The organism is Streptomyces sp. NPDC004134, assembly GCF_042874195.1.
Lineage (GTDB): Bacteria > Actinomycetota > Actinomycetes > Streptomycetales > Streptomycetaceae > Streptomyces.
The window spans coordinates 1-440029 of sequence record NZ_JBIAMS010000003.1; the positions used below are offsets into that span (position 1 = coordinate 1).

Annotated in this window: 350 protein-coding genes, 1 tRNA gene, 13 pseudogenes and 1 riboswitch; of the genes and pseudogenes, 208 read left to right on the top strand and 156 right to left on the bottom strand. The window is 73.7% G+C overall.

Annotation, left to right across the window (positions count from 1 at the left end):
• Window positions 1-113, top strand: a pseudogene (locus ACFYVJ_RS05370) (IS481 family transposase); the annotation flags it as partial.
• Here ACFYVJ_RS05370 and ACFYVJ_RS05375 read toward each other — a convergent pair.
• Both ACFYVJ_RS05375 and ACFYVJ_RS05380 read right to left on the bottom strand, forming a co-directional pair.
• Complete coding sequence (locus ACFYVJ_RS05375; protein ID WP_388886824.1) at window positions 110-1630, bottom strand: sulfatase; 1521 nt, start codon at window positions 1628-1630, stop codon at window positions 110-112. The pseudogene ACFYVJ_RS05370 and the gene ACFYVJ_RS05375 sit on opposite strands and share 4 nt — an antisense overlap.
• 96 nt (window positions 1631-1726) lie before the next feature.
• Complete coding sequence (locus ACFYVJ_RS05380) at window positions 1727-2602, bottom strand: class I SAM-dependent methyltransferase (RefSeq protein WP_388886825.1); 876 nt, start codon at window positions 2600-2602, stop codon at window positions 1727-1729.
• Window positions 2603-2998: 396 nt separating this feature from the next.
• On the opposite strand from ACFYVJ_RS05380, the gene ACFYVJ_RS05385 reads away from it, so the two are divergent.
• Complete coding sequence (locus ACFYVJ_RS05385; RefSeq protein WP_388886827.1) at window positions 2999-3910, top strand: LysR family transcriptional regulator; 912 nt, start codon at window positions 2999-3001, stop codon at window positions 3908-3910.
• 243 nt (window positions 3911-4153) lie between these two features.
• Here the strand turns inward: ACFYVJ_RS05385 and ACFYVJ_RS05390 are convergent, their stop codons facing one another.
• From ACFYVJ_RS05390 to ACFYVJ_RS05430, 9 genes are all read right to left on the bottom strand, one after another.
• Window positions 4154-5791, bottom strand: coding sequence for a cation acetate symporter (locus tag ACFYVJ_RS05390; protein ID WP_388886829.1), 1638 nt, complete (start codon window positions 5789-5791; stop codon window positions 4154-4156).
• On the bottom strand, window positions 5788-6162 hold the full coding sequence (locus tag ACFYVJ_RS05395) for a DUF485 domain-containing protein (RefSeq protein WP_388886831.1): 375 nt from the start codon (window positions 6160-6162) through the stop codon (window positions 5788-5790). The genes ACFYVJ_RS05390 and ACFYVJ_RS05395 overlap by 4 nt, the downstream gene beginning before the upstream one ends.
• Window positions 6163-6465: 303 nt before the next feature.
• Entirely contained in the window at window positions 6466-8259 is a 1794-nt protein-coding gene (locus ACFYVJ_RS05400) for a cation acetate symporter (RefSeq protein WP_388886833.1), read from the bottom strand.
• 25 nt (window positions 8260-8284) lie between these two features.
• Entirely contained in the window at window positions 8285-8911 is a 627-nt protein-coding gene (locus ACFYVJ_RS05405) for a hypothetical protein (RefSeq protein WP_388886834.1), read from the bottom strand.
• Window position 8912: 1 nt separating this feature from the next.
• On the bottom strand, window positions 8913-9698 hold the full coding sequence (locus ACFYVJ_RS05410; RefSeq protein WP_388886836.1) for a LytR/AlgR family response regulator transcription factor: 786 nt from the start codon (window positions 9696-9698) through the stop codon (window positions 8913-8915).
• Window positions 9699-9745: 47 nt separating this feature from the next.
• Window positions 9746-10996 carry a histidine kinase gene (locus ACFYVJ_RS05415; RefSeq protein WP_388887338.1) on the bottom strand — a complete coding sequence of 417 codons (1251 nt, stop codon included), beginning with the start codon at window positions 10994-10996 and terminating at the stop codon, window positions 9746-9748.
• Between the two features lie 197 nt (window positions 10997-11193).
• A complete protein-coding gene (locus ACFYVJ_RS05420; RefSeq protein WP_388886838.1) occupies window positions 11194-12453 on the bottom strand; it encodes a DUF4032 domain-containing protein in 1260 nt (419 codons plus the stop codon).
• Complete coding sequence (locus tag ACFYVJ_RS05425; RefSeq protein ID WP_388886840.1) at window positions 12453-14219, bottom strand: ABC transporter ATP-binding protein; 1767 nt, start codon at window positions 14217-14219, stop codon at window positions 12453-12455. The genes ACFYVJ_RS05420 and ACFYVJ_RS05425 overlap by 1 nt, the downstream gene beginning before the upstream one ends.
• Window positions 14220-14357: 138 nt before the next feature.
• Window positions 14358-15581 (bottom strand): NAD(P)/FAD-dependent oxidoreductase, encoded by a 1224-nt coding sequence (locus ACFYVJ_RS05430; protein ID WP_388886842.1) that lies wholly within the window; start codon window positions 15579-15581, stop codon window positions 14358-14360.
• Window positions 15582-15714: 133 nt separating this feature from the next.
• Between ACFYVJ_RS05430 and ACFYVJ_RS05435 the strand changes: the two genes are divergently transcribed.
• Window positions 15715-16716 (top strand): sigma factor, encoded by a 1002-nt coding sequence (locus ACFYVJ_RS05435; protein ID WP_388886844.1) that lies wholly within the window; start codon window positions 15715-15717, stop codon window positions 16714-16716.
• A 22-nt stretch (window positions 16717-16738) separates the two neighbouring features.
• Here the strand turns inward: ACFYVJ_RS05435 and ACFYVJ_RS05440 are convergent, their stop codons facing one another.
• On the bottom strand, window positions 16739-17068 hold the full coding sequence (locus tag ACFYVJ_RS05440) for a hypothetical protein (RefSeq protein ID WP_388886846.1): 330 nt from the start codon (window positions 17066-17068) through the stop codon (window positions 16739-16741).
• Between the two features lie 459 nt (window positions 17069-17527).
• Between ACFYVJ_RS05440 and ACFYVJ_RS05445 the strand changes: the two genes are divergently transcribed.
• The gene (locus tag ACFYVJ_RS05445) at window positions 17528-18085 is read left to right on the top strand and encodes an LmbU family transcriptional regulator (protein ID WP_388886848.1); all 558 of its coding nucleotides are present in this window, start codon (window positions 17528-17530) and stop codon (window positions 18083-18085) included.
• Between the two features lie 653 nt (window positions 18086-18738).
• The gene (locus ACFYVJ_RS05450; RefSeq protein ID WP_388887340.1) at window positions 18739-19719 is read left to right on the top strand and encodes a ParB/RepB/Spo0J family partition protein; all 981 of its coding nucleotides are present in this window, start codon (window positions 18739-18741) and stop codon (window positions 19717-19719) included.
• Window positions 19720-19989: 270 nt separating this feature from the next.
• Here the strand turns inward: ACFYVJ_RS05450 and ACFYVJ_RS05455 are convergent, their stop codons facing one another.
• On the bottom strand, window positions 19990-21123 hold the full coding sequence (locus tag ACFYVJ_RS05455) for an alpha-hydroxy acid oxidase (RefSeq protein ID WP_388886850.1): 1134 nt from the start codon (window positions 21121-21123) through the stop codon (window positions 19990-19992).
• On the bottom strand, window positions 21104-22210 hold the full coding sequence (hppD, locus tag ACFYVJ_RS05460; RefSeq protein ID WP_388886852.1) for a 4-hydroxyphenylpyruvate dioxygenase: 1107 nt from the start codon (window positions 22208-22210) through the stop codon (window positions 21104-21106). The genes ACFYVJ_RS05455 and hppD overlap by 20 nt, the downstream gene beginning before the upstream one ends.
• Window positions 22211-22428: 218 nt before the next feature.
• Here hppD and ACFYVJ_RS05465 point away from each other — a divergent pair, with 218 nt between their 5' ends.
• From ACFYVJ_RS05465 to ACFYVJ_RS05580, 24 genes are all read left to right on the top strand, one after another.
• Window positions 22429-23550, top strand: coding sequence for a prephenate dehydrogenase (locus ACFYVJ_RS05465; RefSeq protein WP_388886854.1), 1122 nt, complete (start codon window positions 22429-22431; stop codon window positions 23548-23550).
• 181 nt (window positions 23551-23731) lie between these two features.
• Window positions 23732-25126: a PLP-dependent aminotransferase family protein gene (locus ACFYVJ_RS05470; RefSeq protein ID WP_388886855.1), complete on the top strand. Its 1395-nt coding sequence runs from the start codon at window positions 23732-23734 to the stop codon at window positions 25124-25126.
• Between the two features lie 125 nt (window positions 25127-25251).
• Complete coding sequence (dpgA, locus tag ACFYVJ_RS05475) at window positions 25252-26382, top strand: 3,5-dihydroxyphenylacetyl-CoA synthase DpgA (protein WP_388887342.1); 1131 nt, start codon at window positions 25252-25254, stop codon at window positions 26380-26382.
• Window positions 26383-26396: 14 nt separating this feature from the next.
• Entirely contained in the window at window positions 26397-27059 is a 663-nt protein-coding gene (dpgB, locus tag ACFYVJ_RS05480; RefSeq protein ID WP_388886857.1) for an enoyl-CoA-hydratase DpgB, read from the top strand.
• Window positions 27056-28360, top strand: a complete 1305-nt coding sequence (gene dpgC, locus ACFYVJ_RS05485) for a (3,5-dihydroxyphenyl)acetyl-CoA 1,2-dioxygenase DpgC (protein WP_388886859.1) — start codon at window positions 27056-27058, stop codon at window positions 28358-28360. Before dpgB ends, dpgC begins: the two co-directional genes overlap by 4 nt.
• A 110-nt stretch (window positions 28361-28470) precedes the next feature.
• A complete protein-coding gene (locus ACFYVJ_RS05490; RefSeq protein ID WP_388886861.1) occupies window positions 28471-29274 on the top strand; it encodes an alpha/beta fold hydrolase in 804 nt (267 codons plus the stop codon).
• 245 nt (window positions 29275-29519) lie between these two features.
• On the top strand, window positions 29520-30173 hold the full coding sequence (locus ACFYVJ_RS05495) for a response regulator transcription factor (RefSeq protein ID WP_047020619.1): 654 nt from the start codon (window positions 29520-29522) through the stop codon (window positions 30171-30173).
• 9 nt (window positions 30174-30182) lie between these two features.
• Window positions 30183-31484: a sensor histidine kinase gene (locus tag ACFYVJ_RS05500; RefSeq protein WP_388886863.1), complete on the top strand. Its 1302-nt coding sequence runs from the start codon at window positions 30183-30185 to the stop codon at window positions 31482-31484.
• A 150-nt stretch (window positions 31485-31634) separates the two neighbouring features.
• Entirely contained in the window at window positions 31635-31865 is a 231-nt protein-coding gene (locus tag ACFYVJ_RS05505) for an MbtH family protein (protein ID WP_047019284.1), read from the top strand.
• A gap of 43 nt (window positions 31866-31908) precedes the next feature.
• Window positions 31909-34026 (top strand): ABC transporter ATP-binding protein, encoded by a 2118-nt coding sequence (locus ACFYVJ_RS05510; RefSeq protein WP_388887343.1) that lies wholly within the window; start codon window positions 31909-31911, stop codon window positions 34024-34026.
• A gap of 123 nt (window positions 34027-34149) precedes the next feature.
• Window positions 34150-44268 (top strand): amino acid adenylation domain-containing protein, encoded by a 10119-nt coding sequence (locus tag ACFYVJ_RS05515; RefSeq protein ID WP_388886865.1) that lies wholly within the window; start codon window positions 34150-34152, stop codon window positions 44266-44268.
• Complete coding sequence (locus tag ACFYVJ_RS05520; RefSeq protein WP_388886867.1) at window positions 44265-48899, top strand: amino acid adenylation domain-containing protein; 4635 nt, start codon at window positions 44265-44267, stop codon at window positions 48897-48899. The genes ACFYVJ_RS05515 and ACFYVJ_RS05520 overlap by 4 nt, the downstream gene beginning before the upstream one ends.
• The gene (locus ACFYVJ_RS05525) at window positions 48896-53479 is read left to right on the top strand and encodes an amino acid adenylation domain-containing protein (RefSeq protein ID WP_388886869.1); all 4584 of its coding nucleotides are present in this window, start codon (window positions 48896-48898) and stop codon (window positions 53477-53479) included. The genes ACFYVJ_RS05520 and ACFYVJ_RS05525 overlap by 4 nt, the downstream gene beginning before the upstream one ends.
• A gap of 102 nt (window positions 53480-53581) precedes the next feature.
• Window positions 53582-67387, top strand: coding sequence for an amino acid adenylation domain-containing protein (locus ACFYVJ_RS05530; protein WP_388886870.1), 13806 nt, complete (start codon window positions 53582-53584; stop codon window positions 67385-67387).
• A gap of 13 nt (window positions 67388-67400) precedes the next feature.
• Window positions 67401-73958, top strand: coding sequence for an amino acid adenylation domain-containing protein (locus ACFYVJ_RS05535; RefSeq protein WP_388886872.1), 6558 nt, complete (start codon window positions 67401-67403; stop codon window positions 73956-73958).
• Between the two features lie 130 nt (window positions 73959-74088).
• Window positions 74089-75249 (top strand): cytochrome P450, encoded by a 1161-nt coding sequence (locus ACFYVJ_RS05540; protein ID WP_388886875.1) that lies wholly within the window; start codon window positions 74089-74091, stop codon window positions 75247-75249.
• 8 nt (window positions 75250-75257) lie between these two features.
• Window positions 75258-76472, top strand: coding sequence for a cytochrome P450 (locus ACFYVJ_RS05545; RefSeq protein ID WP_388886876.1), 1215 nt, complete (start codon window positions 75258-75260; stop codon window positions 76470-76472).
• 25 nt (window positions 76473-76497) lie between these two features.
• A complete protein-coding gene (locus ACFYVJ_RS05550; RefSeq protein WP_388886878.1) occupies window positions 76498-76770 on the top strand; it encodes a ferredoxin in 273 nt (90 codons plus the stop codon).
• A gap of 154 nt (window positions 76771-76924) precedes the next feature.
• A complete protein-coding gene (locus tag ACFYVJ_RS05555) occupies window positions 76925-77467 on the top strand; it encodes a hypothetical protein (protein WP_388886880.1) in 543 nt (180 codons plus the stop codon).
• On the top strand, window positions 77464-78846 hold the full coding sequence (locus ACFYVJ_RS05560) for a peptidoglycan-binding protein (protein ID WP_388886882.1): 1383 nt from the start codon (window positions 77464-77466) through the stop codon (window positions 78844-78846). Before ACFYVJ_RS05555 ends, ACFYVJ_RS05560 begins: the two co-directional genes overlap by 4 nt.
• Window positions 78843-79571 (top strand): ABC transporter ATP-binding protein, encoded by a 729-nt coding sequence (locus tag ACFYVJ_RS05565; protein ID WP_388886884.1) that lies wholly within the window; start codon window positions 78843-78845, stop codon window positions 79569-79571. Before ACFYVJ_RS05560 ends, ACFYVJ_RS05565 begins: the two co-directional genes overlap by 4 nt.
• Complete coding sequence (locus ACFYVJ_RS05570) at window positions 79568-80824, top strand: ABC transporter permease (protein WP_388886885.1); 1257 nt, start codon at window positions 79568-79570, stop codon at window positions 80822-80824. Before ACFYVJ_RS05565 ends, ACFYVJ_RS05570 begins: the two co-directional genes overlap by 4 nt.
• 220 nt (window positions 80825-81044) lie before the next feature.
• Entirely contained in the window at window positions 81045-81698 is a 654-nt protein-coding gene (locus ACFYVJ_RS05575) for a response regulator transcription factor (RefSeq protein ID WP_388886887.1), read from the top strand.
• Window positions 81679-82845 carry a sensor histidine kinase gene (locus tag ACFYVJ_RS05580; protein WP_388886889.1) on the top strand — a complete coding sequence of 389 codons (1167 nt, stop codon included), beginning with the start codon at window positions 81679-81681 and terminating at the stop codon, window positions 82843-82845. Before ACFYVJ_RS05575 ends, ACFYVJ_RS05580 begins: the two co-directional genes overlap by 20 nt.
• 21 nt (window positions 82846-82866) lie before the next feature.
• On the opposite strand, the gene ACFYVJ_RS05585 is transcribed toward ACFYVJ_RS05580, so the two are convergent.
• Window positions 82867-83901 (bottom strand): hypothetical protein, encoded by a 1035-nt coding sequence (locus ACFYVJ_RS05585; RefSeq protein ID WP_388886890.1) that lies wholly within the window; start codon window positions 83899-83901, stop codon window positions 82867-82869.
• Between the two features lie 240 nt (window positions 83902-84141).
• Between ACFYVJ_RS05585 and ACFYVJ_RS05590 the strand changes: the two genes are divergently transcribed.
• Window positions 84142-85002, top strand: coding sequence for a phytanoyl-CoA dioxygenase family protein (locus ACFYVJ_RS05590; RefSeq protein ID WP_388886892.1), 861 nt, complete (start codon window positions 84142-84144; stop codon window positions 85000-85002).
• A 99-nt stretch (window positions 85003-85101) separates the two neighbouring features.
• Here ACFYVJ_RS05590 and ACFYVJ_RS05595 read toward each other — a convergent pair whose 3' ends face one another.
• Together ACFYVJ_RS05595 and ligD are read right to left on the bottom strand one after the other, a co-directional pair.
• Window positions 85102-86007, bottom strand: a complete 906-nt coding sequence (locus tag ACFYVJ_RS05595; RefSeq protein ID WP_388886893.1) for a Gfo/Idh/MocA family protein — start codon at window positions 86005-86007, stop codon at window positions 85102-85104.
• 93 nt (window positions 86008-86100) lie between these two features.
• The gene (ligD, locus tag ACFYVJ_RS05600; RefSeq protein ID WP_388886895.1) at window positions 86101-87111 is read right to left on the bottom strand and encodes a non-homologous end-joining DNA ligase; all 1011 of its coding nucleotides are present in this window, start codon (window positions 87109-87111) and stop codon (window positions 86101-86103) included.
• A 49-nt stretch (window positions 87112-87160) separates the two neighbouring features.
• Here ligD and ACFYVJ_RS05605 point away from each other — a divergent pair, with 49 nt between their 5' ends.
• Together ACFYVJ_RS05605 and ACFYVJ_RS05610 are read left to right on the top strand one after the other, a co-directional pair.
• Entirely contained in the window at window positions 87161-88246 is a 1086-nt protein-coding gene (locus ACFYVJ_RS05605; RefSeq protein ID WP_388886896.1) for an ATP-dependent DNA ligase, read from the top strand.
• A 94-nt stretch (window positions 88247-88340) separates the two neighbouring features.
• A complete protein-coding gene (locus ACFYVJ_RS05610) occupies window positions 88341-88826 on the top strand; it encodes a hypothetical protein (protein WP_101420226.1) in 486 nt (161 codons plus the stop codon).
• 29 nt (window positions 88827-88855) lie between these two features.
• Here the strand turns inward: ACFYVJ_RS05610 and ACFYVJ_RS05615 are convergent, their stop codons facing one another.
• Window positions 88856-89401 carry a type 1 glutamine amidotransferase domain-containing protein gene (locus ACFYVJ_RS05615; protein WP_388886898.1) on the bottom strand — a complete coding sequence of 182 codons (546 nt, stop codon included), beginning with the start codon at window positions 89399-89401 and terminating at the stop codon, window positions 88856-88858.
• A 241-nt stretch (window positions 89402-89642) separates the two neighbouring features.
• On the opposite strand from ACFYVJ_RS05615, the gene ACFYVJ_RS05620 reads away from it, so the two are divergent.
• Entirely contained in the window at window positions 89643-90632 is a 990-nt protein-coding gene (locus tag ACFYVJ_RS05620) for a zinc-binding alcohol dehydrogenase family protein (protein ID WP_388887345.1), read from the top strand.
• 33 nt (window positions 90633-90665) lie between these two features.
• Here ACFYVJ_RS05620 and ACFYVJ_RS05625 read toward each other — a convergent pair whose 3' ends face one another.
• The 3 genes from ACFYVJ_RS05625 to ACFYVJ_RS05635 form a co-directional block, all read right to left on the bottom strand.
• Window positions 90666-91676 carry a DUF3048 domain-containing protein gene (locus ACFYVJ_RS05625; protein ID WP_388886899.1) on the bottom strand — a complete coding sequence of 337 codons (1011 nt, stop codon included), beginning with the start codon at window positions 91674-91676 and terminating at the stop codon, window positions 90666-90668.
• A 65-nt stretch (window positions 91677-91741) separates the two neighbouring features.
• Complete coding sequence (locus tag ACFYVJ_RS05630; RefSeq protein WP_388886901.1) at window positions 91742-92200, bottom strand: hypothetical protein; 459 nt, start codon at window positions 92198-92200, stop codon at window positions 91742-91744.
• 106 nt (window positions 92201-92306) lie between these two features.
• Complete coding sequence (locus ACFYVJ_RS05635; RefSeq protein WP_388887346.1) at window positions 92307-92768, bottom strand: hypothetical protein; 462 nt, start codon at window positions 92766-92768, stop codon at window positions 92307-92309.
• Window positions 92769-92870: 102 nt separating this feature from the next.
• On the opposite strand from ACFYVJ_RS05635, the gene ACFYVJ_RS05640 reads away from it, so the two are divergent.
• From ACFYVJ_RS05640 to ACFYVJ_RS05650, 3 genes are all read left to right on the top strand, one after another.
• On the top strand, window positions 92871-94160 hold the full coding sequence (locus ACFYVJ_RS05640) for a DUF4185 domain-containing protein (RefSeq protein WP_388886902.1): 1290 nt from the start codon (window positions 92871-92873) through the stop codon (window positions 94158-94160).
• The gene (locus ACFYVJ_RS05645) at window positions 94160-94810 is read left to right on the top strand and encodes a DsbA family protein (RefSeq protein WP_388886904.1); all 651 of its coding nucleotides are present in this window, start codon (window positions 94160-94162) and stop codon (window positions 94808-94810) included. The genes ACFYVJ_RS05640 and ACFYVJ_RS05645 overlap by 1 nt, the downstream gene beginning before the upstream one ends.
• 85 nt (window positions 94811-94895) lie before the next feature.
• Window positions 94896-98270, top strand: a complete 3375-nt coding sequence (locus ACFYVJ_RS05650; protein ID WP_388886905.1) for a hypothetical protein — start codon at window positions 94896-94898, stop codon at window positions 98268-98270.
• Between the two features lie 148 nt (window positions 98271-98418).
• Here ACFYVJ_RS05650 and ACFYVJ_RS05655 read toward each other — a convergent pair whose 3' ends face one another.
• Window positions 98419-99603, bottom strand: a complete 1185-nt coding sequence (locus tag ACFYVJ_RS05655) for a saccharopine dehydrogenase family protein (protein WP_388886906.1) — start codon at window positions 99601-99603, stop codon at window positions 98419-98421.
• Window positions 99604-99780: 177 nt separating this feature from the next.
• Between ACFYVJ_RS05655 and ACFYVJ_RS05660 the strand changes: the two genes are divergently transcribed.
• Genes ACFYVJ_RS05660 through ACFYVJ_RS05675 form a run of 4 tightly spaced genes read left to right on the top strand, consistent with a single transcriptional unit; the run spans window position 99781 to window position 105524 of the window.
• Complete coding sequence (locus tag ACFYVJ_RS05660; RefSeq protein ID WP_388886907.1) at window positions 99781-100920, top strand: CaiB/BaiF CoA transferase family protein; 1140 nt, start codon at window positions 99781-99783, stop codon at window positions 100918-100920.
• On the top strand, window positions 100917-102059 hold the full coding sequence (locus tag ACFYVJ_RS05665; protein ID WP_388886908.1) for an acyl-CoA dehydrogenase family protein: 1143 nt from the start codon (window positions 100917-100919) through the stop codon (window positions 102057-102059). Before ACFYVJ_RS05660 ends, ACFYVJ_RS05665 begins: the two co-directional genes overlap by 4 nt.
• 14 nt (window positions 102060-102073) lie before the next feature.
• A complete protein-coding gene (locus tag ACFYVJ_RS05670; RefSeq protein ID WP_388886910.1) occupies window positions 102074-103309 on the top strand; it encodes an acetyl-CoA C-acetyltransferase in 1236 nt (411 codons plus the stop codon).
• Window positions 103310-103346: 37 nt separating this feature from the next.
• Window positions 103347-105524 carry a 3-hydroxyacyl-CoA dehydrogenase NAD-binding domain-containing protein gene (locus tag ACFYVJ_RS05675; RefSeq protein ID WP_388886912.1) on the top strand — a complete coding sequence of 726 codons (2178 nt, stop codon included), beginning with the start codon at window positions 103347-103349 and terminating at the stop codon, window positions 105522-105524.
• Window positions 105525-105628: 104 nt separating this feature from the next.
• Here the strand turns inward: ACFYVJ_RS05675 and ACFYVJ_RS05680 are convergent, their stop codons facing one another.
• Entirely contained in the window at window positions 105629-106666 is a 1038-nt protein-coding gene (locus ACFYVJ_RS05680) for an N-acetylmuramoyl-L-alanine amidase (protein WP_388886913.1), read from the bottom strand.
• 198 nt (window positions 106667-106864) lie between these two features.
• A complete protein-coding gene (locus ACFYVJ_RS05685) occupies window positions 106865-107677 on the bottom strand; it encodes a MerR family transcriptional regulator (RefSeq protein WP_388886915.1) in 813 nt (270 codons plus the stop codon).
• Window positions 107678-107836: 159 nt separating this feature from the next.
• Between ACFYVJ_RS05685 and ACFYVJ_RS05690 the strand changes: the two genes are divergently transcribed.
• Window positions 107837-109165, top strand: coding sequence for a M14 family metallocarboxypeptidase (locus ACFYVJ_RS05690; protein ID WP_388886917.1), 1329 nt, complete (start codon window positions 107837-107839; stop codon window positions 109163-109165).
• Between the two features lie 165 nt (window positions 109166-109330).
• Here ACFYVJ_RS05690 and ACFYVJ_RS05695 read toward each other — a convergent pair whose 3' ends face one another.
• On the bottom strand, window positions 109331-110284 hold the full coding sequence (locus ACFYVJ_RS05695; protein ID WP_388886919.1) for an FAD-dependent oxidoreductase: 954 nt from the start codon (window positions 110282-110284) through the stop codon (window positions 109331-109333).
• 128 nt (window positions 110285-110412) lie between these two features.
• Here ACFYVJ_RS05695 and ACFYVJ_RS05700 point away from each other — a divergent pair, with 128 nt between their 5' ends.
• Window positions 110413-110967, top strand: coding sequence for a TrmH family RNA methyltransferase (locus ACFYVJ_RS05700; RefSeq protein WP_388886921.1), 555 nt, complete (start codon window positions 110413-110415; stop codon window positions 110965-110967).
• A 17-nt stretch (window positions 110968-110984) separates the two neighbouring features.
• The gene (locus ACFYVJ_RS05705) at window positions 110985-111686 is read left to right on the top strand and encodes a TSUP family transporter (protein ID WP_388887347.1); all 702 of its coding nucleotides are present in this window, start codon (window positions 110985-110987) and stop codon (window positions 111684-111686) included.
• A 78-nt stretch (window positions 111687-111764) separates the two neighbouring features.
• Here ACFYVJ_RS05705 and ACFYVJ_RS05710 read toward each other — a convergent pair whose 3' ends face one another.
• From ACFYVJ_RS05710 to ACFYVJ_RS05725, 4 genes are all read right to left on the bottom strand, one after another.
• Complete coding sequence (locus ACFYVJ_RS05710; RefSeq protein ID WP_388886922.1) at window positions 111765-114260, bottom strand: Tex family protein; 2496 nt, start codon at window positions 114258-114260, stop codon at window positions 111765-111767.
• A gap of 190 nt (window positions 114261-114450) precedes the next feature.
• Window positions 114451-115314 carry a hypothetical protein gene (locus tag ACFYVJ_RS05715; protein ID WP_388886923.1) on the bottom strand — a complete coding sequence of 288 codons (864 nt, stop codon included), beginning with the start codon at window positions 115312-115314 and terminating at the stop codon, window positions 114451-114453.
• Between the two features lie 88 nt (window positions 115315-115402).
• Window positions 115403-116194 (bottom strand): enoyl-CoA hydratase/isomerase family protein, encoded by a 792-nt coding sequence (locus tag ACFYVJ_RS05720; protein ID WP_388886925.1) that lies wholly within the window; start codon window positions 116192-116194, stop codon window positions 115403-115405.
• 69 nt (window positions 116195-116263) lie between these two features.
• The gene (locus ACFYVJ_RS05725) at window positions 116264-117889 is read right to left on the bottom strand and encodes an ABC-F family ATP-binding cassette domain-containing protein (protein ID WP_388886927.1); all 1626 of its coding nucleotides are present in this window, start codon (window positions 117887-117889) and stop codon (window positions 116264-116266) included.
• Window positions 117890-118293: 404 nt separating this feature from the next.
• On the opposite strand from ACFYVJ_RS05725, the gene ACFYVJ_RS05730 reads away from it, so the two are divergent.
• On the top strand, window positions 118294-118824 hold the full coding sequence (locus tag ACFYVJ_RS05730) for an ATP-binding protein (RefSeq protein WP_388886929.1): 531 nt from the start codon (window positions 118294-118296) through the stop codon (window positions 118822-118824).
• On the opposite strand, the gene idi is transcribed toward ACFYVJ_RS05730, so the two are convergent.
• From idi to galE, 3 genes are all read right to left on the bottom strand, one after another.
• Window positions 118757-119317 (bottom strand): isopentenyl-diphosphate Delta-isomerase, encoded by a 561-nt coding sequence (idi, locus tag ACFYVJ_RS05735; RefSeq protein WP_388886930.1) that lies wholly within the window; start codon window positions 119315-119317, stop codon window positions 118757-118759. The genes ACFYVJ_RS05730 and idi overlap by 68 nt on opposite strands.
• A gap of 107 nt (window positions 119318-119424) precedes the next feature.
• Entirely contained in the window at window positions 119425-120354 is a 930-nt protein-coding gene (locus ACFYVJ_RS05740) for a cation diffusion facilitator family transporter (RefSeq protein ID WP_388886932.1), read from the bottom strand.
• 158 nt (window positions 120355-120512) lie between these two features.
• Entirely contained in the window at window positions 120513-121499 is a 987-nt protein-coding gene (gene galE, locus ACFYVJ_RS05745) for a UDP-glucose 4-epimerase GalE (protein ID WP_388886934.1), read from the bottom strand.
• Between the two features lie 189 nt (window positions 121500-121688).
• Between galE and ACFYVJ_RS05750 the strand changes: the two genes are divergently transcribed.
• Genes ACFYVJ_RS05750 through ACFYVJ_RS05780 form a run of 7 tightly spaced genes read left to right on the top strand, consistent with a single transcriptional unit; the run spans window position 121689 to window position 128732 of the window.
• On the top strand, window positions 121689-123494 hold the full coding sequence (locus tag ACFYVJ_RS05750; RefSeq protein WP_388887349.1) for a DUF5941 domain-containing protein: 1806 nt from the start codon (window positions 121689-121691) through the stop codon (window positions 123492-123494).
• Window positions 123491-124225, top strand: a complete 735-nt coding sequence (locus ACFYVJ_RS05755; RefSeq protein WP_101420197.1) for a sugar phosphate nucleotidyltransferase — start codon at window positions 123491-123493, stop codon at window positions 124223-124225. Before ACFYVJ_RS05750 ends, ACFYVJ_RS05755 begins: the two co-directional genes overlap by 4 nt.
• Window positions 124213-125277, top strand: a complete 1065-nt coding sequence (locus tag ACFYVJ_RS05760) for an iron-containing alcohol dehydrogenase family protein (protein WP_047019334.1) — start codon at window positions 124213-124215, stop codon at window positions 125275-125277. The genes ACFYVJ_RS05755 and ACFYVJ_RS05760 overlap by 13 nt, the downstream gene beginning before the upstream one ends.
• Window positions 125255-126034: a CDP-alcohol phosphatidyltransferase family protein gene (locus ACFYVJ_RS05765; RefSeq protein WP_047019335.1), complete on the top strand. Its 780-nt coding sequence runs from the start codon at window positions 125255-125257 to the stop codon at window positions 126032-126034. Before ACFYVJ_RS05760 ends, ACFYVJ_RS05765 begins: the two co-directional genes overlap by 23 nt.
• A 5-nt stretch (window positions 126035-126039) precedes the next feature.
• On the top strand, window positions 126040-126963 hold the full coding sequence (locus ACFYVJ_RS05770; RefSeq protein WP_388886935.1) for a glycosyltransferase family 2 protein: 924 nt from the start codon (window positions 126040-126042) through the stop codon (window positions 126961-126963).
• Between the two features lie 43 nt (window positions 126964-127006).
• Window positions 127007-127933, top strand: a complete 927-nt coding sequence (locus tag ACFYVJ_RS05775) for an ABC transporter permease (protein ID WP_388886936.1) — start codon at window positions 127007-127009, stop codon at window positions 127931-127933.
• On the top strand, window positions 127920-128732 hold the full coding sequence (locus ACFYVJ_RS05780) for an ABC transporter ATP-binding protein (RefSeq protein ID WP_388886938.1): 813 nt from the start codon (window positions 127920-127922) through the stop codon (window positions 128730-128732). The genes ACFYVJ_RS05775 and ACFYVJ_RS05780 overlap by 14 nt, the downstream gene beginning before the upstream one ends.
• A gap of 67 nt (window positions 128733-128799) precedes the next feature.
• Here the strand turns inward: ACFYVJ_RS05780 and ACFYVJ_RS05785 are convergent, their stop codons facing one another.
• Window positions 128800-131016: an MMPL family transporter gene (locus tag ACFYVJ_RS05785; protein ID WP_388886939.1), complete on the bottom strand. Its 2217-nt coding sequence runs from the start codon at window positions 131014-131016 to the stop codon at window positions 128800-128802.
• Between the two features lie 84 nt (window positions 131017-131100).
• Here ACFYVJ_RS05785 and ACFYVJ_RS05790 point away from each other — a divergent pair, with 84 nt between their 5' ends.
• The 10 genes from ACFYVJ_RS05790 (at window position 131101) to ACFYVJ_RS05835 (ending at window position 143794) form a co-directional block, all read left to right on the top strand.
• Window positions 131101-131760, top strand: coding sequence for a TetR/AcrR family transcriptional regulator (locus ACFYVJ_RS05790; RefSeq protein WP_388886940.1), 660 nt, complete (start codon window positions 131101-131103; stop codon window positions 131758-131760).
• A gap of 322 nt (window positions 131761-132082) precedes the next feature.
• On the top strand, window positions 132083-132979 hold the full coding sequence (gene hpnC, locus ACFYVJ_RS05795; RefSeq protein ID WP_388886942.1) for a squalene synthase HpnC: 897 nt from the start codon (window positions 132083-132085) through the stop codon (window positions 132977-132979).
• Between the two features lie 7 nt (window positions 132980-132986).
• Window positions 132987-133922 carry a presqualene diphosphate synthase HpnD gene (gene hpnD / locus ACFYVJ_RS05800; RefSeq protein WP_388886944.1) on the top strand — a complete coding sequence of 312 codons (936 nt, stop codon included), beginning with the start codon at window positions 132987-132989 and terminating at the stop codon, window positions 133920-133922.
• A gap of 217 nt (window positions 133923-134139) precedes the next feature.
• Window positions 134140-135585 carry a hydroxysqualene dehydroxylase HpnE gene (gene hpnE / locus ACFYVJ_RS05805; protein ID WP_388886946.1) on the top strand — a complete coding sequence of 482 codons (1446 nt, stop codon included), beginning with the start codon at window positions 134140-134142 and terminating at the stop codon, window positions 135583-135585.
• Window positions 135586-135608: 23 nt separating this feature from the next.
• Entirely contained in the window at window positions 135609-136703 is a 1095-nt protein-coding gene (locus ACFYVJ_RS05810) for a polyprenyl synthetase family protein (protein ID WP_388886948.1), read from the top strand.
• Window positions 136704-136752: 49 nt separating this feature from the next.
• Window positions 136753-138786 (top strand): squalene--hopene cyclase, encoded by a 2034-nt coding sequence (gene shc, locus ACFYVJ_RS05815; protein ID WP_388886950.1) that lies wholly within the window; start codon window positions 136753-136755, stop codon window positions 138784-138786.
• The gene (locus ACFYVJ_RS05820) at window positions 138786-139451 is read left to right on the top strand and encodes a 1-hydroxy-2-methyl-2-butenyl 4-diphosphate reductase (protein ID WP_388886951.1); all 666 of its coding nucleotides are present in this window, start codon (window positions 138786-138788) and stop codon (window positions 139449-139451) included. Before shc ends, ACFYVJ_RS05820 begins: the two co-directional genes overlap by 1 nt.
• Complete coding sequence (gene hpnH, locus ACFYVJ_RS05825; protein ID WP_388886952.1) at window positions 139451-140503, top strand: adenosyl-hopene transferase HpnH; 1053 nt, start codon at window positions 139451-139453, stop codon at window positions 140501-140503. Before ACFYVJ_RS05820 ends, hpnH begins: the two co-directional genes overlap by 1 nt.
• Before the next feature lies 1 nt (window position 140504).
• The gene (dxs, locus tag ACFYVJ_RS05830; protein ID WP_388886953.1) at window positions 140505-142418 is read left to right on the top strand and encodes a 1-deoxy-D-xylulose-5-phosphate synthase; all 1914 of its coding nucleotides are present in this window, start codon (window positions 140505-140507) and stop codon (window positions 142416-142418) included.
• Window positions 142415-143794 (top strand): aspartate aminotransferase family protein, encoded by a 1380-nt coding sequence (locus tag ACFYVJ_RS05835; protein ID WP_388886954.1) that lies wholly within the window; start codon window positions 142415-142417, stop codon window positions 143792-143794. The genes dxs and ACFYVJ_RS05835 overlap by 4 nt, the downstream gene beginning before the upstream one ends.
• Before the next feature lie 32 nt (window positions 143795-143826).
• On the opposite strand, the gene ACFYVJ_RS05840 is transcribed toward ACFYVJ_RS05835, so the two are convergent.
• Entirely contained in the window at window positions 143827-144618 is a 792-nt protein-coding gene (locus tag ACFYVJ_RS05840; protein ID WP_388886955.1) for a tyrosine-protein phosphatase, read from the bottom strand.
• 115 nt (window positions 144619-144733) lie between these two features.
• Between ACFYVJ_RS05840 and ACFYVJ_RS05845 the strand changes: the two genes are divergently transcribed.
• The 7 genes from ACFYVJ_RS05845 to ACFYVJ_RS05875 all read left to right on the top strand — a co-directional run bounded on the left by ACFYVJ_RS05845 (window position 144734) and on the right by ACFYVJ_RS05875 (window position 152378).
• Window positions 144734-146851 carry an alpha-galactosidase gene (locus tag ACFYVJ_RS05845; RefSeq protein ID WP_388886957.1) on the top strand — a complete coding sequence of 706 codons (2118 nt, stop codon included), beginning with the start codon at window positions 144734-144736 and terminating at the stop codon, window positions 146849-146851.
• A 102-nt stretch (window positions 146852-146953) separates the two neighbouring features.
• The gene (locus ACFYVJ_RS05850) at window positions 146954-147616 is read left to right on the top strand and encodes a phosphoribosyltransferase (protein WP_388886959.1); all 663 of its coding nucleotides are present in this window, start codon (window positions 146954-146956) and stop codon (window positions 147614-147616) included.
• Window positions 147617-147782: 166 nt separating this feature from the next.
• Complete coding sequence (locus ACFYVJ_RS05855; RefSeq protein ID WP_388886961.1) at window positions 147783-149456, top strand: ATP-binding protein; 1674 nt, start codon at window positions 147783-147785, stop codon at window positions 149454-149456.
• Window positions 149457-149475: 19 nt separating this feature from the next.
• Window positions 149476-149862, top strand: a complete 387-nt coding sequence (locus ACFYVJ_RS05860) for a roadblock/LC7 domain-containing protein (protein WP_047020624.1) — start codon at window positions 149476-149478, stop codon at window positions 149860-149862.
• On the top strand, window positions 149859-150212 hold the full coding sequence (locus tag ACFYVJ_RS05865) for a DUF742 domain-containing protein (RefSeq protein WP_047019353.1): 354 nt from the start codon (window positions 149859-149861) through the stop codon (window positions 150210-150212). Before ACFYVJ_RS05860 ends, ACFYVJ_RS05865 begins: the two co-directional genes overlap by 4 nt.
• Entirely contained in the window at window positions 150193-150813 is a 621-nt protein-coding gene (locus ACFYVJ_RS05870) for an ATP/GTP-binding protein (protein WP_388886963.1), read from the top strand. Before ACFYVJ_RS05865 ends, ACFYVJ_RS05870 begins: the two co-directional genes overlap by 20 nt.
• Window positions 150814-150929: 116 nt before the next feature.
• Window positions 150930-152378: a cytochrome P450 gene (locus tag ACFYVJ_RS05875; protein WP_388887351.1), complete on the top strand. Its 1449-nt coding sequence runs from the start codon at window positions 150930-150932 to the stop codon at window positions 152376-152378.
• A gap of 21 nt (window positions 152379-152399) precedes the next feature.
• On the opposite strand, the gene ACFYVJ_RS05880 is transcribed toward ACFYVJ_RS05875, so the two are convergent.
• Window positions 152400-153407: a hypothetical protein gene (locus tag ACFYVJ_RS05880; RefSeq protein WP_388886965.1), complete on the bottom strand. Its 1008-nt coding sequence runs from the start codon at window positions 153405-153407 to the stop codon at window positions 152400-152402.
• A gap of 310 nt (window positions 153408-153717) precedes the next feature.
• On the opposite strand from ACFYVJ_RS05880, the gene ACFYVJ_RS05885 reads away from it, so the two are divergent.
• The 4 genes from ACFYVJ_RS05885 (at window position 153718) to ACFYVJ_RS05900 (ending at window position 157658) form a co-directional block, all read left to right on the top strand.
• A complete protein-coding gene (locus ACFYVJ_RS05885) occupies window positions 153718-155322 on the top strand; it encodes an alkaline phosphatase D family protein (RefSeq protein ID WP_388886966.1) in 1605 nt (534 codons plus the stop codon).
• 105 nt (window positions 155323-155427) lie between these two features.
• Entirely contained in the window at window positions 155428-156276 is an 849-nt protein-coding gene (locus ACFYVJ_RS05890; protein ID WP_388886968.1) for a GNAT family N-acetyltransferase, read from the top strand.
• Window positions 156277-156360: 84 nt separating this feature from the next.
• The gene (locus ACFYVJ_RS05895) at window positions 156361-157284 is read left to right on the top strand and encodes an alpha/beta fold hydrolase (protein ID WP_388886969.1); all 924 of its coding nucleotides are present in this window, start codon (window positions 156361-156363) and stop codon (window positions 157282-157284) included.
• A gap of 17 nt (window positions 157285-157301) precedes the next feature.
• Window positions 157302-157658, top strand: a complete 357-nt coding sequence (locus tag ACFYVJ_RS05900; protein WP_101420171.1) for an MmcQ/YjbR family DNA-binding protein — start codon at window positions 157302-157304, stop codon at window positions 157656-157658.
• A gap of 16 nt (window positions 157659-157674) precedes the next feature.
• Here ACFYVJ_RS05900 and ACFYVJ_RS05905 read toward each other — a convergent pair whose 3' ends face one another.
• The 9 genes from ACFYVJ_RS05905 to ACFYVJ_RS05945 all read right to left on the bottom strand — a co-directional run bounded on the left by ACFYVJ_RS05905 (window position 157675) and on the right by ACFYVJ_RS05945 (window position 167049).
• The gene (locus ACFYVJ_RS05905) at window positions 157675-158598 is read right to left on the bottom strand and encodes a transketolase family protein (RefSeq protein ID WP_388886970.1); all 924 of its coding nucleotides are present in this window, start codon (window positions 158596-158598) and stop codon (window positions 157675-157677) included.
• A gap of 51 nt (window positions 158599-158649) precedes the next feature.
• The gene (locus tag ACFYVJ_RS05910) at window positions 158650-159378 is read right to left on the bottom strand and encodes a transketolase (protein WP_388886971.1); all 729 of its coding nucleotides are present in this window, start codon (window positions 159376-159378) and stop codon (window positions 158650-158652) included.
• 80 nt (window positions 159379-159458) lie between these two features.
• Window positions 159459-160079, bottom strand: a complete 621-nt coding sequence (locus ACFYVJ_RS05915) for a class I SAM-dependent methyltransferase (RefSeq protein WP_388886972.1) — start codon at window positions 160077-160079, stop codon at window positions 159459-159461.
• 206 nt (window positions 160080-160285) lie between these two features.
• Window positions 160286-161683, bottom strand: a complete 1398-nt coding sequence (locus ACFYVJ_RS05920; protein WP_388886974.1) for a sulfatase-like hydrolase/transferase — start codon at window positions 161681-161683, stop codon at window positions 160286-160288.
• Between the two features lie 31 nt (window positions 161684-161714).
• Window positions 161715-162533, bottom strand: a complete 819-nt coding sequence (locus tag ACFYVJ_RS05925; RefSeq protein ID WP_101420166.1) for a carbohydrate ABC transporter permease — start codon at window positions 162531-162533, stop codon at window positions 161715-161717.
• Window positions 162533-163432 (bottom strand): carbohydrate ABC transporter permease, encoded by a 900-nt coding sequence (locus ACFYVJ_RS05930; RefSeq protein WP_388886976.1) that lies wholly within the window; start codon window positions 163430-163432, stop codon window positions 162533-162535. Before ACFYVJ_RS05930 ends, ACFYVJ_RS05925 begins: the two co-directional genes overlap by 1 nt.
• Before the next feature lie 45 nt (window positions 163433-163477).
• Window positions 163478-164779 carry an ABC transporter substrate-binding protein gene (locus tag ACFYVJ_RS05935; RefSeq protein WP_388886977.1) on the bottom strand — a complete coding sequence of 434 codons (1302 nt, stop codon included), beginning with the start codon at window positions 164777-164779 and terminating at the stop codon, window positions 163478-163480.
• A 59-nt stretch (window positions 164780-164838) separates the two neighbouring features.
• Complete coding sequence (locus tag ACFYVJ_RS05940; protein WP_388886979.1) at window positions 164839-165849, bottom strand: LacI family DNA-binding transcriptional regulator; 1011 nt, start codon at window positions 165847-165849, stop codon at window positions 164839-164841.
• A gap of 102 nt (window positions 165850-165951) precedes the next feature.
• The gene (locus tag ACFYVJ_RS05945; RefSeq protein ID WP_388887353.1) at window positions 165952-167049 is read right to left on the bottom strand and encodes a peptidoglycan DD-metalloendopeptidase family protein; all 1098 of its coding nucleotides are present in this window, start codon (window positions 167047-167049) and stop codon (window positions 165952-165954) included.
• Window positions 167050-167331: 282 nt separating this feature from the next.
• Between ACFYVJ_RS05945 and ACFYVJ_RS05950 the strand changes: the two genes are divergently transcribed.
• The gene (locus ACFYVJ_RS05950) at window positions 167332-167796 is read left to right on the top strand and encodes a Dps family protein (protein WP_388886981.1); all 465 of its coding nucleotides are present in this window, start codon (window positions 167332-167334) and stop codon (window positions 167794-167796) included.
• A 168-nt stretch (window positions 167797-167964) separates the two neighbouring features.
• On the opposite strand, the gene ACFYVJ_RS05955 is transcribed toward ACFYVJ_RS05950, so the two are convergent.
• Together ACFYVJ_RS05955 and ggt are read right to left on the bottom strand one after the other, a co-directional pair.
• Window positions 167965-169203, bottom strand: coding sequence for an alginate lyase family protein (locus tag ACFYVJ_RS05955; protein WP_388886983.1), 1239 nt, complete (start codon window positions 169201-169203; stop codon window positions 167965-167967).
• Window positions 169204-169369: 166 nt separating this feature from the next.
• Window positions 169370-171178, bottom strand: coding sequence for a gamma-glutamyltransferase (gene ggt, locus ACFYVJ_RS05960; protein WP_388886985.1), 1809 nt, complete (start codon window positions 171176-171178; stop codon window positions 169370-169372).
• Window positions 171179-171315: 137 nt separating this feature from the next.
• Here ggt and ACFYVJ_RS05965 point away from each other — a divergent pair, with 137 nt between their 5' ends.
• The 5 genes from ACFYVJ_RS05965 to ACFYVJ_RS05985 all read left to right on the top strand — a co-directional run bounded on the left by ACFYVJ_RS05965 (window position 171316) and on the right by ACFYVJ_RS05985 (window position 176358).
• The gene (locus tag ACFYVJ_RS05965; protein WP_388886987.1) at window positions 171316-172446 is read left to right on the top strand and encodes a pyridoxal-phosphate dependent enzyme; all 1131 of its coding nucleotides are present in this window, start codon (window positions 171316-171318) and stop codon (window positions 172444-172446) included.
• On the top strand, window positions 172443-173066 hold the full coding sequence (locus tag ACFYVJ_RS05970) for a transcriptional regulator (RefSeq protein ID WP_388886989.1): 624 nt from the start codon (window positions 172443-172445) through the stop codon (window positions 173064-173066). Before ACFYVJ_RS05965 ends, ACFYVJ_RS05970 begins: the two co-directional genes overlap by 4 nt.
• A 109-nt stretch (window positions 173067-173175) precedes the next feature.
• On the top strand, window positions 173176-174378 hold the full coding sequence (locus ACFYVJ_RS05975) for an alginate lyase family protein (protein ID WP_388886991.1): 1203 nt from the start codon (window positions 173176-173178) through the stop codon (window positions 174376-174378).
• Between the two features lie 64 nt (window positions 174379-174442).
• A complete protein-coding gene (locus ACFYVJ_RS05980; protein ID WP_388886993.1) occupies window positions 174443-175504 on the top strand; it encodes an NUDIX domain-containing protein in 1062 nt (353 codons plus the stop codon).
• Between the two features lie 92 nt (window positions 175505-175596).
• Window positions 175597-176358: a crotonase/enoyl-CoA hydratase family protein gene (locus ACFYVJ_RS05985; RefSeq protein WP_388886995.1), complete on the top strand. Its 762-nt coding sequence runs from the start codon at window positions 175597-175599 to the stop codon at window positions 176356-176358.
• Between the two features lie 14 nt (window positions 176359-176372).
• Here the strand turns inward: ACFYVJ_RS05985 and ACFYVJ_RS05990 are convergent, their stop codons facing one another.
• The 4 genes and pseudogenes from ACFYVJ_RS05990 to ACFYVJ_RS06005 form a co-directional block, all read right to left on the bottom strand.
• Window positions 176373-177431, bottom strand: a complete 1059-nt coding sequence (locus ACFYVJ_RS05990; protein WP_388886996.1) for an acyltransferase domain-containing protein — start codon at window positions 177429-177431, stop codon at window positions 176373-176375.
• A 12-nt stretch (window positions 177432-177443) separates the two neighbouring features.
• A complete protein-coding gene (locus ACFYVJ_RS05995; protein WP_388886998.1) occupies window positions 177444-179264 on the bottom strand; it encodes a serine/threonine-protein kinase in 1821 nt (606 codons plus the stop codon).
• 401 nt (window positions 179265-179665) lie between these two features.
• A pseudogene (locus tag ACFYVJ_RS06000) lies at window positions 179666-180826 on the bottom strand (glycosyltransferase); the annotation flags it as partial.
• Between the two features lie 287 nt (window positions 180827-181113).
• A pseudogene (locus tag ACFYVJ_RS06005) lies at window positions 181114-182247 on the bottom strand (glycosyltransferase family 4 protein); the annotation flags it as partial.
• A 199-nt stretch (window positions 182248-182446) separates the two neighbouring features.
• Here ACFYVJ_RS06005 and ACFYVJ_RS06010 point away from each other — a divergent pair.
• A complete protein-coding gene (locus ACFYVJ_RS06010) occupies window positions 182447-183538 on the top strand; it encodes a hypothetical protein (RefSeq protein ID WP_388887000.1) in 1092 nt (363 codons plus the stop codon).
• A gap of 313 nt (window positions 183539-183851) precedes the next feature.
• Here ACFYVJ_RS06010 and ACFYVJ_RS06015 read toward each other — a convergent pair whose 3' ends face one another.
• From ACFYVJ_RS06015 to ACFYVJ_RS06025, 3 genes are all read right to left on the bottom strand, one after another.
• Window positions 183852-185387, bottom strand: a complete 1536-nt coding sequence (locus tag ACFYVJ_RS06015; protein ID WP_388887001.1) for an ATP-dependent DNA ligase — start codon at window positions 185385-185387, stop codon at window positions 183852-183854.
• Between the two features lie 108 nt (window positions 185388-185495).
• Entirely contained in the window at window positions 185496-186008 is a 513-nt protein-coding gene (locus tag ACFYVJ_RS06020; protein ID WP_388887002.1) for a hemerythrin domain-containing protein, read from the bottom strand.
• Between the two features lie 133 nt (window positions 186009-186141).
• Window positions 186142-187002 carry an LLM class flavin-dependent oxidoreductase gene (locus ACFYVJ_RS06025; RefSeq protein ID WP_388887003.1) on the bottom strand — a complete coding sequence of 287 codons (861 nt, stop codon included), beginning with the start codon at window positions 187000-187002 and terminating at the stop codon, window positions 186142-186144.
• Between the two features lie 97 nt (window positions 187003-187099).
• Here ACFYVJ_RS06025 and ACFYVJ_RS06030 point away from each other — a divergent pair, with 97 nt between their 5' ends.
• From ACFYVJ_RS06030 to ACFYVJ_RS06045, 4 genes are all read left to right on the top strand, one after another.
• Window positions 187100-187615 (top strand): MarR family winged helix-turn-helix transcriptional regulator, encoded by a 516-nt coding sequence (locus ACFYVJ_RS06030; protein WP_388887005.1) that lies wholly within the window; start codon window positions 187100-187102, stop codon window positions 187613-187615.
• 122 nt (window positions 187616-187737) lie between these two features.
• Complete coding sequence (locus ACFYVJ_RS06035; protein WP_388887007.1) at window positions 187738-188871, top strand: WD40/YVTN/BNR-like repeat-containing protein; 1134 nt, start codon at window positions 187738-187740, stop codon at window positions 188869-188871.
• 78 nt (window positions 188872-188949) lie between these two features.
• Window positions 188950-189735, top strand: coding sequence for a CPBP family intramembrane glutamic endopeptidase (locus ACFYVJ_RS06040; RefSeq protein ID WP_388887009.1), 786 nt, complete (start codon window positions 188950-188952; stop codon window positions 189733-189735).
• Between the two features lie 105 nt (window positions 189736-189840).
• Window positions 189841-189914 (top strand) — tRNA-Pro (locus ACFYVJ_RS06045).
• 163 nt (window positions 189915-190077) lie between these two features.
• Here the strand turns inward: ACFYVJ_RS06045 and ACFYVJ_RS06050 are convergent.
• Window positions 190078-190884 (bottom strand): tyrosine-type recombinase/integrase, encoded by an 807-nt coding sequence (locus ACFYVJ_RS06050; RefSeq protein ID WP_388887011.1) that lies wholly within the window; start codon window positions 190882-190884, stop codon window positions 190078-190080.
• A gap of 143 nt (window positions 190885-191027) precedes the next feature.
• Between ACFYVJ_RS06050 and ACFYVJ_RS06055 the strand changes: the two genes are divergently transcribed.
• The 6 genes from ACFYVJ_RS06055 (at window position 191028) to ACFYVJ_RS06080 (ending at window position 196621) form a co-directional block, all read left to right on the top strand.
• On the top strand, window positions 191028-192233 hold the full coding sequence (locus ACFYVJ_RS06055) for a sensor histidine kinase (protein ID WP_388887013.1): 1206 nt from the start codon (window positions 191028-191030) through the stop codon (window positions 192231-192233).
• Window positions 192230-192898, top strand: a complete 669-nt coding sequence (locus ACFYVJ_RS06060) for a response regulator (RefSeq protein WP_388887015.1) — start codon at window positions 192230-192232, stop codon at window positions 192896-192898. Before ACFYVJ_RS06055 ends, ACFYVJ_RS06060 begins: the two co-directional genes overlap by 4 nt.
• Before the next feature lie 87 nt (window positions 192899-192985).
• Window positions 192986-193924, top strand: coding sequence for an ABC transporter ATP-binding protein (locus ACFYVJ_RS06065; RefSeq protein ID WP_388887017.1), 939 nt, complete (start codon window positions 192986-192988; stop codon window positions 193922-193924).
• Window positions 193921-194697 carry an ABC transporter permease gene (locus ACFYVJ_RS06070; RefSeq protein ID WP_388887019.1) on the top strand — a complete coding sequence of 259 codons (777 nt, stop codon included), beginning with the start codon at window positions 193921-193923 and terminating at the stop codon, window positions 194695-194697. The genes ACFYVJ_RS06065 and ACFYVJ_RS06070 overlap by 4 nt, the downstream gene beginning before the upstream one ends.
• Before the next feature lie 33 nt (window positions 194698-194730).
• Window positions 194731-195768 (top strand): alpha/beta hydrolase, encoded by a 1038-nt coding sequence (locus tag ACFYVJ_RS06075; protein ID WP_388887021.1) that lies wholly within the window; start codon window positions 194731-194733, stop codon window positions 195766-195768.
• Window positions 195769-196006: 238 nt separating this feature from the next.
• Window positions 196007-196621: a TetR/AcrR family transcriptional regulator gene (locus ACFYVJ_RS06080; RefSeq protein ID WP_388887023.1), complete on the top strand. Its 615-nt coding sequence runs from the start codon at window positions 196007-196009 to the stop codon at window positions 196619-196621.
• 611 nt (window positions 196622-197232) lie between these two features.
• Here ACFYVJ_RS06080 and ACFYVJ_RS06085 read toward each other — a convergent pair.
• The 3 genes from ACFYVJ_RS06085 to ACFYVJ_RS06095 all read right to left on the bottom strand — a co-directional run bounded on the left by ACFYVJ_RS06085 (window position 197233) and on the right by ACFYVJ_RS06095 (window position 200724).
• Window positions 197233-197799, bottom strand: a complete 567-nt coding sequence (locus tag ACFYVJ_RS06085) for a TetR family transcriptional regulator (RefSeq protein ID WP_388887025.1) — start codon at window positions 197797-197799, stop codon at window positions 197233-197235.
• A 4-nt stretch (window positions 197800-197803) separates the two neighbouring features.
• On the bottom strand, window positions 197804-199273 hold the full coding sequence (locus ACFYVJ_RS06090) for an MFS transporter (RefSeq protein WP_388887027.1): 1470 nt from the start codon (window positions 199271-199273) through the stop codon (window positions 197804-197806).
• 494 nt (window positions 199274-199767) lie between these two features.
• The gene (locus tag ACFYVJ_RS06095) at window positions 199768-200724 is read right to left on the bottom strand and encodes an EamA family transporter (protein WP_388887355.1); all 957 of its coding nucleotides are present in this window, start codon (window positions 200722-200724) and stop codon (window positions 199768-199770) included.
• Window positions 200725-200775: 51 nt separating this feature from the next.
• On the opposite strand from ACFYVJ_RS06095, the gene ACFYVJ_RS06100 reads away from it, so the two are divergent.
• Window positions 200776-201306 (top strand): MarR family winged helix-turn-helix transcriptional regulator, encoded by a 531-nt coding sequence (locus tag ACFYVJ_RS06100; protein ID WP_388887028.1) that lies wholly within the window; start codon window positions 200776-200778, stop codon window positions 201304-201306.
• 63 nt (window positions 201307-201369) lie between these two features.
• Window positions 201370-201582, top strand: a pseudogene (locus ACFYVJ_RS06105) (FAD-binding protein); the annotation flags it as partial.
• 78 nt (window positions 201583-201660) lie between these two features.
• Here ACFYVJ_RS06105 and ACFYVJ_RS06110 read toward each other — a convergent pair.
• Window positions 201661-204657, bottom strand: coding sequence for a CARDB domain-containing protein (locus ACFYVJ_RS06110; RefSeq protein WP_388887030.1), 2997 nt, complete (start codon window positions 204655-204657; stop codon window positions 201661-201663).
• 668 nt (window positions 204658-205325) lie between these two features.
• Here ACFYVJ_RS06110 and ACFYVJ_RS06115 point away from each other — a divergent pair.
• A complete protein-coding gene (locus tag ACFYVJ_RS06115; RefSeq protein ID WP_388887032.1) occupies window positions 205326-206471 on the top strand; it encodes an ROK family transcriptional regulator in 1146 nt (381 codons plus the stop codon).
• Window positions 206472-206519: 48 nt separating this feature from the next.
• Here ACFYVJ_RS06115 and ACFYVJ_RS06120 read toward each other — a convergent pair whose 3' ends face one another.
• Window positions 206520-208340 (bottom strand): glycoside hydrolase family 71/99-like protein, encoded by a 1821-nt coding sequence (locus ACFYVJ_RS06120; protein WP_388887033.1) that lies wholly within the window; start codon window positions 208338-208340, stop codon window positions 206520-206522.
• A gap of 70 nt (window positions 208341-208410) precedes the next feature.
• Window positions 208411-211254 (bottom strand): PQQ-dependent sugar dehydrogenase, encoded by a 2844-nt coding sequence (locus tag ACFYVJ_RS06125; RefSeq protein ID WP_388887035.1) that lies wholly within the window; start codon window positions 211252-211254, stop codon window positions 208411-208413.
• 134 nt (window positions 211255-211388) lie between these two features.
• Here ACFYVJ_RS06125 and ACFYVJ_RS06130 point away from each other — a divergent pair, with 134 nt between their 5' ends.
• Window positions 211389-211724: a hypothetical protein gene (locus ACFYVJ_RS06130; protein WP_388887036.1), complete on the top strand. Its 336-nt coding sequence runs from the start codon at window positions 211389-211391 to the stop codon at window positions 211722-211724.
• Between the two features lie 42 nt (window positions 211725-211766).
• On the opposite strand, the gene ACFYVJ_RS06135 is transcribed toward ACFYVJ_RS06130, so the two are convergent.
• Window positions 211767-212099 (bottom strand): hypothetical protein, encoded by a 333-nt coding sequence (locus ACFYVJ_RS06135; RefSeq protein ID WP_388887038.1) that lies wholly within the window; start codon window positions 212097-212099, stop codon window positions 211767-211769.
• An 81-nt stretch (window positions 212100-212180) separates the two neighbouring features.
• On the opposite strand from ACFYVJ_RS06135, the pseudogene ACFYVJ_RS06140 reads away from it, so the two are divergent.
• Window positions 212181-212555, top strand: a pseudogene (locus tag ACFYVJ_RS06140) (transposase family protein); the annotation flags it as partial.
• Between the two features lie 27 nt (window positions 212556-212582).
• Here ACFYVJ_RS06140 and ACFYVJ_RS06145 read toward each other — a convergent pair.
• Window positions 212583-212933 (bottom strand): annotated as a pseudogene (locus ACFYVJ_RS06145) (Imm21 family immunity protein); the annotation flags it as partial.
• Between the two features lie 476 nt (window positions 212934-213409).
• Between ACFYVJ_RS06145 and ACFYVJ_RS06150 the strand changes: the two are divergent.
• The 4 genes from ACFYVJ_RS06150 to ACFYVJ_RS06165 all read left to right on the top strand — a co-directional run bounded on the left by ACFYVJ_RS06150 (window position 213410) and on the right by ACFYVJ_RS06165 (window position 217991).
• On the top strand, window positions 213410-214735 hold the full coding sequence (locus tag ACFYVJ_RS06150; RefSeq protein ID WP_388887039.1) for an epoxide hydrolase family protein: 1326 nt from the start codon (window positions 213410-213412) through the stop codon (window positions 214733-214735).
• Between the two features lie 432 nt (window positions 214736-215167).
• On the top strand, window positions 215168-215704 hold the full coding sequence (locus tag ACFYVJ_RS06155; protein WP_388887041.1) for a MarR family winged helix-turn-helix transcriptional regulator: 537 nt from the start codon (window positions 215168-215170) through the stop codon (window positions 215702-215704).
• On the top strand, window positions 215701-216084 hold the full coding sequence (locus tag ACFYVJ_RS06160) for a hypothetical protein (RefSeq protein WP_388887043.1): 384 nt from the start codon (window positions 215701-215703) through the stop codon (window positions 216082-216084). Before ACFYVJ_RS06155 ends, ACFYVJ_RS06160 begins: the two co-directional genes overlap by 4 nt.
• A gap of 548 nt (window positions 216085-216632) precedes the next feature.
• On the top strand, window positions 216633-217991 hold the full coding sequence (locus ACFYVJ_RS06165) for an alkaline phosphatase PhoX (protein WP_388887045.1): 1359 nt from the start codon (window positions 216633-216635) through the stop codon (window positions 217989-217991).
• A 434-nt stretch (window positions 217992-218425) separates the two neighbouring features.
• Here ACFYVJ_RS06165 and ACFYVJ_RS06170 read toward each other — a convergent pair whose 3' ends face one another.
• Genes ACFYVJ_RS06170 through ACFYVJ_RS06180 form a run of 3 tightly spaced genes read right to left on the bottom strand, consistent with a single transcriptional unit; the run spans window position 218426 to window position 222261 of the window.
• The gene (locus ACFYVJ_RS06170) at window positions 218426-219592 is read right to left on the bottom strand and encodes a ferritin-like protein (protein WP_388887357.1); all 1167 of its coding nucleotides are present in this window, start codon (window positions 219590-219592) and stop codon (window positions 218426-218428) included.
• A gap of 5 nt (window positions 219593-219597) precedes the next feature.
• Window positions 219598-221571, bottom strand: coding sequence for a GMC oxidoreductase (locus tag ACFYVJ_RS06175; RefSeq protein ID WP_388887047.1), 1974 nt, complete (start codon window positions 221569-221571; stop codon window positions 219598-219600).
• 3 nt (window positions 221572-221574) lie between these two features.
• A complete protein-coding gene (locus tag ACFYVJ_RS06180; protein ID WP_388887050.1) occupies window positions 221575-222261 on the bottom strand; it encodes a hypothetical protein in 687 nt (228 codons plus the stop codon).
• A gap of 686 nt (window positions 222262-222947) precedes the next feature.
• Between ACFYVJ_RS06180 and ACFYVJ_RS06185 the strand changes: the two are divergent.
• Together ACFYVJ_RS06185 and ACFYVJ_RS06190 are read left to right on the top strand one after the other, a co-directional pair.
• Window positions 222948-223145, top strand: a pseudogene (locus ACFYVJ_RS06185) (transposase); the annotation flags it as partial.
• A 51-nt stretch (window positions 223146-223196) separates the two neighbouring features.
• Window positions 223197-223694 carry a DinB family protein gene (locus ACFYVJ_RS06190; RefSeq protein ID WP_388887359.1) on the top strand — a complete coding sequence of 166 codons (498 nt, stop codon included), beginning with the start codon at window positions 223197-223199 and terminating at the stop codon, window positions 223692-223694.
• Window positions 223695-223873: 179 nt separating this feature from the next.
• Here ACFYVJ_RS06190 and ACFYVJ_RS06195 read toward each other — a convergent pair whose 3' ends face one another.
• Together ACFYVJ_RS06195 and ACFYVJ_RS06200 are read right to left on the bottom strand one after the other, a co-directional pair.
• A complete protein-coding gene (locus ACFYVJ_RS06195; RefSeq protein ID WP_388887361.1) occupies window positions 223874-224449 on the bottom strand; it encodes a molybdenum cofactor guanylyltransferase in 576 nt (191 codons plus the stop codon).
• Window positions 224450-224676: 227 nt separating this feature from the next.
• Window positions 224677-224991 carry a hypothetical protein gene (locus ACFYVJ_RS06200; RefSeq protein ID WP_388887051.1) on the bottom strand — a complete coding sequence of 105 codons (315 nt, stop codon included), beginning with the start codon at window positions 224989-224991 and terminating at the stop codon, window positions 224677-224679.
• 835 nt (window positions 224992-225826) lie between these two features.
• Between ACFYVJ_RS06200 and ACFYVJ_RS06205 the strand changes: the two genes are divergently transcribed.
• Entirely contained in the window at window positions 225827-227512 is a 1686-nt protein-coding gene (locus tag ACFYVJ_RS06205) for a carbohydrate-binding module family 20 domain-containing protein (protein WP_388887052.1), read from the top strand.
• Here ACFYVJ_RS06205 and ACFYVJ_RS06210 read toward each other — a convergent pair.
• Window positions 227490-227666, bottom strand: coding sequence for a hypothetical protein (locus ACFYVJ_RS06210; protein WP_388887053.1), 177 nt, complete (start codon window positions 227664-227666; stop codon window positions 227490-227492). The genes ACFYVJ_RS06205 and ACFYVJ_RS06210 overlap by 23 nt on opposite strands.
• Before the next feature lie 72 nt (window positions 227667-227738).
• The gene (locus ACFYVJ_RS06215) at window positions 227739-228374 is read right to left on the bottom strand and encodes a TetR/AcrR family transcriptional regulator (protein ID WP_388887054.1); all 636 of its coding nucleotides are present in this window, start codon (window positions 228372-228374) and stop codon (window positions 227739-227741) included.
• A gap of 146 nt (window positions 228375-228520) precedes the next feature.
• Here ACFYVJ_RS06215 and ACFYVJ_RS06220 point away from each other — a divergent pair, with 146 nt between their 5' ends.
• Entirely contained in the window at window positions 228521-229279 is a 759-nt protein-coding gene (locus ACFYVJ_RS06220) for an SDR family NAD(P)-dependent oxidoreductase (RefSeq protein ID WP_388887056.1), read from the top strand.
• Window positions 229280-229426: 147 nt separating this feature from the next.
• On the opposite strand, the gene ACFYVJ_RS06225 is transcribed toward ACFYVJ_RS06220, so the two are convergent.
• A complete protein-coding gene (locus ACFYVJ_RS06225; protein ID WP_388887058.1) occupies window positions 229427-230860 on the bottom strand; it encodes a hypothetical protein in 1434 nt (477 codons plus the stop codon).
• Between the two features lie 767 nt (window positions 230861-231627).
• Between ACFYVJ_RS06225 and ACFYVJ_RS06230 the strand changes: the two genes are divergently transcribed.
• Window positions 231628-232443, top strand: coding sequence for an endonuclease I family protein (locus tag ACFYVJ_RS06230; protein WP_388887060.1), 816 nt, complete (start codon window positions 231628-231630; stop codon window positions 232441-232443).
• 617 nt (window positions 232444-233060) lie between these two features.
• Here ACFYVJ_RS06230 and ACFYVJ_RS06235 read toward each other — a convergent pair.
• Entirely contained in the window at window positions 233061-233636 is a 576-nt protein-coding gene (locus ACFYVJ_RS06235; protein ID WP_388887062.1) for a TerD family protein, read from the bottom strand.
• Between the two features lie 375 nt (window positions 233637-234011).
• Between ACFYVJ_RS06235 and tatA the strand changes: the two genes are divergently transcribed.
• The 5 genes from tatA (at window position 234012) to ACFYVJ_RS06260 (ending at window position 239866) form a co-directional block, all read left to right on the top strand.
• Complete coding sequence (gene tatA / locus ACFYVJ_RS06240; protein ID WP_388887064.1) at window positions 234012-234236, top strand: Sec-independent protein translocase subunit TatA; 225 nt, start codon at window positions 234012-234014, stop codon at window positions 234234-234236.
• A gap of 63 nt (window positions 234237-234299) precedes the next feature.
• The gene (gene tatC / locus ACFYVJ_RS06245) at window positions 234300-235250 is read left to right on the top strand and encodes a twin-arginine translocase subunit TatC (protein WP_388887363.1); all 951 of its coding nucleotides are present in this window, start codon (window positions 234300-234302) and stop codon (window positions 235248-235250) included.
• A gap of 153 nt (window positions 235251-235403) precedes the next feature.
• Window positions 235404-235748 (top strand): ArsR/SmtB family transcription factor, encoded by a 345-nt coding sequence (locus ACFYVJ_RS06250; RefSeq protein ID WP_388887066.1) that lies wholly within the window; start codon window positions 235404-235406, stop codon window positions 235746-235748.
• Window positions 235749-235827: 79 nt separating this feature from the next.
• Window positions 235828-238386 carry a magnesium-translocating P-type ATPase gene (mgtA, locus tag ACFYVJ_RS06255; RefSeq protein ID WP_388887068.1) on the top strand — a complete coding sequence of 853 codons (2559 nt, stop codon included), beginning with the start codon at window positions 235828-235830 and terminating at the stop codon, window positions 238384-238386.
• Window positions 238387-238672: 286 nt separating this feature from the next.
• Complete coding sequence (locus ACFYVJ_RS06260; RefSeq protein ID WP_388887070.1) at window positions 238673-239866, top strand: M14 family zinc carboxypeptidase; 1194 nt, start codon at window positions 238673-238675, stop codon at window positions 239864-239866.
• 151 nt (window positions 239867-240017) lie between these two features.
• Here the strand turns inward: ACFYVJ_RS06260 and ACFYVJ_RS06265 are convergent, their stop codons facing one another.
• Window positions 240018-240881: a phosphotransferase gene (locus ACFYVJ_RS06265; RefSeq protein WP_388887365.1), complete on the bottom strand. Its 864-nt coding sequence runs from the start codon at window positions 240879-240881 to the stop codon at window positions 240018-240020.
• Between ACFYVJ_RS06265 and ACFYVJ_RS06270 the strand changes: the two genes are divergently transcribed.
• On the top strand, window positions 240778-241152 hold the full coding sequence (locus ACFYVJ_RS06270) for a hypothetical protein (RefSeq protein ID WP_388887383.1): 375 nt from the start codon (window positions 240778-240780) through the stop codon (window positions 241150-241152). The two genes, ACFYVJ_RS06265 and ACFYVJ_RS06270, sit on opposite strands and share 104 nt — an antisense overlap.
• Window positions 241153-241679: 527 nt before the next feature.
• On the opposite strand, the gene ACFYVJ_RS06275 is transcribed toward ACFYVJ_RS06270, so the two are convergent.
• Window positions 241680-242411 carry a hypothetical protein gene (locus ACFYVJ_RS06275; RefSeq protein WP_388887071.1) on the bottom strand — a complete coding sequence of 244 codons (732 nt, stop codon included), beginning with the start codon at window positions 242409-242411 and terminating at the stop codon, window positions 241680-241682.
• 275 nt (window positions 242412-242686) lie between these two features.
• Between ACFYVJ_RS06275 and ACFYVJ_RS06280 the strand changes: the two genes are divergently transcribed.
• The 11 genes from ACFYVJ_RS06280 (at window position 242687) to ACFYVJ_RS06330 (ending at window position 250388) form a co-directional block, all read left to right on the top strand.
• The gene (locus tag ACFYVJ_RS06280; RefSeq protein ID WP_388887072.1) at window positions 242687-244903 is read left to right on the top strand and encodes a sulfatase-like hydrolase/transferase; all 2217 of its coding nucleotides are present in this window, start codon (window positions 242687-242689) and stop codon (window positions 244901-244903) included.
• A gap of 152 nt (window positions 244904-245055) precedes the next feature.
• Complete coding sequence (gene gvpO, locus ACFYVJ_RS06285) at window positions 245056-245394, top strand: gas vesicle protein GvpO (protein WP_388887074.1); 339 nt, start codon at window positions 245056-245058, stop codon at window positions 245392-245394.
• Between the two features lie 38 nt (window positions 245395-245432).
• Window positions 245433-245951, top strand: coding sequence for a gas vesicle protein GvpJ (gene gvpJ / locus ACFYVJ_RS06290; protein ID WP_388887075.1), 519 nt, complete (start codon window positions 245433-245435; stop codon window positions 245949-245951).
• 3 nt (window positions 245952-245954) lie between these two features.
• Window positions 245955-246728 carry a GvpL/GvpF family gas vesicle protein gene (locus ACFYVJ_RS06295; protein WP_388887076.1) on the top strand — a complete coding sequence of 258 codons (774 nt, stop codon included), beginning with the start codon at window positions 245955-245957 and terminating at the stop codon, window positions 246726-246728.
• A gap of 1 nt (window position 246729) precedes the next feature.
• Entirely contained in the window at window positions 246730-247062 is a 333-nt protein-coding gene (locus tag ACFYVJ_RS06300) for a gas vesicle protein GvpG (RefSeq protein WP_388887078.1), read from the top strand.
• Entirely contained in the window at window positions 247059-247613 is a 555-nt protein-coding gene (locus ACFYVJ_RS06305; protein ID WP_388887080.1) for a hypothetical protein, read from the top strand. Before ACFYVJ_RS06300 ends, ACFYVJ_RS06305 begins: the two co-directional genes overlap by 4 nt.
• Window positions 247610-248590: an SRPBCC family protein gene (locus ACFYVJ_RS06310; RefSeq protein ID WP_388887082.1), complete on the top strand. Its 981-nt coding sequence runs from the start codon at window positions 247610-247612 to the stop codon at window positions 248588-248590. Before ACFYVJ_RS06305 ends, ACFYVJ_RS06310 begins: the two co-directional genes overlap by 4 nt.
• Window positions 248587-248973, top strand: coding sequence for a gas vesicle protein (locus ACFYVJ_RS06315; protein ID WP_388887083.1), 387 nt, complete (start codon window positions 248587-248589; stop codon window positions 248971-248973). Before ACFYVJ_RS06310 ends, ACFYVJ_RS06315 begins: the two co-directional genes overlap by 4 nt.
• Entirely contained in the window at window positions 248970-249857 is an 888-nt protein-coding gene (locus ACFYVJ_RS06320; RefSeq protein WP_388887085.1) for a GvpL/GvpF family gas vesicle protein, read from the top strand. Before ACFYVJ_RS06315 ends, ACFYVJ_RS06320 begins: the two co-directional genes overlap by 4 nt.
• The gene (locus ACFYVJ_RS06325) at window positions 249844-250083 is read left to right on the top strand and encodes a gas vesicle protein (RefSeq protein ID WP_388887087.1); all 240 of its coding nucleotides are present in this window, start codon (window positions 249844-249846) and stop codon (window positions 250081-250083) included. Before ACFYVJ_RS06320 ends, ACFYVJ_RS06325 begins: the two co-directional genes overlap by 14 nt.
• A 17-nt stretch (window positions 250084-250100) precedes the next feature.
• Window positions 250101-250388, top strand: a complete 288-nt coding sequence (locus ACFYVJ_RS06330) for a gas vesicle protein K (RefSeq protein WP_388887367.1) — start codon at window positions 250101-250103, stop codon at window positions 250386-250388.
• Window positions 250389-250442: 54 nt separating this feature from the next.
• On the opposite strand, the gene ACFYVJ_RS06335 is transcribed toward ACFYVJ_RS06330, so the two are convergent.
• The gene (locus ACFYVJ_RS06335; protein WP_388887088.1) at window positions 250443-251027 is read right to left on the bottom strand and encodes a DNA polymerase ligase N-terminal domain-containing protein; all 585 of its coding nucleotides are present in this window, start codon (window positions 251025-251027) and stop codon (window positions 250443-250445) included.
• Window positions 251008-251382: a helix-turn-helix transcriptional regulator gene (locus tag ACFYVJ_RS06340; RefSeq protein WP_388887090.1), complete on the bottom strand. Its 375-nt coding sequence runs from the start codon at window positions 251380-251382 to the stop codon at window positions 251008-251010. Before ACFYVJ_RS06340 ends, ACFYVJ_RS06335 begins: the two co-directional genes overlap by 20 nt.
• 248 nt (window positions 251383-251630) lie before the next feature.
• On the opposite strand from ACFYVJ_RS06340, the gene ACFYVJ_RS06345 reads away from it, so the two are divergent.
• Window positions 251631-251960: a hypothetical protein gene (locus tag ACFYVJ_RS06345; protein ID WP_388887092.1), complete on the top strand. Its 330-nt coding sequence runs from the start codon at window positions 251631-251633 to the stop codon at window positions 251958-251960.
• A gap of 74 nt (window positions 251961-252034) precedes the next feature.
• On the opposite strand, the gene ACFYVJ_RS06350 is transcribed toward ACFYVJ_RS06345, so the two are convergent.
• On the bottom strand, window positions 252035-253237 hold the full coding sequence (locus ACFYVJ_RS06350; protein ID WP_388887093.1) for a PP2C family protein-serine/threonine phosphatase: 1203 nt from the start codon (window positions 253235-253237) through the stop codon (window positions 252035-252037).
• A gap of 491 nt (window positions 253238-253728) precedes the next feature.
• On the opposite strand from ACFYVJ_RS06350, the gene ACFYVJ_RS06355 reads away from it, so the two are divergent.
• Window positions 253729-254808, top strand: coding sequence for a cytochrome P450 (locus ACFYVJ_RS06355; protein ID WP_388887095.1), 1080 nt, complete (start codon window positions 253729-253731; stop codon window positions 254806-254808).
• Between the two features lie 64 nt (window positions 254809-254872).
• Here the strand turns inward: ACFYVJ_RS06355 and ACFYVJ_RS06360 are convergent, their stop codons facing one another.
• From ACFYVJ_RS06360 to ACFYVJ_RS06370, 3 genes are all read right to left on the bottom strand, one after another.
• Window positions 254873-255511, bottom strand: a complete 639-nt coding sequence (locus ACFYVJ_RS06360) for an HD domain-containing protein (RefSeq protein WP_388887096.1) — start codon at window positions 255509-255511, stop codon at window positions 254873-254875.
• Between the two features lie 192 nt (window positions 255512-255703).
• Entirely contained in the window at window positions 255704-255874 is a 171-nt protein-coding gene (locus ACFYVJ_RS06365) for a hypothetical protein (RefSeq protein ID WP_388887098.1), read from the bottom strand.
• A gap of 564 nt (window positions 255875-256438) precedes the next feature.
• Window positions 256439-257134 (bottom strand): class I SAM-dependent methyltransferase, encoded by a 696-nt coding sequence (locus ACFYVJ_RS06370; RefSeq protein WP_388887100.1) that lies wholly within the window; start codon window positions 257132-257134, stop codon window positions 256439-256441.
• A gap of 893 nt (window positions 257135-258027) precedes the next feature.
• Between ACFYVJ_RS06370 and ACFYVJ_RS06375 the strand changes: the two are divergent.
• Window positions 258028-258809 (top strand): annotated as a pseudogene (locus tag ACFYVJ_RS06375) (IS5 family transposase); the annotation flags it as partial.
• Window positions 258810-259129: 320 nt separating this feature from the next.
• Here ACFYVJ_RS06375 and ACFYVJ_RS06380 read toward each other — a convergent pair.
• Window positions 259130-259413: pseudogene (locus tag ACFYVJ_RS06380) on the bottom strand (hypothetical protein); the annotation flags it as partial.
• Between the two features lie 666 nt (window positions 259414-260079).
• Between ACFYVJ_RS06380 and ACFYVJ_RS06385 the strand changes: the two are divergent.
• The 5 genes and pseudogenes from ACFYVJ_RS06385 to ACFYVJ_RS06405 form a co-directional block, all read left to right on the top strand.
• Window positions 260080-260299: pseudogene (locus ACFYVJ_RS06385) on the top strand (sigma factor); the annotation flags it as partial.
• Window positions 260294-260470 (top strand): annotated as a pseudogene (locus ACFYVJ_RS06390) (carboxymuconolactone decarboxylase family protein); the annotation flags it as partial. The pseudogenes ACFYVJ_RS06385 and ACFYVJ_RS06390, both read left to right, overlap by 6 nt.
• 194 nt (window positions 260471-260664) lie before the next feature.
• Window positions 260665-260940 carry a DoxX family protein gene (locus ACFYVJ_RS06395; protein ID WP_388887102.1) on the top strand — a complete coding sequence of 92 codons (276 nt, stop codon included), beginning with the start codon at window positions 260665-260667 and terminating at the stop codon, window positions 260938-260940.
• A 513-nt stretch (window positions 260941-261453) separates the two neighbouring features.
• Window positions 261454-262118: pseudogene (locus tag ACFYVJ_RS06400) on the top strand (amidase family protein); the annotation flags it as partial.
• 431 nt (window positions 262119-262549) lie between these two features.
• Window positions 262550-263017, top strand: coding sequence for a hypothetical protein (locus ACFYVJ_RS06405; protein WP_388887103.1), 468 nt, complete (start codon window positions 262550-262552; stop codon window positions 263015-263017).
• A 213-nt stretch (window positions 263018-263230) separates the two neighbouring features.
• Here ACFYVJ_RS06405 and ACFYVJ_RS06410 read toward each other — a convergent pair whose 3' ends face one another.
• Window positions 263231-264118, bottom strand: a complete 888-nt coding sequence (locus ACFYVJ_RS06410) for a ThuA domain-containing protein (protein WP_388887105.1) — start codon at window positions 264116-264118, stop codon at window positions 263231-263233.
• Window positions 264119-264563: 445 nt separating this feature from the next.
• On the opposite strand from ACFYVJ_RS06410, the gene ACFYVJ_RS06415 reads away from it, so the two are divergent.
• Window positions 264564-265589, top strand: a complete 1026-nt coding sequence (locus ACFYVJ_RS06415; protein WP_388887107.1) for an ArsR family transcriptional regulator — start codon at window positions 264564-264566, stop codon at window positions 265587-265589.
• Window positions 265590-265750: 161 nt separating this feature from the next.
• Here ACFYVJ_RS06415 and ACFYVJ_RS06420 read toward each other — a convergent pair whose 3' ends face one another.
• The 3 genes from ACFYVJ_RS06420 to ACFYVJ_RS06430 all read right to left on the bottom strand — a co-directional run bounded on the left by ACFYVJ_RS06420 (window position 265751) and on the right by ACFYVJ_RS06430 (window position 268502).
• Window positions 265751-266920, bottom strand: coding sequence for an NAD-dependent formate dehydrogenase (locus ACFYVJ_RS06420; protein WP_388887109.1), 1170 nt, complete (start codon window positions 266918-266920; stop codon window positions 265751-265753).
• 108 nt (window positions 266921-267028) lie between these two features.
• Window positions 267029-267976, bottom strand: coding sequence for a LysR family transcriptional regulator (locus ACFYVJ_RS06425; protein ID WP_388887110.1), 948 nt, complete (start codon window positions 267974-267976; stop codon window positions 267029-267031).
• A gap of 88 nt (window positions 267977-268064) precedes the next feature.
• On the bottom strand, window positions 268065-268502 hold the full coding sequence (locus tag ACFYVJ_RS06430) for a hypothetical protein (RefSeq protein ID WP_388887111.1): 438 nt from the start codon (window positions 268500-268502) through the stop codon (window positions 268065-268067).
• A 240-nt stretch (window positions 268503-268742) separates the two neighbouring features.
• On the opposite strand from ACFYVJ_RS06430, the gene ACFYVJ_RS06435 reads away from it, so the two are divergent.
• From ACFYVJ_RS06435 to ACFYVJ_RS06460, 6 genes are all read left to right on the top strand, one after another.
• Window positions 268743-270584: a protein kinase gene (locus tag ACFYVJ_RS06435; RefSeq protein WP_388887113.1), complete on the top strand. Its 1842-nt coding sequence runs from the start codon at window positions 268743-268745 to the stop codon at window positions 270582-270584.
• A gap of 268 nt (window positions 270585-270852) precedes the next feature.
• Entirely contained in the window at window positions 270853-272442 is a 1590-nt protein-coding gene (locus ACFYVJ_RS06440; protein WP_388887114.1) for an AMP-binding protein, read from the top strand.
• Window positions 272439-273692, top strand: a complete 1254-nt coding sequence (locus tag ACFYVJ_RS06445; RefSeq protein ID WP_388887115.1) for an acyl-CoA dehydrogenase family protein — start codon at window positions 272439-272441, stop codon at window positions 273690-273692. Before ACFYVJ_RS06440 ends, ACFYVJ_RS06445 begins: the two co-directional genes overlap by 4 nt.
• A 22-nt stretch (window positions 273693-273714) precedes the next feature.
• Window positions 273715-274458, top strand: coding sequence for an enoyl-CoA hydratase/isomerase family protein (locus ACFYVJ_RS06450; RefSeq protein WP_388887117.1), 744 nt, complete (start codon window positions 273715-273717; stop codon window positions 274456-274458).
• Between the two features lie 38 nt (window positions 274459-274496).
• Window positions 274497-275432 (top strand): VOC family protein, encoded by a 936-nt coding sequence (locus tag ACFYVJ_RS06455; protein ID WP_388887119.1) that lies wholly within the window; start codon window positions 274497-274499, stop codon window positions 275430-275432.
• Window positions 275432-276520: an acyl-CoA dehydrogenase family protein gene (locus tag ACFYVJ_RS06460; RefSeq protein WP_388887120.1), complete on the top strand. Its 1089-nt coding sequence runs from the start codon at window positions 275432-275434 to the stop codon at window positions 276518-276520. The genes ACFYVJ_RS06455 and ACFYVJ_RS06460 overlap by 1 nt, the downstream gene beginning before the upstream one ends.
• Window positions 276521-276726: 206 nt before the next feature.
• Here the strand turns inward: ACFYVJ_RS06460 and ACFYVJ_RS06465 are convergent, their stop codons facing one another.
• A complete protein-coding gene (locus tag ACFYVJ_RS06465; protein WP_388887122.1) occupies window positions 276727-277278 on the bottom strand; it encodes a VOC family protein in 552 nt (183 codons plus the stop codon).
• Between the two features lie 382 nt (window positions 277279-277660).
• Here ACFYVJ_RS06465 and ACFYVJ_RS06470 point away from each other — a divergent pair, with 382 nt between their 5' ends.
• From ACFYVJ_RS06470 to ACFYVJ_RS06495, 6 genes are all read left to right on the top strand, one after another.
• The gene (locus ACFYVJ_RS06470) at window positions 277661-278314 is read left to right on the top strand and encodes a class I SAM-dependent methyltransferase (RefSeq protein WP_388887124.1); all 654 of its coding nucleotides are present in this window, start codon (window positions 277661-277663) and stop codon (window positions 278312-278314) included.
• A gap of 232 nt (window positions 278315-278546) precedes the next feature.
• Window positions 278547-278741 (top strand): hypothetical protein, encoded by a 195-nt coding sequence (locus tag ACFYVJ_RS06475; RefSeq protein ID WP_388887126.1) that lies wholly within the window; start codon window positions 278547-278549, stop codon window positions 278739-278741.
• A gap of 62 nt (window positions 278742-278803) precedes the next feature.
• Window positions 278804-279565 (top strand): hypothetical protein, encoded by a 762-nt coding sequence (locus ACFYVJ_RS06480; protein WP_388887127.1) that lies wholly within the window; start codon window positions 278804-278806, stop codon window positions 279563-279565.
• Entirely contained in the window at window positions 279562-280482 is a 921-nt protein-coding gene (locus tag ACFYVJ_RS06485) for a DUF6895 family protein (RefSeq protein WP_388887129.1), read from the top strand. Before ACFYVJ_RS06480 ends, ACFYVJ_RS06485 begins: the two co-directional genes overlap by 4 nt.
• 15 nt (window positions 280483-280497) lie before the next feature.
• A complete protein-coding gene (locus ACFYVJ_RS06490) occupies window positions 280498-281541 on the top strand; it encodes a serine hydrolase domain-containing protein (protein WP_388887131.1) in 1044 nt (347 codons plus the stop codon).
• A gap of 339 nt (window positions 281542-281880) precedes the next feature.
• Window positions 281881-282399, top strand: coding sequence for a hypothetical protein (locus tag ACFYVJ_RS06495; protein ID WP_388887132.1), 519 nt, complete (start codon window positions 281881-281883; stop codon window positions 282397-282399).
• A 203-nt stretch (window positions 282400-282602) separates the two neighbouring features.
• Here ACFYVJ_RS06495 and ACFYVJ_RS06500 read toward each other — a convergent pair whose 3' ends face one another.
• Window positions 282603-283541, bottom strand: coding sequence for a helix-turn-helix transcriptional regulator (locus tag ACFYVJ_RS06500; protein ID WP_388887133.1), 939 nt, complete (start codon window positions 283539-283541; stop codon window positions 282603-282605).
• 99 nt (window positions 283542-283640) lie between these two features.
• Between ACFYVJ_RS06500 and ACFYVJ_RS06505 the strand changes: the two genes are divergently transcribed.
• Both ACFYVJ_RS06505 and ACFYVJ_RS06510 read left to right on the top strand, forming a co-directional pair.
• Complete coding sequence (locus ACFYVJ_RS06505; RefSeq protein ID WP_388887135.1) at window positions 283641-284900, top strand: ATP-grasp domain-containing protein; 1260 nt, start codon at window positions 283641-283643, stop codon at window positions 284898-284900.
• Window positions 284897-286147, top strand: a complete 1251-nt coding sequence (locus tag ACFYVJ_RS06510) for an MFS transporter (protein ID WP_388887136.1) — start codon at window positions 284897-284899, stop codon at window positions 286145-286147. The genes ACFYVJ_RS06505 and ACFYVJ_RS06510 overlap by 4 nt, the downstream gene beginning before the upstream one ends.
• Here ACFYVJ_RS06510 and ACFYVJ_RS06515 read toward each other — a convergent pair.
• Both ACFYVJ_RS06515 and ACFYVJ_RS06520 read right to left on the bottom strand, forming a co-directional pair.
• Entirely contained in the window at window positions 286128-287585 is a 1458-nt protein-coding gene (locus tag ACFYVJ_RS06515) for a hypothetical protein (RefSeq protein WP_388887138.1), read from the bottom strand. The genes ACFYVJ_RS06510 and ACFYVJ_RS06515 overlap by 20 nt on opposite strands.
• A 97-nt stretch (window positions 287586-287682) precedes the next feature.
• The gene (locus ACFYVJ_RS06520; protein WP_388887140.1) at window positions 287683-288171 is read right to left on the bottom strand and encodes a glutathione peroxidase; all 489 of its coding nucleotides are present in this window, start codon (window positions 288169-288171) and stop codon (window positions 287683-287685) included.
• A gap of 172 nt (window positions 288172-288343) precedes the next feature.
• Here ACFYVJ_RS06520 and ACFYVJ_RS06525 point away from each other — a divergent pair, with 172 nt between their 5' ends.
• From ACFYVJ_RS06525 to ACFYVJ_RS06535, 3 genes are all read left to right on the top strand, one after another.
• Window positions 288344-290542 carry a PQQ-binding-like beta-propeller repeat protein gene (locus ACFYVJ_RS06525; RefSeq protein WP_388887142.1) on the top strand — a complete coding sequence of 733 codons (2199 nt, stop codon included), beginning with the start codon at window positions 288344-288346 and terminating at the stop codon, window positions 290540-290542.
• Window positions 290529-291896 carry a serine/threonine-protein kinase gene (locus tag ACFYVJ_RS06530; protein ID WP_388887144.1) on the top strand — a complete coding sequence of 456 codons (1368 nt, stop codon included), beginning with the start codon at window positions 290529-290531 and terminating at the stop codon, window positions 291894-291896. Before ACFYVJ_RS06525 ends, ACFYVJ_RS06530 begins: the two co-directional genes overlap by 14 nt.
• A 77-nt stretch (window positions 291897-291973) precedes the next feature.
• Window positions 291974-292762: a hypothetical protein gene (locus tag ACFYVJ_RS06535; protein WP_388887146.1), complete on the top strand. Its 789-nt coding sequence runs from the start codon at window positions 291974-291976 to the stop codon at window positions 292760-292762.
• 22 nt (window positions 292763-292784) lie between these two features.
• Here ACFYVJ_RS06535 and ACFYVJ_RS06540 read toward each other — a convergent pair whose 3' ends face one another.
• The 3 genes from ACFYVJ_RS06540 to ACFYVJ_RS06550 form a co-directional block, all read right to left on the bottom strand.
• Entirely contained in the window at window positions 292785-293564 is a 780-nt protein-coding gene (locus tag ACFYVJ_RS06540; RefSeq protein WP_388887148.1) for an NPP1 family protein, read from the bottom strand.
• 224 nt (window positions 293565-293788) lie between these two features.
• A complete protein-coding gene (locus tag ACFYVJ_RS06545) occupies window positions 293789-294190 on the bottom strand; it encodes a GNAT family N-acetyltransferase (protein WP_388887150.1) in 402 nt (133 codons plus the stop codon).
• Between the two features lie 103 nt (window positions 294191-294293).
• Complete coding sequence (locus ACFYVJ_RS06550) at window positions 294294-296588, bottom strand: ATP-binding protein (RefSeq protein ID WP_388887152.1); 2295 nt, start codon at window positions 296586-296588, stop codon at window positions 294294-294296.
• A gap of 188 nt (window positions 296589-296776) precedes the next feature.
• Here ACFYVJ_RS06550 and murA point away from each other — a divergent pair, with 188 nt between their 5' ends.
• Window positions 296777-298084: a UDP-N-acetylglucosamine 1-carboxyvinyltransferase gene (gene murA, locus ACFYVJ_RS06555; RefSeq protein ID WP_388887153.1), complete on the top strand. Its 1308-nt coding sequence runs from the start codon at window positions 296777-296779 to the stop codon at window positions 298082-298084.
• Window positions 298085-298221: 137 nt separating this feature from the next.
• A complete protein-coding gene (locus ACFYVJ_RS06560) occupies window positions 298222-298440 on the top strand; it encodes a hypothetical protein (protein ID WP_388887155.1) in 219 nt (72 codons plus the stop codon).
• Here the strand turns inward: ACFYVJ_RS06560 and ACFYVJ_RS06565 are convergent.
• Window positions 298415-299701 carry a low temperature requirement protein A gene (locus tag ACFYVJ_RS06565; protein WP_388887156.1) on the bottom strand — a complete coding sequence of 429 codons (1287 nt, stop codon included), beginning with the start codon at window positions 299699-299701 and terminating at the stop codon, window positions 298415-298417. The two genes, ACFYVJ_RS06560 and ACFYVJ_RS06565, sit on opposite strands and share 26 nt — an antisense overlap.
• Window positions 299702-299975: 274 nt before the next feature.
• On the opposite strand from ACFYVJ_RS06565, the gene ACFYVJ_RS06570 reads away from it, so the two are divergent.
• Window positions 299976-301439 carry a glycoside hydrolase family 47 protein gene (locus tag ACFYVJ_RS06570; RefSeq protein ID WP_388887158.1) on the top strand — a complete coding sequence of 488 codons (1464 nt, stop codon included), beginning with the start codon at window positions 299976-299978 and terminating at the stop codon, window positions 301437-301439.
• Between the two features lie 53 nt (window positions 301440-301492).
• Here ACFYVJ_RS06570 and ACFYVJ_RS06575 read toward each other — a convergent pair whose 3' ends face one another.
• Together ACFYVJ_RS06575 and ACFYVJ_RS06580 are read right to left on the bottom strand one after the other, a co-directional pair.
• Window positions 301493-302248, bottom strand: coding sequence for a C39 family peptidase (locus tag ACFYVJ_RS06575; RefSeq protein WP_388887160.1), 756 nt, complete (start codon window positions 302246-302248; stop codon window positions 301493-301495).
• A gap of 61 nt (window positions 302249-302309) precedes the next feature.
• Window positions 302310-303302, bottom strand: a complete 993-nt coding sequence (locus ACFYVJ_RS06580; protein WP_388887162.1) for an alpha/beta hydrolase — start codon at window positions 303300-303302, stop codon at window positions 302310-302312.
• A 178-nt stretch (window positions 303303-303480) separates the two neighbouring features.
• Between ACFYVJ_RS06580 and ACFYVJ_RS06585 the strand changes: the two genes are divergently transcribed.
• Window positions 303481-304464 carry an ArsR/SmtB family transcription factor gene (locus ACFYVJ_RS06585; protein ID WP_388887164.1) on the top strand — a complete coding sequence of 328 codons (984 nt, stop codon included), beginning with the start codon at window positions 303481-303483 and terminating at the stop codon, window positions 304462-304464.
• A gap of 4 nt (window positions 304465-304468) precedes the next feature.
• Here ACFYVJ_RS06585 and ACFYVJ_RS06590 read toward each other — a convergent pair whose 3' ends face one another.
• The 4 genes from ACFYVJ_RS06590 to ACFYVJ_RS06605 are packed head-to-tail and all read right to left on the bottom strand — an operon-like array spanning window position 304469 to window position 310528.
• Window positions 304469-305689 (bottom strand): type III PLP-dependent enzyme, encoded by a 1221-nt coding sequence (locus ACFYVJ_RS06590; RefSeq protein ID WP_388887166.1) that lies wholly within the window; start codon window positions 305687-305689, stop codon window positions 304469-304471.
• Window positions 305686-307431, bottom strand: coding sequence for an IucA/IucC family protein (locus ACFYVJ_RS06595; RefSeq protein WP_388887167.1), 1746 nt, complete (start codon window positions 307429-307431; stop codon window positions 305686-305688). The genes ACFYVJ_RS06590 and ACFYVJ_RS06595 overlap by 4 nt, the downstream gene beginning before the upstream one ends.
• A complete protein-coding gene (locus ACFYVJ_RS06600) occupies window positions 307431-309317 on the bottom strand; it encodes an IucA/IucC family protein (protein WP_388887368.1) in 1887 nt (628 codons plus the stop codon). The genes ACFYVJ_RS06595 and ACFYVJ_RS06600 overlap by 1 nt, the downstream gene beginning before the upstream one ends.
• Window positions 309318-309346: 29 nt before the next feature.
• A complete protein-coding gene (locus ACFYVJ_RS06605; RefSeq protein WP_388887169.1) occupies window positions 309347-310528 on the bottom strand; it encodes an acetyl-CoA carboxylase biotin carboxylase subunit family protein in 1182 nt (393 codons plus the stop codon).
• Window positions 310529-310828: 300 nt separating this feature from the next.
• On the opposite strand from ACFYVJ_RS06605, the gene ACFYVJ_RS06610 reads away from it, so the two are divergent.
• On the top strand, window positions 310829-312109 hold the full coding sequence (locus tag ACFYVJ_RS06610; protein WP_388887170.1) for an MFS transporter: 1281 nt from the start codon (window positions 310829-310831) through the stop codon (window positions 312107-312109).
• 24 nt (window positions 312110-312133) lie between these two features.
• On the opposite strand, the gene ACFYVJ_RS06615 is transcribed toward ACFYVJ_RS06610, so the two are convergent.
• From ACFYVJ_RS06615 to ACFYVJ_RS06625, 3 genes are all read right to left on the bottom strand, one after another.
• Window positions 312134-313168 carry a P1 family peptidase gene (locus ACFYVJ_RS06615; RefSeq protein WP_388887172.1) on the bottom strand — a complete coding sequence of 345 codons (1035 nt, stop codon included), beginning with the start codon at window positions 313166-313168 and terminating at the stop codon, window positions 312134-312136.
• Between the two features lie 418 nt (window positions 313169-313586).
• Window positions 313587-314204, bottom strand: a complete 618-nt coding sequence (locus tag ACFYVJ_RS06620; protein WP_388887173.1) for a hypothetical protein — start codon at window positions 314202-314204, stop codon at window positions 313587-313589.
• Between the two features lie 37 nt (window positions 314205-314241).
• Window positions 314242-314673: a hypothetical protein gene (locus ACFYVJ_RS06625; protein WP_388887174.1), complete on the bottom strand. Its 432-nt coding sequence runs from the start codon at window positions 314671-314673 to the stop codon at window positions 314242-314244.
• Window positions 314674-314865: 192 nt separating this feature from the next.
• On the opposite strand from ACFYVJ_RS06625, the gene ACFYVJ_RS06630 reads away from it, so the two are divergent.
• From ACFYVJ_RS06630 to ACFYVJ_RS06640, 3 genes are all read left to right on the top strand, one after another.
• Window positions 314866-316089: a sensor histidine kinase gene (locus ACFYVJ_RS06630; RefSeq protein ID WP_388887176.1), complete on the top strand. Its 1224-nt coding sequence runs from the start codon at window positions 314866-314868 to the stop codon at window positions 316087-316089.
• The gene (locus ACFYVJ_RS06635; RefSeq protein ID WP_101420051.1) at window positions 316086-316688 is read left to right on the top strand and encodes a DNA-binding response regulator; all 603 of its coding nucleotides are present in this window, start codon (window positions 316086-316088) and stop codon (window positions 316686-316688) included. Before ACFYVJ_RS06630 ends, ACFYVJ_RS06635 begins: the two co-directional genes overlap by 4 nt.
• A gap of 298 nt (window positions 316689-316986) precedes the next feature.
• A complete protein-coding gene (locus tag ACFYVJ_RS06640) occupies window positions 316987-319302 on the top strand; it encodes a glycosyl hydrolase family 18 protein (RefSeq protein ID WP_388887178.1) in 2316 nt (771 codons plus the stop codon).
• 178 nt (window positions 319303-319480) lie between these two features.
• Here ACFYVJ_RS06640 and ACFYVJ_RS06645 read toward each other — a convergent pair whose 3' ends face one another.
• Both ACFYVJ_RS06645 and ACFYVJ_RS06650 read right to left on the bottom strand, forming a co-directional pair.
• Window positions 319481-320185: a permease prefix domain 1-containing protein gene (locus ACFYVJ_RS06645; protein ID WP_388887179.1), complete on the bottom strand. Its 705-nt coding sequence runs from the start codon at window positions 320183-320185 to the stop codon at window positions 319481-319483.
• Window positions 320182-320523, bottom strand: a complete 342-nt coding sequence (locus ACFYVJ_RS06650; RefSeq protein ID WP_027742643.1) for a PadR family transcriptional regulator — start codon at window positions 320521-320523, stop codon at window positions 320182-320184. Before ACFYVJ_RS06650 ends, ACFYVJ_RS06645 begins: the two co-directional genes overlap by 4 nt.
• A gap of 72 nt (window positions 320524-320595) precedes the next feature.
• Between ACFYVJ_RS06650 and ACFYVJ_RS06655 the strand changes: the two genes are divergently transcribed.
• A complete protein-coding gene (locus ACFYVJ_RS06655; protein WP_388887181.1) occupies window positions 320596-321072 on the top strand; it encodes a DUF2269 family protein in 477 nt (158 codons plus the stop codon).
• A gap of 3 nt (window positions 321073-321075) precedes the next feature.
• Window positions 321076-321348 carry a hypothetical protein gene (locus ACFYVJ_RS06660; RefSeq protein ID WP_388887183.1) on the top strand — a complete coding sequence of 91 codons (273 nt, stop codon included), beginning with the start codon at window positions 321076-321078 and terminating at the stop codon, window positions 321346-321348.
• On the opposite strand, the gene ACFYVJ_RS06665 is transcribed toward ACFYVJ_RS06660, so the two are convergent.
• Window positions 321341-322414, bottom strand: a complete 1074-nt coding sequence (locus tag ACFYVJ_RS06665; protein ID WP_388887184.1) for a DUF4037 domain-containing protein — start codon at window positions 322412-322414, stop codon at window positions 321341-321343. The two genes, ACFYVJ_RS06660 and ACFYVJ_RS06665, sit on opposite strands and share 8 nt — an antisense overlap.
• A gap of 78 nt (window positions 322415-322492) precedes the next feature.
• Here ACFYVJ_RS06665 and ACFYVJ_RS06670 point away from each other — a divergent pair, with 78 nt between their 5' ends.
• The 3 genes from ACFYVJ_RS06670 (at window position 322493) to ACFYVJ_RS06680 (ending at window position 325160) form a co-directional block, all read left to right on the top strand.
• Window positions 322493-323311, top strand: a complete 819-nt coding sequence (locus tag ACFYVJ_RS06670; RefSeq protein ID WP_388887186.1) for a GNAT family N-acetyltransferase — start codon at window positions 322493-322495, stop codon at window positions 323309-323311.
• Between the two features lie 110 nt (window positions 323312-323421).
• Window positions 323422-324456, top strand: a complete 1035-nt coding sequence (locus ACFYVJ_RS06675; RefSeq protein ID WP_388887188.1) for a glutathione S-transferase family protein — start codon at window positions 323422-323424, stop codon at window positions 324454-324456.
• A 515-nt stretch (window positions 324457-324971) separates the two neighbouring features.
• On the top strand, window positions 324972-325160 hold the full coding sequence (locus ACFYVJ_RS06680) for a hypothetical protein (RefSeq protein ID WP_388887190.1): 189 nt from the start codon (window positions 324972-324974) through the stop codon (window positions 325158-325160).
• Between the two features lie 128 nt (window positions 325161-325288).
• On the opposite strand, the gene ACFYVJ_RS06685 is transcribed toward ACFYVJ_RS06680, so the two are convergent.
• The gene (locus tag ACFYVJ_RS06685; protein WP_388887192.1) at window positions 325289-326776 is read right to left on the bottom strand and encodes an MFS transporter; all 1488 of its coding nucleotides are present in this window, start codon (window positions 326774-326776) and stop codon (window positions 325289-325291) included.
• Window positions 326777-326973: 197 nt separating this feature from the next.
• On the opposite strand from ACFYVJ_RS06685, the gene ACFYVJ_RS06690 reads away from it, so the two are divergent.
• Window positions 326974-329670 carry an ATP-binding protein gene (locus ACFYVJ_RS06690; protein WP_388887193.1) on the top strand — a complete coding sequence of 899 codons (2697 nt, stop codon included), beginning with the start codon at window positions 326974-326976 and terminating at the stop codon, window positions 329668-329670.
• A 33-nt stretch (window positions 329671-329703) separates the two neighbouring features.
• On the opposite strand, the gene ACFYVJ_RS06695 is transcribed toward ACFYVJ_RS06690, so the two are convergent.
• The 4 genes from ACFYVJ_RS06695 to ACFYVJ_RS06710 all read right to left on the bottom strand — a co-directional run bounded on the left by ACFYVJ_RS06695 (window position 329704) and on the right by ACFYVJ_RS06710 (window position 334403).
• Window positions 329704-330243: an NUDIX hydrolase family protein gene (locus tag ACFYVJ_RS06695; RefSeq protein WP_186543319.1), complete on the bottom strand. Its 540-nt coding sequence runs from the start codon at window positions 330241-330243 to the stop codon at window positions 329704-329706.
• A gap of 22 nt (window positions 330244-330265) precedes the next feature.
• The gene (locus tag ACFYVJ_RS06700) at window positions 330266-332329 is read right to left on the bottom strand and encodes a discoidin domain-containing protein (RefSeq protein WP_388887196.1); all 2064 of its coding nucleotides are present in this window, start codon (window positions 332327-332329) and stop codon (window positions 330266-330268) included.
• Between the two features lie 227 nt (window positions 332330-332556).
• Window positions 332557-333399: a carbohydrate-binding protein gene (locus ACFYVJ_RS06705; RefSeq protein WP_388887197.1), complete on the bottom strand. Its 843-nt coding sequence runs from the start codon at window positions 333397-333399 to the stop codon at window positions 332557-332559.
• Between the two features lie 92 nt (window positions 333400-333491).
• Window positions 333492-334403, bottom strand: a complete 912-nt coding sequence (locus ACFYVJ_RS06710; RefSeq protein ID WP_388887370.1) for a helix-turn-helix domain-containing protein — start codon at window positions 334401-334403, stop codon at window positions 333492-333494.
• Window positions 334404-334499: 96 nt separating this feature from the next.
• Here ACFYVJ_RS06710 and ACFYVJ_RS06715 point away from each other — a divergent pair, with 96 nt between their 5' ends.
• The 3 genes from ACFYVJ_RS06715 (at window position 334500) to ACFYVJ_RS06725 (ending at window position 338784) form a co-directional block, all read left to right on the top strand.
• Window positions 334500-335474, top strand: coding sequence for a LysR substrate-binding domain-containing protein (locus ACFYVJ_RS06715; RefSeq protein ID WP_388887199.1), 975 nt, complete (start codon window positions 334500-334502; stop codon window positions 335472-335474).
• Between the two features lie 139 nt (window positions 335475-335613).
• The gene (locus ACFYVJ_RS06720) at window positions 335614-336960 is read left to right on the top strand and encodes an alpha-lytic protease prodomain-containing protein (RefSeq protein ID WP_388887201.1); all 1347 of its coding nucleotides are present in this window, start codon (window positions 335614-335616) and stop codon (window positions 336958-336960) included.
• Window positions 336961-337242: 282 nt separating this feature from the next.
• The gene (locus ACFYVJ_RS06725) at window positions 337243-338784 is read left to right on the top strand and encodes a PQQ-binding-like beta-propeller repeat protein (protein WP_388887203.1); all 1542 of its coding nucleotides are present in this window, start codon (window positions 337243-337245) and stop codon (window positions 338782-338784) included.
• Window positions 338785-339018: 234 nt separating this feature from the next.
• Here ACFYVJ_RS06725 and ACFYVJ_RS06730 read toward each other — a convergent pair whose 3' ends face one another.
• From ACFYVJ_RS06730 to ACFYVJ_RS06740, 3 genes are all read right to left on the bottom strand, one after another.
• A complete protein-coding gene (locus tag ACFYVJ_RS06730; RefSeq protein ID WP_388887205.1) occupies window positions 339019-340356 on the bottom strand; it encodes an amidohydrolase/deacetylase family metallohydrolase in 1338 nt (445 codons plus the stop codon).
• 59 nt (window positions 340357-340415) lie between these two features.
• Window positions 340416-340922, bottom strand: a complete 507-nt coding sequence (locus tag ACFYVJ_RS06735; RefSeq protein ID WP_388887207.1) for a RidA family protein — start codon at window positions 340920-340922, stop codon at window positions 340416-340418.
• Between the two features lie 93 nt (window positions 340923-341015).
• Window positions 341016-342581: an aminotransferase class V-fold PLP-dependent enzyme gene (locus tag ACFYVJ_RS06740; protein ID WP_388887209.1), complete on the bottom strand. Its 1566-nt coding sequence runs from the start codon at window positions 342579-342581 to the stop codon at window positions 341016-341018.
• A gap of 361 nt (window positions 342582-342942) precedes the next feature.
• Here ACFYVJ_RS06740 and ACFYVJ_RS06745 point away from each other — a divergent pair, with 361 nt between their 5' ends.
• The 11 genes from ACFYVJ_RS06745 (at window position 342943) to ACFYVJ_RS06795 (ending at window position 355848) form a co-directional block, all read left to right on the top strand.
• Window positions 342943-344007 (top strand): LacI family DNA-binding transcriptional regulator, encoded by a 1065-nt coding sequence (locus ACFYVJ_RS06745; RefSeq protein WP_388887211.1) that lies wholly within the window; start codon window positions 342943-342945, stop codon window positions 344005-344007.
• The gene (locus ACFYVJ_RS06750) at window positions 344004-344960 is read left to right on the top strand and encodes a carbohydrate ABC transporter permease (protein WP_388887212.1); all 957 of its coding nucleotides are present in this window, start codon (window positions 344004-344006) and stop codon (window positions 344958-344960) included. Before ACFYVJ_RS06745 ends, ACFYVJ_RS06750 begins: the two co-directional genes overlap by 4 nt.
• Window positions 344960-345814, top strand: coding sequence for a carbohydrate ABC transporter permease (locus ACFYVJ_RS06755; RefSeq protein ID WP_388887214.1), 855 nt, complete (start codon window positions 344960-344962; stop codon window positions 345812-345814). The genes ACFYVJ_RS06750 and ACFYVJ_RS06755 overlap by 1 nt, the downstream gene beginning before the upstream one ends.
• A complete protein-coding gene (locus tag ACFYVJ_RS06760) occupies window positions 345811-347154 on the top strand; it encodes an ABC transporter substrate-binding protein (RefSeq protein WP_388887216.1) in 1344 nt (447 codons plus the stop codon). The genes ACFYVJ_RS06755 and ACFYVJ_RS06760 overlap by 4 nt, the downstream gene beginning before the upstream one ends.
• Window positions 347155-347248: 94 nt before the next feature.
• The gene (locus ACFYVJ_RS06765; RefSeq protein WP_388887218.1) at window positions 347249-348349 is read left to right on the top strand and encodes an ADP-ribosylglycohydrolase family protein; all 1101 of its coding nucleotides are present in this window, start codon (window positions 347249-347251) and stop codon (window positions 348347-348349) included.
• Window positions 348346-349746, top strand: coding sequence for an ADP-ribosylglycohydrolase family protein (locus ACFYVJ_RS06770; protein WP_388887219.1), 1401 nt, complete (start codon window positions 348346-348348; stop codon window positions 349744-349746). The genes ACFYVJ_RS06765 and ACFYVJ_RS06770 overlap by 4 nt, the downstream gene beginning before the upstream one ends.
• Window positions 349746-350960 (top strand): ADP-ribosylglycohydrolase family protein, encoded by a 1215-nt coding sequence (locus ACFYVJ_RS06775; RefSeq protein WP_388887221.1) that lies wholly within the window; start codon window positions 349746-349748, stop codon window positions 350958-350960. The genes ACFYVJ_RS06770 and ACFYVJ_RS06775 overlap by 1 nt, the downstream gene beginning before the upstream one ends.
• Complete coding sequence (locus ACFYVJ_RS06780; protein WP_388887223.1) at window positions 350957-352456, top strand: ADP-ribosylglycohydrolase family protein; 1500 nt, start codon at window positions 350957-350959, stop codon at window positions 352454-352456. The genes ACFYVJ_RS06775 and ACFYVJ_RS06780 overlap by 4 nt, the downstream gene beginning before the upstream one ends.
• On the top strand, window positions 352453-353367 hold the full coding sequence (locus ACFYVJ_RS06785) for a ribokinase (protein ID WP_388887225.1): 915 nt from the start codon (window positions 352453-352455) through the stop codon (window positions 353365-353367). The genes ACFYVJ_RS06780 and ACFYVJ_RS06785 overlap by 4 nt, the downstream gene beginning before the upstream one ends.
• Window positions 353368-353455: 88 nt before the next feature.
• Complete coding sequence (locus tag ACFYVJ_RS06790) at window positions 353456-354745, top strand: CaiB/BaiF CoA transferase family protein (RefSeq protein WP_388887227.1); 1290 nt, start codon at window positions 353456-353458, stop codon at window positions 354743-354745.
• Complete coding sequence (locus ACFYVJ_RS06795; RefSeq protein WP_388887229.1) at window positions 354742-355848, top strand: HpcH/HpaI aldolase/citrate lyase family protein; 1107 nt, start codon at window positions 354742-354744, stop codon at window positions 355846-355848. The genes ACFYVJ_RS06790 and ACFYVJ_RS06795 overlap by 4 nt, the downstream gene beginning before the upstream one ends.
• An 83-nt stretch (window positions 355849-355931) precedes the next feature.
• Here the strand turns inward: ACFYVJ_RS06795 and ACFYVJ_RS06800 are convergent, their stop codons facing one another.
• The gene (locus ACFYVJ_RS06800) at window positions 355932-358157 is read right to left on the bottom strand and encodes an NADP-dependent isocitrate dehydrogenase (protein WP_388887231.1); all 2226 of its coding nucleotides are present in this window, start codon (window positions 358155-358157) and stop codon (window positions 355932-355934) included.
• Window positions 358158-358350: 193 nt separating this feature from the next.
• Between ACFYVJ_RS06800 and ACFYVJ_RS06805 the strand changes: the two genes are divergently transcribed.
• Window positions 358351-359055 carry a DUF2993 domain-containing protein gene (locus ACFYVJ_RS06805; RefSeq protein ID WP_388887233.1) on the top strand — a complete coding sequence of 235 codons (705 nt, stop codon included), beginning with the start codon at window positions 358351-358353 and terminating at the stop codon, window positions 359053-359055.
• 18 nt (window positions 359056-359073) lie between these two features.
• On the opposite strand, the gene ACFYVJ_RS06810 is transcribed toward ACFYVJ_RS06805, so the two are convergent.
• Window positions 359074-359469, bottom strand: a complete 396-nt coding sequence (locus ACFYVJ_RS06810; RefSeq protein ID WP_388887235.1) for a hypothetical protein — start codon at window positions 359467-359469, stop codon at window positions 359074-359076.
• A gap of 549 nt (window positions 359470-360018) precedes the next feature.
• Here ACFYVJ_RS06810 and ACFYVJ_RS06815 point away from each other — a divergent pair.
• The 4 genes from ACFYVJ_RS06815 (at window position 360019) to ACFYVJ_RS06830 (ending at window position 364759) form a co-directional block, all read left to right on the top strand.
• Window positions 360019-361458 (top strand): GuaB1 family IMP dehydrogenase-related protein, encoded by a 1440-nt coding sequence (locus tag ACFYVJ_RS06815; protein ID WP_388887237.1) that lies wholly within the window; start codon window positions 360019-360021, stop codon window positions 361456-361458.
• A gap of 71 nt (window positions 361459-361529) precedes the next feature.
• Entirely contained in the window at window positions 361530-361985 is a 456-nt protein-coding gene (locus ACFYVJ_RS06820; RefSeq protein ID WP_388887239.1) for an Lrp/AsnC family transcriptional regulator, read from the top strand.
• 154 nt (window positions 361986-362139) lie between these two features.
• On the top strand, window positions 362140-362928 hold the full coding sequence (locus ACFYVJ_RS06825; protein WP_388887241.1) for a carbon-nitrogen hydrolase family protein: 789 nt from the start codon (window positions 362140-362142) through the stop codon (window positions 362926-362928).
• A 112-nt stretch (window positions 362929-363040) separates the two neighbouring features.
• Window positions 363041-364759 carry a flavin monoamine oxidase family protein gene (locus ACFYVJ_RS06830; protein WP_388887243.1) on the top strand — a complete coding sequence of 573 codons (1719 nt, stop codon included), beginning with the start codon at window positions 363041-363043 and terminating at the stop codon, window positions 364757-364759.
• A gap of 108 nt (window positions 364760-364867) precedes the next feature.
• On the opposite strand, the gene ACFYVJ_RS06835 is transcribed toward ACFYVJ_RS06830, so the two are convergent.
• On the bottom strand, window positions 364868-365572 hold the full coding sequence (locus ACFYVJ_RS06835; protein WP_388887244.1) for a DUF5995 family protein: 705 nt from the start codon (window positions 365570-365572) through the stop codon (window positions 364868-364870).
• Window positions 365573-365764: 192 nt separating this feature from the next.
• A riboswitch (FMN riboswitch) is annotated at window positions 365765-365895 on the top strand.
• A gap of 173 nt (window positions 365896-366068) precedes the next feature.
• On the opposite strand from ACFYVJ_RS06835, the gene ribD reads away from it, so the two are divergent.
• The 10 genes from ribD to ACFYVJ_RS06885 all read left to right on the top strand — a co-directional run bounded on the left by ribD (window position 366069) and on the right by ACFYVJ_RS06885 (window position 374743).
• Window positions 366069-367211, top strand: coding sequence for a bifunctional diaminohydroxyphosphoribosylaminopyrimidine deaminase/5-amino-6-(5-phosphoribosylamino)uracil reductase RibD (gene ribD, locus ACFYVJ_RS06840; protein WP_388887372.1), 1143 nt, complete (start codon window positions 366069-366071; stop codon window positions 367209-367211).
• Between the two features lie 2 nt (window positions 367212-367213).
• On the top strand, window positions 367214-367831 hold the full coding sequence (locus ACFYVJ_RS06845; protein WP_388887246.1) for a riboflavin synthase: 618 nt from the start codon (window positions 367214-367216) through the stop codon (window positions 367829-367831).
• Entirely contained in the window at window positions 367828-368493 is a 666-nt protein-coding gene (locus tag ACFYVJ_RS06850) for a nicotinamide riboside transporter PnuC (protein WP_388887247.1), read from the top strand. Before ACFYVJ_RS06845 ends, ACFYVJ_RS06850 begins: the two co-directional genes overlap by 4 nt.
• The gene (gene ribB / locus ACFYVJ_RS06855) at window positions 368490-369902 is read left to right on the top strand and encodes a 3,4-dihydroxy-2-butanone-4-phosphate synthase (protein ID WP_388887248.1); all 1413 of its coding nucleotides are present in this window, start codon (window positions 368490-368492) and stop codon (window positions 369900-369902) included. Before ACFYVJ_RS06850 ends, ribB begins: the two co-directional genes overlap by 4 nt.
• A 65-nt stretch (window positions 369903-369967) precedes the next feature.
• Window positions 369968-370453, top strand: coding sequence for a 6,7-dimethyl-8-ribityllumazine synthase (ribH, locus tag ACFYVJ_RS06860; protein WP_388887250.1), 486 nt, complete (start codon window positions 369968-369970; stop codon window positions 370451-370453).
• Window positions 370454-370487: 34 nt separating this feature from the next.
• The gene (locus ACFYVJ_RS06865) at window positions 370488-370760 is read left to right on the top strand and encodes a phosphoribosyl-ATP diphosphatase (protein WP_101420011.1); all 273 of its coding nucleotides are present in this window, start codon (window positions 370488-370490) and stop codon (window positions 370758-370760) included.
• Between the two features lie 51 nt (window positions 370761-370811).
• Window positions 370812-371660: an ATP phosphoribosyltransferase gene (hisG, locus tag ACFYVJ_RS06870; RefSeq protein WP_388887252.1), complete on the top strand. Its 849-nt coding sequence runs from the start codon at window positions 370812-370814 to the stop codon at window positions 371658-371660.
• Window positions 371657-372091 carry a PH domain-containing protein gene (locus tag ACFYVJ_RS06875; RefSeq protein ID WP_388887254.1) on the top strand — a complete coding sequence of 145 codons (435 nt, stop codon included), beginning with the start codon at window positions 371657-371659 and terminating at the stop codon, window positions 372089-372091. The genes hisG and ACFYVJ_RS06875 overlap by 4 nt, the downstream gene beginning before the upstream one ends.
• A 169-nt stretch (window positions 372092-372260) precedes the next feature.
• Window positions 372261-373631 (top strand): hemolysin family protein, encoded by a 1371-nt coding sequence (locus ACFYVJ_RS06880; protein ID WP_388887256.1) that lies wholly within the window; start codon window positions 372261-372263, stop codon window positions 373629-373631.
• Window positions 373628-374743 carry a CNNM domain-containing protein gene (locus tag ACFYVJ_RS06885; protein ID WP_388887258.1) on the top strand — a complete coding sequence of 372 codons (1116 nt, stop codon included), beginning with the start codon at window positions 373628-373630 and terminating at the stop codon, window positions 374741-374743. Before ACFYVJ_RS06880 ends, ACFYVJ_RS06885 begins: the two co-directional genes overlap by 4 nt.
• 89 nt (window positions 374744-374832) lie before the next feature.
• Here ACFYVJ_RS06885 and ACFYVJ_RS06890 read toward each other — a convergent pair whose 3' ends face one another.
• Window positions 374833-376698, bottom strand: a complete 1866-nt coding sequence (locus ACFYVJ_RS06890; RefSeq protein ID WP_388887260.1) for an AAA family ATPase — start codon at window positions 376696-376698, stop codon at window positions 374833-374835.
• A 425-nt stretch (window positions 376699-377123) separates the two neighbouring features.
• Complete coding sequence (locus ACFYVJ_RS06895; RefSeq protein WP_388887262.1) at window positions 377124-377732, bottom strand: uridine kinase; 609 nt, start codon at window positions 377730-377732, stop codon at window positions 377124-377126.
• A gap of 176 nt (window positions 377733-377908) precedes the next feature.
• On the opposite strand from ACFYVJ_RS06895, the gene ACFYVJ_RS06900 reads away from it, so the two are divergent.
• Window positions 377909-379282 (top strand): peptidase C39 family protein, encoded by a 1374-nt coding sequence (locus ACFYVJ_RS06900; RefSeq protein WP_388887264.1) that lies wholly within the window; start codon window positions 377909-377911, stop codon window positions 379280-379282.
• A 120-nt stretch (window positions 379283-379402) separates the two neighbouring features.
• Here the strand turns inward: ACFYVJ_RS06900 and ACFYVJ_RS06905 are convergent, their stop codons facing one another.
• From ACFYVJ_RS06905 to ACFYVJ_RS06920, 4 genes are all read right to left on the bottom strand, one after another.
• A complete protein-coding gene (locus ACFYVJ_RS06905) occupies window positions 379403-380194 on the bottom strand; it encodes a carbonic anhydrase (protein ID WP_388887265.1) in 792 nt (263 codons plus the stop codon).
• 180 nt (window positions 380195-380374) lie between these two features.
• Window positions 380375-380629, bottom strand: a complete 255-nt coding sequence (locus ACFYVJ_RS06910) for a hypothetical protein (protein WP_388887267.1) — start codon at window positions 380627-380629, stop codon at window positions 380375-380377.
• A gap of 135 nt (window positions 380630-380764) precedes the next feature.
• The gene (locus ACFYVJ_RS06915) at window positions 380765-381082 is read right to left on the bottom strand and encodes a multidrug efflux SMR transporter (RefSeq protein WP_101420001.1); all 318 of its coding nucleotides are present in this window, start codon (window positions 381080-381082) and stop codon (window positions 380765-380767) included.
• A gap of 63 nt (window positions 381083-381145) precedes the next feature.
• A complete protein-coding gene (locus tag ACFYVJ_RS06920) occupies window positions 381146-381886 on the bottom strand; it encodes an SDR family NAD(P)-dependent oxidoreductase (RefSeq protein ID WP_388887269.1) in 741 nt (246 codons plus the stop codon).
• Between the two features lie 130 nt (window positions 381887-382016).
• On the opposite strand from ACFYVJ_RS06920, the gene ACFYVJ_RS06925 reads away from it, so the two are divergent.
• Complete coding sequence (locus ACFYVJ_RS06925; RefSeq protein ID WP_388887271.1) at window positions 382017-382670, top strand: TetR/AcrR family transcriptional regulator; 654 nt, start codon at window positions 382017-382019, stop codon at window positions 382668-382670.
• Between the two features lie 226 nt (window positions 382671-382896).
• A complete protein-coding gene (locus tag ACFYVJ_RS06930) occupies window positions 382897-384075 on the top strand; it encodes an acyl-CoA dehydrogenase family protein (protein ID WP_388887273.1) in 1179 nt (392 codons plus the stop codon).
• A 91-nt stretch (window positions 384076-384166) separates the two neighbouring features.
• Here ACFYVJ_RS06930 and ACFYVJ_RS06935 read toward each other — a convergent pair whose 3' ends face one another.
• Window positions 384167-384559, bottom strand: a complete 393-nt coding sequence (locus tag ACFYVJ_RS06935; protein ID WP_388887274.1) for a hypothetical protein — start codon at window positions 384557-384559, stop codon at window positions 384167-384169.
• Window positions 384560-384795: 236 nt separating this feature from the next.
• Between ACFYVJ_RS06935 and ACFYVJ_RS06940 the strand changes: the two genes are divergently transcribed.
• The 4 genes from ACFYVJ_RS06940 (at window position 384796) to fxsA (ending at window position 388995) form a co-directional block, all read left to right on the top strand.
• Entirely contained in the window at window positions 384796-385236 is a 441-nt protein-coding gene (locus ACFYVJ_RS06940; protein WP_018835479.1) for an Lrp/AsnC family transcriptional regulator, read from the top strand.
• A 40-nt stretch (window positions 385237-385276) separates the two neighbouring features.
• Complete coding sequence (locus ACFYVJ_RS06945) at window positions 385277-386962, top strand: amidohydrolase (protein ID WP_388887276.1); 1686 nt, start codon at window positions 385277-385279, stop codon at window positions 386960-386962.
• A 632-nt stretch (window positions 386963-387594) separates the two neighbouring features.
• Window positions 387595-388362: a polyprenol monophosphomannose synthase gene (locus ACFYVJ_RS06950; RefSeq protein ID WP_388887278.1), complete on the top strand. Its 768-nt coding sequence runs from the start codon at window positions 387595-387597 to the stop codon at window positions 388360-388362.
• 3 nt (window positions 388363-388365) lie between these two features.
• On the top strand, window positions 388366-388995 hold the full coding sequence (gene fxsA, locus ACFYVJ_RS06955) for an FxsA family membrane protein (RefSeq protein ID WP_388887280.1): 630 nt from the start codon (window positions 388366-388368) through the stop codon (window positions 388993-388995).
• A gap of 172 nt (window positions 388996-389167) precedes the next feature.
• On the opposite strand, the gene ACFYVJ_RS06960 is transcribed toward fxsA, so the two are convergent.
• Window positions 389168-389542 carry an RNA polymerase-binding protein RbpA gene (locus ACFYVJ_RS06960; protein WP_026276152.1) on the bottom strand — a complete coding sequence of 125 codons (375 nt, stop codon included), beginning with the start codon at window positions 389540-389542 and terminating at the stop codon, window positions 389168-389170.
• 233 nt (window positions 389543-389775) lie between these two features.
• A complete protein-coding gene (locus ACFYVJ_RS06965; RefSeq protein WP_388887374.1) occupies window positions 389776-390381 on the bottom strand; it encodes a YitT family protein in 606 nt (201 codons plus the stop codon).
• A 184-nt stretch (window positions 390382-390565) separates the two neighbouring features.
• On the opposite strand from ACFYVJ_RS06965, the gene ACFYVJ_RS06970 reads away from it, so the two are divergent.
• Entirely contained in the window at window positions 390566-392077 is a 1512-nt protein-coding gene (locus ACFYVJ_RS06970) for a PLP-dependent aminotransferase family protein (protein ID WP_388887282.1), read from the top strand.
• Between the two features lie 113 nt (window positions 392078-392190).
• On the opposite strand, the gene ACFYVJ_RS06975 is transcribed toward ACFYVJ_RS06970, so the two are convergent.
• The 16 genes from ACFYVJ_RS06975 to ACFYVJ_RS07050 form a co-directional block, all read right to left on the bottom strand.
• Entirely contained in the window at window positions 392191-393741 is a 1551-nt protein-coding gene (locus ACFYVJ_RS06975; RefSeq protein WP_388887284.1) for a hypothetical protein, read from the bottom strand.
• A 50-nt stretch (window positions 393742-393791) separates the two neighbouring features.
• Window positions 393792-393986, bottom strand: a complete 195-nt coding sequence (locus tag ACFYVJ_RS06980) for a hypothetical protein (protein WP_018835487.1) — start codon at window positions 393984-393986, stop codon at window positions 393792-393794.
• A 157-nt stretch (window positions 393987-394143) separates the two neighbouring features.
• Entirely contained in the window at window positions 394144-395514 is a 1371-nt protein-coding gene (locus tag ACFYVJ_RS06985) for an ABC transporter ATP-binding protein (protein WP_388887286.1), read from the bottom strand.
• 172 nt (window positions 395515-395686) lie between these two features.
• Window positions 395687-397330 carry an alkaline phosphatase D family protein gene (locus ACFYVJ_RS06990; RefSeq protein ID WP_388887287.1) on the bottom strand — a complete coding sequence of 548 codons (1644 nt, stop codon included), beginning with the start codon at window positions 397328-397330 and terminating at the stop codon, window positions 395687-395689.
• A gap of 98 nt (window positions 397331-397428) precedes the next feature.
• A complete protein-coding gene (locus ACFYVJ_RS06995; protein WP_388887289.1) occupies window positions 397429-398007 on the bottom strand; it encodes an ATP-binding protein in 579 nt (192 codons plus the stop codon).
• Window positions 398008-398195: 188 nt separating this feature from the next.
• The gene (locus ACFYVJ_RS07000) at window positions 398196-399110 is read right to left on the bottom strand and encodes a serine hydrolase (RefSeq protein WP_388887291.1); all 915 of its coding nucleotides are present in this window, start codon (window positions 399108-399110) and stop codon (window positions 398196-398198) included.
• Window positions 399111-399230: 120 nt separating this feature from the next.
• Window positions 399231-400112, bottom strand: coding sequence for a maleylpyruvate isomerase family mycothiol-dependent enzyme (locus ACFYVJ_RS07005; RefSeq protein ID WP_388887293.1), 882 nt, complete (start codon window positions 400110-400112; stop codon window positions 399231-399233).
• A 68-nt stretch (window positions 400113-400180) separates the two neighbouring features.
• Window positions 400181-401206 (bottom strand): hydroxyacid dehydrogenase, encoded by a 1026-nt coding sequence (locus ACFYVJ_RS07010; RefSeq protein WP_388887295.1) that lies wholly within the window; start codon window positions 401204-401206, stop codon window positions 400181-400183.
• The gene (locus ACFYVJ_RS07015) at window positions 401190-402242 is read right to left on the bottom strand and encodes a dihydrodipicolinate synthase family protein (protein ID WP_388887297.1); all 1053 of its coding nucleotides are present in this window, start codon (window positions 402240-402242) and stop codon (window positions 401190-401192) included. The genes ACFYVJ_RS07010 and ACFYVJ_RS07015 overlap by 17 nt, the downstream gene beginning before the upstream one ends.
• Before the next feature lie 8 nt (window positions 402243-402250).
• Window positions 402251-403279 (bottom strand): NAD-dependent epimerase/dehydratase family protein, encoded by a 1029-nt coding sequence (locus ACFYVJ_RS07020; RefSeq protein ID WP_388887298.1) that lies wholly within the window; start codon window positions 403277-403279, stop codon window positions 402251-402253.
• 9 nt (window positions 403280-403288) lie between these two features.
• Entirely contained in the window at window positions 403289-404263 is a 975-nt protein-coding gene (locus tag ACFYVJ_RS07025; RefSeq protein ID WP_388887300.1) for a carbohydrate ABC transporter permease, read from the bottom strand.
• 2 nt (window positions 404264-404265) lie between these two features.
• Complete coding sequence (locus ACFYVJ_RS07030; RefSeq protein ID WP_388887302.1) at window positions 404266-405177, bottom strand: carbohydrate ABC transporter permease; 912 nt, start codon at window positions 405175-405177, stop codon at window positions 404266-404268.
• Window positions 405178-405353: 176 nt separating this feature from the next.
• A complete protein-coding gene (locus ACFYVJ_RS07035) occupies window positions 405354-406619 on the bottom strand; it encodes an extracellular solute-binding protein (protein WP_388887303.1) in 1266 nt (421 codons plus the stop codon).
• Between the two features lie 55 nt (window positions 406620-406674).
• Window positions 406675-407943, bottom strand: a complete 1269-nt coding sequence (locus ACFYVJ_RS07040; RefSeq protein ID WP_388887305.1) for a Gfo/Idh/MocA family protein — start codon at window positions 407941-407943, stop codon at window positions 406675-406677.
• Between the two features lie 61 nt (window positions 407944-408004).
• On the bottom strand, window positions 408005-409930 hold the full coding sequence (locus ACFYVJ_RS07045) for a peptidase C14 (RefSeq protein WP_388887376.1): 1926 nt from the start codon (window positions 409928-409930) through the stop codon (window positions 408005-408007).
• A 307-nt stretch (window positions 409931-410237) separates the two neighbouring features.
• Window positions 410238-411095: an IclR family transcriptional regulator gene (locus tag ACFYVJ_RS07050; protein WP_388887307.1), complete on the bottom strand. Its 858-nt coding sequence runs from the start codon at window positions 411093-411095 to the stop codon at window positions 410238-410240.
• A gap of 247 nt (window positions 411096-411342) precedes the next feature.
• On the opposite strand from ACFYVJ_RS07050, the gene ACFYVJ_RS07055 reads away from it, so the two are divergent.
• Genes ACFYVJ_RS07055 through ACFYVJ_RS07070 form a run of 4 tightly spaced genes read left to right on the top strand, consistent with a single transcriptional unit; the run spans window position 411343 to window position 415698 of the window.
• Window positions 411343-412782 carry an aspartate aminotransferase family protein gene (locus tag ACFYVJ_RS07055; protein WP_388887308.1) on the top strand — a complete coding sequence of 480 codons (1440 nt, stop codon included), beginning with the start codon at window positions 411343-411345 and terminating at the stop codon, window positions 412780-412782.
• On the top strand, window positions 412782-413978 hold the full coding sequence (locus ACFYVJ_RS07060; protein ID WP_388887310.1) for a mandelate racemase/muconate lactonizing enzyme family protein: 1197 nt from the start codon (window positions 412782-412784) through the stop codon (window positions 413976-413978). Before ACFYVJ_RS07055 ends, ACFYVJ_RS07060 begins: the two co-directional genes overlap by 1 nt.
• Window positions 413975-414817: an amidohydrolase family protein gene (locus tag ACFYVJ_RS07065; RefSeq protein ID WP_388887312.1), complete on the top strand. Its 843-nt coding sequence runs from the start codon at window positions 413975-413977 to the stop codon at window positions 414815-414817. The genes ACFYVJ_RS07060 and ACFYVJ_RS07065 overlap by 4 nt, the downstream gene beginning before the upstream one ends.
• Window positions 414814-415698 carry an SDR family NAD(P)-dependent oxidoreductase gene (locus ACFYVJ_RS07070; RefSeq protein WP_388887314.1) on the top strand — a complete coding sequence of 295 codons (885 nt, stop codon included), beginning with the start codon at window positions 414814-414816 and terminating at the stop codon, window positions 415696-415698. The genes ACFYVJ_RS07065 and ACFYVJ_RS07070 overlap by 4 nt, the downstream gene beginning before the upstream one ends.
• 9 nt (window positions 415699-415707) lie before the next feature.
• Here ACFYVJ_RS07070 and ACFYVJ_RS07075 read toward each other — a convergent pair whose 3' ends face one another.
• The 10 genes from ACFYVJ_RS07075 to ACFYVJ_RS07120 all read right to left on the bottom strand — a co-directional run bounded on the left by ACFYVJ_RS07075 (window position 415708) and on the right by ACFYVJ_RS07120 (window position 428712).
• The gene (locus tag ACFYVJ_RS07075; protein WP_388887315.1) at window positions 415708-416310 is read right to left on the bottom strand and encodes a GNAT family N-acetyltransferase; all 603 of its coding nucleotides are present in this window, start codon (window positions 416308-416310) and stop codon (window positions 415708-415710) included.
• Window positions 416297-418426, bottom strand: a complete 2130-nt coding sequence (locus ACFYVJ_RS07080; protein ID WP_388887377.1) for a penicillin acylase family protein — start codon at window positions 418424-418426, stop codon at window positions 416297-416299. Before ACFYVJ_RS07080 ends, ACFYVJ_RS07075 begins: the two co-directional genes overlap by 14 nt.
• A 137-nt stretch (window positions 418427-418563) precedes the next feature.
• Window positions 418564-420258 carry a cytochrome bc complex cytochrome b subunit gene (locus tag ACFYVJ_RS07085; RefSeq protein WP_388887378.1) on the bottom strand — a complete coding sequence of 565 codons (1695 nt, stop codon included), beginning with the start codon at window positions 420256-420258 and terminating at the stop codon, window positions 418564-418566.
• Window positions 420259-420399: 141 nt separating this feature from the next.
• Entirely contained in the window at window positions 420400-422559 is a 2160-nt protein-coding gene (locus tag ACFYVJ_RS07090) for a SpoIIE family protein phosphatase (protein WP_388887316.1), read from the bottom strand.
• Window positions 422560-422634: 75 nt separating this feature from the next.
• Window positions 422635-423438, bottom strand: coding sequence for a hypothetical protein (locus ACFYVJ_RS07095; RefSeq protein WP_388887379.1), 804 nt, complete (start codon window positions 423436-423438; stop codon window positions 422635-422637).
• Window positions 423439-423593: 155 nt separating this feature from the next.
• A complete protein-coding gene (locus tag ACFYVJ_RS07100) occupies window positions 423594-424583 on the bottom strand; it encodes a zinc-dependent alcohol dehydrogenase family protein (RefSeq protein ID WP_101419969.1) in 990 nt (329 codons plus the stop codon).
• Window positions 424580-425476 (bottom strand): carbohydrate ABC transporter permease, encoded by an 897-nt coding sequence (locus tag ACFYVJ_RS07105; RefSeq protein WP_388887317.1) that lies wholly within the window; start codon window positions 425474-425476, stop codon window positions 424580-424582. The genes ACFYVJ_RS07100 and ACFYVJ_RS07105 overlap by 4 nt, the downstream gene beginning before the upstream one ends.
• Window positions 425473-426444, bottom strand: a complete 972-nt coding sequence (locus ACFYVJ_RS07110) for a carbohydrate ABC transporter permease (RefSeq protein ID WP_388887318.1) — start codon at window positions 426442-426444, stop codon at window positions 425473-425475. Before ACFYVJ_RS07110 ends, ACFYVJ_RS07105 begins: the two co-directional genes overlap by 4 nt.
• Window positions 426441-427808 (bottom strand): ABC transporter substrate-binding protein, encoded by a 1368-nt coding sequence (locus ACFYVJ_RS07115; RefSeq protein WP_388887319.1) that lies wholly within the window; start codon window positions 427806-427808, stop codon window positions 426441-426443. Before ACFYVJ_RS07115 ends, ACFYVJ_RS07110 begins: the two co-directional genes overlap by 4 nt.
• 142 nt (window positions 427809-427950) lie before the next feature.
• Entirely contained in the window at window positions 427951-428712 is a 762-nt protein-coding gene (locus ACFYVJ_RS07120; protein ID WP_199850358.1) for a DeoR/GlpR family DNA-binding transcription regulator, read from the bottom strand.
• A 465-nt stretch (window positions 428713-429177) separates the two neighbouring features.
• On the opposite strand from ACFYVJ_RS07120, the gene ACFYVJ_RS07125 reads away from it, so the two are divergent.
• Complete coding sequence (locus ACFYVJ_RS07125) at window positions 429178-430044, top strand: family 16 glycosylhydrolase (RefSeq protein ID WP_388887321.1); 867 nt, start codon at window positions 429178-429180, stop codon at window positions 430042-430044.
• A 10-nt stretch (window positions 430045-430054) separates the two neighbouring features.
• On the opposite strand, the gene ACFYVJ_RS07130 is transcribed toward ACFYVJ_RS07125, so the two are convergent.
• Window positions 430055-431434 (bottom strand): amidohydrolase, encoded by a 1380-nt coding sequence (locus ACFYVJ_RS07130; RefSeq protein WP_388887322.1) that lies wholly within the window; start codon window positions 431432-431434, stop codon window positions 430055-430057.
• 195 nt (window positions 431435-431629) lie between these two features.
• Between ACFYVJ_RS07130 and ACFYVJ_RS07135 the strand changes: the two genes are divergently transcribed.
• Window positions 431630-432688: a glycoside hydrolase family 5 protein gene (locus ACFYVJ_RS07135; protein WP_388887324.1), complete on the top strand. Its 1059-nt coding sequence runs from the start codon at window positions 431630-431632 to the stop codon at window positions 432686-432688.
• Window positions 432689-432818: 130 nt separating this feature from the next.
• On the opposite strand, the gene ACFYVJ_RS07140 is transcribed toward ACFYVJ_RS07135, so the two are convergent.
• The 3 genes and pseudogenes from ACFYVJ_RS07140 to ACFYVJ_RS07150 form a co-directional block, all read right to left on the bottom strand.
• Complete coding sequence (locus ACFYVJ_RS07140; protein ID WP_388887381.1) at window positions 432819-433238, bottom strand: NAD-binding protein; 420 nt, start codon at window positions 433236-433238, stop codon at window positions 432819-432821.
• Window positions 433230-433709: pseudogene (locus ACFYVJ_RS07145) on the bottom strand (NAD(P)-dependent oxidoreductase); the annotation flags it as partial. The pseudogene ACFYVJ_RS07145 and the gene ACFYVJ_RS07140, both read right to left, overlap by 9 nt.
• 40 nt (window positions 433710-433749) lie before the next feature.
• A complete protein-coding gene (locus tag ACFYVJ_RS07150) occupies window positions 433750-434580 on the bottom strand; it encodes an aldo/keto reductase (RefSeq protein WP_388887326.1) in 831 nt (276 codons plus the stop codon).
• Between the two features lie 60 nt (window positions 434581-434640).
• Between ACFYVJ_RS07150 and ACFYVJ_RS07155 the strand changes: the two genes are divergently transcribed.
• The 3 genes from ACFYVJ_RS07155 to ACFYVJ_RS07165 all read left to right on the top strand — a co-directional run bounded on the left by ACFYVJ_RS07155 (window position 434641) and on the right by ACFYVJ_RS07165 (window position 437146).
• Window positions 434641-435267, top strand: coding sequence for a TetR/AcrR family transcriptional regulator (locus ACFYVJ_RS07155; RefSeq protein ID WP_388887328.1), 627 nt, complete (start codon window positions 434641-434643; stop codon window positions 435265-435267).
• A gap of 245 nt (window positions 435268-435512) precedes the next feature.
• Window positions 435513-436133, top strand: a complete 621-nt coding sequence (locus ACFYVJ_RS07160; RefSeq protein ID WP_388887330.1) for an RNA polymerase sigma factor — start codon at window positions 435513-435515, stop codon at window positions 436131-436133.
• Window positions 436133-437146 carry a hypothetical protein gene (locus ACFYVJ_RS07165; protein ID WP_388887332.1) on the top strand — a complete coding sequence of 338 codons (1014 nt, stop codon included), beginning with the start codon at window positions 436133-436135 and terminating at the stop codon, window positions 437144-437146. Before ACFYVJ_RS07160 ends, ACFYVJ_RS07165 begins: the two co-directional genes overlap by 1 nt.
• Window positions 437147-437195: 49 nt before the next feature.
• Here the strand turns inward: ACFYVJ_RS07165 and ACFYVJ_RS07170 are convergent, their stop codons facing one another.
• Window positions 437196-437486, bottom strand: coding sequence for a hypothetical protein (locus ACFYVJ_RS07170; RefSeq protein WP_388887333.1), 291 nt, complete (start codon window positions 437484-437486; stop codon window positions 437196-437198).
• Between the two features lie 75 nt (window positions 437487-437561).
• On the opposite strand from ACFYVJ_RS07170, the gene ACFYVJ_RS07175 reads away from it, so the two are divergent.
• Complete coding sequence (locus ACFYVJ_RS07175; protein ID WP_388887334.1) at window positions 437562-438365, top strand: class I SAM-dependent methyltransferase; 804 nt, start codon at window positions 437562-437564, stop codon at window positions 438363-438365.
• A 7-nt stretch (window positions 438366-438372) separates the two neighbouring features.
• On the opposite strand, the gene ACFYVJ_RS07180 is transcribed toward ACFYVJ_RS07175, so the two are convergent.
• Window positions 438373-439431: a PP2C family protein-serine/threonine phosphatase gene (locus tag ACFYVJ_RS07180; RefSeq protein WP_388887336.1), complete on the bottom strand. Its 1059-nt coding sequence runs from the start codon at window positions 439429-439431 to the stop codon at window positions 438373-438375.
• 508 nt (window positions 439432-439939) lie between these two features.
• Between ACFYVJ_RS07180 and ACFYVJ_RS07185 the strand changes: the two genes are divergently transcribed.
• On the top strand, window positions 439940-440029 hold a 90-nt coding region (locus tag ACFYVJ_RS07185), incomplete at its 3' end, for a PHP domain-containing protein (protein ID WP_388887382.1).

Sequence of the window (440029 nt, forward strand, 5' to 3'; positions counted from 1 at the left end):
CAGCAGCCCTGACCCACTTCCTGCACAACTACAACCACCACCGATGCCACACCGCACTCGACGGCCAACCACCCATCACCCGCGTCAACAACGCTCCAGGGCAATACACCTAGGCCGCCGCCACCCGCGGCATCCACATCGGCTCCTTGCCCAGCTCCGCCCAGATGTACCGGAGCAGGAGCTCGGACTTGAGCCCGGCGCTCCCCGGGTCGTCCCACAGGTTGCGCGTCTCGCCCGGATCGGCGCGCAGGTCGAACAGCTCGCCGTACGTGCGCCCCTGATAGACCGTCAGCTTGTAGCGGTCGTCGACGTACGTGCGCAGGCTGACCGCCGTCGGCTCGTGCCGGAACTCGCAGATGACGTGGTCCCGCGCGCTCGGCGCGCCGCCGGTGAGGACCTCCGCCTGGCTGACGCCGGTCATCTCCCGCGGCACCGGCAGCCCGGCCAGCTCCAGGAACGTCGGCGCCAGGTCCACGGTCGACACCAGCGCGGAGGAGGCCCGCCCCGCGGGCACCCGGCCGGGCAGCCGGGCGAGGAACGGCACCCGCAGCAGGTCCTCGTAGTGGAACGCGCCCTTGGCCTGCAGCCCGTGCTGGCCGAAGAAGTGCCCGTGGTCGGTAGTGAACACCACGATCGTGTCCCCGGCCAGCCCCAGCGCGTCGAGCCGGTCCAGGATCCGGCCCACGTACGCGTCGAGCATGCTGACCATCCCGTAGTACGTCGCCACCAGCCGGCGCCGCTCGGCGGCCGGCAGCCGGTGGGAGTGGAAGCCGTGGACGTACTGCCCCGACTCCTGCCACGGCGAGAAGTCCGGCCGGTCCTGCTGGGTGAGGCCGAAGTGCGGCGGGTTGGCGTCGTGTTCGCCCGCGGCGGCCTCCGGCACGGTCAGCGCGTCCGGGTCGTACATCCGGTCCCAGGGCTCGGGCACGAGGTACGGCGGGTGCGGGTCGAAGAAGCTGGCCCAGCAGAAGAACGGCTCGGCGCGCTCCGCGTACCCCTCGAGCAGCGCGCCGGTGCGCTCGGCGATCCAGGCGTTGTAGTGCAGCTCCTCCGGGATCGGCCAGGTGTGCCGCACCCCGGGGTCCAGGGTGCCGGTCGGCGGCCGGAAGTACCGCCGCCAGTCCGTGCAGCCCTTCTCCTCCAGCCAGAGCGCGTAGTGCTGGCCCGCGTGCGCCTCCGCGGTGTGGTTGCGGGCCAGCTCCACGTGGTCGAAGCCGTAGTACGGGCCGTGGAAGTCCCGCCAGAAGTCCAGGTCCTGGAGCAGCGGGTACGCCTCGATCGAGGGGTGCTCCGCCGTGCTCGCGAGCGGCTGGAAGTGCGCCTTGCCGACCAGCGAGGTGGCGTACCCCGCGGCGCCCAGGTGCTGCCCGAGCGTCGGCTGGTCCTCGGGCAGCCTGGTGCCGAGCGTCCACGCGCCGTGCTGGCTGGGGTACTTGCCGGTGATCATCGAGGCGCGGGTCGGGGTGCACGTCGGGTTCGGGCAGTACGCGCGCTCGAAGGCGGTGCCCTGGGCGGCGAGCCGGTCGAGGTGCGGGGTGCGGGTCTCGGGGTTGCCGCGGCCGAGGGTGTTCCAGTGCTGCTGGTCGCTGGTGAGGAGCAGGATGTTGGGACGGCGGGCGGGCTGCGTCATACGGTGCGCTTCCTGACGGGGGCGGGAGCGGGCGGCGTACGCGGTACGGGGCTCGTGCGATCGTCAGGGGAGCGTCACCCGGAACGGGCCCCCGGATCAAGACCCTCGTACGGGCCCGGGCACGGGGGTGGCGCGGAGCGCGAAGAGCAGCGGGACCGCGGGCCGGGCCGCCGGCAGCCGCCACCAGCCGCTCGCCGGGTCCCGCTCCATCGCCGCGAACCGCGGCCACGGCAGCAGGTCCGTCTCGCGCAGCAGGTCGACGGCGAGCCCGGCGCCGGCCAGCGCCGTGACCACGTCGCCGATGCCGTGGCGCCACTCGTAGCTGGTGACGGCTCCGGTGAGCGGCGGGCCGTCGGTGTACGTGTGCGGGGAGTCCTTGCGTACGGGGCCGCGGCCGGCGAGGTAGTCGTGGCGGAGCAGCAGCTCCGGCACCTCGCCGGGGTCGCCCGCGGGGCCCAGGGAGTTGAGCAGCGGGTGGAACTCGGCCAGGTAGAGCACGCCGCCGGGCCGCAGCAGGGCCCGTACCACCGCGGCCCACGCCGCGAGGTCCGGCAGGTAGCACAGCGCGCCCTTGCCGGTGTAGACGACGTCGAAGCGCCGGCCCGCCAGCGCCCCGGGCGCCTCGTGCACGTCGGCCCGTACGAACTCCACCTCCCGGCCCGCCGCCGCCGCGATCCGCCGTGCCCCGGCGACGGACGCGGCGGAGAAGTCGAGGCCGACGGTGCGGGCCGCGCCCCGCTCGGCGAAGGCGAGGGTGTCGGTGCCCAGATGGCACATCAGGTGGAGCACGTCCCGGCCGTGCAGGTCGCCGAGGTCGTCCCACTCGAAGGGGGCGAACCAGCCGGCCGGCGCCCGGGAGCCGTCGAGGCCGTAGAAGTCGCTGCGCGCGTGCACGGGGGCGCGGGCGTCCCAGTTGGCCTCGTTGGCGCGGAGCATCTCGGCGACCGTGGGCGCCGGTTCGTCAGCCGTCATGGCACCTTTCTACCCGCGCCGCGGGCTGTTGCCGCGCCATTCCGGGGTACGGCCCGCCCGCCGCGTCGGGGGCCGGGCGCCCGCGCGTGACGATGCGGCCGCCGGCCGCGTCCACCGTCCGCATTTGCAGGGAGCCGCACTGGCAGCGGGTCCAGATCGTCATCCCCCCGCCCGTGCGGTGCTGCGAGACCGTGTGGAACGGCGTGCTGTCCGCCCAGCCGCAGTGGGGGCAGTGACCCTCGAACAACGTGTTGTCCCCTCCCCGCCGTTCGCTCCGGCGGTTCTCGTCGGCCGCGGCCCCTGGCCGGGTCCGCGTTCCTTGCCTCTTCAGCATGGAAGTTTCATTCGTTCAGGTCTAGGTTGGATTTATGGAGCGCACCGTGAAGGAGGACCTACATGATTGACCTGCGCCGGCTGCGCGTGCTCCGCGCGGTCGCGTACTACGGCACCGTGACCGCCGCCGCCGAGTCACTCCACCTCACGCCCTCCGCCGCCTCGCAGCAGATCCGGCAGCTCGCCCGTGAACTCGACGTCCGGCTGCTGGAGCCGCAGGGCCGCCGGGTGCGGCTCACGCCCGCGGCGCGCGGGCTGCTCGCGCACGCCGACGTCATCGAGGCGCAGTGGGAGCGGGCGGCGGCCGAACTGCACGCGCTCGGCGAGGAGCCGGCCGGCGAGCTGCGCATGTCCGGGTTTCCGAGCGCGATGTGCCGGCTGCTGGCGCCGGTGGCCGGCGTGCTGCGCGCGGTGCACCCGCGGCTCGACGTACGGCTGCGCGAGGCGGAGCCCGCCGACTGCTACGACCTGCTCTTCGACTGCGAGACGGACCTCGCCGTCGTGGAGGCGTCCGCCGAGGCGCCGGCCCGCGGCGACCAGCGCTTCGAGCAGCACACGCTCATCGAGGACCCCTTCGACCTGGTCGTGCCGGAGGACCACCCGCTGGCCGCGCGTACGGCGATCGAGCTCGCCGAGGCCGCGGGGGAGCAGTGGATCATCGGCCCCCCGGGCGTCTGGTCGCGCCAGCACGTGCTCGCGGCCTGCAGCGCGGCGGGCTTCGGGCCCAACGTGACCCACGAGGCGTGCGACTGGACCGTGACGGGGGTGATGGTCTCCCACGGGCTCGGCGTCGCGCTCGTGCCCCGGCTCGCGCAGTTCTCCGGCGTGCCGTCGATCCGCCGGCTGCGGATCACCGGGGCGCCCGTTCCCTCGCGTACGTTCCTCACCGTCACCCGGCGCGGCGCGACCGGCAGCCCCGCGGTGCGCGCCGCGCTCGACGCGCTGCAGGTGCGGGCGAAGGAGACGGTCGGGTAGCGCGAGCCGGCCGCGTAGCCGAAAGGCCCGCGGGCCCGTGGGTGCACGGCGCCCGCGGGCCCGCGGGAGTGGGGGGAGGGGGCGGGGCGGAGGAGGGTGCCCCGCCCCCCGGGGAGGGGGGTGGGTGACGACCGGACGGCAGGCGCTCGGGCACCGCCGGCCGGCCGCCGCTCTGATGCCGGCGGGGAACCGGCGTGGCCGGGCGGGTCGTCGGTACGACCCGCGCCGGCCGGGCGGCGGTGCCTAGTGGGCGCCGGCGCCGGTGAGGGAACGGACCTCCAGCTCGGCGTACTTCTTGCCGGTGGCGTCCTCGTCCTTGGACAGGATCGAGCCGAGCCAGCCGAGGAGGAAGCCGGCCGGGATGGAGATCAGGCCCGGGTTCTCCAGCGGGAACCACTGGAAGTCCACGCCCGGCCACATGCTCGTCTCCTTGCCCGAGACCACCGGGGAGAACAGCACCAGGAACACCGAGGTGAACAGGCCGCCGTAGATGGACCACAGCGCGCCCTGGGTGGTGAACCGCTTCCAGAACAGGCTGTAGAGGATCGTCGGCAGGTTCGCCGACGCCGCCACGGCGAAGGCCAGGGCGACCAGGCCGGCGACGTTCAGACTGCCCGCGAAGACGCCCAGCAGGATGGCGACCGCGCCGATCCCGACAGCGGCGATCCGCGCCGCCGCGATCTCCTCCTTCTCGGTGGCCTTGCCCTTGCGGATGACGTTGGCGTACAGGTCGTGCGCGAACGACGACGACGACGCCAGCGTCAGTCCTGCGACGACCGCGAGGATCGTGGCGAACGCGACCGCGGAGATCATCGCCAGCAGGATCGCGCCTCCGGTGGATCCGGCTCCGCCGCCGATTTCTTCCGCGAGTAGTGGTGCCGCGGTATTGCCCGCCGGGTTGGACTCGACGATCGTCTCCTGTTTGATCAGCGCGGCGGCGCCGAAGCCCAGCGCGATGGTCATCAGGTAGAAGCCGCCGATGATGCCGATCGCCCAGAGCACGGACTTACGCGCGGTCTGCGCCGTCGGCACCGTGTAGAAGCGGATCAGGATGTGCGGCAGACCGGCGGTGCCCAGCACCAGCGCGATGCCCAGCGAGATGAAGTCGATCGTCGAGGTGCTCGTCACCCCGTACTTCAGCCCCGGCTCCAGGAACGACGCGCCCTTGCCGGAGTTGTCCGCGGCGGCGCCCAGCAGTTGGGAGATGTTGAAGTCGAACTTCGCCAGCACCAGGATCGTGATCAGCAGCGTGCCCAGGATCAGCAGCACGGCCTTGATGATCTGCACCCAGGTGGTGCCCTTCATGCCGCCGATGGTGACGTACAGGATCATCACCAGGCCGACGAGGACCACGATGAGGTTCTTGCCCGCCTCGCCGGTGATCCCCAGCAGCAGGGCCACCAGGGCGCCCGCGCCGACCATCTGCGCCAGCAGGTAGAAGATCGACACCACGATGGTCGACACCCCGGCCGCGGTGCGCACGGGACGCTGGCGCATCCGGTACGCGAGCACGTCGCCCATGGTGAACCGGCCCGAGTTGCGCAGCGGTTCCGCGACGAGCAGCAGCGCCACCAGCCAGGCGACCAGGAAGCCGATGGAGTACAGGAACCCGTCGTAGCCCGCCAGCGCGATGGCACCGGCGATGCCCAGGAAGGAGGCCGCGGACATGTAGTCCCCGGAGATCGCCAGCCCGTTCTGGAAGCCCGTGAAGGAACGGCCGCCCGCGTAGTAGTCGGTGGCGTCCTTCGTCTTGCGTCCCGCCCACACCGTCACCGCGAGGGTGAGCGCCACGAAGACCGAGAACAGCGTGACGATCAGCGTGCGGTGCTCACCCGGATCCGACTGGGCGACCATCTGCAGCGCGTTCGTGGTGCCCGTCATTTCCCGACCTCCGTGCCATTGCCGGCCACCCGGCCCTCGACCTCAGCCTTGAGCCGCTCGGACCTGGGGTCGAGCTTCGCGGCGGCGTGCCGCGCGTACCACCATGCGATGGCGAACGTGGTGACGAACTGCGCGATGCCCAGCACGAACGCCACGTTGATGTTGCCGGCGACCTTGGTGCCCATGAAGCCGTCCGCGTAGCTCGACAGCAGCACGTACAGCAGGTACCAGACGATGAATCCGACGGTCAGCGGAAACGCGAACGAACGGTGCGCGCGTCGCAGCTCGCCGAACTCCTCGCTCTGCTGTACTTCCTCGTACACGTCCGGCGATCTGCCGGTCGGTGGTGTGCTGCTCATCGCGGCCTCCATGGGCGCCTTGGGGGACGGGGGTGTCCGGACGGGCCGGGCGCGGCCACCGTAGAAGCGCGGGGGCCGCCGCGCGAGCCGCCGCGCGACGGTGGTGCCGTGAACGGCGGCGCGGATGCGCCGAGCGGTAGCGGAAGCACGACGAGCGGTCGGCCGGGCGGTGGTTCGGGCCGAACGGCGGGCGGTGGGCGGCGGGCGGCGGCGCTCGTACGCGGTGGGCCGCGGCTCGCACACGGTGGGCCGGCCGGTCGCACATGACGGGTCTGGTGCCCGTACGCGGTGGGGCGGCGGCCCGTTCGCCTTCGGTCAGCCCGCCGTACGCCCCGGGCGGCGCGGCAGGTCCAGCGACTCGGGGGCGTGCAGCCGCAGCAGCGCGTGCGCCGTACCGCTGGGCACGCTGCGCCTCGTCAGCCACGAGGCCCCCACCATCACCGCGAACGCGAGCGGCACCGTCCACGCCGCCGGCCGCGCCAGCAACGCTCCCGGCCAGCCGCCGAGTTGCACGCCGAACATCGTCGCCGCCACCGTCGCCAGCGCCGCGCCGCCGCCGGCCAGCAGCCCCGCGGCGGCGCCCTGCGGGGTCAGCCCGCGCCACCAGATGCCGAGCAGCAGCAGCGGGCAGAACGACGAGGCCGCGACCGCGAACGCCAGCCCCACCACGTCCGCGACCGGCCGCTCCACGACCACCAGCGACGCCACGCACGGCACCGCCGCCGCGGCCACCCCGGCGAGCCGCAGCCGCAGCACGGTCGCCCGCACCTCCGCGCGGGCGTCGGCCGCCTTGCCCGGCGGCGCCGTCGTCCGCCGGGCCCGTCTGCGCTCCAGTTCCTGCCCCAGCACCCCCGCCACCGACATGGTCAGGCCGGAGGCGGTGGACAGGAACGCCGCGAACGCGCCCGCGGTCAGCAGCGTGCCGAGGACCGCCGCGGCCGGGCCGCCGCCGAGCAGCCGGTCGGGGAGGAGGAGCAGCGTGGCGTCCGTGCGGCCGGTCATGAGGAGTTCGGGGGTGTAGAGGCGGCCGAGGGCGCCGTAGAGCGGCGGCAGCAGGTAGAAGGCGGCCAGCAGCCACAGCACGGTCCAGGTGGTGCGGCGGGCGGCGGGGCCGTCGGGGTTGGTGTAGAAGCGGACGATGACGTGCGGCAGGCCCATGGTGCCGAGCAGGGTGGCGATGAGCAGCGAGTACGTGCCGTAGCCGGGATGTTCCGTACCGGACAGCGGGCGCGTCCAGTTGAGGCCGTCGACGGGCTCCTCGTCGACCGGGTGCGGCACGTCGGCGCCGGCGGGGAACCGTACCCGGGTCTCCTCGCCGATCGCGTGCACGCCGGGGCCGATGCGCACCCGCTCGCCGTCCAGCCGCTCGCCGTCGAGCCGGCCGTGCACCGTCACCCGCACCGGATCCTCGACCCGTACGTCGACGGCCTGGTGCACGGTCACCGTCGTCGCGTCCCGGAACCGCGGCGGCGCGTCGGCGTCCGGCCACGGCGCTCCGTCCGCGCGCCAGGCCAGCAGCAGGAAGATCACCGGCACCGCGAGCGCCGTCAGCTTCAGCCAGTACTGGAACGCCTGCACGGCCGTGACGCTGCGCATGCCGCCGGACGCGACGGTCGTCATCACCACCGCCGCGACGGCCACCGGGCCGACCCACAGGGGGGCGCCGGTGACGGTGCGCAGGGTGAGACCCGCGCCCTGGAGCTGGGGCAGCAGATAGAGCCAGCCGATGAGGACGACGAGCACCGAGGCGAGCTGCCGTACCCGCTTCGACTGCAGCCGGGCCTCGGCGAAGTCCGGGACGGTGTACGCGCCGGAGCGGCGCATCGGCGCGGCGACGAAGGCGAGGAGGACCAGGTAGCCGGCGGTGTAGCCGACGCCGTACCAGAGCATGTCGGCGCCGTAGGCGAGCACGAGGCCCGCGATGCCGAGGAAGGACGCCGCCGACAGGTACTCGCCGCCGATCGCGGAGGCGTTCTGCAGCGGCGTCACGGCGCGGGAGGCGACGTAGAAGTCGGAGGTGGCGCGGCCGGGGCGCAGCCCGTACACGCCGAAGAGGGCGGTGGCGACGCAGACGACGGCCACGGCGATGGCGGGCTGGACGGTGTTCACGTGCTGTGCCCTGTCACGACGGCGGTCACGACCGCTCGACCAGGTCCGCGAACTCGGCCTCGTTCTTGCGCGCCTGGCGCTGGTACACCCACGCCAGCGCGAGGATCACCGGGTGCACGGCCACGCCGATCACCAGCCACGGCACGGGCACGCCGGCCAGCGTGCTGTCGCGCACGCTGGGCACGGTCGCCAGCAGCACCGGCAGCGCGCCGAGCACGACGGCGAGGGCGCCGACGACGAAGGCGGCGAGGCGCAGTTGGGTGCGCATGAGGGAGCGGAGGTAGACGTCGCCCAGCGGGGTCTGCCGGCCCAGGTCGTCGGCGACGAGGGCGCGGCTGCCGGGCAGCGGCTGGGAGCTGCGGGCGGCGAGGGTGCGGGGGTGGGCGACGGTCACGCGGGGCGGGGGCCCGGGGGGCTCCGGCGGGGCGGTGCTCTGCGGGGTGCGGCTGTGGGGCACATGGGAGCCGGGCGTTCCGGTCTGCCCGGCGGCATCGGCGTCCTGCCGCGTGCCGTTCTGCTGCGCGCCGCTCTTCCGGGTGCCGCTCTTCTGCGTCCCGCTCTTCCGGGAACTCGCCTTGGCTACGCGGCCGCCGGGCGCACCGCTCTTCCGCGTGCCGCTCTTCGGCGCGGAGATCCCCCGATCGCCCGCCATGTCACACCGCCGCCGTGGGTGGATGTCGGACCAGCATCTCGCGGACCTGGCGGGTGTGCCGCCGGCTGACCGCCAGCGCGTGCCCGCCGAGGACGACGTACGTACGCCCCGCCTCCATGCGCAGCTCGCGCACGTGGTGCAGGGCGACGAGGTGGCTGCGGTGGATGCGGACGAACCCGGCCGCGCCCCACCGCTCCTCCAGCGTCGCGAGCGGGATGCGGACGAGGTGGCTGCCGCCGCCGGTGTGCAGCCGCGCGTAGTCGCCCTGCGCCTCCGCGTAGAGCACCTCACTGCGCTGCACGAACCGCGTGACACCGGCGAGTTCCACGCTGATGACCTCGTCGGGCACCGCCGCGCGGTCCACCGGTGGCGCGCCGGCCGGCTCGGGCTGCTCGTCCGGCGCCGGCTCCGCGGCCGACTCGGCACACCTGCGCACCGCCTCCGCGAGCCGCTCCGGAGCCACGGGCTTGAGCACGTAGTCCGCGGCGTGCAGCGCGAACGCCTCCACCGCGTGGTCCTCGTGCGCGGTGACGAACACCACCCGCGGCGGCTGCGCGAACCGGGATATCAGCCGGGCCAGCGCCAGCCCGTCCAGGCCCGGCATGCCGATGTCCAGGAACACGGCGTCCACGGAACGGCCCGAGGCCAGGGCCCGGTCGAGGGCCAGCAGCGCCTGCTGCCCGTCACCGGCCGTCTGCACGTCGGCCACCCGCGGGTCGCGGCGCAGCAGGTACGCCAGCTCCGCCAGCGCGGGCTCCTCGTCGTCGACGGCGAGAGTGTGCAGCATGCGGGAACCCTATGCGGGGCGCGGCGGCAGCGAAACCCGTCTATCGCTCACATCCCGCCGGGGCCGCTCTGGACCGCGTCCGGATGGAACTTCGGCACCCGGACGTGCACCTTCGTCCCGGCGCCCGGAGCGGTCTCGATGACGAGCCCGTAGGCGTCCCCGTAGACCTGCCGCAGCCGCTCGTCGACGTTCCGCAGCCCGATGCCCGGCGCCCGCGGCGCGTCCCCCGCCAGCTCGGCCAGCTCCGCGAGATCCCCGGCCAGGGTGCGGGCCAGTGTCTCCGCCGCCATGCCGGCGCCGTCGTCCTCGACGCTGATCAGCGCCTCGCTGCCGCCGTCGGCCGCGGTGATCGTGAGCCGGCCGGGCCCCGGCTTCTTCTCCAGCCCGTGCCGTACGGCGTTCTCCACCAGCGGCTGGAGGCACAGGAACGGCACCACGACGCTCAGCACCTCGGGCGCCACCCGCAGCGAGACCTCCAGCCGGCCGCCGAAGCGGGCGCGCTCCAGCAGCAGGTAGCGGTCGATGCAGTGCAGTTCCTCGGAGAGGGACGTGAAGTCGCCGTGGCGGCGGAAGGAGTAGCGGGTGAACTCGGCGAACTCCACGATCAGCTCCCGGGCGCGCTCCGGGTCGGTGCGCACGAAGGAGGCGACGGTGGACAGGGAGTTGTAGATGAAGTGCGGGGAGATCTGCGCGCGCAGCGCCCGCAGCTCCGCCTCGCTGGCGGCGGCACGCGAGCTGTCCAGCTCGGCCAGCTCCAGTTGCGCGGAGACCCAGCGGGCCACCTCGGAGGCGGCGCGCACCAGGCCGGCGGACGCCTGCGAGGTGAAGACGGCGAGCACGCCGTCGACGCGGCCGGCGACCGCCAGCGGCACCGCCACCGCGTGCCGCAGCGGGCAGTCCGGCCAGGCGCACGCCACCTCGCGGGGGCCGATGACCTGCGTCCGGCCGCTGTCCGTCACCTGGGCCGCGGCGCCGGGGACGGCTTCCGAGTGGTCGTGGCCCGGCGTGCCCTCGGGGCCGTCCCAGGCCAGCAGCTCGCCCTTGGCGTCGGCGAGCGCGAGCGCGGGCGCGCCGAGGAGGTCCCGCAGGTGCGGTGCGGCGCGGCGGGCGGTGTCGGCGGTGAGGCCGGCGCGCAGCGGGGGGCCGGCCAGGGAGGCGGTGTGCAGCGTCTCGTACGCGGCGCGCTCCTGCGCCGTGCCGTACTGCTGGTTGCGTGCGACGCGCACGCCGATGAGCACCGCGGCGGCGCAGAGCACCACGACGGCTCCGAGCAGCAGCGCGGCGGTGGCGGCCGACATCCCGGGCATGGACGGACGCTACCGCGCCGGGGGCGGTCGGCGGCAGGCGGCGTCGTCAGACCGGGGCCGCCGGCGGTGCCGCCGAGGGGCCGCCGGTCGGGGCGTAGGCCCGGGTGCGGGCCTGTGCGCGGGTTGGGCCGTCAGCGCCGTCGGCCGGAGGTGCTGTCAGCGGGAGGTACCGTCAGCGAGAGGTGCTGTCAGCCGGAGGTGCCGGCCACGGAGCCCGGCAGGACGTTCTCGACATAGTCGGCGACCGCCGCCTCCAGCCCCACGTCCTGCTGCTTCTGCTCGGCCAGCAGCCAGCGGTGTTCCAGCACCTCGTGGTAGACCTGTGCCGGGTCGAGCTGGCCGCGCAGCGCCAGCGGCACCGAGCCCACGGTGGGCCGGAAGACCTCCCGCACCCAGCGGTGCGCCAGCACCTCGGGCCGGGCGCCGAGCGGGTCGCCCGGTGCGTAGTCGTCCTGGGTCGCCATCCAGCTCTCCAGGTCGTTCAGCAGCCGGCGGGCCTGGTTCTCCTCGGTGTCCATACCGGTCAGCCGCAGCAACTGGCGCTGGTGGTGGCCGGCGTCGACGACCTTCGGCACGAACGAGACGGTGTCACCGCCCGGTGAGTGGGTGATCTGCATCTCGGCGACGTCGAAGCCGAGGTCGTGCAGGCGGCGTATGCGGCGCTCGATGTAGTGCCGCTTGTCGGCCGGGTAGACCGACTGCCGGGTCAGCTCGTGCCACAGGTCCCCGTAACGCTCGGCGATGGCCGCGCCGAACGGGATCGGGTCGATCGACGGGTGCAGCGCCCCGGACGCCTCCAGGTCCATCAGCTCGCCCGAGATGTTCATGCGGGCCAGCTCGATGTCGTACTCCCGCTGGCCGTTGCTCAGCCGCGGCTGGATCTGCCCGGTCTCGGCGTCCACCAGATATGCGGCGTACGCCCCGGCGTCCCGGCGGAAGAGGGTGTTGGACAGCGAGCAGTCGCCCCAGGCGAAGCCCGCCAGGTGCAGCCGGACCAGGAGCACGGCCAGCGCGTCCATCAGCCGGTTCACGGTGCCGGGGCGAAGCGTCGTCTCGAACATCGCCCGGTACGGCCGTGAGCCCACCAGATGCCGGGTGACGAGCGCCGGCTCCAGCGGCTCGCCGTCGGCGCCGGTGCGTCCCGTGACGACCGCGAGCGCGTCCACGGCGGGGATGCCGAGCCGGTCGAGGTCGCGCAGCAGCTCGTACTCCCGGCGGGCGGCGCGCTCCGGCACCTCCTTGATCGCCACGACCTCCTCGCCGGCCTCGGCGAAGCGCACCACGTGCCGCGAGATGCCACGGGGCAGGTCGACCAGGCAGTCCTCCGGCCAGGCGTCGAGCGGCAGCTCCCAGGGCAGGTCGAGCAGCGCGGCGGGATGCTCCGGGTTGGTGGCGCTGATCTGCAGCTCGGGGCGCACGGCGGTCCTCCTCGGTCGTTCGTCTTCCATCATGCGGTGCCGGCCGCGGCGGCGAGGAACTGGGTGGTGGCCAGCTCCGCGTAGAGCGGGTCGCCGGCGACCAGCTCGGCGTGCGTGCCCACGGCCCGCACCTCGCCGGCGTCCATCACCACGATCCGGTCGGCGCTGGTGACGGTCGACAGCCGGTGGGCGACGACGAGCACCGTGGTGTCGCGCGACACCTCCGCGACGGTGTCGCGCAGCGCCGCCTCGTTGACCGCGTCCAACTGCGACGTGGCCTCGTCGAGCAGCAGCAGCCGGGGGCGGCGCAGCAGCGCCCGGGCGATCGCGACGCGCTGGCGCTCGCCGCCGGACAGCTTGGTGCCCCGGTGGCCGACCAGGGTGTCCAGACCCAGCGGCAGCCGCGCCACCAGCTCCTCGAGCCGGGTGGTCTTCAGCACCTCCCGTACGTCGTCCTCACCGGCCGCGGCATTGCCCAGCAGCAGGTTGTCCCTGAGCGAGCCGGAGAGCACGGGGGCGTCCTGCTCCACGTACCCGATCGCGGCGCGCAGCGCGGGTATCTCCCAGCGGGTCACGTCGTCGCCGTCGAGGAGTATCCGCCCGGCGGTCGGCTCGTAGAACCGCTCGATGAGCGAGAAGACGGTCGTCTTGCCCGCCCCCGACGGGCCGACGAACGCCGTCATGCCCCGCGGCGGTATCGCGAAGCTGACGCCGTGGTGCACATACGGCAGGTCGTCCGCGTACCGGAAGCGGACGTCCTCGAAGGCCAGCGCCGCCGGTTCGGCCCCCGGCTCCGGCAGGGGCGCGGGCTCCGCGGCGGGCTCGGCCGGCAGGAGCTGCGCCTCGCGGATGCGCTCCAGCGCCGCGGCCCCCGTCTGGTACTGCGCGACCGCGCTCACCACCTGCTGGATCGGGGACATCAGATAGAAGACGTAGAGCAGGAAGGCGACCAGCGTGCCGACCTCGATCGCCCCGGTCGCCACCCGGGCGCCGCCCACCGCCAGCACGGTGATGAACGCGACCTGCATGGACAGGCCCGCCGTGTTCCCGGCGAGCGCCGACCACTTGGCGGCCCGCACGCTCTGCCGCCACGACTCCTGCGCCGCCTCGTGCACCGCCCGCTCCTCGCGGTGCTCGGCGCCCGACGCCTTGATCGTGCGCAGCGCGCCGAGCACCCGCTCCAGCGCCGCACCCATCAGGCCCACGGACTCGGCGGCCTGCCTAGCGGCCCGGTTGATGCGCGGCACGATGACGCCGATGACGGTGCCGGCCGCGAAGATCACGCCGGCGGTCACGGCGAGCAGCACGGGGTCGACGACGCCCATCAGCACCAGCGTCGCCACGGCGGTCAGACCGCCGGTGCCGAGTCCGACGAGGGTGTCGGTGGTGACCTCGCGCAGCAGCGTGGAGTCGGACGTGACCCGGGCCATCAGGTCCCCGGGCTCCGTTCGGTCCACGGCCTCGATCCGCAGCCGCAGCAGGTAGGAGCTGAGCCGGCGCCGCGCCGTCAGCACCACCGACTCGGCGGTGCGCCGCAGCACGTACGAACCCAGCGCCCCCACCCCCGCGTTGGCGACCACCAGCACCGACATCACGATCAGCGCACCGGCGATGGAGCGGTCGTGGGACAGGTCGTCGATCAGCGACCGCGCCACCAGCGGCAGCGCGAGACCCGTGGCGCCCGTCGCCAGTGACAGCAGTGCTCCGGTGAGCAGCGCCCAGCGGTGCGGCCGCGCGTACGCGAGCAGCATCCGCCACGGCGGCGTGCCTGCTTCGAGGGTTTCGTCCACGGCCATTTCGCACCTCCGGCGATCTCACGGGGATCCTACGGCGCCGACACGACACCGCCGGAAGTTATCCACAGGCCCCCGGAGCGGCCCTGGAACGAGGGTGCCGCGGGCCCGGCTCCGCGCCCGCGCCGGGCCGTCCGCACCTCACCCCGCGGCGTAGATGTCCCGGTAATGGCGCAGCGCCCGGCGGCGCAGTTCCCCGGCCGGCTCGCCCGCGAAGCGGTCCGGAGCCAGCGCCGCGAGGCCGGCACCCGGCTCGCCGCCGTCCATCGACTCCGCGAGCGCGGCCGCCGCGCCCGCGGCGTGCGTGACCCAGATCGCCGTCGCCGACCACAGCCCGGGCAGCCCCGTGAACGGGCCGAGCAGCGGCAGGTTGTCCGGGGTCACGGAGAAGACCCCGTTGAGGCGGACGGCCGGCGTGAAGCGGTGCGCGGGCGGCAGCAGCGCGAGCGCGGCGGCCACGGCCCCGTCGAACGGCTCGCCCGGCCAGGGCTCCTCCGCCCGCACCCCGAGGTCCGCGGGCGCCACCGGCCGCAGGTCGTGATCGTAGGTGCCGATCCCGTCCCGGTCGCCGTGGTCGCGGGCGTACGCGTGGTGCTCGGGCCAGCGCACGAACGGCCCGCGCGGGTGCCGCGCCGGGCGCGGCCCGCCGTAGACGTACGGGTGGGACACCGGCGTCAGAGGCAGGTCCACCCCCGCCCGGGCGGCGAGCAGCGGACCCCAGATCCCGGAGGCGAGCACCGTGTCGTCGGCCGGCACGAGCGTGCCGTCGGCGAGCCACACGCCGTGCACCCGCCCGGCGCGTATCTCCAGGCCGGTCGCTTCCGCGCCGTCGGCGAACTCCGCGCCCCGCGCCTCCGCCCTGCGCCGCTGCACCGCGGTCAGCAGTCCGGCGTGGGCGGTGCCGTCGCCGGGGAAGTGCAGCCCGGCCACGGCCGTGTCCGGGGCGACGAGCCGCGGCGCCAGCGCCGCGGCCTCCTCGGGACCCACCAGCCGGGCGGGCAGTCCCGCCGTCTCCGCGGCGGCGGCGCGCCCGCGCAGCGTCTCGTACGCCGCGGACGTGGTGGCGACCTCCAGGCAGCCGGTCTCCTCGAAGCCGGCGCCGCCCTGTGCACGGGCATCGCCGGCCGCGTCGTAGTCGTCCGTCAGCCCCCGGTAGATCCGCACCGTGGCGCGGGCCAGCTCGGTGAGGACCGGGGCCTCGCCGAGCACGCCGACGTAGCCGGGCGCGTGGCCCGTGGACCCGTACAGCCGGCCCGCGGGGGAGCGGTCGAGGACGGTGACCTGACAGCCGTCCCGCCCGGCCAGCTCCCGGGCCAGCGACGAGCCGACGATGCCGGCCCCGACGATCGCGATGCGGCGAGTCATGCGGCGATCGGACCACGGGCCCCGCGCGGACGGCAACGTCGTCTCACGACCTGAGCACCATGGCCGCCCCTTTGTCACATCAGCCGCGCTTGGCTGGTCACGGTGGTGACAGGTGCAACGGAGGAAGGACCCGATGGACGAGCACGAGTTCCTGGCCCTGCGGTTCGAGGAGCATCGCGCGCATCTGCACGCGGTCGCCCACAGGGTTCTGGGCTCGGCCGAGCTGGCCGAGGAAGCCGTGCGGGAGGCGTGGTTGCGGGTGAGCCGTGCGGGACCGGACGGGGTGGAGAGCCTCGGCGGCTGGCTGCGCACGGTCGTGGGCGAAGCTTCCCTGGACATCCTCCGGGCCCGGACGGCGCGCGGGGAGGACCCGCTGGATCTCGTTGACGATGAAAAGCTCTTAAATGATGAAAAAACGGCAACTGCTGAACCGGCGGGAACGGACGCGCCGGAAGCGCACCGGGAGGAGTTCCGCGGCGACTCCGTCGGGCTCGCGCTGCTCGCCGTGCTCGACTCCATGGCGCCCGCCGAGCGGCTGGCGTTCGTGATGCACGACCTGTTCGCGGTCCCGTACGACGAGATCGCGCCGATCCTCCGGCGCTCGCCCGCCGCGACCCGGGAACTGGCCCTCCGGGCCCGGCGCCGCGTGCAGGGCCCCGCGGCCGACCGCGCGGACGGCCCGCACCCTGCCGGGGACGCCCCCGGCGCACGCTCCGCCGGCTCGTACGCCGCAAGCGCCGACACGGACGAGGGCGCGCCGGCGGACTGGGGCGTCACCGCGCGCTGGAGTGCGATCGCCGGCGCGTTCCTCACGGCTTCGCGCGGGGAGGACTTCCACGCGCTCGTCGCGCTCCTCGACCCCGACGTGGTGCTCCGCGCCGACGCCACCGCGGTGGCCGCGGGTGCGGCGGAGGAGGTGCGCGGCGCGGTCGCGGTCGCCGACGTCTTCACGGGGCGGCTGAGGGCCGCCCGCCCGGCGCTCGTGGACGGCTCGCCGGGGCTGGTGTGGATGCAGCAGGGGCGGCCGCGGATCGCGTTCGCCCTCGCCGTCGCCAACGGCACCATCGTCGGCATCGACGTGATCGCCGACCCGGACCACCTCGGCCGGCTGGAGTTGCAGCCCCTCGACGGCTGACCCCCGTCGCCCGGCCCGCCGTTCAGCCGTGTTCCGCCGCGAACACCTTCGCGCGCGGGTCCTCGCCGGCCACCGCCGGGGCGTCCTCGAGCGGGACCACCACGTTCACCACCGTGAGCTGCTGTCCGCAGTTGGGACACGCGTGCGCCGTGCCGAGAGCCGGCTCCGCGGCCCGCGGCACCTGAGGCTCCGCCCCCGGCGCCGCACCGTTGACTCCCGCGGCGGCCCGCCGGTGCTGGCCGCGCCACCACCGCGCCTTGCACCGCGGCCCGCAGAACCTCCTGTTGGGGCTGCTGCTCGTCCAGGTGAAGGCGGCACGGCACTCGGCGCAGTACCGGGTCTGCGTGGCCATGGATCCTCCTCGTCCGGTGCGGCGGGGCCGGCACCGTCGGCTCGGGGTTTGACGACAAGTAGATCGGGGGGAGGGTTACTGCGCCGGAACGCCTGCCGTAACCGCGGTGCAACCCACGGTCCACCCGCAGCGGTGGTTGAGGTGAAAGCAGGCGCAGGAGAGGAGCGCTGTCACCGCGCTGCAACCTGCCGCCACGGATGATGGGATCAGCACGGTTGATCGCGTGCGGCCCCGGTCGGCGGACCGCGGCCCTGCGGAGCAGGCCGGCGGTTGTCCGGTCGGGTTGACGAGGAAGCGCGTCGCAGATCGGCAGGTGAGGTGCGCAGCATGTCCATGGGAGAGACGCGCGGAGCCGGCCCCGTGACGAACCCGGCGGTCCGCGCTTCGGGCCACCCGCCCGCGAGCCAGGCCCCGGCGCCGACGTCCCCGGCACCGTCGCGCCCTCCCAACCGCCTCTCGGTGAACGGCCGTTCCACCACGCGGCGTACGGCGCTGTCCCTGCCCCCCGGCCTGCCGCTGGCCGAATGGAGCCATCTGGGGCGGCAGATCTTCGTTATCGCGGATTCCTCCGCGTGGTGGCTGGGCGACTGGCTCATCTACGGCAGGAGCCACTACCCGGACCGCTACAAACGCGCCCTGGCGGAGACTTCCTTCGATTATCAGACCCTTCGCAACTACGCCTGGGTGGCGGGGAAATTCCATCCTTCGAGACGGCGGGACAAGCTCAGCTTCCAGCACCACGCGGAGGTCGCGGGGATGCCGGCCGGCGCGCAGGACGAGTGGCTGACCCGTGCGGAGCGGGGCCGGTGGACCCGCAGTGAGCTGCGCAAGCAGATCCGGGCCAGCCGCCGCGTCACCGAGGAGGGCGCGGGCCCGTCGCTCGTCCAGATGAGCGTCGTGGCGGAGCGCCGGGTGCGGTGGCAGAAGGCCGCCGAGGCCGTCGGCCTGGGGCTGATGGAATGGATGGTCCTGATGCTGGACGAGGCGGCGGAAGAGCCCGCGGACGCTTCCGGGTAACCGGCGGGCGGACAACTCCCGGTAATCCACGCCGTGTTGGTGGAGTCGGTTCCTTGCGCACGGATGCCCATTCTGCGGAATGTTTCGTTCCGGTACTTTCCCGCCGACCCTCCGCACCTTGTCCCGCCGGCGGGACAAGGCGGCTTGATTCATGCGTCGCATGACACCGCAAAGCCTTTCTGTGAATTCGTGGCGCAGGTGCTCACTGGGGTGGCATTTATCCGGATTCCCGCCTTCCGCCCCGGGCGAGCTGTGATTTTGAAGAACGGCCGTGCGCGGCACATGTCAAATGCCTGGTGGGGTGAACTGTGTTCGGTGAGGCGTGGGGTGTCTGATCCGTGACGGCGCTGTTAGAGTCGATGTCCGAACGGGGGAACATTCACTCGCTTCGTCCGGGAGCGAAGCGAGTAGCGGGGGAGAACCGAATGGCGTCGACAGCGGAGCTGGTATCCGCGTCGGCCTGACGTCATTCCGATCACCCCCCACATCCCCTGTATCGAGAGGTCTGACCTCTCGGCCGCCGGTTCGGCCGGCGACCACATCAGTACGGCTGCGTCAAGGGATTGTTCGAGTTCCGGTAATCGCACGAATGGGTTCGGGCCACGGCCCGGCCCACCGGAAGTTGGATCGGGGAGGAATTGAAGTTGACGTCCGTGCAGGGGCATCTCGATCAGACGCCCGTCGAGGTCGAAGTCCGCAGTTTACGGAGAGCGGGCTCGCCTCGGACTTCGGGAGAAGATCGGGAGCATGTAAGAGTACTGGCGCAGGCACAAGCCGAACTACCGCCCATCGTCGTACACCGCGCGACCATGCGGGTCATCGACGGGCTTCACCGACTGCGGGCCGCCGAGCTCCGCGGTCAGGACACCATCGCCGTCCGCTTCTTCGACGGGACCGAGGCGGACGCCTTCGTCCTCGCCGTGGAGTCGAACATCGCCCACGGGCTGCCGCTGACCATGGCGGACCGGAAGCGGGCCACGAGCAGGATCATACTGTCGCATCCGCAGTGGTCGGACCGGATGATCGCGTCGGTGACGGGCATCGCCCCGGCGACCGTCGCGGCCATCCGCCGGCGTGAGTCGGCGGACACCGCCGCCACCGGCCACCGGGTCGGCCAGGACGGCCGCGTGCGGCCCCTCAACGGCAGCGAGGGGCGCAGGATCGCGAGCCGGATGATCAGCGAGAATCCGAGCCTGTCGCTGCGGCAGGTCGCCCGGGCCGCGGGGATCTCCCCGGAAACGGTCAGGGACGTCAGAAACCGCATGCGCAGGGGAGAGGGCCCGCTGCCGGTGCCGCGGCAGCGCAGTGCGGCGCGTATCGAGAGCAGACCGAAGGTGGTGGCGGTATCCGCGGGTGTTGCGACGACGTCCGCGGCGGTCCGGATAACGGTCGACGACCGCGGCTCGGCGGTCAACCGGCTGAAGGCCGACCCGGCGCTGCGGCTGAGCGAAACCGGCCGGACGCTCCTTCGGCTTCTCAACATTCACACACTCAGCGGTGACGAGTGGGAGGAGATCATCGGCAACGTACCCGCGCACTGCCGCGGCGTCGTCGCCCAACTGGCGCGTGAATGCGCGGGCATCTGGAAGGACATCGCGATGCGGATGGAACGCGAGAGCGCCCGGCCGCTGTGATCGCGGCGTATTCCGAACGCCGTGGCGCCGCCGTCGCGAAGTGCGACGGGTGAGACAGCAGGAAAGCAGGTGAACCCGCAGGAAGGCGGCGGCTGTTTCTGCGCGGCGTGCGTGTCTTCGTCTGGTGCTGGGATGAAGACACGCACGTCCTGCCGTCCCGTCGGTGGAATTCCACGCGTGTCCAACCACGCGAAACAAGCTGTTGGACGGCCCGGGCCCACCACGCTTCCGGCGGACCCGGGCCGCAGTCTGCGGGCGGGTGCCGTACGCCTAAGGCCCGCACCCGGAGCGTTCGCTCATCGCACGGCGTGCGGTGCGCAGTTCGCGGGCGTCCGCGACATCCGTGCAGCCGGCGAGCCCGAGCGAGTCCCGCAGCTCGTCGCCGAGCAGTTCCAGCACACGCCGCGCACCCGCCTCACCGGTCGCGGCCAGCCCCCAGATCACCGGCCGCCCCACCAGCACCGCGGAGGCACCCAGCGCGAGCGCCCGTAAGACATCCGTCCCGCCGCGGACGCCGCTGTCCATCAGGACCTCGCAGCCGCCCCCCACCGCCGCGGCGACGTCCGGGAGGGCGTCGATGCTGGGCACCGCGCCGTCGAGCTGCCGACCGCCGTGGTTGGAGACCACGATCGCGTCCACCCCCGAATCCGCCGCGCGGCGCGCGTCCCTGGCGTCGAGCACGCCCTTGAGGATCAAAGGCAGCCGGGTGTGCGCCCGCAGCGCCGCCACCGACTCCCACGTGACCGCCGGCGAGAACGCCTCGGCCGTGTGCGCCGCGACCGCGGAGGCGCCGCCGCGGCGCCGGTGCGCCGTGGAGTCCGCGGCGGCCACGTGGACGGCGCGCACATCCCGGGGAAGCGCGAACCCGTTGCGTACATCCCGCAGCCGGCGGCCCATCCACGGCACGTCGACCGTGAGCATGACCGCCGTACAGCCGGCGTCCTCCGCCCTGCGTACCAGATCGAGGGTCCGCGCCGTGTCCCGCAGCCAGTAGAGCTGGAACCAGACCGTGCCGCCGACGCCCGTGATCTCCTCGATCGGCACGCTGCTCAGCGTGCTCGCCGTGAACGGCACCCCCGCCGCCTTCGCCGCACGGGCCGCCGCCGTCTCGCCCTCGGCGCACACGAGCCGGTGGTACGCCACCGGCGCCACCGCCACCGGCATGGCCACCGGGCGCCCCAGTAGCGTCGACTCCGTCGTGCAGCCGGAGACGTCGCGCAGCGCGCGCGGTACGACGCACACCCGGTCCAGCGCCGCCCTGTTGGCCGCCAGCGTCGCCTCCGCGCCGCTGCCCCCCGCCACGAAGTCCCGTACCCCGGCCGGCAGGACAGCGGCGGCGGCCCGCTCGACGTCCGCGAGCGTGTGCACCGCGGGCCCCGGGGAGTCAGCGCCGGGACGGCCCACGCTGGCCGGTCCTCTCCAGCTCCACGGCCTCGTACAGCGCCTTGATGTTCGCGCTGCCGAAGGTCTGCGCGCCCTGGCGCTCGATCACCTCGAAGAACAGGGTGTGCCGCGGGTGGGTGGAGGCGGTGAAGATCTGGAACATCTGCCCGTCGTGGTCCTCGTCGGCCAGCACGTTCGTCGCCCGCAGGTCCGCCAGCCGCCCCTGGCTCAGCGACGGGATGCGCGAGCCGAGCATGTCGTAGTACGAGCCCGGGGTGTTCAGGAACGCGACGCCGCGCCGAGCCAGGGTGCGGACCGAACGCACCGCATCCGCCGAGGAGAAGGCGAGGTGCTGGACGCCCGAGCCCTGGTGGCCCTTGAGGTACTCGTCGATCTGGCCCGGGTCCGCGGTCGGGTCGGGCTGGATGAGCGTGAGCGTCACCGCGCCCGACCGGCTCTGCACGACCTTCGACTCCATCGCCTGCGAGCCGACGACGATGCGCTCCTCGAAGACGAAGTCGAAGCCCAGCGCCTGCCGGTAGAAGTCGACGGTGGGGTCGAGGCTGCCGGTGTCCAGGCAGACCGCGACGTGGTCGATCTCGTCGAGCCCCACCGCGTCCGCGCGGCCGTCCTCCTCCCGGAGCGCCGGAGTGAACCCCACGGGCAGCCCCGCGCCCGCCCGGGGAGCGCGCTGCACGAGCGTGTGCACCACGTCCCCGAACCCGCCTATCGCGGCGGTCACCGCCGGCCCCTCGCCGTCGTGCGCGGTGGGCTCGCGCACCACTCTGGCGCCGCCGGCCGCCGCCGTGCCGAACGCGGCCCGTACGTCGGCGGTGCGCAGCGCGATGTCGGCCACGCCGTCCCCGTGCGTCTGGACGTAGGCCGACGCCGGGTGCTGGTCGGAGGTGGCCTCGGTGAGTACGAGGGTGATGCGGCCGTGGCGCAGCGCGATGCTGCGGTGCTGCGGGGAGCCGCCGGTGCCGACGACCGAGAAGGCGTACTTGTCGACCCAGTCGAAAGCGGCGGCCTCCAGGCTTCCGACGTACATCTCCACGTAGTCGATGACCACGTCGCCGAACGGAACTCCGGCCTGGCTGAAATCATGCATGACTGTCCCCTGGTCACGAAGTGGCATGCGTTTCCCGGACTGTAGGCGACCGGCCGGGAATCTGGCTACGAGCGTCTTTTCTGGACTGTCATCCTGGTGGTCGGCGGCCGCCGGTGCATAAGCTGTTGCGCCGTTTCCGCTATTCGGTCCACGGCTTTCTGGCGGGATCTTTCCGAGCGCAATCCTTCGATCAGGTTCTTTCGGACAGGGGATGTCTGGTGATTCGCTCCATAGCCGTCGTGGGCACCGGCCTGATCGGCACCTCCGTGGCCCTGGCCGCCGGCCGCCAGGGGGTGACCGTGTACCTCTCCGACAGCGACGCCACCGCCGCCCGCACCGCCGCGGCGCTGGGCGCGGGACTCGCCGAGGAGCCGCCGGGGCCGGTCGACCTGGCCGTGATCGCCGTCCCGCCCAGCAGGGTGGGCACGGTGCTGGTCGACGTGCAGCGCAGCGGCCTCGCCCAGGCGTATACCGACGTCGGGAGCGTGAAGGCCGTGCCGGAACGGGCCGCGCTGAACGCCGCGCCCCAGCCCGCGCGTTACGTCGGCGGGCACCCGCTGGCCGGCCGCGAGCGCTCCGGGCCGCTGGCGGCCCGCGGCACCCTCTTCGAGGGCCGCCCCTGGGTGCTCACCCCGTCGCGGCTCACCTCCCCGGCCACCCTGGAGAGGGGCCGCCGGCTGGCCGAGCTGTGCGGTGCCGTCCCGCTCGTGATGGCCAGCCGCGCCCACGACGACGCCGTCGCCCTGACCTCCCACGTTCCACACCTGCTGGCCAGCCTGATGGCGGCCCGGCTGCGGGACGACCCCGCCGGGGTCTCCCGGCTGGCCGGCCAGGGGCTGCGCGACGTCACGCGGATCGCGGGCGGCGACTCCCGGCTGTGGGCGGACATCATCGAGACCAACGCGGCGGCTCTCGCCGGGGTGGTACGGAACGTGCACGCCGACCTCACCCGGCTGGTGCCGGCGCTCGACGCCCTCGCCGGGCACGGCGCCGGGGACCGCGAGGAGGGCCTGCGGACCGTCGTCGACCTGCTCGACCGCGGCATCGCCGGCCTCGGCGCTATCCCCGGTGCCCGTCCAGAACCCCCCGGGCACACCCCCGCGCTGCGGGTGGCCGTCCCGGGCCGCCCGGGGGAGTTGGGGCGCTTCCTCGGGGCGGTCGCGGGCCTCGGCGTGGATACCGAGAGCGCGTCGGTGGACACCGCCGCGGGCGGCGGATTCACGGTACGGTGCCGCGTGCACCCGTCCGACGTCTGCAGAATCGCGGCGAAACTCAAGGCCGACGGGTGGGACGCGGAGACCGAGGGCGGAGACGCCGAACTCACACCCGCTCCCGGGTGAACCGCGCCGCTTTTCATGAACGCGTACGCGACCGTCCAACCGCGGAAATCGTCCAAGTGCGTTTACCCGTGTCCAAGTGTGCAGATTGCACTCTTGGACGGCGTTGTCGAAATACCCGGAGGCGTGCTTTTCTAAGCGCCGTAAGACGACTTCATCAATTGCCTTCGCGTGGGGGAATTCCATGGCTGCTCCGGGTCCCGAAGCACTCGTCGCGGGCGCCGTGCCGAACACGCAGGCGCCGGGCGCCACCGCGCCCCCGACGCCCGCCTCGTCCGCGCGCACGCTGCGCAAGGCCGAGCTGCACGGCAGCGTGTCCGACCCCCTGCTGGACACGATGAACTTCCTCAACGAGATCACGCTCCGCTACCCCGACGCGATCTCCTTCGCCCCCGGCCGGCCGTACGACGGTTTCTTCGACACCGAGCAGGTCTTCACGCACATGCGGACCTACCTCGACCACCTGGCCGCGCACGGCGGCACCCCGGAGGACATCCGCACCGCCCTCTACCAGTACGGCCCGACCGCCGGTCAGATCCGCGAGATCATCGCCGAGTCGCTGCGCGCCGACGAGGGCATCGACGTGCCGGCCGAGTCCGTCGTCGTGACCGTCGGCGCTCAGGAGGCCATGCTGCTGGTGCTGCGTGCGCTCATCGGCGGACCCGACGACGTACTGATGGTCGCCAGTCCGTGCTATGTCGGCATCACCGGGGCGGCCCGGCTGCTCGACATCGCCGTGCTCCCCGTGGAGGAACGGGAAGACGGCTTCCACCCCGCCGATCTCGAAGCGGCGGTGCTGGCGGAGAAGGCACGCGGCCGCCGCCCCCGCGCCTTCTACCTGGTCCCCGATCACTCCAACCCGTCCGGCACCACGCTCACGGCGCGGGCCCGCACGGACCTGCTCGACCTGGCCGCACGGCACGACCTGCTCATCCTGGAGGACAGCCCGTACCGGCTGGTGAGCCCGGGACCGCCGCCGCCCACCCTGAAGTCGCTCGACCGCACCCGCTGCGTCGTCCACCTCGGGTCGTACTCCAAGACCGTCTTTCCCGGCGCCCGCGTCGGCTTCGCCATCGCCGACCAGACCGTCACCGACGACTCCGGGGCCACCAGCCTGCTCGCCGACGAACTCGCCAAGATCAAGAGCATGGTGACGGTCAACACCCCGTCGCTGAGCCAGGCGGCGGTCGCCGGCGCGCTGCTGGCCGCGCAGGGGCTCGTCTCCGAGCTGAACTCCCGCGCGGCGGCGTACTACGGAGACGCCATGCGGGCCATGCTCCGGGCCCTGGACGAGCGGCTGCCCGCCGACCGCAGGAGCGCGCTGGGGGTGCGGTGGAACCGGCCGGAGGGCGGCTTCTTCCTCACCGTGCACGTGCCGTTCCCCGCCGGGAACGCGGCGCTCACCCGTTCCGCCCAGGACTTCGGCGTCATCTGGACGCCGATGAGCCACTTCTACCCGGGCGCCGGCGGCGGCCACCGCGCCCTCCGGCTCTCCACCAGCTATCTGACCACCGAGGAGATCGACGAGGGCACCGCGCGCCTCGCCCGCTTCATCGAAGCCGAGACCAGGGCCGCGTGACACCGCGCCCGGCCGGTCTCCTTCCTCCATCCGTCCGAATCCAGCGGGAAAGGACCGCACGTGAACGGCATCAGCGGAGCACGACGACCGCGTAGCAAGAAGCGCATGTGGGGGTGGACCTTCCGATGATCACCGGCGTGGAGAGCGCGGAGCTCCTGGATCCGCGGTCCGCGACAGCACAGGTGCCCGGCCCGTACCGGCCCCGCATCCTCGGGGTGGGCACGGCCGCCACCCCCACGACGTACACCCAGCAGGAGGTGCTCGACGCCTTCGGCATCACCGACCCCAGAATCAGCTCCGTCTTCCTCAACAGCGCGATAGAGCGGCGGCATCTGACGCTGCCCGCTCCGGACGAGCACGGAGTCCGGCACTCCGAGCCGCAGGGCGACCTGCTCGACAAGCACAAGGCCACCGCGATCGAGATGGGCGCCGAAGCCCTCCGCGCCTGCCTGAAGAGCGCCGGCCACGAGCTGTCGGACCTGCGCCACCTGTGCTGCGTGACGTCCACCGGCTTCCTCACCCCGGGGCTCAGCGCGCTGCTGATCCGCGAGTTGGGCATCGACCGGCACTGCAGCCGCTCCGACATCGTCGGCATGGGCTGCAACGCGGGGCTGAACGCGCTGAACGTCGTCAGCGGCTGGTCCGCCGCCCACCCGGGCGAACTCGCCGTCGTCCTCTGTGCCGAAGCCTGCTCCGCGGCGTACGCGTTCGACGAGACCATGCGCACCGCCGTCGTCAACAGCCTGTTCGGCGACGGTGCCGCCGCGGTCGCGCTCATGTCCGGTGCGCCCGCCGCCGGACCCGACGGGGCCCGCGGCCCGGACGTGCTGAAGTTCGCCAGTTGCCTGATCCCCGAGGCGCTGGAGGCGATGCGCTACGACTGGGACCGCGGCCAGGACCGGTTCAGCTTCTTCCTCGACCCGCTGATCCCCTACGTCGTCGGCGCCCACGCCGAACTCGTCGTGGACCGGCTGCTGGAGGACACCGGCCTGCGCCGCAGCGACATCCGGCACTGGCTGGTGCACTCCGGCGGCAAGAAGGTGATAGACGCCGTCGTCGTCAACCTCGGGCTCACCCGCCACGACGTCCGCCACACGGTCGGCGTACTGCGCGACTACGGCAACGTGTCGAGCGGCTCGTTCCTGTTCTCGTACGAGCGGCTGCTCGACGAGGACGTCACCCACCCCGGAGACCACGGCGTGCTCATGACCATGGGCCCGGGCTCCACGATCGAAACGGCCCTGGTCCGATGGTGAGAGCGGAGGGTGCGATGAGCGATACGCTCACGCTGAGAATCGACGGGGCCGAGCCGCCGACGGCCGCGGCCGTCAAGGCATTAGGCGCCGTCTGCGACGAGGCGGAGGACGGCGGCGGCACCGGCATCGTCACCGTGTACGTCACCGGGGCTCCCGAGCCGGGCTGGACCCGGGGGCTCGACGTCCAACTGGTCAGCAAGTGGGAGCGGGCGCTGCGCCGGCTCGAACGGCTGCCGGCGGCCACGGTAGCGGTCGCGGCCCGCGACTGCGGCGGCACCGCGCTCGACGCCCTCCTCGCCGCCGACATCCGCGTCGCCACCCCCGGCACCCGGCTGCTCGTCGCCCGGGACGGGGAGGCCACCTGGCCCGGCATGGCGAGCTACCGGCTCGTCCAACTGGCCGGCGCCGCCGGCATCCGCCGTGCCGTGCTCTTCGGCCTGCCCATCGACGCCACCGAGGCACTGGCGCTGGGCCTCGTCGACGACCTCGCGCCGGACCCCGCGAGCGGCGTCGCCGCGGCCGCCGGGCTGGCCGCAGGACTGTCCGGCAAGGAACTCGCCATCCGCAGGCAGTTGCTCTTCGACGCCACCACGACCAGCTTCGAAGACGCACTCGGCCGGCACCTCGCGGCCTGCGACCGGTCGCTGCGGGCGGACGCCGCCCGGGTGGTCTCGTGACCGCGGACGTGCGGGCGGCAACCGCCCGCGGCGGCTGGGCGGACGTCTCCTCGGCGCTCGCCCGCGCCCAGGAGACGATCGCCGCGCTGCCGCCGCCCGGTGCCCGCACGGCCGCCCAGCGGACCCGGGCCGCCGGCGTGCTCGACGAGGCCCGCGCGCTGCGCACCGCCTTCCTCGACACCCACGTCGACGCCGTCTACGACCGGCTCACCGACGGCCGCTCCACACCCCTGCGGCTCGCCGACCTGGTTTCCGCCGCCGCCGTCGCGTACCCCGGGCTCGTACCGACCGCCGGGCAACTGGCCGCCGAGCGTGCACGCTTCCAGGCCGACAAAGAAGGCCACGAGATCGACCAGGGAATCTTCCTGCGGGCCGTGCTCGCCTCCCATGTCGCCGGCGCCCACCTGCTCGACGCCATGCTGCGCCCCACGCCGCGCGCACTGGAACTGCTGCCGCGGTTCACCGAGACAGGACTGGTCGACACCCGCTCTGTCCGGCTCGAACGGCGGGACGCGGCCGCGTATCTGACCATGCACCGCGACGACTGCCTCAACGCCGAGGACGAGCAGCAGGTCGAGGACATGGAGACCGCCGTCGACCTCGCGCTCCTCGACCCCGGTGTCCGCGTGGCCGTGCTGCGCGGCGGCGAGATGACCCATCCGCGCTACCGTGGCAAACGCGTCTTCAGCGCCGGGATCAACCTCAAGAGCCTGCACGCCGGCGGCATCTCGCTGGTGGGCTTCCTGCTCCGCCGGGAGCTGGGCTACATCCACAAGATCGTCCGCGGGGTGCGCGGCGTCGGCGGCGCTCCCTGGCACTCCCGCACCGTGGAGAAACCCTGGATCGCGGCGGTCGACACCTTCGCCATCGGCGGCGGCATGCAACTGCTCCTCGTCTGCGACCACGTGCTCGCCGCCTCGGACGCCTACGTGTCCCTGCCCGCAGCCCGCGAGGGCATCGTGCCGGGCGCCGGGAACTTCCGGCTCGGCCGCCACACCGGCCCGCGGATCTCCCGGCAGGTCATCCTTCAGGACCGCCGGCTGCCCGCGACCGACCCCGACGCGCGGCTGGTCCTGGACGAGGTGGTGGAGCCGGCCGGGATGGACGACGCGATCGCCGCCGCCGTCGACCGGCTCGGCGGCCCCGCCGTCGTACCCAACCGGCACATGCTCAACGTCGCCGAGGAGCCGGTGGACGAGTTCCGGCGCTACATGGCCGAGTTCGCGCTGCAGCAGGCCCTGCGGATCCACGGCGCGGACGTCGTCGGCAAGGCCGGCAGGTTCACGCGGCGGTCGGCATGACCACCGTCCGCCGCGGCCGGGCTCCCGGCCGCGGCGGACGACGTATCCGCCCGTAGCGAGACCCGCCACCGCAGGAACCGCGGACCGCCCACAGGAAAGGAGCGAGCCAGATGCCCACCGCGAGGATCGACGGGATCACCCTCGGCTTCGACGACCACGGCACGGGGGACCCGGTCGTCATGGTCACGGGCACCGGCGCCCCCGGACGGATCTGGCGCACCCACCAGGTGCCCGCTCTCACCGCCGCCGGTCACCGGGTGATCACCGTCGACAACCGCGGCATGCCCCCGAGCGACCCGTGCCCCGAAGGCTTCACCCTCGCCGACATGGCAGCCGACACCGCCGGGCTCATCGAGCACCTGGATCTCGCCCCGTGCCGCGTCGTCGGCTTCTCCCTCGGCGCCAGCATCGTCCAGGGACTCCTCCTCGCCCGCCCCGAACTGGTCCGGCAGGCCGTCCTCATGGCGCCCACGGGGCGCGCCGACGGCCTGGTCTCGGCCATGACCGCCGCCGAACTCGACCTCTGCGACAGCGGCGTGAAGCTCCCCCCGCGCTACGCCGCGTACGTCAACGCCCTCCAGAACCTCTCCCCGCAGACTCTGAACGACGAGGCGACCCTGAGGGACTGGCTCGACGTCTTCGAGATGACGGCAGTCGACATGTCGGCGTTCCGCGGGCAACTGGGACTGCAGACGACGGTCGGCCGGATCGGTGCGTACCCGCCCATATCCTGCCCGTGCCTGGTCATCGGCTTCGGCGACGACCTCGTCATTCGCCCGCACCTGTCGCGCGAGGTCGCCGCCGCCATTCCCGATGCCGCCTATGTCGAGATCCCCGGCTGCGGCCACTACGGCTATCTGGAGCGGCCGGACGTCGTCAACGCGGCGATCCTCGACTTCTTCGCCCCCGCCTGAGCGCGCCCTCCGCGCCCGCCACCAGCGGGAAGCCCCGGCCGGAACCCATCCGCTGAAACCCCGGCCCTACGCCCGGCCCGCTAATCTGAAGGCGGTTCCAACCGAGCACGGGGACACGACGAAGTGAAGCGCTGTGACCGCAGTGTGACGCAAGGTGGGGGATCGTCAGCCGTGATGGGCGTTCTCGAACGCCCGTCCGCCGCATCCTCGCCGAGCGCCCGCGAGACCTCCGGCAGGTGCCGCTGATGAGGGTTCTGGTAGTCGAAGACCACGCTGAGCTGGCCGACTCGGTGGCACGGGTGCTGCGCCGGGAGGGTATGGCCGTCGATGTCGTGTACGACGGATCCGACGCGCTGGAGCGCACGATGACCGTCGACTACGACGTCGTCGTCCTCGACCGCGACCTCCCCGGTGTCCACGGCGACGAGGTGTGCAAGGAACTGGTCTCCCAGCCCCACCATGCGCGGGTGCTGATGCTCACCGCCTCGGGGACGATCATCGACCGCGTCGAGGGACTGAACCTCGGCGCCGACGACTATCTGCCCAAACCCTTCGCCTACGCCGAGCTGGTCGCCCGGCTGCGCGCCCTCGCCCGCCGGGCCCAGCCCGCCGTACCCCCGGTGCTGGAGCACGGCGACCTCCGGCTCGACCCCGCCCAGCGCTTCGCCACCCGCGGCGGCGAACGCCTGACGCTCACCCCGAAGGAACTCGCCGTCCTGGAGTGCCTGCTCTCCGCCCAGGGCCGGGTGGTCTCGGCGGAGGAACTCCTCGAGCGCGTCTGGGACGAGGCGGCCGACCCGTTCACCACCACGGTGAAGACCACGATCAACCGCCTGCGCTCCAAGCTCGGTCTGCCCCCGGTGATCGAGACGGTGCCGCGGAGCGGCTACCGGATTTGAGGTACGCCCATGGGGCTGTCGCGACCGCACCCGGCCGTCCTGAAGCGCGTCGGCGCGCTGTCCGCGCAGCTCACCCCCCGGCGGGTCCGGGTGCGCCTCACCCTCCTGTACGGCTCGCTGTTCGTCCTCTCCGGTGCCGTACTGCTGGCGATCACGTACTTCCTCGTCGCCCGTCCCTCCGGCGGTCTGGTGACGTTCAAGGACGTGCAGTACGGCTCCGCCCAGTCCTCCGCCCAGGCGGACACCCGCACCTACCGGCTGGACGAGGATCTCGGCAACCAGGAGAGCGGCATCGTCGAGGGGATGCGCCAGCAGGCGTGGCAGCAGCGGGAGGCGATGCTCGACCGGCTGCTCATGCAGTCCGGGCTCGCCCTCGCCATCATGTCGGTCATCGCCATCGGCCTCGGCTGGGTGGTCGCCGGCCGTGTCCTGCGCCCCCTGCGCACCATGACGAGCACCATCCGGCACATCTCCGCGCGCAACCTGCACGAGCGCCTGGCCACCGGCGGCCCGCCCGACGAGCTGAAGGACCTCGCCGACACCGTCAACGGGCTGCTCGGCAGGCTGGAGACGGCGCTCGAATCCCAGAAGAGATTCGTCGCCAACGCGGCCCACGAGCTGCGCACACCCCTCACCCTCGAACACGCGCTGCTGGAGGAAACCCTCATCGACCGCGGCGCCACCCTCGAGTCCTTCCGCGCCAACTTCGAGCGGCTGCTGACGATCAGCAAGCAGCAGGCCACGCTCCTGGAGTCGCTCCTCACCCTGTCCAGCAGCGACCGCGGCCTGGAAAGCCGGGAACCGCTCGACCTCGCCGCGCTCACCCACGAGGTCATTCCCGCGTTCCGGCCGGAGATCGGCCGGCGGGAGCTGGCCGTCCGCTCGGCCATCGAACCGGCCCGCATCTCCGGGGACTCGGCGCTCATCCACCGCCTGGTGGCCAACCTCCTCGACAACGCCATCGACTACAACGTTCCCGGCGGCACCGTCGAGATCGCCACCGGAGTACGGGACGGGGGCGCCTACCTCTCCGTCCGCAACACCGGCGCCGAGGTGCCGCCGGACCAGGTCGAGCGACTCTTCCACCCCTTCCAGCGGCTCCGCCGCACCGCCGGTGACGGCCACCACGGGCTGGGTCTGTCGATCGTCCGCTCCATCGCCACCGCTCACGGCGCCACCCTGACCGCCGAGGCCAGAGCCGGCGGCGGGCTGGCCGTGACCGTCGCCTTCCCGCTGCGCGACGACGGGCCCGGCGAGAAGGCCCGGGCGGCCAGGCTCGCGGAGCCCGGCGCCGCGTCGGCCCATTTCTGAGACCGCCCTTTCCGTTTCCCTCGAATAACACCCGTCCAACTGCTAAGAATTCACAGTTGGACGGCCTTCCGGTTGTCCAACCTTGTCGCCTTCTGCCCGCCTGGTTAGTGTGTATTCCGACTTGAGGAAACCCCACCGACGGGAGCGGTCATGGCGAATCCGTTCGACAACGAGAACGGCACTTTTCTGGTGCTGGTCAACGACGAGAACCAGCATTCCCTCTGGCCTGCCTTCGCCGAAGTCCCCGCCGGCTGGAAGTCCGTGTTCGGCGAGGAGAGCCGGAAGGCGTGCATGGACTACATCGAGGAGAACTGGACGGACATGCGGCCGAAGAGCCTGATCGACGAGATGGACCGGCAGGAGCAGGCCGCCGCCCGCTAGGACGCCCCGGCCCGACGACGAACACTGGAGGTAATTCGTGGCCATGATTGGCGGCTCCGGGCCGGTCATCATGCGCGCCGGCGGGCCGGATTCGGTCACCAGGCAGAAGGTGAAGAAGGGTACCGCCAAGCGGATCCTTCCCTACACCCGGCCGCACCGACTCAGAATTTCGGTGCTGTTCGCGGTCACCGCACTCAATGCGGGAATCGTGGTGGCCGTTCCCATTCTCTTCAAATACCTCATCGACAACGGCATCATGCCGCGGGACACCTCCGTCGTCGTCTGGATCTCCGTCGCAGTCGCGGTCCTCTCACTCCTGCAGACCGTCGTCGGCTTCGCCGAGGCATGGCTCTCCGGGAAGGTCAGCGAAGGGCTCATCTACGACCTCCGTACGGAGGTCTTCGATCACGTACAGCGCCAGCCGCTCGGCTTCTTCACCCGCGCCCAGACCGGATCGCTGGTCAGCCGCCTGAACACCGATGTCGTGGGCGCCCAGCAGGCTCTGACCTCGCTGCTGTCCACCGTCGTCTCCGCCGGCCTGACCGCGCTGCTCGTCCTCGGGGCGATGTTCTACCTCTCCTGGGCGATCACGCTGATCAGCCTCGTGATGCTGCCGCTCTTCATCCTCCCCGGCAAAGTCGTCGGCCACCGGCTGCAGCGCGTCATGCGCGAACACATGCAGGTCAACGGCGAGATCGGCGCCTTCATGAGCGAGCGGTTCAACGTCACCGGCGCGCTGCTCGCCAAGCTCTACGGCCGTCCGGAGACCGAGAACGGCATGTTCGCCGACCTCGCCGGCAAGGGCCGCGATCTCGGGGTCCGGGCGTCGGTCTACTCGAAGCTGCTGTTCCTGTCGATGATGCTCGTCGGCTCCTTGTCCACCGCGCTGGTCTACGGGCTCGGCGGCGGCCTCGTGATCGAGGGCGTCTTCCAGATCGGCACGCTGGTGGCGCTCGCCACCCTGCTCACCCGGCTGCTCGCGCCGATCAACCAACTCTCCGGCGCCCAGCGGGACATCCTGATGGCCCTGGTCAGCTTCGACCGGCTCTTCGAGATCCTCGATCTCAAGCCGCTCATCCAGGAGAAGGCGGACGCCCGCGCCCTGCCCGCGGTCACCGTGCATGGTGCGACCGAGAACGGAGCCCCTGCGAACGGTCCCGGGGTGAACGGGGCATCGGCGAACGGCGCCGGTGCCCCGCCGAGCGCACCTGAGATCGAGTTCTCGGGAGTCTCCTTCCGCTACCCGTCCGCGGCCGACGTCTCCCTCGCCTCCTTGGAGTCCCTGGCGGGCCCAGCACCCCGGCGCGGCGATACCTCCTGGACCCTGCGGGGACTGAACTTCACCGCCCCCGCGGGCAAGCTCACCGCCCTCGTCGGCCCCTCCGGCGCCGGCAAGACGACCATCACCCACCTGGTGCCGCGGCTCTACGACCCAGGCGAGGGCGTCGTCCGGATCGGCGGCCACGACCTGCGGGACCTGACGCTGGCGTCGCTCCGCGACACCGTCGGCATGGTGACTCAGGACGCCCACCTGTTCCACACCACCATCCGGCAGAACCTCCAGTACGCCCGCCCGGACGCCACCGAGAAGGACATGATCGAAGCCTGCCGGGCGGCCCAGATCTGGAGCCTGATCGAGGCGCTGCCCGACGGCCTCGACACCCTCGTGGGGGACCGGGGTTACCGGATGTCCGGTGGTGAGAAGCAGCGCATCGCCATGGCCCGGCTCCTGCTCAAGGCCCCGCCGATCGTGGTCCTCGACGAGGCGACCGCCCATCTGGACTCCGAGTCCGAGGCGGCCCTGCAGCGGGCCCTCAAGACGGCCCTCACGGGCAGGACCTCACTGGTGATCGCCCACCGGCTCTCCACCATCCGGGACGCCGACCAGATCCTGGTCATCGACCAGGGCCAGGTCCAGGAGCACGGCACCCACGACGAACTGCTCGAACTCGACGGCCTGTACGCCGAGCTGTACCGCACGCAGTTCTCCCGCCAGCCGAAGAACGATGTCCCGGTCCCGGAGATGGCCCCGATGCCACCGAACGGCCCGATGATGGACGGCCCGCCGCAGGGAATACTCATCGGCCCCGGTCCGGGAATGGGCCCCGGCCCCGGAATGGGCGGGCCCGGTCCCGTCCTGCACGGCCCGGGGCCGCGTTAGCCCACGAGTTCGTCAACCGCAGGCACAGGACGCGCAGTCCGCAATCGCCATGAACGTCGTCGCCTGATTGAGCCAGTGGAGACCTCAGGAATGTCTGATTCGCGTAGCCCTGCCCTGCCCGTGGTGCACGTGACACCGTGCCCCGCCGGCAGCACATGGGATCTCCGATTCACGGACGGCCCCGATCTCGCGGCGCACCTGGAGGCGTCGGCGACGAAGGCGGCGGCCGTGGCGGCGGGATTCTGCCACCGGATGGCGGGGGACCGGGAAGTCGCCGTGGTCATCGAGGGGGAGACGCCCGGGGCCTTGCGTATCGAGATCAGCCCGGGGAGCACGCTGAACGAACTCCAGGGGCGGGCCGAGGAATTGCTCGCCGCATTGGGGAAGGCCGGCGGATCGGACGGCGAAGCGATACGCGAAGGCGGGGCGATATGCGCGGGCGGGGCGCAATGCGCGGTGCCCGTGTGCGCGGTCCCCGAATCCATACCGGAGGCGGGGGCGGCACTGAGACGGGTGCTGGTGAGATTCGCGGAGCGCATGAGCGCCGACCCGGACGCCCGGGTGGGCGACGTGGATCTGCTGGGCACGGGGGAGCGGGGGTTGGTGGTGTCGGGGTGGAACGAGACGCGACTCGCGGTGCCGTCCGGGACGGTCCTGGACCGGTTCGAGGCGCGGGCGCGGCGCACGCCGAACGTGTGCGCCGTGCGATGCGGCGCGGACAAGGTGTCGTACGCGGAGCTGGACGAGCGGGCGAACCGGCTGGCGCGGTATCTGCGGGGGCTGGGGGTGGCCGGGGAGTCGCGGGTGGGGCTGTGCCTGCCGCGCGGTGTGGAGATGGTCGCGGGGATCCTCGCGGTGTGGAAGGCCGGGGGCGCCTATGTGCCGCTGGATCCGGCGTATCCGGCGGAGCGGTTGGCGTACATGGTCGCCGACAGCGCAGCCACGGTCGTGCTGACGACCGGTGCCACGGCGGGGGTGGTATCGGAGTCGGCGGGGCATGTGGTCTCGCTGGACGACGCGGTGGAGGACATCGCCGCGGCATCGGCGGAACCGCTGGGCACGACGCTGGAGCCGGGGCAGTTGGCGTACGTGATCTACACCTCCGGATCGACGGGCCGCCCGAAGGGCGTGGCGGTCCCGCACGGTGGCGCGGCGAACCTGGCGGAGGCGATGCGGCCGGTGCTGGGTGTCGAAGAGGGTGTGACGGCGTTGCAGTTCGCGTCGTTCAGCTTCGACGCCGCGGTGCTGGACGTGGCGGTCACCCTGGCGGCGGGCGGCACGTTGGCGATCGCGTCGGACGCGGAACGGGTGGAGCCGGCGGCGCTCGCGGAGATGATCCGTAGCTCTGGTGTCTCCGTGGCCAGCGTGGTGCCGTCGCTGCTGAGCGTCCTTGATCCGGCTGCGGTCGGGGGCGTGCGGAACTGGGTTCTGGGTGCGGAGTTGCTGACCGCGGACCTGGCGTCCCGCTGGTCGCGGCAGGCCAAGGTGTGGAACACGTACGGCCCGACCGAGGCCACCGTCATCACCACCGCCACCCCGCTCACCGCCGACATCGCCCCGGACGACCCGCCGCCCCCGATCGGCCGCCCTCTCGGCAACGCCCGCGTCCACGTGCTGGACGCCCGCCTGCGCCCCGTGCCGCCGGGCGTGACGGGGGAGTTGTACATCGCCGGTGCCGGTCTGGCCCGCGGGTACATCGGCCGCGGCGGGCTGACCGCGGAGCGCTTCGTTGCCTGCCCCTTCGCGGCCGGTGAGCGGATGTACCGCTCGGGGGACCTGGCCCGATGGACGGCGGACGGCGAGCTGGCGTTCGTGGGCCGAGCCGACGAACAGGTGAAGATCCGGGGTTTCCGCATCGAGCCCGGCGAGGTGCAGTCGGTGCTCGCCGCCCACCCCCGGGTGTCGCAGGCGGCGGTCGTCGTACGGGAGGACCGGCCGGGCGACAAGCGGCTCGTCGGCTACGCGGTGGCGGCGAAGGGCGGCGTAGACGCGGACGACCTGCGGGAGTTCGCCGCCCGGCGGCTGCCCGAGCATATGGTGCCCGCCGCTCTCGTGGTCCTGGACGCGCTGCCGCTGACCCCCAACGGCAAGGTCGACCGTGCCGCGCTGCCGCCGCCCGAGCCCGCGGGGCCCGTAGGCGGGCGCGCCCCCGTGACGCCGCTGGAGCGGCGGATGTGCGAGCTGTTCGCGGAGGTGCTGCACGTCGAGCATGTCGGTCCCGACGACAACTTCTTCGCGCTCGGCGGCGATTCGATCCGCTCGATGCTGCTGGTGTCGGCCGCCCGCGAGGCGGGCCTTGCGCTGACCACCCGGCAGGTATTCGAGGGCGGGACGCCCGCGGGGCTGGCGGCCTTTGCCGCATCGGGCCACGGGGCGGCCCCGGCAGAAGCGGTCGCCGACGCGCCGCTGCTGCACCTCGACGCCGAGCAGCGCGCGGAGTTGACGGCGGCGGTGCCCGGGCTGGTGGACGTCCTGCCGCTCTCACCGCTGCAGGAGGGCTTGCTGTTCCACGCGCTGTACGACGACCAGGCGCCGGACGCCTACATCGGCCAACTGATCCTCGACGTCGACGGTCCGCTGGACCCGCGCCTGGTGCGGACGGCCTGGCAGGCGTTGCTGGACCGTCACGCCGGACTGCGGGCCGGGTTCCGGCAGCCTGCAGGCATGACGCGGCCGGTGCAGGTCGTCGTCGAGGACGTCGAGTTGCCGTGGCGCGAGGAGGACCTGTCCGGGCTGGGTGCCGCGGAGGCGCGGGCGGAGTCGGAGCGGATCGCGGACGCCGAGCGGGCGAGGCGGTTCGATCCGTCCCAGCCGCCGCTGCTGCGCGTGGCGCTGCTGCGGATCGGCACCGAGCGGTACCGGATGGTGCTCACCCTCCACCACATCGCCCTGGACGGCTGGTCGCTGCCGATCGTCCTGCGCGAGATGTGGACCCTCTACGCGGCGGGCGGCGACCTCTCCGTCCTGCCACCTGCGACGCCGCACCGCGACCACCTGGCCTGGCTGGCCCGGCAGGACCATGAGAGCGCCGCGGAGGCGTGGCGGCAGGCGCTCGCCGCCGCGGACGGGCCGACGCTGGTGGCGCCGGCCCGGCAGGACGGCGAACCGTCGCCGACCGGCAAGGTGGTCGCAGAACCGGGCGCCGGGCTGACCGCGGCGCTGGCAGACCTGGCCCGCCGCCGCGGCCTGACACTGAGCACGCTGCTGGAGACCGCGTGGGCGATGGTCGTGGGGCAGCTCGCGGGCCGCAGCGACGTCGTCTTCGGCAGCGTGGTCGCGGGCAGGCCGGCGGAGCTGCCGGGCGTGGCCGACATGGTCGGTCTGTTCCTCAACACGGTGCCCGTACGGGTCCGGCTGGACCCGGCGCAGACGATCGCCGAACTGCTCGACGCGGTCAGGGCGGAGCAGACCGCGCTCCTCGACCACCAGCACCTCGGACTCGCCGACATCCAGCGGCTCACCGGCCCCGGCGCCACGTTCGACACCCTGATGACGCTCCGGACCTACGGCGCCGGTGCCGGCGCGCCGCCGGAACCCCTGCGGATCACCGAGTCCCGGCTGCGTGAGTCGACCACGTACGCCCTGGCCCTGGGCGTGGAGCCGGACGACGGGATGAAGCTCTGGCTCGACTACCGGCTGGACGCGTTCGACGAGCGGTCCGCGCAGGCCGTGGCCGACCGGTTCATCCGCGTGCTGGCGCGGATGGCCGCCGACCCGGGCGCGAGGGTCGGCGACATCGACGCGCTGGCCGAGACCGAACGAGCGGCGGTGGTGTCGGAGTGGAACGCCACGGAGCTTGCGGTGCCGGCGGGGTCCGTGCTGGACCGGTTCGAGGCGCGGGCGCGGCAGAGGCCGGGGGCCTTTGCCGTGCGCTGCGGGGCGGAGGCGCTGACATACGGGGAGCTGGACGCGCGGGCGAGCCGGCTGGCGCGGTATCTGATGCGGCTCGGTGTGGGCCGGGAGTCGCGGGTGGGGCTGTGTCTGCCGCGGGGTGTGGAGATGGTCGCGGGGATTCTCGCGGTGTGGAAGGCGGGGGGCGCGTACGTGCCGCTCGACCCCGCCTATCCGGCGGACCGGTTGGGCTTCATGATCGCCGACAGCGGCGCCGCCGTGGTCGTCGGCGCGGCCGGGTCGATGGCCGGGGTGCCCCCGGGTGCGGCCCTGGTCGTGCTGCTGGACGAGGCGGCGACGGAGATCGCGACGGAGTCCGCTGAGGCGGTGGAGCGGCGCGGCGGGCTCGAAGAACTGGCGTACGTGATCTACACCTCCGGATCGACCGGCCGTCCGAAGGGCGTGGCGGTTCCGCATGAGGGCCCGGCGAACTTGGCGGAGGCGATGGGGCCGGTGCTGGGTGTTGCCGGGGGTGTGACGGCGTTGCAGTTCGCGTCGTTCAGCTTCGACGCCGCGGTGCTGGACGTGACGGTCACCCTGGCGGCGGGGGGCACGTTGGCGATCGCGTCGGGCGAGGAGCGTGAAGAGCCCGCGGCGCTGGCGGAGATGATCCGTAGTGCCGGGGTGTCGGTGGCCAGTGTGGTGCCGTCGCTGCTGAGTGTTCTCGATCCGGCCGCGGTGCCGGGTGTGCGGAACTGGGTGCTGGGTGCGGAGCTGCTGACGGCCGACCTGGCGTCGCGTTGGTCGGGGCAGGCCAGGGTGTGGAACACGTACGGTCCGACCGAGGCGACCGTGATCACCACCGCCACCCCGCTGGACGCGGACATCGAACCGCACGACCCGCCTCCGCCCATCGGCCGCCCGATCGGCAACATGCGCGTGTACGTGCTGGACGACTTCCTGCGGCCCGTACCTCCCGGTGTCGTGGGCGAGTTGTACATCGCGGGCCCGGGCCTGGCACGCGGTTACATCGGCCGCGGTGGGCTCACCGCCGAGCGGTTCGTCGCCTGTCCCTTCGAGCCCGGCGCGCGCATGTACCGCTCCGGTGACCTCGCCCGCTGGTCCGACGACGGGCTGCTGCACTTCGCCGGCCGCGCCGACGAACAGGTCAAGATCCACGGGTTCCGTATCGAGCCGGGCGAGATCGAAGCCGTCCTCGCCGCGCACCCCGAGGTCGCTCACACCGCCGTCGTCGTACGCGAGGACCAGCCCGGCGACAAGCGGCTCGTCGCATACGTTGTGCCGGCCGGTGACCGCGTGGAGCGGGACGCCGTGCGGGAGTTCGCCGCGGCCCGGCTGCCCGAGCACATGATCCCCGCGGCGATCGTCGCTCTCGGCGCCCTGCCCCTCACGCCCAACGGCAAGCTGGACCGCAAGGCTCTGCCCGCCCCGGAGGCGAACGGGACCGCAGGACGTGCGCCCGCGACGCCGCGGGAGGTGCTGCTCTGCGAGCTGTACGCCGACGTCCTCGGCGTGGAGCGCGTCGGCGCCGACGACTCCTTCTTCGGTCTCGGCGGTGACTCGATCCGTTCGATGCTGCTGGTGTCGGCTGCTCAGCGGGCGGGGTTGGTGTTCACGTCGCGCCAGGTGTTCCAGCTCCGTACCCCGGCCCGGCTTGCCGCCGTCGCGGCCGCCGTGGCCGACGCGACCGGTGCCACCGACGCGCCACCGCTCGTCGACCTGGCGCCGGGCGTACTGGACGAACTGTCGGCCGCCGTCCCGGGCCTGGTGGAGGTGCTGCCGGTATCGCCGCTGCAGGAAGGGCTGCTGTTCCACGCGGTGTACGACGGGCAGGCCACCGACGTCTACATCGGACAGCTCGTGCTCGGTGTGGAGGGCCCGCTCGACCCCGCCGTGCTGCGGGCGTCGTGGCAGGCGCTGCTCGCCCGCCACGCCAGCCTGCGCGCTGGGTTCCGGAATCTGCCCGGTGTGGCCCGGCCGGTGCAGGTCGTGGTCGAGGACGCCGAACTGCCGTGGCGCGAGGAAGACCTGACCGGGCTGGGCACCGCCGGGGCGTGGGCGGAGTCGGAGCGGATCGCCGCCGCCGAGCGCGCCCGGCGGTTCGACTTGGCGCGGCCGCCGCTGCTGCGGGTGGCGCTGCTGCGGACGGGCGCCGAGCGGTACCGGATGGTGCTCACCCTCCATCACCTGGCGCTCGACGGCTGGTCGGTGCCGATTCTGCGGCGCGAGCTGTGGGCCTGCTACGCGGCCGGGGGCAGCGCCGCCGGGCTGCCGTCCGTGACGCCGTACCGCGACTACCTCGCCTGGCTTGCCCGCCAGGATCGGGACGCCGCCGCCGAGGCGTGGCGGCAGGCGCTCGCCGACGTGGACGAGCCGACGCTCGTGGTGCCCGGCGGCAGCGATGGCACCGACGCGCCTTCCCAGGATCTCGTGCGCACCGCCGGTGCCGCTCTGGACGAGGCGCTGGCCGGGCTGGTGCGCGCGCACGGGGTGACGCTCAACACCGTGATCGAGACGGCCTGGGCGATGGTCGTGGGCCAGCTCGCAGGCCGCAGTGACGTGGTGCTGGGCGCCGCGGTCGCCGGCCGCCCGGCGGAGCTGCCCGGTATGGAGCACATGCTGGGGCTGTTCATCAACACGGTCCCGGTGCGCGTGCGGCTGGACCCGGCACAGCGCGTCGCGGACCTCCTGGCGGACGTGCAGGCGCAGCGGGCGGCGCTGATGGACCACCAGCACCTCGGTCTCGCGGACATCCAGCGGCTCGCCGGGCCGGGCGCGACGTTCGACACGGTGATGGCGTTCGAGAACTTCCCCGCCGGGACCGGCGCCACCGGCGCCTCCGATGACCCGCACGCCGCCCACGGCCCGGCCCCGGCGGGGCTGCGCTTCACCGAGGCCGCGGTGTGGGGTGAGACGAACTACCCGCTCACGCTCGTCGCCGACCCCGCCGAAGGGCTGCGGCTGAAGCTGAGCCACCGGCTCGACTCCTTCGGGGCTTCCGCAGCCGGTGCCGTCCTCGACCGGCTCGTGCACGTCCTGGAGCGGATGGCGGCCGACCCCGGCGCGCCCGTCGGCCGGCTCGACGTCCTCGACGGGCCCGAGCGGGCGCGCGTGCTGCGGGACTTCAACGACACCGCCCGCCCCCTGGCAAAGGGTGCGTTGCCCGAGCTGTTCGGCGCGTCGGCCGCGCGGTGCGCGGATGCCGTCGCGCTGGTCGACGGCGAGCGGGAGTGGACGTACGCGGAGCTGAACGAGGCCGCGGACCGGGTGGCCGGCGGGCTCGCCGCGCGCGGGGTGCGGCGCGGGGATCTCGTGGGCGTGGTGATGGAGCGGTCCGCCGAGCTGGTGATCGTGCTCCTCGGCATCGTCAAGGCCGGTGCCGGGTACGTCCCGGTGGCCGCGGAGTGGCCGGCGGCGCGCACCGATCTGGCGCTGGGCCGGACCGCGCTGACCGTCGCTGACCGGCAGGCGGACGGCCGGGCGGCGGTCGTCCCGGCCGGCGAGCTGCTGGCTTCGGCCGCCGCGGGCCCGGTGCCGCTCGGTCCGGACGACGTGGCGTACGTGATGTACACGTCCGGGTCGACGGGGCTGCCGAAGGGCGTCGAGGTCACGCACGGCGACGTGGCGGACCTCGCGCGCGACGGCCGTTTCGCCCGCGGCCACGAGCGGATCCTCTTCCACTCCCCGCAGACGTTCGACGCCGCCACGTACGAACTGTGGGCGCCGCTGCTGACCGGCGGCCGGGTCGTCGTCGCCCCGCCAGGCGCGGTGACGCCCGCGCGGCTGCGGGAGCTGATCCGGCGGCACGGGGTCTCCGCGATGTGGCTGACGGCCGCGCTGTTCCACCTGTTCGCGCAGGACGACCCGGAGTGCCTGGCCGGGCTGCGGGAGGTGTGGACCGGCGGCGACGCGGTGCAGGCGGAGGCGGTGCGCCGGGTACGGGCGGCGTGCCCGGACGTGGTGGTGGTGGACGGGTACGGGCCGACGGAGACCACCACGTTCGCGAGCTCGTACCGCATCGAGCCCGGCGCGCCCGTCCCGTCCTCCGTGCCGATCGGCGGGCCCCTCGACAACATGCGGCTGTACGTGCTGGACGGCTTCCTGCGCCCGGTGCCCGCCGGGGTGATCGGCGAGCTGTACATCGCCGGCGCGGGGCTGGCCCGCGGCTACGCGGACCGGCCGGAGCTGACGGCGGAGCGGTTCGTGGCCTGCCCGTTCGTGCCGGGGGAGCGGATGTACCGCTCCGGTGACCTGGTGCGCTGGACCGGCGGCGGTGTGCTGGAGTTCGCCGGGCGGGCGGACGCGCAGGTGAAGGTGCGCGGCTTCCGCGTGGAGCTGGGCGAGATCGAGGCGGTGCTCGCCGGGCACGAGGCGGTCGGGCAGGCCGTGGTCGTCGCCCGCGAGGACCGGCCGGGCGACAAGCGGCTGGTGGGGTACGTCGTCGCGGACGGCGGGCGGCATGTCACCGAGGACGCGCTGCACGCGTACGCCTCCGAGCTGCTGCCGGAGTACATGGTGCCGGCCGCGGTGCTGGTGCTCGACGCGATGCCGGTGACGGCGAACGGGAAGGTGGACCGCAAGGCGCTGCCCGCCCCGGACTTCGCCGGCCGGGCGACCGGCCGGGCGCCGCGGGGCGCCGCGGAGACGGCGCTGTGCGCGCTCTTCGCCGACGTGCTCGGGCTGGGGCGGGTCGGCGCGGACGACAGCTTCCTGGAGCTGGGCGGCGACTCCATCACGTCCATGCAACTGGCGTCCCGTGCCCGCAGGGCGGGGCTCGTGCTGACGCCGCGTCAGATTTTTGAGGAGCGGACTCCCGAGCGGCTTGCCGTGGTCCTGGAGGCCGCCGGGCCCGGCGCGGACGCGCCCGCAGGCGGTGGGGGCGGGAACGGCGGCGCGGGCGTGGGCGAGGTGCCGTGGACGCCGGTGATGCGGTGGATCGGCGCGGGTGTCGCCGACGCCGGGTTCACGCAGTGGACGGTCGTCGGCGCCCCCGCCGGGCTGGCGTACGGGGTGCTGGCGGGCGGGGTGGCGACCGTGCTCGACGCGCACGACATGCTGCGTGCCCGCACGGCCCCGGCCGATCCGTATCCCCGCCTCCTCGTCCCCGAGCCCGGTTCCCTCGACACCGCCGCGCTGATCACCCGCGTCGACGCCGCCGACGTGCCGGACGGGAAGCTGGACGAGGCCACCGGCAGGGCGGCGGCCGAGGCGGCGGCCGGGCTGGACCCGGCGGCCGGCGCCGGGATGCTGCGGGTGGTGTGGCTGGACACGGGCCCGTACCGCACCGGCCGCCTCGCGCTGGTCGTCCACCACCTCGCGGTCGACGGCGTGTCCTGGCGTGTCCTGCTGCCCGACCTGCAGAACGCCTGCGAGGCGCTGGCCGCGGGCCGGCCGCCCCGCCTCCACCCCGTGCCGACGCCGTTCCGCCGCTGGGCGCGCGAACTCGTCGCCCAGGCCGCGGGCGAGGCGCGCCAGGCCGAGCTGGAGCAGTGGACGAAGCTGCTCGTCGAGCCCGAACCGCTGATCGGCAGGCGGGCGCTCGACCCGGCCGCCGACACGGCGCGCACCCAGTGCCGCGCGTCGTGGACCGTGCCCGCGGAGCAGGCCGCCACCCTCCTGGCCCGTACGCCCACGGCGTACCACTGCGGCGTGCACGAGGTGCTGCTCGCCACCTTCGCCGCCGCCGTCGCGCGCTGGCGCCCCGGCGGGCACACGGGGCTGCTGGTGGACATGGAGGGCCACGGCCGGGAGGAGCTCGGCGACCTCGACTCGTCGCAGACCGTGGGCTGGTTCACCGCGGTCCACCCGCTGCGGCTCGACCTCGGCGGCATCGACCTGGACGGGGCCCGCGGCGGCGGTCCGGCAGCGGGGGAGCTGCTGAAGACCGTGAAGGAGCAGGCGCAGGCCGTGCCCGGTGACGGTCTCGGCCACGGCCTGCTGCGGCACCTCAACCCGGAGACGGCGGAGGTGCTGGCCGCGCTGCCCGCACCCCAAGTCGGCTTCAACTACCTGGGCCGCTTCAGCGGCGACCCCCGCACCGGCCGCGTCGAGGCATGGCAGCCGGCCGGGGAGACCGCGATCGGCGGCTCGGCCGCGCCCGGCATGGCGATCACCCACGCGCTGGAGGCCAACCCGGTCGTCCGCGACACCCCCGCGGGCCCCGAGGTCACTCTCGCGCTCGCCTGGGCCGGCGGGGTCCTGACCGACGCGGACGCCCGCCGCCTCGGCCGTATCTGGCTGGACATGCTCGCCGGGCTCGCCGCCCACACCGACGACCCCGTCGCCGGCGGGCACACCCCCTCCGACTTCCCCCTCCTCGACCTCGGCCAGGACGAGATCGACCAGTTCGAAGCGATCGCGGCGAAGCTCCAAGGAGGACTGACCCGGTGAACCCCTCAGCCGTCGCCAAAGGCTCCGCCCTGGCAGAGATGTGGCCCCTGTCGCCGTTGCAGGAAGGTCTGCTGTTCCACGCCGGCTTCGACAGCGACAGCCCCGGCGTCTACACCGTGCAGTTCATGCTCGACGTGGACGGGCCGCTGGTCCACCGGCGCTTCCGCGCCGCCTGGGCCGGGCTGCTCGCCCGGCACCCCGCGCTGCGCGCCAGCTTCCACCGGCGCCCCTCCGGCGAGGCCGTCCAGCTCATCACCCGCGAGGTCGCGCTGCCGTGGCGGGACGCGGACCTCACCGCGCTGCCCGGTGCCGACGCGCTCGCCGAGACCCAGGCGTTGGCCGACGCGGAACGCGCCCGGCCCATCGACCTCGCGGCCGCCCCGCTGCTGCGGCTGCTCCTCGTCCGCCTCGGCGAGGAGCGGCACCGGCTGGTGGTGACGACCCATCACATCCTCATCGACGGCTGGTCGATGCCGATCCTGCTGCGCGAGCTGGCGGCGGTGTACGAGGCGGGCGGCGACCTGTCGATGCTCAAGCCGGCCCCCTCCTACGGGCAGTATCTGGCGTGGCTGCGCCGCCAGGACAAGGGCCGGGCGCAGGCCGCCTGGCGCGCCGAGCTGGCGGGGGCCGAGGAGCCGACGCTCGTCGTCCCCTCGGACGCGCTCGAAGGGCGGGTGGTGCCCGGGCGGGTGCGCTTCACGCTCGGGGCGGAGCTGTCGGCGGGAGTGGCGGAGCTGGCGCGGGCGCACGGCCTGACGGTCAACACGGTGGTGCAGGGCGCCTGGGCGCTGGTCCTGTCCCGGCTCACCGGCCGCGACGACGTCGTCTTCGGTGCCACCGCCGCCGGCCGGCCGCCCGAGCTCCCCGGCGTCGAGGCCATGGTCGGCCTGTTCATCAACACCCTGCCCGTCCGCGTCCGGCTCGACCCCGCCCGCCCCGCGGTGGAACTCCTCGCCGACCTCCAGCGGCGCCAGGTCGACCTGATGGCGCACCAGCACATCGGGCTGCCCGACGTGCAGAAGCTCGCCGGCCCCGGCGCCACGTTCGACACCCTCGTCGTCTACGAGAACTACCCCCTCACCTCCGCCGAGTCCGACGACCCCGAGGCGCTGTCGATCCGCTTCGCCGGCGAGCCCCAGGACGCCGGCCACTACCCGCTGACGCTCATCGCCTGGCCCGGCGAGCACTTACGGGCCGAACTCTTCTACCGGCGCGACGTGTTCGAGCCCGGCCGGGCCGAGACCGTCACCGCGTCCTTCGTGCGGGTGCTGGAGCAGCTCGTCGCCGACCCGGCAGCGCCCGCCGGGCGCCTCGACGCCGTCGACGCGCGGCGGCGCGCGCTGGTCACGACCCGCTGGAACGACACCGCTGCGCCCGTGCCCGAACCGCTGGCGCCGGAGGCGTTCGAGGCGCAGGCCGGGCGGTCGCCGGAGGCGGTGGCGTTGGTGGCCGGCGGGAAGTCGCTGTCGTACGGGGAGTTGGGCGACCGTGCGGGGCGGCTGGCGCGGTATCTGGTGGCGGCGGGGGTGGGGCCCGAGGTCCGGGTGGCGGTGGTGGCGGAGCGGTCGGCCCTGCTGATCGAGGCGCTGCTTGCCGTGTCGCTGGCCGGGGGCGTCTTCGTACCGGTGGACCCCGACTATCCGGCCGAACGGCTGGCGTTCGTGCTGGGAGACGCCGATCCGGCCGTGATCCTGTGCACGGCGGCGACGCGGGACGTACTCCCGGAGGGCGTGCGGCCGGTGGTGCTGGACGATCCCGCGGTGGCCGCCGAAGTGGCCGCGTACCCGGGCGGGGTGCCGGGGGCGGAGGAGCGGGGCGGTCCGCTGACGGCCGATCATGCCGCGTACGTCATCTACACCTCCGGCTCGACCGGCACCCCCAAGGGCGTCGTCGCCTCCCACCACGGCCTGCGCAACCTCGTCGCCGACCGCCTCGCGCAGTACGGCTTCGGCCCCGGCAGCCGGGTCCTGCAACTGGTGTCGCCGAGCTTCGACGTCTCGATGAGCGACATCTGGCCCGTGCTCTGCGCGGGCGGACGGCTCGTGCTCGGCCCCGTACGGCTCGACCTCTCCGGCGACGAGCTGGCCCGCCTGATGCGCGACGAGCAGGTCACGTACGTCGCCACCACCCCGACCCTGCTCGCCGAAGTACCGGCCGCCGACCTGCCGGAGCTGCGCACCGTCGTCCTCGGCGGCGAACCCGGATCACCAGAGCTGTGCCGCCGCTGGCTGGCCGGCCGCGAGCTGTTCAACGAGTACGGCGTCACCGAAGCGACCGTCGCCTCTACGGTGGGCCGGATCCGCGGCAGCCGCGGCGTCCCGCCCATCGGCGGCCCCGTCACCAACTCCCGGGTGTACGCGCTGGACGCGTTCCTCCAGCCGGTGCCGCCCGGGGTGGCGGGCGAGCTGTATCTCGCCGGGGCGGGAGTCGCCCGCGGCTACCTCGGGCGGCAGGGGCTGACCGCGGAGCGGTTCGTGGCCTGCCCGTTCGCGCCCGGCGAGCGGATGTACCGCACCGGCGACCTCGTGCACTGGACCGACGACGGCGAGCTGGTCTTCGCCGGCCGTGCCGACGAACAGGTCAAGGTCCGCGGGCACCGCATCGAGCTGGGCGAGATCGAGGCCGCACTGCGGGAGGCCGCCGGAGTCGCCGAGGCGGTGGTCGTCGCGCGCGCCGACGGCCCCGGCGACAAGCGGCTCGTCGGCTACGTCGTGCCGGGAGGGCGGGACGTCGACCCGCGGCGTGTGCGCGCCGAGGTGGCCGCCGCGCTCCCCGACTACATGGTGCCGGCTGCGGTGCTCGTGCTGCCCGGGCTGCCGCGTACCACCAGCGGGAAGATCGACAGGACCGCCCTGCCCGCACCGGACTTCGCCGAGCACGCCACCGGCCGCCCGCCCCGGGGCGAGACGGAGACCACGCTGTGCGCGCTGTTCGCCGAGGTGCTGGGGCTGGAGCGGGTCGGCGCGGATGACGACTTCTTCGCGCTGGGCGGCGATTCCATCACTTCGATGCAGCTCGCCTCCCGCGCCCGGCGTGCGGGGTACGTGCTGACGCCGCGGCAGGTCTTCGACGAGCGGACGCCCGAGCGCCTGGCCGCGGCCGCCGCCCGGGCGGCGGCGCCCGCGGCGGACGACGGTGCGGACAGCGGCATCGGCGAGGTGCCGTGGACACCGGTGATGCGCCGCCTCGGGCCGAGGACCGCGGGCCGGGAGTTCGCGCAGTGGACGGTCGTCGGCGCCCCCGCGGGCCTCGGCCCCGAGGCACTCGCCGGCGGCATCGGCGCGCTGCTGGACACCCACGACGTGTTACGGGCCAGGGCTGACCTGTCCGACGAGGCGGCCCCCCGGCTCCTCGTCGCGCGGCGCGGCTCGGTGGACCCGGCCGCCCGCGTGACCCGTGTCGACGCCGCGGACGTCGACGACCTGGACGGGCTCGCCGAGCAGGCCGCGCGCGCGGCTGTCGCCCGGCTGGACCCTGCGAACGGCGTCATGGTCCACGCCGTATGGCTCGACGCGGGGCCCGCGCGGGTGGGGCGGATCGTGCTGGTGGTCCATCACCTGGTGGTCGATGGGGTGTCGTGGCGGATTCTGCTGCCGGATCTGCGGGCTGCGTGTGAGGCGGTGGGGGAGGGGCGGAAGCCGGAGCTGGAGCCGGTGGCGACGTCGTTCCGGCGCTGGTCGCGGGAGCTGGCGGCCCAGGCCGCCGGCAAGGAGCGGCAAGCCGAACTGCCGCGGTGGGCCGCTGCACTCGGTGCCAGCGCACCCGCGCTGACCCGCAGCGCGCCGGACCCGGCGACCGACACCGTCGTATCGCTGCAGAACCGGTCGTGGACCGTCCCGGCGGACCAGGCCGCGACGCTGACCGGCCGCACACCGGTCGTCTTCCACTGCGGCGTCCACGAGGTGCTGCTCGCCACCCTCGCCGCCGCGGTGGCCCACTGGCGGCCGGCAGCACAGGGGAGCGTCCTCGTGGACGTCGAGGGCCACGGCCGCGAGCCGGCCGGGAACCTCGACCTGTCCCGCACGGTGGGCTGGTTCACCAGCGTCCACCCGCTGCGCCTGGACCTGCACGGCGTCGACCTGGACGACGTACGCGCGGGCGGGCCGGCCGCCGGCCGGCTGCTCAAGGCAGTCAAGGAGCAGGCCCAGGCCGTACCGGGCGACGGCCTCGGCCACGGGCTGCTGCGCTATCTCAACGCGGGAACGGCAGAGGCGATGGCGGCGCTGCCGCAGCCGGAGATCGGCTTCAACTACCTCGGCCGGTTCCCCGGCGGCGGCGCGGGCCCGGTCGAGGCGTGGCAGCCCGCGGGCGAGACCGCCGTCGGCGGCACCGCACCGCCCGACATGCCGATCCTGCACGCGCTCGGGACGAACGCCGTCGTCCGCGACACGGCAGCGGGCCCCGAGCTGTCGTTCACCCTCGGCCGGCCGTCCGAGCTGCTCGACCGTGCCGACGTCGAACTCCTCGGACACACCTGGCTGGAGATGCTCGCCGGCCTCGCCGCGCACACCGGGGACCCGGCGGCCGGCGGGCACACCCCCTCCGACTTCCCCCTCCTCGACCTCGGCCAGGACGACATCGAACAGCTCGAAGAGATCGCCGGCACGATCGAAGGAGGACTGCCCCGGTGAAGACCCACGCCGCCGCCACCCGCCCGGCCCTGGAAGTGTGGCCGCTGTCGCCGCTGCAGGAGGGCCTGCTGTTCCACGCCGGCTACGACGACACCGGCCCCGACCTCTACACCGTGCAGTTCGTCCTCGGCCTCGAAGGACCCCTGGACGGCGCCCGCCTGCGCGCCTCCTGGGAGACGCTGCTCGCCCGCCACGGCGCCCTGCGCGCCAGCTTCCACCGGCGCGCCTCCGGCGAAGCCGTCCAGCTCATCGCCCGCGAGGTCCGGCTCCCCTGGCGCGAGGCCGACCTGTCCGATGCCACCGGCCCGGACGCCGCCGCCCGGCTCGAAAAGCTGGCCGCGGAGGAGCGCGCGCAGCGGCTGAACCCCGCGACGCCGCCGCTGCTGCGGCTGCTCCTCGTCCGGCTCGGTGACCGGCGGCACCGGCTGGTGATGACGACCCACCACATCCTGATGGACGGCTGGTCGATGCCGGTGCTGCTCGCCGAGCTGTCCGCGGTGTACGAGGCGGGCGGTGACGCCTCCGCGCTCAAGCGCACGGCGCCGTACCGGGATTACCTGGCCTGGCTGGGCCGGCAGGACAAGGAGGCAGCGCGGGAGGCGTGGCGGGCGGAGCTGGCGGGTGCGGACGAGCCGACGCTCGTGGTGCCCGCGGATCCCGGGCGGGCAGCGGTGCTGCCGGAGCAGACCGAGGCACGGCTGGGGCGCGAGGCGACGGCTGCGCTGGGGGTGTGGGCGCGTGGGCGGGGGCTGACGGTCAACACGGTGGTGCAGGGGGCGTGGGCCTTGGTGCTGGCGCGGTTGGCGCGTCGTTCGGACGTGGTCTTCGGCGCGACGGTGGCGGGGCGTCCGGCGGAGTTGCCGGGTGTCGAGGCGATGGTGGGTCTCTTCATCAACACGTTGCCGGTGCGGGTGCGGTTGGACGGCGGGCAGCGGGTGGTGGAGCTGCTTGCGGAGGTGCAGCGGCGGCAGTCTGCGCTGATGGGGCACCAGCACCTCGGCCTCCAGGAGATCCAGAAGCTGAGCGGAGCGGGCGCGACCTTCGACACCCTCGTCGTCTACGAGAACTATCCCCGTCCGCCGGAAGAGACCGCGGGCCGTGACGCAGTGTCCATCGACGTCCTGGACTCGCGCGAAGCGACCAACTACCCGCTGACGCTCGGCGTCGACGCCGCCGACCAGCTCGAAGTCCGACTGACCTACCGACCGGATCTGTTCGGGGCGGACGAGGCGGAGGGGTTGGCCCGGCGGTTGGTGCGGGTGCTGGAGCAGGTGGTGGCGGACCCGGAGGTACGGGTCGGGGATGTGGACGTGCTGACGCCCGGGGAGCGGGCGTCGGTGGTGTCGGAGTGGAATGCCACGGAGCTTGTGGTGCCGGTGGGGTCGGTGCTGGACCGGATCGAGGCGTGGGCGCGGCGGGCGCCGGATGTGGTCGCCGTGCGGTGTGGTGCGGAGGAGCTGTCGTACGGCGGGCTGGACGCGCGGGCGAATCGGCTGGCGCGGTATCTGATGCGGCTCGGTGTGGGCCGGGAGTCGCGGGTGGGGCTGTGTCTGCCGCGGGGTGTGGAGATGGTTGCGGGGATTCTCGCGGTGTGGAAGGCGGGGGGCGCGTATGTGCCGCTTGACCCCGCTTATCCGGCGGACCGGTTGGCGTTCATGGTCGCCGACAGCGGGGCGCAGGTGGTGCTGAGTACCGGGGACCTGGCGCCTGAGGGCGCGGTGCGGCTGGACGAGGCGGCTGCCGCCATCGAGGCGGAGTCGCCTGAGCCGTTGGGGACGATGCTCCGGCCTGGGCAGCTCGCGTATGTGATCTATACGTCGGGGTCGACGGGTCGTCCGAAGGGCGTGGCGGTTCCGCATGAGGGCCCGGCGAATCTTGCCGAGGCGATGCGTCCGGTGTTGGGTGTCGAGGAGGGTGTGACGGCGTTGCAGTTCGCGTCGTTCAGCTTCGACGCCGCCGTTCTGGATGTCGCGGTCACGTTGGCGGCGGGTGGCACGTTGGCCATCGCGTCGGGCGAGGAGCGTGAAGAGCCCGCGGCGCTGGCCGAGATGATCCGTAGCGCCGATGTGTCGGTGGCCAGTGTGGTGCCGTCGCTGCTGAGCGTTCTCGATCCGGCCGCGGTGCCGGGCGTGCGGAACTGGGTCCTGGGCGCCGAACTGCTGACGGCCGACCTGGCGTCCCGCTGGTCGCGGCAGGCCAGGGTGTGGAACACGTACGGCCCGACCGAGGCCACCGTCATCACCACCGCCACCCCGCTGGACGCGGACATCGAACCGCACGACCCGTCCCCGGCCATCGGCCGCCCGATCGGCAACACCCATACCTACGTGCTGGACGACTTCCTGCGGCCCGTATCCCCGGGAATCACCGGCGAGTTGTATATCGCCGGTCCCAGCCTGGCCCGTGGCTACATCGGCCGCGGCGCGCTCACCGCTGAACGCTTCGTCGCCTGCCCGTTCCAGCCCGGCGCACGCATGTACCGCTCCGGCGATCTCGCCCGCTGGTCCGACGACGGGCTGCTGCACTTCGCCGGCCGCGCCGACGAACAGGTCAAGATCCGCGGCTTCCGTATCGAGCCCGGCGAGATCGAAGCCGTTGTTGCCGCCCACCCCGACGTGTCGCACGCGGCCGTGGTCGTACGCGAGGACCGACCCGGCGACAAGCGCCTGGTCGCCTACGTCGTCGGCGACGTCGATACCGACGCCGTACGCGAGTTCGCCGCCAACCGGCTGCCCGAGCACATGATCCCCGCGGCCGTCGTCGTTCTCGACGCTCTGCCGCTGACGCCGAACGGCAAGATCGACCGTGTCGCCCTGCCGACGCCCGACCTCGCGGACCGTGTCTCCGGCCGTGCTCCCGCGAATCCCGTCGAGGCCGCCCTGTGTGCCCTGTTCGCCGAGGTGCTGTGCCTCGAACGAGTGGGTGCGGACGACGACTTCTTTGCTCTCGGCGGCGACTCCATCACCTCCATGCAGCTCGCCTCCCGCGCCCGCCGCGAGGGGCTCGTGCTGACCCCGCGGCAGGTCTTCGAAGCCAAGACCCCCGAGCGGCTGGCCGTGGTCGCCGAGCCCGAATCGGCGCCGGCCGCCGCGGACACGGGTGTCGGTGAGGCTCCCTGGACGCCGGTGATGCGGGCGCACGGCGTACGGGCCGCAGCCCCCGGCTTCGCCCAGTGGACGGTCGTCGGCGCACCTCCCGTGCTGGGCTTCGACGTGCTCACCGCCGGTGTCGGCGCCCTCCTCGACGCGCACGACGTGCTACGGGCCCGGGCGGACCTGTCGGATCCGGCGAACCCCCGCCTCGTCATCCCCGAACGCGGCACCGCCGATGCCGCCGGTCTCGTCACCCGTATCGACGCCGCAGGCACCACCGACCTCGACGCGCTCGCCGCCCGCGAAGCCCACACTGCCGCCGCGCAGTTGCGCCCCGAGGACGGATCGATGGCCCGTGTCGTCTGGCTGGACGCCGGGCCGTCCCGGGTCGGGCGGCTGGTCGTCGTCGTCCATCACCTCGTGGTCGACGGCATGTCCTGGCGGATCCTGTTGCCCGACCTGCACTCCGCCTGCGCTGCGCTCGCCGACAACCGGCAGCCCGCCCTCGACCCCGTACCCACCCCCTTCCGGCACTGGGCACGCGAACTCGTCACCCAGGCGGCGAGCAGTCACCGCGCCGCCGAACTCCAGCCCTGGACCGACCTCCTCGGCACCCCCGAACCCCCCCTCGGCCACCGCCTCCTCGACCCCGCCGCCGACACCGCGGCGACCATGCGTTCGCACACCTGGACCGTGCCCGCCGGGCAAGCGGCGACGCTTACGGCCCGTACGCCCGCCGTCTTCCACACCGGCGTGCACGAGGTGCTGCTGGCGACCCTCGCCGGGGCCGTCGTCCAGTGGCGGCCTGACACGACGGACCGCGGGGTGCTGGTCGATGTCGAGGGCCACGGCCGACAGCCGGCCGGGGACACCGACCTGTCGCGTACGGTCGGCTGGTTCGCCGCCGTGCACCCGCTGCGCCTCGATGCCTCCGGCGTCGACCTTTCCGGCGCGCGCGCCGGTGGACCGGCGGCCGGGGCGCTGCTGAAGGCGGTCAAGGAGCAGGTGCAGGCCGTGCCCGGTGACGGTCTCGGCCACGGGCTGCTGCGCTACCTCAACCCCAAGACCGCCGACGCCGTGGCCGCCCTGCCGCGCCCGCAGATCGGCTTCAACTACCTCGGCCGCTTTCCCGCCGCGTCTCCAGCCGGTGACCCCGAGCCGTGGCAGGCCGCCGGGGCGGCCGCGGTCGGCGGCTCCGCCGCGCCTGACCTGCCGGTGGCGCACGCGCTGGAGGCGAACGCGGTGGTCCGCGACACCCCCGACGGCCCCGAGCTGACGCTGACCCTGAGCCGGCCCGCCGGTCTCCTCGGCGCCGAGGAGACCGAACGCCTGGGCGCGGCCTGGCTGGAGCTGCTTGCCGGGCTGGCCGCGCACACCGAGGACCCGGCGGCCGGCGGGCACACCCCGTCCGACTTCACGCTGCTCGACCTCGGCCAGGACGAGGTGGACGAGTTCGAAGCCGACCTCGCCGAAGACGGCCTTCCATGACCCCCGCCCCGTAGACCCGAAAAGCCCGTAGACCCGAAGCCCGCAGACCCGCAGACCACCAGAAGCCGCAGCCAGCGATCCGCCGTGAGGAGAGACAGAGCGATGACCCGATCCGCCGTCGAGGACGTGTGGCCGCTGTCGCCGCTGCAGGAGGGCCTGCTGTTCCACGCCGCCTTCGATGAAGAGGGCCCGGACGTCTACCAGGGCCAGCGGCTGCTGGAACTGGTCGGCCCCGTGGACCCGGAGCGGCTGCGGGCGTCGTGGGAGGCGCTGCTGGAACGGCACGCCGCGCTGCGCGCGAGCTTCCGGCGGCGCAAGTCGGGCGAGGCAGTGCAGGTCATCGCGCGGGACGTGGCGCTGCCGTGGGAGGTGGCCGACGTCTCCGACCGGCCGGAGGCCGAGGCGCTCGCCGAGGCCGGGCGGCTGGCGGCCCGCGCCCGGGCGGAGCGGTTCGATCCTGCCGTCGCTCCGCTGCTGCGGCTGCTCCTCGTCCGGCTCGGCGCCGAGCGCCACCGGCTGGTCGTCACCAGCCACCACGTGCTCATGGACGGCTGGTCGATGCCGGTGCTGCTCGGCGAGCTGTCGGCGGTGTACGCGGCGGGTGGTGACACGCGCGGGCTGCCGCCGGTCACGTCGTACCGCGAGTATCTGGCGTGGCTGCGCCGCCAGGACAAGGACGCCGCGCGGGCCGCCTGGCGCGCGGAGCTGGCGGGGGCCGACGAGCCGACGCTCGTCGCACCCGCCGACCCCGGCCGGCTGCCCGTGGCGCCGGAGAGCCTGATCGCCGAGATCCCGCAGGAGCTGTACGTGGGCCTGGTCGCGCTGGCGCGCGCCCGCGGTCTGACGCTCAACACCGTCGTACAGGGCGCCTGGGCGCTGGTGCTGGCGCGGCTTGCGGGGCGTACGGACGTGGTGTTCGGCGCCACCGCCTCCGGCCGGCCGCCGGAGCTGCCGGGGGTCGAGTCGATGGTCGGCCTGTTCATCAACACCCTGCCCGTGCGCGTCCGGCTCGACGGCGCGCAGCCGGTGGCCGACATGCTCTCCGCCCTCCAGGACCGGCAGTCCGCGCTCGTCGCTCATCAGCACCTCGGCCTGCCGGAGGTCCAGCGGGTCGCCGGATCCGGCGGTGTCTTCGACACGATCGTCGTCTACGAGAACTACCCGCTGCCGCCCGAAGGGGCCCCTGATCCCGGCATGTTCGCCATCCGTATGGCCGGCGGCCAGGAGGCGGCGCACTACCCGCTGACGCTCGTCGCCGCCCCCGGCGAGCAGATGAGCTTCAAGCTCGACTACCGCCCCGACCTCTTCGACCGGGCCGCGGCCCGCACCGTCTTCGAGCGCCTGGTGCGCGTCCTGGAGCAGATCGCCGCGGACCCGGCGGCGCCCGTGGGCCGGATCGACATGGTCGCGGACGCGGACCGGGCGCGCGTGGTGGGGGAGTGGAACGACACCGGGGCCCCGCTGCCCGCCGCCTCCGTGCCGGAGCTGTTCGCCGCCCACGCCGTACGGTCACGGGAAGCGCCGGCCGTGACCGACGGACCGCGGACACTGTCGTACGGGGAACTGGACGCCGCCTCCGCGCGGTTCGCGGCGCATCTGACGGACGCCGGAGTGCGCCGCGGTGACCGGGTCGCGGTCGTCATGGAGCGGTCCGCGGACCTGCTCGTGGTGCTGCTCGGCGTATGGAAGGCCGGCGCCGCGTATGTGCCGGTGGACCCCGGCTACCCCGCGGAGCGGGTCGCCTTCCTGCTGGCCGACTCCGCCCCCGCGGCCGTGGTGTGCACCCGGGAGACGCGGGCGGCGGTGCCCGGCGAGGCCGCCGCGGTGCTCGTCGTCCTCGACGAGCCGCCGACCGCGGCTGCCCTCGCCGGCCGCCCTGCCACCGCCCACGTGCCGGTGGCCGCCGCCGACGTGGCGTACGTGATGTACACGTCCGGCTCGACGGGGACGCCCAAAGGCGTGGCCGTGCCGCACGGCGCCGTCGTGGTGCTGGCAGGTGAGAGCGGCTGGGCGGCCGGTCCGGGCGAGGCGGTGCTGATGCACGCGCCGCACGCGTTCGACATCTCGCTGTACGAGGTGTGGGTGCCGCTCGCCGCCGGCGGCCGGGTCGTGATCGCGGAGCCGGGCGTGGTCGACGCGGAGCGGGTGCGGCGGGCCGTGGCCGGTGCGGGCGTGAGCAGACTGCACGTCACCGCCGGGCTGTTCCGGGTGCTCGCCGAGGAGGCCCCGGAGTGCTTCGCCGGCCTGCGCGAAGTGCTCACCGGCGGCGACGTGGTGTCGGCCGCGGCGGTCGCCCGCGTCCGCGAGGCGTGCCCTGACCTCTCCGTACGGCATCTCTACGGGCCCACCGAGATCACTCTCTGCGCGACGTGGCACACCCTGCACCCCGGCGACACGGCGGGTGCCGTGCTGCCCATCGGGCGGCCGATGGCCAACCGGCGGGTGTACGTGCTGGACGCGTTCCTCCAGCCGGTGCCCCCGGGCGTCGTCGGCGAGCTGTACGTCGCCGGGCCTGGCCTCGCCCGGGGCTACCTGGGGCGCGCGGCCCTGACCGCCGAGCGCTTCGTGGCCTGCCCGTTCGACACGGGCGGGCGGATGTACCGCACCGGGGACCTCGCCCGCTGGACGGACGACGGGCTGCTGCACTTCGCGGGCCGCGCCGACGAGCAGGTGAAGATCCGCGGCTACCGGGTGGAGCTGGGCGAGGTGGAGGCCGTCCTCGCCGTCCACGAGGACGTCGCGCAGGCCGTGGTGGTGGCGCGCGAGGACCGGCCGGGCGAGAAGCGGCTCGTCGGCTACGTCGTGCCGGACAGCCGGCCCGTCGAGGCGGAGCACCTGCGCGGGCACGTCGCCGCCGTGCTGCCGGAGTACATGGTTCCGGCCGCGGTGGTGGTGCTCGACGAACTGCCGCTGACGGTCAACGGCAAGGTCGACTGGGCGGCGCTGCCCGCCCCCGGCTTCGCCGGGCGCGCGACCGGCCGAGCGCCCGCGGGCGCGGCGGAAGAGGCGCTGTGCGCGCTGTTCGCCGAGGTGCTGGGGCTGGAACGGGTCGGTGCGGACGACGACTTCTTCGCGCTGGGCGGCGATTCCATCACTTCGATGCAGCTCGCCTCCCGCGCCCGGCGTGCGGGGTACATGCTGACGCCGCGGCAGGTCTTCGAGGAGAAGACCCCGGAGCGCCTCGCCCTGGTCGCCGGCTCTGCGCGCCCCCGGTCCGCCGTGCGGGACGACGGCGTGGGCGACGTGCCGTGGACGCCGGTCATGCGGCGCCTGGGCGTACGGGCCGCGGCGCCCGGGTTCGCGCAGTGGACGGTCGCGGGCGCACCGGCGGGCCTGGGGCTCGCGGCGCTGACGGGCGGCCTGGGCGCGGTCCTCGACGCGCACGACATGCTGCGGGCCCGCACCGACCTGGCGGACGCGGCGCACCCGCGGCTGACGGTCGGCAAGCGCGGCTCGGTCGACCCGGTCGCGCTCGTCACCCGTATCGACGCGTCGGATGCGGACGACCCTGACGACCCCGGCGGCGGCGGTCTCGACGCGCTCGCCGAGCGCGAGGCGCGCGCCGCGGCCGGGCGGCTGGATCCGGCGGCCGGGGTCATGGTCCAGGTCGTCTGGCTGGATGCGGGGCCCGCGCGGGTGGGGCGGATCGTGCTGGTGGTCCATCATCTGGTGGTCGATGGGGTGTCGTGGCGGATTCTGCTGCCGGATTTGCGGGCTGCGTGTGAGGCGGTGGGGGAGGGGCGGAAGCCGGAGCTGGAGCCGGTGGCGACGTCGTTCCGGCGCTGGTCGCGGGAGCTGGCGGCGCAGGCCGGGCAGCCGGAGCGGACGGCGGAGGCCGCCGCCTGGGCCGAACTGCTCGGCGCGCCCGAGCCGCCGCTCGGCCCGCGCGCGCTCGACCCGGCGCGCGACACCGCGGCGACCCTGCGCTCGCGCACCTGGACCGTGCCCGCCGCGCAGGCCGAGACGCTGACCGGCCACACACCGGTCGCGTTCCACACCGGCGTCCACGAGGTGCTGCTCGCCACGCTGGTGGGGGCGGTCGCCGGGTGGCGGCCTGGCCCGTACGACGGCGTCCTCGTGGACATCGAGGGGCACGGGCGCGAACCGGTCGGGGATGCCGATCTGGCGCGTACGGTCGGCTGGTTCACCAGCGCCCGGCCCGTGCGGGCTTCGGTCTCGGGGATCGACCTCGACGGCGTACGGAACGGCGGTGCGGCGGCCGGCGCGCTGCTGAAGGCCGTGAAGGAGCAGGCGCGCGCCGTCCCCGGGGACGGCCTCGGCTACGAACTGCTGCGCTACCTCAACGCCGAGACGGCAGAGGCGATGGCGGCGCTGCCGCAGCCGCAGATCGGCTTCAACTACCTCGGCCGCTTCGCCTCCGGCGGCCCCTCGGGTCCTGCCGGAGCCTGGCAGCTCGCCGGCGAAACCGCCGTCGGCGGCTCCGTCGACCCCGGCTTGCCGCTGGCGCACGCCTTGGAGGCGAGCGCCGCCGTGCGTGACACGGCGGCCGGGCCCGAGTTGAGCATCACCCTGTCGTGGGTGGGCGGGCTGCTGGCCGACGCGGACGCCGAACGCCTCGGCGCCGCCTGGCTGGAGCTGCTGGCCGGCCTCGCCGCCCACACCGGGGACCCGGCGGCCGGCGGGCACACCCCCTCCGACTTCCCGCTCCTGACCCTCACCCAGGAGGCCGTCGAGGAACTGGAAGCGGCCGTGCCCGCGCCCGCGGACATCTGGCCGCTGTCGCCCCTCCAGGAAGGCATGCTCTTCCACGCCACCTACGACGACGACAGCCCGGACGTCTACAAGAGCCAGCGCGTCCTGGCCCTCGACGGGCCCCTGGACACCCGGCGGCTGCGCGCCGCCTGGGAGACCGTCCTCGCCCGCCACACCGCGCTCCGCGCGAGCTTCCACCGGCTGGCCGCGTCGGGAGAGGCGGTGCAGGTCGTCGAGCGTGACGTGTCGTTGCCCTGGCGAACGGTGGACCTGTCGGGGACGGACGCCGGCGTGCCCGAAGCGGTGGCACGGCTGGCGGCGGAGGAACTGCGGCAGCCGATGGACCTGGGACGGGCACCGCTGCTGCGGTTCCTGCTGATCCGCCTCGGCGACCGCGCGCACCGGATGGTCATCACCAGCCACCACATCCTGGCCGACGGCTGGTCGATGCCGGTCGTCTTCAACGAGGTGGCCGAGGTGTACGCGGCCGGAGGCACCGACTCCGGCCGCAAGCCCGCCGCCTCGTACGGCGACTACCTGGCCTGGCTGGGCCGGCAGGACAAGGAGGCGGCCCGGGAGGCATGGCGGGCGGAGCTGGCGGGAGCGGACGAGCCGACGCTGGTCGTGCCCGCCGATCCGGGACGCGAACCCGTCGTGCCGGAGGAGTGCCTGGTCGGGCTCACGGACGAGTCGACGGCTGCGCTGGGGGTGTGGGCGCGTGGGCGGGGGCTGACGGTCAACACGGTGGTGCAGGGGGCGTGGGCCTTGGTGCTGGCGCGGTTGGCGCGTCGTTCGGACGTGGTCTTCGGCGCGACGGTGGCGGGGCGCCCTCCTGAGTTGCCGGGTGTCGAGGCGATGGTGGGTCTCTTCATCAACACGTTGCCGGTGCGGGTGCGACTGGAGGGCGGGCAGCGGGTGGTGGAGCTGCTTGCGGAGGTGCAGCGGCGGCAGTCTGCGCTGATGGGGCACCAGCACCTCGGCCTCCAGGAGATCCAGGAACTCGCCGGAGCGGGCGCGACCTTCGACACGATGCTGATGTTCGAGAACTACCCGCGGAACGACCTTGAGCTCCCCGGCTCCGGCCCCGCGGACGACGCCATCGGCATCACCCAGGTACGCAGCATGGCGGGCACGCACTACCCGCTGGCCATCGGGGTGGTACCGGCGGACCGGCTGCACGTGCGGGTGACCTACCGACCGGATCTGTTCGGGGCGGACGAGGCGGAGGGGTTGGCCCGGCGGTTGGTGCGGGTGCTTGAGCAGGTGGTGGCGGACCCGGAGGTACGGGTCGGGGATGTGGACGTGCTGACGTCCGGGGAGCGGGCGTCGGTGGTGTCCGGGTGGAATGCCACGGAGCTTGCGGTGCCGGTGGGGTCGGTGCTGGACCGGTTCGAGGCGTGGGTGCGGCGGGCGCCGGATGTGGTCGCTGTGCGGTGTGGTGCGGAGGAGTTGTCGTACGGGGAGTTGGACCAGTGGGTGAATCGGCTGGCGCGGTATCTCCAGCGGCTCGGTGTGGGCCGGGAGTCGCGGGTGGGGCTGTGCTTGCCGCGGGGTGTGGAGATGGTTGCGGGGATTCTCGCGGTGTGGAGGGCGGGGGGCGCGTATGTGCCGCTTGACCCCGCTTATCCGGCGGAGCGGTTGGCGTTCATGGTCGCCGACAGCGGTGCGCAGGTGGTGCTGGGCACCGGGGACCTGGTGCCTGAGGGCGCGGTGCGGCTGGACGAGGCGGCGGGGGAGATCGCGGCGGAGTCGGCGGAGCCGTTGGGGACGATGCTCCGGCCTGGGCAGCTCGCGTATGTGATCTATACGTCGGGGTCGACGGGGCGTCCGAAGGGCGTGGCGGTTCCGCATGAGGGCCTGGCGAACTTGGCGGAGGCGATGCGGTCGGTTCTCGGTGTTGCCGGGGGTGTGACGGCGTTGCAGTTCGCGTCGTTCAGCTTCGACGCCGCGGTGCTGGACGTGACGGTCACGTTGGCGGCGGGTGGCACGTTGGCGATCGCGACCCGCGAAGAGCGCGAAGAGCCCGCGGCGCTGGCGGAGATGATCCGTGGCGCCGGGGTGTCGGTGGCGAGCGTGGTGCCGTCTCTCATGAGTGTCCTCGATCCGGCTGCGGTCATGGGTGTGCGGAACTGGGTGCTGGGTGCGGAGTTGCTGACCGCGGACCTGGCGTCGCGTTGGTCGCGGCAGGCCAGGGTGTGGAACACGTACGGGCCGACTGAGGCGACCGTGATCACCACCGCCACCCCGCTGGACGCGGACGTCGATCCACACGACCCGTCTCCGGCCATCGGCCGCCCGATCGGCAACGCCCATACGTATGTGCTGGACGACTTCCTCCGGCCCGTACCCCCCGGTGTCGTAGGCGAGTTGTACATCGCGGGTCCTGGTCTGGCCCGCGGTTACATCGGCCGCGGTGGGCTGACGGCTGAGCGGTTCGTCGCCTGTCCCTTCGAGCCCGGTGGGCGCATGTATCGCTCCGGTGACCTGGCCCGCTGGTCCGACGACGGGCTGCTGCACTTCGCCGGCCGCGCCGACGAACAGGTCAAGATCCGCGGCTTCCGTATCGAGCCCGGCGAGATCGAAGCCGTTGTTGCCGCCCACCCCGACGTGTCGCACGCGGCCGTGGTCGTACGCGAGGATCGCCCCGGCGACAAGCGCCTGGTCGCCTACGTCGTCGGCGACGTCGATACCGACGCCGTACGCGGGTTCGCCGCCAACCGGCTGCCCGAGCACATGATCCCCGCGGCCGTCGTCGTTCTCGACGCTCTGCCGCTCACCCCCAACGGCAAGACCGACCGCGCCGCACTCCCCGCGCCCGACCTCGCCGAGCGGGCGACCGGTCGCGCGCCCGAGGGCGAGACCGAGGAGACGCTGTGCGCCCTCTTCGCCGACGTCCTGTCGCTCGAGCGGGTCGGTGCGGACGACGACTTCTTTGCTCTCGGCGGCGACTCCATCACCTCCATGCAACTCGCCTCCCGCGCCCGTGGCGAAGGGCTCGTGCTCACCCCGCGGCAGGTCTTCGAGCAGCGGACCCCCGAGCGGCTCGCGGTCGTCGCCGGTGCCGCCAGCACTGCTCTCCCGGCACCTGCCCATGCCCGGGACACCGGCGAGGTGCCGTGGACACCGGCGATGCGGGCGCAGGGCGTACGGGCGGCGGACGCCGACTTCGCCCAGTGGATGGTCGTCGGTGCGCCCGAGTCCCTCACCCTCCCCGTACTGACCGGCGGCCTCGGTGCCCTGCTCGACACGCACGCCATGCTCCGCGCCCGCGCCGACGTCTCGGATCCGGGGAACCCCCGCCTGGTCGTCCCCGAACGCGGCACCGTCGACCCGGCCCGTCTCGTCACCCGTATCGACGCCGCCGACATGACCGACCTCGATGTGCTCGCCGCCCGGGAAGCCCGTACCGCCGTCGCGCGACTCGACCCCGCCAACGGGGCGATGGCGCACGTCGTCTGGCTGGACGCCGGGCCGTCCCGGGCCGGCCGGCTGATCGTCGTCGTCCATCACCTCGTGGTCGACGGCATGTCCTGGCGGATCCTCCTCCCCGACCTGCACTCCGCCTGCGCTGCGCTCGCCGACAACCGGCAGCCCGCCCTCGACCCCGTACCCACCCCCTTCCGGCACTGGGCACGCGAACTCGTCACCCAGGCGGCGAGCAGTCACCGCGCCGCCGAACTCCAGCCCTGGACCGACCTCCTCGGCACCCCCGAACCCCCCCTCGGCCACCGCCCCCTCGACCCCGCCGCCGACACCGCCGTTATTCAGCGCCGACGGGAGTGGACCGTGCCCGCCGCCCAGGCCGCCGTCGTCGCCGGGCGGGTGCCGGCCGCGTTCCACACCGGGGTGCACGAGGTGCTGCTCGCCACCCTCGCCGGGGCCGTCGTCCACTGGCGCCCCGGCACCGCCGACCACGGCGTGCTCGTCGACATCGAGGGGCACGGCCGCGAGTCGGACGGGGAAGTGGACCTGTCGCGCACGGTGGGCTGGTTCACCAGTTCCCACCCGGTGCGCGTCGACGTCTCCGGCGTACGCCTCGATGACGTCCTTGCCGGGGGCGCCGCCGCCGGCGGGCTGCTGAAGTCCGTGAAGGAGCAGGTCCGGGCGATCCCCGGCGACGGCCTCGGGCACGACCTGCTGCGGCATCTCCACCCCGAGACCGCCGACGCCATGGCCGCCCTGCCGCGGCCGCAGATCGGCTTCAACTACCTCGGCCGCTTCCCCGCCGCCGCACCCGCTGCGTCCGTACGCGCGTGGCAGCCCGCCGGCGACACCGCTCTTGGTGGCTCCGTCGCCCCCGACATGCCGGTGGCGCACGCGCTGGAGGCGGGGGCCGTCGTCCAGGACGGGCCCGACGGACCGGAGCTGACACTGACGCTCGCCTGGGCGAGCGGGCTGCTGGACGACGCGGACGCCGACCGCCTGGGCGCCATCTGGCTGCGCATGATCGCCGGGCTCGCCGCCCACACCGACGATCCGGCGGCGGGCGGGCACACCCCCTCCGACTTCCCGCTCCTCGGCCTCACCCAGGACGCGGTGACCGAACTGGAGACGGCCGTGCCCGCGCTGGCCGACGTGTGGCCGCTGTCGCCGCTGCAGCAAGGGCTGCTGTTCCACGCCGACTTCGACGACGCGGGACCGGACGTGTACGAGGGCCGCCGCGCCCTCGCGCTCGACGGCCCGCTGGACACGGACCGGCTGCGCGCCGCCTGGGCGACGGTGCTCGACCGGCACCCGATCCTCCGCGCGAGCTTCCACCGGCTCGCGTCGGGCGAGGCGGTGCAGGTCATCGCCCGCGACGTACCGCTGCCCTGGCGCGAGACCGACCTCTCCGGGCTCGACGCGGCCGACGCGGAGCGCGAGCTGCGGCGGCTGACGGAAGAGGACCGGGCCGAGCGGTTCGACCTCACCACCGCGCCGCCGCTGCGGTTCCTGCTGGTACGTCTCGGTGAACACCGGCACCAGCTCCTGGTCGGCAACCACCACATCGTCATGGACGGCTGGTCGCTGCCCCTGCTGATCGGCGAGGTCTCCGCCGCGTACGCCGCCGCCGGCGACGGCAGCCGGCTGCCGGCCGTCGCCTCGTACGCCGACTACCTCGGCTGGCTCGCCCGCCAGGACGAGGACGCGGCAAGGGAGGCGTGGCGCGCGGAGCTGGCCGGGGCCGACGAGCCGACGCTCGTCGTGCCGGCGGAGTCGGTGCGGGCGCCGGTGCTGCCGGAGCGGGTGCGCTACGAGTTCGGCGCGGAGCTGTCGGCCGGAGTGGCGGAGCTGGCGCGGGCGCACGGGGTCACCGTGAACACCGTGGTGCAGGGCGCGTGGGCGCTGGTGCTCGCACGGCTCGCGGGCCGGGACGACGTGGTGTTCGGCGCCACCGCCGCGGGCCGCCCGCCCGAGCTGCCGGGTGTGGAGTCGATCATCGGACTGTTCATCAACACCCTGCCGGTGCGCGTCCGGCTGGACGGCGCGCAGCCGGTGGCCGACATGCTGGCCGGGCTGCAGGAGCGGCAGGTGGCGCTGATGGCGCACCAGCACATCGGGCTCCAGGAGGTGCAGAAGGCGGCCGGCGCGGGCGGTACGTTCGACACGCTCGTGGTCTTCGAGAACTACCCGGCGCCGCCCGCCGGTTCGCCCGGCCCCGAGGCGCTGACGATCCGCCCCGCGGGCGTCACCGAGGACACCGGCCACTACCCGCTGACGCTGATCGCCGTCCCCGGCGAGCGCATCCAGGGCGACTTCATCTACCGCCCCGACGTCTTCGACCGCGACCGTGCCGAGGACATCCTCGCCTCCTTCGAGCACGTGCTGACACAGCTCGTCGCCGACCCCGCCGCGCCCGTGGGACGCGTGGCCGCCGTGACCGAGGCGAGCCGCGCGCTGGTGACCGACGAGTGGAACCGCACCGGGGGCCCGCTACCGGCCGCCCCGCTGCCCGAGCTGTTCGGCGCCCAGGTGGGACGGTCGCCGGAGGCGGCCGCGTTGGTGGCGGGGGACGAGTCGCTGTCGTACGGGGAGTTGGCGGACCGTGCGGGGCGGCTGGCCCGGTACCTCGTGGCGGCGGGCGTGGGGCCCGAGGCCCGGGCGGCGGTGGTGGCGGAGCGGTCGGCGGCCCAGGTCGAGGCGCTGCTTGCCGTGTCGCTGGCGGGGGGCGTGTTCGTACCCGTGGACCCCGGATATCCGGCCGAACGGCTGGCGTTCGTGCTGGCAGACGCCGATCCGGCTGTGGTCCTGTGCACGTCGGCGACGCGGGACGCACTGCCGGACGGCCTCCGCACCGTGGTGCTGGACGACCCGGCGGTGGCCGCCGAAGTGGCCGCGTACCGGGGCGGGGTGCCGGCGGCGGACGAGCGACGGGGCCCGCTGACCGCCGATCATGCCGCGTACGTCATCTACACCTCCGGTTCCACCGGCACCCCCAAGGGCGTCGTCGTCTCCCACCGCGGCCTGGGCAACCTGGCCCGCGCGCAGATCGACCGCTTCGCGGTCGGCCCGCGGTCCCGTGTGCTGCAGTTCGCGTCGGTGAGCTTCGACGCCGCCGTCTCCGAGCTGTGCATGGCGCTGCTGTCGGGCGCGGCGCTCGTCGTCCCCGCCGCCGGCGAACTGCCGCCGCACGTCTCCCTGGGCGACGCCCTCCGCGCCGCCGGTGCCACCCACGTGACGGTCCCGCCGAGCGTCCCCGCCGTCGCAGACGAGGTGCCGGACACCCTCGAAACCCTCGTCGTCGCCGGTGAGGCGTGCCCGCCCGGGCTGGTCGACCGCTGGTCGTCGGGGCGGCGGATGATCAACGCGTACGGGCCCACCGAGGTCACCGTCTGCGCCGCGATGAGCGCACCGCTGACGCCCGGCAGCGACCCCGTGCCGATCGGCTCCCCGATGGCGAACGTCCGCGCCTTCGTCCTCGACGCCTTCCTGCAGCCCGTCGCGCCGGGTGTCACCGGGGAGCTGTACGTCGCCGGGCCCGGCCTGGCCCGCGGCTACCGCGGCCGTCCGGGGCTGACCGCGGAGCGGTTCGTGGCCTGCCCGTTCACGCCCGGCGAGCGGATGTACCGCACCGGCGACCTCGCGCGCTGGACCGGCGAGGGCGAACTGGTCTTCGCCGGGCGGGCAGACGATCAGGTCAAGGTGCGCGGCCACCGGATCGAGCCCGGCGAGATCGAAGCCGCGCTCGGCGCGCACCCGGACGTCGCCCAGGCCGTGGTCGTCGCCCGGCAGGACCGGCCGGGCGAGAGCAGGCTCGTCGCGTACGTCGTTCCCTCAGGCCCGTACGACGACGGCGAACTGCCGCCAGCGCTGCGCGAGTACGTACGCGAGCGGCTGCCCGAGTACATGGTGCCGGCGGCCGTCGTGCCGCTGGAGCGGATGCCGCTCACCCCGCACGGCAAGGTGGACCGCGGGGCGCTGCCTGCCCCCGATTTCGCCGGGCTGGTCTCCGACCGCGAGCCGCGCACGGCGGCGGAGGCGGCGCTGTGCGCGCTGTTCGCCGAGGTGCTGGCGCTGGAGCGGGTCGGGCCCGACGACAGCTTCTTCGCGCTGGGCGGTGACTCCATCACCTCGATGCAGCTCGCCTCCCGCGCCCGGCGCGCGGGGTACGTGCTGACGCCGCGGCAGGTCTTCGAGGAGAAGACCCCGGAGCGGCTGGCGCTGGTCGTGCAGACGGCGGACGGTGCGGCGGCGGTGGCGGACGTGGGCGTCGGCGAGGTGCCGTGGACGCCGGTCATGCGGCGGCTCGGCGAAGGCGTGGCGGGCGGCCGGTTCGCGCAGTGGACCGTCGTCGGCGCCCCCGCGGACCTGACCGCGGACGTGCTGGCCACGGGGCTCGGCGCGCTGCTCGACACGCACGACATGCTGCGGGCCCGCACCGACCTGTCCGACGCGGCGGACCCCAGGCTCGTCGTCGCCGAGCGCGGTACGTACGACGCCGCGGACCTGGTGAGCCGTCTCGACGCGGCTCACGTGCCCGACGACGGTCTTGACGAGGCGGCGACCGCCGTCGCCCGCGAGGCGGTCGCGCGGCTGGACCCGGCGGCGGGCGTGATGGTGCAGGCGGTGTGGCTGGACACCGGCCCCGGGCGGGCCGGGCGGGTGGTGCTCGCCGTGCACCACCTCGTGGTCGACGGGGTGTCCTGGCGGATCCTGCTGCCGGATCTCCAGGCCGCGTGCGAGGCCGCGGCCGCGGGGGAGGAGCCCGTACTCGACCCGGTCGCGGTGTCGTTCCGCCGCTGGGCCCGCACGCTCGTGGCCGAGGCCGCGAGCGAGCGGCGGCGGGCGGAGCTGGAGCAGTGGACGGCGCTGCTGGGCGAGCCCGAGCCGCCGCTGGGCGACCGGCCGCTCGACCCCGCCGTCGACACCGCCCCCACGCTGCGCAACCGCTCCTGGACCGTGCCCGCGGCCCAGTCCGCCACGCTGGTGGGCCGTACGCCGGCGGTGTTCCACTGCGGCGTCCACGAGGTGCTGCTCGCCACGCTGGCCGGGGCGGTCGCGGGGTGGCGGCCGGGGGCGTACGACGGCGTGCTCGTGGACATCGAGGGGCACGGCCGCGAGCCCGTCGGCGACCTCGACCTGACGCGGACGGTGGGCTGGTTCACCGGCGTGCACCCGCTGCGGCTGCGGACGTCGGGCATCGACCTCGACGGCGTACGGGCCGGCGGCGCCGCCGCGGGCGAGCTGCTGAAGTCCGTCAAGGAACAGGCGCAGGAGGTCCCCGGCGACGGCCTCGGCCACGAGCTGCTGCGCCACCTCGACCCCGGGTCGGCGGCCGCGATGGCGGCGCTGCCGCAGCCGCAGATCGGCTTCAACTACCTCGGCCGATTCCCCGCCGCCGGCCCCGCGGGTCCCGTACGGGCCTGGCAGCCGGCCGGCGAGACCGCGGTCGGCGGCTCCGCCGCCGCCGGCATGCCCGTGGCGCACGCGCTGGAGGCGGGCGCCGTCGTGCAGGACGGGCCCGCGGGCCCCGCGCTGACGGTGACCCTGTCGTGGGCGGGTGGGCTGCTGGCCGACGCGGACGCCGAACGCCTGGGCGCCGCCTGGCTGGAGCTGCTGGCCGGACTCGCCGCGCACACCGAGGACCCGGACGCCGGCGGGCACACGCCCTCCGACTTCCCCCTGCTCGACCTCGCCCAGAACCAGATCGAAGAGCTCGAAGCGGCGTTCGCCGACGAGCAGTCCCAGCCGGGCCGACCGGCGCGAAGCCGTTGATGAGGAGAGTGCGATGAGCCGATCCCTGGTCGAGGACGTGTGGCCGCTGTCGCCGCTGCAGGAAGGCATGCTCTTCCACGCGGCGCTCGCCGGTACCGGACCCGACGTCTACACCGTGCAGTCCGCCCTGGACATCGAAGGACCGCTGGACCCCGCCCGGCTGCGGGCGTCGTGGCAGGCGCTGCTCGCCCGGCACGCCGCGCTGCGCGCCTGCTTCCGGCAGGTCAGCGGAGCGAAGATGGTGCAGGTCATCGCGCGCGACGTGGAGCTGCCGTGGCGGGAGGAGGACCTGTCGGGGCTCACCGAGGACGACGCGAGGGCCGAGCTGGACCGGCTCACCGCGCGCCGCCTGGCCGAGCGGATCGACCTGGCGAGCGCGCCGCTGATGCGCTTCCTCCTCGTCCGCCTCGGCGAGGACCGGCACCGGCTGGTGATGACGTTCCACCACATCCTCATGGACGGCTGGTCGATGCCCGTCCTGCTCACCGAGCTGTCCGCCGTCTACGCGGCCGGGGGCGACGCCGCGAAGCTGAAGAGAGTGCCGTCGTACGGCCAGTACCTGGCGTGGCTGGGCCGCCAGGACAAGGACGCGGCGCGCGCCGCCTGGCAGGCGGAGCTGGCGGGAGCCGACGAGCCGACGCTCGTCGTCCCCGCCGACCCGACGCGCGCGGCCGTCTTCCCCGAGCACGTCTTCGGTGACGTCCCCGAGGACGTCACGAAGGGCCTGCGGGACCTGGCTGCCGCGGAGGGACTGACCCTCAACACCGTGGTGCAGGGCGCCTGGTCCCTCGTCCTGGCGCGGCTGGCGCGCCGTACGGACGTCGTCTTCGGCGCCACCGCGGCCGGCCGGCCCGCCGAGCTGGCGGGGGTCGAGTCGATGGTGGGCCTGCTGCTCAACACCCAGCCGGTGCGCGTACGGCTCGACGGCGGACAGCCGGTGACGGAGCTGCTGGCCGACCTCCAGCGGCGCCAGTCGGAGCTGATGACGCACCAGCACCTCGGGCTGCCGGAGGTGCAGCGCCTCGCGGGCCCCGGCGCGGTCTTCGACACGCTCGTGCTCTACGAGAGCTTCCCCCCGCCGCCCGCCGGGGCGGCCGGTCCCGCGGAGCTGACCATCCGCCCGTCGGGCATGTCCCGCGACGCGGCGCACTACCCGCTGACGCTGGTCGTGACCCCGGCCGGGGACCGGCTGCGCTGCAAACTCGACTACCGGCCCGACCTGTTCGACCGCGCCGCTGCCACGGCGATCTTCCGGCGGGTGGTGCGGGTGCTGGAGCAGGTGGTGGCGGACCCGTCGGTGCGGGTGGGCGACGTGGACGTGCTGGCGGCCGGGGAGCGGGCGCCGGTGGTGTCCGGGTGGAATGCCACCGAACTGGCGGTGCCTGCGGGTTCGGTGCTGGACCGGTTCGAGGAGCGGGCGCGGCGGGCTCCCGAGGCGGTCGCCGTGCGGTGCGGCACGGAGGAGGTGTCGTACGGGGAGCTGGACGCGCGGGCGAACCGGCTGGCGCGGTATCTGATCCGGCTCGGTGTGGGCCGGGAGTCGCGGGTGGGGCTGTGCCTGCCGCGCGGGGTCGGGATGGTTGCGGCGGTGCTCGCGGTGTGGAAGGCCGAGGGCGCGTATGTGCCGCTGGATCCGGCGTATCCGGCGGAGCGGCTGGCGTTCATGGTCACCGACTGCGGGGCGCAGGTGGTGCTGGGCACCGGGGACCTGGCACCTGAGGGCGCGGTGCGGCTGGACGAGGCCGCGGGCGAGATCGCGGCCGAGTCGGTGGAGCCGCTGGGCACGGTGCTGGAGCCGGGGCAGCTCGCGTACGTGATCTACACCTCCGGCTCCACGGGCCGCCCCAAGGGCGTCGCGGTGCCCCACCGCGGCCCGGCGAACCTGGCCGAGGCGATGCGGCCGGTCCTGGGGATGGCGGAGGACGTGACGGCGCTGCAGTTCGCGTCGTTCAGCTTCGACGCCGCGGTCCTGGATGTCGCCGTCACGCTGGCGGCGGGCGGCACGCTGGCGATCGCGTCGGAGGAGGAGCGGGTGGAGCCCGCGGCGCTGGCCGAGATGGTCCGTGGCGCCGGGGTGTCCGTGGCCAGCGTGGTGCCGTCCCTCATGAGCGTCCTCGACCCGGCCGCGGTCACGGGCGTACGGAACTGGGTGCTGGGCGCAGAACTGCTCACCGCCGGCCTGGCATCCCGCTGGACCCGGCAGGCCAAGGTGTGGAACACGTACGGCCCGACCGAGGCCACCGTCATCACCACCGCCACCCCCCTCGACGCGGACATCACCCCCGCCGACCCGCCGCCCCCCATCGGCCGCCCGATCGGCAACACCCGCACCTACGTGCTGGACGACTTCCTCCGGCCCGTGCCGCAGGGCGTCACCGGCGAGGTGTACATCGCGGGCCCCGGCCTGGCCCGTGGCTACATCGGCCGCGGCGGGCTCACCGCCGAACGCTTCGTCGCCTGCCCCTTCGAGCCCGGCGCACGCATGTACCGCTCCGGCGACCTCGCCGCCTGGACGCCCGACGGGCAACTGGCCTTCCGCGGCCGCGCCGACGAGCAGGTCAAGATCCGCGGCTTCCGCGTCGAACCGGGCGAAGTCGAGGCCGTCCTCGCCGCCCACCCCGACGTGTCCCGCGCCGCCGTCGTCGTACGCGAGGACCGCCCCGGCGACAAGAAGCTCGTGGCCTATGTCGTCCCCGGCGGCCCGGAAGCGGACATCGACGCGGTGCGCGCGCACGCCGCCGCCCGGCTGCCCGCGCACATGGTGCCCGCGGCGGTGCTCGCGCTCGAAAGCCTGCCGCTGACGCCCAGCGGCAAGCTCGACCGCGCCGCCCTGCCCGCCCCGGACTTCGCCGAGCGCGCCACCGGCCGCGCGCCCGAAGGCGAGACCGAGGAGGCGCTGTGCGCGCTCTTCGCCGACGTCCTCGGCGTCGAACGGGTCGGTGCCGACGACAGCTTCTTCGACCTCGGCGGCGACTCCGGCCTCGCGATGCGCCTCGCGGGCCGGGTCCGGGAGGACTTCGGCGCCGAGCTGAACATGCGGCAGTTCTTCGGCGCCCCCACCCCCGTGGGCGTGACGCGGATGCTGGCGTCCAAGACCCGTCCCGCGCTGCGCGCCGTCGAGCACCCGGACGAGGTGCCGGCGTCCGCGGGCCAGGTGCGTACGTGGCTGATGTCCCGGCTCGCCGAGGACTCCGCCGCGTACCGCACCTCCGTCGCGCTGCGCCTCACCGGCGAGCTGGACCGTGACGCGCTCGGCGCGGCACTCGGCGACGTCGCGGCCCGCCACGACACGCTGCGCACCACCTTCGCCGCCGAAAGCGGCGCCGACCTGCGGCAGCGTGTCCTCGGCGCGGCCGCCGCCCGGCCCGTGCCGGAGGTGGTCCCCGCGACCGAAGCGGAGCTGCCGGAGCTGCTGGCGGCCCGCGCCGCGCACTCCTTCGACCTCACCCGCGAACCGCCGTGGACGCAGACGCTGTTCGCCCTGTCGGAGACGGAGCACGTCCTGCTCCTCGTCGTGCACCGCATCGCCGCCGACGACGAGTCACTGGACGTCATGCTGCGCGACCTGTCGGCGGCGTACGGGGCGCGCCGCGAGGGGCGTACGCCCGAACGCGCGCCGCTGCCGCTGCAGTTCGCCGACTACGCCCTCTGGGAGCGCGAACTCCTCGCCGGCGAGGACGACCCGGAGAGCCTGATCAGCGACCAACTCGCGTACTGGAAGGACACCCTCGCCGGTCTCGCCCCTGAGCTGCGGCTGCCCGCCGACCGGCCGCGGCCCCAGCTCGCGGCGCACCGTACCGGGCAGGTGCCGCTGCGCGTCGAGGGCGACGTGCACGAGCGGCTGGCGGTGCTGGACGAGGCCGGCGAAGGCGCGTTCACCGTCGTGCAGGCGGCGCTGGCGCTGCTGCTCACCCGGCTGGGCGCGGGCACCGACATCACCGTGGGCGCGCTGCTGCCGCGGCGGGACGAGGAGGGCGCGCTGGAGGGCGTCGTGGGCCCCTTCGCCGGCCCGGTCGCGCTGCGCACCGACACCTCGGGGGACCCCACCTTCCGCGAACTGCTCGGCCGCGTACGGGAGGCGAACCTCGAAGCGCGCCGCCACCAGGACCTGCCGTTCGAGCGCCTGGTCGACGTGCTTGAGCTGCCGCCGTCCGCGGCGCGGCACCCCGTCGTGCAGGTCATGCTCGACGTGCGCGACGGCACCACCGACGAGGAGGACACCTCCGAGCTGCCGGGCCTGAGCACCGGCCGCCTCGACCTCGGCCCGGCCGCGTCCGAGCTGGACCTGTCGGTGAGCCTCAGCGAGTGGTACGGCGCCGACGGTTCGGGGGACGGCCTCGACGGCCACCTGCGCTACGCCGCCGAGCTGTTCGACGCCGGCACCGCCGCCGCGCTCGCCCGCCGTCTGGTGCGCGTACTGCGGCAGGTCGCGGACGACCCGGACGTGCGCCTCGGCGACGTCGACGTGCTGCTGGACCCGGCCGAGCACCACCGGCTCGTACGGGAGTGGAACGACACCGCGGCGCCGCTGCCGGACACCACTGTCGTCGGCCTCCTCGCCGACCGGGCGGCCCGTACCCCCGACGCCGTCGCCGTCACCGACCAGGACGGCGCGCTGACGTACGGGGCGCTGGACACCGCCTCCGGGATGCTCGCCCGCCGGCTGGCCGCCCGCGGCGTCGGCGCGGAGGACGTCGTAGCCGTGGCCCTGCCGCTTGGCGCCCGGCTCGCCGTCGCGCTGCTCGGCGTACTCAAGGCCGGCGCCGCCTGCCTGTTCACCGGCCCCGACCGGCCGATGCAGGCGCTCGCGCCGCTGCGCGGCCACCGGCCCGGCGCGCTGATCTGCACCGCGACCACCGCGGGACTCCTGCCCGCCGACCACGCGATGACGGTCGTCCCACTCGGCAACCCGGTCCTGGCCGCCGCCCGCGGCACGTACGCGGGACCGGGTCCCGCCGACGAGACGGGCACCGCACTGCCGCGGCCCGGCCACGCCGCGCTGCTGCTGGACTCCACGACGCCGCACGGCGTGCCCGCGGGCGTCCTGGTCGAGCACCGCTCGCTGGTCAGCCACCTCGCGGACGGAGCCGACGGGGCCGGATCCACCGCCGCGGACGCCGCTGACGACGAGGGCCCGCGGCACCTGACCCTGGACGAGCGCGCCCCTGTCGAGGCCGTGGTGACCCCGCTGCTCCGCGCGCTCTGCGCCGGCGAGAGCGTCCTGCTGGGCAAGCCCGACCCCCGCGCCGCGCGCCGCGCGCTCACCACCCGCGACCTGCTCTGGACGCTGGCCGAACTGCCCGCGGGCGACCCGCCGTTCGCGGAGGTCACCGTCATCGAGGACGGCGCCGCCGCCTCCGACGTCGACGCCCGCGAATGGCGCGCCCGGCACCCGGACGCCGCCCTGGTCACCGGCTACGGCCCGGCCGGCACCGCGGGACCCTGGCTGCACCACCGCACCGCCCCCGGCGCGCCCCTGCCCGCCGAGGTGCCCACCGGCAGCCTGCGGCCCCGCACCCGCGCCTACGTCCTCGACGACCGGCTGCGCCCCGTCCCGCCCGGCGCCGTCGGCGACCTGTACGTCGCCGGCGCCACCCTCGCCCGCGGCTACCACGGCAGCACCCGCCTCACCGGCGAGCACTTCGTGGCCTGCCCGTACGGCCCGGCGGGGGAGCGGATGCTGCGCACCGGCGAGCGCGCCAGGTGGAGCACCGCGGGGCTGCTGACCGTACGCGACCGGCAGGCAGAGGAGCACGACGCGGCGCTCGCGCAGGCCCGCCGCACCGAGGGCGGCGGCGACCTCGGGGTGCTGCTCCCGCTGCGCAAGGAGGGCAGCGGCCCGCCGCTGTTCTGCCTGCACTCCGCCACCGGCCTCGCCTGGAGCTATGCGGTCCTCGTGCCTCATCTCCCGCATGACCGGCCGGTGTACGGCATCCAGGCGCGCGGCCTCGCGGGGCCCGAGCCGATGCCCAAGAGCGTCGCCGAGATGGCCGCCGACTACGCCGACGAGATGCGGACCGTGCAGCCCGAGGGCCCCTACCACCTGCTCGGCTGGTCCTTCGGCGGCATGCTCGCGCAGGCGGTCGCGGCCCGGCTGGAGGAACTGGGCGAGCGGGTGGAACTGCTCGCGCTGCTGGACGCGTACCCCGACGGCGGTGCCGGCACCTCGCTGTTCTCCAACGAGGACGCCGCCGGCCGTGCCGCCGCCGCCTCCGCCCCGCAGGGCCGGCTCCTCGGCCCCGGCGGCGACGAAGCCGCGGTGCCCGGGGTCAGCGGGCGGCTGCGTTCGCGGATGGAGCAGGTCATGCGGAACTCGGCCGGGTTCGCCCCCGAGCACACCCCGCGCCGTACGACGGGCGACCTGCTGCTCTTCGCCGCCACCGAGGACCGCCCGGCGGGGCTCCCCGTCGCCGACGCGGTGGAGAGCTGGAAGCCGTACGTCGCCGGAAACGTCGAGCCGCACGAGATCGAGGCCAACCACTTCGGAATGCTGAAATCCGCCCCCGCCGCGCACATCGGCCGCATTCTCGCCGAGCGGCTGGGAATTCCGGGCGAGGCCCCGGAGAAATGAGCCGCGCATTGCGGGATACGGAATCCGGCAACCCGGATTCCGTATCCCGCGGTGCGGCCCGGAAAAGCGCGCCCTCGGGCCCGGCGGCGTGCAGAAAAGACGCACGAATTCAGGGAGAAGGAGCGCGCGCATGGCCAAGTCACCCGAGATTCCCGTACACAACCGCAGGGACGGTCTCGAACCCCTGCCCGAGCTGCGCCGGATGAGCCGGGAGACACCGCTGCTCGAAACCCCGCGCGACTGGGTCGCCACCGGCCACGCCGAGGTGCGCCAGATCCTCGGCGACGCCGACCGCTTCAGCACCATGCCGCCCGCCGACACCGAGGAGGACCGGCGGCGCCAGATCCAGGAGGGCAACCTCCTGCAGTACGACCCGCCGGACCACACCCGGCTGCGCCAGATGCTCACCCCCGAGTTCACCAACCGGCGGATGCGCAGGCTGGAGCCCTTCATCGAGGAGATCGTCGCCGAACGACTCGACGCCCTCGAACGCGCCGGCCGGCCCGCCGACTTCATGCGCCACTTCGCCTGGCCCATCCCCGGCCTCGTCAGTTGCGCGCTGCTCGGCGTGCCCCGCGACGACCAGGCGGAGCTGGCCCGCAACCTCGACATCAGCCGGGCCGGCAACCGCAGCCGCAAACAGCAGATGACCGCGGGAAAGGCGTACGTCGGGTACATGAGCCAGCTCGTCGCGCGCAAGCGCCGCGACCCCGGCGACGACCTGCTCGGCATGCTGATCCGCGAGCACGGCGACGACGTCAGCGACACCGAGCTGACCGGCATCGGCACCTCGCTGATGGCCGCGGGATACGAGAACGTCGCCGGCACCCTCGGCCTCGGCACGATGCTGCTGCTCGGCCACCCCGACCAGCTCGCGCTGCTGCTGGAGAAGCCGGAGCTGACCGACCGCGCGGTGGAGGAACTGCTGCGGTATGTCTCCGTGATCGCCACCTCCTCGCCGCGCACCGCCCTCGCCGACGTGCCCGTGGGCGACGCGGTGATCAAGAAGGGCGACGTCGTGGTCTGCTCCCTGCTCGCCGTCAACCGCGCCGGGCACGGCGCAGGCGACGACGGCTTCGACATCACCCGCGAGGTCACTTCCCACATGGCCTTCGGCCACGGCATCCACTACTGCCTCGGCGCCCCGCTGACCCGCGTGCAGCTCAGGATCGCGCTCCCGCGGCTGCTGCACCGCTTCCCCGGGCTGCGCCTGGCCGTAGCGCCGGAAGAGCTTCGCTACCGGACGCTCGCGCCCAACTACGGCGTCGAAGCGCTGCCCGTCACCTGGTAGGGGATCCGATGCCACGCCGCCCCGGGCCCGCGCCCGCCTACACCCGCAGAACGCGCTTCGACCCCGCCGCCGAGCTGCGCGCGATCGCCGAGGCACGGCCCGTCACCAGGATCGACGTCGGCCCCGGCGACAGCGAGGAGTACGTCTGGCTGGTCACCGGCTACGACGAGGTGCGCCAAGTCCTCGGCGACCACGTCCGGTTCTCCACCCGCCGCCGCTTCGGCCGCGCGGCGCGCACGGACGGGACGTACTCCGACGACTACCGCCCGGACGACATGATCGGGCAGCTCATGGACTACGACCCGCCCGAGCACACCCGGCTCAGGAAGATGCTCACCCCGGAGTTCACCGTCCGCCGGATCCGCCGCCTCCGCCCGCGGATCGAGGAGATCGTCGCCGACCGCCTCGACGCGGTGGAGCGCGCGGGACCGCCCGCCGACCTCGTGGAGCAGTTCGCCACCCCCGTCTCCGGCGCGGTGCTCTGCGAGCTGATCGGCGTCCCCCGCGACGACCGCGACGCCTTCCTGCGCCGCGCGCGCCACCACCTCGACCAGGGCCGCGGCCGGCAGGCGCGGGCCGCCGCCGGCGCCGCCTTCTCGCGCTACCTCGCCGCCCTGGTCGCCGGAGAGCGCCGGGACCCGGGCGACGGGTTCCTCGGCATGCTCGTACGGGACCACGGAACCGACGTCACCGACAAGGAACTCCGCGGCGTCTGCGTGCTCCTGATGCTCGCCGGCCTCGACAACATCTCCGGGATGCTCGGCCTCGGCACCCTGGTGCTGCTCGAACACCCCGACCGGCTCGCGGAGATCCGCGCGGACCCCGGGGCCGTGGACCGCACCGTCGACGAACTGCTGCGCTACCTGACCGTGCCGCACGCGCCCACGCCCCGCACCGCCCTGGAGGACGTCACCCTCGGCGGACAGCTCGTCAGAGCGGGCGAACACGTCGTCGTCTGCCTGCCGACGGCCAACCGCGACCCGGCCCTGACCGCGGACCCCGACCGCTTCGACCCCGCCCGCGAGCCCGCGGCCCACCTCGCCTTCGGCCACGGTATCCACCACTGCCTGGGCGCCGCGCTCGCCCGCATGGAACTCGGCATCGGCTACTCGGCGCTGCTGCGCCGCTTCCCGCACCTGCGCCTCGCCGCGCCGGCCGCGGAGGTGCCGTTCCGGCTGCACACGACCGCCTACGGCCTGGAGCGGCTGCCGGTCGCCTGGTGACCGTCGGCCGGGGAGGGAGACGACGATGGAGGTACGGGTCGACCGCGCCAGGTGCGTGGGGTCCGGGCTCTGCATGATGCATGTGCCCGCGGTCTTCGACCAGTCCGAGGACGACGGCAAGGTGCTGCTCACCACCGCGCACCCGGGCCCCGCGCTCGCCAGGTCCGTACGCGGGGCCGCCGGCCGGTGCCCCGGGCGGGCCATCTCGCTGCACGACGGCGCCGGGAGGGAGGGCTCCGAAGGCGCCGCCGGCGCCGAAAGAGCCGACTCGACTACCGGTTCTGGCGGTGTTCCCTGAAGTTCTCCTGAGGATAAAGCACGTCACCGCGGCGCGCTGAGCACCGCCGACAGAACACCATTCATCGAATTCTCATGAAAGCCGCCGCCGGCGCTCTTCGCCGGCGGCGTTCTGTATCCGCCCTGTGACCGGCGCTCGCGTAGAACTTGGGCCCATGTTCACCACACGCAAACGCGCATTCGCGCAGACCCTGCTCGCCTCGTCCGCACTCGTCGTCAGCGTCGTGCTGGCGGGGTGCTCCGACGATTCCGAGGCCGCCTCCTCCGACGGCGGCACGTCCGCCTCTCCTGGCAGCCCGTTCGACCAGGCGGTCGAGTACGCGCAGTGCATGCGTGACAACGGGGTGCCGGAGTTCAAGGACCCGGTGCAGGACACCGGCGGCGTCATGTTCAACCAGGGCGGCTTCGACCCGGAGTCCGCCGAGTTCAAGTCCGCGGAGGAAGCCTGCCGCGACAAGCAGCCGCAGCGCCAGGGCGGCCCCAACGGCGGTGAGCCGCTGGACTCCGAGAAGGTCGCGGAGTGGGCCGAGTGCATCCGCCAGAACGGCGTGCCCGACTTCCCCGACCCGGAGATCGAGGGCAACAGCATGCTCGTCGACATGGGCGCCGCCGACCCGGCGACGTTCGAGCCCGCCCGGCAGGCATGCCAGGACAAGTACCCCGGCGGCGGGATGCGGATCGGCGGGGGCCCGCAGTGACCAGCCGTGAGGAGACGGAGGAGCTGAACCTGCGGGAACGGCCACCGGGCGCGCTGGAAGTCCGCCCGCCCGGGCCGCTCACCGCGGGCGGCGACCCCGAGGCGGACGGGCCCGGCGGCGAACTCGCCACCGCGGCCCCGCCCGCCGGAGGCGACGGCGCGCCGAGCGGCCCCGGGCCGGCGCGCAAGAGCCGCAAGCTGCGGATGGCGCTGATCGTGGTGATCGCGATCGGCGTCGCCGCGGCGGCGGGACTCGCCGCCACCGGCGCGCTCGGCGGCGAGGACTCGGAAGAGCCCGCCGCCGGCCCGTCGGGGCCGGCCGCGACCGCCCAGGTGAAACGTACGACGCTCACCAGCAGCGAGACCGTGGACGGCACCCTGGGCTACGGCGACGTGTCCACCGTCGAGGCCATCGCCCCGGCGGCCGGCGGCGCCGACCCCGGCGCCGGCGCCGGGACCGGCCAGCCGGCCGGCGGCGGCGGAACCGCGGCCGGCTCCGGCGCCGATGCCGCGGACACCGGCGCCGGGATCGTCACCTGGACGCCCAACGAGGGCTCCACGATCAAGCGCGGCGACACCGTGTACAGCGTCGACGGTGAGAAGGTCCCCCTGTTCTACGGCGACACCCCGCTGTACCGCACACTGTCGGACGGCAGCGAGGGCGGCGACGTCGAGCTGCTGGAACGCAACCTCGACAAGCTCGGCTACACCGGGTTCACCGTCGACGAGACGTACAGCTCGGACACCGCGGACGCGGTGTCCGCCTGGCAGGAGGACATGGGCCGGGAGCAGACCGGCGTCGTCGAGGCCGGCGACGCCGTGACCGCGGAGAGCGCCCGGCGCGTCGCCGCGCTGCAGACCTGGTCGGGCGCCAAGGCCGAGGGCGCGGTCCTCGACTGGACCGGCACCGAGCGGGTCGTCTCCGTGGAGCTGGACGCGCAGTTCGAGGACCTCGTACGGGTCGGCACCAATGCCGAGATCGAACTGCCCAACGGCACCACCGTGGACGGCAAGGTGACCGACATCGGCACCCCGCCCGCGGCTTCGGGCTCCGGCTCCGGCGACGCCGGCGGCCAGGGCGAGGAGGACCAGGAGTCCACGCTGCCCCTGCAGTTGAGCGTCGGCCAGCAGGACAAGCTCGGCCGCTACCAGGCCGCGCCCGTCGACGTGGTGCTCAAGGCGGACACCCGCGAGGACGTGCTCGCGGTCCCCGTGAACGCGCTGGTCGCCCGGCAGGGTGGCGGCTACGCGGTGCAGAAGGTCACCGCGGGCGGCAGCACGGAGTCCGTGTCCGTCGAGCTGGGCATGTTCGCCAACGGGCTGGTCGAGATCACCGGCGACGGCGTCGAAGAAGGCATGTCCGTGGGGGTTCCGAAGTGACCGTCCCGTCGCATCCGGTGGTCGAGCTGACCGGGGTCACCAAGACCTACGGGGACGTCGCCGCCCTCCGCTCCGCCGACGTCGTCATCCGGCGCGGCGAGCTGCTGGCCGTCGTCGGCCCGTCCGGCTCGGGCAAGTCCACCATGCTCAACATCATGGGGACGCTCGACCGCCCCTCCGCGGGCACCGTCCGCATCGACGGCCACGACATCGACCGGCTCAGCGACCGGGAGCTGTCGGCCCTGCGGGCGGGCACCATCGGCTTCGTCTTCCAGCAGTTCCATCTCGCCCCCGGCGTCCCGGCGCTCGACAACGTCGCCGACGGGCTGCTCTACAGCGGCAGGACCCGCGCCGAGCGGCGCCGCCTCGCCGAGCGGGCCATGCGCCGCGTGGGCCTCGGCCACCGCCTCTACCACGAGCCGCACCAGCTCTCGGGCGGTGAGAAGCAGCGCGTCGCCATCGCCCGCGCGGTCCTCGGCGACCCGCCCCTGCTGCTCGCCGACGAGCCCACCGGCGCGCTCGACTCCCGCTCCGGGGCGGTCGTGATGGAGCTGCTGCACCAGCTCCACGAGGCCGGCACCACCGTCGTCGTCATCACCCACGACCGCGACATCGCCGCCTCCCTGCCCCGCGAAGTCCGCCTCAAGGACGGTGGCATCGAGCACGACTCCGCCCCCGCCGCGGCCCTCCCGGCCGCCCGGCTCTCCCAGGAGGCCGTCCGATGACCGCGCCGCACGCGACGGCGGAGCTCGACCGAGCGCAGCCGCCCGTACCGCCGCCGCCCACCCCGCCGAAGCCGGCCCGGATGACCCCGGCGGACATGCTGCGGGTCGGCGGCTCGGGGCTGCGCTCGCGCCCGATGCGGGTGTTCCTCTCCGCGCTCGGGATCGCGATCGGCATCGCCGCGATGATCGGCGTCGTCGGCATCTCCACGTCCTCCACGGAGGACCTGGACCGCCGGCTGAACGCGCTGGGCACCAACCTCCTCACCGTCACCCCCGGGCAGTCGTTCTCGGGATCCGAGGCCAGCCTGCCGGCGGAGTCCGTGGGCATGATCGGGGCCATCCCGGAGGTCGAGAACGTCTCCGCCGTCGGACGCGTCGACGCCAACGTCTTCCGCAACGACCGGATCCCGGAAGAGCAGACCGGCGGCCTCAGCGTCAGCGCGGCCCGCATCGACCTGCCGGAGTCCGTCGGCTTGCAGATCACCGAAGGACGCTGGCTGAACGGGGCGAACAGCCGCTATCCCGCGGTGGTCCTCGGTCCCAAGGCCGCCGAGCAGCTCGGGGTCTACGAGGCGGGGTCCGACTCGCAGGTGTGGCTGGGCGGCAGGTGGTTCACGGTCGTGGGCCTCACGGCGTACAACGAGCTGGTGCCCGAGCTGGACTCGGCCGCGCTGGTCGGCTGGGACGTCGCGGAGGACGAGCTGGGCTTCGCCGGCACCCCCACGACGATCTACACCCGCACCGAGGAATCCGCCGTGGCGGACGTACAGTCGGTCCTCGGCGCCACCGCCAACCCGGAGAACCCCAACGAGGCGACCGTCTCGCGCCCCTCCGACGCCCTGGCGGCGAAGGAGGCCACCGACGAGACCCTCAGTGGCCTGCTGCTGGGACTCGGCGGGGTGGCGCTGATCGTCGGCGGCGTGGGCGTGGCCAACACCATGGTCATCTCCGTCCTCGAACGCCGCTCCGAGATCGGCCTGCGCCGTTCGCTGGGCGCCACCCGCGGCCAGATCCGCAGCCAGTTCCTCTGCGAGGCGCTGCTGCTGTCCGCGCTCGGCGGCCTCGGCGGCGTGGTCCTGGGCATCGGCGTGACCGTCGGCTACGCCACGTCCCAGGACTGGGCGACGGTGGTGCCGATATGGGCGATGGCCGGCGGCATCGGCGCGACGCTCCTCATCGGCGGCCTCGCCGGGTTCTACCCGGCGGTGCGTGCCGCCCGGCTGCCTCCCACCGAGGCGCTGGCCACCACCTGACGTACCGGTGCACCGGCCCGCGGAGTCCGGACGGTGCATCGATACGCGGACTCGCCCACGCAGACCGCGGTGCCCCTGCTGTCCCCCCGAGCAGCGGGGGCACCGCCTCGGCGCTACGCCCGGCCGCCGGCCGCCCGTCCACCCGAGCCGCCTTCGGGCGTCCAGCCCCGTGACCTCGGCTGTTACCGGGGGCTTACGCGGTCTCCGGCACGCTGGCGGCATGCGTGTGCTGATCGTGGAGGACCACCGGGAGCTGGCCGAGACCGTCGCCACCGGACTGCGCGAGGACGGTATGGACACGGACCTCGCGTACGACGGCCAGGAGGCCATCGACCGTGCCACGAGCAGCGAGTACGACGTGATCGTGCTGGACCGCGACCTGCCCCGGCTGCACGGCGACGAGGTGTGCCGGGCGCTGACCCGGCACGGCAGCCGTACCCGGGTGCTGATGCTCACCGCCTCCACCACCGTCGCCGACCGCGTCGACGGCCTCGGCCTCGGCGCCGACGACTACCTGACCAAACCCTTCGCGTTCGCCGAGCTGATCGCCCGTATCCGGGCCCTCGGCCGGCGCCCGTCGAACGCCGTGCCGCCGGTCCTCACCCGCGGCGACCTCACCCTCGTCCCCGCGCAGCACCTCGCCAGCCGCGGCGGGCGCCGGCTCGACCTGTCCCGCAAGGAACTCGCGGTGCTGGAGCTGCTGCTGTCCGCGCAGGGCGCCGTGGTCTCCGCCGAGGAGCTTCTCGAACGGGCCTGGGACGGCGCCGCGGACCCGTTCACCAACGCCGTGAAGGTCACCGTCAGCAGGCTGCGCCGCAAGCTCGGCGAGCCACCGGTGATCGAGACCGTTCCCCATGCCGGATACCGGATCTGAGCCCGCCCGCCGCGCCGGCCGCCGGCTCCGCTGGACCGTCAGGCTCCGGCTGACGCTGCTGTACGGTGCGCTGTTCCTCGTCTCCGGCGTCGCGCTGCTCGCCATCACGTACGCGCTCGTCGCCCGCGGCAACGCCACCAAGGGCGTCCTCGTCAGATTCGACTCCACCCAGGCCGGCGGGAGCGACCCGGACATCCAGCACGTGGCCACCGAGCGGCACGAGGCCGCGCTGCAGGCCCTGCTCGCGCAGTCCGGCATCGCGCTCGCCCTGATGACCGCCGTCTCCGTCGCCCTGGGCTGGGTGATGGCCGGCCGGGTGCTGCGGCCGGTGCGGATCATGGCGGGCAGGGCCCGGCGGATGTCCGAGCACAACCTGCACGCGCGGCTGGCCATAGCGGGCCCCGACGACGAGCTGAAGGACCTCGGCGACACCTTCGACGGGCTGCTGTCCCGGCTGGACGCCGCCTTCGAGGCCCAGCGCCGGTTCGTCGCCAACGCCTCACACGAGCTGCGCACGCCGCTGACACTGCAGCGCGCGATGGTCGAGGTGGCGCTCTCCCGCCCGGGCGCGGACGCGGCGTCGCTGCGCGCCGTGTGCGAGCGGGTCATCGCCGCGGGGGAGGAGCAGGAGCGGCTGATCGAGGCGCTGCTGACGCTGGCCGGCAGCCAGAGCGGGCTGGTCGCCGCCGAGCCCGTCGACCTCGCCCGGGTGGTACGGGAGGTGCTGCGCGACCGCACCCGGGCCGCGCCCGCCACGCAGGACCTGCACTCCTCGCTGCGCCCCGCGGTCGCCTCGGGCGACGAACGGCTCATCGCCCGCCTCGCCGGCAACCTGGTGGAGAACGCACTGCGTTACACCCCGCCCGGCGGCTGGGTGCGGGTCGCCACGGACGTCAGGGAGACGGGCTACCCGATGCTGCGGGTGGTCAACAGCGGCCCGCGGATCCCCGCGGAGCGCATCCCCGACCTGTACGAGCCGTTCCAGCGGCTGCAGCCGCGGTCGGCGGACGGCGGCTACGGCCTCGGGCTGTCCATCGTCGGCGCCGTCGCCGCCGCGCACCGCGCGGAGGTGACCACGGTGCCGGGTCCTGAGGGCGGGCTCGCGGTCACGGTGGAGTTCCCGCCGCCGGACCCGGCGGACTGGTGAGCGGAACGGGAGGGAGGGCGGTCAGCTCGCGCCGATCATCTCGACCTCGCCGCCGAGCTGTTCGACCTTGCCCCGGTCGGGCACGTGGGCCGCGTTCTGCACGGCGTAGTACTCCCGTACGCCCAGGGGCTCCTTCTCCTTGACGTACAGGCCGGTGGCCTCACCCGGGATGATGTGGAAGCCCGGCCGGGTGGCGAAGTCCACGCGCGCGTCGTACGAGTTGAAGACGGTCAGCGCACCGCCGTCGGCCGTGCGGAGCGCGTAGACGTCGGGGAAGGCGGGCTCGTACGCGTCGTCCCACTTGCGGTTCTGGGACTCGAACTCGGTCTCGAAGTAGCCGTCGTGCTCGGGCCTGATCCAGTCCCGCCGGGTGGAGTGGTCCTTGACCATGTTCTTGCGCACCTCGCTGTCCGCGAGGAGCCTGCCGTCCTTCTTGCCGCCCGACACATAGAGGTCGTTGACCGCGTCGTCCAGGCCGTCGAGCGCGGTCGTGCCCACCTCGGTGTCGGCGGGCAGCACGGTGGGCAGGCCGCCGTCACCGCGGGCGACCTCGGGGATCCGGCCCTGGATGCCGACGGACGCGACATTCTTCCAGGTGCCGCCGCCGGCGCGTTCGAAGACCAGCAGGCTGCGGTCGCCCTCGTCGTAACCGGGGCCCTCCACGGGGGCGTCGACCATGTACCAGTCGCCGCGGGCCGGTATGTAGTACTGGGCCTCGTCGGCGCGGTAGCGGAACGGCTTCTTGTAGAGCGCCTGGTACTTCTTCTCGTACGTGGGGAACTGCCGGTACTGCGCCTGGCTCTGCTGATAGAGCGCGCCGCCCTCGACCTCGCCGAGCGCCTTGCGGTCCAGGGCGGCGTTGGCCGCGTTGTTGGTCTCGACGTAGCGCTCCAGCACCTTGCGGGCCTGGCCCTGGCTGATCACCGGGCGGGGCCGTGCCTTCTCGTCACCGGCGCCGCCCCCGTCGTCGTCGGAACCGCCGCTGCACCCCGTGGCCAGCAGCAGCGCGGTCAGTCCTGCGGCGGCGGTGGATATGGCGGTCTTCTTCGTGCCCATGGGCGCAAACCCCCCGATGTGGTCAAGATCAGTGGTCGGGGCGAGTCTAGGCACTGGCCCGCCGCCGTACGCGCCTACCCCCGAACGCCGCGGACGGACAAACCCCGTGGCGGACACCGGGGCCGCGTGGCTACGGTGAGCGCCGTGAGAACCGGATTCGTTTGACGCTGACGGGCCCGCGGCCCTCCTCCCTGCGGATGCGCGAGACGACCTGCCATCCGGACGAGAGGAGACGTCGTCGTGACGTCGTTGTTCAGCCATCAACAGATAGAGCACTTCCGTGCCTTCGGGTACGTGGTGCTGCGCGGCCTGCTCACCCACGAGGAGACCGACCGGCTCACCGCCGAGGTGACCGCCGCCCTCACCGACGCCTACGGGGGCCTCGGCACCGACACCGACCCGTACGGCGAAGGCGGTATCCGCGGCGACTTCCTGCCGCTCGCCGCCGACCGCACGCCCTTCAGCCAGTCGCTGATCGCCGACGATCCGCGGCTGTTCCAGGGCTCCGCGGAACTGTGCGGTCGGATGACCGTGCCCGCGGTGCCCAGCGCGGTGTGCTTCACCGGCAACTCCGGCTGGCACACGGACGTCGGCCCGGACGTGCCCGGGGTGACGTTCCTGGCCCACCTGGAGCCCCGTACCGCGCGGACCGGTGCGCTGCGGGTGGTGCCCGGGTCGCACGACCCGGCGTATGCCCGCCGGCTGGCCGCGTACCACGATCTCGACCCCGCCAACCAGGGGTTTCCCGGCTGGCCGGTGCCCGAGACCGTGCTGCCGACGCTGCCGGGCGACGTGCTGGCGTTCGACGTCCACCTGCTGCACCGCTCCGTGGGCGGCGAGAACCGGCTGGCGTGGCGCACCGAATACCTGGGGTGGCCCGGGCTAGGTGACACCGACGGCATGCGCACGGTGGGGGAGCTGCTCGCCGAGGACGAGTACGAGGACGCCGGGTTCGACCGGGTGCGCTGGCCGGAGTGGGACGAGTGGGCCGCCGGGGCCGCGGGGATCGCCTCGCGGCAGACGGCGCTCGACCGGCTGCGCCTGCTCGGCGTCGTCCCGGCGGCCCGTACCGCCGGGACGACGGCCCCGGCAGGGCCCTGACGGCCGGCCTGAAGTGCAGGCCGTGGCCCCCGCCTTACGGGCGGGGGCCACGGCCCTTCGGGGCCGTCGGGTCCGGTGGCCGGGGCCGGCCACCGCGGATCAGTCACCGGCGGCCGGCAGCCCTTCCTCCGCCGCGGACAGGATCTCGGTCACGCGCAGCCCGAGGTGGACGTCGCGGGGGTCGGGCCGGCCGCTCTCGGCCGCCTCCAGCAGCGCGTCCACGGCCCGTACGAACGCGGGCACCGGCCCGTCGTCGTCCCGGTCCGGCGCCGTCTGCACGCCCGGCGTGCCGTGCAGTTGCACGGTGACGCCCGACGCCTGCGGCGGGATGGTGTGGCTCAGCGTGCAGGTGCTGGACGCCCCCGAGGCGTGCCGCAGCGTGAGGTGCACGGTGTCACCCGGGCCGCGGGCGGAGGTGACGGCGCCCGGCACCGCCGGGTCCACGTCACCGAGGACCGGCAGCAGCATCGACAGCGCGTGCGGCCCGACGTCCCACAGCGCGCCCTTCTCGCCGCGCCAGGGCGAGGCCGCGTACGGGCTGTCGGCGCCCGCGAAGACCGGCGAGAGCCAGTCGGCGCGGCCCACCAGCCAGCCCTCCTCACCGGCCCGCTCGGCCAGCCAGCCGGCGGTCTCGTCGCGGAAGCGCAGCGTGAAGAAGACCACGGAGGCCACCCCGGCGCGCTCCACCGCGGCCACCATCCGCCTGGCGGCGGCCACTTCGGTGGCGACGGGCTTGTCCAGCAGCAGGTGGCAGCCCGCCGCCGCGGCCCGCTCCGCGAGCGGCGCCTGCACGTCGGGCGGCAGCGCGACGGCCACCGCGTCGCAGTCGGCGAAGAGGGCGTCCACGTCCTCGTACGCGCGGGTGGAGAAGCGGTCGGCGAGCGCGCGCGCCGCCTCAGGACGCCGGCCCCACACGCCGGCGATCTCCGCCCGCGGGTGTGCCTGCAGTCCTGGGCCGTGCGCCCGCTCCGCCCAGGGGCCGGTGCCGAGGAGTCCGAATCGCATGCGCCGAGTCTACGATCACACCGTACGCCGCAGGTCGGGCGGCCCCGCCCGGGCCACCGCGGGGCGACGGCCGCGCCGTCCCGCGCCCGCGGCTCACTCCTCCGGCCGCGCCCTGCTGGGCTGTACGCGCTTCGGCTCGCCCGCCATCTTCGGGTGGTCCGGCGGGTAGGGCATGTCGCCGTGGCCGTGGTCCCGCTCGTGCCGGGCGGACAGCTCCAGCAGCGAGGTGATGTCGAAGGCGTGCTCGTCCATGTCCGCGTGCACGTCGCCGACCTCGGCGAAGCGTTTCGGCATGGTCACCAGGTCGAAGTCGTCCGGCTCGGCGTCGTCCACCTCCTCCCAGCGCAGCGGCGCGGAGACCGGCGCGTGCGGGTGCGGCCGCACGGAGTAGGCGGAGGCGATGGTGCGGTCGCGGGCCATCTGGTTGTAGTCGACGAAGACCTTCTCGCCGCGCTCCTCCTTCCACCACGCGGTGGTGACCTGCTCCGGCATCCGCCGCTCCAGCTCGCGCCCGGCGGCGATCACCGCGCGGCGCACCTCCACGAACGTCCAGCGCGGCGCGATCGGCACGAACAGGTGCATCCCGCGGCCGCCGGAGGTCTTCGGCCAGCCGGTGAGCCCGTGCTCGCCGAGGACGGCGCGCATCTCGTGCGCGGCGCGCACGGCGTCGGCGTAGTCCGTGCCGGGCTGCGGGTCGAGGTCGATGCGCAGCTCGTCGGGGTGCTCGGTGTCGCCGCGCCGCACCGGCCAGGGGTGGAACGTCAGCGTGCCGTACTGCGCCGCCCAGACGACCGCCGCCGGTTCCGTGGGGCACATCTCGTCGGCGTACCGGCCGCTGGGGAAGGTGATGCGGGCGGTGGGGATCCAGTCGGGCGTGTTCTTCGGCGCGCGCTTCTGGAAGAACGACTCACCGCTTATCCCCTCGGGATAGCGCTCCAGGGTCGTCGGCCGGTCCCGCAGCGCCCGTACGATGCCGTCGCCGACGGCGACGTAGTACCGCGCGAGGTCGAGCTTCGTGTAGCCCTTCGCCGGAAAGAAGACCCGGTCGGGGCTGGACAGCCGCACTGTTCTGTCGCCCGCCTGGAGCTGAATCGCTGCACCCATGTGCGTAACGGTAAGGCGGATGTCCGAATCCCGCCTTACCGTTACGCACATGGATCTGCCGGTGATGCCCCCCGTGAAGCCGATGCTCGCCAAGCCGCAGAAGAAGCTCCCGCCCGGGATGCTCTACGAGGCGAAGTGGGACGGTTTCCGCGCCATCGTCTTCCGGGACGGCGCCGAGGTCGAGATCGGCAGCCGTACCGGCAAGCCGCTCACCCGCTACTTCCCCGAGCTGGTCGAGGCACTGAAGGCCAACCTGCCCGAGCGGTGCGTCGTGGACGGCGAGATCGTCATCGTGCGCGGCGACCGGCTCGACTTCGACGCCCTCACCGAGCGCATCCACCCCGCGGACTCGCGGGTGCGGATGCTCGCCGAGCAGACGCCGGCGAGCTTCGTCGCCTTCGACCTGCTGGCGCTCGGGGACGACTCGCTGCTGGACACCGCGCAGTCCGAGCGGCGCGCGGCGCTGCTGCGCGCGCTGGCCGACGCCCGTGCGCCCGTGCACATCGCCCCGGCGACGACGGATCTGGCGGTGGCGGGCGAGTGGTTCGAGCAGTACGAGGGCGCCGGGCTCGACGGGATAATCGCCAAGCCGGCCGACCTGCCGTACCGGCAGAACGAGCGGGTGCTCGTCAAGGTCAAGCACGAGCGCACGGCCGACGTGGTGCTCGCCGGCTTCCGCTGGCACAAGTCGGGGCCGGTCGTCGGCTCCCTGCTGCTCGGCATCAACGACGACAAGGGCGTGCTGCAGCACGTGGGGGTGTGCGCGGCGTTCCCGATGAAGCGGCGGGCGGAGCTGGTCGAGGAGCTGGCGCCGCTGCGGATGGAGACGCCCGAGGAGCAGGCGGCACACCCGTGGGCCGACTGGGCGAAGGAGGAGGCGCACGAGTCGGCGCGGCTGCCGGGGGCGCCGAGCCGGTGGAGCGGGCAGAAGGACCTGTCGTGGGTGCCGCTGCGGCCGGAGCGGGTGCTGGAGGTCGCGTACGACCACATGGAGAACGGGGCGCGCTTCCGGCACACCGCGCAGTTCCGCCGCTGGCGCCCGGACCGTACGCCGGAGAGCTGCACCTACGAGCAGTTGGAGGAGCCGGTCAAGTACGACCTGCACGAGGTGCTGGCCACCCGCAAGGAGGAGTGAACGGCCGACTCCGGCGGCTGTACGGAACCTATCGGTCAGCCGGAGTTGGCCTGGCGGACCCGCCGCCTTCGCCGGCCCCCGGCACCATGTCTCCATGGATGCCACCGCCCTGGCGCGCTCGCTGTTAGAGCCCGTTCCCGCCCACCGCACCGCAGGACTCACGGTGCTGCGCGCCATCGACGGTGCCGCCGAGGTCGCCGTCGAGGCCCCCGGTGTGCTCGGGAACGTCATCGGCTCGCTGCACTCCAGCGGTCTCGCCACCCTCGTCGACGCCGCCGCGCTGGCCGCGATCCTCTCCGCCGGCGACGCACCCGGAGAGCTGGACGGCGTGCTGCCGCTCGGCGCCTCCGCCTCGTTCGAGTACCTGGCGCCCGCCCGCGGCCGGCTCATCGCCTCCTGCAAGCTCAGCTCGTCCGCCGTCCAGGTGCTGCGCCCCGTCCTCGCCGGCACCGCGGACCGCGCCCGCATCAGCACCCAGGGCGTGGTGACCGACGAGCGGCACGCGGTGGTGTGCCGCGGCGGCTTCGAGTGGAGCGTCCGCCGCGTCACCCGGATCGCGAGGATCCGCCCCGGGGGCTGACGCTCCGCCTGCGGCCCCCGCCGCCCGGTTCAGCTCCGCGCGGCCTTGGCGAACTCCGACAGGAACGCCTCGCCGAACGCCTTCAGGTCGCCCGGCTTGCGGCTGGTGACCAGCGTGTTGGGTCCGTCGGCGCAGATCTGGACCGGTGCGTCGACCCAGGTGCCGCCCGCGTTGCGGATGTCCGTCTGCAGGCTCGGCCACGAGGTGAGGGTGCGCCCGCGGACGACGTCCGCCTCGACCAGCAGCCACGGCGCGTGGCAGATCGCCGCCACCGGCTTGCCCGTCCGGAAGAACTCCCGGGCGAAGGACACGGCGCCCGCGTCCATCCGCAGGAAGTCGGGGTTGGCGACGCCGCCCGGCAGCACGAGCGCGTCGTACTCGTCCGCGGCGGCGTCGGCGACGACCTGGTCGATCTCGAAGGTGTCCGCCTTGTCCAGGTGGTGGAACCCCTGTGCCCGGCCGGGACGGGTGGAGACCAGCCGGGGGGAGTGGCCGGACTCCGTGACGGCCTGCCAGGGCTCGGTCAGCTCCACCTGCTCGACCCCCTCGGGGGCGACGAGGAATGCGATACGCATGAGGGCACGTCCTTTCGACGGTCATCGCGGTCACCGGTCACGGCGCGTGCTGCCGATGATCACCTCCGTTCTCCGTGCGGGAGCGCGACCCGCGGGTACCCGGCGTGGCGTGGTCGAACACCCCCGCGCCGACAGCCGGGCGCATCCGAGGTCGCACGGGAGTGCATCGCCCGGCGCGTCGTGGACCGGGCCGCCCGGCGGCCGCGAGGATGGGGGCATGGGAGCCACGCTGCCGACGGCCATGCGGGCCTGGGTCGTCACCGCCAAGGGCCGGCTGGAGCCGGCGGAGCTGCCGGTGCCCGAGCCGGGGCCCGACGAACTGCTGGTCAGGATCGAGGCGTGCGGCGTCTGCCGTACGGACCTGCACGTCCGCGACCACGACCTGCCGCCGCACAAGACGCCGGTCGTGCCCGGCCACGAGGCGGTCGGTGAGGTCGTCGCGGCCGGCGCCGCCGCCGAACGGCGCATCGGGTCCCGCGTCGGCATCCCCTGGCTGCGCCACACCTGCGGGCAGTGCCGCTGGTGCGAGCGGGGCCAGGAGAACCTGTGCCCCCACTCGCGCTACACCGGCTGGGACGCGGACGGCGGCTACGCCGAATACGCCGTGGTGCCCGCCCCGTACGCGTACGCGCTGCCCAAGGAGCCCGCCGCCGAGGACCTGGCGCCGCTGCTGTGCGCCGGGATCATCGGCTACCGCGCGCTGCGCCTGGCGCACCTGCCGCCCGGCGGCCGGCTCGGCCTCTACGGCTTCGGCGGCTCCGCGCACCTGACCGCCCAGCTCGCCCTCGCCGAGGGCGCCGAGGTGCACGTGCGCACCCGCTCCCGGGCGGCGCAGCGGCTCGCGCTGGAGCTGGGCGCCGCGACCGCGGCGGGGGCCGACGAACCGGCGCTGGAGCCCTTCGACTCGGCGGTGCTGTTCGCGCCGGTGGGCGAGCTGGTGCCGGTCGCGCTGGAGGCGCTGGACGCCGGCGGCACGCTCAGCGTGGCGGGCATCCACCTCACCACCATCCCGGAGCTGGACTACCAGCGGCACCTGTTCCGTGAGCGGGTGCTGCGCAGCGTCACCGCCAACACCCGCGCCGACGGCCGGGAGTTCCTCGCCGCCGCGGCCGCGCACGGGGTGCGCGCGACCGTGACCCCGTACCCCTTCGACCGGGCGGACGAGGCGCTCGACGACCTCGCGGCGGACCGGGTCAGGGGTGCGGCGGTGCTGCGGATGGACGCGGGCTGAGGGCGCGTACGACGGGACCGGCGCCCGGCGCGGTCAGCCGCGCGGCACGTACACGACCCACACCTGGCCCTCCGCCACCGGCATCGGCTCGCCGTCCGGCGTCGTGAACACCGTGCGGTCCGCCTCCGTCGGCCGGTCCCACTCGGCGGCGTACGCGCGGCCGTCGCGCAGGATCGTCGCGTCGCCGGAGCCGACGGTCTCGGTGAACGGCGAGTTGTTGCCCCACCGGTCGCCGAACCCGCCCTTGCGGATCGTCGTCTCCTGGAGGACCACCGTGGGCGGCGCGAGCCTGCTGCCGCCGCTGGTGGCGGGCGTGCCGTCCATGGAGACCTCCCAGCCGCGGCGCCCGGCCGACCAGTCGAAGGTGAAGCTCGCGGCCGGCATCTCCACCGTGCGCTCGCCGGTCTTCCGGCCGCCGGCCGGGGCGTCGCCGGTCTCGTAGAGAGACGCGGCGTCCATGCCGGCGAGTTCGGGGGCGGCGTCGGTGACGCGGTCGGGGCGCAGGTACAGGTTGTGGGGTATGGGCCGGTCGGTGCCGCGGAAGTACGCGCCGGGCAGTTGCTCGGGCGGCACGGGGCGAAGCGGGGCGCGGTTGATGTACGGCTTGAGCTTGGACTGCGCGCCGGAGTACGCGAGTACGGGGTCGTCGTACTGCGCGAGCAGCTCCAGGTCCGTTTCGCGGGCGCTGCGCACCGGCCCGACGACGTCGGGAAGCCCGGAGGCGTAGACGGCGAGGAACCGGCTTATGCCGGCCTCGACCCGCTCCACGTGCACGACGTCGGCCTGTTCCAGACCGGTGTGCGGCCGGGCGGCCGCGGCGTTGTCCAGCTTCACGCCGAGCACCGGGCCCTCACGCGCGGGCGGCTCGTCGGTGGGTGTGGGCGCCGGCGAAGGGGATGCGGACGGGGAGACGGGGGAGGAGCGGGCCTGGGGGCGGTGCGCGGGCTCCCCGGTGCCGCCGTGCGACCGGGCGAACAGCACCGCGGCGACGGCGACCGCGGGCACCAGGAGCGCCGCCGCTGCGGCCGCGTGCTTCTTGTTCAACGAACCCCCCACTCGGCGTACTACCGATGACCTACCCGCCCCGGCCGCCCTCTACCGCGGTGGTACTAGCGCAGCAACTGGTCGGCGACCACGAACGCGAAGCCGGCGGCCAGCACCGCCATCGCGACCCGGGTGCGGCCCGCGCGGCTGAGCATGATCGCGGTGCCGGAGAGGATGAGCGCGCCGCCGTAGAGCGCGAACGTCAGCAGCGACGGCTCCGTGCGGAAGCGCACCACCATCGCCACGCCGACGGCCACCATCACGCCCGCGGAGGTCAGGGCGCGTACGCGGCGCGCCTGCCGCGGCGTCAGCCGGGGCGGCGGCGGCTGTTCGCCGTCCTCGCCGTCCTCGCCGTCGAGCGGGCCGGGCAGGCCGGCCGCACCACCGGAGTCACCGGCGCCGGGCGTGTGGGGGTCGCCCGCGTCGGTGCCGGCCGCGGCTATGCGGGTCTTTCCGGCGTTTCCGGTCTTTTCGGTCTCGTCGAGGCCCGTGTCGTCGATGTCCGTGTCGTCGCGGGAGGTCATGTGCGCCGAGCGTAGTCGCCCGGCCGCGGCCTGGGAGGGGCGGGCCGCGATCCGGCCCGGGATTCGACGGGCATTGCCGCTCCCGCCCGTGCCGCGGGGGCGGTTGCTACGTGCGCCCCTCGTCCTCCTGCGCCGCGCGCAGCGGCTCGGCGGGCGGCATCCAGTCGGCCCGTACGACCGGGAAGCCGGCCTTCTCGTACGCCTGGCAGACCGGCTCGTCGTCGTCCACGACCACCGCGACGGTCCGCCCGCGGGCCACCCGCCGCAGCAGCTCCGGCTTCGCCACCCGGGCAGGACGCCGGTCGCCGGCGCGGCGCATCCACAGCGGGCCCTCGGGCAGGCCGTGCGCGGCGAGCCAGGCCACGGTGTCCCGGCGGGTGCGCTCCGGGCGGCCGGTGACGTAGCAGACCTCGCAGGTCTCTGCCCACCGGAGGGCCAGCGCCACGCCCTCGGGCAGCGGCGGGTCGAGAGGGGCCGCGCGGAAGAAGCCCTCCCAGTCCTTGGGGGAGGACGCGAGATGGTGCAGCCGGTGCCGGGTGTCGGTGAGGGTGCCGTCCAGGTCGAACACCGCAAGGTCTCGCTTCGCCACGGCGCCAGCCTACGGGCGCCCGCGGGCCGCGTCCCACCGGGCGCCTTACGGATCACCGGCCCCGCCCGTTACCGTGCCCCGATGGAGCGACGCCAGACCGCCGGCGCCGGCATAGCCCTCGCCCTGCTGCTCGTCGTGGGCCTCGTCGTCGTGCTCACCGACGACGACTCCGGCGATGACGCCGGTGGGTGCACCGGCCTCGCCGTCTCCGGCTGGAGCGCCGACGCCGCGACGACCGGCGAGTTCACGCGCTACGGCGACGACGCCGCCCGCACGGACGACTGGACCGGCGGCGACGGCAACCACTCCGTCGAGCTGCCCGACGGCCGCACCCTGTGGCTGGTCTCCGACCCGTACCTCGGCCGGGTCCAGCCGCCGCCCAACACGCAGGGCCAGGCGCACTCCTGGCGCGACACCTCCCTCGGCACCCCCGTGTGGACCCGCAACGCCGCCCTCGTCATGTCGGAGGACGGCCGGCTCGAACGCACCCTCCTCGGCGGCGCCCCCGGTGCGCCCGCCTCCCTCTTCCCCGAACCCGGCGCCCCGGTGCGGCAGTGGCGCTGGCCGGTGCACGCCGTGGTGGAGCCCCGGTCGCCCGGCTCCGCCGAGCAGGTGCTGCGGGTGCTGCTCTGGCACCGGCAGGAGGCGCAGCAGCCGTGGATCTACGGCGTGCCGCTGGCCACCGAGGTCGCTACGCTCTCGCTGCCCGACCTGCGGCTGGAGGGCATCACCCAGGTCGACGACCAGTCGCGGGTCGCCGACCCCGCCGACCGCCTCGTCTACGGCGCGGCGGCGGTGCGGCGAGGGGACTTCACGTACGTGTGGGGAGGCACCGACGGCCGCACCCCCGAGCAGGCCGAGCGCAGTTCCCGCGCGCACCTCGCGCGCGTGCCGGTGGGCCGGCTCGGGGACCGGTCGGCGTGGCGGTACTGGGACGGCGAGGCGTGGAGCGCGGAGGCGGCCCGTTCCCGGCCGGTGCTGGGGGACGGCGGACGCAAGGGCGTCGGCAGCGCGTTCAGCGTCGTGCGGCAGGGCGACACCTGGGTGCTGTTCACGATGGACGCGGGCGGGCCGGCGGGCAGCGGGCTGACGACGGTCGCGTCGTACTGGGCGTGCCGGCCGGAGGGCCCGTGGCACGGTCCCGACAAGGCGTTCACCGCGCCGCTGCCCGAGGACGCGGCCGGCGGCTCGGGCGCCGCCGCGTACAACCCGCAGGCCCATCCCGGCGTCGGCTCCGGCGACGGGCTGCTCCTCGGCTACGACGTCAACTGGCTGGACGCCTCGGCCGACAGCGTCTCCGCCAACGTGCACCGCAACGTCGCCCTGTACCGCCCGCGGTTCGTCCGCCTGCACCTCGATACGGTGGAGTGATGCGTACGGACGAGGCGGCGGACCCCGGGGACGGCACGCCCGCCGTGGACTTCTGGTTCGACCCCGTGTGCCCCTGGACGTGGACGACGGCCCGCTGGCTGACCGAGGTGCGGCGGCTCGCCGGCATCCGGGTGCGCTGGCGGGTCATGAGCCTGGAGGTCCTCAACGAGGACCGCGAGGTCAACCCCGAGGATCCCGAGGGGGAGTGGGGCGACTACCTCCGGCAGCCGGTGCGGGTCTGCGCCGCCGTCGCCGCGCACCACGGGTCCGACGCCCTCGGCCGCTACTACGCGGCGCTGGCCGTGCGGCTGCACGAGCGCGGCGAGTGGGACGGCCTGGCCCGCGCGCTCGACGACACCGGCCTCCCCGCCGAACTGGCCGCGGCCGCCGAGTCGGAGGCGTACGACGAGGCGGTACGCGCCTCGCACGCCGAGGGCATCGCGCTCGTCGGCACCGACGTCGGCAGCCCGGTCCTCGCCGTCACCCCGCCCGGCGGTGCCCGCTTCGCCTTCTTCGGCCCCGTCGTCTCGCCCGCCCCGCACGGCGCCGGCGCGCTGCGGCTGTGGGACGGGCTGCTGACGCTGGGCGGCGTGCCCGGCCTGTACGAGATCAAGCGCACCCGCACCCGCGAGATGCCGTCGTTCGACTGACCGCCGCCGGGCCCCGGCGCGGCCCGGCCCGGCTCGTACAAGGATTCGGCTCCCGAGCGGCGGCCGGCACGGAACAATGCCGCGCATGCAGCCTCACGCCGACGACCTCATCCGCGCCCTCGAACCCCTGCCGTACCCGCGGCGCCTGCGCGACCTGGCCCTGGCAGCCCGCCGGGCCGCCGGGCACGGCGAACTGGCCGCGCTCCTCGACGGGCTGGAGGGACACGGCGGGTACGGCCGCAGGCTCGCGGCGTTCGCCGCCCTCGTCGGGCGCGACACCGATTTCCTCGCCGCCCGGCTCGCCCACCCCGACCACGCGGTGCGCGCCCAGGGGATGAAGGCCGTACGGCGCGGCCTGGTGGCCGACGAGGTCGTCGTCGCCGCGTTCGAGGACGCGCCCGCCGTGGTGCGCGGGCAGCTCGTCCGGGCCGTGGTCCGCGGCCGGCGCACCGCCGTCGCGGAGGCGCTGATCGGGCCCGTCGGCGAGCAGTGGGGCGACGCCGAGGCCGCCCGGCTGCTGCCCGCCTGCACGGAGGAGACCGTACGCCGCCTGCTGCCGGCGCTCTGGCCCGCACTCCGCGGCGCCACCCTCGCCTGCCGGCACCCCGGTGCCGTACTCGACGAGGCGGAACGGCAGTTGGGGCTGCTGCCGGCCGGCCGGGGGCGGTGGTGGAGCCGGTACGAGGAGGTCGTCGCGCCGGTCGCCGGCAGTGCACCGGACCGCGTCCTGGGACTGCTGGAGCGGTACGGCCACGGTGGGCAGCCGCTCATGTACGACGCGCTTGCCCGCCTCGTGGCCGCCGACCCCGGCCGCACCCTGCGCCTGCTGCTCGACCCGGAGCGCCGCCGGAACATCGCCGCGTCCCATCTCCGGCGCACCGTGCTCGACCGCCTCGTCGCCGCCGACCCGCCCGAGCTGCCCGAGCTCGCCCGGCTGTGGCAGGAGAACACCTCCGCGCTCACCCACCTGCTGCGCCGCACCCCGCCGTCCCGCCGCGAGGCGCTCTTCGACGCCGCCATGGCCGGACGGGACACCGCCCGCGACGACTTCCCGCCCGACCTCCTCGACGCCCTGCCCCACCGGCGCCGCGCCGCGGAGGCGCGCCGGATGGCGGCGCGGGCCCGCGCGCGCGGCGCGCACCCCTCGGTCGTGCTGCGCGCCGTGGCCTGCCTGCCCGTCGCCGAGGCACGGGGCGAACTGCTCGCCGCGCTGCGCCGCTCCGACGCCGACGAGCGCGCCGAGGCGTACCGGCTGCTCGTCGCCAACGCCGCCCGCTCCGGCCACCCCGAGGACGTCACCAGCGCCGTCCGGCTGCTGGCCGAGCGGCTGCGCAACGACCAGGACCCCGTGCGCTCCGCCGCCCTGGGGCAGCTCGCCGGGACGCACCCCGCGCTGTTCACGGCCGACGCCGCCGACCACCTCCACGGCATCGCCGCCGACGCGATCGCCGCCCGCGACTCCTCCCCGGCCACCCGCGGGGCGCTGCGCACGCTGGCGGTCGCGCTGCTCCGCGAACACGCCGCGGGCGGCCGGCCCGAGCTGGTGAGCTTCTCGCTGCGTACGATCACCCGGCTCACCGGCCACACCGGCGGCGCCGACCTCGGCCGGCTGGACACCTCGCTGCGCCGCGGCCAGGAGCACGAGGTCTTCGACGCGCTCGAACCCTGGCTGGAGGCGGGTGCGGACAAGGTCGACCACGGGCTGACCTTCGCGCTCGCCCGGGCGCTCGGGCGGCGCGCCTGGGGGATGCCCAAGCTCCAGGAGTACCTGTGGCAGGCCGTGCAGTTCGGCACCGACGCGACCGTGCGCACCGCCGTGTCGCTGTGGCTCGAACCGCCCTCGGGCCGCGGCGAGCGCGTCGGCCGGCTGCTGACGCTGGAGCCGTCCGCGGCGGTGCTCCCGCCGGTGTACGCGGTGCTGGCCCGCAGCCGTACGGACCTGCTGGGCGGCGTCCTCGGCGACACCCCGCCGTGGGGCCGGTTCCTGACCCGGCGCGCCTCCTGGACCCCGCCCGTCATCACGCCCGAACGCTGGACGCCCGCCCAGCAGGCCGCCGCCGCCCGGCTGCTGGCCCGCGCCGCGGCCGACACCGGGCTGCCGCTGCACGACCGCACCCGGGCCCTCGCGGAGGCCGCCCGCATACCCGGCCACGGCTTCGACGTCGCCTTCCGCTACACCGGGGCCGACGACGTCGCGCTCGCCGAGGCCGCGCTCGCCGCCCTGGTGTGGACCGACCGGCCCGCGGAGGCGCTGCCGCTGCTGTTCGCGCACGCGGGCGGCGACCGCGCGCGTGTCGCCGTGTACGCCGCCACCCGCGCCACCCGGCACGCGGCGCCCTCGCGCGTCGAGGCGGCCCTGCACCCGCTGCTGCTGCCGGGACCCGACGGGTCCGCCGCCGTGAAGGTCACGAGCCGCAAGGAGGCCGTCCGCCTCGCCGCCGGCCGGCTGCAGGCCGCGCGCGCGGCGGAGCTGGTGGCCGGCGCGTACGAACTGCCGGAGCAGCACCGCGACGTACGCGCCGCGTGCGTGGCGTTCGCCGGCGGCCTGCTCGGCAGGCCGGAGGTGTGGCGGATGCTGGCGGCCGCCGCGGGCGACGACCCGGAGGTGCGGCTCCCGCTGCTCCGGCCGCAGCCGGGCGACCTGCGCGAGGAGCACCGGCCGCGGTACGCGGGCCTGGTGGAGGCCGCGAGCCGCACCGACGATCCGCAGCTCGCCCGGGCCGCGTACACCAGCCTCGCCGGCTGGGCGCCGTGGTCGCCGACCGCGGCGGACGTGCTGTGCCGCGCCGTGACCGACCTCGGCAACCGCGGCATGTGGGAGCCCGCGGCCGATGCCCTCGTCACCCTGGCGGTCAACGCCCCCGCGGACGATCCGGCGCGCGAGCCCGTCGTACGCGCCGCGCGTGAACTCCGCGTCCGCGCCCTCGGCCAGCCCGACGCCGAGCAGGACCGCGACCTGCCCGCCCGCCGGCGGCTGGTCTCCCTCGCGGGGCGGCTGACCGTGCGGACGCGGACACGCCGCTCCCTGCTGCGGCCCACGCTGCACGCGTTCGCCGACGTCGTCGCCGTCGACGAGGACTTCGTGCCGCAGGCGGCGGTACTGCGCACCGAGGCCCTCGACCTGGAGGCAGGAGCCGCCGAGCTGACGGCGGCGCTGCGGGAACTCGCGGACCTGCACGAGGGGCGCCCGGTGCTCGCCGAGACCACGGCGGGCAGCCTCGGCCGGCGGCTCGACCGGGACGCCCGCCCTGGCACGCCGGACGCCGTGGCGGAGGCGGCCCGTGCGCTGGCGGCGGCGGGCGGGCACGCGGAGGGGCTGTTCGCGGTCGCGCTCACCAAGGTCGGCGGTACGCGCGCGGGCTGGCCCGAGCCCTGGCGGGCCACGCTGCGCACCCTGCGCGCACACCCGCAGCGTGAGGTGCGGGACGCGGCGCTGGAGGTGCAGACGGCACCCGAGTAGGCCGTACGGACCGGGGGCGCCCGGCTCGTACGGCCCCGCGCGGGCGGGACGTGCGCCGGGGGCCGCGAACCCGGTGCGGCGGCGGGCCCGTTCACCGCGGGACCCCGCCGCCCCGTGTCCCGTCCCCCGTCCCCCGGTGCCTTCCGCGCTACGGCGACGCGATCCGGACCCGGAAGCCCATCCCCGCCGTGACCAGCCGCTCCGTCAGCGCCTCGCCCATCGCCTGCGCCGTCGTGACCTGTCCCGAGGTCTCCGGCAGCGGGTCGTACGCCAGGCACATCGCCGCCTCCGCCAGCATCTTCGCCGACTCGTCGTAGCCCGGGTCGCCGCCGCTGACCTCGGTCACCACCCGCCTGCCGCCGCCCGTGCCCACGAATCGGGCGGAGAACCAACTGCGCGCGCGGCGCTCCTCCACCGGCCCCGTGCCCGGCGCCAGCCGGGACGCGATCAGCTTGCGCAGCGGCGGTAGTTGCGCCGCCGCGGCGAACGCCCCGGCGCCCAGCACGGTGCCCGCGGCGACCGGCAGCCGCCGGACGGCGGCGTAGTGGCGGTAGCGGAAGTCGGGCCCGTACCGCGGCAGCGCCGCCGCCGACCGCGCCACCACCCGCGACTCCAGCGTGGGCAGCGGCAGCCCCCAGGCGCGCAGCGCCCCGCTGCGTGTCGGCGCGCCCAGCGGCGCGCGCACCCGCCGCTCCGTCACCCGCGGCTCCGCCCGGCGGCGGGCCCGCGCCGCGCGCGCCCCGCGCAGCGGCCGGGAGACGACCCCGAGCGCGGACGCCAGCGTGCCGCCGGAGAACCCGCCCGCGGCGCGCAGGAAGCCGTCGATGCGCAGCGGCACGTCCTCCGGCAGTTGCTCGACGGTGAACCGCACGCCGAGGTCGAAGGGCGTGCACTCGAACCCGCAGGCGTGCACCAGCCGGGACCCCGTCTCCCGGGCGCGCTCGTGGTGGCGCACGTACACCCGGTCGACGAACTCCGGCTCGCCGGTCAGGTCGGCGTAGTCCGTCCCGGCCGCCGCGCACGCGGCGGCCAGCGGCTCGCCGTGGCGCAGGAACGGCCCGACGGCCGTGGCCACCACCCGGGTCTGCTCGGCCAGCCCGCGCAGCGCCGCGGGGTCCGCCGCGTCCGCGGCGAGCAGCGGCAGGTCGCCCCACTCCGGCCGGATCGCGGCCACCCGGTCGCGTACCTCCGCAAGCCGCCCGGTGTCGCGCCCGGCCAGCGCCCAGCGGCAGCCGGGCGGCGCGTGCCGGGCCAGGTACTCGGCGGTGAGTCCGCCGGTGAAGCCGGTGGCGCCGAAGAGGATGAGGTCGTGCGGTCGGGGCTCGTCTGCCATGGCACCCAGGGTGGTTCATGAGGCCCCGTCACGTATACGCGCCGGACGGCGGATTCCTGCCCCGTGCCCCCGCGGCGGTGTCCGACCCGCGCGGGGTGTCCCCGCACTTGTGCCCACTGAAACGTGTTCTTATCATCTCTGGTGTTACACAGTTGGTGTCACACCGCAGGGGGCTTGATGGGGAGCACGGGGCACGGCCCGCTGCACGGCGTACGCGTGGTCGAGCTGGCCGGCATCGGCCCCGGCCCCTTCGCCGCCATGCTGCTTGCCGACCTCGGCGCCGACGTCGTACGGGTCGACCGGCCCGGCGGCCCGGGACTCGGCATCGACCCCGCGCACGACCTCACCAACCGCAACAAGCGCTCCGTCGTGCTCGACCTCAAGTCCGCGCCGGGCGCCGCCGCCGCGCTGGCCCTCGCCGAGCGCGCCGACATCCTCGTCGAGGGCTTCCGCCCCGGCGTCGCCGAGCGCCTCGGCGTCGGCCCCGGCGACTGCCTGGCCCGCAACCCCCGGCTGGTGTACGGGCGGATGACCGGCTGGGGCCAGGAGGGACCGCTGGCCGAGACCGCGGGACACGACATCGGCTACGTCGCCGTCACCGGCGCGCTCGGCATGATCGGCCCCGCCGGCGGCCCGCCCGCCGTCCCCGCCAACCTCCTCGGTGACTACGCCGGCGGCTCGCTCTACCTCGTCGTCGGCGTGCTGTCCGCACTGCAGCACGCCCGTACCACCGGGGAGGGGCAGGTCGTCGACGCGGCCATCGTGGACGGCACCGCGCACCTCACCGCGATGATCCACGCCATGGTCGCCGCCGGCGCCTGGCAGGACCGCCGGGCCGCCAACCTCCTCGACGGCGGCGCGCCGTTCTACGGCGTCTACGAGACCGCGGACGGGCAGTACATGGCCGTCGGCGCGCTGGAGCCCGCGTTCTACGCCGAGTTCGTCCGCCTCCTCGGCGCCCCCGGCCCCCTGCCGGACCGCGGCGAGCCCGCCGCCTGGGCGGAGCTGCGCGAACGGCTGGCCGCCCGGTTCCGGGAGCGTACGCGCGCGGAGTGGACCGAGGTCTTCGCCGGCTCCGACGCCTGCGTCGCCCCCGTGCTGTCCCTGCGCGAGGCCCGCGACCATCCGCACCTCGCCGCCCGCGGCACCTTCACCGAGGAGTACGGCACCGTCCAGCCCGCCCCCGCACCCCGGTTCTCCGCCACCCCCGGCGCCGTACGCCGTCCACCCGCCCGCCCGGGCGCCGACACCGCGGCCGTAGCCCGCGACTGGGACCTTCCCGACCTCATCCCCGCCCCGACCCAGGAGGAGCGTTGAAGCGCCGGCTGTACGGGCCCGAGCACCTGGCCTTCCGCGAGACCGTGCGGACCTTCCTCGCCAAGGAGGTCACCCCGCACTACACGAGATGGGAGGCGGACGGCATCGTCTCCCGCGACGCCTGGCGCGCCGCCGGGCGGCAGGGCCTGCTCGGCCTCGCCGTCCCCGGGGAGTACGGCGGCGGGGGCCACGACGACTACCGCTTCGCGGCGGTGCTGGCCGAGGAGTTCGCCCGCGCCGGCGCCGCGGGACTCGCCGTGGGCCTGCACAACGACGTCATCGGCCCGTACCTCACCTCCCTGGCCACCGACGAGCAGAAGCGCCGCTGGCTGCCCGGCTTCTGCACCGGCGAGCTGATCACCGCCATCGCCATGACCGAACCCGGCGCCGGCTCCGACCTCCAGGGCATCCGCACCACCGCCGAGGACCGCGGCGACCACTGGCTGCTCAACGGCGCCAAGACGTTCATCTCCAACGGCATCCTCGCCGACCTCGTCGTCGTGGTCGCCAGGACCACCCCCGAGGGCGGCGCGCACGGGTTGAGCCTGCTGGTCGTCGAGCGCGGCGCGACCGGCTTCGAACGCGGCCGGAACCTCGACAAGATCGGCCAGAAGGCCCAGGACACCGCCGAGTTGTTCTTCACCGACGTACGGGTGCCGAAGGACAACCTGCTGGGGGAGCGCGACGGCGCGTTCGGCCACCTCATGACCAACCTGCCGCAGGAGCGGATGGCCATCGCCGTCGCCGCGGCCGCCGCCGCCGAGCACCTGGTCGAGGCCACCACGGCGTACGTCAAGGAGCGCGAGGCGTTCGGCCGGCCGCTCGGCCGGTTCCAGCACATCCGCTTCGAGATCGCCGAGATGGCCACCGAGTGCGCCGTGACCCGGACGTTCGTCGACCGCTGCATCGAGGACCTCGCGGCCGGCGAGCTGGACGCGGTGCACGCCTCGATGGCCAAGTGGTGGGCCACCGAGCTGCAGAAACGCACCGCAGACCGCTGTCTGCAACTGCACGGCGGCTACGGCTACATGAGCGAGTTCCCCGTGGCCCGCGCCTTCACCGACGGGCGTGTCCAGACCATCTACGGCGGCACCACCGAGATCATGAAAGAGATCATCGGCCGCTCCCTGCTCTCCTGAGAGGCGCACCAACCGTGACCACAACCGCCAGGCCGTCCGTCACCGACGCCTACGTCTACGACGCGATCCGCACCCCCCGCGGCCGCGGAAAGGCCAACGGCGCCCTGCACGGGACCAAGCCGATCGACCTCGTCGTCGGCCTCGTCCACGAGCTCCGCCGCCGCTTCCCCGATCTCGACCCGGCCGCCGTCGACGACATCGTGCTCGGCGTCGTCAGCCCGCACGGCGACCAGGGCTCCGACATCGCCAAGATCGCGGCCATCGCCGCCGGGCTGCCCGACAGCGTCGCCGGGGTGCAGGAGAACCGCTTCTGTGCCTCGGGCCTGGAGGCCGTCAACATCGCCGCGGCGAAGATCCGCTCCGGCTGGGAGGACCTGATCCTCGCCGGCGGCGTCGAGTCGATGTCGCGGGTGCCGATCGGCTCGGACGGCGGCGCCTGGTTCAACGACCCGATGACCAACATGGAGGTCGGCTTCGTACCGCAGGGCATCGGCGCGGACCTCATCGCCACCATCGGGGGCTACAGCCGCCGGGACGTGGACGAGTTCGCCGCGCTGTCGCAGGAGCGGGCCGTCGAGGCGTGGAAGGAGGGCAGGTTCGAGCGCTCCGTGGTGCCGGTCGTGGACCGCGCCGGGCTCACCGTCCTGGACCGGGACGAGCACATCAGGCCCGGCACCACGGCCGACAGCCTGGCCAAGCTGAAGCCGGCGTTCGCCGACATCGGCGAGCTGGGCGGCTTCGACGCCGTGGCGCTGCAGAAGTACCACTGGGTGGAGCGGATCGACCACGTCCACCACGCGGGCAACTCCTCCGGCATCGTCGACGGCGCCGCCCTCGTCGCCGTCGGCTCCGCCGAGATCGGGCGGCGGTACGGGCTCACCCCCCGGGCCCGTATCGTCTCCGCCGCCGTCACCGGCTCCGAGCCCACCATCATGCTCACCGGGCCCGCGCCCGCGACCCGCAAGGCGCTCGCCAGGGCCGGCCTCGGCATCGAGGACATCGACCTGGTCGAGATCAACGAGGCGTTCGCCGCCGTCGTGCTGCGCTTCATCGAGGACATGGGCGTCAGTCCGGACAAGGTCAACGTCAACGGCGGCGCCATCGCCATGGGCCACCCCCTCGGCGCCACCGGCGCCATGATCCTCGGCACCCTCGTCGACGAGCTGGAGCGCCGCGACCTGCGCTACGGCCTCGCCACCCTCTGCGTCGGCGGCGGCATGGGCATCGCCACCGTCGTCGAGCGCGTCTGACCCCGTCCCGCCCCCGCCTACGGAGACCACCCCCGCCATGAGCCACACGAACACCATCCGCTGGGAGCAGGACGACACCGGTGTCGTCACCCTCGTCCTGGACGACCCGAACCAGTCCGCCAACACCATGAACGCGGACTTCATCCAGTCGCTCACCGCCGTCGCCGACCGGCTGGAGGCCGAGCGCGACGGCGTGCGCGGCGTCGTCTTCGCCTCCGCGAAGAAGACCTTCTTCGCCGGCGGCGACCTGCACGACCTCATCCGCATCGACCGGGAGCACGCGCGCGAGGCGTTCGACGCCGGCATGGCCGTCAAGCACGCGCTGCGCCGCATCGAGACGCTCGGCAAGCCCGTCGTCGCGGCCCTCAACGGCGCGGCGCTGGGCGGCGGCTACGAGATCGCGCTCGCCTGCCACCACCGCGTCGCCCTGGACGCACCGGGCTCGAAGATCGGGCTGCCCGAGGTCACCCTCGGCCTGCTGCCCGCGGGCGGCGGCGTCACCCGTACCGTACGGCTGATGGGCATCACCGACGCGCTGCTGAAGGTGCTGCTCCAGGGCACCCAGTACCGGCCGCGGCGGGCGCTGGAGAACGGGCTCGTGCACGAGGTCGTCGGGACCGAGGAGGAACTGCGCGCCGCCGCCCGCGCGTTCGTCGACGCCCACCCCGAGTCCCGGCAGCCCTGGGACGAGCCCGGCTACCGGATCCCCGGCGGCACGCCGCAGAACCCGAAGTTCGCCGCCAACCTCCCCGCGTTCCCCGCCAACCTGAGGAAGCAGCTCGGCGGCGCCCCGTTCCCCGCCCCGGGCAACATCATGGCGGCGGCCGTCGAGGGCTCCCAGGTCGACTTCGAGACCGCGCAGGTCATCGAGGCCCGCTACTTCGTCGACCTGGCCGTCGGGCAGACCGCCAAGAACATGATCCAGGCGTTCTTCTTCGACCTCCAGGCCGTCAACGCCGGCCGCTCCCGCCCGTCCGGCGTCCCCGAGCGGCGCGTGACGAAGGTCGCCGTGCTGGGCGCCGGGATGATGGGCGCGGGCATCGCCTACGCCTGCGCGCGCGCCGGCATCGAGGTGGTGCTTAAGGACGTGTCGGTCGAGGCGGCCGAGAAGGGCAAGGCGTACTCCGCGGGGCTGCTCGACAAGCAGCTCGCCAAGGGCCGTACGACGCAGGAGAAGCGGGACGAACTGCTGGCCCGCATCACCCCGGCCGCGGACCCGGCGGAGCTGGCCGGGTGCGACGCCGTGATCGAGGCGGTCTTCGAGGATCCCGCGCTCAAGCACAAGGTGTTCCAGGAGATCCAGGACGTCGTCGCGCCCGACGCCCTGCTCTGCTCCAACACCTCCACCCTGCCCATCACGCTGCTCGCCGAAGGCGTCGCCCGGCCGAAGGACTTCGTCGGGCTGCACTTCTTCTCGCCCGTCGACAAGATGCCGCTGGTCGAGATCATCAAGGGGGAGCGCACCGGCGGCGAGGCGCTGGCCCGCGCCTTCGACCTCGTACGGCAGCTCGCCAAGACCCCGATCGTCGTGAACGACTCGCGCGGCTTCTTCACCTCCCGGGTGATCGGCCACTTCATCAACGAGGGCGTCGCCATGGTCGGCGAGGGGATCGAGCCCGCGACCGTCGAGCAGGCGGCCGCCCAGGCCGGCTACCCGGCCAAGGTGCTGTCCCTGCTGGACGAGCTGACCCTCACGCTGCCGCGGAAGATCCGCAACGAGACGCGCGCGGCCGTCGAGGCCGCCGGCGGCAGTTACCCCGTGCACCCGGCGGAGGCGGTCATCGACCGCATGGTCGACGAGTTCGGCCGCACCGGGCGGGCCGGGGGAGCGGGCTTCTACGACTACGAGGACGGCAAGCGGACCCGGCTGTGGCCTGGGCTGCGGGAGCACTTCACCGAGGCGGACCGGGAGCCGCCGGCGCTGCGCGACCTCCAGGAGCGGATGCTGTTCGCGGAGGCGCTGGACAGCGTGCGGCTGGTCGAGGAGGGCGTGCTGACGTCTGTCGCGGACGCGAACATCGGCTCGGTCTTCGGCATCGGCTTCCCCGCCTGGACCGGCGGCGTGCTGCAGTACGTCAACGGCTACGAGGGCGGGCTGCCCGGCTTCGTGGCGCGGGCCCGGGAGCTGGCGGCGGCGTACGGCGAGCGCTTCGAGCCGCCCGCGCTGCTCCTGGCGAAGGCGGAGCGGGGCGAGCCGTTCATGGACGCCGTCTGATGGACGCCGTCTGATGGACGCCGTCTGAGCGGGCCCGGCCCCCGCCGCGCCGATCTCGGCGGGGCGGGGGCCGGGCACGGGGGCGTGGCCGGGTGGGGCCGTGGTCAGCCGACGCGCATGGTGCGGATCGTGCCGATCTTGGCGTAGAGCTTCGCGCCCGGGCAGGCGGTCGGGTAGAGCCTGCGGTGGGAGGTGACGCGGTAGACGGTGGTCGAGTCGCCCTTGTCGTACTTGCCGTTGGACTTCCCCGCGGTCAGCCTGACCTTGCCGGTACGGGTGTGACCCGCGACGTCGAGGCGCCACTTGGAGAGCCGGGCCAGCGCGTTGGTGACCTTCGAGGGGACGGACGCCGAGCCGTACGAGCCGATGACCGCGGCGCCGCTGGTGTTCTTGTTGAAGCCGAGGGTGTGGGCACCGGTCACCGGCTTGGTGACGCCGCCGCGGCGGCCCTCGTAGATCCGGCCGCACTTGTCCACGAGGAAGTTGTAGCCGATGTCGTTCCAGCCGTTGGTGCGGGTGTGGTAGCGGTAGATCGCGCGGATGATCGACGGGGCCTCCGAGCAGGCGTAGCCGTTGCTGTCCACCGTGTGGTGCACGATGAACGCGCGGGTGTTGGTGCCGTACTCGGGCGGGCCGTCGCGCCAGGACTCGTTGGCGCCCCACTGCTTGCGCGAGATGATCGCCGGCCGCGTCGCGGTCGTGGTGTACGCGGGCTCCGCGGGCACCCCGGGCCCCTCGGCGGGGTCGACCAGCTCCAGCCGGGCGCGCCCGGGCAGCGGTGCCGTCGCGCCGTCGCCGCGCAGCAGCCGGCCCTGGGCGGCGTCGGAGTCGCCCACCCACAGCGGCGCGGTGGCGGCCCGTGACGGCGCATCCGCACCGGGGTCGGCCAGCCGGGGCTGGGACTCCAGCGACCGCCACGCCGTCCACCGGCCGGTGCCGGCGTCCCGGGTGCGTACCTGCGGGGTGCCGACGAGCGCGCCGCCGCCGGCCGGCCAGGAGACGCCGACGAGGCTGAAGCGGTCGCCGCCCGGCTCCGCTTCCGGGCTGGCGAGGGCGCCGGGGACGGTGAGCCCCGCGGCGGTGAGCAGGACGGCGAGTACGGGGAAGGCCCAGCGGCGTCCCCGGCGGGGGCGTGCGCTCATGCTGCAACTCCTCGGCGCGGACGGCGGTTTGCGACTGCGACGCGGATGAGCATGACAACACCGTCGGGCCCGGGCAAGAGCGGCCGCGGACTTCGCACAAGTCGTCGGGCAAAGAACGCCGGTCGGACCTCACCCGTTACAGGAGTACGTGCGCAAGGTCACTCCGCGGGGGCGGGGGCGGGGGAGGCGGCGAGGGCGTCACTCCGCGGGGAAGGACGCCCGCAGCTCCGCCTTCATCGACCGCTGGAAGGCCGTCACCAGCGCCTGCACCACCATCGGCTGCATGTGCGCGGACAGCGACTTCATCGTCTCGACCTGCTCCGGGTCGGGGTCCGCCTCGCCGAACGGCTCCCACACCTCGTCGTGGAAGAGCCGGGTCAGCTCGCGGGCGACCGCGCGGGAGTGCTCCTGCACCACCTCCCGGGCGGCGAGGACCGTCTCCAGCCGCATGGGCACGTCGAGGAGCCGTACGCCGAGGTGGAGGACCACCGGGTCGACCCGGAAGGTGTCACCGCCGCCGTCCGCGCCGGGTCCCCCTTCGTACGCACCGGCCGCCGCGTCGTACGCACCGGAGCCCGCCTCGTACGCACCGGGCCCCGGCGGCGTACGCTCCAGCACCCCCATCGCCGCCAGCCGCGCCACGTCGTCGTCGGTCAGCGACCGCCCAGCGCGCCGCTCCAGCTCCGCCCGGCTCACCTCGGTCTCCGCGTCCGGCACCCAGGTGGCCACCAGCGCGCGGTGCAGCGCGTGGTCCTCGGCGCTCAGCCCGGGCGGCAACTGCTGCACGTACCGCTCGATCGCCGCCAGCGTCAGCCCCTGGTGCTGCAACTCCTCGATGAGCGCGAGCCGGGACAGGTGCTCGGGGCCGTAGCGCCCCACCCGCCGCGGCCCGATGACCGGCGGGGGCAGCAGCCCGCGGGTGGAGTAGAAGCGGACCGTGCGTACGGTGACGCCCGCGCGTGCGGCCAGCTCGTCCACGGTCAGCCCGGCCGCCTCCGTCTCCTGGGTCATGGTCCAACAATATTGCTGTCTCACCGGTCCTGTGAAAGACCGCGCACCCCCCGGATGCCGGACGGCCGCGGAGAGTTCGTGCGCGGAGGCTTCTGCGACGGGTCACCCTCGGCTATCTTCTGGCCACCCTCGTCGCGCTCCGCCTCCGGGAGACCGCTCATGCGCATACGCGCCCCCCGTCTCACCGTGCTCCGCACGGCCACCCTCGCGGCCTGTGCCGCGGCCGTCGTGCTGGCGCCGCTCACCGGCCCGCCCGCCGAGGCCGCCAACCCGCCGCGTACCGGCTTCGAGGAGAGCGACGGCGCCCGCTGGACCAGCGAGCAGGAGGAGGCGGAGTTCCTGGCCACCGTCGCCGAGGACAGCAGGCGCGTGGCCGTCGACCGCATCGGCACCACCGGGCAGGGCCGCCCCCTGAACCTGGTCCGCATCGGCGCCCCGCACCCGCCCACGGCGGCCCAGGCCGCCCGCGGCAGCGTCGTGCTGCTCATCTGCAGCCAGCACGGCGACGAACCCGCCGGCCGCGAGGCGTGCCTGACCAGCCTGCGCGACCTCGCCTACGCCAAGGACGCCGGGACCCGCCGCTTCCTGGCCCGCAACTCCGTGCTCGTCGTCCCCAGCGCCAACCCCGACGGCCGCGCCGCCGACACCCGCGGCAACGCCGACGGCGTCGACGTCAACCGCGACCACGTCGCCCTGGAGACCGCCGAGGGCCGCGCCATGGCCGCCGTCATCCGCGACTACCGCCCCGACGTCGTCCACGACCTGCACGAGTTCGACGCCACCGAGCCGTACTACGTCAAGGACGTCCTCGCGCTCTGGCCGCGCAACCTCAACACCCACGACGGCGTCCACCGCGAGGCCCGCCACCTGACCGAGGACCACGTCCGCGCCGGTGTCGAGGAAGCCGGCTACAGCAGCGGCGTCTACGGTATCTGGACCGACCCGCAGACCGGCGAGCCGATCCGCCAGGTCGCCGGCGACGGCCAGGAGCGCATCCTTCGCAACACCGCGGGCCTCAAGCACGCGGCCGGGCTGCTGGTCGAGACCCGCATCACGGCGCTCACCGACGACGAGCGCGGCGACCCCGCGGCCAACCACCGCCGCCGGGTCGCCTCCCAGCTCACCGCGCTCGACGCCACGTTCACCTACGCCGCGGACCACCGCGGCCGGCTGGCCACCGCCACCGCGGCGGCCCGCGCCCGCAGCCTCGCCGACACCGGCCCCGTCTACCTCGGCGGTGCCGACAACGAGCCGCCCGCGCCCGGCCAGATCATCGACGACCCGCCCTGCGGCTACGAACTCGACGCCGCGCAGTACGACGCTGTCGGCGACGAACTGGCGCTGCACGGCATCGAGGTCCGCGAACGGCCCGGCGGCGGCGCGCTGGTGAAGCTGCGGCAGCCGCTGCGCGCGCTGGTGCCGCTGCTGCTGGACCAGCGGTCGGTGTACGAGCTGACGGACGGCAGGCCGCTCGAACGCTGCCGCTGAGCGGACGAGCCCGGGCGGCACGGTCGGTGCGCCCGGGCGTAGGCGACCACGAGGGCCGCGCACCGGGCGGTGACTGGGCTGCAGGCGTGGCGACCCGGCTTGTCGGTGGGCCCGCCTACCCTTGGGCGGGCGTGCGGGGATGTTGTCGGGGGTCTTGTACGGGCCCTACGCACCCAGGAGTTCCGCGGCCTCCTCGGCGCAGCCCCATGCCACCGTCACCCCGGCGCCTCCGTGCCCGTAGTTGTGGACGCATAGCGCTCCGCCCGGCAGCCGCTCCGCCTCCAGCCGCACGGCGGGCCTGGCAGGGCGCAGTCCGACCCGGTGGCCGAGGACCCGGGCGTGGGCGACTTCGGGGACGACGGCCGCGCAGCGCGCCACGATGCCCGCGGCCACCGCCGGATCCGGCCCGGTGCCCCAGGCGTCTTCCACGGCCGTGCCGCCGAGCACCAGCCCGTACGGCTGCGGCAGCGCGTACAGCGTGGCCGTCGCCTCCTTGTACGCCGACACCAGCCACTCCTCGACGCCCGGGTTCTCCACGACGACGAGCTGCCCCTGCACCGGGCGCACCTCGGGGTCCGGCACCAGCTCGCGGGCGCCGAGGCCGGTGCAGTTGACGACGTACGGGGCCGCGCGCCCGGCTTCGCCGAGCGAGCCGGCGGCGCGGTGCTCGATCCGCCCGCCGGCCGCGGCCAGCCGGTCGCGCAGGTGGGCCAGATGCGTGCCGGTGTCCACGATCGGCACCGTCGCGCGGACACCCGTGGCGTACTCGCCGCGCAACTCCGCGGCGTCGGCGGCCCGTACGTCGCGCAGGGCGCGCCGCCACGGCCCGAGGCCGGCGAGTTCGGCGCCGAGCTGCAGCCCCGTCCGCATCCGCACGCCCGTCACCTCCGCGTGCTCCGCCTGCTGCGCGTACACGTCGAACGACCGCACCGACCAGTCCGCGACCCGGTCCTCCGGCTCGATCCGGTACGGCCACCACAGCCCGCCCGCGACCGCCGACGTCGTCTCCTCCGCCGGCTCCCGCGCCCACACCGTGACCGGCCGCCCGCCCTCTGCGAGGACGACCGCGGTGGTCAGGCCGATGATGCCGCTGCCGAGCACGATGACTTCGGAATCCATCCCGGCAGTCTGCCGCACCGGCCGGGAGCGGGCGCGGGGTGGTGGACAGCCGAGGGTGATCGCTACTCTGTTCGCATGTCGAATTACGTGAGTACTACAAGCGATCGGGGGGCGCGCGCCCCGCGCCGATGAGCGCCCGCCCGGGGGTGAGCCGGACCGGCAGGGACGCGCCGGCCATCCGCACCCGTACCCCCCGTGAGCTGAAGCGCAGCCGCCGCCCCCGCGCCCACTCCTGCTGGGACCACCTCTACGCCGCCCCGCTCTGGCCGCTCCACGGCGCCAACCTCGGTACGCTCCTGCGCACCTGTGACGCCGTCGGCGCCTGCCTCGTCGTGCCCCGCTTCCCCTGGGTGCCCGAGGCGCTGGCCCGCGGCAACACGCTGCGCCGCCCCGTCTGCGTGCACTGGACCGGCGATCCGCTGCGCTGGCTGGAGCGGCAGCGCGCCGCGGGCAAGAGCGTCCTCGGCGTCGAACTCGCCGACGAGGCCGTGCGCCTGGCCGACCTCCCGGCCGCCCGCCGGGCCACGGTGATGGTGCTCGGCCACGAGCAGCACGGCATCCCGCCGGACGCGCTCGACCTGCTCGACGAGGCCGTCGAGATACCCATGGTCGGCAGCGGCGCCAGCCTCAACGTCGCCGTGGCCGGCTCCCTCGTCCTCTACCGGCTGGCCGGGCTGCTGTGACCGGTGACGTCCTGCTCATGGCCGGAGTCCTGCTGCTCGGCGCGTCCGTGCAGCGGCTCGCGGGCATCGGCCTCGCGCTCGTCGCGGGACCCGCGCTGGCGCTGGTGCTCGGTCCCGCGGAGGGCGTCCGGCTCTCCAACTGCGCCGCCGGCGCCATCAGCGCGTTCGGCCTGGCCACCGTCTGGCGGCAGGTCAGGCCCCGCGCCATGGTGCCGCTGCTCGCCGCCGCCGTCTGCACGGTGCCGATCGGCGCCGTCACCGCGTCCCGGCTGCCCGCGCCCGTCCTGCTGACCGGCATGGGCGCGATGGTCTGCGGCGCCGTCGGGCTCGTCATGGCCGGCGCCCGCGCCGAGTCCCTGCGCGGCACCGGCGGGGCGGTCACGGCCGGCGCGGTGAGCGGCTTCATGAACTCCTCCGCCGGCATCGGCGGCCCCGCCGTCTCGCTGTACGCCGTGAACGCGGGCTGGACGGTACGGGAGTTCGTGCCGAACGCGCTCTTCTACGGCGTCGTCATCAACATCTTCTCGGTCGCCGCGAAGGGCCCGCCCGACCTGTCGGCCGACGCCTGGGTGCTGTGCGCGGCGGCCGTCGCCGCGGGCGCGCTCATCGGCCGTGCTCTGGGCGACCGGGTGCCCGAGGCGCCCGCGCGCTGGCTCGTGCTGATCCTCGGGCTGGCCGGCGGGGCGGCGACCCTGACGAAGGGCCTCCTCGGCCTCTGACCCGGCCCCGGCAGCCGCCGGCCCCGCCCGCCACGGCGACACCGTGGCGGGCGGGGCCGTACAGGCCGCGTTCCGCGATCAGCGCTTGCCGCGGCGGCCGTTGCCGCCCCCGCCACCGCCGCCGCTCCGGCCGCCGCCGCCGAGCAGCCCCGCGCGCCGCAGCGCGTCCGCCATCTCGCTGTTCTCCGGCTGCGCCTCACGGCGCCGGCCACCGCCCCCGCCACCGCCGCCGCGCTGCCGGCCGCCGCCGGCACCCTGGCCGCCGCCCTGGCCGCCACCGCCCTGGCCACCGCCGCGCTGCCGCGGCGGGCCCTGCCGGTCGCGCTCGCGCCCGCCGCCCCGGCCGCCGCCAGCCGCCGGCTTGCCCGGCTCGTCGTCCAGCCGCAGCGTCAGCGAGATCCGCTTCCGCGGCACGTCCACGTCCAGCACCTTGACCTTCACGATGTCGCCGGGCTTGGCGACTTCGCGCGGGTCCTTCACGAACGTCTTCGACATCGCCGACACGTGCACCAGCCCGTCCTGGTGCACGCCCACGTCCACGAACGCCCCGAACGCGGCCACGTTCGTCACCACGCCCTCCAGCACCATCCCCTGCTGCAGGTCGCCGATCTTCTCCACGCCCTCCTTGAACACCGCCGTCCGGAACGCCGGCCGCGGGTCGCGCCCCGGCTTCTCCAGCTCCTTGAGGATGTCCGTCACCGTCGGCAGCCCGAACCGCTCGTCGGTGAAGTCCTGCGGCTTCAGGGACCGCAGCGTCCGCGTGTCGCCGATCAGCGCCGCCACCTCCGCGCCGCCCGCCTTCACCATCTGCCGCACCACCGGGTACGCCTCGGGGTGCACGCCGGAGGCGTCGAGCGGGTCCTCGCCGCCGCGGATGCGCAGGAAGCCCGCGCACTGCTCGAACGCCTTCGGCCCCAGCCGCGGCACGTCCTTGAGCGCCGACCGGCTGCGGAAGGGACCGTTGGAGTCGCGGTGCGCCACGATGTTCTCCGCGAGCCCCGTGCCGATGCCGGAGACGCGGGCCAGCAGCGGCGCCGAGGCGGTGTTGAGGTCGACGCCCACGCCGTTGACGCAGTCCTCCACGACCGCGTCCAGCGAGCGCGACAGCTTCGCCTCCGACAGGTCGTGCTGGTACTGGCCGACGCCGATCGACTTGGGGTCGATCTTCACCAGCTCGGCCAGCGGGTCCTGCAGCCGCCGCGCGATGGACACCGCGCCGCGCAGCGACACGTCCAGCTCGGGCAGCTCCTGCGAGGCGAACGCGGACGCCGAGTACACCGATGCCCCGGCCTCCGAGACCATCACCTTCGTCAGCTTCAGCCCGGGCTGCGCGGCGATCAGGTCGGCGGCCAGCTTGTCGGTCTCCCGGGAGGCCGTGCCGTTGCCGATCGCGACCAGCTCCACCTCGTGCACCCGCGCGAGTTCGGCCAGCACGGTCAGCGCCTCGTCCCACTTGCGGGCCGGCGCGTGCGGGTAGACGGTCGCGGTGGCGGCGACCTTGCCGGTGGCGTCGACGACGGCGACCTTCACGCCCGTACGCAGCCCGGGGTCCAGGCCCAGCGTGGGGCGCGTCCCCGCCGGGGCGGCCAGCAGCAGGTCCCGCAGGTTGGCGGCGAAGACGTCCACCGCCTGGTCCTCCGCGGCCGTACGCAGCCGCAGCCGCAGGTCGATGCCGAGGTGCACCAGGATGCGCGTGCGCCACGCCCAGCGCACCGTCTCGGCGAGCCAGGTGTCGCCCGGCCGGCCCCGGTTCTCCACGCCGAACCTGGCGGCGATGGCGCGCTCGTACGCCGACGGGCCCTCCTGCTCCGCCTCGCCGGGCGCGTCGGGCTCCAGGGCGAGGTCGAGGACCTCCTCCTTCTCGCCGCGGAAGAGGGCGAGGATGCGGTGCGACGGCAGGTCGGTCAGCGGCTCGGCGAAGTCGAAGTAGTCCGAGAACTTCGCGCCCGCCTCCTCCTTGCCCTCGCGCACCTTGGCGGCCGCGCGGCCGTGCGTCCACATCCGCTCGCGCAGCTCGCCGATCAGGTCGGCGTCCTCGCCGAACCGCTCGGTGAGGATGGCCCGCGCGCCCTCCAGGGCCGCGGCCGGGTCGGCCACGCCCTTGTCCGCGTCCACGAACGCGGTGGCCGCCGCGAGCGGCGCCACCGAGGGGTCGGCGAGCAGCCCGTCGGCCAGCGGCTCCAGACCCGCCTCGCGGGCGATCTGCGCCTTGGTGCGCCGCTTCGGCTTGTACGGCAGATAGACGTCCTCCAGCCGGGCCTTGGAGTCGGCGGCGCGGATCTGCGCCTCCAGCTCCTCGGTCAGCTTGCCCTGCCCGCGTACGGACTCCAGGATCGCCGCCCGCCGCTCCTCCAGCTCCCGCAGATACCGCAGCCGCTCCTCGGCGGTGCGCAACTGGGCGTCGTCGAGCATCTCCGTCGCCTCTTTGCGGTAGCGGGCGATGAACGGCACGGTGGCGCCGTCGTCGAGCAGCCGCACCGCCGCCGTGATCTGCCGCTCGCGTACGCCGAGCTCCTCGGCGATCCTGGCCTCAATCGATACCGACGCCGTCACGTCCGCCCCGCTTTCTGTCATCTGTGGCGGAGTGCATTGTGGCAGGTCCGACTGACAGCCGGGCGCCCGGCGGGACCTGCCCCGGTCGCCCGGCGGGTCGGAACAGGGCCGTACGGGCGCCGAACGTGCGCCGAACGTGCGCGCGACCTGCCCCGGTCCGGCCCGGGACGAGCGGGTGTGACGTGCCCGGGAACCGGCCGGGACCGGCGCGTCAGCCCTTGCCGAAGATGTCCTTCGGCATCGCGCCCGCGGCCAGCGCGGCGGTGGTGTAGCCGGTGGCCAGCTCGGTCAGCCGCGCCACGCCCGCGGCGCCCAGCCCCGCGTACGGGCCGAGGTCCACCCGGTCCGTCTCGTCCTCCAGCTCCTTGCGCAGTGCCGTGCCCGCCCCGGTCAGCTCGCCGTCCGCCGCCAGCAGCCCGCGGGTCCGCAGCCGGTCCTGCGCCGCGGCCCACTCCCCGGCCTCCCAGCCGCGCGAGTACCGGGCGAACTCCGGGGTGAAGCCGAACCCGGAGGCGGTGTGGGTCACCTGGGACTCCAGCCCGTCGAGGCCGGCGTGGGCCAGCACCGCGTCGTGACTGTCGCCGCGGTGCTCGCGCAGTTGGGTGGCGGCGTGCCAGAGGGCAAGGTGCGGGGCGTCCGGCACGGGCAGTTCCGCCTCGGCGGCGTAGAGCGGCCGCCCGGCGCGCCCGCCGCCCGCCGCGGCGCGCTGTGCCAGGTCCGCGGCCTCGGCCAGCTCGGGCGAGGCGATCGTCTCCTCGCCCAGCAGCCGCCGCAGCACGGCGTCGGCGACGCGCAGCCGGGCCGCCAGCACGGTGGCCGGGTCCGCGGCCGTCCAGGCGGCGGGCAGGTGCTGTGCGGCCAGCCGGTGGCTGTAGTTGTAGAAGACGGCGGTGACCACGCCGGGGCCGACCGGACCCATGGCGGCGGACCGGGCCGTGAAGTACGCGGCGTGCCAGCCGTCGATGCCGATGCCGGCGAACTCCTCGGTGAACTCCGGCGCGAAGTAGATCGCCGAGTGCAGTGGGTTGAGGACCTGTTGGCAGCGGCGGCCGGCGCGCGGCGGGAGTGACGTCATGCCGCCAGGCTACTGAGCGGACGCTTAGCGGGAGAAGGGGGCGCGACCGCCCGTTCGTACGCCGGGGGGCCCAGCGGCCGCGCGGTCGTCAGACGGACCAGGTGAAGCGTGGCTCGCGGCGCTCCAGGAAGGCGGCGACGCCCTCCGCGGTGTCGCCCGCCGCGCGCGCCTCGCGGGCCCAGTGCGCGATACGCGCCGCGTCCGCCCCGGCGTCGCCGGCCGCGCCCCCGTCCCCGTACGCCGCGGCCGTGTCGGCGAAGTCCTTGGCCGCCGCCTGGGTGAGCTGCGAGCGCGACGCGAGCACGGCCGTGAACTCCGCTACCCGCGCGCCGAGTTCCGTGGCGGGCAGCACCTCGTCCGCGAGGCCGGTGCGCAGCGCCCGTGCGGCGCCGATCAACTCGGCGGAGAACAGCAGGTACTTCGCGGTCGCCGGGCCCACCAGACGCACCAGCCGGCGCGTCGCACCGGCCGGGTAGACGATGCCCAGCTTCGCCGGGGTCACCCCGAACAGCGCGTCATCGGCGGCGAACCGCAGGTCGCACGCCGCCGCGAGCTGGCAGCCGCCGCCCACGCAGTGCCCGCGTACGGCGGCGAGCGTCGGCTTGGGGAAGGCGGCGAGCGCCTCCTCCGCGGCCTCGGCGAGGCCCTGCGTGCCCTCGCTGCCGGCGCGCAGCGAGCCGATGTCGGCGCCCGCGCAGAACGTGCCGCCGGCGCCGGTGAGCACCACCGCGCGCACCGCCCGGTCCGCCGCGAGCCCCGCGAGCAGCCCGGGCAGTGCGCGCCACATGTCCGGCGTCATCGCGTTGCGCTTGGCCGGGTTGCTGATGACCACCGTCGCCACGCCGCCGTCGACGCCGCACCGCAGCTCGCCTTCGCTCATGACCGGCAGCCTCTCACGGCCGGCCGCGCACCCGGGCCCGGCGGCGGCCGGGTCCCGGGTGCGTCCCGCCTACAGCGGCTCGATGTCGCTCAACTCCTCGTCCAGCCCCAGCCAGCGCGTGATCCCGATGTCGCGCAGGAACGGCACGTCGTGGCTGGCGACCACGAGCGCGCCCTCGTACGACTCCAGCGCCTTCACCAACTGCCGCACGCTCGCCATGTCCAGGTTGTTCGTCGGCTCGTCCAGCATCAGCAACTGCGGCGCGGGATCCGCCAGCATCAGCGCCGCCAGCGTGGCGCGGAACCGCTCCCCGCCCGACAGCGTGCCGACGATCTGGTCCGCCCGGCCCTGCCGGAACAGGAAGCGGGCCAGCCGGGAGCGGATCTCCTGGTTGGTCGCCGCGGGTGCCAGCAGGGCCACGTTCTCGACGATGCTCAGCGCGTCGTCCAGTACGTCGAGCCGCTGCGGCAGATAGCGCAGCGGCACGTGCACCGCGGCCGAGCCCGCCACCGGCGCGAGCTGACCGGCGATCGTGCGCAGCAGCGTGGACTTGCCCGCGCCGTTGCGCCCGGTCAGCGCGATCCGCTCCGGGCCGCGCACCTGGAGCGCCGGGACCCGCGCGCCGTAGCGCAGCTCCAGCTCGCGCAGCATGAGCACGTCCCGGCCCGCCGGCACGGCGGTGTACGACAGGTCGACGCGGATCTCGTCGTCGTCCCGTACCGCCGCCTCCGCCTCGTCGAGCCGCTCCTTGGCGTCCCGCAGCCGCTCCTCGTGCATGATGCGGTGCTTGCCCGCGGAGACCTGGGCCTCCCGCTTGCGCAGGTTCATGATGATCTTCGGTTCGCGCTTGTTCGCGAACTGCTTGTCGGCGTACCGCTTGCGCTTGCTCAGCTTCTCGTGCGCGTCGGCCAGCTCGCGCTTCTGCCGCCGCAGGTCGGCCTCGGCCGAGCGCACCGTGCGCTCCGCGGCCTCCTGCTCGACGGCCAGCGCCTCCTCGTACGCCGTGAAGTTGCCGCCGTACCAGGCGACCTCGCCGTCCCGCAGGTCGGCGACCTGGTCGACGCGGTCGAGCAGCTCGCGGTCGTGGCTGACGATCACCATCACGCCCGGCCACGACTCCACGGCCGCGTACAGCCGGCGGCGGGCCTTCAGGTCGAGGTTGTTCGTCGGCTCGTCCAGCAGCAGCACGTCCGGCCGCCGCATCAGCAGCGCGGCCAGCCGCAGCAGCACCGACTCGCCGCCGGAGACCTCGCCGATGGTGCGGTCGAGGCCCACGTGCGCCAGGCCGAGCTGGTCGAGGGTGGCGCGGGCGCGCTCCTCGACGTCCCAGTCGTCGCCGACGGCGGTGAAGTGCTCCTCGGCGACGTCACCGGACTCGATGGCGTGCAGCGCACGCCGCACCCCGTCGATGCCCAGCGCCTCGTCGACCCGCGCGGCGGTGTCCAGGACGAGGTTCTGCGGCAGGTAGCCGACCGTCCCGGCGGCCTTGACCGTGCCGGCGGCGGGGGCCAGCTCCCCGGCCATCAGCCGCAGCAACGTGGACTTGCCCGTGCCGTTGCGGCCGATCAGCCCGGTGCGGCCGGGACCGACCGCGAGGTCGAAGTCCTCGAAGACGGTGGTGCCGTCGGGCCAGGTGAAGGCCAGCCCGGCGCAGATGACGGAGGCCGCGGCGCGCGGCGTGGAGGGAAATGACATGGCGTCTCCCGGTGAGCTCGTAGGGGTGCGACGGGGCGGCGTCGGCACCGGACGGCGACCTGGGAGAGCCGGGTGGAACGGGAGCGGGGCTGGATGCCCTGCAGGAGAGGAAGGTGGCTCGAGCCATGAGGTCGCACGTGCCGCACACGGGAAATGCCGCGGGCACGGTGCCGTGGAGACCTCAGACGAGCAACACCTTCTCCAATCGTCGACTGCAGGGCACTGCGAAGGTACGACGGTTCAACGGGAATCGGCAACCGATTATTTCGATCCCGACGCATGCCGGTCATTGCGCAGCCGGTCGGAAGGTGACGAAAGCCAGTCAAGTTCTGCTCGATGGGGGGTTGAGCTCCGGTGATTGCCAACACTCGGAGGGTGAGTGGTGGCGAAAGCAGGTGCCGGCGGTGAGCGACGGCGGCAGTCTGAGACCCGAGCCCGGCCAGGTGGTCCCGGCGGCGTACGAGGGGACCTGGAAGTTCGACGCCCCGGCGCTCGACTCCTCCGTACCCCAGTCCCGGCACGCCGTACGCGACCTCCTGGTCCGGCGGCGCGTCCCCATCGGCGACGACCTGCTGCAGGGCGTGCTGCTGATCGTCTCGGAGCTGGTGACGAACGCGGTCCGGCACGCGGGCGTGCTCTCCCCGGAGATCGGCGTCGAGCTGTCGGTCGGAGCCGGCTGGGTCCGCGTCGCCGTCCGGGACCAGCACCCGTACCGCCCGAAGGCCCTCCAGGCGGACGAAGAGGAGACGGGCGGCCGGGGACTGCTGCTGGTCAAGGCGATCACGAACGAGGCGGGCGGTGCCTGCGACGTGCAGCACACCGTCGACGGCGGGAAGGTGATCTGGGCCTCCCTCCCGCTCGCCGGCGTCACCAGCCCGAGGACGGCCCCGTCAGCTCCCGGATGGCCGGCCTGGCCGCGTCGAGCACCGTCATGAACCACGCCGAGAACGGGTTCTCGGCATGCCGCTTGGCCAGCTCGTCCGGCGTGACGAAGGCGACCGCGCCGACCTCGTCTGCGGCCGGCCGCGGCTCGGCCCGCAGCAGCCCGGCGAAGAGGTGGTTGTACTCGTGCTCCACCAGCCCCGAGGCGGGGTCCGGGTGGTGGTACGTGACCGTCCCGGCCTCGGCGAGCAGCGCGGGCGAGACGCCCAGCTCCTCGAAGGTGCGGCGGGCCGCGGCGGCGAGGGGCGACTCGCCGGGGAAGGGGTGGCCGCAGCAGGTGTTGGACCACACACCGGGGGAGTGGTACTTGCCGAGCGCCCGCTGCTGGATCAGCATCCGGCCCGCGGTGTCGAAGAGGAACACGGAGAACGCCCGGTGCAGTCTGCCCGGCGCCTGGTGAGCGGACATCTTCTCGGCGGTGCCGATCGTGATGCCGTTCTCGTCGACGAGCTCCAGCATGATCTCTTCGGTGGTAGCGGCCGGCATGACCATCCTTTGCGTCCGATCTACGGCGTCCGTGCACGGGTGTCCCGGCCTCCGCGGCGGGCGGAGACGGTGTGACACCTCATTCAGTCTGCCTTACCGGTGACGGCTCAATGACAGAGATTTGCCTCGTGCTTCGCGTGTCCGACCGGCTCGATCTGGAATGTGCAGTGGGCGACATCGAAGTGATCGCCGAGGCACCCCTGCAGATCGTGCAGCAACCTCTCCTGACCCACCGCCTGCAGCACGTTCTCCTTGACGACCACGTGGGCCGATATCACCGGCATCCCCGAGGTGATCGTCCACACGTGCAGATCGTGCAGCTCCACCACGCCCGGCAGCGCCAGGATGTGCGTCCGCACCTCGGAGACGTCCACGTCCTTCGGCGCCGCCTCCAGCAGCACGTCCAGCGCCTCGCGCAGCAGCCGGAACGTCCGCGGGATGATCATCGATCCGATGGCGAGCGAGGCCACCGGGTCCGCGTACTGCCAGCCGGTGGTGATGATCACCAGCGCCGAGATGATCACCGCGACCGAGCCCAGCGCGTCCGCCAGCACCTCCAGGAAGGCGCCGCGCACGTTCAGGCTCTCCTGCCGGCCGCGCATCAGCAGGGCCAGTGAGATCAGGTTGACCACCAGGCCGGCGGCACCGAAGGCGAAGGTCAGCCCGCCCTCGATCTCCGGCGGGTCCATGAAGCGCGTGACCGCCTGGTAGAGGATGTAGCCGCCGACGCCGAAGAGCAGCAGACAGTTCGCCAGTGCCGCCAGGATCTCGGCCCGCGCGAAGCCGAAGGTGCGCCGCTCGCTCGTCGGCCGGTTCGCGAAGTGGATCGCCAGCAGCGCCATGGAGAGCCCGACCACGTCGGTCGCCATGTGCCCGGCGTCCGCGACGAGCGCCAGCGAGCCGGTGATCACCCCACCGACCACCTGCAGCCCCAGCACCGAAAGGGTGAGGACGAGGGCGATGCGCAGCCGGCCGCGGTGCGCGGCGGAGGCCGTGCCGCCGGACGGTCCGTGGGAGTGGTCGTGCCCTGCACCCATGCCGCATGCCCTCCGGTTCCCAGGCGGTCGCGGACAGGCCCTCGTGCCTGCCCGACGATCTCAGTGAACTACGGGCAGGGGGTATTCGCCAAACCTTGACATGAAGTCGGTTTTCATCGTCTGACCTGCGGAAACGCTCCTGCGGGCGTCTCGGCTGGTCAGCCGCGCCGCGCCTCCGGATGTCTGTGCAGCCAGCCCGCCCAGGCGGACTCGACCATGGCGCGCACGTCCAGCCGCGGCAGCCACCCCAGCTCCTTGGCCGCCAGGTCGTACGACGCGACCACCCGGGCCGGGTCCCCGGGGCGGCGGGGGAGGACCTCGGGGGCGTGTGCGCGCCGCCCCGTGACCTCGGCCACGATGTCGGCCAGCTCCCGCACCGACACGCCGGTGCCGCTGCCGAGGTTCACCGTCAGGTCGCCGGAGACCGCCGGGGCGGCGACGCGGCGGGCCGCCGCCAGGTGGGCGTCGGCGAGGTCGACGACGTGCACGTAGTCGCGGACGCAGGTGCCGTCGGGGGTGGGGTAGTCGTCGCCGAAGATCCGCATCGGCTGGTGCGCGGTCAGCCGCTCGAAGAACATCGGGACCACGTTGAAGACCCCGGTGTCCGCCAGCTCGGGGGCGGCGGACCCGGCGACGTTGAAGTAGCGCAGGCAGGCGGTGGCCAGCCCGTGCGCGCGCCCGGTGGCCCGCAGCAGCCACTCGCCGGCGAGCTTGGTCTCGCCGTACGGGTTGATCGGCACGCAGGGGGTGTCCTCGGTGACGAGGTCGACGTCGGGCATGCCGTAGACGGCGGCCGAGGAGGAGAGGACGAAGCGGCGGACGCCCGCGGCCACCACGGCCTCCAGCAGCACGCCGAGGCCGTGCACGTTCTCCCGGTAGTACGAGAGCGGCTGCTCCACCGACTCTCCGACCTGCTTCTTCGCCGCCAGGTGCAGCACGCCCGTGACGTCGTACTCGGCGATGGTGCGGTCGAGCAGCAGCCGGTCCAGGAACGTACCGCGCACCAGCGGTACGTCCGCGGGCAGCCGGGCCGGATTGCCGGTGGACACGTCGTCCAGCACGACGACCCGCTCCCCGGCACCCGTCATGGCCCGCACGACATGCGCGCCGATATAACCGGCCCCGCCGGTGATCAACCACGTCATGCCGGAACACTACCGCCCCGGTTTGGAGCAGGGGTGCGAGCTGCGAAATGATGATCGCCACCCGGTGGAGGCGAACGGGCGGTGAACCCGTGGTTCCACGGATCCGCTAACCTCTGCCGACAGCCGCCCGGCCGGACGGGGGAGGGGCGGTCCCGCCTGCCGTCCCGCTTGCCCGAGGAGTGAGTTCGTCTGCGGACCGCAATCCTGATCGGCCCGCCCGTCCCGGGGTCCCCCCTGGAGAGCGACCTGAGGTCGCTGGGCTACGACGACGTGCGTACCGCCGCGGACGTGGCCGACGCCGCCACCGTCCTCGCGCTGCTGCCCGAGGAGGGCGGGGTCGCGCTCGTCGACAGCCGCTTCGTCGGCCACCGGCACAGCCTGCGCCTCACCCTCGCCGACCCCCGCTTCCCGGGCGCGGCCGTGCCCGGGGTGGTCGCGGTGCGTACGCCCGCGGCCCGTACCGCGCTCTCCCGCGCGGTGATGCGCAGCCACACCCTGGACGGCGTCGCCGAGCAGACCGCCGCGCAGCTCGCGGAGGCCGACGGGCCGCTGGCCCGGCCGGAGCTGGGCGTGCTGGTGGCGGCCGTACCGGAGGACGCCCTCGCGCGGGCGAAGGCCACGGACGCGGTCGCCGCCGTGGACGAGGAGAAGGCCCGGCTGCGCGCCGCGGTCAAGAGCCGCGACGGGTTCTTCACCACCTTCTTCATCAGCCCCTACTCGCGCTACCTGGCCCGCTGGTGCGCCGACCGCGGTCTCACCCCGAACCAGGTCACCACCGCCTCCCTGGCCACCGCCGTGCTCGCGGCCGGCTGCGCGGCCACCGGTACCCGCGGCGGCTTCGTCGCCGCCGGCGTGCTGCTCATGCTCTCCTTCGTGCTGGACTGCACCGACGGCCAGCTCGCCCGCTACTCGCTGCAGTACTCCACGATGGGCGCCTGGCTCGACGCGACCTTCGACCGCGCCAAGGAGTACGCCTACTTCGCGGGCCTCGCCATCGGCGCCGCCAACGCCGACGGCGACGACGTGTGGGCCCTCGCGCTGGGTGCCATGGTGCTGCAGACCTGCCGGCACGTCGTGGACTTCGCCTTCAACGAGTCCATCGCCGGCACCGCCGTCGCGGCGGCCAACACCAGCCCCACCGCGGCGCTCTCCGAACGCCTCGACCGGCTCGGCTGGACGGTGTGGCTGCGCCGCATGGTGGTGCTGCCGATCGGCGAGCGCTGGGCGCTGATCGCCGTGCTCACCGCCGTCACCACCCCGCGCACCGTCTTCGTCGTCCTGCTGATCGGCATGGGGCTCGCCGCCTCCTACACCACCGCGGGCCGGGTGCTGCGCTCCCTCAAGCGCCGCGTCCCGCGCACCGAGCAGGCGCTCAGGGCGCTGGACGAGCTGACCGACACCGGCCCGCTCGCCGAAGCCGCCGCCCGCTCCCTGCGCGCCCCCGTGCGCTCCCTGCCGTCGTACGCCGCGCCCGCCGTCGCCGCCGCCGGCGGTGTGCTCCTCGTGGCGCTGGCGCTCTTCACCCCGTTCGGCACCTGGTGGGCCCTCATAGGTGCCGTCGGCTACGTCCTGACCTCCGCACTCGCCGTCGCCCGGCCGCTCGCGGGCCCGCTGGACTGGCTCGTGCCGCCGGTCTTCCGGGCCGCCGAGTACGGCCTCGTCCTCGCGCTCGCGGCCCGCTCCGAGGTGAACGGAGCGCTTCCTGCGGCTTTCGGACTGGTGGCCGCGGTCGCCTACCATCACTACGACACCGTGTACCGCATCCGCGGCGGCACGGGTGCGCCCCCGCGCCTGCTGGTGCGGGCGATCGGCGGGCACGAGGGACGGGCGCTGGCGGTCACGCTGGCGGCAGCCCTGCTGACCGGCACGCGCTTCACGTTCGCGCTCGCGGCCATCGCCGTGGCCGTGGCGCTGGTGGTGCTCACCGAGAGCATCCGCTTCTGGGTCTCCTCCGGAGCCCCCGCCGTACACGACGAAACAGGAGAACCCGCATGATCGGCCTCGTGCTGGCGGCCGGCGCCGGACGGCGTCTGCGCCCCTACACCGACACCCTGCCGAAGGCCCTGGTGCCCGTGGACGGCGAAACCACCGTCCTCGACCTCACCCTCGGCAACTTCGCCGAGATCGGGCTCACGGAGGCGGCGATCATCGTCGGCTACCGCAAGGAGGCCGTGTACGAGCGCAAGGAGGCACTGGAGCGCACGTACGGGCTGAAGCTCACCCTGATCGACAACGACAAGGCAGAGGAGTGGAACAACGCCTACTCCCTCTGGTGCGGCCGGGATTCGGTCCGGCACGACGTGATCCTCGCCAACGGGGACACGGTCCACCCGGTCTCCGTCGAGAAGACGCTGCTCGCCGCCCGCGGCGGCGGCAAGAAGATCATCCTCGCCCTCGACACGGTCAAGAAGCTCGCCGACGAGGAGATGAAGGTCGTCGCCGACGAGAAGGGCGTCCGGAAGATCACCAAGCTGATGGACCCGGCCGAGGCCACCGGCGAGTACATCGGCGTCACCCTCATCGAGGGCGACGCGGCCGACGAGCTGGCCGACGCGCTGAAGACCACCTTCGAGCGCGACCCCGACCTCTACTACGAGGACGGCTACCAGGAGCTGGTCAACCGCGGCTTCCGGATCGACGTCGAGCCCATCGGCGACGTCGCCTGGGTCGAGATCGACAACCACGAGGACCTCGCCAAGGGCAGGGAGATCGCGTGCCGGTACTGACCCGCCTGATCCCGTCGCCGCTGACGGTCGACATCCGGGCCGGGGCGCTGGACGACCTCGCTGACCTTCTCTCCGACCAGCGTGTCGCGCCGTCGGGCCGGCTCGCCTTCGCCATCAGCCCGCGCTCCGGGCAGGCGCTGCGCGACCGCTTCGCGCCGGCGCTGCCCGGCGCCGACTGGTTCGCCGACGCCGACGGCACCATCGACGGCGCGGTGCGGCTGGCCGACTCCATCAAGCGCACCGGGCGCTACGACGCCGTCGTCGGCCTCGGCGGCGGCAAGGTCATCGACTCCGCGAAGTACGCCGCCGCGCGCGTCGGCCTGCCGATGGTCGCCGTGGCCACCAACCTCGCCAACGACGGCCTCTGCTCGCCGGTCTCGACGCTCGACAACGACGCCGGGCGCGGCTCGTACGGCGTGCCGAACCCCATCGCGATCGTCATCGACCTCGACGTCATCCGCGAGGCCCCGGCGCGCTTCGTCCGCGCCGGCATCGGCGACGTGACGTGCAAGCTGTCCGCCGTCGCGGACTGGGAGCTGTCCCACCGGGAGACCGGCGAGCCCATCGACGGTCTCGCCGCCGCGATGGCCCGCAGCGCCGGCGACTCGGTGCTGCGCCATCCGGGCGGGATCGGCGACGACGACTTCCTCGTCATCCTCGCCGAGGCGCTGGTGCTCTGCGGCATCGCGATGTCCGTCGCCGGCGACAGCCGGCCGGCGTCCGGCGCATGCCATGAGATCAGCCACGCCTTCGACCTGCTGTACCCCAAGCGCTGCGCGCTCCACGGCGAGCAGTGCGGCATCGGCGGGACCTTCGCCACGTTCCTGCGCGGCGACCGGGAGACGGCGCTGCTGATGGCGCAGGTCCTGCGCCGGCACGGGCTGCCGGTGCTGGCCGACGACATCGGCTTCGCGGACGACGAGTTCGTGAAGGCCATCGAGTTCGCGCCGCAGACCCGGCCCGGCCGGTACACGATCCTCGAACACCTCGACCTGTCCACCGACGAGATCAGAGACGCCTACGCCGACTATGCCAAAGCCATCGGTAGCTGAGCTACGGCCCGTGGTCCACCCTCCGGGGGTGAAGGACCGGCGCAGCGGGGAGCACTGGGCCGGCCGCCTGTACATGCGCGAGATCTCGCTGCGCGTCGACCGGCACCTGGTGAACACCCGGGTCACGCCCAACCAACTGACGTACGTCATGACCCTCGCCGGCGTGCTCGCCGCCCCGGCGCTGCTGGTCCCCGGGATCGCCGGGGCCCTGCTCGGCGTACTGATGGTCCAGTTGTACCTGCTGCTCGACTGCGTCGACGGGGAGGTCGCCCGCTGGAAGCAGCAGTTCTCCATCGGCGGCGTGTACCTCGACCGGGTCGGCGCGTACCTCTGCGACGCCGCGGTGCTGGTGGGCTTCGGCCTGCGCGCCGCCGACCCGTGGGGCGAGGGCTCCGTCGACTGGCTGTGGGCCTTCCTCGGCACGCTCGCCGCGCTGGGCGCCGTGCTGATCAAGGCGGAGACCGACCTGGTCGGCGTCGCCCGCCACCAGCAGGGACTGCCGCCGGTCAAGGAGTCCGCGGCCGAGCCTCGCTCCTCGGGTGTCGCCGTGGCCCGCAAGGCGGCGTCGGCGCTGAAGTTCCACCGGCTGATCCTGGGGATCGAGGCGTCACTCCTCATCCTCCTGCTGGCGATCCTCGACCTGATCAAGGGGGACCTTTACTTCTCCCGGCTCGGTGTCGCCGTTCTCGCCGCGATAGCGATGCTGCAGACCCTCCTTCACCTGGTCAGCATTCTGGCCTCCAGCAGGTTGCGGTGAGCCGAATGACATATGAACACCAGCCCCGGCAAGCGGAGGCCAAGCGTCCGGAGGACGTCAGGGTCGGCGCGGTCGTGATCACGATGGGCCAGCGCCCCGAGGAGCTTCGCGCGCTGCTGGAGTCGGTCGCCAAGCAGGACGGCGCGCCGGTCGAGGTGGTCGTCGTCGCCCAGGGCGTGACCGTGCCGAACATCCCGCAGGGCGTACGGGTCGTCGAGCTGCCCGAGAACCTGGGCATCCCCGGCGGCCGCAACGTCGGCATCGAGGCGTTCGGCGAGGGCGGCCGCGATGTCGACGTATTGCTCTTTCTCGACGACGACGGTCTTCTGCCACAACAGGACACGGCCCGGCTGGTGCGCGAGGCGTTCGCCGCCGACCCGCGCCTGGGCATCGTGAGCTTCCGCATCGCCGACCCCGAGACCGGGGTCACCCAGCGCCGGCACGTGCCCCGGCTGCGCGCCTCCGACCCGATGCGCTCCTCGCGCGTCACCACCTTCCTCGGCGGCGCCAACGCCGTGCGCACGGAGGTGTTCCAGGAGGTCGGCGGGCTGCCGGACGACTTCTTCTACGCCCACGAGGAGACCGACCTCGCCTGGCGGGCGCTGGATGCGGGCTGGCACATCGACTACCGCGCCGACATGGTGCTGCACCACCCGACGATGCCGCCCAGCAGGCATGCCACGTACCACCACAACGTGGCCCGCAACCGGGTCTGGCTGGCCCGCCGGAACCTGCCCGCGCCGCTCGTCCCGGTCTATCTGGGTGTCTGGTTCCTGCTCACCGTGGCACGCAGCCCCTCCCCGGCTGTGCTGAAATCATGGCTCGTAGGCTTCCGGGAGGGCTGGCGCGCGCCGTGCGGGCCGCGCAAGCCCATGAAGTGGCGTACGGTGTGGCGGCTGACCCGGCTGGGACGACCGCCCGTGATCTGACAAGCTCGTACCGTTGAGTGTCTGAGGACGAAAGTTACCGACTGTGAGCGAAACGGCAGTGGGCGCTCCGCCCAAGCGCCATCCCGATGACGGGCTGACCCCGGCCGAGTTGGCCGCCAAGTACGGCCTCACGGTGAGCGGCGCGCGACCCGGACTGCCCGAGTACGTGCGGCAGCTCTGGGCGCGCCGCCACTTCATCCTGACCTTCTCGCGCGCCAAGCTCACCGCGCAGTACAGCCGGGCGAAGCTGGGCCAGGTCTGGCAGGTGCTGACCCCGCTGCTGAACGCGACGGTCTTCTTCTTCATCTTCGGCGTGCTGCTCGGCGGCCGCGCCGGCATGAGCAACGACGTCTACATCCCGTTCCTGGTCACGGGGGTGTTCGTGTGGACGTTCACCCAGCAGTCCGTGATGTCGGGCGTCCGGTCGATCTCGGGGAACCTGGGCCTGGTGCGGGCGCTGCACTTCCCGCGGGCCGCGCTGCCGATCTCGTTCTCGCTGCAGCAACTGCAGCAACTGCTCTACTCGATGACGGTGCTGGCCGTCATCCTGGTCGCCTTCGGCTGGTACCCGACGTGGACGTGGCTGCTGATCGTGCCGATCCTGGCGCTCCAGTACGTCTTCAACACCGGCCTGGCGATGGTCGTGGCCCGGCTGGGCAGCGACACGCCGGACCTCGCGCAGCTCATGCCGTTCATCCTGCGCGCCTGGATGTACGGCTCGGGCGTGATGTTCCCGCTGCAGTACATGATGACGGTGCGGGCCAACGCGCCGCAGTGGGCCACCGACCTCGTCGCGATGAACCCGGCCGCTGTATACATGGACCTCATGCGCTACGCCCTCATGGGGGACTTCCCCAAGGCCTACCTGCCGCCGTACGTCTGGCTGCTGGCGGCGGGCTGGGCAGTGGTGATCGGCGCCTTCGGTTTCGTGTTCTTCTGGAAGGCTGAGGAGCGATATGGCCGTGGCTGAACATCCGACGAGCCGCGCCGAGACCGACACGCCCGCCGACCAGCGGGTGCCGACGGTCATCGCGGACGACGTGCACATCGTGTACCGGGTGCAGGGCGGCTCCCGCGGCAAGGGCAGCGGCGCCGCCGCGCTGAACCGCATCCTGCGCCGGGACAAGGGCGACCGGGTGCGCGAGGTGCACGCGGTGCGCGGCGTGAGCTTCACGGCGTACCGCGGCCAGGCCATCGGCCTGATCGGCTCCAACGGCTCCGGCAAGTCGACGCTGCTGAAGGCCATCGCCGGCGTGCTGCCCACGCACAGCGGCAAGGTGTACACCAATGGCCAGCCCTCGCTCCTCGGCGTCAACGCGGCGCTGATGAACGACCTCACGGGCGAGCGGAACGTGATGCTCGGCGGGCTGGCGATGGGCATGACCCGCGAGCAGATCCGCGAGCGGTACCAGAGCATCGTCGACTTCTCCGGCATAAACGAGAAGGGCGACTTCATCACCCTGCCCATGCGGACGTACTCCTCCGGCATGGCGGCGCGGCTGCGGTTCTCCATCGCCGCGGCCAAGGACCACGAGGTGCTGATGATCGACGAGGCGCTGGCCACCGGCGACTTGCGGTTCCGCAAGCGCTCCGAGGCCCGGCTGCGCGAGCTGCGCAAGGAGGCCGGGACGGTGTTCCTGGTCAGCCACACCAACAAGTCCATCCGCGACACCTGCGACCGGGTGCTGTGGCTGGAGAAGGGCGAGTTGGTGATGGACGGGCCGACGGACGACGTGCTGAAGGAGTATCAGGAGTTCTCCAAGCGGTAGCCGCGCGTACGCGCAGAAGGGCCCCGCCGCGTGTCGCGGCGGGGCCCTTGCCGTACGTACTCGGCGCTCACACCCCGGCCGGGGCGCGCTCCGACTCCCGCTCGGGCGCGGCGGGCCCTGGCCCGGCCTCGCTCAGGCCCACCCGGTGGTGCACCCGGCGCAGCCAGCGCGGGGCGTACCAGGCGTGCTTGCCCAGCAGCCGCATCGCGGCCGGCACCAGCACGCCGCGGACCGCGATCGCGTCGATGAGGATGGCGAGCCCGCTGCCCAGGCCGAACATCTGGATGAAGCTGACCTCGCCGGTGCCGAAGGCGAAGAAGCTGACGGCCAGCAGCCCGGCGGCCATGGTCACGATCCGGCCGGTGCGGGCCAGTCCGCTGGTCACCGCGGTGGCCGGGTCGGCGCCCGCGTCGTGCAGTTCCTTGATCCGGCTGGTGAGGAAGACCTCGTAGTCCATCGACAGGCCGAAGGCGATGCAGAACATCAGTACGGTCATCGCCGTGTCCATCGGCTGCGGCGTGAAGCCGAGCAGCCCGCTGAGATGGCCGTCCTGGAAGATCCACACCATCACGCCCATGGCCGCGGCCAGGCTGACGGCGTTGAGGGCGACCGCCCGCAGCGGCTGCACCACGCTGCCGGTGAAGAGGAACAGCAGCACGAACGTCGTGATCAGGACCATCCCCACGGCCAGCGGCAGCCGGCTGCCGATGCTGTCCTTGGCGTCGACCAGCTCCGCGTCGGTGCCGCCGACCAGGGTCTCCACCCCGCCGGGCGCGGGCACCGCGCGGACGTCCTCGACCAGTTGCTGCGCCGCGCCCGACTTGGGCGCGGGGACTACGGAGACGGTCAGCCGCTGCGCGTCCGGGCGGCCGAGCGCCTCGGCGGCGGGACCCGCGGGACCGGCCGCGCCGTCGGCGTACGTGCCGTTGCTCGCGGCGACCCGGGCGACGCCGTCCAGCCGGGACAGCTCGGTGGCGTACGCGGTGAGGTCGGGCCCGGCGACGGCGCCGGTGGTCACCACGTCGACGGCGGTGCTGTCGTCGACGGCGAAGTCCTCGCGCAGCGTGGTGGCCACCTGGCGGCTCTGCGCGCTCTCCGGCAGCACCCGCTCGTCCGGGGTGCCGTAGCTGACGCCCAGCAGCGGGGAGGCGGCCAGCAGCAGCACGCCGAGGACCGGCAGCGCGGTGAGTGCGGGGCGGCGCATGACGGTGCCGGCGATCCGCCCCCACAGCGGCGCGTCGGTGCGCCGCATGGCCCGGGCGCCCGGGACCCGGCCGCGGTTGACGCGGTGGCCGAGGACGGCGAGCAGGGCGGGGATGATCACCAGCGCGCTGATCGCGGAGATGGCGACGACGCCGATGCCCGCGTAGGCGAAGGACCGCAGGAAGTACTGCGGGAAGACCAGCAGCGCCGCGAGCGCGGCGACGATCGTCGCGGAGGAGAACGCGATCGTACGGCCCGCGGTCGCCACCGTACGCCGGATGGCCGCAGGCACCTCGTCGCCCGCGGCCAACTGCTCGCGGAACCGGCTGACCAGCAGCAGCCCGTAGTCGATGCCGAGGCCGAGCCCCAGCGCGATGGTGAGGTTGACGGAGAAGACCGAGACGTCGGTCAGGCTGCCCAGCACCCACAGCTCGGCGAAGGTGCCGAAGATGGCGACCAGCCCGATCGCCAGCGGCAGCAGCGCCGCGATGACGCTGCCGAAGGCGAGGACCAGCAGTACGAGGGTGAGGGGTACGGCGATCGCCTCGGCCAGCGCCAGGTCGGCGGCGACCTGGGTGGAGACGTCGTTGCTCACCGCCGCTCCGCCGCCCGCCCTGACCGTGACGCCGTCGCGGGTGCCGGCGTACTCGTCGGTCAGCGCCCGGGCGTTGTCGGCCTCCTTCTCGTCGCCGCCGGCGACATGCGCGAGGACGAGCGCCTGGCTCCCGTCCTGCGACGTCAGCCCCTCGCCGCCGCGGTCCCAGTACGACATGACGCTGGTGACGGCGGAGTCCGCCCGCAGCCCCTCGGTCACCTCTTGCCCGCGTTCGCGGGCCGCGTCCCCGCCGAGCCCCCCGGACTCGGCGGAGACGAGCAGGACCAGGTTCGTATCGCCCCCGAATCTGTCGTCGATCACCTCCTGCGCCTTGCTCGACGGCGACCCCGGATCGCTGAAGCCGCCGGCGCTGAGCTTGCCGAAGGCCCCGAAGCCGAGTGCCGCCATGGCGACGACCGCGACGACGGCGAGTGCGAGCACGAGCCGGGTCCTGCGCAGTACGAGCTCCGCAATGCGTGTCAGCACGGTGCTCCCCTTCCCATGTTTATGACGTTAACATTGAGCCTTGCAGGTGATGTTAATACTGTCAACATGAGGCATGATGCGACTATGAGCGAGGTCAGGAGCGGGAAGGCCGGCTATCACCACGGCGACCTGCGGAACGCGCTGGTCGACGCGGCTTCTGAACTGGCCCGCGGCGGCGGGCCCGAGGCGGTCGTGCTGCGCGAGGCGGCCCGGCGCGTCGGCGTGTCACCGACGGCCGCGTACCGCCACTTCGCCAACCAGGCCGATCTGCTGCAGGCGGTCAAGGACGAGGGCCAGCGGCGGCTGGCGGACTCGATGGAGAAGGTGATCGCCGAGACCGAGGGACCGCCGGGCGGTGATCCCGCCGAGGCCGCCAAGGGCCGGCTCATGGCGCTCGGCCTCGGCTACGTGCGCTTCGCCGTCACCGAACCCGGCATGTACCGCGCGGCCTTCTGCCGGGTCGAGCACGACCAGAAGCCGTGGACCCACGGCGACGGTGTCGGTGACCTCCACCCGGGAGACGTCCGCTCCTTCCGGCTGCTCATCGGCGCCATGGACGCCCTCGACGCCGCCGGCGTGATGCGACCGGGCGTACGGACCGGCGCGGAGTTCGCCGCCTGGTCCTCCGTGCACGGGCTTGCGATGCTGCTCCTCGACGGGCCGCTGAGTGACGTGCCGCCCCCGCAGCGGGACGCGATCGTCACCCGCACGCTCACCATGATCTTGGACGGTCTCACCGTGTGACCCGGCAAACCCCTTGCGCACGACGGCGTTTCGCGCCTCTTCCGGCGCGCGCGGATTGAGGTGACCACCGCATGCCGCGTCTTCGTCCTGTACGGCGTACGCTGGACCGGTGCTGTTTGGCGGCATGTGGGCGATAAGGGAGCTTGGGGGTTGCCCCGGACCTGCTCGGGGTCACGACGCCGGCGGCGGCGTGTCCGGAATGGGCACATCTGGGTACGCGGTGTAGAACGGGAGGCGTGACGGCTATGGCGAAGACGAAACCCCAGCTCGAAGGCGCGCCCGCCGTCTGCTCCCCGGGGGCGGCAGCCCAGGGCAGTCGCCGGTGACTCCGGCGGACGACGCTCCGTCGCGCGCCGTACTCGGCCAGGCCGCCGACGAGAACTTCCCCGTGGCCCCGTTCTTCCTGCCCCGTGCCTGGCGCGCGGACCTGATGGCGCTCTACGGCTACGCCCGGCTCGTCGACGACATCGGGGACGGCGACCTCGCCCCCGGCGGCGCCGACGCCGCCGCCCTCGGCCTCGGCCCGGACGAGGCCGACGACACCCTCGCGCTCCTCGACGCGCTGGAGGCCGACCTGGAGCGGGTCTTCACCCCCGGCGCCACGCCCGGCCACCCCCTGCTGCGCCGGCTGCGCCCCACGGTCCGCAGCCACCGGCTGTCCCCGCAGCCGTTCCACGGCCTGCTCCAGGCGAACCGGCAGGACCAGAAGGTCCGGCGCTACGAGACGTACGCCGAGCTGGAGGGCTACTGCGAGCTGTCCGCCAACCCGGTCGGCCGGCTCGTCCTCGCCGTGACCGGCACCGAGAGTCCCGAGCGCATCCGGCGCTCGGACGCGATCTGCACCGCTCTGCAGATCGTCGAGCACATCCAGGACGTCGCCGAGGACCTCGGCCGGGACCGCATCTACCTCCCCGCGGAGGACATGCGCCGCTTCGGCGTCACCGAGGCGGACCTCGCCGGGCCCAGCGCCGGCGAGCCGGTGCGCGCCCTGATCCGGTACGAGGCCGAGCGCGCGGCGCGGCTCCTCGACGAGGGCGCGCCCCTCGTCGCCAGCGTGCGCGGCCGGCTGCGGCTGCTGCTCGCCGGCTTCGTGGCCGGCGGGCGCGCGGCTCTCGCCGCCGTCGCCGCGGCCGGCCACGACGTGCTCCCCGGACCCCCGAAGCCCACCCGGCGCAGGCTGCTGCGCGAGGTGGGGTCGACCCTGCGACGAGAGGGGTGACCGCACCGTGACGACACCGTCGCGCGCGGCCTACGCATCCGCACAGGTGCTCACCGCGTACCGGTACTGCGAGGCCGTCACCGGCCATCAGGCCCGGAACTTCGCGTACGGCATCAGACTCCTGCCGTACGACAAGCGGCTGGCGATGTCCGCGCTGTACGCGTTCTCGCGCCGCGTGGACGACATCGGCGACGGCGAGCTGCCACCCGAGACCAAGCGCGCCCGGCTGGAGGACACCCGCGCCCAGCTCGACCGCATCCGGGCCGGCCAGGTCGCCGAGGACGACACCGACCCCGTCGCCGTGGCCCTCGCCCACGCCGCACGCCGGTTCCCGATCCCCCTCGGCGGCCTCGACGAGCTGATCGACGGCGTCCTCGCCGACGTACGCGGCCAGGAGTACGAGACCTGGGAGGATCTGAAGGACTACTGCCGCTGCGTGGCCGGCGCCATCGGGCGGCTCTCCCTCGGCGTGTTCGGCACCGTGCCCGGCACCCGGCACTCCGAGCGCGCCCCGGACCACGCCGACACGCTCGGGCTCGCGCTGCAACTGACGAACATCCTGCGGGACCTGCGCGAGGACGCCGCCGAGGGCCGCAGCTACCTGCCCGCGGTCGACCTCGCCAAGTTCGGCTGCTCCGCGGGCTTCCACGGCGACACCGCGCCGGCCGGCTCGGACTTCCCCGGTCTGGTGCAGTTCGAGGTGCGCCGCGCCCGCGCGCTCTTCGCCGACGGCTACCGGCTGCTGCCCATGCTCGACCGGCGCAGCGGCGCCTGCGTCGCGGCGATGGCCGGGATCTACCACCGGCTGCTGGAGCGGATCGCCGCCGACCCCGAGGCCGTGCTGCGCGGACGGGTGTCGCTGCCGGGCCGGGAGAAGGCGTACGTCGCGGTCCGCGGCCTGGCCGGGGTCGACGCCCGGCAGGCGAGCCGGAGGTCCCGGTGAGCCCCGCGTCCGGCGCCTGGGCGGGCCTGCCGGACGTACGCGGGGAAGGCCCCGTAAACACGGCGCGCGAGACGGGTCGGGAGCGCCCGGAGGCGCCCTCGGCGTGCGCTGTGGCGCACGGGGCGCAGGGGTGTGCGCCGCGGCCCGCCCAGGTGTGCGGCGCGGCGCGGCGGGCCAGACATAGTGGGTGTCGACACGGGTGGGGAGGTGGCCGGTGATGGCTGATCCCGGCCCGGACAGACGGCCGCGGGCCGTGGTCGTCGGCGGCGGGCTCGCCGGGATGACCGCCGCGATGGGACTCGCCGACTGCGGCGTCGACGTCACGCTCCTCGAAGGCCGCCCGCGCCTGGGCGGGCTCGCCTTCTCCTTCCGCCGCGGCGAGCTGTCCGTCGACAACGGCCAGCACGTCTACCTGCGTTGCTGCACCGCGTACCGCTGGTTCCTCGACCAGGTCGGCGGCGCCGGGCTCGCGCCGCTGCAGGAGCGCCTGGAGGTGCGCGTGCTGGACGCCGCCACCCCCGCCCGCAAGGGACCGGGCCCGCGCACCGGCACGCTCGGCCGCACCGACCTGCCCGTGCCGCTGCACCTCGCCGCCGGCCTCACCCGCTACCCGCACCTGTCGCTCGCGGAGCGCGCGAGCGTGGGCCGCGCCGCGCTGGCGATGCGCCGGCTCGACCCCGCCGACCCCGCCCTGGACGGCGTGGACTTCGCCAGTTGGCTGCACAAGCACGGCCAGTCGCCGCGCGCCGTCGCGGCGCTGTGGGACATGGTCGGCGTCGCCACCCTCAACGCCTTCGCCCCGCAGGTCTCCCTCGGGCTGGCCGCGATGGTCTTCAGGACCGGGCTGCTCACCGAGCGCGGCGCCGCCGACATCGGCTGGGCCCGGGTACCGCTCGGCGAACTGCACGACACGCTCGCCCGCCGCCGGCTGGAGCGCTCCGGCACCCGCATCATGATGCGCACCCGCGCCACCGAACTGCGCCGCGGCCCGGCCGGCGGCTGGCAGGTCGACGTCGCCACCGGACCCGAACGGGCCGGCGGCACCCCCGCGACGCTCGACGCCGACGCCGTGGTCCTCGCCGTACCGCAGCGCGAGGCGCACGGGCTGCTGCCGGCCGGCGCGCTCGACCACAAGGACCGGCTGCTGCAGATCGGCACCGCGCCCATCCTCAACCTCCATGTCGTGTACGACCGGCGGGTGCTGCACTCCCCGTTCGTCGCCGCGATCAACACCCCCGTGCAGTGGATCTTCGACCGCACGGACACCTCCGGCCTCGCCGACACCCCCGGGGGCCGGGGCTGCCAGTACGTGGCGGTCTCCCAGTCCGCCGCGCAGGACGACATCGAGCGGCCCGTCGGCGAGCTGCGCGAGCGTTACCTCCCCGAGCTGGCGAAGCTGCTGCCCGACGCCCGCGGCGCCGAGGTACGCGACTTCTTCGTCACCCGCGAGCGCACCGCGACCTTCGCCCCGGCACCGGGCGTCGGCCGGCTGCGCCCGGGTCCCCGGACCCACGCGCCCGGCCTCGCACTCGCGGGCGCGTGGACCGCCACCGGCTGGCCCGCGACCATGGAGAGCGCCGTTCTCAGCGGCCTCGCCGCGGTCCGCGAGACCCTCGGCGGCCTGGGTCGAGAAGTGCCGCGGAACCTGCTGGAAGCAGTTTGAGATCCGTCATCGGAGGAGAGAACGTGCCCCGTCCAGAACCGGACACCGACACCGCGGCCACCCCCGGCGCCGCCGAAGTCCTGGCCCTGCTGGACCATGCCCGGGAGCTCACCAACCCCGTGCTGCGTACCGTCGTCGACCGGCTCGTACCCCCGATGGACACCGTCGCCGCCTACCACTTCGGCTGGATCGACGCGCAGGGCAGCCCCACCGACGGAGACAGCGGCAAGGCCGTACGCCCCCTCCTCTCGCTGCTCGCTGCCGAAGCCGCCGGCGCCTCCCCGGAGACCGGCGTCCCCGGCGCCGTCGCCGTGGAGCTGGTGCACAACTTCTCCCTCCTGCACGACGACCTGATGGACGGCGACGAGCAGCGGCGCCACCGCGACACGGTGTGGAAGGTGCACGGCCCCGCGCAGGCCATCCTCGTCGGCGACGCCCTCTTCGCGCTCGCCTGCGAGCTGCTGCTGGAGCTCGACACGCCCGAGGCGGCGCGCGCCGCCCGCCGGCTGAACACCGCCACCCGCAGGCTCATCGACGGCCAGGCGCAGGACATCTCGTACGAGCACCGCGAGAGCGTCAGCGTCGCCGAGTGCCTGGAGATGGAGGGCAACAAGACCGGCGCGCTGCTCGCCTGCGCCTGCTCCATCGGCGCCGTGCTCGCCGGCGCGGGCGACGAGGCGGCCGACGGTCTGGAGCGTTTCGGCCTCCATCTGGGCCTGGCCTTCCAGGCCGTCGACGACGTGCTCGGGATCTGGGGCGAGCCCGCCGTCACCGGCAAGCAGACCTGGAGCGATCTGCGCCAGCGCAAGAAGTCCCTGCCGGTGTGCGCGGCGCTCGCCGCGGGCGGCCCGGCCTCCGCGGAACTGGCGAAGACGCTCGCCGCCGACGCCAAACGTGCCGACGACCGAAATACCGATGCAAAAAGTGACTTCGACGAGGAAGAATTCGCTGCCCGGGCCGCGTTGATCGAAGAAGCCGGGGGACGTCGGTGGACCCAGGAGGAGGCACAGAGGCAGCACGAGAGCGCTCTCGCCTCGCTCGACGGGGTGAAGATGCCCGACGACATCCGTGAACGGTTCGTCGCACTCGCCGACTTCGTCGTCGTACGCCGGCACTGACACCGACGCCCGGGCCCCGGGTCCGGACGTCCCTTCGAAAGGGGTGTGCATGAAAGCCACTGCCGATGGCGGCAACGCAACCGACACCGCCCCCGCAGGGGCGGCGGCTGCCTTACTGGCCGCGAGGCAGGCCGTGGAGCGGGCGAGCGCCAACCTGCTCGGCCGGCAGGACGTCGAAGGCTGGTGGAAGGGCGACCTGGAGACCAACGTCACCATGGACGCGGAGGATCTGCTGCTCCGCGAGTTCCTCGGCGTACGGGACGAGCACACCACCCGCGCCGCCGCCCGCTTCATCCGCGGCGAGCAGGGCCCCGAGGGCGCCTGGGCGACGTTCTACGGCGGTCCTGGCGACGTCTCCGCGACCGTCGAGGCGTACGTCGCGCTGCGGCTCGCCGGCGACGCGCCCGACGAGGAGCACATGGCGCGGGCCGCCGACTGGGTGCGCGCGCACGGCGGCATCGCCGCCACCCGCGTCTTCACCCGCATCTGGCTGGCGCTCTTCGGCTGGTGGCGCTGGGAGGACCTGCCCGAGCTGCCGCCCGAGCTGATCTACCTGCCGTCCTGGTTCCCGCTGAACATCTACGACTTCGGCTGCTGGGCCCGGCAGACGGTGGTGCCGCTGACCGTCGTCTCCGCCAAGCGCCCGGTGCACCCCGGCCCGTTCGCCCTCGACGAGCTGCACACCGACCCCGCCGTGCCCAACCCGGCCCGGCCGCAGGCGCCGGCGACGAGCTGGGACGGCCTCTTCCAGCGGCTGGACCGGGCGCTGCACGTGTACCGCAAGGTCGCCGTGCGCCCGCTGCGCAAGGCGGCGCTGCGCAGTTGCGCCCGCTGGATCATCGAGCGCCAGGAGAGCGACGGCTGCTGGGGCGGGATCCAGCCGCCCGCCGTCTACTCGGTGATGGCGCTGCACCTGCTCGGCTACGACCTGGACCACCCGGTGCTCAAGGCCGGGCTGGAGTCCCTGGACCGCTTCGCGGTCTGGACCGACGCCGCGGAGAAGCCCGCGGCGGATACCGGCGCCGCGAGTGACACGGGAGACACGCGCGACGACGGCCCGGTCCGGATGATCGAGGCGTGCCAGTCCCCGGTCTGGGACACCTGTCTGGCGACCATCGCGCTCGTCGACGCGGGCGTGCCCGCCGACCACCCCCAGCTCGTCAAGGCCGCCGACTGGATGCTCGCGGAACAGGTGCTGGCCACCGGCGACTGGTCCGTACGCCGCCCGGGACTCACCCCCGGCGGCTGGGCGTTCGAGTTCCACAACGACAACTACCCGGACACCGACGACACCGCGGAGGTCGTCCTGGCCCTGCGCCGCGTCGCCCACCCCGACCAGGCGCGCGTCGACGCCGCCGTGGAGCGCGCCGTGCGCTGGCTGGCGGGCATGCAGTCGAAGAACGGCGCCTGGGGCGCGTTCGACGCGGACAACACCTCGGCGCTCCCCAACAAGCTGCCGTTCTGCGACTTCGGCGAGGTCATCGACCCGCCGTCGGCCGACGTCACCGCGCACGTCGTGGAGATGCTCGCCGGCGAGAAGCTCGGCGACGACCCGCACGCCCGCCGCGGCGTCGCCTGGCTGCTCGCCGAGCAGGAGGCGGCCGGCGGCTGGTTCGGCCGCTGGGGCGTCAACTACGTGTACGGCACGGGCTCCGCGGTGCCCGCGCTGGTCGCCGCCGGGCTGCCCACGTCGCATCCGGCGATCCGACGGGCCGTCTCGTGGCTGGAGAGCGTGCAGAACGAGGACGGTGGCTGGGGCGAGGACCTGCGCTCGTACCCGGACCCGAAGTGGATCGCCCGCGGCGACTCCACCGCCTCGCAGACCGGCTGGGCGCTGCTCGCGCTGCTGGCCGCGGGCGAGCACGACAGCGTGGCCGTCGAGCGCGGCGTGGCCTGGCTGGCCCGTACCCAACTGCCCGACGGGTCCTGGGACGAGCCGCAGTTCACCGGCACCGGCTTCCCGTGGGACTTCTCCATCAACTACCACCTGTACCGGATGGTCTTCCCGCTCACCGCGCTCGGCCGCTATCTGTCCGCGACAGCCGGCCTGACGCCGGCCGCCGGTGACGGCCGGGAGGTCTGATGCCCGACGCACCCGCGCCGCTGCTCGTCGTCTGCGCCCTCGGCATCGAGCGCCGGGCGCTGGCCGCGGGCACCGGCCGCGCCGAGGGCGCGGCCGGCGACGCGGGTCCGGTCGACGTGCTGCGCACCGGTATGGGTCCCGAGCGGGCCGCGCGGGCCGTGGCCCGCCGGCTCGCGGAGGAGCCGTACCGGGAGGCGCCGGTGATCGCCTCCGGCTTCTGCGCCGGGCTGCTGCCCGACATGCGCCCCGGCGACGTCGTCGTCGCCGACGCCGTACGGCCCGACGGCGAGGCCGCCGGGACCACCGGCTGCCCGGACAACGGGCCGCTGCTCGACGCCCTCGCGCTCCTCGACGCCCGGGTGCACACCGGGCTGCTGCTCGGCACCGACCACGTCGTACGCGGCGCGGCCGGCCGCGCCGCGCTGCGCGAGCGCGGCGCGGTGGCCGTCGACATGGAGTCGGCCGCCACGCTGCGCACGGCCGCGGCGACCTCCGGGACCCGGCCGGTGGCCGCCGTCCGGGTGGTCGTGGACGCGCCCGAGCATGAACTCGTCCGTTTCGGAACGCTGCGCGGTGGCATCGCCGCGTACCGCGTGCTCAGCTCAGTTCTTCCTGCATTTTTCGAATGGCACCGTCATGTGATGATCCCCAGGAGGCGAACCTGATGGCCATGCCACTGCGCCAGTCGCTCAAGGTTGCCAGTTATCTCTTCTCGCAGCGGACGATCAAGCGACGGGAGAAGTTCCCGCTGATCGTCGAGCTGGAACCACTCTTCGCCTGCAACCTCAAGTGCGAAGGCTGCGGGAAGATCCAGCACCCCGCGGGCGTGCTCAAGCAGCGCATGCCGGTCGCCCAGGCGGTCGGCGCCGTGCTGGAGTCGGGCGCGCCGATGGTCTCGATCGCGGGCGGCGAGCCGCTGATGCACCCGCAGATCGACGAGATCGTACGGCAGCTCGTGGCCCGCAAGAAGTTCGTCTTCCTGTGCACCAACGCCATGCTGCTGCGCAAGAAGCTCGACAAGTTCGAGCCCTCGCCCTACTTCGCCTTCGCCGTGCACATCGACGGGCTGCGCGAGCGGCACGACGAGTCGGTCGCCAAGGAAGGCGTCTTCGACGAGGCCGTGGCGGCGATGAAGGAGGCGAAGCGGCGCGGGTTCCGGGTCACGACGAACTCCACGTTCTTCAACACCGACACCCCGCAGACCGTCGTCGAGGTCCTCGACTACCTCAACGACGACCTCCAGGTGGACGAGATGATGATCTCGCCCGCGTACGCCTACGAGAAGGCGCCCGACCAGGAGCACTTCCTCGGCGTCGAGCAGACCCGCGAGCTGTTCAGGAAGGCGTTCGCCGACGGCAACCGCAAGCGCTGGCGGCTCAACCACAGCCCGCTGTTCCTCGACTTCCTGGAGGGCAAGGTCGACTTCCCGTGCACGGCCTGGGCCATCCCCAACTACTCGCTCTTCGGCTGGCAGCGCCCCTGCTACCTGATGAGCGACGGGTACGTGCCGACGTACCGGGAGCTGGTCGAGGACACCGACTGGGACAAGTACGGCCGCGGCCGGGACGACCGGTGCGCCAACTGCATGGCCCACTGCGGGTACGAGCCCACCTCCATCCTCGCCACCACCGCCTCGCTCAAGGAGTCGCTGCGCGCCGCGCGGGAGACCGTCGGCGGCAACCGCACCCGAAAGGGAGCGCGAACGGGAGGGGAATGAGATGCCGCTCCTGGAGAGCATCGGCGGCCCCCGGGACCTGAAGGCGCTGCCGCCGGAGCGGCTGGACGAACTGGCGGCGGAGATCCGCGAGTTCCTCGTCCACGCCGTCGCCCGCACCGGCGGCCACCTCGGGCCGAACCTCGGTGTCGTCGAGCTGACGCTCGCGCTGCACCGGGTCTTCGACTCGCCGGCGGACCGCATCCTGTGGGACACCGGCCACCAGTCGTACGTGCACAAACTGCTCACCGGCCGCCAGGACTTCACCGGGCTGCGCGGCAAGGGCGGCCTGTCCGGCTATCCGTCGCGGGCCGAGTCCGGCCACGACGTGATCGAGAACAGCCACGCCTCCACCGTCCTCGGCTGGGCCGACGGCCTGGCCAAGGCCAACGAGCTGCGCGGCGGGAGCGACCACGTCGTCGCGGTCGTCGGCGACGGCGCGCTGACGGGCGGCATGGCCTGGGAGGCGCTGAACAACATCGCCGCCGCCCGCGACCGGCCGCTGGTCATCGTCGTCAACGACAACGAGCGCTCCTACTCGCCGACCATCGGCGGTCTCGCAGACCACCTCGCGACCCTGCGCACCACCGACGGCTACGAGCGCTTCCTGTCCTGGGGCAAGGAACTCCTCGACCGCACACCGGTGGTGGGCAGGCCGCTGTACGACTCGCTGCACGGCGCGAAGAAGGGCTTCAAGGACACCTTCGCGCCACAGGGCATGTTCGAGGATCTGGGGCTGAAGTACGTCGGCCCCGTCGACGGCCACGACATCGCCGCCGTCGAGTCCGCGCTGCGCCGCGCCAAGCGGTTCCACGGCCCGGTCCTCGTGCACTGCCTGACCGAGAAGGGCCGCGGCTACCAGCCCGCGCTGGACGACGAGGCCGACCACTTCCACACGGTCGGCGTCATGGACCCGTTCACCTGCGAGCCGGTCGCCCCGCCCGGCGCGCCGTCGTGGACCTCGGTCTTCTCCGACGAGCTGGTACGCATCGGCGCCGAACGCGAGGACGTGGTGGCGATCACGGCCGCCATGCTCCACCCCACCGGGCTCGCCGCGTTCGCCGCGGCGTACCCGGAGCGGGTGTGGGACGTCGGCATCGCCGAGCAGCACGCCGCGGTGTCCGCCGCGGGCCTGGCGACCGGCGGGCTGCACCCCGTCGTCGCAGTCTACGCCACGTTCCTCAACCGGGCGTTCGACCAGGTGCTGATGGACGTCGCGCTGCACCGCTGCGGGGTGACGTTCGTGCTCGACCGGGCCGGTGTGACCGGTCCCGACGGCGCCTCGCACCACGGCATGTGGGACATGTCGATCCTCCAAGTCGTACCGGGGCTGCGGATCGCCGCGCCGCGCGACGCGGACCAACTGCGCGCGCAGTTGGGCGAGGCCGTCGCCGTCGGCGACGCGCCCACCGTCGTGCGCTTCCCCCGGGGCACGGTGTCCGAGCCGATACCCGCGCTCGCGCGCATCGGGGGCATGGACGTGCTGCGCCGGGACGAGTGCGAGGACGTGCTCCTCGTCGGCGTCGGCGCCATGGCGTCCGTCTGCCTGGAGACCGCGGACCTGCTCGCCGCCCGGGGGCTGGGCTGCACGGTCGTGGACCCGCGCTGGGTCAAGCCCGTCGACGGGCACCTGCCGCCGCTGGCCGGCCGGTTCTCCACCGTCGCCGTGGTGGAGGACAACTGCGTCGCCTCGGGCGTGGGCGCCGCCGTCGGGCGGGCGCTGCGGGACGCCGAAGTCGACGTACCCTTGCGCACGTTCGGCCTGCCGGGGGAGTTCCTGCCGCACGGCACGCGGGCCGAGGTCCTGGCCGCGGCCGGGCTGACCCCGGCCCTGATCGCCGCCGCCGTGGGCGGGGTGCCCGCCGCCAGGGCCGGGGAGCCGGCCCGTACCAGGGAGAGGGAAGAAAGCACCCGATGAGCTTCGACATCGGGGCGCTGCTGGCCGAGCGCGGGGGAGAGCGCTACGACCTGCACGCCCGGTACCTCAACCACCAACTGCCGCGGATGCTGCACACGCTGGGCTTCGACAAGACGTACGTGCGCGGTCAGGGCGCGTACTTCTACGACGAGGAGGACCGGGACTACCTCGACCTCCTCGCCGGCTTCGGCGTCATGGGCCTCGGCCGCAACCACCCGGTGATCCGCAAGACCCTGCACGACGTGCTCGACCTCGACCTCGCCGACCTCACCCGCTTCGACTGCCAGCCGCTGCCCGGCCTGCTGGCGGAGAAGCTGCTGGGCTACGCGCCGCACCTGGACCGGGTGTTCTTCTCCAACAGCGGCACGGAAGCGGTCGAGACCGCGCTGAAGTTCGCGCGCTACGCGACCGGCAAGCCGCGCGTCCTCTACTGCGACCAGGCGTTCCACGGGCTGACCACCGGCTCGCTGTCCGTCAACGGCGTCGAGGCGTTCCGCGACGGCTTCGCGCCCCTGCTGCCGGACACCTCCGTCCCGCTGGGCGACCTGGACGCGCTGGCGCGGGAGCTGCGCGCCGGGGACGTCGCGGCGCTCGTGGTCGAGCCGATCCAGGGCAAGGGCGTGCACGCGCCGCCGCCCGGGTATCTGCGCGCGGCGCGGGAGTTGCTGCACAAGCACGGCGGGCTGCTCGTCGCGGACGAGGTGCAGACGGGTATGGGACGTACCGGGGAGTTCTTCGCGTACGACCACGAGGAGGGCGTCGAGCCGGACCTCGTCTGCCTGGCCAAGGCGCTGTCCGGCGGGTACGTGCCCGTGGGCGCCACCCTGGGCCGGGAGTGGATCTTCAAGAAGGTCTACTCGTCCATGGACCGCGTGCTGGTGCACTCGGCGAGCTTCGGCACCAACGCACCCGCGATGGCCGCCGGGCTCGCCACCCTGCACGTGCTGGAGGACGAGCGGCTCGTCGAGAACGCCCGGCACACCGGCGACCTGCTGCGCACCAGGCTCGCCGGACTGATCGACAGGTACGAGCTGCTGCACGACGTGCGCGGGCGCGGGCTGATGGTCGGCATCGAGTTCGGCAAGCCGGCGTCGCTGAAGCTGCGCGGGCGCTGGACGCTGCTCCAGGCCGCCCGCAAGGGGCTGTTCGCGCAATTGATCGTCGTGCCGCTGCTGCAGCGCCACCGCATCCTCACCCAGGTCTCCGGCGACCGGCAGGAGGTCATCAAGCTGCTGCCGCCGCTGGTGATCGGGGAGGCGGAGGTGGAGCGGTTCCTGGACGCGTTCACGTCGGTGATGGACGAGGCCCACGCGGGCGGCGGGCTGATCTGGGAGTTCGGCCGCACCCTGGCCAAGCAGGCGGTCTCCGGCCGCTGACCGGCCGGGTGGCGGCCGGGCGCGCCGCCGGGTCAGGCGGTGAGCAGGTTGGCGCGCAGGCGGTCGCGGGTGGTGTGGCCGAGGCCGAGGGCCTCGTGGAGGTAGCGGTCGACGGTGCCCCAGCGCTCGGCGATGGTGGCGAAGGCCGCCCCCAGGTAGCTCGCCCGGGCGTCGAACAGCGGGCTCAGCAGCTCCATCACCTCGGGCGACGTGCCGCCCTGCGCGCCCTCGCCGCGCTGGACCCGGTAGCGGCGGTGCTGGGCGTTGGACTCCAGGTAGTCCGCCTCGATCGCCTCCCGCTCGACGCCCACGGCCAGCAGCGCGAGCGCGATCGTCAGCCCGGCCCGGTCCTTGCCCGCCGCGCAGTGCAGCAGCGCGGGGGTGCCGTCGTCGGCCAGCGAGTGCAGGACCCGGGAGTGCTCCGCGTTGCGGTTGAGGATCATGTCCCGGTACGAGTCCTCCATGCGCGCCGCCGCCTGCCCGTCGCCGAGCAGCGAGCGCAGGGTCGGTATGTCGCCGTCGCGGACCAGCTTCCAGAACTCCTTGCCCTCCGCGGGGTCGTTGAGCGGCACGTTGACGTTCCGTACGCCCGGCAGGTCGACGTCGGGGCCGTCGAGGCGGATGTCGGCGGCGTTGCGGAAGTCGTAGACCGTGCGCAGGCCGAGCGAGCCGAGGAAGGCGGTGTCCTCGGCGGTGGCGTGGGCCAGGTGCCCGCTGCGGAAGAGCCGGCCGGGCCGGGTGCGGCCGCCGCCCGTGGTGGGCAGCCCGCCGACGTCGCGGAAGTTGCGGACACCGGTCAGCTCCGGCTCGGTCGTCTGCGTCATCGGGGCTCCGTAACGTCGGGAGGGCGCGGCACTTCGACAGTACGACAAACACACGCTGGACAAGGATCCCCCCGGCTGCGATGTTGTGTATCTCTGTTGAGTTATGGGAGATGAGATGGTCGAGGTCGGTGGGAACGGTCGGATCTGGCTGCTGTCGGGCCCGCACAGCAGCTACGCACTGCGGCTGAACCGGCGCGACGAGTTGCTGCACCTCCACTGGGGACCGCGGCTCACCCTCGCCGACGCCGAGGCGCTGGCCGCGGAACCCGCGCCGCGCTTCCGCTCCTTCGAATCGCGCCTCGACGGCCGCGAGGAGTACCCCGTCGGGGGCGGCCCCCGCTTCGTGCGGCCCGCGCTCGCCGTACGCGCCGCGGACGGCGCCGGCGGCCGCGGCACCGAGTGGGAGTTCCGCGGCGCCGAGACCGGGGGCGACGTGCTGCGGCTCACGTTCCACGACTCCGTGCACCGCCTCGCCGTCACCCTGCACTACCGCATGCGCGCCGGCGCCGACGTGCTGGAGCGCTGGGCCACCGCCGTCCACGAGGGCGGCGCGGGCGACCCCGCGCTGGAGCTGCTGCGGCTCGACTCCGCGGCGTGGACCCTGCCCCGCGCCGACCGCCGCCGCCTCTCCCACCTGCACGGCCGCTGGGCCGCCGAGAGCCTACTCGCCCGCGCGGAGCTGACCCCCGGCGAGACCGTCATCGGCAGCCGCCGCGGCCACACCTCGCACCGCCACCTGCCCTGGATCGCCCTGGACGACGGCACCGCGGGCGAGGAGCACGGCGAGGTCTACGGCTGCGCGCTGGCCTGGTCGGGGTCCTGGCGCATCGCCGTGCAGCAGCTCGACGACGGCGTGGTGCAGGCCGTCGGCGGCGCCGGGCACGACGACTCGGGACTGGTCCGGCTCGCGCCCGGGGAGTCGTACACCGCGCCCGTCTTCGCCGGCCTCTACACGGACGGCGGCTTCGGGGCCGCCTCCCGCGCCTGGCATGCCTGGCAGCTCGCGCACGTCGTACCGGACGCGCACATCCCCCGGCCCGTCCTCTACAACTCGTGGGAGGCGACCAAGTTCGACGTCGAGCTGGAGCACCAGCGCGAGCTGGCCCGGCGGGCCGCGGCGATGGGCGTGGAGCTGTTCGTCGTCGACGACGGCTGGTTCGGCGCCCGTACGCACGCGAAGGCCGGCCTCGGCGACTGGACGCCCAACCCCGACCGCTTCCCCGAGGGGCTGAAGCCGCTCGCCGACGAAGTCCACGCCCTCGGCATGCACTTCGGCATCTGGGTCGAGCCGGAGATGGTCAACCCCGACAGCGACCTCTACCGCGCCCACCCCGACTGGGTGCACCACCGGCCGGGCCGCCGGCGCACCGAGTTCCGCCACCAGCTCGTGCTGGACCTCGGCCGCCCCGAGGTCAGGACGTATCTGTGGGAGCAGCTCGACGAGCTGCTGCGCTCCGCGCCCATCGACTACGTCAAGTGGGACTTCAACCGCTCCCTCACCGAGCCGGGCGCGCACACCGACCCCTCGGTGGCGCACGTGCAGGGGCTGTACGACCTGCTCGACCGGCTGCGCGCCGCGCATCCGCACGTCGCCTTCGAGTCCTGCTCGGGCGGCGGCGGCCGGATCGACCTCGGCATCCTGTCCCGTACGGACCAGGTGTGGACCTCCGACAACACCGACCCGCTCGACCGGCTGCCCATCCAGCACGGCATCGGCCAGATCCACCCCGCCCGGGTCACGGCCGCCTGGGTCACCGACAGCCCCAACGAGCAGATGCAGGACCGCGTCAGCAGCTTGCGCTACCGCTTCGTCAGCGCCATGGCGGGCGTACTCGGCGTCGGCGGCGACCTCGCCCGCTGGAGCGGCGAGGAGCTGGCCGAGGCCGGGCGCTGGGTGGAGCTGTACAAGCGGATCCGCCCCGCCGTGCAGCTCGGCCGGCTCTACCGGCTGCGGGAGCCGCAGGAGGGCCTGAGCGCGGTGCAGTACGTCCTCGGCGACGACCCGGAGCGGGCCGACGAGGTGGTCGTCCTGGCCTGGCTGCAGGCGCAGCGCTACAACGAGTCGCCGCCGCCGCTGCGCCTCGCCGCGGTGGACCCGGCCGCGGAGTACGAAGTGCTGGCCGGCGGCGATCCGGGGGAGCTGCTGCGGGGCGGGGTGCTCGCGCACCGGGGGCTGCACACCGGGCTGCACGGCGACCTCGACGCCACGGTGGTGCACCTGCGCCGCCGCTGACGGGCGGGGGTCCTTACCCCCGGAGCGTACGCGCGAGGTGCGTGATGCCCCGGGCCGTCGCACAATGTGACGTGACCGGGGGGACCCCGACAGAGCGGGACCATGCGCTTCCACGACCGTAGCGAGGCCGGCCGCGCGCTCGCCCGGCGGCTGCGGGACGGCCGGCCCGAGGCCGGCGCCGCGCCCGCCGCCGGCGCCCCGCGCGGCGCCGTGGTGCTCGCGCTGCCGCGCGGCGGCGTGCCCGTCGCGTACGAGGTCGCCCGCGCCCTCGGCGCCCCCCTCGACGTGCTCCTCGTCCGCAAGATCGGCCATCCGCACCACCCCGAGTACGGCCTCGGCGCGGTGGCGGGCGACGCCCCGCCGCTCTACGACCCCGCCGCACTCGCCGGGTCCGGGCTCACGGAGCGTGACCTCGCGGCGACCGCCAGGCGGGAGGGCGCCGAGCTGCGCCGCCGCGAGTCGCTCTACCGCGGCGGGCGGCCCGCACCCGCGCTCGCCGGCCGCTGGGCCGTCGTCGTGGACGACGGGCTCGCCACCGGCGCGACCGCCCGCGCGGCGCTGCGCGCGGCCCGGGCGGCGGGGCCGGCGCGGCTCACCCTCGCGGTGCCCGTGGCGTCGCCCGGCGGGCTCCGGGCCGTACGGGGCGAGGCGGACGACGTGACGTGCCTCTACGCGCCGGCGGACTTCGGTGCGGTCGGACTCTGGTACGACGAGTTCGAGCAGCTAACGGATGCCGATGTGCTCGAACTGCTCGGTACTGGCTGAAAAACGGTCGCGACCCGTTCGCTGAGTGATCGTCAACTAACGTGAGGTAGGCGTTGGTTGGACATGCTGAGAACCTATGCCAGCGGCAAGCGGAGCGCACTAAGCTGCTTGCGATGCTCAGCGTGATCGCTCGGCGTCACACAGTCGTTCGACCCTGAGGATGCTCATGGATCCAGCGGGACCCGCCACCGGCGGCCGGCGGACGGGAACCGTCCGCTGGTGGCTGATACCCACCGCCGTCGTGGTCGTGAGCACGGCCATCGCCCTGCTGCTCGTCTCCGCCGACGCGCGTACGCCCGTCGCCGTGTGCGGCGCGGCCGCCGCCCTCGTGGTCGCGTTCGCCGCCGCCGAGGCCGAGCGCCGCGGGCGGGCCGCAGGCGCGCCGTCCGCGGCACTGGCGGACCACGAGGCCGCGTGGGAGCGCCGGCTCGCCGCCCAGGAAGCCGAGATGATCCGGCTGGCGGGCCTGCTGCCGCAGGCCGTCGCGCGGCTGCAGCGGGGCGAGTACGCCGAGGACGTGCTCGCCGGCATAGAGGCGGAGAAGTCCCTGACCCCGCAGGTGCGCGCCGCCCACGCGGCCGCGCTGCGCTCCGTCGTCGAGGCGGTGCAGAACGCCGAGGACCTGCGCGTCTCCGCCGAGCGCGGCTTCGTCAACATCGCCCGCCGGGTGCAGGCCATCATCCACCAGCAGGCGCGCAGCCTGCGGGAGATGGAGGACCGGCACGGCCGGCGGCACGAGTTCTTCGCCGACCTGCTCAAGCTCGACCACGGCACCGCCCTGGTCGGCCGGCTCGCCGACAGCATCGCCGTGCTCGGCGGCGACCGCCCCGGACGCCAGTGGGGCAAGGCCATCGCGCTCTACAGCGTGCTGCGCGGCGGCATGTCCCGGATCATCGACTACCAGCGCGTCGAACTGCACCCCGTGGCCGAGGTCGCCGTCGTCGGCTCCGCCGTCGAGCCGCTGATCCACGCCGTCGCCGAACTCCTCGACAACGCCACCCGCTACTCGCCGCCGCACGCCAAGGTCCATCTCTCGGCCACCGAGGTGCAGTCGGGCGTCGCCATCGAGGACGGTGGCGTGGGCCTCAGCGAAGAGGCGCGCGAGCGCGCGGAGCACATGCTCGCCGAGGCCCAGGCCGGCATCGACCTCAACGACCTCGGCGAGACCCCGCGGCTCGGGCTCGCGGTCGTCGGCCGGCTGGCGCAGACGTACGACTTCCGCGTCTCGCTGCGCCCGTCCGCGTACGGCGGCGTCCGCGCGGTGCTCGTGGTGCCGCAGGTCCTGCTCACCACCACCCCCGCCACCGGCACCGCCCACGGCATCGGCGCCACCTCGGGACCGCGGCCGCTGCGCAACGCCACCCCGCCGCCGGCGGGGATCGAGGGCAGCGCCGACGCCCGCGCGGGACTCAGGCGCAGCAGGGACCGGGTGCGGCAGGCGGGCCCGCAGCCCTCGCCGCCCGCGCACGCGGAGCCGGTCGCCGGCAGCCTGCCGCAGCGCCGCCGCCGTACCCCGGTCGTGCCGCCCGCCGCCCCGGCGGCCGGGGGGCAGGCGTCCGGACGGCGTACGGCCACCGCGTACCCGGCCGGGACCGAGAACGGCGCCGCGGAGAGCCGCGGCGTCGAACCGGGCCTGTGGCTCGGCGACTTCACCCGCGGACTCGACGGCGAGCCGCAGGCCGGCGACGCGGGCGCGGCCGCGGAGCCGCAGGAGCCGGGCGGCAGCGCCCGCGGCGGGGACGAGACGGCCGGGTCCATACGCCCGGAACGCTCGGCCCGCCTCCGGCACGGCGACGGAGCACCGGAACCGTCGAATCCATCATCGGGCGAGGAGGACTGACGTGGCGCAGCGAGCGGACATGGACTGGATGCTCCGGGATCTGGCCGAGAGCGTCCCCGAGACCCGGCACGTCGTGGTCCTGTCCTCCGACGGGCTGCGGATGGCCCAGCACGGCACCGAGCCGGACACGGCCGACCGGCTCGCGGCCGCCTGCGCCGGGCTGCAGAGCCTGGCGAAGTCGATCGCCGGCGTCTTCCCGAACAGCAACGGCAAGATGCGGATGCTGGTCATCGAGGTCAGCGGCGGATTCTTCTATCTCATGGCCGCGGGTGCCGGAGCCTATCTGGCGGTCGCGGCCGACGAAGGAGTGGACGCGGGCCTCATGGGCCAGCGCATGCGCGATCTCGTCGCACGCATCGGGGCCCATCTGACAAGCCCACCGCGGAGCGACGGACAGGCCATATGAAGGAAGCGGACCACGAGTGGCACGACGACGGTCCCGAACGGCTTTACGTCATCACCGGCGGGCGCAGCGGCACCGCCGCCCAGGGCGCACTCGACCTGGTCACGCTCGTCATCTCCCGGACGCAGCCGGCGCCCGGGATGCAGCCCGAGCGCGCGGCCATCGTCCGGCTGTGCCGCGCGCCGCTTTCCGTCGCCGAGCTGACCGCCTATCTGCGCCTGCCCTTCAGCGCGGTGGCGGTGCTCGTCGCGGACCTGATGGCGGAGGGCGCGGTCGAGACCCGCTCCACCGTCCCGCCCGTGGCAGACCTGCGACTCCTCGAGGAAGTAATGGATGGACTCGAACAGCTTTGACGCCGTCGTGGGTCCGCGCAGCGAGGACCTCCTGCCCGACTCGGCGACGACGTCGGTCAAGGTCGTGGTGGTGGGCGGGTTCGGCGTCGGGAAGACGACCATGGTCGGTGCGGTCAGCGAGATCGACCCGATGACGACCGAGGAGACGATGACCCGGGCCGGCGAGGGTGTGGACCACCTCGTCGGCGTTCCGGACAAGAGCGAGACGACCGTCGCCATGGACTTCGGCCGGATCAGCCTCAACGAGCGGCTGGTGCTCTACCTGTTCGGCGCGCCCGGCCAGCAGCGCTTCTGGTTCCTGTGGCAGGGGCTCTTCGAAGGTGCGCTCGGGGCCGTGGTCCTGGTCGACACCCGTCGGCTCGAAGCCTGCTTCGACGTGCTGGGCCGGCTGGAGGAGGGCGCCGTGCCGTTCCTCGTCGCGGTCAACCGCTTCCCGGACGCCCCGTCCCACTCCCTCGACGAGATACGCGCGGCGCTCGACCTGCCCGCGCACGTACCGCTCATCACCTGCGACGCCCGCGATCAGGAGTCCTCCCGCAGCGTCCTGAAGTCCCTGGTGCGCTTCCTGCACTCCATCGCCCTGACCACGGAGGCGTCGTGACGACGGAATCCGACCCCGTACCGGCAGCAGACCCGCAGGAGCAGAGCGCCGGCCAGGCCGCGGCGCCCCCGCCCGGCTGCCCCGCGCACGCCGGCGGCGCCGGCGGCCCGGCCCGGATGCACGGCACCGAGGCCGCGTCGAACCCGTACGGGCTGTACGAGAAGCTGCGCGCCGAGCACGGCGCCGTCGCGCCCGTCCTCGTCCACGGCGACCTGCCCGCCTGGCTGGTCCTCGGCTACCGCGAGCTGCTGGACGTCACCCGCAACCCGACCCGCTTCTCCCGCGACTCGCGCAACTGGCGCTTCCTGCGGGACGGCCAGGTCGGCCCGGACAACCCGCTGCTGCCGCTGGTGACCTGGGTGCCGATGTGCTCCTTCGTCGACGGCTCCGAGCACCGGCGGCTGCGCTCCGCGGTCACCGACAGCATGAAGCGCTTCGACCGGCACGGCATCCGCCGCCACGTCACCCGCTTCTCCGGGCAGCTCGTCGACGAGTTCGCCGCCACCGGCCGGGCGGACCTGGTGGGCCAGTTCGCCGAGCACCTGCCGATGCTGGTGATGACGAAGGCGCTCGGCATGGCCGAGTCGTACGGCCCGCAACTGGTCGAGGCCGCCCGTGACATGGTCAAGGGCTCCGAGACGGCGATCGCGAGCAACGACTACATCGTGCAGACGCTGCGCGACCTGGTGGCGCGCAAGCAGGCGGCGCCCGGGCACGACTTCGCCTCCTGGCTGGTGGCCCACGATTCCGGCCTCCGCGACGACGAACTGGTCGAGCATCTGCGGCTGGTGCTGATCGCCGCGTACTCCACCACCGCGAACCTGATCGCGAACACCCTGCGCATGGTCCTCACCGACAGCCGCTTCCGCGGCAACCTGGCCGGCGGCCACATGACGCTGCCGGACGCGCTGGAGCAGGTGCTGTGGGACGAGCCGCCGTTCACCGCCGTCTACGGGCGGTACGCCACCGGCGACACGGAGCTGGCCGGGCAGCAGATCAAGGCGGGGGACCTGCTGATCCTGAGCCTGGCCGCGGGCAACCTCGACCCGGAGATCCGCCCGGACCTCGACGTGCCGGTGCACGGGAACCGCTCGCACCTGGCGTTCAGCGGCGGGCCGCACGAGTGCCCGGGCCAGGACATCGGCCGGGCCATCGCCGACACCGGGATCGACACGCTGCTGTCACGGCTGCCGGACCTGAGCCTGGCGGTCGAGGAGAAGGAGCTGAAGCACCGCACGTCGCTGCTCTCCCGCGAACTGGTCGAGCTGCCGGTGACCTTCACCCCGCCGGGCCCCGCCACGGGCGAGTTCCGGCGGGATCAGGTGCCCGCCGCTCCCGTGCCGGGTCCCGCGGCGCCGACCGCCGGGGCGCCGGCGCCGGTCGCTCAGGAGCCCGTACCGGCGGCGGTCGCGAGCGCGACCGACCGGGAGCCGGTGGCCCAGGCCGCCGCCCCCGGGCCCCGGGCCCGCCCCGACGGCCTTCCGGCGGGTGCGGGTACGGAGCCGGGCCGGCGGCGGCGGCCGTCGCTGTGGCGGACGCTGGTCGCGTGGTGGCGCGGGAACTGAGCCGCCGTCAGGGCCAGGGCCCTAACCGAGGTGCGGCTCTATGTACGCGGGTGCGCTGCCGACCCTCGTGGTGGCCACTTCCCGGTAGCGCGGCGACCAGCCGTGCCATTCGAGGCTGCCCGCGATCCATGAGCCGAGGCCGGTGAGCGAGTCCTCGACCACCGCCCACTCGTGGGGGTCGAGGCCGAAGAGCGGCTTCATGCCGCGTACGTCCTGGCAGGCGGACCTGAAGTCCTCGGTGCGCTGGCCGACCATGACGGCGGCCCGGTCGAGCGCCGCCTGCCAGGTGCCGCCTTCGAGGCGCCACAGCACGGCGGCCAGGTGGTCGTGGTCGCCGCGGGCGGTCTCCTTGTGCACCGAGTAGATGTCGTTGGTCCAGGAGATGACGTCGTTGGCGGCGTCCCGGACCGCCCGGTAGGCGTCGCTGGCGGCGACGGCGGCCGGGATCTCGGTGGAGTTCGCAGGCTCGATCAGGTCGAAGCTCATCTCGCAGCCGGAGTTGAGCCGCCGGCGCCGCGCGAAGTCGGCGAGCGACTGGCCGGCGATCCGGGCGGGTTCCGCGTGCGGCAGGATCGTGTACCACAGGAAGTCGCGATAGTGCGCGGCGAACCGCTCGCGCCAGGCGCGGGTGAAGGGCTTGGCCGTACGCTCCCACAGCTCGGCGAGCGCGGCGGCGAGGGGCCCGGTGGGCGCCGGCGCGTCGAGGTCGGGGTCGAGCTGGGCGCCCAGCTCCGCGGCCGTGTGCAGCCGCTGGGCGGGGGTGCGGGCCACGTGGCCCTCGTCGAGGTGGTCGTCGACGATCCAGTTGTAGACCTGCCATTCGGCGACCAGTTCGAGACGGTCGGCGCGGGGGTAGACGGCGGCGGCGAACCGGCCGAAGCCGGCGCGGTGGAAGTGGGTGACGGCGGAGCCGTCGCGGATCAGGTCGGCGTGGCGTGCCCAGGCGATGATGTGCTCGTCCAGACCGGCCGCCTCAGGGTGCAGACGAGCCGGAATCGGACACCAGATCGGCGGAAAAGTGACCTCCACTGGAGTTGTTTTGTGGGAAGTTACGCCACTCCTGTTCCTCTTGAGCGTCATGTTCTGTCTCCTCGGGACCGGGATTCGACAGTGACCTGCCGAACCTGCCCGCGTGCCTGCCTCCGGCAACCTGTTCGCATCTTCTTTGGCTATACCTACGACGGAATGCGCCGAGCAATATCGGACAGGGCGTGCCCGAGCCCGATCGCCGTTTGCCGGGATAGCCGCAACAGGTGCCCAACCGGGCCCGTGCGCCCCTATGTTGGGGCGGCCCCCCACGCGTCGCTCAGGACTCAGGCACCGCTCACTGGGAGGCCCCTTGTCTCGTTTCACCAGCACCCCGGGTTTCAGCCGCCGCCGTTTCCTCGCGCTCGGGTCAGGGTTCTCCCTGGCCGCCGCGCTGCCCGTCGCCGCCCTGTCCGCCGCTCCCGCCCGGGCCGAACCCCGCTTCCGCGACGACCCGTTCGCCCTCGGCATCGCCTCCGGCGACCCGGCGCCCGACGGCGCCGTGCTCTGGACCCGTCTGGCGCCTGAGCCGCTGGCCGCGGACGGCAGCGGCGGGATGCCCGGCTACAAGGTGCCCGTGAGCTGGCAGGTCGCCGAGGACCCGCAGTTCCGGCGGGTCCGGCGCGCCGGGGTGGAGTGGGCCGTACCCGAGCTGGGGCACTCCGTGCACGCCGAGGTCCGGGGGCTCGCGCCGGACCGGGAGTACTGGTACCGCTTCCGGTCAGGACGGCACCTCAGCGCCACCGGGCGCACCAGGACCGCCCCGGCAGCGGACGCCGCCATCGCCTCGATGGCCTTCGCCTTCGTCAGTTGCCAGAACTACCCCGACGGCCACTTCACCGCACTCCGCCACCTCGCGGGGGAGGACGTCGACGTCGTCGTCCACCTCGGCGACTACATCTACGAGGGCGGCGGCCAGGGCACCGTCGGCCGCGGCCACCTGCCCGCCCGCGAGATCCACTCGCTCGCCGACTACCGGGTGCGCTACGGCCAGTACAAGCTGGACCCCGGCCTCCAGGCGGAGCACGCCGCCCACCCGTGGATCGTGGTGCTCGACGACCACGAGGTCGACAACAACTGGGCCGACGGCCTCGACGGCGACGACGTCGGCGGCGCCGGGTTCGCGGCCCGGCGCGCCGCCGCCTTCCAGGCGTACTACGAGAACCTGCCGCTGCGCCGCTCCTCCCTGCCCGCAGGACCGCACATGCAGCTCTACCGCCGGCTGTCCTACGGCACCCTCGCCCAGTTCCACGTCGTCGACACCCGCCAGTTCCGCGACAACCAGGCGTGCGGCGACGGGCGGCAGTTCGACTGCGACGAGCGGCTGGACCCGGCGCGCACCATGCTCGGCGCCGAGCAGGAGGCGTGGCTGCTGGACGGGCTCACCCGGTCCCGTACCACCTGGGACGTGATGGCCAACCAGATCATGACCATGCAGGGCGACTCGGCCGAGGGCATCGAGCAGGCGTTCGGCATGGACACCTGGGACGGCTACGCCGCCGCGCGGCAGCGCCTCTTCGACGGCGTGGAGAAGCGCGGCATCGGCAACTTCGTCGTCGTCACCGGCGACGCCCACCGCAGCGTCGCCGCCGACCTCAAGCACGACTTCGACGACCCCGCCTCTGCCACCGTCGGCGTCGAGTTCCTCGGCACCTCCGTCTCCTCCGGCGGCAACGGCTCCGACCAGGACGAGTGGGGCCGCGTCTGGCTGCAGGAGAACCCGCACATGAAGTTCCACAACGTCCAGCGCGGCTACGGCGTCTGCGAGGTGACCCGGGAGAGCTGGCGCACCGACTACCGCGTCGTCCCGTACGTCTCCACCCCCGGCGCCCCGGTCACCACCCGCGCCCGGGTCCACGTGACGGCCGGCCGCCCCGGCATCCAGGAGGTCGAGCAGCCGTCCGTCCCGCAGCCCTGAGCCGGCGCCCGCAGCGCGCGGGACGGCCGCGCCGGTGCCGCCAACGCCGGGGCGTGGCACGGAAATGCGGGTGCTTTCGTGTGCGGGGGCGGTGCAGGGTGGGGCATGAGCTGGATCACGACGCACGACCTCGATGCCTTCACCGCCGCCGCGGGGCCCTGCCTGCGGGCGGAGCCCGCCGCGCACACCGTCCTGCTGACGGTGACCGCCTCGCTCGACGCCGCCGGCCTCGACCGGTACGGCGGCGGGACGCCCGAGTTCGGGTGGTGGCGGGCGCCGGACGGCCGGGTGGCCGGGGCGTATGTGGCCACCCCGCCGTATCCGCTCCTGCTGTCCCGGATGCCGGATGCCGCCGCCGTGGAACTGGCGGAGCTGCTGGCCGCCGGGCCGCTGCCGGTGTCCGGTGTGAACGCCGGGCAGGCGGCGGCCGAGGCGTTCGCCGGCGCCTGGACGGCGCGTACCGGCGCGGCGGGCACCGTGGAGGAGCGGCACCGGCTGTACCGGCTGGGGGAACTGGTGCCCCCGGACCCGGCGCCGCCCGGGCGGGCCAGGCCCGCCACCGAGGAGGACCGGGACCTGCTGGTCGCGTGGACCCGGGAGTTCGCCGCCGAGTCCGGCGGCGGCGCGGGCGACCCGGCCCGCGCCGTCGCCGACCGGCTCGCCTACGGCGGCGCGACGCTCTGGGAGGACGGCGGCCGGCCCGTGTCGTACGCCGGCCTCACCCGGACCGTCGCCGGCATGGCCCGCGTCGCGCCCGTCTACACCCCGCCGCCGCTGCGCCGCCGCGGCTACGCGGCCGCCGTCACCGCCGCCGTCAGCCGCGCGGCACCGGCCACCGGCGCCCTCGACGTGCTCCTCTTCACCGACCTCGCCAACCCCACCAGCAACGCGCTGTACCGGCGCCTCGGCTACGAGCCCGTGGAGGACCACGTCGTGATCTCCTTCGACGGCTGATCTGGTGTGCGACGCCCCGGCGAGAGAGGCTGGACCCCGGAAGTCCCGCACCGGACCCGACCGATCGCGAGGAAGGCGAGCCGCATGCACTCCGACCCCCTCCAGGCCGCCGACGGCACCCCCGTCGCCGCGTACACCTGGCTGCCCGAGGGCGGCCGGCCGCGGGCGCTGGTGCAGATCGTGCACGGCGCCGCGGAGCACGGTCTGCGCTACGACCGGTTCGCCCGCTTCCTCGCCGCCCACGGCTACGCCGTCGCCGCCTCCGACCACCGCGGCCACGGCGCCACCGCCGCCGCCACCGGCGGCTACGGCGTCACCGGCACCGGCGACGCGGACCCCTGGCGCGCCGTCGTCGACGACCTCACCGCCGTCGGCGACCGGCTGCGCGCGGACCACCCCGGGCTGCCGTTCGTCCTCCTCGGCCACAGCATGGGCTCGATGCTCGCCCGCGACTACGCCCAGGAGCACGGCGAGGGCCTGGCGGGGCTCGTGCTCACCGGCATCCTGCGCAGCCTGCCGGGCGTGGAGACGGAGACCGCGGTACGCCGGCTGGCGGGGGAGGCGGCCGAGCGCGGGCGCGGCGCCCTCTCGGACTTCGTGCCGGAGATCTTCGCGTCGTTCAACGACCCGTACGAGCACCGCACCGGCTTCGAATGGCTCTCCCGGGACACCGCAGAGGTCGACGCCTACGTCGCCGACGAGCGCTGCGGCTTCCCGTTCGACGTCGCGCTGTCGCTGGGCTGGGTGCTCGGCACCCGGAAGATCAACGACCCGTACAACGTGGCCCGGATCCCCGTCGACCTGCCCGTGCACATCGCCGTGGGCGACCGGGATCCGTGCAACCAGGGCCTTACGCACGTCGCCGAGCTGCTGGAGGACTTCCGCTACGCGGGGCTGCGGGAGCCGACCTGGCGCGCGTACCCCGGGGCGCGCCATGAGATCCTCAACGAGACGAACCGCGCCGGGGTCCAGGCGGACCTGCTCGACTGGCTCGACAAGCACGTGTGACCGACGGGGGAGCACCGATGACCCTCACCGCCGAGGACGTACGCAAGACCGCCCTGGCGCTGCCGCAGACCGCGGAGAAGCTGGCGTGGGGCATGCCCACCTTCCGGGTGAAGGGCAAGATGTTCCTCACCCTGCCGGAGGACGAGACGTCGTTCGCGGTGCGCTGCCCCAAGGTGGAGCGCGACGAACTGGCGCTCGCGGAGCCGGAGAAGTTCTGGGTCGCCGACCACGAGGCGCCGTTCGCCTGGGTACGGGTGCGGATCGCGGCCCTGGAGGACCTCGACGAGCTGCAGATCATCGTCGCCGACTCCTGGCGCCAGGCCGCCCCGCCCCGGCTGCTCGCGGAGCACCCGGAGCTGGCCGGCGAGTCCTGACCCGCGAGGTCCGCGGTCAGGCCGCGGCCCGGGTGCCGGCTCCGGCTCCCGTGAAGGCCGCGATCCGCTCGCGCAGCGAGGCGGGGTCCAGCCCGTGCGCCCGCAGGTGTTCCGGGACCGTGCCGTAGCGCCGCAGCTCGCCCCTGGCGGTGCCGAGGCCCAGCACCCGGTGCGGCACGTCCGCCAGCGCGTCGTTCGCGTACGCGGTGGAGGTGCCGGCGAGGTAGGGCTCGACCAGGACGACGTCCGCGGGTCCCGGGCCCACCGCGGCGCGCAGCGCGGCCGAGTCGAAGGGGCGGACGGTCGTGGCGTACAGCACGGTCACGTCCAGGCCCTCGGTCGCGGCCAGCACGTCGTCCAGCAGCGGGCCGACCGCCACGACCACGCCCGCGCGGCCCTCGCGCACGGTCAGGAACCCCGCGCCGTCGACCGGCCGGCCCGTCGCGTTCGCCTGCTGCGACAGCCGTACGTACACCTTGTCGTCGCCCGCGGCGACCGCGTGCCGCAGCAGCGTCGCGGCCTCGTCCGGATGGCCCGGCACGTGCACCGTCCAGCCGTCGAGGGTGTCCAGCAGCGCGATGTCGCCGGGCGACATGTGGGTGTAGCCGCCGGCCGGCCAGTCGTACGAACCGTAGGCGCTGACCAGCACCGCGCCCGCGTCCTGGTGGCCGAGGTCCAGCTTGACCTGCTCGAAGGGGCGCTCCACGAGGAAGCTGGCGAAGGTGTGCAGCACCGGGCGCATCCCGGCCAGGGCGAGCCCGCCGCCGACGCCGACGAGCAGTTGCTCGCGGATGCCGACGTTGAGCACGCGGTCCGGGTGCCGCCGGGCCGCTTCCGCGAAGCCGTCGGTGCCGATCTCGGCGAGCACGACGGCCAGCCGGGGGTCCTCGTCCAGCAGCCGGGAGGTGACGGAGGCGAAGCGCTCGCGCATCGTGTCCATGGTCGGGCGTCCTTTCCAGGCGGGGGTGGCGCGGGAGTGGTGCGGGGGCGGTCAGTTGTACGCGGGCTCGACGCGGGCGATGACGGCGTGCGCCCGCCCGGGGTGCGGGGCGGTGAAGGCGGCGTACAGCGCCTCGTGGTCGCGGCCGTCGACGGTGGCGGTGGACCAGCCGGCGGCCTCGAAGCGGGCGGCGATGCCGCCGGGCAGGGCATGGCTGGCGGAGGAGTTGTCGACGACGAGGGTGTGCAGGGAGTCCAGGCCGGTGGCGCCGGCGTAGGCGAGGGCTTCGTGGTTGCTGCCCTCGTCCAGCTCGGCGTCGCCGACGAGCACCCACACCCGCGGGTCCCGGCCCGGCCGGCCGTACAGCCCCCGGGCGCGCAGCCCGAGCGCGGTGCCGACGGCCAGCGGCAGGCCGTGGCCCAGCGAGCCGCTGCCGATCTCGACGCCGGGCAGCAGGGTGCGGTCAGGGTGGTGGCCGAGGGGCGAGTCGTACCCGCCGAACCCCGGCAGCCAGTCGGCGGGCAGGAAGCCCTTGGCGGCGAGTACGGCGTAGTACGCCATCGGGCCGTGGCCCTTGGAGAGCAGGAACCGGTCGCGGTCCGGCGCCTCGGCGGTCTCGGGGGTCACCCGCAGGACGCGGTCGTAGAGGACCCACAGCGCGTCGAGGGTGGACGTGGCGGCGGGGCCGTGCTTCTCGTCGCCGGTCATCAGGCCCATGAGGCGCGGCAGATCGTCGTATCCGGCGTGCGGTCGCGGTCGTACGGCGGTCGTTGTCGTCATGCGTCCCACCGTGCAACTTGAAGAATGGTTCAAGTCAACAAGGGCTGGTCACACGGGGGCCGGCGGGCCCGGCGGCGGTCTCAGGGGGTCCGGCGCAGCCGGGCCAGGGCGTCGATCGCCTCCTTCGGCGGCCCCGTCTCCTGCGCCACGGGGCGGCGCACCCGCTCGGCGCGCACGGTCTCCACCGGGTCGTCCGCCAGGTCCGCCAGCACGTCCTGCGCCGTGAACAGCACCGCAGGATCCTGCGGCCCGCCGGTGCCCTCGGTGAGGTTCGCCGAGTCGTGCCCGACGACCAGCAGCTCGCCGTCCGCGGCGAGCGCGGCGGCGGCCCGCCGCAGCACCCGGCGCCGCTGGGCGCCAGGCAGGTGCAGATACGCCACCACGACCAGCTCGTACGCGCCCTCTTCCGGCGCGTACTCCAGCAGGTCGGCCCGTACCCACCGGATCCGCTCCGCGGCCTCCCGCGGCAGCTCCGCCGCCCGCTCGCGGCCCCGGTCCAGTGCGACGCCCGAGAAGTCGACCGCCGTCACCCGCCAGCCGCGGGCCGCGAGCCACAGCGCGTTGCGCCCCTCGCCCGCGGCCAGGTCCAGGGCCCGCGCGGGCGTGATCTCCGCCACCTCGCGGGCCACCCAGCGGTTCGGATCACCGCCCCAAACGAGCTCTTTCGCGGCATAGCGTTCGTCCCAGGCGCCACTGTCCATAAACCTGATCGCTCCCCGCTGCGTCTAACGAGTAGGAGATCACGTTCTCACAGCCGGGCGGAGGATCCGAGATGACCAGTCACCAACCCCCGCAGCAGCAGGTCACCGCGCTTGTGCCGGTGTGCCCGCGCTGCGGTCGCGTCCGCTGCATCTGCCCGCCCATGGCGGCCGCCTGAGCGGCCGCCATGGGCTCGCCCCACCGGGGTTCAGGGATGCTTGCGCTGGTGCCCGAAGCGCACGCCGTCCAGCTTGAATCCGTGCACGGTGGGATCGACCCGGCGCTGCATCGCGCGCCGCTCCGGAGCCGCCTCGATCACCGGCTCCGGTTCGCCCGCCGCGGTGATCCGCGCCAGCAGCCGCGCGCGCAGCCCGTCGGCGAGCGCGCGGTGCGAGGCGAGCCCGACAAGGTTGTCGAGCTCGTACGGGTCGTGGGCCAGGTCGTACAGCGCCGTCTCGACGTACCTGCTGCCGGAGCGGGTACGCCAGCCGTCGGCCGCCGGGTCGACGACGTAGTACTTCCACCGTGAGGTGCGCAGCGCCCGTCCGCACTCGGACTCGCTGACCTGGACGAAGACGTCCTCCGGCCAGTCGGCATCCGGGTCGCGGACCAGCGGCAGGAAGGAGCGCCCGTCCATCTCCTCCGGGACGTCGAGCCCCGCGGCGTCCAGGAGGGTCGGCGGCAGGTCCAGGGTGCTGACCGGAGCGTCGAGCACCCGGCCGCCGGCGAAGCCGGGACCGCGCAGGGCCAGCGGCACCCGGATCGAACCGTCGTGGCAGGAGCGCTTGTACTCGAAGTTGCGGGTACGGAAGTGGCTGCCGTGATCGGAGGTGAACGCCACGATCGTGTCGTCGAGCAGGTCCATGCTGCGCAGGGCGTCCAGCAGCCGGCCCAGGCCCTCGTCGACGCGCCGGATCTGGCCGCAGTAGCCTGCGATGTGCCGGTGCGCGGTGCCGCCTTCCGCGGACAGCGCGGCCAGGTCCGGCGGCAGCCAGCGGCCGGTGTAGCGCTCCTCGTAGCCGTCGGGGGCGGGGTAGTCGTCGACCTCGTTCTGGTGGTGCGGCTCGATGAGGGAGAGGAAGAGGAAGAACGGCTCCTCGTGGTGGTCGGCGGCGAACCGGATCGCCGCGTCGAACAGCGCGTCGGAGCGGTAGCCGGGCAGCCGCACCGGGTCGCCGTCCTCGTCGTACATCACCGTGCGGTACGCGTCCGAGGTGAACTCCAGCACGTTGGAGGCCAGCCAGTGCTGGTATCCGCCGCGGTCCTCCGGCGGCACCGGGTCCTCGCCGGCCAGGTGCCACTTGCCGATGTACCCGGTGGTGTAGCCGGCGTCGCCGAAGTGGTGCGCGAGCGTACGGGCGTCGCGCGGCAGCGGGATCCCGTTGCGGTAGCAGCCGGTGTCGGTGGGCCACCGGCCCGTCTGCAGCGCCGCCCGGGCGGGCGCGCAGACGGGCTGCGGGGTGATCGCCGCCGACGCGTACGTGCCCGAGCGGGCCATCCGGTCGAACGCGGGCGTCAGGTCGAGCGGGTTGCCGCCCGCGCCCGTCGTGTCCCAGCGCTGCTGGTCGGTGAAGACGACGATGACATGGGGACGCCGGTCGGGCATCGGGGTCCTTTCCGCATGGTCGGGTGGGGGGTCACTTCAGGCCGGTCAGGGCGATTCCGCGGACGAAGTAGCGCTGGCTGAAGATCAGCAGCAGCGCTGTCGGTACGAACATGATGACCGACCCCGCGGCGGTGAGGTGCCAGAGCTGGAACTGCTCCTGGCTGAACTGGGTCAGCCCCACCGGGATCGTCCGCATCCGTTCCGAGGTCGTCACGACCAGCGGCCAGAGGAACTCGTTCCACTGGAAGACGAACGTGAACAGGCCCAGCACCGCCAGCGCCGGCTTGCACTGCGGCAGGATGATGCGCCAGTAGATGGTGAACTCGTTCGCCCCGTCCACCCGGGCCGCGTGGATGAGGTCGTCGGGGATCGGCTGGATGAACTGCCGCATGAGGAAGATGCCGAAGCCGTCCATCAGGAACGGCACGATGAGCCCCTGGTAGCTGTCCAGCCAGCCGAGGTCCGACATCATCACGTACAGCGGGATCATGCGGACGAAGAGCGGGATCATCAGCGTGGCGAGGATCGCGACGAACAGCGTGTTCTTGAACGGGAAGTCGAACTTGGCGAACACGTAGCCCACCAGCGGGTCGAAGATCAGGTGGGAGAGCGCGATCGCGCCCGCGACCACCAGGCTGTTGAGGATGAAGCTGCCGAACGGCGCCTCCTCGAACAGCGTGGAGTAGTTGCCCCACTGCGGCGTCTCCGGCCAGAGGACCGACTCCGCCGACAGCATCTCCTTCTCGGTCTGCAGCGACAGCGAGACGGTGTACAGCAGCGGCACGACGGTGATCAGGCTGGCGACGGTGAGCAGCACGTAGGCGATCGTCTTGTACGTCCTGGCGGTCATCAGTGCTGCACCTCCCGGTCCCGGCCGATGCGCAACTGCACCAGCGTGAAGGCCACGATGACGAGCAGCAGGAGCACCGAGAGCGCGGACGCGTAGCCGAAGTTGCGGGCGCGGAACGCCAGCTCGAAGACGTGGAAGACGAAGAGGTCGGAGGCTTCTCCCGGGCCGCCGCGGGTGATGATGTACGCCTGCCCGAACGCCTGCAGCCCGGTGATCACGGCCATCACGGAGACGAACAGCGTGGTCGGGGTGAGCAGCGGCACCGTGATCCGCCGGAAGCGCTGCCAGCCGTTGGCGCCGTCGACCTTGGCGGCCTCGTAGTACACGTCCGGGATGCCCTGGAGCCCGGCCAGGAAGAGGATCATCGTGTATCCCGTGGTCATCCACAGCGTCACCGCGACGATGGTGGCCACCGGGTGGGTGTTCAGCCACTCCTGGGTCGGCAGGCCGAGGTCGGACAGTATCCGGTTGAGGATGCCGAGTTCGGGGTCGAGGATGTTGCGCCACATCAGGCCGACCACGGCGATCGACGTCAGGTACGGCACCAGCAGCGCGAGCTTGAACGCCAGGCTGCCGCGCAGCTTCTGGTTGATGAGCACCGCGAGGCCCATGCCCAGCACGATGGCGCCGACGGTGGTGGCCACGGCGAACTGAAGCGTGACCTTGAAGGCGTTGCGTGCCTGCGGGTCCTCGAAGGCGTTGGTGTAGTTGTCGAGCCCGGCGAACTCGTCGGTCCGCTGGCCCGTCAGCATGCTGGTGTTGAGGATGTCGGCGATCGGGTAGTAGAAGAAGATCGCGAAGAAGACGAGCGCCGGCGCCAGGAACACGTACGCGGTACGCGCCTGGCGCCGGGCGATCGGGGAGCGCTTGGTGCGCTTCGTGCGCTTCGGGAGCTCCATGGGCTCCGGGCGCTGGGGGAGTTCGGCCGGCGTTGCCATGTGTGCTTAGCCCTTGAGGATGTTCTTGGCCGCGTCGTCGTAGGCGGCGAACGCCTCTTCCGCGCCGGCCCCCTCGATCAGCATGCTCTCGTAGAGCGTCTTGTAGATGTCCTCCAGCTCGCCCGCCTTGCCGGTGGTGTAGACGCGGGTGCGGAACTCCTCGGCGTACGGCAGCCCCTCCGTGAACGGCTTGACGTCCGGGTTCTCCTGGACGACCGGCTCCTTCGCCCACGACTTGCGCGGCATCAGCATGCTGGATTCCTCGGTCGCCGCGGTCTCGGTCTTGAGCGCGGTGATCCGCTTGATGAAGTCCCAGGACAGGTCGGGGCGTTTGGCCTGCGCGGGGATGAACAGCGTGGTGCCGCCCGCGATCGTCGACTGCCGCTTGCCCGTCAGCGCGGGCGCGATCCCGTACTCGAGGTCCGGGTTGGACTGCTTGATGATCGGGATGTCCCAGGGTCCTGTCAGGATCATGGCGGTGCGCTCGGCGGCGAAGAACTTCGCGGCCCGCGTCACGTCCAGGGAGGTCGTCGGCTTGGGGGAGACCTTGTGCTCGTGTACGAGGTCCCGCTGGAACTGCATCGCCTCCATCGCGGCGGCGCGCGGCTGCAGCAGCTCGCCGCTGTCCGCGTCGTACTCGTGCACGCCGTTCTGGAGCATCCACGGGTAGGAGTAGCTGAGCCCGTCGTTGAGCACCGTGCCGTTGACGTCGCCGGTGGTCAGCCCGCGTGCGGCGGCGAGGAAGTCGTCCCAGGTGGCGGGCGGTTCGATGCCCGCGTCGTCGAGCATCTTGCGGTTGTAGAACAGCAGCGTGCAGGTGTAGTGCATCTGGATGCCGTACACCTGGCCCTCGTGGGTGTTGTCGGAGACGGCGACGTCCAGCCAGTCGTCCGGGAACCCGATCTTCGCGCCGTCCTTGTCGAGGTACTTCCGCAGCGACAGCGCGTCCTTGCTGAGCGCGAACTCCTGCACCCAACTGCCCGGCTCCTCCACCACGTCCGGCACGTTGCCGGACTGGAAGTCCGAGACGAGCTTGGTGCGCAGGTCCTCCCACTGGAACTTCTGCAGCTCCACGGTGACCCCGTGGTCCTTCTCGAACTGCGCGACGACGTCCTTGTACGCCTCGTACTCGTGCGCGTTGTTCCAGTACGCGAGGAACGTGCCGCCGCCCCCGCCGCCGCCCGACTCGGCCTCGGGCGCGCCCGAGCCGCAGGCGGCCAGGGGGAGTGCCGCGGCGGCACCGCCGGCGACGCCCAGCATCCTGCGCCGGGTCATCCACTGACCGTTGATGGCTGGCCTTGCTGACATGCGGGTGCTCCTCTCGCCGTGCATTCGGTTGGTCATGCGCCCGTCGGACGCGCGCTCGTTCACGTCGACTCCCTGGGTATGAAGGCCCAGGGCAGGACGATCTCGCGGGCCGCCGGCGGCTCCGCCGCCGCCAGCCGTTCGAACAGCAGCCCGGCGACGCGGCTGAAGTCGATCTGCCGCTGTCCCACGGTGCTCAGCGCGGGGCGGATCACCGAGCCCTCCTCCAGGTTCCCGACGCCGAGGACCGCCACGTCCGCGGGCACCGTGCGGCCCGTGTCGCGGACCGCCCATATCGCGCTGATCGCCGCCCGGTCGGAGGCCACGAACAGGGCGTCCGGCGGCTCGGGCAGGGCCATGAGCGCGGCGGTGGCGCGGTAGCCCTCGACGCGGCTGTCGGCGCCGGCGCCGACGAGCCGGCCGTCCGGCCGCAGGCCGTGCCGCCGCAGCGCGTCCCGGTACGCGGTCAGCCGCGCGGAGCGGTCGCCCAGCTCCAGGTCGTGCCGGTGGCCGAGGAAGGCGACCCGCCGGCGGCCTGCGGCCAGCAGGTGGTCCAGCGCCTCGCCGCACGCCTCGTACTCCGGGGTGCGCACGACGTCGAAGCCGTCCGGCGCCACGGAGTTGTCGACCACGACCATCGCCAGCCGGCCGCGGGCCAGCTCGCCGAAGTCGCCGAAGTGGCGCGCCGAGTCGAAGAAGACGGCGCCGTCCGCCAGGCCCTGGCGGAGCAGCCGGGCGGCGTGCGCGGCGTGCGCGGGGGAGTCGACGATGAGGGTGAGGACGCCGTAGCCGTCGGCCTCCGCGGCCGCGTGCAGATCCCGTACCAGTTGCTCCTGTACGGGGCTGCCCAGCGAGCCGATCACCAGGCAGACCCGCTCGGTGCGGCGCTTGCGCAGCCCGCGCGCGGAGCTGTTCGGCACGTAGCCGAGATCCCGTACGGCCGCCAGCACCCGTTCGCGGGTGTCGGCCCCGATCCGGTTGTCCCGCCCGTTGACCACGTAGCTCACCGTCGCGACGGACACCCCCGCGAGGGCGGCGACGTCGCGGACCGTGGGACGCGTCTTCTTCGGCATGATGATACGTTTAAGCACCCGGAGCGCGGCAGGGTCAAGCCTTCGTACGTGAAGTCTCGTGACGAATCGTCAAGCCCCAGGTCAGCGCGGTGCGCGTGTGGGCTAGATGCGCACCCCGTGCCCGCGCAGATAGCGCAACGGGTCGACGTCGGACCCGTAGCCGGGGCCGGTGCGGACCTCGAAGTGCAGATGCGGTCCGGTGGAGTTCCCCGTCGATCCGGAGCGGCCGATGCGCTGCCCGGCGTTGACCGGCCGGCCGGCGCTCACGGTGACCGCGGAGAGGTGCGCGTACTGGCTGTAGCGCCCGTCGCGGTGCCGGATGACCACCTCGTACCCGTACGCGCCCGCCCAGCCGGCGCTGACCACCTCGCCGTCGGCGACGGAGCGCACCCCGGTGCCGACGGAGACCGGGAAGTCGACCCCGGTGTGGTAGCCGCTGGACCAACTGCTGCCGCTCGCGCCGTACGGGGTGCCGATGGCGGCGCCGGCGAGCGGGGAGGTGTAGTCGGCGGCGGGCTTGGCCTCGGGTTTCGGCTTCGGCCTGGCCTTGGGCTTGGCCTCGGCCTGGGGCGCGGGGGCCCGCTTCTTCGCCTCCGGCTTCGTCCGGTCCGGCTTGGTCTTCGCCGGCCTGGCCTTCGCCTTGGGCTTGGCCTTGTCGGCCTTCCCCTTGCCGCCGGCCTTCGCCTTGTCCGGGGTCTTCTGCGACCCGGCCGCCTTCGCGCCGTCGTCCCCGGACTTCTTCGTCCCGGCCGCGGGGGAGTCCGCGCGGGGCTTCGGCGGGGCCGCGGCGCCACCGCGGAGGGCGAGGCGCTGGCCGGGGAGGATGAGGTCGGGGTCGGCGCCGACGACGCCGCGGTTGCGCTCGTACAGCGCGGGCCAACCGCCGCGCACGCGGTGCTGGTCGGCGATGCCGGAGAGGGTCTCCCCGGCGGCGACCTCGTGGTGGCCGGGCTTGTTGCCGACCGTGCCGGCCCGCCCGCCCTGCGGTGCGGCGGCGCTGCCGTCCGCCGCCGTCTCCGTATCGGCGCGGTCGGATAACGCGCCGTCGGACGGCGCCTTCAGGCCCTCCTGCGCCCGGTCCCTGGCCGGGCTGTGCAGCGCGTCCGCGGGCGCGCCCGCGGCCGGCGTGGCAGCGCCGGCGACCAGCGGCAGCGCGAGCCCCGCGCCGCTCGCGGTGACGGTGAGGGAGGCCCGCGACACCGGGCCGGGGCGGTAGCGGCGGTGCCTGCCGCGCCCTGTGCGCTCTGACATGACTGAGTCACTTTCCGTGTGCCGAGACCTGAGCGAACGATAGAAGTGCCCATGCGGTTGGACAAGAGGGCGTACGCCGCCGCCTCCGTGACCTCGTACGCGGCAGCCGCCCCGGCCGCTCCCCGGCCCCGCCCGCGGCGCCCCGTCCCCGAATGGCCTAGCCCGACAAGAGATTAGACAAAGTCTAATGTAGGATGGGATCCACAAGCACGAGCAAGGAGGCGCCCACACATGACCACGATCCTCGACAAGAAGGCCCTGGACGTCACCGGCGAGGCGCTGCAGGGCGCGCTGGTCGATCTGCTGGATCTCTCCCTCCAGGGCAAGCAGGCCCACTGGAACCTGACCGGTCCCCTCTTCCGCGAGCTGCACCTCCAGCTCGACAAGATGGTGAAGATGGCCCGCGGGCACGCCGACACCCTCGCCGAGCGGGCCGCGGCCCTGGGCGTGAGCCCGGACGGCCGGGCGAAGACCATCGCCGCCGGCAGCCCGCTGCCCGACATCGGGCCGGGGAAGATTTCGGACCAGAAGGTCATCGACGACGTCACCGACATGCTGGAGAAGGCTTCCGCGCGCATGCGGCAGCGGGTGGCTGACACCGACGACACCGACCTCATCACGCAGGACCTGCTCATCACCGCCACGCAGGACCTGGAGCAGCAGGCGTGGTTCTTCCGCTCGCACCGCATCGGCTGACGCGGATCGGCTGACGCGGCTCCTGAGCCGGCCGCGGATCCGTCCCCCCGTCGGGTCCGCGGTCTTCCGGGCCGCGGCCGGCGGCGGCACCGTCATGCCGCCGCCCGCCGTGGCCGTCCCCCCCCGCCCCGGCCCGTACGCGCCCCCCGCGTGCGGGCCGGTGGTGTGTCAGGCCGGGTTCTCGGCGTGGGTCAGGGTCTGCCAGGCCACGAAGATGTTGTTCGACCCGGCCGGCCGGCTCTGCTCGGTGTAGCGGCCGGTGTTGGTCATGGCGATGCCCATGCGGTGGTGCAGGGCGTTGTAGCCGATCTCGGTGACCGGGCCGAGGCCGCGATCGACGCTGCCGCCGCAGAGCCAGCCGGGCGGCGCCTCGCCCAGCTCGTAGCGCGACTGGAAGCCGAGCGCGTGCCGCAGCCGCTCGCCGACGTCGGTCCGGTACAGGTCCTCGCCCTGGATCCGGGAGGTCTCGGCCACGTGCGAGATCGAGGCCAGACCGTATCCGGTGTGGGTGAAGTCGCGGCAGGTCTCCTGCGTCAGCCCGGTGACGAAGGTGGACTGCCCCTGCCAGTAGTTGATGATCTTCTGCCGGGTGTCGAGGTTCTGCTTCGGCACGGTCCTGGGCAGCGCGCCGTCGGACTCCAGGTAGATGAACGCGGGCACGCGGGTGCGGAAGGTCTGCATCGCCCGGTCGTACGCGCCCTTGTCCTCCAGGAAGACGGCGATGCCCACGGCCGCCTCCATCATCGTCAGCTCCCAGTTGCCGTTGGAGGTGGAGCCGCCGATGATCTCCGGCAGATAGACGTTGCGGAGCATCGTCGCGAAGCGCGCCTCGTTCGGCCAGCCGCCGCCGTACGTGTACTTGATGATCTCCGCGGCCTTCGGCCAGGAGGAGCCGGCCCAGCCGGTCTGCAGCGGCGCGTTGCTGTTGGTGTGGTCCCTGAGGGTGGCGGACCAGGCGTCCATCAGCTCGATGGACTTGCGCGCGTAGCGCTCGTCGCGGGTGAAGTACCAGGCGAGCGCGGTGGTGTACGCGGCGATCGCGTCCTCGCGCTCGTCCGTGCAGCCGTAGTTGGGGTTCGAGTACGAGCCGCACTCGACGACCGCGCGGGGCTTGGGCGTACGGCTGAGGCTCGCGTACCTGCTGCCCATCATCTGGTCGTAGGCGCCCTTCCAGGGCTGGGCGCCGGCGTCGACCTTCGCCCGGGTGAAGTCCAACTGGCCCCGGGAGACGGTGACTCCCGGGTGGGTGAAGGTCGCGGGCGCGGCGTCGGCGCGCTCGGTGCCCGGCCCGCCGAGGAGCGAGGCGACCAGGGCGGTGACGGCGGCCACGAGGGTGGCGAACAGCGCGGCGCGCGGTCTGCAGCGATGGTGTGCGGGTGTGGGGGTGCCCTGCATGGTGGGGTCCATCCGTTCGCGTATATGAACGTTGAGTGTTCACATGAACACCGTGACAGCCCGTGACCTTAGGTACGTACCAACTGCCCGTCAAGGGGCGGGGCATGGCCCGTACACACACGACGACCGGGACGGGGCGCCGCGCACCCCGTCCCGGTCGTGAACCGCTGCGGCCGGGTCAGTCCCGCCCGGCCGGGCGTACCACCGCCGCCGCGCCGCCGCCGCGGCGCTCCGGCTCCGCCGCCGCGACCCAGCGCCCGTCGGGCAGCCGCTCGACGCCGGTCGCCGCGCCGATCTCGCCGCCGTCGGCGAACCGGTGCCCCAGCTCCGCCAGTTCACCGCGCGCCGGCAGGCCGAGGAACCCCGGCTCCGCCGACGTCGAGGCGGTGTTGCGCTGGCTGGCGCGCGGCGCCGCGATGGCCTCCGGCAGCGTCAGCCCGCGGTCGAGCCGTCCGGTCAGCACCTGGAGCACGGTGGTGATGATCGTGGAACCGCCCGGCGAGCCGGTCGCGAGCAGCGGCTCGCCGCCGTCGAGGACGATCGTCGGCGCCATCGAGGACCGGGGCCGCTTGCCGGGACCCGGCAGGTTCGGGTCCGGCACGCCCGGCACGGCCGGGGTGAAGGAGAAGTCCGTCAGTTCGTTGTTGAGCAGGAAGCCGCGGCCGGGCACGGTGATGCCGCTGCCGCCCGTCTGCTCGATCGTCATCGTGTACGCGACGACGTTGCCCCACTTGTCGGCGGTCGTCAGATGCGTGGTGCTCGGGCCCTCGTACGACGTGTCCTCCGGCGCGCCCTTCGCCGCGCAGGAGGCGTCCGGGCGGCGCGGGTCGCCCGGGGCGAGCGGGCTGGTGAGCACGGCGTCGGGGGAGATGAGGCAGGCGCGGGAGTCCGCGTACGGCTGGGAGAGCAACTCCCGCGTCGGCACCCGGGAGAAGCGCGGGTCGCCCACCCACCGGCCGCGGTCGGCGAAGGAGACGCGGGACGCCTCCAGGAAGCGGTGCAGGTACTGGGCCTCGGACAGCCCGCCGAGGTCGGTGCCCTCCAGGATGTTCAGCGCCTCGCCGACGGTGGTGCCGCCGGACGACGACGGCGCCATCCCGTAGACGTCGAGCCCGCGGTACGCGACGTGCGTCGGCTGCTGCCGCGCCACCCGGTACGCGCGCAGGTCCGCGGGGCGCAGGTCGCCCGCGCGTACGACGCGGTCGGCGTCCGGGTCGACCGGCGGCCGGCGCACGGTGTCCGACACGTCCGCGGCCAGGTCCCCGCGGTACATCGCCCCGGCGCCCTCGTCGGCCAACTGCCCGTAGGTGGCGGCCAGGTCGGGGTTGCGCAGGGTGCTGCCCACCGCCGGCGGTGCGCCGCCGGGCAGGAACAGCTCCCGGGTGGCGGGGAAGTCGCGGAAGCGCGCCTCGTTGGCCGCGGTCTGCGAGCGGAACGTCTCGTCGACGGTGAAGCCCTCCTCGGCCAGCCGCGTCGCCGGCGCCAGCGCCTCGCCGAGCGAGGCCGTGCCCCACTGGCGCAGCGCCTGCTCCCAGGTCGCGGGCGTGCCGGGCACGCCGACGGACAGGCCGCTGGTCACCGCCTGGTCGAACGGGATGGCCGCGCCGTTCTCCATGAAGAGCTTCTCGTCGGCGCTGCGGGGCGCCTTCTCGCGGCCGTCGAGGGTGGCGACCCGGCCGCTCCTCGCGTCGTAGTACACGAAGTAGCCGCCGCCCCCGATGCCGCCCGAGTACGGCTCGGTGACCCCGAGCGCGGCGGCGGTGGCGACGGCGGCGTCGACCGCGTTGCCGCCGTCGCGCAGGACTTCGATGCCGGCCGCGGTGGCGTCGGCGTCGACGCTGGCGACGGCGCCGCCGTAGCCCGTCGCCACCGCGGACTTCGGCGGCGCGGGCGCGTCGGTCCCGGCGGCCGTCGGCGGCGCGGCGGCCCCCGCGGTGGCGAGGATCGCGGCGAGGGCGAGGGGAACGGTGGGGCGGCGCAACCGCATTGGGGCCTCCCGGCCGGGTGGGCGTCACGGACCCGGCCCATTGTGGTGACCGCGGCGGCCGCCGTCACCGGGGCGTAGGGGGACGTTCGGGAACGTCTGCGCGGACGACATGGACGGATCGTCTAGAGTTGGACACTATGACTCATCTGGTGGACGAGCGATCCGGCCGTACGTACCCCTTCGACGCCCTCCGCTGGCGCGCGGACGACGGCACCCCCCTCCAGGCCGGCGGCGTGCCCGGGATCGGCAGGGACGACATCGACACCGCCGAGCGCTCCCTGTGGCGCTACCGCGCCGCCCTGCCCTTCGGCATCGAGGCGCCCGTCTCCCTCGGCGAGGGCCGCACCCCGCTGCTCGCCCGCCGCTGGGGCGAGGGGGAGGTGTTCTTCAAGCCGGAGTGGTTCGGCCCCACCGGCAGCTTCAAGGACCGCGGCAGCACCGTGATGATCTCCGCGCTCGCCGGGCTCGGCGTCGACGAGGTCATCGAGGACAGCTCGGGCAACGGCGGCGCCTCCGTCGCCGCCTACTGCGCCGCCGCCGGCATCCGCGCCCGGATCCTCGCCCCCGAGGGCACCTCCCCGGCGAAGGTGCTGCAGGCCCGCGCGTACGGCGCCGAGGTCGAGCTGGTCCCCGGCGGCCGGGACGCCACCGCCGCCGAGGCCGTTCGCAGGGCCGCGACCGTCCCGTACGCGGGGCACAACTGGCACCCGCTCTTCCTCCAGGGCACCAAGACCCTCGCCTACGAACTCTGGGAGGACCTCGGCTTCGCCGCCCCCGACTGCGTCGTCACCGTCGCCGGCGCCGGCAGCACCGTCCTCGGCCTCGACGCCGGCTTCGGCGAACTCCTCGCCGCCGGCCACATCGACCGCCGCCCCCGCATCCTCGCCGCCCAGCCCGCCAACTGCGCCCCCATCCACGCGAGCTTCGCCGCCGGCGCCGACGGGCCCGTACCCGCCGGCTTCGCCCCGACGATCGCCGAGGGCACCGCGATCCGCGAGCCCGTCCGGCTGCCGGAGGTGCTGCGCGCCGTGCGCCGCTCCGGCGGGGACATGGCGGCGATCGGCGAGGACGGCATCCGCGCCGCCGTCGTCCGCCTCGCCGCCCTCGGCCTCTACGCCGAGCCGACCAGCGCCACCGCCGCCGCGGCCGTCGACGTCTTCCGCGCCCGCGGCGCCATCCGGCCGGGCGAGACGACGGCCGTGCTGCTCACCGGCACCGGGCTGAAGGCGGCCCCGGTGCTGGCCGGCGTGTTCGGGGGCGGGGCGTGAGCGCCGAGGACGAACTGCTGCTGCGCGAGGCCGAGAAGATCGTCACCGCCCTGGGGCGGATGTTCCCCGGCGTCTGCGAGGTCGTCCTGCACGACCTGCGCGACCCGCGGCACGCGGTCCGTACCATCGAGAACCCGCTCTCCGGCCGCAGCCCCGGCGACCCCGCCACCGAGCTGGGCCTCGCCCGCATCGAGGACCCGGACTACCCCGAGGTCATCCAGAACTATCCCAACCGCTTTCCCGACGGCCGGCCCGCGAAGAGCACGTCGATCGGCATCCGGAACTCCGCCGGCGCATACGTCGCGGCCCTCTGCCTCAACCTCGACGTCTCCGTCCTCGACCGCACGGCCCGTACGCTCCAGGCCCTCACCGCCGTGGAGGACCCCGGGCTGCCGCTGACCGAGACCCTGCGGGCGCGTACCGCGGACGAACTGCGCGCGGCCGTCGAGGAGTTCGCCGCCGCCCGCGGCCAGACGCCGCGGGCGCTGGCCTCCGCGGACCGCCGCGAGCTGGTCCGCGACCTGCGCGCCCGCGGGCTGCTGGAGGTCAGGAGCGCGGTCCGGCTGGTCACCGAGCTGCTCGGGGTGTCGCGGGCGACGGTCTACAACTACCTGCGCTGAGGCCGCACGGGGCGGTGCCGCCGAACGGGGTGCCCCGGCCGCCCCCGTTCGGCCCCACTCTGGATGCGTACGGGCAGCGGGCGTTCGAGTCTGACGGTGGAGGTGTGCCATGGCACCCAGTCGATTCCCCCGCCGCCTTGCGGTCCTGCTCCTCGCGCTGCTCACCGTCGTCGCGGCCGGCGGCCCCGCCGAGACGCTGCCCCGCGGGCCGCACCGCGCGACGGCCCCCTTCCGCCACCCCGGGGTGCTGGTCAGCGGCCCCCAACTGCGCGCCGTACGCTCCCGGGTGAACGACGGCGACAGGCCCTTCCGCGCCTTCCGCGCGATGCGCCGCAGCCGCTACGGCCGCCTCTCCTACGTCCCGCACCCGGTGCCGGTCGTCGAGTGCCCGCCGGACACCAACCCCGGCGTCGGCTGCACGGACGAGCGCGAGGACGCCATCGCCGCGTACACCCACGCGCTGATCTGGGCCGTCACCCGGGACCGCGCGCACGCCGAGAAGGCCGTGCAGATCATGGACGCCTGGTCCGCCGGGCTCACCGACCACACCGAGGGCAACGCCCCGCTCCAGGCCGCCTGGGCCGGCTCCTCCTGGGCCCGCGCCGCCGAGCTGGTCCGCGCCACCTACGACGGCTGGCCGCGCGCGGCCGCACGCCGCTTCGGCCGGCTGCTGCGCGAGGTCTACCTCCCCGAGGTCACCGGCGCCGTCCCCGACTACAACGGCAACTGGGACCTGGCGATGACCGACGCCGCCACCGGCATCGCCGTCTTCCTCGACGACCGCCCCGCCTACGACGCGGCCCTGCGCCGCTTCCGCGCCCGCGTGCCCGCGTACTTCTACGTCCGCGCCGACGGCCCCCGGCCCAAGCCCCCGCCCGGCGGCAAGACGGACACGGCCAGGGAGATCACCACCTACTGGTTCGGCCAGCGCACCTACCCCCAGGGCCTGGCCCAGGAGGCGTGCCGCAACCTGATGCACGTCGGCTACGCCCTCGCCGCCACCGCGCACATCGCCGAGACCGCCTGGCACCAGGGCACGGACCTCTACGCCGAGGTGCAGCCGCGGATCACCGCCGCGCTGGAGCTGCACGCCCGCTACCAGCTCGGCGAGCGCCCGCCCGCGTCGCTGTGCGGCGGCCGGGTGGAGCGCACCATGGGCCCCGACCTGGAGGTGGCGTACCACCACTACCACGACCGGCTCGGCGTCGACCTGCCGCAGACCGCGAAGCTGCTCGCGCGGCAGCGGCCCGCGGGCACGGACGACCTGTTCGTCGCCTGGGAGACCCTGACGCACGCGGCCAACCCCGGCTGACGCCCGGCCATCCGACGACCGCCGGCCGTCCACCAGCCGCCCCCCCGAACCGAGGAGCCGTCACATGCTCACGACCGCCGGCACCGCCGCCCAGCCGGACAGCCCGCCCCCGCACGCCGAGGCCGCCCACGGGCCCGCGGTGACCGCGACCGCGGTGGTGCAGGACCGCGCGGGGCGCGTCCTCGTGCTGCTGCCCGCCGAGCCGGCCGCCGACGCCGAGCCCGTGCTGCCCGGCGTCGCCGTCTCCGGCCTGCAGACCCCGGAGGAGGCGCTGACCCGCGCGCTGCGCGACGCCCTCGGTGCCGACCTGCCCGCCGGGCGGCTCCTCGCCGTGGACTCCGTCCCCCCTGCCGGCGGCCGCGCCGGGCTCGTCCACCTCTACGCGGCCGCGCCGCCGGCCGCCGCGGCGGCCGCCCTCGGCGCCGCCGGTGACGGGGACCCCGCCGGACTCACCACGACCTGGCTGGACCGCGACGCCGCCCTCGCCGCCCTGCCCGCCCTCGCCGCCCGCCGGCTGCGCGCCGCGCTCGACGCCTGGGACACCGGCGCCGTCGCCCACCTCGTCGGCGGCGAACCCCAGCCCGGCTCGTGCGCCGCCGTCTCCGCCGGCCGCCGCGCGGAACTGGAGCATGCCGCCGCGCTGGACCCGTCCTCGTACCTCGCCGTGCGCCCGCGCGTGCTCGTCGGCGCCGGCGCACTGGTGCGCGACAGCGCGGGCCGGCTGCTGCTGGTCCGCGCCGGCTACCGCGACGACGGCCGCTGGCAACTGCCGGGCGGCGGCGTCGACAGCGACCTCGGCGAGACCCCGCGCCCCGCGGCGCGGCGGGAGCTGCGCGAGGAGACCGGGCTCGACCGGCCGCTCGGCCGGCTGCTCGCCGTCGACTTCGCCTCGCGCAGGCCCGCGCCCGCGCTCGTCGTCTACGTGTACGACGGCGGGGTGCTGGACTCCGCCGACCTGGCCGGCGTGCGGGTCGACGGCACCGAGATCGTCGACTGGCGGCTGGCGTCGCCCGACGAGTTCGACGACCTGCTGCCGCCGCGCGGCGCCGCCATCGCGCGGGCAGGTCTCGGCGCGCTGGAGGACGGCGGCGGGCCGCTCGACCTCGTCGCGGGCCGGCCGGCCTGAGCGCCGCGCCCGGTCCGTACCGTACGGACCGGGCCGGGCGGCGGCGCCCCGGCCCGTACTCCCGCGGCCCTACGCGCTGGTAACGTCCGGTCATGAGCGGACACGTACGCATCGAGCGCACCGGCCCCGTCACCACCGTCGTCCTCGCCCGGCCCGGCGTCCGCAACGCGGTCGACGGCCCCACCGCCGCCGAACTCGCCGCCGCCTTCCGGGACTTCGACGCCGACCCCGGCGCCCGCGCCGCCGTGCTGTGGGGCGAGGGCGGCACCTTCTGCGCGGGCGCGGACCTCAAGGCCATCGGCACCCCCGAGGGCAACCGCGTCGCGCCCGACGGCGACGGGCCCATGGGCCCCACCCGGATGCGCCTGACCAAGCCCGTCATCGCCGCAGTCAGCGGGCACGCGGTCGCCGGCGGGCTGGAGCTGGCGCTCTGGTGCGACCTGCGGGTCGCGGAGGAGGACGCGGTGTTCGGGGTCTTCTGCCGCCGCTGGGGCGTGCCGCTGATCGACGGCGGCACCGTACGGCTGCCGCGGCTCATCGGCACCGGCCGCGCCCTCGACCTCATCCTCACCGGCCGCCCGGTCCCGGCCCCCGAGGCGTACGAGATGGGACTCGCCAACCGGCTCGTGCCGCCCGGCCGGGCGCGTGCCGCGGCCGAGGAACTGGCCGCGGAGATCGCCCGGTTCCCGCAGACCTGCCTGCGCGCCGACCGTGCCTCGGTGCTGGAGCAGCACGGCCTGCCGGAGGCGGAGGCCATTGCGGCGGAGCTGCGACACGGCAGCGCCGCGCTCGGCGAGGCGGTCGCCGGGGCCGGGCGCTTCGCCGCGGGGGAGGGGCGGCACGGGGCGTTCTGAGCCGCGGGTGTCCCTCAGCCGGGGACCGGGAGCATGAACGACCCGCGCGGCGTGTCCCAGTGCCCGCCCCCGGCGATGTGCGACACGACCGCCCGCTCCAGCGTCGTACGCGCCGGCAGCGCCCTGACGTCCGCGGGCGTACGCACCATCCGCCGGAACACGAACTCGACGATTCCGCGGTCGGACGCCGCGAGCCCGTTCTCGTCCGGCTCCGGCACGTCGGCCGGGTCCCGCGGATCGAGGGTGAACCGGCGCTGGAAGCGCACGATGTTGCTTCCGGCCGGCAGATACTCCGCGAGCTGCGGATCCAGCAGCCACGACCTGCAGTTCATTCGCAGGTCACCGCGGGCCGCGCTGTCCTTCGCGCCGTAGAGGAACGCACCGAAGCGGCGCGGGAAGAACTCCGCGGCCCGCGCGTACGACTCCTCGCACGCCTGCGGGTCCAGCGGGCCGCCCTCCGGGATGTGCACGTCCAGGCCGTGGCCGGCGACCGGGTCGCGGTCGAGGTTGAACTGCAGCCGCCCGAGCCGGTAAAGGATGCCGCCGTACGGCAGCACCATCCACCACTGCTTGTCCATACCGCCCACGCCGTACACCCGCCGGTGGACGCCCACCTTGTTGCCGAGGTCGGCGAGGGTCGCCCAGGACACGTCGTCCGGTACGCCGTGGCGCGCGTGGTACGCCCGCACCTCCGGCAGCGCGGCGAGGAACACCGCGGCGTGGAACCAGCGCCCCGCCGCGCCCAGTGCCGCGGGCAGCGCGGGGCCGCTGCCGGGATCGCCCCGGTCGTCGCCGACCGACCCCAGCGCGGCGGCCCGCGCGGCGACGGCGCGGTCCAGCAGCCACGCGTACGGCGATCCCGCGGCGGTCACCTCCGCCAGCGCGGCGGTCAGCTCGGCGTCCTCGCGCTCGGGGACGCCGACCGCGCGCAGCAGCGCGGTCAGTTCCGCGCCCCGCGGCACACCGGCGGGCGGTGGCGCAGGGTGGGCGGCGGCCAGGGCGTCGGTCCACGAGGCGTACGTGCCGTCGAGGCGGAGCTGGTCCCGTACGGCGGCGGCGTTCAGGTCGGTCACCCCACGATCATCTCAGCACACCGGCAGCCCTGGGACGGGGGCGTCGTTCGCACCGCCCTTGATGTAGACGACGCTGACCCAGACGCCGGCGTTGCCCTTGTCGTCGTCCGTCTTGCCCCACCAGACGTTCGTCCACTCGCCGGACGTCTCGCGGTAGGACTTCTTCTCCTGGCAGAAGAAGTAGTTCGTGCCGGCGTAGAGCGTGCCGACCGGGCGGTGTGCCACGTCGTACGACGTGGCGGGCTGCCACACCTCGCAGTTGTACTTCCCGCCGCCGATGGGCGTGCAGGACGGGTCGGGGGCCGAGCCGCCGCCGGTGCTGCCGCCGCCGCCCGACGTGCTCCCGCCGCCGGCGTCGCCGCCACCGCTCCCGCCGCTGCCGCCGTCCCCGGTGCTGCCGCCGCCGCCCGAGCCGGAGCCGTCGCCGGCGCCGCCGGCGCCACCGTCGTCCGTACCACCACCGCCGCCGTCCGTGGCGCCGGCCTCCTCGGCGGGGGAGCCGTCGCCGTCCGCGGCCGGCCCGTCCGCTTCGTCCCCGCCCTCGTCGTCCTTGCCTTCTTTCTCGCCCTTCTCGTCCTTCCCGCCCTTGCCGTCCTGCTTCTTGTCCCCGCCGCCCGATCCGGGCGACGGCGGGACGACCTCCGCGGCGGGCTCCTCCTTCTCCCCGCTCGCGGCCGGCTCGCCGTCGTCGCCCCCGGCGAGCGCGTACGTCACGCCGCCGCCGGCGAGCAGCACCGCCGCCGCGGCCGCGGCGACCGGCACCCAGCGGCGTCCGCGGCGCCGCCGCTGCGGCGCCGTCTGCTCGGCGGTACGGGACTCCGTCCCCGGCGGCCCGAGCTGCGGCGGGCCGAACTGCCCCTGCGGGGCGGCGGGTCCGGGGGCCGCGAGCCCGGCCGGCGGCCCGTACGCGCCCGGCGGCGGCGCGGCCGGCACCCGGCCCAGCCGCACCGTGTCCGGCCCCTGCGCGGCCGGCGGCCCCGCCGTCCCGGCGACCGGCTCCAGCAGTGCCCGCGCCCGGTCGACGTCGGCGCGCTCGCCCGGGTCCTTGGCCATCAGCGCCTGCAGCACGGGCGCGAGCGGCCCGGCCCGGCGCGGTTCCGGCAGCGGGTCCACGATGATCGCGGTGATCGTCGACCACGTCGACGTACGGCGGAACGGCGAGATGCCCTCCACCGCCGCGTACAGCGTGGCGCCCAGCGACCACAGGTCGGAGGGCGGCCCCGGCTGCTCGCCGCGCGCCCGCTCCGGCGCCAGGTAGTCCAGCGAGCCGACCAGTTCGCCGCTGCGCGTCAGATGCGTGCTGTTGCCGTCGGCCGGCTCCTCCATGGCCGCGATGCCGAAGTCGCTGAGCACGACCCGGCCGCCGCGCTCCAGCAGGATGTTGCCCGGCTTCACATCCCGGTGCAGCACCCCCGCGCGGTGCGCGGCGCCGAGCGCGTCGACCACCTTCAGCCCGATCTGCGCCGCCTCGGCCGGCGTGACGCCGCCGCGCTCGCGCAGCACGTCGTCCAGCGACGGGCCGTCGACCAGCTCCATCACGATGACCGGCCGGCCGTCGTGCTCCGTCACGTCGTGCACGGCGACGACGCCCGGATGCCGCACCCGCGCGGCGGCGCGCGCCTCCCGCTCCGTGCGCAGCCTCATCTCGGCGAGGTCGCGCGCGTCCGAATCGCTGAACGCGCGCAGTTCCTTCACCGCGACCTCGCGCCCCAGCCGCTCGTCGACGGCCCGCCACACGGTGCCCATGCCACCGCGTCCGAGCTGCGTCACCACCCGGTAGCGCCCGGCGAGTATCCGCCCGGGCCCTTCCGCCCCGTTGTCCCCCAGTTGCATGTTCTGCCCCGTATCACGTGTCCAAGAAGTGGCAGCTTACGTCCCGTGGGGCGGGCGGGACGGGTGACTGGTGAGTAGTACAGGAAGACGTCGACGTGATCGCGCTGACGGAAGGCCCGCGGGGGCTGTTGCCGGTCTCTCGCCGGCCGCGGGTGGGGTCAGCCGGCGAGGGGCCGGAGATCATCGAGGGGCACGGGGACGTCGAAGGCCGCGCGGGCGGCCTCGGTTGCCGCTGCCGGATGCTGGGGGTCGCTCGCGGCGGCGCAGGATTCGCGGGTGGTGAGGGCGGCGGGGGCGACCGCCGGGCGGACGTCGCGCGCGACCGGCGTACGGGGCGCGCCACCGGCGTCCGCCCGGCGGTCGGCGGTCGGCGGAGCCGGCACGCTGCCCGTACGAACAGTGGCGAGCGGAGCGGGGGATCCGGTGCGTAGCGGAGACGGGGCGTCGTGCGCGGCGAGGAACGCTTCGGTCGCCGCCGACCACGTGTAGCCCTCAGCGCGCCGCCGCGCCGCCCCGCGCCGTTCGCCCTCCGGGCGGGCGAGCAGCCGCTGCACCCCGTCCGCGTACGACCGGCCGGTGTCCTCCGCGACCGCCCCCGCCGTGCCGACCAGGGCCGGCAGCGCGGAGCGGGCGCTGACCACCACCGGGGTGCCCGCGGCCAGCGCCTCCAGCGCGGAAAGCCCGAAGGTCTCCGGGGGACCCGGGGCCAGCACCACGTCGGCGGTGGCCTGCAGCCCGGCCAGTTCGGGGGCGTCCGAGACCTGGCCCAGGAACGTCACCGGCAGCCGCTCCGCGCGCGCCCGCTGCCGCAGCCCGCGCAGCAGCGGCCCTTCGCCCGCCACCACCAGCCGCGCGGGCACGCCCCGCCCGCGCAGCACCGCGAGCGCGTCCAGGGCGCGACCCGGCCGCTTCTCCGGGTGCAGCCGCGAGCACAGCATCAGCAGCACGGTGCCCGGCTCCGGCGCGTACCGCGCCCGCAGCCGGGCGCTGTACCGGTCCGGGTGGCAGTGCTCCAGATCGACGCCGAGCGGGGCCCGGACGATGTTCCGCGCCCCGACCCGCTCGAACTCCCGCGCCGCCCAGTCCGTCGTGCACACGACCCGGCGGTAGGCGTACGCGGTACGGACGTTGAGCAGGTCGGCGGCCCGGCGGGCCGGGCCGCCGGGGGCGCCCCAGGCGGCGAGCAGGCCGTCCACGCTCTCGTGCGACACCATCACGGCGGGCACCCGGGCCCGGCGCGCCCAGGCGCCGGTCCAGCGAAGGGTGGTGCGGTCGGAGACCTCCAGCCGGTCCGGGGCGAGCCGGGCGAGCAGCCGCTCGACGCGGCGCCGGTCGGCGAGCACCCGGTAGCCGCCGGCGCCGGGGACGCGCGGCCCGGGCAGGGTGATGACGCGGCCCTGCTCCTCGCGGGTGTCGGCGTACCGCGGGCCCGGGACGACGAGGACGGGTTCGTGGCCCGCGGCCCCGTAGCCGGCGCCGAGTTCGCGCAGGGCGGTGCGGAGGCCGCCGGAGACGGGGGTGACGAAGTTGGCCAGGCGCACGATGCGCAGGGGCCGGCTCACGGGGTGCCGCCCGGGCCGGCGGGGGTGTCACCGTGCGGGGTGCGGGGCTCGTCGTCGCCGCGGGGGGCGAGGAGGGCGCCGGGCGCGGGCTCCGGTGCCGCGGGGCGGTTGCGCCGGAGGCGCAGGGGCCGCCGCCCGGTGCCGGTTGCGTCCGGGGCCGCGGGGTCCGGCTCGCGGTGCCGGTGCCGGAGCGGTACGTAGCGCCGCCCGGCGGCCGGGGCGGAGACCGCAGGGGCCGTGGCGGGCCGCGGGGGTGCCGGGCGCGATGCCGGGCGCCTCGCCGGGGTGGCTTGTGCGGCGGCGGTCTCCGTCAGCACCTCGCTGTAGTGCTCCAGGAGTTCGTCGCCGATGCGCTCCCAGCTCCGCCGCTCCACCGCCGAGCGGGCGGCGGCGCCGTAGCGGGCCCGCAGCGCCGGGTCGCGGAGCCGGTTCACGGCGGCCCGTACCGCCTCCGCGTCGTGCGGGGGCACCAGCAGGCCCGTACGTTCGTGTGCCACCAGGTCCAGCGGGCCGCCGCACGCCGGGGCGACGACCGGGACGCCGCTGGCCATCGCCTCCTGCACCGTCTGGCAGAAGGTCTCGTACGGTCCCGTGTGCACGAAGACGTCGAGCGAGGCGAACAGCCGCGCCAGTTCGGCTCCGGTGAGCCGGCCGGTGAAGTGCGCGCCCGGCAGCGCGGCGCGCAGGGCGCCCTCGCTGGGTCCGTCACCGGTGACGACGACCCGTATCCCGGGCTCCGCGCACACCTCGCGCAGCAGGGCGACGTGCTTCTCCGGCGCCAGCCGGCCCACGTACCCGGCGAGCAGTTCGCCGTTCGGGGCGAGCGCGCGGCGCAGGGCCTCGTCGCGGTGGCCGGGCCGGAAGCGCTGGGCGTCGACGCCGCGGGCCCAGAGGCGTACCCGCGGGATGCCGTGCTCGGCGAGGTCCGAGGCCGCGGCGAGGGACGGGGCGAGGGTGCGGTCCGCCCGGCGGTGCACGGCGCGCAGCCGGCGCCAGGTCAGTGCGGTGCCGGCACCGAGATAGGTGCGGGCGTACGTGGCCAGGTCGGTCTGGTACACGGCGACGGTGGGGAGGCCGAGCCGGACGGCGGCGGACATGCCGCGGGCGCCGAGGACGAAGGGGGCGGCAAGATGGACGAGTTCGGTGCCGTGCTCGGCGAGCACGGGGGCGAGGCGCCGGGTGGGGAGGGCGACGCGGACCTGGCGGTAGCCGGGCAGGGGGACGGAGGGGATGCGTACGACAGGGCAGGGGACGTCCAGGTCCGTACCCCACGACGGCGCGTCGGCGGCGGCGGGTGCCTCCGGCGCGATCACGAGCGGGTCGTGGCCCCGGCGCACCAGGTGCCGGGCGGTCTGCAGAGCGCAGTGGGCGACGCCGTTGACGTCGGGCGGGAAGGACTCGGAGACGAGGGCGAGACGCATACCGAAGGTGTGACCGGTCCGGGCGAGGCGGTGACCACGTGGATCTTTACCGGTGGGGAACACCCGATGGCAACCCGCAGCCGGCCGCCCGGCGCGTGCCGGGTCGTCCCGCTTGTTTGCGTTCTGGTGCAATCCCCGGCCCGGGCCCTGCGCGCCGGGCGATCCTGCCGTGACCGACCGGAACACAGGGGGACAGCAGATGAACTCGTGGCAGTACCGAACGCTTCTGGGCGCCGCAGCGCTGGCGGCGCCCTTCGTCCTGGCGTCGCCGGCGCCCGCCTCGGGGCCCGCGGACACCGCGGCTACGGGCACGGTGGCGGCCGCCGAGGCGGTGCCGAACAACGACCCGTCGTTCCTCCAGGTCTACGACGCCAACGTGGAGAACCTGCCGACCACGACGGAGTCCTGCCCCGGCGACTGGCACGACCTCATGTACTACATGCGGCTCCAGGAGTACCGGCCGGACATCTACCTCGTCCAGCAGATCAGCAACCGCGAGCAGCTCGACCTGCTGCTGACGCGGATGGAGGAGCACTTCGGCGAGAGCTACGCCGGCGTCCTCGCCGAGGACGCCCCCGCGTCGCGCGACAACGGCTGCGCGGGGAAGAAGCAGCAGACCAACGGCATCATCTGGCGCACCGACCGGCTCTCGCTGAAGACGTCCGCCTCCCCGGACAACCGGTGGCAGGCGCAGCGCGAGACCCCTCTCGGCTCGACGAACTGCGAGAACAACGACCAGCCGCGGACCAAGGGCGTCAAGGCCCTGCTCCTCGACAAGCGCTCCGGCAAGACGGTGACCGCCGCCTCCTTCCACTGGCCGCAGCAGTCGTACGGCGGCACCTACTGCAACGTCTCCAACGCCGCGGAGCTGAGCAACGAGCTGACCGAGGACGGCTACGGCGTCGCCGACCTCTTCGTCGCCGGCGGCGACGCCAACCACTCCGCCAGCACCACCAACGGCCAGGACAACTGGACCACCTGGTACAAGGCCACCAACGGCGACATCGGCGGCGCCTACCGCTTCCGCGACGCCGTCTACGCCGGCTGCGCCGACGCGGGCGGCTCCATCCCGGACTGCCTGGCCGACAAGTGGACGCTGCACACGACGACGCCGCGCCGCATCGACTTCCTCCTCGCCCGCAACGCCAGCGGCGCGCCGCCGCGCACCAGCCACCCGGTCGTGCCGACCTTCGACGAGGGCGACGCGGCCGACCTGGAGCTGACCGGCAGCGACAACCAGGACATGGACTACTCCGACCACCGGGCAGTAGGGGCACGCATCCACTACTGACCGCGAACCGCCCCGGGCAGGGGACTCGCGCCGGTGCTGCTGCGGCCCGGCGCGTGTGGCCGGGGCACGCCGGAGCCGGGATCTCCCGGTTCCGGTACGGGGCCGGGGTCGGCGGTCGCGCGGGCCGCCGCCCCTGGTCCCGCCCACCTGCCGACTCTGAAGGGCCCGCCTCGCGCCACCGCTCGGCGCGAGGCGGGCGCCGTACGCGGGGCGCGGCGGGGCGCCGGGCCCGCAGCGCACGAAGTCCCGTGGCGGCGACGGCCCGCGACCCCCGGGCCCGCACGGCACGGAAGGGCCGCTGAGCCGGGCGCTCTCAGCGCAGCATCTCCAGGACCGACGCCACCGTGTCCGCCTCCGCCGCCGTCTTGTCGTCCCGGTACCGCACCACCCGCGCGAACCGCAGCGTCACCCCCTCCGGATAGCGCGGCGAGCGCTGCACCCCGTCGAACGCGACCTCCACCACCAGCTCCGGCAGCACCACCACCCCCCAGTCCTTCTGCGCCACCGCCAGCTCCTGCAGCCGCTCCGTCTGCCACGCCAGCAGCGCGTCCGTCATCCCCTTGAAGGTCTTGCCGAGCATCGCGAACGAGCCGTCCTCGCGCCGCGCGCCGAGGTGCAGGTTCGACAGCGTGCCCGTACGCCGCCCGTGGCCCCACTCCGCCCCGAGCACCACCAGGTCCAGCGTGTGCACCGGCTTGACCTTCAGCCAGGCCGCGCCGCGGCGGCCCGCGCTGTACTCCGAGTCCAGCGACTTGACGACGACGCCCTCGTGGCCCCGGTCCAGCGTCGCCGCGGCGAACTCCCGCGCCGCCGCCCGCTGTGCCGCGTCCTCGGGATCGGCCACCTCGACCCGGCGGACCCGGCGCGGCTCCGGCGTGATCGCGGCCAGCTCGGCGTGGCGCTCGCGCATCGGCGCGGTCAGCAGGTCGCGGCCGTCGACGGCGAGGAGGTCGAAGAAGACCGGGTACACCGGCAGCGTCTGCTGCGCCCCCGCCACGTCGACCCGGGAGCCGACGCGGCCGGCGACCTCCTGGAACGGCCGCGGGTCCCCGCCGTCCCCGAGGGCGATCACCTCGCCGTCGAGCACGGCGTCCGCGGCGGTCAGCTCGCGGGCGGCGGCGACGACCTCGGGGAGCCGGGTGGTGATCTCGTCGAGCGTGCGGGTGTAGATCCGTACGTCGTCGCCGTCCCGGTGCACCTGCACCCGGATGCCGTCGAGCTTCTCCTCCACGGCGCACGGCCCGAGCCGGTCGATCGCCTCGTCCACGTCCTTCGCGGACTGCGCGAGCATCGGCTGTACGGGGCTGCCGACCGACAGCTTGAAGTCCGCCAGCGCCTCCGGGCCGCGGGCGAGCACCGCCTCGGCGACCGTGCCCACGGAACCGGCGAGCATCACCGCGCGCCGCACCCGCGCCGGATCGGCGTCCACCGCGGCCGCCAGGCCCTCGACCGCGAGCGCGTCCAGCGCGCCCTGCCGCAGCTCGCCGCCGATCAGCCCGGCGAGGAAGCGCTGCTCCTCCGTCGTGGCGGCGCCCAGCAGCTCGTGCACCAGCCGGCGCCGCTCGGCCTGGGCGCCCTTGCCGGAGACGGCGGCGATGGCGTCGAACGCGTCGTGCACCTCGCGCACGGTCAGCCGCGGCTGCCGGGCGGCGGCGGGCGCGTCCTTGAGCGCGCGCCAGCCCACGCCCGTCCTGCGCTGCGGCAGCCGGCCCGCCAGATACGTGACCACGAGGGGCGCGTCGGCTGGCTCGGCCTCGCGGAACAGCGCGGCGAGCAGCGCGGTCTTCTCCGAGCGGGCCCGGGTGGCGGCGATCTCCCGCGAGGTACGGGCGAGGTCGGCGAACAGCATGCCCCCATCGTCACCCACCCCGCTGACATCCGCCCCGCGACGGCCGCCGGGGGGCGGACGCCGCGGGGGGCCTCTGCCGGGTCTGCCGGCGGGGGCGCCGTGCCCGGGTCAGCCGCCGCCCATGAACCGGCCCAGCGGCGCCACCAGCTCGTCCTCCTCGTACGACAGGTGCGACAGCAGCGCCTCCGCGAGCAGGTCGACCGCGCCGCGCAGCTCCGCCGCCCCCTCCGGGCCGGCGACGAAGGCGACCAGCGCGCGGTCGACGCGCTCCAGGACGTCGTGGATGACGAGGTGCTCCTCCGACAGACGGTCGAGCACGGGCGCGAGCCGCGGGTCGAACCGGCGCAGCTCCGGGAACAACTGCCGGTCCTCGGTGGTGTGGTGGAGCGTGACGAAGCGGCAGTATGCGGCGCAGTGCGCGCCGAGGGACCAGTTGTTCTGCCGCAGGGTCATCGCCGCTATGTGGGAGCGGGCGGCGGAGGCGGTGAGGGCGCCGTCGGCCACCTGGACGACAAGCTCGCGCAGCCGGGCCAGCTCGTCGCGCAGGTGGTCGTGGACCTCGACGAGGTGGTGGCCGGCGGAGACGTCCTCGCCCGGCCGGGGCGTGCGCGCCTCGGGCACGGTGGGACGGGTGCTCTCGTTCCAGAGCGCTGCTCTCGAAATGGAGCGATGCTCTCCATCCTCCGTACGGTACGGTCCGCCGCCACCGCGCTGCACCGGCACGCGGGCCCCCGCCCGCTCGTCGGACACGGGCTCAGGCACCGCGGTCACGGGACTCGGCCACCAGCTCGCGGACAGCCGGCGCGACCTCGCGGAGGAAGCGCTCGATCTCCCGCGGCTCGCTCGTCATGATGAGGAACGTGCCCGTGCCGTACGTCAGCGTGAACTCCGCGAGCTGGTCGGCCGGGTGCTCCTGCCCGAGGTTGAGCAGCCGCCGCACGTCGCCCGGCGTCCGCCCCGCCGCCACCGCCGCCTCGTCGATCACGGCGTTGCCGTCGGCGAGCGCGGCGGGGGAGTCGAAGTACGGCAGCGACGGCAGCCACCCGTCCGCCGCGCTGCCCACGAGACGCAGCATCCGCGGCTTGTACGCGCCGAGCCAGATCTGCATGTCGTGCGCCGGCCGCGGCCCCCGCTTGGCGCCCTGCACCTGGTAGTGCTGCCCGTCGAAGCGGATCCCGCCGCGGGTGTCGGTGTCCCACGTGTCGCGGATGATCCGGATCCCCTCGTCCAGCGCCTCGACCGCCTCGCCCGGCGAGCGCCGCGGCCCGCCGAGCGCCGCGATGGCGTCCCAGAACCCGCCCGCGCCGAGCGCCAGCTCGAACCGCCCGCCGCTCAGCAGGTCCAGGCTCGCCGCGCTGCGCGCCAGCAGGGCCGGCGGGCGCAGGGGGAGCGGGTGCACGTTGCCGGACAGGGTGACGGAGTCCGTGCGGGCGGCGACGTAGGAGAGCAGCGTCCAGGTGTCGAGGAACGCCGGCTGGTAGGGGTGGTCCTGGAAGGTGACCAGGTCGGCGCCCGCGCGCTCGGAGAGCTGCGCCAGCGCGACGGTCGCCTCCGGGTCCTGGCTGGAGGGGATGAGGTTGATGCCGAAGCGGAGATCGTGGCCGTAGTCGGGCATGGCGCTTCCTCAGCGGAGGGAATTTGGTTCGTGCTGCGAACCAGATTATTTCGTGCCGCGAACTAGTGTCAAACTGGGCGTGTCCCCGGGAGGTGTCATGACGGGCGAACGGACGGGACGGACGGCGGCGCCGGCGGCGCCGGCGGCGCCGGCCGTCGACGCCGGCGCGGCCGCGCTGGCGAGCGCGCTGGTACGGCTGACGCACACCCTCCAGCACGTCCTCGCCGAGGCCGGGCGCGGCCACGGCCTCACGTCGCAGCAGGTCCAGTTGCTGTGCGCGCTCAGCAGCGGCCCGGTGGGGATGAGCGAGCTGAGCCGCTGGCTGCGCCTCGGCAAGTCGGGGCTGACCGGCCTGGTGGACCGCGTCGAGCGGCGCGGCCTGGTGGCCCGTACCCCGGACGCCGACGACGGCCGCGCCTGCCGGATCGCGCTGACCGCGGCGGGGGAGGACCTGGCGGGCCGCGCGCACACCGAGGTGACGAGCCGGGTCGCGGGGATGGCCGCGGGGCTGGCGGCGGGCGAGCGCGCCGCGCTGACGGACGCGGTGACCCTTCTCCTCGACGCCGCACCGTGCCGGTCCCCGTCACCGGAGGCGTGGCCGGAGCAGGCGTGAGGGCCGGCCCGTGCGAGCGCGGCACGAGGTCCGTACGGGAACGATGACGCCCCGGTGACGCTCCCGCGCGGCCACGGCGGCACCCTCGTCAAGCGGTGCGGCGGCTGCTACGTTCCTCCGCCATGACGCTGCGGGGAACTCTGAGGCACAAGGCCGCCACCTGCCTGGGCGTGGCGGTACTCGCCGCCGCACCTCTCTACGCCACCGGCACCGCCGCCGGCGCGGACACCGGCACCGACGGCAAGCCGGCAGCCCGTCACCTGCCCGGCTGGGAGCTGAAGGACACCGGCAGCAAGGCGCGGCTGCGCGGGCTGTCGGCGGTCAGCCGCGACACCGCGTGGGCGTCCGGCTCCGGCGGCACGGTGCTGCGTACGGCGGACGGCGGGCGGAGCTGGCAGGACGTGTCGCCGCCGGGCACCGAGGCGCTGGAGTTCCGCGACATCGAGGCGCTGGGCCGGCGCAGCGCGGTCGCGCTGTCCATCGGGCCGGGCGAGGACTCCCGCATCTACCGCACCGACGACGCCGGCGCGACCTGGACCGAGACGTTCCGCAACGACCACCCCGGCGCCTTCTACGACTGCGTCACCTTCTTCGCCGGCGGCCGCGACGGGCTCGCGCTCAGCGACCCGGTGGACGGCCGGTTCCGCATCCTGTCGACGTCCGACGGTGGCAGGTCCTGGAAGGTGCTGCCCGACGAGGGCATGCCGCCGGCGCAGCCGGGCGACGCGGCGTTCGCGGCCAGCGGGCAGTGCCTGGTGAGCGCGGGCCGCTCGGACGCCTGGTTCGCCACCGGCGGCGGCGCGACGGCGCGGGTCCTGCACTCCGCCGACCGCGGCCGTACGTGGACGGAGGCCGAGTCCGGCATCCCGGCCGGCGACCCGGCGCGCGGCGTCTTCGCCCTCGCCTTCCGCGACGCCCGCCACGGCCTCGCGGTCGGCGGCGACTTCCAGCCCGGCAACCCGTCGCCGGACGCGGCGGCCCGTACCGGCGACGGCGGCGCGAGCTGGACGGACGCCCGCAAGCCGCCGCCGCAGTACCGCTCGGGCGTGACCTGGCTGCCGCACAGCCGCAGCGTCGCCCTGGCCGTGGGCCCGACGGGCTCGGACGTCACCTTCGACGCCGGGCGCACGTGGCACGGCTTCGACTCCGGTTCGTACGACACCGTGGACTGCTCCGCCGACCTGGGCTGCTGGGCGGCGGGGGAGCAGGGCAGGGTGGCACGCCTGGAGCAGCGGGCGGAGCACTTCGGGACCTAAGACCGTGGTCGTCGCGCGGGCCCGGTTCCTACGGTTGAGCCGTCCCCCGTACGGTGCAGAACCGCTGGAGCCCGCCGCGTGACCACCCGCACAGCAGCGCTGATACGCCGCCTCGACCTCGACCCCGGGGTGCTGCGGGTGCTGTCGGTGACGTTCCTGTGGGTGGCGCTGACGTGCACCGCGCTGCTGATCCCCATCAGCCTCACGCTGCTGCCGGGCTACGAGGCGTGGAAGTTCACCACCCGCGACATCGCCCCGGCCCTCGGCCTGGCCGCAGGCTTCACCCTCGCCGCGGCGCTCCTCGCCGGCTCCCGTACGTCCCTGAAAGCAGCCGCCGCCCGCCTCGTCACGGCTCTGGGCCTGCGCCCCGGCACCCGCCGCACGGCGACGGTCAGCCTGGCCGCCGGCGTCGGCGCGGGCGCCCTGTGCCTGGCGGCCGCCGAACTCCTCGTCCGCATCCCCGCCCTGTCGGCCACCCCCGCGTCGGAGGACCCCCGCCACGCCGCCGTAGCCGGCACCTCCACCACCGTCCACCTCCTCGACGGCGCCCTCTCGGCCCCCGTCCACGAGGAACTCCTCTTCCGCGCCCCCCTCCTGCTCCTCCTGACCTTCCTGGCCACCCCGGGAGCCCGCGAGACCATCCCGACCCCCCTCCGCCGCCGCGCCACCTTCACCGCCGCCGCGGCCCTCTCCGCCCTCGTCTTCACCGCGGGCCACGAACTGGGCGGCCCCGTCAACCTGATCTTCGCCGCCTTCCTGGCAGCCGTCACCACGGCCCTGCTCCTGTGGCGCCGCTCGCTGGTCCCCTGCATCGTCGCCCACACCGTCCACAACACCGCGATCACGGCGATCTGGCTCTTCTGACCCCGCGGAGCCACCGGGACAATCGGCTTTGCAGGACCCGGGGGTGGATGCGGTATGGTTCTCGTGCGCGATCGGCCGGGGCGAAACCCCAGGTCGTCCGGGCACCGGGACGTGGCGCAGTTTGGTAGCGCACTTGACTGGGGGTCAAGGGGTCGTGGGTTCAAATCCCGCCGTCCCGACGGTGCTGAAGAGGCCCTTTGAGCGGGAGGAATCCCAGGTCAGAGGGCCTTTTGCGATTTACCGACATGTCATCAGACTGACGTTGCGTCAGGCATTCGGGGACCACGTGGGGACCACGGATCGGGAAAACCCCTGATCAGAGCGTTTCCTTGGGGACCAAGATCACTTCTGATTGTATGACTCCTGCAACGCTAGAAGTGTTGGCGTGAGAGCTTCCTCCGAGGCGGCGGGCGCACCCGACAGACGGGCACTGAGCGACTGTCCCGCCCGCGTCAGGGCGTGAAGATCGGGACGCAGGTACGGCTGGGTGATCGGAAGTGAGCCGTGCCCGGCGATGATCCGCAATACGTGCAGGGGAACGCCGCCGTCGGCCATCCACGTGAGGTCGGTGTGGCGGAGGCCGTGCCGGCGGAGGTGCGCGTAGCCGAGCTTGGTGACCACGTCGTCCCAGTGGGTGGCGTCCCGCAGCACGGCGGTGGCGATCCGGCCGCCGCGGGGTCGGGTGAACAGCCGGGCATCGGGGTCGGGGCCGGCGGTCAGGAGGCGCTGGGCCACCACGGGGCGCACTTCCTCGATCAGCGGGACGCGTCGGGCCGCCTTTCCTTTGGTGCTCTTGTCGATCAGTCCGCCCGGGGCAGGAGTGGTTTGGCGGCGAACGGTCCAGATCCAGTTGACCGGGTCGATGTCCCTCACGCGGACACCGGAGACCTCGCCGATCCGGGCGGCGGTGCATGCGCCGAAGAGCACCACATCGCCCCACCCGGCAAACTGCTGGAACGACGCTTCGGCCGGCGCGCTTGCCAGCGCGGCGAGGGCGGCCCAGTCGGAGAGGGCCAGGGCGCGCGGGTCGTCGAGTTCGTCCTCCGCCTTCCGGTATTCCGATTGCCAGCCCACGACCCGCGCCGGATCCAGGGCGATGGTGCCGTCCCGGACAGCCTGCTCCATCACCCGGACCCGTACCGCGGGCATCGGGCTCCTGCGGGACACACATCGCCTCGCCGCCCGCTTCGGGCTGCGGCGACCCGACCCCCGAGCCGCCCGTGAAGCGAACCCGCGCCCCCTACTCCCGTGGGCGTATGCACCGTCACATTTCCGCACCTATGGTGCTGATCATGATTCCGGCCACCGCCTTCGACCGCCTCCGCGAGCGGGTGCGCGCGCTCCCGCCCCTCGTGGTGGATCTGCTCGTGGTGGCCGGGGTCGGGGCGTTCGCCACGTCGGACATCGCGGCGAACCATCCGGATTCGCGGCAGTCGGACTGGCTGACCTGGCTGCTGCTCGGCGTGTCCCTGCTGGCCTTGGTCTGGCGGCGGCGGTGGCCGGTGCCGGTGGCCGCGGTGACCGGTGCGGCGTGCGCCGGGTGGGCGCTGCACGGGCATCTCGGGGAGTTGCTGAACCTGCCGGTGATCGTGTCGCTGTACACGGTCGCTGTCACCGGCGGGCGATGGCGGACGCTGGTCACGGCGCTCCTCGCCGCGGGCCTCTCCGGGGCGGTGGCGTTGCAGGTGGGCCGGGAGGAGGCGAACCCGCAGGGTGCTCCGGTGCTGGAGATGGTGTGGCCGCTGGTGCCGTTGCTGCTCGGCGTCGTGGTCCGTACCCGGCGGCAGTTGCTCGCGGAGTACGCCGACCGCGCAGAACGGGCCGAGGCCGACCGGGAGCGGGAGGCCGCCCGCCGGGTGCACGGCGAGCGCGTACGTATTGCGCGCGAGCTGCACGACGTCGTGGCGCACACGGTCACCGCGATGACCGTGCAGGCAGGGGTGGCCCTCGACACGCTGGACGCCCGGCCGGAGCTGGCCCGGCAGGCGATGCGGCAGGTGCGCGACTCGGGCCGGGAGGCGGTGCGGGAGCTGCGGGCGACCGTCACCGTGCTGCGGGACTCGGACGTGGAGCCGGTGGGGCCTGCACCGGAGCTCGGTGAGCTGCCGGAGCTGGTGGGGCGGTTTGCGGGGAGCGGTGTGGAGGTGGTGTTGCGCCGGGAGGGTACGGAGGCGGGTGTGCCGCCGCTGGTGGGGTTGGCCGCGTACCGCATCGTGCAGGAGGCGCTCACCAACGTGATCAAGCACGCCGGTGCCGCACGGGCCGCCGTCTCGGTGCGGCGGGCGGGCGGTCGGCTGGCGGTGGAGGTGGTGGACGACGGGCGCGGGCCGGGTGCCGAACCGGGGGAGGGCTTCGGGCTGGTGGGGATGCGCGAGCGGGCGGTGGCGGTGGGGGGCACGATCGAGTACGGGCCGGAGCCGGAAGGCGGCTTCGCGGTTCGGGCCTGGCTGCCGGTGGAGCAGTCGGCGGCGAACGCGGCGGAGAGGACGACGCCATGACGATCCGGGTGGTGCTGGCCGACGACCAGGCCGTTGTACGCGGCGGCTTCCGCGCGCTGCTGGACCTCACCGACGATCTCGTGGCCGTCGCCGAGGCCGCGGACGGGGTGCAGGCGGTCGAAGCGGTGCGCACGACGAGGCCCGACGTGGTGCTGATGGACATCCGCATGCCGGGCATCGACGGCATCGAGGCCACGCGCCGGATCGCCGCCGACCGTTCCCTGGACCGGGTCCGGGTGGTGATGCTGACCAGCTACCGGGTGGACTCGTACGTCTTCGAGGCGTTGCGCCACGGCGCGGCCGGGTTCTTGCTCAAGGACATCGAGCCGGACGGGCTGCGCGCCGCCATCCGGGACGTCGCCGCGGGCCAGGGGCTGCTGGCACCCGCTGTGACCCGCGGGGTGATCGAGGAGTTCGCGCGGCTGAAGGCGCCCGAGGCCGCCGGCGCCGAGCGGCTGGGAGTGCTCACGGAACGCGAGCGCGAGGTGATGGCGCTGGTCGCGGCCGGCCTCAGCAACGAGGGCATCGGCCGCGAGCTGATCATGAGCCCGCTCACGGCGAAGACGCACGTCAGCCACGCGATGACCAAGCTGGGTGCCCGGGACCGGGCCCAACTCGTGGTGCTCGCGTACGAAACGGGGCTGGTCAGGCCGGGCGGGCGGTAGCTCGTCCGCATGCGTACTCCCACCGTGGTAGCACCCGACTCCCGGTGGCGGATGTCCCGTTCCGTGCTGCTTCGTAACGTCGCAGGCATGATCGAGGCAAGAGAACTCACCAAGCGATACGGCGACAAGGCCGCCGTCGACCGGCTGTCCTTCACCGTCCGACCGGGCCGGGTGACCGGCTTCCTCGGTCCCAACGGCGCCGGCAAGTCCACCACCATGCGGATGGTCCTCGGCCTGGACACCCCCACCGCGGGCTCGGCGACCGTGGCCGGCAAGCCGTACCGGGACCTGCGCGCCCCGCTGACCGAGGTCGGTTCGCTGCTGGACGCCAGGGGCGTGCACGGGGGCCGGTCCGCGTACCAGCACCTCGCCGGCCTCGCGGCGAGCAACGGCCTCCCGTACCGGCGCGCGGCCGAGGTCCTCGACCTCGTCGGGCTGCCGGCCGCGACCGCCCGCAAGCGGGCCAGGAGATTCTCGCTCGGCATGGGCCAGCGACTCGGCATCGCCGCCGCGCTGCTGGGCGACCCCCGGGTGCTGATCCTCGACGAGCCTGTGAACGGCCTCGACACCGAGGGCATCCGCTGGATCCGCGACCTGATGCGTTCGCTGGCCGCCGAGGGCCGCACCGTCTTCCTCTCCAGCCACGTGATGAGCGATATGGAGCTGACCGCCGACCACCTCATCGTCATCGGCCGCGGGAAACTCCTCGCCGACACCTCGGTGCGCGCGTTCATCGAGGCCCGCTCGCAGGCGTACACGCTCGTCCGCACCCCGGAACCGGAGAGGCTGCGCGAATTGCTGGAACGCGGCGGCGCCGCCGTCCGCCTCGACGCCCGAGGCGGCTGGCGCGTCCAGGGCCCGGACGCCGCGGCCATCGGCGGCCTGGCGCGCGACCACGGCGTCGCACTCCACGAACTCGCCCCCGCGCACGCCTCCCTGGAGGAGGTCTACACGGCGCTGTCGCAGTCGGCGGCGGAGTACGTGGCGGTGCCGGCAGCGCCGGAGAAGGAGGTGCCGCTCCGATGACGACGACTCCAGGAGCGAAGGCCGGCTTCCGGCAAGCCGTGGGGTACGAGTCGATCAAGTTCCGCAGCGTCCGGTCGACGATATGGACGATGGCGGCGACGGCCGCCCTGCCCGTGGCCGGCGCGGTGTTCGTCGCCGCGACGGGCAGCCTGCAGCCGGACGACACGGTGCTCGGCGGGAGCCTCACCGGGGCCGTGGTCGCGCAGATGCTCGCCGCCGTGCTCGGCGCGCTGGTGACGACCGGCGAGTACAGCAGCGGCACCATCCGCACCATCCGCACCACCCTCGCCGCCAACCCCCGGCGCGGCATCGTGCTGGCCGCCAAGGCGGGGCTGGTCGCGACCGTGCTGTACGCGACGTCGCTGCTCTCCTGCACCGTCGCGTACCTCGTCGGCGACGCCATGCTCGACGACGGGGCGTACGCCCAGGGCGAGCCGCTGCCCGCGCTGTTCGGGATCGCCGGCTCCTTCGCCGCGGCCGGGGTGCTCGGCCTCGCCGTCGGCACGCTCGTACGGCACTCCGCCGGCGCGGTCACCACCGTCATCGGCGTACTGCTCCTGCCGTCCCTCTTCGGCCCGGTCTTCGGCGCCGCCCAGCGCTGGATCGCCGGCGTCTCGCCGACGGCCGCACTGGAGAAGCTCATGCAGACCTCCGACGCGTCCGCGGAGGCGGTCGGCAGTCTCGGCGCCTGGCCGTCCCTGTGGCTCGTCGTCGCCTACACGACCGCCGTGCCGGCAGCCGCCGCAGCGGTGCTACGCACCCGCGACGCCTGACATTCCGTACCCCGCACACCCATGGGAGACGCCATGCGCACGATCCGAACCCACGCCGTCGCCACCGCGGGCCTCCTGCTCGCGACGGCCGCGTCCCAGGCGACCGCAGAACCCGCCGCGACCGGGCGGGACGCCCGCGTCGTCAACGAGAAGCGCGTCGGCCCCCGCATCGTCGACCTGACCGTTGACTCACCCGCCATGGACGGCGAGGCCCAGGTGCGGCTGCTGACCCCGGACGGCTGGGACAAGGGCGAGTCCGGCAGGAAGTGGCCGGTGCTCTACCTCCTGGCCGGCGGCGACGGCGACTACAAGACCTGGACCGACGAGGAGAGCTACGCGGTGCAGGAGACAGCGGAGCTGCGGGACGTCCTCGTCGTGATGCCGCAGATGCCGATGTTCGGCTTCTACACCGACTGGCACAACGACGGCGACGGCGGCCCGCCCGCCGTCGAGAGCTTCCACCTCAAGGAGGTCCTCCCGATCCTCGAACGCGACTTCGGCGCCGGCCGCAAGCGCGCCGTCGCCGGCGAGTCCCAGGGCGGCTTCGGCGCCCTGTCGTACGCGGGCCGCAACCCGGGGACGTTCGACGCGGCCGCCAGCTACAGCGGCTTCGTACACCCCCTGCAACACACCCACGCGATCGAGGCCGCGGTCGGCTACCTGAACAGGGCCGGACTCCTGGACGCGGACTGGAAGGACATCTGGGGCGACCCGGAGACACACGCCACGAACTGGAAGCGCCACGACCCGTACTACCTGGCCGACCGCCTCCGCAACGTCCCCGCCTACCTCTCCAGCGGCGACGGCACCGCGGGCATCCTCGACCCCCCGGGCTTCGAGGACGAACACATACCCGGCCTCGAAGACCCCGACGACCCCTTCGCCGAAGACGTCGTCTCCCCTACGGAAACGCTGATGTACCGCGAGTCGAAGGCAGTGACACGGCAGTTGCAGAAGAGGGGTGCAGACGTGACGACGCACTTCTACAAGGGCACGCACTCACCCCAATACTGGAAACGAGAACTCCACCGCTCCCTCCCCGTCCTACTGGACGCCCTCACCCACCCCTAACCCAACCGGGCTGTCATCCACGGCAACGACGAGCCCCGCGGCGACCTGCCGCTGCGGGGCTCGTCTCACCTGGTGTACGGAGCCCTCGACCGCGGCCGGATCGACGACGGCCAGTGCCCGCTGTGCGACCCGGGGCCAGCGGTCTCGACGAGGACGGCGGCGCCGACGAATGACCCACGGTCCGCCGCCCGGAACCATGATTGAAGGAGCGAGTACCCACTTCGTACAGTTGGGAGGTATGGCAGAGACCTCCCCCGCTCCCTCCGGGCGCGATGCGGCCCCCGACCAGGCCCGCGCGATGATCGTCGCCGCGGCCCTTCCCCTCGTCATCGAGTACGGCGCCTCCGTGTCCACGGCGAAGATCGCGCGCGCCGCAGGCATTGGAGAGGGCACGATCCTCCGGGCCTTCGCCGACAAAGACGCCCTGCTCGCGGCCTGCATAACCGAGGCGGTACGGCCCGACGGCACCCTCGTCCACCTGGAATCGATCGCACTCGACCAGCCACTGGCGGCCCGGCTCACCGAGGCGGCCGAGGTGATGCGCGGCTACATGACGCGCATCCTCGCCGTTACCGGCATCCTCGCGTCGGCCGGGGGACCGGAAATCCCTGCACCTGCCAATCCCGCCAAGGACGGCCGTTCCCCGGATCCCGGCACAGCCCTGGCCGCCCTGTTCGGCCCCGACCAGGACTCCCTGCGATTGGCCCCGGAACGGCTCGCGGACGCGTTCCAGATGCTGCTCATGTCTGCCGGCCGCCCCGGCGCCCCGGATCCGCTGACCACTGAAGAAGTGGTGGACCTCTTCCTCAACGGCGCGTTCACGATCCCGGGGGAGGCCCGTGACCACAAATGACACGTAGGACGCGCTCGTGCCCCGGCGCCGGACGGCATCACGTTTGCCCTGCCGGGCTGCGCCTTCCCGGCCATGCCGGACGGAACCGTAGTCGGCACCGCCCTGCCGCGCATCGTCAAGGAGATCGGCGGTGACGGTTCCTGGCACGTCTGGCTCGCCACCGCCTGATCCGCGAACTCGCTCAGCGCTCCCGGACGGAGGGACTCATCCGGATGTGGTGCTCGGCATGGTGGGCGGTCCGGGCATCGGCGGCCTGCTGGCCGACCACGCCGGCTGCCGCTGGGCGTTCCGGCTCAACCTTCCCATCGGCCTCGCCGCCTCGGCCGGTACGCCTACGACAGCGGACGCCTGGCCGGTGCCGAGAAGCGCTTCACCGCCTCCCTGCGGGCCTCGGCGACCGGCGGAGTGGCCACCATGAACGCGAGGGCGCTCGCGTTCTGGGCCAGCTTCCGCCACGCCGCGGGTGACCCCTACGGTGCCTTCGGCCTGATCGAGCGGGCCCAGGACCGAAACAAGATCACCTCCGGGCGCGCGTGCGATTGGGAGGGATCGGCGACGGGCGCGAGGCAAGGCTGTGCAGGCGCGGCTCGAATGCTGCCCGTCGGACGGCGTCATGGTGTCAGCAGCACCTGTACCGTCGGGGCGTAGCGCCGCACCACGTCCTCGATCGCCCCCGCGCGCACCTCGGGGCCGCGCGCGATCCCGTACATCACGCCCAGGCCCACCAGTTGGGCCACGGCCAGCTCGGCACGCAACCCGGCGTCGGGACCGGCCAGGCGGAGGGCGAGATGATCCACCACCTGGGTACGGAAGTTCACCCGCAGGACATCGCCGTCCTGGCCGTGCAGCGGAGCGAAAGCGATCCGCAGGAGCGGGTCGACACCCCGTTCGCGCTGGCCTTCGAGGATGTGCCGGACCATGTGGGCACCCAGCTCGCCGAGGGGGGCGTCCAGCAGAGCACCGGCGTCGGTTTCGAAGGACATGACTCCGGCGAACAGGGCGTTCTTGTTGCCGAAGTACTTCACGATCAGCGGTGGGCTCACCCCTGCGCGTTCGGCAACGTCCTTCAGGGTGATGTCGGCGTGCGGGCGCCGGGCCAGCAGGTACCGGGCCGCGCGGAGGATGGCCAGCTTGCTCGTCTCGGCGTCCCGCCGGGGGGCGGGTGCGGGGGTGCTCATGCCCTTACGCTCCCTTCTCGGTCCTCTCCGGGGCGACGGCGGGGACCCTGCGGCGTGCCTGGCGCGGCACCTTGGCCGCCGCCGCGTCGCGGGGGATGACCAGGGCTGCGGCGCATGCTACGAGGGCGATTGCGCCGGCCATGGTGAATGTCAGCAGGTAACCGTTCAGCGTGGCGACCTCGGCACCGCCGACTTCACTGGTGTGGTGTACCAGGATGGCCGCGACGGCGGCGCTGGACGTGGCCTGGCCGATCGTGCGCATCAGAACGTTGACGCCATTGGCGGAGGCTGTCTGCTCCGCCGGGACGGCGCGCAGGATCAGGGTGGGGAGCGCCGAGTAGGCCAGGGTGGTGCCGGTCGAGACCACCGTCGCACCCGCGATGATCATCCACAGATCGCGGCTGTCGGCGATGCGCACCGCATAGCCGCAGGCGATGACGGCGGCGCCCAGCGCCAGGGTGACGCGCGGCCCGCGGGCCTCGGAGATCCGGGCGGAGACAGGCGAGAACAGGAGCATGGTGATGCCGCCGGGCAGCAGGCACAGGCCGGTGGCGACGATGGACAGTTCGAGCCCGTAGCCGGTGGCCTTCGGCGCCTGCACCAGTTGGGCCGTCACGAGGGTGTTGGCGTAGAACGCGAAGCCGGTGAGCAGGGCGGTCACATGCGGCAGGCCGACCCGCGGCCGTGCTGCGAGTCGCAGATCCACCAGTGGTGCCTTCGCGCGCAACTGATGCCACGACCACAGGGCCAGGACCACCACGGCGGCGAGGAAGAGGAGGAGGATGCGGCCGCTGGTCCAGCCCCACTGTCCGCCCTGGGAGACGCCCAGCAGCAGGCACACCAGACCAGCGGCGAGCCCCAGGGTGCCGACGACGTCGAAGCGGCCCGGCTCGCGGACCGGCGACTCCCGTACCGCCCAGGCGATGGCTGCGACCCCCAGCGCGCCCAGGGCGCTGGTCAGCCAGAACATCGCATGCCAGTCGGCGTACTGGATCACCAGGGCAGCCAGCGGCAGGCCGAGGGCGGCACCGATCCCGACGGTGGAGCTCATCATCGCGACGGCCGATCCGCGGCGTTCCGGCGGCAGTTCGTCGCGCAGGATGCTGATCGACAGCGGTACCACGGCGGCCGCCGCACCCTGCAGCGCACGGGCCGTGATGATCACGGTGATATCGGAGGAGAGCGCGCACATCACCGACCCGACCGTCATCAGCGTCAGCGCCGAGATGAGCACCCGCTTCTTGCCGTACATGTCGCCGGCCCGGCCGAGCACGGGAGTGAGTACGGCGCCGGCGAGCAGTGTCGCGGTCACCGTCCAGGACACCGTTCCCGCCGAGGCGCCGGTAAGCCTCGGCAGGTCCGGAAGGAGCGGTACGACGACGGTCTGCATGACCGCCATCAGGATCCCGCCGAAGGCCAGTGACGGGATGGTGAACCGACCCCGCAGGCCGGGTATCGGGGCGGGTTCCGTCATTTACGCGCTCTCCGGCGACTCGGCACGATGCGGTGAATTCTAATTCACCGTATCAGGTGAATGGAAATTCACCTACGCGGAACCAAAGCACCCCGTTCGTGACCCCAAGTCGCGCTCCCGGACCTACGAGACCGCCCACCTGCCGGCCGAGGTCCACGAGGAGCCGGGAGACGTACTCAACGAAGGCGTCGGGGCCGCCGATGGGGGTCTCCCGCGGGGGAGCGGCGGCCGTGAGGGCCGGTGCCGACGGTCAAGTGCACCGATGCCGGGGCCGGTCCATGGTCGAACGGGCTCTGCGGTCATCCAGTGTTCGAGGAGCAGACCGGCCCGACACGCGGGCCTGTCCATGAGGCGATCTCGAAAGTGCCGGCCGGTGGGTGGCTTCCGTAGAGGCCACCTGCGTGGGTGCCGCCTCGCCGGACGAGATCGCTCGCGCCGCCGCCGCCGGCCGCAGTGCCTCCCCGGCCTGCGGGCAGGCGAACTGCTCGCGCCCACTACCGCGGTCGCCAGCGCATGCAACGGCGAAACACCACGCGCCGACCGGCTGAAGCCCTTGATCCTGGAGGGCAGGCAGAGGCGACCCGCGGTGCGTCGACTGTCCGCTCTCGCTCGGCTCGGCGTGTGGTGGGACGGGCGAGGGCCACACTCGCCAAGGTCAGTGCCAACCCCGCTAGTTGGCGTCCGGTCAGCGTCTCGCCCGCGACCGCGGTGCCCAGCAGCACGCCGGTGACCGGGTTGAGCAGGCCGACCAGGCCCACGGTCGCCGCCGGCAGCCGGCGCAGGCCGGCGAACCAGGCGGCGAAGGCCAGCGCTGTGGCGACGAGGGCGACGTAGCCGAAACCGAGCAGTGCCGGAGCGTCGAGCGCCGGTGGCCGGCCCTCGACGGCCGCGGCCGCCGGGAGCAGGATCAGGCCGCCGGCCACGAGCTGCCATGCCGTCGTGGCCAGGGTGTCGGTGCCGTCGCTCCAGCGTTTGGCGAGGAGGTAGCCGCACGAGGACATCGCCATGGCGCTCGCCGATGCGAGGATGCCGACGGGATCGATCGACGCACTCGCGGTCAGCAGCATGATGCACACGCCGGCCGAGCCCGCCACCGCCGCCGCCAGATGGCGTGCCCGCGGCGGCTCGCGGACCAGGGGCCAGGCCAGCACCGTCATCACCAGCGGGGCGGCGGCCATGACGGTCGAGGCCACGCTGGTCGGCAGGCGCTGCGCGGCCACGTAGACGAGGGCGAAGAACCCTCCCATGTTCAGCACGCCGAGCACCAGGGACCGCCACCACCAGGAGCCGCGCGGCAGCGTCCGGCGCACGGCGAGCAGTAGCAGCCCGGCGGGCAGGGCCCGTATCGCCGCACCGTACAGCGGTCGTTCGGTCGGCAAGAACTCCCCGGTGACGTAGTACGTCGTGCCCCACGCCACCGGTGCGATCGCGGTGATCACCGACCAGCGCAAAGTAGCTTCCACGGAAGCGAATATATCTTCCTTGGAAGCTAGTGCGCTAGTATGGCCTGTGTGGAGGAGAACAGCGCAGCACCCCTGGACCATGTCGCCCGGATCCAGGCCGAGTGGGCTCGGGAGCGCCCGGACCTGGACGTCACCCCGCAGGCGGTGATCGGCCGGCTGCACCGGCTGGGTGCCCTGCTGACCCGGCGGCTGTGCCTCGTCTACGACCAGTACGGGCTGAGCGAGGGCGAGTTCGACGTGCTGGCGGCCTTGCGGCGGGCCGGCGACCCGTACGAGCGGGCGCCCGGCGAACTGGCTGCGCACACCATGGTGACAACCGGCGCGATGACCAAGCGGATCGACCGTCTGGAACGCAACGGGCTGGTCACCCGGCGCCGCTCGGCGAGCGACGGCCGCGGCCGCGTGGTTGCCCTCACATCGGCCGGTCGCAACCTGATCGACCGGGCCTTCACGGACCACATGCGCAACGAGCGCGGTCTCCTCGACGCAGTCTCCCCCGAGGAGGCCGCCCAACTGCGGACCCTCCTGACCGCGTGGCTGGCCCGCCTGGAGCAACTGGACGGGACTTGATCACCTCGGGGCAGCCGAGGCGGAACTGCGCACCCTCCTCGGCACCGGGCCGGCCACATCCACACCGACGTACGGGGGCTGTACGCCATCAGCGAAGCCGTCAGCGGGCTGCACGGCGCCAACCGCCTCGGCGGAAACAGCCTGATCGAACTGCCGGTACTCGGGCGCATCACCGGGCATACCGCCGCCTACGCGCTGTCGCTGACCGCACAGTTCCGTTCCCCAGCCGCCGTCGCGCAGGCCCGCCAGGAGATCGACGGCCCAGACCGGAAACGCAGGGCCGCGAGCGCCCGGCCCTGTGGGCAGGGCCGGGCGGCGGTGTTTCGTCCGGCGGCTACCGCCGGGGCGGGGATCTCAGGAGGTGGAGGACTTGTTCTGGCAGCCCTGATTGACCACGAACTGGGAGCCGGGTTCGACCAGGATGTTGCCGTCAGCCGAGTCGGTGATCGTGACGTTGCAGAGTGCCGCGCTGCCGCGGGCCCCTCCGTGTGCGCGGATACCGGCGCCGTTGTTGGACTTGGAGATCTTGACGTTGTTGATCTTCACGTCCGGCGTGGTGCCGCCGCCGGACTTGAACTGGATGCCGTCGTAGGTCGAGTCGTCGATGTCGGTGTCCCGGATGGTGACACCGGGGATGTTCTGGCCCTGCGCGAACAGCGTGATGGCACCGAACTCCTGGGCCTCTCCCCAGAACGCGCCGCCCGTGCGGTGGAGGCCGTTGTTGGCGATCAGGGTGGTCCCGGAGAAGGGCAGCGGATCGTGGTCGGTGGCCAGCATGATGCCGGGGTAGTTCGCCGTGTCGTAGACGAGGTTGTTCTCGATGGTGTTGCCGTAACCGCCGTAGACCGCGATGCCGTTGGCCCGCCAGGGCAACTGGATGGTGTTGTTCCTGAAGTGGTTGTCGTGCGCGACGTCCACGGACTGATCCTTGACGTACTTGTTCGCCCATACCGCCAGCGCGTCGTCACCGGTGGTGCGGAACGAGGAGTTGAACACCAGTGAGTTCCGCGTTCCGTTGGTGAAGTTGATGCCGTCGGCGTAGGTGTTGCGGATCCGCATGCCGGTGAACTCCAGGCCGTCGGCCGGCCCCCACAGCTCAGGGATGTTGTCGTAGTCACGGCCGACCCAGGCGCCCACGTTGGCGTGCTCGATCCACACCTGGGAGATCTTGGTGCCCTTGCCGAACCGGCCGTTGAGGCCCACGCCGCCCTCGGCGCCGCCCGGGCCGCCGCGGATCCGGCCCGAGCCGAAGATGGCGATGTCGGAGATCTGGGTGTTGCTGTCGATGTCGAAGCCGAAGTTGCCCTCGTGGGGGTGGTTGATGCCGCCCGCGAGGTGCGGCTCGGTCAGGGTGTAGAGCTGGGAGTGCCACATGCCCGCGCCGCGGATGGTGACGTCCTTGATGCCCACCTGGTTGTACTGCCCGCGGTTCAGCGGGTCGTCGGTGAGGATCTTCTGCTCCTGCCGCCACTGCCCCGGCGGGATCCACACGCAGCCGATGTCACCGTTCTGGTCGGCGGTCACGGCCCGCTGGATGGCGGCGGTGTCGTCGAGTCCGTCGCCCGGCACGGCGCCGTAGTTCGTGATCGAGGTGCACCCGCTCGGCTGGCTCGCCGGAGGCGCCACCTGCTCAAGGTCGATCATGTCGATGATGTAGAAGGCGGCGGTGTCGGATGCGTCGCGCTGGAGCTTGAACCGGGTGCCGGGCGGATACGTGGCCGACAGCAACGCGTTGGACTCGTCGAACAGCCGGCGGGCGTCGGTCTGGGGCGTGTTGGTCAGTGCCTCGGGTCCGTCCGTGTTGCCGTACAGCCAACTGTGCTTGGAGGACAGAGTCAGCTTCCTGGAGAAGGTGTCGTTGATGTAGAGGCTGATGGTGGCCTCGGCGCCGCCGCCGTTCGGGGCGTCGGGGATGGAATTGCGCACCACGATGGAGTTCGTCGCGTTCGTCGAGGTGAACTCCACGAACTGGCCGGTGCTGTTCAGCCGCACGGATTTCCGGCCCGACGACTCGCTGGCGAAGTTGGTGTGCCCGAAGGTGCGCCGCGGGTCGGCTTCCAGCAGCGTGCCCTGATAGCGGCCGGCCTCCGCCTCGTATCCGACGTACGGGACGGCGGCCCCGCGCCCGACCACGATGGAGCGCGCGAACGCGTTGTTGGACTCGTTGGTCTCGGCGACGACGTTGGTCGCGTCGGCCGTCGCGGTGAGGGTGGCGCCGCCGTTGGTGGCGGTCCAGCTCCCGCTGATGGCAACGGTGGCCGTGGCGCCGGCGGCGAGGGGCGGGGTGTTTCCGTTGAGAGTGGTGCTCCCGGCCGTCAGCCGGGTGATCGTGGTGGCGCTCACCGCGCTGGTGCCGCGGTTGTTGACCGAGACGGTGAAGGTGACCGAGGCGCCGGGGGCCGGGTTCGTCGGGTTGGAGCTGATGGCGGTCACCCGGAGGTCGGGGCCGGGGCTCTGGCCGACCACGAGCTCGTTCGCCGCGGTACGGCTGTTGTTGTCGTCGTTCTGCTCGACGATCGTGTTGGTGGGGTCGACCAGCCCGGTGACCGGGTAGCTTCCCTGCGCGCGTCTGCCGACCTCGACCGTGACGGTGGTCGACGCGCCCGCCGCGAGCCCGTTCACCGGAGCGCTGCCGGCGACCTGGCCGGCGAGGCTGATGTTGACGGTCGTGGCACCCGAAGCGGCCGAGCCGGCGTTCTGCACGGTCGCACTCACCCGGATCGTGTCGCTCTCCACCGGGGCGGCGGGCGTCCAGGACAACTGGGTCACGGTCAGATCGGGGTTGGGCGCCGGGGTTCCGATGACCTGGAGGTCGCCGACCTGGCCGCCCGGGGCGCCGGTGTTGGAGAAGAACGTCAGCCGTACGTCGCTGACGCGCCCGGTGACCGGGATCGTCACGGTGTTCTGGTTGGTCGAGGGGTTGAAGCCGTAGTCGGCCCGGGCCTTGAGCGAGGTGAAGCCGCCGGCGGACTGTTCGCGGCCGAGGATCTGGAGGCTTTGCGTTCTGGCGGCCCAGATCGGGTCGGGGTTGAGCCTGATCACGATCGAGGTGATGTCGGCGTCGGCGCCGAGCTTCACCGTCAGCGTCGAGGGGTACCCGTTGGACTCCCAGTAGGTCGTGACGTTGCCGTCGTTGGCGTTGGACGCCACGTACTGCTGGGTCGTGGAGGATGCCTCGATCGGTTTCCCGGCGGCGAGGTCGGCCGCCGCGGCGGGGTTGCGGGAGTCATCGGAAGTCGCCTCTTCCGGCGGAGCGGCGGCGGAGGCGGCGGTGGGCACGATCCCGAAGCTGAGCAGGACGGCCATGGCCATGCCAATGATCAGCCGCCAGCCGTGTTGGTGCCGTTTCATAGGGGCCCTCGGTTCCGTTGCAGTGGGCGGAGCGGAACACTTGCCGTGAACTTGCAAAGATCATCTCAAGAGATTGAGTGTTTCAGTCAATCTCTTGCACAAGCGGCAGTCAAAGAGTTCAGCGGTGCCATCGACTTGTCAACGGTTGCGGCACGACGGGTACGGCCCCTTCTTCGGCCGCCACTTGACTCGCGAGCCCCGGAACGGCCCGTGCCGGACGAGGAGCGGGGGCGTAGCTTCGGCTCCCGTCTGGATGTAGGCAGATCAACAAGCCCCCGCAATCCATCTACTTATCAACGCATAATCCTGCGGAATGCAAGATCGGCACGTGACGCGGGGCGATGCCTGCGCACCATGAAGGAAGCCGTGGGGCACCATCGTCTCCGCGGCTTCCCGCGTGTACGCGGGCCACGACAACGCTGATGCCCCCAAGTCGTGACGCCGCGCGGGGCGTGGCCCCGGCGCGTACCCGGGCGTCCTGCGGGAGGTCTGCACCGCTCGTCCCGCCGGACGTTGAACCGGCCGGCGGGACCTCTGGCCGCACGCCGGTCGTCCGGGGGATACGATCCACGCGCATCGCGGGCATCCTGGTCGTCATTCCGCGCGTGGAGGAACCCGAGATGGGACATAGGCCGCCGGCGATCCGGCGTGGCACGAACCTGCCCCGCATGGGCGATTTCAACGAGGCCGTCATCCTGGACGCGATCCGCCGCGAACCGCAGGGGCTGAGCCGAGTGGAACTGGCGGCGGCCACCGGCCTGTCCGCGCAGACCGTCTCCAACATCTGCCGTCGTCTGCTCGACGGCGGTCTGGCGCGGGAGACCGGCAAGAAGCCTTCCGGCAACGGCAAGCCGCGCACGCTTCTCCAGGTCAACGCCGAGGCGCGGTACGTGGTGGGCGCCCACCTGGATCCGGCCGTGATCACCTACGTGGTTCTCGATCTGCTGGGCCGGGTGGTGACGCACCGACGCCAGCCCACCCCGCAGGTCGTCGACCCGGACAAGACGATGGCCGGCATCGGCGCCTCGATCCACGCCCTCCTCGCCGACTCGGGCGTGCCGCGGGAGCGGATCCTGGGCCTGGGCATCGCCGCACCGGGGCCCGTCGACATCGAGGCCGGTCTGGTGGTGGACCCGCCGGAGCTGGAGGGCTGGGGGCGCGTACCGCTGCGTGACTTCCTCGGCACGGAGACCGGCCTGCCGGTGCTGCTGGACAAGGACGTCATCGCCGCAGCCATCGCCGAGCGCTGGGCGGGTGTCGGGGCGAACACCGGCGACTTCCTGTTCTTCTACCTCGGCACCGGCTCCGGCATGGGCCTGGTGGTGGGCGACACGGTGCTGCGCGGGGCGTCCGGCAACGCCGGCGAGATCGGTGGCCTCGATGCGGCCTGCACCACCAGGTCGATGGTCGATGAGGCGATCCGGCTCGGCGTCCTCGACCCCGAGTGGGCGCCGGTGAGCCCGCGGGACGCGCACCGGGGGCTGGTGGAGCTGTCCCGGCTGGCCGACGGTGACGGGACCGCCGGGGGGATCATCGACCGGTGGGCGGTCCGGGTCGGCCGGGGCGTGTGCGCCGCGGCCACGCTGGTGGACAGCGACGTCATCGTCTTCGGCGGTCCCATATGGCCGTACCTCTCCGACCGCTTCCTGCGCATCATCTCCCCGATGGTGGCCGAGTCGCCCTTCGTCAGGCCCGCACACGCCACGGAGGTGACCGGTACCTCCGTGGGTGACGACGTCGGCGCGGTCGGCGCCGCGTGCCTGGTCCTGGACCACATGCTGTCCGTGCAGCCGGAGTCCCTGCTGCTGCGCTGAGCGTCCGCTGCCGGCGCGCCGTCGGCGCCCCGGCGGCGGATCAGTGGCTCAGGTGGTGCTGATGGCGAGGTTGTCGATGAACGCGCCGAATCCGCCGGTCGCGCCGGTCCGGTCGTAGGCGATCAGGACGGTGTCGATGGTCTTGCCGGCGAGGGCCGGGCCGAAGTTGCTCTGGACGGTGGTCCAGGAGCCGACCGTGCCCTTCGGCGCGCCGGGGTGCATGTCGATGCCGGTGGTGGTGGTCGCCGACGAGTCGCGCAGCGTGGTGCCATCGGTCGTCACGAAGTCCACCGAGATACTGCGGCCGTTCTCGTTCTTCGGCAGGAAGTCGTAGGACAGCCGTGTCGCCGAGGTGACCGGGATGTCGACGTCGAACGCCCGGAAGTAGGCGTAGCTGTGCGCGGGGGCCGGGGTGCTGCCCTGGAGCCGCAGCGCGGACTGGCCGGTTCGCCGGTCGGCGCCGGTGACGGTGCCCATCGTCGGGGCGCCCGTGCCGCTCGCTCCGGTGACGTTGGCGCTGCCGCCGGGGCCGATCGAGTCGGTCCAGGTGGGCTGGACGTCCTGCTGGAGTTCCGTGCCGGTGCGCAGGAGGTCTGGCCCGGTGGACGGCGGGATGGGGACCGTTCTGACGAGCGGCTTGTCCCCGGTGATCATCCGGCTGGCCTCGGCGGACAGACGGAGGTAGAAGTCGGGGGAGACGTATGTGCCGTCGGCGCTGAGGGTCAGGAAGTACTGGTTGGCGGGTGCCATGGAGGAGTCGCTCGCGGCCGGGGCGATGGCGGTGGCCTCGTCGTACTCGTCGAACATGGCGATGAACGCCTGGGGGATCCCCGCCTCGCGGACCGCGACCGCCTGACCCCACAGGTAGCCGCCGCCGTTGCGCGGGATCTGGTTGCGAGGGCCGCCGTTCCAGTTGGACCAGGCGAAGCCCGGGTAGATCACCGGCTGGTATGCCTGGCCCCGGCTGTCGAGGTCGGCGCGGTCGGCGCGCAGCCGCGGCAGGATGTCGCCGACGTTGCCGACGAGCCACGGGGACAGCATGTCGAGGGCCTGGTAGACCGGCGCGAAGCCCGGCCGGGTGTCGCCGCCGCCGGTGCGCCAGCCGTGGGGTACGGCGCCGATCACATAGGCGCCCTGGTCCTGGAACCAGCGGATGACGCGCAGCGCCGTCTCGGCGGTGCCGGGGCGACTGGTGTAGCCGAAGCCGAAGATGCCGACCACCGGCCGGCCGTCCTCGTGGGCGTAGGACGGTGAGGAGGTCAGGTCGAGGGTGCCGGTGACGGTGCTCGTCCAGTCGTTCTTCAGCGTCTGCTCGACGTTGGCGTCGGTGAGTCCGCTGATGTCGTACTCGACGTAGAAGCCGCGGTCGTGGGCTTCGGCCGCGTCCCGTACCCGGTCGGTGATGGTGTCGCGGTTCTGCTTGCTCACGGGATCGAGCAGGTCCACGCCGAAGCGCTGGAGGGCGGCGCCGTCGATGCCGTAGCTCTGCATCCAGGAGAAGTGCTGGTTGACCACGGCGGTGGGATATGACGAGAACAGCGTGGCGGGCTGCCCGTTGCCCAGCGGGGCGTACCCGGTCTGGAACCGCGCGGATGCCGGGTACGCGGTCATGTCCGGGTACAGCTCGAAGCTCTGGTTACCGGGGGAGGGGGCGGAGTTGTTGGCCCAGTGCCGCCAGGAGTTGCGTGGCGAGCCGTCGCCTGGGGCGTTGAACCAGCCCTGGTAGCCAGCGTACACCTGGCCGGTCACCGTGTGCCGGCCGGGGGCGGCGTCGGCCTTTGAGGACAGCGGTACGGCGCCGGTCAGGAGTAGCAGGGTCAGGCCGAGGACGGCCGTGAGAAATCTGCGGAGCGGTCTGGATTCGTGCACGTTTCCTCACCCTCGATGGTGGGGGCCGCGGGGCAGGGCCGGGCCCTGCCCCGCGGTGAGCGGAGGCGGATCAGGCGGGCAGCGCCCAGATCTGGTTGGCGCGGCCGTGGCAGCCCCATAGGTGGATGCGGGTGCCGTCGGCCGTGGAGGGGCCGGAGGCGTCCATGCAGAGGTTGGTGCCGACGGCGCTGCGGAGGGTGCCGTCGCTCTGCGCGGTCCAGCGTTGGTCGGCGCCGCCGTCGCAGGCGTAGAGCTGTACGGGTGCGCCGGCGGTGGTGCCGGTGCCGGTCACGCATTTGCCGAACGCCCGGACCGTGCCGTCGCCCGGCAGAGTGAACATCTGGTTGGGGTTGGTACTGCCGCAGGTCCAGAGCTGGATCTGGGTGCCGTCTGCGGTGTTCCCGCCGTCGACGTCCAGGCACTTGCCGCCGTAGCCGTTGACCGGCCCGCTGACCGAAGCGCTCGGGGTGGTGGTGTTGCGGGTGAAGGTGAAGGCGTCGATGTCGAGCAGTCCGCCCGTGCCACCGGTGATCACCAAGTACAGCGTGGTGGTCCCGGCCGGGACGTTCGACAGCCGCGCCGAGAAGTTCTGGTACGTGTCCCAGCCCCCGGTGTTCGGCACGGCCACGCTGCCGAGCAGGCTCCCCGTGGGCGAGCCGGCGCGGACCTGAACGGTGCCGCCGCCCCCGCCGGAGGCCGCCCGGATGCTGACGCGTGAGGCGTTGGCGAGCTGGTACGGCTGGAAGGAGATCCAGTCGCCGTTGTCGGTGTGGCCTACGGCCCGGCCGCCGTGCGCGCCTGCGTAACTGGTGACCTGGACGCCGCTCTGGCTGGTGAAGAACTCTGCCTGCCGGGTGGTGGTCTGTGTCGCGCTCTGGTCGTGCGCGGTCAGGCCGCCCTTGTCGGTGTACTCGGCGTCGAAGACGCCGAAGATGTTGGCGTTCGGGTCGTGTTCGCCGTCGGCGAGGGTCCGGAGGGTGCCGGAGCAGCCGGTGGCCGAGGTCTGCTCGTGGGCGTGGCTGTCGTGGCCGATGAGGAACGTCAGCCGTACCTTCGAGCAGTCGATCGTGCCGTCCTCCGGGTCCGTGACCGTCACCCGGTACGGCACGGCATCGCCGAAGTCGACGAGCTGACCGGCCACCGGTGTGTCCAGGCGTACGGTCGGCGCGGTGTTGCCGACGGTGATCGGCACCGAGGCCGTGGCGGTCAGCCCGGTCGGGTCCCGGACCGTCAGGGTCGCGGTGTACTGCCCGTTGGCGGTGTACGTGTAGGTGGGGTTGGCGCTGGTCGAGGTGGCGCCGTTGCCGAAGCTCCACGAGTAGGTGAGGGCGCCGCCGTCGGGATCGGTGGTGCCGGCAGAGGAGAACTGCACGGTCAGCGGCGCCGCCCCCGAGGTGGGTGTGCCCTTGGCCTGGGCGATCGGCGCCTGATTGCCGGTGACGTTCTCGATCCGGTACAGGGCACTGTTCGCGTCACCGCCTCCCCAGCCGGTGCCGTAGTCGAGGACGTACAACGCTCCCTCGGGGCCGAAGGCCGCGTCCATCACCTGCGTTCCCGTCCAGGGGAACGAGTTGATGGCGCCGCGGCTGCCGTCCCCGTTGACGTCGATGTTCTTGATCCAGCGGCGGCCGAACTCCATCGCGAAGAAGTCGCCGTCGAACTCCTGGGGGAACTTCACCGCCGACTGGAGGTTCGCGTCGTAGTTGTAGACCGGTCCCGCCATCGGCGACTCGGAGCCGCTGCCGAACTCCGGGAGCGAGCCACCGTCGTAGCGGATCCAGGCCGCTCGCGCGGACGGGAGGGTGCCCAGGCCGGTGTTGTGCGGCGAGTTGTTCACGGGGCTCGCGCAGTTGAACGCGGACCCGGAGGCGCCGGTGGCGAAGTTGTAGTCGATGTACGGCTGGTTGTTGCCGGCGCAGTAGGGCCAGCCGTAGTTGCCCGGGCCGGTCACGCGGGCGAACTCGACCTGGCCGGCGGGGCCGCGCGTCCTTGAGGCGGTGCCCGCGTCGGGACCGTAGTCGCCGACGTAGACGACGCCCGTCTTCTTGTCGACACTCATCCGGAACGGGTTGCGGAAGCCCATGGCGTAGATCTCGGGCCGGGTATTGGCTGTCCCGGGCGAGAACAGGTTGCCGGCGGGGATCGAGTACGTCCCGTTCGCGTTGACCTTGATCCGCAGGATCTTGCCCCGCAGGTCGTTGGTGTTCCCGGCGGAGCGCTGGGCGTCGAACGCGGGATTGCGGTTGGTGCGCTCGTCGATCGGGGTGTAGCCGTCGGAGGCGAACGGGTTGGTGTCGTCGCCGGTGGACAGGTAGAGGTTGCCCGAGGCGTCGAAGTCGATGTCGCCGCCGACGTGGCAGCACTGGCCGCGGTTGGCCGCCACGTCCAGGACGCGCACCTCACTGCCGAGGTTGAGCGTGTTGTCGGTGTTGAGGGTGAACCGGGAGAGCCGGTTGACGCCGTTGAACGGGGCGAAGTCGGCCGCCGTGCCCTCGGTCGGGGCGGCCCCCGCCGGGGTGTTGAGCGGGGGCGCGTAGTAGAGGTAGATGAAGCGGTTCGACGCGAAGTTCGGGTCGACGCCGACGCCTTGCAGGCCCTCCTCGTCGTTGGCGTAGACGCTGAGGCGGCCCGCGACGGCGGTGTTGCCCTGGGCGTCGGTGATCCGCAGGGTGCCGTCCCGCGACGTGTGCAGCACGGAGCGGTTCGGCAGCACGGCCAGGGACATCGGCTCGCCCGTCTCGGCGACCCCCTTGGCGAGCGTGACCTGCTGGAACGTGGCGGCAGCCTTGGCGGGCTCGGCCGCCGCGGGATTCGGTGCGGCGAGGGTGACCAGGCCCGCGGAGACGAGCAGGGACACCGTGAGGCCGGCGAGTAACTTTCTGTATCTTCGGTGCACTAGCGTCCTCCGTAGCATGAACGGGGTGATCGACTAGCACGTGCGCGTGCGCGCCGCCGTGCCGGGAGCGCCCGGCCGGGGGAGCAGGAGAGATGATCGTGGTGGGACCTGAAGTCGGTCCGCGCCATGGAAAGTAACGACTGTGTGTCGGGGTGAAAACCCTTTCGGCTGAACTTTATCGATTCGAGGGACAAAGTCGGGTCGCGCTCTCGCCAACGCGACCGGCCGCGCTCGATCGGTCAGGTGGTGACGAGGCCGAAGGATTCCCAGACGCCGATGGCGGCGCGGTTGGCGATCAGCGGAGACGCCCCGCCGTTGTCGGCGCAGACGTACTGGTTGCTGGCCCGGGCGCGCAGGGCGACAACGGTGGTGCCGCGAAGCCGATCCCTCGCCCCGGCATCCAGCCGGTGATGAAGAAGACGGCGCCGATGACCGACGGTGCCGCCGAACTCCTCTTCAGGATCATCAACGGCACCTCGCCGGGCTAGACGCGTCTCATCTGGACACGATGATGACCGAGGAGGCAGGACCTAGGTCGGAATAGGCGGGCACTCAAGGACCTCGATCGAGTTCCCAGGCATCAGGGCGATGTGAGGGTGGTCGCTGAAGAGTCGCACCGCGTCGTCGTGTGAGTCGGCCGCCACGATCGCGAATCCGACCTTCGAGTCAGTAAAGTCTTCCACGCCCTCGGCCGTCACCAGTTTCTTGCGAAACAAGGGTGAGCCGGGATCGACGAGCGCATGCTCGTTCCTCTGTGCCCACGCCGCCCAGGCGTTCATGAACTCAGTTTGCTGCTGCTCGGTGAACTCTGCCTTGTCCGCGTCGTTGGCCGCGCCATGCAGAACCGCGAGGAACCTACCCATGGCCGGAGCGTAGTTCACGAACGACGCGACCACTCTCGAAGCTGTCCCGCAACCGCTAGTCACAAGTGCGACGATCTTGGTGTGGCTGGTGTGATCACGGCGTCCGATCCGCAGGGGATAGTCCGTTCACGGGACTATCCCCTCGGTCCTTCGGAGCGTTGGTCAGGGGGCTGCGTCGAGAAGAAGTGGGTGTGTCCCGTCCGGGGCGGCCCTGGTCACTGCCGCTGGAAGACCGGGTGCTGCTCGTGGTCGCGTACCGGCGCACCAATCTGACGCTGCGGCAATTGGCCCCGCTGTTCGGGGTGTCGAAGTCTGCCGCGGCTCGGATCGTCGGCTGTACCGGCCCCGCTGCTCGCGCTCAAGCAGCGCCAACGCTTCCACAGGGGCACCGTTCTGATCGTGGATGGCACGCTGGTACCCACCCGCGACAGCATCGTTGCCCAACATTCCAAGAACTCTCTCGCCGACGGTGATCGCACCAGCCAGATCGTCCACCGCACAGGCCCGGTCGTAGTCCTCTAAAGCGGTCCCGTCTCCCGCCATGGCCCCCCTCTCCGTGCACCCGCGCCATGCAGCCAACGCGGAAACAGGGATGACGATCAAAGGTCCGCCCATCGACTCCACCCAGACAGTGGAGGTGTGTGACGCGTCGCCGTCCCGTGCTGTTCCGGGCAGCGAGTCGTTCCCTGCGCTGATATGTATCTCCTCGCCCCGGTCCCGGGTGAGGAGGGAGCGTGCAAGCGACCTCTCGGCGCTGTTCGGACAGGGTTGGCGACGTCGATCAACGACGCCCCGTCCATCACGAGCATGGCATCGTGCGACGCGCGGCCACATCCGTGTTCGAGCGGTCCATGCTGCAATCCCAGGCAAGTAGATGATTCGTCAAGCATCCTTGAGGTGCGCCAGGGGGAAGTGGTTGACGTGTCACGCATGTGCTCCTTAGGGTGAGCTTGGCGAGGGCGTCACGGGCTGCACCGACGTCATCGCGCGTTCTCGTATTCCCGCAACCCCCAGGAGGTGAGCGCCGGTGGACGTCAACGAGAAGGCCATCAGAGATGCCTACCTGGTGGCCGATGTCCCGGGCGTCTCCGGCTGGATCGCCTCCTTTGCCGAGGGCGGCACCTTCACGGATCCCAACTGACCCCCTGTGGGCGGCTACGCACTCGGTGCGTGGCCTCCCCACCCCGAGGAACCGGTCGCCACCCGCATCAGGGGCCGCGGGCGCCGCGGCCCCAGGGACAGAACCGCACCCCGCTCCCCGCCACCCTCTACTCCGCCGGCCAGCGCACTCTCGAAGTTGGAGCACATTCATGCGTTCACCGCATCATCCCGGTCCGGTCCCGGAGGAGCCCTCCTTCAGCCCGTCCCGGCGCAGCCTGCTGAGAACCGCCACCATCGCCGGACTGGCGACCACCGGACCGGCGGTCCTGGGCACGGACATCGCCTCCGCCGCCACCTCCGCCGGCGCCGTCGGCCCGCTGAACCTGCCGAAGGCCACCAGCAGGATCACACCGCTGGACCTGCGCGTCCCGGAGGCTCTGCTGACGGACCTGCGCCAACGGCTGGCCCGCGTCCGGCTGCCCGAGCAGGAGCCCGTCACCGACAACTCCCAGGGTGTCCAACTCGCCAAGCTGACCGGTCTGCTGCAGTACTGGCGCACTCAGTACGACTGGCGCCGCTTCGAACGGCAGATCAACGCCCTGGGCCAGTACCGCACGCAGATCGACGGCCTGGGCATCCACTTCCTGCACGTCCGCTCCCGGCACACGAACGCCACGCCGCTCATCCTCACCCACGGCTGGCCGGGCTCCTTCGTGGAGTTCGTGAAGACGATCGGCCCTCTGACCGACCCCACGGCGCACGGAGGCAGCCCACAGGACGCCTTTCACGTGGTCCTCCCCTCGCTGCCGGGGTTCGGCTTCTCCGACCGGCCTGACACGACCGGCTGGACCAACGCCCGCATCGCAGCGGCCTGGGCCACCCTCATGGAACGTCTGGGCTACACCCGGTACATCGCCCAGGGCGGTGACTGGGGCGGCAGCGTCACCACCCAACTGGGCAAGCTGCGGCCCAAGGGCCTGCTGGGAGTGCAACTGAACTTCCCCGAGTACACCTTCAGCCCGCCGGTCACCGACACGACCACTCCCGCCGAGCAAACGGCACTCGCCCAGATCCAGACCTTCTTCAGCCAGCTCTCCGGATACTCCCTGGAACAGTCGACCCGTCCGCAGACCATTGGCTACGCCCTGGCCGACTCTCCCTCAGGACAAGCCGCCTGGATCTATGAGAAGTTGCTCGACTGGACCGACAACACCGGTCGGCCCGAAGGCGTTCTGTCACTGAACGACATGCTGGACAACATCACCCTGTACTGGCTCACCGGCACCGCCGCCTCCTCCGCCCGCCTGTACTGGGAGAACTACGGCGCCTCCGAGCTGACCACGCTCGACCTGCCGGTAGGACTGAGCGTCTTCCCCCACGAACTGGTCCGCAGCCCGAAGATCTGGGCCGAGCGCGCCTACAGCAACCTGGTCTACTACAACGACCAGATCCCCTACGGCGGCCACTTCGCGGCGTTCGAGCAGCCCGGGCTGTTCACCCGGGAGGTCAGGAAGTTCGCCCGACTGGTGAAGTAAGCCGCCCCGCCCAGCGGCGAACGGGCCGCAGCGAGGGCGGCGGCGGCAGATGTGAGGACACTTCGCCGCCCTCGTGGCGGACTTGCCGGGCGGCGCAGCCACGGCACCCACTCCCTTCTCGTCACCCCCGACTTCACCGCCACCGCGCGTGGCGTGCCGGGTGCGGACCCTCTCCTGGCTCCCTACCAGTCGGTCGTCGTCGACAGCGATCCCGGCCGGAGCACCTGTAGGTCCACTGCGAGCTGCCCCGCGACGGCGAGTTGACCTGTATCCCGCTCATGCAGGGCACCGGCGCCGAGGCCCCCGGTGCCCTCGACGCAGTCGGACCGGTTGCGGTCGCGCGTCAGGTGCCGCTCCGAACTTCCGGCCCGGTGTCCAGCGCCGAGCGCAGATACTAAACATGCTTACAGTAAACATGGATATAATCTCTCCATGCCTGCACCGACCGACCGGCCATCGCCCTCCACGGGGTTCCTGGTCTGGCACCTGAATCTCCGCTGGCGGACGGCGATCGACCGGGCCCTCGTACCACTGGGACTGACGTCGTCGCAGTACGGCGTCCTGGCCTCGCTCTACGCGTTCTCGGCCGGTGGAGCCCGTCCGCGGCAGCGGGAACTGGCCGAGTTCATCGGGCTGGAGCCGATGCACGTCTCCAAGTTGACGCGGGCCCTGGAGCGGGCGGGGCTAGTGGAGCGCACCGGCTATCCAGGCGACACCCGGGCGGTGCAGCTCACCGTGACCGAACGCGGCGCCGAGGTGGTCACGGCCGCCCGGGCAGCGGTCCTCAGGGTCGAGGAACAGCGGTTGGCTCCCCTCGGTGGGCGTCACAGCGAGCAGAGCGGGGCGCTCACCGAAATGCTGCTGACACTGCTGCGCCACGCCGAGACCCTCGACAGCGACACGACGACCAGCGAACCGGAGCAACCCATCTCGTCCACACAGGCAGTACAGGACAAGGAGGTCTCATGAATTTGCGAGACAGACGAACCGCCGGTCGCAGCCTGACGGTCGCTGCTCTTCTCGTCGCCGCCGCCGGCTTCGCAGTCCAGATGGCGGCCGGAGTGACGGACACCCCGACGATCCCGCCCGGCCTTGTCGCCATCCTGGCGGCAGCCGCGCTGGTCGCGTTCCTGCCCGGCCGCGGCGCGCCGGTCGCCGGCCCGATCGCGGGGGTCTTCAACCTGGTTGCCTTCGCCGTGGTCAGCGCGGCGGACAGGCTCTACGAGCCGAGCCCGGCAAGCGCCTTTGTCGGCGCCTGGTTCATGGTCGTGGCGCTGGTCGTCGCCACCGTCGCCGGCTCGGTCGCCACCGTGCGGAACTACCGGCCGCGGCCGGCGGCCGGTCACTGAAGGCACCTCCCCTGTAAACCCGCGTGCTGGTGTGCCCCTCGTCTGCCCTTTGATGCCCCAGGTGGTACCGGCTCTCCGCTCTGGATCTCCCCAGCGGTCCGGCCCTTCACCTAGCGGCGAGGCGCGCTCGCGCCGGGCCGCGGCGGTGGAGGGCACGCGCGGAACGGGCGGATACGCCCGGGTACGGGCCCCGGGCCGAGCCCTCGACGCCGACGAGATGAAGGAAGAGGGGCACAGGGTTCCCGGCGTTATTGTGGGAGTTCGCCCGGCACCAGCGGTTCAGCGCATGCGGGTGTCGGTTCGAAAAGGCGCGAAGGTGCGGATCGCGTGCCGCCGATGCTGCTCGACCTGAGGTGGGTGCTGTCGCCGTCGCTGGCCTGGATGAGCAGGCCGGCGTCCGCGACCGCGCGACGTGGCACTCCCGGCGGCTGCCGCCCGGTGGCCGGCCGGGGTTCTTCCAACGATCACTTCCTGTTGGGAGTCGGGGCAAGGGTTCGTTCCTAGGCTGACCGGCGCCCCCCGGTCCGCTGCATCGAGAGGACTTCCCCATGACAGGCACGTCCCCTGAAACACCCGCGGGTCCCGGTTTCGAACGACGCGCCCTCCTGCGCGGAGCGGCGGTGGCCGCCGCCGCTTCCGTCCCCTTCCAGGCCCTCGCCGCGCGCACTGCGGCAGCCGCGCCGGTCAAGTTCGAATTCGGCGCGGGGTACGGTCCGTTGCGCCCGGTGAAGGACCAGGCGACCGGCCTGGAGCTGCTGGAGCTGCCGCGCGGGTTCGAGTACATCTCCTTCGGCTGGACCAACGACGTCATGGACGACGGCGTGCGCACCCCGAGCGCGCACGACGGCATGGCGGCCTTCCGCTACGGCGACAAGGTGCATCTCGTCCGCAACCACGAGCGCGGTGCCGGGCCCGCCTTCACCGCCCCTGCCTACAACTCGGAGGCCGGTGGCGGAACCACCACCCTGGTCTTCGATCCGGACGCCGGCCAGTGGCTGGAGTCCTACGGCAGCCTGGGCGGCACCATCCGCAACTGCGCCGGCGGGCCCACCCCGTGGAAGACCTGGCTGACCTGCGAGGAGACCTTCTCCACGACGGCCGGCAAGCGCCACGGCTACATCTTCGAGGTGGCCTCGGAGGGCAAGGGCAACCCCGAGCCCTACAAGTCCATGGGCCGGTTCAACCACGAGGCGATCGCCGTCGACCCGGCGACCGGCTATGTGTACGAGACGGAGGACCGCGGCGACGCATCCCTGTACCGCTTCGTCCCGGCCGTGCGTGGCGACCTGTCCAAGGGCGGCCGACTGGAGGCTCTGCGTATCGGCAGCGCGTCGTACGACACCCGCCTCGACGGGGAGAAGGCGTACGGGACCGTTTCCTGGGTGCCCGTCGAGGACGTCGACCCGGCGACGGACACGGTGCGGCTCCAGGCACAGGCGAACGGCGCAGCCGTGTTCAGCCGCCTGGAGGGTGCCTGGTACGGCAACGACCGCGTCTACGTGATCACGACCGACGGCGGTCCCTCCCGCCAGGGCCAGGTCTTCGAACTCGACCCGGCTACGGACGAGTTCCGGGTTCTCTTCGCCTCGCCCGGCGCCGAGGTCCTCAACGCACCGGACAACATGTGCGTCAGCCCGCGCGGCGGCCTGGTGCTCTGCGAGGACGGTGGCGGTACCGAGTACGTCCACGGACTGACCACCGACGGCGAGATCTTCCGCTTCGCCGCCAACAACGTGGACCTGCGCGGCGGCACCGCGGGCAAGGACGTCACCGCTGCCGACCACCGGGGCTCGGAGTGGGCGGGCTCGGTGTTCGAACCGAAGAACGGCAACTGGCTGTTCGTGAACATCCAGACTCCGGGCATCACGTTCGCGATCACCGGACCCTGGCGCCAGGGCGCCCTCTGAGCGGTTCGGCCTGACACCGCCGACGCGACGAGGCCGCCCTGCCCCAGTCAAGCGTCACCGGATAGGGAGTGTCGGTGGCCTTGCCGCGTTACCGCAACGCCGGGAGCCATCGCCGACTCCGGTGATGGCTCCCGTACCCCGGTGGCCGGGGTACGGGATGGAGGCGCGTCGTCTTTCGCTACGGGTCCGGTGCGGGCGGACGGAATTGCGCCGGTATCGGTGCTCACACCGGTGTTCGGCTAGGCCGGAGCCGCCCAGCCGAGTCCCATCCGGCCTGGTCGGCGCCGACATCGAAGCCTGTCCGGGACAGTCAGGCCAGCTCCGCCCGGTGGAGTTCTCTCACCGCCCCCTGGTGCTTCGGCAGGCTCTGGACTCTTGCGGGGGCGAGGAGGTGGGCCACGCCGAAGTCGGTGGAGGTGCCGTAGTGGTGGTGTTCATGAGTGCTGTTCTTCCTTCTGCGCGCCGGCCGGCCGCGTGGCTGGCTGGGCAGGGATCTCCGGGGGAGTGGCGAGCAGTTCGGTGACGTGCTCCCTCGCCCGCCGGAGCCGGGAGTCGTCCAGTTCGAAGGTGGGGCTGGCGTGCAGACCCGGCTTGTCGTCCGTGTCGGGGTGCGGATTCCTGTAGATCCGCTGGGCGAGGTCGCGCAGCTCCAGCATCAGCGGCACCGCCTTCTCCATCTCGCGTGGCTTCCCGTCGAAGACCCTCTCGAAGAGCACGAGCAGCCGGGCGTAGGTGTCGTTGAAGTCCTCGACCGCCCGGTGGATCTCCGGGTACGGGGCGAAGTGCGCCGTCTTCGCCTCCGGATCGATCGGGTACGCGTTCTTCCAGGTGACATCGATCAGCGGGCCGCTCGGCTGCGTACGCGGCAGGTCGTGGGGTCCGTAGCTGCGGCCCGTGAGGATTTCGTTGAAGCGGAAGTAGTGGGCCACCTGCCGCTGCTCGCCGAAGATCTTGTCATCGCTGTCCCAGATCGTGTCCTGGGCTCCCTCGCCCTGCTCGCCGATCACCTCGATGGCCAGCAGGGCGCTCTTGAGGTCGGTGATGCGGAAGGTCTCGCCGCCGGAGTTGTAGAAGTCCTCGGGGCCCACCTGCTCCGCGGGGTCGCCGGTGAAGATGGTCTGCCCCGTACTCCGGGCGGCCTCCTCCAGGGCCTCGATGCCGCGTCTGATCGCCTCGTAGAACTGTCCGATCGAGGTCCAGCCGGTCTCGTCCGGCTCCGACGGCACGAAGGAGTGGGGGCGTTCGATGAGCAGGAACGTCTCCAGCGCGTCCGGCGAGAAGTGCTGGAGCGCGATGGGCGGGAGGCTGGGGTCGCCGAAGGGCAGCCGGGCCGGGTATCCGCGGGTGAGCCTGCCCATGTCCGGGGTGCCGCCGACCGCGTTCAGCAGGTTGCCTGCGAGCGTCATGTGCAGCATCTCCTCCAGGAGGACGCTGCGGATGACCTCGCACGCGTAGGCGTTGGTGCCCGGCACGATCGAGTACAGGCCCGACATGTAGACGGGGATCGTCAGGTGCTCGATCTCCACCGCGGCCTGGAGGTATGTCTTCAGCTCGGGCAGGTCCCTCGGCGGCCGGTACTCCTTGGCCGCCAGGTCGTACATCGTGGTCACTGCGCCACCTCCGGGGTGCGGGCTGTACGCGGGCCGGCGACGGTGACCGGCTGGTGCAGCTCGGCCAGGTCGCGGTGGATGCGCTCGGCGCTGCGCAGGGCCAGCGCCGCCATGGTGAGCGTCGGGTTGCTGGTGCCGATCGACGGCATCGAGCCGCATCCGACGGCGAACAGGTTGGGGTGGTCGTGGGTGCGCTGGTAGGTGTCGACGACGGATGTGGCCTGCTCTGCACCCATGACGTGCGTACCGGCCCCGTGTCCCGCGCCGTGGTACACGAGGTCCAGCTCCTCCAGTACGCCGTCGGGGGAGTGGCGGTAGTGCCCCAGCGGATAACTGCCGTCGGCCTGCGCGCCGTACGAGCTGTGGTCGGTCGCCCCCAGCAGCTTGAAGATCTCCAGTGCGGCGAGCCGCCCGGCGTACATCCCGTCCCGGACGTGCTTGGCCAGGTCGTAGTGGATGATCGGGCGCGGGTTGCCCATGGCGTCGCGGTGGCGGCTCGGATCGATGGTGACCCGGTTGGCGGGGTCGGCGTGCTGCTCGACGGGGATCTGGAGCTGCACCTGCCGGTTGAGGTGCGAGCCCAGCGCGCTGCGCAGCGCAGGGCCGTAGCGCCCGTCAGGAGTCACCTCTCCGCCGGCGTCCCCGCCGAGGCCGAGCATCCCGCTCACGCTGCTCATCGGGGCTCCCGTGGCCCAGCCCCAGCCCCAGTTGCCGATCTCGACCCGGAAGGGCGCCCGCTGCTTGCGGCCCTCCGCGGTGCGGAAGCACTCCAGCCCCGAGGTGTGACCCGGACCCCGGTACGGGCCGATCGGCATCTCCGGCGGCATCTCGGCCCAGGCCAGCAGTGTGGGGTGGTCCATGAGGTGCTTGCCCACGTTGCCGCTGCTGTTGGCCATGTGCGAGGCGAGCAGCAGGACCGCGTTCTCGATCGCGTGCGCGGCCAGCACCACGACATCGGCCTCGGCGCGGTACGCCCGGCTCGCGGGCGTCGCCGGATCGCCGTACTCACGGAACTCCACACCCCGCACGGTGTTCCCCCGTCCCGGCAGCACGCGGCTGACGACGCAGCGCGTGGCGATCTGCACCGTGCCGGTGAAGTCCTGCTGGAGTCGGAGCGGCGAGGACTTCGCCTGTACGGGGCAGACGGGCACGCAGCTCGCGTTGCCCACGCAGCGCTCGCCGAAGTTGGGCACACCGACCGCACCGCGCGGCTTGTAGGTGCTGCCGTCGCCGGTCGGGTAGTCGGCGTTGGGCGTGCTGTTGCGGGCTTGCGGCAGCCCGTACACCTGGAGCTGGTACTCCCGGTTCCCGGCAACCTTGTCGACGACCGTCCTGCTGTCGAGCTTCTTGTGGAAGACCTTGTCCTGGTAGCTCGGAGGGATCTGCTCCATCGGATACTCGTGGTCCACGGGCACGGTGCCGAGCCGGTGCTGCTCACGGCTTTCGCCCGCCGTGCCGAGCAGGTGCTCGGCGTCGCGCAGGTGCTGCTCCAGGTCGGCCGCGCCCAGCGGCCAGTCCAGGCCGTAGTGGTACGCCGTCCGCGTCGTGAAGTCCTCCGGGAACATCCTGGGGACGGCGCCCAGCCAGTGCATGCCGGCGCCGCCGAGGGCGCGCAGGTAGTCGGTGCCGTAGGGCAGTGGTCCGGTCTGGAGGAAGTGGCCGGTGGCGCGGTAGCCCTCGGGGTTCTCGGGGCCGCCGGGGCTCAGTTCCAGGACGTCGGGGGACGGGGCCGCGTGATTGGGCCGGTACGCGGAGTTGGGCACCTTGGCGACGGCGGACGAGAAGGTGCGTACGGAGTCCTGGTAGTCCACCCAGTTGTCGGTGCCGCCGTTGCCTGCCTCCAGCACCAGCACGCGCCAGTTCTTCCTGCCCAGGTGGCGGGCGACGAGGCTGCCCGCCCAGCCGCTGCCCACGACGATCGCGTCGTAGTGGCGGCCGTCGACGGCGGCGCCGGTCGTGTGGACGCTCATCGGTCACTCACCTGCTTCCGGGGAGGTCTCCCGTACGGGAAGGGACGAGGCGGGCGGTACGGCGGACGGGGAGACGGCCCGGGAGGCGCGCGGCCCGGGCAGCAGATGGGCCGGCGTACCCCCACCGCCCTCTCCGGCCGAGCCGTAGGAGCCGGCGTCGTACGTCACGGCGCCGCCGGGGCCCGCGTCCTCCGCGGCGATCCGGGCGGCCAGTTCCGCCTCGGTGGGGAGCTTGGGCGGTTCATCCCCCCAGGTTCCGAAGCCCGGGGGTTTCGCGCCCGCCGGGTGGCCGCCGAAGGCGCGCCACACCAACCCCTCGGGATAGCTTTCCGGCGAGGCCACGAACTCCTGGTTCGGCCGTTCCCGGCGCAGCTCCGCGTGGACGGCGGGCGCGATGCGCGGGAACGCCCCGGTGTACCAGAGGTAGATCAGCGCGCGTGCCAACTCCCGCTCCAGCGCGGGGAGCCGAGCCGGACCCACGCCGCTCTTGTGGGCCTGCTCCCAGGCGGCGAGGAACGCATCGAGGCTACGGTGACCGATCTCCCGGCGTGCGGTGTCGAAGTAGAGCTGCGCCATGCCGGTGCTGCGCAACTCGTACGCGGTGAACCCGGTGAGCGGCACGCACAGCCGCACGAAGCGGTCGAGGGGGGCGGGGCCGGCGTTCTGCACGGCGGCGTCGTGATCAGTCATGCGGACCCTTACCCGAGGGGACAGTGAGAGCAGGTGATCGGCCGGCCGCAGAGGGCCACGGCGGTCGGTCTTGACGGGGACGGTGGACCACCTCGCCGCGGCGGTGGGCGAGGAAGCCGAAGGAGTCGGGAGTCGGGGATCGGCCCGTACCGAGGGGGGAAGGACGGGAGTGCACCGCGCGGAGGTGCGTCGAGGTCGTACACCGTCGAACCGCCGGCGGCGCCTGGTCCGGGGCCGGATGGTGGGTCGTCGGCCGTCCCCGGAGGGCCTCCGAGGGTTCTGTCATGTGGGGGGTCTCCTTCCGCACCGGGCAGTGCGCCGCCGCCGAATGCCAGGTGTCTGCCACACGCACGACTCGCAGCAAACACACGAACCGGGAAGCGAGCGAGGGGAAGTGGGCCCGCGCCGCACCCGATACCCCGGGCGGCGCGGCGAGGGAAACGGTTCTCCGACGACGGCGCAACGTCCCGTTCGAAAACGGGAGTTCATCACTGAGGGGGAGAGTTCGGATGATTGAACGCGCACGGTTGCGCTACGGGCCGTCTCCCTGGCGGCCGCCAGGCCGTCATCCCCCGCGGACAACTGCACTTCGCCCCTGGAACCGTCGCTCAGCTCCTTGTGTGAGCCACTCCAAGTCGCGGGGAATCGACCGGCTGTTCATCGCCTGCGAGACGCTCGCGTTGTCACGTACCCGTCGCAAGCCCCGGCGACTGTACGCCGACCGAGGCCACGACTCCGCCAAGTACCGCCGCCTGCTGCGGAAGCGCGGCATCAACCCGCTGATCGCCCGAAGCGGCGTCGCCCACGGTTCCGGACTGGGGAAGGTGCGTTGGGTGGTAGAGCGCGCGTCCGCGTGGCTGCACCAGTTCAGGCGACCTCGCATGCTGAAACGATCAGTGAGTCGGGGGTCAGCAGGGCCGGATACGCTCCGGCCCATGGCTGACACTGAACTGACCACGCTGCTCGGCGTACTGAATGGCAAGCGCGCGCATGTCCTGAGCATCCTGGAGGGACTGGACGAGGAGGCGCTGCGGCGCCCGGTGCTACCGTCTGGCTGGACGTGCCTTGGACTGGTTCACCATCTTGCCCTGGACGATGAGAAGTTCTGGTTCCGCGCGGTCGCGGCGGGGGAGGAACGGGCGATCGAGGAGATCCTCGGGTCCGGGGAGAACGCGTGGCAGCCTGCTCCGGAGAAGACGGCCGAGGAGGTCTTCGCCCTCTATCGCCGGGAATGCGAGCTCGCGGACGCCTTCCTGGCCGGCGCCGACCTGGACGCGGCCCCGGCCTGGTGGCCGGAGTTCTTCGGCGACTGGCGACATGACAACCTGCGCGAGGTCACCCTGCACGTGATCACCGAGACCGCCACCCACGCCGGCCACCTGGACGCAGTGCGCGAACTCATCGACGGCAGGCAACGCTTGGTCGTCACCTGACGGGCGAGCCGTTCCGGTCTGCCGACCGAGATCGTGGAGCGCGAGGTCCAGAGCTCAGACTTGTTCTGAATCGATCAGTTGGTCCGCCTCGGGGCGTGATCGGCATGATCCGCTTCTGGAACCGGAGCCCGTCCACTCGCCCGAGTCGTAGGCTCCATCGCCCGCGGCCCGGTGGCCGGTCAACCGGCTTTCGACTTCAGGCAGGCCCGGGCAAGGGCCACCGCTTCCCACGTGTCGCAGTCGAATGACACGCCGGCGACATCAGGCACGTACCGCAGGGCGAGGGAACGAGTCAGTACACGGATGGGCAGCCCCGCCAACGATCTGTGCTCGGCGAGGGTGAGCGCAATTATCCGTCGCAGAGCTACGGTCCGATATGCGGCGAACAACGGATTGTCCCGGCCCTGTGTCTCCAGCATGACCGCGCCCTCGATCGCAGAACCCGCCGCCTGACGCAGTAACTCAGCGACTGCTTCCGGCCGCACGAACGGAAGATCCGCCGCCAGGACGACCACGAACGGCGCGCGTACCCAGCGCACTCCCGCGGCCAGTGCCGCGAGCGGCCCAGCATGCGGAGGCCGCTCGCGCACGTGGTGTACCTGGTGAACGGTGGCCCGGTGTGGGCCCACCACGATCGTCTTCCCGGCCCCCGTGCATGCCTCGATCGACCGATCGAGCAACGACATGCCGCCGACGGACACCATCGGCTTGTCCGCTCCGCCTAATCGCCGGGCGCGCCCTCCCGCCAGCACCACCGCGTCGTAGTACTCGCCCGTGTCACCTCCCGGCCCCTTTTCGTTGCCGTGGGGAACGCCTCGTCGACCGGACGTCACCACTCATACTTGCCCCGCTCAGCGTTGCCTCTGTCAACGCAGGGCCTGATTGTCGTTCGGGCTGGTTCCACCGCCCCGAAGTACCTGCTCCGGCCCGGCCCGGGAGGGTGACTTCGAGGAAACCGGTGCCGGTCGTGCCGGCCGCCCGCTCAGCGGCCGTTGCCCCGGCCGCGGCGGAAGAGCAGGAAGACGAGCGCCAGCACCGCACCACCGACGACGCTCGCCGTCGGCACCGGGCGCCTCTTGCCCGTACGGGCCGCGCGCTCGGCCACATGACCCGCACGCCCCGCGGCGTGGCGCACCCGGTCCGGCGTCTTGTCGTCGACGACCCGCCTGACGTCCGCGGCCCGCTCCCGGGCCCGGTGTTTCACGCCTGTCCTGGCAACCAACTTCTCGGCGCCGTGGCCCAGTCGGCCGCGAACCGTCTCCACCTGCTCGCGCAACTTGCCCTGCGTGCTTGCCATGATGAATCGTCCTCTCCCTGATTCGTCGAAACGCTCGCTCGTCGGCAGTTCCCTCGATGCCGGGAAGCCGCCCCCGTAAGGTCACCGGGACCCGGGTCGTGCCGCAGGAGCGGCACCTCGGCCCCCGGCACCGCTTCTTCCCCGCCGCCGCTGTGCGGCACGGGCCCGGCTATGCACAACTCAGGCCGCGCGGCGCGGATCTCGTGCGGTACCGCGGCGCGGACGAGGGCGGCTCCCTTGTCGGTGGGCTGGTCCGATGACATGAGTGCCGCCTGCTCGTCCGTCACGGAGGGCCGGGTACCACGCCTCGGCGGGCGTGAACCCCCGTGGCCGTGCGCCGGTTGCGGAAATGGAAGGTGGCCGGCGTGTGGCAGCGGCTGCATGAAGCACTGCCCGCCCTCGTCTGCAATTTCTTGCGGTACGCCGTGCATCTGCCGGCTCGCTGCGCTCAGAGGAGCAGGCGGCAGGGGAAGCGCTGAGAGGCATTCCCCCAGGCGGCGGTCGCCTCCTGCTCATCGGTGCCGAGCCGCCAGCGCACTTGCAGGCCGGACCGCCCCTTCCCGCCGGCGTCCGGCACGGCGTCACTCCTGTACGGGAAGGCGGTCGGGTAGATCGTGGGCAGTGCGCGTGCCCGAGCCCTTGACCGGGTTCGGAGGCGGCTCTACGTTCCTCTGTGCAATCCCTTGCAGAAAGTCTGCAAGGGCGTGCCCCGGGCTGTCGGGCATGGCGCGTTGCCTTCGCGGCCTCAACCCGTCCATTCCCAGGAGGAGTCTTGTTCGCTCGTCGCCAACGCAGACACGGAACTCCAGGCTGGAAGAGGTCCATCGGCGCGTTCATGGCCGGCCTGATCGCCGTCTCCGGCAGCGTCCTCTCGATGACCGTCACGACCCCCGCGGCCCAGGCGGCACCGCCCGGGTCGAAGGATGTCACCGCGGTGATGTTCAACTGGAGATTCGACTCCATCGCCCGCGAATGCACCCAGCGCCTGGGCCCGGCCGGATACGGCTACGTCCAGGTCTCCCCACCCCAGGAGCAGATCCAGGGCGGCCAGTGGTGGACCGCCTACCAGCCCGTCAGCTACCGCATCGAGAGCCGCCTCGGCAATCGCGACCAGTTCCGCAACATGGTCGGCACCTGCCGTAACGCGGGAGTCGGCGTCGTGGTGGACGCGGTGATCAACCACATGTCCGCCGGCTCCGGCACCGGCACCGCGGGCTCGAACTACACCAAGTACGACTACCCCGACGCGCCCTACAGCGACGGGGACTTCAACAACTGCCGCCGGCCGATCGGCGACAACTACGGCGACCGCGGCAACGTGCAGAACTGCGAGCTGGTGGGCCTGGCCGACCTCAACACCGGCAAGGACTACGTCCGGGGACGTATCGCGGGCTACCTCAACGACCTGCTCTCACTGGGCGTGGCGGGCTTCCGCGTCGACGCGGTCAAGCACATCCCGGCCGGCGACCTCGCCAACATCAAATCCCGGCTCACCAACCCGAACGTCTACTGGAAGCAGGAGGCGATCTTCGGCGCCGGCGAGCCGATCCTGCCGGACGAGTACCGGGGCACCGGCGACGTCCAGGAGTTCCGCTACGGCCGTGATCTCAAGCGGGTCTTCGAGAACGAGAACCTCGCCTATCTGAAGAACTTCGGCGAGGGCTGGGGGTACATGCCCTCGGGCGGAAGCGCCGTCTTCGTCGACAACCACGACACCGAGCGCAACGGCTCCACCCTCAGCTACAAGAGCGGCGCCAACTACACCCTGGCCAACGTCTTCATGCTGGCCTGGCCCTACGGGTCTCCCGACGTCCACTCCGGCTACGAGTTCGGCAACAACGACGCCGGCCCGCCCAACAACGGTGCGGTCAACGCGTGCTACCAGGACGGCTGGAAGTGCCAGCACGCCTGGCCCGAGATCGAGTCCATGGTCGGCTTCCGCAACGCCGCCCGCGGCCAGGCGGTCACCAACTGGTGGGACAACGGGGGAGACGCGATCGCCTTCGGCCGCGGCAGCCAGGGCTACTTGGCCATCAACCACGAGTCCGGTTCCCTCAGCCGCACCTTCCAGACCTCCCTGGCCGCCGGCATCTACTGCGACGTCCAGAGCGACCGTGCCGTGACCGTCGACGGCTCCGGTCAGTTCACCGCCACCCTGGGCGCCAACACGGCGCTGGCCCTGCACACCGGCGCACGGGACTGCGGCGGCGGCGACCCCGACCCGGTCGGCGGCGCCTCCTTCAACGTCACCGCCACCACCCAGCCCGGCGAGAACATCTACGTCGCCGGCAGCATCCCGCAGCTCGGCGACTGGAACCCCGCCCAGGCGGTCAGGCTCAGCAGTGGCAGCTACCCGGTCTGGAAGCACCAGCTCGCCCTGCCGGCCGGTACGACGTTCCAGTACAAGTACATCCGCCGCTGGGATGGCCAGACCGGCGTGACCTGGGAATCCGGCTCCAACCGCCAGGCCACCGTGCCCACCGGCGGCTCCCTCACGCTCAACGACACCTGGCGCAACTGACACCCGCAGCCCCCGGCCGGCCGGTGCCCTCCTCCCCGAGGGCACCGGCCAAGATCCCCGGGTCTTCCTCGAAGGCGACCGGGTCCTCGATCCCGGCCTCGTACAGGACGAAGTTCTGCCGGGCGGTGGGCTGCTGGTCGGCTTCATCGGACACGTCGCTCGCCTGTCGTCAAACGATGGCGAGCTCAAGCGGTCAGCGCGTCGGTGTCGAAGGTCGGGCTTCGGGTCAGGCCGGTGGTTCGGGGGTGTATCTGGCGAGCATGGTCTGGACGGCCTCTTCGACGGCGTGGTGGATGTCGGAGGCTGTGGGGTTCCAGCCGGTCAGCAGCATGCGGGGCCACAGGGCGTAGTTGGCGATCATGCCGAGGAACTGGTTCGCGGCGCTCTCGGCGTCGGGCACGTCGGCGTTGCCTGCCTCGTGCTCGGATTCCAGGTAGTGCTGGACGGAGGCGAAGTAGGGCAGTTTGCCGAGTTGGAACTGCATCCGTCCCAGTTCGGGGAAACGGGGCAGTTCGGCGATGACGATGCGGAACAGGCTCGTCATGCGGGGCTGGCCGATCAGGTCGGCGTAGCGGTGGCCGATGGCTGTCAGTCCGGCGCGCAGGTTTCCCGTCTGTGGCCGCGTGGCGGTATCGCCGGCGTCGCGCTGCCAGGACTCGGTGACGATGGCCTCGAAGAGGGCCGCCTTGGTGGGGAACTGCTTGAACAGGGTGGACTTCGAGACTCCGGCCGCTTCGGCGATCCGCGCCAGGGAGGTGCCGTCGTAGCCACGGTCCAAGAACAGTTCCGTGGCCGCGGAGGTGATCGCCTCGCGCTTCTGCTGGGCGAGCCTGCGGTGATGCGCGGAGAGTTCTGCTGCCATGCGGAGAGTATGCCGCAGCCGCGAGGCGAGTCACTTGACTCGCCTCGGGTGATCCGCTTACGGTGCACCGCAAGGCGAGTCGAGTGACTCGCATCTGAACCGTGACACCTGGGCGCTTCCTGGTCGTCGCACGGCGAAGGGACTACATGACGAGCGACAAGATCGCTTTGGTGACCGGTGCGAATCGCGGCCTCGGGCGCAGCGCGGCCATCGCCCTGGCCACACGCGGGGTGCGGGTCGTGGTCACCCACCGCGGCGATGCGGCCGGGGCCGAGGAGACGGCGGAACTGGTGCGGTCGGTGGGCGGGACTGCCGCTGTTCTCCGGCTCGACATCAGCGACGTCCCCTCCTTCGCGTCCTTCACCTCCGAGCTGGGCGCGCAACTGGAGCGCTGGGGTACTTCGCGCCTCGACATCCTGGTCAACAACGCGGGAGTGGGGGTCTTCGGGCCGCTGGAGACTGTCACGGTCGACGACTTCGACACGGTGATGGGCACCAACGTCCGGGGCACGTTCTTCCTCATCCAGTCACTCGTGCCGCTGCTGGCCCAGGGCGGCCAGGTCATCAACGTCTCGACGTCACTGACCCGCCACACCAGCCCCGCCACCTCGGCCTACTCCGCCTCGAAGGCCGCCGTCGAAGCTCTGGGCCGCACCCTCGCCGCAGAACTAGGACCCCGCGGCATCCGCGTCAACTCCATCGCCCCCGGGCCGACCGCCACCGACTTCAACGGCGGAGCGATGCGGGACGACGCGGGGATGCGCGAGGTTCTGGCCGGACAGACCGCGCTCGGGCGCGTCGGCGAACCTGAGGAGATCGGCGACGCCATCGCCACGCTGGCCTCAGAGGGACTGCGCTGGGTCACCGCCCAGCGCATCGAGGTCTCCGGCGGCGCCCTCCTGTGACACGAGTTCCTCGCCGAGCGGGAGGGGCGCCGCTTCGGGATCACCGAGCATCACGAAGTGGTGAGTTCACCGGTCCGACGGTGGAGTGACCCGAGTCCGCGCCTGTACGCCACGGTGCTTGTCGGCGCCCTGCCCGCGCCCGCTTGATCAAGCGTTCCCGGCCCTGCCGAGCCTCCGGACGGCCGGGCCGACGTACGCGTAGACATGCCGGTGGACGTGGATCAGCCGCCAGCCGCGGGCGAAGGACGGCGGCGGCGTCGTCGTACGGGTCGTCAGCATCGCCACCGGGATCCGGCCCGCCTCACGTGCCAGCGCCGCCGCAGTGGTGTTGCCGTTGTGGCCGTCGGTGTCGGCCGACGAGCAGGCGGCGCTGAAGGCGATCGGGATGTGCGGCGCGATCGCCTCGTCACCGGTGAGCACGCACGGCGGCCGGACTCCCGCACGGTTCAGTGCGGCGGCGGTCCTGGCCCAGTCACGGTGGCCTTCGGTGGCGCGATCGACGGTTTGGTGCAGCACGGAAGACTGCACCACCAGATGCCCGGCCAGAATGACAGCGGCCAGCGTCACCGCAGAGACCCGCCAGGCGCCGCTCGGGATGGCCCGTACCAGGGAGACGAGGCCGTAGGCGACCGGAATCGCGAGCAGAGCGTACGCCGGCAGCAGGAACCGGGGAGCGGCATAGCCGATCAGGAACAGGTACGGGAACGCGGCCGCCGCCGCGCAGGCAAGCGGCAACGCGGTCGCCCCGACGGCGCGTCGGGCCCGGACCGCCAGGGCGAGCCCGACCGCGGCCAGCATGGAAAAGACGAACCACCAGGCGAACATGACCGGATTCGGGATCGCACCCGTGCACGGCCGGCACAGGGTGCGGCCGCTCTGACTGCGCATCTGGTCGTCGACGGCGAAGTTCCAGCTCAGCCCGCCCTGGATGAGCGAGGCGTCGTGGAGCCGCTGGCCCAGGCCGCCGTAACCGGTGTACGCCTCGATCACCCATGCGGCCGCACCGGCCGCGAGCCCCGCAGCGAGGGCGAGCGACAGCCAGAGGTACCGCCATCGGCGGACGACGGCACTCGCCAGGAGCAGCGGCAGGCCCACCCACGCCGCGTCCATCGGCCTCATCAACGCCATCAGCGCCGCGGCCGCCGCGAGCCCCCACACCGCAGCGCGCCGGGTCCGGTCCGCCTGGGCGCGCAGGAAACAGCCGACACCGGCCAGCGCCCCGATCGCCACCCAGTAGTTGGGCATCGCCTGCGGGCCGTAGTAGAGCGTCACCCACAGCGAGGCGAAGAGGGCGCCGCCCAGTGCGAGCACCTTCGGCGAGAGCAGACCGCGCCAGGCGCGCAGGGCCAGCCAGAGCCCGATGCCGGACAGGACGGCGAGGTAGACCCGCAGCAGCGGAGTCGACGGCGACCAGGCCGCGATCGGCGCCACCAGCAGCGAGACGCCGCGAGCGCGCGGGGCGCTGAAGAACGCCGCCGGGGCGTGCCCGCTGATCTGGCTGACGTACACCGTCTCGTCCCAGCCGAGCCCCATCCCCGGGCGTACGAGGGCCAACTGTGCCAGCGCGAACGTCACCGCCACCGTCGCCGGAAGGACACTGCCGCTCAGCGCCGGTCCTCGGGGGATCAGAGTTGCGCGGATAGTGCTCGGCGGTACGGCAGTCATCCAGCTATCCCCTACAGGATGTAGGCCCATTTCAGGGCCTTATGGGATGTGGGTCAGGTGACGGGTGAGAGCGAACAAAACGGGACAAAACAGTTCAATCTGCTCGGGAGTGTAGCGCGGAGGTGAGCGGGGTCCTGCCAGGCGACGGGCCGATCCTTCGGCTTTCGTCCCTCGCCCCCGCGCAAGCGGCTGCCCGGCGGCTGGCTGGGCGGCGACCGCTTCCGGGCGCGCCTCTCGCTGGATGTCCTGGCGACCCCCTGTACGGCGGGGGAGGCAGATCTGGGAACGAGTGCCTGGACACGGGTACCGGAGAGCGGCCGGTGCGGCTGGGCGGACACGCGGGCGACGCGGCCGGCTCGGGCCTCGGTCCCACCGGCACCGGGCAGCGATCCGCCGGCGCCCGGGTGTAGCGCCTGGCGGCCCGGCCGAGCGAGGAGGTCGGCGACGCGCTCGGCGAACAGGCCGTCCTCGTTCCCGGGACCGGCACCTTCGACGTCGTCGCCCGCGCGGCCCGCCGCGCGAACACGGGAAATCGGGTCTACGCGCGGCCACCTGCGGGGTACGTACTTGAAGCCAACTGCGCGTGCTGTCACGCTCGTTGGTGGTCCGGCACCCGGCCGGCCCACGCGCCACCCCCCACACCCGGCACCGGCAGGTGCCAACTCCCGGAGAGAGGTCCTTCCGTGGACACTTCCCGAATATCGCGCGCCGCGCTGACCTCCGCCGTGGCTCTGGCCGCGGCGGCCACCGGTACGCTGCCCTCCGTCGCGGCAACGCCCGCCGACCCCGCAACGTCCTCCGCCGCCGCGTACGACGACACGTACTACAAGGACGCGCTCGGCAAGGAGGGCGCCGAGCTCAAGAGTGCCCTGCACACGATCATCAGCGACCAGACCAAGATCTCGTACGACCAGGTCTGGGACGCACTCATGGAGACGGACGAGGACCCGGAGAACCCGGACAACGTCATCCTCCTCTACAGCGGTTACTCGCAGAGCAAGGACTCCAACGGCGGCAACGCCGACGACTGGAACCGCGAGCACGTCTGGGCCAAGAGCCACGGCGACTTCGGCACCTCGACGGGTCCGGGCACCGATGTGCACCACCTGCGCCCCACGGACGTGACGGTCAACAGCACCCGCGGGAACAAGGACTTCGACCACGGCGGCAGCCCGGTCGACCAGGCTCCGGGGAGCTTCAGCGACGACGACTCCTTCGAGCCCCGCGACGAGGTCAAGGGCGACGTCGCCCGCATGATCCTCTACATGGCCGTTCGCTACGACGGCGACGACGGCTTCGCCGACCTCGAGCCCAACGAACAGGTCAACAACGGATCGTCGCCTGCCATCGGCAAGCTCTCGGTCCTCAAGGAGTGGAACGACGAGGACCCGCCGAGCGATTTCGAAAGGAACCGCAACCAGGTGATCTTCGACCAGATCCAGCACAACCGGAACCCGTTCATCGACCACCCGGAGTGGGTCGACTCGATCTGGCCGTAACGATTCGCCAAGCCGTGACCGTGCGGTAGCTGACCCGGCGGCAGGTACGGTCGCCGGGTCAGCGGGCGCGGCTTCAGGCATTCAATAAGGGCGGATCACCAGGTATAGCCGGGATTGATCTCGCGGAACGACCCGGTTCGGGTGCTGGTTCCTTGGACAGCTTGCCGTTGAGGTACTCGTAGTTGAGGTAACCGGCCCCCGCGCAGCCGACGATCAGTCCCGACACTCCGCCCGCGACCCACCGCAGCACGCGGCGCCCGCGCCGCCGTGGCGTTCCGCCGGGCCCGCGGATCGGCTCCTCCGGGTCACCGGAGGGGCCGGTTGCCCCGGCACCGCGCTGCGACGGCACCGCGTCCGGGGAGAGGCCGTGGTCCGAGCCGGGGGCGTCGGTGGGATACGGGTGCCGGTGAGCGCCGTGCCCGCGGGCTGTGCCGCGACTCAATGCTGCCTCCTGGTCCGTCGGGTGGATCGCGGGTGCGGTGATGCGCCGGCGGGCGCCTGATGGATGCGACGTGCGATCCGGGTGACGGGGTCCGGGTGCCGGTTCCGGGGGCCGGTGCCGCCCTTCCGGCGGCGCCCCGGGCTGCCGGGGCCGCCGCCGTGGACTTCCCGTGGCGTCAGATGTTGACGCCGAAGTCCTGGGCGATACCGGCCAGCCCGGAGGCGTAGCCCTGGCCCACCGCGCGGAACTTCCACTCCGCGCCGTGCCGGTAGAGCTCACCGAAGACCATGGCGGTCTCGGTGGAGGCGTCCTCGCTGAGGTCGTACCGCGCCAGCTCGGCGCCGTCCGCCCGGTTGACCACGCGGATGAAGGCGTTGCGGACCTGGCCGAAGTTCTGCTGGCGGGTGTCGGCGTCATGGATGGACACGGGGAAGACGATCTTGGCCACTTCCGCAGGCACGGTGGCGAGATCGATGTTGATCGACTCGTCGTCGCCTTCGCCCTCGCCGGTGAGGTTGTCCCCGGTGTGCTGAACGGAGCCGTCGGGGCTCGTCAGGTTGTTGTAGAAGACGAAGTGCCGGTCGGAGACGACCTTGCCGGCGTCGTTGCACAGCATGGCGCTGGCGTCCAGGTCGTACTCGGCTCCCGTGGTCGTGCGTACATCCCAGCCGAGGCCGACGGTCACCGCCGTCAGGCCCGGCGCCTCCTTCGAGAGCGAGACGTTGCCACCTTTGGAGAGGCTGACCCCCATGTGATTCCTCCACTGAGATTCGAAAGGCTGTCGTACTCACCGGATCAACGCCGGCGGCCCGACCAGAGTTCCTTAGTTGCGCAAGTAGCAAAGCTACACACCACGGGAAGGTGCCGCGGACCCCCCGGCCCCACGGCCACCCCGCGGCCGGAGGCCGATGGCCCCGGCGAGGGAGGTGGCAGAGCTGCCATGCCGGCACCGTCTGATCCCTCGTCCCCTGATCAGGGCAGCGGAGTCGGAGCGGAACGGCTGTTCCATGCGGTACGGGGGTGACGTCAGCCAACATGTTAAAGTTGCGCAATATTTGAAATGTTGGCTTCGGGGCCAGTCGGCGAGGCGGTTCCGGGGCCACCGCCAGGCACGAAGGTGAGAGTGATGTTCGGACGGCTCGGACCCGCGGAGGTCATCCTTGTTCTGGTCGTCGTCATCCTGTTGTTCGGCGCGAAGAAGCTTCCGGACATGGCCCGCTCGCTCGGCAAGTCGGCCCGCATCCTCAAGAGCGAGGCCAAGGCGATGAAGAGCGAGGCCCGGACGGACGAGGCCCCCGCCGCGAACCCGCCGCAGCAGAGCGCGGTCGGGGACGACCGCGGCGCACGATGAGGACGCGGGTTGCCAGTCGTCGCCCGGCGTAAAGAGCGCGCGGAGAAACACCCCGAGGGGCGGATGGCCCTCGCGGACCACCTCCGCGAACTGCGCGACCGGCTGATCAAGGCGACCGGGGCCATCCTGGTCGTCACGATCGCCGCGCTCTTCGTCTACCAGCACATCGTGGACTTCCTGATGGACCCGGTGCTGAGGTCCGTGGGCTGCCCGGACGGGCTGCAGGCGTCGGATGTCGGCGAGCGGAAGGGCTGCGCCGACTTCACGGTCAACGGGCTGCTGTCCCCGTTCACCATCATGCTCAAGGTCTCCTTCATGACCGGCCTGGTGCTGGCGACGCCGGTCTGGCTGTACCAGTTGTGGGCCTTCCTCGCCCCCGGCCTGCACAAGCACGAGAAGAAGTACTCGCTCGGCTTCGTCGCCGCAGGCGTGCCGCTCTTCGCCGGCGGGGCCTACTTCGCGTACCGGATCCTGCCCACGACCGCCGAGGTGCTGCTGGACTTCACCCCGGAGAACGCGAAGAACCTGCTGCCCCTGCCCGAGTTCATCGACCTGCTGACCCGCATGGTCATCGTCTTCGGGCTCTCCTTCGAGCTGCCGCTGTTGCTGGTGATGCTCAACCTCGCCGGCGCCGTCACCGGCGGCCGGATGCTCGGCTGGTGGCGCTGGATGATCATGGGCATCACCACCTTCGGTGCCGTCGCCACCCCCAGCACCGACCCCGTCGGCATGTTCGCCCTGGCCGGCCCGGTCATCGTGCTCTACTTCGCGGCCACCGGGTTCGCGCTGCTCAACGACCGCCGCCGGGCCCGCGCGGCCGCCCGGGGCCCGGCGGACGACGAGGCGTCGGAGCTCGATCTCACGCCCGCGGCCGTGAGCGCCCCCGAGGACGTCACCGGGGCCGAGACCGTCTCCGCGGTGCTCCCCGAGCAGGCCACCGGCGAACCGGGAGAGGCGGGCCGGGCGCCGAACGACGGCGCACCGCGGCGAAACGATGACGACGACACCGCCTGAGCCCGTACGGCACCGAAGACCCGATTCGGGCGGTGCGGCCGCGACCGGCGGGTTCCGTACCGGTACGGGCCGCCCGCCGGGCGCGGTGGGCGGGTCCGGGACGTACCTAGACTGAGCGCTCGACGCGGGGCGGCGGAACGTCAGGAGAGAGCGGTGGCCAGGAGTATCGGTGATGGAGACCCGTCGGCGGAGGTACTCGCCGAGGCGGCCGGGACCTGCGGCCTGCTTGCCTCGCCGGCCCGGCTGCACATCCTGTGGGCACTCGCGCACGGCGAGAGCGACGTGACCGGGCTGGCCGAGCGGGTGGGCGGAGCGCTGCCGTCGGTGAGCCAGCACCTGACGAAGCTGAAGCTGGCGGGATTGGTGCGCTCCCGGCGGGAGGGGCGGCGAGTGGTGTACGTGATCGACGACCCCGACGTGGTGAGCATGGTGCACTGGCTGGTCGGCCCCAGGACCGAGGGCGGACGCGGGGGACGGATGCGTGACCTGGGCGCCTGAGGCCGCCGCACGCCGGGGTACGGCGGAGCCCCGTCCTCCGGGCGCCGCGACCGAGGCGGCTGGTCACACCAGGCTGCAGATGCTGCGCCTGCTGGACTCCTCCCCCCGCGGGCTGGTGGAGAAGGAGGCCGAGGAGCGGCTGACGCGGTGGGGGGAGAACACGCTTCCCGAGCCGGCCGCACTCCCGTGGCTGCGGCGCTTCGGACGCGGGCTGCGGGATCCCTTCACGGCGGTGCTCCTGTGCCTCGCCCTCGTCTCGGCGGCGGTGGCGTCCTGGGGAATCGCCTCCGTGATCCTCTTCCTGGTAGGGGTCAGTTGCGGGCTGCGCGCGACCAGCGAGTACCGGGCCGACGTCTCCGCCGCGGCGCTCTGCGACCGGCTGCCCGCCACCGCGACGGTGCAGCGGCGCCCCGGCCCGGACGCCGCACCGCGGGTCCGGGAGATTCCGTCCTGGGAGCTGGTTCCGGGTGACGTGGTGCGGCTGGGCCCGGGCGACGTGGTGCCGGCGGACATCCGGCTGCTGCGCGCCGCGCGGTTCCACGTGCACCAGGCCGCGCTGACCGGCGAGTCCGCGCCGGTGGCCAAGTATCCCGTCGACGCGCCACCGGCACACGAGAAGACGACCTTGCCGGCCCGCGCCCACCTGGTGTTCCAGGGCAGCAGCGTCGTCTCCGGCAGTGGCGTCGGCCTGGTGGTGGCCACCGGAGCCGACACCCAGTACGCCGGCCACGGGCCGCAGCGGGACGGCGCGATATGGCGGCGGACCGCGTTCGACCGCTCGGTGCACCGGATCGCCTGGATACTCATCCGCTTCATGCTGCTGACGCCCCCGCTGGTGCTCCTGGTCAACGCCCTGCTGCGCGACCGGGGCCTGGAGACGCTGCCCTTCGCGGTGGCGGTCGCGGTCAGCCTGACACCGGAGATGCTCCCGGTGATCGTCACCACCGCGCTGGCCCGGGGCGCCACCAGCCTGGCCCGCGACCGGAACGTGATCGTCAGACGGCTGTCCGCACTCCACGACCTGGGCGCCATGGACGTCCTGTGCACCGACAAGACCGGAACCCTCACCCAGGACCGCCCGGTCGTCGCCGCCTACCTGGACGCCGGGGGCCACCCCGCTGCGCAGGTGCTCCACTGGGGCGCCGTGAACAGCCTATGGACGCTGCAACTGGCGGACCCGCCTGCACCTGATCCGCTGGACGACGCGGTACTCGAAGCCGCGGAGGGCATGCAGACCGCGCTGCTGGGGTACGAGGGGGTGGCCGCCCTGCCGTTCGAGCCCGAACGCCGTATCGCCACCGCCGTCGTCGGCGACCCGGGCCGGCCGGGCACGCACATCGTCGTCGTCAAGGGCGCCGTCGGTGCCGTCCTCGACCGGTGCACCCGCGTCCTCCGACCGGACGGGGAGGAGCCACTCGACGCCCCCGCCCGGGACCGGCTGGCCGCTCTCGCCGACCAGCAGGCCGGCCAGGGACTGCGGCTGCTGGCCGTGGCCCGCGCCGAGCGCCCCGCCCGCCTCGGCACGTACGCGCACCCCGACGAACACGGCCTGACCTTCCTCGGCCTGCTCGCCTTCCACGACCAGGCGACGCAGACGGCCGGCCCGGCCCTGGCCGAACTCGGCGAGCGGGGCGTCACCGTGAAGGTCCTCACCGGCGACCACGCGGCCACCGCCGCGCGCGCCTGCCGCGACCTCGGACTCGCCCCCGGAGCGGTCGTCGACGCCGACCGCATCGACGGCCTCTCCGACGGCGAGCTCGCCGAACTCGCAACCGCCGCCACCGTCTTCGCCCGCTGCACGCCCGCCCACAAGGCCCGCATCGTGCGCGCGCTCGGCGACGCCGGACATGTCACCGGCTACCTCGGCGACGGCCTCAACGACCTGCCGGCGCTGCGCGCCGCCGACGTCGCGCTGGCCCCGCAGGGCGCGGTGGACGTCACCCGGCAGTCCGCCGACGTGGTGCTCGCGGCCAAGGACCTGACCGCCATCGGGCACGCGATCACCACCGGCCGGTACAGCAGCAGCAACATCACCACCTATCTGCGCATCACCCTCTCCTCCAACCTGGGCAACGTGGTCGCGATGCTCACCGCCGCGCTGCTGCTGCCGTTCCTGCCGATGCTCCCGGCACAGGTTCTCGCACAGAACCTGTGCTTCGACGCCGCGCAGCTCTCCCTCGCCTTCGACCGCCCCTCCCCAGCCGCACTGCGCCACCCCCGGGCGCTCCATCCGCGGGACTTCCTGCGCTTCGTGACCGGCTTCGGGGCGCTGAACGCCGTCGCCGACCTGGCCACCTTCGCCGTACTGGTGTGGGCGGTACGTCAGACGGACAGCGAGCAGCAGGCGGCGTTCCACACCGGCTGGTTCACCGAGAACCTCCTCACCCAGGCACTGGTGATGCTCATGCTGCGTACGGCCTGCGCACCCCCTGAAGGCCGCGCCCCCCTGCCGCTACGGCTGGCCGCCGCCGCACTCGCCGCCATCGGCCTGGCCCTCCCGCTCTCCCCGCTGGGCTCCGCCCTGGGCATGAGTGCGCTACCGCCGGCCTACTACCTGATCCTCGCCGCCGTCCTCGCGCTCTACGCGGCAGCCCTGGCCCTCGCCCGCAACCGCTACCGGCTGCGTGCGACCGGATGACCCGCGCCGGCGGCGGCTGCCGACGTGGATGGGGGCAGGAAGTCCCACCGGCAGCCGGGCCGTTTCCGGCTGCAGGATCGTTTGACGATTTCTCGCATCTCGTAGATGCCCGGTGGCGTTACTGCAGATCAGAGCATTTGGCGAGGAAATACCGCGAAGTGCATGGCCGTTGCAGGCAGGTGCGTGTGCGACAGGAGCAACACACCGTTCACAGATGTCTCCTGAGCGCCTAGAGTGACGCACGCCCCCCCTCAGTAGTGCCTTTACGACGCCTGAGGAGCAGTGAATGTCCGCACGAAACTGGGTCGCCACACTGGCGAGTACCGCCTTGATCGCCGGCCTCTCCACCGTCGCCGCCAACGCCGCCGGCAATCCCACCCCCGGCGCGATCCCGCCGGTGTCCCACTGCGGCACCGAGGCATCCGGATCCGGCAACAACGGCTTCGTCAACTATCAGCAACTGACCACTGCTCTCAAGCAGTTGGAGACCAGCACCGGCGGCACCGTCGACGTGGAGGTGGCCGGGTACTCCAACCAGGGCCGCGCCATCCACGCCGCGCGCGTCGGCGAGGGCGACAAGGTCGTGTACGTACAGACGCAGATCCACGGCAACGAGATGCACGGCACCGAGGCGGCTCTGGAGCTGCTCAAGCGGTGGGGCTCCAACACCCCGGAGGCCCAGAAGCTACGGGAGAACGTCACCGTGGTGGTCATCCCGCGGCTGAACGTGGACGGAGGCGAGCTCGACCAGCGGCAGAACGACATGACCTGGAACGAGGTCGTCGCCGACTTCCCGCAGTTGGCGGGAGCGTCCCCGGCGTGGAACTACAACTCCCGGGTCGGCGGTTTCGACGTCAACCGTGACTTCAACCCGAACCTGGACTACGTCCCCGCCGCCGAGGACTTCCCGGGCAACAGCGCCGACACGGGCTGGTACATCACGCCCGAGGCGCAGACCTCCCGCAACGTCTACCGTTCGCTGGAGCAGGAGTTCGGCACGGTCGACTACTTCATCGACCTGCACAACCAGTGGTCCTGCTACGCCACCGAGGACATGGAGAGCATGTCGCCGCTGTCCATCTCGGCCAAGTTCATCGACAACCCGGCCGAGTTCGGCAACTGGCCCAAGTTCGACCTGGACGCCTCCAAGCGGGCCAACGTCGCCGTCTACGAGGCGCTCCAGGGGCGGGGCGAGTCCGGCTTCGGCAAGCTGACCCTCTACCCCCAGTCCACCAACCTGCCGGGTACCGCGCTCGGTTCGTACCAACTGCGCGGCTCTGCGGTGGTTCTCTTCGAGACGTCCTCGCAGACCCAGTACGACGGCATGAAGCGCAACGGCATGCTCGCCAAGCAGGTCGAGACCGGGCTCGGCGGTCTGGTCGACGCCGTCGCCGACGGCTCGGTGAACTCCCTCGACACAAGCGTCTACGACGCCATCCCGAACCGCGTCACGCTGCCTTCCGACGGCCCCCGCGGCTGACGGAGCGAACGGCCCGCGGCATCGTCCGGCGGTCCGGTTCCCCCGGTTCCGAACCGACACGTCGGTCCGGAACCGGGGGAGGCCACCGTCTACGCGACGGCCGATCCCCGTAACGACCTCGCGCCGTCCGCAGAGCACCGGGTTCGTCGCCCTACCCTGCGTGGGGCCTACCGGCATCGCGGGCGCTTCGGGCGAGTGCGGCTCTGATCTCGGCGGTCCACTCGGCGGCGCGTTCGCGGCCGTGGGGGAGTTGGTCGCCGACCTCCCAGCGCCAGGCGGTGACCATGGCCAGCACCAGGATCCGGCAGTCGTCGAGAAGGCCCCGGTCGATCCCCGGGTAGTACTCGGCTACGGCGGCGGGTGCGTGGGCGAGGTCGAACTCGACGGGGCCCCGGCAGCAGGTCTCGAAGTCGATGAAGCGCGGGCCGGCCTCGGTGGCGAGGAGGTTGCCGGGGTGTGGTTCGCCGTGCAGGAGCTGCTCGGGGGCGGAGCGTTCGCCGATGGTCCGGCGCAGGCGCTGCAAAGTGGTGGAGAGGAGCTCTCGTTCCGCGGGGGGAAGGTCGGGGGAGAGGCCGGGGTCCGCCACGATTTCCTGGGCCTCCCCGACGCGGGCCGTGAAGTGCGGCGCCGGCACATCGACTTCACGCAGCCCGGCGTGCAGGCCCTCCAGCGCCTGGGCGAAGTCGGCCGGCGCGATCTCCTCGGACGACGCGGGCTCGTAGTACGTCCAGAGCGTGATCGCGAAGCCGTCGCGCAGGTGGACGTGCGGCTCCACCCTCGGGTCGAGCGCGGCCACGGGGCTGCCGGCCTGGGCAAGTCGCCGGGCGACGTCGATCTCGAACTGCGCGTTCTGGTGCGCCACCGGCGCCACCCGCGCCAAGACGTCGCACGGCCGCAACCGCAACGTCAGCTTGTTCGAGTCGTGGAGGACGACCGCATCCTCGGCCGGCAGGTGGTGGGACGCGGCTGTCATCCTGGCCGCCGCCACCGCACGCGAGTACTCCGGCGCCTCCATCGCGTTCCGCCCTTCCGGTGACTGCCGCAAACCGGAGCACCGTACCAACCGCCCGCGGAAGGACGCGATCGAAAAAGGGCCTCCCCGCAGACCTCCGCTGACACACGAGCGACGGGCGCTGGACCACCAGACGGCACTCAACCTGCTGGCCCTCGCCGACCACACCGCGCAGCACCTGCCGCCCGGGGCTCTCCCGGTCGGCGTCGTCACCGTCGTCGCCGGCGGGGCCTACCTCGCCTGGCTCCTCGCCCACGAGCGCCGCCGCATCTGACCTGTGCCGGCCCGGCCCGATCACCTCACCGAGCACGATCGTCCCCCGCCGGCCACTACAGCGGAACTTCGCGCCCGCACCTGGGGGCGTGGTGTGGAGGATGACGTCTCGTTGCCGGCCCGCGGGGGACGGAACGTGACGGAGCCCGGGAGCATGTCCAGCTCCCGGGCTCCAGCTTGCCACCCATTTGCGCACACCGGCGGCGTTTAAGAACCGCGGGTCATGTTGAGATCGACGTGTTCTGCCTTTGAACTACAGCGCCACGAGAGAGGCGCCGGAGGGACTTGAACCCCCATCCGTCGATGTTCGCCCACGCTCTGTCGATCCGGTGTTCGGCGGCGAATACTGAGACTGGAGCGAGAATCTGAGTTTCACGGGGCCGCCTCTGCCAGGCTTGGGCCACCCCCGCACGTGGTGCGGGGAGAGGGATTCGAACCCCCAACTGACACCCCTTCATCAGCTTCGACATCAGTTTCAGCTTGCGCTCATCGCGCACCCTCCGCTCGCGACGGAGGGCGTATGCGGGGCTACCCGAAGAGGTAGCCGAATACCGCGTCGCCGACCCGCTGGTCGGTGACCTCAGTGTTGTTCGCCTCCTCGCGGGCGAACTTGACGGACTGCTGGAGCTTCTCGACGCGGTCGAGCAGCTCGTTGACCCGCCGGGCGGGCAGCGCGCCGGAGAACTTCACCGTGGTCCAGTAACCGACCGGGACGTCCTCGTAGTACACCTCGACCTGCGCCGGGTGCTTCTCCGTGGCCTCGGCCTTCACGTGGTTGCGCGGAACCTTCTTCGTGCGGATGGTCCGCACCGGGTCCGTCTTCCACGAGTCCGTCGAGGGGTCCAGGTTCCACGACTCGGAGGCGTCGAGCACCGGCAGCTTGCGCACGAAGGTGTGCAGGTCGGTGAGTTGCTTCTCCAGGAACAACAGGTACGGGACCGGCACCTGGGGCAACAGCACCGTACCGTCGACCACCACGTCCGCGGCCGCGGACCGGTTCGCCCAGTCCTTCGTCGCGGTCACGTCGAAGAGCCGCGTCAGCGTCCCGGCGGTCGCCCGCAGAGCTTCCTCGGCCTTGATCTGCACCCGCGTGGACTCGGGCGGCAGTTGCTCGCCCTCCTCGTCCTTGGGCTGGTAGGTCCGGGAGATACCGGCCAGCAGGGCGGGCTTCTGCACGTCCTGGTGGACCTGGGTGAGCTCCTGGAGGGCCTTGGACTTGACGCCCTTTTCGACGGCGATGATCTGATTCAGCTTCGGCACACGGCAAACCTAACAACCCCGTGCCGCACGCACATCCGATTAAGCGCCCGCCCCGTCCCTTCCGGCCGGGAGGGGACGGCGTACGTGCGATCCCGGCGGTGCCCCGCGGCTGACGGCGCGTCACACGGTCGGCCGCCAAACGCACCGCCCGGCCGGTGGATTTCACGGCTACTTCACAAGCCGTGCATGGCCTGGCACCCCCGTGACCACGCACGATCACGGAGAAGCCGCCCACATGCCCGTGGGCGGCGTGCGTTCTGTGAAGGAGCCCCGCCGTGTCCAGCCGTCGTCACTTCCTTGCCGGGTCCGCCGCGCTCGGCCTCGCCGCGCTGCCCCCCGGAAGCGCCCGCGCCGAAGGCCGGAGCCCCGCGGTGCAGGGCGGCGGCGGGCGGCCCAACGTCGTCGTGATCCTCGCCGACGACCTCGGGTACGGCGGCGTCGGCGCGTACGGGCAGCGGCTCGTCCGCACGCCCCGGCTCGACCGGCTGGCGGCCGAGGGGCTGCGGTTCGCCCAGGCGTACTCGGCGGCGGCCGTGTGCGCCCCGTCGCGCTGCGCGGCGCTGACCGGGGTGCACGCGGGGCACGGGCGGGTACGGGAGAACCCGTTCGGCGGCCCGCAGGGCTCCCTCACCGAGGACGACACGACCTTCGCCGAGGTGCTGCGGGGCCGCGGCTACCGCACGGCGTGCATCGGCAAATGGGGGTTCGGGCCCGAGGAGGCGGACCAGCCGAGCCACCCCAACGCCCGCGGGTTCACGGACTTCTACGGCTACATCACGCACGGGCACGCACACCAGTACTACCCGCAGTACCTCTGGCACAACGGCGCGAAGGAGCAGATCCCCGAGAACGCCGACGGCGCGCGCGGCGCCTTCGTCATCGACCTCCTCCAGGAACGGGCCGTCTCCTTCCTCGACGCCCACGCCGGCGAGCCCTTCCTCCTCATGCTCAACCCCAACGTGCCCCACGCCCCCAGCGACATCCCCGACCAGGGCGAGTACGCCGACCGCCCGTGGAGCGAGGCGGACAAGGGCCACGCGGCCCAGATCACCAGGCTGGACGCGCTGGTGGGTGCGGTCGTGGACGCCCTGGTCCGGCTCGGCGTGCACCGCGACACCCTGCTGCTGTTCTCCAGCGACAACGGCCCGCACGAGGAGGGCGGCGTCGACCCCGACCTCTTCGACGAGAACGGGCCGCTGCGTGGCTACAAGCGCAACCTCTACGAGGGCGGCGTACGCGTCCCCCTGATCGCCTGGCGCCCGGGGACCGTACGGCCCGGCACCAGCGAGCGGCCCACGCCGCTGACCGACCTGCTGCCGACCCTCGCCGAGGTGGCCGGCGCCCCGGCGCCGCGCGACATCGACGGGCTCTCCGCCGCGTCCCTGCTGGCCGCCCGCCCGGCTCCGGCTCCGGTCCACCACCACCTGTACTGGTACCGCAACGACCCGGGGTCCACGAAGCGCGCCAACGCGGTCGACGGCGGCCGGATCCTCCGGCTCGCCGAGTCCGTGCGCCGCCGCGACTGGAAGGCGGTGCGGTTCGCGCCCGGCCGGGACCGCGAGGTGCCGGACGCCGCGTGGGACTTCGAGCTGTACGACCTGGCCGCGGACCCGGCGGAGACCAGGGACGTCGCCGCCGAGTACCCGGGCGTGGTGGCCGAGCTCACCGGCCTGCTGCGGTCGTCCTGGGCCGGGGAGTACGAGCGCGAGCGCTTCGGGACCCGTATCGAGGCCCCCGAAATCGTCTACCCCGGCGAGCCCTTCACCGTGACCGCAACCCTCGCCAACGGCTCCGGCCGCGCCTGGACCGACGCCGGGATCCGGCTGCACGCGCCGGCCGGCTGGCGGCTGCGCCCCGCGGGACCGGCGCGCGCCGCGGTGCTCCGGCCGGGGGCCGTCCTGCGGACGACGGTCGAGGTCACCCCGGCGCGCGGCGACGCCGCCGCGGGCCCGCGCCTGCTGCGCGCCGAGGGCACGGCGGCGTACGGCCGCGCCGCCCTGCGCTACCCCGCGTCCCGGACCGTGGCCGTGCCGCCGCCCGCACCGCGGCGCGACAGCTTCCTCAGCGACCTGGAGTGGGTGTCCGCCAGGAACGGCTGGGGGCCGGTGGAGAAGGACCGCAGCAACGGCCGCCAGGCCGCGGGCGACGGCACCCCGATCGGCTTCGGCGGGGTGACCTACGCCAAGGGGCTGGGCGTGCACGCCCCGTCCGAGATCGTCTACCACCTCGGCGCCGCCGCGACCCGGCTGACCGCCGTCGTCGGCATCGACGACTTCTCCGCGTCCCAGAGCGCGAACGGCGCGACGGCCGCGCAGGTGTGGGGCGACGGCCGCCTGCTGTACGAGAGCGGCACGCTCACCGCGGCCACCGGACCGCGGGAGGTGGACGTGGACGTCACCGGCGTCCGCCTGCTCCGGCTGGTGGTCCAGGACGCCAACGGCTCCACCTCGTACGACCACACCTCCTGGGCGGCCGCGCACATCCGAATCTGACCCCGGCGGACCCGGCACCGGTGGGCCCGGATCCGGCTCGCGCATCATGACGTCGGCCCCGCCCGGATACGCGATGCCGGTTGCCGCCCCCCCGCTCCCCGGATGGACCACCACCACGTGCGGGGATATCGGAGCCGCCACAGACTGGGCCTGTGTCCGAGCAACGCGAACGGCGGGCCCGACCTGCCGCCAAGTCCTCCTCGAAGCGTGCCTCCGGGAGCAAGGCCGACCACGCGGTCGACGGGCCTGAGGAGGCCGCCCGCCGTGCGTGCCGCAGTCTGGCCCGCCTCATCAGCCACGAGACCGAAGGCGTGTCTGCCGTGCGCCGTGCCGAGGAGGGCTGGCGGGTGAACGTGGACGTGCTCGAAGTGCCGCGGATCCCGGACACGACCAGCCTGCTGGCGACCTACGCGGTGGAACTCGACAGCGGGGGACGCCTCGTCGAGTACGAGCGGATCAGGCGCTACCGGCGCGGCGCGCGGGACGACTGACGGCGACCACGCCGCACCCCTGGAAGAGGAAGAGCCCTATGTCGACGACCACCACCACGTACAACGAGGCCGCAGTCTGTGTCCCGCGTGCCGGAACCCTCTACGACGTCCTCGAACTGATCCTCGACCGCGGCATGGTCATCGACATCTTCGTCCGGGTGTCGCTCGTCGGCATCGAGATCCTCAAGATCGACGCCCGCATCGTGGTCGCCAGCGTCGACACCTACCTCCGCTTCGCCGAAGTCTGCAACCGTCTCGACCTCAACGAGGACGCCTCCAGCCGGACGGTCCCCGACCTCTTCGCCGGCATGTCCCGCAGCGCCCTCGCCACCACCGGGGCCAAGAGAGCCGCCAAGTCCCTCGGCGGCCGCGTCAAGGAGGCGATCGGGATCGACGAGGACGACGACCGCGAGGACGAGGACGACGAGCGGTACGAGGAGGAGACCGAGAAGGCACCGCCCCGCAAACGTGCTTCGGGCACCCGATCCAAGCCGGCCAAGAAGAAGACCGCTTCGAAGACCTCCGGCCGTTCGAGCCGGCACTCCAAGGCGGCGTGAGCGGTGGCCCCCTCTCCGCTCTACGTGTACGCGGTCGTCCACGCCGACCTGGCGCTGCCGCTCGGCCTCCGTGGCGTGGGCCGGCCGCCGGCCCCGGTCCGGCTGCTGCCCGCGGGCGAGCTGGCCGCGGTCGTCAGCGAAGTGCCGCCCGATCTGCGCGCACGCAGGCGCGATCTGACCGGCCACCAGGACCTCCTGCTGACCCTCTGCGCGGTGGCCCCGGTGCTGCCGATGCGGTTCGGGACGGTCGCCGACGGCGAGGACACGGTACGGCGCGCCCTCGACGCCGCGGCCGCCACGCACCTCGCCACCCTGCGAAGGCTCGATCGCCACACCGAGATGAACCTCAAGGCCATGCCCGCACAGGGCGGCGTGGAGGCTCTCGTACGGGCCGACCCCGCCGTACGGCGGCTGGCGGCGGACGTCCGCCGCCAGCCGTCCTACGAGGGCAACGTCCGGCTCGGCTCGGCGATCGCCGAGGGCCTCGCCCGGCGGGCGGCGCAGGCCGCCGACGGCGTCGCGCAGGAACTCGCGGTGCTCGCCGACGAGTGCGTTCAGGGCGCCGAGGTGCCCGGGTGCGTGCTCAACACCTCCTACCTCATGCCGCAGGCGCACGCGGAGCGGTGCAGAGAGCTGGTCGACCGCAGGTCGGCCGAGCTGCGGGACCTGGTGGAGCTGCGGCTGACGGGCCCGCTGCCCTGCTACAGCTTCGTTCCCCGGGAGGGCAGCGGTGCCGCCCCCGGCACCGGCCCGCAGCCCGTGGCGGTGAGGGGCTGACATGGGTCTGCTCACCGGGCTGATGCTGCTGCCGCTGGTGCCCGTACGGGGCGTGGAGTGGGTGGCGGGCCGGCTGCTCGACGCCGCGGAGCAGGAGCTCTACGACCCGGGCACGCTGCGGGTCCAGCTCGGCGAGCTGAACCGCGCGTACGAGGCGGGTGAACTCGGCGAGGAGGAGTTCGAACGCGAGGAGGAGCGCATCCTCGACCTGCTGGAGCAGCCCGGCACCGCCCTCGCCGCGGTGCCGGCCGATCCCGGTGGCCCCGACCATGCCGGCGGGCCCCACCACCCCCACCATCCCGACCACCCTCTGAGCCCAGGAAGTGGGTCATGACGGACAGCTATAAGACGACCGTGCTCGCCGGAGTCGCCGGGGGCTATCTCCTCGGCAGGACGAGGAAGGCCAAGCTCGCCCTCACCCTCGCCGCCCTCGTCGCGGGCAGGCGGCTCGCCCCGCAGGACCTGCTGGGCATGGGCGCCCGGAGAATCGCCGACACCCCGCAGCTCGCGGCGGCGTCCGGCCAGTCCGCGGACCAGATGATGACGGCCGCGCGGGAGGCGATCGGCTCGCTCGTCGACCGCCGGGTCGCGTCCCTCACCGATTCCCTGCGCGAGCGTACGGACCGCCTCGGCGAACTGGGGGAGGAGCGCGAGGCCCGTCACGCACGTGCGGGACAGGACGAGGACGACGAGAGCCGCGACCGGCACACCGCCGCGTCGAAGCGGAGGCCCCCGGCCCGTAGGAAGACGGCCGGCAGCGACCGGCCCACCGCCTCCGGGCCGCGGCAGAAGGCGGCCGCCGGCGCCGAGCGCGGCAGCCGCGGCACCGCGAAGGGCACGCGCACGAAGACGGCCGGCCGGCCCTCCGGGAGGCAACGGTCATGACACCACAGCGCGGAAGTACGGACACCGACGCGACCCCCGACGCTGCGCCGCTGGCGCGCTTGCGCGACGAACTCCTCGAGTACCTGGGCGCGGTCGGCAAGCACGCGGTCGGCAAGGCCACCGACAAGCTCACCGACATCGCCGACCCGGGCAAGCTCGGGCACGACGGCGGGGGCGCCCTCGCGGAGACCGCCGCCCGCGCGGTCAAAGGTGAGAACCCCGTGAAGGCGCTGGCGGCGGAGAAGGCGAAGGAAACCAAGGACAAGGTCGTGGGCAAGGCGAAGGAGGCCGTCGGCGCGGACGACGGCGGGAGCAAGCCGGGCGACCTCAAAGCGATCAACATCATCGAGCACGTCGACATCGGCCGCCCGCTGCGCGTGGTCTACGACCACTTCACGCAGTTCGAAGAGTTCGGCGGCTTCATGAACGGCGTCAGCAACGTCACCCGGGACCCCGAGGACGAGACCAAGACCACCTGGAAAGTGCGGGTCTGGCCGTCCAGCCGCAGCTACGACGCCACCGTCTCGGAGCAGGTCCCGGACCAGCGGATCGTGTGGTCGTCCGAAGGGTCGAAGGGAACGACGAGCGGCGCGGTGAGCTTCCACGTCCTGGACGACGAACTGACCCGCGTGGCGGTGGTCGTCGAGTACTACCCGTCCGGGTTCTTCGAGAAGACCGGCAACATCTGGCGCGCCCAGGGCCGTCGGCTCCGGCTCGACCTCAAGCACTTCCAGCGCTACGTCACGCTCCAGTCGGAGGACGCGGAGGGCTGGCGCGGTGAGATCCGCGACGGCGAGGTCGTGCGCAGCCACGAAGAGGCCATGGAGGAAGAGGAGAGCGAGGAGGACGAGCAGGACGAGGACGAGGACCAGGACGAAGGCGGCGAGGAAGAAGAGGAGGAAGCGGACGAGGAAGCAGACGAGGAAGAAGAGGAAGACGAGGACGGCGGGCGGCGGCGAGGAGGCCGGAGAACGTGACGGATCACGTCCTTGACCGGCCCATCACCCACCTTCCCTCCACCCCCTCCGGCCCGGCCAACCTCGCCGACATCCTCGAACGCGTCCTCGACAAGGGCATCGTCATCGCCGGAGACATCAAGATCGACCTGCTCGACATCGAGCTGCTGACCATCCGCCTCCGCCTGTTCGTCGCGTCCGTCGAGACGGCCAAGAAGGCGGGCATCGACTGGTGGGAGACCGACCCGGCGCTCTCCACCCGCGCGCACCGCGACGCCGTCGACGAGGAGAACGCGCGGCTGCGCGAGCGGGTCGCGGAGCTCGAGGCGAGCGTGGAGGGTGAGCGGCCCGAACGCCCCGGGGCGGACGGCTGGGAGTCCGTACGGAAGGGGCGCCACGGATGACGGGGACGGTACGCGGGGCGGCGCCGCCGGACGCGCCCGCAACCACGGCCACGGCGGCGCCGCCGGACGCGCCCGCAACCACGGCCACGTACGCCTACGCGGTCTGCCGCGGCGGTGACGAGTCCGCGCTGGCCGGGCTGCCGGGGCAGGCGCCCGGCGCTCCCGTGCGGCTGCTGCGGTTCGGCGATCTCGCCGCCGTGGTGCAGGACGTACCGGCCGCGGCGTTCGGCGAGGACGCCCTGCGCGAGCGGCTGACGGACCGTACGGAGCTGGAACGCTGCGCCCGCGCCCACCACGCCGTCGTCGCCGCCGCTGCCACCGCGGCACCGGTCCTGCCTCTCCCGCTGGCGACGATCTATCGCGGCGACGCGCGGGCCGAGGCCGCGCTCGGCGCCGACCGTGACCGCTTCACCGTGGCTCTGCGGCGGATCGCCGGCCGGGCGGAGTGGGGTGTGAAGGTCTACGCGCTACCGGCCGAGCGCCGCTCCGTGCCTGCCGCGCACACGCCGGAACGCCGCGACGACGAGCGCGCGGCAGCCCGCCCCGGCCACGCGTATCTGGACCGGCTGCGCGGTGTGCGGCACGAGCGCGAACGCCGGCAGGAGGCCGGTCTCCAGGTCGTCGAGGAGGTGGACCGGGTCTTCGCCGGTCTGGCCGTCGCCGGACGGCGGCTGCGTCCGCACGACACCAACCTCACCCCGGGGCGCGGCGCGCATCTCCTGAACGGGGCCTACCTGGTCGACGAGACGCGCGCCGGCGAGGTCGCCGACGCCGTACGACGGCTGCGGCAGAGCCCGGAGTGCCGGGACGTCGAGATCGAGCTGACCGGCCCGTGGGTGCCGTACTCCTTCGCGGAAGCAGGTGTGACCGGTGCCGGTGGGTAAGCACGTGGGCGAGGTCGTCGCCTGGGAGGAACCGGATCGCGGGGCACCCGTCGGGGTGCCGCTGGTGGACCTGCTCGACCGCGTGCTCAACGCGGGTGTCGTGGTCAGCGGCGACCTCGTGCTGGCGATCGCGGAGGTGCCGCTGGTGCGCGTTTCCCTGCACGCGCTGCTGTCGTCCATCAACGAGCGCGTGGCCGCCCCGTGGGGAGACGGTGGTCCGCTGTGACGCTGACCTCGCACCAGATGGCCCGCGGTCCGGCGACGGGCCGGCTGGACATGGACCCCGACCAGGTCGGCCGCGACCTGGTCTCCCTCGTTCTGACCGTCGTCGAGTTGCTGCGCCAGCTCATGGAGCGGCAGGCGCTTCGCCGCTGCGACCAGGACGACCTCACCGACGAGCAGGTGGAGCGGATCGGCACGACGCTGATGCTGCTCGACCGGCGCATGGACGAACTCTGCGCGGAGCACGGGCTGACCCGCGACGACCTGAACCTGGATCTCGGTCCGCTCGGCACCCTCCTCGCACGCTGAACACGTCCGCGCCCGGCCGGGCCCTTGAGCGCGGGTGCCCCGACCGCGGTGAGCTCATCCGTGCGTGCCGCCGTCCGGGTGCCACCTGCGGGCGTCCGGCGACTCGGCGATCTGGCGCAGCGTTTGGCCGCTGCGCGCGGAGCGGGCCCGCCGTGGGTCCGGCGTGCCGCCGGTGCCGCGCCCGGATCCGGTCCGTACCAGCAGCCACAGTGGCTTCTCACCGGAGCCGCCGTCCTGGGCACCGCCGCGGAAGCGGGTGAGCGCGTACCGGCCGTGCAGCTTCCGGCCGTGCAGTTCGAAGACGGCGTGGCCGTCGTCGACGGCCTGCCCGAACGGCACCGGCCGTCCGCGCCTGTCGTGGCTGATCGGACGATAGGTGCCGGTGTCCCAGACGATGACGGTGCCGCCGCCGTACTCCCCCTCGGGGATCACGCCCTCGAACCCCAGGTAGTCCAGGGGGTGGTCATCGGTGGGGATGGCGAGCCTCTTGTCGTGGGGATCGGTGGAGGGCCCCTTGGGGACGGCCCAGGACTTCAGGACGCCGTCGACTTCGAGGCGGAAGTCGAAGTGCACCGTGCTCGCGTCGTGGATCTGCACCACGAACGCGGGCTCGTCCGGCCTACGCCTGTCCACCGGCATCGTCCGGTGGTGGGTGCGGGAGGTCCGGGGGTGCGAGGTCCGGCTGGTTGCCGGGCTCTTCGTGCCGCGCCAGGAGGGTCAGAAGGGTGGCCACGGTCAAGCCGGACTCGGCTGGGTGGCGCAGAGGGACGTCCTCTTGGATGCGGTAGGTGTTGGAGCGGCCGTGCCGGGTGCGGGAGAGGTAGCCGCCCTGTTCCAGGTCGGCGATGATCCGCTGGCAGGCGCGCTCGGTGAGTCGGCAATGTGCCGCTATGTCGCGGATCCGCACGGAGGGGTTGTCGGCGATCGCGGCCAGGACCCGGGCGTGGTTGGTGAGAAAGGTCCAGCCGGTGTGTGATTCGGGTGCGGTAGCCATCACCGGTATCGTACGATGCCGCCTTCGCGTACCGTAAGACACGAAATCCATGTCGTGAATCGTCGTGCACCATCGAGTGAGGCGAGCAGGAGACCGTCATGCCCTCCCCGTACAGGGACCCCGGGACGCCGACGTCCCTCTGCGTGACGTGGCCTCATGGGTGGTCACCTCCACCGGCCGCACACCGATGTGCGAAGACCTACGGGTTCCGATGCGTCAGGCGATCGAGCGGGTGTGGAGGCAGCGAGATGGTGAAGACGGCAGACGCACCCCATCTGCTTCTTGACGAGGTCTGCCGACTCCTGACCGCCGCCGGCTTCGACGTCACCGCCGGCGGCGGAGAAGGGGCGGCGGGCCTGCACGTGCGGCGCGACGTCGACGCCGTGGTGGTGCGGTGGGAGCCCGGCGCCGCGCTCGATCCCGCCGGACGCGGCGACAACGAGCACGACGGCATCCGCGCCGCCTTGCGTTACGCGTTACTGGCGACGCTCACCCAAGCCGGCCACGCCGTCGACGTGGACCAGGACAACGACGACGTCCACGTCAGAGGGCCCGCACCGACCGAACCGGCGCGGTGATCTGTGATGCCGGCGCGTAACCGGCGACGCACTCAGGGCCGCCGGCATGGTCGCGACGTGGAGCGGGCTCGTACTCAGGTGGGCGGGTAGGTGGTGTCGGGCAGCCGGTCGATGTTGCCGTGCCATTGGCAGAGGAGGACGGTTGCGTCGTCGTCGAGCTTCCCGTCGTGGTAGTCGAGTACGGCGTGGATGAGGCGGCGCAGTGTCTCCGGCACGGGCAGCGCGTCGCTCTGGTGGCGGATGACGAAATCGACGAAGCGTTCGCGTCCAAACTCCTGGCCGTCGGCGTCGCGGGTCTCGGTGATGCCGTCGGTGTACAGCAAAACCCGGTCGCCCGGCTCCAGTTGCACCTCGCACGTGTCGACCGGAAGGCCGAGGTCCGTTCCCAGGGGATGCGACGGGGGACACGACAGTTCCGATGTCCAGCGCCCGCCCCGGACCAGAACAGGGGAGTGGTGACCGCAGTTGACCCAGGCCAGTATCCCGGTGACCATGTCGAGTTCGGCCAGGATTCCGGTCGCGTAGCGGGTGTGGGTGAAGTGGGCGATGAGTGCGTCCTCGATGGCCGCGCACGTCTCGGGCAGGCTGACGCCTTGCCGGCGTTGGTTGCGGAAGGTGGCCATGGCCAGGTTCGCGGCCAGGCCGGCCGCGGTGTCGTGGCCCATGGCGTCCAGGATCGCCAGGTAGGCGGTCTCGCCGGCGATGCCGTAGTCGAAGGCGTCCCCGGCGGCGGTGTAGGCGGGTTCCATGGCCGCCGCGAGGGTGACGCGGTCGTTGGAGAAGCTGCGGGGCGGCATGAGGGGCCACTGCATCTCCGCGGATACCGTCATCATCGTGGTCCGGATGAGCCGGGCGTAGGCGTCGCTGTTGGTTCGCTTGCTCGCCAGGAGCAGGGACACCAGCGAGGTCAGGTCCTGGATCGCCTCCCGCTCGGCGTCGTTGCTGCGGTCCGTGTCGACGCTCATGACCCCCAGGCGTTCGGCGCCGTTCAGGAGGGGAATCCAATGCCGGAAACCGCCCTGTTCTTCGGCCCGGACCGTGATCAGCCGGGTTTCGGTGTATGCGGTCCCGGGGACGGTGGCCAGGATCCTGAACTCCTGGCCGCCCCGGCCGGCGTCGGAACCGCGCCCGGTCACCTCCCGCAGGACTTCTCCCTGGAGGTCGGTCACGAAGATCCTCGCCTGGTGCAGTCCCGCGGTCTTGGCGTGCCGGGCGACGAGGAGGGGCATCTGTTCGAAGGTGGCCAGATGGCCGGCACGCAGGAGCGCGCGCTGCATCCGCGCGGTGGGCTGGGAAATCAGAAGAAACCCCGGAGAACAGGGACACCCCGCGTTCGCCCGCCTGCGGTCTCACCGGGTGCACGAGAGACCCGCCCCCCGGTGGCGGGACAGGCGAAAACAAGGAACCAGGCGACTGTTACCCCCGCCAGAGTACGGACCACATGTACCTGAAGGTGGTTTTCGGGTTTTGCCGAGTGTTGCCCCGATCGGCGGCCTGATGACACGCCCGGTGAAGTTCCGGGTATTGCCGCACTCGTTGACCTCGTGTCGCCGCGAGGGTACGGCGGGGCCCCCGGGGGAAAAGATACTTCGGCATCCGCTTCAGGGAAGAGGAGGTGCCGCTCGTGGGTGATGGGGCCGCGGAGAACAGCGGGAACCAGGGGTACGGGTGCCGAAGGATCGAGCGGGCGCCGGCGGCCGACGGGTGCCCCGTTTCGCGGGCCGGGGACGGCCAGTGGCAGGTGCGGGGGTACGAAGAGGCCCGTACGGTGTTACGCAGCACCGGCACCGTCCAGGCCGGCCTCGGCATCGAAACCGTCGAGAAGATGCCGTCACGCATTCGGCGACCGGTGCTCTACCGGGACGGACCCGAGCACCGTGAGCACCGTCGGCAGACCGCCCGTTTCTTCACCCCGCGCCGCGTCGACCGGCACTACCGGGACGTCATGGTCCGGGTCACGCAGGCCCAGCTCGACCGCCTCACGGCTGCCGGCCGGGCCCCGCTGTCCGATCTCACCTTCACTCTGGCGATCGAAGTGGCCTGCGCCGTCATCGGCCTGACCGACAGCAGACCCGGCATCAAGCAGCGGCTCGAACGCTTCTTTCCCGAGAAGTTCGGCAAGCCCGGACTGACGAGCTTCCACGGCATCTACTGGATGGCGCGGCAGAACATCAACTGGCTGCGCTTCTACCTGGGCGACGTACGGCCCGCCGTGCGCGCCCGGCGCCGCGAGCGCCGCGACGATCTCATCTCCCATCTCATCGACGAGGGCTGCTCGGACCAGGAGATCCTGGGGGAATGCCTCACGTTCGCCGCGGCGGGCATGGTCACCACCCGTGAGTTCATCAGCGCCGCCGCCTGGCATCTGTTCTCGGACGAGGCGCTGCTGACGCACTATCGGGCGGCGGACGAGGCCGGGCGGCTCGCGGTGCTCAACGAGATTCTCCGTGTCGAACCGGTCATCGGCCGCCTTCAGCGCCGCGCCACCGAGCCGCTCGACCTGCCCGGCGAGGGCGACGAGACGCTGACCGTGCGGACCGGGGACCGCATCGACATTCTCATCGACCGCACGAACCTCGACGAACGGTCCGTGGGGCAGGTGCCGTCCCGTATCCGTCCCGGGCGCGCCATGAAAGACGGCGCCGGTTCCCCCGGGCTCTCCTTCGGCGACGGCCCGCACAAATGCCCCGGAGCGCATGTGGCACTGCAGGAGACGGACATCTTCCTCAGCCGGCTGTTCGCGATTCCGGGACTGCGGATGGCGACACCGCCCACGGTCGGTTTCATCGAGGGCATCGGCAGTTACGAACTCCGCCACTGCGTCCTGGAGGTCGACCCCGCGCCGTGACCGGGCGGGCCCGGTGCCGCGAGGCGCGCGCGAACCGCGGCCGGTCGGTCCGGCGGTCGTGGCGTCACTCCGGCCAGGGGCTGTTCCGGATGATCTCGACGAAGTCCTTCCGCCGGAACGCGGGGTCGAAGTGGGCCAGCACGTCGTCGTTCATGGTTCCGAAGGTGGTGTCGGGGCGGTCGGCCATGCCCTCGTAGAACGCCCTCAGGATGCGGTTCTTGAAGTCGGCGCGCGGGTGCGCGGCCACGACCTCGGCCCGCTGCTCGTCGGTGATCTCGCCGAGGCCGAGGCCGAGGACGTCGGTCTCCACACCGAGGGTCACCACCGCCACCTCCGGAGGCAACTGCAGCGGCACCTCCGGGGTGGTGTGCAGCGCGATGGCCAGCCAGACGCTACGGGCGTCCTGTTCGGTGCGGCCGTGGTCGAGCAGGAAGGTACGAGCGGCCTCCGCGCCGTCGAGTTCGAAGCGCCGGTCCCTGGTCGCGTAGGCCGGAGTCAGGCCGAGGTCGTGGAAGAGGCCGCCCACATAGGCGAGTTCGGGGTCGACCGCCAGCCCGCGCGCGGCCGTTTTCAGCGATCCCCACAGGAAGACGCGCCGCGAGTGGTCGAAGACCGTCTCGTCGGCGGCACCGCGGACGAGGTCCGTGGCCTCGCGCACCAGCCGGGTGTCGGGAATGGCGATCCCCGCGATGCTCTCCGGCATGAGACCTCCTTGATCGGTGTGGAATGTACTGGTTTCAGCATCCCTGCCGATCGCTGTACGTCGCCGGCCGAATCGCCGGGCATCCCGCGGATCCGGCCGCCGCCCCGCCGGGGTGAGCGGACCACCCCACAAGCCGGCCGCCCTCGCCGACCGGGGCCGGCGTAATCCCGGACGTCGGCAGTGGAGCGCTTCTCAGCGGCCGACCGTGTCTGCCTCGGCGCCGTCGTCGGGGCCGATCAGGGCGAGGTGTCCGCCCTCGTCGAGCGTAGTCGGTGTGCGGATCGTGTGACGTAGCGCGCCGGTGGGGGCGTCGACCATGTGGATCTCGCCGCGGCCGCCTCGGTGGCCGCCGACCCGGACCACGCAGGGAACGAACGCCGGTGATGCTCCACCCCGAACTGCTGCGCGCCGCCCGCACCGCGCCGGTCCGCTGCTGGGCGCCACCGCGCTGCTCACCGCCGCCACCGCCGCCCACGTTGCGCCGGCCGCGCTCCTGGCGGCGGCACTCGCCGACATCGCCCGCGACTCGGACGACCGGCTGCCGGCCCTGCTCGGCGCGGTCGTCGCCGTCGTCGCGCTGCGGGCGCCGCCGACCTGGCGGCAGCGGATCGCCGCGGCGGACGCCGGGGCCCGGATCCGGCTTCGGCTCCGCGACGAGCTGCTCGCCCAACTCCGGCGGCTCGGCCCCGCCCACCGGTATCGCGGTCCTGGAGATCGGCCATGCCGCAGAGCTGGGCACCTGGCACGAACTGACCCAGCGAGAAGGAGCACTCACCCGAATCCTGGGAACCCCCTCCACGCCGAACGGCGAAACCACCTGAGCCGCGGCAACGGCCTGCTCGACAGCTACGGGTCTGAAAGCCTGCTTGTGCAAGGGGAGTGGCGTCCGGTCGCGCCTGCCCGCTGGCAGGTGGACATCGCGCGCTGTCAGCGCCGCGTGAGCCTGACGGCGAGGAAGCACGGAGCCTGATGGAGCTTGTCGTAGGCCGTTTCGTCGATTTCCCGCAGCCCGGGGGTCGGGCGAGGCTCGATGAGCTTTTCGAGGATGAATCCGGCGGCCAGCAGCTCGTTCAGGAAGGTCTCCAGCGGCATGCGCTGGTAGTGGACCGCCAGCGGGCCTCCGGCGAGCGGGAGATCAACCCAGTCGTCGGCGTAGTACGAACCACCGAACCTCCGCCAGTCGGCCGTAGGGTGCGTCGTCGAGACGAGCAGCCACCCACCGGGACGCAGGACACGTCGAAGCTCGCCGAGGAGACGAGGGCGGTTGGCGATGTGGTGAAGCGTCAAGGCGCACACGACCCCGTCGAACGATGCGTCGTCGACGAAGTGCAAGGGCTTCTCCGCATCGTGCACGCGCAGTTCGGCCCTGTCGCCCAATCGCTCCCGCGCGTGACGCAGCAGAGTCGCACTGCCGTCGATCCCGACCACCGCGGCACCCCTTGCCAACAGCTCGGCCGCGTAGTGCCCGGCCCCGCATCCGACATCGAGAATCCTCAGCCCCGTCACATCGCCCGCCAGCGCGAGCATCGCCGGCCGGTCGGTGTATGCGTTGTAGGGGCTGGTGTCGGCGTTCCTGGCGAAGTAGTCGCCGAGTTCGTCGTGGTACGCGGTCTCTGCGGGCATCGAGACAGCATCGCGCCGCCGGCGGCCAACCGCGAGTGGTTTCGCGCGTGCGCCTACTCCTCGACCGCAACCGGACGGTCTGGGAGGGCTTGCCCGATGACGAGCGTGCGGGACTACCTGGAGGACAACCGGCTGGATCGGTCTTCTGCGGGGCTGGTTCTGACATGGGGGAGCGGGCATGTTGTAGGCATGGGGAAGAAGAGCGGATCAAGGAGGAATCCCGCAGCCAAGCGGCGGCAGCGACAGCAGGCCAGGCGGCGCCAGCAGCGCAGGGACGCGGGGGCGTTCCTGGACAGGATCCTGGGCGATGACCCCGTGCCGGGAATCAGGAGGTCGCGGACGCCTGTCAGCCACACGCAACAGCGGTTGCGGAGCCCTTCGTCAGGTACGTCGGAACGCCCGTGTACGCCCTATACCTTGGGCGAGTGCTACTGCGGGAAGTGCTACGGCTGACACTATGACGTGGATCGGTCCTGGCTGCCCTGTCCAGGGCGGGAGTTGAGCGTTCGGTGCGGTGTGGGGACACCGCCGTGGACCGTGTCGGACGAGCTGTGGGATTGCGTTGAGCCATCGACGTGCAGCGCCGGGGCATGCTGATGGCATTTCCTCATGAGGCGATCGTCGATCATGTCGGAGACCACACCGCAAGCCACACGACGAGCACTGTCACCAGCACGGCGGCCGCCATGGCCGATAACGGACCCCAGGACACAATGAGGCCGCCACGCTCCACTGCTCTGGTCAAATCCCGCCGACCATAATACCGAAACGGTTCGAAGAGTTCCCCGTGCTCGCCGTTATGCCACACCATATAGAGCGAATAATAGGGGCCTAAGAGCTTGTCTCACGTGGTGTGGTTCGGTGCGGCATGATGTCTCGCTGTGGGTGCCGATCTGTCGCAGCGGCTGGTTCCTGACGAACTGTGGGAGCTGGTCGCGCCGTTGCTGCCGTCGTTCACGTCTCGTCCGCAGGGCGGTGGGACCGCTCCGGTCGATGAGCGGGCTGTGTTCACGGCTGTGGTGTACGTGCTGACCAGCGGGTGTGCCCGGAGACACCTGCCGGAGACGTTCGGGGTCTCCCCGGCGACCGCGCATCGCCGGTTCGCGGCCTGGACGAAGGACGGATTATGGCGCCGGCTGCACCGGGCGGTGCTGGACGAACTCGGTGCCAGGGGTGAGGTGGACTGGACGTCGGCGATCGTCGATGCGGCGTCGGTGCGGGCGAAAAGGGGGGATCGCTGACCGGACGCAATCCGACTGATCGCGGCAAGAAGGGCAGCAAACCGCATGTGGCCTCCGATGCCGGCGGCATCCCGCTGGCCGTCGCAGTCTCCGCCGCGAACACCCATGACAGCCTCGCCCTCACGCCGCTGATCCGCGGCATACCGGCGGTCCGCTCCCGCCCCGGACCGCGCCGACGGCGGCCCGACAAGCTCCGCGCGGACAAGGCATACGCGTCCGCCGGGCACTTCGCCTGGCTGCGAGACCGCGGCATCGTCCCGCGTATCGCCCGGCCCGGCATCGAATCCAGCGAGCGGCTCGGCCGGCATCGCTGGAAGATCGAGCGGTCGATCGCCTGGCTGTTCGGCTACCGGCGCCTCACCGTCCGCTACGAACGAAAAGGAAACCACTTCCTCGCCTTCCTGGGCCTCGCCGCCACCCTCGCCTGCTACAAGAAACGCGGCGGAGCGAATGCCGCCTCAGGGCAACACGAACGGATTCTTGCTCACCTTCTTTCCCTGGCGTACGAGATCACGTTTCATGGATCGAATAGTCAGCAAGGTAGCTATTTCGGCACAGATTCCTATCCCGACGGCGATGATTGTAGCCTCGGTACTCCTGCCGATGGCGAGTATTAAGAATGCTGCGAATGTGATCCACCATTGCACCATTAAATGCTTGCGATGCTTCATCTGGCGTTACTTCCCCTTCTTGTTGTTCCATGTCTTCACCCTGCAGAGGGATATCGTCTCACCTCGCTCAAGAAGTGGCAATGTCAAAATCCCGGGAAGACCGGAAAACATGGTATTTGTAACGGCTGACGCAGCGAGCTGAGTTGTCGGTGGGTGATGAGGCAGCAGGGGAGTTTGAGGAAGGCTTCGTGGATGTCGGCCCTGCGTCCGGCGGATGCGCAGGTGTCGGAAGCCGTGGAGCCAGGCGAAGGTCCGCTTGACGCCCCACCGGTAGGTGCCGTGCCGAGTGCCCCGGCGTGCGATGGCCGGCACGACGCCGCGGGCGGGACCCGTCGCGGTAGACCTCGTGGTCGTAGCCGCGATCGGCGTCGCGGACATCCTGCTACGCATACCTCATGCACAAGCCCTTACAGCGGCTCACACAATGAGGTGGATGGGTTGTCGTGGGTGGGCGTTGAGCGTGTCGGTGTGGTGAGGGAATGTTGCCGTGAGTGGTGTCGGATTGCCGCTTCGCACGCCGGGGGCGTTAACAGGGGGGCGGCTGACCTGTGGCCGGGTCGGCCGTCGGGCGGTGTCCCTTGAGGCCCTCCGGTCAGAGCCTGGGCGGAGCGCTCTCGCCATTTGCGTGCCGTGTTCACGCTCATCCCCGGTAGACGCGAGGCTGCCCCGTTGCTCGCCCCACCGGCCGCGGCCAGCACGATCTGAGCCCGAAGCACCTGTCTGACCTGTGCCTTCGTCGAGGACGCGGCCCGCTCCAGCACCCCGTGCGTCACGTCGTCCACTACCGTATCCCGCCCCGAGCCCTTCGCTATCACCGGTGATCACGACGGGCCGGCCGGGCGGCCGCCGTCGGCGCCGGTGGCCATGCTGACGTGCATCACGGGGCTCTTCGGACGCGGATGGGGCAGCAGTGACACATGTCGATCACGGGTCGCCGCCGCTGTGCTTCCCTCAGGAAGCACGCCGAACGGTTACCTCGTCACCTTCAGGCTCGTCATGACCGTGACGGAATGCGTGCAAGGAAGGTAACGACATGACCGGATCAGGACCGCACGAAGCGCTGGCGGGAGCCTTCGAGCAGCAGCGCGAGCGCCTGGTGGCGGTCGCCTACCGGATGCTCGGGTCGCGGGTGGATGCCGAGGACGCGGTGCAAGGAGGCGTGGATCCGGCTGGCGCGACAGGACGCGGCCGGGATCGACAACCTGGCCGGCTGGCTGACTACCGTGGTCGGCCGGATTTGCATCGACCGCCTCGCCGACTCCAGCGGCGTCACCGATGAGGCGTGGGCGAACGCGGCCAAGCACTTCGACGAGGATCAGTTGATGGCACTGGTGTCCCTGATCTGCGCGATCAACGCCTTCAACCGGCTGAACGTGATCACCCGGACGCCCGGTGGCGACTACCGGCCCGGACAGTTCCGCTGACGCTGACATTCCCTCCTCAGGCTTCCCGCCGGACCCGGGACGACCCCGGGTCCGCCCACGGCCACCACCCCAGACATGCTGTCGGAGAGAAGACCCATGAACATCGCCCTGTGGATCACCACCGGCCTGCTGACCGCCGTCTACCTCTTCTCCGGCTCGGGAAGCTGCTCGTCCCGCGGGAGAAGATGGCCGGGATGGCCGACGCCGCTCGCTGGGTCCTCGACTCCAAGCCCGGCAGCGTCAAGGCCATCGGAGCACTCGAGATCCTCGGTGCCGTGGGCCTGGTCCTGCCCGCCTTGCTCGGCATCGTGCCGATACTGGTACCGCTGGCGGCCAGCGGCCTGACGCTGATCATGATCGGCGCCGTGATCATGCGGATCCGCCGTGGCGAGACCAAAGCCGCGCTGGGCGACGGGGGCTACCTTGCCCTGACCGTCTTGGTGGCGATCGGCGGACCCTTCGTGAGCTGACCGTCCCGGCACTCGGGACGATACGAGCCGCGATCCGCTCCTGCACGTGAGCGCGCTCGCCGAAAGGCAGCGACAGGACGGGGCGTGGTTGATGAGCTTATTGACGAACGCCCTCCACGGTGGCGGGCTACTACTCCTCTGGCAGTGTGGTCTGAGTGAAATCGAGAACCTATGAGACAAGCGGTTTGCCGTCCGTGCTGGTTGACACGCTGTGCGACCGGATCGACGAGAGGGGCCGTGTCATCCATGCCTTCGTCGCCGAGTCAGAGACGGGCGCTGCCCGGCGGGAACGCATTCGTGGGGAGCTTCAACTGGTCCACGAGCGCTGGCCGATAGATGGGGCTCGACCGCCGTTGTTCGGCGTTCCGGTCCGGGTGAAAGACATCGTGAACGTCGACGGACTGCCCACCCGGGGTGGCTCATCGGTGCCCCCGGAAGTGTTCGAGGGCAGGCAGGCAGGAGTCAGTCGTGGACAGCCTTCGTGAAGCCGGAGCCCTGATCGCAGGGAAGACCGTGACGGCAGAGTTCGCCATGACCGCACCAGGGGCGACCCGTAACCCACATGCTCACGACCACACTCCCGGCGGCTCCAGCAGCGGGTCGGCAGCGGCTGTCGCAGCGGGAATGGTGCCACTTGCCGTCGGTACGCAAACGGTCGGATCGACGATCCGACCTGCGGCCTACTGCGGTGTTGTGGGTTCAAGCCGACTGCCCGTCGGACTCCGCTCGACGGCGTGATCCCCAACGTGCCGACACTCGACACCATCGGAGTGTTCGCAGCGACGCTGTCCGGCGCTGCGACAGCGGCAGCCGTGCTGTGCAACGGCTGGCAGCCAGTGCGGGACGCCGAACGGAAGCGCCCCGTACTCGGCGTGCCTGACGGCCCCTACCTGGAGCAGGCTGGAGCGGAAGCGCGCGCGGTCTTCGAAGGGCAGGTGGCGCGGCTGTCGACCGCAGGCTTCCGCGTGCTGCGCGTCCCCATGTTCCCGGACCTCGCTCAGAATGCCGCGGACCTGTCTACGGTGAACCGCTACGAAGCCGCACGGAGCCACGCCGAATGGTTCCCCCGGTACGGGACTCTCTACCGGCAACGGTCCGCGGCCACGGTGCGGCAAGGGCAGACGATCTCCCAGGGCCAGTACGAGCACGGGTTGCGACGGCGGGAAGCCTTCCGGGCCAACCTGTCACGTGTGACCGACGAAGCAGATGTCGATATCTGGATCTGCCCGACCCGGCCGCGGACCGGCGGGATCATATCGAGTAGCGGCAGCAGTTGGGTGACGTCATTGCGGCCCGCGTACCGGAAGCGCCGTGCCCGCTGCGGCAACAGCGGCTCGACGCGGTGCCACAGCTCATCCGACACGATCCACGGCGGAGTCTCCACGGCGGAGTCTCCACACCGGCACCGAACGCTCAACTCCCGCCCTGGACACGGCCACCAGACCCAATCCACCTCATTGTGTTAGCCGCTGTCGCACGGCGTCGTTCCCGCACGTCAGGCGAATGCCCCGGCATCACCCGATCAACTTCGGTAACTGCGCCCGGTTGGGTCGGCCGGTGTTCGGGGCCCTGGGGGTGCGGGTCGTGGGCTCAGTTCTAGGATCATCAGGTGTCGTCCGTCGTATTCGTCCGTGGTGGGGCAGTGATCACCGCCGGGGTGTTGCTCGCCGCCTCGCTCACGTCGTGTGCCAACTACGTCGGCTGCGGCATCGGCAGCCTCGGCGACGACGTCACCGCGGCCGATCTGGAAGGCCGCTACGAAGGTGACCGGTTCGGCTCTCTCTCGCTCGAACCCGGCGGGGTCCTCGCCTATGACGACTGGCCGGACATAAGGCGGCTCGAATGGGAGGACGAGCCGACAACCTCCGGTACCGGCCGGTGGGAACTCGGCGCGGGCGAGGAGCGAGGCACTCTGTCCGTTGACCTTGAGGGGATTCACGGCAAGGACTATCGCGGGCCCTCGGGGGGCTACAGCTTGACGCTGGAGGCGGAAGGCTCCGCGGATGACCTTCGGTTGGCCTTCTACGTGGGCGACCCTGATAGCTGCGACCTCAACACCTTCGATCGCGTTGAGTGAGTCCGGCCCCGACGCGCAGGCGGCTCGCCAAGGATGCGGTGTTCTTGTGGTGATCGGCCGGCCCCCGTCCGGCGAGTGCCCGCTCGGCGGCCTCGGCGCCCGGGGGCCCCGACCGTTGGCCGGTCGTCGGTGAAGCGTGACGACCGGCCCGGTGGGTGGGGGGCCTCGCGTGGAGCGGATGCGTGGCGGGGTGTGGCTGCTCCGGTCAGACGGTTACGGCGTGCACTTGCCGCCGTCGTTGCCGGCCGCCCAGCCGATGCCTCCGACCAGGTGCTTGACGAGGTTGTTGTCCCCGCCGTTCTCCGTGTAGGACTGCGCGAAGTGGCCCATGCCGGTGACCCAGATGCGGCCGCCGTCGTAGCGCTTGCACCACGAGATCGGGTGGTCCTCACCCATCGCGTTGGGGCCCGGGTCGTACGACTCCTCGTCGAGCGTTGCCAGCACGCGCGCGTCGCCGCGCACGCTGCGGGCGAAGTTGTAGTGCTCGTCCCCGAAGGCGAACTCCTTGGGGAGATTGCGCGTCGACGGGTGGTGGCGGTCGGCGACCCGTACCGTGGCGACGTTGTTCAGGTCGCTGGCGGCGTGGCCCGTCATCAGCGTGCCGACCGCGCTGTCGGCCGCGCCGTCCCACCAGTCCCAGGTGGTGACGCCGGCGCCCATGTCGACCGCGTTGTGGTTGGCGGCGATTCCGCCGCCGGCGTTGACGAACCCCCGGATGGCGGCGCGCTGCTCCTCGTCCCACAGCGGGCCCGGACGGCCGCCGCCGAGCCACTGCGACGAGGAGTTGAAGAGGAAGATCGCGTCGTACTGGGCCAGGTTCTCCGGGGTGAAGACGCGGGGGTTCGCGTCCGGGTGGTCACAGTTGCCGACGGCCCCGCCGAGGCCGTCGCAGTCCTCCCGTACCCATGAGATCCCGGCCTTGTCCAGCGCCTTCTGGATCGGGCCGACGCCGCCGTCGATCGAGCCGGCGTGGCGGTACCCGGTCGTCCCGGTGTAGATCAGGACCTTGGACTTGGGCTTGGCCTCGGACTTGGCCTCGGCAGGTACGGCGGATGACGCGACGAGCCCGATCGCCGCCACCGCCAACAACGCACGGTGCACGCTTTGTCGTGCGTAACGCATGGCACTCCCCTCACCTCAGGTGTCTTCATCAACTACGGCCTCCTTTCGAGGACATGTCAAGATGACCACGCTGGCCTGACATCTCGCTGGGGCGCCTTTTACGCCCCTGATCTGGGCTTTTGAGCTGTGTCGCAAGCGTCTGTCCCCGCCGGCGCCGTCTGCACGACCTCGACCGGTGACCCCCTGACGCGGCGTATGCGACAAGCGGCCCGCCGCGCCCCACGCGCCGTCACCTCCCCCGGCCCGTGCCTGAACCCGGCGCCCGTCCCCGCGCAGGCGCCGGCAAGCATGCGTCGTACGCTCGTTGAACAGCCGTTTATCGTTTCCTGATCGCAGCTTCCTACGATCATCTCGCCCGATCACGCGCCGAGCGGACCCAGGCGCGCTGCCGGGCAGGATCCGGAACTCAGGCTGGGGGAACGACGTGCTCCGCATTCACTTCACCGATGTGGACCTGGCGAGGACCCGGCTCGCCCCCGCTCCCGACCCCATGTTCGAGATCGCCGCGAGTCTGCACCGGCTGCAGTCCCGCGGGGGACGGTGGGCCTACGCCGGCTGGTACCGCACCACACGGCAGGGGCTGCGGGAGGCGGGGCTGGAGCGGGCGCTGCGGAGTGTCCTGCTGCCCCTGTACCCCAGGGCCGCGTACTTTCCGGACTTCCTCACTCCGGCCGATGCGGTGAACGGCCTGGACGCGGGGCTGGAGTCGATCCTGGCCACGCCCCCGCAACGGGTCGTCGAGGAGATGACCCTCCTCGACGAGACCGTCGGGGCACCCGCGTGGGCCGGGCAACTGGCCGGAGGGGACGCGCGCAGGGAGTTCACGGGGATGCTGCGCGCGTACTACGAGGCCGTCGTCGCCCCGCACGCCGAGCAGATGCAGGCGCGGATCGAGGCCGAGCGGGCGGCACGTTCCCGCGGGCTTCTCGACGGCGGAGTGGAGGGCATGCTCGCGGGGCTCAGGCCCATGCTGCGCTGGTGCCCGCCCGTCCTGGAGGTCGCCTACCCCAGGCAGGCGGAGGACCGTGACCTGTATCTGAACGGCCGCGGACTCACCCTCGTCCCCTCGTACTTCAACTGGGGCGAGCCGGTCGCCTTCGCCGACCCGGGACTGCCGCCCGTGGTCTGGTACTCGCTGCTCCACGAGCCCGAAGCCCGCTCCGTGACCGGCGGTGCCCCCGAACGGTCCCTCACGAACCTGCTGGGCCGTGCCCGGGCGGTCGCGCTGCGCGCCGCGTCCGCGGGCGCCACGACGGGCGAGATCGCCCGCGCCGCGGGGGTTTCGGCCTCAGCCGCCAGCAGGCACGCCACCGCGTTGCGCGACGCCGGGCTCATCACCACTGTCCGGCACGGCCCGGCCGTGCTGCACACCCTCACCCCCACGGGCGCATCCGTCCTGCGCGCCGCCATGCGCGGGCCCGAGGACGGCGTCACGGGCACCGCCGTGTGATCCGACGACCCGCCGCCGGGCCGTGCCCGCTCACGGTGGTCCGTTGCCAGCAGGGGCGTCGCGCCGTACGCGCCCGCGCCCGGGGCCGCCGCGGTTGCCACCGCCGCGGTTCTTCCGCAGGCCGACGGGAAGCACCGCGGCGGCCGCCCGAGGCGGGAGGCTCAGGCCGTGGGCTCGTTGACCGCGTACGCGTGGGCTCCGGCACCGGCGAGGGCGCCGCCGGAGACGATCAGGTACTCGTCGCGGATGGGCTTGCCGTCGAGCCAGGATTCGAGGATCTCGCGGGTCCCGGCGGCGTAGCGCGCCTGGGCGGACAGGGACGAGCCGGAGATGTGCGGGGTCATGCCGTGGTGCGGCATGGTCCGCCACGGGTGGTCGGCCGGGGCCGGCTGCGGATACCAGACGTCGCCCGCGTAGCCCGCCAGCCGGCCGTTCTCCAGGGCCTCCCGGACGGCGTCGCGGTCGACGATGCGCGCGCGGGCCGTGTTGATGAGGTACGCGCCGCGCCGCATCGTGGACAGCAGTCCGGCGTCGAACAGGCCCTCGGTCTCGGGGTGCAGGGGCGCGTTGATGGTGACGACGTCACAGTGCGGCACCATGGCCGCGGTCGACTCGTGGAAGACCAGCCCCAGTTCCTCCTCGACGTCCGCAGGCAGGCGGTGCCGGTCGGTGTAGTGGAGCGTGACGTCGAAGGGCGCCAGCCGGCGGAGTACGGCCAGCCCGATACGGCCGGCGGCGACCGTGCCGACGTGCATCCCTTCCAGGTCGTACGAGCGCTCGACGCAGTCGGCGATGTTCCAGCCGCCCTCGCGGGCCACCCGGTTCGACGGCAGGTAGTTGCGGACCAGCGCGAGGATCGACATCACCACGTGCTCGGCGACGCTGATGCTGTTGGAGAAGGTGACCTCGGCGACGGCCACGTCGTGGGCGATGGCGGCGTCCAGGTCGACATGGTCGGAGCCGATGCCCGCGGTGATGGCCAGCTTGAGGTTGCGGGCGGCGGCGATGCGCTCGGCCGTGAGGTAGGCCGGCCAGAACGGCTGGGAGATCACCACGTCGGCGTCGGGCAGCTCGCGGTCGAAGACGCTCGCGCCCCCGTCCTTGTCGGAGGTGACGACCAGGGTGTGGCCGCGGCTCTCCAGGAAGGCGCGCAGGCCCAGTTCGCCGGAGACGCTGCCGAGCAGATGGCCGGGGGTGAAGTCGGTGCCCAGGGGCGTGGGCGCCGACTGGCCGTCCGGGTAGGACTCGATGCGGGGCAGGTCGTCGCGGGCGTAGCCGGCCGGGTATCCGCCGGTGGGGTCGTCGTAGAGCACGCACAGGACCTTGGCCATGGCCGGACTCCTCGATGAGGTGAGGCGAGTTGTGCGGGATGGCCTTCACGGTGGCGGCGGGGAGTCCGCCGGGTCAAAGCGAAGTGTTCTATGGGCATGAGGAGTCGGCTATGAGCGCAGGTGGCGGTGGAGGAGGGCGTCCAGGGACCCGCGTACTCCCGCTTCACGCGCCACCGCCAGCAGGGCCCTGACCATGGGCGGCTGGGGCCGCTGCTCGGCGACGACCAGGCCGACGCGCGCGCCGTGGGCCGGACCGCCGAGACGTACGACGTGCTTGCCTTCGGGCACGCCGAACATGTGCAGCCAGGCGTGCGAGACGACGCTGGACCAGGGGCCCGCGGCCAGGTGCGCGTACAGGCCGGCGACCGTGTCGGACTCGACGGCGGGGGAGGCGGTCGCACCTTCCGCGGCGAAGTTCTCGTCGAGGATGCGGCGGTTGCGCATGCGCGGGCCGAGCAGGCACAGCGGCAGGGCGGCGGCCTGCGCCCAGCTCACCTCCGCGGCGCCGGCCAGCGGCCCGTCGGCCGGGGTCAGCAGCACGTACCGCTCCTCGTACAGCGGCATGTGCTGTACGTCGCGGAGCGTGGGGTCGTCGAGGTAGGTCAGCGCGGCGTCGATCTCCAGGCCGGTCAGGCGGCGGGTGATGTCCCGGGAGGACAGCGACTCCAGGCCGACCTTCGCGCCCGGATGCCGGGCGCAGAAGGGGGTGGTGATGAGGGAGGCGACGGTGAGTGCGGTGGGGATGGCGCCCAGCCGCAGGGTGCCGGTCAGCTCGCCCTGCAGCGAGGCGAGTTCCTGGCGCAGGGCGGTGTGCTCGGCGAGCATGCGGTGTGCCCAGGTCAGCACGTGCTCGCCCTCGGGCGTCAGTCCCTCGTAGCGGGCGCCGCGGCGGATGAGGGGGACGCCGAGGTCGGCTTCGAGCTTGCGGATGCCGGCGGAGAGGGAGGGCTGGGAGACGAAGCAGGCGGCGGCGGCCCGGCCGAAGTGCTGCTCCCGGGCGAGGGCGACCAGGTACTCCAGTTGCCGCAGCACGCATCCCCCAGAGGTGACGGTCACGACACGTGGCTGCACTCTACTTGTGCACGGGCGACGATCCCGCCCCTGAGTGCCGGATCCGCCTGGATGCGTCCGGCAGCCGGCGGGGTCAGCTCCGGCGGCTGCGCGCCTGACGTACCAGCAGAAAGCTCCGCACCAGCGCCCAGACGAGCGTCGCGAACAGCGCCGGCACCCCGAAGAGCATCACGAACCCGGCGCCGATGTTGGCGCCGATGCCACCGGCGGTGAGGATCCGCCAGCCGTACCCGGTGCCGATTCCGGCGAGGACCAGCGGCCCGATCACCTGCCACCACCGCCAGTCGAACCACTCCAGAGCGGTGGCGGCCACCAGCACCACCGCGCAGACGACGGCGACGGTCATCCCGCTGATCCCGAGGGCCGGCTCCAGCCCCGGGGGCAGCTCCGGCGGCCGCATGTAGTAGTCGAGATCGTCGAAGTCCGCGTCCAACTGACCGACTGCCCACCACACCCAGACCGGGCAGGCCAGCACGAGACCCACGGCCGCGACGGCTGAGAGCTGTCTCATGGAGCCATGGTCCGCCGCACGCGGAATACGGGCATGAGTACGCATACTCATTCCGGCGAACCGGACACGGTCGCGGTCCGCGCCAGGACGGATGCCACCCACGGGGACCTTCGGCGGGTGCGGAAGGAACCTGTTGTTGCAGGGTTGTTGCCCTACGTGGTGAGGAGGGTGAAGGAAAGTCGGTACGCTCCCCGTTGACTTCGGGGTGTCGGCAGGAGATTCGACTGCCGTGAACAGGGGATGATCACCATGACCAGTGGACCTTCGGCGAACCTTTTCCGGCCGCTCGAGCCAAGCGACCCGGCCGTCGTCGGCGGTTACCGGCTCGCCGCCGTGCTCGGCACGGGCGGGATGGGCAAGGTGTACCTCTCCTACACGCCCGGCGGCCGGCCGATCGCGATCAAGGTGATCCGGCCCGAGTTCAGCGAGGACCCCGAGTTCCGGCGGCGCTTCCAGCGGGAGGTCCAGGCGGCGCAGCGCGTGCAGGGCCTGTACACCGCGCCGGTCATCGACTCCGACACCGAGGGCGCCCAGCCCTGGCTGGCCACGGCGTACGTGCCGGGTCCCTCGCTCGCGCACGCCGTGGCGCAGCACGGCGCGCTGCCGCTGCGCAGCGTGCTGCTGTTGTCCGTCGGCGTCGCCGAGGCGCTGCACGTCATCCACGGCGCGGGCATCGTCCACCGCGACCTCAAGCCCGCCAACGTGCTGCTGGCCTCCGACGGCCCGCGCGTGATCGACTTCGGCATCGCGCGCGCCGCGGAGACCACCGCGCTGACCGGCACCGGCGTCAGCGTGGGCACTCCGGCGTTCATGGCGCCGGAGCAGGCGGCGGCGGGGACGATCAGCAAGGCCACGGACATCTTCGCCCTCGGCCAGATCGCGGCCTACGCGGCGATCGGCTCACCCGCGTACGGTGAAGGGCCCTCCCACGCGGTGCTCTACCGGATCGTGCACGAGGACCCCGATCTCAGCCGGGTGCCCGCGGAGTTGCTGCCCCTGGTGACCCGCTGTCTGACGCGGGATCCGGAGGAGCGGCCGAGCCTGACGGAGATCATCGAGCAGTGCCACGAGATCTCGCCCGAGCCGCTGCGCCAGGGCGAGGACTGGCTGCCGCAGTCGGTCGTCGGCTCGATCACCGAGCGGCTGCAGTTGCCCGAACCGGCGAAGACCCCGCCGCCGGAGCCGACCGTCGCGCCGACTCCGGCCCAGGCCGCGCCGCAGCACCCGCCGACCCAGTTCGCACCGCAGCACCCGGCGCCGGGGCCGGGGCCGGGCCAGATGCATCCGCAGGCCGCGTTCTCGCCGACCGCCGCCGCGCCGACGCAGAGCGCGCCCGGGGTGCCCGGCGCGCCGCCGCCCCCCGGGCACCCGATGCACTCCGCGCCCCCGCCGGGCTACCGCACGCCCCCGCCCGGCTACCGCACCCCGCCGCCGGGCGTCCGCCCGCCCTACGCGGCCCCGCCGCCGCCCAAGAAGAAGCGGACCGGGCTGATCATCGCCGCGACGGTGGTGGGGGTGCTCGTCGTCCTCGGGGTCATCGGCTCCCTGCTGCCGGACGACTCCGACAAGGGCGACGAGAGCAAGCCGCCCGCGAGCAGCAGCACCGGTGGCGGCTCGCACGGTTCGGGTGAGGGGGCGGCCTCGGGTACGGAGAAGAAGCCGGTCGACCCGAAGCCGGTCACGTACGAGGGCGTCGACGTGACGCAGAACTACGCCCTCAACCTCGCCGACAACCCTCCGCGGCCGGAAGAAGGGGACGTGTCCTACAGCGGCAAGGACTTGTACTACTACGTCGACACCCTCTTCGAGGACTCCTGGATCGGCACCGACAACGGGAAGTTCATCCTGCTGAACAACTCGGAGAAGGGCTCCCTGGAGACCTGCCGCACGGAGACCCGCTTCACCGAGAAGATCACCCTCGACCAGGTCGGCGACGGCTCGCAGTTCTGCGTGCTCAGCGACGCGGGCCATATCGCCGTGGCGACGTACCGCGGCAAGCGGGAGTCGGGTGACGCGTCGTACGTCACCTTCGACCTCACGATCTGGCGCAACGCGGAGGAGCCCAAGACGGAGGACCAGTAACCGGAGCCCGCGCCAAGCGGCGCCCGGCGCGTACGTCGCGCCGGGCGCCGCTTTCTGCCGTAAGGAGCCCGCGCACCGCTGGGGCTCCAACACGCCGCGCCACAGCGCGAGTTGACTCTCCGACTGGTCCGGACGCCGGCCCGGCGGCGCCAAGCACCCTTGCGAGGCGCATTCTTTCGTGGTCCGATATCAACGACCTTGGTAGTCAATATCAGTTCGACCGTCGCAAGCGAATCAGTGCCGCCCAAAAGCGAAGCAAGAGGTTCGAATGCGGAACGAAGCGCTGGCGAGCCTGGTCCTCGGTGACGTACTCCGAGAACGGGCCGAAACCCATCGGACAGAGACCTTCCTCAAATTCCGCGAGGGCGAGGTCACCTACGGCGAGGTCGACTCGATGGCCGACCGCGTGGCCCAGGGGCTGGCCACCGCGGGCATCGACCGGGGCGACCACGTCGGCGTGATGCTCCCCAACTGCGCCGACTTCATCCACGTGATCTTCGCGCTGGCCCGGCTGGGTGCCGTCGCCGTGCCGATCAACGTCGGCTACCGCGGCGAACTGCTCCGGCACGTCCTGCACTCCTCCGACGCCTCGGCGCTGATCATCGACGCGCCGTACGCCGACAGACTCCCGGAGGTGGCCCGGCACCTGCCCGACCTGGGCCGGGTCATCGTACGGACGGAAGGCGCGTCCGACGTCCGGCTCGGCGCGCTCGGCAAGCCCGCCGCGACGCTGTCCAGCCTGCTGTCCAACGGCGTGGAGGCACCCCGCGTCGAGGTCGGCTTCGGCGACCTCCAGGCGATCATGTACACCTCGGGCACCACGGGCCCCTCCAAGGGCGCGATGGTCCCGCACGCCCTCGCGCTGACCTGCGCGCTGGACTCGCTCGACTTCCTCGACCGGTGGGGCAAGACGACGTACTGCCCGCTGCCCCTCTTCCACGCCGCCGGGCTCTGGGACGGCGTGATGTCGGCGCTCCTCGCCGGCGGGGCCATCGCCATCGTCGAGCGGTTCAGCGCCTCGCGGTTCTGGGACGACGTGCGCATGTTCGACGCGCAGGTCGCCATGAGCGTCTTCTCGATGATCCCGATCCTGCTCAACCAGCCGCGCACCGAGCGCGACAAGGAACACCCGCTGGAGACCTTCTACATGGGCAAGTCGAGCCTCGACGAGCCGCTGTGGGAACGTTTCGGCGTCCGCTCGGTGGAGACGTACACCAGCACGGAGGTCGGGATCGCCACCGCCAGCCCGTACGGCGAGTGGCGGCTCGGGTCGTGCGGGCAGGCCCACGAGGAGCGGTTCGAGGTGGCGGTGGTCGACGAGTGGGACCGCGAGGTCGGGACGGACGAGCCCGGCGAGCTGGTCGTACGGCCCAGACAGCCGTTCGTGATCACCACCGGGTACTACGGCGCCCCCGAGGCCACCGCCGACTGCTTCCGCAACATGTGGTTCCACACCGGGGACCGCGTGTGGCGCGACGCCGACGGCTACTTCTACTTCCTCGACCGGATGAAGGACGCCATCCGGCGCCGCGGCGAGAACATCTCCGCCTTCGACCTGGAGTGCGAGGTCAACCTGCACCCGTCGATCCTGGAGTCGGCCGCCATCGGCGTGCCCTCCGACCTGGGCGACGAGGACGTCAAGCTGGCGGTCGTGCTCCAGCCGGGAGCGGCGCTGGAGCCCGCCGAACTGGTCGCGTTCTGCACGGAGCGGCTGCCCCGCTCGATGGTCCCGCGCTACATCGAGTTCATCGACGCCCTGCCGCGTACGCCCACCGACAAGGTCGCCAAGTACCGGCTGCGGGCCGAGGGCGACCACGGCCTCACCCCCGGCACCTGGGACCGGGAGGAGACGCCGTGAACTGGGCGGACACCCCGGAGCAGGCGGCCTTCAGGGAAGAGGTGCGCGCCTTCGTGCGCGACCGCTTCCCGCCGGCCTACGTGCCGGATCCCGAGGCCGAGCAGAGCCTCGAACCCGAGGACGTCTGGGGCTACAACTGGCCGGTCGACCGGCTCTCCGACGACCCGGCGCGCCGCGAGGGGGCACGCGCCTGGGCCGCGGTCCTCGCCGAGCGCGGCTGGATCACCCCGCACTGGCCGGCCGAGTACGGCGGGGCGGGACTCCCGGCGCTGGAGGAGTTCGTCCTCCAGGAGGAGATGATGCGCGCCCGCGTCCCCACCGTGAACGGGATCGGCGCCTTCCTGCTCGGCCCGACGCTCCTGGAGCACGGCACCGCCGGGCAGCGCGCCGCGCACCTGCCGCCGATCGCCCGCGGCGAGGTCACCTGGGCGCAGGGCTTCTCGGAGCCGGGCTCCGGCTCCGACCTCGCCTCGCTGCGCACCCGCGCGGTCCGCGAAGGCGACGAGGCCACGGGGACGTACACCGTCAACGGGCAGAAGGTGTGGACCTCGCTCGGGCAGTACGCGGACTGGCTGTTCGTGCTCGTACGCACCGATCCGGAGGCGGCGCGGCCGCACCGCGGCATCACGTTCCTGCTCGTCGACGCGGCCGCTCCCGGGGTGACCATCCGCCCGATCACCGACATCCGCGGGGCGACGCCCTTCTGCGAGATCTTCTTCGAGGACGTCCGGGTGCCCGCGGCCAACCGGGTCGGCGAGGAGAACCGCGGCTGGTACGTCGCGATGACCGCGCTGAGCTTCGAACGGGCCGGCATCGGCGCCACGATCAAGTACGAGCAGGCACTGTCGGAACTCGTCGGCTACGTCGGCTCCGACGAGGGCCGCGCGTTCCTCAGGGACGACACCAGGGCCGCGCTGCGCCGGGAGATCGCCCGCCGCCACACCGAGATCCGGGTGCAGTACAACCTCGCCCGCTACACCGTGTCCAAGCAGGCGGCCGGCGGCGTGCCGGGCTACGAGGCGTCGGTCAACCAGCTCTTCGGCGCGGAGCTGCACCAGCGCCTGGCCCGTACCGGCGCCTCGGCCTTCGGCAGGTCCGCCCAGCTCTGGCAGCGCCGCGACGCCCCGCTCGGCGGTGTCTTCACCCACATGGCGCGCGACAGTGTCGCCTCCACCTTTCTCGGCGGCGCGTCCGAGATCCAGCGCGACGTCATCGCCACCCGGGGCCTGAACCTGCCCCGCAGCCGATAACGACCAAGGAGGAATCCTCTCCATGTACGAGACCCTCGACCTGAAGATCGAGGAGCGGGTCGCCTGGCTGACCCTGAACCGGCCCGAGAAGCTCAACGCGCTCACCCCGACGACGATGAGCGAACTCCGCCGGTTCTTCACCGAGGTGGACGACGACGAGGACGTCTGCGTGGTGGTCCTGCGGGGCGCCGGCGAGCGGGCGTTCTGCGCCGGCATGGACCTCGGCTGGTCGGAGCAGCTCACCAAGCAGGAGCGGGTGGAGCAGGGGCGGCTCGGCGAGAAGACGTTCGCGATGATGGAGCGGCTGTCCGTCCCGGTCGTCGCGGCCGTGCACGGCTACGCCGTCGGCGGCGGTCTCGAGCTGGCGCTGGCCGCCGACTTCATCGTCGCCTCCGACGACGCGAAGATGGGCCTGGTCGAGATCACGCTGTCCGCCCGGCCGCCGTACCGGCCGAAGATGACCGAGGACGGCGACCCCGACCAGCCGGAGTTCGGCGGGTCCGCACCGGGCTGGGGCGGCGTCAAGCGGCTCCCGCGCCGGGTCGGCAAGGCGATGGCCAAGGAGCTGCTCTTCACCGGCGTCCGGCTCGACGCCGCCCGGGCGCAGCGGATCGGCCTGGTCAACGACGTGTATCCGGCGGACGAGTTCGACAAGCGCGTCGGCGAACTGGCCGAGCGGATCGCGGCGATGAACCGGTACAACCTGCGCCTGGTGAAGGAACTGGTCACCAACGAGTACGACTGGATCGAACCGCATCCGAGCTGAGGTGCCCGGCCCGGAGTGGAATCGAGCGAGGAGGATCTGTGCGGATTTACCGGATCGACCACATCGGCCAGGTCGCACCGGAGCTGGAGCCGCAGGTGGCGCTGCTGGAAGGGCTGTTCGGGTTCCGCCGCACGCGGAGCTGGGACAACCCCGCAGAAGGCTGCCGCGGCGTACGGCTGGAGCTGCCCGGGAACCCGGGGCACACCTGGGAGGTGCTGGCGCCGGCCGGCGAGGGGTCCGCGATCCAGGAGTTCCTCGACGGCCAGGGCGGCCGCCCGGGTCTGCACCACGTCGCCGCGGAGGTCCCCGACCTCGGTGCCGTACGCGCCGAGCTGGAGGCGCTCGGCGTCAAGCCGGCGGCAGGCGGGGACGGCGGCTGGCTGGAGGCGTCGCTGTCGCCGCCCGAGCGCGGTCCCGGCGTGCTGTTCCGGCTGCGCGGCCCCGGCGCCCTCGACCTGTGCGGCGACGGTCCCGCCGTACCGGCGACCGGCGAGCCCACGGACGCGCCCTCGCTCGGCATCGTCGCCCTCGACCACGTGTGCCAGGCGTTCCCCGACCGCGACGAGCTGGCCCGCTGGTACCAGCGGCTCGCCGGCTTCGTACAGGTCTGGCGGACACCCGAGGACGAGCACCCGGACATGGCGGACCTCGTGCTGAACATCCCCGGATCGACGATCTGCTGGGAGGTCATCATGCCGCGCGGCGAGGACTCGTTCATCGAGCGGTTCTGGGACCGGAACGGCGCCGCCGCACACCACGTGACGTTCGAGGTCGCCGACTGGGACCGGGCGGCGGCGGCCTGCACGCACCACGGCGTGCCGACGTTCGGCGAGAACGAGGGCAGCACCGACGGCGCCGCCTGGCGCGACACGTTCATCCACCCCAAGCACACCGGGGGCGTGCTCGTGCAGCTCTTCTGGGAGGAGCGGCCCGGCGTGTGGGTGCGGTCCGACAAGATCCCGCCGGTGGACTGATGGACCTGACACTCACCGAGGACCAGGAGCTGATCAAGGACACCGCCCGCGGGCTGCTGGAGTCCCGGAGCGCGAGCGCCGGGGCCCGGGCGGTGGCCGGCGAGCCCGCCGGCTACTCCGCCGCGCTGTGGAAGGAACTGGTCGAACTCGGCTGGACCGGGCTGGCGCTGCCGGAGGCCCACGGCGGAGTCGGGACCGGGTTCCTGGAGCTGTGCCTGGTCGTGGAGGAGATGGGGTACGCCCTGGTGCCGAGCCCGTACGTCGCCACGGTGGCGTGCTGCGGGCTGCCCCTCGCCCGGTTCGGCACGGCGGCGCAGCAGGCGCGGTGGCTTCCGGAGATCGCCCGCGGCCGGGTCATGAGCGCCGTGCCTGGCCGCTGGGACGGCACCGGGGGCGAGATCGCCGCGGCCCCGTCGGACGACGGTTTCGTGCTCGACGGCACGGCGCGGTTCGTGCCGTACGCGCACGCCGCGGAGGACCTCCTCGTCGTGCCCGCCGAGGGGCCCGCGCTGCTGGTGGACGCCTCGGCGCCCGGCGTCGTCCGCGAGCGGCTCGACGCCATCGGCGCCGACCGGCCGTGCCACGTCCGCTTCGACGGGGTGAGGGTGCCCCGCGACCGCGCCCTGACCGCCGGCCGCGAGGTCGCCGAGGCGATCGACGCGTACGGCGCCACCGCCACCTGCGCCGCGATGGTCGGCGCGGCCCAGCGGGTCCTCGACCTGACGGTCGCGTACGCCGCGGAGCGCGAGCAGTTCGGCCGGCCCATCGGCTCGTTCCAGGCGGTCCAGCACCACTGCGCGAACATGGCCATCGACGTGCTGAGTTCGCGCTTCATGGCGTACGAGGCGAGCTGGCGGCTGACGGAGGGGCTGGACGCCGCGGCGGAGGTGTCGATGGCCAAGGCGTGGGTGAGCGAGGCGTGCCGGCGGGTCTGCGACACCGGGCACCAGGTGCACGGCGCGATCGGCTTCACGCACGAGCACGACCTGCACTTCTTCTCCGGCCAGATGGCGGCGTGGGCGCTGGCCTTCGGCGACGCCGACCACCACTGGGACCGCGTCGCGGACCGGCTGGACCGGCCCGCCTGAGCCTTGCCGGCGCCCGTCGCCCGCCCGGTGCGGGCGGCGGGCGCCGCGGCATCCGCGCGGCGAAAAGCAGCGCGCTGCCGGAACCGGTCCGCGTCGGGGTCGAACCCCATCGTGCCCGCCACCCGCAACTGCTTCCCAGCGGGGCGCCGCGGTTTCCCGGACCTCCCGGTCCACCTGTTCGCCTCCGGCGGCTCGGCGGGCCGGGGTCAGTCGCCTGCGGCGTAGTGGAGCATGAAGTCGCGGTCACGGTCGCGCCCGCTGTCGGGGTCGTGCCTCGGCGTGGCCGGCTGGGTGGCGATCGTGTCGTCCAGCGCGATACGCGGCGGGAGGTGCCGGTAGCGCTCGGATCCCTGCTCCTCTTCCGCGTCGTGGGCGGGGGAGTCCTCCCGTCCGCGGAGCCTCGTGGTGATCTCCTGTACGACCCAGCCGTTGCCGTCCGGGTCGCTGAAAGAGAGGAACGAGCCGTAGCCGCGGCGCTCCACGCCCGGCGCGGCCCCGAGCCGCGTGAGCTCGTCGTACGCGGCGTCGACGTCGTCGACGACCAGGTGGAGGCCCTGCGCCGAGCCCGGCGCCCGGGACGTCACGGAGGTGCCGAAGACGACGGAAGCGGACGATCCCGGCGGGGTCACCTGTACGACCCGCGGGCGCCCGTCCGCGGTGACGTCGGCGTCGAGGCGCCACCCGAGCGCCAGGTAGAAGTCCTTGGCCCGGTCGACGTCGGCGACGGGTATGACGACGACCTCGAGTCTCATGTCCATGGTCTGAGCTTTCTGGTTAGGTGGCCCCGCAGTCTTCTCGGTTATCTGGCTATAACGGCCCATGAGGGGATGTTCTTCCTGGCGGCGCATATCGACATGCCGGTGAGATGTTCGTGGCGGCCGTGCAGTGGCTCCGGCCTGCGGAAACCCGCGTCAGCGGCGGACCGCCGCGGCTGGAGCCGGAGGCGCCGGCGGGGGGCGTCCCCGGCCACCACGTCGGAGCGGCTCCGCCCGGACGTCCGGGGGACCGTTCCGCCCCGCCGGCGGCCGGGAGGCGGGGGCGGGGCCGATCCGGGGTTCGGGTGCGCCGTCGGGTGAGCCTGTCGTGCGCCGGTGTGCGCAGCCCCGCGGTGATGTCAGTGGCGGGTGCGACGATCCGGGTATGACGAACTCCGCCGCCATCGGCGCCTACTGGGACGGTCAGGCAGACAGATTCGACGACGAGCCGGACCACGGGCTGCGGGACGGGGCCACCCGGGCAGCCTGGGCGGCCCGGCTGGACGCGTGGATCGCGCGGCCCGCGGCCGACGTGCTCGACGCCGGCTGCGGGACCGGCTCGCTGACCTGTCTGCTGGCCGCCGCCGGGCACCGGGTCACCGGTGTGGACCTGGCGCCGCGGATGGTCGGGCAGGCGCGGGCCAAGGTGGCGGCGGCGGGGCTGCGGGCCCGGCTGCTCGTGGCGGACGCCTCGGCTCCGCCGACGGGAGAGGAGAAGTTCGACGCGGTGCTCTCCCGGCATCTGGTGTGGACCCTGCCGGAGCCAGAGGCGGCGCTGCGGGAGTGGGTGGCGCGGCTCCGCCCCGGCGGGGTGCTCGTGCTCGTCGAGGGGCGCTGGGGCGGTGCGGAGCCGACCGCCGAGCCGTACGGGGCGGGCACGGGCGTGCTGCCCTGGAGCGGCGGCGTCGGGGCGGAGGTGCTGGCCGGAGCGGTGCGGCCGCTGGTGGCCGACGTACGGGTCGAAGACCTCGGCGGCGACGAGCGGTTGTGGGGCGGGCCGGTCTCGGACGAGCGTTACGTCCTGATAGGCAGGGTGTGATCGGGCCCCGGGAGGCGGCCCGTACGGCCTGCTAAACCTCAGTGCTTCCGGGTGCACCCATCGTGTGGTCTCCATCCCTGTGGGATCTAAGTGGCGGGCGGGGAGGGGACACCGACGTTGGTGCAGTGAGCCGGATGGGTGACCACCGGCCGCACCCGTCGCGCTCGTCACTGGCGCGGCGAAGTCACTCCCTCCCGTCGCGATCCGCGAGGGGACGACTCTTGGAGGCAAGATGTCCGTACAGACGACCCCGGCTCTCTCCCCCGTCCGGGCCGGCGTGGCCGAGAGGGCCGCGTTCACGGCACTGGTCGACGAGCCGGAGGCCCCGTTCAGCGACGCGCCCGTGTACTCCCCGCAGGGCGGCGCCGTCCTGCTGCTGCTGGCGCTCGCGTCCCCGAAGCTCCCGAAGGAGCCGCGCCCCTCCTGACGGTCCGCGGACCAGAATCCGCACCATCACGTCCGTGACCGACAGCAGAAGGTGAGCGCCCGATGTCGAATGCCGCACTGGGGGCCGACTACGCCCAAGCGGTGGAGCAATTGGCCGGGCGCGTCCTGGGTGCCCTTCGGGGCACCCAGGTTCCGCTGCCGGCCGTGTCCGACGCGGACCGGCCGGCAGACACCACCGCGCTGGCGGCCGTACGGGTCCTGGGGCCCGACCTGTTCGCGCCGGCGCTCTTCTGCCGCCAGCCGCTGCCGCAGCCCGACCGGGAGACCCTGGGATCGGCCCTGCGGGTCTTCCCGCCCCGCCCCGGGGACAGCACCGAGGCACGCTGGCGCGACCGCACCACCGCCGCGCTGCTCGCCCGCGGGGCGGCCGGGACCCGGACGGCCGTGCCGTACCCGGGGGAGGACTCCGAGCGCGCCGCGATCGCCGAGGTGGTCGAGATCGCCGGGATCGTCGAGGACGCGGAGGACACCGAACTGACGTGGAAGGAGCGGTCGCAGCGCATGGCGCGGCTCGCCCCGCTGGCGCTTCCGGAGGTGGACGGGCCCTACCAGCAGCGGGCCTGTCTGCACGTCCGCGCGCTCAGCCAGGGCGCCGCCCGCTCCCTGATGCGCCGCGACTACCCCACCGCCGCCCGGCTCGTCCGCTGGCTCGCCCTGGCCCAGAGCCGGGGCGCGTCGCCCGCCCTCGACGTCCCGACGGTGCTGGAGCACCTGCGCCTGTGGGGCGCCCCCAGCGCCCGTACGGCGCTCGACCTCGCCATCGCCGGAAGACTCCTGGCCGCGACCGGAGGGGGTCCGCGATGACCGCCCCCGGTCCGGCGGATCCGGTGCGTACCGCGGCGCTGCGTCTGGGCACCGGGGCGCTCGGCTGGCTGCACCGCCACCGCGCGCAGGGCGTGTTCGCCGACGGCGCGACGGCCGAACTGGCCGAGCCCGACAGCGTCTACAAGCCGCTCGCCGAGCTGGCCCTCGCCGGGTCCCTGGTGGTGCGCGACGCCTCGCTCCCCACCGCCGAGCGCGACACGGCGGGCGACCTGCTCGACTTCGCCTGGGACCAGCTCCGCGGCGGCGACCTGCTCTACGAGCGGCAGTTGCGGTTCCCCGCCATGACCGACCCGCTGGAGACGTACGTCCACTTCCACCGCGCCGGCTACCGGCACGAGCCGCTGCAGGCGCTGCTCGCCCACCTGACGTCCCTCACCTCGTACCGCGAGTACGAGCACGTCCCCAACCGCCGCATGGCGGTGGCCAACGCGACCCGGATCATCGGCGTCGCCGACCGCACCGACTGGCCCGCGCGCACCGCGGCGACCTGGCTCGGGACGATGCCCGAGCCGTGGACCATGGACTGGATGACGGCGTACCACATGACCCACACCGTCTTCCATCTCACCGACTGGGGGGCGCAACCGGAGGCCCTGCCGCCCCGCATGCGCGACTATCTGGCGACCTGGCTGCCGGTGTGGACGGACGTGTGGCTGGAGATCGAGGAGTGGGACCTCGTCGCCGAACTCCTCATCGTCGACGCCTGCATGCCCGAGCCGTCCTTCGAACCCGCCGCCTGGCGGCGGCTGGCCGCCGCGCAGCACGACGACGGGATGCTCCCGCGCGACGGGCGCACCGAGGTGGCCGACGAGGACGAGCGGTTCGACGACCACTACCACACGGCGGTCGTCGCCACGGCCGCCGCGTCTCTCGTGCTCTCGCGCCTGGGCGCCTAGCCGGGCGGCGGCGACGTGAACCTCCGCGACCAACCCCTCAAAGCGGTGGCCGCCGCCGCGGAACCGCGGGCGGCGGTCGTCGTCGCGGTCTTCGCGACCGGCACGTACCGCGCGCTCTGCCGCGGCGGCATCGACCGTACGGGCACCGCCTCGGTCACCGACCGCACCCGCTTCGAAGTCGGCTCGGTGACCAAGACGTTCACCGCGCTGCTGCTCGCCGACACCGCCGCGCGCGGCGAGGTCAGCCTGGCGGGCCGGATCGCGGAACGGCTCCCGTACGCCGCCCTCCCGCGCGGCCACGGCCGGGCCATCACCTACGAGCACCTGGCGACCCACACCTCCGGCCTGCCCCGGCTCCCACCGGGGCTGCTGCTCAACGGGCTGCCGTCCTGGTTCGCCAACCCGTACCGGTCGTTCACCCCCGACATGCTGCTGCCCGCGCTCGGCCGCGCCATCGTGCACCACCCGCCCGGCACGCTCATGCGCTACTCCAACCTCGGCGTCGGCCTGCTCGGCCGGCTGCTGGCCGACGGGGCGGGCACGGACTACGGGTCGATGCTCCGCGAACGCGTCCTCGACCCGCTCGACCTCACCGACACCGGCACCGCGGCCCCGGCTGCCCCGGACCCCGCGTACGCCGTCGGCTACTGGCACGGCCGCCGCCGCCCGCCCTGGGTCATCCCGGCCCTCCCCGGCGCGGGTGCGGTGCGCTCCAGCGCCCACGACCTGATCCGCTTCCTGCGCGCGCACCTCGACCCGGAGGACTCGGGGGTGGCGCGGTCGCTGCGGATCCCGCTGGCGGAGGTCGTACGGATCCGTGAACTGCCGGCGGAGGACGAGGAGAAGTCGGGCCTGGCGTGGAGCGTCCGCACCTTGTCGGGGGCGACGCTGTACTTCCACAGCGGCGCGACCCGCGGCTGCACGGCGTTCGTGGGCCTGAGTCCGGAGCGGGAGGTGTGCGTGGTGGCACTGACCAACTCGGGGGTCACGCTCCGCAGCAGGTTCGTGCAGTCGGCGTACCTGCTGCTGCGGGCGCTGGCGCTGGGGGAGGCCAAGTGACGCCGCGGGGGCGGGGGTGCGGGTGACGCCTGGCTGCCTGGAGACGGCCACTTGCCAGTAGCGGTGTGCCGTGGGCCGGTTCCGTCAGGGCACCGGAGGCCGCCCCATTCGGCGCCCGGTTGGCTGCCTTAAGAAGCTGTCACGCGTCCTCCGGACCGGACGGCAGCGGGCGGGCGGCCTCCGCGACGCGGATCGGTGGTGGCGGGCGAGGCGCATCGTCAAGGTCTGTGCACTCATCGTTAAGGACTGATAAGTGAATCCTCTGCATCCTGGAGTGAACCGATCGTTGATGGGCCTGCGGCCTGATCTCGATTCCGCACCAACAGGAGGAGTAACTGCGTGGCTAAAGCTTTTCGCAAAGCGACGTGCATCGCGCCTGTCGCCGCAGTCGCGGCCCTCATGTTCCCGGCATCGGCAGCAGCCGACCCGCCCGATCCGCGCCTGGCCTCGCCCTCGACATTCAGCTCGGCCACCGAAGGCCGCTTGATAGCGGCTGGGACGGCATCGCCGACCTCGGTGACGGCCGACGTTCCCCCTAGCTGGGACTTCATGTTCACCACCGGGTTCACGTTCCTGGGGGAAGGAGTTTACCGAGCCAACGCGGCCGCCCTTTCACATGGGGGAGAGTTCCACGCGTGCATCAGCACGCCCTTCGACTACGACGCTCAGTATGCCCTTTTCGAGTATGACGAGGGGGCCAATGCTGATGAGCATGTCGGAAGCACGCGCACTCAGACAGCAGGAGGGTGTGAGACCTGGGATGTCGACGCGTATGTCGACGGCGACAACAACCGGGCCGAGCTGTACATAGTGACGAACGACCCCGGTGCCGGCAAGACGGTGTCGTATTACGACTGACGCCTCCCTGCGGGTCGCGGTGAAGCCGGGAGTGCGAGTGCTCCACACCTCCGATCCGCTTCTTGGTGGCTGGGCCTTTCCAGCGTAGCCCTCGCGCCATTCCGAAACCGGAGAATGCTGGACGGTGCCGTCCAGGTCGGGGCCCGGGAACTGCCACCGTGGTAGTTCCCGGGCCCACCATGGCCGGCGGCCAGCGACCCCGGCTACACCTCCGCCGCCGCCGTCAGCCGCGCCCCCAGGGCCGCGACCGCGGCGCGCAGCTCCGGACCGCCCTCGACGCGGAACGCGAACGGCATCCGGGCCAGCCAGTCCCGCGCGTACATCGTCGGCGCGCTCGTGCTGCCGACCAGCACGCAGCCGTCGCCCGCCGCCTCCAGCCGGCCCATCGGCGGCCGCACCCAGCGTGCGACCTCCGCCGGCGGGGCGTCGAACGCCACCCGGGTCGGGTACTCCCAGCCCGTGCCGAGGTTCTCCTCCAGCACCGCGACCGGGTCGAGGCCGTCGGGCGGGGTGAACGCGCGGGTCGTCCGGTGGACCTCGCCGATGCGGTCGACGCGGTACGTGCGGATGGCGTCCGCGCGGTGGGAGCGGCACAGCAGATACCAGCGCCCGTGGCGTACGACCACCGCCCACGGGTCGGCCAGCCCCTCCGACTCCCGCCCCGACTCGCTGCGATACGTGACCCGCACGCTCGTCCGCTCCGCGCACGCCGCGACCAGCGCGCCGGTGATCGCCGGGTCGGGGCGGGCCGAGTTCGGGTCGGGGGCGGCCGCGGCGTGCTCCCGCAGCGTCGCCGCCTGCCGGCCGACGCTCTCCGGCAGCACCCGGATCACCTTGTCCAGCGCCTTGCCCACCAGCTCGTCCGCGTCGTCGAGCGCCGCCATGACCAGCGCCAGGGCCTGGGCCTCGGTGAAGACGACCGGCGGCAGCCGCGCGCCGCGCCCCAGCCGGTAGCCGCCGTACGGGCCGCGGGCCGACTCCACCGGGACGCCCGCCTCCCGGAGGATCCCGACGTACCGGCGCGCCGCCCGCTCGGTGACGCCCAGCTCCGCGGCGAGTTCGTCCGCCGTCGCGCCGGGGCGGGCCCGGAGGATCTCCATCGTGCGCAGGGCCCGGGCGGTGGGGCTGAGGTCGGTCGGCATCCGGGCAGGTTAGGCGGTCGTTGGCTATTCCGGAAGTGGATTGTCCGGAATAGGTCGTAGCGTGTCGGAGTCCCACCCCAGGAAGCAGGGAAACCGATCATGGACATCCCCCGGCCCGCCGCCGCACGCCCCCGCGTGCTCGTCGTCGGCGGCAGGCTCGATCAGGTGCGCAAGGCCCGGGCGCTCGGCCTGGACGTCGTGCACGTCCAGTACCCCGACGCGTACGGCAGCGGCCACTGGCCGTACGTCGACCAGGCCCTGCTGCTCGACTACGCCGACACCGACCGGCTCCTGCCGCTCGTGCGTGCGCTGCACGCGGCGTATCCGGTACGGGCGGCGGTGTCGCTCTTCGAGCTTGGGCTGCTGCCCGCGGCGCGGATCAACGAGGCGCTCGGGCTGGGCGGCGAGTCCGTCGAGACCGTGGAGCTGCTGCTCGACAAGGGGCGGATGCGCCGGCGGCTGGCCGAGCGCGGCGTCAGCCCGGTGGCCGCGGCGGTCGGCCGGTCGGCGGCGGACGTCCGGGAGTTCACCGCGGCCCACGGGCTGCCGGTCATCGTCAAGCCGGTCCGCGAGTCCGGCAGCCTGGGCGTGTTCCACGTACGGGACCGGGCGGCGGCCGCCACCGTCGCCGACCGCTTCCGGGCGCTCGACGGCGAGTGGACCGCGCGCGACCTCTCCGACGCCGGCTCCTTCGAGGAGTTCCTGATGGAGGAGTACCTCGAAGGGCCGGAGATCAGCGTGGAGACCCTGAGCCACGGCGGCCGGCACGTGGTGGTCGCGGTGACCGACAAGGAGACCGGCGGCGCCGGCTTCGTGGAGATCGGCCACGCGCAGCCCAGCGCGGTCGCGCCCGGCACGCTGCGCGACGTCACGCGGCTGGTCACGGACTTCCTCGACGCCGTCGGGCTGCGCGACGGCCCCGGGCACACCGAGGTCAAGCTGACTCCCCGCGGCCCGCGGATCGTCGAGTCCCACAACCGCGTCGGCGGCGACCGCATCAACGAGCTGACCGAGATCGCGTACGGCGTCGACATGGAGAGCCACGCCCTGGCCGCCGGGCTCGGCGTCCTGCCGCCCCTGGCCGCGGCGCCCGAGCCGCGGGGCGGTGCGGCCGTACGGTTCCTCACCCCGGAACCCGGCCGCGTGGTGGCGGTGACCGGCGCCGACGAGGTGCGCGCCGACCCCGCCTGCGTCGAGCTCCGGCTCGGCGTGCGGCCCGGCGCCGTGGTGTCCCCGCTGACCTGGAACGAGGACAAGGCCGGCCACGTCCTCACCCGCGGCGCCACCGCCGCCGAGGCCGTCGCCCACGCCCGCCGCCTCGCCGCCGCGGTCCGGATACGCACCGAGCCGGCCCCGTGACCGCCGCCCCGCCGGGTCCGCCGGACGTCGCCGAGCAGCGGTTCCGCGACACCGTGCGCGGCCTGCCCGGCCGGGTGTGGATCGTGAGCCTCGGCATCCTGGTCAACCGGGTCGGCAACTTCCTGCCCGTGTTCATCGTGCTCTACCTCACCGAGCGCGGTCACTCCGCCGGTGCCGCGGGCCTCGTGCTCGGCGTCTCCGGCCTCGGCAACGTGCTCGGCAACACCCTCGGCGGCTACCTCGCCGACACCCTCGGCCGCCGCTGGACCATCGCGCTGTCCGGCGTCACCACCGCGGGACTGACGGCCGCAGTGCCGTACCTCGGGCCGCTGTCCGCCATCGTCGCCGTCGTCGGGCTCATCGGCGTCACGTCGCACGTCTACCGCCCGGCCGCCGCCGCGGCGCTGCTCGACTCCGTGACGACGAACCGGCAACGCCTCGCCGCCTTCGGCGTGTTCCGGGCCGCGATGAACACCGGCGCCGCGCTCGGCGGCGTCGTCGGCGGTGTGCTGGCCGGCGCCTCGTACACGCAGCTCTTCCTCGGCAACGCCGCCGCCTGCCTGCTCTTCGGCGTGGTCGTGGCGGCGCTGCTGCGCGACGCGCCCCGCCCGCGGGAGGCGAAGGACCAGCCGGCCGAACGGGCCGCCGGATACCGCCGGGCGCTCGCCGACCGCACCCTGCTGCGCTTCCTGCTGATGACCGCGGTCGCCGAGTTCGTCTACATCCAGTCCACCGTCGGCCTGCCCCTGCACGTCACCGACGCGGGGTTCGACGCCCGCGACTTCGGCCTCCTCATGGGGCTCAACGGCCTGCTGGTGCTGGCCCTGGAGCTGCCCGCGACCGGCGCGGTCGCCCGCTACCGGCCGGAGTACGTCCTCGCCGCCGGGAACCTCCTCGTCGGCGCCGGTCTCGCGCTCACCGGGCTGATGACGGACATGACGCTGCTGGCGGTGACGGTCGTGGTGTGGACGTGCGGGGAGATGATCACCAGCTCCGTCGCGTACGCGTACCTCGGCGGCCTGACCCCGCCGCACATGACCGGCCGCTACCAGGGCCTGCACGGCGCCGCGTACACCGTGGGCACCGGTGCCGGGCCGCTCCTCGGCGGCGCCGCCTACGCCGTCGGGCCCTGGGCGCTGTGGGGCCTGGTCGCCGCCGCCGGGGTGCTGTCCGCGTACCTCTGCCTGCCGCCCCGCCGTGCCCGGCCGGCCGGCGCCCCCGCCGGCCTCAGGAGCGGCGGGGCGTGAACTCCGTCGTGGCGAACGTCACCGCGTCGCGGTCCGTCGCCCCCTCGGTGATCCACCAGTACGCGGGCTTCTCCCCGTACAGCGCGAAGAGGGGGTCAGGCGCCCAGTCGAGGATCAGTTCGTCCTTGCCGTCCGCGTCGAAGTCCGCGGCGCCCACCGGCCGGGCGTTGCGGTCCTTCGCCTTCGTCCGCTTGCCGTCCGCCGTCCGCGCCGGGCCCTCGCGCAGCACGGGCGTGCGCTCGTCGCCGTCGAGGAGCACGGCGCCGTCGTACGTCGCGACGAGCAGCCCGTCGCGGCCGTCGCCGTCCGGGTCGGCGGCGGCGAAGCCGCCGGGGCCGTAGGACGAGTCCTCGCCGGCCGGCGGCTCGGGCAGGTCGAGGACGACGGGCCCGTCGCCGCTGCCGGGGTAGAGCGTGGCCTTGCCGTCGACCTCGGGCGCCTCCGTCTCGTAGCCGGGCTCGTTGTTGCGGCCGCCGTCGTCGCCCACGGCGACGTCGCGCTGCCCGTCGCCGTCGAAGTCGCCGAAGGCGTGGCCGCTGCCGGCGGTCAACTCGCGGGTCTCGCCGGTCAGTCCGGTGCCGGGGCGTGCCGGGTAGAGCGTGTTCGGGTCCTGCCCGCCGTCGCTGATCCCCTGCCGCAGCAGCGCGGTCGCGCGCGGTTCGCCGGTGGGGTCGATCCCGTCCGCGGAGAGCGTGCCCTCCTCGACCGGCAGGCTCGTATCGGTGCGCGCGGGCTCGCCCGCCCGGCTGAACGGGCCGTACAGCACCACCAGTTTCGCGCCCGGGGCGGACCGTTCCGGCATCGCCAGGTCGTGGTGGCCGTCGGCGTCGAAGTCCCCGCGCACCGGCGAGCCCGGCTCCACGCCGGCCACGCCCGGCAGTCGCAGCGGGACCGCCTCGGGCCTCGCGGCCGGTTGTTCCGGGCCGCCGAAGGTCACGTACGGCATCTGCGGCTCTTCCCCCAGGTCCTCCCGCCGCCCGGCGGTCCCGGCGGAGGTCGTCACGAAGTCGGGGAAGCCGTCGCCGTCCAGGTCGGCGGTGGTCACGTCGGCGGCGCGGAGGAGGTCCGGCGCGGGGAACTCGGCGGGCAGGGCGGGCAGGCCGAGGTCGCGGCGTCCGTAGACGGTACGGGTCGCGGGGTCCAGGCCGTCCGCCGAGCCGTAGACGACGGCGACGCGCTCCTCCGCGGTCTGCGGGTCGCCGTCCGGGAACACCGGTACGAGGAGGTCGCGGTGCCCGTCGCCGTTGATGTCGTCGGGGTCCTGCGAGCCGTCGCCGGGCGCCGGAGCCCGGCTCGCGGCCGGGGGCGCGGGCACGCCGGGGTCCGGCGCGCCGTCCGCCGCCGGGGACGGCCCGCCGCCCGCGTCGTCCTCGCCGCACGCGGTGAGGACGAGCAGGGGGCACAGGACGAGCGCGGTGAGCGGGGCGCGACGGGTCATTGCGCCACTGTCGCAGCGCGCGAACGGCGGCCGGCCCGTCGAACGCGCGATCGTTGCACGTTCGTTGGGATCCGCCGCCCGGGCGCGGGAGCCCCGGTCAGCGCGGCAGAACGGCCTCGACGGCGGCGATCAGCGCGGCGTCGTCCGGCGTGGTCTGCGGGCGGAACCGGGCGACCGGCTTGCCCTCCGGGTCGAGGAGGAACTTCTCGAAGTTCCACTGGATGTCGCCCGCCGCGCCGTCCGCGTCCGGCGTCTGCACCAGCTCCCGGTAGAGCGGGTGCCGGTCCGGGCCGTTCACCTCGATCTTCTCGAACATCGGGAAGGACACGCCGTACGTCGCCGAGCAGAACGTCGCGATCTCCTCGGCCGTGCCCGGCTCCTGGCCGCCGAACTGGTTGCACGGGAACCCGGCGACCGCGAACCCACGGGCCGCGTACTGCGCGTGCAGCTTCTCCAGGCCCGCGTACTGGGGCGTCAGCCCGCACTTCGACGCCACGTTGACGGCGAGCACCGCGGTGCCCCGGAATCGCCCCAGCGAGGCGGGTTCGCCGGCCAGGGTGCGCAGCTCGACGTCGTAGACGCTCATGGGCAAGCAGGTCCTCTCCGCGTGCGGTCATCGCCTCGGGTACGGCATCGGCCGCACCCGCCGCAAGTCTGCCATCTGCGGATGAACGGAAGGCACCCGGTGGGCCTACGCTTCGGCTCGTCGGCACGGCACGGCGGTCCCGGCGCGGAGGGGTGCGGAGGGGAGGGGCGCGTTGGCGGAGCTGGAGCGCGGGGACCCGCGGCAGATCGGCGGCTACCGGGTGCTGGAGCGGCTCGGCGCCGGCGGAATGGGCGTCGTCTATCTCGGCCGTTCGCCCGCCGGGACGCTCGTCGCGGTCAAGGTCGTACGCCCCCGGCTGGTCGGCGACGGCCGCTACCGCGCCCGCTTCCGTCGCGAGGTCGCCGCCGCCCGCAGGGTCACCGGCGCGTACACCGCGCCGCTCGTCGACGCCGACCCGGACGCGGACCCGCCGTGGCTGGCGACCGCGTATCTGCCCGGGCTCTCGCTCGACGAGGCCGTCGGGACCTTCGGCGCGCTGCCCGCCGCCGTGGTGCGGCTGCTCGCCGCGGCGCTCGCGGAGGCGCTGGCGGGGATCCACGGCGCCGGTCTCGTGCACCGCGACTTCAAGCCCGGCAACATCATGCTCACGCCCGGCGGCCCGCGCGTCATCGACTTCGGCATCGCCCGCCCCGAGGACTCCGCGACCCTCACCCAGGACGGCGCGCTGCTCGGCACGCCCGGGTTCATGTCGCCGGAGCAGGCCGCCGGGGGCCGGGCCGGTCCGCCGGCCGACGTGTTCGCCCTCGGCTCGGTGCTCGCGTACGCGACGGCGGGCAGGGCGCCCTTCGACGCGGGCAACCGGGTCGACACGCTGCAGCGCATCCAGCGCGGGCAGGCCGACCTCGCGGGCGTGCAGGACCGCAGGCTGCGGACCGTCGTCGCGGCCTGCCTGCGCGCGGAGCCGCGCCGCCGGCCGGCCGCGGTGGCGCTGCTCGACCTGCTGGGGGAGCCCGCGGCGAGCGTGCACGGCACGCGCTGGCTGCCCGCCGCGCTCGCCGAGGAGATCGACGCCCGCGCGCCGTGGCCGGGAGGCGGGCCTGCCGGGGCGGTACGGCCCGGCGAGGCGACCGCGGACCCGTTCGCCGAGACGGCCGCGACCGGCACCGGCGAGGCGGGGGAGGCGTGGGACGCCGGCGAGGCGGGGCGGGGCGAATCCCGTGACGCTTCCGGTGGGGGCGTGCCGCGGCCCCGCCGCCGGGCCCTGCTCGTCGCGCTGACCGCCGCCGGTGTCGCCGGGGCCGGCGCCCTCGCCCGCCCGCTGCTGGACGCGTCCGGCGGCTCCCCGCCTGCCGGCGACCGCCGCCCGCGCGGGGACTCCGGCTCCCGGGCCGCGCCGCCCGCCGAGGCGGCGGAGGTCTGGCGGGTACGGGCCCGCTACCGCGGCGAGAGCACGACCGGGCTCCACGCCGCCGGCGGCGCGGTGTTCGCCCACGGCGGCGACAAGGGCGGCGTGCAGGCCCTCGATCCCCGTACCGGCGACGAGCTGTGGCGCCGCCGCTGGGGCGCCGGCCACGACGGGGAGTTCGCCGCCGGCGACGGCACCGCCTACCTCGTCGGTCCGCAGGGGGCCGAGAACCAGCGCGTCCTGGCCCTCGATCCCGCCTCGGGCGGCGAACGCTGGACGTACGGGGAGGAGTTCGGCATCGTCCACGCCGTGGCCGCCGCCGACGGCCTCACCTACCTCGGCACCGGAGGCGTCGTCGCCCTCGACAGCCGCAGCGGCGACGAGCGCTGGTCCGCGGGGACCACCGCCTTCTCCTTCACCACCGGCCCCGGCTTCGTGGTCGCCGACGACGGCGAGGAGGTCCACGTGCTCGACGCCGACGGCGGCGGGAAGCGGTGGAGCCACCCCGCCGAGAACTCCACCGCCGTACTCGCCGCGGACGGCCTCGTCTTCGTCTGCGACGCCTACCTCCGCCTCGCCGTCCTCGCCGCGGCGGACGGAGCCGTCGGCTGGGAGAGGGAACCGGAGTACCCCGGCACCGTCCACGCCGCCGGCGGCGGCATGCTCTACCTCACCGAGGACCGCGTGCTCCACGCGTGCCGCGCGGACACCGGAGACCTCCTCTGGCGGCTGCCGGGGGTGGAGTTCGCCGGCCTCGCCGGCGGTGCCGTGCACGTCTGGGGGAGCGTTGCCGCGGACGGCACCACGGGCGGCCGCCCGCGGCTGTACGCTCTGGACCCGGCCGACGGAGACGTCCTGTGGACGTACGGCGGCGCCGAGTACGTCCACGCCGTCGCCGCCGGCCCCGCCGGGCAGGTCTTCGCCGGCCTCCCGGACGGGTACGTACAGGCACTCAGACCCCCCACCGCACGCCGGCCGAACGGAGGCACGAGTGGAGCCCCTTGAGCACGACGACCCCCGCTCCCTGGGCGGACACCGCATCCTGGCGCGCGTGGGCGCCGGCGCCACGGCCGTGGTCTACCTCGGCCGCTCCCGCGGCGGGCGGCTGGTGGCCGTGAAGGTCGTGCACGCGGAACGGGCCCGGCGTCCCGAGGCGCGGGACCACTTCGTACGGGAGGTCGCCGCCACCGCCGCCGCGGGCGGCGTGCACAGCCCGCCGGTCGTCGCCGCCGACCCCGGCGGCCGGGTGCCGTGGATGGCGACGGAGTTCGTGCCGTCCGTATCGCTGCACGAGGCGGTGGAGCGGTTCGGGCCGCTGCCCGCCCACTCGGTACGCCGGCTGGCCGCCGGGCTCGCGGAGGCGCTGGTCGCGGTGCACCGCGCCGGGGTCGTCCACCGCGACGTCAAGCCCGCCAACGTGCTGCTCACCGCGGACGGGCCCAAGCTCGTCGACTTCGGCATCGCCGCCGCGGCCGAGCCCGCGGACCTCGCGGGCACCCCCGGCTTCATGTCGCCCGAGCAGGTCGCCGGCGCCGCGGCCGGACCGGCCACCGACGTGTACTCGCTGGGTTCCACCCTCGCCTACGCCTGCGCCCGCGGCGGCGCCGAGTCCGGCGACCCGCCGGGACCCGGGGACGACGCCGCCCTGCGCGCACTGATCGCCGACTGCCGCCGCCTGGAGCCGGCGGAACGCCCCACACCCGCCGCGCTCGGCGCCCGCCTCGCCGCGGCCGCGGAGCACGACGCCCCGCCGCCCGGCGCCGCCTGGCTGCCCGCGCCGGTCCTCGCGGCGATCGACGCGCACGCCGGCGAGGCGGCCAACCCGCCGCTCGCACCGGCCCGTTCCCCGCGCCGCCGGCTGCTCCTCGGCGGCGCCGCGGCCCTCGCGGCCGGGGCCGGCGCCGTCGCCCTGCTCAGCCTGCGCCAGGACGACCCGGAGCCCGGGGCGCGGGACAACGCCCGCCCCGCGGCGGAGGACTCCGCCCCGCCCGCCCGGAAACCCGAACCCGCCCCGCCGCCGCCCGAGCCGGTCCCGGTCGAGATCGCCCTGACCGGCGACGGACCCGTCGAGGAGATGACGTACGCCGTCAACCGTGAGCCCGTGACGCTCAAAGACGTCGCGCTGCCCTGGCGCAAGACCGTCGAGGTCCCCAGGGAGAAGGGCAAGGCCGCCTGGAGCATCGAGCTGTCCCACTACGGCGAGGTCACCTACGAGATCCACGTCGACGGCGCCAGGAGGATGTCGCAGCGCTCGCCGGCTCCCGGCATCCCCGCGGCCGTGCGCGGTCCCGGACCGTACAGCGTCGAGGCCGGCGGCGAGACCGCCTGGGGCGCCCCGCCGGCCGACTCGAAGGCGTAGTCTCCCGGGCTCGGGACCCCTCCGGGGCGGGCATGGTTACGGTGAGGCGCAGTTACCCGGAGAAGGGGGTACCCGTCATGGCGAGCAAGATCATTCTGCTGCCGAAGGAAGTCGGCAGCCTCAGCCGCGGGCTGCCGCCCGCCGACGTGCCGCCGCAGCCGGAGACGCTGTTCGTGCTCGGCGCGAACGGCGGGATGAGCGTGGCGCCGGACGCGGGCTTCACGGTGGTGTTCGGGCGCAACGAGCCGGACGTGCACGTCTGCGTCGGCGGCGGCGACCAGCACGTCAGCCGCCGGCAGGGGATCCTGACCCGCCAGTACGCGCGCTGGGTCCTGACCAACACCGGGAAGCGGCCGATCCGTTTCCCCGACTCCCGGCTCGTGCACCGCGGCGACCAGGCGTTCCTGCCCGCCGGCTACACGCCGCTGTTCGTCGTCTCACCCCGCCAGGACCACCTGCTGGAGGTGCGGATCTCCGCGGCCAGGCCCGGCGGTCTGGCCGGCGGCCCGACGGTGCAGGAGGAGTCGACCCTCAGCGACGAGCGCGAACTCGAGGACGACGAGCGGCTCGTGATCGTCTGCCTCGCCCAGCGCTACCTGCAGGGCGACCCGCAGCCGCAGCCGCTGACCTGGGCCCAGGTCGCGGACGAGCTGAAGCGGCGCGAACCGCACCGCAACTGGACGGAGAAGACCACCGCGCACGTCGTCTCGGGCCTGCGGCACAAGCTCAGCGGCAAGGGGGTGCACGGACTGCTGGCGAAGGAGGTGCCGCCGCCGGTGGGCAACGCGCTCAACCACAACCTCATCACCGACCTGCTGGAGACCGCGACGATCACGAAGAAGGACCTGTCGCTGCTGGGGTCGTGAACCCGCCGGGCCGGCGCGCGGGTTACGGCGCGCCGGGGTCGAACGGGATGCCCGCGGGGAGAGCCTTCTCCAGGTGGGAGACGAACGAGGAGTCCTTGAGGCCGAAGTTGGCGCTGCCGAAGTCCGTCGTGGAGAGCTTGTCGCGCAGCCCCGCGGGATAGCCGTTCCAGCCCACCAGGCCGGGGAACTGCCAGCCGCCCCGGTGGTTCTCCGGCGGCTCGTCGTTGCCGGTGGCGGGGCGGAAGGCGTGGGTGCCGATGCCGTCCTTGTGGTAGACGACCTTGGGATGGGTGCCGTCCCACCGGATCTGGTCGCGGGGGTACGTGTCGAAGTCGCCGTGGGCGGAGGTCGAGACGTACTGCGCCTGGTCGTTTTGGATCCAGACCACGACGTGCTCCCAGTCGTGCCGGTGCCCGAAGAGGCCGGTGCCCGGCAGGGCCTGGTCCTTCTCGAAGTACAGGCCGTAGACGACGGCGCACCAGCCGTTGTTGCACTTCGCGCGCGAGTAGCCGTTGGTGTTGTCCAGGTCCGCGGCGTCGCGGCAGCCGCCGTCGAGCGCACCGCCCGGCTCCAGCCCCGGGTTGACCGTGCCGTCCGGGCCGATGGCCGGGGTGGGGTAGCAGCCGTCGGTGTCGTAGTCGTACGCGGGCTGGAAGGTCTGCTCCAGGCCGTCCGCGCCGGCCGGCAGCGCCTGGGGCGGTGCGGCGGCCGCCGCGGAGGCGGCGTGCGGAAGGGCGACGACGAGCGCGAACGCGCCGCCCAGGACGGCGGATACGCGGCGGATCCGGCTGCTCGACCTCATGCGGCCTCCCCAGGCGGCTTCGTGGACCCCCGACGACCGCCATCCTCCGGCCGCGGCCACCGGCCGGGCAACGGCGCAAAGCCACCCATCGGCGACAGGTGACGCGGCGATCGGGCGAAGAGCCGGTGGCCGCGCGGTGGCGCCGCGCCGTCGCCGCGGTGCGCGCAGGCCAGCGGGTCGGTCGGGTCAGGGGCAGCGGGGCAGCGGGGCAGCGGGTCAGGGAGTCAGCGGGTCAGCGGGATGAGGCCCGCGGGCGTGGGCTCGAAGCCGCAGCCGTCGAAGTAGAACGCGCGCAACTCGTCGTCGAAGTCGACGTGCAGCCACTCGCACCCGGCCGCGCGGGCGCCGGCCACCGCCGCCGCGACCAGGGCGGCGCCGATGCCCTCGCGCCGCCGTGCCGCGGGCACGACGGTGTCGAGGACGAAGGCGTGCACGCCGCCGTCCCGGGCGACGTTGACGAAGCCGACGAGCGCCCCGCCGTCCCGGGCGCACACCCAGCCGAGGCTGTGCCGGTCCAGTTGCGCACGCCAGTCGATGTCCAGGACCCGGTGGTGGAAGCCTTCGGCGTGCAGGACGTTGACGTCGGCGTTGTCGAACTCGCCGCGCCACTCGTACGTGATCGTCATGGGCCGAGCGTACGGGCACGGGCGTCCGCCGGACGCGGGCCGGCGGCCGGGCTCCCGCCGGCCGGCGCCGTGCACCGGCCCCGGCGCCGCCGGGGAGCGGCCGCTACTCCAGGACGGCGGGGATCTCGCGGCGCGAGGTGATCCCCAGCTTGGCGAAGATGTGCTCCACGTGCGCGTCCGCCGTCCGCTTGGAGATCACCAGTTGCTCGGCGACCTCCCGGTTGGACAGCCCCTGCGCGACCAGCGCCGCCACCTCGCGCTCCCGCCGCGTGAGGGCGGGCGCCGCGGTCCTGCCGTCCGCCTCCGGCAGCGCCGCCGCGGGGCCCGCCGCCGCGCCGGGCGGCTCGTCCGCGTCCGCCCGTACCGCCGCGAGGACCGCCGCCCCCGGCATCCGCGCCCCGCGCCCGCGCCACCGGCCGAACTCCTCGGGGCCCAGCGCCTGAGCCACCGCCTTCTCCACCGACTCCTGCTCCTCCAGCAGCGACGGCAGCATGCTCACCGGGTCGCCGCTGAGGCGCCGGGTGTTCTCCGCATAGCCGAGCAGCCAGGCGGCTTTGACGTACCGCTCCTCGCGGGCGGCGTGGAAGGACAGCGCCAGGCACGCCAGCGCCACGATCAGCGCCTCGCCGATCTCGCCCGCCGCCTCCAGCCCCCGGTGCAGCGGCTCCAGGCTCGTCTCGTACTCCCCGGCGAGCCACTGGATGGCGCCCTTGACCACCAGCGTGGAGGCGAACAACTGCCGGTCGCCCGTGCCCTCCAGATACCCGAGGCCCGCCTCGCAGAGCCGCAGCGCCTCACCGGTGTCGCCCAGCACGGCGCGCAGCAGCGCCTCCTCGTAGTGGACGACGCCCATCCCCAGACCGTCCCGGGCCGCCACGATTCGCTGCCGCGCCTCCGCCAGCGCCGCCAGGCCCTCGTCGACCTCGCCGCCCAGCGCCGTCAGCGCCCCCAGATACGCGTCGGCGAACCGGCCGACGCGCTCCGTCCCCGCCTCCGCCGCGGCGTCCCGCGCCAGCGGGAAGCGCTCCGCCGCCGTGGGCAGGTCGGCCGTCCAGATCCCGAAGATCCCGGTCATCAGCAGGCCCCAGGCCCGCTCCTCGCAGACCGCGGGGGCCAGGTCGAGCCCCTTGTCGATCCAGTGCCGGCCCTCGGACAGGGTGCCGGCGGCGCGCCAGTACGGCGCGAGCTGCGCCGCCAGCCACAGGCCGTCGCGGGCCCGCTCGGGGGAGTCGTACGCGTAGGCCATGGCCACCCGGAGGTCGGCGATCCGGTCCCGTACCGCCGCGTGCAGCCCGAGCTGCGCGGGGGTCAGCAACTCGTCCCAGAAGCGCTGCCCCAGCTCCCGCATGGACGCCAGGTGCCGCTCGCGCACGGCCTCGACGTCGCCGGCGCGAGCCAGCCAGTCGGCGCCGTACTCGCGGATGGAGTCCAGCAGCCGGTAACGGTCGCCGTCCTCGCCGGTGCGCTGGACCACGGACTTGTCGACGAGCCCGATCAGCGCGGGCAGCACGTCCTCGCGCGCCAGCTTGCCGCCCGCGCACACCCGCTCCACGGCCGAGACGTCGAAGGAGCCGGCGAAGACCGACAGCCGGGCCCACAGCAGCCGCTCGTGCGCGGTGCACAGCTCGTGCGACCAGCCGATGGCGGTACGGAGCGTCTGGTGCCGGGTGTGCGCGGTGCGGCGGCCGCCGGTCAGCACCTCGAAGCGGCGGTCGAGCCGGCTGGCCAGCTCCGCGAGCGGCACCGCCCGCAGCCGTACCGCGGCCAGCTCCAGCGCCAGCGGCATCCCGTCGAGCCGGCCGACGAGCGCGAGCAACTGCTCGCGGTTGGCGTCGGTGACCGCGAAGCCCGGCACCACGGACGCCGCGCGCTGCACGAACAGCTCCAGCGAGTCGGCGGGATCCAGCGGCGCTATCGTCAGGCAGCGCTCGCCCGGCACGTCCAGCGGCTGCCGGCTGGTGGCCAGCACGCTGGCGCCGGGTGCCTCGCGCAGCAGCACGTCGGAGAGCATCGCGCAGGCGTCCAGCAGGTGCTCGCAGGTGTCGAGGACGATCAGCAGCCGGCGCTCGCGCAGATGCGCCACCATCGCGTCCAGCGTGCCCATCCCGGGCTGCTCCGGCAGCTCCAGCACCGCGGCGAGCGAGGTGAGCAGCAGCTCGGGATCCCGCAGCCCGGACAGCTCCGCCAGCCACACCCCGTCGGGGAAGCGGGCGGTGAGCCCGGCGGCGGCGCGTATCGCCGTACGGCTCTTGCCGACCCCGCCCGGGCCGGCCAGCGTGACGAGCCGCGAGCGCGCCAACTCGGCGCGGATCAGGGCGATCTCCTCCGTCCTGCCGACGAAGCCGGTGAGCTCCACGGGGAGTTCTCCGCCGCGCCGCTGGCCGAAGCCGAATCCCATGGCACCCCCGGGGCAGTCCGTCCACGTCGTGGTCGCGAGACCACCACAGCGTACGCAGATAACTGCGCAGCGTGTAGGCCGTACGGCCACCCTCACCCGTTCGGGACGACCGCGTGCCCGGGAGCTGGTAAAGGGGCCCGTGCGGGGCCGGGGGAGAGGGCCCGGCGGCGCGGTCGTAGGCTGCACGGGTGACTGAGAAGCTGTGGCAGATCGAGCCGTCCGGACCGCTCCGCGGTGACGTCACCGTGCGCGGGGCGAAGAACGCGGTCAGCAAGCACATGGTGGCCGGGATGCTCGGCTCGGGGCCGAGCACCATACGCAACGCGCCCGATGTCGGCGAAGTCGGCATCACCGCCCGGATGCTGGAGCACGTGGGCATGAAGGTCGAGCGCACCGACGGCGAGGTCACCGTCGTGCCGGCGCCGGTGACCGACCCGAGCGTCGACAAGGCGTTCACCGGGCTCAACCGGATCCCGATCCTGCTGCTCGGGCCGCTGCTGCACCTGACCGGCGAGGCGTTCGTGCCGATGGTCGGCGGCGACCCCATCGGCCGCCGGCCCGTCGACTTCCACCTGGACGCGCTGCGCCGCTTCGGCGCCGAGGTCGAACTGGCCGAGGACGGCATCCACGCCCGTGCCGCCCGGCTGCGCGGCACCCGCGTCGACCTGCCGTACCCCAGCGTCGGCGCCACCGAGACGGTGCTGCTGACCGCCGTACGGGCCGAGGGCCGCACCGTCATCCGCAACGCGGCGACCGAGCCGGAGATCGTCGAGCTGGCGCTCTTCCTGCAGCGCATGGGCGCGCGGATCTCGCTCTACCCGGACCGCCGCATCGTCGTCGAGGGCGTCGACGCGCTCGGCGGCGCCACCACGCGGCTCGGCGGCGACCGGATCGAGGCGTTCTCCTACCTGGTCGCCGGGCTGGTCACCGGGGGAGAGGTGCGGGTGCACGGCTGCCCGCAGGACCGGCTGGTGACGCCGATCACCACGCTGGCGCGGATGGGCGCCCGGTTCGAGATCACCGACGAGTGGATCACCGCCTCGGCCCCGCGGCCGCTGCGCGCCGCGGCCGTGCAGACGGACACCCACCCGGGCTTCGCCACCGACTGGCAGACGCCGCTGATGGTGCTCTTCACGCAGGCCGAGGGGATGTCGGTGCTGCACGAGACGGTGTACGAGAACCGGCTGGCGTACGTCTCCGCGCTGCAGGGCATGGGCGCCGAGATCGAGGTCTACGACACCTGCCTGGGCGGCCCCGCCTGCCGCTACCACGACACGGGCGCGGTGCACTCCGCCGTCGTGCGCGGCGTCAGCGCCCTGCGCGGCGGTGACGTCACGATGCCCGACATCCGCGCCGGGTTCTCCGCCGTGCTGGCCGCGGCCGTCGCCACCGGCGGCTCGACGCTGCGCGGGGTGCACCACATCGAGCGCGGCTACCACCGGCCCGTCGAGCAGTTCCGCGCGCTCGGCCTGGAGCTGCGCAGCATCGAGGAGTAGCAGCCGCGAGGCGCGGGTGCGGCCGCGGGGGGCGGCGCACCGGGGGTGCGGGGTCCTGGCGTACGGTACCCGCGGCTCGCCGGGCGGGATGCCGGGTGCGGGTCGGGTGCGGGGACGGGAACCGGGAGGGGACGTACGTGGAGTGGTGGTGGGTGGCGGCCGCCGTGCTGCTGGGCGGGGCCGGGGTGGTGGCCGCGGGCTTCCGGCAGGCGGACGACTCGCCGCGGCGGCTGTCCGGGCGCTCGCAGCGCGCGGCGCGCGGCGTGTCCGTGGTGCTGATCGGCGTCGCGGTGTTCTTCGGGCTGCTGGTCGCGGTGGGCAGGTTTCTGCTCACGACGGGGAACGGCGGGCTCTGAGGGCCGCCAGCATCCGCTGCTGGTGCCGGTGGCCGACCGTCTCGTAGCCGACGACGGTGACGAACGGGGCGAGCATCACGACGAGCAGGCACACCGCGACCGGCGTTCCGGCGGCGGAGAGCAGCACCGCCGCGCCCAGCACGGCGAGCGTGAGCGAGATCAGCAGCACGTGGAAGCGGTCCCTGGCGGACAGCAGCAGGGTGTGCAGCGCGTAGACGACGAAGAGGTACAGGCCGACGGGCAGCGCGAGGGAGAGCACCACGGCCGTCTCGCCGACCGCCGCGTGGTGCTCGAGGTACAGCCCGGCCACGTGCAGCCCGGCGCCGGCGCCCGCGATGCCGGCGAAGACGGGGATGTGCCCGTAGCCGAAGAGGTACCCGCGGGCGCGGCGGTGCACCAGGATGTCGCCGAAGGGCGTGGTGAAGTACACCCACCACATGCCGAAGGTCAGCCCGACGCCGGCGACGACGACGGCCACGGCGTTCGTCGTCCACTCGGTGCCCTCCGGGCCGCCGAGAAGGCCGCCGGAGGACGCGACGGTGCCGACGACGCCCTCGCCGAGCGTAATGATCGCGAAGAGGCCGTACCGCTCGGCGACGTGGTGCGGGTGCCACGGCGTCCCGCCCGCACCGCCCTGGGTGAACACCGGCAGCAGCAGCTCCAGCGCCGTGAACACCACGTAGGCGACGATCACCAGCGCGAACGACAGCCGCGTGAACCCCACCACGAGCCAGCCGGCCTGGGCGATCACGGTCCAGCGGATGTTGGCCATGCACACGTCGTGGTACTCGGGTGACTCCCGGGCGGCCCGCCACCACTGCGCCACCATCGCGATCCGCATCACGACGTAGCCGATGACGATCGCGCGGATCTCCAGGTGGTGGCCCTTCTCGACGGAGTGGAACATCGCCGGCAGGCCGAGGGCGAAGATGACCACGCCGATCATCTGCAGCATCGTCAGCGACCGGAAGAGCCAGTCGTCGGTGCCGAACGCGGACGCGAACCAACTGAAGCTGATCCACGCGATGCTGATGGCGAACATCGCCAGCGTGAACGCCACCACCGCCCGCCAGGCGTGGTCGCCCGCGGACATCTCGGCGAGGAACGACGCGGCGGTGCCGACGGCGACCACGAACGTCAGGTCGAACAGCAGCTCCAGCGGGGTGACGGCCCGGCCACGCTCCCCGGGGTCCCGGCCCGTCATCGGCACCCGGCCGTGCGCCACCCGCCCGCCGCCCGGGGCGGCCGCGGAGTCGGTCATGGCGCGATGATGCCCCATCGGACGGCGCTCGCCGCGGGGGCTCGCGCGGAGTGCCGTGGGCGCGTACGCCCGCTGCCGTACGGGCTCGCGCGTCCGCCCGCTGCCGTACGGACCGCACCCGGCCGCACGGCCGGGTGCGTCCCGCGGGCAACGCGACACTCCGCGGGCACCATTGACACCGCCCCGAGCCCCGCTAGCCTCGATTCACGACCGCACGTGACAACGATGTCAGGCGCGTCGGGGGGCGCGTCCACACCGCGAAGGGGCAGCATCGATGGGCACCGCCGCACACCACCGCACCCCTCTCTCCCGCCGCCGGCTGCTGGCAGCCGCCGCCGCGACGTCCGCCGCCGGCGCCGGCGCGCTGGCGCAGGCCGCGCCCGCGCGGGCCGTGCCGGGACCCGCCGCGCACCCGGCGGCCGCCGTACGCGTACCCGCGGGGCCGCACGCCGCGCGCGAGATCCGCGCCGAGTTCCTGCACGCCTGGAACGGCTACCGCGCCGCCGCCTGGGGCCACGACGAGGTACGGCCCGTCTCCGGCACGTCGAGCGAGTTCTTCGCCGCGGGCCACCCCGTGGGCCTGTCCGTGATCGAGGCGCTGGACACCCTGTACGTGATGGAGCTGGACGACGACCTGACGGAGGCCGCCGACTGGCTGGAGCAGAACCTCGACTTCGACATCGACGCCGACTTCCACGTCTTCGAGGCCATCATCCGCGTCGTCGGCGGGCTGCTCGCCGGCCATCTCGTCACCGGCCGGCAGTCGCTGCTCGACCTCTGCGTCGACTTCACCGACCGGCTGCTGCCGGCGTTCACCAAGTCGCCCACCGGCATGCCGTACACCCGCGCCAACCTGCGCACCGGCGAGGTGCACGGCACCACCCCGCCGCTCGCCGAGATCGGCACGAACATCCTGGAGTTCGGGATGCTCTCGAAGCTCACCGGCGACGGCAAGTACTACGAGGCGGCCAAGCGCGCCTACCGCGCCGTGCTCGACCGGCGCTCCTCGCTCGACCTCCTCGGCACCCGGCTCGACGTCGAGACCGGCCGCTGGACCGACCCGACCGACCAGGGCCCCAACCCGCCCGTCGACTCCTTCTACGAGTATCTGTGGGGCGCCTGGGAGCTGTTCGGCGACCGCGACTGCCTGCGCTGGTGGCGGCTGCTCAACGGCGCCATGACCGAGCACCTGGTGGAGGAGTGGGACGGCCACGTCTGGTACCGCCAGGTCGACTTCGCCACCGGCGAGACCACCGGGCGCCGCCAGTCCGAACTGGCGTCGTTCTGGGGCGGCCTGGTCGCCAAGGGCGGCGACCGGAGCCTGGGCGAGCGCTACCACCGCTCGTGGGAGTCGGTCCTGCAGCGCTGGCCCGTGCTGCCCGAGGAGATCGACTACGGCACCATGACCCCGACCTCGCGCGGCAACCAGTTCCGGCCCGAGTACGTCAACGGCGCCTTCGACCTGTACTGGCTGACGAGGGACGACTTCTACCGGCGCACGGCGTGGCAGTACTTCGAGGGCATGAAGGCCCACGCCCGGGTGCCCGGCGGCTACACGATCCTGGAGGACGTGACGACCACGCCCATGCGCCAGGGCGACCTGTTCCCCGCGTATGCCTTCGCGGAGAACTTCAAGTACCTGTACCTGATGTTCGCGCGCACCCGCCGCTTCGACGGCGGCGACTACGTGCTGTCGACCGAGGGCAAGATCCTGCGCGGCCTGCCCCGCCGCCTCTGAGAGCCGCCGGGGCCCGCCCTCCCGCGGACGGGCCCCGGCGCACCCGGGGGGCGTCAGGCGGCGTAGCCCTTCGGCGGGATGAGCGTGGCGAGCTGGTCGAAGGAGAGCCAGTAGATCTGGTTGCCGCCGAAGGACGCCGGGTCGGCGATGAGGACGGTGCGCTGGGCGTCGTCGTAGCCGATCACCGTGAAGTAGTGGTAGATCGTCTGGTCCGGCGGGTAGCCGGGCGGCTGGTTGCCGGGCGGGGCGACGATGTTCGCGACGACGGGGTAGCCGTTGTCGACGTCGAGCACGACGTCGCGCCAGAGCAGGTCGCGCTGGGCCTGCGTGGGCGGGTCGTTCGGCATCTCCTTGGTCTCGTACCAGCCGGTGCCGAGGTTGGCGTTGAGCACGCCGGTGACCTGGCCGATGTGGTCGGTGCCGGCCTCCGTGGTGCCGAGCTGGGCGGCCAGCGCGCCCTGGCTGGGCGGGGCGATGCGCGCGGACAGCGCGATGCGGGTGGCGGCCGGGCCGCACCAGTAACCGGTCTCCTGGACCTGGTAGTCGACGTCGAGCGTACGGGCGGCCGCGGTCCGCTCGCCGTCGACGTGCAGCCGGGTGCCGGGGCGGTTCCGGCCGCTGACGACGGCGGTGCCGGAGGCGGTGCCGCGCTCCAGCACGGAGCCCACGGTGGGGCCGGGGCCCTGGACGGGTGCGGCGGTGGCCGGAGCCGCGAGCACGGCGCAGGCGGCGGTGGCCGCGAGCGCGGTGGCGATGGCCGTCGGGACGAGGCGGGAGCGGGGAGAGCGTGGCGTGCGGTGCTGACGCATCGGGTCTCCTGGAGTGGGGGGTCGTGGGGGTGGTGGGGGTCGTACGTACCGGATCCGGCCGCTACGCCTTGCGCAGCCGGGCGAGGATGCCGTCGAGGTCCTGGCGGAACATCTCCGGGCGGAAGACGTGCCCGCCGGGCTCCTCGCGCCACTCGTGCGGGATGCCGGCACCGGCGAGGGCGCCGCGGAACTCCCGCTGGCCGGCCAGGACCTGGGTCTCGTTGGCGGTGTCGAACCAGTTCACCGGGTCGGGGCTGGTGCCGGCGACCAGGAACACCCGCTTGTTGCGGTAACTGCCGAGCCGCTCCATCGGGTTGTCGGCGCTGACCCGCGCCTCGTTCCACAGCGGCGCGCCGTAGACCGTGCCGCCCGCCAGCTCCACGGCGGCCGACGACACGTTCGCCCAGTGCACCACGAGCCCGGCGTCCCGGCGCAGGCTCGCCGGGCCCGAGTGGGAGCTGACCGAGGCGAAGTGCCCGTAGTACTTGGCCGCGTACTTCAGCGCGCCGAAGCCGCCCATGGAGAACCCGCCGACCGCGCGCCCGTCGTACTCCGCGTACGTGCGGAAGTTGGCGTCGATCCACGGCAGCAACTGGGCGATGTGGAACGTCTCCCAGTTGCGCGCCCCGGCGTTGGACGAGACGGGGTTGGAGTACCAGCCGGCGTGGCCGCCGTCCGGCATCACGACGATGACGCGCCTGCCGGCGGTCAGCCCCCGGATGCCGAGCCGGTCGAACTGGATGAAGTCCGCGTCGGTGCCGCCGCCGTGCAGCAGGTAGAGCACCGGGTAGCGGAGCCCGCTGTCGTGGTAGCCGTCCGGGAGCAGGACGTTGACGCCCGGGTCCCAGCCGATCGCGTCGGTCGCGAAGCGGTAGTACCACATGCGCGGGTCGGACTCGTTGCGGTCCGTGATCCGCAGGCCGAAGCCGTCGTTCGCGGCGCCGGCGGGTGCCGCTGCGGCGAGGACGCCGGCGCCGCCGGCGGCCACCGCCGCCGTGAGGCCGCCCGCGGCCCTGAGCACGCGCCGGCGGGTGGGACGGGTCTCGCTCACCATGACCTCCTGGGCCGTGTCGATTCGTGGCGCCCGGCCGGGGTCCGCCGGCCCGGGCTCGTGCGCTCCCGTGTCAGGCCACGGATCGTAGGCGGCGGCTCGCGGCGCGGCGGGCGGGGCTTTTCCGGCTCGGTCGAAAAGCCCACGGTCGCCGCGGCGTTCGGGGGCCTAGCGTGCCGGGATGGCCGGCACGCTCCGCATCCACTTCGGCGACCGGGACTTCCGGCACGTGCAGTTGACCGGGACCGCCGACCCCATGTGGGAGGCGATCCTCGGGCTGCACGTGCTCAGCACGCCCCCGGCCGGACTGCCCGCCCGGCTGCGGCCGTGGCGGCGGCGCGCGGCGGCGCGGCTGCACGGCGGCGAACTGCGCGCCGCCTGCCGGCTGCTGCGCGACCTGGCGCCCGCCGACGCCGCGTACTTCCCCGACTTCCTCACCCCGGTCGAGTCCGAGGAGGGCCTGTCCGCGGCGCTGGAGACGCTGCTCGCCACGCCCGGCCGGCGGCTCGCCCGCGAGCTGCGCGAGGCCGCCAGGCACCGGCCGCTGCCCGCGTGGACCCGGCGGCTCGCGGCGGGGGACAGGGCGCAGCTCGGCCGGATCGCGGACGCCGTACGGCAGTTCCACGCGCGGCTCATCGTGCCGGAGTGGAGCGAGGTGGAGGCCACCATCGCCGCCGACCGCGAGTGGCGGACGGCCGCGCTGGACGGCGGGATGCCCGCGGTGCTGGGTACGCTGCGGCCCTTCCGGTGGCGCGGCGGGGTGCTCACCGCGCCGTACCCGGTCGACTACGACCTGCGGCTGCGCGGCCGGGGGGTACGGCTCATCCCGTCCTTCTTCTGCCACACCGCGCCGATCGCGATCGCCGACCCCAGCCTGCCGCCGGTCGTGGTCTACCCCGTACGCCGCCACCCGGCGGGCCCGGGCCCCGGGCGGCCGCCGCCCGCGCTCGCCGCGCTGCTCGGCACGGCCCGCGCCCGGGTGCTCGACGCGCTGGCCGCCACCGCCACCACCGGGTCGGTCGCCGCCCGCCTCGGCATGCCGGCGTCGACCGTCAGCGGCCATCTGACGGTGCTGCGCGGCGCCGGGCTGGTGCGCAGCGAGCGCGCGGGCGCGCACGTCGTGCACCGGCTGACCGGCCGCGGCCGGCACCTCCTCGGCCGCTGACCCCTCACCCCGGTCCGTCGAGGAAGTGGAAGCCGGGGTGCGGGTGCATGAGGAAGCCGTGGTGCGAGATGTTCCAGGCGTACGCGCCCGCCAGCGAGAACACCACCAGGTCCCCGGCGCGCAGCCCCGCCGCCGCGACGCCCCTCGCCAGCACGTCCTTCGGCGTGCACAACTGCCCGGCGACCGTGACCTCCGCCCCGTGCGCCGCCGGGCGCGGCCAGGGGTGCGGCCACGGGCGGGGCGAGGGGTGGACGGTGCAGGGCTGGTCGTGGCCCTTCGTCGCCGGGGTGCGCAGATGGTGGGTGCCGCCGCGGACCACGGCGAACTCCTCGCCGTGGCTGCGCTTGACGTCCAGCACCTCGGTCGCGTACCAGCCGCAGTACGCGGTCAGCGCCCGCCCCGGCTCGACGCGCAGCGTCAGCCCCGGGTGCGCCGCGGCCAGCTCCGCGAGGCCGCTGCCGTACGCGCGCCAGTCGAACCGCCCCTCCGGCTCCGCGTAGTCGACGGCCATGCCGCCGCCCACGTTGACCTCCAGACCGTCCGCGCCGGGTCCGGCCCGCCCGGCGAGCCGCAGCGCCCCGGCCACCACCGAGCGCGCCACGCCGAGCAGCCGCGGCGCGTCCAGCCCGCTGGCCAGGTGGGCGTGCACGCCGCGCAGCCGCAGCCCCGGGTACGCACCCCCGGCGAGCAGCCGAGCGGCCTCGCGGGCATCGGCGGGATCCAGGCCGAAGGGGGACGGGCGGCCGCCCATGGCCAGCGCGCTGCCCGCCAGCGAGCCGTCGGCGACGGGCAGGTTGACGCGCAGCAGGACGTCCATGCCCGCGCCCGGCGCGGCGTCCGCGGTCTGCGCGCCGAGCACGCGCAGCTCGTGCAGGCTCTCGACGTGCACGCGGTGCACCCCCGCCGCGCGGGCGGCGGCCAACTCGTCAGGCGTCTTGCCGGGCGCGCCGAAGGCGAGGCGGCGGCCGGGCACGGCGGCGGCGACGTGGGCGAGTTCGCCGCCGGAGGAGACCTCGTAGCCGTCGACGTACGGCGCGAGGGCGGCCAGGACCGCCGGCTCCGGGTTGGCCTTGGCGGCGTAGTACAGCTCGACGGGCGCCGGGAGGGAGGCGCGTACGGCGGCCGCGTGGGTGCGCAGGGCCGCCAGGTCGTAGACGTACGCGGGCAGTTCCCCCGGCGCGAGGGCGCCGAGGCGGGCCAGCACGGCGGGGGTCGGGGCGGTCACCGGTGGCTCCGGCGGGGCGGGTCGGGGGCAGGGTCGGCGAGCGGGTTCGGCAGGTCGACGTAGCCGGCTTCGCGGTCCGCGCGGCGGCCCCAGCGGGTCAGCAGGTTGGCCTTGGCGGGCAGCGGCGCCCCGCCGAGCAGGGCGCGCAGCCGGGGCGGGTCGCCGAGGTCGCGGGCGCAGTCCAGCAGCACGGCGCGTACCCGCCCCCACAGCGCGGCCTCGGCCCGCGGGTGCAGGTCGGCGAGCGCGGCGAGCATGTCGGCGACGTGGTTGACCAGCAGGCAGTACAGCACCCGGTGCCAGCCGCGGCTCTCGTCGTACGTCATCGGCCCCGCCACCTCCGCCGGCAGCGCCGCGAGGGCGCCTGCGTGCCGGCCGGGGAGCAGCTTGGTGCCCTCCAGGTCGCGGAAGACCACCTGCGCCGGCATCCCCTCGGCGTCGACGCACAGCAGCACGTTCTGCAGGTGCGGCTCCAGCACCACGCCGTGCTCGAAGTAGGCCGCGAGGACGGGCGGGACGAGCAGTTCCAGATACGCGGACCACCAGTCGAGGGCGGTCTGCGGGGCGGCGGCGGGCGGCAGCCGGGAGAGGTGCGCGGGGCCCGTCGGGTACTCGTCGGCGACGGCGGCGGCGAGCAGCGGGGTGACGCCGGGGCGCAGCACACCCGGCAGCCCGTCGCGGACGATCACCCCGAAGCCTTCGAGGAGCGCCAGGTCCGGCGCGCCGCCGGGTCCCGGCAGCGCCAGGCTGCGGTAGGCCGGTTCGCGGAGCAGGGCGGCGGCGGGGTGACGGGCGGCGAGGGCGTCGAGGACGGGGTGCAGCAGCCGCGTCAGGGCTACCGCGCCGGACAGCTCGTAACGGGAGTTCTTGCGCACGCAGTTGGTGATGCGCACGTTGAGGCTGAACTTCAGGAAGCCGTCGCCGGTGTGCAGCGTGCGCACGGAGGCGGTGGGGGTGCACGGCGGGCCGCCGGTGCCGAGGTCGAGCACGTCGCCTCGGTCCAGGGCGGCGCGCAGCGCCGGGTGACCGGCGAGGAGTTCGTGCTGCCAGGGGTGGACGGGCAGCAGCCGGTAGCCGTCCGGGACCGGGTGGAGCCGGTCGAGCGGGGCGGCGGCGCCGGGCCGCGCGGTCTCCTCGGCGGTCAGGTGGGCCCGTACCGCGAGGTGGCGCAGCGGGAAGGCGGCGCCGGCCTCGGGGGCGTACGCGGACCAGGCGGCCGTGCCGCCGCCGCGGGCCTTCGGCGTGGGGTGGAAGCGGTGGCCGAGCGGGAGCGACTGCTCGGAGTCCAGATACGCGGCGAGCGGCCCGGCGCCGGCCGCCGGCGCGGGCCGTTCGCGTACGGCCGCCAGGGCATCGGCCGTCCCGCGGTGGCTGGCGGCGACCTGCTCCGGGAACTCGTCGTTGGGCACGCCCGTACGCGCCGACAGCTCGTCCTGCACCAGCTCGGCCAGCCGCCGCCAGCCGGCCTCCGCCCACTCGCCGTCGCGCCGCTCGGCGACCGGCCCGCGGAAGCGGTGCGCGCCCAGCAGCGAGGTGCGGCGCACCCCCACGCGCAGCAGCACGCCCCGGCGGGACAGCCGCAGCAGCAGCCGGCCGCCGTCGACGGTGGCCTGCCCCTCGGGGCCGCAGACCTCCCGCAGCAGGCAGTTGAGCAGGGTGTGCGCCACGGCCTCGTCGGCTGTCGGCAGGCCGGCGGGGGAGGTCGTCGCGGGCGCGGTGGCGGGTGAGGCGGTAAGGGGCATCAACGGTTCCAGCCGGTGGACGGGTACGGGACGGTGCCGGGCCGCGGCCCGGGGGCGGCGGCGCGGAGGTAGTTCGGTCCAGTGGTGTAGTGCTTGTTGATGTCGGCCGCTCCCGAGCGCTCCTTGGACAGCAGCGTCCCGGCGGTGACCATCGCCTTCACCGGCAGGTGCCGGGCGGTCAGCACGTGCGCGCGCAGCACGGCGCCCGGCTCGCCGGGTCCGGTGCCGAGCCGGGCGACGGCCTCGGCGAGGCGGTCGCGTACGAGGGCGAGCAGCGCCGCGAGCGGGGCGCGGCCGTGCCGGGCGAGGCCGAACGCGTAGGCCCCGGCGCACAGATGGACGGTGATCGTGGCGAACACGTCGGCCACGGGGCCGTCGCCGTCGCACAGCGTGCGGGGGTCGGCGAAGTCGCCGGGGCCGGGCGCGCCGGGCCCGAGGGCGGCGCGCAGCCGGGCGTGGTGGATGCGCGGGCCGTCGTCGTCCTTGAACAGCAGCCGTACGCGCGGGCGTCCGGTCGCGGTGCCGGCGGGCGGGTCGAGGACGAGCGAGACGTTCTGCTGGTGCGACTCCAGCGCGATGCCGTAGCCGAAGAGCGTGGTCTGGAAGTCGAAGAGGAGGGTGAGGAGGTCGTCCAGCAGGGCGAGGGGGTCGCCGCCGTACCAGCGGTCGGCGAGGTGGTCGACGACGAGGCGGCCGCCGGGGGCGGGGGCCGGCAGGGCGGCGAGCGGGACGACGAGGGATCCGTCGAGCCCGGCGGGCTGGCGGCGGCAGAGCGCGGCGAGGAGGTCGTGTCCCGCGTGCGCGTAGGCGGTCTCGTCGGCGTGCAGCACGGTGTCGCGGAAGCGCGGCTCGCGCCGGACGACGGCCGCCAGCAGCCGCTGGACGGTCGCCCCGTCGGCGAGGGTGGCGGGCTTGACGGTGCGCCGGTTGCGCAGGCCGAGGGTGGCGGTGGCCAGCGGCAGCTTGAGGTGCAGCCGGGGGTCGGCGGCCGAGGCGACGGTACGCATCGAGAGCGTCGGCACCACGTCGAGGTACGGATCGGGGGCGAGCGCCGCCCGTTCGGCCAGGCCGGTGGCGCGCAGCGCGCCCTCCAGCGGGCCGCCGAGGGTCAGCGGGTGGACGGGCAGGGCGAGATGGCTGCGGTCGAGCGCGGCCGGCAGGCCGAGGGCGGAGGGGGCGGGCCAGACGGCGGGCGGATCCGGCGCGGCGGGGTCGAGGGCGCCGCGCAGGGTGAGGGCGTCGTACGGCAGGGCGAGCCAGCGCAGGGCGAAGCGGGGGTGGAACTCGGGGGCGCAGGCGCGCAGTTCCGCCTCGCCGAGGCCGGCGCGCCCCCGTGAGGCGGGGTAGACGGGGTGGTCGACGCGGGCGGCGAGCGTGTCGTACGCGAGGGTGCCGGCGTGCCCGGTCCAGCGCGCCGGTTCTGCCCCGTACCGCGCGGTGAGCGCCGCGGCCGTCGCGTCCCGGGTGGCGCTGTGCAGCCGCGCCGCGGCCAGCGCCTGCCGGCACTCCGCGGCGAAGCGGGCGAAGCCGCCGCGGTCGTCGGGCTCCGCGCGGCCTGCCAGGGCGGCGAGGACGGCGTCGAGCCCGGTGATCTCGGCGGTCCCGCCGGCGCTCTCGCGGAGCAGCAGCGGCAGGCGGGCGCCGTACGTGCCCTGGAAGCCGTCCGGCGCGACGGGCAGCAGCAGCGCGCCGGGTCCCCCGGGGTCCGCGAGGCGCAGCCAGCGCCCGTCCGCCCGGTCGTGCGCCGTCGTACGGGTGCGCAGCCCGGCGGCGTCCTCGCGCAGCAGCGCGCTCAGCACCCGCAGCGTCAGCTCCGTCTCCTCGGCGTCGACCTCTCCCGGGGAGTCGACCTCTCCCGGGGAGTCCACCTCGCCCGCGGAGTCCATCTCGCCCGCGGAGTCCGGCCCGGCCCCGGTCACGGCGTGATCTCCCAGCGCTGCGCGGCCAGGAAGTCCGCCACCGCCCGGTCCACCCGCTCCTGGTCGGTGCCGATGCCGTGGGCCACGCCGAGGAAGTCGCGGTTGGTGCGGTGCAGTTCGTGCCGCTCGCCCACCGCGCGCAGCGGCCGGTACGTCAGCTCCACCCCGTCGACCACCAGGTCCGCGGGGCCCGGCGCGGCCGTCAGCGTCCCGGCGGCGTCCGCACACGGGTAGGACAGCCGGGCCCGCCCGTCGGTCCGCACCCCCAGGTCCGCGGGGAGCGGCTCGCCCAGGTGCGTGCGGAGGATGTGCGCGAAGAGCGGGATGCCGAGCAGCCGGGCGAGCAGCAGGTCGCACTGGTCGCCGATGGCGCGGTAGTTGACCTCCACGAGCCGCGCCCGGCCCCCGCTCACCACGAACTCGGTGTGGCAGGCGCCGAATCCGACGCCCAGCGCGTCGAGCTGTCCGAGCACCTGGGCCGTGACGGGGCCGGGGTGCGCGGGCACGTAGGACATGCGCTCCTCGACGAAGTACGGCGGCGGCGACAGCTCGGTGTGGAAGCCGCCGAGGAGGTGGCGTACGCGGCCGTCGCCCAGCGTCTCCAGCGTGCACAGCTCGCCCTCCAGGAACTCCTCCACCACCAGCGCCTCGCCGGGCCGCCGCGCCCGGATCTCCGCGCACCGCCGCACCAGTTCCGCCGCGTCGGCCGCCAGCACCACGTCCTCGCTGGCGACGCCCTCCCGCGGCTTGACCACGCAGGGGTACGGCACGTCCAGCGCCGCCGGGTCCGCCCCGGCGGGCAGCTCCGCCGCCCGTACCGGATCGGCGCCCGCGGCGGCGAGCCGGCGGCGCATCTCGGCCTTGTCCTTGGTGGCGTGGGCGGCCCGCCAGCTCTTGGCGGGCAGCCCGAAGTAGTCGGCGGCGAGCGCGGCCTGCGTCTGCAGGTGGTCGCTGTTGGTGAACACCGCGTCCGGCCGGTGGTGGGCGGAGATACGGGCGATCACGGCGCGGAAGTCGCGTACGTCGCAGCCGAGGGTCTCCGGCTCGGGGGCGCGCAGCCGGTGGGCGGCGGGCTGGTCGGTGAGCACGGTGACGTCGAGGCCGAGGCGGCGTGCGGCGGGGAGGAAGCCGTCCGTGACCGAGTCGGTGGGGTTGCGCGCCAGCAGATATACCCGCACGGAATCCTGACCTGACACCTTCCTGGATGCACCCGCCACCGGCGGCAGAGGTAAGGCTTACCTTACTCTGTCGATCACCCGCCTGTGCACGGGGCGGGAAAACCGGCCGGGCCCGCGCCGCCCCGGCGCCGAGGGGCCGCGCGGCGCCCGCCGGAGTCCACGTACCGAAATGGGTTTGAGCCCGCGGCGGGGTCGGAACGACACTGCGGGAGGAGCCGTGCCGCGACACGGTCCCCCCGCTATGCCCGCACGGCCGTCGCCCCGGCGCTGACGAGTCACCGTTTCGAAAGAGAGCCCCCGATGGCCACCGCCTCGCGCCGCCGGCGCCTGTCGCTGTCCCTGATGTTCCTCATACCAGGGCTTTCGCTCTCGTCGTGGGTGACGCGCACCCCGGACGTGCGCGACGAGCTGGGGGCGTCCACGGCGGAGATGGGCCTGATCCTCTTCGGCCTGTCCGTGGGCTCCACCATCGGCATCGCCAGCTCGGGGGTGCTGGTAGCCCGGATGGGCACCCGGCCGGTGATCGGCGGCGGCACGGTGCTGATCGCGCTCGGGGTCGCGGGGGTGGGGACGGGGGCGTTCGCCTCGTCGGCGGCCCTCGTGACCGCCGGGCTCTTCGTCTTCGGCCTCGGCGGCGGCTCAGGCGAGGTGGCGCTGAACGTGGAGGGGGCGGAGGTCGAGCGGCTGCTCGGCAGGTCCGTGATGACGGCGCTGCACGGCTTCTTCAGCCTCGGCACCGTGCTCGGCGCGAGCCTCGGCATGCTGGCCACGGCCGCCGGCTTCCCCGTGCAGTGGCATCTGGTCATCATGTCCGGCGTCGCGCTCGCCGTCTTCCTCGCCGCCTTCGGCGACGTACCGGGCGGCGTCGGCAAGCGGACGGCCACCGCCGCGGAGGCGGACGCCGCCGAGGAGAGCGAGGGCGAGACCGGCGGCCGGCCGCTGTGGAAGGACACCCGGCTGCTGCTCATCGGCGCGGTCGTCCTGGCCATGGCACTCGCCGAGGGCGCGGCCACCGACTGGCTGCCGCTGCTGATGGTCGACGGCCACGGCCTCGACGCCGCGCTGGGCTCCCTGGTGTACGTGGGCTTCGCCACCGCCATGACCGTCGGCCGCTTCTGCGGCGGCTTCTTCATCGACCGCTTCGGGCGGTATCTCGTGATCCGCACCAGCGCGATCTCGGCGGCCCTCGGGCTGGTCGTGGTGATCTTCGTCGACCATCCGGTGGCCGCCGGCGCCGCGGTCCTCTTCTGGGGTCTCGGCGCCTCGCTGGGCTTCCCGGTCGCTATCTCCGCCGCCGGCGACTCCGGTCCGAACCCCACGGCCCGGGTGAGCATGGTGGCGATGATCGCGTACGCGGCCTTCCTGGTCGGCCCGCCGGGACTCGGCTTCCTGGGCGACCACTACGGGCTGCGCTCCGCGATGATCGCCGTCCTCGCGCTGGTCGCCACGGCGATCTTCCTCGCCCCCGCGGTCGGCGAGCGCCGTCCGGCGGTGGCGGACGTCAAGAACGACCCCGGCACCGCCCCGCGGCCCGCCTCCGCACCGGCGGACGACGCGGCCTGCGCAGACCGCGACCGCTGAGACGCCGGCGTCCCGGCCCGGCGTTCAGCGCCGGCCGAGCAGCCGGAGCAGCCGGCCGGCCGGCAGGGCGTACCGGGTGCGGCCCGCCGGACCCGTCGTCGTGGTGGCGGCGAGCAGGGAGTTGAGCACCGCCTCCTCGACGGCGTCCATGACCCCCTCGAAGAGCGGGTCGAGACCGGCGTCCGCCGGCGGCGGCTCGCCCGGCCGTACGCCGAAGGCGATCGCGTAGTCGCCGCTTCCGTGCCCGTACGCCGCGCCCGTCCTGGCCAGCGCGAAGACCGCCCGCCGCGCCACCCGGGTCAACTGCCGGGCGTCCAGCGGCGCGTCGGTGGCCGCGACGACCATGCACGAGCCCGCCTCGGGCGCGGCGCCGGGCCCTGGGACACCGAGGTCGGCGGGGGTGACCGTACGGCCGAGGACGCGCAGCGTGCCGCCGAAGTTCGCCTGGACGAGGACGCCGACGCACGCACCCCGTCCGTCGATGTCCACCATCCGCGAGGCCGTGCCCACGCCCGCCTTGAAGCCCAGAGCCGCCACCCCCGTGCCCGCGCCCGTGCACCCCTCCGCGACCGGGCCGCCGGCCGCCGCGTCGAGCGCGGCGCGCACGTGCTCCTCCCGCACCGGCCGGGCACGGATGTCCGACAGCACGCCGTCGTTGCACTCGCCGACGACCGGGTTGAGGCTCGTCACCTCCGCGCACGCCGGCCGCTCCAGCATCCAGCCGACGAGCGCGTCGGCCGCCCGGAACGCCGACAGCGTCGAGGTGAGGAGCACCGGCGTCTCCAGCGCGCCCAGCTCCGCGAGCTGCGTGCTGCCGATCAGCTTGCCGTACCCGTTCCCGGCGAACACCCCGGCGGGCAGCGGCGCCCCCGGGTGCACGTCACCGGGCACGATCGCGGTGACGCCGCTGTGCAGCAGCGGGGGTTCGCGCAGCGTCACCTGGCCCACGCGCACGCCCGGCACGTCGGTGATCGCTCCGTGGGGACCGGCCGGGAGCCTGCCCGCCACCAGCCCCAGGTCGCGGGCGCGGCGCCCGGCGGGCGCGGCGAGTTCGTCCATGAAGCCGCAGGCTACGCCCTCGTCGCCGGCGACGTGGCCGGGTGCCGGACGTGGGCTGCGCCGCCGCCGACCGCGCGGCTGCCGTCCGGCGTCACCGCCGACCTGCCGATGTTCCGTGTACGCGCCGCTCTCGCCGGGCGGCTTCACGGCGCCGGGCGCCGGACGCGCGGCAGCGCGTCGCCGCCTCCGGTGATCACGTGGCGCCCGTCCGGCGTCATCGCCGGCGACCGGATCCCGCCACCCTGCCACGCCGTACTCCCCTCCGCGGGCACCGCCGGATCACCGGAGGCCGCGACGGACCACCGCGGTCCGCTCGCCGGCGTCCCAGGCTGACACGCATGCCCGGGGACCCCTCCCGTGGCCGTACGCGGACATCCCGGACCCGGCGGCGGGGCGCCGCGCCGCCGGGCCCGTACCGTCAGTGGGCGAAGAGCAGTTCGGCGGCGATCACCACGTCCACGACCCCGCACCCCTCGGCGAAGGTGGGGGAGACGATCCCGTCGAGCCTGCGCATCCGCAGGTGGACGAAGTCCCACACGCCGTGGAAGAGCCAGCCCGCCGCCACCAGATACCGCCCCAGGTCCGGGTCCACCGCGAGCCCTGCCACCGCGAGCCCGCAGAAGAGCACCGCGCCCGCGCCCTGCAGTCCGAAGACGGCCCCGCCGTGCGGCGTGCCGCGGACGGCGCCCCACAGCAGCAGGCCCGCCGCGGCCGCCACCAGCACGGCCGACGGCGCCACGAGCCCCGTCGTGCGCAGCGCGACCATCACCGCGGCGCCCGCGCCGAGGGCGGGCCAGGTCCAGCGCGGCCGGCCCGCCTGGGTGACGATCAGGTAGAGCAGCGGCAGCAGGGGCAGCGCCTCGCCGAAGGCGTCGACCGCGCCGCCCGGGTCGCCGTCGCCGCCGGCGAACAGGCCGGGCACGGTCAGCGCGAGCGCCAGCGCCGTCGGCCAGCGGCGCAGCAGCGCCCGCGCGGGGCCGGTCCCGGCGGGGGCGCCCTCATCGGCGGGGGGCTTCGGGTACGTCGTCAGGGACATGGGAACTCCTCGGTACGCAAGGGGGATCGGGCGGGGCTCACGCGCCGTACTCGGCGCGGCGGCGCAGCATGACCAGCAGCATCAGCGGCAGCATCGCCAGGTGCTCCAGCACCGGCAGCGAGTCCGGCGGCACCGCGCCCAGCCACAGCAGCGGGAACAGCACGGCCGCGGGCAGGAACATCGCGCCGCACATCTCGGCCGTGCTCCGCGCGCCGTGGCCGCGGTGGCGCATCCACAGCGCCATGCCCGCCGACATGCCGAACGCCATCTCCAGGCTCGCCAGTTCGGGGTGGCGCTCCGCGGACAGTTCGAGGCCGGCGAGCGCCAGCCCGCCGCGGACCAGCGCGCCGAACACGAGCATGCCGGCGGCCATGGCCACCACCATCTCCACGTAGTGGCGCGCGAAGTGCCACCAGCCGTGGCCCTGTTGCGCCGCGGGCCGGGCCGCGGTCTCGGCGGGTGTCTGCACGGCGGTCTCCTTCCGGATACGGGGCCGGGGTATCCCGGCGCCGTTCCAGACTCGCGCGGCGGCCCGCCCGCCAGTAGTGCCGAAGCCGCACGTCCGGGCGTGCCGCCGTCACGTCCGCGCATGACATCTGTCATGCGGCTACGGGCCGTACGGCACAGGTCGCGGGCGCGCCGCTGCTGCGACAATGTCGGCGTGCGCGACGGGGAGAGCGAACGCGGGACCGGGCTGACCGGCTTCCGCCGGTACACATGGTGGGCGGTGCCGGGCACCGCCGTGCTGTGCCTGCTGCCGCTGTACGGCGGCTGGCTGCTGGACGGCGACGTGCCGGTGTGGGCCCGCGCCCCGGCCGTGGCGGCGCTCGCCGTCGCGGCGGTGGCCAGCGCGGTGCTGCTCAGCGCCCGGCTGGCGCCGCAGGACAAGGACGGCGCGGGTCCCGTACGCCCGCCGCGCGGCTGGCTGTTCGCCGACCTCGCCGCCACCGTCGTGCTCGCCGCCCTGCCGCTGCTGCGGCAGAACTACGGGCTGTGGGGCCTCGCCCCCGCGATCGCGGTGGCGATCGGCGCCACGTATCTGACCGGCCGCCGCCGGCTGGCGTTCGCCGGTGGGGCCGTCGCGCTGGCGACGCTGCCGGGGGGCAGCGTCGCCCTCGCCACCGGGGACGGGGAGTTCGTGTACGCCGCGCTCTTCCCCGCGGGGCTGGTCGCGTTCAGCGTCTGGATGCTCCTCGGGCCGCTGTGGGCCTGGGACGTCGCGGGCCGGCTGGACCGGGCGCGGCGGCTGGAGGCGGAGGTCGCGGTGAAGGACGAGCGGCTGCGGTTCGCCGCCGACCTGCACGACATCCAGGGGCACCACCTCCAGGTCATCGCGCTCAAGAGCGAGCTGGCCGCCCGGCTCGCCGAGCGCGACGCGGCCCGCGCCGCCGCCGAGATGCGCGACGTACGGCAGTTGGCCGCGGACGCGCTGCGCGACACCCGCGCCGTGGTGCACGGCTACCGCAGCACCACGCTCGACGACGAGATCGCCAACGCCACCCGGGTGCTCGCCGCGGCCGACATCGACGCCCGGATGTCGCTCGACCCGGCGGCGGTCGGCGCCGGCCGCGCCGCGCCCGCGCGCCATCTGCTGGGCCTGGTCGTACGGGAGGCCACCACCAACGTGCTCCGGCACAGCAGCGCCAGGCGCGCCGAGGTCGACTACCGGCTGGCCGGCGGCCTGGCGCGGCTGCGGTTCAGCAACGACGGCGCCGGCGCGCCGGAACCGTCCGCCGCCGCCCGGCCGGCCGGCTCCGGCTCCGGCCTGCCCGGCCTCGCCGAGCGGCTGCGCGCCGCAGGCGGCGAGCTGACCTGGGCCCGCGACGGCGACCGCTTCGAGGTCGTCGCCTCGCTGCCGGGCCCGGTGAACGGCGCCGCCCGGTGATCCGGCTGCTCCTCGCCGACGACGAGGACCTCCTCAGAAGCGCGCTCGCCGCGCTGCTCGCGCTGGAGGACGACCTCGACGTGGTCGCCGAGGCGGCCACCGCCACCGACGCGGTGCTGCGCGCCCGTGAGCACCGCCCCGACATCGCCGTGCTCGACCTGGAGATGCCGCCCACCGACGGGCTCACGGCCGCCGAGGAGATCCGCGCCGAACTGCCCACCCAGGTCGTCATCGTCACCCGGCACGCCCGGCCCGCCGTGCTGCGCCGCGCGCTGGCGGCGGGGGTCCGCGGCTTCGTGCCCAAGACGACCCCCGCGGCGCGGCTCGCGGAGATCGTCCGGGACGTCGCCGCCGGCCGCCGCTACGTCGACCCGGACATCGCCGCCGCCGCGCTGACCGAGGACGACTGCCCGCTCAGCGACCGGGAGCTGGAGGTGCTGCGCGCGGCCCGTACCGGCGCCTCGGTCGCGGAGATCGCGGCCGAGGTGCACCTGGCGCCCGGGACCGTACGTAACTACCTCTCCGCCGCGATGGCCAAGCTCGGCGCGAACTCGCGGCACGCCGCCGCGCACCGGGCCTGGCAGCAGGGCTGGATCTGAGCCGGTCCTGATCCGGGCGGGGCGCCGACGGCCCCTGTCCGGAAGCGAGTCGGGCCGTGCATGGGTCAAGGGACGGTAAAATTTAGGGGGATTGGTCCAGTCCTTTCCGGTGCGCCGGAGCGTGGTGGAGTCGTCCGGCCGCCCGGATTGGTACGGTCCGGCGCTCCTGCGGCCCACATTGACATGTCCGCGACCCAGGGTTGTCTTAGAGGTCTATACCGCACGATTCGCGTCCGACCACCCGAGCACGCGAACTCCCGCCGCGCGGGTGGACGCCGTCTTCCCCACAAGGAGAGCCGTGTCCGTGCAGAGAGCCGCACCCTTACGCCTCAGATCGTTCCCCGTGTCCCGGCGCCTGCTCGCTGTCCTCGCCGTGCTGGCGCTGGCGCTCACCGGGCTCACCACGCTCGCCCCGCCGGCCAGCGCCCAGGCCGGGCTGACCGCGACGTTCAGCAGCTCCGGCAGCGGCTCGTCGTGGACGGGCAAGTTCGTGGTGGCCAACGCCGGCACCGCCGCGGTGGAGAACTGGTCGCTGGAGTTCGACCTCCCGGCCGGGGTGTCGATCAGCAACCACACCCACGGCACCGCGCAGGTCGCCGGCCGGCACGTCACCGTCACGCCCGCGTACTACAACGCCCGCGTCCCGGCCGGCCGCAACACCGAGCCGTACAGCTACACCTTCACCGGCAGCGGCCCGATGACCGCGCCCACCGGCTGCCTGATCAACGGCGACAAGTGCGACGGCAGCCCGGCCGTTCCCCCGCAGGCACCGGGCGGCGTCAGCGTCGCCGACACCACCGCCCGTACCGTGACGCTGAAGTGGAACGCGGCGGCGCAGGGCGACTTCCCCGTGACCTCGTACGAGGTCCTGCGCGGCGGCGCCGTCGTGGCGGCCAGCGCCACCACCCAGGCCACCGTCCGCGACCTGGCCCCCGCCACCTCCTACCAGTTCACCGTCCGGGCCAAGGACTCCCGCGGCAACGAGGGCCCGCCCAGCGCCCCCGTGACCGCGACGACCGTGGACCCGGCGACCGACACCGTGCCGCCCACGGCGCCGCCCAACCTCCGCGCCACGGCCGTGACGTCCAGCACCGTGGCGCTCAGGTGGGACGCGGCGACCGACGACAAGCGCGTCGCCGCGTACGACGTCTACCGCGGCTCCGCGCTGGTCGCCAGCGTGCCCGCGGACACCCTGACCACCACGCTGACCGGGCTGACGCCCGCGACGCAGTACGCCTTCACGGTCAGGGCCCGCGACGCGGCCGACAACCCCTCGCCCGCAAGCAGCACCCTGACCGTCACCACCGACGAGGCCGTCGGCCAGGGCGGCTACGCCAAGGTCGGCTACTTCGTGCAGTGGGGCATCTACGGCCGCCAGTACTTCGTGAAGGACCTCGACACCTCCGGCGCCGCCGCCAAGATGGACGTCATCAACTACGCCTTCGCCAACATCGACCCGCAGAACCTCACCTGCCTCAACGGCGTCACCAAGGGCACCACGCCGAACCCGCAGGACCCCAACCAGGGCGACGGCGCCGGCGACGCCGAGGCCGACTACGGCCGGGCCTTCCCCGCCGGCCAGTCGGTCGACGGCGTCGCCGACGACGGCTGGGGCAAGCTGCGCGGCAACTTCAACCAGCTCAAGAAGCTCAAGGCCAAGCACCCGCACCTGAAGATCCTCATCTCGCTGGGCGGCTGGACCTACTCCAAGTACTTCTCCGACGTCGCCAGGACGCCCGCCTCCCGGGAGAAGTTCGTCAAGTCCTGCATCGACATGTACATCAAGGGCGACCTGCCCGCGTACAACGGCGCCGGCGGCCCCGGCGTGGCCGCCGGCATCTTCGACGGCATCGACCTGGACTGGGAGTGGCCCGGATCGCCCGACGGCCACCCGGGCAACCACTGGTCCACCGCCGACAAGGCCAACAACACCGCGCTGATCGCCGAGTTCCGGCGGCAGCTCGACGCGCTGGGCGGCGACCACAAGCTGCTGACCGCCTTCACCCCCGCCGACCCCAAGAAGATCGACGCCGGCTGGGACCTGAAGGAGATCTTCAAGTACATGGACTTCGCCAACGTCCAGGGCTACGACTTCCACGGCTCCGGCAGCGACAACTCGTGGGAGCCCAACCGCACCGGCCACCAGGCCAACCTGTACCCGGACGCGCAGTCGCCGTACCCGAACGACTTCAGCATCGACGGCGCCGTGCAGCACTACCTGGACGCGGGCGTGAAGCCGCGCAAGCTGACCATCGGCTTCCCGTTCTACGGGCGCGGCTGGCAGCAGGTGGCCGACGGCGGCGCCAACGGCGAGTGGCAGAGCGCCAACGGGGCCGCGCCCGGCCAGTTCCAGGAGGAGGCCGGCAACCGCGGCTACGACAACCTGGTCGCCATGGTGCCCAACATGACGGTGCACCACGACACCCAGTCCGTGGCCACGTACGGGTACACGGGGGCGAACGGCCAGTGGTGGTCCTTCGACGACACCTGGGCGATCGACCAGAAGACCGCGTACATCAGACAGAAGGGGCTGCTCGGCGGGATGGTCTGGGAGATGTCAGGAGACCTGCCGAACGGCACCTTGTTCAACGCGCTGGACCGCGGGCTCCCGTAGACCGGGGAGGGGCCGTACGGTACGCCACCTGCCGTACGGACCGGCCCGGCCGCAGCCCTGCGGCCGGGCCTGCCGTCCCGCCCGCGGCGCGCCGTCCGGGCGCCGCGGGCGCCGGCGCGCCCCGGGCCGCCGGGCGATCGCGGTGGCGCACCGGCGCGTACGCATGCGTACGGACGGGTCAGCGCGCGAGCAGCGCGCAGTGCCGGCAGGCGCGGGCGGAGGCCGCGAGCCGGGTGTGCGCGACGAGGGTGACCGCGCCCGCCAGCGCGCCCGCCGGCCAGTCCTGCGCCAGCACCGCGCCCGCGGTGAGCGTGAGCGCGCTGACCGCCAGCGCCACGGCCGCGGTGGTGCCGGTCCAGGCCACCACGAGCGGAAGTTGCCGCGGGGTGGCGGCCCGGTGGGCGAGGGCGCCGGTGGCGGCCAGCGACCCGGCGGCGAGCAGCGCGGCCAGTGCGGCGAGGCCGCCGAGGTTGGCGGCGAGCACGTGTACGGCCGCGGGCAGTCGCCCGCCGGCGTCCTGTGCGGTGGCCCCGACCAGGTACCAGCAGGCCATCAGGAACGGGACGACGAGCGCGACGATCCGGGCGGTCTGCCGGGCCTGCGCGACGGTCAGTTCACGCTGGAAGGCGGGGCCGACCTCCGCCACGGTGCCGAAGTCGCGCACCGCGCGGGCCGCCGCGGCGGCGGGGGAGGGCGCGCCCGCCTCGGCGTGCGCGTCGGCGGCGTCGGCGAGCCCGTCGCGTACCTCCGCCAGCATCCGGGACTTGACGCGGGCGGGGCCGTGCAGCACGGCGTCCAGGGCGGCGAGGTGGTCCTCGACGGCGCCGCGTGCGGGGGCGGCGGCGCCGTCGGCGCCCGCGCCGCGGTGCTCCGCGGCGGTCACGTCGCCGGCCTCGGCGCGCGGCCTGGGTCCAGGACCGAGCCGATCGCGCTGGTGAACTCCCGCCAGGCGGTGCGCTCGTCGGCCAGCGCGCGGCGGCCCGCGTCGGTCAGCTCGTAGCAGCGGCGCCGCCGCTCGCCCACCGACTCCCAGGTGCTGCGCAGCAGTCCCGTGCGCTCCAGCCGGTTAAGCGCCGGATAGACCGTGCCCGTACGCAGTTCGAGCGCGCCCGCGCTGCGCTGCTGCACGGCGGTGATGATCGCGTAGCCGTGCAGCGGGCCGCCTTCGAGCGCCGCGAGCAGCAGTCCGTCCAAGTGTCCGCGTACCGGATCGCCTCTCATGGTTGCCCACCCTACCTCCTGTTGTTGGTGTGCTATGTATTGGTAGCCAACATATAGCCCCGGGAGGGTGCGGTGACGAAGCTCCTGCTGTCCATACATGTGCTCGCGGCGATCCTGGCCATCGGGCCGATCGCCGTGGCCGCGTCGGTGTTCCCCCGGATCGCCCGCGAATCGGCCGCCGCCGACCCCGCGCACCGCGACCGGACCCCCGCGTTCCTGCACCGCGTCTGCCGCGCGTACGCCGTCGTGGGCCTGGCCGTGCCCGCCTTCGGCGTGGCCACAGGGGCGCAGCTCGGGGTGCTGACCGACGCCTGGCTGCTCGCCTCGATCGCGCTGACGGCAGGCGCCGCGGCCCTGCTCGCGCTCGCGATCCTGCCGGGACAGCAGCGCATGCTCACCAGGGTGAGCGGCGACGCCCCCGCCGTGGCGGGCGAGGAACTGCGGCCCGCGGCGGGCCGGCTGGCCATGCTCACCGGGGTCTTCAACCTGCTGTGGGCGGTCGTCGTCGTGCTGATGATCGTCCGCCCCGGCTCCACCACGGGGGCCTGAGCCGTGCGCGCGCTGCGGATCGCGGCCGCCGTCGAACTGGTCACGCTCGCGGCCCTGCTGGTCAATCTGGCCACCGTGCACACCGGCGCCGTCACCGCACTCGGCGGCCCCGTGCACGGCACCGCCTACCTCGCGGTCATCGCCCTCACCTGGGCGACGACCCCGGCGCACACCGCGCCCGGCGCCCGGCCGCGGGCGGTCGTCCCGGGCGTCGGCGGCCTGCTGGTGCTGCGCCGGCTGCGCGGCGGGGGGCCACCGGCCCCGCCCGTCAGTTGACGGGTCCGCCGGGCCGGGGGAGATAGCGGCGGCGGCGGTCGGCGAAGCCGTGCGCCGTGAGGTCGGTGCTGTCGGCGTACTGGTCCACGGACCCCACCGGCGGCAGCGCCGCCAGCTCCGGGTCGCCGACCGTGGCCAGCAGCGCGGCGCAGAAGCGCTCGGCGCCCAGCACGAGGAACGGCCGCTCGTGGAAGGGGCGCACCTCCGGCGCCAGCGGCTCCGTGAGCCCCAGCTCGTTGTGCAGCCGGGCCACCCGCTCGTACGCGGGCGACAACTGCCGCTCGCGCTCCCGCCAGCCGCGCGCCGCCAGCGCACCGGAGAGCAGCGGTCCCAGCTCCGCCGCCTCCGGGAGCGCGGCGAAGGCGGAGCCGAGCCACTTGCCGTACGGCGGGTAGACCCGGCGCATGAGCAGGCACAGCCGCATCAGCTCCCGCGCCTGCCGGGCGGCGGTCACCGCGGACCCCAGGTCGTCCCCGACCTCCCCGCAGCGCCCGACGAACGGCTCCTCCTGCTGCAGCCGCTGCCACTGGCACGCCAGTACGTAGCGCCACACCGGGTCCGGATACCAGCGGAGGTGCTCCCGGTACGAGGTGAGCACTCGCGCACCGTCGTGGAACACCGCGCCGCCCGTCAGCTCCCGCAGCACCTGCCACGGCGCCGCCAGCCAGCCGCCCGCCGGCAGCCCGCCGTCCGGCGCCTCGCCGAGCTGATCCGCGAAGTGCGCGCCGGTATCGAGCACGTCGACCCAGTGCCGCGGCGCCGTGCCGTCCGGGAACGCGAAGCGCACCGGGTAGCCGCCGAACCGCTCGGGCAGCTCCCGGTCGAGCAGCGCGGTCAGCGCCGCCGCGTGCGCCCGGTGGTCGGCCGGCGCGAGGAACACCTGCAGCCGCGGGCCCCAGGCGTGGTCCGTCGAGCGCGGGGTGTCGAAGCCCTGCACCTCCGAACCCCAGCCCAGCAGCGCGGCCGCGTACGGCTTCCCGGCCAGCGCCCGGTCCAGGAGAGGGGCGACGGCCTCGGCGTGGAAGTCCCGGGCCAGCGCGAGACCGGGGCGGAATACGGCGTTCATCGGCGTCACCCTCGCAGACCGCGGCGGCCCGCTGCCACCGTGTTTCTCCGGCCCCACCGGCGGCCCTAGAGTGCCCGGATGATTCCCTCGGAGTCCGCCGGCGCGGCCGGTGCCCTGGCCGGGACCGTGCGCGGGCTGCAGGAGCGGGCGGCGCGGGCGCTGCCCGCCGAACGGGTCGAGCACGCGGACGGCTGGTGGCTGCGCCATGACCCGGGCAGCTCGTGGTGGGTGGCCTCGGTGCTGCCGCACGGTCCCGACGGGCCCGGCGGTGCCGACACGTCCACCGCGGCGGAGCTGGCGCGCCGGGTGGCGCGCGCCGAGGAGTTCTACGCCCGGCACGGGGGCACGCCGCGGTTCCAGATCACCCCGGCCGCCTGCCCCGCCGGGCTCGACGGCCTGCTCGCGGCACGCGGCTACGACCGGGCGCACCCGGTCTCCCTCCAGGCCGCCGCGGCCGCCGACGTGCCGGGGCAGCGGGCCGGGGGCCCGCTTCAGGTGCGTATCGAAGACCGCCCGGGCGACGCGTGGTTCGGCGTCTGGCACGCCGTCCGCGGCGGGGGCGCGGGGGCCGCAGCCCGGGGGCTGCTCGACCGGGTCGCGGGACCGTCCGCGTACGCCCGCGTCCTGGACGGCGACGAGACGGTGGCCGTGGGCCGCGCGGTCGCCGACTCCGGCTGGGCCGGCGTCTTCGCCATGGCCACGCTGCCCGCCGCGCGGGGGAGGGGCGCCGGGGCGCGCGTGCTCGGCGCGCTGGCGGACTGGGCGGGGGCGCAGGGCGCGGCGGGTCTGTACCTCCAGGTGGAGCGCGACAACCCGGCGGCCCTGCGGCTCTACGCCCGCGCCGGGTTCCGCGAGCTGTGCATTTACCACTACCGCACCGCCGGGGCAAAGCCCTGATCCGGCCGTGTGGCGACGCGCCCGGCGGGCAGCGCATCGCCTGACAGCGGGCGGGGCCGCACTGGACAATGGGGCCGGTGGTGTCAGGCAGGTCGACGAAGGAGCCGGCGATGAGCAGCAGCGCGAGCGACGGGGCGGGCCAGGGGAACACGGAGTACGGCAGGAAGCGCTTCAAGCGCTCCCGCAGCCACTTCGCGGACCGGATCACCGCGGCCGGCGAGGACGGCTGGCCCGTCGAGGCCGGGCGCTACCGGCTCGTCGTCAACCGCGCCTGCCCCTGGGCCAACCGCACGCTGATCTCGCGGCGGCTGCTCGGCCTGGAGCCCGCGATCTCCGTCGGCGTGACCGACCCGATCCAGGACGACCGGAGCTGGCGCTTCACCCTCGACCCCGACGACCGCGACCCGGTGCTGGGCATCCGCTTCCTCAGCGAGGCGTACGACGCGCGCGAGACCGGCTACCCGGGCGGCGTCAGCGTCCCCGCGATCGTCGACGTGCCCAGCGGCAAGCTCGTCACCAACGACTTCCAGCAGATCACCCTGGACTTCGCCACCGAGTGGACCGCCCTGCACCGCGACGGCGCGCCCGACCTGTACCCCGAGGCGCTGCGCGACGAGATCGACGAGGTGATGGACGGCGTCTACCGGAACGTCAACAACGGCGTCTACCGGGCCGGCTTCGCCACCACGCAGGACGAGTACGAGGTCGCGTACCACGACGTGTTCCGGCAACTGGACGAGCTGTCCGCGCGGCTGTCCGGCCGCCGCTACCTGGTCGGCGACACCATCACGGAAGCCGACATCCGGCTGTTCACCACCCTGGTCCGCTTCGACCCCGTCTACCAGGGCCACTTCAAGTGCAACCGCAACAAGATCGCGGAGGACCCGGTGCTGTGGGCGTACGCCCGCGACCTCTACCAGACGCCGGGCTTCGGCGACACGGTCGACTTCGACCACATCAAGCGCCACTACTACGAGGTCCACACGGGCATCAACCCCACCGGCGTCGTCCCCGCCGGGCCCGACCTCTCCGGCTGGCTGACGCCGCACCACCGCGAGCACCTGGGCGGGCACCCCTTCGGCGACGGCACCCCGCCGGCCCCGCCGCCGGAGGCGGAGCGCGTCCCCGACGCCGGCCGCCCCTGACGCCGCCCGCCCCCTGACGCCGGCGGCCGTCCGGCCCGTCCCGCCCGCCGCGCCATCCGCCGGCCCGGGAAATGACGTTGGCGGCGCGGGACCGCCTCCGCCATCCTGTGTCGGATGAGATTCCGGCTGGCGGACGGCGTGGTGACGACGGGACAGGCGGCGTGGGCCGCCCGCTCCGGCGTGCCCGTACGACTGGCCGAGCAGGCCGACGCCCCCGCGGGCGCCCCCGTCGCGCTCGGCCCGCCGGAGGCGGGGGAGGAGCCCGCGGGGGCCGCCGTCGCCGCGCTGGAGCGGCTGATCGCGGCGGGCGGCGCCGTCGCCGCCGGCGCGGGCGTCGATCTCGGCGGCGGCTTCCGGTCCGCGCGGCTCGCGGGCGCCCGCGGCGACAAGCGCGACGCCGTCCTCGCCGCGCTGCGCGCGCTCGGCCCCGCCGACGCCGGGCGGCGGCCGTCGCCGTCACCTGCCGCGCGCCCGCGATACCCCTGGCCGCCGTCGCGGAGCCGCGCGCCGTCACCGTGCCGGGCTTCCCGGCGACCGGCCTCGACGACCCGGAAGGCCCCTGGCAGCGGGCCTTCCCCGCGGCCCGCGAACTGGGCGCGGACACCGGGGCGTTCTGGGACGGCGTGGCGGCCGACGGCCTGCGGGCCCCCGCCTCCTGGCTCGCCGCGGGCTGGCCCGCCCTCTGGGCCCGCGCCCACCGCTGACCCGCCTCCGCGCCGGCCACCGGGCTCCCGCACCCGGCATCCGGCCTCTTTGCGGCCCCGACTCCCGGCCGTGAGCCCTCACTTGCCACGGGCCCCGCCGCCCCGGCCCGTAGGACCGCGCCCGCCGCTCACGACACCTGCCCGGCACCGCGAGCGGCCGCCGCCTCCTCCTCCGGCTCCTCCCGGGACTCCGGCGCACCCGCCGCGACCACGCGGGCCTTGCCGCGCGGCAGGGCCAGCGCCGCCAGGACCGCCGGCAGCAGGGCGACCGCAAGCACGAACGTCGCGTCCCGCATGCCGCCGGCCGTCGCCTCCCGCAGCGCCTGCCCCGCCAGCCCGTCCACCCCCCGGTTCGCGACGGCGACGAGCACCGCGATCCCCGTGGCCGTGCCGATCTGCAGCGCCGTGGACGCCACCCCGGAGGCCAGGCCCTGCTCCTCCTCCGCCACCCCCGTGCCCGCGGCGATCCACATGCACTCGTACGTGACGCCCATGCCCAGGCCGACGACCACGATCCCGGCCAGCACCGTGACGAACGACCCGTCCGCCCGGAAGCCGGGCGCAAGCAGCGCCGCGCCCGCGGCGTTGAGCAGGATGCCGCCCGTCAGCGAGGCGCGGTTGCCGAAGCGGTGGACCAGCTTCTCGCTCAGGAAGTTGCCCGCCGTGATCGCCAGCGTCGGGCCGAGGAAGGCGAGACCGGTCTCCAGCGCGCTGAAGCCCAGCACGCTCTGGAAGTGGATCGTCAGGAAGTACGGCACGGCCTGCGTGGTGAAGCCGAAGAGCAGGATCACGACGGTCGCCGCGCTCAGCGCCCGGTTGCGGAACACCCGCAGCGGCATCAGCGGGTTGCGCCCGCGCGCCTGGACCCGCAGGAACGCGCCCAGCAGCAGGGGCGCAAGCGCCGCCGCGGCGAGCACCTCGGCCGCCGTCCAGCCCGCCTCGGAGCCGTGCGCGACCGCGAAGATCAGCAGGGTCACCCCCGCGGTGCCGGTCAGCGCACCGGGCACGTCGATGCCGCCCCGCCCGGCGGGTCCGTCGGCCGGCAGCAGGGCGAACGCCGCCGCCGCACCCAGCGCCGCCATCGGGACGTTGACGAAGAAGACGGCCTCCCAGCCGAACGCCTGGGTCAGCACCCCGCCGGCCAGCGACCCCGCCGTGAGGCCGCCCGCGCCGGCCATCGCCCAGACCGTCAGCGCCCGGGTACGCTCCCTGCCCTCCGCGAACGCGGTGTTGACCAGCGCCAGCACCGCGGGGAACAGCACCGCGCCGCCCAGCCCCTGCAGCCCGCGGGCCGCGAGCAGCACCCCCGGTGCGGTGGCCAGGCCGCCGAGCACGGACGCCGTGCCGTACAGCGCCATTCCCGCGACGAACATCCGGCGCCGCCCGAGGAGGTCGGAGAGCCGGCCGCCGAGCAGCAGGAAGCCGCCGTAGAGGACCGCGTAGACGCTGACGACCCACTGCTGGGTGTGCGCGGTGAAGCCCACGTCGGCCGCGATGTGCGGCAGCGCCACGAAGACGATGGTCAGGTCCAGGCTGATGACCAGGTGCCCGAGCGCCAGCAGCGCCAGGCTCAGGCCCGGTCGCCGGAGGCGGGCGGGGGAGGGTGCGTACGGCATCGGTGTGCTCCGTGGTGGTGCGGTTCTGCGCAGCCGGCGCCCCACCGCGCGGCGGGCTGCGCGGTCGCCGGCGCGGTGCCCGTGACGCTAGGCCGGGGGGTCTACGTATCCGCATCCGCAAGTCTTCGGAATGTGCCCGCCGGAATGGGCCTGGGGCAGCCGCGCGTTGTGGTGCTGAGAACCGGGGAGGACAGGGCGTGCTGCTGGGGAGATCCGCCGCGCAGGCGGCGCTGAAGGACCTGCTCGCGGGCGCCGGGAGCGGCCGCAGCGGCGCGCTCGTGCTCCGCGGCGAGGCCGGGATCGGCAAGTCCGCGCTGCTGGACTGGGCCGCGGAGGAGGCCGCCGGGCTCGGCCTCCCGGTGCTGCGCGTCACCGGCGCCGAGCGCGAGGCGGAGCTGGGCTTCGCGGGGCTGGTGCAGTTGCTGTGGCCGGTGCGGGACCGCATCGGCGCGCTGCCGGAGCCGCAGCGGGCGGCGCTGCGCGCGGTGCTGGACGCGGGCGAGGACCGCGGCCCCGACCGGTTCCTCACCGGGCTCGCCGTGCTCACACTGCTGGCCGGGCTCGCCGGGCGCGGCCCGCTGCTCTGCCTCGTCGACGACGCCCAGTGGGTCGACCGGTCGTCCGCGGAGGCGCTGCTGTTCGCCGCGCGGCGGCTGGCCGCCGAGGGCGTCGCGATGGTGTTCGCGGTACGCGACGAAGGGCTGGCAGGACACGGGCTGGCGGAACTGCCGCTGCCGCGGCTCGGCGCCCGGGACGCCGCGGACCTGCTCGCGGACCGCGGGTTCGCCGCGGAGCTGCGGGACCGGATCGTCGCCGAGTCGGCGGGGAACCCGCTGGCGCTGCTGGAGTTCGCCGCCGCGGCCGGGAGCGGGCCGGGCGCCGCCCCCGGGGCGCGGGAGCCGCTGCCGGTCGCCGACCGGGTGCTCGCCGCGTTCCGGGCCCGGCTCGACCGCCTGCCCGAGCGGGCCCGGCTGATGGCCGTGCTCGCCGCCGCCGAGGCCCGCGGCGACCTGCCGCTGCTGCTGCGCGCCGCCGACGCGCTCGGCACCGGACTCGACGAACTCGACCGCTCCGGGCTGCTGCACACCACCGGCACCGCGGTCGCCTTCCGGCACCCGCTGGTCGCCACCGCCGCGTACCGGGGCGCACCGCTGGCCGCCCGGATCGCCGCCCACCGCGCGCTGGCCGGGGCCACCGGCGACCCCGACTGCCGCGCCCACCACCTCGCGGCCGCCACCACGGCCCCGGACGCGGGCGCCGCCGCCGAGATCGCGGCGGCGGCGGAGCGCGCCCGGCGCCGTACCGCCTACGCCGCCGCGGCCGGCCAGTTCCGGCGCGCGGCGCAGCTCGCCCCGGACCGCGGCGACCAGGCGGCGTGGCTGGTCGCCGCGGTGAGCGCCGCGGCGTCCGCGGGAAAGCTGGAGTGGGCCGCGGAGCTGGCGGAGGAGGCGGAGCCGCGGGCCGGGGACGGCGCGCTGCGCGCGGAGCTGGCGCGGGTGCGGTCGGTGGTGGAGTTCGAGCGGGGCGCACCCGGGCGGGCCGCGGCCCTGCTGGTACGGGGCGCGTCCCACGCGGCGCCGGACGACGCGGCGGCGCTGCTGCGCACGGCCGCCGGCTTCGGGTGGTTCGCCGGCAGCCCCGAGCCGGTCGGCGTCGCCGCGCGCCGGCTGCGCGAGCTGGGCCGCCCCGACGAGGCGGCGGACGCCATGGCGTACCTCCTGGAGGAGGACTACGCGCGCGGGCTGCCGCTGCTCGCGGGGTACGTCGCCCGGGTGCGCCGGGCCTCGCGGGAGTCCGCGTACGGCAGCGCGGCGGATGTCAGCCGGGTCGACGGCGACGAGCGCATGCAGGCCCTCTACGGCAGCATCATCCTCGGCGACGACGAGGCCGCCCTCGACCTGGCCGCCGACGAGGCCGAACGCTGCCGCGCGGAAGGGCTGATCGGCCGGCTGCCCAAGGTGCTCCAGGCGCAGGCCATGGCGGAGCGGACCGCGGGGCGGCACCGCGCCGCCGCGGCGTCGGTCGCCGAGGCCGCCGCGATCGCCCGGGACACCGGGCTCCACCGCAGGGCCGGCGAACTGGACGTCGTACGCGCCTGGCTGGCCGCCGCCGAGGGCGACGCGGCCCGCTGCGCGGAACTCGCCGGCCGGGCGTCCGACACCGGCCGGGTCGCCGCCGACTGCGCGCTGAGCATGCTCGACCTGAGCCGCGGCCGCCACGCCGCCGCCCTCGACCGGCTGGAGACCGCCTGGCGCGGCCCAGGACGGCACACGGCGGTGCTCCTGGCCGCCACCGGCGACCTGGTCGAGGCCGCCGTGCGGCTGGGCCGCCCGGAGCGGGCGCAGGCACCGCTCGACCGGTTCCGGCGCTGGGCGGAGGGCGGCGGCCGGCCCTGGGCGCTGGCGGTCGCGGCCCGCTGCGCGGCCCTGCTGGGCGGCGGCGAGGAGGCGTACCTGCGGGCCCTGCACCTGCACGAGCAGGGCGGCCGGCCCTTCGAACGCGCCCGTACGGAGCTGCTCTACGGCGAGTGGCTGCGCCGCGAGCGCCGCCGCAGCGAGGCCCGGGAGCCGCTGCGCGCCGCGCTGGAGGGCTTCGAGCGGCTGGACGCCGCCCCGTGGGCCGACCGCGCCCGCGCCGAACTGCGCGCCACCGGCACCGCCGTGAGCGCCGCCCCGCCCAGCGCCCGCGTGCGGCCCGCCGACCGGCTCACCCCGCAGGAGCTGCAGGTGGCCCGGCTGGCGGCGCAGGGGCTCAGCAGCCGGCAGATCGGCGCGCGGCTCTTCCTGAGCCCGCGCACCGTCGAGCACCACCTGTACAAGGCGTACCCCAAGCTGGGCGTGGCGTCCCGGGCCGAGCTGGCCCGGGTGGAGCTGGCCGGCCCCGCGGACGGCTGAGGCGGCGGCCGGGGGGCTTTGCAGGAGGGGGGCTCAGGAAGAGACGTATCCGACGTGCGCGAGCGCCTGCTTGAGCAGATGGCCCTGGCCGCCGGGCATCTCCTGCTGGACGACGGGAGAGCCCGCCTCCTGGGGCGTGAACCAGACGAAGTCCAGCGCGTCCTGCCGCGGCCGGCAGTCGCCCGCCACCGGCACGATGTACGCCAGCGACACCGCGTGCTGCCGCGGGTCGTGGTACGGCGTGATGCCCTGCGTCGGGAAGTACTCGGCGATCGTGAACGGCTGCGGCGACGACGGCACCCGCGGCAGCGCCACCGGGCCGAGGTCCTTCTCCAGATGCCGCAGCAGCGCGTCCCTGACCCGCTCGTGGTGCAGCACCCGGCCGGAGACCAGGGCCCGGCTCACCGCGCCGTCCGGGCCGATCCGCAGCAGCAGGCCGACGTGGGTGACCTCGCCCCGGTCGTCGACGCGCACGGGCACCGCGTCGACGTAGAGGACCGGCATCCGTGCGCGCGCCGACTCCAGCTCCTCGGGAGCCAGCCAGCCGGGTGTGGTTTCGGTCAAGTCAGCCATTGGCCGATCTTACGCCGAACCGTCATCGGGCGTGGACGCCGACCTCGTAGAGCGAATAGCCGTGCCCGGTGCCCCGCTGCACACCGACGACCCGGACATAGCGGGCATCGGTGGCGTCGAACACCGCGGTGTCGAGTCCGCCGTCGCCGCTCTGCGTGGCCCACACCGTGCGCCAGGCGCTCCCGTCCGCGGAGACCTCGACGCGGTACGACTTGGCGTAGGCCCGCTCCCAGTCGAGCGTGACCCGGCCGATCCGGCGGCTCTCGCCGAGGTCGAGCCGCAGCCACTGGTCGTCGTTCCAGTGGCTGGCCCAGCGGGTGCCGCGGTCGCCGTCCACGGCGCGGCCGGGGGCGTAGCTCGTCAGCAGGCTGAACTCGGTGGAGCTGGCCGTCGCGGCGGCGCCCGCGGCGAGGTTCGCCGGCCGCTCGTGGCTCTGGGTGGCGCCCCAGGTCGTCAGGTACGACTCGGCGCCCGCCATCAGGTCCTCGACCACGTCGCCGCCGCCGTGCAGCCGCATCTGCTCGATCCAGTCGGGTACGAGGCCCGCGTGCGCGCCGCCGTCGGTGTTGAAGTCCCAGGTGCGCTCGCCGGTGACCTGCCGGTCGAGGACCGAGCCGCCGTCGGCGCTCCTGAAGGGGTACGCGACCTTGTCCGGGGCGTCGGCGCCGCGGGGCGCGGGCCAGCCGCCGACGCCGTTCATGTCGGTGCCGTAGCCGTATCCGGCGCCGTACTCGTCGCGCAGCTCGGCGCCGCGCCGGCCCTGCTCGACGAAGTCCTCGGCCGCGTTCATGTACTGGGCGGAGAAGCCGCCGAGGCGGTAGAGCCGCTCGGTCCAGTCCAGGTCCATCCAACTGTGGCTGGACAGCACACCCGGATACGACTCCGACTCCAGGACGTCCAGCGCCCGGCAGGCGGCCTTGACGCTCATGTGGTCCAGCTCCAGCATCATGTTGCGGTCCATCATCCCGCGCACCGCGTACTCGCCGAGCCCGCTCAGCCCGCGGGTGTTGCACCGGGCCTCCTGGTCGTACGACGGCACGGACACCCCCGCGGGCAGCAGCTTCGCCGCCTCGGCGGGCGGGTCCGCCAGGCCGATGGGGTTGTCCTGCTGCCGGCCGGTGCACTTCTCGGTGGTCCAGAACGTGCCGGTGGAGAGGAACTGCCCGATGTTGACGGCCGCGCCGATCGTGCCGGAGTCGAAGCGCACCCCGCACAGCGCGTTGTCGAACTTGTGGCAGAGGAACATGCTGCGCACGCCGATGCCGTACAGCTCGTCCAGGCCGCGGTCGATGTCGCCCTTGTCGCACTGCGCGACGCCCAGCACCTGCTTGCAGCCGAACGGCTCGGACGTCTCCACGCCCAGCACGACCGCGAGCTTGCCCTGTTCGACCACCGCGCGCGCCTGCCCGGCGTCGGTGACGATGCGGAACCAGCCGCGGCCGGCGCCGCCGTACATGGCGTCGACGTAGTCCTGCATCTCGTAGGTCTTCTCGGCCTGCAGCCTGATCGAGTCCATCTCGTCGCAGCCGCGGTCCTTGGCCGGATAGACGGAGCAGAGCAGGCCGTTGGTGACCAGGTCCTGCACGAGGACCCGCTGCCCGCCGCGCCACGCGCGCTCCAGCCAGGCGTAGTAGTTCTGCTGGTGGCTGAGCGAGTCGTTGGCCGGCCAGTGCTCGAACGTCGGCCAGCCGACCGGGTCGTGGTGGCCGTCGGCGCCGCCGGTGACGTTCTCGAAGAGGGCGAGCGCGCCGTCCGGGTAGTGCTCGGGGCAGTCCTTCAGCGCCTCGGTGACGCCCCGCTGGTCGAACGGCTTGCCGCAGATGATCCGGCCGCCGAAGCCCTCGTTGGACATCACGTGGTTGTGCGCGTCGACGAAGCCGCGCACGTTGCCCTGGGCGTCGGTGCCGCGGAACGGCTCGCCGGTGACGTTCACCCCGGAGTCCGGGGCGGGCCGCGCGACGGGGTCCCACCAGTCGTTCGCCGCGGCGGCGGTGCCCGGCCCGGTGCCGAGCGCCGTCAGGGCGGCGAAGAGGACCGTGACGAGGGTGATCAGGCCGGCCTTGCGCAGGTACGGCTGTCGGGTCATGGGGGTCCCGCCTCCGGTGGCGCGAAAAGGTGAGGATCTTTTCTACGACTGAGTAACCAGAGGATCGCGGCGGATTGACCCCCCGTCAAGACACGGGGGAGCGCTTTCCCGCAGCGGCCGGAAACGCAGGGAGCCGCGCCGCCGCGGGCCGGGGAGGTGGGCCCCGGGTGCCGCGGCGGCGCGGGTCTGGGCGCGGCCCGGCCCGGATCGCGGGCGGGCCGCGGTTCTCAGGCGGCCTGCCAGAGCGCGGGCACGTTCGGTGGCTCCCAGCCGGGGGAGGCCGTGTGCGCCTGGAGGCAGCGGTAGGTGGCGCCGCCGTACGTGGCGGTGTCGCCGGGCCGGTACGAGGTGCCGGCGGCCCAGGTGCCCCCGGGCGGGTCCGGCGGGTCGGGGTTCTGCCGCACGTTGAGCACGAAGTCGAACGTGCCCTCCCGGCCGCCGCCCACGTCCCGCACCGTCATGAGCAGCGACGGGTGGAAGATCGTGTCGGTGTTGTTCCGCGGCTCGTTCGGGAAGTAGAGCTGCGTCGTCAGGATCGGGTTGTTCGGCGCCTGCACCTTGACGTGGATGTGGCGGGTACGGCCCGGGTAGAGGCCCGGCACGATCGTCTGCAGGCTGAACCGGCCCTGCGCGTCGCTGTACTGGTGGCCGCGGAAGCGGTAACCGGTGTTGTCGTACGCACCGTTCACGTCCGCCTGCCAGAAGTCCAGCAGCGCGCCCGCGATCGGCTGGCAGGTGAGCCCGAAGACGTACCCGCTCACGGTCAGCCGGGTGCCCGGCGTGCCCGGGTCCGCCAGCGAGGTGCGCTGCGGGGAGTTGGGCTTGAAGTACGGGCCCTCGGTCTGCTGCCGCGTCGGCGGGTCCCCGGGGTCGCACGCCTCCGGCGTCGGGGTCAGCTCGCCGCCGGACCCCGCCTGGTCGCGGGCGAGTACGGGGGCCGCGGCGCCGCCGACGAGCAGCGGCAGCGGCGCGGCGACGAGCGCGGCCTTGAGCAGGTCCTTGCGGCGGATCCCGGACTTCTCCTGCGGCTGCGCGCCCTCGTCCGGTGCGGACTTGTCCTGGTCTGTCACGGCATCACGGCTCCTCGGTCGGGGGAGTGGGGTCGTGAACCCCGCGTCCGGACCGGCGCGGTGGCGCCGCAACCGGCGGGGCGCCAGTGACGCTATTCGGCCCCGCCGGGGCAGTCGATGGACAGAATCCGGCGATCGTGGTGATCCGCACGGGTGCCGCGGCGGTAGTCGCCGGGGCTGCTGCCGGTCTCCCGGCGGAAGAACCGGCTGAAGTACGCGGGGTCGGAGAACCCGGCCAGCCGGGCCACCTGACGTACGGTCAGATCGGTCGCGGCCAGCAGCCGCTTGGCCTCGCGGGCCTGCGCCTGCCTGATCAGATGGCCCGGGGTGAGCCCGGTGACCCGCTTGACCGCCTCGTTGAGATAGCCGACCGAGACGCCCACGCTCGCCGCGCAGCCGCGTACGGACAACTCGGCCACCGCGGCGCCCGGTTCGGTCAGCAGCCGGTCGAACCGCCGGGCGATCTCCGCCGCCCGCCCCGCCGCGGGCCCGGCGTCGCCGCCGCCCTCCGGCTCCGTACGGGCCGTCCGGGACAGCCGGTCCGCGCGGATCAGCAGCACGTGCAGATACGACTGGAGCACGCTGATGAAGCCGGGCGCCCGGCCGGCGTACTCCCGGGCCATCTCCGCGAAGAGCGCCGCGAGGATCCCCGCCGGGCGCGGGTCCGGGCTCAGCCACGAGACCCGGGACAGCTCGCGCAGCCGGTCCCGGTCCCCGGGGGTGGGCAGCAGGAAGTCCTCGGTGAAGATCATCACCCAGCCGTCGAGACCGGTCGCCCGCTCCCAGTGGTGCACCTGCCCCGGGGTGACGATGCCCAGGTGGGGCGGGGTGATCGGCCATCTGCGCTGGTCGACCACGTGGTGCCCTTGCCCGGCGCGGACGTAGACGATCTCGTGGAACGTGTGCCGGTGCGGGAAGCCGGCGCGGGACAGCGGGCCGATCGAGTCGAACGACCCGAGGGCGAAGGGGAGGACCTCCGGGGCGGGGACCTCCAGCCGGTGCATGGGGACGGGGTCTGCGGACACCTCGTGTTCACCCTCCTCGACATTGGTCCGGACCAAAAGGTTGCCGGGGCCGCCGCAGGACCGCAAGCTGACCGCATGGACCTGGAGTTGCGGCACCTGAAGACCATTCGGGCCATCGCCGAGGAGGGCAGCCTCACCCGGGCCGCCACCGCGCTCGGGCTCGCCCAGCCCGCGCTGAGCGCACAGTTGAAGCGCATCGAGCGCGCACTCGGCGGCCCGCTCTTCGACCGGGGCAGGCACGGCGTGCGCCCGACGGCGCTCGGCGAGCTCGTCCTCGACCGCGCCCGGGTGCTGCTGCCCGGCGTGCTCGAACTGCAGCAGGACGCCGTGCGGTTCGCGCGCGCGTGGGGCGGCATGCCGCGGTTCCGGCTCGGCGGCACCCACGGCCCGCTGCTCGGCGGCCTCATCGACCGGGTCGCCACCGCGCACCCGGCGACCCCCGTGACCACGTACACCCGCTGGTCGGTGCGCGAGCTGGCCGACATGGCCGCCGAGGGGCGGCTGGACTTCGCGCTGATCGGCGTCTGCGGCGACAGCCGCCCGCCGCTCACCGACCGGCTGGTGTGGCAGAACGTCGGCACCGACCCCGTCTTCGTCATGCTGACCGCGGAACACCCGCTCGCCGCGCGCCGCCAGATCGAGCTGCGCGACCTGGCCGGGGAGAACTGGACCGACGTGCCGGGCGACGGCTGCTTCGGCGACTGCTTCGCCGCGGCCTGCATCCGCGCCGGGTTCACGCCCGCCTCCGTGTACGAGACCGACAGCGCCTCCTGCGTCCACCTGGCCCAGGTGGGGCGGGCGGTGGGGCTGTGCCGGGCGACGTTCCCGCCGACGCCGGGGCTGGCCACCCGGCCGCTGGTGGGGCACCCGCTGAGCTGGCGGCACCTCATCGGCTGGCACCCCCAGTCGCCCGCCGCCGGCACCGCCGCGGCCGTCACCGGCTACGCCCGCGCCGCGCACGCCGAGGCCGCGCGGCGCAGCCGCAGCTACCGCGAATGGCTGGAGGCGCACCCGGACTTCGGCACGGCGCCCGCCCCGGTGGCCGTCTGACGGAGAACCGGTTCCGCGCCTCCCGCGCCCCCGCCGCCCGCGGGTTCCATAACGCGATGGCGGGGGCGGACTGATATCTGCCGACCTGACGTGCCCATGGCTACGGTTTCGCGGTAATCACGAAACCAAGGAGACTTCCATGCTCCACAAACGGGTCATGGGCGCGGCCGGCGCCACCGTCGCCATCGGCGCGCTCGTCCTCGCCGGGCTCCAGGGAGCGGCCTTCGGGTCCGACTCCTCCGGCACGCCCGACTCGGCCTCGGGGCAGTACTCCCCGGGCCTGCTCAAGGCGATGCAGCGGGACCTCGGCCTCACCGCGGACCAGGCCGAGAGACGGCTGGCCAACGAGAGCGAGGCCGGCGCCGTCGCCGGCACGCTGCGGCTGTCGCTGGGCCGCAGTTACGGGGGAGCGTGGGTGTCGGGCAAGACCTCCGCCGATGTCGTGGTGGCGACGACCGACGCCGCCGAAGCGCGGCGGATCGCCGACGCGGGAGCCCGGGCGCAGGTCGTCGACCACAGCCTCGCCGAACTGGACGCGGCCAAGGCGGACCTCGACCGGATCGCCGAGCGCTCCTCGCCCGCCCACGTGCCCGTCTGGTACGTGGACACCGCCGCCAACCGCGTGGTCCTGCACACCTCCAGGCCCGCCGCGGCCGAGCGCTTCGCCGCCGCGGCCGGGGTCGACGCGAGCCTGCTGAAGGTCCGGCGGTCCGCGGAGAAGCCCCGTACCTACGCGGACATCGTCGGCGGCGACGCCTACTACATCGGCAGCGGCAGCCGCTGTTCCGTCGGCTTCTCCGTCAACCGCGGCGGCCAGAGCGGCTTCGTCACCGCCGGCCACTGCGGCACCGCGGGTGCCACCACCAGGGGGGTCAACCAGCAGGCCCAGGGCAGCTTCCAGGGCTCGACCTTCCCGGGCCGCGACTACGCCTGGGTCGGCGCCAACAGCCAGTGGACCTCCACCCCGACGGTCAACGGCTACGGCACCGGCACCAAGCAGGTCCAGGGCTCCACCGAAGCCGTCGAACGCGCCTCCGTCTGCCGCTCCGGCTCCACCACCGGCTGGCACTGCGGCACGATCCAGCAGCGCAACTCGAGCGTCACCTACCCGCAGGGCACCGTCAGCCCGGTGACCAGGACCGACGTCTGCGCGGAACCCGGCGACTCCGGCGGCTCGTTCATCTCCGGCACCCAGGCCCAGGGCATGACCTCCGGTGGCTCCGGCAACTGCAGCGGCGGCGGCACCACGTACTTCCAGCCCGTCAACGCCGCGCTGCAGGTCTACGGGCTGACCCTGACCACCAAGGACGGCGGGCCGACCGACCCGCCCACCGACCCGCCCGGCGGCACCTGGGCGGCGGGCACCGTCTACAAGGCCGGTGACACCGTCACGTACGGCACCACCGGCTACCGGTGCCTCCAGGGCCATCAGGCCATGCCGGGATGGGAGCCGCCGAACGTGCCGGCGCTGTGGCAGGCCGTCTGAGAGAGGGCAGGACGGAACCACCGCGGCACCGCGCGGACCGGCAGAGTTGGGGATGAAGACGCCGCGGCGGCAGGCGGCCGGAGGGACCCTGGGGGTGTGCCCTCCGGCCGTGCCGCGTCCCGCGGCCCGGCCCAGGCCCCGGTGTGAACTCCCTTGTCCGGCCCGGCCGTTGACGCCGGACCGGGCTTCCGGGGTCCCGGCGTGTACGCCGCCGGGCGGGCCCCTACGATGGGGCGCCGATCGGCGGAGTACGCCGGCGGAGCACGGCCGGGGGGATGCAGCGTGGCTGACGAGTACGGGCAGAACGGGCAAGCGGGTGGCTTCGGACCACCGCCGCCGCCCAGCGGCCCCGGCGTGCCGCCGGGCACGCCGGCACCGCCGCCGGGACCCCCGCCCGCGGGTCCGCCGCCCGTCCCGCCGCAGCAGCCGGCCGGCGGACCGTACGGACCGCCGCAGCAGGCCCATCCCATGGCCGCGCCCGGCATGCCGGTGCACGCCGGTCCTGCCGCCGCGCCCCCGTACGCCTACCCCGCGCCGCCGCCGCCCGGCTCCGGCGGGGGCAAGAAGGCCGTCGGCATCGTGCTGTCGCTGCTCGTCGTCCTCGCGGTGCTCGGCGGCGGCGCCGCGGTCGTCTTCCTCTCCGACGACGGCGGCGGTGGCGGCGGTAGTGGCACGCAGGACGAACTGCCCGCGAACGCGCTGGAAGAGCTGTGGTCCACACCGCTGGAAGGCCGCCACGTCGCCGGCGGCGACTCCAGCAGCCTGCCCGGCATATGGCCGGCCGGCGGCCACGTCGTCTACGGCGACGAGGACGGCGGCATGCGCGCGTACGACGTACGCTCCGGCAAGGAGAAGTGGCGGGTGAAGCCGCCCAAGCGCGCCGGCGAGCTGTGCGCCATGTCCCGCCGCATCAGCCCCGGCGGCATCGGGGCCGTCGCCTTCGACGCCGGCGGCGACGACTGCGCGTACCTCGCGGCCATCGAGGTCGACACCGGCACCGTGCTGTGGTCGGAGAACCTCGCCGAGGAGTACGGCACCACCAACCCCGTGCTCACCGTCAACGACTCCACCATCAGCACCAACATCGGCACCTACGTCAACAACTGGAACGCCAAGGGCGGCGGCCCCGGACTGGACTTCACCTCCCGCGGCCGGGACTGCGACTCCTCCCTCGTCCTCGGCGACGAGCACGCCGTCGGCAGCAGCGAGTGCACCGACGTCTCCCCACGCCACCAGCTCACCGTCCTCGACACCCGCGGCGGGGAGGATCCGTGGCGGTTCCCCGGCGTGGACCTCGACGTCCAGCGCGTCCTGGGCGAGAACCCGCTGACGGTGCTGCTCCAGGACGACGACGAGAACAGGTTCGTGCAGTCCTTCACCGACGACGGCGGGCAGGGCAAGCGGGTACCGCTCACCGGCGACCTCGCCGAGCTGCAGTTCGAGGAGCACACCACCTTCGTCACCGAGGACGGGGTGCTGGTCGCCGAGTACGGGGACAACGTCCACTTCGCCGCCGTGGACCTGAAGTCCGGCGAACTGCTGTGGAAGACCCCGAAGGGCGGCTGGCTCCAGATGATCGGCTACAACGCCGACGACGGCCGGCTCATCGCCAGCGCGCAGCCCGAGGAGGGCTTCCACCTGGAGCTCACGGAGTACGACGTGCGCAGCGGCAAGCCGGAGGTCATCGGCGCGCTGGCGGTCAAGGGCCAGTCGATGGGCTCGCCGGCCACGGCCACGTACGCCTGGGACGGCAGCACGGTCTACGTGGTCGCGGAGAACGCCAAGGGCCAGGCGGTGCTGCGCGCGTTCCGCGGCACCGCCTGACCCCTCCTTCACCCGGACGCGGCCTCGGCGGCGGAGGCATAGCTTCCGCCGCTGGCCGTGTGCGCCTCCAGGCGTACGTGGCGGGCGCCGGCCGCCGCGAAGGAGGCCGTCAAGACCCGCCCGGCGAACGGGCGGTGAACCCGCGGCGGGTACGGTCCCGGCAGCGCGGAGCCCCGGAGGGCGTCCCGGCTTGGGCAGGCCGGGACGCGCTCCGGGGCGGGGAGGGGTGGTTCCTTACTGGTGCTCGTGGTCCTCGGCCGCGCTGGCCTTCGGGGGGTTCGCCCCCGGGTACCACTCGTTCGCGGCCTTGCCGTTGAGGTCCCAGACGGCCTGGCCGGCGCGGAAGGTGGTCTCGGCGACCAGCTTCTGCTTGCCGTCGATCCGCCAGCCGAAGCTGTCGACGTAGCCGAACTTGCCCTTCTCCAGGGCGAAGACCGCGATGTCCGCGGGCGCCCCGACCGACAGGTTGCCGAGGTCGGGCCGCTGGATGGTCTGGGCCGGGGTCCAGGTGGACGCCTCGATGACGTCCTCCAGCGGCATGCCGAGCGTCAGGAACTTCGACATGACGTTGGACATGTCCTTCATCCCGCTGTTCATGCTGGAGATGTGCAGGTCGGTGGAGATGACGTCGGGCGTGAAGCCCTCCTTCATCCCGGGCACCGCCACGTCCCAGGAGAAGCTGCCGCCGCCGTGGCCGACCTCGAAGACGATGCCGCGGTCGCGGCCCTGCTTCATGGCCGGGTTGAGCTTGCCGTCCTTGCCCAGCTCGCCGCGGAGCCCGGAGAACATGTGCGAGTAGACGTCGCCGGGCCGCAGCTTCTCGTTGAGCAGTTGCGACAGCGGGCGCTCCGGCGTGTTGGCGCCGAAGTCGACCATGACCGGGATGCCGGCTTCCTCGCCCGCGGTGACGGAGTTGTCCACCGGGTCCCACTCGGGGCCGTTGTAGTGCGCCGTCTTGATGCCGACGATGGTCTCCGGGTTGGCCTTGGCCACCTCGGCCGCGGGCCCCGGCTTCATGTCCGCGAGGTCCTGCTCGTACGGGTGGCCCGCCATGCCCTTGCCCACGATGTTCAGGAAGGACAGCACCCGGGTCTTGGACTTGTCGATGACCTCGGTCTTGAACTGGTCGAAGTTGCTCGCGCCCGCCGAGCCGGTGTCCACGGCCGTGGTGACGCCGGCCCGGAGCGTGAAGCCGTCGGGGGCCACGCCGTTCCAGCCGTTGGCGTAGTCCTGCTTCGGCCCCGGGAACATGTGCGCGTGCATGTCGATCAGGCCGGGGGTGACGTAGTCGCCCTTGGCGTCGACCGTCTTCTTCGCGCCGGAGGCGTCGATGCTCCGCGCCACCTTGGCGATCTTGCCGTCCTTGACGGCGATGTCACGCACGCCGTCGATGTCGTTCTTCGGGTCGATGACGTGGCCCCGCCTGATGACGAGGTCGTACGCGGCGCCCTTGTCGTCCTTCCCCTCGGCCTGGGCGTCCGACGGCGCCGTGGCGCCGACGGTGGAGGCGCCCAGTACGAGGGTCAGCGCCGCGGGAAGTACCGTCCAGGAAACTCGCGATCTCACGTGCATGCCGGCTCGATTCCCCATCTCTGTGTGTCAGGTGGTGGTGGCGCGTGCGCTACGGATCGTCAGATGACGGCGATGCAGTCGATCTCGACCAGGGAGTCGCCGGGGATGCCGGCGGCGGCGGCGATGGTGGTGCGCACGCCCGGCTCCTTGCCCCAGCGGCCGAGGAAGACCTCGTTCATCCCGGCGTAGTCGTCCAGGGTGTTGAGGTAGACGTTGACCTTGAGGACCTTCTCCATGGACGAGCCGACCGACTCCAGGTAGCGCTCGATCTCGTTGAGCACGTGGTCGGTGTGGGCGCGGATGTCGCCCTCGAAGTGCGCGCCGATGCCCGAGATGAAGACCATGTTGCCGTAGGTCACGATCGGGCTGAACAGCGGGTTCTCCGGCGGCTGGCCGCCACCGGGGTAGTGGACCTCCTTGCGCGGCGGCCGGCCGTGGCCGTGGCCCTTGCCGTTGCCCTGGTCGTTGTCGCTGGCCATCGCCTGGCCGCCCGCGACCACCGGCACGGCGGCCACCGCGGCCACCGGGGCCGCCTTGCGGATGAAGTCCCTGCGGTTGGAGGACATGCGTTACTCCTTGGTGAATGTTCGGTGCATGACACGTGGGGGTACGGGGCGGCGCGCCGGCCGCGGCTGGCCGGCCGGCGCGCGCGCCGGCCGTCAGGACCGGGTCGCGGTCCAGGAGCCCTTCAGGTACTCGCCCATGTCGAGTTCGCCGCTGATCTTGTCGCCGTCGACGGTGCCGGTGAAGGTGTAGCTCAGCGAGTCGCCGTGCTCCTCGCCGTAGTTGCTGCGCACCGTGACCCTGTCGGCGCTGACGCTGCCGGAGGCCGGGCGGGTGACGAACTCGCCGGCGTGCCGGCCGGAGACCTTCGCGCCGTCCTGGGTCAGTTCGAGCTTGTGCGCGCTCGACGTGCCCGCGGCGTACTTGATCTCCACGGACCAGGTGCCGGCCACGTCCACGGTCGGCGGCTTGGGCGACTCCGGCGCGGGCGGCGGGTCGCGCAGCAGCCGGACGAGTTCGTCGGAGATGGTCCGCCAGTCCTTGGGCTCCATCATGTACGGGGTGATGGAGACGCCGGTCTGGTCCGGGTCGGAGCCGCTCGCGGCGTTGAGCGCGATGCGCGGCTCGCCGTTCCACATCGCGTTCATGATGGTGGTGCCGGTGACCTCCTTGCGCTTGGCGCTCCACAGGATGCGCAGCGAAGGCGTCCGGTTCGACAGCCCCACGGGCTGGGTGATCTCGGTGGTCACACCGCTCACCGACGACACCCGGCGGGAGATCTGCTTGAGCCAGCTCGTCCACTCGGCGTACTCGGCGTCGTGGTCGCGCTGGACCCACATCTCGACGGCCGCGAGCATGCCCATGGCCTCTTCCTTGCCGACCTTGAAGCCGCGCGCGTAGCCGTGGTGCGGGGCGCTGTGCACCCACGCGGCCCGTACGAGGTCCTCGCGGCCCAGGATCAGACCGGCCGACTGCGGGCCCCGCATGCACTTGCCGCCGCTGTAGCCGACGAGGTCGGCGCCGCGCTCGATGTGCACGTTGGGGATGGTGAGGATCTCCGCGGCGGCGTCGACCAGCAGCGGGACCCCGGCGGGCTTGGTCACCGACGCGATCGTCTCGGTGTCCAGCTCGCTGTCGTCCACCCGCGGCCCGGCCATGATGTAGACCAGCGCGGTCTGCGGGCCGATGGCGGCCTCCAGTTCCTCCTTCGTCTCGACCTGGACGACCTTGAGGCCCACCGCGCTGATCGCGGCCTCGTACACGTTCCGCGAGTGCCGCGGGATGATCGCCTCGGTCTTCTGGAACCCGGTCAGGTCCGGGATGTTGACGTGCAGGTCCGGGTTGCCGCCGGCGGTACACGCCGCCGCCGCGTGCGTCAGCCCCGCCGAACAGCCGGCGCTGACCAGCCCGAACTCCGTCTTGGTGAGCTCGCCGATACGGCGGCCGACGGCGTCGGCCAGCTCGTCGAGCTGTACGTACTGCCGCGCCGCCGCATCGATCGCGTCGCGCACCTCGGGCAGCATGAGCGAACCGCTGAGCACGGTGTACGTTCCCCGTGCGTTGATCAGCGGACGGACCCCGATGCGGCCGTAGATGTCCTTGGGACGGCCCTTGCCCGGGTTCGCCGCGGACGGCGCCCCGGACGTGGCCGCGAACGCTTCACCCGCCAGCAGCGGACCCAGCGCGAGTGCTCCCCCGGCCGCCGCGCCTCTTCCGAGCATGGTGCGACGAGAAAGTGCCTCAGCAGGCATACCGGCCCCCTGTCACCTCGTAAGTTGTGGTGCCGTAGACGTTAGAAAGATCGTGAGGCGGCGTTAAGGCCCTCTTTCCGATGCCGCTATTCGGAACCCGGATCCTCCCCAGTCAGCCCGCGACTTGGGCTTCTCCGCCGCCGCCGCCCGCGGGGCGCACCGCACGCCGCCTGCCGTGTTCCGGCCCGGCGAGACGCAGATCACATGTGTCCGGCCATTGACGGCCGGGTTACGCGAGAGCAACATACGTAAACGTTTCCAGCGGCTGTAAACCTTTACAGGAGCGCCCAGTCGGGGCCGGCCGCGTATACGACGCGAAGGGGCGAGTGCGATGTCCAGCGGGGGGGCACCCACGATCGTGTCGATCGCCGAGCGCGCCGGGGTGTCCATCGCCTCCGTCTCCCGCGTCCTCAACGGCCTGGGCGCCCGCCCCGAGACCGAGGACCGGGTCCGCCGCGCCGCCGCCGAGCTGGGCTACGTGCCCAACGCCGTGGCCCGCTCGCTGAAGGACGGCCACACCCGCCAGTTGACCTTCGCCGTCCCGGACATCGGCAACCCCGTCTACGTCGCCATGGTCCGCGAGATCCAGGCGGTCGCGAAGTCCGCCGGCTACCGGCTGCTGCTGCACTCCACCGACGCCGACGTCACCGAGGAGCTGGGCGTCGTACGCAGCCTGGCCGACCGCACCAGCGACGGCCTCGTCCTCGTGCCCATCCGCATCACCCCCGAGCACGTCGAGGCGCTGACCGCCGCCCCCGGCCCCGTCGTCGTCATCGGCTCGCTGCCCGACGGCGTGCCCGTCGACGCCGTCCAGGCCGACTCCGTCACCGGCGCGGAACTCGCCGTACGCCACCTCGTCGAGACCGGCCGCCGCCGGATCGCCTTCGTCAACGGCCCCGTCGACACCGTCCCCGGCGGCAACCGCGGCCGCGGCTACCGCGCCGCGCTCGCCGCCTGCGGCATCCCCTACGACCCGGGCCTGGTCGCCGCCACCGAGTTCGGCGTCGGCGCCGGTGCCCGCGCCACCGCCCGGCTGCTCGACGCCCGCCCCGGCCTGGACGCCGTGTTCTGCGCCAACGACCAGCTCGCCATCGGCGCCGCCCAGGCGCTGCACGCCCGCGGCCGGCGCATACCCGAGGACACCGCCGTCGCCGGCATGGACGACAGCGAACTGGCCGTCGCCGCCTGGCCGCCGCTGACCAGCGTCGACCTCGGCGCCGGCGAACGCGGGCGGCGCGCCGCCCGGATGCTTCTCGAACGGCTCGGTCCGAAGGACGGCGAGCCACTCCCCGCCCGCCGCACGACCGCCGCGCCGCGGCTCGTCGTGCGCGGCTCCACCTCCCCGGGCGCCTCGCCCGCGGGCTCCGACGAGCAGGAAGGCGCGAAGTCCGCATGAGCGTTGCCGCACCACCTCCACCGAAGGCCGCGGGCCGCGGCACCCCGCCACCGCGCACGCCACGCGCCCGCAAGGCCGCCCTCGGCCTCGACGGCGGCACCTGGTTCCTGCTGCTGCCCGCGCTCATACCCATACTGGTGCTGAGCGTCGGCCCCCTTCTCTACGGCGCCTCCCTCGCGTTCACCGACGCGCAGGCCGGCCGCACCGAGCCCACCGAGTTCATCGGCCTCACGAACCTCGCCGACCTGCGGCACGACACCCTCTTCTGGGACTCGTTCCGCATCGGGCTCATATGGGCGGTCTGCGTCACCGCCCTGCAGTTCGTGCTCGCGCTGGGCCTGGCCCTGCTGCTCAACCAGAACCTGCGCTTCCGCTGGTTCGCCCGCACCCTCGCGCTCGTCCCCTGGGCGATGCCCGAGGTCGTGGTCGGCATCATGTGGCGGCTCGTCTACCACCAGGACGCCGGCATCCTCAACGAGACGCTGAGCCGGCTCCACCTCATCAACGAGAACGTCGACTGGCTCACCAGCCTCTCCCTGGCGCTGCCCGCCGTCATCGCCGTCGGCGTCTGGGCCGGTATGCCGCAGACCACCGTCGTCCTCCTCGCCGGGCTGCAGAACGTCCCGTACGAGCTGAAGGAGGCCGCGGCCCTCGACGGCGCCGGCGTCTGGCGCCGCTTCACGGCCGTCACCTGGCCGGCGATCAAGCCGGTGGTCATCGCCATCACCGCGCTCAACTTCATCTGGAACTTCAACTCCTTCAGCCTGGTCTTCGTGCTCACCCAGGGCGGACCCGGCGGCGAGACGAGGCTGCCGATGCTCTTCGCGTACGAAGAGGCGTTCGCCTACGGCCAGTACGGCTACGCCGCCGCCATGGGGCTGGCGATGATCGCGGTCATCGCGGTGTTCCTCACCCTGTTCCTGCGCAAGCGACTGAAGGAGGAGGCAAGCTGATGAGCAGCCTCACGGGTCTGCGCACCAAGCGCGCCGCCGGCCGCACCGGGCAGTACCTCGCCCTGCTGGCCTACCTGGTCTTCCTCGCCTTCCCGCTGGTGTGGCTGGTCTCCACGGCCTTCAAGTCGCCGCAGGAGCTGGGGAAGATCGACCCCACCTGGATCCCCCAGGAACCCACCCTGGAGAACTTCCGCGCCGCCTTCGACGCCCAGCCGCTGCTGCGGTCCGCCGCCAACAGCCTGCTCGTCGCCGGCAGCGCCGCCCTCATCGCCGTCGCCATCGCCGTGCCCGCCGCGTACGCCATGGTCCGGTACCGCTCGAAGGTCACCACGGCCGCCACCGGCTGGATCCTGGTCAGCCAGATGTTCCCGTTCGTGCTCATCATCATCCCGCTGTTCATGCTGCTCAAGGAAGCGCGGATGATCGACTCGCTGCCCGGGCTGATCCTCGTCTACGTCGTGTGGAACCTGCCCTTCTCGCTCTGGATGCTCCAGGGCTACGTCAAGGCGGTGCCCGTCTCCCTGGAGGAGGCCGCCGCCGTGGACGGCGCCGGCCGGCTGCGCACCATCGTCAGCGTCGTGCTCCCGCTGCTCGCCCCCGGCCTGGTGGCGACGCTGATGTTCTCCTTCGTCACCGCCTGGAACGAGTTCTTCTTCGCCCTCGTGCTGCTCAAGTCCCCGGAGAATCAGACGATGTCGGTCATCCTCACCCAGTTCCTGGGGGCCGAGGGCGTGGTGGACCTCGGCCCGCTCGCCGCGGCCGCGACCCTCGCCACCATCCCCAGCCTGCTGTTCTTCGCGCTCCTCCAGCGCCGCCTGGTCAGCGGGATGCTCGCCGGGGCGGTGAAGGGATGAGGCCCGCGGCACGCATCCGCCACGCCGTGGCCGCGGCCGGCGCCGCCGCCCTGAGCCTGGCGCTGCTCGCCGGATGCAGCGGCGACGGCGGCTCCGACGACGGCACGGTGACCCTCGACTACCTCAGCCTCGCCTGGCAGGAGGAGTCCGTCGCGGCCAACAAGCGGCTCGTCGAGGAGTGGAACGAGGAGCACCCGAAGGTTCAGGTCCGCTACGTACAGGGCATCTGGGACACCGTGCACGACCAGTTGCTGACCTCCTTCGAGGGCGGCGAGGCGCCGGACATCATCCACGACGCCGCCGACGACCTCACCGACTTCGCCTACGGCGGCTATCTCGCCGATCTCACCGACCTGCTGCCCGAGTCGCTGCGCACCGACATCCCGGAGCAGTCGTGGCGGACCACCACCATGAACGGCGGCATCTACGGCGTCCCCTTCCTCCAGGAGCCGCGGATGATGTTCGCCAACACCGCGCTGCTGGAGGAGTCCGGGGTGCGGGTGCCGACCGCGGCCGACCCGTGGAGCTGGCAGGAGTTCGAGGACGCGGCCAGGGAGCTGACCGCCGACACCGACGGCGACGGCAGGACCGACCAGTACGGCGTCGCCTGGGGCATGAAGGAGCCCGTCAGCCAGTCGGTGAACCTCTCCCTGTCCACCGGCGGCGGGCTCTTCTCCCGGGAGCAGACCGACGACGGCCCGAAGAACCGCGTCGGCTACGGGCCCGAGGACTCCGCCGTCGCCGAGACCATCGACCGCCAGGTCAACGAGGACCGCACCGCCCCGCGCAGCAGCCTCGGCATGTCCGGCTCCGACACCCTGCCCGGCTTCTTCGCCGGGCGGTACGCGATGGTGCCGCTGAACTTCTCCTACCGCCAGCTCGTCACCCAGCAGGCACCCGACGACTTCGGCTGGTCGGTGCTGCCGATGCCCGCGGGCGAGGGACCCGCGGGCGGGCTCGCGCAGGGCGTCAGCCCGCAGACGCTGTCGGTGGCCGAGGACAGCGGCCACCGGCAGGAGGCGGCCGACTTCATCGCCTTCATGACCCGGCCGGAGCACATGGCCGAGCTGGCCGCGGGCGACTGGATGCTGCCCACCGGGACGGAGGCGCTCAAGGATCCAGCGCTGAACACCGAGAAGTACGGGTGGCGTACGGGCGTGGAAGTGGCCCGCTCGCTGCGGCCCGCCCCGGTGCTCGGCGTCCGCGGGTACCGCGAGTGGTCGGACAAGATCGCCACCCCGGCCTTCCAGCGGTACTTCAACGGCGACACCGACCTGGACGAGCTGCGCGAGTCGCTGGTCGAGGACGGCAACCTCGTCCTCGACCGGTACCAGAGATGACGAGGGCGGCCGGGCGGAACGTACGAGCAGGCACCGGAAGCACCCGAGCAGGCGCACGAGGAAAGAGCACGAACAGCACCATGAGCACCGCACGATGAGCACAGCAGCCGGCCCCGAACCGCCCGTCCGTCCCACCCCCGCCCACGCCGCTCCGGTCCGCCTGCGCCCCGTCGCCCGCGGCGCCGGGCACGCCGCCCCGACCGCCCGCGACCGGGCCCGCGGCGCCATGCTCGGCCTCGCGGTCGGCGACGCCCTCGGCGCGCCCGTCGAGAACATGAAGCCCTCGCAGATCCGCGAGCGCTGGGGCCGCATCGAGGACTTCGTGGCCGCCGCCCCGGCGGGCACGGACGACACCGAGTACGCCATCTTCTCCGGGCTGCTGCTCGCCGAGCACGGCGCGCGCCTCAGCCTCGCGCACGTGGAGTCCGCCTGGCACGAGCGCATCGCCGATCTCGACGAAGGCCCGTTCCGCGGCGCCGGGTTCAGCGAGCGCGGCACCCTGGAGAACCTGCGCCGCGGGCTGGCCGCCCCGATCACCGCGCAGCACCGGCACGCCTGGAGCGACGGACTCGCCATGCGCGCCGCCCCGTTCGGCGTCTTCGCCGCCGGCCGCCCGGCGGAGGCCGCGCGGCTCGTCGCCATCGACGGCACGGTCAGCCACGAGGGCGAGGGCATCTACGGCGGCCAAGCCGTCGCCGCCGGGGTGGCCGCCGCCATGGCCGGCGACTCCCCGGATGTCGTCGTGCAGGCCGCCCTGTCCGTCATCCCCGAGGACTCCTGGACCGCGCGCTCCCTGCAGCGCGCGGTCTCCGCGGGCCGCCGCGCGCGCCGCGCCCCCGGCGCCACGCCGCTGAGCGTCGAACGCGCCGTCCGCTCCTCGGTCGTCATCGGCGGCTACCCCTGGTCGGACCTGGCGCCGGAGGCCGTCGGGCTAGCCCTCGGCGCCTTCGCCGCCACCCGCGGCGACTTCGCCGGCTCCGTCCTCGCCGCCGTCAACATGGGCCGCGACGCCGACACCACCGCCGCCGTCGCCGGCGCGCTGGCCGGCGCGCTGCGCGGCGAGTCCGCCATTCCCGAAGCCTGGGCCGCGGCCATCAAGCCGGTACGCGGCACGTGCCTGCCGTCCATGGCGGGACACCACGTGCTCGACATCGCGGACCGGCTCGCCCCCGCAGACGAGGAGGTCGCCTCATGAGCGCACCGCTGCCCAGGTCCCGCCGCGCCCCGGAGTCCGGGGCGGCGCGCGACGCGTCGGGTGCGCCGGACGGCGCCGCGGGGGGCGCGGCCCGTACGGGCGCGGCCGCGGGTGCACCCGCGAGCCCCGCCGAGGGCGCGGAGCGTCCCGTCGTCGCCGCCCCGCGCGCGGAGCGGCCCGCCGCCGGACCGGGTGCGCCCGCCGCCGGACGTCCCGGCGCCGCCGCCGGCTTCGCCGAGGCGGGCGGCGACCTGCGGCGCGTGGAGGGGCTGCTGCTGGGCATCGCCGCCGGTGACGCCGCGGGCTGGCCCGCCGGCCGGCACCGCGCCGCGCGGATGCCCGAGTGGACCCGCCGGCTCACCCGCGAGCTGGACACCTTCGCCGAGCAGAACGCGACGACCACCCTGCCGGTGCCCATCGCGCTCAACCAGCCGCCCGAGCCGCTGCGCCTGGGCCCGTCGGACGACGCGGAGTGGGCCGCGTTCACCGCGTACGCCGTGCTCTCCGCCGGCAGCGGGCTGCACACCGACCTCACCTCCGACCGGCGCGTCCGCTCCGCGCTCACCCTCGCCTGGAGCGCGCTGGCCGACGAGGTCGCGGTCGCCGCGGAGCGCGCGGACGAGATCGAGTCGGCGGAGATCCCGCTGCGCGCCCGTATCTCCGTACGGGCCGGGCTCGGCAACCTCGCCGCCGGCCTGCGCCCGCCCGCCACCGGCCACGACAACCCGCACTACTTCGACGACGCCGCCTGCGTACGGGCCGCCGTGCTCGCCGCCGTCCACCCCGGCGACCCGGAACGGGCCGCCGACCTCGCCGAGTTCGACGCCCGCTACACCCAGGACGGCGACGGCGTGCACGGCGCCCGCGCCACCGCCGCCGCGATCGCCGCGGCGCTCGGCGGCCGGCCCGTCGACGCCTGCGTGGACGCCGCCCTCGCCCAGTTGCCCCGGGGCACCGAGATCCTGCGCAACGCCGAGCGCGCGGTGCAGCTCGGCCGCACCGCCGTCGCCACCCGCCCGGGGCTGCCGGGCAACGCCTTCGCCCTCGTGCCCGTGCTGGAGCACGAGATCGTCGACCACGTCTACAGCTACGGCATCGCCGCCGCCGAGACCGTGCCCGTCGCGCTCGCCGTCGCCACCGCCGCGGCCGGCGCCATCTCCGAGGCCGTGCCTGCCGCCGCGTGCCTCTCGCGCGTCGCCGACTCCGCGCCGGCCCTGGCCGGCGCGCTCACCGGGGCGCTCGGCGGCGCCGCCGGACTCCCCGCCACCTGGCGGGACGCCTGCCGGATCCTCTCCGGCTGCGCCCTGCCCCAGTTCGCCGGCGCCGACCTCGTCGACCTCGCCCGGCAGTTGGCCGACAAGCAGTTCAGCACTCCCGCGGAAGGACCCCTCGCCTGATGACCCCCACGACCGCTTCCGCCACGCCCGGCGACCCCGCAGCCACCGCACCCGCGACAGCCACCGGGGGGCCCGGCCTCGCCGACCGCACCGCGGGCTGCCTCGTCGGTGCCGCCGTCGGCGACGCCCTCGGCGGGCCCGTCGAGGGCTGGACCCCCGAGGCCATCGCCGAGCGCTACGGCGGCCGGGTGCGCGGCATCGTCGAGCCGTTCCACCGCGACGAGTGGCGCACCGCCCGGCCCATCGCCCCGTACCACAAGGGCGACGGGCACGTCACCGACGACACCCTCATGACCCACGCCCTCATCCGCGTCTACGACAAGGTCCGCGACCACCTCGACGCCTACGCCGTCGCCGCCCACCTCGTGCCCGACCTCATGGGCACGCCGCGCTGGATCCCCGAGCTGGAGGCCGAGGCGCTGCCGCTGCAGCGGATCTTCCTCGCCGAGAAGTGGATCGTCGCGCGGCTGCACTACGGCCACGTCGACCCGCGCGAGGCGGGCGTCGGCAACATCGTCAACTGCGGCGCGGCGATGTACATGGCGCCCGTCGGCGCCGTCAACGCCGGCAACCCCGCGGCGGCCTACGCCGAGGCGCTGGACGTCGCCGGCGCGCACCAGTCGTCATACGGGCGCGAGGCCGCCGGCGTCTTCGCCGCCTGCGTCGCCGCGGCCTTCGCGCCCGGCGCCACGCCGGAGTCCGTCGTCGAGGCGGCGCTCGCGCTGGCCAAGGACGGCACCCGCGACGCCATCGAGGCGGTCTGCGAAGCGGCCGCCGGCTGCCAGGACTTCGAGGAGGCACTGGCGCCGCTGCGCGCGGCGGTCGAGCCGTACGACACGGTGGGACCCGAATACCGCAACCCCTCGCTCGGCGCCCGGCGGCCCTCGCGGCTGCACGCGATAGAGGAGCTGCCGGTGGCCCTGGGCATGCTGCTCGTCGGCCGCGGCGACTACCGGCACACGGTCCTCGGCGCGGTCAACTACGGCCGCGACTGCGACTCGATCGCCACCATGAGCGGCGCCGTCGCCGGCGCGCTCGGCGGCACCGCGGCGGTGCCGGGGGAGTGGGCGGAGGAGGTCGCGCGGGCCAGCAAGCTGGACCTGCTCGCCCCCGCCGCCACGCTCACGGAGGTCGCACGCGAGGTGTTCGTACGGGACGTGGCGCGCCGCCGCGCCCACGAGGCCGTGTTCGACGCGCTGGCGGAGGCGTCGTGACCGCCCCGGCGGACGTGCACGGGGCGCCGCTCCGGCTGACCTGGGTGCAGCCGGAAGACCTCGTCGGCCACGAGCTGAGGCAGGCGGCGGAGGACGGCCGCGCCGCGGGGCCGCTGCTGCGCCGCTGGCTCGGCGCGGGCGGCCACCAGGCGCCGGAGCGCGCGGGCGCCTCGCCGGGCCCGCCGAAGCCGCGGCTGCGGGCCCTCGCACTGGAGCTGCTGGACGAACTGGCCGCGCTGGAGACCCCGCTGACGGACGTCGAGCCGACCGACCTGGACGAGATCAGGGCCGCCTGCCCGCGCTGGCCCGCACCCGCGCCCGGGCCGCCCCCCGGCGGCGCGTACGGGGACGCGCTGCGCACCCGGCTGCACGCCGCGTGGCTCGGCCGCGCCGCCGGGTGCGTCCTGGGCAAGCCGGTGGAGAAGGTGACCCTGGAGGGCATCCGGGCCATCGCCCGCTCCACCGGCAACTGGCCGGTGCACACCTGGTTCACCGCCGAAGGGCTCGACCCCGCCGTCGCCGCGGCGCACCCCTGGAACCGGCGCAGCGCCGCGACCTCCCTGGCCGAGACCATCGACGGCGCACCCGAGGACGACGACCTCAACTACCCGCTGCTCGCCCTGCTCCTCCTCGACCGCCACGGCCACGCCTTCACCACCGCGGACGTCGGGCAGCTCTGGCTCGACGAGCTGCCCGCGGGCCGTACGTTCACCGCCGAGCGGGTCGCGTACCGCAACCTGCTCGACGGGGTGGAACCGCCGCACACCGGCGCCTACCGCAATCCGTTCCGGGAGTGGATCGGCGCGCAGATCCGCGCCGACGTGCACGGCTGGACCCACCCCGGCGACCCGGCGGGCGCCGCCGCCGCCGCGCACCGCGACGCCGTGCTCACGCACACCGCGAACGGCGTCTACGGCGCCATGTTCGCCGCCGCCGCCCTCGCCGCCGCGGCCGGCGGCGGCACCGACGTGGACGAGGCGCTCCGCACCGGTCTCGCCGTCGTGCCGCCGCGCTCCCGGCTGGCTCGCGCCGTACGGCACGGCATCGAGCTGGCCCGCAGCGAACCCACCGGCACCCCGGAGGGGTTCGCGGCCGTCGTCGACGACCTGCACGCCGCGCACGAGGGACGGCACTGGGTGCACGTCGTCCCCAACGCCGCGCTGCTCGCCGCCGCGCTCACCCACGCGGGCGGCGACTTCACCGGCGCCATCTGCCGCGTCGTCTCCGGCGGCTGGGACACCGACTCCAACGGCGCCACCGCCGGCTCCCTCGCCGGGCTGCTGGCCGGTTCGCCGGGCGCGCTGCCGGAGCGATGGACGGCGCCGCTGCGCAACCGGCTGGCGACCACCGTCGGCGGCATGGACGGCATCGGGTTCGACGCACTCGCGGCCCGCACCGCCGCCCACGCCCTCCCCCCACCCGCTCCGGCCGGCGCCCTCGCGGCCGCCGGCACCGGACCCGTACCACCGCACGAACCCCGGAGGCCCGCACCATGACGACCACTCCCCAAGCGACGCTCGCCGTCTTCGGCAGCGTCAACATGGACCTCGTGGCGTACGCCGCCACCGCCCCGCTGCGCGGCGAGACCGTCTCGGGGCGGGAGTTCCGCACCGTGCCCGGCGGCAAGGGCGCCAACCAGGCCGTCGCCGCCGCCCGCGCGGGCGGGGCGGTGACGATGATCGGCGCGGTCGGCGCCGACGCCTTCGGCGGCGAGCTGCGCGCCGCGCTCGACGGCGCCGGCGTGGACACCGCGGGGCTGCGCACCGCCCCGGGGGCCAGCGGCACCGCGCACATCGTCGTCGACGACGACGGCGGCAACTCCATCGTCGTCGTCCCCGGTGCCAACGGCACCGTCACCGGACTCGCCCCCGGCGACGACGAGCGCATCGCGGCCGCCGGGACCCTCCTGCTCCAACTGGAGCTGCCGATCGACGGAGTGGTGGCCGCCGCCGAGGCGGCCCGCGGGCACGGCGTACGCACCGTGCTCACCCCCGCGCCCGCCCGGCCGCTGCCCGGCCGGCTGCTGGCCGCCACCGACCTGCTCGTCCCCAACGAGCACGAGGCCGCCGCGCTCACCGGCAGATCCGACCCGCACCAGGCCGCCGCGGCGCTGCTCGAGCAGGTGCCGGAGGTCGTCGTCACCCTCGGCGGCGCGGGCAGCCTGTACGCGGCGCGCGGTCAGGAGCCCGTCGTCGTGCCGGCGCTCGCGGTCCGGGCCGTCGACACCACGGCCGCGGGCGACACCTTCGTCGGCGCGCTGTGCGTGGCGTACGCCGAGGGCCGGCCGATGCCGGCGGCGCTGGCGTGGGCGGCGGCCGCCGCCGCGCTCGCCGTCCAGCGGCCGGGCGCGTCGTCGTCCATGCCGGAACGCGCGGAGATCGACCGGCTGGCGGCCGAGGGCCCGTGACCCGTGTACCGCCGCACCGCCCCGCGGGGCCACGGGCGTACGGCCCGCGCACGGCACCGCAACGCACCACCGAGGAAGGCGCGACACCATGACCGACACCCCCGCCTCCGCCGCTTCCGACGCCTCCGCTTCCGCTTCCGACGCCTCCGCTTCCGATGGCCCCGCTTCCGGCGACCCCGCGTCCCCGGCGCCGCAGGCCCCGCTCGCCGGGCTGCGCGTCCTGGACCTCGCGACGCTCTTCGCCGGACCGCTGGCCGCGACCATGCTCGGCGACTTCGGCGCCGAGGTCGTCAAGGTCGAGCACCCCGCCAAGCCCGATCCCTCGCGCGGCCACGGCCCCGCCAAGGACGGCGTCGGCCTGTGGTGGAAGCTGCTCGGCCGCAACAAGAAGAACCTCACCCTCGACCTGTCCACGCCCGGCGGCCGCGACGTGCTGCTGCGGCTGGCCGCCGGGTCCGACGTGATCGTCGAGAACTTCCGCCCCGGCACGCTGGAGAAGTGGGGCCTCGGCTGGGCGGAGCTGTCCGCGGCCAACCCCCGGCTGGTGCTCGCCCGGGTCACCGGCTTCGGCCAGTTCGGCCCGTACGCCCGCCGCCCCGGGTTCGGCACCCTCGCCGAGGCGATGAGCGGCTTCGCCGCCGTCACCGGCGAGCCGGACGGGCCGCCGACGCTGCCGCCGTTCGGCCTCGCGGACTCCGTCGCCGCGCTCTCCACCGCGTACGCCGTGATGACCGCGCTGGCCGGGCGGGAGCGCACCGGGCGCGGGCAGGTGGTCGACATGGCCATCATCGAGCCGATGCTGACGGTGCTCGGCCCGCAGCCGCTCTGGTACGACCAGCTCGGCTACGTCCAGCCGCGTACCGGCAACCGCTCCACCAACAACGCGCCGCGCAACACCTACCGCACCGCCGACGGCCGCTGGCTCGCCGTCTCCACCTCCGCGCAGTCGATCGCGGAGCGGGTGATGCGGCTCGTCGGGCGGCCCGAGCTGATCGGGGAGCCGTGGTTCGGCACCGGCGCGGGCCGGGCGGCGCACGCCGGGGAGCTGGACGAGGCGGTCGGCGGGTGGATCGCGCGGCACGACGCCGCGACGGTCGTCGCGGCCTTCGAGGAGGCGCAGGCGGCGGTGGCGCCGGTGTACGACATACGCGACGTGATGGCCGACGAGCAGTACCGGGCACTGGGCTCGATCACGGAGGTCGAGGACGAGGAACTGGGCACGGTGAAGATGCAGAACGTGCTCTTCCGGCTCTCCGAGACCCCGGGCGCGATCCGCTGGGCGGGCCGGCCGCACGGCGCGGACACCGACGCGGTGCTGGCCGGTCTCGGGCTGACCGGTGCGGAGATAGCCGGGCTGCGCGACGAGGGGGCGGTGTGAGGGCGCCGCGCGCGTCCGCCGTCGCGGCGGATCCGGCGGGCGCCGGCGGGCCGGGGGACGCCTGGGACACGTATCTCACCTGGCTGTACGTGCCGGGGGACCGGCCCGCGGTGGTGGCCAAGGCGCTGCGCAGCGGCGCGGACGTGGTGCTGGTCGACCTGGAGGACGCGGTGGCGCCCGAGCGCAAGGCGTACGCGCTGGCGGCCACCGCCGAGCTGCTGGCAGAACCGCGCCCTGGGCCGGTGCCGGTGCACGTCCGCGTCAACGCCCTGGCCGGCCCGCTGGCGGACGGCGAACTGCGCACGCTGGCCCCGCTCCCGGGCCTGGCAGGGCTCCGGCTGCCGAAGACCGGCGGCCGGGAGGAGGTCCTGCGCGTGGCAACGGCCGCCCTGACGGCCCGCGCCGGCGCCCCCGTACCGGCGCCGGCGGACCGCTCACCCGGCACCGGACCCGGCCCCGGCACCGCGGGCCAGGACGGCGAGGCCGGCACGGCGGGCCCGTATCCCGGCGGCGCCCCCGCCCACACCCCCGCGCCCGGCGGACGGCCCGGTCCCGCCGGGGCGGACGGCCTCCCCGCGCCGCCCCTCGGCCACGCCGCCACCGGCGGCGTCCCGCCCCTCTACCCGCTCCTCGAATCCGCCCTCGGCATCGAGCGCGCCTACGAGATCGCCGCCGCGCACCCCGCCGTGCGCGGCATCGCCCTCGGCGAGGCCGACCTGCGGGCCGAGCTGGGCGTCGCCGACGACGCGGGGCTGGCCTGGCCGCGCAGCCGCGCCGTCGTCGCCGCCCGGGCCGCGGGCCTCGCCCCGCCGGCCCAGTCGGTCTACCCGGACGTCGCCGACCTCGACGGACTCGCCCGCTCCTGCGCGGCCGGACGGGCCCTGGGCTTCCTGGGCCGTACGGCGATACACCCGCGCCAACTGCCCGTGATCGAGAAGGCGTTCCTGCCCACCCCGCAAGAGGTCGAACGGGCCGGGGAGATCGTCGCGGCCGCGGCCGCGGACGCCGGCGCCCTCGCGCTGCCGGACGGCCGCTTCGTCGACGCCGCCGTGGTCGCCGAGGCCCGCCGCACCCTCCGGCTGGCCCGCCGCCGCACCGCCTGACACGCCGACGCCCCGGCCGGGGGTCCGGCCGGGGCGGTGGCGGCGGTACGGGCGCGGCGCCCCGCGGGGGCGGGCGCGAGCGCTCAGCTCAGGGCCGACAGCGCCTCGTTGAGGGTCTGCGACGGACGCATGACGGCCGCGGCCTTCTCCGGGTCGGGCTGGTAGTAGCCGCCGATGTCGGCCGGCTTGCCCTGCACCGCCAGCAGCTCCTCGACGATCTTCTCCTCCCGCTCCGCCAGCGTCGCCGCCAGCGGCGCGAACGCCTCCGCGAGCTTCGCGTCCGCGGTCTGGCCCGCCAGCTCCTGCGCCCAGTACAGCGCGAGGTAGAAGTGGCTGCCGCGGTTGTCGATGCCGCCGACGCGGCGGGTGGGCGACTTGTTCTCGTTGAGGAACGTCGCCGTCGCCCGGTCCAGGGTGTCGGCGAGGACCTGGGCGCGGGCGTTGTCCGTCGTCTGCGCCAGGTGCTCGAAGGAGACGGCCAGCGCCAGGAACTCGCCGAGGCTGTCCCAGCGCAGGTAGTCCTCCTTGACGAGCTGCTGCACGTGCTTGGGCGCCGAGCCGCCGGCGCCGGTCTCGAAGAGGCCGCCGCCGTTCATGAGCGGGACGACGGAGAGCATCTTGGCGCTGGTGCCCAGCTCCAGGATGGGGAAGAGGTCGGTGAGGTAGTCGCGCAGCACGTTGCCCGTGACCGAGATGGTGTTCTCGCCGCGGCGGATCCGCTCCAGCGACAGCGCCATCGCGTCGGCCGGGGCGAGGATGCGGATGTCGAGGCCCTCGGTGCCGTACTCCGGCAGGTACTCCCGCACCTTGGCGATCAGCCGGGCGTCGTGCGCCCGGTCCTCGTCCAGCCAGAAGACGGCCGGGTCGCCGGTGGCGCGCGCGCGGGTGACGGCGAGCTTGACCCAGTCGCGGATCGGCGCGTCCTTGGTCTGGCACATGCGGAAGATGTCGCCCTCGGCGACCGGCTGCTCCAGCACGACGGCGCCGGCCGCGTCGACGACGCGTACGGTGCCGGGCGCGGCCGCCTCGAAGGTCTTGTCGTGGCTGCCGTACTCCTCCGCCTTCTGCGCCATCAGGCCGACGTTGGGCACCGAGCCCATCGTCGCCGGGTCGAAGGCGCCGTGGGCGCGGCAGTCGTCGATGACGACCTGGTAGATGCCCGCGTAGCTGCTGTCCGGGATGACGGCGAGGGTGTCGGCCTCGGCGCCGTCGGGGCCCCACATGTGGCCGGAGGTACGGATCATCGCGGGCATCGAGGCGTCCACGATGACGTCGCTGGGGACGTGCAGGTTGGTGATGCCGCGGTCGGAGTCGACCATCGCCAGCGCCGGGCCCTCGGCCAGCTCGCCGTCGAACGACGCCTTGATCTCGGCGCCCTCGGGCAGCGCGTCGAGGCCGGCGAGGATGCCGCCGAGCCCGTCGTTCGGGGTCAGGCCCGCGGCGGCCAGCGTCGCGCCGTAGCGCGCGAACGTCCGGGGGAAGAAGGCCCGTACCGCGTGGCCGAAGACGATGGGGTCGGAGACCTTCATCATCGTGGCCTTCAGGTGCAGCGAGAACAGCACGTCGTCGGTCTTCGCGCGGGCGACCTGCTCGCCGAGGAACGCGCGCAGCGCCTCCACGTGCATCACGGAGGCGTCGACCACCTCGCCGGCGAGCACCGGCACCGCCTCGCGCAGCACCTCGGTGGTGCCGTCGGCGCGGGCCAGCTCGATGCGCAGGCTGCCGTCGCGCTCGACGACCGCGGACTTCTCGGTGGAGCGGAAGTCGTCGGCGATCATGTGCGCGACGTTCGTCTTCGACTCCGGGGTCCACGCGCCCATGCGGTGCGGGTGGTTGCGGGCGTAGTTCTTCACCGAGGCGGGGGCGCGGCGGTCGGAGTTGCCCTCGCGCAGCACGGGGTTGACGGCGCTGCCCTTGACCTTGTCGTAGCGGGCGCGGATGTCGCGCTCCTCGTCGGTCTTGGGCTCGTCCGGGTAGTCCGGCAGGTCGTAGCCGTGCGCGCGCAGCTCGGCGACGGCGGCCTTGAGCTGCGGGATGGACGCCGAGATGTTCGGCAGCTTGATGATGTTCGCCTGCGGCGTCTGCGCCAGCGCGCCCAGTTCGGCGAGCGCGTCGGGCACCTGCCGGCCGGCCGGCAGCCGCTCCGGGAACTGGGCGAGGATCCGTCCGGACAGGGAGATGTCGCGGGTCTCCACCTCGACCCCGGCGGTCGCGGCGTACGCCTGGACCACCGGCAGGAACGAGTACGTGGCCAGGGCCGGGGCCTCGTCGGTGTGGGTGTAGATGATCGTCGATGCTGATTCGGTCACCGGGTGCTCCAGTCCGCGTCGCTGCTCTGCCGGATTGCTTGATATCAAGATATCCCCTGGGTGCCTGGCGCCGGACAGCGCCCTCGGCCGCGGGCCGGGTAGAGATGCGTCACACCGGGTCCGGGACCCGGAAGGCGCCCTCGGGGGACCGGATAGGCTCCCGGAACCGACACTCCCGGGGGGGACCCGTCTCATGCGCGGACTGCGAATCTTGCTGGTGGTGTGCCTTGTGCTCGGGGTGCTCTTCGTCGCCGCCGACCGGCTGACCGTCTTCATAGCGGAGGGGAAGGTCGCGGAGAAGATCCAGGCCAGGCAGGGCCTGGAGGGCAGCACCGAGGTGTCCATCAACGGCTTCCCGTTCCTCACCCAGATCTACGGCAAGCACCTCGACGACGTCGACGTCACCATGACCGGCATCCGCGCCGACCCGGCCGCCGCCGGCACCGGCGAGCGGCTGATGATCTCCGAGTTCAGCGTGGACCTCAGCGGCGTCGAACTGGACGGCGACTACGGCGGCGCGACCGCCGAGAGCGCCGAGGGCTCCGCCGTCATCACGTACGAGGCGCTGTCGGTCGTGGCCGGGCTGAAGGGCGTCAGCTTCGCCTACGGCGGCGAAGGCAAGGTGAAGGTCACCGCGAGCGCGGCGGCGCTGAACGCGCCCGAGCCGGCCGAGGTGCTCTCCACCGTCAGCACCGAGGGCGGCGACACCATCCGGCTGGAGGCGGACGAGGTCCCCGCGGCCGGCGTGCCCGGCGCCGAGGAGGCGGTGCGCGATGCCGTCGACCTCGACCGGCGGGTCGGCGGGCTGCCGGACGGCGTACGGCTGGAGATGGTCACGGCGACCGCGGACGGCATCGTCGTCGACGTGACGGGCGAAGGGATCCGCGTCGCGGGCTGACCGGGCTGACCGGGCGGCTCAGGCGAGGTTCACCAGGAAGTCGTGGCACGCCTGCTCGCAGCGGCGGCACGCCGCCGCCCGCTCGGCCGCCCCCGGCGCCTCGGCCGCCAGCCGCTCGTAGTCCTCGGCGCACGCCGCGCACGTCGACGCGCACAGCTCGACCTGGGCCCGCAGCCCCGGCGCGTCGTGCCGGCCGTGCTGCGAGAGCATCCGCGCGGTCTGCTCGCACACGTCCGCGCACCGCAGGTCCAGCCGCTGCACCGCGCCCGGCTCGGCCGCGCCCGCGGGCTGCAGGCAGGCCGTCGCGCACTCCGCGCACGCCTGCGCGCAGACGAAGCCGTCCTCGATGTAGCGGACGAGGGCCTCACGATCGAGTTCGTCGGCCGAAACGGCCACCTGGATCGCCTCTTTCACCGTGACCTTCCGCCTTTCTGCTCTCAGCCCACGGGACCGGGCTGCGGATTCGGCTCCGGCACCGGGTCGGGCCCGGGCGGCCGGGGGATCGGATCCGGCTCCGGCGGCGGCTGCGGTACGGGCCCCGGCCCCGGTCCCGGCCCGGGACCCGGCCCCGGCCCGGGGCGCGGATCCGGGCCTGGGCCGGGCGGCGCGGGGGGCGTCGGCGGCGGCATCGGCGGTACGGGGTCGGGCTCCCGGCCGGCCGCCGGGGCCCGGCGGTTCCCGGTGGTCGCTGCCGGCACCCGGGTCGGCTGCGTCGACATGTCGTCCTCCCGTGACGGGGCGTGCGTGTGTGTCCGTTGCGGTCAAGGGGGCGGGTGCCCCGCCGCACCCCGCTTCACGCCCCCGCGCCGCCAGATCCGCCCGATTGCCGCCACGGCGGAGCCGTCCGCCCGGCCGCGTGCCGCCCCGCCGCCCGGCTCCTCGTACGATCGCACCGGCCTGCCGCGGCCGGCCCGGACGATCCGTCCGGGGGCGATACAGCGGCCACGTGGGACACTCAAGTACGTGCGTTTCCTGAATGACTCTCCCGCCCCGTACGACCTCACGTACGACGACGTGTTCATGGTCCCCCGCCGCTCCGGCGTGGGCTCCCGCCAGGCCGTGGACCTGTCCTCCGCCGACGGCACCGGCACCACCATCCCGCTCGTCGTCGCCAACATGACGGCCGTCGCCGGCCGCCGGATGGCCGAGACCGTGGCCCGCCGCGGCGGGCTCGTCGTCATCCCGCAGGACATCCCCATCGACGTCGTCACCGAGGTCGTCTCCTGGGTCAAGCAGCGCGACCTGGTGCTCGACACGCCCATCGTGCTCGGCTCCCACTCCACCGTCGCCGACGCGCTGGCGCTGCTGCCCAAGCGGGCGCACGGCGCGGCCGTCGTCGTCGAGGACGGCCGGCCGGTCGGTGTCGTCACCGAGGCCGACCTGAACGGCGTGGACCGCTTCACCCAGCTCTCGGAGGTCATGTCCCGCGAGCTGCTCACCCTCGACGCGGACATCGACCCGCGCGAGGCGTTCAACCGGCTGGACGCCGCCCACCGCAGGCTGGCGCCCGCCGTCGGCCCCGACGGGCGGCTCGTCGGCCTGCTCACCCGCAAGGGCGCCCTGCGGGCCACGCTCTACACCCCCGCCACCGACGCCCGCGGCCGGCTGCGCGTCGCCGCCGCCGTGGGCATCAACGGCGAGGTCGCCGGCCGCGCCCGGCAGCTCCTGGACGCGGGCGTCGACACCCTCGTCGTGGACACCGCGCACGGCCACCAGGAGCAGATGATCCACGCGCTGCGCGCCGTGCGCGCCCTGGACCCCGGGGTGCCGGTGGTGGCGGGCAACATCGTCGCCGCCGAGGGCGTACGCGACCTCGTCGAGGCGGGCGCCGACATCGTCAAGGTCGGCGTCGGGCCCGGCGCGATGTGCACCACCCGCATGATGACCGGCGTCGGCCGCCCGCAGTTCTCCGCCGTGCTTGAGTGCGCCGCCGAGGCGCGCAGGCTCGGCAAGCACGTGTGGGCCGACGGCGGCGTGCGGCACCCCCGCGACGTCGCGATGGCGCTGGCCGCCGGCGCCTCCAACGTCATGATCGGCTCCTGGTTCGCCGGCACCTACGAGTCCCCGGGCGACCTCCAGCAGACCGCCGACGGGCGGCTGTACAAGGAGAGCTTCGGCATGGCCTCGGCGCGCGCCGTCCGCGGCCGCACGGTCGAGGAGTCCGCGTACGACCGCGCCCGCAAGGGGCTCTTCGAGGAGGGCATCTCCACCTCGCGGATGTTCCTGGACCCGGCCCGGCCCGGCGTCGAGGACGTCATCGACGCCGTCGTCGCGGGCGTGCGCAGCGCGTGCACCTACGCCGGGGCGGCGACGCTTGAGGAGTTCCACGAGCGGGCCGTCGTCGGCGTGCAGAGCGCCGCGGGGTACGCCGAGGGCAAGCCGCTGCACGCGAGCTGGCAGTAGCCGCCCGCCGGGCCCCTGCACCGGGCCGGCCGCGCCGGGAGCGGCCCGGCCGGCCGTGGTGTACTGCGGACATGCGACTCGACGAGCTGGACGAGCGGATCGTGCGCGCCCTCGCCGAGGACGCCCGCCGCACCTACGCCGACATCGGCGCCGAGGTCGGCCTGTCCGCGCCCGCGGTCAAGCGGCGCGTGGACAGGCTGCGCGCCGCCGGCGCCATCACCGGCTTCACCGTACGGGTCGACCCCGCCGCGCTCGGCTGGGCCACCGAGGGCTACGTCGAGCTGTACTGCCGCTCCAACACCGGCCCCGGCGACATCCGCCGCGCGCTCTCGCGCTACGCCGAGGTGGCCGCCGCCTCCACGGTCACCGGCGACGCCGACGCCATCGTGCAGATCTTCGCCACCGACATGCGCCACTTCGAGGACGTGCTGGAACGGATCGCGGGCGAGCCCTTCGTCGAGCGCACCAGATCGGTCCTCGTCCTCTCCCCGCTCGTCCGCCGCTACGCCCCCGACCCGCCGAGCTGAGCCGCACCGACCCGGCACGCAACGGATCACCGCCTGAGCCCGCACAGGCGCAACGAATCGCCTGGTCGGACGCAATCGACCGGCCTTGTTCCGGGCCTCGCGCAGGACGTACCGTCGGGGGAAACGGACCCACCACCCGCCTGCGAGGTTGCCCATGGCGCCGCTGCGCACCGCCCTGCTCCAGGGGCCGGCCGGGGTGCCCCCGAGCAGACGGGACGCCCTCGCCGCCCTGGAGGCCGCCGCCCGGACCGCCGCCGCCGGGGGCGCACGGCTGCTCGTCGCCTCCGAGCTGTTCCTCAGCGGGTACGCGACCGACCCCGCGGGCCGCGCCGAGCCGGCCGACGGCCCCGGTGCCCGCGCCGTCGCCGGGATCGCCGCCGACCACGGCCTGTCCATCGCCTACGGCTATCCGGAGCGGGACGGCTCCGACGTGTACAACGCCGTCCAGCTCGTCTCCCCGTACGGCTATGCGCTGGCCAACTACCGCAAGACGCACCTCTTCGGCGACTTCGAGCGCAAGTTCTTCACCCCCGGCGACACCCCCGTGGTCCAGGCCGACGTCGACGGCATCCGCGTCGGCATCCTGATCTGCTACGACGTGGAGTTCCCCGAGCCGGTGCGGGCGCACGCCCTGGCCGGCAGCGAGCTGCTGCTCGTGCCCACCGCGCTGATGCGCCCGTACGAGATCGTGCCCCGCACCCTCGTCCCGGCCCGCGCCTACGAGAGCCAGCTCTACGTCGCGTACGTCAACCGCGTCGGCGCCGAGGGCGAGCACCACTTCGCCGGGCTGAGCTGCCTGGCCGCACCCGACGGCACGGTGCGCGCCCGCGCCGGGCACGACGGTGAGGACCTGCTGCTCGCCGACGTCGACCCGGCCCGGATCGCCGCCGCCCGCCGCGACAACACCTATCTCGCGGACCTGAGGCCCGAGTTGTACGCCTGACGCCCCGCGCCGAAGCCCGCACCCGCAGCCCGCGGAACCGGCACCCGTACCCACGCACGCCCCGGCGGCGGCCCCGCGCCGCCCTGCCCGCACGCCCGAGGAGCCCCGCCCGATGACGTCCACCGTGCCCACCGCCGTCCACCCCGCGGGGGAGGAGACCGCCCGGCGGCCGATCACGATGTTCGGTCCCGACTTCCCCTTCGCGTACGACGACTACCTCGCCCACCCCGCCGGGCTCGGCCAGATACCGGCGACCGAGCACGGCACCGAGGTCGCCGTGATCGGCGGCGGGCTCTCCGGCCTCGTCGCCGCGTACGAGCTGATGAAGATGGGCCTGAAGCCGGTGGTCTACGAGGCGGACCGGATCGGCGGCCGGCTGCGTACCGAGACGTTCCCCGGCTGCGACCCCGCGCTCACCGCCGAGATGGGCGCGATGCGCTTCCCGCCGTCGTCCACGGCGCTGCGGCACTACATCGACCTCGCGGGCCTTGCGACCCGCCCGTTCCCCAACCCGCTGGCCCCCGGCACCCCTTCGACCGTCGTCGACCTCAAAGGCGAGTCCCACTACGCCCGCACCATCGAGGACCTGCCGCAGGTCTACCGCGACGTCGCCGCCGCCTGGGCGGACTGCCTGGAAGAGGGCGCGGACTTCAGCGCCATGAACCGCGCCATCCGCGAGCGCGACGTGCCGCGGATCCGCGAGCTGTGGGCGGCGCTGGTCGAACGGCTCGACAACCAGACGTTCTACGGCTTCCTCTGCGACTCCGCCGCCTTCCGCTCCTTCCGGCACCGGGAGATCTTCGGCCAGGTCGGCTTCGGCACCGGCGGCTGGGACACCGACTTCCCCAACTCGATCCTGGAGATCCTGCGCGTCGTCTACACCGAGGCCGACGACGACCACCACGGCATCGTCGGCGGCAGCCGGCAGTTGCCGCTGCGGCTCTGGGACCGCGCACCCGGCAAGCTCGTGCACTGGCCGCAGGGCACCTCGCTGGCCACCCTGCACGCGGGCGGGGCGCCCCGCCCGGCGGTCACCCGCCTCGCCCGCGCCGCCGGCGAGCGGATCACCGTCACCGACTCCGCCGGCGACGTACGCACCTACCGGGCCGCGGTCTTCACCGCCCAGTCCTGGATGCTGCTCTCGAAGATCGACTGCGCCGACGAGCTGCTGCCCATCGACCACTGGACCGCCGTCGAACGCACCCACTACATGGCCTCGTCCAAGCTCTTCGTGCCCGTGGACCGGCCGTTCTGGCTGGATCCGGCCGTCGACGACCAGGGGCGGCCGACCGGGCGCGACGTGATGTCCATGACGCTCACCGACCGCATGACCCGCGGCACCTACCTGCTGGACGAGGGACCGGACGGCCCGGCGGCGATCTGCCTGTCGTACACCTGGTGCGACGACAGCCTGAAGTGGCTGCCGCTGCCGGCCGAGGAGCGGATGGAGGTCATGCTGAAGTCGCTCGGCGAGATCTACCCGGGCGTCGACATCAGGAAGCACGTCATCGGCCCGCCCGTGACGGTCTCCTGGGAGGACGAGCCGTACTTCATGGGCGCGTTCAAGGCCAATCTGCCCGGCCACTACCGCTACCAGCGGCGGCTGTTCACCCACTTCATGCAGGAGGCGCTGCCCGAGGGCAAGCGCGGGCTGTTCCTGGCCGGCGACGACATCTCCTGGACGGCGGGCTGGGCCGAGGGCGCGGTGCAGACCGCGCTGAACGCGGTGTGGGGCGTGATGCGGCACTTCGGCGGCGCCACCGATCCGGCCAACCCCGGGCCGGGCGACGTCTTCGACGCCATCGCCCCGGTGGAGCTGCCGGAGGACTGACGACGACGGCGGCCGGGCGCCCGGTCCGTACGGCAGGAGCGAGCCGCCGCGCCACGGACCGGCCGCCCGGCTCGGTCGCGGAGAAGTCGCCCGGCGAAGTCGCCCGGCTCAGTCGTCCCGCCGGCCGCCGAGCGGCACCAGCAGGCAGCGCGAGACCAGCCCCACCGACTGATCCAGCCGCTCGCCGAACTCCTCGACCACCTCCGGCAGTCCGCGCAGCCGCCACAGCACCCGGGCCGCCGCCCACGCCGCGTCCCGCGCGCGCTCCAGGCTCCAGGCACCCGCGAGGTGGGTGAGCGGATCCGCCACGTCCAGCAGATCGGGGCCCGGCATGAGCCGCTCGCGGATGCGCTCCTCCAGCCGTACGAGCAGCTCGCCCACCCGCTCGTAGTCGCCTTCCACGTCCTCGGGTTCGCGCTCCAGCGCGCGGCAGGTGGCGACGACGGCGAGCGGGAGGTCGTAGCCGATATGGGCGTTGATGCCGGCGAGCGCGAACTGCAGGGTGTGCACGCCGCGATGGCGGCGCGCCTCGAACAGCGGCCGCCAGCACGCCGGCGCGCGGCGGCCCGCCGCGTCGTCGTCCACCGCGGCCAGGAACCGGCCGGCGAAGTCCGCCGCGAGTCCGGCGGCCGCGGTCCTGTCGGCGAAGCCGCCGGCCGCCAGGTGCTGCCGCACCTCGTCGGTCACCGCGACATAGACCGAGGTGAAGACCGCCACCCCGTCGCGCCCGGGCAACTCGCACGCCAGCGCGCGCATCCGTTCTGCGGCGGTGTCGAGGGCGCCGGAGGCCGCCGTGTCCTGCACAGACGTCATGGCGGTCACCCTGGCAGCCGGGGGACCGCGCGGCCATCACCCGCCCGGGCGGGGCCCGGAGCACCCCTCGTACGAGTGGTGCCCGCCGTCCCGCCCGGACCCCGCAAGGCCGCGCGCAGGTGATCCAGCCCACAGGATCCGGCGGATTGACCGCCGCCGGGGCGTGGCAGACTGGAGGCGTACCAGTGACGTACGCGCACTCCGGGGTCGGTGAAAATCCGAACCGGCGGTTACAGTCCGCGACCCGGCCGCTGCCAGCGGCCGGTTGACCAGGTGAAATTCCTGGACCGACGGTGAAAGTCCGGATGGGAGGCAGTGCGCGGCGGGATGCCACAGGTGCGCCGCCGGCGGCGGCCCGCCCCTTTCCGGGCGGTCCACCCGTTTCCCGGCCGGCGCTCCGGTGATCGCATTCCGTGACTGTCGTGAAGACAGGCCCCGGAGTCCGTGCCCGACGAGGCAGGAGGACCCGGTGGCCACCCCAGCCGAAGCGCAGGCCATGCGCCGCGCCATCGCGCTCGCCTCCGGGGCGCTCGGCGACACCAGCCCCAATCCCGTCGTCGGCTGCGTGATCCTCGATGCCGCGGGACACCCCGCGGGGGAGGGCCACCACGCCCGCGCCGGCGGCCCGCACGCCGAGGTCGCCGCGCTGGCCGACGCGGGGGAGCGGGCCCGCGGCGGCACCGCCGTCGTCACCCTCGAACCCTGCAGCCACACCGGCCGCACCGGCCCCTGCGTCCGCGCGCTCGCCGAAGCCGGCGTCGTCCGCGTCGTCTACGCCGTCGCCGACCCCACCCCCGCGGCCGGCGGCGGAGCCGCCGCGCTCGCCGCCGCCGGTATCGAGGTCGAGGGCGGCCTGCTCGCCGACGAGGCCGCCGCCGGGAACGAGCCGTGGCTGACCTCCGTGCTCCGCGGCCGCCCCTACGTGCTGTGGAAGTACGCCGCCACCCTCGACGGCCGCAGCGCCGCCGCCGACGGCACCAGCCGCTGGATCACCTCGCCTGCCGCCCGCGCCGATGTCCACCGGCTGCGCGCCGAGGCCGACGCCGTCGTCGTCGGCTCCGGCACCCTGCGCGCCGACGACCCGCAGCTCGCCGTCCGCGGGCCCCGCGCCGAGGCCGGTGTCACCCAGCCGCTGCGCGTCGTCGCCGACACCGAGGGCACCGCGCTCACCCCCGGAGCCAGGATCCTCGACGGCGCCGCCCCGACCCTCGTCGCCGTGGCCGCCGACGCCGCGGACTCCGCCGCCGGCCGCCTCACCGCCGTCCTCGACGCCGCCGCGGCCAGCGCCGGCCGCCGCGCCGACGTGGTGCGGCTGCCGCGCGCCGCCGGCGGCCGCGGGCTCGACGTCGCCGCGCTGCTCGCGGCGCTGTACGGGCGGGACGTGCGCTCCGTACTGCTGGAGGGCGGCCCCACCCTCGCCGGGGCGTTCCTCGCCGCCGGCGTCGTCGACCGGGTCGTCTGCTACCTCGCTCCCGTCCTGCTGGGCGCCGGGCCCGCCGCGCTCGCCGACGCCGGAATCGGAACGATCGGCGAGGCGTTGCGCCTCGATGTGACCGCCGTCGACCACCTCGGCCCCGACCTCCGGCTGACCGCCGTGCCGGGTCCCGCGCCCGAGCCGCCCGCCATCAAGGAGAGCTGACGTTGTTCACCGGAATCGTTGAAGAGCTCGGCGAGGTCGTCGCCGTCGAGGAACTGCCCGACGCCGCCCGCTTCCGGCTCCGCGGCCCCGTCGTCACCGAGGGCGCCCGGCACGGCGACTCCATCGCCGTCAACGGCGTGTGCCTGACCGTCGTCGGCCACGAGGGCGCGGAGTTCACCGCCGACGTGATGGCCGAGACGCTGGACCGCTCCAGCCTCGGCGGCCTCGGCCCCGGCGACCGCGTCAACCTGGAGCGCCCCACGGCCGTCGGCGGGCGCCTAGGCGGTCACCTGGTGCAGGGCCACGTGGACGGCACCGGCGAGATCACGGCGCGCAAGACCTCGGACAACTGGGAGATCGTCACCGTCTCGCTGCCGGCCGGTCTCGCCCGCTATGTCGTGGAGAAGGGCTCCATCACCGTCGACGGCGTCAGCCTCACCGTCGTGGAGGCGGGCCCCGACTTCTTCACGATCAGCCTCATCCCCACGACGCTCGCGCTGACCACCCTCGGCTTCAAGCAGCCGGGGGACCGGGTCAACCTGGAGGTCGACATCGTCGCCAAGTACGTCGAGCGGCTCGTCGCCCCGCACGCGGCCCGCGCGGGCGGAGCGCGGGAATGAGCGCCCTGGACTCCCTCAACGGCGTGGCCTTCTCGGTGTTCGGCGAGGACATCAAGTGGGCCGACATGACCGGCAACGTGCTGGGCCTGGGGGCCCTCGCGCTCGGCTGGCGCCGCTCCGTGGCGGTCTGGCCCGCCCAGTTGCTCTCCGGCGCGGTGCTCGTCGTCGCGTACGCCTCCGCCGGCCTCACCGGCGGCGTCGGCAAGCAACTGCTCGTCGTCGGCGTCTCGCTGTGGGGCTGGGCGCAGTGGACGCGCGGCCGGCGCGAGAGCGGGGCGATACAGGTGCGCTTCGCCACCTGGGCCGAACGCGCCTGGCTCGTCGGCGCCACCGCGGCCGGCACCACCGCCGTCGCCCTGCTCTTCCTCGCCTTCCCGTCGCTGTCCTGGAACCCCTGGCCGGACGCCTACCTGTTCACCGGCTCCGTCGCCGCCATGATCGCCATGGCCCGCGGCTGGATCGAGTTCTGGTTCGCCTGGCTCGCCGTCGACGCGGTCGGCGTCCCCCTCGCGTACTCCGGCGACCTGAAGTTCTCCGCCCTCGTGTACGTCGTCTACGGCGTCGTCGTCCTCCTCGGCCTGCGCGCCTGGTGGACCGCGAGCCGCCGCACCGCCCCGCCCGCCGCCGGGCGGCCGGAGGCACTGGAAGGAGCCGCCGCATGACCGCTCTTACGGCCTGGCAGCCCGCCGGGGACGTGGAAGATCTCCGCCTCGACCCGGTCGAGCGCGCGATAGAGGAGATCGCCGCCGGCCGGCCCGTGGTCGTCGTGGACGACGAGGACCGCGAGAACGAGGGCGACCTCGTCGTCGCCGCCGAGCTGATCACGCCCGCCACCGTGGCGTTCATGATGCGCGAGTGCAGCGGCATGATCTGCATGCCGATGACGGGCGGGGAGCTGGACCGGCTCGGCATCCCGCAGATGGTCGAGCGGAACACCGAGTCCCTGCGCACCGCCTTCACCGTCACCGTGGACGCCTCCGCCGCCCACGGCGTCACCACCGGCATCTCCGCCTCGGACCGGGCGGCCACGATCCGGCTGCTCGCCGACCCCGCCGCCGTCGCCGCGGACTTCGTCCGCCCCGGGCACATCTTCCCGCTGCGCGCCCGCGAGGGCGGCGTGCTCGCCCGCAACGGGCACACCGAGGCGAGCGTGGACCTGGCGCGGCTCGCCGGGCTGCGGCCGGCCGCCGCGATCGTGGAGATCGCCGGCGAGGACGGCGAGATGCTGCGGCTGCCGCAGCTCGTGCCGTTCGCCCGCAGGCACGGCTTCGCGATCATCTCGATCGCCGACCTCGTCGAGTTCCGCAGGACCGCCGTGCCCGCCCCGGCGGACCCGGAGACCCCGGCGGGCCCCGCCTCCGCCGGGTCTCCTGCCGCGCCCGCGCCCGCGGACGGCCCCGCCGTGCGCCGCGAGGCCGAGACCCGGCTGCCCACCGCGTACGGCGACTTCACCGCGTACGGCTACCGCTCGGCGGCCGACGGCGTCGAGCACATCGCCCTGGTCATGGGCGACGTCGGCGGGGACAGCCGCGACGAACTCGACGAACTCGACGAACTCGACGAACTCGACGAAGGGGTGCTCGTACGCCTCCACTCCGAGTGCCTGACCGGCGACGTCTTCGGCTCCCAGCGCTGCGACTGCGGCCCCCAGCTCCACGCCTCGCTGCGCCGCGTCGCCGCCGAGGGCCGCGGCGTCGTGATCTACCTGCGCGGCCACGAGGGCCGCGGCATCGGCCTGCTGTCCAAGCTGCGCGCGTACGAGCTCCAGGAGCGCGGCCGCGACACCCTCGACGCCAACCTGGAGCTGGGTCTGCCCGCCGACGCCCGCGACTACGCCGCCGGCGCCCGGATGCTCGCCGACCTCGGCGTCACCTCCGTGCGTCTCATGACCAACAACCCGGAGAAGGTCGACGCCCTGCTCCGCCACGGCCTGACCGTCACCGGCCGGGAGCCCACCCCCGTCGAGGCCGGCGAGCACAACCTGCGCTACCTGCGCACCAAGCGCGACCGCATGGGCCACCACCTGCCGTGGCTGGACGGCGCGCCCGTCGCGGTGTGCAGCAACCAGTGACCCCGTAGCGGCACCGTTTCCCGAACACCCCGCACATCCGTACAGCACAGCGAACGAGGAGAGCCGTGAGCGGCAAGGGCGCACCAGAACTGACCGTGAAGAACTGCGAGGACCTGCGGGTCGCCGTCGTCGCCGCGCTCTGGCACGAGCAGGTGATGGACGGGCTCGTCGACGGCGCCCTGCGCGCCCTCGGCGAGCTGGGCATCGCCGAGCCCACCCTGCTGCGCGTGCCCGGCAGCTTCGAGCTGCCCGTGGCCGCCAAGGCGATGGCCGGCCGCGGCTACGACGCCGTCGTCGCCCTCGGCGTCGTCATCCGCGGCGGCACCCCGCACTTCGACTACGTGTGCCAGGGCGTCACCCAGGGCCTGACCGGCGTCGGCGTGGAAACCGGCGTGCCCGTCGGCTTCGGCGTGCTCACCTGCGACACCGAGGAGCAGGCGCTCGCCCGCGCCGGGCTCGCGGACTCCGTGGAGGACAAGGGCCACGAGGCGGCCACCGCCGCCGTGGCCACCGCCACGGCGCTGCGCGGCGTCGCCGAACCCTGGCGCTGAGCGGCCCCGCGGACCCCGTAGACTTGGGCCCACCATGGCCAGCAAGACATTCGAGGAGCTCTTCGCGGAGCTCCGCCAGAAGGCCGCCACCGGCGACCCCGCCACCTCCCGCACCGCCCAGCTCGTCGAGCAGGGCGTGCACGCCATCGGCAAGAAGGTGGTCGAGGAGGCGGCGGAGGTCTGGATGGCCGCCGAGCACGAGGGCGAGGAGCGCACCGCGGAGGAGATCTCCCAACTCCTCTACCACCTTCAGGTGATGATGGTCGCCCGGGGCATCTCCCTGGACGACGTCTACGCCCACCTCTGACGCCCGTACGCACCCGTCAGCCGACCCGGCAGAACAGGAAGAGTCACGACCATGCTGCGCATCGCCGTCCCCAACAAGGGTTCCCTCGCCGAGCCTGCGTCGGCGATGCTCCATGAGGCCGGCTACCGGCAGCGTACGGACCGCCACGAACTGGTGCTCACCGACGCCGGCAACGACGTCGAGTTCTTCTTCCTGCGCCCCCGCGACATCGCCGTCTACGTCGGCTCCGGCCGCCTGGACATCGGCATCACCGGCCGCGACCTGCTGCTCGACTCCGGCGCGAGCGCCGAGGAGATCATGCAGCTCGGCTTCGGCGCCTCCACCTTCCGCTACGCCACCCGCCCCGGCACCGCCGCGGGCGTCGCCGACTTCGGCGGCAAGACGGTGGCCACGTCCTTCTCCGGGCTGGTCGCCAAGCACCTGGCGGACAACGGCGTGGACGCCGACGTCGTCCACCTCGACGGCGCCGTGGAGACGGCGATCAAGCTCGGCGTCGCCGAGATCATCGCCGACGTCGTGGAGACCGGCACCACGCTGCGGCAGGCCGGCCTGGAGATCATCGGCGAGCCCATCCTCACCTCCGAGGCGATCGTCATCCGCGGCACCGGCTCGCCCCGCGAGGAGCCGAAGGTACGGCAGTTCCTGCGCCGGATGCAGGGCGTCCTCGTCGCCCGCAGGTACGTGATGATGGACTACGACATCCGCGCCGAGCACCTGGAGAAGGCGGTGGCCCTCACCCCCGGCCTGGAGTCGCCCACCGTCTCGCCGCTGCACCACGAGGGCTGGGTCGCCGTCCGCTCGATGGTGCCCACCGCGGACGCCCAGCGGATCATGGACGAGCTGTACGACCTGGGGGCGCGGGCCATCCTCACCACCACGATCCACGCCTGCCGCCTGTGAGCGCCGCCGACCTGCCGGTCACCTTCCGGCCCCACCGCACCCGGGTCGTCCTCGTCGGCGCCGGCCTGGTCATCTTCGCCACGCTCACCGCGATCGGCCTGACGCTGAGCCTGAACGTGGGGGAGCGGATCAGCTTCATCGTCGTCGGGCTGCTCTTCCTCGGCGGCCTGCTGCTGCTCGGCCGCCCCCACGTGGTCGCGGACGACGACGGCGTCACCGTCACCAACCTCACCCACCGCCGGCACCTGGCCTGGGCCGAGATCCTCCGCGTCAACCTGGGGCCCGGCGACCCCTGGGTCTCCCTGGACCTCGCCGACGGCACGAGCCTGCCGGTGATGGGCATCCAGCCGGGCATCGCCAGGGAGCAGGCCGAGCGGGACGCGCGGGCGCTCGCCGGGATGGCCGCGGAGCGCGGCACGGCCGGCGCCTGACCCTGCCCTGCGCCCCCGAGTCGTGTTTACTCTGGTGCCCAGGGCCCCCGAGGGGCCCTCCCGGAGCCTCGCGCACCGGGTCACCCGGCGACCCGAGGAGTGAGCCCCCCAGGGCGATGGACGGATCCTCCTGCAGTACCGGCGCCGCCTCCCGCGCGGAGGCGGCGCGATGATCACCTCACTGGCCCTGCTGGGCCTCGCGTTCCTGCTGATCCTGGCCAACGGCTTCTTCGTGGCGGCCGAGTTCGGCCTCGTCGCGGTGGAGCGCCCGCAGGCGGAGCGGGCCGCCGCGGCCGGCGACCGGCGGGCCGCCCGCGTCGTGGCCGCGCTCCGGCAGTTGTCGTTCCAGCTCTCCGGCACCCAGCTCGGCATCACCCTCACCTCGCTGGTGGTCGGCATGCTCGCCGAGCCCGCGCTCGGCCGGCTGCTGCGCGGGCCGCTGATCGCCGCCGGGCTGCCCGCGGGCGCGGTGCCGGGCACCGCGCTGGCCGCCGGGGTGCTGCTCGCCTCGGCGGCGCAGATGGTCCTCGGCGAGCTGGTGCCGAAGAACTGGGCGGTGTCCCGGCCGCTGGCCGTCGCCCGCTTCGTCGCCGGGCCGCAGACCGCGTTCTCGCGCTTCTTCCGCCCGCTCATCGCGCTGCTCAACACCGCCGCCAACCGGCTGGTGCGGCTGCTGGGCGTCGAGCCTGCCGAGGAGCTGGCGTCGGCCCGTACGCCCACCGAGCTGGGGTCGCTGGCGCGCAGTTCCGCGCAGGCCGGGATGATCGAGCCGGACGCCGCCGACCTGTTCGTCCGCACCCTCTCGCTCGGCGAGCTGACCGCGCAGCACGTGATGACCCCGCGGGTACGGGTGGTCGCGCTGCAGTCCTCCGCCACCGCCGCGGACGTCCTCAACCTCACCCGTGCCACCGGACTGTCCCGCTTCCCCGTCTACGCCGGCCGGCTGGACGAGGTCACCGGCATGGTCCACCTGAAGGACGCCCTCGCCGTCCCCGCCGCCCGCCGGGCGCGCACTCCCGTCGCACGGATCGCGGTGCCGCCGCTGCTGGTGCCGGGGACACTGCCGGCGCAGCCGCTGCTGGAGAAGCTGCGCGGCGGGCAGCCGATAGCCGTGGTCGTCGACGAGTACGGCGGCACCGCGGGCGTCGTGACGCTGGAGGACATCGTCGAGGAGCTGGTCGGCGAGGTCCGCGACGAGCACGACCGGGAGGTCGACGGCGTCCCCGACCTGCGGGCCACCCCCGCCGCCGACGGCCGCCCGGCGTGGGACGCCGACGGCGGCTGCCGCCTCGACGCGCTGCGCCGCATCGGGCTGACGGCGCCGGAGGGCCCGTACGAGACGGTGGCGGGGCTCGTCGCCGCGCTGCTCGGCCGGATTCCGGCGGCCGGTGACACGGCGGCGCTGCCGGGCTGGCGGCTCGTCGTACGGCACGTCGACCACCACCGGGCGGGGCTGGTACGGCTGGTGCGTACCGCAGGCGACGCGGCCACGGTGCCCGCCGCGGCGGGCCGGGGCGGGGCCGGGAGGAGAGCCGCGTGAGCGCGCTCCAACTGGCCTTCGCCGCGCTGCTGGTGCTGGCCAACGGGTTCTTCGTCGGCGCCGAGTTCGCCCTCGTCTCCGTACGCCGCAGCCAGATCGAGCCGTACGCCGCCGCCGGCTCCGCCCGCGCCCGCCGGGTGCTCCACGGCCTCGAGCACCTGCCGCAGATGATGGCCGCCGCGCAGTTCGGCATCACGGTCTGCTCGCTGACCCTCGGCGCGCTCGCCGAACCCGCCATCGCCTCGCTGCTGGAGCCGGCCTTCCACGCCGCCCACGTGCCGCACGGCCTCATCCACCCGCTCGGCTACGCCGTCTCGCTGGCGGTCGTCGTCTGCCTCCACCTCGTCGTCGGCGAGATGGTGCCCAAGAACCTCGCGCTGGCGGCGCCCGCCGCGGCGGCGCTGTGGCTCGCACCCGCGCTGGTCGCGTTCGCCCGGCCGTGCCGACCCGTCACTGCGCTGCTCGGCGCCCTGGCCCGGCACCTGCTGCGGCTGGTGCGGGTGGAGCCGCGCTCGGCGCTCACCAGCGTCTACACCACCGAGCAACTGACCGACCTGGTCGCCGACTCCCGCGACGCCGGGCTGCTCGGCGACGGCGAGCAGCGGCGGCTCAACGACGCGCTGGGCCTCGGCTCGCGGCCGGTGACCGACGTGCTGCTCGACCCCGGCTCGATGGTCGCCGTCACCGCCTCCGCCACCCCGCGCCAGGTCGAGGAGCTGACGGTGCGCACCGGCTACTCGCGCTTCCCGGTGCGCGACGCCGGCGGCACCGGCGCGACAGGACCCACGTACCTCGGCTATCTGCACGTGAAGGACGTCCTCGACCTGGACGAGCGCGAACGGGCCGTGCCCGCACACCTGTTCCGGCCGATGACCGTGCTGCGCCCGGAGCTGCCGCTGGACGACGCGCTGGCCGCGATGCGGCGCGGCGCCTCCCATCTGGCGGCGGTGGCCGATCCGGCGGCGCCGGGGCGGGTGCTGGGGCTGGTGACGCTGGAGGACGTGCTGGAGCTGCTGGTCGGCGAGGTACGGGACCCCGCCCACCGGCTGACGGTGCGGCAGCGCACGGCGGGCGGGACTGCCGCGGAGTCCGTGCCCACCTCGGTCGGCTGACCGGAGGCGGGCCGGGCTTCGGCCGTCGCCTGACCCGATCCTGCCCGATCCGGCCCGCCCCGGGCAGCGCGGCCGGGTCCGGGGGCCGGTCAGCCGGCGTCCGGGTCGGCCTTCGGCTCGCGGCCGGACAGTATCTCTCCGTACGCCTGCATCAGGTCCGGCAGCCGCAGCGTCGCCAGGTCCTCGCGGCCCGGCGGCCCCGGGTAGGCCGACAGCCGCAGGTCGCGGTAGGCGCAGCTCTTCTCGTACAGCGTGCGCAGGAAGCGGCCGTTGCCCAGCTCGTCGATCCAGCCCTGGTCGACGACGTGCGCGCAGATGCTGCGCAGCTCCTCGACCGACTCCTCGTCCCACTTGTCGCCGTTCTGCGCGGCCAGCACCTCGCCGATCGCGGTCAGCTCCAGCGGGCGGTAGCTGGGGAAGTCGACGCGCGTCGTGAAGCGGGACGTGAGGCCCGGGTTGCTGGAGAGCAGGCGGTCCATGCCCTTGGGGTAGCCGGCGAGGATGACCACGAGCCGGTCGCGGTTGTCCTCGGCGCGCTTGAGCAGCACCTGGAGGGCCTCGTCGCCGTACGCGTCGCCGCGGGAGTAGCCGACGCCCGCGAGGCTGTACGCCTCGTCGATGAAGAGCACGCCGCCGAGCGCCGAGTCGATCAGGTCGTTGGCCTTCACCGCGGTCTGGCCCAGGAACTCGCCGACGAGATCGGCCCGTCCGGCCTCCACCAGCCGGTCGCTGGCGAGCAGCCCGAGGGCGTAGAAGACCCGGCCCAGGATGCGCGCCACGGTGGTCTTGCCCGTACCGGAGGGGCCGGAGAAGACGAAGTGCCGCTTCGGCGGCTGCACCGGCAGGCCCTCGCCGGCCCGCAGCCGCGCCATGTTGAGCTGCGCCGACAGCGCCCGCACCTGCCGCTTGACGGGGTCGAGGCCCACCATCCGGTCGAGGTCGGCCAGCGCCTCGGCGAGCATCCCGGGGTCGGCGGCGGCCGGCTGGTGCGCGGAGCCCGCGTGCAGCGAGGCGCGCTCGCGCAGCACGCCCGAGCTCCCGGCGGGCGGCGGCGGGCGCAGCACCTCGTCGGCGGGCACCAGCTCCCGCCCGTCGGGTGCCGGGGGAGCGGGGTCGCCCGGCGCGGTCTCCTGCTCGGCGCCGCCGAGGGACACCGACGCCAGGCCCGGCACCGGGTCCAGGCCGTCGAAGTCGTCGAGCCCGTCGATGGCGGCGATCCGGGCCGCGGTGTCCATGAAGGAGGGGTCGATCCGGTGCACCGCGCGGTACAGCGGCAGCGCGGCGGCGCTGCGTCCTGAGCCCTCCTGCGCGCGGGCCAGCCAGTAGCGCAGCTCCTTGCGCTGCGGCTGCTCGCTGCGGCAGCGCATCAGCGCGGCGGCGAGCATCGGCACGGCCTGCCCGTACATCTCCAGCCGGACCCGCGCCATGCCGGCGAACAGCCCTGCCTCGATGCCCAGCAGCGGGTCGTCCGTCAGCGGCACGGTCAGCCGGACGAGCTGCTCCCAGTCCTTGACCAGGTACGCGCGGCAGGCGTGCAGGAAGCGCACCTGCGGGTCGGCCTCGGCCGGGGGACAGGCGGCGAGTGCCTGCTCCAGCTCGGCGACGTGCCGGCCGTCCAGCCAGTGCGAGGCGTGCGCGAGCAGCAGGTCGCGGCCGGAGTCGAGCACCGGCTGCACCCACCAGCCCAGCCAGTACCAGGAGTTGAGGGGGCGGCGGTGCCGGGCGCGCTGCTCGCCGAACCGGTCGCGGTGCCGGTACATCTCCAGCAGCGCCGTGGCGGTGTCCGCCCGCAGCGCGTGCAGTCCCAGCCAGGCGTCGGCCATCTGCGGGTCCAGCCGCACGGCGGACCTGAACTCCTCCTCGGCCCGGGTGTACGCGCCCATGGTGTAGGCGTCGACGCCGCGCAGCCAGGCGAGCTCCGCGGGGGCCTCGGGCCCGCGCGCGCCGTTGTCCATCACGTAGCCACCAACCGTTCCCCCGTGGATCTCCTCGGGTCGCTGGTCGGCCGTCTCTCGCGAACTCCCTTGCAGAACAGGGAAGTTGCAGCAAAGACGGCCTGCTCGCATGGTACCCGCGGCGGCGATGCGGGCCGACGGCTCGTATCGGACGCGCGCGCGGGAGACCCGGCCGCCCGCCGCGGTGACCGTGGGTGAGGGGCGGCCGGTACGTAAGTCATCCCATTGTTCCCTCTTGAGGACAGAACGAAGCCCCCGATCACGGGGGAACAATCGGGGGCTTCGCGCGTGAGGCGGTGCCGGTGGGGCCCGCTCACTGAGAACGTAAGTCCTGTACTGCCCCTGGGTCAAGCGGAGTTGGGGCCTGGAGGGGCCGATTCCGGCCGGGCCGGGGACCGGCTACGCAGGGTGTGCGCCCCGCGGGGTCAGCGGGCGGTCGCAGGGCCCGGGACCAGCCGGTACGCGTCCCCCCGGCGCACCACCAGAAGACCGGCGTACGGCCGGGACGGGTCGGCCGAGAAGTGTGCACGCTCCGCCCGCTCCCAGTCGTCCCAGAACCCGGCGAGCCCCGGCCCGTCGCGCTCCCGCCCGCGGGCCCACGCCGCCGCGGCCGGCACCTCCATCCACAGCAGCCGGGCGAGGTGCGGGCGCAGCTCCCGGCGGCCCGCGCCGACGCCCTCGACGAGCACCACCGGCGCCGGCGGCAGGGTGCGGCGAGCGGTGAAGGAACGGGCGTCCCAGTCGTAAGCGTCGTAGACCGCCGGGCGCCCCGCGGCCAGCGGGTCGAGCACCTGGCGGCGCAGCCGTTCGGTCCAGCCGAAGAACTCGCGGTGTGTCGCGATGTCGTCCAGCCGGAGTACGGGCGCCCCGCCCAGCGCCGCGGCGAGCCGGCCGGCGAACGTCGTCTTGCCCGACCCGGCGTGCCCGTCGACGGCCACCAGCCGCACAGGTCCGCAGGACGGGTCGAGGCCCCGCAACTCGCGGGCCAGGGCGGCCGGCGCGCCGCCGGGCGCCGGGGGGTCGGGTGCGCTCATCGCCGCAAGGCTACGGCGGCCGCCCGGCGGGCCCGTTCTCCGCCCCAGGTCACACCAGTGGTATGAACCAATGTTCACCCATCTCATAGCACGGATTGACTTCCTAACCGCAGAGCGAGGGTGAATAGTTGTGGCCTGCCCCCCAGCACGCGCCGCAATCGTCTGGAGAGTCCGCCATGCCCCGTAGTGCGTCACGGCGCGCCGTGCTGGCTGCCGCCCTGGCAGCCGCAGCGGCCGGTGCCGCCCCGGTCGCGTCCGCCTCCGCGCTCAGCGCCCCCGCCGCCCCGGGCGGCACGGCCGGCCGGCCGCCGCTCGGCAGCTCCCTCGTCGACTACCACGGCTGGGCCTCCGCGCCGGCCTGGCGCCGCGGCAGCGCCCGCGGCACGAAGGTCGTCCCCGGCAGCCGCCCCGGCATCGTGATCGGCCGCCCCGCGGGCCGTACGGAGTACGCCGACCCGCACACCGGGACCACCGCCTCCTGGGAGTACGCCACCTGGACCTCCCCGGTCCACCGGCTCGCCCCGGCCGCCACCGAGGTCGTCGCGTCCTGGAACGCCGCCACCCCGGCCGGCACCTGGCTGATGGTCGAGCTGCGCGGCACGTACAACGACGGCGGCCGCACGCCCTGGTACGTGATGGGCCGGTGGGCCGCGGGTGACGGGGACATCCGCCGCACCACGGTCGACGACCAGTCGGACGGCAAGAGCAGCATCTGGACCGACACCTTCTCGGTCGATGACGCGGCGAGCGGACTGCGGCTCGTCGACTACCAGGTGCGGGTGACGCTCTACCGCAAGCCCGGCAGCGACGCCACGCCGCAGGTGTGGCGGGTCGGCGCGATGGGCTCCGACGTGCCGGACCGCTTCGAGGTGCCCGCGAGCACGCCGCGGCTGTCGCGCGAGCTGATCGTCCCGCGCTACTCGCAGAACATCCACGCCGGCCGCTACCCGGAGTACGACAACGGCGGCGAGGCGTGGTGCAGCCCCACCTCCGCACAGATGATCATCGAGTACTGGGGCCGCAAGCCCACCGCCGGGGACCTGGAGTGGGTCAACCCCGACTTCGACGACCCGCAGGTCTGCCACGCCGCCCGCTTCACGTACGACTACCAGTACGAGGGCTGCGGCAACTGGCCCTTCAACACCGCCTACGCGAGCACGTACCGCGACATGCACGGCGTCGTCACCCGGCTCGGCTCGCTCGCCGACGCCGAACTCCTCGTGGCCGCCGGCATCCCGCTGATAACGTCCCAGTCGTTCATCGAGGCGGAGCTGGACGGGGCGGGCTACGGCACGTCCGGCCACCTGATGACCGTCGTCGGCTTCACCAAGGACGGCGACGTCGTCGCCAACGACCCGGCCTCGCCGAACAACCCGGCGGTCCGGCACGTCTACAAGCGCCGCCAGTGGGAGAACATCTGGCTGCGCACGAAGCGCTACGACGCCGCCGGCAAGGTCCGCTCCGGCACCGGCGGCATCTGCTACGTGCTCTGGGGCGGCGAGATCACCGGTGCCCAGAAGGCCGCACTGGCCGCCGTCGGCATCCGCTGAACCACCCGCGCGGGGCCCCTCCGCAGCACTGCGGAGGGGCCCCGCCGGGGGCGGTCCTTGTGCGCAGGGAGAACCCAGGAAGATCCACACCGGCCGGTCGGCCGCGGCACCCGGCGCGGGTCAGAGCTTGGTGACGCCCCAGGTGTCGAGTTCGTAGCGCGCTCCGATCACCCTGAGGTGACCCTGCCTCACCTTCTCGGCCACCGGCCCTTCGAGCAGGATCTCGTCCCGGATGCGGCGCACGTTCGCGTTGATGGCGCGGTTCTCCCGGTCCGGGGAGTTCTTGTCGGGGTCGATGGAGGGCCTGATCTTCTCCGCCAGCCACAGCAGTCGCGGCGAGGTGTCCGGGGGCAGGGGGTCGCCGTCCACGACGTGCATGGCGAGCTTCACGGCACCGCAACTCTGGTGGCCCAGCACGACGATGAGCGGGACGTCCTTCTCCTGGACGCCGTACAGGGTGCTGCCGTAGACGGCCCCGTCGAGCACCTGCCCCGCCGTACGGGCCACGAAGAGGTCGCCCAGCCCCTGGTCGAAGACCAGCTCCGGCGGGACGCGGGAGTCGATGCAGCTCACGATCATCGCCCACGGCGTCTGGTTCGTGACCAGCAGCCTGCGGTCGGTTTCGTACTGGCGGGGGTTGGCCTGCCCCTGGATCTTCCAGGCCGCGTTGCCCTCCCACAGCTTCGCCTCCGCCTGCGCCGGAGTCAGCGGCGGCCACGGCCAGTTGCGTGTGCCCGGCGGGTGCGGCGTGCGTGGTGTCGCGGTCGCGGACCCCGTGCCCAGCCCGATCCCGGTCCCGATGGCGGCTCCGCCGGCGAGGGCAGCGCGGAGTAAGGAGCGGCGTCCCGTGCCTATAGCACTGTTATCCGTGTGTTGGGCATCTATTTGCCTCTTGTTTCCCTTGTTGTTCATAAGGGTTGACGGTAAATCTCCGTCTGATGCTGCATAAGTGACCAAACTAGTCAGGAAATTGATCGAATTTGAATGCATTCAGTGGTCGTCATCGGTTCCCACGCTGAGCGCATGGGGTGCGGGCATGATCGATCCACTGTCCGGAAAGGTCTGGACCTGAACTGCGTGCGACGGCGGGGACTAGCGCCGGAACCGGACCCGCCGGTGCGGATCGCCGGGTGCGCCGGCCCGCGCCTGGCGCTCCGCCGCCGCGCGGACCTCGTGGTGCGAGTCGTGCGCGGTGACGCGCATCGCCTCCTCGTACGCGGCCAGCGCGCCCCGCATCGCCGAGCCGGCGAGCCCGCGGCGGCGCACGACCCCCTTGAACCAGGTGAGGACGCACATCACCGCGAGCAGGCAGCCGCCCGCGACCAGATAGGGCACGAACTCACCCATGCGGCCACCAGCCGCGCCCGGCGTACCGGGCGACCGGCGCGGGGGCGAGGGTTGCGGCGATGCCGCCCCCCGCCCGCATCGCCGTCGCGTCCATGTACGGGAGAACTCCCGGTGCGCCCGCGGGGTTCCGCGCGGTCAGCCTTCGACGAACTTCAGCCCGATGACGCCCGCGAGGATCAGCCCGAGGCATGCCAGCCGGGCCGGCGACGCGCTCTCGCCCAGGGCGAGGATGCCCACGGCGGCCACCCCCAGCGAGCCGAGCCCGACCCACACGGCGTACGCCGTGCCGACGGGCAGGCTGCGCAGCGCCATCGTCAGCACGACGACGCTCGCCATGGCCATCACCAGCCCGATCGTCGAGGGCCAGAGGCGGGTGAGGCCGTCGGACTGCTTCAGTGCGGTGGCCCAGACGAGTTCGAGGCCGGCGGCGATCAGCAGGAATATCCAGGGCACGGTGTCTCCCGGGTGGTTCGTTCGGGTGGTACGGGGAGGGGCGCGGGGCCGCGGGCGGCCGCGCTACGCGGCGAAGCCGCCGTCGACGGCGATCGCCGCGCCGGTGATCTGCGCGCCGCCGGGGCCCGCGAGATGGGCGACGGCGGCGGCGATGTCCTCGGGGCTGCCGTAGCGGCCCAGCGCGCTGAGGGCGCGGGCGGCGTCGGCCTCGGGGGAGTCGGCGGGGTTCATCTCGGTGTCGGTGTCGCCGGGGTGGACGACGGTGACGGCGATGCCCTGCGGGCCCAGGTCGCGGGCGAGCCCGCGGGTGAGGCCCGTCAGCGCCGACTTGCTGGCGGCGTACAGGGTCCAGCCCGGTATCGGCACCCGCTCGGCGAAGCTGCTGCCGATGCTGATGATCCGGCCCCCGGGGCCGAGGTGGCGGGCGGCCGCCTGGGAGGCGAGGAAGACCGCGCGGACGTGGATGGCGAGCACCGCGTCCACGTCCTCCCGGCTCACCTCGGCCAGCGGCCCGTACGGCGCGATGCCCGCGTTGTTCACCAGCACGTCCAGCCGGCCGAGTTCGGCGGCGGCGCGGTCGACCGCGGCGACGACGGCGTCGGGGTCCGCGGCGTCGGCCCGGATGGCCAGCCCCCGGCGGCCGGTCTTCTCCACGGCGCGTACGACCTCCGCGGCCCGTTCGGGCGAGCGGTGGTACGTCAGCGCCACGTCGGCGCCCTCCTCGGCCAGCCGCCGCGCGATCGCGGCGCCGATGCCGCGGCTGCCGCCGGTGACCAGGGCCGTCCGGCCCGCGAGCTGCGTCATGTTTGCTCCCTTCGATATCCGGAGAACTCTCCGGATGGCACTCTCGAAGAGTAACCGGAGAACTCTCCGGATGCCAGCGAGAACCGGAGAAGTCTCCTGTTCGCTATCCTCCGGACAGGAAGGAGCGCAGGTGACACACGACGAAGCGACCGGCCGGCGGCGGCCGGCAGGCGCCGAGCTGCCGCTGGTCGGCGGCCCGCCGGCGGAGCGCGCGGACGCCGCGCAGAACCGCCGCAGGATCCTCGCCGCCGCGGCCGCGATGGTCGCCGAGCGCGGTCCCGACGCGCTGTCCATGGACGAGGTCGCCAAGGCCGCGGGCGTCGGCGTCGGCACCGTCTACCGCCGCTTCGGCGACCGGGCGGGACTGGCGTACGCGGTCATCGACGAGCGCGAGGTGCAGTTCCAGGCCGCGTTCCTCCAGGGCCCGCCGCCGCTCGGGCCGGGCGCGGGCGCGCCGGAGCGCATCCGGGCCTTCCTGCACGCCCTCGTCGACCGCACCGAGGACCAGCTCGGACTGCTGCTCGTGGCCGAGATGGACTCCGCCGACGCCCGGTTCACCGAGGGCTCGTACGAGCTGTACCGGCAGCACCTCGCGCTGCTCGTCGGCCGGATCCGGCCGGAGGCCGACGTGCGCTGGCTCGCCGACGCCCTGCTCGCCCCGCTGGCCGCCAACCTCTACGGCTATCAGCGCCGCACCGGCGGCATGAGCGTCGCCCGCGTCAAGGCCGGCTACGATGACCTGCTCGCCGGTCTCGCCCACGGCGGCGGTGCCGCCGGACCCTGACGCCGGAACCCGCCCCGGTCAGTGGCCGGTTCGCCGCCTACCCCGTCTGTCTCGGCGTACCGCCGATCGGGCATACTCCCCTTCACCGCAGCCTTACATGCCGGCTCGCCGCAATCCGGCGGGGCAGCATCGGGCTGCACGAACACAACGGGCGGAGCCGCCGTATCCCGGGCGGCGCCGCCGTCGACAGCGCCGTACGCGCGCCCGGCGAAGAGGAGTGCACCGCATGCCCGTACGTGGTCCGCTGCCCGTGGAACGCGAGCTGCCCACCGAGGAGTCACGCGACCTGCTGGCCCTCGTCCGCGAGCTGGTCCGGCGGGAGATCGCTCCCCTGGCCGCAGAAGAAGAGGAAGCGGGCCGCTTCCCCCGGGAGTTGTTCACCACCCTCTCGCAGTCGGGACTGCTCGCGCTGCCCTACGCGGCCGAGTACGGCGGCGGGGAGCAGCCGTACACGGTCTACCTCCAGGTGCTGGAGGAGTTCGCCGCCGCCCGGCTGACCGTCGGCCTCGGCACCTCCGTGCACACCCTCGCCACCCACGCGGTCGCCGGCTACGGCACCGAGGAGCAGCGCAAGGAGTTCCTTCCGGCCATCCTCGGCGGCGGCCTGCTCGGCGCGTACTGCCTCTCCGAGCCCGCCTCCGGCTCCGACGCCGCCGCCCTGACCACCAGGGCCGTACGCGACGGCGACACCTGGACCCTGGAGGGCACCAAGGCGTGGATCACCCACGCGGGTGTCGCCGACTTCTACACCGTCCTCGCCCGCAGCGGCGGCCCCGGCGCCGGCGGCATCACCGCCTTCCTCGTCCCCGGCGACGCCCCCGGGCTGACCGCCGCCCCGCCCGAGAAGAAGATGGGCATGAAGGGCTCGCCCACCGGCCTGCTCCACTTCGACGGGGTACGCGTCCCGGACGCGCGCCGCATCGGCGAGGAGGGGCAGGGCTTCGCCATCGCGCTCGACGCCCTCGACTCCGGCCGGCTCGGCATCGCGGCGTGCGCGATCGGGGTGGCGCAGGGGGCGCTCGACACGGCGCACGGATACGCGCAGGAGCGGCAGCAGTTCGGCCGGCCCGTCGCCGACTTCCAGGGGCTGCGCTTCCTGCTTGCCGACATGGCGACGCAGGTCGCGGCCGGGCGCGCGCTGTACCTCGCCGCCGCGCGGCGGCGCGACGCGGGCCTGCCCTTCGCCCAGGACGCCGCGATGGCCAAGCTGTTCTGCACGGACGCGGCGATGCGGGTGACGACCGACGCCGTGCAGGTGCTCGGCGGCTACGGCTACACGGCCGACTTCCCCGCGGAGCGCTACATGCGCGAGGCGAAGGTGCTGCAGATCGTGGAGGGCACCAACCAGATCCAGCGCGTGGTGGTCGCGCGGCACCTGCTGGGCGCGGAGACGGACCGGGGGTAGAGGCCGGTCCGCAGCGCGTCGGGGGCGCGACGGGACGGAGCCGGGGCGCGGGAACGGGCGCGGGCGGGTGCCGCGGGGCTGTGTGCGGGCGTTACTTGCGCCGGCGCATCCCCGGCAGCCGCCGCCGCACCGGCTCGTTCCCCGGGCCGCCGACGTGCGAGAAGGGCTGGCGGCGCCAGTCGAGGCCCTCGGGCAGCGTGAGCAGCACGGCCGTGTCCTCGGCGCGCGCGTCCAGCCGCGCGTCCTCGGGCACCGCGGCCGACAGCGGGCTGCCGGAGCCGGTGCACACGGTCAGGCCGAACGGGTTCGCCGGGGTGACGCGGGCGTGCTCGGGCAGCACGTCCTCGCCCTCCAGCAGGGCGATGGGCTGGACGCAGTCCGGGCAGAGCACCCGGAAGATCAGCGAGGTCTCGGCGTATCCGCCGCCCTCCTCGTCGTCGAATGCATCGGGATCGACGAGCTGGACATGCTCGGAACGGCGCATGCTGCTCCCCCTCAGGTTGGGCCACCTGGACGGTCACGTGGTGGTCTCGACCACAGCAAGGATTTCCCTCGCTGTCATCCGAATAATCGTCCGCAGGGTCCCCCTCGCTCCCCGATGGACTGTGGCCTTCGTCACACGCTGCCGCGTGCGCCCGTGCGCCCCCGAGGCGCCCTCCCCGGCCGCCCGGGCGGCCCCGGATGTACCCGACCGCCGCAAACGAAGTAGGTTGATGCGTTGTGGAGGAGTTGGACAGGCACATCGTGGAGCTGCTCGTCAGGGACGGGCGGATGAGCTATACGGACCTGGGCAAGGCCACCGGCCTGTCCACCTCGGCCGTGCACCAGCGGGTGCGGCGGCTGGAGCAGCGCGGCGTGATCCGCGGCTACGGCGCCATCGTCGACCCGGAGGCCATCGGCCTGCCGATGACCGCGTTCATCTCGGTCAAGCCCTTCGACCCCAGCGCCCCCGACGACATCGCGGACCGGCTCGCCGAAGTCCCCGAGATCGAGGCGTGCCACAGCGTGGCGGGGGAGGAGAACTACATCCTCAAGGTGCGCGTCGCCGCTCCGGCGGAGCTGGAGGACCTGCTGGCCCGCATCCGCTCGCTCGCCGGCGTCTCCACCCGCACGACCGTCGTGCTCTCCACGCCGTACGAAGCCAGGCCGCCGCGCATCTGACGGCGCGGCGCCCCCGATCCGAATCCGAGGCACCGCAGCCGTGACCGCCGACAGCCCCGCCGCCCGACCCGCGGAAACCGCGAACTCCGCGCCCTCCCGGGCCGGTTCCGGCCGCCGCACCGTGCTGCTGCGCGGCGGCACCGTCCACAGCCCCGCCGACCCGTTCGCCACCGCCATGGTCGTCGAGGGCGACCGCGTCGCGTGGGTCGGCTCCGAGGGCGCGGCCGACGGCTTCGCCGACGCCGCCGACGAGGTCGTCCACCTCGAAGGCGCCCTCGTCACCCCGGCGTTCACCGACGCGCACGTGCATCTGACCGCCACCGGGCTGGCGCTGACGGGGCTCGACCTCTCCGGCGCCACCGGGCTGGCCGACGCGCTGGCCCGGATCCGCGCGCACGCCGCCGGGCGTCCCGCGGACCGGGTGCTCATCGGCCAGGGGTACGACGAGACCGGCTGGCCCGAGGGCCGCCCCCCGACCCGTGCGGAACTCGACGAGGCCGCCGGCGGCCGCCCGCTCTACCTCACCCGCGTCGACGTCCACTCCGCCGCCGTCAGCACCGCCCTGCTCGACCTGGTGCCCGGCGTCGCGGACCGCGACGGCTACGCCGCCGACGCGCCGCTGACCCGCGACGCCCACCACGCCGTACGCCGCGCCGCGTACGCCGCCATGTCGCCCGCGCAGCGCGCCGCCGCGCAGGGCGCCGCGCTCGACCGCGCCGCGGCCGTCGGCATCGGCTCCGTGCACGAGTGCGCGGGTCCCGACATCAGCGGCGAGGACGACTTCGCGGCGCTGCTCGCGCTGGCCGCCGAGCGGCCGGGGCCGCGGGTCACCGGCTACTGGGGCGAGGCCGTCACCGGCCCCGGGGACGCCCGGCGCCTCCGCGAACTCGGCGCCTTCGGCGCGGCCGGCGACTTCTGCGCCGACGGCTCCCTCGGCTCCCGCACCGCCCACCTGACGGAGCCGTACGCCGACCGCCCCGGGTACCGCGGCAACGGCTACCTCGACGCCGACGCCGTCGCCGCCCACGTCGCCGCCTGCACCGAGGCGGGGCTCCAGGCGGGCTTCCACGCCATCGGGGACGCCGCCGTGGCCGCCGTGGTCGACGGCGTACGGGCCGCGGCCGAGCGGGTCGGCCTGGACCGCGTACGGGCGCTGCGGCACCGCGTGGAGCACGCGGAGATGCTCACCCCCGAGACTGTCGCCGGGTTCGCGGAGCTGGCGCTCACGGCATCGGTGCAGCCGGCGTTCGACGCCGCCTGGGGCGGCGGGGAGGGCATGTACGCGGCCCGGCTGGGACCGGAGCGGGCACGGGCCCTCAACCCGTACGCGGCCCTCCTGCGCGCCGGTGTGCCGCTGGCCCTCGGCTCCGACACCCCGGTCACCCCGCTCGACCCCTGGCGCACCGTCCGGGCCGCCGCGTTCCACCACACGCCCGAGCACCGCATCTCCGTCCGCGCCGCCTTCACCGCCCACACCCGCGGCGGCTGGCGGGCCGTCGGCCGCGACGACGCCGGCGTGCTCGTGCCCGGCGCGCCGGCGGACTACGCCGTCTGGGCGGCCGGCGACCTCGTCGTACAGGTGCCCGACGAGCGGGTCGCGAACTGGTCGACCGACCCGCGCTCCGGCACCCCGGGCCTGCCCGACCTCACCCCCGGCGTGGAACCGCCCGTGTGCCTGCGTACCGTCGTGGCCGGAAACACCGTCCACCCGGGGCCGATCGGGTGAGTTAACGATCTTCGATAGGCCGAACGAAGGCCGTCCCGGGCGTGGGACCGCGGCCTGATTTCGGGACTGACCAGCCGCTTCGGCAAAACGCCACAGGTGACACGGCTGTTGACACGCAACGGGCAACGGCGGGTAGTTTCGGCCGAGTCCACCACAGGACGTCCGGCCGGATCACCTCCGCGCAGTCGTGGAACGCTCTGGGCCACGGATGGTGTGCCGCACCGGCGCCCCATCGCAGGCAGCCAGGTCCAGGACTCCGGCACGGGGGCGAGGGAGGATGGCATCCGTCGGGCTGGTGTGACCCCGGGTGGGGCCCGGACGCTCAGTAGACAACGGCCCTCGGTCGATCCGCAGCCAGCGGGTCCCAGGTCGGACCGAAGGGCGCCGGGCCCGACCCGCAGCGGCACGCGCCGTGCGGGCACGGCCCCGTGAGCCGCCGGCCGCCACGCCCCGTTTCCCCTTCTTCCGCGGTCTCCGCGGGCGTCCCGGTCATCGCCCCCGACCGTCCCGCGGTACCGTTGCGCACCGCCTCGGTGCCGGACTCCGCCGGACTCTGGCTATGGTGGGCGTCCGTCCGGCGCGGCCGTGTGCGCGCGTGGACGGTTCGAGCGGGAATTGCGGAAGGGACGGCAGTGACAGACGGGGTTCAGGGGCGCTACGGCCCGCTGGGCGGGATCCTGGTGATCATCCCGACGTACAACGAGGCCCTGAACCTCGAGTCGATCGTCTCCAGGGTGCGGGCCGCGGTGCCGGAGGCCGACGTCCTGGTCGTCGACGACAACAGCCCGGACGGCACCGGGAAGCTCGCCGACGAGCTGAGCGCGAACGACGAGCACGTACACGTGCTGCACCGGGCGGGCAAGGAGGGCCTGGGCGCCGCCTATCTGGCCGGCTTCGGCTGGGGCCTGGAGCGGGACTACGGCGTGCTGGTCGAGATGGATGCGGACGGCTCCCACCGGCCGGAGGAACTGCCCCGGCTGCTCACCGCCCTCAAGGGCGCCGACCTGGTGCTCGGCTCCCGGTGGGTGCCCGGCGGCCGGGTGGTCAACTGGCCCAGGTCCCGGGAGTTCATCTCCCGCGGCGGCAGCGCCTACTCGCGGCTCTGGCTCGGGCTGCGCATCAGGGACGTCACCGGCGGCTACCGCGCGTTCCGCCGGGAGACGCTGGAGGGCATCGGGCTGGCGAACATCGCCTCGCAGGGGTACTGCTTCCAGGTGGATCTGGCGCGGCGGGTGGCCGACGCCGGCTACCACGTCGTGGAGGTCCCCATCACCTTCGTCGAGCGCGAGCGCGGCGACTCCAAGATGAGCAAGGACATCTTCGCCGAGGCGGCCTGGCGGGTGCCGGCCTGGGGCGTACGGTCCCGGCTGGGACGGATTCTCGGCCGCAGGCACACTTGAGTCATGAGCGATCGCATTCCGCAGCCGTACGAGGACCCGGCAGGCTCCGACGACCGGGGGGCGGGCCCCGGCGGCCCGGGCCGCCGCAGCGGCCCCGGTGACGGCCGCGGCCGCCCGCCGCGCAGGCGCCGCTCGCTCGCCCGCACCCTGGCCCCTCTGGGCGTCGCCGCCTGGGCACTGCTGGAGCTGTGGCTGCTGATCATGCTCGGCTCCCAGATCGGCGTCCTGGGCGTCTTCGCGGTCCTGGTGGGCGGGCTGATCCTGGGCTCGGTCGTCATCAAGCGGGCGGGCCGGCGGGCCTGGCGCTCGCTCGCCGAGCAGCTCCAGCGGCAGCAGCGCGGCGAAGCGCCCGAGCCCGACCGCGCGCGCGGCACCGGCAACGGGCTGACGATGCTGGCGGGGCTGCTGCTGATGGTCCCGGGCCTGGTCACGGACGCCGTGGGGCTGCTCCTGCTGCTGCCGCCGGTACGGGCGCTGGTGCGCCGGAGGCTGACCCGGGCGATCGAGCGCTCGGCCTCGGGGAGCGACCTGGGGCAGGCGTACACGCAGGCGCGCATCCACCGCCCGGACGGCAAGGTCGTCCAGGGCGAAGTGATACGGGACGAGGACGAGGACCGGCCGCAGGAGCGCTGAGCCCCGGCAGCCGGTCCTCGCCCGGCCGTCCGTCACCTCGGGACCGGCCGCCCTCGCGGCGTACGGTCCCGGAGGTGCCGTGCTCCGCCCGCCGTTTTCGGGCACCCGGAAGGGCCCGTCCCACTGCGGGACGGGCCCTTGCCGGTGCCGTTCTCCGAAGCGGCGCCGCGCCTCAGGCCGACTTGCGGCTGTCGCGCGGATGCACGGCGATGTTCATCGCGCCGGAGCGCAGTACCGCGAGCCGCTCGGCCAGGACCTCTTCGAGCTCGTCGCGGGTGCGCCGCTCCATGAGCATGTCCCAGTGCGTCCGGGCGGGCTTGACCTTCTTCTCCTCCGGTCCCTCGCCGTCGACGAGCAGCGCCTGGGCGCCGCACGTCTTGCACTCCCACTCCGGCGGGATCTCCGCCTCGACCGAGAACGGCATCTCGAACCGATGGCCGTTCTGGCATGCGTACTCCACCGCCTGGCGCGGGGCCAGGTCGATGCCGCGGTCCGTCTCGTAGCTGGTCACCACGAGTCGCGTGCCGCGAAGAGCTCGCTCACTCATGAATCGTTGCCTCCCGGGCTTGTCGCCCACAGGACAGGTGTCGCTGTCGTCGTCATCCGGTCAACGTCCGGTCGGCGATGAAGATTCCCGTTCCGGGACATGCGTCGCCCGTCGTGCCGCCCCATTGCTTCTACCCACAGGCGTCCGCTTTGTCACGTGTGACGGAGATGTCACCGACTGATTTCATCTCACTGCATGCTGTAACGGTCCGCCTGCCGAGCCGGAGGCGTACACTACCGCTCCGCGCCAGGCGGCACATAATTCACCTCGCGGGTGTCGCGTCGCACCTCGCCCCTTCGGCCCGTCTCCGGCCCGGCCGGCGCGGGTTCCGGGAGCGCGAAGACGCGCAGGAAATACTGGGCCAGCGGGCCGATCGCGAGGGCGTAGACGACCGTGCCGGCGCCGACCGCGCCGCCGAGCGCCCAGCCGGAGGCCAGCACGGCGATCTCGATCAGGGTGCGCACCAGCCGGACGGACAGGCCGGTGCGCCGGTGCAGCCCGGTCATGAGGCCGTCGCGGGGGCCGGGGCCGTAGCGGGCGGAGATGTACAGGCCGGTGGCCACGCCGTTGAGGGCGACGCCGGCGAGCATCTGCGGGATCTGCAGGACCAGGCCGTGCACGTCGGGCAGCAGGGCGAGCGAGGCGTCCATGGCGACGCCGATCACCACCACGTTCGACACGGTGCCGAGCCCGGGGCGCTGCCGGATCGGTATCCACAGCAGCAGCACCGCCGCGCCGACCACGATGGTCGCGACCCCCATCGACCACCCGGCCTGCTTGCCGAGCCCCTGGTGGAAGGTGTCCCACGGGTCGAGCCCGACTCCGGCGCGCACCATCAGCGCGCAGCTCAGCCCGTACAGCGTCAGTCCGACGTACAGATGTGCGAGCCTGCGGGCCGTGCGAGATCCCCTCCAGCGCGACAAGACTGGCTCCCCTCTGGTCCTGTTGGATGGCTGCGTGCCACTATGTGGACTGGGCTCGTACAGGTGATATGGCCAATCGGGGAGAGGTGGCCTGGTTTTCATGGCGGAATGGACATCGGCCGTCGGTGCGGTACAGCTCGCGCGCCTGCTGCGGTCGCAGGAGAGCGCGGGCGCCGTGGCCCTCGACCGGCCAGGCCGCCGCGTGCCCGCGTACCGCGCGCTGGCCGACGGCGTGCGGCTGCTGGTGCTCGAAGGGCGCATCCCGGTGGCCACCCGGCTGCCGGCCGAGCGCGAACTGGCCGCCGCCCTCGGCGTCAGCCGTACCACGATCGCCGCGGCGTACGAACACCTGCGCGCGGCCGGCTTCCTCGAATCCCGCCGCGGCGCCGGAAGCTGGACCTCCGTACCGGCCGGGCACCCGCTGCCCACCCGCGGCCTCGAGCCGCTGCCGCCGGACGCCACCGGCTCGATGATCGACCTCGGCTGCGCCGCGCTGCCCGCGCCCGAGCCCTGGCTCACCCGCGCCATGCACGGCGCCCTGGAGCAACTCCCGCTCTACGCCCACACCCACGGCGACTACCCCGCCGGGCTGCCGGGCCTGCGCGCGGCCATCGCCGAGCGGTACACCGCCCGCGGGGTGCCGACCATGCCCGAGCAGATCATGATCACGACCGGCGCGATGGGCGCGATGATCGCCCTGTGCCGGCTCTTCGCCGGCCGCGGCGAGCGCATCGCGGTGGACTCGCCGAGCTACGCCAACATCCTGCAGCTCATGCGCGAGGACGGCGCCCGGCTCGTGCCCGTGGCCATGGGCGAGGGGCTCACCGGCTGGGACGTCGAGACCTGGCGGCACACCCTGCGCGACGCCGCCCCGCGGCTGGCTTACGTCATCCCCGACTACCACAACCCCACCGGCGCCCTGGCCGACGACGACCAGCGCCGCGCGCTCGTCGACGCCGCCCGCCGCGCCGGCACCGTCGTCGTCGCCGACGAGACGATGAGCGAACTGCGCCTGGACGACACCGGCGAACGCCCGCGGCCCGTCGCCGCGTACGACCCGGCGGGCTCCACCGTCGTCACCGTCGGCTCGGCCAGCAAGGCGTTCTGGGCGGGCCTGCGCATCGGCTGGGTGCGCGCCGCGCCCGAGGTGATCCGCAGCCTGGTCTCCGCCCGCGCGTACGCCGACCTCGGCTCGCCCGTGGTGGAGCAACTGGCCACCACGTGGCTGCTGGAGGGCGGCGGCTGGGCCGCGGCCACCGGCCTGCGCCGCTCCCAGGCGCGCGCCAACCGCGACGCGATCGTCGCCGCCCTGCGGCGCCACCTGCCCGACTGGGAGTACACCGTGCCGCACGGCGGGCTGACCCTGTGGGTGCGCACCGGCGGTCTGTCCGGCTCGCGGATCGCCGAGGCGGGCGAGCGGGTGGGCGTACGGATCCCGTCGGGGCCGCGGTTCGGCGTCGGCGGGGCCTTCGAGGGGTACGTACGGCTGCCGTTCACCGTCACCGGGGCGGTCGCGGAGGAGGCGGTCGGCCGGCTCGCGGCGGCGGCCCGCATCGTGTCGGAGGGCGGCGGGCCCGTGGCGGCGGAGCCGGCGGGGGCGTTCATCGCCTGACGGGACGGCGGCGGGAGCGCGGCAACCGCTGCCGGCCGCTGACGACTGCCGACTACGGCGATCACGCGTGCGCGGACCGGCGGGGCGGCAGCCGTACCGGCCGGCGCCGTCCGTCAGCCGCCGACCTGCGCCGCCGCCGTGCCGGTCGCGGAGCCGTCGGCGGGGGGCTCCGGCAGCAGCTCCAGCACCGCCCCCCGCAGCGTCTCCGGCGTCTCGCGGTGGTGCGGGTCGGGCGTCGCCGGTACCTGCAGCCGGTGCACCTCACCCTGGCCGAGGCGTACGTAGCCGCGCCCCGGCGGGACCTCGTACACCGGCGTGGTGTGCGGCGGGGCGCCGAGGACCGAGGCGACCTGGGCCGCCGAGGCCGGGCCCAGCACGACGCGGGCGCGGGTGTGGTCCCGTACGGCGTGACCCAGCGAGGCGGCGCAGTCGAACTGGTCCGCCACCACCACGGTGACGTTCGCCGCCCGGCCGTGCCGCAGCGGCACCTCCAGCAGCCCCTGCGGATCCTCCCGCCCGGCCGCGGCGGCCAGATGGCTCAGCGCCGCGGGCCTGTCCACGACGATCCACAGCGGCCGCGGGCCGCCGGCCGCCGCGTCGTCCCTGGCGGCGGCCGGGCGCTGCAGCCGGCGCTCCGTCTCCTCCGCCGCCCAGCGCAGCAGCGCCAGCGCGCCGGCCACCGTGGACTCCACCCCCAGGACCCCCGGCCGCCCCGCCAGGAAGGCGAACTCGCCCGCGCAGCCGCCGTCGACCACCAGCACCTCGCCGTGCGGGAGCGCCTGGAGCGCCAGCGACCGCAGCAGCGTCGTCGTGCCCGTGCCGGGCTGGCCGAGGGCGAGCAGATGCGGCTCGGTGGAGCGCGGTCCGGTACGCCAGAGCACCGGCGGCTCGTCCCGGTCGCCGGCCTCCGTGCGCACCGGAAGCGTCCGCCGCACGCCCTCGGCGTCGGTGAAGCCCAGCACCGACTCGCCGTGCGCCGTGACGTAGGGCTGCGCGCCGATGTCCGTGGGCAGCGGGTCGAGGACGGTGAGGTCCAGGCGGTTGTCGTCCTCGTGCCAGTCGAAGAGGTACTCGCGCCCGCGCCCGCACTTGGCGTAGAGCAGTTGCTCGATACGCGCCCGGGACTCCGGCTCGCCGTCCCGGAAGTACGGCGGGTAGCGCAGCCGCAGCGCGGTCAGCCGGTCGCCGCCGTCGAACTCGGCGTCGCCGAAGACCTGCTCGATGTCGCCCTCGTGGGCGTAGAGGGGGTGCGGGTCGTCGGGGGAGGAGAAGTACGGGACCAGGGCCTCGTACAGCGCCGCCAGCCGCTCCTGCCGCCTGGCCGCCGCGTCCTCGTCCCTGGCGGGGTCCGTCTCGCCCCGGCCCCGGCCGGCCCACACCGCCGCGGCCAGCAGCGCCACCGCGGCGGCGAGGGGCCCGTACGGCATCAGGTACACCAGCAGCAGGCAGGCGCCGGCCAGGAAGGCCGTCGGTCCCCGCCGCTCCTTCGGGGTCGCGCGCCAGCGCCGCCGGGCGGCGGCGGCGAGCCGGCCGGCGCCGCGGGTCACGACCACCACCGGCCGCAGCACGTCCGCGGCGCCGTCCGCCGCCGTCCTGGCGAGCTCGCGGCCGCGGGCCGCCGGGGGCGTCTCGCGGCCGGGCAGCCGGGCCAACGGTCGTCGCATGCGTCGGGTCTCCGAGTCCTGGGTGCGGACGCGCGGCGGGCCGGGGCGTCCTAGAGCTTGATGCCGCCCAGCAGGCTGGCGAGGCTCTGGCCGCCGGCCTTGATGCTGGGTGCGATCGCGGTGCCCGCCAAGTAGAACCCGAAGAGGGCGCAGACGATGGCATGGGACGGCTTCAGCCCGTCCTTGCGGAAGAACAGGAAGACGATCACTCCCAGCAGGACAACGCCTGAGATCGACAGAATCACGGAAATCTCCAGGGGCGACGGAGCCGTCAGAGGTCGTTTGCCAGCCTGGCAGTGAGATTTACCGAAGAAAAGCGGCAATTGGGTGATTTGCCCCATGCTCACCCGAGTGGCCGGAGAGCGGTCGCCGCCCCGCCCCGGCCGTGCTCCGCTGGGCGGACTACTCGTCCAGCCGGGGCTGGTGCGCGGGCGACGGGCAGACGCGGCGGCCCTGGTGGTCGAAGACGTACAGGTGTTCCAGGTCGATCAGCAGCGGCACGTGCGTGCCGGGCCGGACCTGGACGTCGGGCCCGGTCCGTACGACGAGGTCGCCCCCGGCGATCGCCGCGCGCTCGGCGCTCTGCGGCGGCGCGGCCGGTACCGGGGGCTCGTCCAGCACGCCCACCGCCCCCTCGCCCCGGTCGTCCTGGCCGGGGCCGTGCAGATGGGCCACCGCCCGATCGCGCAGCCGCCCGAGGACCGTGCCCTGCTTGTTCTTCCGGTGGCCGCCGGGCGCGGTGTCCGTACGGGGCCCTTCCAGCGCCGGTACGAGGGCCGCGCGCGAGCCGGTGTTCAGATGCAGCAGCGCCTCGTGGCCCAGGTACTCCACGTGCTCCACGATGCCGCTCATCGCGCACTCGCCGGCGCGCGCCAGCGAGGGACGGGCGATGCGCACGGCCTCGGAGCGCAGGCCGACGATCACCGGCCGGCCCTGCTGGATGCGGAGCATCTGGTGGTCGGGGGAGAGGGGTTCCGGCAGCACCAGGCTCTGCCGGCCGAGGTCGATGGTCATGCGGCCGGGCAGCGGGGCGTGCACGACGGCTTCGAGGAGGTTGATCCGCGGGGTGCCGATGAACGCGGCGACGAAGATGTTCTTCGGCAGCGCGTACGCCTCCCGCGGCGAACCCACCTGCTGCAGCACGCCGTCGCGCATCACGGCGATCCGGTCGCCGAGCGACATCGCCTCGGCCTGGTCGTGCGTCACGTAGACCGTGGTGACCGCCAACTCGCGGTTGAGCCGGGCGACTTCCGCGCGCAGGTGGTTGCGCAGCTTGGCGTCGATGTTGGACAGCGGCTCGTCCATGAGGAACGCGGTGGGCTCCCGCGAGATAGCCCGGCCGATCGCGACGCGCTGCCGCTCGCCGCCGGACAGTTGCGCGGGGTAGCGGTCGAGCAGGTCCTCGATGCCCAGCAGCCGCGCGGTGGCGTCCACCCGCGGGCCGACGTCGCCGCGGGCCTCCAGCTTCAGCGGGAAGCCGATGTTGTCGCGGTTGGTCATCCGCGGGTAGAGGGCGAAGTTCTGGAAGACCATGGCCATGCCGCGCTGTCCGGGCGCCAGTTCGGCGGCGTCCTCGCCGTCGAGCAGCAACTGCCCCTCGGTGACGGACTCCAGTCCCGCGATCATGCGCAGCACGGTGGACTTGCCGCATCCGGAGGGGCCGAGCAGGACGACGAACTCGCCGGGCTCGATGTCGAGCGAGAACCGGTCGACGGCCCGGATGCCGCGCTCGTAGACCTTGGTGACGCCGTCCAGTGATATCGCACGTGACATGGTGTTTTGTTCCGTATTTCGGCGACAAGGATGCGGTAGACGTGCACAGTTGGATTACGGGCCCCGAAAGATAGCGAAGTTCACCCGGGCTGGGAACGCCTCGCGCAGCCCGGCGCACAGGTCGGCGGCCGAATCGGCCGGAACGGGCCGACGGCCGCCCGTGCGGGGGCGGTTACAGCAGTTCCCGCTCGTCCGCCCGGACCAGGCGGGTGCCGCCGGCGCCCTCCTCGCGGGCCTGCTCAAGACGCAGCCGTACGCTGTCGCGGCCGCCGAGGGTGAGGGTCATCAACTGGTTGCCGAACCACGGGCCGCCGGTCTTGCGCCATTCGATCGGCGGGGCGGCGAGCCGGCCGTGCCGGGCGAGCAGCTTGCCGAGGAGGCGCCCCGCGCGGCTCCAGCCGAAGCGGAAGCCGGCCTTGATGGGGGCGGGCACGCTGTTGTGCATCGGCGAGCAGGTGAGCTGTGCGACCACCGGCCGCGGGCCTTCGGGACCGGCCGCCGCCGGCCACCGCGGCTCGGCCACATAGGCGTGGTGGACGTCGCCGGAGAGCACCAGCACCGAGGCCGGCGCCGCGTCGGCGCGGCCGACCTCGGCGATGAGGTCCGCGAGTTCCGCGAAGGACCGCGGGAACGCCGCCCAGTGCTCCAGGTCCGCACGCCGACGCAGCTTCTCGCCCAGCCGCGCCCAGCGGGCGCCCCGCTCACCGGCGCACAGCGCCGCGTTCCATCCCTCGGCGTCGTGCACCGCGGGCGGCAGCAGCCACGGCAGCGAGGTGCCGATGAGGAGGTGGTCGTACGCGTCCGGATCGGTCAGCGCCTGCCGGCGCACCCAGTCCATCTCGTCCGGGTCGACGAGCGCGCGGCTCTTCTCCTCCAGCACCCGCGCGGCGCGCGAGTCGACCATCAGCAGCCGGGTGCGGCCGAGGTCGCGGCGGTAGCTCCAGCGGACGGCGGCCGGGTCGGCGTCGGCGCGCTCGGCGAACTCCCGCAGCGGCTCCGTGCCGTCGCCGGCCTCCCGCACGGCCGCGTAGAGCGGGTCGGCCGCCAGCTCGTCGGGGGAGAGGTTGCCGAGGTGCTGGTAGACCCAGTACGACATCAGCCCGCCGAGGATCCGCTCGCGCCACCAGGGCTCGGCGCGGATCTCCTCCAGCCAGGAGGCGGAGGTGTTCCAGTCGTCGATCACGTCGTGGTCGTCGAAGATCATGCAGGAGGGTACGGAGGCCAGCAGCCGGCGCACCTCGGGGTCAAGCCAGGACTCGTCGTAGAGGTGGGTGTACTCCTCGTAGTCCGCGATCTGGTCGCCCGGCGGCACGCCGGGGTCGCGGCGCCCGGCGAGGTACTCGCGGGTGGCGGCGGAGGTCTCGTCCGCGTACACCTGGTCGCCGAGGAGGAGCAGGATGTCGGGGCGCTCGGCGTCCGGGTCGGTGTCCAGCCGGCGCGAGAGGGTGTCGAGGGCGTCGGGCCCGACGGGGTCGTGGCCGCCGCCGGGCTTGGCGGCCCAGCGGCAGGAGCCGAAGGCCACGCGCAGCGCGGCGCCGGGGCGCGGAGTGCGGATGGTGCTCGCGGGGGCGCCGGGCAGCGGCCAGACCTCGTGGCCGTCGAGGAGCACGCGGTACGGGGTGGGGGCGCCCGGCGTCAGCCCGGTCACGGTGATCAGCGCGTAGTGGTGACCGCCGACCTGCCAGGTGCGGGCGCTGCCGCCGGCGCCGTCCGCACAGCGGACCTGCGCCTCGCACGGGCCGCCGGTCTCCACCCAGACCGTGGCGCGGGTGTCGTCGGCGTACCGCAGCAGCGGCCCGAGCCGCAGTTCCGCCATGGTCGTCTCCTCGTCCGGGTGGCCGGGCGCCACTGCGGGGGAACGCGCGGACCCGCCGGGAGGTTCCGTGGGGTGCGGCGGCTTCGTAGCGGGGCCGGTCAGGCGACGGCCGGGGCTGGATCGGCGCGCCCGGGCACGAGCGACTCCAGCAGGGCCAGGCAGCGGGCGAAGGACTGCCACTCGCGGTCCCGGTCGCAGTCCCCGCCGGCGCCCACGTCCGCCGGGCCGCCGGTCCCGGCGGGCGCGGTGAACCGGGACCACACGGCCTTGCCGAACGGTCCCGGGGCACTCCAGCCCCACGCGTCGCTGAGCGTCGCCACTATCTGCAGCCCCCGCCCGGACTCGGCGACCTCGTCGGCCTCGCGGGGCGCCGGCACGCCCTCGCCCGGGTCGAAGACCGCGCAGACGACCTCGCCGCCACGGCGGACGAGGGTGAGGGTCACCGGCTGCGGCTCGGCGACGGGCAGCGGCGGGCAGCCGGGCACGCCGTGGCGTACGGCGTTGGTCACCAGCTCGGAGACGACGCACTCGACGCTGTCGGTCAGCTCGGCGAGATCCCAGTCACGCAGCGTGCTGCGGACCGTGCGCCGGGCTTCGGCTATCGACCGCGGATGGGCATCGAGGGCGCAGGCAGCGAACGCCGATGCCTCGGCCCGCTCCCCGAAAGCTGCCGCCATGCCGATTCCCCGATCGATGCTGTCGCCTTGGAACGTGCTGGTTGTTCAATGGTGAGTGATATAGACCTCCGGATGCAAGTACAGATGCACTTTCATCCGCAAGCACAGGTGCACGTCCCCCGGCAAGTCGGGCATACGGGCCGCACCGGCCCCGGCGGGGTGGATCCGGGGACGCGTCCGGCGCCCGGTCAGTCACGCAGCGCGTTCGCCGCCGTCGTCGTGTAGGTCTCCACGGCGTCGACCCCCGCCTTGTGGGACTTGTGCCCGTCGGAGAGGACGGCGACGAGCAGGGTGTGGCCGCCGTGCTCGACGCGGCCGATGCTGTTGATGTCCCACAGCCCGGTCGCCGAGCGCGGCAGCCAGCCGTTCTTCAGCGCCGCCGCCCCGGCGTCGTCCGCCGCCGCGGACACGCCCCAGCGCTGGTCGTCGACCACGGAGGTCATCAGCTTCTCGACGTAGCGGCGGGAGTCGCCGTCCAGCGGCGAGCGGCCGTCGCCGTACACCGCTTCGAGGAGCGCCAACTGGTCGGACGCGGTGGTCTGCGTCAGCCCCCAGGTGCCGCCGTCGCCGGGCTCGGTGTCGGTCAGGCCGAGGCGGCGGTTGGCGTCCGCGAGGCCGGAGCCGCCGCCGATGTCCGACCAGAGCGCGTCGGTGGCGTCGTTGTCGCTGCTGCGTATCATCTCGGCGGCCAGCTTCTTCTGTGCGCCGGTCAGCGTCTTGCCGTCGTCCTGGGCCTGGAGCAGCAGGGCGGCGAGGATGTCGACCTTGACGATGCTCGCGGTGTCGAACGAGCCCTTGCCCGAGCCGTACGTGGCCGTGGCGCCCGAGTCGAGGTCCGCCACGGCGAGGTCGTACGCGCCGGCCGGCTTCGGCAGCGCCTTCAGCGCCTTCGTCACGGCCTTGTCGGCGGAGGGCGCCGGGGCCGGTGCCTTTGCCTTCCCGGCCGCGGGTGCGTACTGGACGTGGCGCGTGCGGGGCGCACCGGCGGCCTCCGCGGTGTCCCCGACGAGGGGAGCGGAGGACGACGCGGTGGCGGCGATCACGGCGAGCGTGCCCGCGGCGACCGCCGCGGAGCGCAGCGTGGGGAGACGATTTCTCGACACGCTGCCGGAGGCTAGGGGACCCGGGTGCGGAAACGACTGGGAATCAGATGAACATTCGATGAGAAAACGGGCGCCCGTGGTATTTATCCGGACCCGGTGTGACGCGCCGTGCGCCGTCGGTCAGCGGATGATCGACACGATGCGGCAGGCGGCCTCCGCGAGGGCCCGGTCTCCTGCGACCTCGGCGCGGGCGAGGGCCGCCGCCGGCTCCACACCCCGTACGCACAGCCGCCAGGCGGTCTCCGCGTCCAGCCGCACCAGCGCGTCCGGCTCGCCCTCTCCGGGCGGTGCGGCCAGCGACCAGCGGGTGCCGCCCTCGGAGGCGGCCCCCGTGGACGTCGCCGTCCAGGCGCCGCCGGCCGGTCCCGGCACCGCCATGAGGACCCGGGTCCCGGGCGGTGCGGCGGTGTCGCGCAGGGTGTGCGGCAGGGCCCGCATGAAGATGTCGAGCACCGCGGCCAGCGGGCCGGCCTCCGGGTCGGTGGGCAGTCCCGCCGCATGCCGGATCTGCTGCCGGTGGGTCCAGAACTCGGTGAAGTCCCGCGCCACGTCCAGCCAGCGCGGCGCCGGCTCGGCACCCGCCCACGACACGCCCAGCGAAGGGCCGCGCAGCGCGTCGCCCGCGAAGTGGGCGGCGATCCCGGCGCCGGCCGCGTCGAGCGCGGCGGTCAGCGAGGCGGGGCTGACCCGGGTGTGGGCGTCGACCCACTCCTGGTTGATGCGGTGGATGAACGCGGCCAGCGGCTCGCCGGCCGCGGGCGCCGGACCGCCGGTGTGCCCGTCGCGCTCGCGGGCGAGACGGCCGTAGAAGTCGCCGAGCAGGTGCGCGGCCACGGCGTGCACCGTCCAGCCGGGCACCGCCTCGCGCCGCCAGTCGTCCGGCCGCAGCGCGTGCAGCGTGGCCATCAGCGCGCGCTGCTCGGGGGCGAACAGCGGCCGGGCGTCGATCGGCGGGCCGAGCCACGGGAGGTCCGGCTCCGCGGGGGTCACCTGCGGTTCCATGGCCGGATCCTGTCACCCGCGGAGGGAGCGCGGCCAGCCGATTCACGGGGCCCCCCGCCGCCGGCCGGTCAGAAGAGGCGGGTCAGCGCTGAGGCGTCCACCGGGTGCAGCGGCTCCTCGCCCGCCAGCAGCCGCAGCACCTCGGTGACCGCGGACTCGCCCAGCCGCTCACGGCACTCCGCCGTGCCCGCCGCCTGGTGCGGGGTCAGCAGCACGTTCGGCAACTGCCGGAACGGGTGTCCGGCGGGCAGCGGCTCGGCGTCGAAGACGTCGAGGGCCGCGTCGATGCGGCCGCCGCGCACCTCCGCGAGCAGCGCGTCCTCGTCCACGAGCCACGAGCGCGCGGTGTTCACCAGACCCGCGCCGTCCGGCAGCAGCGCCAACTGCGGCGCGCCCAGCAGCCGCCGGGTCGCCTCGGTGGCCGGGGCGTGCACCGCCACGACGCGGCTGGTGCGCAGCAGCTCGTCCAGCGGCAGGAGGCGTACGCCCAGCTCCGCCGCGTCCGCCTCGGACAGGAACGGGTCGGTCACCGACACCCGCGCGCCGAAGGCGCGGACCAGCTCGATGTACGCGCGGCCGGTGCGGGAGGCGCCGATGACGCCCACCGTGCTTGCGCCCAGCTCGTGCCGCGGCGGCGCCTGCCGGGCGCTCTCCCAGTCCGCGCCGCGGCGCATCGCGTGGTCGAAGCGGTGGATCCGGTGCAGCAGCGCGAGGGTGAAGGCGAGCGCGACCTCGGCGACCGGCCGGGCCATCGCGTCGCCGGCCTGCGTGACCCGTACGCCGCGGACGAAGGCGTCCTCCGTGACGTACGGGGCGACGGCGGAGCCGGTGTGCGCGAGGAGTTCGAGGCGGTCGGCCACCGCGAGCAGCCCGGCGTCCAACTGCGGCGCGCCCCACGCGGTGACCAGCGCCCGGGCCCCGGGCAGGGCGGCGGCCAGCGCCGCCCGGTCGCGGTGCTCGTCGAGCACCGTCAGCTCCGCGGCGTCCGCGAGCCGCCGCCACACCGCGCCGGTGAAGAACTGCGCGCGCAGCTCCGGCGGTACGCACACCACCACCCGGTCGCGGGCGGCGCCGCGGTCAGCGGAGCCAGTCATCCAGGTGCTCCTTCACGAAGTCGTCGTCGGTCAGCCACGGGTACGCGGCCGCGACGCGGGTCAGCTCGTCGGCCTGCCCCGGCGAAAGCACCTCGCCGGGATCGAGGCACCAGGTGCCCTCCAGCAGCCCCTGCCGCCGCAGCACCTCGTGTACCCCGGCGATGCAGCCGCGGAACCCGCCCCGCACGTCGAAGACCGCGCTGTTGGCGTCGGTGAGCTGCGGCCGGCGCGTCAGGCAGCGCAGCAGCGCCTCGTGGTCGCCCGCGCGGGCGAGGCGCACGTCCGCCAGCAGCCCGGCCGCCGGCCGGGTCCACACCGCCCACTGCCCGAGGAGCCCGCCGGCGAACCAGCGCCGGCCCCCGGCCGTGTCGTACGGGGTGAGGAGGTCGCCGACGATGTCGTCGTCGTTGCCGGTGTAGAGCGCGACCTCCGGACCGCGGTCGGCGCCGGCGACCGCGCGCACCACGTCCGCGGTGCGGTAGCGGTCGAACGGCGCGATCTTGATGGCCGCCGTCGAGGGCTGGTCGGCGAGCGCCGCCCAGAACGCCGGGGACAGGTACCGGCCGCCGACGGCCTCCTGGAGATAGAAGCCGATGACCGGCAGCACCTCGCCGACGGCGCGGGCGCGCTCCAGCAGCCCCTCCTCGTTGGCGCCCGGTACGGCGGGGGAGAGCAGCACGGCGTCGTAGCCGAGGGAGGCGGCCAGTTCCGCCTCGGCGACGGCCTGCGCGGTGTAGCCGCAGGCGCCGGCTATCTTCACCGCCGGCCGGCCCGCGGCGGCGGCGCTCTCCGCCGCGGTCTCCGCGGCGAGTTCGAGCACCGGGCGCAGCAGGCCGACCTGCGGCTCGCGGATGGCGAACTGGGTGGTGTGCACGGCGACGGCGATGCCGCCGGCGCCGGCGCCGAGGTAGTAGCGGGTCAGGGCGCGCTGGCGGCGCTCGTCCAGGCGCCGGTCCGCGGTCAGGGCGAGCGGGTGGGCCGGGATGACGGCGCCGTCGGCGAGGACGTCCAGCGGGGTGGGGCGGTCGGTGGGCATGGGGCGGCTCAGAACCTTCCGTCGCGTACCTGGAACTTGGTGGGCTTGCCGGACAGCGGGAGCCCGCGGCGCAGCCAGTCGGCCTGCCAGCCGACGAGGGTGCGCAGCGGCACGTCCGGGTAGCCGAAGAGAGCGTGGCAGGCCGCGGCGTCGGAGAGGAGGGCCGTGGGGGCCTCGGTTCCCTCGAAGACGGGCTCGGTGCCGAACTCGGCGCCGAACCGGTGCGCAAGACGGCGCACGGCGGCGGTCTCGGGCCCGGTGACGTTGAGGGTGAACGGCTCCCCGTCGCGGGCGTGCAGCAGTGCGCGCAGGGCGACTTCGTTGGCGTACCCCTGCCAGACGACGTTGACGTGCCCGGTGGTGACGTCCACGGGCGCGCCGGCGTGCACCCGCTGGGCGACGTCGGCGAGGACGCCGTAGCGCAGGTCCACCGCGTAGTTGAGGCGCAGCAGCGCGACCTTCGTGCCGTGGGTGAGCGCCGCGTGCGCGAAGAGCCGTTCGCGGCCCAGGCACGACATGGCGTACTCGCCGACCGGCCCCACCTGGTCCGACTCGGCCGAGCCGCCGGTGCCCACGGACACCAGCGGATAGACGTTGCCGGTGGAGAACGCCGCCACCCGGGCGTCCGCCCAGCGCCGGGCGACCCGCTCCGGCAGCCCCGCGTTCACCGCCCAGGCGTGCGAAGGCGCCCCGGCGGAGCCGAACTTGGCGCCGACCATGAAGACCACGTTCCCGGCGTCCGGCAGCGCGGCCAGTTCGGCGTCCGGGTCCATCAGGTCCGCGGCCACGGTGCGTACCCCCGCGGCCTGGAGCCGCTCGGCCGCGGCCGGGTCCGACCAGCGGGACACCGCGTGCACCGCCACGTCCGTACGCCCCGCGGCGTCCAGCGCCCGCCGCGCCAGCCGGCACAGGCTGGGGCCCATCTTGCCGCCGGCGCCGAGCACCAGCAGGTCGCCCTCCAGCCGGGCCATGTCCTCGGTCAGCCCCGGCGAGGGGGTGGCCAGGCGCTCCTCGAGCGCCTTCTCGTCAGCGAACACGATCGGTTCTCACCCCTTGATCCCGGACGCCGTGACGCCCTCGGTGAAGTAGCGCTGGCCCACCAGATACGCGGCGAAGATGGGCACGAACGCGATGACGGAGCCGGACAGCACCACGTTCAGCGGCACGTTCTGCTGCTGTAGGGACGCGATACCGACGGTGAGCGTGCGCATGTCCGTGGACTGCCCGATGACCAGCGGCCACAGGAAGTCGTTCCAGTGCCACAGGAAGACGAAGACGCCGAGCGTGGCCAGGATGGGCTTGAGGAGCGGCAGCACGATGCGGCCGAAGATCTGCAGCTCGCTGCAGCCGTCCAGGCGCGCCGCCTCGAACAGCTCGTCCGGCAGCCCCTGGATGAACTGCCGCATGAGGAAGACCGCCTGGGCGTTGGCGAGCGTCGGCACGATCAGGCCCCAGTACGTGTCCACGCCGCCCAGCTTCGCGATCATCGCGAACGTCGGGATCATCGTGACGTGGTACGGGACCATCACCATCGACAGGAACGACCAGAACATCGCCTCGCGGCCGGGGAAGCGCTTCTTGGCGAAGGCGTAGCCCGCCAGCGACGACAGCAGCAGCACGCCCACCACCGACACCAGTGAGTAGAGCAGCGTGTTGAAGAGCCAGCGCGGCACGTCCTGGGAGTTCATGACGCTCTCGTACGCCTCGCCGCCCAGCGGCCACGGCACCAGGCTGCCGGGGAACTCCACCGCCGCGGCGGGCTTCAGCGACAGCACCACCATGGCGTAGAACGGGAAGACGGTGACGACGGCGGCCAGGGCCAGCAGCAGGCCGCGGCCTATCCGGCCGGCGGTGCTGCCGCGCATCGAGTGCGGTACGGAGTCGCGGTTCGCGGCACGGCGCAGCCGGCGCTCGGCGCGCCGGGCGGCGCGTCCCGGCGCGCGGCCCTTGCCTGGTGCGGGCGCCGGGGGCGGTCCCGCCGGTATCTCTTCCTGCGGGGTCTTCGCGGGGGCCGAGGTCATGGTCAGTCGTCCTTCCCGATCGTCAGCCGCTGGATCAGCGCGACCACCAGCGTCAGCGCGAAGAGCGCCACGCCGATCGCCGCCGCGTAGCCCAGGTCGAAGTACTTGAAGCCGGCGTCGTAGAGCTGGAAGACCAGCGTGTAGCTGGAGTTGGCGGGGCCGCCGCCGGTCATCGTGTAGACCGCGTCGAAGACCTGGAACGAGGCCGTCGTCTCGATCACCGCGAGGAAGAACAGCGCCGGCCGCAACTGCGGCAGCACGATGTGCCGGAACCGCTGCCAGGGGCCGGCCCCGTCGGTGAGCGCGGCCTCCTCCAGCTCCCGCGGGATGTCCTGCATCCGGGCCAGCAGGATGAGCATCCCGTAGCCGAACCGCGACCAGATGCCCACCAGCGCCAGCGCGGGCACCACCAGGGTGTCGTGGGAGAGCCACGACTCCTCCGGCAGCCCGATCCAGCCCATCGCCGTCGACCAGGGGCCGCCGGTGGAGAAGATCCACACGAACACGGTGGCGGCCAGCACCAGCGAGGTGACGACCGGCAGGAAGAACACCGAGCGGAAGACCTTCGAGCCGCGGAACGCCCGCCGGGTGAGCAGCGCGAGCCCCACCGAGACCGCGATGGTGCCGGGCACGGCCAGCACCGTGTAGACCACGGTGACCTTCAGCGCGTCCCAGAACAGCGGGTCGTCCTTCAGCCGGGTGAAGTTGTCGGCGCCGATGAAGCTGCCGCCCCCGGTGAGGGTGTAGTCGGTGAAGCTCATCAGCACCCCGGCGACCGCGGGGCCGAACCGGAAGGCGAGGAAGAGCAGGAAGCACGGCAGGACGAACAGCAGGCCGATCCGGGCCTCGCGGCGCGCGTGCGGCCCGCTGCGGCGCCTTCGCCTGTTCCGGGTGGGTTCCGCGACGACTGCCACGGTGGGTCTCCTTGCGGTACGGGGGTGGTGCGGGTGGATGCGCGGCCCGGCCGGCGGCAGGGGTTCGGCGCCGCCGGCCGGGCGCGCGGTCCGTGGGGCCCGCGCCCGGCCCGGAGCAGTCGGTGGTCCGGGCCGCGCGGGCTACGGGAGGGGAAGGGGGCCGAGGCCCCGCGGGGTCAGCGGGCGATCTGGGCGTCGGCCGCCTCGGCCGCCGCCTTCAGCGCGTCCTCCGGGCTCTTCTTGCCCAGCAGCGCGGCCTGCAGCTCGGGCGCGAGCACGCCCATCACCTCGCGCGCCTTCTCCTCCAGCGGACCCGCGTTCATCGCGGGCAGCGTGTCGGCGACGGCCTGCTGCAGCTCGTCGCCCGGGTAGAGGTCGTCGGCGGAGGTACGGGCCGGGAAGTAGCCGGCGCCCTTCTCCAGGTCCGCGGCGTTCTCCGGCTGGGCGACGAAGTTGATCCACTTGCCGGCGGCCCCGGTGTCGGCGCCCTTCAGCATCGACAGCGCGCCGACGGTGCCGTAGCCCACCGACTCCTCGCCGGTCAGCGGCGGCTGGACGACGATGTTCTCGCGGCCCCAGAACGGCTCGACGTCGGCCGGCACGTTGGTCCACGTACAGGCGACCTTGCCCTTGGCGACCGGCGTCTGCTCCAGGTTCGGCGTGGTGGTGACGAGGTCCTTGGGCGTCCAGCCCTCCTCGACGAACTCCGTCAGGTACGTCAGCGCCTCCACGCCCGCCGCGTCGTCGAACGCCACGGACTCGCCGTCCTCGGCGAACACCTCGCCGCCGGCCTGCCAGAGCAGCGGGTAGAACGTCATGTTCAGCGTCTGCGCGGTGTCGCCGGTGTAGCTGAGCGCGTAGTAGCCCTCGTCCTTCATCTTCGGCCCGAGCGCCTTCAGGTCGTCCCAGGTCTCGGGGTACGAGTCCTCGCCGACCGCGTCGAAGACGCGCTTGTCGCATATCAGCGGGTTGGCGCTGGTGAGGATCGGGGTGCCGAGCACGTCCTCGCCCACGGTCACGGACTCCAGCGCGAAGTCCGTGTAGTCGGACTCGGCGTCGGCCGGCATGTAGTCGGCGGCCGGCACGATGTTCGGCGCGTACTTCGGCAACTGGTCCGGCACCAGGTAGACCACGTCCGGGCCCTTGCCGGAGGCGATGGCGGTGCCGAGCGCGGTGTCGCGGTCGGCCCACGGGTAGGTCTCCACCTTGACCGAGATGTCCTTGTTCTCCTTCTCGAACTTCTCGACCATGCCGTCCCAGTACGCCTTGTTCTTCGCCTCGTCGAAGATCACGGGGTACGTCCACATGGTGACGGAGCCCTTCCCGCCGCCCGCGCCGTCGCTGCCGCCGCAGCCGGCGAGCGCGACGCCGGCCAGCGCGGTGGCGAGCAGCGGTACGGCGACGGCTCTGGTCCGTGAACGCCGGTGGTGGATCAGGGTCATGGCACTTCCTCCGGGGATGGGGCGGGACAAAAGGGTCGTGGGGGCGGTGCGGATGTCAGCGGGCCGGCACCGTCTGGACGGTGCCGGTGTGCCGGGCGCGCTCCGCGGCGAACGCGGCGAGGTGGCTGCCGAGCGAGGCGGCGGTGCCGGAGCGCAGCACGCCGGAATCGCCGCTGGCGACGGCCCGTACGAAGGCGTCCATCAGCCCGGCGTCGCCGCCGCCGTGGCCGTCCGCCGCGTTGGAGCCGGCGGCGTCGACGGTGCGCACGGTGGTCTCGCCGGTGCGGAAGTCCTGCACGGTGACGCTCTCGCCGTCGCCGCGCAGCCAGCCGTGGGAGCCGAAGACGCGGGTCTGGCGGTGCGTCTGCTCGGTGAAGGCGACCATCTGGAAGGTGGCGGTGACCCCGCCGGACAGCAGCATCGCGAGGACCTGGTGGTCCACGACGTCGTTGTCCGCGCGGTAGACGCACACCCCGTACGGGCCGGTGCGCAGCGCCTCGATCAGCCCGGCCTCGTCGGCCGGGCCGGTCGCGCCGGTGACGTGGGTGACCGGCCAGACCGCGCCCTTCTCGCGCAGCACCGGCAGGTAGAGCTTCGGCGCGCTGTACGGGCAGTCCGCCTCGACGGCGCAGTCCGTGCAGCGCTCCCCGGCACCGGCCGGGGCGTTCTCGGGGCGGAAGTGCTTCAGCCCGCCGAAGCCGGTGACCTGCTCGATGCGGGCGCCGGTGACGTACGCGATCCAGTCGAGGTCGTGGCAGGACTTGGCCAGCAGCATCGGCGAGGACAGCTCCTCGTTGCGCCACGGGCCGCGCACGTAGCTGTGCGCGTAGTGCCACCAGCCGACCGGCTCCAGATGGTCAAGCGAGACCAGCTCGCCGAGCACGCCGGAGTCGACGACCTCCTTCACCAGGTCGGTGTACGGCATGTAGCGCATGACGTGGCAGACCGCGAAGAGCACCCCGGCCCGCTCGACGCCCTCGACGATGCGCCGGGTCTCCTCCTCGGTGGGCGCGAGCGGCTTCTCCGCCAGGACCGCGTAGCCGGCCCCGGCGAAGGCGAGCACCGGGTCGACGTGGTCGCGGTCCTGGGTGGCGACGACGACCGCGTCGGCCTCCACCCCGGCCGCGGCGAGCGCGCGCCAGTCGTCGAACTCGCGCGGCGCGCCCACCGCCGCCCGGGCGGCCGGGCTCGGGTCGGCGACCGCGACCAGCTCGGCCCGCTCCGGGTGCGCGCGTACCCAGTCGGCGTACGTGCGCCCGCGGTTCCCGGCGCCGGCGACGGCGACGCGGACGGGCCTGGCGGTGATCGGGGGATGCGTGGACACGGCAACTCCTGTGCTGGGTACGGGCGGTCGGGTGTGGCTGGTGCGGGGTGCGGGGGAGAGGTCAGAGCCGCAGGTTGCCCGCGGTGTGGACGACGCGGTCGCCCTCGTCCGGCAGCGCCGCCCGCGTCACGCCGTCCTCGACGCAGCCGGCGTGCAGCAGGTGCGAGCCGGCGTCCGCGAAGGCGGCGGGCTTCAGCTCCAGCCGGCCGCCGGTGAAGGTGCAGCCCTGCGCCTGGTAGCGGTTGACGCCGCCGTCGAGGGCGATGTGCGCGGTGCCGTCTCCGGCGGCGGTGGCGTCGACGCCGGTCAACTGCCAGGTGACCGTACGGTCCCCGCCGCCGCGGGAGAGCAGGGCGCCCGCCTTGTTGGTGCCCGAGAGCCGCGCGCCGTCCAGCCGCAGCCGCTGCCCGCCCGCGCCGGTCAGCCTGATCCCGGTGTCGGTGAACACCCCGCCCTCGACGGTGATGTCGGCGTGCGCGTACGACACGGGCTCCGCGCCGGGGGCGCCGGTGACCCGGCAGTGGTCGAGGACCAGCGGCCCGGTGCCCCGGAACGCCGCGCCCTCGGCGCCGTCGAGCACGACGCGCTCCAGCGTCAGCGGGGCCTTCACCCCGGGGGCGGTGATCTCGGCGCCGGGCGCGAACGAGAACGCGGAGTCGGCGATGACGTTCGGCCGTGCGGACCGGTCGGACGCCTGGGAGACGATCAGCGGGCCGCTGGCCGTACAGCCGCGCATCTGCACGCCGTCGGCGTTCACCCACAGCATCCCCGAGCCGTCCAGCGACTCCTTGCCGATGACGGTGACGTCCTCCAGCGTGAGGTCGGTGACCTTGACGCGGGCGACGAACCAGGAGCACACGTGCCGGCGGACGGTGATCCGCTTGGCCGCGCCGCCCCAGGGGGCACCGGAGTTGGCGAAGGTCATCAGGCCCGAGTTGCCGGTGTAGACGAGGTCGTGCTCGAACTGGCCGTGGGTGACGAACGGGCCCTGGTCGTCGCCGTCGCCGTGGCAGTTGGTGACGTAGCAGTAGGCGGAGGCGGTGAAGTCGTTGAGGTGGCGGGCGTTGGAGGTGCGGCAGTCCGTGACGTGCCCGTAGAGGCAGTAGATCTGCTGCGTCAGGTAGCCCGCGCCGCCGTAGGTGACGGACCTGGGGTTGGCCAGGGTGCAGTTCTCGGTACGGAACCGGGTGCACCAGCGGCGCATGATCACGGGCCAGAAGGTGCCGGTCGCCTCGATGCCGGAGACGTCGCAGCCGACGGCGTACTCGTACGCCACCGGGTGCGAGCCGGTGTACTGGTCGTCCCCGGCGCCCTCGAAGACGAGGTTGCGCACGTGCGCCCGCTCGACCGGCTCGACCCGCGTCCAGGTCAGCGTGCGCCCGGCGGCCAGCGGCCAGCCGGTCTGGTAGCCGACGCGGATGTGCGTGCCGTCGACGATCCCGGTGACCTGGACGAGCCGCTGGATCTCCTTCTCGTACTTCCCCGACCCGGCGGCGTCCGACTCGACCGCCCACCACTGGCCGACGCCGAACGCCCCGGAGTCGCCCACCTCGTAGACGTCGGACAGCTCGGGCAGCTCCGCGCCGAGCGTGTGCTCGTGGACGGTGTCGGTGACCTTGCCGCGGAAGAACAGCACCGCGCCGAAGGGGTTGTCGTGGCCGTTCTCCTCGATGCCCTCGGTGAGCATCCGGTTGCCGCCGAAGTCCAGCTCGACGTCCGAGCGGTCGGTGGTGTGGCGGCGGGTGAAGAGCAGGTCGGTGTGGGCCTCGATGCGGTGGATGCTCTTGTCGGCGAGCATCTTGTCCAGCGCGTCGTCGGCCGGACGCCCGGGGCCGGAGTGGCCGTAGTCGCGGAAGTCCGCGACACCGCCCTGGCGGCGGCCGTTGGTGCCGCCGGCGCCGGGCGCGGGGGCGGCCTGGGCGGTGCCGGCGGAGGCCGCGGCGGCACCGGCGGCGGCCAGGCCGGCCAGACCGGTGACGCGCAGCATGCTGCGGCGGGCGGTGCTCGGGTGCTGCGGAACGCTCATGGCGGACTTCGCCTTCCGAGAAGGTCCGGATCGTGAGAGGCGTTCCTGCGGTGACTGCCGTGACGGCGGATGGCCTTGCGGACCGCGGGCCGCCGGCGGGGCCGGTGGCCGGTCCCGGGCGTGAAGGGCAGGCGCCGGGGACGGGTCCAGTTCATGTCGCGCCGGTGACCGGGAGGTCGCGGCGGTTGGCTGGAAAGGTACGGGCGCTCCCGCCGATCGGTCAAGAGCCGGTTTTCGCGGGCCGGCCGCCGGGCGGCCCGCGGGTGCGCTAGCGGCCGCCGGTCCCGGGCGCCGTGCCGTCCGGCGCGGCGGACGCCTCCGCGCCCTCTCCCGGCCAGCCCAGTTCGCGGCTGATCCGGTGGGCCGCGTCGCGTACTTCGCCGCCCAACTCCTGGTAGCGCCAGGCCGGGAGGCCGAGCTTGAGACCGGTGATGCTGACCGCCCCGGCGCAGGCGCCGCGGTCGTCCCGTACCGGCGCGCCGATGCAGATGATGCCCTCGGCGTCCTCCTCGTCGTCCAGCGCGTAGCCGACGCGGGCGATGTCGCGCAGATGGGCCAGGAACGTGTCCGGGTCGGTGATCGTCCTGCCGGTGCGCCGCGGCAGGCCGTGCCGCTCGATCACGGCCGCCGCCTGGGCCTCGGGCATCGCCGACAGCAGGGCCTTGCCCAGCCCCGTGCAGTGGGGGAGTTCGCGCTCGCCCATGCGCAGGTCGAGCCGGACGCGGTTGTCGACCTCGACCTGGTCCACGACCACGGCGAGGCCGCCCTCCGGCACGGCGACGCGGGAGGCCATGCCGGTACGGGTGCTGAGGTCGCGCAGCACCGGGTGGGCCAGCCGGCGCAGCGAGACCTGCGCCCTGGCGCGGTCGCCGAGCCGGGCCAGGCCCATGCCGAGCCGGTAGCGCCGGCTCATGCCCTCGCCGTCGTCCGAGACCAGGCCGAAGGCGCGCAGCGTCTGCAGGGTGCCGAACGCGGTGCTCTTGGAGACGCCGCACCGCTGGGCGATCTCCGTGACGCTCAGCCCGTCGCCGGGCGGCGGGCTCGCCAGGGTCTCCAGGATCTCGGCCGCCCGCCCCACGCTCTTGACCCAGTACTTCGGCTCGTCGGCATCCGTTCTGTTCGTCATGACCGAACAGCTTAGGGGGTGAGGTCGAGGTTCCGTCGAGTCCAAGGGGTTGACCGGCGCTTTTTTCGGCCGTAGAGTCCTGCTCTGTTCGGTAAGACAGAACGGCGTTCTGAAAAACCTCAACTCGCCGTTCACCACTCACCGTTCGTACGATCTTCCTGCGACGACTGCCGGGCGGATGGCGCCAGGGTTCACGGGCCGGGCAGGGCCCGTGGAACCGAGACACTCGACGCAAGGAGCACGCACCATGAGCCCAGGCCCGGACGTCACCACCGCCGGAGCCGGAGCAGCCCTCGCCGAGCGCGCCCAGCGGGTCGTGCCCGGCGGGGTGAACAGCGGCCAGCGCAGCATCCCGGGCCTGCCCGGACTCGTCGTCGCCGGCACCGGCGGCGCCCGCTTCCGCACCGCGGACGGGGCCGAGTTCACCGACTACCACGCGGCCTTCGGCCCGCCGCTGCTCGGCCACAACGACCCCGACGTGGCCCGCGCCGCCGCCGAGGCCGGCGCCGCGCTCGGGCACATGGGCGTCGGGGTGACCGAGGGCGAGATCCAGCTCGCCGAGGAGCTGTGCGCGCTGGTGCCCTCGCTGGAGAAGGTGCTGCTCACCAGCACGGGCAGCGAGGCGACGTTCCACGCGCTGCGCGTCGCCAGGGCCGCCACCGGGCGCCGGCTGGTGGTCAAGTTCCAGGGCTGTTACCACGGCTGGCACGACTCGGTCAGCCTCAACGTGATCTCCGCGCCCGACCGCGTCGGCGGCCACGACCCGATCTCCGCCGGCATCCTGCCCGAGGTCCTCGACGCCACCCTGGTGCTGCCGTTCAACGACAGCGCCGCCGTGCGCCGCTGCTTCGCCGAGCACGGCGGCGACATCGCCGCCGTCATCGTCGAGCCCGTACCGCACAACGTCGGCGCGCTCCTGCCGCACCAGGAGTTCCTGACCACGCTGCGCGAGGAGACCGCGAGGGCCGGGAGCGTGCTCGTCTTCGACGAGGTCATCACCGGCGTGCGGCACGGCCTCGGCGGCTGGCAGCAGATCTCCGGTGTCACCCCGGACCTCACGACCCTCGGCAAGGCCATCGCCAACGGCGCCCCCGCCGGCGCCATCGGCGGCCGCGCCGACCTCATGGAGCTGTTCTCCACCCGCCCCGGCGCCCCCGCGTTCTTCGCCGGCACGTACAACGGGCACCCCTCCGTCGTCGCCGCCGCGCTCGCCACGCTGCGCAAGGTGCGCGAGGAGCCGGTCCACGACCACGTCTTCCGCCTCGGCGAGCGGGTGCGCACCGGGCTGCGCACCGTGTACGCGCGCCTCGGTTTGCCCGTCGCCGTCACCGGCTACGGCTCCGTCTTCGTCACGTACTTCATGCCCGGCTACGACGGCGGTGCCGCCGGCGCCGAGCGCCCCACCCCGCGGACGTACACCGACCTGCTCGCCAACGACGCGGGCCTCTTCGTCGGCTACCGCCGCCGGCTGCTGGAGCACGGGATCTTCGAGCTGCCGCTGAACCTCAAGCGCAGCCACCTCTCCTACGCCCACACCGACGCCGACGTCGACCGGCTGCTGGAGGCCACCGAGGCCGCCGTCACCGCCGCGCTCGCCGACGGCGGCGCCCGCGACCTGGAGCACGCCTCCACCATGGGCGGCGCCACCCCGGCCGCCGCCGGGCGGCAGGAAGAGGCGGGCCGCTGATGCTCACCGTCGACACCACCCGCCCCACCGGGCCCGCCGGCCGGATCAGCCGCGTCGAGACCCTGATGCTCGGCACCGCCTGGCGCGACTTCGGCTACGTCCGCGTGCACACCGACGAGGGCCTGTCCGGCGTCGGCGAGATCACCCACCCGTACCGCGGCCGCGAGGTCTGCGCGCTCGCCGAAGCGATGTCCCGCCGCCACCTGCTGGGCGCCGACCCCTTCGACGTCGAGGAGATCTGGCTCCGGCTGCACCAGGGCGACTTCCTGCGCGGCGGCGACGTCGGCGGCATCGTCCTGTCCGGCCTCGACCAGGCGCTCTACGACCTCATGGGCAAGGCGCTCGGCGTGCCCGCCTACCGCCTCACCGGCGGCGCCTGCCGCGACAGCGTCCCCGTCTACGCCAACGGCTGGTACGACGGCGAGCGCGACCCCGAGGTGTTCGCCGCCAAGGCCCGCGCGACCGTCGCCAAGGGCTACCGCGCGCTGAAGTTCGACCCCTTCGGCTCCGGGCTGCACGAGCTGAGCCCCGCCGAACTGCGCCGCTCCGCCGGCCTCGTCGCCGCCGTACGGGAGGCCATAGGACCGGACGTGGAGCTGTTCGTCGAGGGCCATGCCCGCTTCGCCATGCCCACCGCCGTGCGGCTGCTGCACGAGCTGGAGCCGTACGGCATCGGCTGGCTGGAGGAGCCGCTGCCCTGGACGCACATCGAGCGCTACGCCGAGCTGCGGCAGCGGGCGTCGTTCCCCATCGCGGGCGGCGAGCACTTCCACGACCGCTACGAGTACAAGCAGCTCTTCGCCACCCACGCCGTCGACATCGTCCAGCCCGACCTGTCCATGGCCGGCGGCCTCACCGAGGTGCGCAAGATCGCGGCCATCGCCGACGCGCACGGCATGCTCGTCGCCCCGCACAACTCCAACTCGCCGCTGTGCACCACCGTCTCCGTACACGCGGCGCTCGGCATTCCCAACCTCAAGGTGCTGGAGACCTTCGACGGCCTGCTGGAGCCGTACGTCTTCGAGGCGCTGCGCGGCACGCTGCCCATCGAGGACGGGCGCATCGGCCTGCCCACGGCGCCCGGCCTCGGCGTCGAGCTGGCCGACGAGGTCTTCGCCGAGCACCCGCCCACGCACCGCTTCTGGAACATGTTCGAGGACGGCTGGGAGAAGCGGAACAGGAGCGCACCGGCATGATCACCGACGTCCACTCGCATCTCTTCCGGCCCGGCGCGGACTTCGACGACGCGTTCCGCACCGAGGCCGCCCGCGCCCACGCGGGCGAGGTGGACCTCACGGTCCGCTTCGAGGAGTACGCTGCCGCCGCCCCCGACGGCACCCGCACCGTAGTCGTCGGGGGCAAGGCCAGGCGCAGCGGGCTGTGGGTCGACGACGCCGCGGTGGCCGCGTACACCGCGGCGCACCCCGGCCGGCTCGTCGGCTACCTCTCCCTCGACCCCACCCAGCCCGGCTGGCGGGACGAACTGCGCCACGGCCACCAGGAGCTGGGGCTGCGCGGCATCAAACTGATGCCGATGTACGCGGGCTTCGACCCCGCGGACGAGGCGTACGACGACCTCTTCGGCTACGCCGAACGCCACGGCCTGCCGCTCCTGGTGCACACCGGCACCACGTTCGTCTCGGCCGCCCCGCTGGAGTACGCGATGCCCCGGCACCTCGACGCCGTCGCCATCCGCCACCCCGAACTGCGCATGGTCCTCGCCCACCTCGGCCACCCCTTCGAGGGCGAGTGCCTGGCCGTCATCCGCAAGCACCCGCACGTCTACGCGGACGTCAGCGCCCTGCACTACCGGCCGTTCCAGCTCTGGCACAGCCTGCGTCTGGCGCAGGACTACGGCGTCTGGCACAAGCTGCTCTTCGGCAGCGACTACCCCTTCACCACGGTCGACGCCTCCGTCGCCGGGCTGCGCGAGATCGCCCGGATCCCGGGGATCCCCGGGCTGCCGCCGCTGGACCGGGACGAGGTGGAGAAGCTGATCCACCGGCCGGCCCTCGACCTGCTGGGGCTGTCGTGACCGGCGCGGCGGAGCGGCGGCCCGGTGCGGGGGACCGGGCCGCCGGCCGGTTCGACCTCACCGGGCGCACCGCGGTCGTCACCGGCGCCGCCCGCGGCCTCGGCCGCGCCTTCGCCACCGGGCTCGCCGAGGCGGGCGCCGACCTCGTGCTCGTCGACCTGCCGGACGCTCCCGGGCTGGCGGAGACGGCCGCGGCGGTACGGGCCCACGGCGGGCAAGTGCGGACGTACGGGCAGGACCTGGCGCGCACCGGCGAACTGGCCGGGCTCGCCGACCGTATCCGCGCGGCGGCCGGGCCGGTGCACATCCTGGTCAACAACGCGGGCACCGCGGCCCTGGAGCGCTTCAACGAGATCACCCCGGAGAGCTGGTCGCACGTCATGCGGGTGAACGCCGACGCGGTGTTCTTCCTCTCCCAGCGGCTCGCGGAGCACATGGCCGCCGACCGGGTGCCGGGCCGGATCGTCACCGTCACCTCGAAGAACGCGCTCGTCGCCGAGGCGGGCCTGGCGCACTACAACGCCGCCAAGGCCGCCGCCCAACTGCTCACCGAGACCCTGGCGGTGGAGCTGGCGCCGCACGGCATCACCGCCAACACGCTGGCGCCCGGCATGGTCGACACGCCCATCGACGGCGAGTTCCCGCTGGAGCGCGAGGGGTTCGAGGCGGCGTACCGCGAGCGGATCCCGCTCGGCCGCTACGCCCGGCCCGAGGAGTGCGTCGGCGCGCTGCTGCTGCTCGCCTCGGACGCCGGGGCGTACATCACCGGCGCCAGGATCGTCGTGGACGGCGGCGTGCTCGCCGACCAGATGCCGCGGATGCGGTTCATGCCCCCGTACCGCAGCAGCCTGAAGCCGGACGACGGCGCCGCGGACGGCTGACCGCGGAGGTCAGCCGCCGGCCAGCGGGTGGAACAGCAGCCGGGCGCGCTTCGGCGGCAAGTACACCTCCGGCAGGTCCACTTCGGGCAGCGTGACCTCCGGTCCCAGTGCGAAGCCCTCGCGGTGCAGCCGGTCGATCGCGGGCCCGTTGGCCGCGTCCGGCTCGGCCACCAGCCGCCGCGCGCCGGCCGCCGCGGCGAAGCCGGTGATCACCCGCACCAGGGCGGACGTGAAACCGGACTCCGGCGCGCCGTCCGGGGGGCCGACCAGCAGGTGGAGGCCGAGGTCGCCGGGCTCGGCGGGGTAGCACTCCGAGACCCGGTCGGCGGCCGGTTCGTACGTCTGCACCAGCGCGACCGGCGCGCCGTCGCGCAGCAGCAGGTGGGCGTGGTGGGTGGGCAGGGTGTCCATGTGCGCGTAGACGTCGCGGACCTGGGCGCGGGACAGCCCGGCCATGCCCCAGAAGCGGGCGCGCTCCGCGGTGACCCAGCCGTGCAGCAGGGCCGCGTCCGCGTCCGGGACGACCGGCACGACGCGTACCGTGCCGAAGCCGTCGGCCCGCTCCTCGTGCCGCGGCTTCCGGTCGCGGGGCGCGGGGTCAGCGGTCGCCATGGGACTCCTTCAGGGCCTGCCAGTCGGTGACCACGGGGATCAGTTCGCCCCGCTGCCAGAGCGTGAGCTGGTCGCGGTGGTGCGGGGCGCCGGGGACGCCGCAGGCGCCGAACGGCACCACCCAGCGGCTCTCCTCGCGGCGGGCGACGTCCCAGACGTAGCGGGCGGCGGGGCCGCGGGCGCAGAGGTCGGTGACGCCGGGGACGCCGGCGGTGGCCAGCACGCAGTCGTGGTCCCCGGCCAGCCCTGGGCCCGGCCACGGCTCGCCGGGATCGTCCGAGCCGCCGGGGCCGCCCGCACCGGCGGGCAGGGCCTGCCAGGGCGCCAGCCGGTGCGCCTCACCCCAGGTCACCGGGGCGTCCGGCGCCGCCGCCGCGAGCTGCGCGGCGGTCTCCTCGGCGGCGGCCCGCACCAGCGCGGGCCGGTCGATCTCCGGCAGCCGGCCGGTGGTGAGCAGGCTGCCCAGGGCGAACCCGATCCGGGTGTCCAGGCACAGCCAGGGCTGCAGCAGTGCGGGGTACGGGGGCGGGTCGGCCAGCGGCGCCAGCGCGGGGTGCGCGGCCAGGGCGCGGACGACGGCGGAGCGCAGCCGCGCGTACGCCAGCGCGTCGGCGCTGTCCGCCGCCATCCGCAGATCCCAGCGCAGCACCCGGTCGCGCAACTCCGCGGCGGCGGGGCCGAGTCCGTCGAGCCCGGCGAGCAGATCCAGCAGCGGCCGGGCCGAGGCGTTGAGGGTGTCGGTGTGGACGGCGGCCATGTCCCCGGCGCGCCAGGGCCCGCCGCAGGACAGCAGCTCGCGGATGCGCTCCGCACGGTACGGCGGGGCGAACTCGGCGCCGAACGGGGCGGCCGGGCCGCGCTCGTTGGCCATCACGGCGATCCCGCCGGTCACCGGCACCGACGGCATCGGCGCGTGCCGCCCGCGCCACGCGTACGCCGCCTCCCACGCCGGTACGGGCCCGCGCAGGTTGGCCTCGTCGCGTACCGGCACCGTCCCGGCGACACGGTGCAGCAGCCCGCCCGCGGTGTCGGCGGCCAGCACCACGTTGACCGGCTCGACCCAGCCGTCAAGCGCCGCGTCCACGTCGGCGACTGCACGGGCCCTGAGCAGCGCGGGCAGCGCCGGGAAGCCCAGCTCCCCGTACACCCGCGGCGGATACGCGAGGCTCAGCGCCTCCCACTCGCCGTCCGCCGCGCTCCCCGGCACCTCGGCGACCACCGGCCCGCGGCCGGTCTCGACCACCTCGACCTCGTGCGCCGCCGCGCCCGCGACCTCGACGGTCTCGGTGTGCCCCGTGGCCGGCTGCCAGCCGTCGGGGCCCAGCGCCTCGATCCGGCCCGCGCGGCGGCGCAGCCGCTCGACGAAGAGGTCCTGGTAGTCGGCCATCGCGTTGGTGATGGCCCAGGCGACGCCGCCGGTGTGGCCGAAGTGCGGCAGCCCGGGGACGCCGGGGACGGCGAAGCCGACGACGTCGTACTCCGGGCAGGCCAGATGGATCTGCTGGTAGACCCCGGGGTTCTCGATGAACCGGTGCGGGTCCCCGGCGATCAGCGTGCCGCCGTCCGCGGTCCGCTCGCCGGCCACCAGCCAGCCGTTGCTGCCCGCGGTGCCGGGGCCGTCGGTGGCGAACACCTCCACCGCCCCGGCGCCCAGGCGCGCGTCGACCATCCGGCGCCACAGCTTGGCGGGGAAGCCGGCGAAGAGGATGTGGGTGGACAGCCACACGGCCAGCGGCGTCCACGGCGACCAGCGGCCGGGTGCGAGTCGAGTGGCCGCGAACTCCGGGGCCCGCGCGGCGCCTTCGGCGAGCCCGGCGTTGACGCCGTCGACGTAGGACGACACCCAGCCGGCGGTCTCGCGGTCCTCCTCGGCCAGGCGGCGGAAGCAGCGGCGCGCGGTGTCGTCGAGCCGGACGCGGCGGGCGAAGACGTCCCAGTCGCGGGCCGCCTCGCCCAGGAACGCCGCGGAGCTGCCGGCGGCGCGGTGGCGTTCGACCTCCAGTTGCCAGCCGCGGTCGAAGGCGGCGTTCTGCCCCTGGGCGTACGCGAGTTCGCGATGATCGGCGGCGCGGATGTGGGGGATGCCCCAGGAGTCGCGGTACACCTCGATGCCCAACGCCGTCGCCACCCTTCGCTCGAAAGAACTTAGGGTAGCCTAACCAAAAAGTCGGGTGGGGCGCGGTCGGGGGTCCGCGCCCCACCCGGTCGGGGGCCTGCCTCAGTGCCGGATGAGGGCCGTCGGGGGGCCGTACCTCATCCGGACGAGCGGCCGCCCGGGCTCTCGTCCGCGGATTCGAGCTCGCGTTCCCCGCTGCCTGCCGGCAGCTCCGCGTGCTCGTGGTCGTGTGCGACCGCGCGGTATTCCTCGATGGTCGGCTTCGGGATCCGCGTGTGCGGGCCGAACATGGCGTGCGCCAGCTTCGCACGCACCTTGTTGGTGATGCCGGCCGGGGGCCGGCGGACGCCGTTGGCGTCGGTCTCCGGGCCGAGTTCGTACGGCTGCGGCTGCTCGTGCGAGGTGAGCTTGTGCAGCTCCGCCTGCGACAGCGGCTCGTGCACCTCGATGTACTCGCCGTGCGGCAGCCGCTTGATCATGCCGGTCTCGCGGCCGTGCAGCACCTTGTCGCGGTCGCGCCGCTGCAGCGCCAGGCAGATGCGCTTGGTGAGGATGAAGGTGAGCACGGGCACCACGAACACCATGATCCGCAGGGCCCAGGTGACGTTGTTGACCGACACGTGGAAGTGCGTGGCGAAGATGTCGTTGCCGCCGCCGATGAGGAACAGGGCGTAGAGCGACAGCCACGAGGTGCCGAGCGCCGTCCGCACGGGGACGTTGCGCGGCCGCTGCAGCAGGTGGTGCTCCCGCTTGTCTCCCGTGACCCACGCCTCGATGAACGGGTACGCGCCGATGACGACCAGCATGAGCGGGAAGAGTGCGATGGGGATGAACACGCCGAGCGAGAGTGTGTGACCCCAGGCGTTGATCTCCCAGCCGGGCATGATGCGCACCATGCCTTCGGCGAAGCCCAGATACCAGTCCGGTTGGGCGCCCGTCGACACTTGGTCCGGCCGGTACGGTCCCACGTTCCAGATCGGGTTGATGGACGCCACGGCCGCGATGATGGTGACGAGGCCGAAGACCAGGAAGAAGAACCCGCCCGCCTTGGCCACGTACACCGGCATGAACGGCGCGCCGACGACGTTCTTCTCGGTCTTGCCGGCACCGCCCCACTGGGTGTGCTTGTGGTAGAAGACCAGGATCAGGTGCGCCACCAGCAGGGCGAGCATCAGCCCTGGCAGCACCAGGATATGGAGCGCGTAGAAGCGCGGGATGATGTCGTGGCCCGGGAACTCGCCGCCGAACAGGAAGAACGAGAGGTACGTTCCGATCACCGGTGTGGAGATCGTCGCACCCTCCACGAAGCGCAGGCCCGTGCCGGAGAGCAGGTCGTCCGGGAGCGAGTAGCCGAGCAGGCCCTCGAAGAGGCCGATGAACAGCATCGTCCAGCCGAACACCCAGTTGATCTCACGCGGCTTGCGGAACGAGCCGGTGAAGAAGTGCCGCATCATGTGGACGAGCATGCCGACCACGAAGATGAGCGCGGCCCAGTGGTGGATCTGACGCACCAGCAGACCGCCGCGCACGTCGAACGAGATGTCCAGCGTGGAGGCGTACGCCTCGGACATCCGCACGCCGTTCAGGGGAGCATAGGAGCCGTCGTACACGACCTCGGTCATCGACGGGTTGAAGAACAGGGTCAGGTAGACGCCCGTCAGGAGGATGACGATGAAGCTGTAGAGGCAGATCTCGCCGAGGAGGAAGGACCAGTGGTCGGGGAACACCTTTCTTGCGTACTTACGCCCGGCGCCATGTATCCCGAGCCGGCCATCGGCCCAGTCCGCGAGGCGCTCGCCGGACTTCGCCCGGGTGGGCGGACGGGTGCCCATCGCGCCCTGCGATGAGTCTTCCGTCTGGGTTACGGACATGCGGTTGCTCCTGCCTCCCTGGTGCACTCCCACCTAAAGGACAGGAACAGGCGGCCGAATGTGACATGAAACGAGGTACTGTGAGCCACATCACAGGGGTGGTCAACTACCCGGGATCTCCTGCTCAGTCCAGACGACCTTGCCCCGGGGCGAGTACCGCACACCCCAGCGGTGCGCCAACTGGGCGACGAGGAACAGGCCGCGTCCGCCTTCGTCGTTGCTCGTCGCGTGCCGCAGATGCGGCGACACATGGCTGGTGTCGGAGACCTCGCAGGTCAGCACCGACTGCAGGATGAGCTTGAGGCCGATGGGCCCGGGCGCGTGCCGGACCGCGTTGGCGAGGAGTTCGCTGACGATGAGTTCGGTGGGCAGGGTCAGCTCCCGCAGCCCCCAGTCCGTGAGCCGCCGGCGCACCAGGTCGCGGGCGTCGGAGAGGGCGGAGTGGTCCACCGGCAGCCGTACGGAGACCACGCGGTCCGGCGGCAGCGCCCGGAGCCGGGCCGCGAGCAGCACGGCGTCGTCGCTCGGCCGGGCGGGCAGCAGGTCGCGTACGGCCGCGTCGCACAGGTCCTGCACCGGGCGCCCCGGGCGGGCGAGCGTACGGCGCAGCCGGGCCAGCGACTCCTCGGGCCGCTCGGGCAGCAGGCCGTTGGTGTAGAGCGCGAGCAGGCTGCCCTCGGGCAGGTCGAGTTCTGCGCAGGGGTACGTGCCGGAGCCGCCGCCCAGCGCCGGGCCGGTCGCCGCCTCGACGACCTCGCTGCTGCCGTCCGGCCGGACGGCGACCGGCGGGGGATGCCCGGCGAGCGCCAGGGTCACCCGCATGGCGATGGGGTCGTGCACGGCGTAGACGCACGTCGCCGCGGGCGTCGGCCGGTTGCGCTGCGGATCGGCGAACGGGTCAGGCGGCTCCTGCATCAGCCGGGACACCAGCGCGTCCAGATGGGTCAGCAGCTCGTCCGGCGGCAGGTCGAGGCCGGCCATGGTGTCGATCGCCGAGCGCAGCCGGCCCATGGTCGCCGCGGCGTGCAGCCCGGTGCCGGTGACGTCGCCCACCACCAGGGCCACGCGGGCGCCGGACAGCCCGATGACGTCGAACCAGTCGCCGCCCGCGCCGCCGGTGCCGGGGAAGGTGCCCGGCACGTACGCCAGGCCCGCCTCGATCGCGCTGTTCTCCGGCAGGTGCGCGGGCAGCAGGCTGCGCTGGAGGGCGGAGGCGGTGGTGTGGGTGCGGGTCTGGCGGCGGGCGTTGTCGACGCTCACCGCCGCCAGCTCTGCGACCTCGGTGGCCAGCCTCAGGTCGGCGTCGTCGAAGGGGGTGGGCCGCTCGGAGCGGTAGAGGGTGACGAGGCCGAGGAGCGCGCCGCGCGCGGTCAGCGGCACGAGGATGAGCGAGTGCGCGTCGTCCGCGGCGTCGGGCAGGGTCACGGGCGCGCCCCGCTCGCCCGGGGGTCCGCTCGCGGGATCGGGCTCCGGTACGGAGTGCCGCCGGTCTCCGTCGCCGACCGCGGGCCCGGGGTGCGCCGGGTGCTGGATGAGCCGCGGGCGCAGGTCCGTCAGCGCGCTGGACTGCGGGGAGGCGTACGGGTAGCGCACCTGCGCACCGACGCCTTCCTCCTCCCGGTACGCAGAAGGCGCCACCGCCGCCCGCCGCAGCGCCAGTTGCTCCACGCCCTGGGCGGGCGCCGACTGCTCGCCCCGCCACACCGAGTCGGCGACGTCGACCACCACGGCGTCCGCCAGCGCGGGCACGACGACCGCGGCCAGCTCCTGCGCCACCCGGCCGACGTCGAGCAGCGCGCCGATGCGCGCCTCCGCGGCGTACAGCAGCTCCAGCCGGGACCGGGCCCGGCGCCGCTCGGTGATGTCGCGGACGTGGGCGAGCACGGCCACGAGGGCGCCCCCGCCCTCGCCGTCGCCCATCGGGAAGGCGGAGACGGACAGCACCCGGTCGCCGTCGCCGGCCATCCGCACCCCGCGCACCGGGTCGCCGGACGCGAGCACGTGCCGGAGCAGTTGCTGGAGCTCGGCCCCGTCGGCGACCGCCCCCACGTCCCGCGCGGACGGCGTGCCCGGCTCCGCCCCGTCCTCCTGCGCGGGCTCCTCGGGCACCCCGGGAAGCAGGCGCGCGGAGGCGTTGGCACGCAGCAGCCGCAGCTCGGAGTCGAAGACCAGCAGCGCGGAGCGCGCCCGGTCGAAGAGGACGCCGAGCAGCAGCGCGTCGAGCTCCCCGTCGCGGGGCGCGCTCGGATGGGCACCGGCCATGCCCCCAATCTCGCCTCCCCGGCGGGATTGCGCATCCGCACACCCCCGCGGGCACCGCGCGCCGCGGTTCCGGGCTCACCCGTTCGGGTGCCGGTCGCCCTGCCGGTCCGGCCGGTCGCGCTCCTGTTCGCCCTCCTCGTCCGTGCTGCCGGTGGGCGTCGGGGTCGGCGAGCCGGAGGGGGAGGAGGACGGCGAGCCCGACGGGGTGCCGCTCGGCGCCGACACCGTCGCCCGCGAGGAGGCCGTCGACGACGGGCTGCCCGGCTCCGTGGAGCTGCCGCTGGGGCTGGGCCCGGGGGCCGTCGGGTCCGCCGTCGGGGCGGCCGTCGGGGCCGTGGAGGGGCGGGAGCGCTGCGCGCGGTCCGGCGCGCCGGACCGCGCGGGCGGCGGGCTTGCCGCCGACGGGGTGCCGGGGGCGCCGGGGGTGCCGGCGGAGTTCGTCGGCAGCGGTCCGAACGGGGCGTCGGGGCGCTCGTCCGCGCGGTCGGCGTCGGGTCTGCCGTCACCGCCGAGCACGTTCGCCGCGACCAGCCCGCCGGAGAGCGCCGCCACCCCGGCCGCCGCGAGGGCCGCGAGCCGCGCGCGGGGCGGGCGGCGGCGCCGTCCCCGGCCGTGCCGGGCACGGCCTTGGACGACGGGGTGCTCCAGCGTGTCGTCGCCGGGTGGCACCTGCGCGTACCGGGCGGTGTCCGGGTACGCCGCGCGGCCCTCGGCGAACAGCTCCAGATCCCGCGGATCCGGCCCCGGCACCGCCGGGCCCGGCTCCTGGAGCGGGACGGGCCCGCCGCCCGCCGGGGCGTCCGGGGCCGGCCCTGCGGCGGCGCACCAGGGCGCACCGCCCGCGTCGTGCCACCTGCCGCAGGCAGGACAGTCCATCATGGTCACCTGGCCTCGCCGTCCTTCCGTGGCGTGGAGGGGTCTGCCGACGACTCCTCAGTGTGCCAGCGGGCAACTGCGGCTGTAGCGTACTGAATCGGCATATATGAGCGCCGCCTGAGACTCGTCTCACACGGCGCCCACACCGGCCTCCGCAGTTACGGCACCACCACGATCTTCCGGCCCTTCCCCGACGCGAACTGCTCCAGGGCGGCCGGGTACTGCTCCAGCGGCAGCCGGTCGCTGATCAGCAGTTCGGGGTCGAGGACGTCCGCGGCGAACAGCTCCGCCGCGCGCTCGTAGCTGTGCAGCACGGCCATCGACCCGGTGATGGTGATCTCCTGGTTGTAGATGCGGTACGGCTCGATGGTGGCGGTCGTCGCGTAGTCCGCCACCCCGAACTGCAGGAACGTGCCCGCTTTCCCGACCCGGCCCAGCCCGTCCTGGATCGCCGCCGCGTTGCCGGTGGCGTCGATGACGACGTCCCACCCCTCCGGCTGCCCGAACTCCTCCGGCGTGGCCGCCGCCCGGCTGCACCCCACCTTCTGCGCGGTGGCCAGCCGCTCGGGGTTGAGGTCGACCACGTCCACCGCCGCGGCGCCGGTGCGCTTGGCCAGCTCCAGCATCATCAGCCCCATCGTGCCCGTGCCGTAGATCAGCACATGGGCGGCGAGCTTGCTGTTGAGCACGTCGTAGCCGCGCACCGCGCACGACAGCGGCTCGATCAGCGCCGCGTCCTGGGTGCGTACGTGGTCGGGCAGCCGGACGCAGTTGGCGACCGGCGCGACCGCGTACTCCGCCGCCCCGCCGGCGACGGTGACGCCGATGGCGCCCCACCGCTCGCACAGGTTCCCGTGGCCCGTACGGCACTTGCGGCACTCGTGGCAGTACAGCGACGGGTCGACGGCGACCCGGTCGCCGACCGCGACCTCGGTGACGTCGCGGCCGATGCCGACGACCTCGCCCGCGAACTCGTGCCCCGGCACCACCGGCAGCGTGGGCGCGAACTCGCCCTGCAGGATGTGCAGATCGGTTCCGCACAGCCCGCACGCCGCCACGTCCACCACGACCTCGCGCGGGCCGGGGGTGGGGTCGGGGACGTCGGTCACGGTGACCGTGCCGGGGGCTTCGATGACGGCGGCCCTCATTTGACGGCTCCTAGGGACAGGCCCTGGACCAGCTTGTCCTGGGCGGCGAACCCGGCGGCGAGCACCGGGAGGGAGATGACGACGGAGGCGGCGCAGACCTGGGCGAGGAAGAGCCCCTGACTGGTGATGAAGCGGGTGAGGAAGACGGGGGCGGTCTCCGCCGTCACCCCCGTGAGCACCCGCGCGAACAGCATCTCGTTCCAACTGAAGATGAAGCAGATCAGCGAGGTGGCGGCGATGCCCGGGCCGGCGACCGGGGCGATCACCCGGGTCAGCACGGTGGTGAGCTTCGCCCCGTCGATCTGCGCGGCCTCCACGATCGAGACGGGGATGTCCGCGAGGAACGACTGCAGCATCCACACCGCGATCGGCAGGTTCATCGACGTGTACAGCAGGACGAGCAGCCAGATGTTGTCGAGCATCCCGGTGTTCTTGGCGAACAGGTAGATCGGGAGCAGCCCGGCGACCACCGGCAGCATCTTGGTGGAGAGGAAGAAGAACAGCACGTCGGTCCAGCGCTTCACGCGCCGGATGGACAGCGCGTACGCGGCCGGCAGCGCCAGCGCGAGCACCAGCACGGTCGAGAACACGCTCGCCATCACCGAGTTGAGCAGCGCGGGCCACGGGCTGGGACCGCCGCCGGAGCCGAAGAACGTGCGGTAGCCGTCGAGCGTGAGCGACGCGGCGACCGCCGGCGGGTTGGCGGCGGCGTCGGTCTCCGCGTGCAGCGAGGTGAGCACCATCCACGCCACCGGCAGGAAGAACGCGATGCCGACGAGCCAGGCGAGCAGCCCGAGCCCGGCGCTGCGGCGCCGCGCCTTGCGCAGGGCGGGCGGCAGCGCGGCGCGGCCGGTGCGGGCCGGCTTCCGGGCCGGCGCTACGGTCGTGGTCATGCGCGGGACGCCTCCTCCCGGAACAGGGACGACACGACGCGCAGCGCGAAGGTCGCGATGACGATGGAGCCGATGACGACGAGCACGCCGGCGGCCGAGGCCAGCCCGTACTCGTGCGCCTGGTAGAAGGTCTGGTAGATCGTGTACGGCAGGTTGGCGGTGCCGAGCCCGCCCGAGGTGATGGTGAACACCGCGTCGAAGTTCTGCACGATGTACACCGAGCCCAGCAGCACGCCCAGTTCGAGATAGCGGCGCAGATGCGGCAGCGTGAGGTAGCGGAAGATCTGGAAGCTCGTGGCGCCGTCGAGCTTGGCGGCCTCGACCATCTCCGTCGGCCGGCTCTGCAGCCCGGCCAGCAGGATCAGCATCATGAACGGCGTCCACTGCCAGATCAGCGCGGCCTCGACGGCGATCAGCGGCATGTCCGACACCCAGTCGGGCTGCGGCGGCGTGTCGTCGCCGAACAGCTCCGCGACCCAGGTGAGGGCGCCGTTGAAGAGGCCGTACTCGGGGTTGTAGAGCGCGTGCTTCCACAGCAGCGCGGCCGCGACCGGCACCAGCAGGAACGGCGCGATGAGCAGCGTGCGCACCACGCCGCGGCCGGGGAACGCCCGGTCCAGCAGCAGCGCGATGAGCAGCCCGAGCACCACGCTGACCAGGACGACCGCGGCGGTCAGCAGCGCCGTGGTCACCACCGACTCGCGCAGGCTCTCGTCGCTCGCCACCTGGCTGTAGTTGTCGAGCCCGGCGAAGCTGCGGTCGTCAGGGCGGAGCGAGTTCCAGTCGAAGAGGGAGATCACCAGCGTCGCCACGAAAGGCAGTTGGGTGACGGCGATCAGGAACACCAGCGCCGGCAGCAGCGGCGCGCGGGTGGCCCAGGCCCTGGCCCCGCGGCCCGGCCGGCGGGGTGCCGGCCGGCCCGCGCGCGGCGCCGGGCGCCCGGTGCGTACGGCGGTCGGGGTACTCATCGGTCCCGGTACTCCCCGCCGACCTCCTCGGCCAGTTCCTGGGAGTTCTCCAGCGCGTCCTCGACGGACTGCTTGCCCGCGATGGCCGAGCTGATCTCCTGGGAGACCTTGGTGCCCAGATCGGAGAACTCGGGGATGCCGACGAACTGGATGCCGGGCGCGGGCCGCGGCTGGGTGCCCGGGTCGCGCGGGTCGGCGCCCTCGATCGCCTCACGGGTGATGTCGGCGAAGGAGCCGGCGGCCTTCAGGTAGTCCGGGTTGGAGTACGTCGACGCGCGCTTGCCGGCGGGCGCGTTGGCCCAGCCCAGCTCCTTGCCCACCAGCTCCTCGTACTCCTTGCTCGACGCCCAGGAGATGAACTTCCAGGCGCTCTCCGGCCGTTCCGACGCCTTCTGCACGCCCCACGCCCAGGTGTAGAGCCAGCCGGAGGACTCGGTCTTGTCGACCGGCGCGGGCGCGTAGCCGATCTTGCCGCGGACGGGGGAGTCCTCGGCCTCCAGCGAGCCGGTGGCCGCGGTGGCGTCGTACCACATGGCGGTCTTGCCCTGGGTGAGGTTGTTCAGGCACTCGGCGTACCCGGACTGGGCCGCGCCGGCCTCGCCGTGCTCGCGGACGAGGTCGACGTAGAACTTCGCCGCCTTGGTGAACTCGGGCGACGTGAGCTGCGCCTCCCAGTTCTCGTCGAACCAGGTGCCGCCCATGGTGTTGACCACCGTCGTCAGCGGCGCGATGACCTCGCCCCAGCCGGGCAGGCCGCGCAGGCAGATGCCCTTCATGCCGGGCTCGGCGCCGTCCGCCTCGGCGGCGAGGTCGGCGACTTCCTGCCAGGTGGGCTTGTCGGGCATCTTCAGGCCGTTCTCGGCGAAGACGTCCTTGCGGTACATGAGGAACGACGACTCGCCGTAGAAGGGCTCGGCATAGAGCTTGCCGTCCTCGGCCGTCAGCGACTCGCGCATCGGCGCGAGGACGTCCTCCTGGTCGAACTTCGCGTCGTCAGCGGCGTATTCGTCGAGCGGCAGCAGCCAGTCGTTCTCGGCGTAGAAGGGCACCTCGAAGTTGCTGATGGTGGCCACGTCGTACTGGCCCGCCTGGTTGGCGAAGTCCTGGCTGATCTTGTCGCGGACCTCGTTCTCCGGCAGCACGGTGAAGTTCACCTCGATGCCGGTCTTCTTCGTGAAGTGCTTGGCCGTCAGCTTCTGCAACTCGACCATCTGCGGGTTGTTGACCATGACGACGTTGACGGAGTCGTCGCCCCCGGAGCTGCCGCCGCCCCCCGCGCCGCTGCACGCGGCGAGCAGGGCCGCGGCGGTGGCCACGGGCACGAGGGTGCGGATGGTGCGCTTGCTGCGGGTCGGAGTGAGCATCGCATGCTCCCAAAGAGGGTCGGGGGCGGGAATCGGGGCGTACGGAGCCGGGCCGCCCGGGTTGCTGCTCTGTCCGGGAAGGCGTGGCGTACACGGGTATGGGATGTGGTGTGCGGACGTACGGAGCGGGTGCCGGTCCCCGTCAGGTCCTGATGACCTGGGGGCCGAGCAGCGAATAGCGGTGGGCCTCCGCGGCCGGCAGCCCGGTGTCGGTGATGATCACGTCGAACTCGGAGACCTCCGCGAAGCGGCAGAAGCTCACCGCGCCGAACTTGGTGTGGATCCCGGCGAAGACCTTCCGCCGGGCCACCCGCATCGCCTGCGCCTTGACCTCGCTGACCGCCGGGTCCGGGGTGGTCAGCCCGTAGGCGCGGGAGATGCCGTTGGCGCCGACGTACGCCAGGTCGATGACGAAGCCGGCGAGCATCCTGGTCGTCCAGTGGTCCACGGTGGCCAGGGTGCTGCCGCGCACCCGTCCACCGAGCAGTAACACGGTGACCCGGTCGTCGCCGGCCAGGGCGCTCGCGGTGGCGAGCGAGGCCGTGACGATGGTCAGCGGGCGGGGCCGCGGCAGTGCCTCGGCGATGAGCTGGGGGTTGAAGCCCTCGTCGATGAAGACCGTCTCGGCGTCCCCGAGAAGCTCCGCCGCCGCGGTGGCGATGCGCGACTTCTCCGGCACGTGCATCGTCGTGCGGTACGCGAGCGTGGTCTCGAACCCCGCGCTCTCCACCGGATACGCGCCGCCGTGCGTGCGCCGGACGAGCCCGTGGTCCTCCAGGAGCGTCAGGTCACGCCGTACGGTCTCCCGGGAGACACCCAGGTCGGCTGCCAGCTTGGCGACGTCCACCTTGCCGGCGCGCCGGGCGGTCTCCAGGATGACCCGTCTGCGTTCTTCTCCGTCCACGACGACCACCTGCCTTCGCGGTTTGGCTGTGGGGGGTGCTGTCGGAGTGGTGAAGCCCTGCCCGTTCGGGCTTCCGAAGGCATTTCTACCGGCGGTGGAACGCACCGGCCAGGCTTCCTGCAGCGCACGTCGTGACCGACTGTGCCCGTTTTCACCGCCGCATCGCCGCTGGGGAGCGGCAGTCGGCCGCTTGGGGCGCGCGCCGGGCGTGCCCGCCCCGGCCAGGACGCGTGCCCGTTCGGTGCCCGGTTGGGCAACGGGCGTGGGTTCGGGCCCCGGTCGCTTCGGGAGGTGAACGCGGCCGGATCCGCCGGATCCATTGACGGCGCCCGCGCGAAGGAGTTCACTTTCGCACCGAAACAGGTCTGGACCAAGCTCGATACCCGGCTGACCAGTCGGGACGCCCGGCACCCGGCGCGTTCCACCAGTCGGCAACCCCCCACCAGAGGATCGAGGCGCACCTTCATGACATCACGGAGCAAACGGCGCCGCCGTACGCCCGCCGTCCTGCTGCTCGCGGCCGTCTGTGCCGGGCTGAGCTGGACACCCGGCTCCGCGGGCGCCGCACCGGACGGGGCCCAGGCTGTGACCTTCGAAGACAACTTCGACGGACCCGCGGGTTCCGCCGTCGACGGCGGCAAGTGGCTGACCGAGACCGGCGACAACGTCAGCAACCACGAGCGGCAGTACTACACCGCGGGCAACGCCAACGCCGCGCTCGACGGCCAGGGCAACCTGGTCATCACCGCACGCAAGGAGAACCCCGGCGACTACCAGTGCTGGTACGGCCGGTGCGAGTACACCTCCGCCCGGCTCAACACCTCAGGACGCTTCACCACCACGTACGGCCACGTCGAGGCGCGGATGAAGCTGCCGCGCGGCCAGGGCATATGGCCGGCGTTCTGGATGCTGGGCGACGACATCGGCCAGGTCGGCTGGCCCGCCAGCGGCGAGATCGACGTGATGGAGAACGTCGGCTTCGAGCCCGGCACCGTCCACGGCACGATCCACGGTCCCGACTACTCCGGCTCCGGCGGCATCGGGGCCGGCTACTCGCTGCCGGGCGGCGAGGCGTTCGCCGACGGCTTCCACACCTTCGCCGTCGACTGGTCGCCCAACCAGATCACCTGGTCCGTCGACGGCAACGTCTACCAGACGCGCACGCCCGCCGACCTCGGCGGCAAGCGGTGGGTCTTCGACAAGCCGTTCTTCCTGATCCTCAACCTCGCGGTCGGCGGCTACTGGCCCGGCGACCCCGACGGCAGCACCACCTTCCCGCAGCAGCTCGTCGTCGACTACGTCCGCGTCACCACGCCCGGCGCCGCGCAGTAGCCCCGCGGGCCTACGTGCCGTAGCTCTGGATCCGGCGGCCGTGGCCGCGCTCGGTCAGCGCCGCGAGGCGCGGCGCGAGCTCGGCCGCGACCTCCGGCACGTCGACGGTCAGCAGCCGCCGGTCGCGCATGAGGACCCGGCCGTCGACGATCGTCGTGCGCACGTCGCCCGCGCGGGCGCTGTGCACCAGAGTGGCGGCGAGGTCGTGCACGGGCTGCGTGTGCGGCCCGGTCAGATCGACCAGGATCACGTCCGCCCGGCGGCCGGGCGCCAGCGCACCCACCCGGTCGCCGAGGCCGACGACCCGCGCGCTCTGGGTCGTCGCGTGGTGGAGCACCTGGCGCGCGGTCGCCCAGGTGGCGTCCCGCTCGGCCGACTTCTGCACCAGCGCGGTGAGCGCCATGCTCTCCCAGACGTCGAGGGTGTTGTTGGACGCGGCCCCGTCGGTCGCCAGCCCCACCGGCACGCCGGCCGCCCGCAGCGCGCGCACGGGAGTGGTGTCCCAGCCGAACTTCAGATAGCCGCGCGGCGCCGTCGCCACCCCGGCGGCCGGCGCCCGGCCCAGCAGCTCGATGTCGGCGTCCGTGAGTCCCGTGCCGTGCGCGATCAGCACGTCCGTGTCGAGCAGCCCGCAGCGCTGGAGCACCTCGACGGGCGTCCGGCCGTGCCGGGCGAGGCTGGCCTCGGTCTGCTCCCGGTTCTCCGCGGCGTGCAGGTGGACCAGCAGCCCGTGCTCCCGCGCGAGCCGGGCCGTGGCGGCCAGGTCGTCGTCCGTCACGGTGTACGGCGCGTGCGGCGCCAGGCACGTGGTGATCCGGCCGTCCGCGCCGCCGGCGCGGCGCAGCGCGAAGTCCAGGGACCGCTCGCGGCCTTCCGCGCCCTGGGAGGAGAAGTACGCGAGGCCCAGCACCGCGCGCAGCCCGGTCGCCGTGACGGCGTCGGCGACCCGGTCCATGGCGAAGTAGTGGTCGGCGAACGTCGTCACGCCGCCGCGGATCATCTCGGCGCAGGCCAGCAGCGCCCCCAACTCGACGTCCCGGTCGGTGAGGTTGCTCTCCACCGGCCAGATCCAGTCGTCGAACCACTCCTCGACGGGCACGTCCTCGGCGAACCCGCGCAGGAAGACCATCGGCGCGTGGGTATGGCAGTTGACCAGCCCCGGCATGGCGACCTGGCCGCGGGCGTCGATGCGCTCGGCCGCCGGCACCCGTGCGGCGTCCGCCGCCGTCGTCACCGCCGCGATGGCGCCGTCCCTGACCACGATCCCGGCGTCCTCGGCGAAGGCCACCTCGCCGCCGGGACCGTGGACCAGCGCGGTGCAGCCCTCGATCACGAGGCCGGCGGGCTCCGCGCCCGGCCCGGCGTCCGCGGTGTGCTCCGGCTGCGCCATGGTCGGCTCCTCGATCGGCCCGGGGATCTCATCGGGAACGCTACCGGCCGCGACTGACAGCGCGCGGCGCGTTCCCGTCCGTACGGGGACGGCCGCGGGGGAGCCCGCTGCCGCGGGCCTTGACGCGCGCCGCCGCGAGTGGGTCTATGGGAGCGCTCCCAGAATCCGCGTCAACCGACTTGCGAGGAGCCGCACATGAGCGCACCGAGAACCGCACCCCCCACCGCTCGCGGACGCCGCCGGCGCGGCGGGACCCGTACCGGACGCGCCCTGCTCGCCGTCCTGCTCGGGCTGGCCGCAGCCGTCGCCGGCTTCGGCCCCGGCGCGCAGGCCGGGCCCGCCGCCGCGGCCGCGGGCCTGCACACCGAGGGCGGCCGGCTGCTGGAGGGCAACGGCAGCGACTTCGTGCTGCGGGGCGTGAACCACCCGCACGCCTGGTACACCGGCGAGCTGGACTCGCTGCGCGAGATCAAGCAACTGGGCGCGAACAGCGTGCGCGTGGTCCTGGCCACCGGCGACCGCTGGCCGCGCAGCGGCACCGCCGACGTCGACAACGTTGTCTCGCAGTGCAAGGCGAACCGCCTGATCTGCGTGCTGGAGGTCCACGACACCACCGGCTACGGCGAGGAGGGCGCCGCCGTCTCCCTCGACCGCGCCGCCGACTACTGGATCAGCGTCCGCGACGCCCTCGTCGGCGAGGAGGACTACGTCATCGTCAACCTCGGCAACGAGCCGCACGGCAACCAGGGATACGAGCGCTGGACCGCCGACACCCGGGGCGCCATCGCCAAGCTGCGCGCCGCCGGACTGCGGCACACCCTGATGGCCGACGCCCCCAACTGGGGCCAGGACTGGACGAACACCATGCGCACCAACGCCCGCGCCGTCGCCGACTCCGACCCGCAGGGCGACACCCTCTTCTCGATCCACATGTACGGGGTCTACGACACCGCCGCGGAGATCGAGGACTACCTGACGTCGTTCACCGAGGCCGGACTGCCCATCGCGGTCGGGGAGTTCGGGCACGATCACTCCGACGGCAACCCCGACGAGGACGCCATCATGCGCCTCACCCGGGAGCTGGGCCTCGGCTACCTGGGCTGGTCGTACAGCGGCAACGGCGGCGGCGTCGAATACCTCGACATGGTGCGGAACTTCGACCCGGCCGCGCTGACGGACTGGGGGCGGCGCTTCTTCCAGGGCCAGGACGGCATCGCCGCCACCGCGAAGGAGGCCACGGTCTACGGCGGCTGAGCCCCGGCCCCGTCCACGCCCGCCCGGCGGTACGGGGCCGGCCCCCGGCCGCCGGGCGGGCAGCGGCACCGACCCGCCGCCCGGCCCCGTAGGGCGGTCGCCCGAGGCCCGTACCGCCACCCGTGCCCGCTCAGCTCCCCGTGCCGCCCGGACCGCGGAAGCTCGTGTACACCGCCGCCAGGTCCTCGCGGCCGTGCCCCGCCGCCGACGCCTCCCCGTACAGCCCGCGCAGCGCCGCCAGCAGCGTCGTGTCGACCCCCGCGCCGCGGGCGGCGCCGTCGATCAGGTCGACGTCCTTCAGCGCGGCGTCGAGCGTGAACTGCGGCTCGTACGAGCCCGCGAGCATGCCCTCGCCCTTCGCGTGCGCGTACCCGCAGTCCGCGGGCGCGCCCTCGATGGCCGTGAGGAACAGCTTCGGGTCCAGCCCGAGCGCCCCCGCCAGGGCGAGCGACTGGGCCGCCGCCGCCGTGATCGAGGCGATCCAGGCGTTGCACGCCAGCTTCAGCGCCGTGCCCGCGCCGACCTCGGGACCCGTCCACACGGTCTTCACCGAGATCGCCGCCGTCAGCGGCTCGATCCGGGCGAAGACGGCCGGGTCGCCCGCCGTCAGCAGCGTCAGCCGGCCGGTCTCCGCGGGCTGTTTGGTGCCCAGCAGCATGGCCTCCACCAGCGTGCGCCCCGCCTGGGCGGCCAGCTCCGCGGCCCGGCGGGTCCCCTCGGGGCCGACGGTGGCCGTCTGCACCCACACGGTGTCCTCGGGCGACGCCGCCAGCGCGTCGCCCAGGACGGCCAGCACGGCGTCCGCGTCGTAGAGCGCGATCAGTACCGCGTCGGCGTCGCGCACCGCCTCCGCGGCGCTCGGCGCGACCCGTGCGCCGTCGGCGGCGAGCGGCTGCGCGCGCTCCGGCGTGCGGTTCCAGACGGTCACCTCGACGCCGCCGCGGAGCAGCGAGCGCGCCATGCCCGCGCCCATCACGCCCGTTCCCAGTACTGCTGCTTTCACCTTGCGGACTCCTCTGCCGTTGCTCGGCCGCGCGGCGCCGCACCTGACGGACCGCGGGTCACCACTCCTCGTGCTCGTCCGGGTCGCCGCCCACGCGCCGCTGCGGCCGGCCGGCGACCGCGGCCATCTCGGCGGCCGACAGCTCGAAGCCGAAGATGCCGAGGTTCTCGCGCTGCCGCGTGGGATCCGCGGACTTCGGGATGGGCACGGCGTCGAGCTGCGTGTGCCAGCGCAGCACCGCCTGGGCGGGCGTCACGCCGTGCGCCTCGGCGACCCGCGCGATCGACGCGTCGCGCAGCACGTCGGTGCCGCGGCCCAGCGGGCTCCAGCTCTCCGTGACGATGCCCTTCCCGGCGTGGTACGAGCGCAGCTCCTCCTGCGGGAAGTGCGGGTGCAGCTCGATCTGGTTGACCGCGGGCAGCACGCCCGTCTCCCGCTCCAGCCGGTCCAGTTGGCCGACGGTGAAGTTGGAGACGCCGATGGAGCGTACGAGGTCCTCCTCGCGCAGCTTGATCATCGCGCGCCAGGAGTCGGTGTACAGGTCCGCGCGCGGCAGCGGCCAGTGGATCAGGTAGAGGTCGACGTAGCCCACGCCCAGCCGCTTGCGGGACTCCTCGAAGGAGGCAAGCGTCTGCTCGTAGCCGTGGTGGCGGCCGGGGAGCTTGGTGGTGACCACGACGTCCTGGCGCGGCACCCCGCTGCGGGCGATGCCGCGGCCGGTGCCCGTCTCGTTGCCGTAGTTGAGCGCCGTGTCGACCAGCCGGTAGCCGGTCTCCAGGGCGGTGGCGACCGCCCGCTCGGCCTGCGCGTCGTCCATCGGGTACGTGCCGAGGCCGAGGGCGGGGAGCTTCGTACCGTCGTTGAGCCTGCGGACCGGGACGCTGGTCACACGTGCTCCTTCCCTTTATCGTACGGTGCGTTCAGTATAAGGCGGACGCCGGAGGCGGGCATGGGCGAAACGGGTGGGCCGCGCGCGCCGCGGGGCCGGCCCCGCAGCGAGCGGGCCAGGGCCGCGGTGCTCGCCGCCGCCACGGAACTGCTGGTGGCCGGCGGGGTGCAGGCGGTCACCATGGAGGCGATCGCCGCCAGGGCGCGGGTCAGCAAGTCGACGGTCTACAAGTGGTGGCCCACACGCGGGCACGTGATGCTCGACAGCCTGGCGCACGTCACCGGGGACCCGCCCGCCGGGCCGGCCGCCGGCGCGGGCCTCGCCGACGCCCTCGCCGCCGAGGCCGGGGCGCTGGTCCGGATCTTCCGCGACACCGCGACCGGGCCCCTGGTGGCCGATCTCGCCGCCGCCGCGCAGGCCGACCCCGGCATCCGTACCGCGCTCGACGAGCGGTGGGCGGGCCCGCGCCGCGCCGCCTGCGCCCGGCTGCTCCACGACGCCGTGGCCCGCGGCGAACTGCGGCCGGACACCGACGTCGCCGCCGCCCTCGACCAGCTCTTCGCGCCCGTCTACCACCGGCTGCTCCTCGGCCACGCCCCGCTCGCCGACGACCTCGCCGCCACCCTCGTACGACAGCTCCTCGACGGCCTCGGCGGCGGCCGCGGGCGATCGGACGAAGATCAGTGATCATCCGGGCGACAGCCCCGCACACGACCCATTCGGTACAAGAACTCCCTTACGTCCCAAGCGGTGTGGCCGGGTGTCCGCGGACTGGACGCGATCCCGCGGCGGGCCGTAGCGTGCTCTTCCGCGCGGGCGGACAGCGAAGGCATGTGGTCGGCCTCCCGATAAACCGGCACCTGGGGGGTGCTTACCGAATGGATCCGTTCTGTGTGCGCCCGGCCAGCAGGCCACGGGCGGGCTGACCGGGCATGGCAGAAGCTGACGCACCGTTCGCGGAGGCGATACGCGCCGCCCAGGCCGGCGACGAGGCCGCGTTCGTGCATCTGTACAGAACCGTGCACCCCTGCCTCGTCCGCTACGTCGGCACCCTCGTCGGCGACGCCGCGGGCGACGGCGACGCGGAGGAGGTCACCGCGGGCGCCTGGCAGGACATCGCCCGGGATCTGCGCGCGTTCGACGGCGACCCGCCGAGCTTTCGCGCCTGGTGCGCCCGCCTCGCCCGCACCCGCGCGCTCGCCCACCTCCGCGACCGGCCCGGCGGCCCCGGCCGCGGCCCGCACGGCTCCGGCGGCGGCCCGCGCCCCGAGGGGGGCACGGGGCGTCCTGACGGCGGGCGTACCCTTGCCCTGATCGCCTGGCTGCCGCGCGCGGAAGCCGACGCCGTCGCGCTGCGGGCGATCGTGGGGCTGGACGCCGAGCGAGCCGCCTACGTGCTCGGCACGAGCCCCGCCGCGGCCCGCTCCGCCACCCTGCGCGGTCTGCGCCTGCTGGCGGACCAGTTCGGCGATGCCGCGGCCGGCGACTGTCCGGCCGGCGCACCGGCCGGTGAGGCGACCTGCACGGCCACGTGGATGCTCAGGGGTATGTGATGGGCGACGACGACCGGAACACCTGGCTCGACCAGCGCGCCGCCGAGCGGCTGTTCGCCGGCGAGCAGTTGGACGCCGGGCCCGCGCTGCCGCCCGCCGAACAGGACACCGCCGAGCGGCTGGCCGCGCTGCTGGACACCGCGGCCCGCGCCGGCCGCCCGGCGCTCGACACGGAACTGCCGGGGGAGCGGGCGGCGCTGGCCGCGTTCCGCGCCGCCCGCGCCGCGGACGGCGCGGGAGCGGCGGAACCGGCCCGCCGCGAGAAGGCGGCCAACGGCCGGGCGGTGAACGGCCACGCCGTCAACGGTTCCCGCCCCGGCTGCGAGTCCCGCGTACCGGTGCGGCGGGTGCCCGCAGAGCCGGTGGTGCGGCTCGCGCCGCCGGCCGCGGGCGCCGTCCCCGTACGCCGTACGCCCCGGCGGCTGCGGCGGCTGCGCACCGCCGCCGCGGTCACCGCGGCCGGCTGCGTGCTCGGCGGCGTCGCGCTCGGGGCCGGCGCGATCCTGCGTACGGCCCCCGACACCCCCGGCCCCCCCACGGGGCCCGCCGTCTCGCCGACGGCCACCCCGGAACCGGACCCCACCGACGGCGACGACGCCAACGAGGGCGCCGCGTCCGCGGGCGGCAACAGGGTGGACGACAGACCCGAGGGCAGACGCGACGAGCCGGACGGCGGCACCGCGCCCGGCGCCGGCGGCGCCGCCGAGCCGGACGGCACGCAGGACGACGGCACCGGCCAGGGCGGCGCCGGTCAGGGGGAGGAGCAGGGCGCGCCGGGCAAGCCGGGCAACTCGGTCGAGCGGCAGTGTGAGATGTTCCTCGCCGAACGCGACGGCGAGGGCCAGGCCAACGACAACAAGTCCTGGAACCGGCTCGTCCGCGAGGCGGGCGGCGAGAAGGCCGTCGCGGCCTTCTGCGAGAAGCACTTCGGCGACGGCGGCCGGAGCGACCACGGCGGCAGCGACGGCGACGGCGGCCACGGTGAGGACGACGAAGGCGACGAGGACGACTGAGCGCCGGCGCCGCCGGCCGCCGCCGCGCCCGGCACCCGGCCCGTACGCCTCAACCGAACTGCGTCAGCACCATCGTCACCAGCCACACCACGATGGCGCACCCGATCGTGACCACCGGCCAGCTCCGCGCCGTCTCGCCCAGCGGATGCCGCCGCCGGACCGACGTCCACACCACCCAGAACGCCTCCGCCTCCGCGGGCTCCACGCGCTCACCGTCCAGCAGCCACAGCGCGGGCCCGTCGCCGCCCGGCGCCGCTAAGCCCGAGGGCGCGCGGTCGTCGCGCACCTGCTCGACCTCCTTCACCAGCCGGCCGCCGCAGTAGCTCTCGCGTCGGATCAAGGGGGCGTTCCTCTCGGTGGCGGATGCCGCGAAATGACGATGCACGGGCAAGGAAGCCGATCATAGGGTGACGCGGTGACAGACGACGAACGCGAGCGCCTGCGGGCGACCTTCACCGAGGCGCCGGAGCTGTACGACCGCGCCCGTCCCCGCTACCCGCGGGAGATGTACGACGACCTCGGCGCCGCCGCGCCCGGCGGTCTCGGCCCCGGCTGCCGGGTGCTGGAGATCGGCTGCGGCACCGGGCAGGCCACCGTGCCCGTCGCCGAGCGCGGCTGCCGGGTGACCGCGGTGGAACTGGGCGCGGGCATGGCGCGGGTGGCGCGCCGCAACCTCGCCGCGTTCCCTGACGTGCAGGTCGAGAACGCGGTGTTCGAGGAGTGGCCGCTGCCGCCCGAGCCGTTCGACGTGGTGCTCGCCGCCACCGCGTTCGCCTGGGTCGACCCCGCGGTCCGGGTGCCGAAGTCGGCGGACGCGCTGCGCCCCGGCGGGGTGCTGGCCACCATCCGTACGCACCATGTGGCCGGCGGCACCGAGGAGTTCTTCGCCGCGGCACAGGGCTGCTACGAGCGGTTCGACCCGGCGACGCCCCCGGGCCTGCGGCTGCGGCCCGCGGCCGCCGTCCCCGAGGACCGCGACGACCTCCGCGGCGAGGAGCGCTTCGCGGCGCCGGTCTTCCACCGGTACGAGTGGGACCTGCCGTACTCCACCGCGGAGTACCTCGACGTGCTGCGCACGTACTCCGGCCACCGGGCGCTGCCCGCCCCCGCCAGGGACGCGCTGCTGGCCTGCCTCGCCGGCCTGATCGACGGGCGGCACGGCGGCCGGATCGTCAAGCGCTACCTGACCGAGCTGCGGATCGCCCGCCGCCTCGGCTGACGCTCGGTCAGCCCTCCCGGTAGCGCAGCAGCAGCATCGCCGCGTCGTCGTGCAGCGGCGCCCGGACGTGCTCGATCACGTCCTGGCGCAGCGCGGTCAGCGCCCCCTCCGGGTCGGGGTCCTTGAGCAGCCCGGCGCGCTGCTCCAGCGGGTAGAAGGCCCCGGCACGGTCGCGGGCCTCGGTGACGCCGTCGGTGTAGAACAGCAGTTGGTCTCCGGGCGCGAACCCCGCCGTGTGCGGCTGCGGCTGGGCGACGCCGTGCTCCCCGAGACCCAGCGGTAAGGCCCGCTGCGGCGGCGCGAGGTAGCGCACGTCGCCGTCCTGGCGCACCGCCAGCGGCGCGGGGTGCCCGAAGTTGAGCAGCGTCACCTCCTGGCCGGAGCCGACCTCGGCGAGGATGGCGGTGACGAACTTCTCGCCGTCGAGCTGCCGGTCGAGCGCCCGCTCCAGCCGCTCCCCGACGGCCGTCAGGTCCGGTTCGTCGTACGCCGCCTCGCGGAAGGCGCTGAGCACCACCGCCGCGGTCTCCACGGCCTCCAGGCCCTTGCCCTGGACGTCGCCGACGATCAGCCGGACGCCCGCGGGCGAGGTCACCACCTCGTACAGGTCGCCCCCGATCCGCGCCTCCGCCACGGCCGAGGTGTACGAGACCGCCGCCCGCAGCCGCCCCGCGCTGCGTGGCACCGGGCGCAGCAGCACGCGCTGCGCCACCTCGGCGATGGACCGCACGCTCGCGAGTTCCTCCTCGCGGCGATGCCGCATCCGCACGGCGAGCAGCGCGGCGACCGTGACACCGGCGACGGACAGCAGGGCGACATAGCCGCGCCGCGACTCGAACATCACGTCGGAGATGCCCAGCAGGACACAGAGCACCAGGGCGATCCCGCCGACGAACACGGTGCGCTGCCAGCCCCCGACCAGGCCCGCGAAGGCGGGCCCCAGCGAGACCAGGGGGAGGAACCCGACGTCGGGTCCCGCGGTGACGTCCACGAGCGCGACGCAGCCCATGACGGCGTACGGCAGCGCGTTGAGCGTGCGGTGATGCGGCAACTTCCGGTCGGTCATGCGCTACTCGCTACTCCAGCCGCTGGTCGGCTCTGCACCTCGGACGGCGCGGAGATACGGCCCCCGTCGCGGTCGGCCCCACCCCGTGAGGCTAGGCAAGGATCGGCCCATCGGGGACCGATGCGGCCGAATCGTTGCCTGTCCGGCACCAGGTCCGGCGCGCCAACCCCCGTACGGTCGGGGCAAAACCCCCGCAACCGGGCGGTGGGCGGCGGGGTTTCCCGCCGGGCGTGGCCGGATCCGAACGAGCCACGGTCGAAGCAGGTCGCGACGCGAACGACGTCCATTGTCCCGCAGGCGCGCCCCGCCGTCATGGGTCCGGACGGGGTAGTGGTGGCCGGCCTCCCGCGGCGCTCCGCCCCGCGGCCCGGGACGCGCTCCCGGGCTGAGGCAATCCCTCCGGTACAACGCCGAGTTGTTCACATGGGCGTGTCTGTTGTTTGAAACGGCCCTCGGCCTGGGGCTTTGATGGCGCTCCTGACAACGCCCCGTTGTGTGAGGAGCCGTCGTGGCCAAGCCGCCTTTTACGCATCTGCATGTGCACACGCAGTATTCGCTGCTGGATGGGGCGGCGCGGTTGAAGGATATGTTCGCGGCG

Coding starts and splice junctions, on each gene's coding strand:
- ACFYVJ_RS05500 (WP_388886863.1), top strand. CDS start 30,183: ATGGGGCTGTCGCGACCGCACCCGGCCGTCCTGAAGCGCGTCGGCGCG.
- ACFYVJ_RS06990 (WP_388887287.1), bottom strand. CDS start 397,330: ATGGCGGAACTGCGGCTCGGGCCGCTGCTGCGGTACGCCGACGACACC.
- ACFYVJ_RS05660 (WP_388886907.1), top strand. CDS start 99,781: ATGGGGAGCACGGGGCACGGCCCGCTGCACGGCGTACGCGTGGTCGAG.
- ligD (WP_388886895.1), bottom strand. CDS start 87,111: ATGGGTGCAGCGATTCAGCTCCAGGCGGGCGACAGAACAGTGCGGCTG.
- ACFYVJ_RS05870 (WP_388886963.1), top strand. CDS start 150,193: ATGGACTCGAACAGCTTTGACGCCGTCGTGGGTCCGCGCAGCGAGGAC.
- ACFYVJ_RS06235 (WP_388887062.1), bottom strand. CDS start 233,636: ATGGGGGTCAGCCTCTCCAAAGGTGGCAACGTCTCGCTCTCGAAGGAG.
- ACFYVJ_RS06155 (WP_388887041.1), top strand. CDS start 215,168: ATGCCTGCACCGACCGACCGGCCATCGCCCTCCACGGGGTTCCTGGTC.
- ACFYVJ_RS06505 (WP_388887135.1), top strand. CDS start 283,641: ATGGACATCCCCCGGCCCGCCGCCGCACGCCCCCGCGTGCTCGTCGTC.
- ACFYVJ_RS05905 (WP_388886970.1), bottom strand. CDS start 158,598: ATGGACACGATGCGCGAGCGCTTCGCCTCCGTCACCTCCCGGCTGCTG.
- ACFYVJ_RS06785 (WP_388887225.1), top strand. CDS start 352,453: ATGACGACCACTCCCCAAGCGACGCTCGCCGTCTTCGGCAGCGTCAAC.
- ACFYVJ_RS05710 (WP_388886922.1), bottom strand. CDS start 114,260: ATGACAGAAAGCGGGGCGGACGTGACGGCGTCGGTATCGATTGAGGCC.
- dxs (WP_388886953.1), top strand. CDS start 140,505: ATGCCGCTCCTGGAGAGCATCGGCGGCCCCCGGGACCTGAAGGCGCTG.
- ACFYVJ_RS05610 (WP_101420226.1), top strand. CDS start 88,341: ATGGATGCCACCGCCCTGGCGCGCTCGCTGTTAGAGCCCGTTCCCGCC.
- ACFYVJ_RS05395 (WP_388886831.1), bottom strand. CDS start 6,162: ATGGAGGCCGCGATGAGCAGCACACCACCGACCGGCAGATCGCCGGAC.
- hppD (WP_388886852.1), bottom strand. CDS start 22,210: ATGCATGATTTCAGCCAGGCCGGAGTTCCGTTCGGCGACGTGGTCATC.
- ACFYVJ_RS06935 (WP_388887274.1), bottom strand. CDS start 384,559: ATGCGCCGTTCCGAGCATGTCCAGCTCGTCGATCCCGATGCATTCGAC.
- shc (WP_388886950.1), top strand. CDS start 136,753: ATGAAAGCCACTGCCGATGGCGGCAACGCAACCGACACCGCCCCCGCA.
- ACFYVJ_RS06900 (WP_388887264.1), top strand. CDS start 377,909: ATGCCCCGTAGTGCGTCACGGCGCGCCGTGCTGGCTGCCGCCCTGGCA.
- ACFYVJ_RS06910 (WP_388887267.1), bottom strand. CDS start 380,629: ATGGGTGAGTTCGTGCCCTATCTGGTCGCGGGCGGCTGCCTGCTCGCG.
- idi (WP_388886930.1), bottom strand. CDS start 119,317: ATGCCGGCCGCTACCACCGAAGAGATCATGCTGGAGCTCGTCGACGAG.
- ACFYVJ_RS06890 (WP_388887260.1), bottom strand. CDS start 376,698: ATGGACAACGGCGCGCGCGGGCCCGAGGCCCCCGCGGAGCTCGCCTGG.
- ACFYVJ_RS05850 (WP_388886959.1), top strand. CDS start 146,954: ATGCGCTTCCACGACCGTAGCGAGGCCGGCCGCGCGCTCGCCCGGCGG.
- ACFYVJ_RS06125 (WP_388887035.1), bottom strand. CDS start 211,254: ATGCTACGGAGGACGCTAGTGCACCGAAGATACAGAAAGTTACTCGCC.
- ACFYVJ_RS05860 (WP_047020624.1), top strand. CDS start 149,476: ATGGACTGGATGCTCCGGGATCTGGCCGAGAGCGTCCCCGAGACCCGG.
- galE (WP_388886934.1), bottom strand. CDS start 121,499: ATGACGTGGTTGATCACCGGCGGGGCCGGTTATATCGGCGCGCATGTC.
- ACFYVJ_RS05935 (WP_388886977.1), bottom strand. CDS start 164,779: ATGTCAGCAAGGCCAGCCATCAACGGTCAGTGGATGACCCGGCGCAGG.
- ACFYVJ_RS05430 (WP_388886842.1), bottom strand. CDS start 15,581: ATGACTCGCCGCATCGCGATCGTCGGGGCCGGCATCGTCGGCTCGTCG.
- ACFYVJ_RS05620 (WP_388887345.1), top strand. CDS start 89,643: ATGCGGGCCTGGGTCGTCACCGCCAAGGGCCGGCTGGAGCCGGCGGAG.
- ACFYVJ_RS06920 (WP_388887269.1), bottom strand. CDS start 381,886: ATGACGCAGCTCGCGGGCCGGACGGCCCTGGTCACCGGCGGCAGCCGC.
- ACFYVJ_RS06165 (WP_388887045.1), top strand. CDS start 216,633: ATGACAGGCACGTCCCCTGAAACACCCGCGGGTCCCGGTTTCGAACGA.
- ACFYVJ_RS06035 (WP_388887007.1), top strand. CDS start 187,738: ATGACGCTGCGGGGAACTCTGAGGCACAAGGCCGCCACCTGCCTGGGC.
- ACFYVJ_RS06215 (WP_388887054.1), bottom strand. CDS start 228,374: ATGGCAGCAGAACTCTCCGCGCATCACCGCAGGCTCGCCCAGCAGAAG.
- ACFYVJ_RS06700 (WP_388887196.1), bottom strand. CDS start 332,329: ATGACCCGACAGCCGTACCTGCGCAAGGCCGGCCTGATCACCCTCGTC.
- ACFYVJ_RS06615 (WP_388887172.1), bottom strand. CDS start 313,168: ATGGACGAACTCGCCGCGCCCGCCGGGCGCCGCGCCCGCGACCTGGGG.
- ACFYVJ_RS05770 (WP_388886935.1), top strand. CDS start 126,040: ATGACATATGAACACCAGCCCCGGCAAGCGGAGGCCAAGCGTCCGGAG.
- ACFYVJ_RS06565 (WP_388887156.1), bottom strand. CDS start 299,701: ATGACCGACTCCGCGGCCGCCCCGGGCGGCGGGCGGGTGGCGCACGGC.
- ACFYVJ_RS06340 (WP_388887090.1), bottom strand. CDS start 251,382: ATGGCTACCGCACCCGAATCACACACCGGCTGGACCTTTCTCACCAAC.
- ACFYVJ_RS06715 (WP_388887199.1), top strand. CDS start 334,500: ATGGACCTGGAGTTGCGGCACCTGAAGACCATTCGGGCCATCGCCGAG.
- hisG (WP_388887252.1), top strand. CDS start 370,812: ATGCTGCGCATCGCCGTCCCCAACAAGGGTTCCCTCGCCGAGCCTGCG.
- ACFYVJ_RS07100 (WP_101419969.1), bottom strand. CDS start 424,583: ATGAGGGCCGCCGTCATCGAAGCCCCCGGCACGGTCACCGTGACCGAC.
- ACFYVJ_RS06610 (WP_388887170.1), top strand. CDS start 310,829: ATGGCCACCGCCTCGCGCCGCCGGCGCCTGTCGCTGTCCCTGATGTTC.
- dpgA (WP_388887342.1), top strand. CDS start 25,252: ATGATCACCGGCGTGGAGAGCGCGGAGCTCCTGGATCCGCGGTCCGCG.
- ACFYVJ_RS07160 (WP_388887330.1), top strand. CDS start 435,513: ATGGCAGAAGCTGACGCACCGTTCGCGGAGGCGATACGCGCCGCCCAG.
- ACFYVJ_RS05985 (WP_388886995.1), top strand. CDS start 175,597: ATGAGCGGACACGTACGCATCGAGCGCACCGGCCCCGTCACCACCGTC.
- ACFYVJ_RS06300 (WP_388887078.1), top strand. CDS start 246,730: ATGGGTCTGCTCACCGGGCTGATGCTGCTGCCGCTGGTGCCCGTACGG.
- ACFYVJ_RS06930 (WP_388887273.1), top strand. CDS start 382,897: ATGCCCGTACGTGGTCCGCTGCCCGTGGAACGCGAGCTGCCCACCGAG.
- ACFYVJ_RS06765 (WP_388887218.1), top strand. CDS start 347,249: ATGAGCACAGCAGCCGGCCCCGAACCGCCCGTCCGTCCCACCCCCGCC.
- ACFYVJ_RS06685 (WP_388887192.1), bottom strand. CDS start 326,776: ATGCCGTACGCACCCTCCCCCGCCCGCCTCCGGCGACCGGGCCTGAGC.
- ACFYVJ_RS06015 (WP_388887001.1), bottom strand. CDS start 185,387: ATGCTGTTCGCCGACCTCGCCCGTACCTCGCGGGAGATCGCCGCCACC.
- ACFYVJ_RS06570 (WP_388887158.1), top strand. CDS start 299,976: ATGGGCACCGCCGCACACCACCGCACCCCTCTCTCCCGCCGCCGGCTG.
- ACFYVJ_RS06450 (WP_388887117.1), top strand. CDS start 273,715: ATGTACGAGACCCTCGACCTGAAGATCGAGGAGCGGGTCGCCTGGCTG.
- ACFYVJ_RS06440 (WP_388887114.1), top strand. CDS start 270,853: ATGCGGAACGAAGCGCTGGCGAGCCTGGTCCTCGGTGACGTACTCCGA.
- ACFYVJ_RS05755 (WP_101420197.1), top strand. CDS start 123,491: ATGATCGGCCTCGTGCTGGCGGCCGGCGCCGGACGGCGTCTGCGCCCC.
- ACFYVJ_RS06895 (WP_388887262.1), bottom strand. CDS start 377,732: ATGAGCGCACCCGACCCCCCGGCGCCCGGCGGCGCGCCGGCCGCCCTG.
- ACFYVJ_RS07165 (WP_388887332.1), top strand. CDS start 436,133: ATGGGCGACGACGACCGGAACACCTGGCTCGACCAGCGCGCCGCCGAG.
- ACFYVJ_RS06320 (WP_388887085.1), top strand. CDS start 248,970: ATGACGGGGACGGTACGCGGGGCGGCGCCGCCGGACGCGCCCGCAACC.
- ACFYVJ_RS06820 (WP_388887239.1), top strand. CDS start 361,530: ATGCGACTCGACGAGCTGGACGAGCGGATCGTGCGCGCCCTCGCCGAG.
- ACFYVJ_RS06745 (WP_388887211.1), top strand. CDS start 342,943: ATGTCCAGCGGGGGGGCACCCACGATCGTGTCGATCGCCGAGCGCGCC.
- ACFYVJ_RS05695 (WP_388886919.1), bottom strand. CDS start 110,284: ATGGATTCCGAAGTCATCGTGCTCGGCAGCGGCATCATCGGCCTGACC.
- ACFYVJ_RS05855 (WP_388886961.1), top strand. CDS start 147,783: ATGGATCCAGCGGGACCCGCCACCGGCGGCCGGCGGACGGGAACCGTC.
- ACFYVJ_RS06465 (WP_388887122.1), bottom strand. CDS start 277,278: ATGGACATGAGACTCGAGGTCGTCGTCATACCCGTCGCCGACGTCGAC.
- ACFYVJ_RS06805 (WP_388887233.1), top strand. CDS start 358,351: ATGCGCGGACTGCGAATCTTGCTGGTGGTGTGCCTTGTGCTCGGGGTG.
- ACFYVJ_RS06065 (WP_388887017.1), top strand. CDS start 192,986: ATGATCGAGGCAAGAGAACTCACCAAGCGATACGGCGACAAGGCCGCC.
- ACFYVJ_RS06085 (WP_388887025.1), bottom strand. CDS start 197,799: ATGAGCACCCCCGCACCCGCCCCCCGGCGGGACGCCGAGACGAGCAAG.
- ACFYVJ_RS06850 (WP_388887247.1), top strand. CDS start 367,828: ATGAGCGCCCTGGACTCCCTCAACGGCGTGGCCTTCTCGGTGTTCGGC.
- ACFYVJ_RS07045 (WP_388887376.1), bottom strand. CDS start 409,930: ATGCTGCGCGTCACCGGTCTGGCCGGCCTGGCCGCCGCCGGTGCCGCC.
- ACFYVJ_RS05555 (WP_388886880.1), top strand. CDS start 76,925: ATGTTCACCACACGCAAACGCGCATTCGCGCAGACCCTGCTCGCCTCG.
- ACFYVJ_RS07065 (WP_388887312.1), top strand. CDS start 413,975: ATGATCACCGACGTCCACTCGCATCTCTTCCGGCCCGGCGCGGACTTC.
- ACFYVJ_RS05425 (WP_388886840.1), bottom strand. CDS start 14,219: ATGGCCGTGGACGAAACCCTCGAAGCAGGCACGCCGCCGTGGCGGATG.
- ACFYVJ_RS06435 (WP_388887113.1), top strand. CDS start 268,743: ATGATCACCATGACCAGTGGACCTTCGGCGAACCTTTTCCGGCCGCTC.
- hpnE (WP_388886946.1), top strand. CDS start 134,140: ATGGCTGATCCCGGCCCGGACAGACGGCCGCGGGCCGTGGTCGTCGGC.
- ACFYVJ_RS05705 (WP_388887347.1), top strand. CDS start 110,985: ATGGCCGGAGTCCTGCTGCTCGGCGCGTCCGTGCAGCGGCTCGCGGGC.
- ACFYVJ_RS07005 (WP_388887293.1), bottom strand. CDS start 400,112: ATGGAACCGCAGGTGACCCCCGCGGAGCCGGACCTCCCGTGGCTCGGC.
- gvpJ (WP_388887075.1), top strand. CDS start 245,433: ATGTCGACGACCACCACCACGTACAACGAGGCCGCAGTCTGTGTCCCG.
- ACFYVJ_RS05835 (WP_388886954.1), top strand. CDS start 142,415: ATGAGCTTCGACATCGGGGCGCTGCTGGCCGAGCGCGGGGGAGAGCGC.
- ACFYVJ_RS05700 (WP_388886921.1), top strand. CDS start 110,413: ATGAGCGCCCGCCCGGGGGTGAGCCGGACCGGCAGGGACGCGCCGGCC.
- ACFYVJ_RS05900 (WP_101420171.1), top strand. CDS start 157,302: ATGACCCTCACCGCCGAGGACGTACGCAAGACCGCCCTGGCGCTGCCG.
- ribD (WP_388887372.1), top strand. CDS start 366,069: ATGCGCCGCGCCATCGCGCTCGCCTCCGGGGCGCTCGGCGACACCAGC.
- ACFYVJ_RS06670 (WP_388887186.1), top strand. CDS start 322,493: ATGATTCCCTCGGAGTCCGCCGGCGCGGCCGGTGCCCTGGCCGGGACC.
- ACFYVJ_RS05570 (WP_388886885.1), top strand. CDS start 79,568: ATGACCGCGCCGCACGCGACGGCGGAGCTCGACCGAGCGCAGCCGCCC.
- ACFYVJ_RS06060 (WP_388887015.1), top strand. CDS start 192,230: ATGACGATCCGGGTGGTGCTGGCCGACGACCAGGCCGTTGTACGCGGC.
- ACFYVJ_RS05930 (WP_388886976.1), bottom strand. CDS start 163,432: ATGGAGCTCCCGAAGCGCACGAAGCGCACCAAGCGCTCCCCGATCGCC.
- ACFYVJ_RS05595 (WP_388886893.1), bottom strand. CDS start 86,007: ATGCGATTCGGACTCCTCGGCACCGGCCCCTGGGCGGAGCGGGCGCAC.
- ACFYVJ_RS06110 (WP_388887030.1), bottom strand. CDS start 204,657: ATGAAACGGCACCAACACGGCTGGCGGCTGATCATTGGCATGGCCATG.
- ACFYVJ_RS05740 (WP_388886932.1), bottom strand. CDS start 120,354: ATGGGTGCAGGGCACGACCACTCCCACGGACCGTCCGGCGGCACGGCC.
- ACFYVJ_RS07055 (WP_388887308.1), top strand. CDS start 411,343: ATGAGCCCAGGCCCGGACGTCACCACCGCCGGAGCCGGAGCAGCCCTC.
- ACFYVJ_RS06070 (WP_388887019.1), top strand. CDS start 193,921: ATGACGACGACTCCAGGAGCGAAGGCCGGCTTCCGGCAAGCCGTGGGG.
- ACFYVJ_RS06970 (WP_388887282.1), top strand. CDS start 390,566: ATGGCGGAATGGACATCGGCCGTCGGTGCGGTACAGCTCGCGCGCCTG.
- ACFYVJ_RS05840 (WP_388886955.1), bottom strand. CDS start 144,618: ATGACGCAGACGACCGAGCCGGAGCTGACCGGTGTCCGCAACTTCCGC.
- ACFYVJ_RS05955 (WP_388886983.1), bottom strand. CDS start 169,203: ATGGACCCCACCATGCAGGGCACCCCCACACCCGCACACCATCGCTGC.
- dpgB (WP_388886857.1), top strand. CDS start 26,397: ATGAGCGATACGCTCACGCTGAGAATCGACGGGGCCGAGCCGCCGACG.
- ACFYVJ_RS05980 (WP_388886993.1), top strand. CDS start 174,443: ATGCTCACGACCGCCGGCACCGCCGCCCAGCCGGACAGCCCGCCCCCG.
- ACFYVJ_RS06515 (WP_388887138.1), bottom strand. CDS start 287,585: ATGACCCGTCGCGCCCCGCTCACCGCGCTCGTCCTGTGCCCCCTGCTC.
- ACFYVJ_RS05995 (WP_388886998.1), bottom strand. CDS start 179,264: ATGCAACTGGGGGACAACGGGGCGGAAGGGCCCGGGCGGATACTCGCC.
- ACFYVJ_RS06650 (WP_027742643.1), bottom strand. CDS start 320,523: ATGAGAGGCGATCCGGTACGCGGACACTTGGACGGACTGCTGCTCGCG.
- ACFYVJ_RS06345 (WP_388887092.1), top strand. CDS start 251,631: ATGGTGAAGACGGCAGACGCACCCCATCTGCTTCTTGACGAGGTCTGC.
- ACFYVJ_RS06480 (WP_388887127.1), top strand. CDS start 278,804: ATGTCGAATGCCGCACTGGGGGCCGACTACGCCCAAGCGGTGGAGCAA.
- mgtA (WP_388887068.1), top strand. CDS start 235,828: ATGCTGCGCCTGCTGGACTCCTCCCCCCGCGGGCTGGTGGAGAAGGAG.
- ACFYVJ_RS07105 (WP_388887317.1), bottom strand. CDS start 425,476: ATGACCACGACCGTAGCGCCGGCCCGGAAGCCGGCCCGCACCGGCCGC.
- ACFYVJ_RS05415 (WP_388887338.1), bottom strand. CDS start 10,996: ATGTCGGCCGCCACCGCCGCGCTGCTGCTCGGAGCCGTCGTGGTGCTC.
- ACFYVJ_RS06305 (WP_388887080.1), top strand. CDS start 247,059: ATGACGGACAGCTATAAGACGACCGTGCTCGCCGGAGTCGCCGGGGGC.
- ACFYVJ_RS06825 (WP_388887241.1), top strand. CDS start 362,140: ATGGCGCCGCTGCGCACCGCCCTGCTCCAGGGGCCGGCCGGGGTGCCC.
- ACFYVJ_RS05780 (WP_388886938.1), top strand. CDS start 127,920: ATGGCCGTGGCTGAACATCCGACGAGCCGCGCCGAGACCGACACGCCC.
- ACFYVJ_RS06750 (WP_388887212.1), top strand. CDS start 344,004: ATGAGCGTTGCCGCACCACCTCCACCGAAGGCCGCGGGCCGCGGCACC.
- ACFYVJ_RS05680 (WP_388886913.1), bottom strand. CDS start 106,666: ATGAGCGCACGCCCCCGCCGGGGACGCCGCTGGGCCTTCCCCGTACTC.
- ACFYVJ_RS06475 (WP_388887126.1), top strand. CDS start 278,547: ATGTCCGTACAGACGACCCCGGCTCTCTCCCCCGTCCGGGCCGGCGTG.
- ACFYVJ_RS06790 (WP_388887227.1), top strand. CDS start 353,456: ATGACCGACACCCCCGCCTCCGCCGCTTCCGACGCCTCCGCTTCCGCT.
- ACFYVJ_RS05685 (WP_388886915.1), bottom strand. CDS start 107,677: ATGACCCAGGAGACGGAGGCGGCCGGGCTGACCGTGGACGAGCTGGCC.
- ACFYVJ_RS05875 (WP_388887351.1), top strand. CDS start 150,930: ATGCACGGCACCGAGGCCGCGTCGAACCCGTACGGGCTGTACGAGAAG.
- ACFYVJ_RS06835 (WP_388887244.1), bottom strand. CDS start 365,572: ATGACGTCTGTGCAGGACACGGCGGCCTCCGGCGCCCTCGACACCGCC.
- ACFYVJ_RS07015 (WP_388887297.1), bottom strand. CDS start 402,242: ATGCCCACCGACCGCCCCACCCCGCTGGACGTCCTCGCCGACGGCGCC.
- ACFYVJ_RS06665 (WP_388887184.1), bottom strand. CDS start 322,414: ATGAACGCCGTATTCCGCCCCGGTCTCGCGCTGGCCCGGGACTTCCAC.
- ACFYVJ_RS05975 (WP_388886991.1), top strand. CDS start 173,176: ATGGCACCCAGTCGATTCCCCCGCCGCCTTGCGGTCCTGCTCCTCGCG.
- ACFYVJ_RS06730 (WP_388887205.1), bottom strand. CDS start 340,356: ATGCACGTGAGATCGCGAGTTTCCTGGACGGTACTTCCCGCGGCGCTG.
- ACFYVJ_RS06135 (WP_388887038.1), bottom strand. CDS start 212,099: ATGGGTAGGTTCCTCGCGGTTCTGCATGGCGCGGCCAACGACGCGGAC.
- ACFYVJ_RS06470 (WP_388887124.1), top strand. CDS start 277,661: ATGACGAACTCCGCCGCCATCGGCGCCTACTGGGACGGTCAGGCAGAC.
- ACFYVJ_RS07035 (WP_388887303.1), bottom strand. CDS start 406,619: ATGACCCTGATCCACCACCGGCGTTCACGGACCAGAGCCGTCGCCGTA.
- ACFYVJ_RS06710 (WP_388887370.1), bottom strand. CDS start 334,403: ATGCACCGGCTGGAGGTCCCCGCCCCGGAGGTCCTCCCCTTCGCCCTC.
- ACFYVJ_RS06175 (WP_388887047.1), bottom strand. CDS start 221,571: ATGAGCGTCCACACGACCGGCGCCGCCGTCGACGGCCGCCACTACGAC.
- ACFYVJ_RS06080 (WP_388887023.1), top strand. CDS start 196,007: ATGGCAGAGACCTCCCCCGCTCCCTCCGGGCGCGATGCGGCCCCCGAC.
- ACFYVJ_RS05765 (WP_047019335.1), top strand. CDS start 125,255: ATGCCAAAGCCATCGGTAGCTGAGCTACGGCCCGTGGTCCACCCTCCG.
- ACFYVJ_RS06535 (WP_388887146.1), top strand. CDS start 291,974: ATGGCGAGCAAGATCATTCTGCTGCCGAAGGAAGTCGGCAGCCTCAGC.
- ACFYVJ_RS06545 (WP_388887150.1), bottom strand. CDS start 294,190: ATGACGATCACGTACGAGTGGCGCGGCGAGTTCGACAACGCCGACGTC.
- ACFYVJ_RS07050 (WP_388887307.1), bottom strand. CDS start 411,095: ATGACGAACAGAACGGATGCCGACGAGCCGAAGTACTGGGTCAAGAGC.
- ACFYVJ_RS05865 (WP_047019353.1), top strand. CDS start 149,859: ATGAAGGAAGCGGACCACGAGTGGCACGACGACGGTCCCGAACGGCTT.
- ACFYVJ_RS06540 (WP_388887148.1), bottom strand. CDS start 293,564: ATGAGGTCGAGCAGCCGGATCCGCCGCGTATCCGCCGTCCTGGGCGGC.
- ACFYVJ_RS07060 (WP_388887310.1), top strand. CDS start 412,782: ATGCTCACCGTCGACACCACCCGCCCCACCGGGCCCGCCGGCCGGATC.
- ACFYVJ_RS06740 (WP_388887209.1), bottom strand. CDS start 342,581: ATGCTCGGAAGAGGCGCGGCGGCCGGGGGAGCACTCGCGCTGGGTCCG.
- ACFYVJ_RS06755 (WP_388887214.1), top strand. CDS start 344,960: ATGAGCAGCCTCACGGGTCTGCGCACCAAGCGCGCCGCCGGCCGCACC.
- ACFYVJ_RS05890 (WP_388886968.1), top strand. CDS start 155,428: ATGAGCTGGATCACGACGCACGACCTCGATGCCTTCACCGCCGCCGCG.
- ACFYVJ_RS06335 (WP_388887088.1), bottom strand. CDS start 251,027: ATGCCGGTGGACAGGCGTAGGCCGGACGAGCCCGCGTTCGTGGTGCAG.
- ACFYVJ_RS06580 (WP_388887162.1), bottom strand. CDS start 303,302: ATGGTGAGCGAGACCCGTCCCACCCGCCGGCGCGTGCTCAGGGCCGCG.
- ACFYVJ_RS07135 (WP_388887324.1), top strand. CDS start 431,630: ATGAGCGCACCGAGAACCGCACCCCCCACCGCTCGCGGACGCCGCCGG.
- ACFYVJ_RS06330 (WP_388887367.1), top strand. CDS start 250,101: ATGGCCCGCGGTCCGGCGACGGGCCGGCTGGACATGGACCCCGACCAG.
- ACFYVJ_RS05410 (WP_388886836.1), bottom strand. CDS start 9,698: ATGCTGCACACTCTCGCCGTCGACGACGAGGAGCCCGCGCTGGCGGAG.
- ACFYVJ_RS05440 (WP_388886846.1), bottom strand. CDS start 17,068: ATGGCCACGCAGACCCGGTACTGCGCCGAGTGCCGTGCCGCCTTCACC.
- ACFYVJ_RS06395 (WP_388887102.1), top strand. CDS start 260,665: ATGGCCGACGCCGCTCGCTGGGTCCTCGACTCCAAGCCCGGCAGCGTC.
- ACFYVJ_RS06760 (WP_388887216.1), top strand. CDS start 345,811: ATGAGGCCCGCGGCACGCATCCGCCACGCCGTGGCCGCGGCCGGCGCC.
- ACFYVJ_RS05650 (WP_388886905.1), top strand. CDS start 94,896: ATGCAGCCTCACGCCGACGACCTCATCCGCGCCCTCGAACCCCTGCCG.
- ACFYVJ_RS07155 (WP_388887328.1), top strand. CDS start 434,641: ATGGGCGAAACGGGTGGGCCGCGCGCGCCGCGGGGCCGGCCCCGCAGC.
- ACFYVJ_RS06010 (WP_388887000.1), top strand. CDS start 182,447: ATGAACTCGTGGCAGTACCGAACGCTTCTGGGCGCCGCAGCGCTGGCG.
- ACFYVJ_RS05640 (WP_388886902.1), top strand. CDS start 92,871: ATGGAGCGACGCCAGACCGCCGGCGCCGGCATAGCCCTCGCCCTGCTG.
- ACFYVJ_RS06205 (WP_388887052.1), top strand. CDS start 225,827: ATGGCCGGCCTGATCGCCGTCTCCGGCAGCGTCCTCTCGATGACCGTC.
- ACFYVJ_RS06695 (WP_186543319.1), bottom strand. CDS start 330,243: ATGGCTGACTTGACCGAAACCACACCCGGCTGGCTGGCTCCCGAGGAG.
- ACFYVJ_RS06575 (WP_388887160.1), bottom strand. CDS start 302,248: ATGCGTCAGCACCGCACGCCACGCTCTCCCCGCTCCCGCCTCGTCCCG.
- ACFYVJ_RS06485 (WP_388887129.1), top strand. CDS start 279,562: ATGACCGCCCCCGGTCCGGCGGATCCGGTGCGTACCGCGGCGCTGCGT.
- ACFYVJ_RS05375 (WP_388886824.1), bottom strand. CDS start 1,630: ATGACGCAGCCCGCCCGCCGTCCCAACATCCTGCTCCTCACCAGCGAC.
- ACFYVJ_RS06310 (WP_388887082.1), top strand. CDS start 247,610: ATGACACCACAGCGCGGAAGTACGGACACCGACGCGACCCCCGACGCT.
- ACFYVJ_RS05925 (WP_101420166.1), bottom strand. CDS start 162,533: ATGACCGCCAGGACGTACAAGACGATCGCCTACGTGCTGCTCACCGTC.
- ACFYVJ_RS05615 (WP_388886898.1), bottom strand. CDS start 89,401: ATGCGTATCGCATTCCTCGTCGCCCCCGAGGGGGTCGAGCAGGTGGAG.
- ACFYVJ_RS07010 (WP_388887295.1), bottom strand. CDS start 401,206: ATGACTGGCTCCGCTGACCGCGGCGCCGCCCGCGACCGGGTGGTGGTG.
- ACFYVJ_RS06100 (WP_388887028.1), top strand. CDS start 200,776: ATGGCCTGTGTGGAGGAGAACAGCGCAGCACCCCTGGACCATGTCGCC.
- ACFYVJ_RS05390 (WP_388886829.1), bottom strand. CDS start 5,791: ATGACGGGCACCACGAACGCGCTGCAGATGGTCGCCCAGTCGGATCCG.
- ACFYVJ_RS06150 (WP_388887039.1), top strand. CDS start 213,410: ATGCGTTCACCGCATCATCCCGGTCCGGTCCCGGAGGAGCCCTCCTTC.
- ACFYVJ_RS06430 (WP_388887111.1), bottom strand. CDS start 268,502: ATGAGACAGCTCTCAGCCGTCGCGGCCGTGGGTCTCGTGCTGGCCTGC.
- ACFYVJ_RS05495 (WP_047020619.1), top strand. CDS start 29,520: ATGAGGGTTCTGGTAGTCGAAGACCACGCTGAGCTGGCCGACTCGGTG.
- ACFYVJ_RS06050 (WP_388887011.1), bottom strand. CDS start 190,884: ATGCCCGCGGTACGGGTCCGGGTGATGGAGCAGGCTGTCCGGGACGGC.
- ACFYVJ_RS05725 (WP_388886927.1), bottom strand. CDS start 117,889: ATGTCATTTCCCTCCACGCCGCGCGCCGCGGCCTCCGTCATCTGCGCC.
- ACFYVJ_RS06420 (WP_388887109.1), bottom strand. CDS start 266,920: ATGGCCAAGGTCCTGTGCGTGCTCTACGACGACCCCACCGGCGGATAC.
- ACFYVJ_RS05530 (WP_388886870.1), top strand. CDS start 53,582: ATGACCCGATCCGCCGTCGAGGACGTGTGGCCGCTGTCGCCGCTGCAG.
- ACFYVJ_RS05535 (WP_388886872.1), top strand. CDS start 67,401: ATGAGCCGATCCCTGGTCGAGGACGTGTGGCCGCTGTCGCCGCTGCAG.
- tatC (WP_388887363.1), top strand. CDS start 234,300: ATGGCCCTCGCGGACCACCTCCGCGAACTGCGCGACCGGCTGATCAAG.
- ACFYVJ_RS06115 (WP_388887032.1), top strand. CDS start 205,326: ATGGGCGATTTCAACGAGGCCGTCATCCTGGACGCGATCCGCCGCGAA.
- ACFYVJ_RS06350 (WP_388887093.1), bottom strand. CDS start 253,237: ATGCAGCGCGCGCTCCTGCGTGCCGGCCATCTGGCCACCTTCGAACAG.
- ACFYVJ_RS05895 (WP_388886969.1), top strand. CDS start 156,361: ATGCACTCCGACCCCCTCCAGGCCGCCGACGGCACCCCCGTCGCCGCG.
- ACFYVJ_RS06170 (WP_388887357.1), bottom strand. CDS start 219,592: ATGTACGACCTGGCGGCCAAGGAGTACCGGCCGCCGAGGGACCTGCCC.
- ACFYVJ_RS07095 (WP_388887379.1), bottom strand. CDS start 423,438: ATGATGGACTGTCCTGCCTGCGGCAGGTGGCACGACGCGGGCGGTGCG.
- ACFYVJ_RS05545 (WP_388886876.1), top strand. CDS start 75,258: ATGCCACGCCGCCCCGGGCCCGCGCCCGCCTACACCCGCAGAACGCGC.
- ACFYVJ_RS06595 (WP_388887167.1), bottom strand. CDS start 307,431: ATGCCCCTTACCGCCTCACCCGCCACCGCGCCCGCGACGACCTCCCCC.
- ACFYVJ_RS05720 (WP_388886925.1), bottom strand. CDS start 116,194: ATGAGCGAAGGCGAGCTGCGGTGCGGCGTCGACGGCGGCGTGGCGACG.
- ACFYVJ_RS05920 (WP_388886974.1), bottom strand. CDS start 161,683: ATGCCCGACCGGCGTCCCCATGTCATCGTCGTCTTCACCGACCAGCAG.
- ACFYVJ_RS06995 (WP_388887289.1), bottom strand. CDS start 398,007: ATGGCGGCAGCTTTCGGGGAGCGGGCCGAGGCATCGGCGTTCGCTGCC.
- ACFYVJ_RS05845 (WP_388886957.1), top strand. CDS start 144,734: ATGGTCGAGGTCGGTGGGAACGGTCGGATCTGGCTGCTGTCGGGCCCG.
- ACFYVJ_RS06775 (WP_388887221.1), top strand. CDS start 349,746: ATGACCCCCACGACCGCTTCCGCCACGCCCGGCGACCCCGCAGCCACC.
- ACFYVJ_RS07025 (WP_388887300.1), bottom strand. CDS start 404,263: ATGACCTCGGCCCCCGCGAAGACCCCGCAGGAAGAGATACCGGCGGGA.
- ACFYVJ_RS06905 (WP_388887265.1), bottom strand. CDS start 380,194: ATGAACAACAAGGGAAACAAGAGGCAAATAGATGCCCAACACACGGAT.
- ACFYVJ_RS05490 (WP_388886861.1), top strand. CDS start 28,471: ATGCCCACCGCGAGGATCGACGGGATCACCCTCGGCTTCGACGACCAC.
- ACFYVJ_RS06880 (WP_388887256.1), top strand. CDS start 372,261: ATGATCACCTCACTGGCCCTGCTGGGCCTCGCGTTCCTGCTGATCCTG.
- ACFYVJ_RS05575 (WP_388886887.1), top strand. CDS start 81,045: ATGCGTGTGCTGATCGTGGAGGACCACCGGGAGCTGGCCGAGACCGTC.
- ACFYVJ_RS06180 (WP_388887050.1), bottom strand. CDS start 222,261: ATGACTGATCACGACGCCGCCGTGCAGAACGCCGGCCCCGCCCCCCTC.
- ACFYVJ_RS06500 (WP_388887133.1), bottom strand. CDS start 283,541: ATGCCGACCGACCTCAGCCCCACCGCCCGGGCCCTGCGCACGATGGAG.
- ACFYVJ_RS06720 (WP_388887201.1), top strand. CDS start 335,614: ATGCTCCACAAACGGGTCATGGGCGCGGCCGGCGCCACCGTCGCCATC.
- ACFYVJ_RS06265 (WP_388887365.1), bottom strand. CDS start 240,881: ATGGAGGCGCCGGAGTACTCGCGTGCGGTGGCGGCGGCCAGGATGACA.
- ACFYVJ_RS05605 (WP_388886896.1), top strand. CDS start 87,161: ATGGATCTGCCGGTGATGCCCCCCGTGAAGCCGATGCTCGCCAAGCCG.
- ACFYVJ_RS05820 (WP_388886951.1), top strand. CDS start 138,786: ATGCCCGACGCACCCGCGCCGCTGCTCGTCGTCTGCGCCCTCGGCATC.
- ACFYVJ_RS05435 (WP_388886844.1), top strand. CDS start 15,715: ATGGACGAGCACGAGTTCCTGGCCCTGCGGTTCGAGGAGCATCGCGCG.
- ACFYVJ_RS05420 (WP_388886838.1), bottom strand. CDS start 12,453: ATGGAAGACGAACGACCGAGGAGGACCGCCGTGCGCCCCGAGCTGCAG.
- ACFYVJ_RS06960 (WP_026276152.1), bottom strand. CDS start 389,542: ATGAGTGAGCGAGCTCTTCGCGGCACGCGACTCGTGGTGACCAGCTAC.
- ACFYVJ_RS05965 (WP_388886987.1), top strand. CDS start 171,316: ATGACTCATCTGGTGGACGAGCGATCCGGCCGTACGTACCCCTTCGAC.
- ACFYVJ_RS06735 (WP_388887207.1), bottom strand. CDS start 340,922: ATGTCCTCCAACCGCAGGGACTTCATCCGCAAGGCGGCCCCGGTGGCC.
- ACFYVJ_RS06090 (WP_388887027.1), bottom strand. CDS start 199,273: ATGACGGAACCCGCCCCGATACCCGGCCTGCGGGGTCGGTTCACCATC.
- ACFYVJ_RS06360 (WP_388887096.1), bottom strand. CDS start 255,511: ATGCCGGAGAGCATCGCGGGGATCGCCATTCCCGACACCCGGCTGGTG.
- ribB (WP_388887248.1), top strand. CDS start 368,490: ATGACCGCTCTTACGGCCTGGCAGCCCGCCGGGGACGTGGAAGATCTC.
- ACFYVJ_RS06200 (WP_388887051.1), bottom strand. CDS start 224,991: ATGGCAAGCACGCAGGGCAAGTTGCGCGAGCAGGTGGAGACGGTTCGC.
- tatA (WP_388887064.1), top strand. CDS start 234,012: ATGTTCGGACGGCTCGGACCCGCGGAGGTCATCCTTGTTCTGGTCGTC.
- ACFYVJ_RS05470 (WP_388886855.1), top strand. CDS start 23,732: ATGGCTGCTCCGGGTCCCGAAGCACTCGTCGCGGGCGCCGTGCCGAAC.
- ACFYVJ_RS07085 (WP_388887378.1), bottom strand. CDS start 420,258: ATGGGCACCCGTCCGCCCACCCGGGCGAAGTCCGGCGAGCGCCTCGCG.
- ACFYVJ_RS07130 (WP_388887322.1), bottom strand. CDS start 431,434: ATGGCGCAGCCGGAGCACACCGCGGACGCCGGGCCGGGCGCGGAGCCC.
- ACFYVJ_RS05580 (WP_388886889.1), top strand. CDS start 81,679: ATGCCGGATACCGGATCTGAGCCCGCCCGCCGCGCCGGCCGCCGGCTC.
- ACFYVJ_RS05690 (WP_388886917.1), top strand. CDS start 107,837: ATGCGCATACGCGCCCCCCGTCTCACCGTGCTCCGCACGGCCACCCTC.
- ACFYVJ_RS06460 (WP_388887120.1), top strand. CDS start 275,432: ATGGACCTGACACTCACCGAGGACCAGGAGCTGATCAAGGACACCGCC.
- ACFYVJ_RS05585 (WP_388886890.1), bottom strand. CDS start 83,901: ATGGGCACGAAGAAGACCGCCATATCCACCGCCGCCGCAGGACTGACC.
- ACFYVJ_RS06975 (WP_388887284.1), bottom strand. CDS start 393,741: ATGCGACGACCGTTGGCCCGGCTGCCCGGCCGCGAGACGCCCCCGGCG.
- ACFYVJ_RS06675 (WP_388887188.1), top strand. CDS start 323,422: ATGAGCAGCAGCGCGAGCGACGGGGCGGGCCAGGGGAACACGGAGTAC.
- ACFYVJ_RS07110 (WP_388887318.1), bottom strand. CDS start 426,444: ATGAGTACCCCGACCGCCGTACGCACCGGGCGCCCGGCGCCGCGCGCG.
- hpnH (WP_388886952.1), top strand. CDS start 139,451: ATGGCCATGCCACTGCGCCAGTCGCTCAAGGTTGCCAGTTATCTCTTC.
- ACFYVJ_RS05950 (WP_388886981.1), top strand. CDS start 167,332: ATGACCACGATCCTCGACAAGAAGGCCCTGGACGTCACCGGCGAGGCG.
- ACFYVJ_RS06370 (WP_388887100.1), bottom strand. CDS start 257,134: ATGCCCGCAGAGACCGCGTACCACGACGAACTCGGCGACTACTTCGCC.
- ACFYVJ_RS07090 (WP_388887316.1), bottom strand. CDS start 422,559: ATGGCCGGTGCCCATCCGAGCGCGCCCCGCGACGGGGAGCTCGACGCG.
- ACFYVJ_RS07180 (WP_388887336.1), bottom strand. CDS start 439,431: ATGACCGACCGGAAGTTGCCGCATCACCGCACGCTCAACGCGCTGCCG.
- ACFYVJ_RS05645 (WP_388886904.1), top strand. CDS start 94,160: ATGCGTACGGACGAGGCGGCGGACCCCGGGGACGGCACGCCCGCCGTG.
- ACFYVJ_RS06865 (WP_101420011.1), top strand. CDS start 370,488: ATGGCCAGCAAGACATTCGAGGAGCTCTTCGCGGAGCTCCGCCAGAAG.
- ACFYVJ_RS05405 (WP_388886834.1), bottom strand. CDS start 8,911: ATGGCGGGCGATCGGGGGATCTCCGCGCCGAAGAGCGGCACGCGGAAG.
- ACFYVJ_RS06030 (WP_388887005.1), top strand. CDS start 187,100: ATGACGGGCGAACGGACGGGACGGACGGCGGCGCCGGCGGCGCCGGCG.
- ACFYVJ_RS07125 (WP_388887321.1), top strand. CDS start 429,178: ATGACATCACGGAGCAAACGGCGCCGCCGTACGCCCGCCGTCCTGCTG.
- ACFYVJ_RS05630 (WP_388886901.1), bottom strand. CDS start 92,200: ATGACCTCCCGCGACGACACGGACATCGACGACACGGGCCTCGACGAG.
- ACFYVJ_RS06520 (WP_388887140.1), bottom strand. CDS start 288,171: ATGAGCGTCTACGACGTCGAGCTGCGCACCCTGGCCGGCGAACCCGCC.
- ACFYVJ_RS05940 (WP_388886979.1), bottom strand. CDS start 165,849: ATGCCGAAGAAGACGCGTCCCACGGTCCGCGACGTCGCCGCCCTCGCG.
- ggt (WP_388886985.1), bottom strand. CDS start 171,178: ATGCGGTTGCGCCGCCCCACCGTTCCCCTCGCCCTCGCCGCGATCCTC.
- ACFYVJ_RS06260 (WP_388887070.1), top strand. CDS start 238,673: ATGTCCGCACGAAACTGGGTCGCCACACTGGCGAGTACCGCCTTGATC.
- ACFYVJ_RS06600 (WP_388887368.1), bottom strand. CDS start 309,317: ATGGACTCCGCGGGCGAGGTGGACTCCCCGGGAGAGGTCGACTCCCCG.
- ACFYVJ_RS06985 (WP_388887286.1), bottom strand. CDS start 395,514: ATGTCACGTGCGATATCACTGGACGGCGTCACCAAGGTCTACGAGCGC.
- ACFYVJ_RS06220 (WP_388887056.1), top strand. CDS start 228,521: ATGACGAGCGACAAGATCGCTTTGGTGACCGGTGCGAATCGCGGCCTC.
- ACFYVJ_RS06025 (WP_388887003.1), bottom strand. CDS start 187,002: ATGCCCGACTACGGCCACGATCTCCGCTTCGGCATCAACCTCATCCCC.
- ACFYVJ_RS06190 (WP_388887359.1), top strand. CDS start 223,197: ATGGCTGACACTGAACTGACCACGCTGCTCGGCGTACTGAATGGCAAG.
- ACFYVJ_RS05385 (WP_388886827.1), top strand. CDS start 2,999: ATGATTGACCTGCGCCGGCTGCGCGTGCTCCGCGCGGTCGCGTACTAC.
- ACFYVJ_RS05655 (WP_388886906.1), bottom strand. CDS start 99,603: ATGGCAGACGAGCCCCGACCGCACGACCTCATCCTCTTCGGCGCCACC.
- ACFYVJ_RS06055 (WP_388887013.1), top strand. CDS start 191,028: ATGATTCCGGCCACCGCCTTCGACCGCCTCCGCGAGCGGGTGCGCGCG.
- ACFYVJ_RS05510 (WP_388887343.1), top strand. CDS start 31,909: ATGATTGGCGGCTCCGGGCCGGTCATCATGCGCGCCGGCGGGCCGGAT.
- ACFYVJ_RS05715 (WP_388886923.1), bottom strand. CDS start 115,314: ATGACGTCACTCCCGCCGCGCGCCGGCCGCCGCTGCCAACAGGTCCTC.
- ACFYVJ_RS06620 (WP_388887173.1), bottom strand. CDS start 314,204: ATGTCCCTGACGACGTACCCGAAGCCCCCCGCCGATGAGGGCGCCCCC.
- ACFYVJ_RS05675 (WP_388886912.1), top strand. CDS start 103,347: ATGAGCCACACGAACACCATCCGCTGGGAGCAGGACGACACCGGTGTC.
- ACFYVJ_RS05915 (WP_388886972.1), bottom strand. CDS start 160,079: ATGGACAGTGGCGCCTGGGACGAACGCTATGCCGCGAAAGAGCTCGTT.
- ACFYVJ_RS06830 (WP_388887243.1), top strand. CDS start 363,041: ATGACGTCCACCGTGCCCACCGCCGTCCACCCCGCGGGGGAGGAGACC.
- fxsA (WP_388887280.1), top strand. CDS start 388,366: ATGAGCGATCGCATTCCGCAGCCGTACGAGGACCCGGCAGGCTCCGAC.
- ACFYVJ_RS05540 (WP_388886875.1), top strand. CDS start 74,089: ATGGCCAAGTCACCCGAGATTCCCGTACACAACCGCAGGGACGGTCTC.
- ACFYVJ_RS07115 (WP_388887319.1), bottom strand. CDS start 427,808: ATGCTCACTCCGACCCGCAGCAAGCGCACCATCCGCACCCTCGTGCCC.
- ACFYVJ_RS07075 (WP_388887315.1), bottom strand. CDS start 416,310: ATGGCGACCGCTGACCCCGCGCCCCGCGACCGGAAGCCGCGGCACGAG.
- ACFYVJ_RS05790 (WP_388886940.1), top strand. CDS start 131,101: ATGAGCGAGGTCAGGAGCGGGAAGGCCGGCTATCACCACGGCGACCTG.
- ACFYVJ_RS05550 (WP_388886878.1), top strand. CDS start 76,498: ATGGAGGTACGGGTCGACCGCGCCAGGTGCGTGGGGTCCGGGCTCTGC.
- ACFYVJ_RS06585 (WP_388887164.1), top strand. CDS start 303,481: ATGGCCGGCACGCTCCGCATCCACTTCGGCGACCGGGACTTCCGGCAC.
- ACFYVJ_RS06770 (WP_388887219.1), top strand. CDS start 348,346: ATGAGCGCACCGCTGCCCAGGTCCCGCCGCGCCCCGGAGTCCGGGGCG.
- ACFYVJ_RS06550 (WP_388887152.1), bottom strand. CDS start 296,588: ATGGGATTCGGCTTCGGCCAGCGGCGCGGCGGAGAACTCCCCGTGGAG.
- ACFYVJ_RS05380 (WP_388886825.1), bottom strand. CDS start 2,602: ATGACGGCTGACGAACCGGCGCCCACGGTCGCCGAGATGCTCCGCGCC.
- ACFYVJ_RS05505 (WP_047019284.1), top strand. CDS start 31,635: ATGGCGAATCCGTTCGACAACGAGAACGGCACTTTTCTGGTGCTGGTC.
- ACFYVJ_RS05910 (WP_388886971.1), bottom strand. CDS start 159,378: ATGACGACAACGACCGCCGTACGACCGCGACCGCACGCCGGATACGAC.
- ACFYVJ_RS06160 (WP_388887043.1), top strand. CDS start 215,701: ATGAATTTGCGAGACAGACGAACCGCCGGTCGCAGCCTGACGGTCGCT.
- ACFYVJ_RS06075 (WP_388887021.1), top strand. CDS start 194,731: ATGCGCACGATCCGAACCCACGCCGTCGCCACCGCGGGCCTCCTGCTC.